Annotated in this window: 400 protein-coding genes, 5 tRNA genes, 4 rRNA genes, 7 pseudogenes, 3 riboswitches and 3 other annotated features (2 of these 422 only partly in view); of the genes and pseudogenes, 339 read left to right on the forward strand and 77 right to left on the reverse strand. The window is 36.8% G+C overall.

Annotation, left to right across the window (positions count from 1 at the left end; all coding sequences use genetic code 11):
* Both FA707_RS02405 and FA707_RS02410 read left to right on the forward strand, forming a co-directional pair.
* Positions 1–885: the final stretch of an L-type lectin family protein gene (locus tag FA707_RS02405; protein ID WP_136952729.1), read on the forward strand. Its footprint begins 1,587 nt before the window's first position; the window shows 885 of its 2,472 coding nt (coding positions 1,588–2,472); its start codon lies off the left edge, out of view; it ends in the stop codon at positions 883–885.
* Between the two features lie 199 nt (positions 886–1,084).
* Positions 1,085–2,488 (forward strand): helix-turn-helix domain-containing protein, encoded by a 1,404-nt coding sequence (locus tag FA707_RS02410; RefSeq protein WP_136952730.1) that lies wholly within the window; start codon positions 1,085–1,087, stop codon positions 2,486–2,488.
* A 122-nt stretch (positions 2,489–2,610) separates the two neighbouring features.
* Here FA707_RS02410 and FA707_RS02415 read toward each other — a convergent pair whose 3' ends face one another.
* From FA707_RS02415 to FA707_RS02425, 3 genes and pseudogenes are all read right to left on the reverse strand, one after another.
* Positions 2,611–3,216 carry a DsbA family oxidoreductase gene (locus FA707_RS02415; RefSeq protein ID WP_136952731.1) on the reverse strand — a complete coding sequence of 202 codons (606 nt, stop codon included), beginning with the start codon at positions 3,214–3,216 and terminating at the stop codon, positions 2,611–2,613.
* A 183-nt stretch (positions 3,217–3,399) separates the two neighbouring features.
* Positions 3,400–4,805: pseudogene (locus FA707_RS02420) on the reverse strand (IS3 family transposase).
* A gap of 104 nt (positions 4,806–4,909) precedes the next feature.
* Positions 4,910–5,914 carry a DUF1002 domain-containing protein gene (locus tag FA707_RS02425; protein WP_136952733.1) on the reverse strand — a complete coding sequence of 335 codons (1,005 nt, stop codon included), beginning with the start codon at positions 5,912–5,914 and terminating at the stop codon, positions 4,910–4,912.
* A 151-nt stretch (positions 5,915–6,065) separates the two neighbouring features.
* Between FA707_RS02425 and FA707_RS02430 the strand changes: the two genes are divergently transcribed.
* Entirely contained in the window at positions 6,066–7,370 is a 1,305-nt protein-coding gene (locus FA707_RS02430) for a hypothetical protein (RefSeq protein WP_136952734.1), read from the forward strand.
* Positions 7,371–7,496: 126 nt separating this feature from the next.
* Complete coding sequence (locus FA707_RS02435; protein ID WP_135253950.1) at positions 7,497–7,697, forward strand: cold-shock protein; 201 nt, start codon at positions 7,497–7,499, stop codon at positions 7,695–7,697.
* A 76-nt stretch (positions 7,698–7,773) separates the two neighbouring features.
* Here the strand turns inward: FA707_RS02435 and menC are convergent, their stop codons facing one another.
* The 6 genes from menC to menB are packed head-to-tail and all read right to left on the reverse strand — an operon-like array spanning position 7,774 to position 15,102.
* Positions 7,774–8,880: an o-succinylbenzoate synthase gene (gene menC / locus FA707_RS02440; RefSeq protein ID WP_136952735.1), complete on the reverse strand. Its 1,107-nt coding sequence runs from the start codon at positions 8,878–8,880 to the stop codon at positions 7,774–7,776.
* Positions 8,870–9,727, reverse strand: a complete 858-nt coding sequence (gene menH, locus FA707_RS02445; RefSeq protein ID WP_136952736.1) for a 2-succinyl-6-hydroxy-2,4-cyclohexadiene-1-carboxylate synthase — start codon at positions 9,725–9,727, stop codon at positions 8,870–8,872. The genes menC and menH overlap by 11 nt, the downstream gene beginning before the upstream one ends.
* Before the next feature lies 1 nt (position 9,728).
* Positions 9,729–11,450 (reverse strand): 2-succinyl-5-enolpyruvyl-6-hydroxy-3-cyclohexene-1-carboxylic-acid synthase, encoded by a 1,722-nt coding sequence (gene menD / locus FA707_RS02450; protein WP_136952737.1) that lies wholly within the window; start codon positions 11,448–11,450, stop codon positions 9,729–9,731.
* Positions 11,434–12,816: an isochorismate synthase gene (locus FA707_RS02455; RefSeq protein ID WP_136952738.1), complete on the reverse strand. Its 1,383-nt coding sequence runs from the start codon at positions 12,814–12,816 to the stop codon at positions 11,434–11,436. Before FA707_RS02455 ends, menD begins: the two co-directional genes overlap by 17 nt.
* Positions 12,782–14,275 (reverse strand): o-succinylbenzoate--CoA ligase, encoded by a 1,494-nt coding sequence (locus tag FA707_RS02460; RefSeq protein ID WP_136952739.1) that lies wholly within the window; start codon positions 14,273–14,275, stop codon positions 12,782–12,784. Before FA707_RS02460 ends, FA707_RS02455 begins: the two co-directional genes overlap by 35 nt.
* An 11-nt stretch (positions 14,276–14,286) precedes the next feature.
* Positions 14,287–15,102 (reverse strand): 1,4-dihydroxy-2-naphthoyl-CoA synthase, encoded by an 816-nt coding sequence (menB, locus tag FA707_RS02465; protein ID WP_136952740.1) that lies wholly within the window; start codon positions 15,100–15,102, stop codon positions 14,287–14,289.
* A gap of 116 nt (positions 15,103–15,218) precedes the next feature.
* Between menB and FA707_RS02470 the strand changes: the two genes are divergently transcribed.
* Together FA707_RS02470 and FA707_RS02475 are read left to right on the forward strand one after the other, a co-directional pair.
* Positions 15,219–15,587 carry a PaaI family thioesterase gene (locus tag FA707_RS02470; RefSeq protein WP_136952741.1) on the forward strand — a complete coding sequence of 123 codons (369 nt, stop codon included), beginning with the start codon at positions 15,219–15,221 and terminating at the stop codon, positions 15,585–15,587.
* A gap of 168 nt (positions 15,588–15,755) precedes the next feature.
* On the forward strand, positions 15,756–17,264 hold the full coding sequence (locus FA707_RS02475) for a flavocytochrome c (RefSeq protein ID WP_136954159.1): 1,509 nt from the start codon (positions 15,756–15,758) through the stop codon (positions 17,262–17,264).
* 24 nt (positions 17,265–17,288) lie between these two features.
* On the opposite strand, the gene FA707_RS02480 is transcribed toward FA707_RS02475, so the two are convergent.
* The 3 genes from FA707_RS02480 to FA707_RS02490 form a co-directional block, all read right to left on the reverse strand.
* Positions 17,289–18,494 carry an MFS transporter gene (locus FA707_RS02480; RefSeq protein ID WP_281277687.1) on the reverse strand — a complete coding sequence of 402 codons (1,206 nt, stop codon included), beginning with the start codon at positions 18,492–18,494 and terminating at the stop codon, positions 17,289–17,291.
* 106 nt (positions 18,495–18,600) lie between these two features.
* Positions 18,601–20,124, reverse strand: coding sequence for a class I adenylate-forming enzyme family protein (locus FA707_RS02485; protein WP_136952742.1), 1,524 nt, complete (start codon positions 20,122–20,124; stop codon positions 18,601–18,603).
* A 137-nt stretch (positions 20,125–20,261) separates the two neighbouring features.
* A complete protein-coding gene (locus FA707_RS02490) occupies positions 20,262–21,572 on the reverse strand; it encodes an APC family permease (RefSeq protein ID WP_136952743.1) in 1,311 nt (436 codons plus the stop codon).
* Positions 21,573–21,748: 176 nt separating this feature from the next.
* On the opposite strand from FA707_RS02490, the gene FA707_RS02495 reads away from it, so the two are divergent.
* From FA707_RS02495 to FA707_RS02715, 45 genes are all read left to right on the forward strand, one after another.
* The gene (locus FA707_RS02495; RefSeq protein ID WP_136952744.1) at positions 21,749–22,939 is read left to right on the forward strand and encodes a glycine C-acetyltransferase; all 1,191 of its coding nucleotides are present in this window, start codon (positions 21,749–21,751) and stop codon (positions 22,937–22,939) included.
* 35 nt (positions 22,940–22,974) lie between these two features.
* Complete coding sequence (locus tag FA707_RS02500) at positions 22,975–23,958, forward strand: L-threonine 3-dehydrogenase (RefSeq protein WP_136952745.1); 984 nt, start codon at positions 22,975–22,977, stop codon at positions 23,956–23,958.
* A 322-nt stretch (positions 23,959–24,280) separates the two neighbouring features.
* The gene (gene thrS, locus FA707_RS02505; RefSeq protein ID WP_136952746.1) at positions 24,281–26,224 is read left to right on the forward strand and encodes a threonine--tRNA ligase; all 1,944 of its coding nucleotides are present in this window, start codon (positions 24,281–24,283) and stop codon (positions 26,222–26,224) included.
* A gap of 496 nt (positions 26,225–26,720) precedes the next feature.
* Positions 26,721–28,823: a peptidoglycan D,D-transpeptidase FtsI family protein gene (locus tag FA707_RS02510; RefSeq protein WP_136952747.1), complete on the forward strand. Its 2,103-nt coding sequence runs from the start codon at positions 26,721–26,723 to the stop codon at positions 28,821–28,823.
* A 137-nt stretch (positions 28,824–28,960) separates the two neighbouring features.
* Positions 28,961–29,110 (forward strand): 50S ribosomal protein L33, encoded by a 150-nt coding sequence (rpmG, locus tag FA707_RS02515; RefSeq protein WP_135254264.1) that lies wholly within the window; start codon positions 28,961–28,963, stop codon positions 29,108–29,110.
* 119 nt (positions 29,111–29,229) lie between these two features.
* Positions 29,230–29,682 (forward strand): GNAT family N-acetyltransferase, encoded by a 453-nt coding sequence (locus tag FA707_RS02520; RefSeq protein ID WP_136952748.1) that lies wholly within the window; start codon positions 29,230–29,232, stop codon positions 29,680–29,682.
* Positions 29,683–29,762: 80 nt separating this feature from the next.
* On the forward strand, positions 29,763–30,740 hold the full coding sequence (locus tag FA707_RS02525; protein ID WP_136952749.1) for a LacI family DNA-binding transcriptional regulator: 978 nt from the start codon (positions 29,763–29,765) through the stop codon (positions 30,738–30,740).
* 116 nt (positions 30,741–30,856) lie between these two features.
* Positions 30,857–32,245: a sucrose-specific PTS transporter subunit IIBC gene (locus tag FA707_RS02530; RefSeq protein ID WP_136952750.1), complete on the forward strand. Its 1,389-nt coding sequence runs from the start codon at positions 30,857–30,859 to the stop codon at positions 32,243–32,245.
* A gap of 1 nt (position 32,246) precedes the next feature.
* A complete protein-coding gene (locus tag FA707_RS02535; protein WP_136952751.1) occupies positions 32,247–33,638 on the forward strand; it encodes a glycoside hydrolase family 32 protein in 1,392 nt (463 codons plus the stop codon).
* 1 nt (position 33,639) lies between these two features.
* Complete coding sequence (locus FA707_RS02540) at positions 33,640–34,500, forward strand: ROK family protein (protein WP_136952752.1); 861 nt, start codon at positions 33,640–33,642, stop codon at positions 34,498–34,500.
* A 403-nt stretch (positions 34,501–34,903) separates the two neighbouring features.
* Entirely contained in the window at positions 34,904–36,682 is a 1,779-nt protein-coding gene (locus FA707_RS02545) for an oligopeptide ABC transporter substrate-binding protein (RefSeq protein WP_136952753.1), read from the forward strand.
* A gap of 133 nt (positions 36,683–36,815) precedes the next feature.
* A complete protein-coding gene (gene rnc, locus FA707_RS02550; protein ID WP_136952754.1) occupies positions 36,816–37,526 on the forward strand; it encodes a ribonuclease III in 711 nt (236 codons plus the stop codon).
* Positions 37,527–37,548: 22 nt separating this feature from the next.
* The gene (smc, locus tag FA707_RS02555) at positions 37,549–41,124 is read left to right on the forward strand and encodes a chromosome segregation protein SMC (protein ID WP_136952755.1); all 3,576 of its coding nucleotides are present in this window, start codon (positions 37,549–37,551) and stop codon (positions 41,122–41,124) included.
* A gap of 19 nt (positions 41,125–41,143) precedes the next feature.
* On the forward strand, positions 41,144–41,962 hold the full coding sequence (locus FA707_RS02560; protein WP_136952756.1) for a Cof-type HAD-IIB family hydrolase: 819 nt from the start codon (positions 41,144–41,146) through the stop codon (positions 41,960–41,962).
* A gap of 27 nt (positions 41,963–41,989) precedes the next feature.
* Positions 41,990–42,994, forward strand: a complete 1,005-nt coding sequence (gene ftsY, locus FA707_RS02565) for a signal recognition particle-docking protein FtsY (protein ID WP_136952757.1) — start codon at positions 41,990–41,992, stop codon at positions 42,992–42,994.
* Between the two features lie 514 nt (positions 42,995–43,508).
* Positions 43,509–45,069 (forward strand): 16S ribosomal RNA (locus FA707_RS02570).
* A 237-nt stretch (positions 45,070–45,306) separates the two neighbouring features.
* Positions 45,307–48,223, forward strand: a 23S ribosomal RNA gene (locus FA707_RS02575).
* A 73-nt stretch (positions 48,224–48,296) separates the two neighbouring features.
* Positions 48,297–48,412, forward strand: a 5S ribosomal RNA gene (gene rrf, locus FA707_RS02580).
* 9 nt (positions 48,413–48,421) lie between these two features.
* Positions 48,422–48,493, forward strand: a tRNA-Glu gene (locus FA707_RS02585).
* A gap of 12 nt (positions 48,494–48,505) precedes the next feature.
* Positions 48,506–48,621: ribosomal RNA gene (rrf, locus tag FA707_RS02590) — 5S ribosomal RNA — on the forward strand.
* The 16S, 23S and 5S rRNA genes sit together here with 1 tRNA gene alongside, the layout of an rRNA operon.
* A 215-nt stretch (positions 48,622–48,836) precedes the next feature.
* Positions 48,837–49,415, forward strand: coding sequence for a histidine phosphatase family protein (locus tag FA707_RS02595; protein ID WP_136952758.1), 579 nt, complete (start codon positions 48,837–48,839; stop codon positions 49,413–49,415).
* 83 nt (positions 49,416–49,498) lie between these two features.
* Complete coding sequence (locus FA707_RS02600) at positions 49,499–52,330, forward strand: sigma-54-dependent transcriptional regulator (RefSeq protein WP_246032335.1); 2,832 nt, start codon at positions 49,499–49,501, stop codon at positions 52,328–52,330.
* Between the two features lie 188 nt (positions 52,331–52,518).
* On the forward strand, positions 52,519–53,010 hold the full coding sequence (locus FA707_RS02605) for a PTS sugar transporter subunit IIB (protein ID WP_136952759.1): 492 nt from the start codon (positions 52,519–52,521) through the stop codon (positions 53,008–53,010).
* 73 nt (positions 53,011–53,083) lie between these two features.
* Complete coding sequence (locus FA707_RS02610; protein WP_136952760.1) at positions 53,084–54,070, forward strand: mannose/fructose/sorbose PTS transporter subunit IIA; 987 nt, start codon at positions 53,084–53,086, stop codon at positions 54,068–54,070.
* A gap of 28 nt (positions 54,071–54,098) precedes the next feature.
* On the forward strand, positions 54,099–54,902 hold the full coding sequence (locus tag FA707_RS02615; RefSeq protein WP_136952761.1) for a PTS mannose/fructose/sorbose transporter subunit IIC: 804 nt from the start codon (positions 54,099–54,101) through the stop codon (positions 54,900–54,902).
* Between the two features lie 25 nt (positions 54,903–54,927).
* Positions 54,928–55,839: a PTS system mannose/fructose/sorbose family transporter subunit IID gene (locus tag FA707_RS02620; protein WP_136952762.1), complete on the forward strand. Its 912-nt coding sequence runs from the start codon at positions 54,928–54,930 to the stop codon at positions 55,837–55,839.
* 96 nt (positions 55,840–55,935) lie between these two features.
* A complete protein-coding gene (locus tag FA707_RS02625) occupies positions 55,936–56,310 on the forward strand; it encodes a DUF956 family protein (RefSeq protein ID WP_136954162.1) in 375 nt (124 codons plus the stop codon).
* 135 nt (positions 56,311–56,445) lie between these two features.
* Positions 56,446–57,495, forward strand: a complete 1,050-nt coding sequence (locus FA707_RS02630) for an IS30 family transposase (protein ID WP_136954163.1) — start codon at positions 56,446–56,448, stop codon at positions 57,493–57,495.
* A gap of 375 nt (positions 57,496–57,870) precedes the next feature.
* Complete coding sequence (locus tag FA707_RS02635; RefSeq protein WP_168177331.1) at positions 57,871–58,461, forward strand: signal peptidase I; 591 nt, start codon at positions 57,871–57,873, stop codon at positions 58,459–58,461.
* Between the two features lie 13 nt (positions 58,462–58,474).
* Positions 58,475–59,506, forward strand: coding sequence for a BsaA family SipW-dependent biofilm matrix protein (locus tag FA707_RS02640; protein ID WP_136952764.1), 1,032 nt, complete (start codon positions 58,475–58,477; stop codon positions 59,504–59,506).
* 26 nt (positions 59,507–59,532) lie between these two features.
* Positions 59,533–60,303 carry a hypothetical protein gene (locus tag FA707_RS02645; RefSeq protein ID WP_136952765.1) on the forward strand — a complete coding sequence of 257 codons (771 nt, stop codon included), beginning with the start codon at positions 59,533–59,535 and terminating at the stop codon, positions 60,301–60,303.
* Between the two features lies 1 nt (position 60,304).
* Positions 60,305–61,147: a BsaA family SipW-dependent biofilm matrix protein gene (locus FA707_RS02650; protein WP_136952766.1), complete on the forward strand. Its 843-nt coding sequence runs from the start codon at positions 60,305–60,307 to the stop codon at positions 61,145–61,147.
* A gap of 9 nt (positions 61,148–61,156) precedes the next feature.
* Entirely contained in the window at positions 61,157–61,783 is a 627-nt protein-coding gene (locus FA707_RS02655) for a hypothetical protein (protein WP_154299969.1), read from the forward strand.
* Positions 61,784–61,799: 16 nt separating this feature from the next.
* Positions 61,800–64,013: a vWA domain-containing protein gene (locus tag FA707_RS02660; protein ID WP_136952768.1), complete on the forward strand. Its 2,214-nt coding sequence runs from the start codon at positions 61,800–61,802 to the stop codon at positions 64,011–64,013.
* 112 nt (positions 64,014–64,125) lie between these two features.
* The gene (locus FA707_RS02665) at positions 64,126–65,601 is read left to right on the forward strand and encodes a helix-turn-helix domain-containing protein (RefSeq protein WP_136952769.1); all 1,476 of its coding nucleotides are present in this window, start codon (positions 64,126–64,128) and stop codon (positions 65,599–65,601) included.
* Between the two features lie 153 nt (positions 65,602–65,754).
* Positions 65,755–66,819, forward strand: a complete 1,065-nt coding sequence (locus FA707_RS02670; RefSeq protein WP_136952770.1) for a M24 family metallopeptidase — start codon at positions 65,755–65,757, stop codon at positions 66,817–66,819.
* A 30-nt stretch (positions 66,820–66,849) separates the two neighbouring features.
* The gene (gene efp, locus FA707_RS02675) at positions 66,850–67,407 is read left to right on the forward strand and encodes an elongation factor P (protein ID WP_136952771.1); all 558 of its coding nucleotides are present in this window, start codon (positions 66,850–66,852) and stop codon (positions 67,405–67,407) included.
* 26 nt (positions 67,408–67,433) lie between these two features.
* Positions 67,434–67,865 (forward strand): Asp23/Gls24 family envelope stress response protein, encoded by a 432-nt coding sequence (locus FA707_RS02680; protein WP_136952772.1) that lies wholly within the window; start codon positions 67,434–67,436, stop codon positions 67,863–67,865.
* A gap of 1 nt (position 67,866) precedes the next feature.
* Positions 67,867–68,307, forward strand: a complete 441-nt coding sequence (gene nusB / locus FA707_RS02685) for a transcription antitermination factor NusB (RefSeq protein ID WP_136952773.1) — start codon at positions 67,867–67,869, stop codon at positions 68,305–68,307.
* Between the two features lie 337 nt (positions 68,308–68,644).
* The gene (gene xseA / locus FA707_RS02690; protein ID WP_136952774.1) at positions 68,645–69,985 is read left to right on the forward strand and encodes an exodeoxyribonuclease VII large subunit; all 1,341 of its coding nucleotides are present in this window, start codon (positions 68,645–68,647) and stop codon (positions 69,983–69,985) included.
* Positions 69,986–69,988: 3 nt separating this feature from the next.
* Positions 69,989–70,231, forward strand: a complete 243-nt coding sequence (locus FA707_RS02695) for an exodeoxyribonuclease VII small subunit (protein ID WP_136952775.1) — start codon at positions 69,989–69,991, stop codon at positions 70,229–70,231.
* Entirely contained in the window at positions 70,224–71,111 is an 888-nt protein-coding gene (locus tag FA707_RS02700) for a polyprenyl synthetase family protein (protein WP_136952776.1), read from the forward strand. Before FA707_RS02695 ends, FA707_RS02700 begins: the two co-directional genes overlap by 8 nt.
* 5 nt (positions 71,112–71,116) lie before the next feature.
* A complete protein-coding gene (locus FA707_RS02705; protein ID WP_136952777.1) occupies positions 71,117–71,935 on the forward strand; it encodes a TlyA family RNA methyltransferase in 819 nt (272 codons plus the stop codon).
* A 29-nt stretch (positions 71,936–71,964) separates the two neighbouring features.
* Positions 71,965–73,641 carry a DNA repair protein RecN gene (gene recN, locus FA707_RS02710; RefSeq protein ID WP_136952778.1) on the forward strand — a complete coding sequence of 559 codons (1,677 nt, stop codon included), beginning with the start codon at positions 71,965–71,967 and terminating at the stop codon, positions 73,639–73,641.
* Between the two features lie 144 nt (positions 73,642–73,785).
* The gene (locus FA707_RS02715) at positions 73,786–75,474 is read left to right on the forward strand and encodes an IS1182 family transposase (protein WP_136952779.1); all 1,689 of its coding nucleotides are present in this window, start codon (positions 73,786–73,788) and stop codon (positions 75,472–75,474) included.
* On the opposite strand, the gene FA707_RS02720 is transcribed toward FA707_RS02715, so the two are convergent.
* Positions 75,459–76,289: a pyruvate, water dikinase regulatory protein gene (locus FA707_RS02720; protein WP_136952780.1), complete on the reverse strand. Its 831-nt coding sequence runs from the start codon at positions 76,287–76,289 to the stop codon at positions 75,459–75,461. The two genes, FA707_RS02715 and FA707_RS02720, sit on opposite strands and share 16 nt — an antisense overlap.
* Before the next feature lie 75 nt (positions 76,290–76,364).
* On the opposite strand from FA707_RS02720, the gene FA707_RS02725 reads away from it, so the two are divergent.
* The 7 genes from FA707_RS02725 to FA707_RS02750 all read left to right on the forward strand — a co-directional run bounded on the left by FA707_RS02725 (position 76,365) and on the right by FA707_RS02750 (position 79,798).
* Positions 76,365–76,817, forward strand: coding sequence for a Fur family transcriptional regulator (locus FA707_RS02725; protein ID WP_136952781.1), 453 nt, complete (start codon positions 76,365–76,367; stop codon positions 76,815–76,817).
* 103 nt (positions 76,818–76,920) lie between these two features.
* A complete protein-coding gene (rpsU, locus tag FA707_RS02730) occupies positions 76,921–77,097 on the forward strand; it encodes a 30S ribosomal protein S21 (RefSeq protein WP_126831326.1) in 177 nt (58 codons plus the stop codon).
* Positions 77,098–77,121: 24 nt separating this feature from the next.
* A complete protein-coding gene (locus tag FA707_RS02735; protein WP_136952782.1) occupies positions 77,122–77,565 on the forward strand; it encodes a GatB/YqeY domain-containing protein in 444 nt (147 codons plus the stop codon).
* A 171-nt stretch (positions 77,566–77,736) separates the two neighbouring features.
* The gene (locus FA707_RS02740) at positions 77,737–78,180 is read left to right on the forward strand and encodes a GyrI-like domain-containing protein (RefSeq protein ID WP_136952783.1); all 444 of its coding nucleotides are present in this window, start codon (positions 77,737–77,739) and stop codon (positions 78,178–78,180) included.
* Between the two features lie 22 nt (positions 78,181–78,202).
* Complete coding sequence (locus FA707_RS10440) at positions 78,203–78,376, forward strand: hypothetical protein (protein WP_154299931.1); 174 nt, start codon at positions 78,203–78,205, stop codon at positions 78,374–78,376.
* 103 nt (positions 78,377–78,479) lie between these two features.
* Positions 78,480–78,977: a GNAT family N-acetyltransferase gene (locus FA707_RS02745; protein WP_136952784.1), complete on the forward strand. Its 498-nt coding sequence runs from the start codon at positions 78,480–78,482 to the stop codon at positions 78,975–78,977.
* 137 nt (positions 78,978–79,114) lie between these two features.
* Positions 79,115–79,798 (forward strand): O-methyltransferase, encoded by a 684-nt coding sequence (locus FA707_RS02750; RefSeq protein WP_136952785.1) that lies wholly within the window; start codon positions 79,115–79,117, stop codon positions 79,796–79,798.
* Positions 79,799–79,843: 45 nt separating this feature from the next.
* Here FA707_RS02750 and FA707_RS02755 read toward each other — a convergent pair whose 3' ends face one another.
* Together FA707_RS02755 and FA707_RS02760 are read right to left on the reverse strand one after the other, a co-directional pair.
* Entirely contained in the window at positions 79,844–80,362 is a 519-nt protein-coding gene (locus FA707_RS02755) for an SF0329 family protein (protein ID WP_136952786.1), read from the reverse strand.
* 436 nt (positions 80,363–80,798) lie between these two features.
* Positions 80,799–80,872 (reverse strand) — tRNA-Arg (locus FA707_RS02760).
* Positions 80,873–81,069: 197 nt separating this feature from the next.
* Here FA707_RS02760 and FA707_RS02765 point away from each other — a divergent pair.
* The 14 genes from FA707_RS02765 (at position 81,070) to FA707_RS02830 (ending at position 93,136) form a co-directional block, all read left to right on the forward strand.
* Complete coding sequence (locus FA707_RS02765) at positions 81,070–81,666, forward strand: TetR/AcrR family transcriptional regulator (RefSeq protein ID WP_136952787.1); 597 nt, start codon at positions 81,070–81,072, stop codon at positions 81,664–81,666.
* A 72-nt stretch (positions 81,667–81,738) separates the two neighbouring features.
* Positions 81,739–81,808, forward strand: a sequence feature (ribosomal protein L21 leader region).
* A gap of 18 nt (positions 81,809–81,826) precedes the next feature.
* Positions 81,827–82,135, forward strand: a complete 309-nt coding sequence (gene rplU / locus FA707_RS02770) for a 50S ribosomal protein L21 (RefSeq protein ID WP_135254137.1) — start codon at positions 81,827–81,829, stop codon at positions 82,133–82,135.
* Between the two features lie 23 nt (positions 82,136–82,158).
* Positions 82,159–82,497, forward strand: a complete 339-nt coding sequence (locus FA707_RS02775; RefSeq protein ID WP_136952788.1) for a ribosomal-processing cysteine protease Prp — start codon at positions 82,159–82,161, stop codon at positions 82,495–82,497.
* 20 nt (positions 82,498–82,517) lie between these two features.
* On the forward strand, positions 82,518–82,802 hold the full coding sequence (gene rpmA / locus FA707_RS02780) for a 50S ribosomal protein L27 (protein ID WP_135254133.1): 285 nt from the start codon (positions 82,518–82,520) through the stop codon (positions 82,800–82,802).
* A gap of 260 nt (positions 82,803–83,062) precedes the next feature.
* Positions 83,063–83,113: a sequence feature (sodium ion sensor (DUF1646 type); this cis-regulatory element may regulate processes involved in with the transportation of sodium ions), on the forward strand.
* A gap of 87 nt (positions 83,114–83,200) precedes the next feature.
* On the forward strand, positions 83,201–83,524 hold the full coding sequence (locus FA707_RS02785) for a hypothetical protein (RefSeq protein ID WP_136952789.1): 324 nt from the start codon (positions 83,201–83,203) through the stop codon (positions 83,522–83,524).
* On the forward strand, positions 83,511–85,487 hold the full coding sequence (locus FA707_RS02790) for a V-type ATP synthase subunit I (RefSeq protein ID WP_136952790.1): 1,977 nt from the start codon (positions 83,511–83,513) through the stop codon (positions 85,485–85,487). Before FA707_RS02785 ends, FA707_RS02790 begins: the two co-directional genes overlap by 14 nt.
* Positions 85,488–85,508: 21 nt before the next feature.
* Positions 85,509–85,979, forward strand: coding sequence for a V-type ATP synthase subunit K (locus FA707_RS02795; protein WP_136952791.1), 471 nt, complete (start codon positions 85,509–85,511; stop codon positions 85,977–85,979).
* Between the two features lie 25 nt (positions 85,980–86,004).
* Entirely contained in the window at positions 86,005–86,589 is a 585-nt protein-coding gene (locus tag FA707_RS02800) for an ATPase V (protein ID WP_136952792.1), read from the forward strand.
* A gap of 24 nt (positions 86,590–86,613) precedes the next feature.
* Positions 86,614–87,609: a V-type ATPase subunit gene (locus FA707_RS02805; protein WP_171028949.1), complete on the forward strand. Its 996-nt coding sequence runs from the start codon at positions 86,614–86,616 to the stop codon at positions 87,607–87,609.
* On the forward strand, positions 87,599–87,910 hold the full coding sequence (locus FA707_RS02810; protein WP_136952794.1) for a V-type ATP synthase subunit F: 312 nt from the start codon (positions 87,599–87,601) through the stop codon (positions 87,908–87,910). The genes FA707_RS02805 and FA707_RS02810 overlap by 11 nt, the downstream gene beginning before the upstream one ends.
* A 17-nt stretch (positions 87,911–87,927) precedes the next feature.
* A complete protein-coding gene (locus FA707_RS02815) occupies positions 87,928–89,712 on the forward strand; it encodes a V-type ATP synthase subunit A (RefSeq protein WP_136952795.1) in 1,785 nt (594 codons plus the stop codon).
* On the forward strand, positions 89,705–91,084 hold the full coding sequence (locus FA707_RS02820) for a V-type ATP synthase subunit B (RefSeq protein WP_136952796.1): 1,380 nt from the start codon (positions 89,705–89,707) through the stop codon (positions 91,082–91,084). The genes FA707_RS02815 and FA707_RS02820 overlap by 8 nt, the downstream gene beginning before the upstream one ends.
* A gap of 2 nt (positions 91,085–91,086) precedes the next feature.
* On the forward strand, positions 91,087–91,728 hold the full coding sequence (locus FA707_RS02825; protein WP_136952797.1) for a V-type ATP synthase subunit D: 642 nt from the start codon (positions 91,087–91,089) through the stop codon (positions 91,726–91,728).
* 34 nt (positions 91,729–91,762) lie between these two features.
* Entirely contained in the window at positions 91,763–93,136 is a 1,374-nt protein-coding gene (locus FA707_RS02830; protein WP_136952798.1) for a TrkH family potassium uptake protein, read from the forward strand.
* A 233-nt stretch (positions 93,137–93,369) separates the two neighbouring features.
* On the opposite strand, the gene add is transcribed toward FA707_RS02830, so the two are convergent.
* Positions 93,370–94,386 (reverse strand): adenosine deaminase, encoded by a 1,017-nt coding sequence (add, locus tag FA707_RS02835; protein ID WP_136952799.1) that lies wholly within the window; start codon positions 94,384–94,386, stop codon positions 93,370–93,372.
* A 149-nt stretch (positions 94,387–94,535) separates the two neighbouring features.
* On the opposite strand from add, the gene FA707_RS02840 reads away from it, so the two are divergent.
* The 5 genes from FA707_RS02840 to FA707_RS02860 all read left to right on the forward strand — a co-directional run bounded on the left by FA707_RS02840 (position 94,536) and on the right by FA707_RS02860 (position 97,491).
* Positions 94,536–94,979 carry a DUF1801 domain-containing protein gene (locus FA707_RS02840; protein ID WP_136952800.1) on the forward strand — a complete coding sequence of 148 codons (444 nt, stop codon included), beginning with the start codon at positions 94,536–94,538 and terminating at the stop codon, positions 94,977–94,979.
* Positions 94,980–95,086: 107 nt separating this feature from the next.
* Entirely contained in the window at positions 95,087–95,842 is a 756-nt protein-coding gene (locus FA707_RS02845) for a rhomboid family intramembrane serine protease (RefSeq protein WP_246032337.1), read from the forward strand.
* A gap of 59 nt (positions 95,843–95,901) precedes the next feature.
* A complete protein-coding gene (locus FA707_RS02850) occupies positions 95,902–96,117 on the forward strand; it encodes a YqgQ family protein (protein WP_136952801.1) in 216 nt (71 codons plus the stop codon).
* A 3-nt stretch (positions 96,118–96,120) separates the two neighbouring features.
* The gene (locus FA707_RS02855; protein WP_154299930.1) at positions 96,121–97,092 is read left to right on the forward strand and encodes an ROK family glucokinase; all 972 of its coding nucleotides are present in this window, start codon (positions 96,121–96,123) and stop codon (positions 97,090–97,092) included.
* 57 nt (positions 97,093–97,149) lie between these two features.
* Complete coding sequence (locus tag FA707_RS02860) at positions 97,150–97,491, forward strand: rhodanese-like domain-containing protein (RefSeq protein WP_136954165.1); 342 nt, start codon at positions 97,150–97,152, stop codon at positions 97,489–97,491.
* 38 nt (positions 97,492–97,529) lie between these two features.
* Here the strand turns inward: FA707_RS02860 and FA707_RS02865 are convergent, their stop codons facing one another.
* Both FA707_RS02865 and FA707_RS02870 read right to left on the reverse strand, forming a co-directional pair.
* A complete protein-coding gene (locus FA707_RS02865) occupies positions 97,530–97,811 on the reverse strand; it encodes a DUF1827 family protein (protein WP_136952803.1) in 282 nt (93 codons plus the stop codon).
* 121 nt (positions 97,812–97,932) lie between these two features.
* Positions 97,933–100,113 (reverse strand): ATP-dependent Clp protease ATP-binding subunit, encoded by a 2,181-nt coding sequence (locus FA707_RS02870; RefSeq protein ID WP_136952804.1) that lies wholly within the window; start codon positions 100,111–100,113, stop codon positions 97,933–97,935.
* A 375-nt stretch (positions 100,114–100,488) separates the two neighbouring features.
* On the opposite strand from FA707_RS02870, the gene FA707_RS02875 reads away from it, so the two are divergent.
* The 16 genes from FA707_RS02875 to FA707_RS02950 all read left to right on the forward strand — a co-directional run bounded on the left by FA707_RS02875 (position 100,489) and on the right by FA707_RS02950 (position 114,423).
* Positions 100,489–100,755 carry a phosphocarrier protein HPr gene (locus FA707_RS02875; RefSeq protein ID WP_136952805.1) on the forward strand — a complete coding sequence of 89 codons (267 nt, stop codon included), beginning with the start codon at positions 100,489–100,491 and terminating at the stop codon, positions 100,753–100,755.
* Entirely contained in the window at positions 100,755–102,476 is a 1,722-nt protein-coding gene (ptsP, locus tag FA707_RS02880; protein ID WP_136952806.1) for a phosphoenolpyruvate--protein phosphotransferase, read from the forward strand. Before FA707_RS02875 ends, ptsP begins: the two co-directional genes overlap by 1 nt.
* 424 nt (positions 102,477–102,900) lie before the next feature.
* Positions 102,901–104,142 carry a glycosyltransferase family 4 protein gene (locus FA707_RS02885; RefSeq protein ID WP_136952807.1) on the forward strand — a complete coding sequence of 414 codons (1,242 nt, stop codon included), beginning with the start codon at positions 102,901–102,903 and terminating at the stop codon, positions 104,140–104,142.
* A gap of 65 nt (positions 104,143–104,207) precedes the next feature.
* The gene (locus tag FA707_RS02890; RefSeq protein ID WP_136952808.1) at positions 104,208–105,068 is read left to right on the forward strand and encodes an NAD(P)-dependent oxidoreductase; all 861 of its coding nucleotides are present in this window, start codon (positions 104,208–104,210) and stop codon (positions 105,066–105,068) included.
* 115 nt (positions 105,069–105,183) lie between these two features.
* On the forward strand, positions 105,184–105,417 hold the full coding sequence (locus FA707_RS02895; RefSeq protein ID WP_136952809.1) for a YkuJ family protein: 234 nt from the start codon (positions 105,184–105,186) through the stop codon (positions 105,415–105,417).
* An 82-nt stretch (positions 105,418–105,499) separates the two neighbouring features.
* Positions 105,500–106,438 carry a tetratricopeptide repeat protein gene (locus FA707_RS02900; RefSeq protein WP_136952810.1) on the forward strand — a complete coding sequence of 313 codons (939 nt, stop codon included), beginning with the start codon at positions 105,500–105,502 and terminating at the stop codon, positions 106,436–106,438.
* Positions 106,439–106,540: 102 nt separating this feature from the next.
* On the forward strand, positions 106,541–107,824 hold the full coding sequence (gene tig, locus FA707_RS02905) for a trigger factor (protein ID WP_136952811.1): 1,284 nt from the start codon (positions 106,541–106,543) through the stop codon (positions 107,822–107,824).
* Between the two features lie 136 nt (positions 107,825–107,960).
* Positions 107,961–109,220 carry an ATP-dependent Clp protease ATP-binding subunit ClpX gene (gene clpX / locus FA707_RS02910; RefSeq protein WP_136952812.1) on the forward strand — a complete coding sequence of 420 codons (1,260 nt, stop codon included), beginning with the start codon at positions 107,961–107,963 and terminating at the stop codon, positions 109,218–109,220.
* Between the two features lie 121 nt (positions 109,221–109,341).
* Positions 109,342–109,929: a ribosome biogenesis GTP-binding protein YihA/YsxC gene (gene yihA / locus FA707_RS02915; protein WP_136952813.1), complete on the forward strand. Its 588-nt coding sequence runs from the start codon at positions 109,342–109,344 to the stop codon at positions 109,927–109,929.
* Between the two features lie 157 nt (positions 109,930–110,086).
* Entirely contained in the window at positions 110,087–110,614 is a 528-nt protein-coding gene (locus tag FA707_RS02920; protein WP_136952814.1) for a YqeG family HAD IIIA-type phosphatase, read from the forward strand.
* On the forward strand, positions 110,611–111,732 hold the full coding sequence (yqeH, locus tag FA707_RS02925) for a ribosome biogenesis GTPase YqeH (protein ID WP_136952815.1): 1,122 nt from the start codon (positions 110,611–110,613) through the stop codon (positions 111,730–111,732). Before FA707_RS02920 ends, yqeH begins: the two co-directional genes overlap by 4 nt.
* Before the next feature lie 17 nt (positions 111,733–111,749).
* A complete protein-coding gene (gene yhbY / locus FA707_RS02930) occupies positions 111,750–112,067 on the forward strand; it encodes a ribosome assembly RNA-binding protein YhbY (protein WP_136952816.1) in 318 nt (105 codons plus the stop codon).
* Between the two features lie 14 nt (positions 112,068–112,081).
* Positions 112,082–112,723 carry a nicotinate-nucleotide adenylyltransferase gene (locus FA707_RS02935; protein ID WP_136952817.1) on the forward strand — a complete coding sequence of 214 codons (642 nt, stop codon included), beginning with the start codon at positions 112,082–112,084 and terminating at the stop codon, positions 112,721–112,723.
* Positions 112,719–113,312 (forward strand): bis(5'-nucleosyl)-tetraphosphatase (symmetrical) YqeK, encoded by a 594-nt coding sequence (yqeK, locus tag FA707_RS02940; RefSeq protein ID WP_136954166.1) that lies wholly within the window; start codon positions 112,719–112,721, stop codon positions 113,310–113,312. The genes FA707_RS02935 and yqeK overlap by 5 nt, the downstream gene beginning before the upstream one ends.
* Positions 113,313–113,330: 18 nt before the next feature.
* Positions 113,331–113,687, forward strand: coding sequence for a ribosome silencing factor (gene rsfS, locus FA707_RS02945; RefSeq protein WP_136952818.1), 357 nt, complete (start codon positions 113,331–113,333; stop codon positions 113,685–113,687).
* A gap of 1 nt (position 113,688) precedes the next feature.
* Positions 113,689–114,423, forward strand: coding sequence for a class I SAM-dependent DNA methyltransferase (locus FA707_RS02950; RefSeq protein WP_136952819.1), 735 nt, complete (start codon positions 113,689–113,691; stop codon positions 114,421–114,423).
* Between the two features lie 22 nt (positions 114,424–114,445).
* On the opposite strand, the gene FA707_RS02955 is transcribed toward FA707_RS02950, so the two are convergent.
* Entirely contained in the window at positions 114,446–114,670 is a 225-nt protein-coding gene (locus FA707_RS02955; protein ID WP_136952820.1) for a hypothetical protein, read from the reverse strand.
* Positions 114,671–114,961: 291 nt separating this feature from the next.
* Between FA707_RS02955 and guaC the strand changes: the two genes are divergently transcribed.
* Positions 114,962–115,939, forward strand: coding sequence for a GMP reductase (gene guaC, locus FA707_RS02960; protein WP_136952821.1), 978 nt, complete (start codon positions 114,962–114,964; stop codon positions 115,937–115,939).
* Positions 115,940–115,967: 28 nt separating this feature from the next.
* Here guaC and FA707_RS02965 read toward each other — a convergent pair whose 3' ends face one another.
* The 3 genes from FA707_RS02965 to thiD (FA707_RS02975) are packed head-to-tail and all read right to left on the reverse strand — an operon-like array spanning position 115,968 to position 118,153.
* Positions 115,968–116,510, reverse strand: coding sequence for an ECF transporter S component (locus tag FA707_RS02965; RefSeq protein ID WP_136952822.1), 543 nt, complete (start codon positions 116,508–116,510; stop codon positions 115,968–115,970).
* Positions 116,500–117,324, reverse strand: coding sequence for a bifunctional hydroxymethylpyrimidine kinase/phosphomethylpyrimidine kinase (gene thiD / locus FA707_RS02970; RefSeq protein WP_136952823.1), 825 nt, complete (start codon positions 117,322–117,324; stop codon positions 116,500–116,502). The genes FA707_RS02965 and thiD (FA707_RS02970) overlap by 11 nt, the downstream gene beginning before the upstream one ends.
* Before the next feature lies 1 nt (position 117,325).
* Positions 117,326–118,153, reverse strand: coding sequence for a bifunctional hydroxymethylpyrimidine kinase/phosphomethylpyrimidine kinase (gene thiD / locus FA707_RS02975; protein ID WP_136952824.1), 828 nt, complete (start codon positions 118,151–118,153; stop codon positions 117,326–117,328).
* Between the two features lie 128 nt (positions 118,154–118,281).
* Between thiD (FA707_RS02975) and FA707_RS02980 the strand changes: the two genes are divergently transcribed.
* From FA707_RS02980 to FA707_RS03045, 14 genes are all read left to right on the forward strand, one after another.
* Positions 118,282–119,709 carry an aminotransferase-like domain-containing protein gene (locus tag FA707_RS02980; RefSeq protein WP_136952825.1) on the forward strand — a complete coding sequence of 476 codons (1,428 nt, stop codon included), beginning with the start codon at positions 118,282–118,284 and terminating at the stop codon, positions 119,707–119,709.
* A gap of 225 nt (positions 119,710–119,934) precedes the next feature.
* Positions 119,935–120,375, forward strand: coding sequence for a fatty acid biosynthesis transcriptional regulator FabT (fabT, locus tag FA707_RS02985; protein WP_136952826.1), 441 nt, complete (start codon positions 119,935–119,937; stop codon positions 120,373–120,375).
* A gap of 22 nt (positions 120,376–120,397) precedes the next feature.
* Positions 120,398–121,369, forward strand: coding sequence for a beta-ketoacyl-ACP synthase III (locus FA707_RS02990; protein ID WP_136952827.1), 972 nt, complete (start codon positions 120,398–120,400; stop codon positions 121,367–121,369).
* 42 nt (positions 121,370–121,411) lie between these two features.
* Positions 121,412–121,642 (forward strand): acyl carrier protein, encoded by a 231-nt coding sequence (locus FA707_RS02995; RefSeq protein WP_136952828.1) that lies wholly within the window; start codon positions 121,412–121,414, stop codon positions 121,640–121,642.
* Positions 121,643–121,881: 239 nt separating this feature from the next.
* Positions 121,882–122,847: an enoyl-[acyl-carrier-protein] reductase FabK gene (gene fabK / locus FA707_RS03000; protein ID WP_136952829.1), complete on the forward strand. Its 966-nt coding sequence runs from the start codon at positions 121,882–121,884 to the stop codon at positions 122,845–122,847.
* An 11-nt stretch (positions 122,848–122,858) separates the two neighbouring features.
* Positions 122,859–123,815 carry an ACP S-malonyltransferase gene (gene fabD, locus FA707_RS03005; protein ID WP_136952830.1) on the forward strand — a complete coding sequence of 319 codons (957 nt, stop codon included), beginning with the start codon at positions 122,859–122,861 and terminating at the stop codon, positions 123,813–123,815.
* A complete protein-coding gene (gene fabG / locus FA707_RS03010) occupies positions 123,808–124,539 on the forward strand; it encodes a 3-oxoacyl-[acyl-carrier-protein] reductase (protein WP_136952831.1) in 732 nt (243 codons plus the stop codon). The genes fabD and fabG overlap by 8 nt, the downstream gene beginning before the upstream one ends.
* Positions 124,540–124,549: 10 nt before the next feature.
* Positions 124,550–125,794 (forward strand): beta-ketoacyl-ACP synthase II, encoded by a 1,245-nt coding sequence (gene fabF / locus FA707_RS03015; RefSeq protein WP_136952832.1) that lies wholly within the window; start codon positions 124,550–124,552, stop codon positions 125,792–125,794.
* Between the two features lies 1 nt (position 125,795).
* Positions 125,796–126,281, forward strand: coding sequence for an acetyl-CoA carboxylase biotin carboxyl carrier protein (gene accB / locus FA707_RS03020; RefSeq protein WP_136952833.1), 486 nt, complete (start codon positions 125,796–125,798; stop codon positions 126,279–126,281).
* Between the two features lie 15 nt (positions 126,282–126,296).
* A complete protein-coding gene (gene fabZ / locus FA707_RS03025; RefSeq protein WP_136952834.1) occupies positions 126,297–126,728 on the forward strand; it encodes a 3-hydroxyacyl-ACP dehydratase FabZ in 432 nt (143 codons plus the stop codon).
* 1 nt (position 126,729) lies between these two features.
* Positions 126,730–128,103: an acetyl-CoA carboxylase biotin carboxylase subunit gene (gene accC, locus FA707_RS03030; protein ID WP_136952835.1), complete on the forward strand. Its 1,374-nt coding sequence runs from the start codon at positions 126,730–126,732 to the stop codon at positions 128,101–128,103.
* 25 nt (positions 128,104–128,128) lie between these two features.
* Positions 128,129–128,995, forward strand: coding sequence for an acetyl-CoA carboxylase, carboxyltransferase subunit beta (gene accD / locus FA707_RS03035; RefSeq protein WP_136952836.1), 867 nt, complete (start codon positions 128,129–128,131; stop codon positions 128,993–128,995).
* Positions 128,992–129,783, forward strand: coding sequence for an acetyl-CoA carboxylase carboxyl transferase subunit alpha (locus FA707_RS03040; RefSeq protein ID WP_136952837.1), 792 nt, complete (start codon positions 128,992–128,994; stop codon positions 129,781–129,783). Before accD ends, FA707_RS03040 begins: the two co-directional genes overlap by 4 nt.
* Positions 129,784–129,927: 144 nt before the next feature.
* Positions 129,928–130,491, forward strand: coding sequence for a hypothetical protein (locus FA707_RS03045; protein WP_136952838.1), 564 nt, complete (start codon positions 129,928–129,930; stop codon positions 130,489–130,491).
* A gap of 30 nt (positions 130,492–130,521) precedes the next feature.
* Here FA707_RS03045 and FA707_RS03050 read toward each other — a convergent pair whose 3' ends face one another.
* Positions 130,522–130,713, reverse strand: coding sequence for an SPJ_0845 family protein (locus FA707_RS03050; RefSeq protein ID WP_136952839.1), 192 nt, complete (start codon positions 130,711–130,713; stop codon positions 130,522–130,524).
* 80 nt (positions 130,714–130,793) lie between these two features.
* Here FA707_RS03050 and FA707_RS03055 point away from each other — a divergent pair, with 80 nt between their 5' ends.
* Complete coding sequence (locus FA707_RS03055; protein WP_136952840.1) at positions 130,794–132,221, forward strand: hypothetical protein; 1,428 nt, start codon at positions 130,794–130,796, stop codon at positions 132,219–132,221.
* Between the two features lie 70 nt (positions 132,222–132,291).
* Here the strand turns inward: FA707_RS03055 and FA707_RS03060 are convergent, their stop codons facing one another.
* Positions 132,292–133,398 (reverse strand): NAD(P)/FAD-dependent oxidoreductase, encoded by a 1,107-nt coding sequence (locus tag FA707_RS03060; RefSeq protein WP_136952841.1) that lies wholly within the window; start codon positions 133,396–133,398, stop codon positions 132,292–132,294.
* Positions 133,399–133,402: 4 nt separating this feature from the next.
* Positions 133,403–134,290 carry a cation diffusion facilitator family transporter gene (locus tag FA707_RS03065; protein WP_136952842.1) on the reverse strand — a complete coding sequence of 296 codons (888 nt, stop codon included), beginning with the start codon at positions 134,288–134,290 and terminating at the stop codon, positions 133,403–133,405.
* Between the two features lie 279 nt (positions 134,291–134,569).
* Between FA707_RS03065 and glnA the strand changes: the two genes are divergently transcribed.
* Together glnA and FA707_RS03075 are read left to right on the forward strand one after the other, a co-directional pair.
* Positions 134,570–135,901, forward strand: a complete 1,332-nt coding sequence (gene glnA / locus FA707_RS03070; RefSeq protein ID WP_136952843.1) for a type I glutamate--ammonia ligase — start codon at positions 134,570–134,572, stop codon at positions 135,899–135,901.
* A gap of 198 nt (positions 135,902–136,099) precedes the next feature.
* On the forward strand, positions 136,100–138,019 hold the full coding sequence (locus FA707_RS03075) for a heavy metal translocating P-type ATPase (protein ID WP_246032338.1): 1,920 nt from the start codon (positions 136,100–136,102) through the stop codon (positions 138,017–138,019).
* Here the strand turns inward: FA707_RS03075 and FA707_RS10535 are convergent.
* Complete coding sequence (locus tag FA707_RS10535; RefSeq protein WP_342776083.1) at positions 138,016–138,228, reverse strand: prolyl oligopeptidase family serine peptidase; 213 nt, start codon at positions 138,226–138,228, stop codon at positions 138,016–138,018. The two genes, FA707_RS03075 and FA707_RS10535, sit on opposite strands and share 4 nt — an antisense overlap.
* 17 nt (positions 138,229–138,245) lie before the next feature.
* Complete coding sequence (locus tag FA707_RS10540; protein WP_246032339.1) at positions 138,246–138,434, reverse strand: hypothetical protein; 189 nt, start codon at positions 138,432–138,434, stop codon at positions 138,246–138,248.
* 550 nt (positions 138,435–138,984) lie between these two features.
* Between FA707_RS10540 and FA707_RS03085 the strand changes: the two are divergent.
* The 7 genes and pseudogenes from FA707_RS03085 to nagB form a co-directional block, all read left to right on the forward strand.
* Positions 138,985–140,284: pseudogene (locus tag FA707_RS03085) on the forward strand (DEAD/DEAH box helicase); the annotation flags it as partial.
* A 210-nt stretch (positions 140,285–140,494) separates the two neighbouring features.
* Positions 140,495–141,037 carry a sigma-70 family RNA polymerase sigma factor gene (locus FA707_RS03090; protein ID WP_136952845.1) on the forward strand — a complete coding sequence of 181 codons (543 nt, stop codon included), beginning with the start codon at positions 140,495–140,497 and terminating at the stop codon, positions 141,035–141,037.
* Positions 141,018–141,308: a DUF4179 domain-containing protein gene (locus FA707_RS03095; RefSeq protein WP_136952846.1), complete on the forward strand. Its 291-nt coding sequence runs from the start codon at positions 141,018–141,020 to the stop codon at positions 141,306–141,308. The genes FA707_RS03090 and FA707_RS03095 overlap by 20 nt, the downstream gene beginning before the upstream one ends.
* A 182-nt stretch (positions 141,309–141,490) precedes the next feature.
* The gene (locus FA707_RS03100) at positions 141,491–141,721 is read left to right on the forward strand and encodes a hypothetical protein (protein ID WP_136952847.1); all 231 of its coding nucleotides are present in this window, start codon (positions 141,491–141,493) and stop codon (positions 141,719–141,721) included.
* A 35-nt stretch (positions 141,722–141,756) separates the two neighbouring features.
* Complete coding sequence (locus FA707_RS03105) at positions 141,757–142,113, forward strand: hypothetical protein (RefSeq protein WP_168177332.1); 357 nt, start codon at positions 141,757–141,759, stop codon at positions 142,111–142,113.
* A gap of 703 nt (positions 142,114–142,816) precedes the next feature.
* Positions 142,817–144,628 (forward strand): annotated as a pseudogene (gene glmS / locus FA707_RS03115) (glutamine--fructose-6-phosphate transaminase (isomerizing)).
* A gap of 145 nt (positions 144,629–144,773) precedes the next feature.
* Positions 144,774–145,484 carry a glucosamine-6-phosphate deaminase gene (gene nagB / locus FA707_RS03120; RefSeq protein WP_136952850.1) on the forward strand — a complete coding sequence of 237 codons (711 nt, stop codon included), beginning with the start codon at positions 144,774–144,776 and terminating at the stop codon, positions 145,482–145,484.
* 24 nt (positions 145,485–145,508) lie between these two features.
* Here nagB and FA707_RS03125 read toward each other — a convergent pair whose 3' ends face one another.
* Positions 145,509–146,453, reverse strand: coding sequence for a hexose kinase (locus FA707_RS03125; RefSeq protein WP_136952851.1), 945 nt, complete (start codon positions 146,451–146,453; stop codon positions 145,509–145,511).
* 154 nt (positions 146,454–146,607) lie between these two features.
* Here FA707_RS03125 and tsaB point away from each other — a divergent pair, with 154 nt between their 5' ends.
* From tsaB to rpoC, 6 genes and pseudogenes are all read left to right on the forward strand, one after another.
* Entirely contained in the window at positions 146,608–147,324 is a 717-nt protein-coding gene (gene tsaB / locus FA707_RS03130) for a tRNA (adenosine(37)-N6)-threonylcarbamoyltransferase complex dimerization subunit type 1 TsaB (protein WP_136952852.1), read from the forward strand.
* Positions 147,308–147,865 (forward strand): ribosomal protein S18-alanine N-acetyltransferase, encoded by a 558-nt coding sequence (gene rimI / locus FA707_RS03135; protein WP_136952853.1) that lies wholly within the window; start codon positions 147,308–147,310, stop codon positions 147,863–147,865. The genes tsaB and rimI (FA707_RS03135) overlap by 17 nt, the downstream gene beginning before the upstream one ends.
* On the forward strand, positions 147,858–148,292 hold the full coding sequence (gene rimI / locus FA707_RS03140; RefSeq protein WP_154299929.1) for a ribosomal protein S18-alanine N-acetyltransferase: 435 nt from the start codon (positions 147,858–147,860) through the stop codon (positions 148,290–148,292). The genes rimI (FA707_RS03135) and rimI (FA707_RS03140) overlap by 8 nt, the downstream gene beginning before the upstream one ends.
* A gap of 9 nt (positions 148,293–148,301) precedes the next feature.
* Positions 148,302–149,333 carry a tRNA (adenosine(37)-N6)-threonylcarbamoyltransferase complex transferase subunit TsaD gene (gene tsaD / locus FA707_RS03145; RefSeq protein ID WP_136952855.1) on the forward strand — a complete coding sequence of 344 codons (1,032 nt, stop codon included), beginning with the start codon at positions 148,302–148,304 and terminating at the stop codon, positions 149,331–149,333.
* 355 nt (positions 149,334–149,688) lie between these two features.
* Positions 149,689–153,231, forward strand: a pseudogene (rpoB, locus tag FA707_RS03150) (DNA-directed RNA polymerase subunit beta); the annotation flags it as partial.
* A 61-nt stretch (positions 153,232–153,292) separates the two neighbouring features.
* Complete coding sequence (gene rpoC, locus FA707_RS03155; protein ID WP_136952857.1) at positions 153,293–156,946, forward strand: DNA-directed RNA polymerase subunit beta'; 3,654 nt, start codon at positions 153,293–153,295, stop codon at positions 156,944–156,946.
* A gap of 49 nt (positions 156,947–156,995) precedes the next feature.
* Here rpoC and FA707_RS03160 read toward each other — a convergent pair whose 3' ends face one another.
* From FA707_RS03160 to FA707_RS03170, 3 genes are all read right to left on the reverse strand, one after another.
* Positions 156,996–157,427: a universal stress protein gene (locus tag FA707_RS03160; RefSeq protein ID WP_136952858.1), complete on the reverse strand. Its 432-nt coding sequence runs from the start codon at positions 157,425–157,427 to the stop codon at positions 156,996–156,998.
* Between the two features lie 44 nt (positions 157,428–157,471).
* Positions 157,472–158,188, reverse strand: coding sequence for a B3/B4 domain-containing protein (locus FA707_RS03165; protein WP_246032340.1), 717 nt, complete (start codon positions 158,186–158,188; stop codon positions 157,472–157,474).
* Positions 158,189–158,366: 178 nt separating this feature from the next.
* Positions 158,367–158,439, reverse strand: a tRNA-Thr gene (locus FA707_RS03170).
* A gap of 153 nt (positions 158,440–158,592) precedes the next feature.
* Here FA707_RS03170 and FA707_RS03175 point away from each other — a divergent pair.
* The 8 genes from FA707_RS03175 to FA707_RS03210 all read left to right on the forward strand — a co-directional run bounded on the left by FA707_RS03175 (position 158,593) and on the right by FA707_RS03210 (position 164,763).
* Entirely contained in the window at positions 158,593–159,066 is a 474-nt protein-coding gene (locus tag FA707_RS03175; RefSeq protein WP_136952859.1) for a GNAT family N-acetyltransferase, read from the forward strand.
* A gap of 91 nt (positions 159,067–159,157) precedes the next feature.
* Positions 159,158–160,486 carry an endolytic transglycosylase MltG gene (mltG, locus tag FA707_RS03180; protein WP_246032341.1) on the forward strand — a complete coding sequence of 443 codons (1,329 nt, stop codon included), beginning with the start codon at positions 159,158–159,160 and terminating at the stop codon, positions 160,484–160,486.
* Positions 160,487–160,611: 125 nt separating this feature from the next.
* Positions 160,612–161,085 (forward strand): transcription elongation factor GreA, encoded by a 474-nt coding sequence (greA, locus tag FA707_RS03185; protein WP_136952860.1) that lies wholly within the window; start codon positions 160,612–160,614, stop codon positions 161,083–161,085.
* Positions 161,086–161,255: 170 nt separating this feature from the next.
* Complete coding sequence (gene liaF, locus FA707_RS03190) at positions 161,256–161,999, forward strand: cell wall-active antibiotics response protein LiaF (protein ID WP_136952861.1); 744 nt, start codon at positions 161,256–161,258, stop codon at positions 161,997–161,999.
* Entirely contained in the window at positions 161,996–163,066 is a 1,071-nt protein-coding gene (locus tag FA707_RS03195; RefSeq protein WP_136952862.1) for a sensor histidine kinase, read from the forward strand. Before liaF ends, FA707_RS03195 begins: the two co-directional genes overlap by 4 nt.
* Positions 163,059–163,691: a response regulator transcription factor gene (locus FA707_RS03200; protein WP_136952863.1), complete on the forward strand. Its 633-nt coding sequence runs from the start codon at positions 163,059–163,061 to the stop codon at positions 163,689–163,691. Before FA707_RS03195 ends, FA707_RS03200 begins: the two co-directional genes overlap by 8 nt.
* 15 nt (positions 163,692–163,706) lie before the next feature.
* Positions 163,707–164,369, forward strand: a complete 663-nt coding sequence (locus FA707_RS03205; protein WP_136952864.1) for a potassium channel family protein — start codon at positions 163,707–163,709, stop codon at positions 164,367–164,369.
* A 103-nt stretch (positions 164,370–164,472) separates the two neighbouring features.
* Entirely contained in the window at positions 164,473–164,763 is a 291-nt protein-coding gene (locus FA707_RS03210; RefSeq protein ID WP_136952865.1) for a HesB/YadR/YfhF family protein, read from the forward strand.
* A 23-nt stretch (positions 164,764–164,786) separates the two neighbouring features.
* Here the strand turns inward: FA707_RS03210 and FA707_RS03215 are convergent, their stop codons facing one another.
* Complete coding sequence (locus tag FA707_RS03215; RefSeq protein WP_136952866.1) at positions 164,787–165,611, reverse strand: DUF1189 family protein; 825 nt, start codon at positions 165,609–165,611, stop codon at positions 164,787–164,789.
* 157 nt (positions 165,612–165,768) lie between these two features.
* On the opposite strand from FA707_RS03215, the gene FA707_RS03220 reads away from it, so the two are divergent.
* The 26 genes from FA707_RS03220 (at position 165,769) to FA707_RS03345 (ending at position 194,429) form a co-directional block, all read left to right on the forward strand.
* On the forward strand, positions 165,769–166,377 hold the full coding sequence (locus tag FA707_RS03220) for a superoxide dismutase (protein WP_136952867.1): 609 nt from the start codon (positions 165,769–165,771) through the stop codon (positions 166,375–166,377).
* Between the two features lie 136 nt (positions 166,378–166,513).
* Positions 166,514–166,804, forward strand: a complete 291-nt coding sequence (locus FA707_RS03225; RefSeq protein WP_136952868.1) for an Fpa/YlaN family protein — start codon at positions 166,514–166,516, stop codon at positions 166,802–166,804.
* Between the two features lie 13 nt (positions 166,805–166,817).
* Positions 166,818–167,987 carry an FtsW/RodA/SpoVE family cell cycle protein gene (locus FA707_RS03230; RefSeq protein ID WP_136952869.1) on the forward strand — a complete coding sequence of 390 codons (1,170 nt, stop codon included), beginning with the start codon at positions 166,818–166,820 and terminating at the stop codon, positions 167,985–167,987.
* Between the two features lie 26 nt (positions 167,988–168,013).
* Positions 168,014–171,439: a pyruvate carboxylase gene (locus tag FA707_RS03235; protein ID WP_136952870.1), complete on the forward strand. Its 3,426-nt coding sequence runs from the start codon at positions 168,014–168,016 to the stop codon at positions 171,437–171,439.
* Positions 171,440–171,471: 32 nt separating this feature from the next.
* On the forward strand, positions 171,472–172,575 hold the full coding sequence (locus FA707_RS03240) for a CAP-associated domain-containing protein (RefSeq protein WP_136952871.1): 1,104 nt from the start codon (positions 171,472–171,474) through the stop codon (positions 172,573–172,575).
* Between the two features lie 24 nt (positions 172,576–172,599).
* Positions 172,600–173,028, forward strand: a complete 429-nt coding sequence (locus FA707_RS03245; protein ID WP_136952872.1) for a YlbF family regulator — start codon at positions 172,600–172,602, stop codon at positions 173,026–173,028.
* On the forward strand, positions 173,018–173,401 hold the full coding sequence (locus tag FA707_RS03250; protein WP_136952873.1) for a YlbG family protein: 384 nt from the start codon (positions 173,018–173,020) through the stop codon (positions 173,399–173,401). The genes FA707_RS03245 and FA707_RS03250 overlap by 11 nt, the downstream gene beginning before the upstream one ends.
* 87 nt (positions 173,402–173,488) lie before the next feature.
* Positions 173,489–174,052 (forward strand): 16S rRNA (guanine(966)-N(2))-methyltransferase RsmD, encoded by a 564-nt coding sequence (gene rsmD / locus FA707_RS03255; RefSeq protein ID WP_136952874.1) that lies wholly within the window; start codon positions 173,489–173,491, stop codon positions 174,050–174,052.
* Positions 174,045–174,533, forward strand: coding sequence for a pantetheine-phosphate adenylyltransferase (gene coaD, locus FA707_RS03260; RefSeq protein ID WP_136952875.1), 489 nt, complete (start codon positions 174,045–174,047; stop codon positions 174,531–174,533). The genes rsmD and coaD overlap by 8 nt, the downstream gene beginning before the upstream one ends.
* Positions 174,534–174,553: 20 nt before the next feature.
* Positions 174,554–175,606, forward strand: a complete 1,053-nt coding sequence (locus tag FA707_RS03265) for a SepM family pheromone-processing serine protease (protein WP_136952876.1) — start codon at positions 174,554–174,556, stop codon at positions 175,604–175,606.
* A gap of 108 nt (positions 175,607–175,714) precedes the next feature.
* A complete protein-coding gene (gene recD2, locus FA707_RS03270) occupies positions 175,715–178,228 on the forward strand; it encodes an SF1B family DNA helicase RecD2 (protein WP_136952877.1) in 2,514 nt (837 codons plus the stop codon).
* A gap of 136 nt (positions 178,229–178,364) precedes the next feature.
* Positions 178,365–178,895, forward strand: a complete 531-nt coding sequence (locus FA707_RS03275) for a DUF805 domain-containing protein (RefSeq protein WP_168177334.1) — start codon at positions 178,365–178,367, stop codon at positions 178,893–178,895.
* Positions 178,896–178,976: 81 nt separating this feature from the next.
* A complete protein-coding gene (locus FA707_RS03280) occupies positions 178,977–179,918 on the forward strand; it encodes a hypothetical protein (protein ID WP_136952879.1) in 942 nt (313 codons plus the stop codon).
* A gap of 199 nt (positions 179,919–180,117) precedes the next feature.
* Positions 180,118–181,455 (forward strand): UDP-N-acetylmuramate--L-alanine ligase, encoded by a 1,338-nt coding sequence (murC, locus tag FA707_RS03285; RefSeq protein WP_136952880.1) that lies wholly within the window; start codon positions 180,118–180,120, stop codon positions 181,453–181,455.
* 11 nt (positions 181,456–181,466) lie between these two features.
* Positions 181,467–182,177, forward strand: coding sequence for a Bax inhibitor-1/YccA family protein (locus FA707_RS03290; RefSeq protein WP_425471301.1), 711 nt, complete (start codon positions 181,467–181,469; stop codon positions 182,175–182,177).
* A gap of 111 nt (positions 182,178–182,288) precedes the next feature.
* On the forward strand, positions 182,289–184,943 hold the full coding sequence (gene polA / locus FA707_RS03295; protein ID WP_136952881.1) for a DNA polymerase I: 2,655 nt from the start codon (positions 182,289–182,291) through the stop codon (positions 184,941–184,943).
* A 245-nt stretch (positions 184,944–185,188) separates the two neighbouring features.
* Positions 185,189–186,019: a DNA-formamidopyrimidine glycosylase gene (gene mutM / locus FA707_RS03300; RefSeq protein ID WP_136952882.1), complete on the forward strand. Its 831-nt coding sequence runs from the start codon at positions 185,189–185,191 to the stop codon at positions 186,017–186,019.
* A gap of 12 nt (positions 186,020–186,031) precedes the next feature.
* Positions 186,032–186,634, forward strand: coding sequence for a dephospho-CoA kinase (coaE, locus tag FA707_RS03305; RefSeq protein WP_136952883.1), 603 nt, complete (start codon positions 186,032–186,034; stop codon positions 186,632–186,634).
* A 114-nt stretch (positions 186,635–186,748) separates the two neighbouring features.
* Positions 186,749–187,237: a transcriptional regulator NrdR gene (gene nrdR, locus FA707_RS03310; protein WP_136952884.1), complete on the forward strand. Its 489-nt coding sequence runs from the start codon at positions 186,749–186,751 to the stop codon at positions 187,235–187,237.
* A 10-nt stretch (positions 187,238–187,247) separates the two neighbouring features.
* A complete protein-coding gene (locus FA707_RS03315; protein ID WP_136952885.1) occupies positions 187,248–188,654 on the forward strand; it encodes a replication initiation and membrane attachment family protein in 1,407 nt (468 codons plus the stop codon).
* On the forward strand, positions 188,654–189,583 hold the full coding sequence (dnaI, locus tag FA707_RS03320) for a primosomal protein DnaI (protein WP_136952886.1): 930 nt from the start codon (positions 188,654–188,656) through the stop codon (positions 189,581–189,583). Before FA707_RS03315 ends, dnaI begins: the two co-directional genes overlap by 1 nt.
* Positions 189,584–189,679: 96 nt before the next feature.
* On the forward strand, positions 189,680–190,240 hold the full coding sequence (locus tag FA707_RS03325) for a YceD family protein (RefSeq protein ID WP_136952887.1): 561 nt from the start codon (positions 189,680–189,682) through the stop codon (positions 190,238–190,240).
* A gap of 64 nt (positions 190,241–190,304) precedes the next feature.
* Positions 190,305–190,487, forward strand: coding sequence for a 50S ribosomal protein L32 (gene rpmF, locus FA707_RS03330; protein ID WP_135253736.1), 183 nt, complete (start codon positions 190,305–190,307; stop codon positions 190,485–190,487).
* A 156-nt stretch (positions 190,488–190,643) separates the two neighbouring features.
* Positions 190,644–192,059, forward strand: a complete 1,416-nt coding sequence (gnd, locus tag FA707_RS03335; protein ID WP_136952888.1) for an NADP-dependent phosphogluconate dehydrogenase — start codon at positions 190,644–190,646, stop codon at positions 192,057–192,059.
* Positions 192,060–192,246: 187 nt separating this feature from the next.
* Complete coding sequence (locus FA707_RS03340; protein WP_136952889.1) at positions 192,247–192,933, forward strand: response regulator transcription factor; 687 nt, start codon at positions 192,247–192,249, stop codon at positions 192,931–192,933.
* Positions 192,933–194,429, forward strand: a complete 1,497-nt coding sequence (locus tag FA707_RS03345) for a HAMP domain-containing sensor histidine kinase (protein ID WP_136952890.1) — start codon at positions 192,933–192,935, stop codon at positions 194,427–194,429. Before FA707_RS03340 ends, FA707_RS03345 begins: the two co-directional genes overlap by 1 nt.
* A 71-nt stretch (positions 194,430–194,500) precedes the next feature.
* Here the strand turns inward: FA707_RS03345 and FA707_RS03350 are convergent, their stop codons facing one another.
* From FA707_RS03350 to FA707_RS03360, 3 genes are all read right to left on the reverse strand, one after another.
* A complete protein-coding gene (locus FA707_RS03350) occupies positions 194,501–194,932 on the reverse strand; it encodes a GNAT family N-acetyltransferase (RefSeq protein ID WP_136952891.1) in 432 nt (143 codons plus the stop codon).
* Positions 194,933–195,266: 334 nt separating this feature from the next.
* A riboswitch (M-box (ykoK) riboswitch) is annotated at positions 195,267–195,440 on the reverse strand.
* Positions 195,441–195,535: 95 nt separating this feature from the next.
* Positions 195,536–196,480, reverse strand: a complete 945-nt coding sequence (yidC, locus tag FA707_RS03355; RefSeq protein ID WP_136952892.1) for a membrane protein insertase YidC — start codon at positions 196,478–196,480, stop codon at positions 195,536–195,538.
* 73 nt (positions 196,481–196,553) lie between these two features.
* Positions 196,554–196,829, reverse strand: coding sequence for an acylphosphatase (locus FA707_RS03360; RefSeq protein WP_136952893.1), 276 nt, complete (start codon positions 196,827–196,829; stop codon positions 196,554–196,556).
* 126 nt (positions 196,830–196,955) lie between these two features.
* Between FA707_RS03360 and FA707_RS03365 the strand changes: the two genes are divergently transcribed.
* From FA707_RS03365 to cbpB, 11 genes are all read left to right on the forward strand, one after another.
* Positions 196,956–197,723 carry a TrmH family RNA methyltransferase gene (locus FA707_RS03365; RefSeq protein WP_136954170.1) on the forward strand — a complete coding sequence of 256 codons (768 nt, stop codon included), beginning with the start codon at positions 196,956–196,958 and terminating at the stop codon, positions 197,721–197,723.
* Between the two features lie 142 nt (positions 197,724–197,865).
* Positions 197,866–198,330, forward strand: a complete 465-nt coding sequence (locus tag FA707_RS03370) for an HD domain-containing protein (protein ID WP_136954171.1) — start codon at positions 197,866–197,868, stop codon at positions 198,328–198,330.
* 126 nt (positions 198,331–198,456) lie between these two features.
* On the forward strand, positions 198,457–198,795 hold the full coding sequence (locus FA707_RS03375; RefSeq protein WP_136952894.1) for a winged helix-turn-helix transcriptional regulator: 339 nt from the start codon (positions 198,457–198,459) through the stop codon (positions 198,793–198,795).
* A 305-nt stretch (positions 198,796–199,100) separates the two neighbouring features.
* The gene (gene pheS, locus FA707_RS03380; protein ID WP_136952895.1) at positions 199,101–200,153 is read left to right on the forward strand and encodes a phenylalanine--tRNA ligase subunit alpha; all 1,053 of its coding nucleotides are present in this window, start codon (positions 199,101–199,103) and stop codon (positions 200,151–200,153) included.
* On the forward strand, positions 200,154–202,568 hold the full coding sequence (pheT, locus tag FA707_RS03385; protein ID WP_136952896.1) for a phenylalanine--tRNA ligase subunit beta: 2,415 nt from the start codon (positions 200,154–200,156) through the stop codon (positions 202,566–202,568). It begins immediately after the preceding gene.
* 158 nt (positions 202,569–202,726) lie between these two features.
* Positions 202,727–203,917 (forward strand): coenzyme F420-0:L-glutamate ligase, encoded by a 1,191-nt coding sequence (locus FA707_RS03390; protein ID WP_136952897.1) that lies wholly within the window; start codon positions 202,727–202,729, stop codon positions 203,915–203,917.
* 233 nt (positions 203,918–204,150) lie between these two features.
* On the forward strand, positions 204,151–205,914 hold the full coding sequence (locus FA707_RS03395) for a serine aminopeptidase domain-containing protein (RefSeq protein WP_136952898.1): 1,764 nt from the start codon (positions 204,151–204,153) through the stop codon (positions 205,912–205,914).
* Between the two features lie 146 nt (positions 205,915–206,060).
* Positions 206,061–206,888 carry a glutamate racemase gene (gene racE, locus FA707_RS03400; RefSeq protein WP_425471314.1) on the forward strand — a complete coding sequence of 276 codons (828 nt, stop codon included), beginning with the start codon at positions 206,061–206,063 and terminating at the stop codon, positions 206,886–206,888.
* Position 206,889: 1 nt separating this feature from the next.
* The gene (gene rph, locus FA707_RS03405) at positions 206,890–208,236 is read left to right on the forward strand and encodes a ribonuclease PH (protein WP_136952899.1); all 1,347 of its coding nucleotides are present in this window, start codon (positions 206,890–206,892) and stop codon (positions 208,234–208,236) included.
* 6 nt (positions 208,237–208,242) lie between these two features.
* Positions 208,243–208,758 carry a metallophosphoesterase gene (locus FA707_RS03410; RefSeq protein ID WP_136952900.1) on the forward strand — a complete coding sequence of 172 codons (516 nt, stop codon included), beginning with the start codon at positions 208,243–208,245 and terminating at the stop codon, positions 208,756–208,758.
* A gap of 87 nt (positions 208,759–208,845) precedes the next feature.
* Positions 208,846–209,337, forward strand: a complete 492-nt coding sequence (gene cbpB, locus FA707_RS03415; protein ID WP_136952901.1) for a cyclic-di-AMP-binding protein CbpB — start codon at positions 208,846–208,848, stop codon at positions 209,335–209,337.
* Positions 209,338–209,379: 42 nt separating this feature from the next.
* Here cbpB and FA707_RS03420 read toward each other — a convergent pair whose 3' ends face one another.
* Complete coding sequence (locus FA707_RS03420; protein ID WP_168177336.1) at positions 209,380–210,048, reverse strand: SdpI family protein; 669 nt, start codon at positions 210,046–210,048, stop codon at positions 209,380–209,382.
* 2 nt (positions 210,049–210,050) lie between these two features.
* Positions 210,051–210,314 carry an autorepressor SdpR family transcription factor gene (locus tag FA707_RS03425; protein ID WP_136952903.1) on the reverse strand — a complete coding sequence of 88 codons (264 nt, stop codon included), beginning with the start codon at positions 210,312–210,314 and terminating at the stop codon, positions 210,051–210,053.
* Between the two features lie 214 nt (positions 210,315–210,528).
* Here FA707_RS03425 and liaX point away from each other — a divergent pair, with 214 nt between their 5' ends.
* Genes liaX through FA707_RS03440 form a run of 3 tightly spaced genes read left to right on the forward strand, consistent with a single transcriptional unit; the run spans position 210,529 to position 212,835 of the window.
* The gene (liaX, locus tag FA707_RS03430; protein WP_136952904.1) at positions 210,529–212,133 is read left to right on the forward strand and encodes a daptomycin-sensing surface protein LiaX; all 1,605 of its coding nucleotides are present in this window, start codon (positions 210,529–210,531) and stop codon (positions 212,131–212,133) included.
* Positions 212,134–212,155: 22 nt separating this feature from the next.
* A complete protein-coding gene (locus FA707_RS03435; protein ID WP_136952905.1) occupies positions 212,156–212,473 on the forward strand; it encodes a PspC domain-containing protein in 318 nt (105 codons plus the stop codon).
* Positions 212,473–212,835: a phage holin family protein gene (locus tag FA707_RS03440; RefSeq protein WP_246032343.1), complete on the forward strand. Its 363-nt coding sequence runs from the start codon at positions 212,473–212,475 to the stop codon at positions 212,833–212,835. Before FA707_RS03435 ends, FA707_RS03440 begins: the two co-directional genes overlap by 1 nt.
* 63 nt (positions 212,836–212,898) lie before the next feature.
* Here the strand turns inward: FA707_RS03440 and FA707_RS03445 are convergent, their stop codons facing one another.
* The gene (locus tag FA707_RS03445; protein ID WP_136952906.1) at positions 212,899–214,590 is read right to left on the reverse strand and encodes an NFACT RNA binding domain-containing protein; all 1,692 of its coding nucleotides are present in this window, start codon (positions 214,588–214,590) and stop codon (positions 212,899–212,901) included.
* 128 nt (positions 214,591–214,718) lie between these two features.
* On the opposite strand from FA707_RS03445, the gene FA707_RS03450 reads away from it, so the two are divergent.
* Together FA707_RS03450 and FA707_RS03455 are read left to right on the forward strand one after the other, a co-directional pair.
* Positions 214,719–215,267: a hypothetical protein gene (locus FA707_RS03450; protein ID WP_136952907.1), complete on the forward strand. Its 549-nt coding sequence runs from the start codon at positions 214,719–214,721 to the stop codon at positions 215,265–215,267.
* Positions 215,268–215,366: 99 nt separating this feature from the next.
* Entirely contained in the window at positions 215,367–216,158 is a 792-nt protein-coding gene (locus FA707_RS03455; RefSeq protein ID WP_136952908.1) for a hypothetical protein, read from the forward strand.
* Between the two features lie 54 nt (positions 216,159–216,212).
* Here FA707_RS03455 and FA707_RS03460 read toward each other — a convergent pair whose 3' ends face one another.
* Positions 216,213–217,184: a tyrosine-type recombinase/integrase gene (locus FA707_RS03460; RefSeq protein WP_136952909.1), complete on the reverse strand. Its 972-nt coding sequence runs from the start codon at positions 217,182–217,184 to the stop codon at positions 216,213–216,215.
* A 153-nt stretch (positions 217,185–217,337) separates the two neighbouring features.
* The gene (locus FA707_RS03465; protein ID WP_246032344.1) at positions 217,338–218,642 is read right to left on the reverse strand and encodes a hemolysin family protein; all 1,305 of its coding nucleotides are present in this window, start codon (positions 218,640–218,642) and stop codon (positions 217,338–217,340) included.
* Positions 218,643–218,959: 317 nt separating this feature from the next.
* Here FA707_RS03465 and FA707_RS03470 point away from each other — a divergent pair, with 317 nt between their 5' ends.
* The 4 genes from FA707_RS03470 (at position 218,960) to FA707_RS03485 (ending at position 225,705) form a co-directional block, all read left to right on the forward strand.
* Positions 218,960–220,465: an AcpB/EbpR/MafR family transcriptional regulator gene (locus FA707_RS03470; protein ID WP_136952910.1), complete on the forward strand. Its 1,506-nt coding sequence runs from the start codon at positions 218,960–218,962 to the stop codon at positions 220,463–220,465.
* 166 nt (positions 220,466–220,631) lie between these two features.
* The gene (locus FA707_RS03475; protein ID WP_136952911.1) at positions 220,632–222,533 is read left to right on the forward strand and encodes a beta-glucoside-specific PTS transporter subunit IIABC; all 1,902 of its coding nucleotides are present in this window, start codon (positions 220,632–220,634) and stop codon (positions 222,531–222,533) included.
* A 13-nt stretch (positions 222,534–222,546) separates the two neighbouring features.
* The gene (locus FA707_RS03480) at positions 222,547–223,980 is read left to right on the forward strand and encodes a glycoside hydrolase family 1 protein (RefSeq protein WP_136952912.1); all 1,434 of its coding nucleotides are present in this window, start codon (positions 222,547–222,549) and stop codon (positions 223,978–223,980) included.
* Positions 223,981–224,259: 279 nt separating this feature from the next.
* The gene (locus FA707_RS03485) at positions 224,260–225,705 is read left to right on the forward strand and encodes an amidase (RefSeq protein WP_136952913.1); all 1,446 of its coding nucleotides are present in this window, start codon (positions 224,260–224,262) and stop codon (positions 225,703–225,705) included.
* A 41-nt stretch (positions 225,706–225,746) separates the two neighbouring features.
* On the opposite strand, the gene FA707_RS03490 is transcribed toward FA707_RS03485, so the two are convergent.
* Positions 225,747–226,127, reverse strand: coding sequence for a DUF1093 domain-containing protein (locus tag FA707_RS03490; RefSeq protein WP_136952914.1), 381 nt, complete (start codon positions 226,125–226,127; stop codon positions 225,747–225,749).
* 170 nt (positions 226,128–226,297) lie between these two features.
* On the opposite strand from FA707_RS03490, the gene FA707_RS03495 reads away from it, so the two are divergent.
* The 4 genes from FA707_RS03495 to FA707_RS03510 all read left to right on the forward strand — a co-directional run bounded on the left by FA707_RS03495 (position 226,298) and on the right by FA707_RS03510 (position 228,302).
* Positions 226,298–226,885: a phosphatase PAP2 family protein gene (locus tag FA707_RS03495; RefSeq protein WP_168177337.1), complete on the forward strand. Its 588-nt coding sequence runs from the start codon at positions 226,298–226,300 to the stop codon at positions 226,883–226,885.
* A gap of 29 nt (positions 226,886–226,914) precedes the next feature.
* A riboswitch (guanidine-I (ykkC/yxkD leader) is annotated at positions 226,915–227,019 on the forward strand.
* Between the two features lie 48 nt (positions 227,020–227,067).
* Positions 227,068–227,409 (forward strand): DMT family transporter, encoded by a 342-nt coding sequence (locus FA707_RS03500; protein WP_154299925.1) that lies wholly within the window; start codon positions 227,068–227,070, stop codon positions 227,407–227,409.
* A 1-nt stretch (position 227,410) separates the two neighbouring features.
* Positions 227,411–227,725 (forward strand): DMT family transporter, encoded by a 315-nt coding sequence (locus FA707_RS03505; RefSeq protein ID WP_136952917.1) that lies wholly within the window; start codon positions 227,411–227,413, stop codon positions 227,723–227,725.
* Positions 227,726–227,852: 127 nt separating this feature from the next.
* Positions 227,853–228,302, forward strand: a complete 450-nt coding sequence (locus tag FA707_RS03510) for a hypothetical protein (protein ID WP_136952918.1) — start codon at positions 227,853–227,855, stop codon at positions 228,300–228,302.
* Positions 228,303–228,357: 55 nt separating this feature from the next.
* Here FA707_RS03510 and mgtA read toward each other — a convergent pair whose 3' ends face one another.
* Positions 228,358–230,997, reverse strand: coding sequence for a magnesium-translocating P-type ATPase (mgtA, locus tag FA707_RS03515; RefSeq protein ID WP_136952919.1), 2,640 nt, complete (start codon positions 230,995–230,997; stop codon positions 228,358–228,360).
* A gap of 288 nt (positions 230,998–231,285) precedes the next feature.
* Positions 231,286–231,458, reverse strand: a riboswitch (M-box (ykoK) riboswitch).
* 49 nt (positions 231,459–231,507) lie between these two features.
* Positions 231,508–231,993: an FUSC family protein gene (locus FA707_RS03520; protein WP_136952920.1), complete on the reverse strand. Its 486-nt coding sequence runs from the start codon at positions 231,991–231,993 to the stop codon at positions 231,508–231,510.
* A 240-nt stretch (positions 231,994–232,233) separates the two neighbouring features.
* On the opposite strand from FA707_RS03520, the gene FA707_RS03525 reads away from it, so the two are divergent.
* From FA707_RS03525 to FA707_RS03575, 10 genes are all read left to right on the forward strand, one after another.
* The gene (locus FA707_RS03525) at positions 232,234–233,661 is read left to right on the forward strand and encodes an amino acid permease (protein WP_136952921.1); all 1,428 of its coding nucleotides are present in this window, start codon (positions 232,234–232,236) and stop codon (positions 233,659–233,661) included.
* Between the two features lie 147 nt (positions 233,662–233,808).
* Positions 233,809–235,134, forward strand: coding sequence for an IS91 family transposase (locus FA707_RS03530; RefSeq protein ID WP_136952922.1), 1,326 nt, complete (start codon positions 233,809–233,811; stop codon positions 235,132–235,134).
* A 346-nt stretch (positions 235,135–235,480) separates the two neighbouring features.
* Positions 235,481–237,034 (forward strand): PTS transporter subunit EIIC, encoded by a 1,554-nt coding sequence (locus tag FA707_RS03540; protein ID WP_136952924.1) that lies wholly within the window; start codon positions 235,481–235,483, stop codon positions 237,032–237,034.
* 39 nt (positions 237,035–237,073) lie between these two features.
* Positions 237,074–238,441 carry a class-II fumarase/aspartase family protein gene (locus FA707_RS03545; protein WP_136952925.1) on the forward strand — a complete coding sequence of 456 codons (1,368 nt, stop codon included), beginning with the start codon at positions 237,074–237,076 and terminating at the stop codon, positions 238,439–238,441.
* Between the two features lie 11 nt (positions 238,442–238,452).
* Positions 238,453–239,229: a carbohydrate deacetylase gene (locus tag FA707_RS03550; protein WP_136952926.1), complete on the forward strand. Its 777-nt coding sequence runs from the start codon at positions 238,453–238,455 to the stop codon at positions 239,227–239,229.
* A 115-nt stretch (positions 239,230–239,344) separates the two neighbouring features.
* On the forward strand, positions 239,345–240,085 hold the full coding sequence (locus tag FA707_RS03555) for a MurR/RpiR family transcriptional regulator (RefSeq protein ID WP_136952927.1): 741 nt from the start codon (positions 239,345–239,347) through the stop codon (positions 240,083–240,085).
* Between the two features lie 22 nt (positions 240,086–240,107).
* Entirely contained in the window at positions 240,108–241,280 is a 1,173-nt protein-coding gene (locus tag FA707_RS03560) for an NAD(P)-dependent malic enzyme (RefSeq protein ID WP_136952928.1), read from the forward strand.
* A 24-nt stretch (positions 241,281–241,304) separates the two neighbouring features.
* Positions 241,305–242,663 (forward strand): class II fumarate hydratase, encoded by a 1,359-nt coding sequence (gene fumC / locus FA707_RS03565; protein ID WP_136952929.1) that lies wholly within the window; start codon positions 241,305–241,307, stop codon positions 242,661–242,663.
* Positions 242,664–242,764: 101 nt separating this feature from the next.
* Complete coding sequence (locus FA707_RS03570; protein WP_136952930.1) at positions 242,765–243,733, forward strand: acyltransferase family protein; 969 nt, start codon at positions 242,765–242,767, stop codon at positions 243,731–243,733.
* Between the two features lie 105 nt (positions 243,734–243,838).
* The gene (locus FA707_RS03575; RefSeq protein WP_136952931.1) at positions 243,839–244,096 is read left to right on the forward strand and encodes a hypothetical protein; all 258 of its coding nucleotides are present in this window, start codon (positions 243,839–243,841) and stop codon (positions 244,094–244,096) included.
* 58 nt (positions 244,097–244,154) lie between these two features.
* Here the strand turns inward: FA707_RS03575 and FA707_RS03580 are convergent, their stop codons facing one another.
* The 6 genes from FA707_RS03580 to FA707_RS03605 form a co-directional block, all read right to left on the reverse strand.
* A complete protein-coding gene (locus tag FA707_RS03580) occupies positions 244,155–245,306 on the reverse strand; it encodes a pyridoxal phosphate-dependent aminotransferase (RefSeq protein ID WP_136952932.1) in 1,152 nt (383 codons plus the stop codon).
* 56 nt (positions 245,307–245,362) lie between these two features.
* The gene (locus FA707_RS03585; protein ID WP_136952933.1) at positions 245,363–246,088 is read right to left on the reverse strand and encodes an amino acid ABC transporter ATP-binding protein; all 726 of its coding nucleotides are present in this window, start codon (positions 246,086–246,088) and stop codon (positions 245,363–245,365) included.
* The gene (locus tag FA707_RS03590; protein WP_136952934.1) at positions 246,081–247,568 is read right to left on the reverse strand and encodes an ABC transporter substrate-binding protein/permease; all 1,488 of its coding nucleotides are present in this window, start codon (positions 247,566–247,568) and stop codon (positions 246,081–246,083) included. The genes FA707_RS03585 and FA707_RS03590 overlap by 8 nt, the downstream gene beginning before the upstream one ends.
* A gap of 198 nt (positions 247,569–247,766) precedes the next feature.
* Positions 247,767–248,570: a pyrroline-5-carboxylate reductase gene (gene proC / locus FA707_RS03595; protein ID WP_136952935.1), complete on the reverse strand. Its 804-nt coding sequence runs from the start codon at positions 248,568–248,570 to the stop codon at positions 247,767–247,769.
* On the reverse strand, positions 248,563–251,199 hold the full coding sequence (locus FA707_RS03600) for a YfhO family protein (protein WP_136952936.1): 2,637 nt from the start codon (positions 251,197–251,199) through the stop codon (positions 248,563–248,565). Before FA707_RS03600 ends, proC begins: the two co-directional genes overlap by 8 nt.
* A 207-nt stretch (positions 251,200–251,406) precedes the next feature.
* Positions 251,407–252,423: a serine hydrolase domain-containing protein gene (locus FA707_RS03605; RefSeq protein ID WP_136952937.1), complete on the reverse strand. Its 1,017-nt coding sequence runs from the start codon at positions 252,421–252,423 to the stop codon at positions 251,407–251,409.
* A 128-nt stretch (positions 252,424–252,551) separates the two neighbouring features.
* Here FA707_RS03605 and FA707_RS03610 point away from each other — a divergent pair, with 128 nt between their 5' ends.
* The 18 genes from FA707_RS03610 (at position 252,552) to FA707_RS03695 (ending at position 273,590) form a co-directional block, all read left to right on the forward strand.
* A complete protein-coding gene (locus tag FA707_RS03610; protein ID WP_136952938.1) occupies positions 252,552–253,412 on the forward strand; it encodes a YitT family protein in 861 nt (286 codons plus the stop codon).
* A gap of 186 nt (positions 253,413–253,598) precedes the next feature.
* Complete coding sequence (locus FA707_RS03615) at positions 253,599–254,168, forward strand: thymidine kinase (protein WP_136952939.1); 570 nt, start codon at positions 253,599–253,601, stop codon at positions 254,166–254,168.
* A gap of 38 nt (positions 254,169–254,206) precedes the next feature.
* A complete protein-coding gene (prfA, locus tag FA707_RS03620; protein ID WP_136952940.1) occupies positions 254,207–255,283 on the forward strand; it encodes a peptide chain release factor 1 in 1,077 nt (358 codons plus the stop codon).
* Complete coding sequence (gene prmC, locus FA707_RS03625; protein ID WP_136952941.1) at positions 255,273–256,118, forward strand: peptide chain release factor N(5)-glutamine methyltransferase; 846 nt, start codon at positions 255,273–255,275, stop codon at positions 256,116–256,118. Before prfA ends, prmC begins: the two co-directional genes overlap by 11 nt.
* Before the next feature lie 12 nt (positions 256,119–256,130).
* Positions 256,131–257,156: an L-threonylcarbamoyladenylate synthase gene (locus tag FA707_RS03630; RefSeq protein WP_136952942.1), complete on the forward strand. Its 1,026-nt coding sequence runs from the start codon at positions 256,131–256,133 to the stop codon at positions 257,154–257,156.
* Positions 257,157–257,210: 54 nt separating this feature from the next.
* Positions 257,211–258,449 (forward strand): serine hydroxymethyltransferase, encoded by a 1,239-nt coding sequence (gene glyA, locus FA707_RS03635; RefSeq protein ID WP_136952943.1) that lies wholly within the window; start codon positions 257,211–257,213, stop codon positions 258,447–258,449.
* A gap of 172 nt (positions 258,450–258,621) precedes the next feature.
* Positions 258,622–259,251 (forward strand): uracil phosphoribosyltransferase, encoded by a 630-nt coding sequence (gene upp / locus FA707_RS03640; RefSeq protein ID WP_136952944.1) that lies wholly within the window; start codon positions 258,622–258,624, stop codon positions 259,249–259,251.
* 124 nt (positions 259,252–259,375) lie between these two features.
* Positions 259,376–260,572, forward strand: a complete 1,197-nt coding sequence (locus FA707_RS03645) for an FtsW/RodA/SpoVE family cell cycle protein (RefSeq protein WP_425471315.1) — start codon at positions 259,376–259,378, stop codon at positions 260,570–260,572.
* A 131-nt stretch (positions 260,573–260,703) separates the two neighbouring features.
* A complete protein-coding gene (locus tag FA707_RS03650) occupies positions 260,704–262,449 on the forward strand; it encodes an ABC transporter ATP-binding protein (protein WP_136952946.1) in 1,746 nt (581 codons plus the stop codon).
* Positions 262,436–264,253, forward strand: a complete 1,818-nt coding sequence (locus tag FA707_RS03655) for an ABC transporter ATP-binding protein (protein ID WP_210409629.1) — start codon at positions 262,436–262,438, stop codon at positions 264,251–264,253. Before FA707_RS03650 ends, FA707_RS03655 begins: the two co-directional genes overlap by 14 nt.
* Before the next feature lie 205 nt (positions 264,254–264,458).
* Complete coding sequence (locus tag FA707_RS03660; protein ID WP_136952948.1) at positions 264,459–265,148, forward strand: GntR family transcriptional regulator; 690 nt, start codon at positions 264,459–264,461, stop codon at positions 265,146–265,148.
* A gap of 132 nt (positions 265,149–265,280) precedes the next feature.
* Positions 265,281–266,369, forward strand: a complete 1,089-nt coding sequence (locus FA707_RS03665) for a DUF871 domain-containing protein (RefSeq protein ID WP_136952949.1) — start codon at positions 265,281–265,283, stop codon at positions 266,367–266,369.
* 7 nt (positions 266,370–266,376) lie between these two features.
* Positions 266,377–267,477 (forward strand): EF_0837/AHA_3915 family putative deacetylase, encoded by a 1,101-nt coding sequence (locus tag FA707_RS03670; protein ID WP_136952950.1) that lies wholly within the window; start codon positions 266,377–266,379, stop codon positions 267,475–267,477.
* A 10-nt stretch (positions 267,478–267,487) separates the two neighbouring features.
* On the forward strand, positions 267,488–268,588 hold the full coding sequence (locus FA707_RS03675) for a DgaE family pyridoxal phosphate-dependent ammonia lyase (protein WP_136952951.1): 1,101 nt from the start codon (positions 267,488–267,490) through the stop codon (positions 268,586–268,588).
* 4 nt (positions 268,589–268,592) lie between these two features.
* The gene (gene dagF, locus FA707_RS03680) at positions 268,593–269,333 is read left to right on the forward strand and encodes a 2-dehydro-3-deoxy-phosphogluconate aldolase (protein ID WP_136952952.1); all 741 of its coding nucleotides are present in this window, start codon (positions 268,593–268,595) and stop codon (positions 269,331–269,333) included.
* Between the two features lie 15 nt (positions 269,334–269,348).
* The gene (locus FA707_RS03685) at positions 269,349–270,338 is read left to right on the forward strand and encodes a sugar kinase (protein WP_136952953.1); all 990 of its coding nucleotides are present in this window, start codon (positions 269,349–269,351) and stop codon (positions 270,336–270,338) included.
* Between the two features lie 208 nt (positions 270,339–270,546).
* Positions 270,547–272,169 (forward strand): IS1182 family transposase, encoded by a 1,623-nt coding sequence (locus FA707_RS03690; protein WP_246032345.1) that lies wholly within the window; start codon positions 270,547–270,549, stop codon positions 272,167–272,169.
* A 95-nt stretch (positions 272,170–272,264) separates the two neighbouring features.
* A complete protein-coding gene (locus FA707_RS03695; protein ID WP_136952922.1) occupies positions 272,265–273,590 on the forward strand; it encodes an IS91 family transposase in 1,326 nt (441 codons plus the stop codon).
* A gap of 266 nt (positions 273,591–273,856) precedes the next feature.
* Here the strand turns inward: FA707_RS03695 and ndk are convergent, their stop codons facing one another.
* The 4 genes from ndk to FA707_RS03720 form a co-directional block, all read right to left on the reverse strand.
* Complete coding sequence (gene ndk, locus FA707_RS03705; protein ID WP_136952954.1) at positions 273,857–274,270, reverse strand: nucleoside-diphosphate kinase; 414 nt, start codon at positions 274,268–274,270, stop codon at positions 273,857–273,859.
* A 103-nt stretch (positions 274,271–274,373) separates the two neighbouring features.
* Positions 274,374–276,290 (reverse strand): fructose-1,6-bisphosphatase, encoded by a 1,917-nt coding sequence (locus tag FA707_RS03710; protein ID WP_136952955.1) that lies wholly within the window; start codon positions 276,288–276,290, stop codon positions 274,374–274,376.
* Between the two features lie 72 nt (positions 276,291–276,362).
* Positions 276,363–277,448, reverse strand: a complete 1,086-nt coding sequence (locus tag FA707_RS03715) for a thermonuclease family protein (RefSeq protein WP_136952956.1) — start codon at positions 277,446–277,448, stop codon at positions 276,363–276,365.
* Between the two features lie 78 nt (positions 277,449–277,526).
* Positions 277,527–278,402: a Rossmann-fold NAD(P)-binding domain-containing protein gene (locus FA707_RS03720; protein ID WP_136952957.1), complete on the reverse strand. Its 876-nt coding sequence runs from the start codon at positions 278,400–278,402 to the stop codon at positions 277,527–277,529.
* Positions 278,403–278,558: 156 nt separating this feature from the next.
* On the opposite strand from FA707_RS03720, the gene FA707_RS03725 reads away from it, so the two are divergent.
* Together FA707_RS03725 and FA707_RS03730 are read left to right on the forward strand one after the other, a co-directional pair.
* A complete protein-coding gene (locus tag FA707_RS03725) occupies positions 278,559–279,056 on the forward strand; it encodes a GNAT family N-acetyltransferase (RefSeq protein WP_136952958.1) in 498 nt (165 codons plus the stop codon).
* An 81-nt stretch (positions 279,057–279,137) separates the two neighbouring features.
* The gene (locus FA707_RS03730) at positions 279,138–279,470 is read left to right on the forward strand and encodes a hypothetical protein (RefSeq protein WP_136952959.1); all 333 of its coding nucleotides are present in this window, start codon (positions 279,138–279,140) and stop codon (positions 279,468–279,470) included.
* A gap of 69 nt (positions 279,471–279,539) precedes the next feature.
* Here FA707_RS03730 and FA707_RS03735 read toward each other — a convergent pair whose 3' ends face one another.
* Positions 279,540–280,508, reverse strand: a complete 969-nt coding sequence (locus tag FA707_RS03735) for an L-lactate dehydrogenase (protein ID WP_136952960.1) — start codon at positions 280,506–280,508, stop codon at positions 279,540–279,542.
* Between the two features lie 76 nt (positions 280,509–280,584).
* Positions 280,585–281,658, reverse strand: a complete 1,074-nt coding sequence (locus tag FA707_RS03740; protein WP_136952961.1) for a YdcF family protein — start codon at positions 281,656–281,658, stop codon at positions 280,585–280,587.
* Between the two features lie 187 nt (positions 281,659–281,845).
* Between FA707_RS03740 and FA707_RS03745 the strand changes: the two genes are divergently transcribed.
* The 10 genes from FA707_RS03745 (at position 281,846) to fakB (ending at position 291,807) form a co-directional block, all read left to right on the forward strand.
* Positions 281,846–282,529, forward strand: a complete 684-nt coding sequence (locus tag FA707_RS03745) for a response regulator transcription factor (protein ID WP_136952962.1) — start codon at positions 281,846–281,848, stop codon at positions 282,527–282,529.
* Positions 282,522–283,826 carry a sensor histidine kinase gene (locus tag FA707_RS03750; protein WP_136954175.1) on the forward strand — a complete coding sequence of 435 codons (1,305 nt, stop codon included), beginning with the start codon at positions 282,522–282,524 and terminating at the stop codon, positions 283,824–283,826. The genes FA707_RS03745 and FA707_RS03750 overlap by 8 nt, the downstream gene beginning before the upstream one ends.
* Before the next feature lie 210 nt (positions 283,827–284,036).
* Positions 284,037–284,912 carry a shikimate dehydrogenase gene (gene aroE / locus FA707_RS03755; protein ID WP_136952963.1) on the forward strand — a complete coding sequence of 292 codons (876 nt, stop codon included), beginning with the start codon at positions 284,037–284,039 and terminating at the stop codon, positions 284,910–284,912.
* A complete protein-coding gene (gene aroF / locus FA707_RS03760; protein ID WP_136952964.1) occupies positions 284,909–285,937 on the forward strand; it encodes a 3-deoxy-7-phosphoheptulonate synthase in 1,029 nt (342 codons plus the stop codon). Before aroE ends, aroF begins: the two co-directional genes overlap by 4 nt.
* A gap of 21 nt (positions 285,938–285,958) precedes the next feature.
* Positions 285,959–287,029, forward strand: coding sequence for a 3-dehydroquinate synthase (gene aroB, locus FA707_RS03765; RefSeq protein ID WP_136952965.1), 1,071 nt, complete (start codon positions 285,959–285,961; stop codon positions 287,027–287,029).
* A gap of 11 nt (positions 287,030–287,040) precedes the next feature.
* Positions 287,041–288,207, forward strand: coding sequence for a chorismate synthase (gene aroC, locus FA707_RS03770; protein WP_136952966.1), 1,167 nt, complete (start codon positions 287,041–287,043; stop codon positions 288,205–288,207).
* Positions 288,208–288,220: 13 nt separating this feature from the next.
* Positions 288,221–289,507, forward strand: a complete 1,287-nt coding sequence (gene aroA, locus FA707_RS03775) for a 3-phosphoshikimate 1-carboxyvinyltransferase (RefSeq protein ID WP_136952967.1) — start codon at positions 288,221–288,223, stop codon at positions 289,505–289,507.
* On the forward strand, positions 289,504–290,016 hold the full coding sequence (locus tag FA707_RS03780) for a shikimate kinase (protein WP_136952968.1): 513 nt from the start codon (positions 289,504–289,506) through the stop codon (positions 290,014–290,016). The genes aroA and FA707_RS03780 overlap by 4 nt, the downstream gene beginning before the upstream one ends.
* Positions 290,017–290,073: 57 nt before the next feature.
* A complete protein-coding gene (locus tag FA707_RS03785; protein ID WP_136952969.1) occupies positions 290,074–290,883 on the forward strand; it encodes a hypothetical protein in 810 nt (269 codons plus the stop codon).
* A 72-nt stretch (positions 290,884–290,955) separates the two neighbouring features.
* Positions 290,956–291,807 (forward strand): fatty acid kinase binding subunit FakB, encoded by an 852-nt coding sequence (gene fakB / locus FA707_RS03790; protein WP_136952970.1) that lies wholly within the window; start codon positions 290,956–290,958, stop codon positions 291,805–291,807.
* Positions 291,808–291,859: 52 nt separating this feature from the next.
* Here the strand turns inward: fakB and FA707_RS03795 are convergent, their stop codons facing one another.
* On the reverse strand, positions 291,860–292,039 hold the full coding sequence (locus FA707_RS03795; RefSeq protein ID WP_136952971.1) for a DUF2929 family protein: 180 nt from the start codon (positions 292,037–292,039) through the stop codon (positions 291,860–291,862).
* A gap of 147 nt (positions 292,040–292,186) precedes the next feature.
* Here FA707_RS03795 and dnaE point away from each other — a divergent pair, with 147 nt between their 5' ends.
* From dnaE to FA707_RS03865, 14 genes are all read left to right on the forward strand, one after another.
* Positions 292,187–295,522 (forward strand): DNA polymerase III subunit alpha, encoded by a 3,336-nt coding sequence (gene dnaE, locus FA707_RS03800; protein ID WP_136954176.1) that lies wholly within the window; start codon positions 292,187–292,189, stop codon positions 295,520–295,522.
* Positions 295,523–295,675: 153 nt separating this feature from the next.
* Complete coding sequence (gene pfkA / locus FA707_RS03805) at positions 295,676–296,638, forward strand: 6-phosphofructokinase (RefSeq protein ID WP_136952972.1); 963 nt, start codon at positions 295,676–295,678, stop codon at positions 296,636–296,638.
* Positions 296,639–296,662: 24 nt separating this feature from the next.
* On the forward strand, positions 296,663–298,405 hold the full coding sequence (pyk, locus tag FA707_RS03810; RefSeq protein ID WP_136952973.1) for a pyruvate kinase: 1,743 nt from the start codon (positions 296,663–296,665) through the stop codon (positions 298,403–298,405).
* Positions 298,406–298,529: 124 nt separating this feature from the next.
* Complete coding sequence (locus tag FA707_RS03815; RefSeq protein WP_136952974.1) at positions 298,530–299,969, forward strand: S41 family peptidase; 1,440 nt, start codon at positions 298,530–298,532, stop codon at positions 299,967–299,969.
* A gap of 16 nt (positions 299,970–299,985) precedes the next feature.
* Entirely contained in the window at positions 299,986–300,525 is a 540-nt protein-coding gene (lepB, locus tag FA707_RS03820; RefSeq protein ID WP_281277689.1) for a signal peptidase I, read from the forward strand.
* 15 nt (positions 300,526–300,540) lie between these two features.
* Positions 300,541–301,413, forward strand: a complete 873-nt coding sequence (gene ylqF, locus FA707_RS03825) for a ribosome biogenesis GTPase YlqF (protein ID WP_136952975.1) — start codon at positions 300,541–300,543, stop codon at positions 301,411–301,413.
* Positions 301,397–302,161 carry a ribonuclease HII gene (rnhB, locus tag FA707_RS03830; RefSeq protein ID WP_136952976.1) on the forward strand — a complete coding sequence of 255 codons (765 nt, stop codon included), beginning with the start codon at positions 301,397–301,399 and terminating at the stop codon, positions 302,159–302,161. The genes ylqF and rnhB overlap by 17 nt, the downstream gene beginning before the upstream one ends.
* 53 nt (positions 302,162–302,214) lie before the next feature.
* Positions 302,215–303,126, forward strand: coding sequence for a DNA-processing protein DprA (gene dprA / locus FA707_RS03835; RefSeq protein WP_136952977.1), 912 nt, complete (start codon positions 302,215–302,217; stop codon positions 303,124–303,126).
* 54 nt (positions 303,127–303,180) lie between these two features.
* Positions 303,181–305,259, forward strand: coding sequence for a type I DNA topoisomerase (topA, locus tag FA707_RS03840; protein ID WP_136952978.1), 2,079 nt, complete (start codon positions 303,181–303,183; stop codon positions 305,257–305,259).
* Between the two features lie 15 nt (positions 305,260–305,274).
* A complete protein-coding gene (trmFO, locus tag FA707_RS03845; RefSeq protein ID WP_136952979.1) occupies positions 305,275–306,570 on the forward strand; it encodes a methylenetetrahydrofolate--tRNA-(uracil(54)-C(5))-methyltransferase (FADH(2)-oxidizing) TrmFO in 1,296 nt (431 codons plus the stop codon).
* A 324-nt stretch (positions 306,571–306,894) separates the two neighbouring features.
* Complete coding sequence (gene xerC / locus FA707_RS03850) at positions 306,895–307,791, forward strand: tyrosine recombinase XerC (protein ID WP_154299949.1); 897 nt, start codon at positions 306,895–306,897, stop codon at positions 307,789–307,791.
* A 48-nt stretch (positions 307,792–307,839) separates the two neighbouring features.
* Positions 307,840–308,388: an ATP-dependent protease subunit HslV gene (gene hslV / locus FA707_RS03855; protein ID WP_136952981.1), complete on the forward strand. Its 549-nt coding sequence runs from the start codon at positions 307,840–307,842 to the stop codon at positions 308,386–308,388.
* Positions 308,389–308,401: 13 nt separating this feature from the next.
* Complete coding sequence (gene hslU, locus FA707_RS03860; protein ID WP_136952982.1) at positions 308,402–309,808, forward strand: ATP-dependent protease ATPase subunit HslU; 1,407 nt, start codon at positions 308,402–308,404, stop codon at positions 309,806–309,808.
* A 34-nt stretch (positions 309,809–309,842) separates the two neighbouring features.
* Positions 309,843–310,718 (forward strand): aldose 1-epimerase family protein, encoded by an 876-nt coding sequence (locus FA707_RS03865; RefSeq protein ID WP_136952983.1) that lies wholly within the window; start codon positions 309,843–309,845, stop codon positions 310,716–310,718.
* Between the two features lie 47 nt (positions 310,719–310,765).
* Here the strand turns inward: FA707_RS03865 and plsY are convergent, their stop codons facing one another.
* Entirely contained in the window at positions 310,766–311,389 is a 624-nt protein-coding gene (plsY, locus tag FA707_RS03870) for a glycerol-3-phosphate 1-O-acyltransferase PlsY (RefSeq protein WP_136952984.1), read from the reverse strand.
* Positions 311,390–311,531: 142 nt separating this feature from the next.
* Here plsY and alr point away from each other — a divergent pair, with 142 nt between their 5' ends.
* The 9 genes from alr to whiA all read left to right on the forward strand — a co-directional run bounded on the left by alr (position 311,532) and on the right by whiA (position 323,454).
* Complete coding sequence (alr, locus tag FA707_RS03875; protein ID WP_136952985.1) at positions 311,532–312,650, forward strand: alanine racemase; 1,119 nt, start codon at positions 311,532–311,534, stop codon at positions 312,648–312,650.
* Positions 312,651–312,720: 70 nt separating this feature from the next.
* A complete protein-coding gene (cysK, locus tag FA707_RS03880; protein ID WP_136952986.1) occupies positions 312,721–313,650 on the forward strand; it encodes a cysteine synthase A in 930 nt (309 codons plus the stop codon).
* Between the two features lie 121 nt (positions 313,651–313,771).
* Positions 313,772–314,764 carry a nucleoid-associated protein gene (locus tag FA707_RS03885; RefSeq protein WP_136952987.1) on the forward strand — a complete coding sequence of 331 codons (993 nt, stop codon included), beginning with the start codon at positions 313,772–313,774 and terminating at the stop codon, positions 314,762–314,764.
* A gap of 112 nt (positions 314,765–314,876) precedes the next feature.
* Entirely contained in the window at positions 314,877–315,545 is a 669-nt protein-coding gene (locus tag FA707_RS03890) for a hypothetical protein (RefSeq protein WP_136952988.1), read from the forward strand.
* Positions 315,546–315,692: 147 nt separating this feature from the next.
* Positions 315,693–317,687: an excinuclease ABC subunit UvrB gene (gene uvrB / locus FA707_RS03895; RefSeq protein WP_136952989.1), complete on the forward strand. Its 1,995-nt coding sequence runs from the start codon at positions 315,693–315,695 to the stop codon at positions 317,685–317,687.
* 12 nt (positions 317,688–317,699) lie between these two features.
* On the forward strand, positions 317,700–320,519 hold the full coding sequence (gene uvrA, locus FA707_RS03900; protein ID WP_136952990.1) for an excinuclease ABC subunit UvrA: 2,820 nt from the start codon (positions 317,700–317,702) through the stop codon (positions 320,517–320,519).
* A 106-nt stretch (positions 320,520–320,625) separates the two neighbouring features.
* Positions 320,626–321,513, forward strand: coding sequence for an RNase adapter RapZ (rapZ, locus tag FA707_RS03905; protein ID WP_136952991.1), 888 nt, complete (start codon positions 320,626–320,628; stop codon positions 321,511–321,513).
* The gene (mgfK, locus tag FA707_RS03910) at positions 321,510–322,505 is read left to right on the forward strand and encodes a gluconeogenesis morphogenetic factor MgfK (protein ID WP_136952992.1); all 996 of its coding nucleotides are present in this window, start codon (positions 321,510–321,512) and stop codon (positions 322,503–322,505) included. Before rapZ ends, mgfK begins: the two co-directional genes overlap by 4 nt.
* 13 nt (positions 322,506–322,518) lie before the next feature.
* Complete coding sequence (whiA, locus tag FA707_RS03915) at positions 322,519–323,454, forward strand: DNA-binding protein WhiA (protein WP_136952993.1); 936 nt, start codon at positions 322,519–322,521, stop codon at positions 323,452–323,454.
* Positions 323,455–323,510: 56 nt separating this feature from the next.
* Here whiA and FA707_RS03920 read toward each other — a convergent pair whose 3' ends face one another.
* Positions 323,511–324,017: a hypothetical protein gene (locus FA707_RS03920; RefSeq protein WP_136952994.1), complete on the reverse strand. Its 507-nt coding sequence runs from the start codon at positions 324,015–324,017 to the stop codon at positions 323,511–323,513.
* Positions 324,018–324,180: 163 nt separating this feature from the next.
* Here FA707_RS03920 and clpP point away from each other — a divergent pair, with 163 nt between their 5' ends.
* The 22 genes from clpP (at position 324,181) to FA707_RS04030 (ending at position 343,234) form a co-directional block, all read left to right on the forward strand.
* A complete protein-coding gene (clpP, locus tag FA707_RS03925) occupies positions 324,181–324,777 on the forward strand; it encodes an ATP-dependent Clp endopeptidase proteolytic subunit ClpP (protein ID WP_136952995.1) in 597 nt (198 codons plus the stop codon).
* A gap of 12 nt (positions 324,778–324,789) precedes the next feature.
* Complete coding sequence (locus tag FA707_RS03930) at positions 324,790–325,320, forward strand: thioredoxin domain-containing protein (protein WP_168177338.1); 531 nt, start codon at positions 324,790–324,792, stop codon at positions 325,318–325,320.
* 82 nt (positions 325,321–325,402) lie between these two features.
* Positions 325,403–325,936: a hypothetical protein gene (locus FA707_RS03935; protein WP_136952997.1), complete on the forward strand. Its 534-nt coding sequence runs from the start codon at positions 325,403–325,405 to the stop codon at positions 325,934–325,936.
* An 83-nt stretch (positions 325,937–326,019) separates the two neighbouring features.
* Positions 326,020–326,250: a preprotein translocase subunit SecG gene (gene secG, locus FA707_RS03940; protein ID WP_136952998.1), complete on the forward strand. Its 231-nt coding sequence runs from the start codon at positions 326,020–326,022 to the stop codon at positions 326,248–326,250.
* Positions 326,251–326,336: 86 nt separating this feature from the next.
* The gene (locus FA707_RS03945) at positions 326,337–327,101 is read left to right on the forward strand and encodes an alpha/beta hydrolase (protein ID WP_136952999.1); all 765 of its coding nucleotides are present in this window, start codon (positions 326,337–326,339) and stop codon (positions 327,099–327,101) included.
* Positions 327,102–329,486 carry a ribonuclease R gene (gene rnr / locus FA707_RS03950; RefSeq protein ID WP_136953000.1) on the forward strand — a complete coding sequence of 795 codons (2,385 nt, stop codon included), beginning with the start codon at positions 327,102–327,104 and terminating at the stop codon, positions 329,484–329,486.
* Between the two features lie 9 nt (positions 329,487–329,495).
* The gene (gene smpB / locus FA707_RS03955) at positions 329,496–329,954 is read left to right on the forward strand and encodes an SsrA-binding protein SmpB (protein ID WP_136953001.1); all 459 of its coding nucleotides are present in this window, start codon (positions 329,496–329,498) and stop codon (positions 329,952–329,954) included.
* 254 nt (positions 329,955–330,208) lie between these two features.
* Positions 330,209–330,937: a F0F1 ATP synthase subunit A gene (gene atpB / locus FA707_RS03960; protein WP_136953002.1), complete on the forward strand. Its 729-nt coding sequence runs from the start codon at positions 330,209–330,211 to the stop codon at positions 330,935–330,937.
* A gap of 38 nt (positions 330,938–330,975) precedes the next feature.
* The gene (atpE, locus tag FA707_RS03965) at positions 330,976–331,197 is read left to right on the forward strand and encodes a F0F1 ATP synthase subunit C (RefSeq protein WP_136953003.1); all 222 of its coding nucleotides are present in this window, start codon (positions 330,976–330,978) and stop codon (positions 331,195–331,197) included.
* A gap of 66 nt (positions 331,198–331,263) precedes the next feature.
* Positions 331,264–331,785 (forward strand): F0F1 ATP synthase subunit B, encoded by a 522-nt coding sequence (gene atpF / locus FA707_RS03970; RefSeq protein WP_136953004.1) that lies wholly within the window; start codon positions 331,264–331,266, stop codon positions 331,783–331,785.
* Complete coding sequence (gene atpH / locus FA707_RS03975) at positions 331,775–332,317, forward strand: ATP synthase F1 subunit delta (protein ID WP_136953005.1); 543 nt, start codon at positions 331,775–331,777, stop codon at positions 332,315–332,317. Before atpF ends, atpH begins: the two co-directional genes overlap by 11 nt.
* A 27-nt stretch (positions 332,318–332,344) precedes the next feature.
* Entirely contained in the window at positions 332,345–333,868 is a 1,524-nt protein-coding gene (gene atpA / locus FA707_RS03980; protein WP_136953006.1) for a F0F1 ATP synthase subunit alpha, read from the forward strand.
* 28 nt (positions 333,869–333,896) lie between these two features.
* Positions 333,897–334,808, forward strand: coding sequence for a F0F1 ATP synthase subunit gamma (locus tag FA707_RS03985; RefSeq protein ID WP_136953007.1), 912 nt, complete (start codon positions 333,897–333,899; stop codon positions 334,806–334,808).
* 18 nt (positions 334,809–334,826) lie between these two features.
* Entirely contained in the window at positions 334,827–336,230 is a 1,404-nt protein-coding gene (atpD, locus tag FA707_RS03990) for a F0F1 ATP synthase subunit beta (RefSeq protein ID WP_136953008.1), read from the forward strand.
* A 15-nt stretch (positions 336,231–336,245) separates the two neighbouring features.
* Entirely contained in the window at positions 336,246–336,662 is a 417-nt protein-coding gene (locus FA707_RS03995) for a F0F1 ATP synthase subunit epsilon (RefSeq protein WP_136953009.1), read from the forward strand.
* A 138-nt stretch (positions 336,663–336,800) separates the two neighbouring features.
* Positions 336,801–337,040: a DUF1146 family protein gene (locus FA707_RS04000; RefSeq protein ID WP_136953010.1), complete on the forward strand. Its 240-nt coding sequence runs from the start codon at positions 336,801–336,803 to the stop codon at positions 337,038–337,040.
* 83 nt (positions 337,041–337,123) lie between these two features.
* A complete protein-coding gene (gene murA, locus FA707_RS04005; protein WP_136954178.1) occupies positions 337,124–338,428 on the forward strand; it encodes a UDP-N-acetylglucosamine 1-carboxyvinyltransferase in 1,305 nt (434 codons plus the stop codon).
* A gap of 9 nt (positions 338,429–338,437) precedes the next feature.
* A complete protein-coding gene (locus FA707_RS04010; RefSeq protein WP_136953011.1) occupies positions 338,438–338,626 on the forward strand; it encodes a DNA-directed RNA polymerase subunit beta in 189 nt (62 codons plus the stop codon).
* 76 nt (positions 338,627–338,702) lie between these two features.
* The gene (yidD, locus tag FA707_RS04015) at positions 338,703–338,984 is read left to right on the forward strand and encodes a membrane protein insertion efficiency factor YidD (RefSeq protein ID WP_136953012.1); all 282 of its coding nucleotides are present in this window, start codon (positions 338,703–338,705) and stop codon (positions 338,982–338,984) included.
* 228 nt (positions 338,985–339,212) lie between these two features.
* A complete protein-coding gene (locus tag FA707_RS04020) occupies positions 339,213–340,580 on the forward strand; it encodes an alpha-L-fucosidase (RefSeq protein ID WP_136953013.1) in 1,368 nt (455 codons plus the stop codon).
* A gap of 59 nt (positions 340,581–340,639) precedes the next feature.
* Entirely contained in the window at positions 340,640–342,277 is a 1,638-nt protein-coding gene (locus FA707_RS04025; protein WP_246032346.1) for an extracellular solute-binding protein, read from the forward strand.
* 60 nt (positions 342,278–342,337) lie between these two features.
* The gene (locus tag FA707_RS04030; RefSeq protein ID WP_136953015.1) at positions 342,338–343,234 is read left to right on the forward strand and encodes an ROK family protein; all 897 of its coding nucleotides are present in this window, start codon (positions 342,338–342,340) and stop codon (positions 343,232–343,234) included.
* Between the two features lie 130 nt (positions 343,235–343,364).
* On the opposite strand, the gene FA707_RS04035 is transcribed toward FA707_RS04030, so the two are convergent.
* From FA707_RS04035 to FA707_RS04045, 3 genes are read right to left on the reverse strand one after another with little or no spacing between them, the layout of a single operon-like run.
* Complete coding sequence (locus FA707_RS04035) at positions 343,365–344,666, reverse strand: alpha-L-fucosidase (RefSeq protein WP_136953016.1); 1,302 nt, start codon at positions 344,664–344,666, stop codon at positions 343,365–343,367.
* A gap of 5 nt (positions 344,667–344,671) precedes the next feature.
* The gene (locus FA707_RS04040; RefSeq protein WP_136953017.1) at positions 344,672–345,166 is read right to left on the reverse strand and encodes a hypothetical protein; all 495 of its coding nucleotides are present in this window, start codon (positions 345,164–345,166) and stop codon (positions 344,672–344,674) included.
* Positions 345,167–345,175: 9 nt separating this feature from the next.
* On the reverse strand, positions 345,176–347,047 hold the full coding sequence (locus FA707_RS04045; protein ID WP_136953018.1) for a beta-N-acetylhexosaminidase: 1,872 nt from the start codon (positions 347,045–347,047) through the stop codon (positions 345,176–345,178).
* A gap of 319 nt (positions 347,048–347,366) precedes the next feature.
* On the opposite strand from FA707_RS04045, the gene FA707_RS04050 reads away from it, so the two are divergent.
* The 26 genes from FA707_RS04050 to FA707_RS04175 all read left to right on the forward strand — a co-directional run bounded on the left by FA707_RS04050 (position 347,367) and on the right by FA707_RS04175 (position 386,023).
* Positions 347,367–348,317: an ABC transporter permease gene (locus FA707_RS04050; RefSeq protein WP_136953019.1), complete on the forward strand. Its 951-nt coding sequence runs from the start codon at positions 347,367–347,369 to the stop codon at positions 348,315–348,317.
* A gap of 14 nt (positions 348,318–348,331) precedes the next feature.
* Entirely contained in the window at positions 348,332–349,246 is a 915-nt protein-coding gene (locus tag FA707_RS04055; protein ID WP_136953020.1) for a carbohydrate ABC transporter permease, read from the forward strand.
* A 28-nt stretch (positions 349,247–349,274) separates the two neighbouring features.
* A complete protein-coding gene (locus tag FA707_RS04060; RefSeq protein WP_136953021.1) occupies positions 349,275–350,921 on the forward strand; it encodes an extracellular solute-binding protein in 1,647 nt (548 codons plus the stop codon).
* Positions 350,922–351,175: 254 nt separating this feature from the next.
* Positions 351,176–352,081 carry an ABC transporter permease gene (locus FA707_RS04065; RefSeq protein ID WP_246032358.1) on the forward strand — a complete coding sequence of 302 codons (906 nt, stop codon included), beginning with the start codon at positions 351,176–351,178 and terminating at the stop codon, positions 352,079–352,081.
* A 12-nt stretch (positions 352,082–352,093) separates the two neighbouring features.
* Positions 352,094–353,008 carry a carbohydrate ABC transporter permease gene (locus FA707_RS04070; protein WP_136953023.1) on the forward strand — a complete coding sequence of 305 codons (915 nt, stop codon included), beginning with the start codon at positions 352,094–352,096 and terminating at the stop codon, positions 353,006–353,008.
* Positions 353,009–353,030: 22 nt separating this feature from the next.
* Positions 353,031–354,671 (forward strand): extracellular solute-binding protein, encoded by a 1,641-nt coding sequence (locus FA707_RS04075; protein WP_136953024.1) that lies wholly within the window; start codon positions 353,031–353,033, stop codon positions 354,669–354,671.
* 139 nt (positions 354,672–354,810) lie between these two features.
* Positions 354,811–355,440 carry a YesL family protein gene (locus tag FA707_RS04080; RefSeq protein WP_136953025.1) on the forward strand — a complete coding sequence of 210 codons (630 nt, stop codon included), beginning with the start codon at positions 354,811–354,813 and terminating at the stop codon, positions 355,438–355,440.
* Entirely contained in the window at positions 355,427–357,694 is a 2,268-nt protein-coding gene (locus FA707_RS04085; RefSeq protein ID WP_136953026.1) for a helix-turn-helix domain-containing protein, read from the forward strand. Before FA707_RS04080 ends, FA707_RS04085 begins: the two co-directional genes overlap by 14 nt.
* A 199-nt stretch (positions 357,695–357,893) precedes the next feature.
* Entirely contained in the window at positions 357,894–360,944 is a 3,051-nt protein-coding gene (locus FA707_RS04090; protein ID WP_136953027.1) for an alpha-mannosidase, read from the forward strand.
* A gap of 15 nt (positions 360,945–360,959) precedes the next feature.
* Positions 360,960–363,191 carry a glycoside hydrolase family 3 N-terminal domain-containing protein gene (locus FA707_RS04095; RefSeq protein ID WP_136953028.1) on the forward strand — a complete coding sequence of 744 codons (2,232 nt, stop codon included), beginning with the start codon at positions 360,960–360,962 and terminating at the stop codon, positions 363,189–363,191.
* Between the two features lie 6 nt (positions 363,192–363,197).
* Complete coding sequence (locus tag FA707_RS04100; RefSeq protein ID WP_136953029.1) at positions 363,198–364,589, forward strand: glycoside hydrolase family 1 protein; 1,392 nt, start codon at positions 363,198–363,200, stop codon at positions 364,587–364,589.
* 12 nt (positions 364,590–364,601) lie between these two features.
* Positions 364,602–365,924, forward strand: coding sequence for a Sapep family Mn(2+)-dependent dipeptidase (locus FA707_RS04105; RefSeq protein ID WP_136953030.1), 1,323 nt, complete (start codon positions 364,602–364,604; stop codon positions 365,922–365,924).
* Positions 365,924–366,880 carry a glycosylasparaginase gene (locus FA707_RS04110; RefSeq protein ID WP_136953031.1) on the forward strand — a complete coding sequence of 319 codons (957 nt, stop codon included), beginning with the start codon at positions 365,924–365,926 and terminating at the stop codon, positions 366,878–366,880. The genes FA707_RS04105 and FA707_RS04110 overlap by 1 nt, the downstream gene beginning before the upstream one ends.
* 68 nt (positions 366,881–366,948) lie before the next feature.
* Positions 366,949–369,945 carry a glycoside hydrolase family 2 TIM barrel-domain containing protein gene (locus tag FA707_RS04115; RefSeq protein ID WP_136953032.1) on the forward strand — a complete coding sequence of 999 codons (2,997 nt, stop codon included), beginning with the start codon at positions 366,949–366,951 and terminating at the stop codon, positions 369,943–369,945.
* A 27-nt stretch (positions 369,946–369,972) separates the two neighbouring features.
* On the forward strand, positions 369,973–371,595 hold the full coding sequence (locus FA707_RS04120) for a protein O-GlcNAcase (RefSeq protein ID WP_136953033.1): 1,623 nt from the start codon (positions 369,973–369,975) through the stop codon (positions 371,593–371,595).
* Positions 371,596–371,690: 95 nt separating this feature from the next.
* Positions 371,691–373,031 carry an alpha-L-fucosidase gene (locus FA707_RS04125; protein ID WP_246032347.1) on the forward strand — a complete coding sequence of 447 codons (1,341 nt, stop codon included), beginning with the start codon at positions 371,691–371,693 and terminating at the stop codon, positions 373,029–373,031.
* 244 nt (positions 373,032–373,275) lie between these two features.
* Positions 373,276–374,184 (forward strand): DUF7916 family protein, encoded by a 909-nt coding sequence (locus tag FA707_RS04130; protein ID WP_136953034.1) that lies wholly within the window; start codon positions 373,276–373,278, stop codon positions 374,182–374,184.
* Between the two features lie 21 nt (positions 374,185–374,205).
* Positions 374,206–375,687: a sulfatase family protein gene (locus tag FA707_RS04135; protein ID WP_136953035.1), complete on the forward strand. Its 1,482-nt coding sequence runs from the start codon at positions 374,206–374,208 to the stop codon at positions 375,685–375,687.
* Between the two features lie 49 nt (positions 375,688–375,736).
* Positions 375,737–376,858: an anaerobic sulfatase maturase gene (locus FA707_RS04140; RefSeq protein ID WP_136953036.1), complete on the forward strand. Its 1,122-nt coding sequence runs from the start codon at positions 375,737–375,739 to the stop codon at positions 376,856–376,858.
* Positions 376,859–376,909: 51 nt separating this feature from the next.
* Positions 376,910–378,550, forward strand: a complete 1,641-nt coding sequence (locus FA707_RS04145) for a glycoside hydrolase domain-containing protein (protein WP_136953037.1) — start codon at positions 376,910–376,912, stop codon at positions 378,548–378,550.
* A 158-nt stretch (positions 378,551–378,708) separates the two neighbouring features.
* Positions 378,709–379,668 (forward strand): ABC transporter permease, encoded by a 960-nt coding sequence (locus FA707_RS04150; protein ID WP_136953038.1) that lies wholly within the window; start codon positions 378,709–378,711, stop codon positions 379,666–379,668.
* A gap of 13 nt (positions 379,669–379,681) precedes the next feature.
* The gene (locus FA707_RS04155) at positions 379,682–380,605 is read left to right on the forward strand and encodes a carbohydrate ABC transporter permease (RefSeq protein ID WP_136953039.1); all 924 of its coding nucleotides are present in this window, start codon (positions 379,682–379,684) and stop codon (positions 380,603–380,605) included.
* A 24-nt stretch (positions 380,606–380,629) separates the two neighbouring features.
* Positions 380,630–382,081 (forward strand): ABC transporter substrate-binding protein, encoded by a 1,452-nt coding sequence (locus tag FA707_RS04160; protein ID WP_136953040.1) that lies wholly within the window; start codon positions 380,630–380,632, stop codon positions 382,079–382,081.
* 139 nt (positions 382,082–382,220) lie between these two features.
* Positions 382,221–382,835: a YesL family protein gene (locus FA707_RS04165; RefSeq protein WP_136953041.1), complete on the forward strand. Its 615-nt coding sequence runs from the start codon at positions 382,221–382,223 to the stop codon at positions 382,833–382,835.
* A 1-nt stretch (position 382,836) separates the two neighbouring features.
* The gene (locus FA707_RS04170) at positions 382,837–384,540 is read left to right on the forward strand and encodes a sensor histidine kinase (RefSeq protein WP_168177339.1); all 1,704 of its coding nucleotides are present in this window, start codon (positions 382,837–382,839) and stop codon (positions 384,538–384,540) included.
* A 4-nt stretch (positions 384,541–384,544) separates the two neighbouring features.
* Positions 384,545–386,023, forward strand: coding sequence for a response regulator transcription factor (locus tag FA707_RS04175; protein ID WP_136953043.1), 1,479 nt, complete (start codon positions 384,545–384,547; stop codon positions 386,021–386,023).
* 59 nt (positions 386,024–386,082) lie between these two features.
* On the opposite strand, the gene FA707_RS04180 is transcribed toward FA707_RS04175, so the two are convergent.
* Both FA707_RS04180 and FA707_RS04185 read right to left on the reverse strand, forming a co-directional pair.
* The gene (locus FA707_RS04180; RefSeq protein ID WP_136953044.1) at positions 386,083–388,230 is read right to left on the reverse strand and encodes a GH92 family glycosyl hydrolase; all 2,148 of its coding nucleotides are present in this window, start codon (positions 388,228–388,230) and stop codon (positions 386,083–386,085) included.
* Positions 388,231–388,360: 130 nt separating this feature from the next.
* On the reverse strand, positions 388,361–389,413 hold the full coding sequence (locus FA707_RS04185; protein WP_136953045.1) for a GntR family transcriptional regulator: 1,053 nt from the start codon (positions 389,411–389,413) through the stop codon (positions 388,361–388,363).
* 137 nt (positions 389,414–389,550) lie between these two features.
* Between FA707_RS04185 and FA707_RS04190 the strand changes: the two genes are divergently transcribed.
* The 12 genes from FA707_RS04190 to galU all read left to right on the forward strand — a co-directional run bounded on the left by FA707_RS04190 (position 389,551) and on the right by galU (position 400,611).
* Positions 389,551–390,840 carry a glycoside hydrolase family 125 protein gene (locus FA707_RS04190; RefSeq protein ID WP_136953046.1) on the forward strand — a complete coding sequence of 430 codons (1,290 nt, stop codon included), beginning with the start codon at positions 389,551–389,553 and terminating at the stop codon, positions 390,838–390,840.
* A 19-nt stretch (positions 390,841–390,859) separates the two neighbouring features.
* Positions 390,860–393,529 carry an alpha-mannosidase gene (locus FA707_RS04195; RefSeq protein ID WP_136953047.1) on the forward strand — a complete coding sequence of 890 codons (2,670 nt, stop codon included), beginning with the start codon at positions 390,860–390,862 and terminating at the stop codon, positions 393,527–393,529.
* Between the two features lie 162 nt (positions 393,530–393,691).
* On the forward strand, positions 393,692–394,549 hold the full coding sequence (locus FA707_RS04200) for an ROK family protein (RefSeq protein WP_168177340.1): 858 nt from the start codon (positions 393,692–393,694) through the stop codon (positions 394,547–394,549).
* A gap of 48 nt (positions 394,550–394,597) precedes the next feature.
* A complete protein-coding gene (locus FA707_RS04205) occupies positions 394,598–395,470 on the forward strand; it encodes an ROK family protein (protein WP_136953049.1) in 873 nt (290 codons plus the stop codon).
* Between the two features lie 88 nt (positions 395,471–395,558).
* A complete protein-coding gene (locus FA707_RS04210; RefSeq protein ID WP_136953050.1) occupies positions 395,559–395,792 on the forward strand; it encodes a DUF2969 family protein in 234 nt (77 codons plus the stop codon).
* A gap of 102 nt (positions 395,793–395,894) precedes the next feature.
* Positions 395,895–395,975 (forward strand) — tRNA-Tyr (locus FA707_RS04215).
* Positions 395,976–395,981: 6 nt separating this feature from the next.
* Positions 395,982–396,053 (forward strand) — tRNA-Gln (locus FA707_RS04220).
* 147 nt (positions 396,054–396,200) lie between these two features.
* Positions 396,201–397,133 carry an HPr(Ser) kinase/phosphatase gene (gene hprK / locus FA707_RS04225; RefSeq protein WP_136953051.1) on the forward strand — a complete coding sequence of 311 codons (933 nt, stop codon included), beginning with the start codon at positions 396,201–396,203 and terminating at the stop codon, positions 397,131–397,133.
* 15 nt (positions 397,134–397,148) lie between these two features.
* Positions 397,149–397,964 carry a prolipoprotein diacylglyceryl transferase gene (gene lgt, locus FA707_RS04230; RefSeq protein WP_136953052.1) on the forward strand — a complete coding sequence of 272 codons (816 nt, stop codon included), beginning with the start codon at positions 397,149–397,151 and terminating at the stop codon, positions 397,962–397,964.
* The gene (gene ppaX, locus FA707_RS04235; RefSeq protein WP_136953053.1) at positions 397,965–398,630 is read left to right on the forward strand and encodes a pyrophosphatase PpaX; all 666 of its coding nucleotides are present in this window, start codon (positions 397,965–397,967) and stop codon (positions 398,628–398,630) included.
* Entirely contained in the window at positions 398,627–399,637 is a 1,011-nt protein-coding gene (locus tag FA707_RS04240; protein WP_136953054.1) for an NAD(P)H-dependent glycerol-3-phosphate dehydrogenase, read from the forward strand. The genes ppaX and FA707_RS04240 overlap by 4 nt, the downstream gene beginning before the upstream one ends.
* 35 nt (positions 399,638–399,672) lie before the next feature.
* Positions 399,673–400,611: a UTP--glucose-1-phosphate uridylyltransferase GalU gene (gene galU, locus FA707_RS04245; protein ID WP_136953055.1), complete on the forward strand. Its 939-nt coding sequence runs from the start codon at positions 399,673–399,675 to the stop codon at positions 400,609–400,611.
* A gap of 41 nt (positions 400,612–400,652) precedes the next feature.
* Here the strand turns inward: galU and FA707_RS04250 are convergent, their stop codons facing one another.
* Positions 400,653–400,856 (reverse strand): hypothetical protein, encoded by a 204-nt coding sequence (locus FA707_RS04250; protein ID WP_136953056.1) that lies wholly within the window; start codon positions 400,854–400,856, stop codon positions 400,653–400,655.
* 75 nt (positions 400,857–400,931) lie between these two features.
* On the reverse strand, positions 400,932–401,549 hold the full coding sequence (gene lexA / locus FA707_RS04255; RefSeq protein WP_136953057.1) for a transcriptional repressor LexA: 618 nt from the start codon (positions 401,547–401,549) through the stop codon (positions 400,932–400,934).
* A 141-nt stretch (positions 401,550–401,690) separates the two neighbouring features.
* Here lexA and FA707_RS04260 point away from each other — a divergent pair, with 141 nt between their 5' ends.
* From FA707_RS04260 to FA707_RS04285, 6 genes are all read left to right on the forward strand, one after another.
* A complete protein-coding gene (locus FA707_RS04260; RefSeq protein WP_136953058.1) occupies positions 401,691–401,942 on the forward strand; it encodes a DUF896 family protein in 252 nt (83 codons plus the stop codon).
* A 95-nt stretch (positions 401,943–402,037) separates the two neighbouring features.
* Positions 402,038–404,032 carry a transketolase gene (tkt, locus tag FA707_RS04265; RefSeq protein ID WP_136954180.1) on the forward strand — a complete coding sequence of 665 codons (1,995 nt, stop codon included), beginning with the start codon at positions 402,038–402,040 and terminating at the stop codon, positions 404,030–404,032.
* 129 nt (positions 404,033–404,161) lie between these two features.
* On the forward strand, positions 404,162–404,755 hold the full coding sequence (gene lepB, locus FA707_RS04270; protein WP_136953059.1) for a signal peptidase I: 594 nt from the start codon (positions 404,162–404,164) through the stop codon (positions 404,753–404,755).
* Positions 404,756–404,847: 92 nt separating this feature from the next.
* A complete protein-coding gene (locus FA707_RS04275; RefSeq protein ID WP_136953060.1) occupies positions 404,848–408,402 on the forward strand; it encodes a PD-(D/E)XK nuclease family protein in 3,555 nt (1,184 codons plus the stop codon).
* Positions 408,402–412,205, forward strand: a complete 3,804-nt coding sequence (gene addA, locus FA707_RS04280; RefSeq protein ID WP_136953061.1) for a helicase-exonuclease AddAB subunit AddA — start codon at positions 408,402–408,404, stop codon at positions 412,203–412,205. Before FA707_RS04275 ends, addA begins: the two co-directional genes overlap by 1 nt.
* Positions 412,206–412,403: 198 nt before the next feature.
* Positions 412,404–414,917: a phosphatidylglycerol lysyltransferase domain-containing protein gene (locus tag FA707_RS04285; RefSeq protein ID WP_168177341.1), complete on the forward strand. Its 2,514-nt coding sequence runs from the start codon at positions 412,404–412,406 to the stop codon at positions 414,915–414,917.
* Here FA707_RS04285 and FA707_RS04290 read toward each other — a convergent pair.
* Both FA707_RS04290 and mtnN read right to left on the reverse strand, forming a co-directional pair.
* Complete coding sequence (locus FA707_RS04290; RefSeq protein ID WP_136953063.1) at positions 414,902–416,590, reverse strand: IS1182 family transposase; 1,689 nt, start codon at positions 416,588–416,590, stop codon at positions 414,902–414,904. The two genes, FA707_RS04285 and FA707_RS04290, sit on opposite strands and share 16 nt — an antisense overlap.
* Positions 416,591–416,746: 156 nt before the next feature.
* Positions 416,747–417,412, reverse strand: a complete 666-nt coding sequence (mtnN, locus tag FA707_RS04295) for a 5'-methylthioadenosine/S-adenosylhomocysteine nucleosidase (RefSeq protein ID WP_136953064.1) — start codon at positions 417,410–417,412, stop codon at positions 416,747–416,749.
* 323 nt (positions 417,413–417,735) lie between these two features.
* On the opposite strand from mtnN, the gene FA707_RS04300 reads away from it, so the two are divergent.
* The 5 genes from FA707_RS04300 (at position 417,736) to FA707_RS04320 (ending at position 421,013) form a co-directional block, all read left to right on the forward strand.
* Positions 417,736–418,452 (forward strand): YebC/PmpR family DNA-binding transcriptional regulator, encoded by a 717-nt coding sequence (locus FA707_RS04300; RefSeq protein WP_136953065.1) that lies wholly within the window; start codon positions 417,736–417,738, stop codon positions 418,450–418,452.
* 157 nt (positions 418,453–418,609) lie between these two features.
* Positions 418,610–419,350, forward strand: coding sequence for a hypothetical protein (locus FA707_RS04305; protein WP_136953066.1), 741 nt, complete (start codon positions 418,610–418,612; stop codon positions 419,348–419,350).
* 116 nt (positions 419,351–419,466) lie between these two features.
* A complete protein-coding gene (locus FA707_RS04310) occupies positions 419,467–419,892 on the forward strand; it encodes a GTPase (protein ID WP_136953067.1) in 426 nt (141 codons plus the stop codon).
* A 155-nt stretch (positions 419,893–420,047) separates the two neighbouring features.
* Positions 420,048–420,284, forward strand: coding sequence for a GlsB/YeaQ/YmgE family stress response membrane protein (locus FA707_RS04315; RefSeq protein WP_136953068.1), 237 nt, complete (start codon positions 420,048–420,050; stop codon positions 420,282–420,284).
* A 102-nt stretch (positions 420,285–420,386) separates the two neighbouring features.
* Positions 420,387–421,013 carry a nitroreductase family protein gene (locus FA707_RS04320; protein ID WP_425471307.1) on the forward strand — a complete coding sequence of 209 codons (627 nt, stop codon included), beginning with the start codon at positions 420,387–420,389 and terminating at the stop codon, positions 421,011–421,013.
* A 68-nt stretch (positions 421,014–421,081) separates the two neighbouring features.
* On the opposite strand, the gene pyrG is transcribed toward FA707_RS04320, so the two are convergent.
* On the reverse strand, positions 421,082–422,677 hold the full coding sequence (gene pyrG, locus FA707_RS04325; protein WP_136953070.1) for a CTP synthase: 1,596 nt from the start codon (positions 422,675–422,677) through the stop codon (positions 421,082–421,084).
* A gap of 271 nt (positions 422,678–422,948) precedes the next feature.
* Between pyrG and FA707_RS04330 the strand changes: the two genes are divergently transcribed.
* From FA707_RS04330 to FA707_RS04350, 5 genes are all read left to right on the forward strand, one after another.
* Positions 422,949–423,848 carry a prenyltransferase gene (locus tag FA707_RS04330; RefSeq protein ID WP_136953071.1) on the forward strand — a complete coding sequence of 300 codons (900 nt, stop codon included), beginning with the start codon at positions 422,949–422,951 and terminating at the stop codon, positions 423,846–423,848.
* 160 nt (positions 423,849–424,008) lie between these two features.
* Entirely contained in the window at positions 424,009–425,376 is a 1,368-nt protein-coding gene (locus FA707_RS04335) for a M24 family metallopeptidase (protein ID WP_136953072.1), read from the forward strand.
* A 180-nt stretch (positions 425,377–425,556) separates the two neighbouring features.
* Positions 425,557–427,062 (forward strand): glycerol kinase GlpK, encoded by a 1,506-nt coding sequence (gene glpK / locus FA707_RS04340; protein WP_136953073.1) that lies wholly within the window; start codon positions 425,557–425,559, stop codon positions 427,060–427,062.
* A 19-nt stretch (positions 427,063–427,081) separates the two neighbouring features.
* Positions 427,082–428,917 (forward strand): type 1 glycerol-3-phosphate oxidase, encoded by a 1,836-nt coding sequence (glpO, locus tag FA707_RS04345; protein WP_136953074.1) that lies wholly within the window; start codon positions 427,082–427,084, stop codon positions 428,915–428,917.
* A gap of 4 nt (positions 428,918–428,921) precedes the next feature.
* Positions 428,922–429,623, forward strand: a complete 702-nt coding sequence (locus tag FA707_RS04350; RefSeq protein WP_136953075.1) for an MIP/aquaporin family protein — start codon at positions 428,922–428,924, stop codon at positions 429,621–429,623.
* Positions 429,624–429,684: 61 nt separating this feature from the next.
* On the opposite strand, the gene coaC is transcribed toward FA707_RS04350, so the two are convergent.
* From coaC to FA707_RS04370, 4 genes are read right to left on the reverse strand one after another with little or no spacing between them, the layout of a single operon-like run.
* Entirely contained in the window at positions 429,685–430,227 is a 543-nt protein-coding gene (gene coaC / locus FA707_RS04355) for a phosphopantothenoylcysteine decarboxylase (RefSeq protein WP_136953076.1), read from the reverse strand.
* Between the two features lie 15 nt (positions 430,228–430,242).
* Entirely contained in the window at positions 430,243–430,998 is a 756-nt protein-coding gene (gene coaB / locus FA707_RS04360) for a phosphopantothenate--cysteine ligase (protein ID WP_136953077.1), read from the reverse strand.
* Positions 430,999–431,022: 24 nt separating this feature from the next.
* Positions 431,023–431,673: an ECF transporter S component gene (locus tag FA707_RS04365; RefSeq protein WP_210409636.1), complete on the reverse strand. Its 651-nt coding sequence runs from the start codon at positions 431,671–431,673 to the stop codon at positions 431,023–431,025.
* 12 nt (positions 431,674–431,685) lie between these two features.
* On the reverse strand, positions 431,686–432,285 hold the full coding sequence (locus FA707_RS04370) for a TetR/AcrR family transcriptional regulator (RefSeq protein ID WP_136953079.1): 600 nt from the start codon (positions 432,283–432,285) through the stop codon (positions 431,686–431,688).
* Between the two features lie 247 nt (positions 432,286–432,532).
* Here FA707_RS04370 and parE point away from each other — a divergent pair, with 247 nt between their 5' ends.
* The 13 genes and pseudogenes from parE to FA707_RS04435 form a co-directional block, all read left to right on the forward strand.
* Positions 432,533–434,623 carry a DNA topoisomerase IV subunit B gene (gene parE / locus FA707_RS04375; protein WP_136953080.1) on the forward strand — a complete coding sequence of 697 codons (2,091 nt, stop codon included), beginning with the start codon at positions 432,533–432,535 and terminating at the stop codon, positions 434,621–434,623.
* 19 nt (positions 434,624–434,642) lie between these two features.
* Entirely contained in the window at positions 434,643–437,105 is a 2,463-nt protein-coding gene (gene parC, locus FA707_RS04380) for a DNA topoisomerase IV subunit A (protein ID WP_136953081.1), read from the forward strand.
* 116 nt (positions 437,106–437,221) lie between these two features.
* Entirely contained in the window at positions 437,222–438,166 is a 945-nt protein-coding gene (locus FA707_RS04385; RefSeq protein WP_154299960.1) for a serine hydrolase, read from the forward strand.
* Positions 438,167–438,261: 95 nt separating this feature from the next.
* Positions 438,262–438,783: pseudogene (locus FA707_RS04390) on the forward strand (HdeD family acid-resistance protein).
* A 242-nt stretch (positions 438,784–439,025) separates the two neighbouring features.
* Complete coding sequence (locus FA707_RS04395; protein ID WP_136953083.1) at positions 439,026–439,364, forward strand: putative DNA-binding protein; 339 nt, start codon at positions 439,026–439,028, stop codon at positions 439,362–439,364.
* 13 nt (positions 439,365–439,377) lie between these two features.
* Complete coding sequence (ffh, locus tag FA707_RS04400; RefSeq protein WP_136953084.1) at positions 439,378–440,817, forward strand: signal recognition particle protein; 1,440 nt, start codon at positions 439,378–439,380, stop codon at positions 440,815–440,817.
* Between the two features lie 56 nt (positions 440,818–440,873).
* Complete coding sequence (locus FA707_RS04405) at positions 440,874–441,236, forward strand: VOC family protein (RefSeq protein ID WP_136953085.1); 363 nt, start codon at positions 440,874–440,876, stop codon at positions 441,234–441,236.
* Between the two features lie 106 nt (positions 441,237–441,342).
* On the forward strand, positions 441,343–441,615 hold the full coding sequence (gene rpsP, locus FA707_RS04410; protein WP_135254846.1) for a 30S ribosomal protein S16: 273 nt from the start codon (positions 441,343–441,345) through the stop codon (positions 441,613–441,615).
* A gap of 193 nt (positions 441,616–441,808) precedes the next feature.
* Entirely contained in the window at positions 441,809–442,249 is a 441-nt protein-coding gene (locus tag FA707_RS04415; protein WP_168177342.1) for a MarR family winged helix-turn-helix transcriptional regulator, read from the forward strand.
* 156 nt (positions 442,250–442,405) lie between these two features.
* Positions 442,406–443,293: a KPN_02809 family neutral zinc metallopeptidase gene (ypfJ, locus tag FA707_RS04420; RefSeq protein WP_136953087.1), complete on the forward strand. Its 888-nt coding sequence runs from the start codon at positions 442,406–442,408 to the stop codon at positions 443,291–443,293.
* 151 nt (positions 443,294–443,444) lie between these two features.
* Positions 443,445–444,134, forward strand: coding sequence for a transposase (locus tag FA707_RS04425; RefSeq protein ID WP_136953088.1), 690 nt, complete (start codon positions 443,445–443,447; stop codon positions 444,132–444,134).
* Between the two features lie 18 nt (positions 444,135–444,152).
* Positions 444,153–445,558: pseudogene (locus FA707_RS04430) on the forward strand (IS3 family transposase).
* Between the two features lie 62 nt (positions 445,559–445,620).
* Positions 445,621–446,715: pseudogene (locus tag FA707_RS04435) on the forward strand (transposase); the annotation flags it as partial.
* Between the two features lie 54 nt (positions 446,716–446,769).
* Here the strand turns inward: FA707_RS04435 and feoB are convergent.
* From feoB to FA707_RS04455, 4 genes are all read right to left on the reverse strand, one after another.
* On the reverse strand, positions 446,770–448,884 hold the full coding sequence (gene feoB / locus FA707_RS04440; RefSeq protein ID WP_136953090.1) for a ferrous iron transport protein B: 2,115 nt from the start codon (positions 448,882–448,884) through the stop codon (positions 446,770–446,772).
* Positions 448,884–449,336, reverse strand: a complete 453-nt coding sequence (locus FA707_RS04445) for a FeoA family protein (RefSeq protein WP_136953091.1) — start codon at positions 449,334–449,336, stop codon at positions 448,884–448,886. The genes feoB and FA707_RS04445 overlap by 1 nt, the downstream gene beginning before the upstream one ends.
* A 148-nt stretch (positions 449,337–449,484) precedes the next feature.
* Positions 449,485–450,750 (reverse strand): tyrosine--tRNA ligase, encoded by a 1,266-nt coding sequence (gene tyrS / locus FA707_RS04450; protein WP_136953092.1) that lies wholly within the window; start codon positions 450,748–450,750, stop codon positions 449,485–449,487.
* 55 nt (positions 450,751–450,805) lie between these two features.
* Positions 450,806–451,005, reverse strand: a binding site (T-box leader).
* Between the two features lie 58 nt (positions 451,006–451,063).
* Positions 451,064–453,433: an ABC transporter ATP-binding protein/permease gene (locus tag FA707_RS04455; RefSeq protein ID WP_136953093.1), complete on the reverse strand. Its 2,370-nt coding sequence runs from the start codon at positions 453,431–453,433 to the stop codon at positions 451,064–451,066.
* Positions 453,434–453,562: 129 nt separating this feature from the next.
* Between FA707_RS04455 and FA707_RS04460 the strand changes: the two genes are divergently transcribed.
* Positions 453,563–454,489, forward strand: a complete 927-nt coding sequence (locus FA707_RS04460; RefSeq protein WP_136953094.1) for a magnesium transporter CorA family protein — start codon at positions 453,563–453,565, stop codon at positions 454,487–454,489.
* 119 nt (positions 454,490–454,608) lie between these two features.
* Entirely contained in the window at positions 454,609–455,265 is a 657-nt protein-coding gene (locus tag FA707_RS04465; RefSeq protein ID WP_136953095.1) for a deoxynucleoside kinase, read from the forward strand.
* 51 nt (positions 455,266–455,316) lie between these two features.
* Here the strand turns inward: FA707_RS04465 and cls are convergent, their stop codons facing one another.
* Positions 455,317–456,849, reverse strand: coding sequence for a cardiolipin synthase (cls, locus tag FA707_RS04470; protein WP_136953096.1), 1,533 nt, complete (start codon positions 456,847–456,849; stop codon positions 455,317–455,319).
* A gap of 363 nt (positions 456,850–457,212) precedes the next feature.
* On the opposite strand from cls, the gene pflB reads away from it, so the two are divergent.
* The 3 genes from pflB to FA707_RS04485 form a co-directional block, all read left to right on the forward strand.
* Complete coding sequence (gene pflB / locus FA707_RS04475; protein WP_136953097.1) at positions 457,213–459,459, forward strand: formate C-acetyltransferase; 2,247 nt, start codon at positions 457,213–457,215, stop codon at positions 459,457–459,459.
* Positions 459,460–459,570: 111 nt separating this feature from the next.
* A complete protein-coding gene (pflA, locus tag FA707_RS04480) occupies positions 459,571–460,329 on the forward strand; it encodes a pyruvate formate-lyase-activating protein (protein ID WP_136953098.1) in 759 nt (252 codons plus the stop codon).
* A 211-nt stretch (positions 460,330–460,540) separates the two neighbouring features.
* On the forward strand, positions 460,541–461,373 hold the 5' portion of the coding sequence (locus tag FA707_RS04485; RefSeq protein ID WP_136953099.1) for an aspartate ammonia-lyase. It continues 529 nt past the right edge of the window; only the first 833 of its 1,362 coding nucleotides appear in the window; the start codon lies at positions 460,541–460,543; the stop codon falls past the right edge of the window.

Consider the following 461,373-nt stretch of genomic DNA (forward strand, 5'->3'; position numbering starts at 1 on the left):
GATATTAGTGGAACAACGGGTGATTGGAATGTAGATATTGCAAAATACATCTATAGTAATGACGACCGAACGACTGAAATACCTTTTGGCTCTTTTAGTTTAGAAGCAATTTTAGCCCCTCAATCGGGAAATAGTACTAGTTCAATTGTTAATCTATCTAAGAAAAGTCCCCCGTTCATTGTTAACATGGACACGTTAGAGGGTAAAATTTTTAATCGTGGTCAAACGGTAAATATATCGGGTCAATTAATCGATATGGATAGCAATCAACTAACGTATCATTTACTTTTAGATGACGTTGAAGTCTTTAAATTAGAGAGTCAAGAGATTGAGATGGGACAAAATACATCAATTGCTTTTAATTACACAATACCCGAGGATTATACCCGAGGAAATTACCATGCAACTTTTTATGCAGAAGATAACGAAGGGCATCGTTCAAAAGTGGCTGATTTAGGAACGTTTACAATAGATGGTATTTTTAATTTAAATGTTCCAAGTACGTTTGAGTACGGTAAGGTTGAAATCGGTAATAAAAACTATTTAGTAAATATCGGTGACGTAGAAGTAATAGACTCTCGCATCACAAAAGCTAAATGGAATTTGAATGTACAATTAGAAAAAAATTTTTCCAAAACGTTAGCTGAGGGCAAAGAACAAATAACGCCAGATAATTTCTTTAGTTATCATATGGGAAGTACGGTTAAATTAATTAACAGTAGCACTTCTCAATCGGTACTTGAAAATCAATTAGTAGGTGAAGAAGAGTTAGGGATAATTTTACCACAAAATAATCAAGATGGTTTTTATATAAAGAGTAATACTGAACTAACTAAAGGAACGTATGAAGCAGTGTTACATTGGTCATTAGATACTGTTCCTTAAATATGCAAAGATAAAAGAAAATCTAAACAAAATATTTTTGTTTAGATTTTTTTGATAATTTTTTAAAAATTATTGTTATTAAAAATATAATAAATGGTTGTTTAATATATTTGTGTTAGAATTTAGTTTAGTTAAATATTTATATAAAAATAATATCTCATATTAATAAAATGAATATAAAAAGGTTAAGGTGAAACGAATGATTGACAAATTGTTAAGTAAAAGAGATCAGGAAAAGTATTTAATAATTAAGTTTATACAACAAAAAGGATACAATTATATAACGGAGGAAGAAGTTGCTGAGACTACAGGGTTAAGTTTAAAAAAAATACGTAATTTGACAGAACAAATTAAGGAAGATAGCAAGGCGATATATGGTGAAACGAACGAGTTGCATAAAGCCCTCCAAATAAAGAATCGAACATATCATAAGTCTTTGGAATACAATCCGTATAATTATTTTAAGTTTTATTTGTCTAATACCTTAGCATGTCAATGGTTAATTAAGATGTATTTAGAGGAAGATATTATATTGGAATCTGATGCTAAAGGAAACAGAATGACTTTATCAACCATTTACAGGAAGTGGCACACGTTTCAAGAGACTATGTTATCTTTCAATTTGAAGATTGTCAAAACTAAACAACATCTTTATCGTTTAGATGGTGATGAAACCACAATTCGTTATATATATTACTATATTTTTATGTTATTAGATTACCCTGTTTCTATTAGTTCAGAATGTGAAAAATTGATTTTCGAGCCATTCTACAAAGCACCCTTATCTAGTAGAGAAGGAGAGCTTGCGTCGGTTAAAATAATGCTATTAATTACATTAAATCGAGCAAAAAACTATCCGATTAATCCAGATAATCGTCATGATTTTTCGATTATTCAGTTGATTCATAGTAAGGATCAATTTATTGAGATGTTTAATACTACTTCTATCAAGGAACAAATACCTGAGAGTGACTTGAATCAAGAATTAGATTTTTTATATTTCTTCTTGAATGTGGAAAATACTTATAGCTATGTTACTTTTGATAGTGAAACCATAGGCATCTTTCCTTTTGCTGAGAATAAATATATTCAAATTACGAATGATATATATGTATATATATATGAAAAATTTGATATTCAACTAAATACAAATCAACTCTTTTCTTTTTATTTAAATTGTTATTTTGCCATTAGAAAAAGAGAAGTGTTTAATAGTATCGTAGATTTTAAATTGAGTGAGGCAATTTCAAGGGATTATGAGCTATTTAAGAAACAAATAGGTGACTATCAATTTGAAAAACATCTTTCTTTAAAGCAACTTTATATCATCATACAGCCATTTCTGTTTCAGACTAAAAAGCAAATAAAAATATTGGTAATTAATCGTAATGGTGAAGCAGTTATAGAAACAATCGAACAAATGATTAAGAAATCAGCAGATTTTGAACCTCTTTTTGTTAAGAGAATATCTCAAAAACCAGATGTGATTGTTACTGATGGACAAACGTTTGGTGCAAAAGATATTCCAACAGTTTGTTTGTCTCAAATACCTAATAAAGTCGAAATTTTTGAATTTATTCAAACAATAGAAAACTTATTATAAAGATAGCTATTCTTATAGATAAAAAGCCCTCTACAATTCAATGATAAATAATTCACCAATTGTAGGGGGCTAAAAAGTTTATTACAATACTTTAATATGTTTTGTCTAAGTAATGCTAGTTATTAAAATGTTTTAAATATCTCGTCACTACCTGTACCATTTAACAATACTCGGTCTTTATAGAAAGTTGGAACTGAGTGAATACCACGTTTTCCAGCTAAATGAATATCTGCTAAGACAGCTTGTTTGTATTGCTCAAAGTTTTGATGGAATAACTCAAGATCTAAACCTAAGTCAGTTAAAACACTTTCGATATAGTTGATGTCAAAATAATCTTTGCCATGTTCCCAGTGTCCTGCCATCACCGCGCGGAAATACTCAGCTTGTTTGCCTTGTTCAATCGCAAATTGGAAGCCAATATGAGCATTAATGGAATTAGTTGAAATAATATGTTCCACGTCATAATGTAAGCCTAATTCATTGGCAGCACGACCAATTCCGTCGTTGAAGAACGCAATATATTCTTCTTTGGAATTGAAATTTGAACTTTTTAGACGGTTTTCAACATAGTTTGGATGAGTATTGGCATCGTTTGGTTGTAGTTGGAAACTTCTAAAACGGAAGTTATCAAGTGGTTGGTTATTTTTTTCTAAAAACTGTAAGTATTTTTCCCCACCAAGGTATGAAAAAGGGCAGGCAAAGTCGATATGAATCTCTAAGTTACTCATCAAAAAACCTCCATATAATTAGTATAAGATAACTATAAAATAGATAGGTTATTTAAGCAAGTGGTATGCTTACTTAATGTAAGTTTTTGTTCATATAGTTTATAAGAAAAAACACAAGTTATGTAGTGAACCCCAAAAGTTAGACTTTATTCGGAGTAGAGAAATCTGCTCCGATTTTTTATTTTATGCAGCTAATTTTAGTCGATAAGCCACTGGGCTTAAACCATCTAATTTCACTTTAATTCTCTTATGATTGTAGTAGTGAATCCATTTTTCTATTGCCTCTTTTAATTCTTCAAAACTATGAAAGACTTTACCATAATACATTTCTTGCTTTAATAACCCAAAGAAATTTTCCATTAGAGAATTGTCTAAACAGTTTCCCTTACGGGACATACTTTGGAATATTTTATTATCCTTTAGACATTTAGAATAATTTTTCATTTGATAAGCCCATCCTTGATCAGAATGGAAAGTTCGACGATAGGGACAATCGCTTGTTCGTTCAATAGCTGCTAATTGAGCTTGCTCAATCGATTTTGCGTTCGGGTGATTAGAAATAGCGTAAGAAATAATTTCGCTATTGAACATGTCTAAGTAGGGATCTAAGTAGAGTTTTTTAACGGTTAAAATCCCATTATTTTTTTCATAGTATTTGAATTCCGTTGTATCAGTTGTGATTTTTTGATGAGGGATAGACGTATAGAATTTTCTGTGAATTCTATTTTTTGCTATTAGCCCTACTTTACCTTTATATGAGCTATATTTACGAGACTTACGCATAAACTTAATGACTTTCAATCCTAATTTCTTCATAATTCTCAAAACTTTTTTATGGTTAACCGTTCTTCCTCGAGTTTTAAGTTCGTTGGTAATACGTCTATAACCATATCGTTCTTCATGTTCATAAAAAATACTGGTAATTTCTTCCTCTAATTCTTTCTTTGGATTATCCATTTCAAAACGTTTTTGCCAATACATATAAGTAGCTTTTGGGAATTCTAACTCTGTTAGAAGCTCAACTAATTTGAATTGTCCTCGGAGGCTATGGATGATTTTCGCAAGTGTTTCATTTGTTGTTGGGCTTCCATTTTTCTTAGCTTCCTCAATTCCTTTAAATAGGCATTCTGTATTTCTAATGAGCGAACTCGTTTTTCTAATTCTTCAATCCGCTCTTGATCTGTTTGATTAGCTGGGTATGCTGCTGATTTGTTAGTTTTTTTAGGCATATTAGTTGGTCGACCTTTCTTACTGGAAAGTCCTTGAATGCCATTCTCTCTGAACTTTTTTACCCATCCAGCTAAAAGAGAATAGTTTGTTATTCCTAAACCGTTGCTAATTTCACGATAGGATTTTCCGCTTGTTTCATATAACTCTATCGCATCTAACTTAAATTGAACAGAATAACTTTTATTTATTTGACTACGACGTAGTCCAGACTCACCAAATTCCTTATAAGTACGTATCCAATGCTCAACTTGAGATTTATTTTTAATTTGGTACTTATTAGCTAAATATTGATAACCACCATAGCTTTTTAAATAATCTATAACTACTTTCATTTTAAATTCTTCATCATATTTCACCATAAAAAATACCCCCAAAAGTTAGATTTTTTGGTCTAACTTTTTTGGGGCAGTACATTAGCCTCATAACTAACTTGTGTTTAAATTTATGGTTACAATGGATAAGTTTAACTGAATAGAGTACCAAAGAAGTTGCTAATTTTATTCCATAAGTTTGTTAGGAAACCTTGTGTTTCTTCACTTGATAATTTATCTTTAGCGTTGTTTAAAAATTCTTTCCCGTTATCCATGATATCATCTTTTAAGTTGTTTAATTGTTCTTTTAACTGTTCGTTATCAATCGATGGCGAATTTTGGAACGCAATCATTGTCTCAATGATTTTTTCTTTTTGTTCTGGTGTCACGAAGTTCTCTAGTTGCTGGTTAGCCAATTCTTTATCCACAATCGTGGTGATTTTTTCTTTAGCTTGGTCAGCTGACATTTTATCTAATTTGTCATTGATTTTTTGCAACTCTAATTTAATATCGGCCATTGCAACAGCTAGATTTTCATCTGAGAATTGGTCGTTACCGCTATTACTATTAGTGATATCAGCTGTCACGGAACTTTCTTGTTGAGCAACTTCACGATTTTGGTCGCGCTCATGTTGTTCTTCTTCAGTGGTTGCAGGATCAACTTCATCGTAAATTTTGTAAATGCCTGCCAATGCACCACTTCCGTCCATAACGCGGACACTTGCGATTTTAATATCAGCGTCAAAAATACCTGATGTAATGGCAGCATTACGATAGTTTGCTTCGGTACGCGCGGTAATATTTTTGGGTGTCACGATTTCGACATTCACACCATCACCGTCGTTTGTTCTGACGATATAGGCACTACTATAGGCTTTTGAAGCGCTCGTGAATTCTGGAACATCCGTTACATATTTTACTAAGTCATCCCCATTTACGATAAATGAGTTATAAGATGAATCTTTATTGATTCCTAATAAGGTTAAAGTACTTTGCTGTTCTTCATTAGTTAGGCCATTTCCTAGGGCGACGTTTGGCACGTTCCAGCCTTCATTTTTTGCTTGAGCTGAGCTTGTGTCACTAGCTAAAGCGATGTTGGATGCCAGGAAACTCGCAATAATGGTCGTTGTGGCAAATAATTGTTTAGTTAATTTCATAGTGATACCTCCTGCGTTTATTATACGTCAAGTCCGTTTTAAATCAAAAATATCATCTGTATCTTAAAAAAATCCTAAAATTTAAACTAAGCAAATGAAGCCATTTTTAGTTATAATATATAGGTTAGTATTTAGAGAGTAGGGGAGAATAATGGATAATTATTTAGAGATGTATGCAAATTGGTACCCACAAACGTATCAGTTACGCCATTATCCAATGCAAAGTACCACCGCCACCGCTTTATCGGTTAAGAAACGTACAGAAGTTTATCGTACGTTGACGTCAGAACAGCAAGCCCTTTTAAATAAACATCGTAAATTTAAAATTCGCTCGCTATTTCTGAAAAATAATTATTTAAATGATTCCGAGTGGGTCTTTGAAACAGTCAACACGGATTGGTCCTATGACCGTAAAGAAAAGAGCTATCACTTGTTTTGTGATTGTGGGAAGGCATTGAAATATCAATTTGTCTTGAAATCAACCAAAAGTAAAAAGAAAATTAAACTAGGTATTTCTCATTTTGCTGATCATTTGGGGATTTCGCAAGTTGTTGCAAATGAAATTAAAACAGGTGTTAATCACATCGACCTTGCCTTAGATGAGTTGTTGTGGCTGAAAGATCGTGGTTATACCTTTCCAGAGGATTTGTGGAAAAAATATGCCTTCGCTTTGTATCGCAATAATACGTTGAAACGACCGGTGCATTTTAATCAACGTCTAGCGCAACGTGTGTTAGAGTTTCGAGAAATTAAGATGCCGATTTTTATTGCTGATTATCGCGCACTCCTAGATGAAATTGCGAAAGTTAACAAGCAAGTCTTTGATACCAATGAGCGTAATTTCGTGGCAAATCAAGAGGTGTTTGAAGCGTATTTTCGTGACTTAACAGGTGACATGAAGCAAGGTTATTTCAAACCAGATTACTTTTTTAACCGTAAATTCACGTTTGAGCCCACACTTGATTCAACTAAAAAAGGTAGAAAAGTCGCGCTAGAGGGTCATGATTTTATTGAATTATTACATTTACTAAAACAAATCGAACAAGCCAATGATGAGACGGGATTAGTGTTGTTTAAGAGTTATTTAGAAAAGAATCAACGTCTGATTATGGATCTTGACTTATATTGGATGATGTATGCAAAATTTAAGAAATATCAGTTCAAAGAAAATTTCTTTTTAGGTATTCCAAAAGTTTATCGTAACGGGTTATTACGAGCGTTGCGTGTTAAGGAACCAGTCAAAAAAGTAGCCAAACCTGAGACGACTACTACGAAATTGGTGAAAGAATCAAAAAAAGAGCAGACCAATCAAACGCTAGTGGTTCATTCCAAAACTAATAAAAAGCCATCAGTTAAGCCCGCCACTAAGCAACTGTTGGACTTATGGCAACATATTGATCAGGCGGAACAAGCGACTGTTTTAAAAGAATTTTTGGAAAATATTAATAAAGGCTAGCTTATCGTTTAATTATGTGTTATTATAAATAAGTAATATTTTTTAAAAGTCATGGAGCCAATGTTTTCGATGTTATCTCTTAATGAATTTTAGATTTTACAATAATTTATAGGAGGTAATTTCATTATGGAAACTGGTACAGTTAAATGGTTTAACGCTGAAAAAGGTTTTGGGTTTATCACTCAAAGCAACGGTCAAGACGTATTTGCTCACTTCTCAGCTATTCAAGGCGAAGGATTCAAATCTCTTGAAGAAGGTCAAGCAGTAACATTTGATGTTGAATCATCAGATCGCGGACCTCAAGCCGTAAACATCGTTAAAGCTTAATTTTAAACTTTAAAATTAAATTAATGAATAATAAAACCGTTCAATTCTCATTGAGGATTGAACGGTTTTTTGTATTTTATAAACATTGATGGTCAATTAAATGACGTGTGATAACCTCATGATTTAATTGAACGCCACTACCAGCTGCTGTGGGGCGTAGTATTTTACCGTTACTAATTTTGAATGGCTGGGTGATGACGTCTTCATAAAAATAACGATCAGAAGCTGATATATCACCAGGAAATGTTAAACTCATTTGAGCAGCAAATTGTAAGTTTAAGGCTCTGCCAACTCCTGATTCATACATGCCACCTAACCAGACAAGTAGATCGTGCTTACGGCAATAGTCTAAAATTTTAAAGGCTTCCATTAATCCCCCAACTCGAGGTATTTTTAAATTTATCGCACGACAACTATGCAATTGGTGCGATAATTCAACATCCTTGAGGCTCTTAATGTTTTCATCTAAACAAATAGTCGTGGCTAATTCTTGCTGTAAGGTCGCGTGGTCGAGAAAATCATTATCGGCAAAAGGTTGCTCAATCATTTCTAATTGATAAGCATCAAGTTGTTTCAAATGTTGACTATCGCTTAGAGAGTAGGCAGAGTTTGCATCGACCATTAGCTTTAAATCTGGGAAATGCTGACGTAATGTTTTGACTGGAATCATGTCGTAACCAGGCTTAATTTTTAGTTTAACCCTTGTATAACCTTCTGCAATGAAATTCGCCACTGTCTGTACGAGTTGTGTCATATCTTCGATAATTCCAATACTCACCCCAACTGCTACTTCATTATGTAAAGCTTCAGGCATTAACGTTCCTAAGTTTTGATTAGTACGACGAGCATATAAATCCCAAACCGCCGTTTCCAAACACGCTTTTGCCATCTCGTTTCCTTTAATCGAGCTGAATAATTCATACACCTCGCTTGGATGACTAAGTGTAGTCTTTTTTAGTAGAGGGACTAAAAACTGTTGAGCGATTAAGCGAGAACTGGCAAGAGACTCGTATGTATATTCCGGCGTCGCGAGTGTGACTAATTCGCCGTAGCCTTGCGTGCCAAGTTCATCGGTTAGTACAATCAAATCAAAGGCTTTTTCTTTTAATTCCCCGTAACTTGTTTTGAAAGGTGCTTTTAAAGGAAGCGCCAGTTGATACCAATCAATTTGTTTAATTTGCATGAGGTACCTCCAAGAGTATATGATGAATGATTTTTTTGAAAATTTCTGGTCGTTCAAGGTGCACACAATGACCAGTGTTTGCCACAGTCGTCACCTGTAGTTGTGGTTGGATACGTTTCATCTCACTAGCGATTTTAACAAATTTATTATCGAGCTCTCCGACAATTAAGTGAATGTTTGGTTCAGTTAAGTTGGCTAAGGTGTCCCAGTAAGAAGGTTGTCGTCCAGTTCCCATATACTGCAAGCTACACGCTAAACCAACCTTTTGCTGGGTTAATCGTTCATTACGCACAGCTTGTTGCACGTCAAGTGATAGTTGTTTTTGAGTATTAAACAATGGAATATTTTGCCAAAAGTCGACAAAGTCAGTTAAAGGTTGATTGATTAAGCGGCCAGCTAAACGTTGGTCGCTTATTTTGCGCGCCTTGCGTTCTTCCTCAGTTTTTAAACCAGGTGAACCACTTTCTAAAATGATGTGTTCAAACCGTGCCGGCATTAGCGTGGCTAATCCAAGCGCTAAACGAGCGCCCATTGAATAACCGAGCAAACTGACGCGTTGCAAGGATAAACACTCTAATAATTGAATTAAATCATTCAAAACTTGCTCAAACTGGTAACGGTAAGGATGAACAAAGACGCTTGATTGACCGTGTCCGAGAATGTCAACGAGTAAATAGTTATAAGTCGGTGTGGTTATATTGGGTGCATTGTCATTTTCATCGACTAAAAAACGGAATGTTTCACTCGTACCTGTAAAGCCATGCAAACAGACCAGAGTTGGTTGATTTTTAACGAAAGGGGCTAGCCATTCGTAATGATAGGCTACCCCGTTAATTAATTGTTTCATATTATAGACTTCCTTTGATAGCTTGCATGATGTCGTCGAGTAATTGGACGTTACGTTCGCGATTATCTTGCACTTCAATTATTTGGAAGTGAGGTGAATGTTGAGTACTCATTAATCGTTTTTTCAATCCGTCTAGTGAATCGGCCAAATAGTAGTCAGCCCCGTAAAGTTGTGCCACTAAGCTAAAGTCCATTTCAAGCGGGGTGCCAAATAATGGTTCAAAGTCACTTGCTTCTAATTGATTTTGTGATAAATAAGAGAAAATCCCCCCACCGTTATTATTTAAAAGTACAATTGTTAAAGATAATTGATAAGCTTTTGCCAACTGTAAGCCGTTCATATCATGATAAGTGGCTAAATCGCCAATTAACAAGACATTTTGCTTATCAGGATTGGCTGCACAAATACCTAGTGCGGTTGAAATAATGCCATCAATGCCATTAACCCCACGATTACCATAGACGTTGAAGGCTTTTTTGGTAGGTTGGCTAAAACGCTCAACATGACGAATCGCCATACTATTTGATAAGAATAAGTTTCCATCTTTCGGCATGGTTTCGTGCACCAGACGACTAGCAGTTATTTCAGATAAATCAATTGACTGAAGGTGCTCTTTGACAATTTTTTGCGTTTGCTTTTGAGCGTTAATCCATCTATTAGTCCAAAAATCCATTGCTGCTTCTGACGGATAAGAACTAGTAAGTAATTGTTTCACCAACGTGCGCGAGTTGCTTGTAATCATTAAGCGACCTTGACGCAACGAATCTTCCCAATAGCCTTTCTCATCGACTTCAATCACGATGGTGTCTTCAATTGACAAGCCTTTTAACCACAACATGATATTTTTAGAAACCGGTAAGCGCCCTACTCGAAACACGGAGGTTGGCTTTTCATCAGTTAATTCACTAATGAATAAATCTGCCTGTGACATAATCAAGTCAGATTGGATGCCACAGTTATCTAAATTAGATAACGGGTCACCCATTATAGGCCAGTTTAGTTTGATGGCTAATTTAACCCAAAGTGCGGTTTCTTCAACAGTCAATCCTCCGCCTAAAACAAAGACGCCAGCTTGTCGATTGAGCATATCGGCTAAGTATTTTAAGTCGTTATCATCAAGTTGCATCTGCCCTTTTAAGTGACTGATATAATGCGGATGATGTTGTTTTTTCGGTGATAAATCAGGTAACAACGGTTCGCGTAATGGGAAGTTCAAATGAACAGGTCCACTTGGTATTTGCGTCGCAATTTCAGGCATACGACGTCCTTGCCAAAAGGCATACTGACGCATTGTGTCAGTTGCTTCAGGTAATGCCATTTCAGCAAAAAATTTCACTTGTTGATTGAACAAATTCAGTTGGTCCATCGTTTGTGAAGCCGCAACTTGACGTAATTCGTGTGGGCGGTCTGTCGTTAATACAATGAGTGGGACACCGCTAGCTTGTGCTTCACAAATAGCTGGAAAGTAGTTGGCAGCGGCTGTTCCAGATGTACAAACAAGAACAACAGGTTTCAAGGTTGCTTTGGCTAATCCTAGTGCAAAAAAGGCTGCTGAACGTTCATCCACTTCCACGAACGTTTTGATATTAGGCTCACGGTGGAGTAGTAAGGAAAGAGGGGTTGAACGTGAACCGGGGCTTATCACAGCGTAGTTGACGTTGCCAACAACTAAACCTTCAATAAATGATTGCAAATAATCTGTTATGTCACTTTGATGTGTCATCTAGTTGTCCTCCAATTCCTCTTAACATCGGTCTAAATTTTACTTTTGTTTCGATTCGTTCAAGTTCAGCTTGTGAGTCGGCGACAATACCACATCCAGCAAATAATCGTCCGGTTTCACCATGGAAGACACCTGAACGAATGCCTACCGCAAACTCCCCTTGATCAGTCGTTGGTTGATACCAACCAATCGGCGCGCCGTATAATCCGCGATTTAGAGGTTCATTTTTACGAAGCCATTCTAGCGCTAACGCCTTGGGTTCACCACCTAAAGCAGGTGTTGGGTGAAGTTGTTCAACGACATCTAAGAAACGAGTTGCCTCTGAGCGCTGCGCGATAATCGGTAAGTGTAAATGTTGAATGTCACGATTTTTAAGTAAGACGGGCTCATGAGCGTGAATCTCCGTTTGTGTGATGTTTTCTAAATCTTTAATAATACGTTGCACGACAATGAGATGTTCTTTGCGATTTTTTTGATCATTCAATAACGCCTCACCTAGTTGTTGATCTTCTAATTCGGTAGTACCTCGTGGGGTAGAACCCGCAATGCTAGCTGTCACTAATTGCTTGGCGGTTGCCTTTAATAAACGTTCCGGGGTAGCGCCAATAAAGGTGTGCTCACCAGAACTCAAGCTAAAGAAATAAGTAGCCGCTTGCTGTTGTTTTAAACGTGCCACAATTTGAGCGGGTTCAAATACTTGGTCTTGTTCGACAGCTGTTTCACGAGCTAGTACCACTTTAGTTAGGGCAGGCTGTGTTTTGATTTCATTGACGGTTTCTTCAACTAAACTAACCCAAGCTTGCGTTGCGACTTCTTCAGTTTCAACTTGTGTAACAACAGGAGAGTCCGTAAGTACTTGTGCGACAAGGTGTTCAAATGATGCGATACGTTGCTGCCAAGCGTCTGCTAATGATGTATGGTCATCATGTTTGATGTTAATTGTTAAATAAGTTTGCTCTTCATGATTAGTTATGATAAAGGTTGGTATGAAGAAGTAGCCTTGTGCCAATTCTCCCCAAGTATCAGCCGGTTGACAGTCTGCTTGGTCAAAAGAAAAACCACCAACTAGCAAGCAACCAGTCGCTTCAATTTTTTGATCAAGGTCTGATCCTTCAAAGATACTGCTATTGGTTGGAAGCTGCTTAATTTTTGTGAGACTAGCCTGAGCTTCGCTTAGCAACATTTCAGCCCCCCAAGCACAAAATTGAGTGGTTTGATCAGGTGTTTCCCAGTACATGTTAGGTTTTAGCTGATCGTTAGTGATTTTTTTGTAAAAAGTTAACGGTGAGTCAGTGCAATCAAGCGGCATGACCCAACTATAATAATCATGTTTAGGAGTTGTTAATAATTGACTTGGTATCATCATGTCGGATAAACACGTCTCTTTCTTTGGTTAATAAACGATGCTTAGCTAATTTACCACTAGCGGTTTTAGGCAATGCATCGCATAAATAAACTTTCTTTGGTTGCTTGTATTTGGCTAATTTACTGCTAGCAAATTGTTGCAAATCTTCAACCTTTACAGAGTGGTTTGCTACTACATAGGCAACGGGAATTTGTCCCCATCTATCATCTGATTCACCAACGACTGCGACTTCAGTGAGGGCGGGATGTTGCTTTAAGACAGCCTCGACTTCAGCGGGATAGATATTTTCTCCACCTGAAATAATTAATTCGCTCAAACGACTAACGACAAATAAGTAGCCTTCCTCATCTAAGTATCCTAAGTCACCGGTTCTAAACCAACCGTCGCTCGTCCATTTGGCTAAATGACTAGCTGTTTCATTTAAGTAATGCGTAATGACTTGTGGGCCTTTTAATTGAATTTCACCTGTTTGCTTGGCTGGTAATCGTTGGTTATTTTCATCCACAATCCTTAGAGACATACCATGAAGGGGTAAGCCACTAGCCCCAATTTTTTTCAAGGCATCGTTGGCAGAAAGGGCGACCACTTGTGAGCATGTTTCGGTCATGCCATAAGATTGAATGACCGGTAGTTCGAGTTCACGACACGTTAACAATGTTTCTTTTGCAACAGGACCGCCTCCTGATAAAAAGGTCTTAAAAGTAGGAGGATAGTGGGCATCTGTTGGAACGTGCGTTATCATTTTTTCTAACATGTAAGTCACGACTGAGGCAATTGTAACGCGTTCGTTCACAATATCTGTAGTCAATTGTTCAGCATCAAATTTTGGATAGAGGCTAATGCTGCACCCTGTGATAAGTTGACGCAAGACAATGGACAGGCCACTAATATGAAAAAGTGGTACGGCACAAGCCCAACAGTCTTTAGCAGTTAAGCCCATATTTAGCTGTGCTGATTTAACGTTTGCTTGATGATTACTAAAACGTTGAACGACACCTTTTGGCTTGCCTGTCGTACCAGATGTATACATGATTGAGGTGATATTATTTGCCTCAACTAAACGATCAGACTGCTGACTCTTAGACGGTAACAAGCGGCTATCTAGTAGTACAATCTGGCTAATCGATGATAGGGTTGTATGAAATTTAACTTCAGACACAACGAACGTCACTTTAGCATCATGCAATTGAAAAAGCAGTTCATCCTGACTCAAATGAGTATTTAGGAACAAAATGTCTTTTTCAAGCGACCATAATGCTAAAATGACGTAATACATTTCATCGGAATTTTGGCTCATAAGCCCAATTGTTTTTTCAGAAGTGGGTAGTAAAGCAGCTAGGTAGTCCATCCACCTAGCCACTTTTTGACCGACTTCTTCGTAACTAATCGTTTGATTGTTCCAGTAGAGAGCAGGTTGCGTTGGTATGTCGTTTATTTTTTCAGTTAATAAACGTAACATTTAATTCACTCCTATGGGAATTTTGGAAATTGATCGAAATTAGGTTGGCGTTTTTCTTTAAATGAATCGCGACCTTCTTTCGCTTCATCCATTGTGTAGTAAAGTAACGTTGCGTCACCAGCTAATTGTTGGATACCTGCTAGTCCATCAGTATCAGCGTTCATTGACGCTTTTACCATACGTAATGCTAATGGGCTCATGGTTAAGATTTGTTCTGCCCATTCCATTGTCACATCTTCGACTTCAGCTAGTGGCACAACAGTGTTTACCCAACCCATTTCTTCCGCCTCTTTGGCGTTATATTGTTTACACATGAACCAAACTTCTTTAGCTTTCTTATGGCCAATAACGCGTGCTAAGTAGCCAGAACCATAACCACCGTCGAAGCTACCTACTTTAGGACCAGTTTGTCCAAAAATAGCATTATCTGCTGCAATTGTTAAGTCACAGACTAATTGTAAGACGTTACCGCCACCGATTGAGTAACCTTTTACCATCGCGATAACAGGTTTTGGAATCACACGGATTAAACGTTGTAAGTCTAAAACATTTAGACGAGGAATATTATCAGAACCAACGTAACCACCATGGCCACGAACTTTTTGGTCCCCACCAGAACAGAAGGCTAAGTCCCCTGCACCTGTTAAAATTATTAAACCAATTGACATATCGTCACGAGCGATTGAAAATGCATCAATCATCTCCATTACTGTTAATGGCGTAAAGGCGTTGCGTACTTCTGGACGATTAATCGTAATTTTTGCTACTTTACCTTCTTGTTCAAATAAAATTTCTTGGTATTCTTTGATTGTTACCCAGTTTCTCATTTACGAGACCTCCTCAAATTCATTACTCTCATTATACATAAAAACACACGCAAATGGCTAAAATTTGTTTTAAATATGTTATACTTTTTACAAATTAATAGCTAGGAGGTATTGAGATGGACGTGTTATCGTATTTAAATATTCAGGTGATTTCAAAAAGTAAAGAACAAGTAGAGTTAGCAATGCTAATCGAAGATTTCCATAAACAACCATTTGGCATTATGCATGGTGGCATGAATGGTGTTTTGATTGAAACAGCGTGTAGTTTAGGCGCACTCGAATATCTTGAGCCACCTGTCACTGTACCAGTCGGACTTGATTTACAAGTGAATCATTTGAAAAGCGTCTCAAATGGTGAATTACGCGTAATTGCGTCGCCATTGCATGTGGGGAAACAAACACAAGTCTGGCAAGCAGATATTTATCAAAGTGAACAATTAACGAGTACGGGACGTTGTACCTTAATAAATAAAACAATGAAATAAAGATTTGTGGGTAGTTAACGTGTAACAGAAGTACAAGAGCTATTTGACGTGGTGACAACCACGTTTTTTTTGTATTTTTTTAAAAAAATGGTTCATTTATTGTTTGTATTGTGATATTATTCGCTTGTTCGAAGAAAAAAGTTATTTTATGTTAAAGGGGAAAACATGATGAAAAGAAAATTTATTAGTATGTTATCTTTGTCAGCGGTACTACTGTTAGGGGCATGTAGTAACCAAGAAAAAGAAAAGGCGAGTGATAACAGCTCAACAGATGAATCAACAGAGGTGACGTCAGGTGCATCAGCCAATGCCAGTGCTAATTTCGAAGGGCTAAAAGACGAATACGATGTGGTAATTATCGGAGCTGGTGGTGGTGGAATGGCTGCTGCAATCGAAGCGAAAGAAAAGGGCTTAGAGCCAGTAATTTTTGAAAAAATGCCAGTTGCAGGTGGTAATACAATTAAAGCATCAGCTGGAATGAATGCTTCAGAAACCAAGTTTCAAAAAGAAGCAGGCATTGTGGATAAAAATGAAACCTTCTTCGAAGATACGATGAAAGGTGGAAAAGAAACCAATGATGAAGCGCTTGTTCATTATTTAGTCGATCATTCTGCTTCAGCAATAGATTGGTTGGATTCAATGGGGATTACCTTAAGTAATATTACAACAACAGGTGGAATGAGTGTTGAACGTACACACCGCCCAGCTGATGGCTCAGCGGTCGGACAATACTTAGTGTCGGGCTTACTTCGAAATATTGAAGAACGCGAGATTCCGCTTTATACGTATTCTGATGTCAAAGAAATTACGATGGCGGATGGCAAAGTTTCAGGCGTAGATGTTTTATTGAATAATGAGGAAGAAAAAGAGATTAAAGCCGATGCGGTTGTTATCGCAACAGGTGGATTTGGTGCTAACTTCGATATGTTGACTAGCTACAATGAGTCACTAGGTAAATTTGTGACCACTAACCAAGAAGGAAGCACAGGTGATGGTATTAAGATGGCACAAGCCGATGGCGCTGAAGTCGTTGACATGGCCGAAATCCAAATCCATCCAACAGTAGAACAAGATACGGCAATGTTAATTACCGAAGCGGTTCGCGGAGAAGGAGCGATTTTAGTTTCTGATCAAGGGACACGTTTTGTCAATGAAATGGAGACACGTGATAATGTGTCGGCTGCTATTTTGGAGTTAGAACAACCAAGTGCTTATTTGATTTTTGATAGTGGTGTGAAAGAACGTGTGACAGCGATTGATTTTTACGAAGAAGCTGGATTAACAACAAGCGCCAATACCGTGAAGGAACTGGCAGATAAAATCAAAGTTGATGCTAGTGCACTGGAAGCTACTGTCGCTGATTGGAACAAGAGTGTTTCTGACGGTAAAGACACAACGTTTGGTCGCGAAACTGGTATGAAGCATGATTTATCAAAACCAGACTACTACGCAATTAAAATCGCACCAGGTATTCATCATACAATGGGTGGTTTAAAAATTAATACGAAGACAGAAGTATTAGATAAAGAGGGTAAGGCGATTCCAGGTATGTTTGCTGCAGGGGAAGTGACAGGCGGTATTCACGGGAAAAATCGTATTGGTGGTAATGCAGTTGCTGATATCATTATTTTTGGTCGACAAGCTGGTGACCAATCAGCGGCTTATGTGAAAAAATAATATTAAATGTAAAAGGTTGTGATGCTAGTCACAACCTTTTTTTGTCTTAGTTAATAAGTGTTCGTGGAGGAGTATCATCATCAGTAAGATAACGCCTAAATAATAGGGAAATAGTTTAACAGATAGGTGGTTTGCTAGTAAGCCAAAAAGTGGTGGCATGATACAGGTACCAAAATAGGCAAAAGCCATTTGAATCCCAATAATAATTTGTGACTTATCTTCACCAAAATGAAGGGGTGTTGAATGAATGATACATGGATAAATTGGCGCACAACCTAAGCCAATCATGATTAATCCAACTAATGCTAATATGGAACTAAGTGGTAATAAAACGAAAGCAATGCCCAACAAAATTAAAAACTGACCAAGACGAATCATCTGGGTATCATCCATTCGAAAGGTGAGAAAACCACTGATTGCACGTCCAATGGTAATCCCAATGAAAAATAGACTAGCAAATTCAGCCGCTTTTTCAGTAGAGATGCCTCGTGCTAGTTGTAAGTAACTGCTAGACCATAAAGAAGCCGTTTGTTCAAGTGCACAGTAGCAGAAAAAACACCCCATGATTTCTTTAGTACCAGGGATTTTCATTACTTCTTTAATTGCAAGGGGTTGGTCAGTATGTGTGTGTGTTGTCACAGTTGTGTTGTTTTCTTCTTGAGCGAAGTCAGCTATCTTCTTTTGTTTCCAAAGCGGTAAAGAGCATAGTAACAAAGCACTTAAAATAATTTGTATGAGACCAATATACAGGTAGCCTTTGTGCCAGTCTTGTTGACTAGTTAGCGCATATCCCATAATGTAAGGACCAATTGTTGCGCCCACACCCCACATACAATGTAACCAACTCATATGGCGACTTTCATAGTTGACCGCAACATAATTATTCAAACTAGCATCGACACTGCCAGCTCCTAGTCCATAGGGAATTGCCCATAAGCAAAGCATCCAGAAGTTTGCGGATAAGTTAAACCCAAGTAAAGCAATGGCAGTTAACACTACACTAACGGCAGTAACTTTACCAGTCCCTAAGCGTTTGGTTAAACGATCGCTTTGTAGGCTAGAAATAATGGTTCCGATGGCGATAATCATTGAGAGAATACCAGCATAAGAGATTGGGACGCCAAGTTCAGGATACATAGTCGGCCAAGCTGATCCGAGTAGAGAATCCGGTAGTCCTAAACTAATAAAGGCCAAATAAATAATAGCGAGTAATAAATGTGTCATCATCATATTCCTTTTTATTTCTTCTATAATACAGAAAAAATTGTGTAACCGTTTTAATGATACATGATAAAAAAGGATGTGAAAAGGTCACATCCTAAAATAGTATCAAAGGTTATTGCGTTTTAAATTCTTTTTCGATTTGTAAACGTTGGACTTTCATCGTTGCTGTTCTTGGGATTTCTTCAAATGGTTTGATGATTGGGTGATTCAAGTGTGGTAGATCTTCGATTTGTTTCCACCAAGCATCCCAATCCATCTCTTCATCTGGTCCTAATGCAATAATTGGTTGTGGTAAATTATCTTTATCACGCACAATTACGACTTCGGCTAGGAAATCTAAGTTATCTAACAAATAATCTTCCAAGGCTAAGTTACTATTAATATTCTTGATTAAATCGACTTGACGGTCTTTCAAGTATAGTTGACCGTTGTCATCAATCATTCCCCAGTCACCACTATCCCACCATTCGCCGTGAACGGTAGATTGGAAACGGTCATCTTCTTTGTAGTAAGTTAAGGCGCGACCTTTAGATAAGAAGTGGATGTGCCCATCAGTATTAGCGGGTAATTCATTACCTTCTGGGTCAGCAATTCGAGCTTTGGTTAACCCTTCTAAACCAATTCCCATATTACGGGCGTTGTTGCTGTCAATTGTATCTAGAGTATGAGCTTTTAAAATCATCGGGCCACATTCACTTTGACCATAAACTTGTAGGAAGATAGGATCATTTGCTTTTGCGGCTTCTAAGAAAGTTTTCATTGTCCCGTTATTAATCGCGTCAAAAGTTGAGTGGAAGTATTTTAAGCTCGCGAAGGCTTCAGGGCGTGCTTTGGCTGTGAACGTCCATTGTACAAAGTTGTTAGGATGGGTTTCCATTGCGATTGGTTGATGTTTTTCGACCATATCAGCGACTACTTGGCTATCTGAACTACTAATTGGCATCATTGGGAAGCCCATCGCCATTAATGAAGATACCCCGATGTTAAAGCGAGAGTGAACAGGTGAGATATGGAACGCTACTAAACGTTTCGCTTCAATACGTGTAAAAATAGTACGTTGCCATAGGGTACGCCAACCCATTGAATTCGCTGAGTGACAAATTAATTTTGGAATGCCTGTTGTACCGGATGTATGTGTCATGTAGCTAATTTGATCTAACGGTAAGATACCTTGTTCAACAGGAGTAGCTGGTTGTTCTAAGAGCTTCGCTACTTCAATTTTACGGTCCGCAGAACTATTGCTAATTGCTTCAACGACCTCTTTGGTTTCATCGTCAAATAAGATAAAAGGATTTTCTAAACGGTCCACAAACACTTCCATTGTTTCAGTAGGGAAGTGGTAAGAAATCATTGCAGGTACTGCTCCTAAATAAGACGCAGCGACTGCTAATAAATAAGTATCAAAGCGAGGGCTTTTGAAAATAATGATTTTATCTTCTTTTTTTACGCCAAGTCTAGCTAGTTGATACGCGCGTTTTTTAATAATTTCTAAACTTTGCTCGTAAGTTGTATGGGTTCCTAATTCTGGAAATGAAGCAAGAACTTCATCAAAAATAATTGGAGTAGTCGGTGCTTCTTGAGCTGCGACTTGATAATTACTGTATAAATTCAATGGTTGATAACTCAAAATATCCATTAAAACCCTTCTTTCTATTCATCATTTATTTGGTTATTATGTGAAATAACTAACAAGTATTATAACATTAATAAACATTGTTTTTGAAGATTAAAAACAAAAAAATGAGCTGTTTTTTCAGCTCATTTGATAAGTGTCTACTTTTTTTGTTTGAAATAGTAAACGGGTAGACCAAGTACCGTTAGAAGAATGCCGACTAATGCTAATGATGTTTGAGTAAATAGGGTGTTAATGACAATAAATAGTCCCCCTAAAATTGCTACTAGCGGTATTACCGGATAAAGTGGTACTTTATAAGGTCGCGCTAAATCGGGTTCCCTTTTTCTTAATATAAAAACTGCAACAAAAGTTAGTGTATAAAAAATCCAAATAACAAAGACTAACATGTCAGTGAGTAAGTCAAAACTGCCAGAAAACATCATCAAAATGGCAATGGCTAAAATGACCAAACTACTATTAAAAGGTACTTTTGTTTTGTTTGTTAATTTTAAGAAAAATTGATTGAATGGTAGTAATTGACGTTCAGCCATAGCAAAAGGCACGCGCATACCTGTCATCGTATAGCCGTTAATCCCACCGTATACCGAAATTAGGATGCCAAGCGTAACCAGCTTTCCGCCCAATTGTCCAAATAAAACTTTAGCAGCATCGCTTGAGGCGTTGCTGTTTCCTGCAATATCACTCATAGGTAGTGCAAAGAGTAACGCTAAATTCATCAACAAGTAAACGATCATGACAAAGAATAGTCCTAATGAAATCGCTTTGGGTAAATCTTTTTTAGGATTTTTCATTTCGCCGGCAATATTACCAACTAAAATCCAACCATCATAAGCAAACATCGTAGCTAATAAGCCATTTCCGAGTTTTGACCATAGACTTCCTGAAGCCGTTATTGAATCTGGTAGGAGGCTAACATCCACTGTATGAGGTGTCATCAAGCCAAAAATGATAATTAAAAAGAGAGGGATTAATTTGAAAATGGTTGTGATAGATTGAAAAGCACCACCAATTTTTGCCCCAAGTAAATTAATTAAGGTAATCGAAGTTGCACATAATATAGCGATGATTATTAATAACTGCTCGTTCAAATGGAACAAGTTGATAAACTGCGTCGCAAAAATAATCGATAATGCCGCAATGTTGGCTGGAAAGTACACGATTGTTTGTGCCCACCCTAAAAGGAAAGAAGCTAATTTGCCATAAGCACGTTCGATATAAACCATCATACCACCAGTTTTTGGGATTGAGGCAGCTAATTCGGCGCCAGTTAGTCCGGCACAAATAGAAATAATGCCACCTAATAGCCAAGCAATTAGCCCTAGTGATTCGTTGTCTGTTAAAGAATAAACGGTTGCTGATTTAAAGAATACCCCTGCACCAATCACAGTTCCCATTACAGTTGCTAGCGCTGGAAAGAAGGTAATTTCTTTTTTTAATTCTGATTTCATAAATCCCCCTAATGATACTAAGATTGAAAAAAATATTATATCACAAGCTTTAATAAGATAGAAAACATAATTTTTTTAGCGTGATCATAAAAGTAATTGTAAACGTTTCAATTGTTGGTTAGAATGGATGTATTAAGATTGTCCGAATAATTAAGGATAATTGAAGGAGGAACATTATGGTGGCTGATAGTTTAGCAAGATTTTTAGAAGAAAATTTAATCGCGTTGAATGACAAAGGATTATTCAATACGATTGATGTGATTGAAGGGGCAAATGGTCCAGAAATCATGATTGAAGGGCGCAAGTTGATTAACTTTGCTTCCAATAACTATTTAGGTTTTGCGACACATCCAGAATTAATTAAAGCTGAAATTGAAGCAGCTGAAACATACGGTGTTGGTGCAGGAGCAGTGCGCACCATTAATGGCACATTAGATATTCACCGTGCCTTAGAACAAAAAATAGCCGAATTTAAAGGAACCGAAGATGCGATTGCTTTTCAATCAGGTTTCAACTGTAATATGGGAGCTATCTCAGCTGTGATGAAAAAAGGTGACGCGATCTTATCAGATGAGTTAAACCATGCCTCTATTATTGATGGTTGTCGTTTATCTGGCGCAAAGATTATTCGTGTCAAACACCAAGACATGGCTGATTTAGAGGCTAAAGCCAAAGAAGTGACCGAAAGTGGCGAGTACAATAAAGTCATGTACATTACTGATGGTGTTTTTTCTATGGATGGCGACGTGGCTAAAATAGACGAAATCGTCTCCATTGCCAAAAAATACAATCTAATTACGTATGTTGATGACGCGCACGGCTCAGGTGTGATGGGGGCAGGTGCTGGGACGGTTAAACATTTCCACATGCAAGAACATATTGATTTCCAAATGGGGACTCTCTCAAAAGCTATTGGTGTAGTGGGTGGCTATGTAGCCGGTTCTAAACAATTAATTACTTGGTTGAAATCACAAGCGCGCCCGTTCCTGTTTTCAACCTCGTTAACACCGGGAGCAGCGGCTGCGGCCTTAAAATCAATTGAATTGATGCAAAATAATCCTGAGTATGTTGAGAAACTGTGGGAAAACGCTAATTACTTTAAAGGAAAATTACAAGCCATTGGCTACGATATTGGTGTATCTGAAACACCGATTACCCCAGTAATTATAGGTGATGAAGCGCTAGCCCAAACATTCTCAAAAGCGTTAATCGAAGCCGGCGTTTATGCTAAACCGATTGTCTATCCAACCGTCCCTCTAGGAACAGGTCGTATTCGTAATATGCCAAATGCAGCGCATACAAAAGAGATGATGGACCACGCCTTAGCAATATACGCAAAAGTCGGCAAAGAGCTTGGGATTATTTAACTAATTGCACTAAAAAATAGAATAGGAGCAAACATATGAGAAGAATTTTAGTAACGGGTAGCTTAGGTCAAATCGGATCAGAATTAGTCGAGCGTTTGCGTCAAGATTTTGGGATAGAGAATGTTATAGCGACTGATATTCGTCAACCCATTAACAATCCAGTAGTAGATAACGGTATTTTTGAATTGTTGGACGTCATGGATTATCAAGCGATGCGTGAAATGGTCGCAAGTTATCAAGTCGATACGTTAATTCACTTGGCAGCCTTACTTTCAGCTGTTGCGGAAGCGAAACCTCAAGTTGGCTGGGAGCTTAATATGGGGGGATTAGTGAATGCCTTAGAAGTTGCCCGTGAGTTTAATTTGAAATTCTTCACGCCTAGTTCGATTGGGGCTTTTGGGCCAAATACCCCTAAAGACCAAACGCCACAAGACACGATTCAACGTCCGACAACGATGTATGGTGTAACCAAAGTAGCGGGAGAATTGCTATGTGATTATTATTATGAAAAATTTGGGGTCGATACGCGTGGGGTTCGCTTCCCAGGATTAATTTCTTATAAAACATTACCGGGTGGCGGTACGACTGATTATGCCGTGGATATTTACTATGCTGCTTTACAAAAAGGACATTATGATTGCTTTATTGCCCCGGGTACGTTAATGGATATGATGTATATGCCTGATGCGATTGATGCGATTATTCAATTGATGACAGTTGAACCGGAAAAATTAATTCATCGTAACGCCTTTAATATTTCAGCGATGAGTTTTGACCCTGAAATGATTAAAACGTCTATTCAAAAAGTTATGCCGGAATTTACGATGACTTATCAAGTCGATCCAGTTCGACAAACGATTGCCGAATCATGGCCGAACAGTATTGATTCGAGTTGCGCGATTAAGGAGTGGGGATTTGCGCCTAAGTATGATTTAGATGCGATGACGTGTGAGATGCTTACAAAATTAAGTGAAAAATTTAAGACAGAAAAAACTAAAATGAGAGAATTTTCATTGTAACATTTTTTATAATTGTCAGATTTTCGAGTCTGTGTTATAGTGGATTCAATCAGATAGCTATATCAGATAAAAGACACCTGAATTTGCACGCGTACTGTTAGAGAGGGAAATCCTGGCTGAAAATTTCCTAGTATAGCACAAAGGATGACCACTTTTTAGAATTTGGTTGAAACCAAGTCGGCAGGCGCCGTTATCGCATAATGAGTAGGGACTCAGTGTCTCTAAATTTAGGTGGAACCACGAAGTCAATTCGTCCTAATATTCCTATAACGGGAATATTAGGGCTTTTTTTATTTTCTAAAAACAATAAGGGGGACAAAATATGTCAGAAATTAAAATTACTTTCCCAGATGGCGCAGTCAAAGAGTTCGCAGCAGGCGTTTCAACTTTCGACATCGCTGAAAGTATCAGCAAAAGTTTAGCAAAAAAAGCCTTAGCAGGTAAATTTAATGGTGAGCTAGTTGATTTAGTTCGTCCATTAGAAGTTGATGGCTCAATTGAAATCATCACACCAGACCATGAAGATGCACTAGGTATCTTACGTCACTCAACCGCTCATTTAATGGCCAATGCGATTCGTCGTATTTATCCAAACGTTCACTTTGGGGTTGGTCCAGCGATTGAAAATGGTTTTTACTATGATACAGATAATGGTGAATCACCTATTTCAGAAGAAGATTTACCATTAATCGAAGCCAAAATGATGGAAATTGTGAAAGAAAACAATCCAATCGTCCGTAAAGAAGTGTCACGTGCTGAAGCGTTAGAATTATTTAAAGAAGATCCATACAAAGTCGAATTAATTACCGACTTACCAGAAGATGAAATTATCACAGTTTACGACCAAGGGGATTTCGTTGATTTATGTCGTGGGGTTCACGTGCCAAGTACTGGTCGCATTCAAGTCTTCAAACTATTATCAGTAGCAGGTGCTTACTGGAGAGGTAACTCAGACAATAAGATGATGCAACGTGTTTACGGAACTGCTTTCTTCGATAAAAAAGCCTTAAAAGAAGATATGCAACGCCGTGAAGAAGCCAAAGAACGTGACCACCGTAAATTAGGGAAAGAACTAGATTTATTCATGGTAAACCCTGAAGTTGGTTCTGGTTTACCATTCTGGTTACCAAAAGGTGCGACAATCCGTCGTACTATCGAACGTTACATTACGGATAAAGAAATCAGCTTAGGTTACCAACACGTTTACACACCCATTATGGCAAATGTGGAATTATACAAAACATCTGGTCACTGGGATCACTATCATGAAGACATGTTCCCACCAATGGATATGGGTGACGGTGAAATGTTAGTTTTACGTCCGATGAACTGCCCTCACCACATGATGGTTTACAAAAACGATATCCACAGCTACCGCGAATTACCAATTCGTATCGCTGAATTAGGCATGATGCACCGTTATGAAAAATCAGGTGCATTATCAGGATTACAACGTGTACGTGAAATGACATTAAATGATGGTCATACATTTGTTCGTCCAGACCAAATTAAAGACGAATTCAAACGTACATTACATTTAATGACAGAAGTTTATGCTGACTTTAATATTACTGATTACCGTTTCCGTTTAAGCTACCGTGATCCAGAAAATACTGAAAAATACTTTGATGATGATGAGATGTGGATTAAAGCAGAAGCGATGCTGAAAGAAGCAATGGATGACTTAGGTTTAGAGTACTTCGAAGCAACTGGTGAAGCAGCCTTTTACGGTCCTAAATTAGACGTTCAAGTTAAGACAGCTTTAGGAATTGAAGAAACACTATCAACTATCCAATTGGACTTCTTATTACCTGAACGTTTTGACTTAACTTACGTAGGTGAAGATGGTGAAAATAATCACCGTCCAGTCGTTATCCACCGTGGAATTGTTTCTACTATGGAACGTTTCGTGGCGCATTTGACTGAAGTTCACAAAGGGGCATTCCCAACTTGGTTATCACCAGTTCAAGGAACAATCATCCCAGTTAACTTAGACTTACATAGTGATTTTGCTTACCAAGTCAAAGAAAAATTAGTGGCTCACGGCTTACGTTTTGACGTGGATGCTCGTAACGAAAAAATGGGTTACAAGATTCGTGAATCACAAACACAAAAAATCCCTTATCAAGTTGTTGTAGGGGACAAAGAATTAGAAGAAGGCACTGTTAACGTTCGCCGCTATGGTAGCAAAGAAACAGCAACTGTAGCCGTTGACGAATTCGTAGCCAACGTAGTAGCCGAAGTGAAGAATTTTAGTAGAAATTAGAGTGATTGAATGAGCGCTTAGCTTTCGAGTAATATGCGCACGATGACGAAAATTGTGTAACAATTTTTGAGAGTCGTGCCATATTACCGAGGAAGTTGCTCATGAAATCCGGATTAAGTTAGAGTGATTGAAAGCGCGCTTAGCTCCGATAAAAATCTCAAATACGACGAAAATATTGTAAATGTTTTTGAGAGTATTTAGATTTTTATGAGGAGTTGCGCTTGAAATCCGGATTACATAAGGTACTTGAAAGAGCTACTCTTGAAAGCTCGTCAATTAGAGTGATTGAATGAGCGTTTAGCTTCCGAGTAATAAGCGCACGTTGCTTATTAAACTCTCTCTTAACACGCTAAATATTATCCAAAAGTGAGTGGGTATTGTTGCCTGCTCACTTTTGCTTTTAAAGAATCTATTTAAATTGTTTAAATTGCTTTTTTTTTTGCCGGTCATTATGTAAAATGAGTAGGTATAGTGACAAGGAAGGAACAATATCGTCATGAAAAAAATCAATAAATTATCAAAAGAAACAATGAATAAAAAGCTATCTTCCATCCCTTTTCGATTGAATGTTCTGTTTTTTATTGTGTTTGGTTTGTTTGTTGCGCTAATTGGTCAATTAGCTTATCTACAAATTTTTAACAAGGACTATTTTGTCGATCGGATTAAATCAGGAGCAACAAGTGTGGTAGAAAGTCAAGCACCTCGCGGGATGATTTATGATGCGAACGGAAAAGTTCTCGTAAGTAATAAAGCGAAATCAGCGATTATTTTTACAAAAGGTAAAAATATGACAGCTGAACAAATACTACAGGCTGTCTATCAAATAAATGATATTATTACTGTCACACCTGATAAGTTATCAAAACGTGATAAACAAGATTTTTGGTTGGCGAGTGAAGAAAATATCAAAACCGCGCGCGCACGTTTTACTGACAAAGAAAAAGAAACGGCTAAACAATTAAGTAATGCGGAAGAATATCAAATGGTTGTCGAGAAAGTGACCGATGAGGATATTGATTTTAATGACCGTCAATTAGCCGCTGCGTCAATTTTTAAAAGAATCAATGCTGCGTACGCGTTACAACCGATTTTTATTAAGAATGAAGGGGTAACGAAAGAAGAAATCGCCCTAGTTGGGGAAAATCGTACGAAGATTCCAGGATTATCAACTGGCTATGATTGGGAACGTGAATATCCAGAAGACGGTATGTTGAAAACAGTTTTAGGAACAGTTTCAACAGATAAATCAGGGTTGCCTGATTCAAGCTTAGATTCTTATTTAGCAAAAGGATACTCATTAAATGATCGAGTTGGGATTAGTTATATTGAAAAAGCCTATGAATCTGTGCTTAAAGGAAGTAAAACACGTTCTGAAGTTAAACTTAATGATCAAAATGAAATTACTGATCAACGTGAAGTTTTTGCAGGACAAAAAGGCGAAAACTTAATGTTAACTATTGACATTGATTTCCAAAATAAAGTGGAAGACATTGTTGAATCAGAGTATCGTCGTGTGATGTCTGAAGGGAAAGCCCAGTATTCAGAAGGAGCTTACGCCGTTGCGATTAATCCACAAACGGGTGAAGTATTGTCGATGGTTGGCTTTCAAAAAGATGAAGATGGTGAGTTAAGTGATGATACACTAGGAACGATTAATAAAGCTTTCGTACCAGGGTCAAGTATTAAGGGAGCTACTATTATGGCGGGGTATCAAAATGGTGTTTTACAGCCTAATGAAACCTTAATTGATGAACCTTTACGCTTTATCGATGGTACCATCAAAGCCTCATTATTCAACCCTGCTACTAATGGAGCGCAAGTACCGATTAATTCAGAGGATGCTTTAATGCTTTCTTCTAACGTGTACATGATGAAAATAGCATTACGTTTAATGGGGACAGAGTATTCTAATAAAATGAGTTTACCTGAACGTACTGATGTTTTTGAAACCTTACGTAAAACATATCGAGAGTTTGGCTTAGGAACAGAAACAGGCATTGATATTCCTGGTGAATCTTCTTGGTTATCCCCTACTAATTATTATGATGATAATGGTAATCTATTATATGGACGTATGGGTAACTTGCTTGATCTATCGTTCGGTAACTTTGATACTTATACGACCATGCAGTTAGCGCAATATGTGTCAACTGTTGCTAATGGTGGGTATCGTATTGCGCCAAGATTAGTCAAGGGGATTTACAATAATGATGAAACAGGCAGTCTGGGTACGTTAGAAAAACAATTTCAACCGACTATCTTAAACGAAATTAGGGATAAAGAAGATTTAGATATTATTCAACAAGGTTTTTATGACGTGGTAAATAGTTCTGATGGTAGACGAACAGGTTCACGTTTACAAACTAGCAAGTATAAAGTAGCAGCTAAAACAGGGACGGCCGAGACGCCAATATTGGATCCTAATGATTCTGAAAGTTTAATTAGTCTTAATAGTTATACGGTAGTTGCTTATAATTATGATGAGAATCCAGAAATTGCAGTTGCCGTAATGTTGCCACATATGAAAGAGGATAAAACGGGAACGAACTTGAATATTGCGCGCGAAATTTTGGATGCTTATTACGAGAAAACACACTAATTTTTTTGTAAAGTAGAAGTACTTAACAAAATTTGCAAAAAGGCTAGCCAACAGCAAAAAATCATGGTAATATATTCAAGTGTGAGACAACAGATGAACTCATAAAAATATGAAATGATAGTTTGGAGGGAAACAACATGCGCGTACACATTACTTTAGAATGTACTGAATGTAAAGAACGTAACTACTTATCAAATAAAAACAAACGTAACAACCCAGACCGTATCGAAGTTAAAAAATACTGTCCACGTGAACGTAAAGTTACTTTACACAGAGAAACTAAATAATCGTTACAACTATAAGCTGGCAATCTTCTTAATAGAAGGTGCTAGCTTTTTTGTCTTTAATCGTTTAATAAAAATGTTATACTAGCTATAATAAATAGTCCGAAGAATAGGTGGAAGCAATGATCCAAAAAGTAACGGCAATTAGTGAGGAACAGTTAGAACAGATAACAGCGATTTGGTTGAAAACTAATATTGAGGTTCATGACTATATTGATCCCAGTTATTGGCACAATCATCTAAGCTATTTACGAGAAGAATTACCAAATGTTACATTATTTATATCACTTAATGATAATCAACAAATGATGGGTTTCATTGGTATAGATGACGGCTATGTTGCTGGATTATTCGTCGGTAAATCCCACCGAAATCAAGGAATTGGTAAGGAATTAATCCGTGCAGCACAAGCAGAAAATCAGTCCTTAATTTTATCAGTTTATAGAAAAAATAAAGAAGCTATCGCCTTTTATGAATCACAAGGTTTTGTGATTATTGAAGAACAGATAGACAAAATAACACAAGAAAAAGAATATGTAATGAAATGGCAACAAAGTATACAAGAAAATAGATAGTTAGTAAAGGAAATAATAGCTATTTTCCATGATTAACATAAACAGATTAATAAGTTAAAAAAGAGATATAGGAGTATATTATGATTACAATTAGGCAAATTGCTAAAGAAGCTGGAGTATCTAAAAGTACTGTTTCTAGATATTTAAATGACGGCTATGTTAGTGAGAAAACAGCTGAAAAAATTAAGAAAGTTATTGAGGAAAATAATTATTCTCCCAATGAGTTTGCTAGAAATTTAAAATATGAAAAGAGTAAGTTTATCGGAGTAGTAATTCCTCGAATTGATTCTCCTTCAACGACTAGTATGTTAGCAGGAGTGGAAAAAATTTCTAGAGAACATGACTATCAGATTTTAATTTCTAATACCGACTTAGATGATCAACGCGAAATCGAAAGTATTTATAGCCTCGTTCAAAACAAAGTAGCGGGTATCATTGTTTTTGCGACAAAAATAACGGATGAACATTTAGCGCTACAAAATAAAATTGAGATTCCCATAATTTTTGTAGGACAGCAACATCCTGATATTTATTCAGTTATTCATGATAATTTTCAGGCCGGACAATTATTAGCCTCAAATTTATTAAAGTTTAATCATCAAAAAGTACGCTATATTGGTGTATCCAAAACCGATTATTCTGTCGGTGTTCAACGAAAAAAAGGCGTGGTATCAACTTTCATAGCACAAGGTATTCAAGTAGAAGAGATTGAATCAAGTTTTAGAACAATGGCCAATTATGAATTAGCTAAACAATTGCTGCAAGATAAAACTTACACGCTTTATGTAACAGCAACTGACAATATGGCGATTGGTTTTTACCGAGCAGCGTTTGACTTAGGTTTAATAGTGGGACAAGATATTTCAATTGCAGGTTTTGGTGGCTATATGTTTAGTGAATTTTTAACGCCACCGTTAACAACGATTGATTTCCATCATGAAAAAGTTGGCGAGCAAGCGATGGCGAATTTATTAGACTTAATTGTTGGTAATTCAACGATTAAGGAATCGATTGTACCAGTATCCTACCAAGAAAGAAAAAGTGTTATTAAATTGTAGTTGACAGCGCATTCATTAAATGATAAATTACAGGTAACTACTTAAGGGACCGGTCCCTTAAGTTTTTATCTGGAACAATATGGGACCGGTCCCGTAAAATGATAGGAGGAAAAAAAGTGGAAAACAACCAAATTGCAAAAAAAGTCATTGAGTATGTTGGAGGAGAAGAAAACATTGTAAGCGTGGCCCATTGTGCGACAAGATTACGCGTGATGGTACAAGATGAGTCATTAATTCAAAAAGAGAAAGTTGAATCATTGGATAAAGTTAAAGGAGCCTTTTTCAACTCTGGTCAATATCAAATTATTTTTGGAACAGGAACAGTCAATAAAATTTATGATGAAGTTTCCAAATTAGGTATTGGAACAGTAGCAAAATCAGAACAAAAAGTTGCCAACGATGGTAATTGGTTCAAACGCGGAATTCGCGTATTTGGAGATGTTTTTGTCCCGATAATTCCAGTATTAGTTGCAACTGGTTTGTTTATGGGGTTACGTGGATTATTAACCCAACCGCAAGTACTAGGTTTATTTGGTTTAGCACCAGAATCAATTAATGAAAATTTCTTGTTATATACACAAGTTTTAACTGATACAGCCTTTGCTTTTTTACCAGCGTTAGTTGCATGGTCAACGTTTAAAGTTTTTGGTGGTAGTCCAGTTATCGGGATTGTATTAGGGTTAATGCTAGTAAGCCCGTCATTACCAAACGCGTATGCCGTTGCGGCAGGAACAGCGGAACCTATTATGTTGTTTAATTTTATTCCAATCGTTGGTTATCAAGGAACGGTCTTACCAGCCTTTATTTCAGGAATTATAGGGGCTAATTTAGAAAAACGATTACGTAAAATTGTCCCGGATACATTTGATTTGTTAGTGACGCCGTTTGTTACGTTGTTGATTATGAGTTTGTTATCATTATTAGTTATTGGTCCTATTTTCCATTCATTCGAGACAGTTGTGCTAAATGCTACTGAATGGATTTTAGCGTTGCCATTTGGATTAGCGGGTATTATTATTGGTGGTTTAAACCAAGTGATTGTTGTGACGGGGGTTCACCATATTTTCAATTTCTTAGAAGTCCAATTATTAACTAATACAGGAAGCAACCCGTTTAATGCGATTATTACGTCAGGAATGGCTGCCCAAGGTGGTGCGACATTAGCAGTCGGCTTGAAAACAAAATCTAAAAAATTAAAAGCATTAGCATTCCCATCTGCTTTATCAGCGTTATTAGGAATTACTGAACCGGCGATTTTTGGTGTGAATTTAAGATATGTTAAACCATTCTTAATGGGCTTAATCGGTGGTGCAGTTGGTGGTTTCTTAGCCAATATTCTGAAATTAGCTGGGACAGGGATGTCTATTACGGTTATTCCAGGAACCTTATTATATTTAAACAATCAATTGTTCTCTTATATTTTAGTTAATGTGATAGCCATCGCTGTTGGTTTCTTATTAACTTACTTTTTCGGATTCAAAGACGAGCAATTAAAGGGAGAGTAGTATGTTAGATGGTGTTGTAAAGAGTTCTAAATATGCCTCAAGTTATCATATTACCCCGTTAGAAGGGCTGTTAAATGATCCAAATGGTTTAATTTGTTTTAAAGGAATCTATCATGTTTTTTATCAATGGAATGCAACGGGGACTACTCATGAAAATAAATCATGGGGCCATCTTATTTCAAAAGATTTGGTTAATTGGGAACGTTTAGCGCCAGCCTTAGTGCCGTCTGAATATTATGATAAAAACGGTGTCTATTCAGGAACAGCAGTTGAAAAAGATAATTTACTTTATCTGTTTTATACTGGTAATGTCATTAATGAGGATGGAAGTAAAGTTAGTTATCAGTGCTATGCAACATCAGAAGACGGAATAGTTTTTGAAAAGCATGGTCCAATGTTTGAACATCCTCCAGGCTATACGCGACATGTCCGTGATCCTAAAGTCTGGTTTGAGGAAGAAGAGCAACTGTGGTATTTAATACTCGGAGCACAAACAGAGGATGAAATGGGTACTGCTATTTATTATACGTCACGTGATTTAAAGGAATGGACTTTTGGTGGTGAAATGTTTTCACCAGAGGAATTGGCAAAACTCTCACAAAGAGGTTTTATGTGGGAGTGTCCTGATATTGTCACGCTTAATAATCAGCGTGTATTCATATATTCACCTCAAGGAATAGAAGCACAAAGTAATCGTTATTTGAATATTTATCAATCAGCTTACTTAACAATCAAAAAGAATCAACAAACGTTTATGATAGAGCATCCAGAAATAGTGGAATTAGATCATGGCTTTGAATTTTACGCGCCTCAAACTTTTGTTGATAAAAATGGTAATCAGCTGATGTTCGCTTGGATGGGTGTAATGCCACCTGAAGTCGAACAAACGCAGCCGACAATTGCAGAAGGATGGGTTCATCAGTTGACGATTCCAAGAGTATTAACTTTTGAAAACGGCAAGTTGTATCAAAGACCTGCCCAACAATTGAGCACGCTTAGACAATCTAAGCAAGTGTTTTCTATAGAAAATAAGTGGGAGATTAAGCCTAAGTCGATGGCTTTAGAAGTGGACGCTATTTTTGAAGAAGCCAGTGGTGATTTTGAGTGGAAGATTAAAGAATCGACCCAGATCACTTATCAACAAAAAAATAAGCGCTTAGTCATTTCGCGTTTAAATTGGTTCACAAAGCTGCCCGAACAACGCATTATTGAACTTGAAGATGATTTAAAAGTATTACGTCTATTCATCGATGGCTCATCACTTGAAGTTTTTGTAAATGAGGGGGAAGCCGTTGCCTCGTTACGATATTTTGATAATAGTAATAATCGTTTAAGCTATCATGGAACTAACCAAGGGCAAGTCACAATTTACGAATTAAAAGGAGAGAAATAAAATGTTGGGAGCAATAGAAGCTGGCGGGACAAAATTTGTTTGTGCCGTGAGTGATGATCAGCTTAATATCGTTGAGCGAATTAGTATTCCAACTGAGACGCCAACCGAAACATTAGCCCAAGTTTTTGCTTTTTTTGATCGATATCCTATTAAAAGTATGGGAGTTGGTTCGTTTGGTCCAATTGATATTAATGAAGCATCTGCAACGTATGGCTACATTACATCGACGCCAAAAATCAAATGGCAAGATGTTGATTTATTAGGTCAACTAAAAGCTAGATATGACGTCCCAATGGCGTGGACAACCGATGTCAATGCAGCAGCTTACGGTGAACTTATTTTGGGAGCTGCTAACGGCAAGTCTAGCTGTCTGTATTTAACTATTGGAACAGGTGTTGGTGGTGGGGCTATTGTTAATGGTGAAATATTACACGGATTCGGTCATCCTGAAATGGGGCATATTAAAGTGAAACGCATGGAAAGTGATGAATTTGAGGGGATTTGTCCGTTCCATGGTGATTGTGTAGAAGGATTAGTAGCAGGTCCTGCGCTTGAAGCAAGAGTTGGCATGAAAGGTCAGCAAGTTCCTGAAAATCATTACGTCTGGCGTACTCAAGCCTATTATATAGCTCAGGCCTTAATGAATTATTCATTGGTATTGTCTCCAGAAGTGATTGTTTTAGGGGGCGGTGTCATGCACCAACAACAACTTTTTCCATTAATACGAAAAGAATTAAAACGGTTAATGGCTGACTATGTGGCACTTCCTGAGATGGAAGCCTTTGTTGTACCCACTATGTTAGGTAATAATAGTGGAATTATTGGATGTCTCGCTTTAGCAAAAGAAAAAAACAACAAGTAGTATGAATAAGAGTTCAAAACAGTAATGTGTTTTGAACTCTTATTTTTTCTCTAATTTTTCTACGGATAAATCATTAACTATCAATATTTTCAGATTAGAATATTCTCATTTTATGTGCGCTTTCTGGCTACTAGGTAGACTATAACTCTAATTACTAATCAGTAATCGCTTAGAAAACACTTCGTTAAAAATCAGAAATTCATATCACAATAACTTATATTATAGGGCAAATATTAATATGGAGCTCATTAAAATGTTTGTAATTTGTGGGTATTAATTAAAAATAAGAAAAAGATTAAAAAAATCTCATTTTTCTATTGCGATTATCATTAAGATAAGGTAAGATTATCTTATCAAATTTTAATTTAAAGATTAATCGAATGTCTAATAGGGGGAGAATTATATGAAGAAAAAGAGAATTTTAGGTTACTTGTCAATCGTGACACTTTCTACGTTAGCTTTAGCAGCTTGTGGTAATGATAAAGGGGCTGACAAAGACAAAGACAAAGAAGCGCAAACTGAAAGTGTTTTACCGATTAAAGTAGCTAACGATGGAAAAGCAATCGATGGTCAAACTTTAGAGGTCGGCGTGGTAATGGATACACAGTTTAAAGGATTATTCTTGTGGGAATTATACACTGATGCGTATGATGCTGAATTCATGTCACCATCTCACCAATCATTATTCTCAACAGATGCTGACTTTGTTATTACGAACGACGGAATTGCTGGTTTAGAATTAGATCAAGATGCTAAAAAAGCAACCATTACTATTTTGAAAGATGCTAAATGGTCAGACGGCGAACCATTAACTGCTGACGATATCATTTATCCATATGAAATCATCGGACACAAAGATTATACGGGTGTACGTTATGACGATACAATGACAAGAATTGTTGGTATGGAAGAATACCACGATGGAAAAGCTGATACAATTTCAGGTATTAAGAAAATTGACGATAAAACAGTTGAAATTAGCTATAAAGAAGTTAACCCAGGTATGTTACAAGCTGGTGGTGGTGTTTGGTCATACGCAGCACCTAAACATCAGTTGAAAGATATCGCAATCAAAGATTTAGAATCTGCAGCTGAAGTACGTAAAAACCCTGTAACATTAGGACCATACAAAATGTCTAAAATTGTTGCTGGTGAATCAGTTGAGTACGTGCCAAATGAGCATTATTATGAAGAAACTGGTGGCTTAGATAAGATTGTCTTTACAGCTGTTCCTTCTGCATCATCTGTAGAAGCTTTAAAAGCTAAGAAATATGACTTTATGTTATCAATGCCAACAGATACATTCCCATCATATGAGAAAATTGAAGGCTACGAAAACTTAGGCCGTCAAGAGTTATCATACACTTATATTGGATTTAAACTTGGTAAATGGGATGATGAGAAGAAAGAAGTAGCAACGGATCCAAATGCTAAAATGGCTGATAAATCATTACGTCAAGCAATGGGTTATGCTATCAATAATGACCAAGTAGGTGAGAAATTCTACAATGGTTTACGTTCTAATGCTTCAACATTAATTCCACCAGTATTTGCTGGCTTCCACGATAGCTCTATTGAAGGTTACTCTCAAGATAAAGATAAAGCGAAAAAATTATTAGCTGATGCTGGCTACAAAGATACTGACAACGATGGTTTCGTAGAAGACAAAGATGGTAAACCATTGGTAATTAAATTCGCATCTATGGACGGTGGCGAAACTGCACAACCATTAGCGGATTACTACATGCAAGAGTGGAAAGAAATTGGATTAAATGTTGAATTATCAACAGGTCGTTTAATTGACTTCCAATCATTCTACGATAAAGTACAAAATGATGATTCAGAAATCGATGTTTACCAAGCAGCTTGGGGAACGGGTTCTGACCCATCACCATCTGGATTATACAGCCGTAATGCACAATACAACTACACTCGTTTCTCTAGTGAAGAAAATGATAAATTATTAGCAGCGATTGATTCAGCTGATTCATTTGACCCAGAAAAACGTAAAGAAGCCTTCTCAGCATGGCAAGAATATGCTAAAGAAGAAGCGTTTGTAATACCGACTCTATACCGTAACGAAGTGTTACCAGTTAACCAACGTGTAACAGGTCTGGACTGGTCTAACGACAACTATGATCTATGGGCTAAGATTGGTGTTAGTGAAGACGCTAGAAAATAATTAACACACTTATAAACGGAAAGTTTCGGCTTTCCGTTTTTTTTATGTTTATTCTAGTTAGTTTTATTTCAAAAACGACTAAAAAGCAGTATAATGAAAGAGTATGTAATTTTATAGAAAAGGACAGGATGTTATGAATGAAAAACTAATTAGTACCCTAAGAGAGAAGTATGAGATTACTTTTACAGAGAGTATGTTATTAGAGCAAGCCTTTACTCATTCATCTTATGTAAATGAGCATCGCAATTTGAAGCAAAGCGATTATGAACGATTAGAGTTTTTAGGAGATGCAACATTGGAGTTGTTAATTTCTGAATTTCTGTTTAATTGGTACCCTGATTTTCCAGAAGGCAAGTTAACAAAAATTCGTGCAACGATTGTTCGTGAAGAAAGCTTAGCGAAGTTTGCCCAAGAATGTGAGTTTGATCAATACATTCGTTTAGGCAAAGGGGAAGAAAATTCAAATGGTCGCAAACGTCCAGCTCTTCTATGTGATTTATTTGAAGCCTTTTTAGGGGCTTTATTATTGGATCAAGGGTTAGAAGCAGTTAGAAAGTTTTTAGCGATAGTTGTATTCCCTAAAATCGAAGCGGGTGTTTTTTTACATGAGATGGATTATAAGACTAATTTACAAGAAATTTTGCAAAAAAATGGTGATGTCATGATTAGTTATGAACTAGTAAAAGAAGAAGGACCAGCGCATGAACGTGAATTTTATGTTGCGGTTAAATTAAACAATGAAGTGATTGGCCAAGGTAAAGGGAAATCTAAGAAAAGTGCTGAGCAAGAAGCGGCACATCAAGCCATTCTTAATTTATCTGCACAAGAGTCAACTCAAAAGTAAGATTGAAAGGAGTCAATGACTCGTGTTTTTAAAGAGAATAGAAATTTCAGGATTTAAGTCATTTGCTGAACGTACGACGATTGAATTTAATCAAGGACTAACAGCAGTGGTAGGTCCTAATGGAAGTGGAAAGAGTAACATCACCGATGCGATTCGTTGGGTATTAGGTGAGCAGTCTGCCAAAAACCTTCGGGGTGGTAAGATGCCAGATGTGATATTTTCTGGAACGTCTAAACGTAAAGCCTTAAATATGGCAGAAGTGACGCTTGTATTAGACAATGAACATCACGAATTACCAATTGAATTTAGTGAAGTTAGTGTGACACGTCGCTTGAATCGTAGTGGTGACAGTGACTTCTTTATTAATAAACAAAGTTGTCGCTTAAAAGATATTACGGACTTATTTACGGACTCTGGTTTGGGAAAAGAATCATTCTCGATTATCTCCCAAGGGAAAGTTGAAGCGATTTTTAATAGTAAACCAGAAGACCGCCGTGGAGTCTTTGAAGAAGCAGCAGGAGTATTGAAATACAAACAACGTAAGACGCAAGCGGAAAATAAATTATTTGAAACCGAAGATAATTTAAACCGTGTTCAAGATATTATTTATGAATTAGAAAGTCAAGTTGAGCCTTTATTCCGTCAAAGTCAAACAGCTAAACGATATCAAGTCTTGAAAGAGCGTTTGACACAAATAGATGTGGCGGTGACGGTTCAAGATGTTGAGACCTATAAAGCACAGTGGGAAACAGCTAAGCAATCAATGACTAAAATCGACCAAGAGCTAAAAACCTTGTCGGAGCAAAAAGTCGAACATGAAGCTGCTATCCAAGGGTTACGTCAAGAGCGTGAAAACTATACGTTTTTATTAGACCAAACGCAACAAAAATTAATTGAAGTAACCGAGCAGGTCGAAAAAACAGAAGGGCAAAAAAATCTGATTTTTGAGCGTTCGCAAAATACGGAGAAGCTAGCAGCAGATTATAAAACAACAATTGAAGCGCTCAAAGAACGCGAAACCATTCTATTGGCTGAGATTAGTAAAATCACAGCTGGCATTGAAGAAAGTCTGGCTAATAAAGAGGCGCAAACCCAAAAAGTTAATGAAACTAAAGCCTTGTTAGAACGTTTCAGTCAAACAAGTGAAGAACAAATCGAAGATATTCGTAATGAGTATGTTGAAGTGATGCAAGAGCAAATCAACGTAAAGAACGACTTGAAACATTTAGAGCGTCAGTTTGAATTAGAATCATCACGCCACCAAAATGTTTTAGAGCGCCGTGAACGTATGCTCGCTAATGAACTTGACTTGGAGGAGCGTAAGGCAAACCAAGCGAAACAATTAAGTGAACACCAAGCGATGCTAAAAGAATTGTTGGAAGAGTATGCTTTGGTCGAGCGTAAACATCAATTTGCGCAAGAACAATTACAAAGCCAACAAATGAGTTTACAAAATGGTAAGAGTCTATTACAACAGGCTATTTCTCGTCAATCTACCTTGAAAGATTTACAAGAAAACTACACCGGTTTTTATCAAGGGGTCCGTGCCATTTTGAAACAAAAAAAACAATTAACTGGTATTGTAGGTGCGGTGGCTGAATTAGTAACAGTTCCAAGTGAATTAGTAACCGCTATTGACACTGTACTAGGTGGTAGTGCCCAAAGTGTCATCGTTGAAGATGAAAAAGCTGGTCGTCAAGCTATTAATTATTTGAAACAAAAACGTCTTGGACGTGCAACCTTCTTACCATTAACGACAATTAAACCGCGTACCATCAATGCTGTCCAATATGACCGTATTGTTAGTCAACCAGGTTTTGTGGGTGTGGCGAGCCAGTTAGTCAAATGCGAAGATAAAATCCGAAATGTTGTCGATAATTTACTAGGGACAACGTTAATTGCTGATGATTTAGAAAGTGCTAATAATCTTGCGCGCACGTTGAATTTCCAGTACCGTGTTGTCTCACTTGACGGAGATTTGATGAATCCAGGTGGTTCGATGACCGGTGGAGCAGTACAGAGTGGTAAAAAAGGTAGTTTGTTGGCCGTTTCTGGTGAACTAGAAACGTTAACCACACAAATTGCAGATATGGAAAGCATGTTAACGAAGCACCAACAGCGTGTCGAACGTTTATTAGTGGAAACAAGTGAGTTAAAAGAATCGCTAGCAGTTAAACGCCAAGATGGTGAAGAGGCCCGATTTAAAGAACAATCATTATCCAATGAATTATTAATGATTGAAAAAGAATGGGACAATTTGCAACGTGAAAAAGAAGGTTTTGAGTTTGAAACCAAAGATGTGACGCAGTTCTTTGAAGAATACGATACTAGTAAAGCCGCTTTGGAGCGCGAATTAACCGAATTAACGGCTAAGATGACTGAACTAGATACCTTACTAAAAACAGTTACCAATGAAGCAACGTCACTTGAAGCTAAGAGAAGTGAATATCAAGCACTGTATCATGAACAAGTCAGTGAATTAGCTATTATGAAACAAAAAGTGACGCATCAAGAAGAAACAATGACAGAACGTCAAGCTTCTTTAGGCCAATTACGTCGTGAATTACGTGCAGTGGAAGAACGTCTAGCTCTATTAACGAATCGAGAACAGCTTGATCAATTAGATCCTGAAAAGCTTGAGCAACAAATGATGGCGTTAGTTGCTGATAAAGAAGCAATCCAAGCCGAGATGGCACGTCTAAAAGTGAATCGTGACGAAACACAAGCACAATTAGATGAAGAAGAGCAAGCAAGCCTAGAAGTGAACGAATCATTACGTCAATTGTATGAAAACAAATCAGAAGTCGATGTCACTCTTTCAATGAGTGGCAGTCATCTTGATCGTAGTTTGAAATATTTACAAGAAGATTACCAAATGACGTATGAATGGGCGAAAGCTCACTATCCATTTGATTTGGAAGTGAAAGACAATGCTCGTGATGAAGTCAAAGAGTTAAAACTTGAAATTGAAGCGTTAGGTCCAATCAATTTAGAGGCAATTACACAGTATGAACAAGTAAAAGAGCGTTATGATTTCTTAACCGTTCAGCGTGACGATTTATTGACTGCTAAAGATTCACTGTTCCAAACAATGAATGAGATGGATGAAACTGTAAAAGTGCGCTTTGAAGAAATATTTGTCGGTATTCAAGCGAAGTTTAGAGAAACTTTCCCTAAAATGTTTGGAGGCGGGCATGCTGATTTAGTTCTAACTGATCCAGAGAACTTATTAACAACGGGGATTGACATTGTGGCACAACCACCAGGTAAAAAACTACAAAACTTAAGTTTATTATCAGGAGGGGAACGTGCGTTGACCGCGATTGCGTTATTATTCTCAATCATTCAAGTTCGCCCAGTACCTTTCTGTGTACTTGATGAGGTTGAGGCGGCGCTTGATGAAGCAAACGTTACACGTTTTGGTAAGTATCTAAGTTTATTTGAAAAAGAAACGCAATTTATCGTGATTACTCACCGTAAAGGTACAATGGAATCGGCCGATGTTTTATATGGTGTAACGATGCAAGAATCAGGCGTTTCAAGTATTGTATCAGTTAAACTTGAAGAATTGTCGAATGAGCTAGTTCCTGAAAGATAGTGAATAAAGGAGACAAAAATTGATTAAATTAATAGCAATTGATTTAGATGGCACGTTATTGAATTCAGATAAAAAAGTTAGTGATGAAAATAAACAGGCCATTGCAGCAGCAAAAGCAAAAGGTGTTAAAGTCATGTTATGCACAGGTAGACCGTTGAAATCGGTCTTACCCTTATTAGAAGAATTAAATTTAATGGATGAAGGCGACTATTCCATTACTTTGAATGGTGGCCTAATCCAAAGTAATCATGATGGCCACGTATTGTCTGAGATAGTGTTGGATGGTACACGTGTTCAAGATGTGTATCAATTAACTTCTTCTCTTGACTTGACGTTAGATGTCATTTCTAGAGGCACAGTATTACGTGCTACTCCGACTTCTAAGAACCATCCGTCGGTTTATCATGAGTTAAATAAAGTTTTAACGTTTGATGAAAAGCCGGTTGTGGATTTTACAGCTCACGATCATGTTAATAAAATGGTATGTACGAGCTTTGATCCTGACTATTTAACAGAACAGATGAAAAAGATTCCAACTGAGTATTTTGAATGTTACAACATCGTTCGTTCAGGTTCGTATTTATTTGAATTTGTTGAAAAAACTGTTTCTAAAGCAGCTGGTATGGCACAACTAGGTCGTATGTTGATGATTGACCAAAGCGAGATGATGGCTTTAGGTGATGAAGAAAATGATGCTTCAATGATTGAATACGCAGGCTTAGGTGTGGCAATGGGAAATGCAACTGAGCAAATTAAACAATTGGCACAATTCGAAACAAAAACAAATGATGAGCATGGCGTGGCTTATGCTATCAATAAATTTGTGCTAGAAGCTTAACGATAAGCTTAAAATAGGAGGAAATAAATGGGTATTTTTGATAAGTTAAAAAATGTCTTTAACAAAAATGAAACACCAGAACCAATCACAGAAACACAAGAAAAGATGGATAAAGGACTAGAAAAAACTAGAAAAACCTTTGGACAAATGATGAACGAATTAATGGCAAACTTTAGAAAAGTTGACGAAGACTTTTTTGAAGAGTTAGAAGAAACCTTAATTACAGCTGATGTAGGTTTTGAAACAGCGATGCGTATTACTGATGAATTAAGACAAGAAGTGAAGTTGCAAAACGCTAAAAAACCAGAAGAAGTTCAAAACGTAATCGTTGAGAAATTAGTAAGTATTTATGAAGAAAATGGTTTAGAAGAACAAAACGAAGTGAATTTACAATCAGAAGGGTTAAGTATTATCCTATTTGTTGGAGTTAATGGTGTTGGGAAAACAACCTCAATCGGTAAGTTGGCTAATCAATACCGCGAAGAAGGTAAGAAAGTGTTGTTAGCGGCAGCTGATACTTTCCGTGCCGGAGCGATTGATCAATTAATCGTATGGGGTGACCGTGCACAAGTGGATGTTGTTTATGGTCAAGCAGGTGGCGATCCAGCCTCAGTCGTTTTTGACGCTGTAAAACGCGCTAAAGACGAAGAAGCAGATATTTTATTAGTCGATACTGCTGGACGTTTACAAAATAAAGATCACTTAATGAAAGAATTGGAAAAAATTAAACGCATTATTCAACGCGAAGTACCAGATGCACCGCACGAAGTGTTACTAGTAGTTGATGCAACGACGGGACAAAATGCAATGGTCCAAGCAAAACAATTTAAAGAGACAACCGATGTAACAGGTCTAGTTTTAACTAAATTAGATGGAACAGCCAAAGGTGGCATGGTTCTTGCGATTCGTAATGAATTAAATCTACCCGTTAAGTTAGTTGGTCTGGGTGAGGGAATTAATGATTTACAACCCTTCAATCCATCCGAATTTGTATACGGCTTGTTTAAAGAGTTAATCGTAGCAGAAGATTAAGTCGAAATTTATTAATTATATAGAAGGAAAAGCGGTGTGACGAAATTAACGTCATACCGTTTTTCTATAAATACAATATTTTTACAAAAAAATTGTATTTATGCTTGCAATTTAATTGAATAAGACGTATGATATGTAAGTTGTCTCGAAAGAGATGAAAATTATCTAAAAATAATAATTCAACAATAAAAATTATTTTTAAATATTAGTTGACCTAGTCAACTAATCGTGCTATTATTTAGAAGTTGTCAGCGCAACAGCGTTGAAAAAACGAAATAAAAAAACTTTTAAAAAGTTGTTGACTTAGTCAACTGAACGTGATAAACTAATGGAGTTGTCACGAAAGACAACCGCTTAAAAAGTAGACCTTTGAAAACTGAACAATGAATAAGACAAACCAAATGTGTAGGGTGTTTTACAAAGTGTAAAACAAAACCAAGCAATTTTTAAATTTTAGTGAAGTAATTCGCTAGCAAACATAAATGAGCGACATCTTCGGATGTTATCAAAACTTTTTATTGAGAGTTTGATCCTGGCTCAGGACGAACGCTGGCGGCGTGCCTAATACATGCAAGTCGAACGCATTTTGTTTCATCGGAGCTTGCTCCACCGAAACAAAATGAGTGGCGGACGGGTGAGTAACACGTGGGTAACTTGCCCATCAGAGGGGGATAACACTTGGAAACAGGTGCTAATACCGCATAATTCTTTTGACCGCATGGTCGAATGATGAAAGGCGCTTTCGGGTGTCGCTGATGGATAGACCCGCGCTGCATTAGCTAGTTGGTGAGGTAACGGCTCACCAAGGCCATGATGCATAGCCGACCTGAGAGGGTGATCGGCCACACTGGGACTGAGACACGGCCCAGACTCCTACGGGAGGCAGCAGTAGGGAATCTTCGGCAATGGACGAAAGTCTGACCGAGCAACGCCGCGTGAGTGAAGAAGGTTTTCGGATCGTAAAACTCTGTTGTTAGAGAAGAACAAGCGTGAGAGTAACTGTTCACGCCTTGACGGTATCTAACCAGAAAGCCACGGCTAACTACGTGCCAGCAGCCGCGGTAATACGTAGGTGGCAAGCGTTGTCCGGATTTATTGGGCGTAAAGCGAGCGCAGGCGGTTTCTTAAGTCTGATGTGAAAGCCCTCGGCTCAACCGAGGAAGGTCATTGGAAACTGGGGAACTTGAGTGCAGAAGAGGAGAGTGGAATTCCATGTGTAGCGGTGAAATGCGTAGATATATGGAGGAACACCAGTGGCGAAGGCGACTCTCTGGTCTGTAACTGACGCTGAGGCTCGAAAGCGTGGGGAGCAAACAGGATTAGATACCCTGGTAGTCCACGCCGTAAACGATGAGTGCTAAGTGTTGGAGGGTTTCCGCCCTTCAGTGCTGCAGCTAACGCATTAAGCACTCCGCCTGGGGAGTACGGTCGCAAGACTGAAACTCAAAGGAATTGACGGGGGCCCGCACAAGCGGTGGAGCATGTGGTTTAATTCGAAGCAACGCGAAGAACCTTACCAGGTCTTGACATCCTTTGACCATTCTAGAGATAGAACTTTCCCTTCGGGGACAAAGTGACAGGTGGTGCATGGTTGTCGTCAGCTCGTGTCGTGAGATGTTGGGTTAAGTCCCGCAACGAGCGCAACCCTTATTGTTAGTTGCCATCATTAAGTTGGGCACTCTAGCAAGACTGCCGGTGACAAACCGGAGGAAGGTGGGGATGACGTCAAATCATCATGCCCCTTATGACCTGGGCTACACACGTGCTACAATGGACAGTACAACGAGTCGCAAGACCGCGAGGTCAAGCTAATCTCTTAAAGCTGTTCTCAGTTCGGATTGTAGGCTGCAACTCGCCTACATGAAGCCGGAATCGCTAGTAATCGCGGATCAGAACGCCGCGGTGAATACGTTCCCGGGCCTTGTACACACCGCCCGTCACACCACGGGAGTTTGTAACACCCAAAGTCGGTGAGGTAACCTTTTAGGAGCCAGCCGCCTAAGGTGGGATAGATAACTGGGGTGAAGTCGTAACAAGGTAGCCGTATCGGAAGGTGCGGCTGGATCACCTCCTTTCTAAGGAATATTACGGAATACACAGGTTAGGATTATTCATTGTCAGTTTTGAGAGGTTTACTCTCAAACATTCGTTCATTGAAAACTGGATATTGAAACAAAATTAAAACAAACCGAAAACACCGCGTTGAAACGAGTTAATAAACAAAGTTCAATAGCTAAAACATAGGGTTGATGGAGCTGACTATCGCTAGTTGGTGGAAATCAAGAGTCTAGCACGAAAGTGGTAGCAAATAAGGTTAAGTGAATAAGGGCGCACGGTGGATGCCTTGGCACTAGAAGACGATGAAGGACGGGACTAACTCCGATAAGCTTTGGGGAGCTGTACGTAAGCTATGATCCAGAGATTTCCGAATGGGGCAACCCAGCAGCTTTTATAGGCTGTTACTCCTAACTGAATACATAGGTTAGTGAGGGTGAGACGCAGAGAACTGAAACATCTAAGTACCTGCAGGAAGAGAAAGAAAAATCGATTTCCTTAGTAGCGGCGAGCGAAACGGAAACAGCCCAAACCAACGAGCTTGCTCGTTGGGGTTGTAGGACTCAGCTGTGGTAGCTGTGAGTAGTAGTTGAATCGACCTGGAAAGGTCAGCTAAAAAGGGTGAAAGCCCCGTAAACGAAACTAGTCACACACCTATGAGTATCCTGAGTACGGCGGAACACGTGAAATTCCGTCGGAATCCGGGAGGACCATCTCCCAAGGCTAAATACTCTCTAGTGACCGATAGTGAACCAGTACCGTGAGGGAAAGGTGAAAAGCACCCCGGGAGGGGAGTGAAATAGAACCTGAAACCGTGTGCCTACAACAAGTTAGAGCCCGTTAATGGGTGATAGCGTGCCTTTTGTAGAATGAACCGGCGAGTTACGATTGCGTGCGAGGTTAAGATGAAGAGTCGGAGCCGTAGCGAAAGCGAGTCTGAATAGGGCGAATTAGTACGTAGTCGTAGACCCGAAACCATGTGATCTACCCATGTCCAGGTTGAAGGTGCGGTAAAACGCACTGGAGGACCGAACCCACGCACGTTGAAAAGTGCGGGGATGAGGTGTGGGTAGCGGAGAAATTCCAATCGAACTTGGAGATAGCTGGTTCTCTCCGAAATAGCTTTAGGGCTAGCCTCGGAATTGAGAATGATGGAGGTAGAGCACTGTTTGGACTAGGGGCCCATCCCGGGTTACCGAATTCAGATAAACTCCGAATGCCATTCATTCATATCCGGGAGTCAGACTGCGAGTGATAAGATCCGTAGTCGAAAGGGAAACAGCCCAGACCACCAGCTAAGGTCCCAAAATGTATGTTAAGTGGAAAAGGATGTGGGGTTGCATAAACAACTAGGATGTTGGCTTAGAAGCAGCCACCATTTAAAGAGTGCGTAATAGCTCACTAGTCGAGTGACCCTGCGCCGAAAATTTACCGGGGCTAAACATACTACCGAAGCTGTGGATTACACCTTAGGGTGTAGTGGTAGGAGAGCGTTCTAAGGGCGTTGAAGGTAGATCGTGAGGACTACTGGAGCGCTTAGAAGTGAGAATGCCGGTATGAGTAGCGAAAGACGGGTGAGAATCCCGTCCACCGTATGACTAAGGTTTCCTGGGGAAGGCTCGTCCTCCCAGGGTTAGTCGGGACCTAAGCCGAGGCCGACAGGCGTAGGCGATGGACAACAGGTTGATATTCCTGTACCAGTTATATTTGTTTGAGCAAGGGAGTGACGCAGGAGGTTAGGTGAACCAGACGATTGGAAGAGTCTGGCCAAGCAGTGAGTTTTGTGATGAGTCAAATGCTTATCGCTATAAGAACAAGCTGTGATGGGGAGGGAAGTAATAGTACCGAAGTCACTGACATCACACTGCCAAGAAAAACTTCTAGTGAGAATATAACTGCCCGTACCGCAAACCGACACAGGTAGTCGAGGAGAGTATCCTAAGGTGAGCGAGTGAACTCTCGTTAAGGAACTCGGCAAAATGACCCCGTAACTTCGGGAGAAGGGGTGCTGAGCGCAAGCTCAGCCGCAGTGAATAGGCCCAAGCGACTGTTTATCAAAAACACAGGTCTCTGCAAAATCGAAAGATGACGTATAGGGGCTGACGCCTGCCCGGTGCTGGAAGGTTAAGAGGATGGGTTAGCTTACGCGAAGCTCAGAATTGAAGCCCCAGTAAACGGCGGCCGTAACTATAACGGTCCTAAGGTAGCGAAATTCCTTGTCGGGTAAGTTCCGACCCGCACGAAAGGCGTAACGATTTGGGCACTGTCTCAACGAGAGACTCGGTGAAATTTTAGTACCTGTGAAGATGCAGGTTACCCGCGACAGGACGGAAAGACCCCATGGAGCTTTACTGTAGTTTGATTTTGAATGTTTGTAACACATGTACAGGATAGGTAGGAGCCGTAGAGCTCGGTACGCCAGTATCGAAGGAGGCAATGGTGGGATACTACCCTTGTGTTATGACCATTCTAACCCGCGCCACTAATCGTGGCGGGAGACAGAGTCAGATGGGCAGTTTGACTGGGGCGGTCGCCTCCTAAAAGGTAACGGAGGCGCCCAAAGGTTCCCTCAGAATGGTTGGAAATCATTCGAAGAGTGCAAAGGCAGAAGGGAGCTTGACTGCGAGACCTACAAGTCGAGCAGGGACGAAAGTCGGGCTTAGTGATCCGGTGGTTCCGCATGGAAGGGCCATCGCTCAACGGATAAAAGCTACCCTGGGGATAACAGGCTTATCTCCCCCAAGAGTCCACATCGACGGGGAGGTTTGGCACCTCGATGTCGGCTCGTCGCATCCTGGGGCTGTAGTCGGTCCCAAGGGTTGGGCTGTTCGCCCATTAAAGCGGCACGCGAGCTGGGTTCAGAACGTCGTGAGACAGTTCGGTCCCTATCCGTCGCGGGCGTTGGAAATTTGAGAGGAGCTGTCCTTAGTACGAGAGGACCGGGATGGACACACCGCTGGTGTACCAGTTGTTCTGCCAAGGGCATAGCTGGGTAGCTACGTGTGGAAGGGATAAACGCTGAAAGCATCTAAGCGTGAAGCCCCCCTCAAGATGAGATTTCCCATTTCTTTAAGAAAGTAAGACCCCTGAGAGACGATCAGGTAGATAGGTTGGAAGTGTAAGTACAGCGATGTATTCAGCGGACCAATACTAATCGGTCGAGGACTTAACCAAAAAAATTGTATTTCGGAAAGTAAAGTTTTGTTTCAATCCAGTTTTGAGTGAAGGAATTCATTCAATTAAATAGTGTGGTGGCGATAGCGAGAAGGATACACCTGTTCCCATGTCGAACACAGAAGTTAAGTTTCTTAGCGCCGATTGTAGTTGGGGGTTTCCCCCTGTGAGAGTAGGACGTCGCCACGCTTTTTTTTTGGCCCGTTGGTCAAGCGGTTAAGACACCGCCCTTTCACGGCGGTAACACGGGTTCGAGTCCCGTACGGGTCATAAAGATAAATGTGCGGTAATGATGGCAAGAAGGATACACCTGTTCCCATGTCGAACACAGAAGTTAAGTTTCTTAGCGCCGATTGTAGTTGGGGGTTTCCCCCTGTGAGAGTAGGACATCGCCGTGCAAATATTAGGTTAATTCTTTATAGGATTAGCCTTTTTTGTTATAAAAATTTTTTTTTGTCTCGTGCGATACCTGCTCTATCGAGTGTTGTGCGTTTTTTATTTGATGTTGTTCCTTTAACAAGCTTTATAGATAATCGATAGTTCTTAATTCAAATATGTTAAAATTAGAATAACTGAATGACAAACAGACTTGATTAATGAAAGGAAGTAAATCATGAAACGATTATATTTGATGAGGCATGCTGAAACACTCTTTAATAAATTGGGAAAGATACAAGGTGCTTGTGATTCGCCATTGACGGAGAATGGAAAATTACAAGCTCAAAAAGCAAAAGAAATGATTAAAGAAGAAGGAATCGTTTTTGATGGATTATATTGTTCTACTCAAGAAAGAGCATCAGATACGTTAGAAATTGTGACAAATTCAAGTCATTATCAAAGGATCAAAGGATTGAAGGAATGGCATTTTGGAGATTTTGAAGGTGAAAGTGAACGATTAAATCCCAAAATAACCCCCCCAGCAACATCTTACGGAGAGTATTTTGTTGAATATGGAGGTGAATCATTTCTAGAGGTTCAGGAAAGAATGAAATGTTCTTTATTAGAAATTATGACTAACGCCAATCAATCAGTACTAGTAGTTAGTCATGGTGGGGCGATCTATTCATTTAGTCAGCTATGGCTGTCTTTTGAAAAAGTTAAAACGTTATCATTTGGTAATTGTGCAATACTAGTGTTTGAATTTGATGAAGCCAAACAAGAATTTAGTTTTGTAGAAGTCCTTAATCCTTAATCACTAAGTATCGTCAATTGACGTACATTTAAATAGTGTGTTATAGTGTGTTGGATTATTTTGATGGTTGAAGAATGGGAGGAGTGACTACTATTAAACGTTCCGATAAAATATATAAATTTGTACTTGAGCACACGTCACATCTTAATCTAAATGATTTAGATAACAATCGTGGTGTGACGGCATCAGATATCGAAAAGAAGTTGAATATTCAGCGTGCAAATGCGAGTCGTGATTTAAATCAGTTGGTAAGGGAAGGGTTGGTTTTAAAAGGAAAAGGTCGTCCAGTGTGTTATATTGCTAATCTATCAATAGACTCTGTTGAACCTTTAATTGAGAAGAAGGAAGTAAATTCAGCGCCGATTGAAAAATTAGATGTTTTTGATAATTTAATAGGTGGCACACACAGTTTAAAGTTGCCAATTGAGCAAGCTAAGGCGGCGATTTTATACCCACCAAATGGATTGAATTGTTTAATTACTGGGGCTACAGGTTCAGGTAAATCTTTTTTTGCTAAAGCGATGTTTGAATATGCTAAGGAAAATAATGTATTAGCAGAAGATAAAAAATTAGTAGTTTTTAACTGTGCGGATTATGCTCATAACTCAGAATTATTAATGAGTCATTTGTTTGGATATGTTGAGGGGGCCTTTACAGGTGCCAATAAAAATAAAGCTGGATTGATTCAAGAAGCTGATAACAGTATGTTGTTCTTGGATGAAATTCATCGGCTACCTCCAGAAGGTCAGGAAATGATTTTTTACTTTATGGATCACGGTTTGTATAATCGGTTGGGGGAAACGTTAAAAAATCAAAAAGCAAACGTTCGGATTATTTGTGCAACAACTGAAGATCCTTCTTCAGCCTTACTTAATACATTTGTCAGACGAATTCCGATTAATATTAAGCTACCAAGCTTTGAAGAACGTACACCTCGTGAAAAAGTTGATTTAGCTGTGCAAATGTTTGCGATTGAAGCACAGCGAATCGGTAAAAATATTTCATTAACGTCTGATGTTATGAAAGCTCTAATAGGTAGTGTAACCTTTGGTAATGTGGGACAATTGAAATCGAATGTTCAATTGATTTGTGCACGTTCATTTTTAACACACGTTGAGGATGATGAATTAGCGATTGATTTGGAGCAGTTACCATTAGAAATTAAGCGAGGTTTATCTGAAATTGCCAATAATCGTCAGCTAGCAGCAGAATTGACACAGTTGTTATCAGCGAATATGATTATTTCTCCAAATAATGAAGTCAAAAATAGTTCATTAGTGGACACGTATGACTTGCCATATGACTTGTATGAGGTTATCGGTGAAAAAACTAAGATGTTACAAGGAGCAGGCGTTAATCAAGAAAAAATCAAAGAAATGATCATGTCGGAAATTAATATGCATCTGTCATCTTTTTATAAAAATCATGGTTTGATGCCTGAGTCGAGTCATCATTTGGTGGAATTAGTTGATCCAGAGTTGGTAGAGCTAACAAAAGAAATTCATCAAATAGCTTCAACGGAACTAGAGTATCCGTTCCAAATTAATTTCATTTACGCATTAAGTCTACATATTAGTGCCTATTTAAGAAGAGCAGCTGGAGAACAGGCTGGAGAAACTTTAGAAAGTAATGCAGGCATTCGAGAACTCGTGACGAAACATCCTAAAGAATATCAAGTCGCTTTGAAGATTAAAGAGCTGATTGCTAACAAGTATCAAGTGTTGCTACCAGCTGATGAAATAGATTATTTGACGTTATTAATTGTCTCACTTAAAGAAAATTATCATGGTGGTAAAATTGGGATTATTGTAGCTGCGCATGGGGACGCAACTGCCAGCAGTATGGTGCAAGTGGCGAAGCAATTATTTGGCAATCATAATATTACAGCTGTCGATATGCCATTAGATATGGCACCTAAAGTGGCTTATCAAAAAATAATCGAAGCGGCTAATACGATTCAATATAGTAGTGGTTTAATCTTATTGGTAGATATGGGTTCGTTGTTGACATTCGGAGAAGAAATAGCACAAGAATTAAATGTCGATGTGCGAACACTAGACATGGTAACGACCTCACTAGTCCTTGAAACAGCGAGGAAAACCGATTTACTCGATGCTGATTTGGAATCTCTTTATCAGGCGCTATTACGTTTTAATGGGTATGGTCAACGCCCAACGGATATTAAAGCTAACACGGTTCAGACGGTTCAAGAAAGAAATGAACCAAGTGAGAAAGCGATTGTCGCTATTTGTGCTTCAGGTAAAGGAGCAGCTGAGCGAATGAAGTCATTAATTTTAGAAAATTTAGAAGATATAGAAACACAACATTTATCAGTTATTCCAATTTCAGTTTTAAATATGAAAGAACGTATTAAAGAAATTCAGAAAGACTATCAGTTATTAGCTGTAACGGGGATTGTCGATCCACGTATCAATGTTCCATTTTATTCATTGGATTCATTATTGACCGGTAAAGCGATTCATTCGATTCGTGAATTACTCGTCAACGACACACTAATTACTGATAATCAGCCTATGTCAATGGAGCAAACACAGCAATTGTGTCTAGATTATTTATCAGATTATTATACGTTTATCAATCCTCATAAAGTATTACCCATCTTTTGGGAGTTTACTGAGACTGTTTTTGAAAAGGTTTTGCGTAAGCCGGTTACAGAGTATTTGTCATTTGTTAATGTTGTGTCACATTTAGCTGGTATGTTAGAACGAGAGATTCGTCATGAGCCAATCAGTGTTGATGCGGGCTTGTTAACAGAAGCCAAAGAAACAAAGTTATATCAAATTATTGAATTTGAGAAAAAAGAAATTGAACAAAGTTTTAATATAACCATTAGCCAAGAGGAAGTGTTTTATATTTTTGAAAATATTAAAAACACACTAGACTTAAGTGTATAAACGACAGAAATAACAACACACAAAAGCAACACACAATAATTGTGTGTTGCTTTTGTGTTGTTCAGGAAATGCTAATAGTGTAATATCAAGGGTTATAACAGACACACTAAAGTTGGCACGTAAATTGCTTTACTATAGATGTGTATGAATTAATTTGAGTAAATTTTTGTCAGTAAAGGACGAGAAAGATGGATATTCAATTTGTACGAATCGATGATCGGTTGATTCATGGTCAGGTAGCAACTGTCTGGGTTAAAAAATTTAATATTGAACGGATTTTGGTTGTGAGTGAAGAAGTGACAAAGAATCCAGTGAGAAAAATCATGCTTGAACAAGCTGCTCCTCCTGGTGTTTTTGTAAACGTCATTCCTCCATCAAAGCTAGTCGATATTTATTTTGATCCGTTGTTTATCTCAACTAAAGTGATGCTATTATTTACGAATCCTCATGAATTAGTGAGTGTCGTGAAACAAGGCGTCGTTTTTCCCTCGGTTAATATCGGAGGAATGAGCTTTGCAACAGGGAAAAAAATGTTAACTAATGCAGTAGCCGTTAACCAAGCAGATCTTGAGGCATTCGAGTATCTAGCGACTAAAGGAATTGAACTGGAAGTCCGGAAAGTTTTTTCTGATTCAAAACAGCAATTAATGGATTTAATTAGTAAAAAGAAATTATTTTAATCAGTCAGATTAATTCAAACGCCACAAGAAATTTTATACATTTGTAATCAAATGATTAGGAGGGAGAAAACAGATGGTAGGAATTATTTTAGCAAGTCATGGTGAATTTGCTCAAGGTATTTTACAATCAGGTTCAATGATTTTTGGTGAACAACAAAACGTTGCAGCTGTAACATTAATGCCAAGCGAAGGTCCAGATGACGTTAGAGCTAAGATGGAAGAAGCAATCGCATCTTTTGATGATAACGAAAGCATTCTATTTTTAGTTGACTTATGGGGAGGCACTCCATTCAACCAAGCCAACCATTTATTAGCAGGTAAAGAGGATAAATGGGCAATCGTAAGTGGCTTAAACTTACCAATGTTAATCGAAGCTTATGCTTCACGTTTTTCAATGGAATCAGCACACGAAATCGCAACTCAAATTGTTGGAGTAGCAAAAGATGGCGTGAAAGCGAAACCTGAGGAATTAGAACCTGTAACAGAAACAGCAAAAGCTGAAGCACCAGTTCATCAAGGCGCTATTCCTGAAGGTACAGTTTTAGGAAATGGTGAAATTGATTATGTTCTAGCACGTATCGATTCTCGTTTATTACACGGACAAGTTGCAACTGCATGGACAAAAGCAACAAAACCAAACCGTATTATCGTTGTATCAGATGCGGTGTCTAAAGACGATTTACGTAAGAAATTAATCGAACAAGCAGCTCCTCCAGGGGTTAAAGCAAACGTTATTCCAATCAGCAAAATGATTGAAGTTGCGAAAGATCCACGTTTTGGTGATACAAAAGCATTATTATTATTTGAAACACCTCAAGATGTGTTAGCAGCAGTTGAAGGCGGCGTGAAACTTGAAGAAGTTAACGTTGGTTCAATGGCTCACTCAGTTGGTAAAGTAGTAGTAAACAAAGTGTTATCTATGAACAACGACGACGTAGCAGCGTTTGAAGCATTAGAAGCTCAAGGCGTTAAATTTGATGTCCGTAAAGTACCTAATGATTCTCGTGGCAACATGGATGAATTAATCAAAAAAGCTAAGACAGACTTAGCAAACGCATAATAAATAATTAACATATAGGAGGCTTATCATGAGTGCATTATCAATGATTTTAGTTGTATTAGTTGCCTTTCTAGCTGGTATGGAAGGAATATTAGATGAATTCCAATTCCATCAACCGTTAGTAGCATGTACATTAATCGGTTTAGTAACAGGTAATTTAGAAGCAGGGATTGTTCTAGGTGGAACATTACAAATGATCGCGTTAGGTTGGGCTAACATTGGGGCAGCAGTAGCACCCGATGCAGCATTAGCATCTGTAGCGTCAGCAATTATTTTAGTTTTAGGTGGACAAGGTGTTAAAGGTGTACCAGCTGCGATTGCAGTAGCGGTTCCTTTAGCGGTAGCAGGTTTATTCTTAACAATGATCGTTCGTACGTTAGCGGTTCCTATCGTTCACATGATGGATAAAGCAGCTGAAGAAGGAAACTTCAAAAAAATCGAATTCTTACATATGGCAGCAGTTGCTATGCAAGGTGTTCGTATTGCAGTTCCAGCCGCAGCATTATTATTCATCCCAGCAGAAACAGTTCAAGGTTTCTTAGAGTCAATGCCAGCATGGTTAACTGATGGTATGGCTATCGGTGGTGGTATGGTAGTAGCAGTAGGTTACGCTTTAGTAATCAACATGATGGCTACAAAAGAAACATGGCCATTCTTCGCTATCGGTTTTGTGGTAGCAGCATTATCAGAAATCACTTTAATCGGTTTAGGTGTATTAGGGGTTGCAATGGCGTTAATCTACTTACACTTATCTAAAACTGGTGGTTCTTCAAACAGCAATGGTGGAAGCAACACTGGTGATCCACTAGGCGATATCTTAAACGACTATTAATAAACCTTGAAGGAGGACAAAACAAATGGCAGAAAAAATTCAATTAAGTAAAAAAGATCGATTAGCTGTTGCATGGCGTTCTACATTCATTCAAGGTTCTTGGAACTATGAACGTATGCAAAATGGTGGTTGGGTTTACTCAATGATCCCAGCAATCAAAAAATTATATACAAACAAAGATGATCAAAAAGCGGCTTTAAAACGTCACTTAGAATTCTTTAACACTCACCCATATATCGCTTCTCCAATCTTAGGTGTAACATTAGCCTTAGAAGAAGAGCGTGCAAACGGAGCTGACGTTGATGACGTCGCTATCCAAGGGGTTAAAATTGGTATGATGGGACCTTTAGCTGGTATCGGCGATCCTGTCTTCTGGTTTACAGTTCGTCCAATGTTAGGTGCTTTAGGTGCCTCACTTGCTATGGGTGGAAACATCTTAGGACCAATCTTATTCTTCGTCTTATGGAACTTAATCCGTTGGGCATTTATGTGGTACACACAAGAGTTTGGTTACAAAGCTGGTAGCAAAATCACTGAAGATTTATCAGGTGGTTTATTACAAGATGTTACTAAAGGTGCGTCAATATTAGGGATGTTCGTACTGGCAGCGTTAGTGCAACGTTGGGTATCAATCAAATTCCAACCAATTGTTTCAACAGTTGACTTAGACAAAGGTGCTTATATCGAGTGGGATAAACTACCTGCTGGAGCAGACGGAATCAGAGCAGCATTTGAACAAGTAAATAGCGGTTTATCTTTATCAGCGCAAAAAGTTACAACATTACAACAAAACTTGGATCAATTAATTCCTGGTTTAGTTCCATTATTATTAACATTATTCTGTATGTGGTTATTGAAGAAAAAAGTATCTCCAATCGTAATCATCTTAGGATTATTCGTAGTAGGTATTTTAGGTCACGTAGTAGGATTACTATAATAATGATTGAAAAGCTCGAGACTTTCTCGAGCTTTTTTTCATCAACTGACTATGCTACAATGGGGACAATTAGCAATTAGAAGCGAGGGAAAAATCATGGTGCAATCACTTAATACAAAAGTTGACTTGGTAATGGATGCAACAGCATATACAGGCTTAACTGACTATGGGAAAATTATGGTTGGGGATAAGGGATTTGAGTTTTATCATGACCGCGATGTTCGTAAGTTCATTCAAATTCCATGGGAAGAAGTTGATTATGTCACTGCTTCAGTAATGTTTAAAGGAAAATGGATTCCAAGATATGGTATTCAAACGAAACAAAACGGGATGTATACATTTGCATCAAAAAATCCTAAAAAAGTATTACGAGCGATTAATGTCTATATTCCAGCTGATCGTATGGTACATTCTTTAAGTTTTATGGATGTCATGAAGCGAGGATTGAAAAATACCTTTAAGAAGAAGTAACAGAAATTTTTATGATTAAAACTTTTTGGCTAGTTGTAGAATCAAGTTAGCCACCCTAAAATAAATAAAAAACACCATGGTAAAAAAATCATGTATCATTGAAGTACTCACTCAACAATGAAAGGAATTTTTACCATGGCTCAAATTAAGAATAACACAAAAAAATCAAGCTATAAACACCTTTCCTTCAAGGAAAGACAACTTATTGAATTCTGGCATAAGGATGGTAAATCAAATAGAGAAATTGGTAAACGGTTAGGTCGTCATCACCAAACGATTGCTAACGAGCTTAAACGTGGTACCACAACTCAAATTAAAGAAAATAAGAAAGTTAGGCAACTCTATTTTGCTGATACAGGACAAGCCGTTTATACAAAAAACAGGAAGCGTTGTGGAGCTAAATCCAAATTAATAAGTGCTTTTGACTTTATTAATTATGCTTGTAAACAAATCATTGAATTTAACTGGTCACCAGATGCTATTGTGGGTTTTGTTAAATCCTTAGAGGATTTTGACAAACCTACAGTCTCCACTAAAACACTTTATAACTACATAGATAGTGGCATTCTACCAATAAGAAACCACCATCTTAAAATGAAGCTTAGGTTATCACCGAAAAAAAAGAGAAGCCATCAGCATAAAAAAGAGCTAGGAAAATCAATTGATCTACGGCCAGCTTCGATTGATAGTAGACAATCTTTTGGTCATTGGGAAATAGATAGTGTTCTTGGAGCCAAAACAAAAGATGACAATGCTTTACTCACTCTCGTTGAAAGAAAAACACGCTACATGGTGACCGCTATTTTAGATGACCATACTGAAGAGTCTGTTTGCTATGCATTAAAACAACTAGAAAAGCAGTTTGGTCATTTGTTTCCTCATGTATTTAAATCAATCACCGCTGATAACGGAAGTGAATTTATCTCATTACAAGACACCTTAAACCATGCGACAGATATTTACTTTGCTCATCCATATTCCTCTTGGGAACGTGGAACAAATGAGCGACATAATGGATTACTTAGAAGGTTTATTCCGAAAGGAACACCGATATATAAGTATTCAAAACAATTTATTCAGCAAGCTACTGATAGTATCAATTTTTTACCACGTAAGTTGTTAAACTATCGACAACCAGTCATACTATTTTTAGAAGAATTGGAAAAAATTAAAACCAAAACCTGATAGTAAAAGAGGTTTTGGTTAAAATAACATTGATATTTAGATTTTTTTACCTAAGTGGCTAACTTAATATTGCAATTTAGAGATTAAAACTTTTTATTGATGGGAGCATAGTTTCGACTATGCTTCTTTTTTGTTTCAAAATTACTCAACTAAATGACAATTTTATGATTGATGACTATTATTGAAAAATCATTTGTATAAGTGTTTATTAGGTGGAATTTCACAGTTGTATATAAATAAGTTAAAAGTAAACGGTACAAAATTATCGTTTTTTTATTTTTTTTAAACAATTTAGGATAAAAAGGTTAGAATAAAGAATTATATAATACTTATTAGTTAACAAGTGTCAAAAAAGTCAAAGAAAGGAGTATGAGATTGGAAAAGAAATCGACAGATTTGTTAAGCGTATCCTCTAGCAAAGGTAGTTTCTTAAGGTTAGTGTTTGAAAGAATAAGTAACGGCTTATTTTATTTTGTCACGTTGTCGATTATTATCGTTTCGGCGGTTTTATTATTTGATAAAACTAGCAATAAAACAGTAGCTGGTTATTCAATGTTAGGTGTGTTAACCGATTCTATGTCACCTAATCAACAAAATATTTATGAGGATAGCTTTCGTTCAGGCGATGTTTTGATAACTAAAAAAACAACGGCTAGTGAATTGGCAGTAGGTGACATTATTACATTCAAACCTAATTTAGCAAGCGATACGTTAGTGACCCACCGAATCATCGAGAAAAAATCGATTGAAGCGGATGGTAGTCAATATTTTGTGACAAAAGGCGACAATAATAATTCAGCGGATCTTCCGATTCATGAGCAACAAATTGTAGCTAAAAAGGTTTTGATTATTCCAAAACTAGGTTCATTCATCTTATGGGTACAACAGAACTTATTATTAGCCGTTATTAGTGTAATTAGCTTTTTAGGCATTATCCAATTAATTAATTATTTAATCAAAAAATAAAGGAGAAAAAACGATGAAAAAAAACAAGAAAAAATTATTAGCAGGTAGCGCTTTAGGTTTAGTTTTATTATTTGGTGGAACATATGCTTGGTTTACTAGCCAAGACGAGGTAACCAACCACTTTGAAGGACAAATTGCTGGAAATGATATCCAAATTGTCGAAACCTATGAACCTGAAACTAACTGGGAACCAGGTGAAGAGGTAAATAAAGATGTAGCGGTTGCTAACGTTTCTGAATACAATGCGTTTACACGTGTAGCATTTGACGAGATATTAAAACTCTTGAAAGATTCATCAGAGGTTTATTATAACGGCCAAACTTATGTGAACAAAGCAGGTGAAACGATAGAAGTTGCAATGCCACTTGTTATGAATAGCTCAATGGATTATTTAGCTAAAGGGTACACTGATGTGACAGCTAAATTGGCAACAGAGGTCAAAGACATAACAGTTAACGGAAAAACTTATAAATTCCAATTATTTGAAAAAGCAGCGATTGGAACTGCTAACCAATTTTCTTATGGTGCGGTTTGGATGTCAGGTACTGAGCAAGCAAAAGCTTATATCGGTAATACTTCAAACTTAATTGCTAGAGCAGCTGATGGGACATTAAGTTTTAATGGGATTGAACCAACTATTTCGGTAGTCGACAAAACGTATGCGGATGCATTAACTGCAAACTGGACTAATCCTGTTTACGGTAAAACACCTATCAATGACTTAGTATTCAAATCTGCGACTGATGATAATATCGAATTGAATTTTGTAAATGTTACGAATATACCGACTGAAAAAAAATGGTTCTTCAACCAAGCGGATGGTTATTTCTACTTTGTCGGTAAGGTAGCTTCTGGTGATTCAACGGCTCAACTATTAGATAGTGTTAAATTATTAGGTTCAGCCGGAAACCAATATAGCTTATTTACTTTTGATTTGAATGTTAAGGCCGAAGGAATTCAATCAATTTCTGAGGCAGTGACAGATAACTGGCCAACGGCTTCAAGTGAATTATCAAGCTTACTACAAACATTAGCTGATAACTAATTCCATAAAGGTTAGGAGAGATATTTGTGAGTAAACATTTATCAAAGTACTATCTCGTGTTAATTGGACTACTCCTAATATTTTTCGGCAATATTCCATCAGTTGCGAGTGCAGCAACTGGTGGAATTGTTTTACCTAAAGGCATGGTTATCGGTGACGAAACAGGCCTCCAGGTAAAACCAAGTGGAAAATATATGGTTGAAATAAACAATGTTCTGCCAGGCAATAAATGGCAAACAACCATCACGATAAAAAATGAAGAAAAAAAAGACAGTTATTTTTTAACTTTTCAAGTGTTGCCTCCTACTTTACAAGTTGGACCGATTGATTTTTCAGAAGCCATTGCCATGAAATTGTTCTATGATGACAAGTTGATTTATGATGGGGCGGTATCTGGCAAAGGAAAGGATCTAGATATTCAATCAGAAGCCTTGGCATTAGGAACATATCAAGTTGGTGAAGAACATCAGTTGCGAGCAGAATTTGAAATGGATAAAAGTTATACGAAAGAGGATTATATTCAAAAAAGTATCACTGAAAATGTTTGGCAATTTAAGGCGATTAAAGACAATGGCACGTATACAAATAAGCCACCTACGCTTGCAGATTCAACTAAACCTTCTGCTAGTAAGATTGCTTCCTTAGCCGCCAAGTTTCCGAAAACAGGAGAAATAAGTGGCTACGGATGGTTAAAAGGATTCCTTGGACTGATTATTATATCACTCGCAGTCTTCTTGTTTCTTAAAAAAGAAAAGAAAAAATACTTGAGTGAGAGTTATTGGAAAGGGGATCATTAAGATGTTGGATACTATTAAGTTTTCAATTAGAAGGTTGCAGGCTAATAAAATCATGATGTTGTTAGTGCTAGCTTTCTTACTTATTTCTTGTGGTTTCTACTTTACTTATGCCTGGTTTGCTGATGATGACAAAGTGACTAATCATTTTGAAGGGAATCGTTTAGATGTTGAGTTGGCGGAAGTTTTTGACTCCCCGATGAATTGGCAACCAGGAACAACGACCGTCAAGGAAATTCGTGCAGTCAATACTGGTATTATGCCAGCCCTTGTAAGGATTTCTCTATATGAGTCATTATTAATGTTTAAAGTTGATGTAACGGATCAAAGTGGCAATGGTAATTTAATGATTAGCCAGCAAGCCAATGATCCTGTGGTTAAACTTGACGATGTGAAAACTTGGGAAGCAGCTGCTAAACAAGGGGGCACTTATTACCTTAATAATCACTATTATTTAGCGAAAGAAGCTAAGATAGGTAATCAAGCAACCGGAAAAAATCAATACATGTTAGAAGATAAAAATCGTGAATCGAGTGAATTTAATTATTTTGAAATTATGTTTAATCGTTTAATTAATCAGTCTTCTGAATCATTTACTAAAGATTATTGGCGTTACGAAAAAGGGTATTTCTATTATTCGGAGGTGTTAATGCCTGGTGAACAATCGGAACCTATCGTCAGTCAGGTTTTATTGTCAGCACAAGCGCCAAATCGTTTGAAAGGTTCACTCTACCAGTTAACTCCCCATTTAGAAGGACATGATGTGACACCGTCCATTTTTGCTGAGTGGCAACTAGAAAGTAACAGTGAGATGCAAGCACTTTATCAAACCTATATGAAAGAATAGAGGAGAAAAATGAGACTTAATGATGTGAATAAAAAAAAGATTTTGTTATCAACAATCTTGGCGCTCTTATTAATAATCGCTACCTCTATTGGTAGCACTTTTTCTGCTATGAAAGATTCAGATAGTGTTGATAATCAATTTAGAATAGGAAATCTCCAAACGGAAATTATTGAAGAATTCCCACCAGTTGAGACGATTACTCCAGAGACACCTTATAAAAAAGAAGTCACGGTAAAAAATACGGGTGATGTTCCCATTTTTATTAGAGTATTAGCGCATCCTTATTTGACTTATAAAGAACAATTAATCCCAACGGTAACGGATGATGGTAGTAAGCTCTTAGAAGTCGATTATAATTTGTCTGATTGGATTGACGGTCAAGATGGTTATTTTTATTACAAAAAAGTAATTGAGCCAGAAGAAATCACGCCATTCTTATTTTCAAAAGTGATCTTTCATTCATTCGAGCAGATTGAAACGTTGGCGGGTGTAAACTTCGCTGATTTGAAACTAGATTTTACTATCAAGGTCGAAGCAATTAATACGTCTAAATTTGCATACCGTGATGCGTGGTGGCAAGGCGAAATCAAGTTACCAGAAGTTGATGCGTTGCTACAACCATTTGTCACAGAATAAAAGTAGGTGAGAAATATTGAAGAAAAGTAAGCAGACAAATGTTTTGATGGTGATTATCATGCAAGTCATCATGATACTAGGGTTTATGAGTCAACTGCCACAAACAAATGAAGCAGCTGTAGAAAATGAGCCCATTATTTCTAAAACAGCAAAACCAGTTGAGGGAATGGTCAATCAATGGGATGTTACACTAAAGGTTGAGAATCTCCCTGTTGAACGACCAGTTGATGTCGTGTTAGTGGTTGATATCTCTTCAAGTATGAAATCAGCGGTATTATTAAATGGTAAGTTAACGACTCGGATGGAGGCTATGCGTGCGGGGATTACTACTTTTACTAAGAGTTTTTTAGCAAGACATCCAGATAATCGTATTGCGATTGTACCGTTTAGTGATAGGCTAGGGACTATACAAAGTTTTAGTCATTCTCAAACAGAAGTAGTAAATTATATTAATAAATTACAAGTTTTTGGAGCGACTCATATTCAAACTGGTTTGAACAAAGCAAAAGAATTATTGAAGGCACAGCCTATAGAAGTTAATGGTAAGAAAGTATCAAGAAATATTATTTTAGTGTCGGATGGAGTACCTAATATTAGTTTTCTTCCGAAAGATAAGAATGATATGCTACCCTACGTAAACGGGATAGATCGAATGGATATGGAGGCTAGTGATAGTGAGGTAAAGTATTACACCAAAAAAACAATTGGTGAATTTGATTATGCCAATAATGCGGGGATAGGAGGAGATCCTACTCTATTAATTTCTAATAATATCCCAGATATTAATATTAATCCTGCGATTAAGCAGCAATATCCTAATGCAACGTTTAGTACCTATTATTCACATATTAACTCGACGATTGCTGAGGCGAGTATCATCAAAAATAGCACTCATCCACTAGATTCATCTAGTAGTTTGGTAGATAATATTTTTTCAATAGGATTAGACAAAGCGAGCTTAGGAGCTCATGCTCCATACATGGAAGAAACGTTATCAGGTGTTTCAACATCTGGTGATTATTTTAGTGTCACCTCTCAAGAATTTGCGTCTATCTTAGATAAAATTGAACGTAATCTAAATGGTTTATTTAAAGAAGCAGTCATTCATGATCCAATTGCGACCGGTTTTACACTTGAAGGCGAAGTTTCCAATCAAAATGCTAGTCACGGAACAGTTACAACAACGGTCAATAATAATACGAAACAACCCGAACTTACATGGAAGTTAGATAACTTAAAATCAACTGATTATCAGTTTAGTTTAACGTATCGTTTAAGTGCGAATCAAGCGGTTTTAGGTGAGGGGATTATCGATTCAGATGGTTTAGCTGAAACCAATGGGATAACGACGTTTACTTATGTTAATTCAGTAAATGAACAAAAGGAAAAGCAGTTTATTGTCCCTAAAGTTCGTCCAATCATTGTTTCTTTAGAAAAAGAATTACTGAATGAAACCGGAAAAAAAATCCCTGATTCAACTAAAGAATTCAATGTTAAATTAGGAGAAGATGAATTTACAACAAAAGATAATTACCAATTATTAGCGAATAATCAAGTGGTTCGTATCGTTCATCCCTGGAAAGCAAATGTTAATTATTCGGTAACCGAAACCTTACAAGCTGGAGAAGAATATGAGACGACCATTAAGGTTAATAATCAGACCACTAGTGGACTCGTTACTAAGTTTAAATTTGCCTCAACTGAACCTAATTATACGCATCAACATATTATAGTGACCAATCAACAAATCCTTAGGGTTAAACAGGTAAAACTTAATGTTCGGCAAGTGGTACTGAATCCTAATGAAGATTTAGTGATCCCAACAAGTGGCTATATGCAACTTGCTTTTGACCAACAACAAGAGCCGAGTTATTTCTTGCTGACTGGCAGTACGTTGGTTAATGAAGCGAATAACATCACGCAAGAGTTGTTTACCCATCAACAATTGTCTTTAAAAAATAATAAGATATTAGAGTTATCAGACATTGTACCAGAATATTATGATTTATATGGTTACCTAGTCACAAGTGAAGATGGAAAACTTATTACTGAACATGTTTCCGATAATCCCACGCTTGTAAAAAATAAACCACAAGTCATCCTTGATTATTCTGAGAAAACAGAATATTGGATTACTTTCTTCATTGAGCCTAAGTTAAGTCCTAATGAAAAATATCCGCGACCTTATAGTTGGGATTATCGTGTCAATAAATTTAATTCAGTGATGTAAAATTTTAGATTAGCTATTTAACAATCGTAAATAGCTAATCTTTTTTAATGCACGATATTTGAAAAAAGATAGTTCATAAGATAAGATAAGTTAAACTAAGGGGGAGAGCATAATGTACCGAGATTTTTTAAAGAAAAACAGGCTATTTAAGCTCGAATTGTATCAACAAATTGGCTTGACGAATAAGTTTGAGGTGCCGACCTTTTATTTAGAAACGAAGTTTAATGCTGATTATTCGACAATTTCAAGAAGGGTGAAGGAATTAAATGAAGACATTCACACCATTACGGGAGAGTATTTAATTGAGCTTGATTTACGTGCGACTCGTTTAAAGGTGGCTAACTATGAAACATTTGAAAAAATTAGACAGCAGTTAATTGCGTATTACTTATCGTTTTCGGGAGCGTATAGTCTGTGCCAATTAATCTGTAATGGCAAACGCCGAGTCACCATCCAACAAGCGGGTCAACAGTTACACATGAGCATTGCCCATATTTACCGTGTTTTAAAAGAGATAAATGCCATTGCAGCCAAATATCACGTAGAAATAAAAAAAGATGAGCAAAATCTCTTAAGGCTTTTTGGAGATGAATTAAGGGTGAGGGTCTTTTTTTATGTCTTTGTTTCTCAAAATATTTCGATTAATAAGCGTGAGGTAGTTGAAAACAGCTCGTTACTAAATCAAGTGCCCTTTTTTAATCAAAGAAAAGAAGTGATGAGTGAAATCAATGTTTATAAGTTAGAAATTTTGCTGGCTGTTTTTAAAAATAGAATGGTCAATAAATGCTATTTTGACTTAATGGAAGGTGAGGCGTTGTTTTCTGTCGATAATGAAATTGTGATTCAATTTGACCGCTTCTTTGAAGGTTCGTTATTATTTGATAAACAACTTCAAAAAAATGAAGTGGCTTATTTTATCTTATTTATCTATTTCTTTGTGCCAGAGTTTTTTGATGATGAATTGCTGGCGACTAATTATCACAAATTCGAAATTAATGATGCTAATAAAGCAACCTCACAATTGGCAGTTCAAGAGTGGCAACGCTATTTAGAACTTGAACTAAACTTAACCGAGCAAAAACGTTATCGATTGTATAGTTATTTGTTATATATTATTAGTTATCGCCTACAGTTATCCGCTTTTGAATTTGAACCTTTTAGTCAATATTTTGCTCATGAGGTTATTCTGAATTCTCCTATTCGTCAAGATTTGGAAAAAATTGCAGCCACCAGTTTAATGGCGAACCCTCATCCTCAAATGTCACCTGCTGACGAATTATGGAAGATAAATTTTTCTTGCCTCTTTTATTTACCTACACAAAAATTTTTAGAAAAGGTCATTAATGTGGGCCTTTGTTTTAAATTCCAACCAAATGAAGAACAATTTATTATGCAAAAACTCAGATATATTTATGGTGACTCGCTCTACATTAGCCACGACATTGAAAATGCTGATATCATTATTTCTGATAGTTACTTATTAGATAGTGATAAACCCATTATCTTTGTAGAAGATATTTTTAATCGTCAAAATTTTATGTTAATTCTGACTAGAATTAATGAGGAGATTATTGGGCAGTTCTACTAGAACGTCAATCTTATTATTAAATTAATGTTTGTCGAAATAAATTATCCTAATAAATCTGTTCTCTTCGAGAAAAAGCTAGGTAAGAATGGTTTTAATATAGCCTTATATTTGATATAATAACGTTGATATCGTTTCTAGAAAGAAGGTCATAAGATGATTCATCGTATAAATAAGCTTAGAAACAAAATGAAAGAAGCAAATTTAGCGGCATTTTTAGTGACAAGTCCATATAACTTAAGATACGTTTCAGGTTTTACTGGCACGTCTGGGTTAGCAGTGATTACGTTAGATAATGCTTACTTTGTTACAGACTTCCGTTATACTGAACAAGCTAGCACCCAATGTGAAGGCTATACCATCGTTCAGCATACTGGTCCAATCTATGAAGAAGTAGAAAACATTGTCAAAAAGGAAAACTTAGCGAACATGGCATTTGAAGAAGTGCATATGTCTTACTTCACTCATGACGTGATTTCAGAATTAATTTCATGTGAATTAGTTCCCGTTCAGGGCATGATTGAAGAGTTGCGTGAAGTCAAAGAAGCGTCAGAAATCGAAACGATTAAGTTTGCATGTGGAATTGCAGATAAAGCTTTTGCCCACATTCTTGATTATATCAAACCAGGTATGAGCGAAATTCAAGTGGCAAATGAAGTAGATTTCTTTATGCGTTCTTTAGGGGCAACGAGTGTGTCATTTGAAACAATTGTTGCGAGTGGCGTTCGTTCAGCAATGCCTCATGGTGTAGCAAGCAACAAAATTATTGAGCAAGGTGACTTGATTACTTTAGATTTTGGATGTTATTATGAAGGGTACGTTTCTGATATGACACGTACATTTGCGATTGGTGACCCAGGTCAACGATTGAGAGAAATCCATCAAATGGTATTGGATGCTCAATTAATGGTAACGGAAGCGGCTAAACCAGGTATGACAGGTGTTCAATTAGATGCAGTGGCACGCGATTACTTTGCAACTAAAGGCGTAGCAGAAGCGTTTGGTCATTCTACTGGTCATGGTATCGGCTTAGAAATCCACGAAGGTCCAAATGTTTCACGTTTAGCTGAGAAAGCTTTTGTACCAGGTAATGTGATTACTAACGAACCAGGCTTATACTTCCCAGGTGTCGGCGGTGTACGTATCGAAGATGATCTTTTAGTAACAGAATCAGGCGTTGAAATATTAACTCATTCACCAAAAGAGTTAATTATTTTGTAAGATGCTTTAGTATAATTTAGGAGGAAAACAATGATTTCAGTAAACGATTTAAAAACAGGTTTAACTGTTGAAGTAGACGGAGGCATTTGGCGTGTAATGGATTTCCAACACGTAAAACCAGGTAAAGGAGCTGCCTTTGTTCGTACAAAATTAAAAAACTTACGTAACGGTAGCATTCAAGAAAAGACTTTCCGTGGCGGCGAGAAAATTGCTAAAGCACAAATCGATAACCGTAAAATGCAATATCTATATGAGTCTGGTGATAGCCATGTCTTTATGGATACAGAAAACTACGAACAAATCGAATTGCCTACAGAAGCAATTAAAGATGAGTTAAACTACTTATTAGAAAATAGCATGTGTAACATTATCATGTATGGTAACGAAACAATCGGTGTTGACTTACCTAACACTGTTGTCTTAGAAGTAAAAGAAACAGAACCTGGAATTAAAGGTGATACTGCTTCAGGTGGTTCTAAACCAGCTGTTATGGAAACAGGTTTAGTGGTTAACGTACCATTCTTCGTTAACGCTGGGGACAAATTAGTTGTTAATACAGTGGATGGTTCATATACTTCTCGTGCTTAAGAGCATATCTGAAAGGGGATAGTAACATGGGACAAAATACGGATTTAATTTTAGAAAACCTAAATGAAAATACAGGTGGCGAGATTGTCATTGCTCCTGAAGTTTTAGAAGTGATTATCGGTATTGCTGCTGCTAAAGTCGAAGGTGTTCAAGGAATGCGTGGTAGCTTAGCGGCCAATGTTACCTCACTTTTAGGGAAAGAATCTCATCGTAAAGGCGTTACCTTAAACGTTTTAGATGATGGAATCGCTGTTGATTTATATTGCTATTTAGCATACGGCGTTTCTGTACCAAAAGTTGCCTTACAATTACAAGAAATTGTAAAACAACAAGTATTAAACATGACAGATATCGAATTGTTAGAAGTTAACGTTCATGTTGTTGGTTTAGTCACTGAAAAATTAGCAACACCGTCATTAGAAGAATTGTTAAGTATGGAAGAAGAAGAGGAGGAATAGTGTGGAGTTAACTCGTCGTCAAATCAGAGAGAAAGCTCTTCAAGCGCTATATCCATTTGATTTTCAACAAGAAATTACCAAAGAAGATGCTATTAGTTATGCTTTAGAAATTGGGAACCATGCCTTGTTTGATGAAGAAACAGGGATGTTCATTCCAGAATATCTAGATCAATTAGTATCAGGGGTCATTGAGCATCAAGCGGAAATTGATCGTAAAATTGAAGAACATTTAAAGAGCTGGAATATTGCTCGTGTGGCAAAAACTGATTTAATTATAATGCGAATCGCAGTTTATGAAATGTTGTTTGAAGAAACACCTAACCGTGTAGCTTTAAATGAAGCTATTGAATTAGCTAAAATGTACTGTGATCACAAATCGCCTAAATTCGTTAACGGTGTGTTATCGAATGTGATGAAACAATTAGATAGTGAAGCTAACTAATATTCAAATGAACAACCATCAATCTGCATGCTGTAGGTTGATGGTTGTTTTGTTTTAAAAATATTAAAATCTCGTAAAAAATGTAAGAAATCAAGAGCTTTTTAGAAACATTTAGTCGACAAATCATTGGAACGGTGTTAAATTAGAAGATGTTTGATTTTTCAGTTAAGGTGACCGAGAACAGCACGTTTTTTGTTTAGAAAACATACTGGGTCATCATGCTGTAACAATTTTTAGCGTGTTTCCTTTATAGGATGCTTCCACTTTTTATGGTAAAATAAAGACAATGAGTTAAGAAAAGCCATATGATTAATTAAGCGAATGTGGGTGGAAAATAATGACACAACAATATTTGTCAGTAACAGCCTTAACTAGATATATAAAATATAAATTTGAGCAAGATCCTTATTTAGAGCGTGTGTATTTAACAGGAGAGTTGTCTAACTTCAGAGCTAGACCTAATGCCCATCAATATTTTTCAATCAAAGATGCAAATGCTAAAATTTCAGCGGTGATGTTCAAAGGGGCTTATTCAAAGCTTAAATTTGAACCTAAAGAGGGAATGAAAGTTCTAGTCATTGGCCGGATTACGTTATATGAGGCATCAGGTCAATATCAGATTACAATCGAACATATGGAACCTGATGGCGTCGGAGCGTTATATCAAGCATTTGAAGAGATGAAAGAAAAGCTATCTAAAGAAGGATTATTTAATGCGCCTAAAAAGCCATTAGTCAAGTTTCCTAAACGAATTGCGGTAATTACAAGTCCTAGTGGCGCGGTTATTCGTGACATTATGACAACCGTTAAACGTCGTTATCCGATAGCAGAGCTAGTTATTTTCCCAACGTTAGTTCAGGGGACAAAAGCGGCGCAAAATATTGCGGATAATATAAAAAAAGCGGATAGTTTAGGTAATTTTGATACGATGATTGTCGCGCGTGGTGGCGGTTCAATTGAGGACTTATGGCCATTTAATGAAGAAATCGTGGCACGAGCTATTTTTGCCTCACAGACGCCAATTATTTCATCAGTCGGACACGAAACGGATGTTACCATTGCAGACTTTGTTGCAGATGTCAGAGCAGCGACACCAACGGCAGCAGCTGAATTGTCAGTTCCCAATTTAACCGAAGAACTGATGAAAGTTCGCGAGAAAGAAAATCGTTTGATTAAAGCGTTCAACACGTTATTACGCCATAAGCAAGAACGTTTGAACAAATCACAAGATTCTTATATTTTCAGACAGCCACAGCGCTTGTATGAAAGTTTAGAAATAAAGTTAGATAGTGTTCGTCAGCGTTTTTATCAACAAATGCAGGCGATGATTCAATCGCAAGAGCGTCAATTAAATGACGTAACACAACGTTTGCAGTTAGTGAGTCCAAGTCAACAAGTTGAGCAGTCTCAACAACAGTTAGATTTTTTAAAGGAAAAATTAATTCGCAGTATGACGTTGAAATTAGAAAAAAGCAAAATGGAATTAACTAAAGGGATGCAGGCTTTAGATATGTTAAGTCCCTTAAATATTATGAAACGTGGTTATGGTTACGTAACGGATGAGCAAGGCATCGTTCATTCAGCAGAGCAATTAACCGAAAAACAAGAAATCACCATTAATTTTACGGATGGTAAAGCACTGGCAGAAGTCAAATCAATAGAGTATATAAAGGAGTAGAAGATGGCAACAAAAAAAGCAGAGCCTACATTTGAAGAGGCGTTAAACCAATTAGAACTAATTGTGAGAGAATTAGAACAAGGGGATATTCCTTTAGAGCAAGCGCTAGGTAGTTTTAAAGAAGGTATCGGATTAAGTCAATTTTGCCAGAAAAAATTAGCTGATGCTGAAGAAATGTTAACGAAAATCATGAACGAAGAAGGCCAAGAAGTGGTTTTCCAAGAGAGTGAGGGCGTCAATGTCTAAGACGTTGGCACTTTTTTCAGCGCAACATTTACCTCAAGTAGAAGAGCATATGTTCTCATTTGTGAAACACTATGCGGATGAAGCAACCTTACAAACAGCGATGAGTTATTCGCTGGAAGCAGGTGGTAAAAGAATTCGTCCACTATTAGTATTAGCAACTTTAGACTTATTGCAAGTCCCGATAACGGCTGCCCATTATCAAGTAGCGGGTGCTTTAGAGATGATTCATACCTATTCGCTTATTCATGATGATTTGCCAGCGATGGACAACGATGATTTACGTCGTGGAAAGCCAACGAATCATAAAGTCTTTGGTGAAGGGATGGCGATTTTAGCTGGTGATGCGCTCTTAACCGAATCATTTCATATGGTGGCGCAAGTAGCGTTACCAGCTGAGGTGAAAGTGGTTATCCTTGAGCAATTAGCTTTGCAATCTGGCTCAGCCGGTATGATTGGGGGCCAAGTAGGGGATATTGAAGCCGAAAATCAACAAATTAACTTGGAACATTTAGCATCTATTCATCGTCGTAAAACAGGTGCGTTAATTAAGTTTGCTATTGATAGTGCGGCCATCATGGCGCAAGCCAATCAAGCTGTCAGTCAACATTTACATCATTACGCTGAACAGTTTGGTATTGCCTTCCAAATTAAAGATGATATTTTAGATGTGATTGGTGATGAAGCAGTTATCGGCAAGAAAGTTGGCTCTGACGAAACATTAAACAAGAGCACGTATACGTCACTATTAGGACTTGATGACGCAGCTAAGAAATTAAGCGAGCACATTGAAAGTGGTTTAGCATCATTAGAAGCTATCACTGTGCTTATGCCTGCAGCTGATACAAGTCTATTAGTCGAACTAATAAATAAATTAAGGTGAACAACATGAAAAAAGAACGAGTAGATGTCTTAGTGGTTAATCAGGGTCTAGCCGAAACGCGTGAACAAGCTAAACGCTTAGTAATGGCTGGCATGGTATATGACCAAAATAATGAACGAATGGATAAACCTGGGGTAAAGATTCCGGAAACATCAGAATTACAACTTAAAGGAAAAGGCCTGCGTTATGTCTCACGTGGTGGTTTAAAATTAGAAAAAGCGATTGAAGTATTTGATATAGAGTTTGAAGGTAAGACAGTCTTAGACATTGGCGCATCGACGGGTGGGTTTACGGATGTGGCTTTACAAAATGGGGCAACATTAAGTTATGCTTTAGATGTTGGTCACAATCAATTAGCTTGGAAATTACGTCAAGATGAACGTGTAGTGGTGATGGAAAAAACGAATTTCCGTTATTCTAAGGCAGAAGACTTTGACCAAGGCTTACCAGAGATTGCGACAATTGATGTCTCTTTTATATCGTTAAAACTTATTTTGCCTGTCTTAAAAACCATTATTCAAGAAAATGGTCATGTGATGGCCTTAGTCAAGCCTCAATTTGAAGCTGGTCGCGAATTAGTTGGGAAAAACGGAATTGTACGTGATCCTGATGTACATCAGATGGTTCTATATGAGATGGCGCATTTTATGCAAGAAGAAGGCTTTGAGATCGAAGGAATAAATTATTCACCGATTAAAGGCGGCGAAGGTAACATCGAGTTTATCGTCTATTTAAGAGCAGTTGCTGAGGTGGATAAAAAAGATAGTTTAGCGTTAGAAACATGGGTGAAACAAATCGTTGACGAGGCGCATCACTCATTATAATCATTAATCAAGCAAAAGTAGGTGGATAGATGTTAGAAGAACTAGTCATTAAAAATTTTGCGATTATTTCAGATTTACGGTTGTCCTTTGAAAAAGGGATGACCGTTTTAACTGGTGAGACCGGTGCCGGTAAATCGATTATTATCGATGCAGTTGGCCTATTAGTTGGCGGACGTGGTTCAGCTGATTTTATTCGCCACGGGGAAGATAAATCGATTTTAGAAGGGCAATTTTTTGTCAATCAACGTGTTTTACCAGAACTGCAAGAAGTAATGGAAAACCTAGGAATTGAGATGGATGATCCGACGGTGATTATTTCACGAACACTTTTTAGAAGCGGAAAAAATATTTGTCGTGTTAATAATCAACTAGTCAATACGACGGCATTGAAGCAAATTGGACAATACTTAGTCGATATTCATGGTCAGCATGAACACCAAGAGTTGATGAATTCTGAGCGTCATATCGGTTACTTAGATCAATTTGCTAGTCAAGAAATTCAGCCGGTTTTAACTGAGTATCAAACAGCTTTTCAACAACAGCAAACATTAGCTCGTCAATTAAGACAGCTAGAAACAAATGAAAAAGAATTTGTTCAACGTATGGATATGTTGAATTTTCAGCGTGAAGAAATTGAAACCGCAGAAATAGTCATTGGTGAAGAACAAAAATTGCTTGAAGAACGCCAAATGTTAGTCAATCACCAAAAAATTACGGATGCCTTAAACATGAGCTATCAGTTTATTCAAAACGATGAGATGAATAGTTTATCCAATATCGGTCAGGCGATGTCAGAGCTAGAAACAATTAGTGATTTGACCGAAGACTTTAAAACTTTATACGAAGAAGTGTCGTCTAGTTATTATCAATTAGAAGAAGCTGCTCGCACGATTCAAAGTGAATTGAGTGGCATGGAGATGGATGAAGAGCGTTTGAATCATGTCGAAGAACGCTTGAATACTATTCGCCAAATGAAACGTAAGTACGGGGATTCTGAAGAAAGTATTTTGGAACATTATCAAAATGTTGTAAAAGAATTGGACGAATCAATGTTTAGTGGTGCCAAACAAGAACGTCTTGAAAAAGAATTAGACGCAGCAAGTGAGCAAGTATCGGACTTAGCGGATCAATTATCAACGATTCGTCAAGCTCATGCGGTCGTATTAGAAGAAGCAATCGTTACCCAACTAAAAGACTTGTATTTAGATAAAACGGTCTTTAAAGTGGTGGTTGAGGAAGTGAAACCGTATGAACTAGGTCGTGATATGGTCACGTTCTATATTAGTACCAATCCTGGTGAAGAACCAAAACCGTTAACGAAAGTTGCTTCAGGTGGCGAGTTGTCACGTGTCATGTTAGGAATGAAGAGTATTTTCTCTGAATCACAAGGGATTACTAGTATTATCTTTGATGAAGTCGATACCGGTGTTAGTGGCCGAGTTGCTCAAGCTATTGCTAATAAGATTCATCAAATTGCGACTGACTCGCAAGTCTTATGTATTACGCATTTGCCACAAGTAGCCGCTGCAGCGGATCATCATTACTTTATTGAGAAAAATGTGGTCGATGAACGTACACAAACAACTGTTTATCCATTAGCTGAAGTGCAACGAATTGATGAGGTTGCTCGTATGTTAGCCGGTGAGGTCATCACAGACTTATCAAAACAACATGCGAAAGAACTCTTAAATATGTCAACAAATTAGAAAAGAGGCTGTGACATAAGTCTCTAAAAAAACCCCTGATAAATTTGGCAATAAAGCCAAATTTATCAGGGGTTTTGGTATAATAAAATAAAAAAGAAGCACGGTCCGACCCATGCTTCAAAGAATCCTAGAAAGGACCAAAAAATGTATTCTAATTATAACATGAATCAGTTAAGTTTGGATATTACAACTTCATATATTCCAGAAAAAAATAATACGGCTTGGTTTATTAACGAGCTAGTTGAAACATTAAAAATCAAAGAATCTTATTTATTCGGAAGACCACGTCAATATAATTTATCTGCTATGTTAAAGCTGGTCTTATTTGCGTACACACGCAGTGTTTTTAGTAGTCGTAAAATTGCTCAATTGGCTGAAGAGAGCCTACCGGCTCGTTGGTTAACACAAGAAATGATGCCTTCTTATCGAACGATTGCACGCTTTAGAATATCTGATGAATTAGAAGGTCTTATTAATCAAGGCTTGGAGCAGCTAACCGCTTATTTACGTCAACAAAACATGATTGATGATGCCATTTTTATTGATGGAACTAAAATTTTAGCTGATGCCAATAAATTTAGTTTTGTTTGGAAGAAAAGCACGATTCGTTTCGATGCGATGAATCGAGAAGCAACCGTCTCTTTAATGAATGAATTAAAAGAGGCTTATTCGTCGTCTCATATACCAGATGGTTCTAATCTGTCTTTAGATATGGTTGATGAAGTTCTAACTCGTTTAGAATTCAGATTAGAAGAATTAGAAAAACAAATTGAAACAACACCTAAGCTTTCTCCCAACCCTGCTAAACAAGAACGACGTTCTTTAAAATCAACTAAAAGAAAATTAGCTGCACGTCGAGCTAAAATGCTAGAACATCAAAAGCAATTTAAGACTTTCGGGAAACGAAACAGCTTTTCAAAAACTGATCACGATGCCACTTTCATGAGAGTAAAAGAAGATCACATGAAAAATGGTCAGCTTAAGCCAGCTTATAATCTGCAAATTGCTACGAGCAAGCAATTTATCGTAGGCTATGATGTTTACCAAAATCCAACAGATACTAAAACGTTAATCCCTTTCTTAGAAAAAATGAATTTAGCAGAAAAGGATGCAATGTATATAGTAGCAGATGCAGGTTATGGTTCAGAAAGTAACTATCAATATCTAGAAGACAAATTATCTCAACATACCTCATTAATCCCGTACGGGACAATGTTGAAAGAAAATAGTAAGAAATGGCAGTCAGATGATAAAAAGGTAATGAATTGGTTTTACGAAGAAAAAGAAGACTATTATATTGACCCAAAAGGAGTCCGTTTTAATTTTAATAAGTATCGAAAACGCACAGACACAGACGGTTTTTCACGTGATTTCAAGGAATATGTGGCAGAAAAATATGACGAAAATCGTGAAGAAATTCCTGCTGCGTTAACAGCCAAAGGCCACATAAGAAAAATAATGATTAATCCTTCATGGGAATATTATAAAGCGAAGCAACGAGATTTTCTTTCAACGAAAGAAACTGGAAAAATTTACGCTAAACGTAAGATTGATGTGGAACCAGTTTTCGGACGGATGAAGGCTTCTTTGGGCTTCACTCGTTTCTCTGTGAGAGGACTTGGAAAAGTTCTCAAGGAAACCGGTATTGTTTCCTTGGCGCTAAATATGATGAAATTAGCGTCTTGGGAGACGCAGAAAGACATAGAAAATAGAAAAAATCCGAAACAAACGAAAAATAACACTTTTTGTCCGTTTCGGATTTTTTATTTTAGACTAATAACACTAACTTTTGTCACAGCCTCTTTTCTAATTTATTTTTATTCTCCAAAATAACCACATTCGTCAATTTCTAATAAGTGTAGAATCATAGAAGAGGTTTCTTCGATTGAACGGTTCGCGACATTAATCACGATACAGCCAATCATATCGTACAATTTTTGAGCATAGGCTAATTCTTGGTTGATGTTTTCAATATCGGAGTAAGCCGTATTTGGGTCAAGTCCATAAGCAATCATGCGCTTTTGACGAATTTTGTTTAGAATACTTGGGTCGTTGGTTAAACCAACAATTTTTTTCGGATCAACTTGCCAGATTTCTTTTGGTAAGGTAGCTTGTGGCATGATTGGTAAGTTTGCAACTTTTAGATTTTTATTGGCTAAGAATAAGCTAAGCGGTGTTTTAGACGTGCGAGAAACGCCTAATAAGACGATATCAGCTTCTAAAAAGCCTTTTGGGTCTTTGCCATCATCATAGGTAACGGCAAACTCCATTGCGTCCATGCGCTTGAAATATTCTTTGTTTAAGGTATGCGCTGCTCCGACTAATTTGGTTGGATGAATCGCTGTACGTTGTTCAATTTCATTAACCAGTGGCGACAAGATGTCCAAACAAAATAGTTGTTTTTGTCGACAAAAGTCATTAACATATTGCGTGAATTCATCTGTAATTAAAGTGTGGATAATCATTGCATTTTGTTTTTTTGCGTTATTTAAAATCTCTGATAAATCATGTAAGTCCGTGATAAAAATGTTTTTTATAACATTGAACTCTACTTGTTCATATTGGGCAATCACGGCATTGGCTAAATTTGAGGCTGTTTCGCCCGCACTGTCTGATAAAATGTAAATAAATTGTTTTTCGATAGACATCAGATTTGTTCCCTTCTTGCATTTAGATTCATCTTATTATAGCATAGATATAGCAGAGAAAAGGATGGTTGCTTTATGAAAGAAAAAAAGATTGAAAAAGCATTGGCTATTATGAAAAAAGCCGGATTCAAGTATACCGAACGTCGCCAGGCCATGTTAGTTTTTTTAGAATCCCAAGATAAATATTTATCTGCTAAAGATGTCTATGAATTCATGAACGACGGCTATGAAGGCATTAGCTATGATACCATTTATCGTAATTTAAAAGATTTTACCGAACTACACATTTTAGAAGAAACCGAATTTGAAGGGGAGAAACGTTTCAGATTCCATTGTAATCCAGATGGTCATTTGCATCATCATCATCATTTTATTTGTACAAGTTGTGGGGCGACTCAGTCAATTGATATGTGTCCAATGAACTTCTTTAAAGAACAATTAGTCGGTGCGGAAATTCAGGGTCATCGCTTCGAAATTTTTGGTAAATGTGCGGAATGTGCGAATAAATTACAAGATATTCAAGAATAATGTTGACGTTAAAACACCAGTTAGCTATAATAGTTAAAGGACAGTTTTAGTTAGTCACTAATGAAAAACGGTTACTTTTTAAGCTCGGAGGGAGGGGAATTTAATGTCAAAAACAGTAGTTAAGAAAAATGAAAGCCTTGATGATGCTCTTCGTCGCTTCAAACGTTCCGTTTCTAAAACAGGTACTTTGCAAGAATACCGTAAACGCGAATTTTACGAAAAACCAAGTGTTAAACGTAAGAAAAAATCTGAAGCAGCTAGAAAACGTAAGAAGTTTTAATCTTCTGAATGGAGCTGATAAAGTATGTCTCTATTAGACACTTTAAATCAAGATATTAAAGTAGCAATGAAAGCGAAAGATCGCGATAAATTGACTACTCTAAGAATGATTAAGTCATCATTACAAAACGAACAAATCAAAGAAGGTCGCGAATTGACCGCTGATGAAGAGTTAACCGTGTTAGCTCGTGAAGCGAAACAACGTCGTGATTCGATTGAAGAGTTCAGCCAAGCAAATCGTCAAGATTTGGTTGATAAAGTAACCGGTGAACTTAAAATAGTTGAAGCTTATTTACCTCAACAATTAACTGAGGAAGAGATTCGTGACATTGTTTTAGAAGCGATTAACGCAACCGGAGCAACTTCAAAAGCGGATTTTGGAAAAGTTATGGGGGCAGTGATGCCTAAAGTGAAAGGTAAAGCCGACGGTAACCTAATTAATAGTACTGTCAAAGCCTTATTAAACTAATAATAGAAACCATCTACTACGGTAGGTGGTTTTTTTCGTTTTAGATGCTACGTTATCTAGGCGTTAACAGTAGTTGGATAAATTTCGAAAATAATAGTTGAATTTCATTTTAATAGAAATTACGATGAAGAGGTAAAGATGAGATAAACTTACTGGAATGAGGTAAACAGAATGAGAAAAGAGATATTTAGTAATGTAACTATTAGCTATATGAGAAGAACTGGCGCGTATGGTCCAGAAAATGCCATCATGATGGAACAGTTAAAGAGTTATTTAAAAACTCACCAACTTTTAGATTATGATACAGTGATTTTAGGAATTGCTTTAGACAATCCACAAGAAGTTTCTGAAGATAAGTTAAGATATGATGTTGGCGTATTGGTAGATGACCAAAATGTCATTGACGGATTGGAACATCGTAAACTTGAGGATAGTACCTATGCAGTTTTTGAAGTGGCTCACACAGTAGAAGGTGTTCAAAATTTTTGGGCTAACTTAGCCGATTTAACAATTGGACTTAAAGTGGACTTTCAAAAGCCGATTATCGAAAGATATGCATTCGAAAAAATAACACAACATCTTTGCGAATTTGGTATTCCGTTGGTGGCTGAATAGGTAGAGAAGGAGTAACTACAGTATGAATAATAAAGCATTAATTTTAGGTGTGTTGTTTGTCATTGGCTTGTTACTTATCCCGATTGCCAGTGTGATAGAAGGTTTTAGTATTAGTCGTAAGGAAGGATTTTGGCAAATAGGGATATTATGCTTGATGGCGTTAGCGATATATTTTAGAAACAAGCTACGTAAATGATATTGTTCAATAATCGATTGATTTTATTTTTTTACCTAGCGAATTGTTCGCTCAAATGTTGAGAACATGTTATGATGAAAAAAACGAAAGGACTTGATAAACGATGTTAATTCGTGCGCTTAACTTGAGTGATCGTGAAGTTGTTGAGGATTTAATTACGCAACATGTGGCAGAAGTGGGCTATGTCGAGACAGAGTTTAATGAGGAACTTTTACAGTCAAGTGAGGATTTTTGGAAAAGGTTAGGTCAGGAAGGATATGGCTATTGGGGTGTTGAAATCAATCAAGAATTAGTGGCGATAGGTGGCTGTCGGCCATTAAGTGAGGCACAGGCACAAGTTGGTGAAATTCAACATGTATATGTCAAACCAGCTTTTCGAGGTCGTGGTATTGGCGCTGAATTGTTGCAGAAGATTATCGAGGAAGCGAGTCAACATTATTCAAGACTCTACATTGAAACTCATCATAAGCTGAATAAGGCGAATCGTTTGTTTGAGCACTTTGGGTTTAAGCAAATCCCTTATGCGCTAACCTCCCACGCCCCGTTCGAGATGGATTGTTGGTACGTGAAAGAAATTGGTGTGCCACAAGCAACCAATTGATTTGATAGATATTATTAATTCGTATGATGACTGAAGAAACAGACCAAAAGTTGGTGTGTTTCTTTTTTTATATTTGCTATCTATTTTCTAGTTACGTATAATAGATGAAGCACTAACTAATGAGAGGATGAGTGGATTTGCGTAATCCAATGATGCACCGACCTGTAGTGAAACAAGAAATTGTCGATTTCATGCGAAACAGACAAAAACAATTAACAGGTCCTTTAAGAGAAATACAACGAGTAGCCAATGAAAATGATGTCCCGATTATTCCCCACGAAACAGTCGTTTTTTTGCAGTTTCTATTGAAACAATTAAAGCCAAAAGAAATTTTAGAGATTGGGGCAGCCATAGGTTTTTCAAGTAGTTTAATGAGTGAATATGTCGTTGAAGGCGGGCATGTGACGACAATTGACCGCTTTGATGTGATGATTCGTAAAGCAAGAGCTAACTACAAAGCGCTAGGATTAGAAGATAAAATCACGTTATTAGAAGGGGACGCGAAAGATATTTTGCCAACCTTAGATAAGAAATATGATTTTATCTTCATGGACAGCGCGAAGTCTAAATATATCGAGTTCTTGCCCTACTTATTAGACTGTTTAGAAGTTGGTGGCGTAATTATGATTGATGATGTTTTACAAGCCGGCACGATTTTACAACCAATCGAAGAAATTCCGCGTAACCAACGCACGATTTACCGTAAGTTAAACTTATTGTTCGATACGGTGTTAGAACACCCAGACTTAACAAGCAGTTTGATCCCATTAGGTGATGGCGTCTTGTTAATTACTAAGGACAAAGAAAAAATTGAATTATAAACAAAAGCCAGCGACTCGTTTTGAAGTGAGTCACTGGCTTTTTGCTTACGCTAAATTTTCGGATTTCATGCGAATGTAATAAAATTGCTGGACGAGCGCGGATTCAGTGTCTATTGTGTCCGCTAGCTTAACTAATGTTCGTTTGCCAACACGTCGGTCAATCAAAGACAAGAGTTTTACTAAGTCATGGTCGGAAGTTAGGCTCTCTTCAATCGATTCGTTGAAGTATCGTGCTAAGGCTTCAAAGAAATCATATTGAGCAAAAACACCTTCTTTAGCTAACTCCTGTTGGGCAAGTTGTTGCAACTCAATCGAAGTGTTCTGTTCTAGCTCATCTTCGTTTAGGTATTCGGAAAGTGCCAATGTCTTTTCAAATTCTTTGGCTTCAGTTGTCAGTGTGCACATATTGAATATTTCTTCTTTATCAAGCGTAATAACTGCTCGTCCTAATTGGTCATGTGCTTTGCGGTAATTAATAATATGAAAATCAAGCCGTCCTTGTAGGCTGTCACATGTTAAACTTTTCAGTTGTTTTTTTGCTTTAGTCCATGTCATTTGCACCATACGAAAACTCCTTTTTAGTATAATGATTAGTTTAATATAAAGAACCTAAAATGAAAAATCATCGCAATAAAAAGGCCCTAAAATTGACGATAGCCCTCTCTAATGAAAGAGAAGGCTATCTAACTATTCAATATTTAATACTTAAGGTTGTTCCTGACTATTGCTTGTTTTGATTATTTCTCATTTAAACAATGCAATCCCTACCGACTATTACATCCTTGTAGCCCTAAAGCTACGCCAGTGTGATTAAATTTCATTAAAATAGATCAAAATGTTGCATATGAAATATTCTTCGTATGAACCTATCATAGCATGGCAGCGATTAAATTTCAAAAAATGATGTAATTATTTAGGTATTCTTAATAATTACTTGGCTCGATTTTGATGAGTGGATAAACAAAAAACGCTAGAAACCAAAGTTTCTAGCGTTTGTTAGCGTCACAGGAGGGATTCGAACCCCCGACCGTCCGCTTAGAAGGCGGATGCTCTATCCTGCTGAGCTACTGTGACATATCTCAAGCAACATAGTTTATTATAGAGAACTTAGTTTAGTATGTCAACCATTTTCCGATAATTATTTAAGTATGAATTTTTTGTTAATTATCGTATGTATTATAGACAAAAAAGACGAAAAAGTATAAACTATTGGGTATAAAGGAGTAATAAAAACATATTCAGACAAATCATGTAAGGAGTGATAAATAGGAATGGAAGTTGTTGATGAAAAAGTTGATCCAAGAATATTAAAAACTAGAAAAAAATTAAAAGAGGCATTTCTAGAGCTGTTATCTAAAAAGAATATTAATGAAATCAATGTAAAAGATTTAACAACGAAAGCTTCTGTGACGCGTGGGACATTTTATCTGCATTTCAAAGATAAAAGCGTTTTCGCAGATGAGATGATGACGCAATTTATTGAAGATTTACTTGAAAGTTCACTGGTTATTGATGATAAAGGTGTGAAAAGATTTTCTCTACAAAAATTTTTAGAACACGTTGAAGCTCAACCAGAATTACTATCAACATTATTAAACGATAAAGAGGCATTATGTTATCGTGAGCAGTTTGAAGAAAAGTTATTTAATTATATAAGTCAGTACAGACATCAGATGCAAGCATCTGAGCTGACAGTGCCTAAAAGTGTATTAATGAATTACTTGATGTTCACTTTCCTAGGGTATGTTGATGGTTGGTTAAACGAAGGGAAAATGTATGCGACACATTTTATGGCAACAACGTTAGTGAAGATTTTGGATTCGGAATTATTACAAGAAGCTCGTTTAACTGATTTTTTTGTGTGTTAATTATTTTTTAAAGAGAGGATGGTTGACCATTCTCTTTTTTTTTGGTACAATTCTAATGTTGTAATTGTGGCACCACAACTACAACCGCACAGAGTAAGTTCTAAGACCATGGTCACTTATGATGGCGAGTCTAAGTAAATATAAGGAGGTGCTTACGAGCATGTACGCAATCGTTAAAACAGGTGGTAAACAATACAAAGTTGAAGTGGGTCAAGCAATCTACGTTGAGAAATTAGACGTTGAAGCTGGCGAAAAAGTTGTATTTGATGAAGTTGTCTTAGTTGGTGGAGAAACTACTAAAGTTGGAGCTCCAACAATTGCTGGCGCAACTGTTGAAGGAACTGTTGAAAAACAAGGAAAACAAAAGAAAGTTGTGACTTTCAAATACAAACCTAAAAAACACACTCACCGTAAACAAGGTCACCGTCAACCATACACTAAAGTGATGATCGACGCTATCAACGCTTAATTCATTGATTAGAGGTTAGCCAAATGATTAAAGGAACATTTAAACGAAATAAAGAGAATCAAGCAATTGAAGCTTTTGAAATTTCAGGTCATGCTGGATCAGGACCATACGGCAGTGATATTGTTTGTGCAGCTGTGTCTGCGTTAACTTTTTCAACTGTTAATGGTATTGCGAAACTTAGCCAAGTGGAACCTTTAGTTGATATGGATAACGACAATGAAGGCTATTTGTATGTGACGCTAAAAGAAGATTTGTCGGATAAAGAACTTGAGATTTCTCAACTCTTATTAGAAAATCTTTTATTAGGTTTACAAGATATCCAAAATGAATATAATCAATTTGTGATGATTCAAGTTAATTAATACCACAGGAGGTGCATACTATGTTAACAATGAATTTACAATTCTTCGCCCACAAAAAAGGTGGTGGTTCTACAGCCAACGGACGTGATTCAGAATCAAAACGTCTTGGAGCTAAAAGAGCTGATGGACAAACTGTAACAGGTGGTTCTATCCTTTACCGTCAACGCGGAACTAAGATTTATCCTGGTGCTAACGTTGGCCGTGGTGGAGACGATACTTTATACGCTAAAGTCGACGGAGTTGTACGCTTCGAACGTAAAGGACGCGACAAAAAGCAAGTATCTGTATACCCAGTAGCTCAATAATTATTGAACTGACAAGCTCAATCCCTTATATATCAAGGGGTTGGGTTTTTTTTGTTTACGAAAACAGCTCTATGACGATATTTTTAGTGTGTTAAATTAAAGCATTACGATTTCTGAAATATTTTCAATTGTTTCATTTTCTTTTTCGGATAGACGCAATCGTTATAGGTTGTTTTTTTGAAAAAATATTACCGATTTTGATTGAAAGTCAAATTTTCCTTTGTTATACTATAGAGGTGATACAAAATTAAATAACTAACGGTTGGGCATAATATGCTTCAAGGGTTTATTTCTTCAAGGGGTGAGAAGAATGACGACTTTTGTGGTGTGTGCTCATTTTTTATTTAAGCATACTTCATTTGAAGTATGCTTTTTTTCTTGGAAAGGGAGTGAATATTATGAAAGAAGCGTTGAAAAGATTGCAAGAGGCTGAAAAAGATAATCTTTATAAGAAAGAGCAATTGATTGAATCGTTAAATCATTATGAAGAAGAAAAAAAACAGCTATTAGCAGATGAAAGACAATTGGTAAAAAAAGAACTTACACAGTTAGTTAAAGAAAAAGAACAGTTAGAACAAAGAAGAATGGAAAAAGAAGAGCTGCGATTAAAAGAAAAAAATATGCAATTAAAAGAGCAGCTAATTGCTCGATATGCTCAAAATAATCAAGAAGCGGTTCAAGCAATCATCGAAAGGGTGAAACAAACGTATGGCCGTCACTAAAATGAAAAAAATGACAGTGATAACAGAGAGTAAGGACAAAGATACTGTCTTACAAACAATACAAGGCTTACAAAATGTAGAGATAAGAGACATTTTTGCAGACTCGTTAAATCATGAATGGTTAGCTCAATATTCTGAAGAAATGACAGTTCAAGACTCTTTGATAAAACAACAAGACCTACAAATACGTCTAAAAAAAATTGAAGAAATATTAATGTTTATAGAACATCACGGTGATAGTAAAGCCAAAAAACAACGATTAAAACGCTATGAAACAGACCTTCAAACATTGGAAACGCAATACGATGAAGTTTCGATTGAAACAGAATTGGATGAGATTATTGGGATTAAGCATCAATGGCTAGAAACCACAGAAAAGAAAGAGAGTTTACTAGAAGAAGAAGCCTATTTATACAAATGGCAAAATCTAGAAGTGTTACCTGATGAGGTAACAACTCCAATCAAAACGATGGAATTAGGAGTTCTAGGTAGTGAGAACTGGGAAGAATTTGAAAGTAAAATGCAACACCTTAGCTATATTCATCTTCAAAATATTTATCAAGATGAGAAGGAGACGTATGTTGCTTTTGTTTACTTAAATGATATTCAACAAGCAGTGATTGATATTTGTCGATCGTTTAGTGTCAAAATAGAACACTATAAGGAAGAGGTACTTCCTAAAGAAAAGTTAAGGGCTGTTAAGCAAGAAATAGTAGACAATCATCAGATTAGAAAAAGATTAACCAAAATGATTGGTCAAAAAAAAGCATTAGTCCAACAAATACAACTGGCAGAAGAGGCTATTTTAGCAAAATTACAAAGAGAAAAAGTAGTACAAAAAGCCATTAAAACCGAGCAACTATTTGTTGTCCAAGGGTGGATAGGAGAGCCGGATATCCCCTGTTTATCGAATCACTTGATGACTGTTTTTCCAAAAGATGAACTTTATTTAACATTTGAAGAACCCACTGCGCTTGAAATAGAAAAAGAAGTTCCAACTAAGCTAAGTAATCATCGCTTGGTTAAACCGTTTGAAATGTTAACGGAGATGTATAGTTTACCTAAATATGATGAGATAGACCCAACGCCATGGTTCGTTCCTTTTTTCCTAGTCTTTTTTGGAATGATGGTTGCTGATGTAGGCTATGGTTTATTAATGTTTGTGGGGACATCATTGGCACTTAAGATGATGACCTTTCCTAGAGGGACTAAACGCTTTATGGAATTTTTTAAGATTTTAGCTGTTCCGACGATGATTTGGGGGGGAATTTATAATTCTTTCTTTGGTGTGAAAATGCCTTATGAGCCTATTCTATCGACAACTGAAGATGTTATTACAATTTTGTTGTTGTCTGTTATTTTTGGCTTCATTCAAATAATGATGGGACTCATGTTAAATGCAAAAGAAAATATTCGGAAGAAAAACTATTTGGCGGCTGTTTCAGAAGGTTTTGCTTGGCAAGGAATTTTGATTGGAATTGTCATTAGTCTTTTGGGGAAAATAATATTACAACAACCAGCACTCTTTACGATAGGAATTAGTCTAACCATTATTAGTGCCATAACCATTTTGTTATCGCCTCTTAAAGGTAGTCATTCAAAAGTAAAAGGATTAGCAAAAGGTGCCTACAATTTGTATGGTTTGACAAGTTATATTGGGGATTTGGTTAGCTACACGCGATTAATGGCATTAGGTATTTCTGGTGGTAGTATTGCCGCTGCGTTTAATATGTTAGTCAATTTTATGCCACCGATCGCTAGATTTAGCATTGGGATTATTTTAATCATTGCCTTACATGGTCTGAATATCTTTTTATCATTACTAGGCGCTTATGTTCATGGCGCACGATTACAATATGTGGAATTCTTTGGTAAGTATTACCAAGGTGGAGGAAAAGCGTTCACTCCACTAAAAACAAGTGAAAAATATGTCAATATCGAACAATCAAACGATAATATGTAAATCAGATAGGAGAATAGTATAATGATGGATTTTTTAATTAACAACAACGGTGGTATGATTTTTGCAGTATTAGGGATGGCAGTGGCTACTATCTTTTCAGGGATAGGTTCAGCTAAAGGCGTAGGTATGACTGGGGAAGCAGCAGCTGCTTTATCAACAACTCAACCAGAAAAATTTGGACAGGCCTTGATTTTAGAGTTATTACCAGGAACACAAGGGTTATACGGTTTTGTTATTGCGTTTTTAATCTTTATTAACATGGATGCTAGCATGCCTTTAGAACAAGGCTTAACGTTACTAGGTGCTGCTTTACCTATTGCATTTACTGGCTTATTCTCCGGAATTGCGCAAGGTCGAGTAGCTTCAGCAGGTATTCAAATTTTAGCTAAAAAACCAGAGCATGCGACTAAAGGAATAATTTATGCTGCTATGGTTGAAACGTACGCTATTTTAGGATTTGTTATTTCATTCTTATTAGTGTTAAATGCCTAAATCATTAGAAGGAGGCCTATCAACAATGGATGCTATTGAAAAAATGATTGCACGAATGAATGAACAAGCTGAAAATGAACGTCTGCTCTATAAACAGAAGAGACTAAGCGAAATTGAAGATAAATTTAATAGAGAACAAGCGTTTATTAACCAAGAAAATGAGCAACAATTAAAAAAACAAATACAAATCGTTGAAAAAAAATATAAGCAACAGCGTGATCGACAGCAAGTAGTATTTCGTCAAGAAGCCTTACATCATAAACAAGAAGTATTGACACGTTATTTTGAAGAGGCCATTGAAAAGATGAACGCTTGGTCACAGGATGACACACAGACTTTTTCAGAACAACTGTTGCAAACTATACCATTAACTACGCCAATGACTATTCAAGTGGGTGAACTATCACGAGCATATTTGAATCAGGATTGGGTGTTACGGATGAATCAGCAATATAACAGGCAGATGCGTTTGCTTGAGGAAGTAATTCCAAAACAAGCAGGCTTTATTTTAAATGATCATGGTGTTCAGTATAATTTTATATTTGAAAATTTAGTAAAAGAACTACAACCAACTATGGGCGTAGAATTGGCAAAGCGCTTGTTTGATTAAGGAGGTAAGGAAGACATGAGTCAACTGACCTATCATGAAATTAATCCGTTAGTTCGAATTAAAGAACTAGAATTAATTACAAAAGACGAATTTGAACGAATGATTGAAGCTGAAACGATGGAACAACTAGCTTCATTATTGAAAGATACCCACTATTCCTCTTATATTTATCCTGGTTTTGAGCATGAGTTTGAGCAAAATTTGAATAAAGAAATTGAAGAAGAATATCGAGAAATAATTGAAATTGCTCCTGAAAAGGAAGTTATATGGCTTTATACCATGCGTTATACGTTTCATAATTTGAAAGTCTTAACAAAAGCGAAGAGGTTGAATAAAGAACTAAATCAATTGTGTATTTATGATGGTTTTTATTCAATTGAAACGCTTAAGCGTGCCATTCAAACGGGGTATTCAACACAACTACCTACGACTGTTGCAGAAAGCATTAGAGAAGTCACGTTACATTTGGAAGAATCGAAAGTTCTTCAAGGAATAGATGTTATTTATGATCGATATTTTTTGAAAACACAAAGAGAATTAGGTGAAACGCTAGGATATCCAGAGTTATTAAATGAGATAATCAGTTTTATTGACTTGACGAACATCGAGACAACTGCTCGAGGTATCTTACAAAAAAGAAATCGAAATTTTATGACTGGGGTTTTATCTAGTATGGGTTCAATTTCTAAAGAGTCACTTTTAACCTTTGCGGATAATCGAGAAGGTAGCTTTGAAGCATTCATTGACTTTTTACATAATTCTGACTACGCACAAGTTATAGCTCCAGCGTTATTAGAAGGAGAAATTGCGTTTAATTTGTTAGGAAAATTAAAAGATGACTACTTAACACAACATTATGAAGGTGCCCAAACACAGGCTTTTGGTCCACTTCCGCTATTGGCGTTACTTAATGCCAAGGAAATCGAAATAAAAAATTTAAGAACTTTAGTAATTGGGAAAAAATGTGGCTTTACTACTCAACAAATTAGAGAAAGGATGAGACGAGTTAATGACTTATAAAGTAGGCGTTATCGGAGATAAAAATTCAGTCTTACCCTTCAAACTATTTGGTTTTGATGTTCAAATTGTAACTGATGGCCAAACAACTAGGCGAACTATTGAAGAAATGGTGCAAGCTAATTATGGTGTCATATATATAACTGAAGCATTTGCTTCTTTGGTACCAGAAACCATCCAACGATATGAAACCGAATTAACGCCAACTATCATCTTAATTCCCAATCATAGAGGAAGTTTAGGGATTGGCAAACAGAACATTCAGAAAAATGTTGAGCGTGCAGTCGGTCAGAATATTTTATAGAATAGGAGAGGTCAAATTTGCAAAAAGGAAGAATCGTAAAAGTTTCCGGACCATTAGTAATGGCAGAAAATATGTCACACGCGAGTATTCAGGATATTTGTTATGTCGGTGATTTAGGCGTTATTGGTGAAATTATTGAAATGCGCGGTGATGTGGCAAGTATTCAAGTATATGAAGAAACAGCAGGGATTGGTCCAGGTGAACCAGTAGAATCAACCGGAGAAGCTTTATCAGTTGAGCTAGCTCCAGGGATTGTGTCACAGATGTTTGATGGTATACAACGCCCACTTGATACATTTATGGAGCTAACAGGTAGTCATTTTTTAGGGCGTGGAGTGAAAGTTCCACAGTTAGATCATCAGAAAAAATGGTCATTCGTAGCGACAACCCAACCGGGTGAATATGTAGAGGCGGGTGACATTTTAGGAACAGTTGAAGAAACCAAAAGTGTGGTGCATAAAATTATGGTCCCATTTGGTATCCAAGGAAAATTAATCAAAATAGATTCAGGTACGTATACCATTGATGACGTGATTGGTGTGATTGAAACAGCTGGCGGTGAAGAAAAAAACATAAGCATGCTGCAGAAGTGGCCTGTTAGAAGAGGTCGTCCGGTAAAAGAAAAATTAAATCCAGATCAACCAATGATAACGGGACAACGTGTTATTGATACTTTCTTCCCGGTGACAAAAGGTGGAGCTGCAGCAGTGCCAGGGCCCTTTGGAGCAGGTAAAACTGTAGTGCAACATCAAATTGCTAAATGGGCTGATGTAGATATTGTCGTGTATGTGGGATGTGGTGAACGTGGGAATGAAATGACCGACGTTTTAAATGAATTTCCAGAACTTATTGACCCTAATACGGGCGAATCGTTGATGGAACGTACAATTTTAATAGCGAATACTTCTAATATGCCAGTAGCGGCACGTGAAGCCTCTATTTATACAGGTATTACAATTGCGGAGTATTTCCGAGATATGGGCTATAACGTGGCTATTATGGCTGACTCAACTTCTCGTTGGGCGGAAGCCTTACGTGAGATGAGTGGTCGTTTAGAAGAAATGCCAGGAGATGAAGGTTATCCGGCATACTTAGGTTCACGTTTAGCGGAATACTACGAGCGAGCAGGTCGAGTCTTAACGCTAGGATCTGATAATCGTGAAGGTAGTGTGACAGCTATCTCTGCGGTTTCGCCTTCAGGAGGAGATATTTCAGAACCAGTGACACAAAATACACTACGAGTTGTAAAAGTTTTTTGGGGACTAGATTCGACATTAGCACAACAACGACATTTTCCTTCTATTGACTGGCTACAAAGTTATTCACTATATTTGGACACAATAGGAAAATATATGGACCAAGTCATTCAAGAGGACTGGTCTGGTTTGGTAACGGAAGCGATGGCATTGTTACAAGAGGAGTCACAATTAAATGAAATTGTTCGCTTAGTGGGAATTGATGCTTTATCGGACAAAGATAAATTAACTTTACAAGTAGCACGTTCGCTTCGAGAGGACTATTTACAACAAAATGCGTTTGATTCGATAGATACGTTTACTTCTCGTGAAAAGCAATTTAAGATGTTACGAAACATTCTTCAGTTTGGTCGTGAAGGGCAAAACGCCATCAAGTTAAATGCTTATTTTTCTGAAATTATGAATGGTAGTGACACATTAAGAGACAAAATTGCTCGTAGTAAGTACCTACCAGAAGAAGAACTTGTTAAGTTAGATGAGATTCAAACAGAAATTTTTACAACAATGCGTGAGATTCTAGCCGAAGGAGGGATGAGTATTGATTAAAGAGTATCGTACGATTAGTGAAGTTGTCGGTCCATTAATGGCTGTTGACCGAGTAGAAGGCGTCAAATATGAGGAGTTAATTGATGTACGTATGCAAAATGGTGAGATGAGACGTGGGCAAGTGTTAGAAATACACGAAGATAAAGCGTTGGTTCAAATTTTTGAAGGAACGGCCGGGATTAATATGAGAGACTCATCAGTTCGTTTCCTAGGACATTCATTAGAGCTTCCTGTGTCTGAAGACATGATTGGACGTGTATTTGACGGTTTGGGTCGTCCCAAAGATAATGGCCCCGCTATTTTACCTGATAAGATGATGGACATTAATGGTGAAGTAATTAATCCAATGGCGCGTGATTATCCGGATGAGTTTATTCAAACAGGTATTTCCTCAATCGATCATTTGAACACGCTAGTTCGTGGACAAAAGTTGCCTGTATTTTCAGGTTCGGGTTTACCTCATAAGGAATTAGCAGCGCAAATTGCTAGACAAGCAGCTGTTTTAAATACACAGGATGACTTTGCTGTAGTTTTTGCGGGGATTGGCATTACATTTGAAGAAGCTGACTTTTTTATGGATAATTTCCGACAAACAGGTGCGATTGATCGTTCAGTTGTCTTTATGAATCTAGCGAATGACCCAGCAATTGAAAGAATTGCAACGCCACGAATGGCCTTAACGGCGGCTGAATACCTAGCTTATGAAAAAGGGATACATGTTTTAGTCATTATGACAGATATGACTAATTATTGTGAGGCCTTACGTGAAATTTCGGCTGCTCGTCGTGAAGTACCAGGTCGTCGTGGTTATCCTGGTTATCTCTATACAAATTTAGCGACATTGTACGAAAGAGCTGGACGTATTAGAGGGATTGAGGGATCAGTGACACAAATACCTATTTTATCTATGCCAGAGGATGACAAAACGCATCCGATTCCCGATTTGACAGGCTACATTACAGAAGGACAAATTATTTTATCACGTGAATTGGATAAAAAAGGTTACCAACCGCCAATTGATGTCTTACCATCACTTTCTCGTTTAAAAGATAAAGGAACGGGTGAAGGGAAGACGCGTAAAGATCATGCAGCCACAATGAATCAACTTTTTGCAGCTTATGCCCAAGGGAAGAAAGCAAAAGAATTAGCCGTCATTCTAGGCGATGCTGCACTGTCAGATGTGGATAAAATCTATGCAAAATTTGCAGAGCGCTTTGAAAAAGAGTATATCAATCAAGGGTTCGAAACTAACCGTACGATTATTGAAACGCTTGAGTTAGGTTGGGAGCTACTATCAATGTTGCCAAGAACCGAGTTAAAACGGATAAAAGATGATATGTTAGACGAGTTTTTACCTAAAAAGGATGTGTGATAATGTCTATCATGAATGTCAATCCAACACGGATGGAATTATCTAGATTAAAAAAACAGTTGACAACAGCAACGCGAGGACATAAACTCTTAAAAGATAAGCAAGATGAATTAATGAGACAATTTATTTTGCTAGTGAAAAAAAATCATCAGCTTAGAGATGAGTTGGAAAATCTTATGCAACAAGCGATGGAGAGCTTCATGTTAGCGAATGTTGCGATAAATGAAAATTTTATTGAAGAATTGTTTTTATTACCTACAGATGATATTTCGGTCGATATTGTTGAAAAAAATATTATGAGTGTTACAGTTCCCATCATGAACTTTTCTTATCCAGATGAATTTGATGAAGACGCGCTTGATTACGGTTATGTCAATTCAAATGCCGATCTTGATGCTGCAATTGAAAAATTTTATGATTTTCTTCCGCAACTATCTAAATTGACAGAGATGGAAAAAACATGCCAATTAATGGCAGATGAGATTGAGAAAACGAGGAGAAGAGTCAATGCACTTGAGTATATGACGATTCCCCAACTTGAAGAAACAATTCAACATATTAAGATGAAACTAGAAGAGAATGAACGAGCAGAAATTACTCGTTTAATTAAAGTGAAGAATAAAGAAAACACTGTTGGTTTATGACCGCAGTGTTTTTGATAGGGAGTAAGTGTAAACTATGCGAATAAGGAAAAGAAAAAAAGGTCGAGCATTATTGCCACGTTTTGGACCAGCGTCTATCTTAGCATTGGGTTTTATTGTTGTGATACTAATAGGTGCTGTGGTTTTAACGTTGCCTTTTTTTTCTACAAGCAACGAGCCGACACCGTTTATTGATGCGCTATTTACGGCAACCTCAGCAACCTGTGTTACAGGGTTATCAACTCTAAATACAGCAGAGCATTGGAATAGCTATGGAGATTTGGTCATTTTAATATTAATTGAAATTGGTGGGCTGAATTTTATGATGTTACCTATTGTTTTCTTCACCATTTTGAAGAAACGGATTCAGCTAAGTACAAGGATTATTATTAAGGAAGCTTTTAATTTAGATCAAGTTTCTGGCGTTATGAGTCTAGCTTTATATGTATTAAAGTTGGCAATCACCATTCAAACTTTAGGAGCTTTATTACTCGCTATTGATTTTATTCCTCGATATGGCGTATTAAAAGGATTATGGTATGCTCTATTTCATGCGGTTTCTAGTTTTTGTAACGCCGGATTTGATTTATTTGGGGATAGTTTAGTTCCGTTTCAAAATAATCCTTATGTTATGCTAGTTGTTTCTGGCTTAATAATTTCTGGAGGATTAGGTTTTATTGTTTGGAAAGATTTAAATGACTTTATTAAAAGTCGACGACGATTAAGCCTACATAGTAAAATTGCGTTAATTATGACTACCGGATTATTAATTGGCGGGTTTGTCTTTTTTTATTTTTCAGAAGGAAACTCTCAAGAGCCACTGACCGAGCCTAATAAAGCATCTCGTATAATTAATAGTTTATTTTTGAGTGTTACAGCTAGGACGGCAGGTTTTGCCTCCGTTGATTATGCACAGTTATCTCATGCTAGTATATTAATGACGATTGTTCTAATGTATATTGGTGGGACATCTGGTTCAACGGCAGGTGGTTTAAAGACTACCACTTTTGGCGTGTTATTAATTCAAATTATTTCTGTTTTAAAAGGTCGACCTCATGCGGAGTTTGCAGGAAGACGGATAAAAGAATCTGTCGTAGTAAAGGCGTTGATGTTATTTGTTATAACGTTAATGGTGTGTGTTATAGCAATGATGATACTATCCGTAACGGAAGATTTGCCAGAGTACATGGGTTCGGAGTATATTGCGTTTGAAGTTATTTCAGCTTTTGGAACAGTAGGTTTGACAATGGGGCTAACGCCGATACTCTCACTGCCAGGGAAAATAGTGATTATTGTTTTAATGTTCATCGGACGTGTAGGCATAATGACGGTACTGTTCTCATTATTAACAAAATCTCAACAAAAAGAAATACCTATTCAATTTCCAAAAGAAAATGTCATGATTGGTTAAGACGAAAGCCCCCTCTGTTTGCAGAGGGGGTTCTTTTTTACATACTATAAATTAATGTTGATTGTTCCTATCACAAAATAGCCAGTTTAACCCTGAAAAAAATCATTTGAAGAATATGTTTGTTTTTTAGATGAATCAAAAAAAATTTTTTAGGTTTGTTTCTTTTCAAAGCTCAGTAAAATAATCGGATAATATCAAAAAACTCTTTAAAAGCCAGAGAATTACGGTAATTATTAATTTATAAAGGCTTGCATTTCCGCTAAAATAGCTTCTTTAATCTCAGAGCTTGCAAAGGAATGTTCCATTGCATAGTGATTCAATCGTATAAAATCTTCTTTGGTTAATCCAAGATGTTCTCTTAACAGGTCATATTCCTTACTTAAAGTGGTATTTGACACCGTCTTGTTGTCAGTATTCAAACAAAAAATAACTTGATTTTCTAACCATTCTTCTAGTGGATAATCTGAAATTTTACCAAGGGCGCGTGTTTGGATGTTGCTAGTTGGACAACTTTCGATACAAACCTGATGTTCTGCACAAAAACGTTGAGCTTGCACGTTACCTTTTAAGGCAATACCATGTCCAATTCGTTTAGCACCGGCCTCTATTGCTTGATAAACATTTGCTACACATCCACATTCGCCGGCGTGAAGGGTTAGTTGGACGGAGTATTTTTCTACTAGTAACTTTAATGTGACTTCATAATCAGTGACATAATTTTCTAATTCAGGGCCGGCGAGATCGATACCGACGATTTTTGATTGTCTTGTCTCTAAGGCGTTAATAAATTTCGCACCTAGACTAGATAATTCTTCATTACGCATGCCAGTAATTAATAAATTACCGGTAATGTTATAAGATTGTTCTGCTAAAGCCACCCCTTTTGCAACAGCTTCAACGACTTGCTCGATTGTTAACCCTTTTTTGGTGGAAAGACTTGGTGCAAAGCGGATTTCAAGATAGCGAATGCCATCGCTTGCTGCTTGTTCCATCACATCAAAAGCTGCAGTAGATAGGGCCTTTTCTGTTTGTAAATAAGGAAGAACATAGTTAAACGTTTCTAAATAATCTTCAAGGTGTTCGCAATTAGCTGGTGCTTGCATTTTTTTAGTGACTTCAGCCAAGTCTTCTTCAATAGATAAGTGATCGGCTAAGGCAATTTTTTGTAAGGTGGCAGGGCGGATTGAGCCATCTAAATGGCAATGTAATTCAGCTTTTGGAAATTGGCGAATAAAATCAGTTGTAAACATCTAAATTCCTCCTTCAAGTAAACATGTCGCAAAATATTTTAATATTCATTCTAACAGAAATTTAGCGATTGTCTATTCATAAAGTGAAGATAGTTGAATTAGTGTGAGGTTATCGTTATATTATGTATAAAAATAAAGGAGGAGAAAGTATGGAGTTGATTGGTGAGTATCTAGAACAAGTAGATGAAAAACGTCGTGAGGCTTTTGAACGTTTATATAGAATAGTGAAGGAAAATTTACCTGAAGGGTTTGAAGAAGTGAAAATGTATGGCATGATTAGTTTTGTTGTGCCATTAGAACGTTATCCTGATGGTTATTTAAATCGCATGAATGAACCGCTACCGTTTATTAGTTTGGCGTCACAAAAGAACCACATAGCAATTTATCATATGGGCATTATGGGAAATGAATCACTGCTGACTTGGTTTCAAGAAGCTTACGCGCAACAAGTTCCAACGAAATTAAATATGGGAAAAAGCTGTATTCGTTTAACCAATCCAAAGCATATTCCGTATGACTTAATCGTAGAGTTGGTGCAGAAAATGACAGTTGATGAGTGGATTGCACAATACGAACGTTTCAAGGGATGCTAATCAAAGATAATGCCTGACTATCTTTGTGACAATGACTTTTATTAATTCTTAATGAGTTATCATGTCTGATAATGGTATAATGTATTAGATAGAGAGGTGGTATTAGATTGGAAAAAATAAGAAATATGAATTGGCAACGAATTAAAAATGACTCTTGGGTGACCATGCTTTTTCTAGCGACTCAAATTATCGTCTTTGTCGTGATGACCCTAGTTGGTTTAACGCGTGGCATGGGAATAAGTGGTACGCAAGATGTTGGTTTATTATATGAATTTGGCGCATTAAATGCACATGGTATTATTTTGTATCATGAGTTTTGGCGTTTTATCACACCGATTTTTATTCATATCGGTCTGACTCACTTATTGTTTAACTCAGTCTTTTTATATTTTGCGGGTCGTGATTTAGAAGCAATTATGGGACATTGGCGTTTTTTCTGTTTTTATTTATTAGCCGGTATAGGTGGTAATATTTTTAGTTTCGCATTTGCCAACCCTGCGTCAATTTCAGCGGGTGCAAGTACAGCGCTATTCGGGATATTTGGAGCATTCATTGCGCTAGGAAGAATTTTCCCACATAATCCTAAAATTCAATATATGGCAAAAAATATGTTGACCTTAGCTGGTATTAACTTATTGTTCAATATCTTTGCGAGTAATATTGATATGTTAGGACACGTTGGTGGGTTAATTAGTGGTCTGCTATTGGGCTTTGTTTTTTCTGCACCACAATTATTAAGTCAACGTTTTAGCGCCATGCGTGATGACAATATTCATCGTCGAATTGCCTGTGGTTTAGGCTTTGTCCTAATGCTGGTTGCGTTAATCATGTATTCATTACAAAAATATGGCATGTATTTATAATTTTTAATAAAAGACTACAAAAAAGTCTGATGAATCTGTATAATAAAGGAAGTGTGGAGATGAGAACGCTTTACGATGTGCAACAGTTATTAAAACGTTTTGGCATTTATCTTTATACCGGTAAGCGTCTTTATGATATTGAATTAATGGAGATGGAATTAATTGATCTACACGATGGTCAAATGCTGGATGAAGATGAGTTCGTGGCAGCTCACCGCGTGTTAAGACGTGAATACGAAAATGAATTGAAAGCGCAAACTAGCAGGGAGGATTAAGTGTTGGAAAAGAAATTAATTGGGATTGACTTAGGTGGTACGACTATCAAGTTTGGGATTTTAACCCCTCAAGGAGAAGTTCAACAAAAATGGAGTATTGAAACAGATATTTCAGAAGAAGGAACAAAAATTGTCCCTGATATTATTGAAACAATTAAACACCGTTTAGAGTTATATAATATGACAACGGATGAATTCATCGGAATTGGTATGGGAACCCCAGGTGCTGTAAATATTGAACAAGGTTCAGTGATTGGTGCGTATAACTTAAACTGGAAAACAGAACAACCCATTCGTCAGCAAATTGAATCTGCTTTAGGGATTCCGTTTGTTTTAGATAACGATGCTAACGTCGCAGCCTTAGGTGAGCGTTGGATGGGTGCTGGAAATAATAACCCTGATGTTGCCTTCATGACGCTTGGAACAGGTGTTGGTGGTGGAATTATCGCGGAAGGTAACTTGTTACATGGGGTAGCAGGTGCGGCCGGTGAAATTGGCCATATTACCGTTGACCCAACAGGTTTTGAGTGTACATGTGGTAAGCGTGGATGTTTAGAAACAGTGGCTAGTGCAACAGGTGTCGTACGTGTCGCACGTCAATTATCAGAAGAATATGCCGGCGAATCAGAATTGAAATCAATGATTGATGATGGACAAGAAGTAACAAGTAAATTAGTCTTCGATCAAGCTAAAGCCGATGATCCATTTGCTGAGATGGTAGTTGACAAAGTTTGTTTCTACTTAGGTTTAGCTTGCGCCCATATTGGCAACATGTTGAACCCGTCAGATATCGTAATCGGTGGTGGCGTGTCAGCAGCAGGTGAGTTTTTACGTGAGAAAATTCAACGCTATTTTGATGAATTTACCTTCAAACAAGTCCGTGAAAGCACAGCAATTAAATTAGCTGTTTTAGGTAATGATGCGGGTATTATTGGAGCAGCATCACTAGCGTTAACATTTAATGAAGAGAAATAGAAAAGAGGAACATCAGTGAATTACTTAACAATTATTTTATTAATCATCTTATTAGCAATGATTGGTCGTGAGTTATATTTAAAATATATGGCTAAAAAGTCAGCAAAAATGGTTTCTCAAGAGGAGTTTAAAGAACACTTTAGAACGGGTCAATTAATTGACTTACGTGAGAGTGACATTTACCGAGCTAGTCATATTTTAGGTGCACGTAACTTACCTTACTCAACTTTCAAACAAAGTTATGTTGGATTAAGAAAAGATCGTCCCGTCTTACTATATGATCAAAGTAAAACAATTAGCGTTCGTATTGCAAACTTCTTAAGAAAAGAAGGGTATACTGATATTTATATCCTTAAAGAAGGTTTTGATGGTTGGACAGGCAAAGTCAAACATAAATAATAAAAAACTCGCTACTGCATACGCGGTAGCGAGTTTTTTTAGATTGGAAAGCTAATTTCAACTAAATGATCAGTACGTACCATATCAAGCTTGTTTAAAGTTTGATGGTTAGGTTCAAGACGGTCTAGAACATATTCGATTTCATTATCTTTAATTTTTCTTTGTTTATTTTGAATAGCGATTTCTTTGTGTGTGCGGGCCTCTGAGTAGATGACATTTGTTTTCCCTAACGTATACACTTTCACTAATAAACTGTCAGTGTTCGCTAATTGGTTATTGACTAATTTAGCATAGCTGTTTGTTACATCGACTAATTTCATATGTGTCACTCCCTTAACTACTGTTTATAATTATATTTTACAGTTTTTTGGAGATTTAATAAACTAAAAACTATTACTAAATTAAAAACTACACAAGAATTTTTTCTTGTGTAGTTTGCATTTAATTAATCGCACGAACAGCAATGGTTTCGTCTTCGTTAAGATAAGCTTCGTAATGTGTTTTGTTTGGCTCATCTAGGAAGACTTGTGCTAAGTTATCTTCAATTTGTTCTTGGATGACACGACGTAACGGACGTGCACCCATTTGAGGATTGTAACCTAAGTCGACTAATTTTTCTTTAACGTTCTGAGGTACGTCAATTTGTAAGTGTTGGGTTGCTAGCATATTGTTCACATCATCAATCATTAAGTTAACAATTTGTAGCAAGTTATCTTTTGAAAGAGCTGAGAACTCGATAATCCCATCGAAACGATTTAAGAATTCTGGCTTGAAGAAATCACCTAGTTGAGATAAAACAGAGTGGGTTTTGCCTTCTCTAGCTGCCCCAAATCCAACGTTAGCTTCGACTGCTCCAGTTCCAGCATTACTTGTCATAATGATAATGGTGTCTTTAAAGCTAACAGTTCGTCCTTGTGAATCGGTCAAGCGACCATCGTCTAAAATTTGCAAGAACATGTGCATCACATCTGGATGTGCTTTTTCGATTTCGTCTAATAAAACTAAGCTATAAGGAGATCGACGCACTTTTTCGGTTAATTGACCTGCTTCTTCATAGCCAACATAGCCAGGTGGTGAACCGATTAATTTAGCCGTACTATGTTTATCCATGTATTCACTCATATCAAGGCGAATCATGGTATCCGTTGAACCGAATAGCTCAAAAGCTAATTGTTTGGCTAGTTCAGTTTTACCGACACCAGTTGGTCCGACGAATAAGAAGGAACCAATTGGGCGATTCTTTTTATTTAGACCAATACGATTACGGCGAATTGCTTTGGCTACTTTATCAATCGCTTCATCTTGACCGATGACATGACGTTGCAATTCTTCGGCTAAATGTTTCAATTGATTTTGTTCTTTTTCTTTTAAGTCCCCCACTGGTATACCGGTTTTTTGTTCGACAATCACCTCCATGTCTTTCTCGGTCACGGTTGGCATATCTTCTTCGGCGATTTGATTTTCTTTTAATTTTTCTAAATGAGCAATCTGATCACGGTAATACGCTGCTTTTTCAAAATCTTCTTCTTTAGAAGCTTGTGTTTTTTGTTCAACCGCATTTTGTAAGCGACGTTCAATCAACTCAGGGTCAAGCATTTGAATGGTCAGATTTTTCTTGGAACCTGATTCATCGAGTAAGTCGATGGCTTTGTCAGGTAAGAAGCGATCTTGAATGTATCGGCTAGATAAGCTAACGGCAGCTTCGATTGCAGCGTCATCGTATTTAACATGATGATAGTCTTCGTATCGTTTTTGAATTCCTTTTAGAATTTCTAAGGTTTGTTCAGGGGTCGGTTCATCTACTCGAACAGGTTGTAGACGGCGTTCTAAGGCAGCATCTTTTTCGATTAAACGATACTCTGCTAGAGTAGTTGCACCTACCAGTTGAAGTTTGCCACGAGCAAGGGCTGGTTTTAATATGTTGCCGGCATCCATACTACCGTCACCTGCTGAACCTGCACCGACTATTTCATGAATCTCATCGATAAACAAAATGACGTTTTGATTTGCTTCGACTTCATCCATTAATTGTTTCATGCGTTCTTCAAATTGACCACGGATACCAGTTCCTTGCACTAATGATACGACATCTAATTGAATAACTTCTTTATCTTGTAGTTTTTGAGGGACTTCGTTATTAATGATTTTTAATGCTAATCCTTCAACTACGGCAGTTTTACCGACACCAGGTTCGCCGATTAAGACAGGGTTATTTTTTGTTCTTCTATTTAATATCTCGATGACGCGCGTAATTTCTTCGTCACGGCCAATAACTGGATCAATTCGACCTTGGCGCGCTTCTTCGGTCAAGTTAAGACCATATTCAGCCAAAAGACTTTGATTTTGTCCAGGACCTTGCGGTGGTTGACCAGGCGCTTGGTTTTGAGTAGGAGGCGTTTGACGTATATTACTTTGATTGAATTGTTGTGACAGTGCACGGTACCAATCATCAATTGAACTAAAACCATAAGGGTCCTTATTCATCGTTGGTGGCATGGTAGTGTTCGCTTGATTTAATTCACGATAACATTTTTGACATAGATATACTTTGTTTGTTTGACTCCCTGTCATAATTGAAAGGGTGATGGTTGCTTGATTTTGTTTACAGTTTTGGCAAAGCATAAGTGTCACATCCTTTTTTTGAAATAGAGATCAGAAGGTTAATTGACCTTTTTTGACCTTTGAAATAATTATACTGACTAAAGAATAAAATTTCAAGAATTAGGCCTTTGGATGAAAGTTTGAAAATAAGATAATTAACAAATAGAGATAAAATGTAAATAAGTTATGTTAATTTCATGAAAATTTCACAAAATAACCTTAAATATAAATTTTTTGTTAATCCTGTCAAAACTAATGTATGAAAGCGGTTTAATCACGATAAAAAAGTTGTAAGGATTCAAAAAAAATGGTAATGTTAACAATTGAAAGGGATATTATTGAGCAATTGAAAATATCCCCAAAAAAATTGTTGAAGACAAAGGAGAACGAACAATTATGGAAAAAAAAGAATTTCACATTATCGCTGATACAGGAATCCACGCTCGTCCAGCTACTTTATTAGTACAAGCTGCAAGCAAATTCACTTCTGATATCAACTTAGAGTACAAAGGTAAAGCAGTAAACTTAAAATCAATCATGGGCGTTATGTCTTTAGGTGTTGGCCAAGGTGCTGATATCGCTATCACTGCTGAAGGTGCTGACGAAGTAGAAGCTATCGCTGCAATCGCTGAAGCAATGCAAAAAGAAGGTTTATCTGAATAATGTCTGAGATGTTAAAAGGTATCGGAGCTAGTGATGGTGTAGCTGTTGCTAAGGCTTATATGTTAATCGAACCTGATTTATCTTTTACTAAAACAACAGTTGAAGATTCTGAAGGAGAAGTTAGCCGCTTAAAAGCTGCTTTAGCAAAAGCAACAGAAGAAATCACTGCTATTCGTGAAAAAGCCGCTGCAACATTAGGTGAAGAAGAAGCGCAAGTTTTCGATGCTCACTTAATGGTATTAGCAGACCCAGAAATGGTTGGTGCTGTTGAATCAAACATTAATGATAACAAAGTTAATGCTGAATCAGCGCTTAAAGAAGTAACTGATATGTTTATCACTATGTTTGAATCTATGGAAGATAACCCATACATGCAAGAACGTGCTGCTGATATTAAAGACGTTACTAAACGTGTCATTAGTCACTTATTAAATGTTAAATTACCAAACCCATCAATGATTGATGAAGAGGTTATCGTGATCGCTCACGACTTAACACCAAGTGATACAGCACAATTAGACCGTCGTTTTGTTAAAGCATTCGTTACAAATATTGGTGGTAGAACATCTCACTCAGCTATTATGGCTCGTTCTTTAGAAATTCCTGCAGTCGTAGGTACGATGGAAATTACTAATTCAGTAGTTGAAGATCAACTATTAGCTGTTAACGGTATTACGGGTGAAGTTATCGTTGAACCAACGGAAGAAGAACAAGCAGTTGTTAATAAAGCTGGTGAAGAATATGCTGCAATGAAAGCTGAATGGGACAAACTAAAAGATGCTCAAACAGTAACAGCTGACGGCAAACACTTTGAATTAGCTGCTAATATTGGAACACCTAAAGATTTAGAAGGTGTTAACAATAACGGTGGTGAAGCAGTTGGTTTATACCGTACTGAATTCTTATACATGGATTCTCCTGAATTACCATCTGAAGATGCTCAATTTGAAGCATACAAAGCGGTATTAGAAGGAATGAACGGCAAACCAGTTGTGGTTCGTACAATGGATATTGGTGGAGATAAAGAATTACCTTACTTACCATTACCACACGAAATGAACCCATTCTTAGGTTACCGTGCATTACGTATTTCATTAGTAGAAGATGATATGTTTAGAACACAATTACGTGCTTTATTACGTGCATCTGTATACGGTCAATTACGTATTATGTTCCCAATGGTTGCAACCTTAAAAGAGTTCCGTGCTGCTAAAGCAATGCTTGATGAAGAAAAAGCTAAATTGATTGCTGACGGTGTCGCTGTTGCAGATGATATCCAAGTGGGTATCATGATTGAAATTCCTGCAGCTGCAGTTATCGCTGATAAATTTGCAAAAGAAGTTGACTTCTTCTCAGTAGGAACAAACGATTTAATCCAATATACTATGGCGGCAGACCGTATGAACGAACGCGTTTCTTACCTATACCAACCATATAACCCATCAATCTTACGTTTAATTAAACACGTAATCGATTCAGCACATGCTGAAGGTAAATGGGCTGGTATGTGTGGTGAGATGGCTGGCGATCAAACAGCTGTTCCTTTATTAGTAGGTTTAGGATTAGATGAGTTCTCTATGAGCGCAACAAGTATCTTAAAAACACGTAGCTTAATGAAACGTTTAGATTCAACTAAGATGGCTGAATTAGCTGACAAAGCAATCAATGATTGTGACACAGCTGAAGAAGTTGTTGCTTTAGTTGAAGAATATACTCAGTAATTAAATTAAACTCGAAGATCAATTTGATCTTCGGGTTTTTTGTTTATTTCATATTTTGAATTTGGTAGGTCAAATTTGAGTTTTCTTAATGCATAATTGAACTATTGTGAATGGGAATCTTGTGATATTCTGAGATTGTTCGAAGTAATTCTAATAGGGATAGGTCATTGGAGTTATTTTTAAAAAGGGTTACGCTTGTTATTGTCTGATAACAGGGGTAGCAAAAATAAAAAGGTTATTCATATAAAAAAAGCTTTCGAGTCCTTTAAGGGGGCTTGAAAGCTTTTTTGCCCTACAAAAACATAATAAATACAACGTTAGACTGAGGCTTTTAGTACTAGATATGGTATATTAGATTTAATAAATTATCGGATGAATAGGTTGTTAACTTGGTATGATTGAATAGAGATTGTGGGGGTTTATAATGAAGGTGGGTATTTTTACTGATACATACTTTCCGCAAATAAGCGGAGTATCGACATCAGTCAAAACATTAAAAGGAGAGCTTGAGCAGTTAGGGCATGAGGTTATTATTTTTACAACAACTGACCCTCATGCTATAGATGACGAACCAGACATTGTTCGTTTGCCAAGTATTCCATTTATTTCATTTAAAGATAGAAGGATGGTCATTCGTGGGTTGATTCATGCTTATGAAGTTGCCAAAGACTATCAATTAGAGTTGGTTCATACGCAAACCGAGTTTGGAGTAGGATTATTAGGTAAATTTGTGGCAAGGAAATTGAATATTCCTATTATTCATACATATCACACCATGTACGAAGATTACTTGCATTATATCGCGAAAGGTATCATTGTCCGTCCGCAACATGTTCGAATTATGACACGTAAGTTTTGTCACCATCTTGATGGAGTGGTTTGTCCTAGCCAACGTGTTGAAAACAAGTTACATGAATACGATATTAACTTGCCAATGAGAATAATACCGACGGGGATTGATTTAAAGCAATTTAGTTCCAATTCTTTAGATTGCGTGAGTTTTCGACAACAATTAGGGATTGCTGAAGATAAGACTATCTTATTGTCGTTAAGTCGCTTATCTTATGAAAAAAATATTCAAGCAATTATTCACGGGATGCCAGAGATTGTTGCTGCGAATAAGACCAATCATTTAGTAGTGGCTGGTGATGGTCCTTATCGTGAAGAGCTTGAGCAATTAGTTGATGAACTTCAACTTGATGATGCTGTGAGTTTTGTGGGGGAAGTAGATAATAGTATGGTGAATCAGTATTATCAATTAGCCGACTATTTTGTTTCTTTATCTACATCAGAGTCGCAAGGATTAACCTATATTGAGGCATTGGCTGCTAAAACACCCATTATCGCCAAAGAAAATGATTATTTGAAACGTTTAGTGACAAATGAAGCGATGGGGCTATTATTGCCAAATGAAGAATCTTTTGCTAAATGTTTTATTGACTATCAAGCTAAAGAGGTCAATCATGCACCAAAATATTTTGAAGAACAATTGAACGTAATTTCTAGTACGACGTTTGGTAAGAGAGTTGAAACGTTTTATCAAGAAATAGTTAGGTTAGACCAATCAAGTAAGTTAACACAAGATGTTGAGGAAGGTGTGGCTTTTAAGCCAAAACAACTTGTTAATAAAACCTTAAAAATTATTAGAAGAACTAAGCGATTTTAAACACTTAGTTCTTTTTTTTTTGCGCATAAATAGGTATGATATGAGTAATGAAGGGGGCTACAATTATGAAAATTGGTTTTATCGGCACAGGCGTTATGGGTGCCTCTATTATTAAACATTTAATGCAAGCAGGTCATGACTTAGTGGTCTATAATCGAACGAAAGCCAAAACAGACGAATTAGTGTCTTTAGGTGCTACTTGGGCAGAAACGCCTCAAAAAGTGGCAGAAACTTCTGACCTAATCTTTTCAATGGTTGGCTATCCACAAGATGTGGAAGAAATTTATTATGGGGAAACAGGCATCTTTGCAGCGGATGTTACAGGTAAAATCTTAGTTGATATGACAACGAGTACGCCAACCTTAGCTGAACGTATTTATGAGACAGCTGAAGAACGCGGTGCAAGTAGTTTGGATGCGCCGGTGTCAGGTGGCGATTTAGGGGCTAAAAATGGGACACTAACGATTATGGTTGGTGGCGACGAAGTTACCTATGCACAAGTTGCGCCTGTTCTTGCAACATTTGGTAAGACGATTAATTTACAAGGTTCAGCAGGTAAAGGCCAACATACGAAAATGGCCAATCAAATTATGATTGCTGGGACAATGACAGGGATGACTGAATTGTTAGTCTACGCAAAAGCAGCCAATCTAGATTTAGAAAAAGTTATCGCGACCGTTGGTGGAGGAAGCGCCGCTAACTGGTCATTAACCAATTATTCTCCTCGAATTTTAAAAGAAGATTTTACGCCTGGTTTTTTTGTGAAGCATTTTATTAAAGACTTAAAGATTGCTTTAGATGAGGCAGAGAAAATGCAAATTGAATTACCAGCCACAAGATTAGCGAAGGTCTTATACGAAAAATTAGCAGCAGAAGGCTATGAAAATAATGGGACCCAATCTTTAATTAAATTATGGTGGGATTAACTAATTAATTAAGAATAATTATAGAAAACTTTTATAAATTCTGTTATTATCAATGCATATTAGACAACTTTTTGATACAATGTAACAGGAAGCGAAATTAAAGGAGGCTTGCCTTATGAAAAGTTCAAAACTAGTAGCCATTCTTAAACGCTTGGATGCTATGACAGAAACAACTGAAACTGAAGTACAAACTCGCCGTTTCGAAAACGAAGGTGTTGAAAAATGCTTAGTTAGCTATGACCCAGCGACAAGTACGTTTGAGTTGACAGAATCAGGATCACAAGAAGTTTATCAATTTGACGATATTGACTTTGTTGCGATGGAAATTTTTGAATTATTAGACGCATAATTAATTTAAGGAGCTATGACACCCACGTCTTAGCTCCTTAAATATTAAATAAAATCAGTCATTTAAGTAAAGGAGTAGTAGGATGAGTGAGGGAGTTATTGAATTTCCAGAGAATTATCATAATCATCTAAATTTGGGTGAAACTGCCTTTCAAGAAGAACGTTACAATGAAGCTTTAACACATTTTCAGGCGGCTTACAATATGGAAAATGAACCCACAGCTAATAGATGGTTAGTCAAAACAGCGTTAGTACTTAATGAGTTCGAACTAGCAAGTAAAATTGCTGAGGAGCGCTTAAATGATTATTTAGCTAATTCTGAGTATTTAGTCATGTACTTAGACGCATTAATTGGGCAAAAGAAATTTCAACGTGCACGCCTATTTATAGAAGTATATGCAGATTCTGAAGTGAAAGCCCAGCAATCAACCGTGCTACAACAAGCTGAAGAACATGCGCTACGTTTTGATAGTCGGAAGATTCAAGAAAATATGACTAAATTAGCGACGTGGTATCCAGAGCCACATGAAATAGTTGCTTTTTTAGATAGTTTGAATGAATTGCCTTATGAAAAATTTATGGAGCGAGTATTAGCGATTTTAAAAGACAAACGCCATTCGTTAATGTTACGTAATCAGTTGTTGAATACGTTACGCTTACTTAAAGTTGAAAAAGCTGTTCATATTATTGATTATCAAGAACAAACACGCGAAGTCACACCAAGCACGCTAGAGATTATGGGACGTGAGCAAACTTACTTACAAGTATCAGCGATTCTTAATAAGCTAGTTGGTGAACAACCCAACGTCTTGAATCAATTGTTGGCAGATCAACGACGTTTCTTTAATATCGTATATCCGTTAGCTAAGAAAGACATTCGCTCGGTTGAAAACTGGTTAAGTGTGACTTTAGCACCTTATAACGGACTTGTCCGTTTACCAATTGATGAACAAGCGCTAGAAGAGGTAGCGGAACTGACCGTTTTTAACCAAGTATTAGCTAAAATGGGTTTAAAACCATAAGAATCAAGGGGATTTTGAATAAGTGTTTTACATTTAACTATTAATATTGTATAATTTGAGGGTATGTAAACGAATAAACTACTATGTGGAGGGACTATATACATGACAGCCAAATGGGAAAAAAAAGGCACAAATGATGGAGTTTTATCATTTGAAATTAGCCAAGAATTAATCCAACCAGAATTAACAAAAACTTTTAATAAAGTGAAAAGAAATATCTCAGTACCGGGATTCCGTAAAGGGAAAATTTCTCGCCAAATGTTCAACAAAATGTACGGCGAAGCAGCTTTATACGAAGATACTTTAAATGCTTTATTACCAGCAGCATACGATGCAGCGGTTAAAGAAGCAGGAATTGAGCCAGTTGCTCAACCATCAGTTAACGTAACCAAAATGGAAGCTGAAGGCGCTTGGGAAATCACTGCTGAAGTTACTGTAAAACCTGAAGTTAAATTAGGTGAATACAAAAACTTAACAGTTGAAAAACAAGACCGTGAAGTAACAGAAGAAGAAGTTGACGCAACAATCGAAGAAAAACGTCAATCATTAGCTGAATTAGTCTTAAAAGAAGACGCTGCAGCTGAAGCTGGCGACACTGTTGTTATCGACTATAAAGGAATGAAAGACGGCGTAGCATTTGACGGTGGTACTGCTGAAAATCAATCATTAGAATTAGGTTCTAACACATTCATCCCTGGATTTGAAGAACAATTAATCGGCGCTAAAGCTGGCGATGATGTTGAAGTGAAAGTGACTTTCCCTGAAGAATATCACGCTGAAGACTTAGCTGGTGCTGAAGCAATTTTTGAAGTGAAAGTACACGAAGTTAAAGGTAAAGAATTACCAGAATTAGACGATGAATTTGCTAAAGATGCAGATGAAGAAGTTGAAACATTTGCTGAATACAAAGAAAAAGTTCGTGCGTCTCTAGTTGAAGCTAAAGAAAAAGCGGCTAAAGAAAAAGTGGAAGAATTAGCAATCGAGCAAGCTGTTGCTAACGCTGAAATCGTTGAATTACCACACGTAATGGTTCACGACGAAGTACACCGTGCAATGGATGAGTACTTAGGAAACATGCAACGTCAAGGAATTTCTCCTGAGTTATACTACCAAATCACTGGTACAACTGAAGCTGACTTACACAAACAATTTGAAGCTGATGCTGACAAACGTGTGAAAACAAGCTTAGTAATCGAAGCAGTTGCTGCTGCTGAAGGTTATGAAGTAACAGAAGAAGATATCAACGCTGAAATCAAAACATTATCAGAAACTTACGGTATGGAAGAAGATGCTATCCGTAAAGCATTAACAGCTGAAATGTTAAAACATGATATCGTATTGAAAAAAGCTTTAGACGTTATTACTGAAACTGCTAAAGAAGCTTAATTCATTATCAAGTAAAAGAGTGAAGGCCTTCGTTCCTTTACTCTTTTCTTTTTCTATTTATAGAAAGTAAATGATTTAATTCTGGGTCATTTTATGATAGACTGATATGAAGAGTACGGTAAGGAGGCCAGAAAATATGTATGATGAAACAATGGATGGGAACAATACAGTACGCTGCTCATTTTGTGGAAAAGCACAAGACGAGGTACGTAAGATTGTCGCTGGTCCCGGTGTTTATATTTGTAATGAATGTATTGAACTATGCAAAAATATTATGGACGAGGAATTCTACGAGTCAACAATTCAAGAATTTTTAGAAGTTCCTAAACCAAATGAAATTTTAGATTTCTTAAACAACTACGTAATTGGTCAAACACGCGCGAAAAAAGTCTTATCAGTGGCGGTTTATAATCACTACAAACGTATCACCGCAATGGAAACAGATGTTGAAGACGATATCGAACTACAAAAAAGTAATATTTGTTTAATCGGACCAACTGGTTCAGGTAAAACCTTTATTGCCCAATCATTAGCTAAAACATTAGACGTTCCATTTGCAATTGCTGATGCAACAAGTTTAACTGAGGCTGGATACGTTGGGGAAGATGTTGAAAATATCTTGCTAAAATTATTACAAGCAGCTGACTTCAATGTTGAACGTGCTGAACGTGGGATTATTTATATCGATGAAATTGATAAAATTGCCCGTAAGAGTGAAAATGTCTCAATCACTCGCGATGTTTCCGGTGAAGGCGTACAGCAAGCTTTGCTGAAAATTTTAGAAGGAACTGTTGCGAGTGTTCCGCCACAAGGTGGACGTAAACACCCACAACAAGAGTTCATCCAAATCGACACAACTAACATTTTATTTATTGTTGGTGGGGCATTCGATGGTATCGAAAACATTGTCCGTGAACGTTTAGGTGAAAAAGTCATTGGTTTTGGCACATCATCTAAGAAATTAGACGAAAACCAAAGTTTAATGCAAGAAATTATCCCAGAAGACTTATTGAAGTTTGGTTTAATTCCTGAGTTTATAGGACGTTTACCAGTAATGGCGGCGTTAGAGAAGTTAACTGAAGAAGATTTAGTTCGTGTGTTAACGGAACCTAAAAATGCATTAGTGAAACAATACAAAAAACTATTCGAAATCGACGGTGTTGAGTTAGACATCGAAGAAGACGCGCTTAAAGCAATCGCCAACCAAGCGATTGAACGTAATACTGGTGCGCGTGGTTTACGCTCAATTATGGAAAACGTGATGATGGATATCATGTTTGACATTCCACATCGTGAAGACGTGGAAAAAGTTGTCGTAACTAAAGCAACCGTGGAAGAATTAGCAGAACCATTATTAGTCCTAAAAAGTGAAGCAACAGAACAAGCTGCTGAGTAGGTAGGACAATAGTTCGTTACAAAAGTTGATTGTTGGAAGGCCAGAAAGTGCGATCAAAATCATTGGCGCATCAAGAGACGGACTTCCAACTTTTTTTATGAAGTATAAGAGGTGAAAAAACATGCAAGTAAATCAAGCGGAAATTTTAATCAGTGCGGTAGCACCTAAACAATATCCAGATACAGGCTTACCTGAAATCGCGTTAGCGGGTCGTTCAAATGTTGGTAAATCTTCATTTATCAATACGTTGATCAATCGTAAAAACTTAGCGCGTACCTCAAGTAAACCAGGTAAAACGCAAACCTTAAACTTTTACTTAATCGAAAACCAGTTCCATTTTGTTGACGTGCCAGGTTACGGTTATGCCAAAGTGTCGAAAGCGGAAAAAGCGAAGTGGGGACCAATGATCGAAACGTATTTCACACAACGTGAAGAATTACGTGCCGGTATCGTAGTTGTTGACAGTCGTCATGCACCAAGTAAAGAAGACATTCAAATGTATGAATTCTTGAAATATTACGATATCCCGACTATCGTAGTCGCAACAAAAATCGATAAAATTCCAAGAGGCAAATGGAATAAACATGAGTCAATGGTCAAAAAAGGCCTAGGCTTCCAACCAGAAGATGACTTTATTTTGTTCTCATCTGAAACCAAACATGGTAAAGAGCAAGCTTGGCAAATTATTGAAAAATATTTAGATTTATAGTATTTTTATTAATTGGGACAAATCAAGTTGTGACCAACGGGCTCACAACTTTTTTTATGGCCCTACTAGTTATCAACGAGTGAAAAAATAAGCGGCATGCGCTATAATTAAAGGCAAATGATAGCGAACGACAGGCGCTTATTTGAAAGGAGATTCTATGTTCCAGAAACATAAACCGACCTGGATGTTGGAAGCTATTTACCAACTAACTCCGGAACAATTAGCTAAACATAATATTAAAGGCATTTTAACCGACCTTGATAATACCTTGATTGCTTGGAATAACCCAGAAGGCACAACTGAATTACATCAGTGGATGAGCCAAATGAATGAAGCAGGCATTAAAGTAATGGTCGTTTCTAACAACAATCCTGAACGTGTTCGCAAAGCTGTGGAACCAATCGGCTTAGAATTCGTAGCTAAAGCCATGAAACCTTTTAGTAAAGGGATTAGAGAAGGTGTCGAAAAATTAGGATTAAAGCCTGAGGAAGTTGTGATGGTCGGCGATCAAGTGATGACCGATGTCCGTGCTTCAAACGGAGCGGGCGTTCGTTCGATTTTAGTTAAACCAATCGTCAATACAGATTCTTGGAAAACCCAGTTGAATCGTGCGATGGAAAAAGTGGTCATGAAATCATTAACGAAACAACATCAAGACATGAAGTGGAGAAGTGATTTAGGATGAGCGAAGAATTATTAGAAGAGATTAAATGTATTGGTTGTGGCGCAACCATCCAAACAGAAAACAAAGATGAGTTGGGTTATACCCCTCAATCAGCGCTTGATAAAGGTTTAGAAACAGGCGATGTTTATTGCCAAAGATGTTTCCGATTAAGACACTATAACGAAATCCAAGATATTAGTTTAACTGATGATGATTTCTTACGTTTATTAAATTCAATCGGAAACGAAGACGCGTTAATCGTGAACGTGGTTGATATTTTTGACTTCAACGGTAGCTTAATTCCTGGTTTACACCGTTTTGTCGGTAATAACCCAGTGCTTTTGGTAGGTAACAAAGTTGATATTTTACCGAAGTCATTAAAACGTGGTAAGTTAACGCAATGGATGCGAGAACGTGCGCATGAAGTTGGTTTACGTCCCGTTGATGTTCATTTGACAAGTGGTAAAAAACCAGCTGAAATGGCTGAGCTATTAGCGAAGATTGAAGAATACCGTGATGGTAAAGACGTGTACGTCGTTGGGGTAACTAACGTTGGTAAATCAACAATTATTAACGGGATTATCAAAGCAACAGCTGGCGTGCAAGAATTAATCACAACGTCTCAATTCCCAGGAACTACGCTAGATAAAATTGAGATTCCATTAGATGATGGCCACTTCCTAGTGGACACACCAGGGATTATTCATCAACATCAAATGGCGCATTATTTAAGCAAAAAAGATTTAAAAATTACAAGTCCTAACAAAGAAATTAAACCGAAAACGTACCAGTTAAACGCTGGTCAAACCTTGTTCTTAGGTGGTTTAGCACGTTTTGATTTCATTAAAGGTGAACGCAATTCATTTACGGTTTATATCGAAAACAATTTAGATTTACACCGAACCAAATTAGAAAAAGCCGATGCTTTTTACGAAAAACATGTGGGTGGCTTATTAACACCACCACATCAAGATGATGTAGCGGACTTTCCGGAATTAGTTCGTTATGAATTTTCAATTGACGGTCCAACTGATATTGTTTTCTCAGGACTTGGTTGGATTTCAGTTAAAGGTAAAGCCGTAGTCGCTGGCTATGCGCCAAAAGGTGTAGCCGTAGTCGTCCGTAAAGCATTGATTTAGAGAAGAGGAAAACATAAATGGTCTATTTAAAAGGTAAACAAAAACGTTTCTTACGCAGTCAAGCACATCACTTAAGCCCAATTTTTCAAGTAGGTAAGGGTGGTATTAACGACGCAATGTTAGCACAAATTGACGAAGCGTTAGAAAAAAGAGAATTGATTAAAGTCAATTTATTACAAAATACTGATGAGGTAGCTGAAGACGTGGCAGCAGCGATTGAAGAAACAATCGGCGCGAATGTCGTACAAATCATCGGTCGCGTATTGGTAGTTTATAAAGCATCAAGTCGTGAAAAATATCAACAGCTTTCAGTATTAGTTAACAAAATGAGATAATAGGGGTGACTAGTATGCATCGAATTAATCAATTGTTTTCTGAACCTTTAACGCAAGTCAAGGTCGAAGTAAGTCCTTTAGAACAACGCAAACGAGTGGGCATTTTGGGTGGAAGTTTTAACCCGGTTCATAACGCGCATTTAATGATGATTGACCAAGTGCATCATCAATTAGGATTAGATGAAGTCTATTTGATGCCGACTAACATTCCCCCTCATAAAGAGGGTAAACAAACGCTCGACAGTAAGCACCGCGTTGCTATGTTAGAATTAGCAGTAGCTGAATTTCCACATATTGGTATTGAAACCATTGAATTAGAGCGACATGAAAAAAGTTATACGTTTGATACTATCACGGCATTAACGAAGCGCCATCCGGATGTTGATTATTTCTTTATTATTGGTGGCGATATGGTGGCAGACTTGCCTAATTGGTATCGCATAGAAGAATTAAAACAAATGGTACAATTTGTGGCAGTTCGTCGTCCAGGCTATGAAGTTGAAAGTGATTACCCATTAATTTGGGTCGAAGTACCACAGATGGATATTAGTTCAACGACTATTCGCAACAACATAGCAACCGATTGTAGTGTGAATTTCATGCTACCTTTACCGGTCATTGATTATATCAAGAAAGAAGGCTTGTATCGTGATTAACTATTCTCAAGCGTATATAACGCTGACTCGTGATGAGTTATTAAAACGTGTCGCTTCACAAATGAGTGAGAAACGTTTTAAACACGTGTTGGGGGTGGAGCAATCTGCCTTAGAACTTGCTGATCAGTATGGTGGTAATCTTGAAAAAGCAAGTATTGCCGCGCTCGTTCATGATTATTGCAAAGAGCGTCCCAAAGCTGATTTTCTAGCGTATATGACCAAGTGCTCGTATCCAGTTGATTTAATCAAATTTGGCAATGAAATATGGCATGGTGTGGTTGGTGCCGATATGATTCGTGATGAACTTGGGATTCACGATGAAGAAATTTTAAACGCAGTCCGTCATCATACGACGGGAGCTGCCAATATGAGTCTATTAGAACAAATTATTTATGTAGCTGATTATATTGAACCCGGCCGTGACTTTCCAGGTGTTGATGAAGCACGTGAGAAAGCCAAGACTGATTTAAAAGAAGCAGTTGCCTATGAAACACAAAAAACATTGGCGTATTTAGTCAAAAAAGGTGTGCCAATTTATTCTAGAACGCTGGAAACCTATAACGTTTGGGTGGCACAACTTGAGGCTTAGGCCTAATAGGAGGAACTTATGATTACAAGTGAAGCATTATTAGAATTAACAGTCCGTGCAGCGGATGATAAAAGAGCAGAGGATATTATGGCCTTAGATGTTCGCGGTATTTCTTTATTAGCAGACTATTTCGTGATTTGTCACGGGAACTCTGAGAAACAAGTAAGTGCGATTACATCAGAAATAGTAGATAAAGCACACGAAGCTGGCGTTGAAGTTGGCCGTGTCGAAGGTAAAGATAAAGGTAAGTGGGTTTTAATCGACTTAGGTGACGTGATTGTCCATGTCTTCCACGGAGAAGAACGTGACTTCTATAATTTAGAAAAATTATGGTCAGACGCACCTTTAGTTGAAATCACTGAATGGGTAGCATAAAATGACGTATGAAAATTTTGCCTTCGTTTATGACGAAGTAATGGATACAACGCTTTATGAAGAATGGTTAGATTTTTCAAAGCGTCATTTAAATCCAGATACAAAAGAAGTATTGGAATTAGCCTGTGGTACAGGAGCGCTAGCCGTTGAGTTTGCGAAAGCGGGATATGAAGTCACAGCGCTTGATTTGTCAGAAGAGATGTTGATGGTGGCAAGTGCTCGTGTGGCGAATGAAGATGAGGAATTAGATATTCAATTTGTTCAAGGTGACATGATGGATTTATCAGAAGTCGGAACCTATGATGCGATTACCTGTTTTTCTGATTCGATTTGTTACATGCCAGATCGTCAAGCCGTTCAGCAAGTCTTTGATACGGTTTATGATGCCTTAGAAGAAGGTGGCAAGTTCATCTTTGATGTGCATTCATTACATCAAGTGAATGAAGTGTTCCCAGATTATTCTTATCATTATCAAACGGAAGATTTCGCCTTTTTATGGGACAGTTTCCCAGGTGAAAAAGAAAATAGTATCGAACATTTCTTAACATTTTTCGTTAAAGACGAAGAAAACTTCTTACGTTTTGATGAATTACATCAAGAAAGAACCTATTCAATCGAGAATTATTATACAATGTTAGAAAATGCTAACTTTACTGCGATAGAAACATATGCAGATTTTGAAGATGACATTCCAACCGATGAATCAGCTCGTTGGTTCTTTGTTTGTACCAAATAATAATTAAAACCACAAGAGGCATCTAAGCTTCTTGTGGTTTTTTACATAAATTCGTTATATTGCGAGCGGCTACAATTAAACGACCGTTCAAATCATCAGCTTTTTCGCTGTCATTACTATTACATTGATTAACAGTTACCATTGCTGAAAGATCATAAATTTTTTCTACTATACCAGTGAATTCTTTATTGAATAATGGGCTTTTGCATGTATAACTTTCACCAATAGTTAGTTCAGATATTTCCATAGCTATTCCTCCAAAAAATAGTATAAGTGAATAGTAACACTCCTTATAAGTTTTGTAAAACGTTTAATAAAAAAACTTAAATACTTAAGAAAACGTTAATAATTAAAGGATAACAATTGTTTATAGAACGAATAATAGTTAAGAGTTTGTTAAGTCAATGAGATTATTTACCGATAAGTCTTGCATTAATTCTCTGTATAGTGTAAATTTATTAAGGATAGAAAAACATTTATTGATATTACATGTTTTAATGTTCGTTTTTATCTAATAAAAATAAAGGGAGTTCTCAATATGAAAATTTTCGATTATGAGGATATTCAATTGGTTCCAAACAAATGTATCGTTAACAGCCGTTCGGAGTGTGATACAACGGTAACTTTAGGCAAGTATTCATTTAAAATGCCGGTTGTACCTGCTAATATGCAGACAATCGTGGATGAAACCATTTCAGAATGGTTAGCAGAAAATGGTTATTTCTATATTATGCACCGTTTTGAAGAAGAAAAACGCGCGCCGTTTATCGAGCGCATGCATGCGAAAAATTTAATTGCTTCTATTAGTGTGGGAGTGAAAGATTATGAGTATGGCTTCATTGATGAATTAGCTGAGAAAAAACTAAATCCAGAATTTATCACGATTGATATTGCACATGGACATTCAGACTCAGTGATTTCAATGATCAAATATATTAAAGAAAAATTACCAGAAACCTTTGTTATTGCCGGAAACGTCGGTACACCAGAAGCTGTTCGTGAGTTAGAAAATGCTGGGGCTGATGCAACAAAAGTTGGGATTGGACCTGGTAAAGTCTGTATTACTAAAATCAAAACAGGTTTTGGAACAGGTGGTTGGCAATTAGCAGCCGTTCGTCGTTGTAGTAAAGCTGCTCGTAAACCTATTATCGCAGATGGCGGTATTCGCACTCATGGGGATATTGCGAAGTCTATTCGTTTTGGTGCAAGCATGGTGATGATTGGTTCATTATTTGCAGGTCACGAAGAATCACCAGGTGAAACAATTGTAGTCGATGGCGTTGTGAAAAAAGAATACTTTGGTTCTGCTTCAGAATTCCAAAAAGGTGAGAAGAAAAACGTTGAAGGTAAGAAAATTTGGGTGAATCATAAAGGTTCATTAGCTGATACGTTGAATGAGATGCAACAAGATTTACAATCATCGATCTCTTATGCAGGTGGTCGTGACTTAGAAGCGATTCGTAAAGTTGATTATGTGATTGTGAAAAATTCAATTTTTAATGGTGATACTATTTAATAACGCAAAAAGCGCTAGAATTCAATTTCTAGCGCTTTTTTATGATGTTTTTCAAAATAGGATACATGATACTAACGAAAATCACACTAATGATGGCGTTAATGCCGGTAATATATAAGGTCCCAAAACTACTAGCAACCGCGACATCTAATGTAGTACCTAGCCATAAACTCATCACTAAATTTTTGAAGAAGGTCATGATAATTTTGGCAAGAGCGCCAGTAATAATCGCCATAATATAGTTATATTTATTCGGCTTAAATAGCGTGAAAACGGCCATTGCTAAGCCAGCCACGATGAAACTTTCTAACACGAAATATGGTGCTTCTGTTGCATAGCCGTTTAAAATATCAAAAATCGCAAAACCTAATGAGCCGACAAGTGCACCTGGAACAAACCCCAGTAGCAATGTAGCAAGTAAGAAGACGCTACTACCAAAATGGACAAAGGGACTTCCTACTAGAGCAGGTAATGGAATCCGTATACTAGTAGCAATTGTCACAAGACTTGCAAAAACACCGACTAAAATAATTAATCGTAGCGACCAACGATTCGATTGTTTAACAGTCATTGTCGACCCTTCCTTTGCTTGTTTCACGGTAAGCACCGTGCCAGATGTAGCCTGTTTTTGAGTTTAAGTAGACACCGTGCTTGATACCTTGATGAACATATGCTTTAGAAATCTTGATTGCGGTCAGTAAACTAGCCCCATTAGCTAAATTTGCAGCAATGGCCGCCGAAAAAGAGCAACCCGCTCCATGATTGGTATCTACGTTTAACTTGGGTGAGCAAAAGAGAGTAAAGTCATAGCCGTCATAAAATAAATCACAGGCTTCATCACCAAGAAGTCGAGCGCCACCTTTAATGACCACTGATTTAGGTCCTAGACTTAAAATGTTTTTGGCCGCTTGCTTCATATCTTCTAAGTTCTCGATTGTTACTCCAGTTAATATTTCAGCCTCAACTAAATTTGGGGTGACAATGGTTGCTAGTGGTAAGAGTTGCTCTATCATGCGAGTCAGTAATGATTGTTGCAATAAGTTATCAGTACTTTTAACAGCTGCTACTGGATCAATCACTAACTGTGTTGTAGAGAAATCTTGAAGTTTATCTGATATTAGAGAGACAACTTCAGGTTGGGTTAGTAAGCCTGTTTTCACTACTGGAATATCTCCACCAGAAAAAGCGGTGGTTAATTGATCGTTAATCGTGGTTAAGGGGATAGGAAAGAGGTGATGCTGATTAGTTTCGAAATCAACCGATAAAATACCAGTAATGGTGCTAATACCAAACAGATTAAATTCTTCGAAGGTTTTTAAATCTGCTTGAATACCTGCACCACCACCGGCATCAGAGCCGGCGATTGTCAGGATTTTTTTCGTCATGTTAGTCCTCCACTTGAACGCGGTCTTCCGCGTGGAAAAAGGCACCGTGCCAAACATGACCGACAAACGGATTAATGGTTACGCCATTTTGGATGGCGCTCGTTACGAAGTCTTTTGCTAGTGTGACAGCTTCAAGAGGGGTTAACCCTTTTGCTAAGCCGGCAGTTGTCGCTGCAGCAAACGTACAGCCAGCACCGTGATTATGATTAGTTTCGATTTTTGGACTTCTTAATTCAACAAAGTTTTCACCATCATAAAACAAATCAATGGCTTCGTTCTCGTCAAAGTTCTTGCCGCCTTTAATCACCACGTTTTTAGCGCCTAATGCGATGATTTTTTTAGCTGCGTTTTTCATTTCAGATAATGTTGTAATATCATCCATATCTGCTAAAAATTTAGCTTCTAGTAAATTTGGAGTGGCGACTGTCGCAAGTGGGATTAATTTTTCTTTTAATCTCACCACATTTTCAGGTTGTAATAATTCAGTCGTTCCTTTGCAAGCCATAACAGGGTCAATCACCACATGTTCTACTGCGTATTTTTCAATATAATCAGCTGCTAAATCAATCGTTGTGATATCACCTAGCATGCCTGTTTTTAATGCATTAATGTTTTTACCAGCGAAAATAGTAGTTAATTGTTGCTCAACTAAGGTTGGCTCAATTGGTGTCACATGATGTGACCAGTTAGTTTGAGGGTCCATGGTCACAATGCTAGTGATGGCATTAAACCCGTATACCCCATATTCTTGAAATGTTTTTAAATCGGCTTGTAAGCCAGCACCGCCACTAGAATCAGAGCCAGCAATTGTAAGTACATTGGGAATCATTAGTTACGTCCTTTCTGATGACCATTGTTTTTTATTTAGTTTAGCCGATAAAAGACTTGCTTAAAACATCCAATTACGATATATTGGACCCATCCAATTTTAGCGTTTTGTATAGGAGGAAGGAAATAATGTTTGGAAAACTAGATCGTACGCTTAATCAACCGTTATATCAGCAATTGATGATCCTTATTAAGAAAAAAATTCAAATGGGTGAATTGGTGGCTGGCGACCGATTACCATCAGAACGTCAACTTTCCGAACTGTTAGAGGTTAATCGCTCAACGGTTATTAGGGCGTATGATGAGTTAGCCGTTGAAGGTGTACTGACACGTAAAAGAGGTAGTGGTACACTTGTTAGTCGAGAGACATGGTTACAAACGCCACGTCAGCTGAACTGGAAAAAATATTTGGCTGTTAACGAACAAGTTACAACACCTGCCACTCATTATAAAAAGCAACTACAAGATAAGGTACAACTCAATCCGTCATCAATCATCGATGGTTATACGGGAGATCTACCACAGCAAATGATTCCCTCATTTAATTTAACAGAGATGAAATGGCACGACTTTTTGGCTGCAAGTAGTGATCAAGAACCTTTTGGGTTAATAAGTCTTAGACAAGCTCTGTCTAACTATATTAATCAACAATTTGGTTATAAAATGAAGCTAGAAGAACTTTTGTTGACAGCTGGTGGGCAGCAAAGTTTGTTTTTTATTATGAATGCTTTATTGCAATCAGGTGATACGGTAGCGGTTGAAGCACCATCATATTTTTATTCATTACCAATGTTTGATAATTATGGCATCAGGACCGAAGCGATTCCTCTAGACTCAGAAGGGATAAATTTAAACTACTTTGAAGCGTTACTGGAGTATCAAGCGATTAAGATGCTTTTTGTTACCCCAAATTATCAAAATCCTACTACTATTACCATGAGTTTAGAGCGCAAAAAAGCGCTAGTTGCCTTATGTGAACGACATCAAATTATTATAGTAGAAGACGATGTATATGGGTTATTAGGTTATCAAGATCAACATCTTCCTTTATTAAAGTCATTGTCCCCGGATAATGTGCTTTATGTTGGTTCCTTGTCAAAAGTACTTGGAAAAACCATTCAACTTGGCTGGATTAATGCGCCCAGTCGAGTGTTAGAAGCACTCATTAAAGTGCGGGAAGAGTGGGAGCAACCGTTATCTATTTTTCCACAAATGCTAGTGAGTCAATTGATGGCAGCGCCTGAATTTTCTTTATTAGTTGCCAATTTACGCCAGGAACTTTTTCAAAAAGTCTCTACATTGTATCAGCTAGTGACATCTGAATTAGCCAATCAATTTAGCGTTAACTTACCGAGTGGTGGTTATTATTTATGGTTAACGTATCAGGGACGCCTCTTAACAATTAGTGATTGGCAATTTTTACTTGAGCAAAATATTTTAGTGTTTCCAAGTTTTTTACTGACTGAGCATGCTCAAAGTATTAGAATTAATGTTGCTAACCTATCAGAAGAACAAATGAAAATACTTGTAAAGGCATTGAAAAACCATTTTGAATAAATGATTAAACTTATGAAACACGCCACATAATCGGCGGTTTTGTAAGTTTTTATTTTTTATCACAATCTATCGATACAACAGCGATTTAAATGCATAAAGAACATTTTATGAAAAAAATACTTGCAATCTTTTTTATTTTAAAATATACTTTGACTATCAAATGATTTGACTATCAAAGTATTCGATAGTCAAAGTATTTTGAAAAAATTCATGAAGGAGTTTCAAATGGGAACAGATCTTGATTTAATTAATTCCGCTTTAGTGGCTGTCTTTAATGACATCTTAACCATTGAGGAATCTGAATTACGAAAAAGTCAATTTGACGATATATCAATCAAAGAGATGCACACTATTGAAGCGATTGGACTTCATAATGAACGCACGTCATCTGAGGTTGCTAAACGTTTATCAGTAACAGTTGGGACGCTAACCGTTGCGATTAACAATTTAGAGAAAAAAGGTTACGTCGAACGTGTTCGATGTGAATCGGACCGTCGAGTAGTAAGACTTAAACTGACGAATCGTGGCCGTTTATTTTATCGTGTGCATGCTCATTTCCATAAAAAAATGGTAGAAGCTGCGTTAGCCGATATGGATGAAGATGAAAAAAATGCCTTAATCAAAGGATTAGGAAATTTACACAATTTCTTGAAAAAAAGCTATTAAGTAAGGATTAAGGAGATGCTAGATGAACTATTCACGTATTACGCAATGTGCTCATTATGCGCCAACAACTGTCGTTCATAACGACGATTTGGCAAAAATGATTGATACGAGTGATGAATGGATTTATCAACGAACCGGCATCAGACAACGCCATGTTGTAACGAATGAGAACACCTCTGATTTGTGCGAAAAGGTAGCGTACCAGCTACTTGAAAAGAGCGGTTTAACAGCAGAAGAATTAGACTTTATCATTATTGCAACGGTGACACCTGATTATCAAATGCCTTCAACAGCTTGTCTAGTACAAGGGTTGATAGGTGCAACGAAGGCTTTTGCTTTCGATGTGACCGCGGCGTGCTCAGGTTTTGTCTATGCACTAAGTTTAGCCGATAAATTAATTCAGAGCGGCACTTATCAAAGAGGTCTCGTGATTGGGGCAGAAACAATGTCAAAAATCATCGATTGGACAGATCGTTCAACCGCCGTGTTATTTGGCGATGGTGCAGGTGGCGTCTTATTAGAAGCTAGCCCAACTCGTCACTTTTTAGCCGAGCAGTTACAATCTGATGGCAAACGTGCGCAAAGTTTAACAGCGGGTTATCAAAATAACCAAAGTCCTTTTGCAACAACGACTGAGTTAATTAAAGAGTCGATTGTCATGGATGGTCGCCAAATTTTCGACTTTGCTTTAAAGGATGTTTCAAAAAATATCCGACAAACAATTGAGAGATTAGAAGAACCGACGATTGACTATGTCTTAGCGCATCAAGCAAATAAACGCTTATTAGATGCCATGGCCAAGAAAACTAAACTACCTAGAGAAAAGTTTTTAGATAATATGGAATTTTTCGCTAATACTTCAGCAGCTTCGATTCCTATTTTGCTTTCAGAAGCAATTGAACAAGGAACGTTGAAGCTAAACAGTGGACAACATATCCTATTAACAGGATTTGGTGGCGGTTTGACCTGGGGTAGCCTGGCAATCAAACTGTAAAATAAAAAATAATATGATGTAAATATAATGGAGGAAATTATTATGACAACTTTTAACAAAATTCAAGAAATTATCGTGGATCAATTAGGGAAAGAAGAAGAAGAAGTACAATTAACAACAAACTTCCGTGAAGAGTTAGAAGCAGATAGCTTAGACTTATTCCAAATTATTAATGATATTGAAGATGAATTTGACGTAAAAATTGAAACAGATGAAGGTCTGAATACAGTTGAAGACTTAGTAAAATTCGTAGACAGCGAGTTAGCTAAATAGTCAGATGAAAGCATAAGGCTTAGAAGCTTGCTTCTAAGCCTTTTTCATTAGAATCAAGTATTAATAAACCAGGTAATGAATAGGGTATGAGGATAGTTAAATAAATAGCTTTATATTTTTGAAATAGCAAATGAGCATTCTTGTAGTGGAATGGCTATTATTCTATTTTCTAAACTAGACCTAATGATTAAATGAACTATCGTGTCAAATTCATTAACCAAACATGAGAAGGTGAAAAGATGAAGAATTCGAAGTTATGCCAAATGTTAGGCATTGAGTACCCAATTATTCAAGGTGCGATGGCTTGGGTGGCAGAAGCCAACCTTGCAAGTGCCGTATCTAATGCGGGAGGATTGGGGATTATTGCATCAGGTCACGCTCCTAGAGAGTTTGTAAAAAGCCAAATCGACAAAGCTAAACAATTAACTGATAAACCATTTGGTGTCAACATTATGTTAATGTCACCATTTGTAGAGGATATTGTCGATTTAGTTTGCGAAGAGCGAGTGAAAGTTGTGACTACTGGTGCTGGTTCACCAGGGAAATACATGGAAAAATTTAAAGCAGCTGGCATCACTGTTATCCCAGTAGTTGCTTCAGTTGCATTAGCTAAGAGAATGGAAGCTGATGGTGCACATGCAGTTATCGCTGAAGGCATGGAAGGTGGCGGTCATATTGGTAAAACAACTACGATGGCCCTAGTCCCTCAAGTCGTTGATGCCGTTAATATTCCAGTAATTGCTGCAGGTGGAATCGGTGACGGTCGTGGTGTCGCAGCTGCGATGATGTTAGGCGTTGATGCTGTACAATTAGGGACACGTTTCTTAGTTGCGCAAGAATCAACGATTCATGAAAACTATAAAAAAGCTGTTTTAAAAGCGAATGATACAAGTACAGATATTACTGGTTTAGCAACTGGACATCCTGTGCGAGGGTTAAGAAATAAATTAACCCGTGAATATAACAAAACCGAGCGTATTGAAGCGGGTAAAGAAAATCCAAATTGGGAACTTTTAGAAGATTTGGGTAAAGGAGCGTTGAAGCGTGCCGTTGTTGATGGCGATACGAAAAATAGCTCAATGATGTCAGGTCAGATTGCCGGCATGGTGAATAAAGAAAATCAAACGTGCCAACAAATTGTTGAAGAGTTGATGACAGAATGTCAGACAGTGATCAAGCAAAACATGGCCGCTTGGGTTGAATAGAGGAAACGTCTATGAAAATTGGATTTATTTATAGTGGCCAAGGAGCTCAATACCATGGCATGGGAAAAGATTTATTTGATGCTTCAGATGTTTTTGCCGATACGATTGCTGAAGCAAGTACTGCGTTAGGATGGGATATGCAAGCGTTATTGTTTAATGAGGATTCTGCATTAAATGAAACAGAATTTACTCAACCGGCTGTTTTGACAATGAGTACGGCGATTGACCGTATGCTACGTCAAGCAGGTATTTTACCTAGTATGGTGGCGGGTTTAAGCTTAGGGGAATATTCCGCTTTAGTTGCAAGTGGCGCACTATCTTTTGAAGAAGCCGTTTGTCTCGTTCAAAAACGTGGTCGTTGGATGACAGAGGCTGTGCCAAGTGGTCAAGGTGCGATGGCAGCGGTGATGAACGTTGACCGTCAAATCATTGAAGTAACGTGTGAAGCAGTTAGTCAAACACATGGTTTGGTAATCGCAGCTAATTATAATATGCCCGCTCAAATTGTGATTTCAGGTGAAACGGCTGCAGTTGAAGAAGCGCAAGCGCGTCTTGAATTAGAACCTAAAAGCAAAGTTGTACGTTTGAAGGTGAGCGGTCCTTTCCACACACCCTTGTTAGCACCAGCTGCTGAAAAGCTAGCTGCCGAATTAGAAACGATTGAAATGTCTGAGATGACTTTACCTGTTGTGTCTAATATCAACGGTCAAGTAATTGGGACAACTGAAGCTATTGTCCCAACGTTAATTGAACAAATTAAATCTCCGGTTTATTGGGAAGAATGTGTGCAAACGATGATTGAGAAGGGTGTCGACACGTTTGTCGAAGTTGGTCCTGGTAAAGCATTACGTGGTTTTGTGAAAAAAATTAATCGCAATGTGACTGTTTTTAATGTTGAAAATTTATCAACGTTTGAAAAACTAATAAGTAAACTAAAAGAATTAGAAGAGGGAAACCCAAATGAATAATAAAACTGTGGTTGTAACGGGAAGCACCCGTGGGATTGGTTATGGTATCGCCTTAGCTTTTGCGCAAAAAGGTGCCAATATCGTTTTGAATGGACGTAAACCGTTAGATGAGTCATTATTAACAGCCTTTAATGAGCTAGGTGTAAAGACTCATTACGTGCAAGGGGACGTTCAAAATATGGCTGATGCGGCCAAATTGATCAGCGAAGCCAAAGAAGTATTTGGTTCTGTTGATGTCTTAGTTAATAACGCTGGCATTACGAATGACAAATTAATTATGCGTATGTCAGAAGAAGATTTTGATGCAGTGATTAATGTCAATTTAAAAGGGACATTCAATACGATTCAACAAGTGTCAAGTGTGATGCTGAAACAAAAATCAGGCACGATTATTAACTTATCAAGTGTGGTAGGTTTAACTGGAAATGCTGGTCAAGCAAACTATGCCGCAAGTAAAGCGGGTGTGGTAGGTTTAACAAAATCAGTCGCTCGTGAATTATCAGCACGTGGTATTACATGTAATGCGATTGCACCTGGTTTTATTGAATCTGATATGACAGATGTGCTAAGCGATAAAGTTAAAGAAGTGGCCAAAACACAAATTCCTTTGAAACGTTTTGGTAAGGTCGAAGAAGTGGCGCAAGCCGCCATCTTCTTAGCAGAAAATCGCTATATTACCGGTCAAGTGTTAAACGTTGACGGTGGTATGGTAATGAATGGATAGGAGGCTCGCTATGAGACGAGTAGTCATTACAGGTCAAGGGGCAGTTACCCCTTTAGGAAATACAGCCCAAGAATTTTGGGAAGGTTTAAAAGCAGGGAAAAACGGAATCGCTCCCATTACACACTTTGATGCAAGCGAAACAGGTGTAACCGTTGCGGCTGAAGTGAAAGATTTTGATCCGACTTTATACATGGAGAAAAAACAAACTAAGCGTATGGATGCTTTTTCAATCTACGGTATTGCTGCAGCTAAACAAGCGTTAGCTGATAGTGGTTTGGTTTTAGGTGAAAATGTCGATCCACATCGTACAGGCGTGATTGTTAGCTCTGGAATTGGTGGTATGACAACAATTCAAGAGCAAGTCATTAAAATGAAAGAACGTGGACCAAAACGTGTAGCACCGTTCTTTGTACCAATGTCAATTGGTAACATGGCGGCGGGAAATATTTCAATTGAGATTGGAGCAAAAGGCGTTTGTTCATGTGTTGTGACAGCTTGTGCTTCAGCAACTAATGCAATCGGAGACGCCTTCCGTTCTATTAAGCATGGTTACCAAGATGTGATTTTTGCAGGAGGAGCAGAAGCAACGATTTGTGAAATCGGTATTTCTGGTTTTGCGGCTCTAACAGCGTTAACAACTGCTGAAGATCCTAATCGTGCGTCTATACCGTTTGATAAAGAACGCGGTGGCTTTGTGATGGGAGAAGGAGCAGGCGTAGTGGTTCTGGAAGAATTAGAACATGCTAAAGCGCGTGGTGCTAATATTTTAGCAGAAGTTGTTGGCTATGGAGCAAATAGTGATGCTTACCATATGACAAGTCCTACACCAGACGGTTCTGGAGCTGGTCGTTGTATGTTATTAGCGATGGAAGAAGCAGGTATTTCACCTGAACAAGTGGATTACATTAACGCGCACGGCACAGGTACACCAACTAATGATGGGGCTGAAACAACAGCGATTAAATATGCCTTAGGTGAAGAAGTGGCTAAAACCGTCGCAATTTCAAGTAGTAAATCAATGACGGGTCACTTATTAGGCGCTGCTGGTGCAATTGAGGCGATGGCTTGTGTTGGTGCCTTACGCGAGAACTTTGTGCCACCAACCATCAATTACCAAGTGGCTGATGAAGCGTGTGATTTAGACTACGTGCCAAATGTTGGTCGCGAGCGTCAAGTTGATTATGCACTAACAAACTCATTAGGGTTTGGTGGCCATAATGCCGTGTTATGTTTGAAAAAATGGGCAGGTGAGTAACATGAATTTTTCTGAATTAAAAGAATTATTAGCACAATTTGATGAGTCATCGGTACGATATATTGATTTATCAAATGGCGATTTTCATTTAGTTTTAAATAAAGATAAAGCAGAATTTGTGGCAGCTGCTCAAAATATAGCGTCACAAGCAATCGCAACCACGCCAATGGAAGAAAAAACTGTGGTTGAAACTGTTAGCACAGCCCCAGTGGTTGAAAGGGTCGTGGAAGAAATTGACGCTGCATCAAATACAGGGCATGAGATTACCTCACCTCTTGTGGGAGTTATCTATTTAAAACCAGCCCCTGATCAACCGGAATTCAAGCAAGTCGGCGATCAAGTCAAAAAAGGTGACGTCTTATGTATCGTTGAAGCAATGAAAGTGATGAACGAAATAGTAAGTGATCGCGATGGTGTCATTGGATCAGTTTTAGTAGCAAATGAATCAGTAGTCGAATATGGCCAAAGCTTGTTCACTATCCAATAGTAGGAGGAAAAATAAATGCAATTAAATGTACAAGAAATTATGGAAATTATCCCAAATCGTTACCCAATCATGATGGTAGACCGCGTGTTAGAGTTAGAACCAGGTAAACACGTTGTAGCTATTAAAAACGTGACTTATAATGAGCACTTTTTCCCAGGACATTTCCCTGGTGAACCTGTGATGCCAGGTGTTTTAATCTTAGAAGCATTAGCACAAACAGGTTCAATTCCATTACTTAAAAGTGAAGAGTTCGAAGGTCAAACTGGTTACTTAGGTGGGATTGATAAAGTAAAATTCCGTCAAAAAGTGGTTCCAGGAGACGTTTTACGTATGGAAATGGAAATTATTAAACGTAAAGGTAACATCGGAGTTGGTAAAGCAACAGCATCTGTTGATGGCAAAGTGGTTTGTTCAGCCTTGATGACATTTATTATTGGAGCAAAATAATATGATTAAAAAAGTTTTGATTGCCAATCGTGGCGAAATCGCAGTTCGAATTATCAGAACGTGTCGTGAACTAGGCATTCAAACGGTTGCTGTTTTCTCTGAAGCTGATCGTTACGCTTTACATACTGAATTAGCAGATGAAGCAGTTTGTATTGGACCGGCTCGTTCAACAGATTCCTACTTAAATATGGAAAATATCTTGAGTGCAGCAATTAACCTAGGGGCGGATGCAATCCACCCTGGGTTTGGTTTTTTAGCAGAAAACAGTCGTTTTGCTGAGATGTGTGAAGCGTGTCAAATCAAGTTTATTGGGCCTAAAGCTCAGACGATTGATGAGATGGGGAACAAAATCAATGCACGTCGCTTGATGATTGAAGCGGGTGTACCCGTTATTCCTGGTAGTGATGGTGTCATTGCGACTGTTGAAGAAGCAGAGGCAATTGCAAGTCAAATTGGTTTTCCAGTGATGCTTAAAGCGGCAGCTGGTGGTGGCGGCAAAGGAATTCGAAAAGTGTTATCAGAGCAAGAATTAGGCGCTCATTTTCAATCAGCTCAGCAAGAGGCTTTAGCGGCATTTGGAAATGGTGACATGTATTTAGAAAAAATCATCTACCCAGCAAAACACATTGAAGTCCAAATTTTAGGCGATCAATTTGGGCATATTATTCATCTAGGGGAGCGTGATTGTTCTCTACAACGTAACAATCAAAAAGTCTTAGAAGAAGCGCCAGCCTTTAGTTTACCTACTGATATTCGTGAACAAATTGGTCAAGCAGCCATTAAAGCAGCCCAAGCAGTTCGCTATGAAAATGCCGGCACAATCGAGTTTTTAGTTGATGAAGACAATCGTTTTTATTTCATGGAAATGAACACACGCATTCAAGTAGAACATCCTGTAACAGAAATGATTACCGGAATTGATATTGTGGCGCAGCAGCTTAAAATTGCAAGTGGGCTTGAGCTATCAATTCAGCAAGAGGACGTGCATTTCCAAGGTCATGCGATTGAATGTCGAATTAATGCTGAAAATCCACGTTTTAACTTTGCGCCTTTCCCAGGACCAATTAAGGAATTAATTTTACCTGGTGGTGGCTTAGGCGTTCGCGTCGATAGCGCTGTGTATCAAGGTTATACGATCCCTTCCTATTATGATTCGATGATTGCTAAAGTGATTACACATGGCAAAACGCGAGAGGAAGCATTGAATAAAATGCATCGTGCACTTGTTGAATTAGTGATTGAAGGGGTGTTAACGAATCAAGAATTTCAGATGGATTTGATTAGTCATCCATCAATTCGTCAAGGTCTCTATACAACCGCTTTTTTACAAGAAACATTCTTACCTGAGTGGTTAAATGTGGCTGAGGAAGAATAAATGAAATGGAAGGAGGCAAGTGTAAATGGCCCTTTTTAAAAAGAAACAATACATTAAACTGAATCCTTCACCTATCGTGCAGGAAGATAATCAGCCGAAACCTTCCGTTCCCAATAATTTATGGGAAAAATGTCCAAGCTGTAAAAAAATTATTTATACAAAAGACTTGGGTCCAACTAAAACGTGTCAAAATTGTGGCTATTGTTTCCGCTTAAGTTGTCGCGACCGTTTGTTTATGACCGTTGATGAAGGCTCATTTGAAGAATGGGATACAGACATTGTGCCTGTGAATCCAATTGGTTTTCCGGATTATCAAGAGAAAGTGAAACAGACGCAAGCGAAAACGGGATTACATGAAGCGGTTATGACAGGTCAAGCATTGATAGAAGACCAGCCCGTTGTAATCGCTGTGATGGATAGTCAGTTCATCATGGGAAGTATGGGACATGTGGTAGGTGAAAAAATTACGCGCGCTTTTGAACGTGCGCGTGATTTAAATTTACCTGTCGTGATTTTTACGGCTTCAGGTGGTGCACGTATGCAAGAAGGGATAATTTCGTTAATGCAGATGGCAAAAATTTCTGCGGCTGTTAAACGTCATTCAGAAAGTGGGTTATTGTATATCACGGTTTTAACGGATCCTACTACGGGTGGTGTCACGGCTAGTTTTGCAATGCAAGGAGACATTATTTTGGCCGAGCCACAAGCGACTATTGGCTTTGCTGGTCGTCGAGTCATTGAACAAACGATTCGTCAAGAATTGCCAGAAGAATTCCAAAAAGCAGAATTCTTATTAGAAAAAGGCTTTGTCGATAAAATCGTGGAACGACATGAATTACGACGAACACTTGCACATTTATTAGCGTTTCATCAAGGAGGACCGTCAGTATGACAAATCGTAAAAAAGCTAATGAACTAGTAGCCTTAGCCCGTCATCCTAAACGATTCACCCCATTAGAATACATTGAAGATATTTTCGATAACTTCATCGAATTTCATGGTGATCGCTATTACGGAGAAGATGCTGCTGTGGTTGGTGGGATTGCTTATTTAAATGAGCAACCTGTGACGGTGATTGGGATACAAAAGGGACGTGACTTAGAGGAGAATCTAAAACGCAATTTTGGCTCTCCCCATCCTGAAGGGTATCGTAAAGCATTACGTCTAATGAAACAGGCGGAGAAGTTCAATCGTCCTGTGATTACCTTTATTAACACACCTGGGGCTTTTTGTGGTATTGAGGCTGAAGAACGTGGTGAAGGTGAAGCCATTGCTCGTAATTTATACGAGATGAGCGATTTGAAAGTGCCCATCATCTCTGTTTTTTGTGGTGAAGGTGGAAGTGGCGGCGCGATTGCTTTAGGCGTTGCGGATCAAGTATTAATGTTAGAATACAGTGTTTACTCCATTCTTTCTCCTGAAGGTTTTGCTTCGATTTTGTGGAAGGATAGTAGTCGAGCGTCTGAGGCCGCTGAGATGATGAAATTAACCTCTTACGATTTGGCTCAATTAAAGGTGATTGATAAAATTATACCTGAACAATTAGAAGGTAAGTCTATTGAGCAAGTGACGATTAATACGTATTTGAAACATGAATTGCTGAAAAGCGTTCAAACGTTACAAAATTTAGCAATCGATGAGATGCTAGAGAAACGTTATCAACGTTTTAGACAATATTAATCATAGTAAAAAAGCACGGCAGATAGAACTAGTCCACTTTAGTGGGACAGTTCTATTGTCGATGCTCTTTTTTTATAAAATGATGAAACACCAGAAGAATAGTGTTATAATTCTACTAAATATTTAGTTATCTAAGGGGGAAACATGAAACAATTCAGTCAGGTTAAGAAACTCACTTTTTCTGCTATTTTAGTCGCAATCGGTATCTTAATTCCCATGGTGATGCCAATCAAGTTGATGATTGAACCGGTGTCGTTTACGTTAGCTAGTCACGTGCCAATCTTTTTAGCGATGTTTATCTCACCGGGAGTGGCAATAGCCGTTGCTTTAGGAACTGGTTTTGGCTTTTTATTATCATTTCCAATAACGATTGCTTTACGTGCATTCTCACATATCGTGTTTGCTTATTTAGGTGCTTTATTCTTACAAAAAAATCCAGCCATTATTCGCAGTAAGCAAAAGAACTTTTGGTTCGCGTTTATTATTGGCGTCATCCATGCAGTGGTTGAAGCCTTGGTCGTCTTTGTTCTTTTTATCAACAAAGGTTTGCCAGGTGCCGAATATACAACGGCATATATCACGAATATGTTATTGATTCTAGTTTTTGGTGGTCTCGTGCATAGTTTAGTAGATTACTATCTAGCGTTTTATATTGCTAAGAGAACCGAACGCTTATTTCCATTACCAGTCTTTACAAATTCAAAATAAAACAAGGTGTGCTTGGGGCACACCTTGTTTTTATTTGTTTTCTGCTTCACGTTTTGCTTTTGCTTGATTTTCTAATTCAATAAATTTTGCTGCTTCGTCTTGAGCTATTTGATTACGACGGTCCATTTCTTCGACATCAAATGATAAATCAGTGTCTAAATCAACGACAAATTCAGCAAATTTTTTATCCAAATCATCTGTTTTATTATACTTAATTGCCATCTTATTTTCCTCCTCAAATAAGTTGTATTAGTTATACTATACAACGGACTAGGGTATAATGGAAGTAGGAGGAGATTTTTATGAGGAAAAGTTTAGAACAAGTCTATTTGATGATTCAGTTCAATAAACTTGAATCAATCGACGTCATAGAGTCTCACATCAAAGATTGGTTTTGGATGGGGAAAATTATTTCGGCAGGTGAGCCGTTAACATATCAAGAACTAGTGGATGACCACACGATTAATTATTCCGAAACCGCATTCTTACATAAGATAGTGTCGTGGTCAGAGGAAGCTGAAACCCATTTGATTGCGAAAAATACCCACTTATCTTGTGAATGTTATGTTGAAAACGGATATTTGGCCCAAACTATCTTGATGCCCTTCGAGCGTTTTCATGATGTGAAGCGTATTGTTGAAGATTATCTCGATCAAAAGATGCAGGAACAAGGTTTATATGCTTATATTCGTGATTACCAAGAGTATTTGAGTCATAATTTGTTTTATTTAGATGAGCGCAAGCAGTATTTAGTACATGATTTACCCAATTTACGACAAATGAAAAACGATCAGAGCGAAATTGTAATCGATTGCAGTCAGTTGTCAGGTTACGATTTAATGTTTGAAAAACTATGTTTAACCTCATGTTGGAAAATGTGGTTTAGTTCAAATTATTATCATTTGATTCCCAAGCAAGCCTTTTTAGATGTGCAACAAGTGGATCGAATTGATGTCCTTGATAATGAGGTGGTTAGAATTATGTTATTTGATTCACCTAACAATTGGCAGCTTCCTGCTAATCTTAGTTTTCAACGCTTGTTTCGTAAACAATTAGGGTTTGATCAAATAGAATGGATTAATGGGGTAGGGGTCTTAGAAGATCCATACGCTGAGTTTATCAAAGCACAGCATATGATTCAAATGATCCAATACCAAAACGAAAACATGCAGCCAGTTGCAAAAACTCAGGCTACACATTTTATTTCACGCCTGTTCAATTATTCCGAACATGTTTATTTAGAAGCAAGACGAAGTGGCCAATTGAATTATCAAGCATATTTTCCTTTTGAAACCATCGATACAAAAGAAAGTTTAGCCTATTGGTTACTTAACACTGAATATTGTTTGGATAATGGCGTAGAAGCTTTAACCTATTACATTGATTATTACTTACGAGCGCTAAGAAAACTAAGTAAACAAGATAATCGGCCGACGTTGTTGAGATTTTATTTACCTGAAAAAGCATTTAACCAGTTATCAGAGGATCAGCTAATCAATGCGTTACTAGATAAGCAGTACTTGGTTTATCCTGCTATCGATAAGAACCATTATTTAGTCGTTAAATATGGTCAAACCATTAGTGTTAGGTTTGATCAAGCGAACTATTTGAGAAGCGATGCTAAAAATTGGCGTCAGCCAGAAGAGAAGTTAGATGATGAAACGAAAGAGCGGTTTGAGGATAAAATTAAAGATTATTTTATGCGTAATCGAATAAAAAAAGAAGACTAGCTACTAAAGTTAAATAATAGAATCCCCGTGTGGTAATTAGCCTAATAACTGATTACCACACGGGGATTGTTTATTTTTTCTTAAGATAAGGTCTAGGACTGTACTGATTCATATCCAGTTCAGTGGGTTGTTGTGTGATGATTTGAGCCAACATTTTGCCAATCATCGGTCCAGTCGTTAAGCCAGACGAACCTAAGCCACTTGCGACTAGCAAGTTTTTTTCTCCAGGGACAAGCCCAAAAAATGGTAGAAAGTCAGACGTATAAGCACGTGTCCCGACACGAACTTCTTCGAGTTGAGCCATGGAGACTTCAGGTAAATAATGGTGCAAGTTTTCAAACATGCTAGTAGTTGCCTCAAGATTGACCGATAAATCAAAGCCTTCGTCATTTTCGTGAGTGGCACCAATTAAGAGTTTATCAGCCCCAATCGGGATAATATCGCCTTCACCTGTCGGAATGACCACTGGCAAATTTGAACGTAGATTACCATGATTAAAGACGAGTAGTTGGCCCTTTTGTGGACGCACGTCGACTTCAAAATTCAGGGGCTCAAGTAGTGAATTTAACCAGGGGCCCGCTGCTAAAATGACATAGTCGAAGCTAGCTTGTTTATTTTGATAGCTGAGTTGCCACTTCTCACCGATAGCTTTAAGGGTTGTGACACGTTCGGGAATAATAGTGCCACCATTTTGTTTAATACTCCTACCTAAAGCTTCAAGCAACGCGCGTCCATCGACACGTGCCCCGCCACTTAGATAGATGGCTTCATCCGTCGTTGTTAATTCGGGATAAAGTTGATTGATTTCCTCAGGTGTTACTTTTTTTACCTCACCAATTTCTGGTGATTCAGCTAGTCGCTTAGTGCCAATATCTAAAGTTTTATCCAACGTTTTAGGATTTTTTTTAAACATTAAACTACCGACTTGACGGTAAGAAACATCCGAAATCGTGTTTAATTCTGCTACTAAACTAGGGTAAAGTTTGGCCCCCATCCGTGCTAGGTGATACCAATTCTGATTACGTCGTTGTGATAACCACGGCGAGATAATACCCGCGCTAGCTCGTGTTGCTTGTCCTACTCCAGCGTCAAACACGGTCACATCAACGCCTGTCTTTGCTAAAAAATGAGCGGTCGTCTTACCGACAATTCCGCCTCCAATAATACCAACTTTCATTTTCTTACGTCTCACTTTCTTTTTCTAATGGTTCGACATGGATATCTGTATCAAATACATTATATTTGTCTGATAACAAATCTTCAATATGTTCAGTGATATCGTGACTTTCTTGAACTGAAATATTAGGATCCATGTAGACAACGACATCTAGAAAAATATTTGCGCCGTATGAACGTCCCTTTATATCTTTAACCCCTTTAACCCCTTCAATTTTTAAAATATCTTGTTTATATTTGCGCAATTCTTCGATTGAAAAACCATCTGATAAGCTGTAACTACTTTCTTTAAAAATATCAAAACCTGTTTTAATAATGACCAAGCCAATAATTAACGCCGTTACTCGGTCAATCCATATTAGATTAAAGGAAGCAGCAAATACCGCCACAGCGGTTCCAATACTAGTAATCGCATCTGATAGATTATCTTTTGCGGCGGCATCTAGCGCATGACTTTGGACTTTTTTTGCAAGGCGATGATTGTATAAGTAAACACCGAACATAAAGATAGCTGAGATGATGCCGACAATCGCGGCAATACTATCAGGAGCTTCAGTGTGCTTAGCGAAGAGATGAGTTAAGGCTTCAACAAATACTTGACCTCCCACCACAATCATGACAAGAGAAGTTAACAAACTCGCTAAACTTTCCATTTTCCAATGACCATAACGATGATCATCGTCAGCTGGTTTTCTAGCCAAGCGTAAGCCGATTAATACGGTAATCGACGCGATAATATCGGTCGCATTGTTTAAACCATCTGCGAAGAGAGCTTTTGAGTGCGTAAGATTTCCAATGACTAATTTACATAAGGCAACAATAATGTAAGCAATAATACTGACAATAGCCCCTCGTTCTGCCATTTTTAATTGATTTTCGCGTTCTTTTATCATCGTTTGAAACCCTACTTTCTGAAAAAAATTCATAAGAGAAATTATAGCAAAATAAAAATGCTATGACCATGTTTCAAGTGAACCGAAATAATTAGAAATATTTAACGAAAAAAATATTTGGATTTGTGATTTTACGTTGACAGTAAAAAAATGAAGTGGTATGATTGTTTCAATCATTGATAAATAAGTCTTTTTGGGTTTTTTGTTAGAATGGTATAGTTCGGTTTTTGGCTATATTTTTCAATGAAAAAAGATACGAGAAGGGAAATACATACAACAATGGATAAAAAAATTGCAGAGATTAAACAATTAGCTAAAGAAGAAGACGTTCATTTTTTACGTCTAATGTTTACAGACATCTTAGGTGTTATTAAAAACGTTGAGGTGCCAATTAGCCAGTTAGACAAAGTTTTAGAGAATAAAATGATGTTTGATGGTTCTTCAATTGAAGGTTTCGTACGTATTGAAGAAAGTGATATGTATTTATACCCTGATTTAGATACATGGTTAGTATTCCCTTGGGAGACAAGTCATGGAAAAGTCGCACGTTTAATCTGTGACGTTTACACACCTGATGGAGAGCCATTTGCGGGCGATCCTCGAGGTAATCTAAAACGTAACCTTAGTAAGATGAAAGAATTAGGTTTCACAGCGTTTAATTTAGGGGCTGAACCAGAATTCTTCCTATTCAAATTGGATGCTGATAACAAACCAACGCTAAACGTTAACGACGATGGTGGTTACTTTGATTTATCCCCAACTGATTTAGGTGAAAATTGCCGTCGTGAAATTGTATTAGAATTAGAAAAATTAGGTTTTGAAATCGAAGCATCACATCATGAATGTGCAACTGGACAACATGAAATTGACTTCAAATATGAAGATGTCTTAAAAGCATGTGATGAGATTCAAACGTTTAAATTAGTAGTAAAAACAATCGCTCGTAAACACGGGTTGCACGCAACCTTTATGCCAAAACCAATTCATGGTATTGCTGGTTCAGGAATGCACTGTAACATGTCATTATTTAAAAACGGCAAAAATGTGTTCTTTGATGAAAGCGATGAGCGTCAATTAAGTCAAACAGCTTATCACTTTTTAGCTGGTTTAATTGAGCATGCTCGTAGCTATACTGCTGTATGTAACCCATTAGTTAACTCATACAAACGTTTAGTTCCTGGTTACGAAGCGCCAGTTTATGTGGCTTGGAGTGGTCGTAACCGTTCACCATTAATTCGTATTCCAGCGTCACGCGGCATGTCAACACGTTTAGAATTACGTTCAGTTGATCCATCAGCGAACCCATACTTAGCAATGGCAGCTTTATTAGAAGCTGGATTAGACGGTATTCGTCGTGAATTAACGCCACCTGCTGAAGTAAATCAAAATATTTATGAGATGACACAAGAAGAACGTGTCGCTGCAGGTATTAAAGATTTACCTTCAACATTACATAATGCGGTAAAAGACTTCAAAAAAGATGACACAATGAAAGAGGCTTTAGGAGAGCATATCTTTGAAAGCTTCATTGCCTCAAAAGAACAAGAATGGGCAGATTACCGTGAACGCGTCACACAATGGGAAATCGATACTTACTTAACATTATACTAAACTATAGTTTTAGACCTTGAATTTTCAAGGTCTTTTTTTGTGTAATAAAAAACTGATTGATAATGATAATCGTAGTCGTTTCTGTTAACGCTAAAGCCTAGCATTTGTATAGTTATGGGGGTATAATAAATGTATGAATAAGTGTTCATGTATTGAGAATCATTCTTAATTAGCATGAATGTAAAGGAGGAGATTATTATGGAGCATAGCCACACTTCATCATGTCAACATGATCATAATCATGGGAAATTACCAGTCATTTTATTTTTTGTTGGTTTAGCTGTATTTGTGATGGCATTATTTTTTGAAAGTAGAAGTTTAACGCAAAATATTTTAATGACCTTCTCAATGATTCTAGCTGGGTATCACGTCATTGAAGAAGGGGTTGTTGATACGATTGAACACACCAAAGAAAAAGGAAAGTTTACGCCGAATGTCCATATCTTAATGACATTAGCGGCCGTTGGTGCGATGTTCATAGGAGATTTCTCTGAAGGTTCATTATTAATTTTGATTTTTGCAGGTTCACATTTTTTAGAAGACTACGCAGAAGGTAAAAGTAAAAAAGAAATTACTAATTTGATGAAATTAAATCCGACCGAGGCGCGCTTACTAGATAAAATGGGTAATAGTCAAGTTGTACCGATTTCTCAAGTTAAGGTGGGTGATAAATTACAAGTATTAAATGGTGATCAAATCGCAACGGATGGCATAATCGTTTCAGGGGTTAGCTCAATTGATGAAGCCGCCATTACGGGTGAAAGTGTGCCAAAAGAAAAAACAGTCGGTGATGAAGTGTTTGGAAGCACGATTAACGGTACGGGTTCTTTTATTATGGAAGTGAGCAAAGCAAGCGAAGATACTTTATTCTCTCAAATTGTTAGAATGGTCAATCAAGCACAAGACAATCAATCACGAACTGCCACTAAAATTCAAAAATTAGAACCTGGTTATGTAAAATTAGTCTTAGTCTTAGTGCCGTTGTTTATTTTATTAGGTGGCACAGTGATAGGTTGGTCTTGGTACGAAAGCTTCTACCGTGGCATGGTCTTCCTAACTGTCGCTTCACCTTGTGCTTTAGCAGCGAGTGCAGTCCCAGCTAGCTTATCCGCGATTTCTAACTTAGCTAAACGTGGTGTGTTATTTAAAGGTGGCGCGTATTTATCGAAATTAGCCGAAGTAAAAGCCATTGCTTTTGACAAAACGGGTACCTTGACAGCCGGCAAACCAGTTGTGACCGATACACATTTTGTTGAGGGCATTGATGAACTGAAACTAATTAACGTTATCGTCTCAATGGAAAAACAAGCGAATCATCCATTAGCTGACGCGATTGTTTCTCATTATCCTGACGCTCAATTGTTAGAAATTGAAATTGATAATCAAATTGGGAAAGGCTTGGTTGGTCATGTAGAAGATGCGCATTACCAAATTGGCAAGCCTGCTATTTTTAGCGACGTATCTGAAGAGATTTGTACCTATCAAGAAAAATTTGCTAAAGAAGGCAAAACGGTGGTACTAGTTGCAATAGATGAACAAGTAGTCGGCATTATTGCGATGTTAGATGTGCCAAATGAAGCAGCTCATCCAGTAATGAAGTCGTTAAAGGAACAAGGCGTTCATACTGTCATGATTACGGGGGACTCCGAAGTAACCGGTCAAGCGGTTGGTGAATTGGTCGGGGTTGATCAAGTATTTGGAAATGTTTTACCAGAAAACAAATCTAAAATTGTTGAGGAATTACAAGCTAAATATGGTGTGGTGGCGATGCTTGGGGATGGGGTTAATGACGCCCCGGCTTTAGTTGAAGCGGATGTTGGGATAGCAATGGGTGAAGGAACGGATATTGCCATGGATGTGGCGGATGCGGTCTTAATGAAAAATGACTTAAATAAATTTGACTACGCCTTCCAAGTTGCTAAAAAACTAGATAAAATTACGATGCAAAATATTATTTTTGCAATGTCAGTGGTTGTCTTGCTAGTTATCTTGAACTTTATCGGCAAAATGAGCTTACCGTTTGGGGTAGTATTCCATGAAGGAAGTACCATCTTAGTTATCTTAAACGGTTTACGCATGTTATTGCCAGTCAAAACAAACAAAGAACGCTCTCGTTAGAGCGTTCTTTTTGTTTGTTCGTCAATAAACGTTGCAATTGTCGCCATTAAATCAGGCGTTACTAAGTGGCCTTCGTTGTGGCCTGTTAAGAACGTAACATTGCGAGCGTACGATGCCTCTTTAACTTGTTCGTAAAAATCTAAAGGTTCGCTGTACGGGATTTTAACGTCCTCTGTCCCATGCCAAATGAAAAGCGGTCGCCCGTTAATTGTTTCAGGTGCTAAACCTAATCATAGTCAGGTAACCAATTTAATAGGCGAATCAAGTCAGGTGCCACCTTAATCCCACGCTCGTTTTTCATGCGCGCTTGCATGTGATTAAAGTAACTATTAGGCGTCGGTGTTCCCATAATAATCGTACCTAGAGCAATCTCAGGATGTTGGCGCATTAAGGCAGCGGTCGTAATGCCACCCATTGAATACCCCCCGACAATAACGGGAAAGTCCCCAAGCCAATCATTGTTTTGAAATAGTCAACAATCACATTAAATTCCATAATATTATATTGAATACTCGTCCAAAAGGTAAAAGAAGGAATCGAGGAACGTTCCCATTTTTTACGATCTCCATGAAACATTGCATCGGGTAAAAATGACTCGGTAACCTTTTTGAGCGATTTTGCGAGCTTGCGTCAAAAGCAGTTCTTTACTCGTTTGCCAACCGTGATAAAAAATGACGAGTGGTAGCTGTTTAGAAGAAGTTCGCTAGGCACGACTTCAAGGCAGGTATTTCTTTAATCATTCGTTTTCGAATTGTTAATTTCATCGTCAAAAGCTCTTTTCCTATTATTTGCTTTTCATTATACGAACCAAGTGTCTGATTTTGCAAAGAAGTCACTCGAATGTTTTCGTTATAGTCAAATTTATGCTATAATGCTACGGGAACAATGAAAGGAAATAGAGTGAAAAGTATGGGAACATTTAATCAAATGAATTTAGCAGACTTTTTAATAAAAAGGCATAGAAGGCAAAAGGTTTTAAAGAACCAACGGAAGTACAAGCTCGTTTAATCCCGTCATTCTTAAGGGACGTAGTGTTGTCGGTCAATCACAAACTGGTTCAGGAAAAACTCATACCTTCTTATACCTTTAATGAGTGAAGTTAGAAGTAGCTAAAGATGAGGTACAATTAGTTATTACAGCCCAAGTCGTGAGCTAGCGAACCAAATTTATCAAGCAGCTGTTTAGATGGCAGAATATAGCGAAGAGGAAATTCGTGTCTCAATTTTCGTTGGGGGAACTGATAAACAACGTCAGTTGACAAATTAGGCAACAAACAACCACATATCGTGATTGGAACGCCCGGTCGTATTTTAGATATGATCAACGAACAAAGCGTTAAAATTCATACAGCATCGGCGTTTTGTTGTCGATGAAGCTGATATGACATTAGATAGGGATTCTTAAATGAGTCGATCAAATCGCTGGACGTTACCAGATAGTTTACAAATGTTAGTTTTCTCAGCAACGATTCCAGAAAACTTAAAACCATTTTTGAAAAAAATATATGGAAAAACCCATTAATCGAAGTGGTAGAATCTAAAACGGTTATTTCAGATACGATTGATAACTGGTAATTTCTACAAAAGGGAAAGACTCAAATAAAATTAATTTATGATTTATTACATTGTTGGTCAACCTTACTTAGCGATTGTGTTTGCAAATACGAAATCACGTGTCGATGACATTACGGACTACTTAAAACAAAATGGCTTAAAGTGGCAAAAATTCATGGAGATTTACCTCCACGTGAACGTAAACGTGTGATGAACAAGTTCAAAACTTAGAATTCCAATACGTTGTTGCAACTGATTTAGCAGCACGTGGTATCGATATTGAAGGTGTGTCACACGTTGTCAATGCCGAAGTACCAAAAGAATTAGAATTCTTCATTCACCGTGTCGGACGTACTGGCCGTAACTGGTTTAGAAGGAACGGCAATTACACTTTACGAACCAGGTGATGAGCAAGCCATTATTCACTTGGAAAAAATGGGTATTTCATTTAAACCAAAAGAATTCCGTAAAGGTGAGTTAGTCGACACATATGACCGTAACCGTCGTGAAAAACGTGAAAAAACAAACGGCTGTGAGATTGATCCAAAAATTAAAGGCATGGTTAAAAAGAAAAGAAAAAAGTAAAACCAGGGCTACAAGAAAAAAATTAAATGGGCAATTACAGAAGAAGGAACGTAAGAAACGTAAAATTACTAATCGTACGAAAGCACGTGCGGATCGTAAAACACGTAAAGAACAATTTAAGAAATAATAACAGAAGACAATCTCAGCTGGGATTGTCTTTTTTTAAACTATAAAGGGATTATAAAATTTTGTGTCGTATGATGCTTGTTCTATCAAGTGTTGTACGACTTTTTTATGGTTTTTTCTAAAAAGCAACTATTTTTGAACCTTTTTTAGCTCTATACTAGTCTAATAGGTGTATACGAAATAAAGCGCTAGAAAGTTGAGAAAAAAATTTATGGAAAAGTTAGTCAAAAAAGCGATGCGAGGTCATGCTAAAGCGTTCGAAGAATTATTAATCGCTCATCAAGAGCAACTGTATCGAACCGCTTATTTATATGCCGGCAATCAACAAGATAGTTTAGATATTGTGCAAGATACGGCATATAAGGCTTTCAACTCAATTAAAAATTTAAAAGAACCAGCTTATTTCAAAACATGGTTAATTAGAATTTTGATTAACACTGCTTTGGAACAACAACGAAAAAAAGCTAAAATAGTCTATCTTGATGATGAAATAGCACCTAGTATTTTTGAACAGAGTGTCGCAAGTGATAACCAATTAGATACGAAATTAACACTTATCGAAAGCCTTAACCACTTGAAATCAGATTATAAAGAGGTCCTGATTTTGCACTATTATCATGATTTAAGTATCAAAGAAATTAGTCAAGTCCTCGCCAAACCGGAAGGAACAATTAAGACCAATTTATTTCGTGGTCGTCAACAGCTAAAAGAACAATTAGAAGGAGAAGGTGGATATGAAAGAAAAATTGATTAAATCAACTATTGAAACAATAACGGTACCCGAAGAAGCGGTGACTCAAGCTATTCAATTAGGTATCTCAAAAGGAACCTCAAAGCAATTTCGAATCAAAAAAAGGATTAAATGGGTATCATTTGTGGCTGTAGCGATAGCTTTTATTGGTATTAGTGGGTTCATCGTACCGTCTGTTGCTCAAGTATTAGCGGATATTCCTGGTGTGGGAAAACTCTATCAGAAATTTGGCGATCCATTTGGGGCTGAATTAACTAAAGACGCGCCACATTAGGCACAGTTGAAAATGAACATTTTATCTTACAAGTCTTAGGTGCTTATTATGATACGTCTAGAGTTGGAATTGTTTATCAAGTAGTCGATAAAAAAGCAAGTGATGGTCAATCAATCGAAACGCTACATCCCAAAATTCCTGAAATAAATGGTCAAGCCATTAAAGGAGAAGTTATCCCCGATTTGAAACAAAATGATGAACAGGATAACGTTTATGATGGCTATTTTTTAATCAACTTATCCGATGAAAATTTACCCAAAAACCTGACTATTCCTTTAGAAATCGAGACCCCTTCTGGTAAGTTAGCGACGGATATTTCGCTTGAACAATTACCGACCAAAGGACAAGCTATGGATGTTCACCAAACAGTTAGACTAATCAAGGACTATATCAAGCCACAATTACCAAAGTGACAAAAGGTCGTGAAGTCTCCGTAATAGATTATCAAGTGAGCCAACCTAAAGGAACAGGGATTAGGGCAGCATGGGCAAACTTTCAGTTATTTACGAAAGATCAGCAACAAGAATATATTGTACCTAAAGAATTGTCTGGTGCTTTAGTTGAACAATACACTACCGCAACGGAAGATGTCGCATCGTATCGTGCGATTATCCCCAATAAAATGTCTGATACTGATTTAGAGTTGGATTACGCCAACTTACACGTCAATATTGAGGTTGCCAATGAGCTAGTGGCACTTGCAATTGTTGGTTTAAATGAGCAATTTCCTAAAACTTTTGGAGCGGAAAATGACCCATATCAGCTAACAATTGAAGAATTGAAAAGAAACAAGATGAGAGTTTAAGATTGCGTTGCAGTTTGCTAATTTACCTGAATCATATGGTAAAGAGCAATTGGAGCATAACTTAAATGACAACTTTCACGTGGGAACAAAAAATATCTAGAAGCAGGTTCTTCAGCCGATTTTGAAGAATTTGAAACCCCTGAGGAATTTTATATTAAATATGGAAAAATTAATCAGTTAGAATATCAAGCGAGTAAAGGCTGGGTTGTGAATTTATCGTATAATATTGCGGATACGCATGGTTGGGGCAAGTATTTTGAAACTGCAACATTTGATAAGTCACGTGCTTATTTTGGTGGTAGTTTACGGCCATCTAGCGTTGTGTTTGATCCAATGACACTTAATATAGAAAAAAAAAAATACAGAGAAACAATAAAGACAGTTTGGTTAAATAACTGTCTTTTATTATAGAAGTCAGCAGAATGACCTATACCAATTTTAAGAAAGGTTTGACAAAGGTTGGTTTTATTATGATTTAATGTTTCTAAGAAATATTGAAGGAGGATAGGTGTAGACCAATTGGATAGCGCCAGCTCTGTTTTGAAAAGACAGAGGACGAGGAGGAACTTATCGAAAATTCGGCGGGTAGTTCTCGGGGAGTGGACTCCTAAGATTTCTAACAAAACTTACTGAAAGTAACCACAAAAAGAAATCACCCACTAGAAACACATTTTAAAATTTATAGATGAAAGTTGGAAAAGAAATGTGTGGAATCGTAGGATTAATTGGATTAGAAAATGTTACTGAAGGTTTAGTGAACGGTTTAAGTCACTTAGAATATCGAGGCTATGACTCAGCGGGTGTTTATGTGAGGCGCAGCAAGCTTCACCGTTAAACAAAAGGTCGTATTAACGACTTACGTCAAGAAATCGAAAAAACAGGTGACGTGACAGGGTTCCGTGGGATTGGTCATACACGTTGGGCAACGCACGGTAAACCAAAAACTGAAAACGCGCACCCTCATACTTCATACAACGGTCGTTTCGTATTAGTACACAACGGCGTGATTGAAAACTTTAAAGAAATTAAAGATGAATACATTAAAGACGAGTGGTTACAAGGTGAAACTGACACAGAGATGGTCGTTCACTTAGTCGCTAAAATCGCTGAAGAAGAAAACTTATCAGCTAAAGAAGCGTTTAAAAAAGCTCTAACAATCGTGGATGGTTCATATGCGTTTGCTTTAGCCGACAAAGAAGAACCAGAAGTATTATACGTTGCTAAAAACAAAAGCCCATTATTAGTTGCAACTGGTGAAGACTTTAATGGTGTGTGTTCTGATGCCTTAGCCTTAATCGAGTTAACCAATAAATTTGTTGAAATTAAAGATAAAGAAATGGTGACCGTAACAAAAGCAGGCATTACGATTGAAGATCTAGCTGGTCAAGCACAAGAACGTGAGGCGATTGAATTTTCAATTACAGCTAATGATTTAGCTTTAGGCACTTACGAACATTACATGTTAAAAGAAATCGAAGAACAACCAGCTGTGATGCGTAATATTTTAGCTAACTACGTGAATGAGCAAGACGAAGTAGTCGTTGATCCGGCAATCGTCGAAGCGGTGACAGAAGCTGATCGTATTTACATTATCGCATGTGGTACTAGCTGGCATGCCGGTTTAGTTGGGAAAAACATGTTAGAAAAATTAGCAGGTATTCCAACTGAAGTTCATTTAGCAAGCGAGTTTGGTTACAATACACCATTACTATCTGAAAAACCATTGTTCATCTACATTAGCCAAAGTGGAGAAACAGCCGATAGCCGTCAAGTATTAGTCAAAACGAACGAACTAGGTTACCCAGCTTTAACGGTGACTAACGTTGCAGGTTCAACGTTATCACGTGAAGCAAACTATACAATGTTATTACATGCTGGTCCTGAAATTGCGGTTGCTTCAACCAAAGCCTACACCGCTCAAATTGCGGTTTTATCTATTTTAGCCAATGCAGTCGGTATGCAAAAAGGGATTACAGCTGCTCAAAACTTTAACTTGAAGAATGAATTAAGTCTAGTAGCGAACCAAATGGACAGCTTTTTAAATAGTGACCATCACTTACAAACAATCGTTCATGACATGTTGTTAGAAGCTCGCAATGCTTTCTATATTGGTCGTGGGAATGATTATTGTGTATCACTTGAAGCGGCTTTAAAATTAAAAGAAATTTCATACATTCAATGTGAAGGCTTCGCTTCTGGTGAATTGAAACACGGGACCATTGCCTTGATTGAAGAAAACACACCAGTCTTTGCATTAATCACAGCGGCTCATACGAACTTGCAAACAAGAAGTAATGTGCAAGAAGTGGAAAGCCGTGGGGCTAAAACATGTATTATCTCGATGGAAGGGTTAGAACAAGAACATGATGCCTTAGTGTTACCACATGTTCATGAGTTATATGCACCATTAATCAGTGTGTTACCGACACAGTTAATAGCTTACTACGCAACATTAGAACGTGGCTTAGATGTTGACAAACCACGTAACTTAGCCAAAAGTGTGACAGTAGAATAAACCATTAGTAAAAGTGTTGTAGCTTTCAAAGTTACAACACTTTTTTTTGAATATTAACATTTTTATATACGAAAATCTTGCAATTGGTCTATAAATGGTATATGATTGGACTATACCAAAAAGGTTTATTATGGAGGTCTGAAAAATGCAACTAATTACTGTTAAAGATCAATTTGAAGGTGGAAAAAAAGCGTTCGAAATTTTAAATGAAGAAATGCAAGCAAATCGTGTGAACGTATTAGGGTTAGCTACAGGTAGCACACCAATTACTTTTTATGAAGAAATTGTTAAAAGTGATTTAGACTTTTCAGAAGTTACATCCGTTAACTTAGATGAATATATTGGTTTAGCGAAATCTGATGATCAAAGCTATGATTATTTTATGCATGAACATTTATTTAATGTCAAACCATTTAAAGAAAATTTTTTACCAGATGGTTTAGCGACAGACGTTGAAGCGGAGTGCCAACGTTATGATGAAGTTTTAAAAGCTCATCCAGTTGATATTCAAATTTTAGGAATCGGTGAAAATGCGCATATTGGGTTTAATGAACCTGGTTCTTCATTTGAAGCTGGGACTCAGAAAGTAGCATTAACTGAATCAACAATTGAAGCGAACAGCCGTAACTTTGAAAAAATTGAAGATGTACCAACACATGCGATTTCAATGGGAATTAAATCAATTATGGCCGCTAAAAAAATTATTTTACTAGCTTATGGCGAGAAAAAAGCTGAAGCGATTAAAAATACAATTGAAGGTCCAATTACTGAAGATGTACCAAGTAGTGTGCTACAACGCCATCAAGATGTGATTATTATTGCAGATGAAGCGGCAACCTCATTATTAACTAAATAACAAAAAAAGAGAACTTAGCCGCGGCTAAGTTCTCTTTATTTCAGTTACAGTTGTTTGATCAAAGTATTTAGGATAATTTTCTTTGGTAACATAACCTGTTCGTTTTTCTAATGCATTAAGCGTTCCTAACGTCATCGCGCGTTTAATCAATGTTTCGATGTCTTCGTTTTGGTCGAGTGCAATAGCGATACCAGCAACCGTTGAGTCACCGCTACCAACAGCGTTTTCGACTTCAATCGAAGGGACACTAGCTTTAAAGTAACGCTGTCCGTATTTTACAAACGCTCCATCAGCGCCCATTGAGATAACGATTAATTCAATGCCTTCAAAAATGGCGTCATCAAGTAGTTGAATAATGGCTTGATAGTCACGAGTGTCAATGGTTTGTCCAGATAATTCTTGGATTTCGTCAAGGTTAGGTTTAATCGCAAATGGATTAATAGGAGAAGCTAAGACTTCTTTTAAGGTGCTACCAGAAGCATCAATAATAACTTTTGCTTGCTTTTTTTGAGCGCGGTGCATTAAGTCGATGTAATAATCCGGTGTTAAACCTTGTGGCAGACTCCCTGCGAGTGCCACGACTTGAGCATCTGCAATCAATGTATCATAATGTTCAATAAAAGCGTTCGCTTCGTCAGCAGTAATAGTTGGCCCCTCTTCTAAAATTTCCGTTTGCTGACCATCATGTAAAACCGCCACCGAATTACGTGTTTGCCCACTAATTTGGAAAAACTGATGGTGCATGCCATCTTCGTCTAGTGAAGATTCCACCACTTGTTTTAAATTATCACCTAATAAACCAGTAGCAATATTGTCATATCCCATTAAGGTTGCGACTCTTGATACATTTAAGCCTTTACCGCTTGGAAATTTATTAACGTGATTGGTTCTCGTTACCCCATTTATATTTAAACTTTCTAAATCGTAAACTAATTCAACGGTTGGATTTAGTGTTACACTCACTATCATTCATTCACACTCCATTCTATGGTTTATGTTATTTTATCATTGCACAGGAGTTTGTCACAACTTTAATGCAATCGTTAATGAATGATATTTTAATTATTTTTTTGAAGAAATGTGCTACAATTAGTCAGAATATATAGGAAAGGCTCGATTGAGAATGAAAATATTAAGTTTGGATACATCAAATCAAACATTAAGCCTAGCGGTGTTAGAAGATGAACGCGTCTTAGCCAGTTATTCATCGTCTGTTAATAAAAATCATAGCGTGACGTTAATGCCGATGATTGAAACCTTACTAGGACAGATAAAAATGAGTCCTAAAGAAATCGACCGTATTGTCGTAGCGAAAGGACCAGGTTCATATACGGGGTTGCGTATTGGCGTGACAACAGCTAAAACATTAGCGTGGACGTTGCAAGCTGAATTAGTGGGGATTTCTAGCTTGGCTAATTTAGCGGCGTCTGTGGGTAAAGTACCGGGACTAATTGTGCCTTTATTTGACGCGCGTCGTGGGAATGTCTATGCCGGAGTTTATCAATGGCAAGGCCAAGAGCTTATGGCGATTAAGGATGATCAGCATATTGATCTAGCCACTTTAGTAGCACAACTGCAAAATGAAGCAGGAACAATTATATTTGTGGGGGAATTATCTGAAGGGCTAGCACAAGTTATCGCATCAAGTGAATTAACCAATTATCAGCTTGAGTTAAATCCTGTATTAAATAGCGCCTTTCTTGGCAAAATGGGCTATCATGCAACAGAATTAGAGAATCCTTCAAGCCTTGTTCCAACGTATCTAAAATTGGTAGAAGCTGAAGAGAAATGGTTAGAAACTAATCCAGTATTGAGGGAAGATTATGTGGAAAAAGTCTGATCTACTAAAAACGGTTAAACGTGTCATCAAACAAGATCATTTTATGATTCAAGATACGGTTGCGGCGTTAACACACATTACGTATCGTTCAGTACGCCTTGATGAAATCAAAACGTTACAAGCTATTCAGAAGACGGTTTACCCAGACCGGGCAGCGTGGAGTCGTTATGCCTTTTTAGCGGAATTAAATGGTAAGCATCCCGTTCATTATTTAGTGGCTGATTGCCAAGGTCAATTGGTTGGATTTGGTGGTATTCGTATTGAAGAAAGTCATGCGCACGTAACGAATTTGGCTGTTTTACCTGAGCTACAAGGCAATGGAATTGGAAGTGAGCTAATAACACAATTATTGGCGTTTGCTGAAGGGTACCAAGTGACAAGTATTACGCTTGAAGTTCGGGCAAGTAATGAAAAAGCTCAGCGTTTATACAAATCTTTGGGATTCAAATTATCAACGACGAAAAACAGCTATTATCGTGATGGCGAAGACGCGTATTTGATGGTTTTAACCAAAGAAGTGGTAGGTGGACATAGTGACTAATCAACAACTCGCACACGCTTTGTGGCAAGTGAGTCAACAGAGTTTTCAATATGGTTCACCGTGGACGTTACAACAATTTGTGGAGGATCTAGAACAAGGTTCTTCCTCGTGGTTACTTGAAAAAAATGCTGATGATGAGCTAATCGGTTATCTTCAGTATCGGGTGCTATTTGATGAAGCTGAAATTTACAATCTAGCAATTGCGACAGCTTATAAAGGTCAAGGACTGGGTAGACAGTTAATGATGCGTTTAGATACTGAATTAGGAGCACAAGCTGTCGCGCAAATTTTTTTAGAAGTCAGAGAAAGCAATCAACTCGCACGGGCTTTTTATCAGAAGCAAGGGTTTGTTGAAGTAAGTACTAGAAAAAATTACTATCACCATCCGTTAGAAAACGGCTTGATATTAATGAAGGAATTGAAATGAGGTCTTTTTATGGAAATATTTACGAAAGAGCGTCGTCTAGTTTTAGCGATTGAATCGAGCTGTGATGAAACGAGTGTTGCGGTGGTCGAAGACGGTAATAAAATATTATCTAATATTGTAGCGTCACAAGTGTTGTCCCACCAACGTTTCGGAGGGGTAGTTCCTGAAGTCGCAAGTCGTCACCATGTGGAGCAAATTATTTCGTGTTTAGATGAAGCACTTGTAGAAGCTAAGGTAACGGTCGAGGAGTTGAGTGCTGTTGCGGTAACAGAAGGGCCGGGATTAGTGGGTGCTCTGTTAATTGGCTTAAGTGCGGCCAAAGCGTTTGCCTTTGCTAATGGCTTACCATTAATTCCTGTGAATCACATGGCAGGCCATATTTATGCGGCGCGTTTTGTCGAAGAAATGCAGTTTCCATTAATGGCGTTACTAGTTAGTGGTGGCCACACGGAATTAGTTTATATGCCAGCAGATGGCGAGTTTGAAATTATCGGTGAGACACGCGATGACGCAGCTGGCGAAGCTTATGACAAAGTAGGGCGTGTTTTAGGCCTGAAATACCCAAGTGGTAAAGAAATTGATGAAATGGCACATATTGGACAAGATGTTTATCATTTTCCACGTGCGATGATTAAAGAAGATCATTATGACTTTAGTTTTAGTGGGCTAAAGAGCTCGTTTATTAATCGTGTTCATAATGCGGAACAAAAAGGTGAGGAACTATCTAAGGTTGATTTAGCAGCTAGTTTTCAAGCAAGTGTCGTAGAAGTTTTAGTGAATAAAACAGTTCGTGCTTGTCAAAACTTTGAGGTGAAGCAGTTAATTGTTGCAGGTGGCGTGGCTGCCAATCAAGGGTTAAGAAATGCGATGACGGAAACGATGCAACAGCAATTACCAGACGTTAAGGTGATATTCCCGCCACTAAAGTTGTGTGGAGATAACGCTGCGATGATCGGTTCAGCCGCCTTTGCAGCTATTAGCAAAGAACAAACAGCAGATATGTATTTGAATGCGACACCTAGTCTGATATTAGGTGAGTAGCTATGTATCATCACAAAAAAATTGGTGCCTTTTTGGGACCAATTTTTTTGTTTGTGAATAAAGTGAAAACATTTCTGATAAGCGGAATTTACTTGACAATAAAACGGGAATATAATACTATATATAGGCGCGTATGTTAGCTTTAAAAATAGCAGGAGGCTGGGTGAAATATTGTCCATTCAGCATTTCTAAATATCAAAGCAAAGATAGATACTCACAAAAAAATGAGATAAAGATCTATTTTTGGTTTTTTTTTGCCTAAATTAGGCTAACTATGACGGATTAATATAAACTTAACATTTGTAATGTTTTTGTAACATTAGGTGTTTTGGAATAAACAGAAGGGGTGAAGAGCTTGGCTGGACACGTAGTAAAATACGGAAAACATCGCGAAAGAAGAAGTTTCGCAAGGATCAGTGAAGTACTAGAATTACCAAATTTAATTGAAATTCAAACAGACTCTTACGAATGGTTCTTAAAAGAAGGACTGAAAGAAATGTTTGAGGATATCTTACCTATTAAAGATTTTAGCGATAAATTATCGTTAGAATTTGTAGGATATGAACTTAAAGAACCAAAATATACTGTAGAAGAAGCTCGTTCGCATGACGCAAACTACTCTGCACCTATTCACGTAACCTTACGATTAGACAACAAAGCAACTGGCGAAATCAAATCACAAGAAGTATTCTTTGGTGATTTCCCTCTAATGACTGAAATGGGAACATTCATCATCAATGGTGCTGAACGTGTTATCGTTTCTCAGTTAGTTCGTTCTCCAGGTGTATACTACCATAGTAAATTAGACAAAAATGGTCGCGAAAGCTTTGGGACAACAGTTATTCCTAACCGTGGTGCTTGGTTAGAATTAGAAACAGATGCTAAAGATATTTCTTATGTACGTATTGACCGTACACGTAAAATTCCTTTAACTGTTTTAATTCGTGCCCTAGGTTACGGTTCTGATGACACTATCTTAGAAATGTTAGGCGATAACGAAAGCTTACGTTTAACAATTGAAAAAGATATTCACAAAAACGCTTCAGACTCTCGTGCTGAAGAAGGATTAAAAGACATTTACGAACGTTTACGTCCAGGTGAGCCCAAAACAGCTGACAGCTCTCGTAGTCTGTTATACACTCGCTTCTTCGACCCAAAACGCTATGATTTAGCTGCTGTAGGTCGTTACAAAGTAAACAAAAAACTAAGCTTAAAAACACGCTTATTAAACCAAGTGTTAGCTGAAACATTAGTTGATGCTGAAACTGGTGAAATTATCGTTGAAAAAGGTACTGAAATCACACATGAAGTGATGGCTGATTTAGCACCTCATTTAGATAAAGGTTTAAACAACGTAACATACTATCCAACTGAAGATGGCGTTATTACTGATCCGATGACGATTCAAGTTATTAAAGTAGTCTCACCTAAAGACCCAGATCGCGTGATTAACGTGATTGGTAACGGTCAAATTGGAGATGAAACACGCGTTATCACACCTGCTGACATTATTGCTGAAATCAACTACTTCTTTAATTTACAAGAAGGCGTTGGTCAAACAGATGATATCGACCATTTAGGTAACCGTCGTATTCGTGCCGTTGGTGAATTATTACAAAACCAATTCCGTATTGGTTTAGCTCGTATGGAGCGTGTGGTACGTGAACGTATGTCTATTCAAGATACAGACACATTAACACCACAACAATTAATTAACATTCGTCCAGTCGTAGCTGCGATTAAAGAATTCTTTGGTTCTTCTCAGTTATCACAGTTCATGGACCAAACTAACCCACTTGGTGAGTTAACACATAAACGTCGTCTATCTGCCTTAGGGCCTGGTGGTTTGACTCGTGACCGTGCTGGTTATGAAGTCCGAGACGTTCACTATTCTCACTATGGTCGTATGTGTCCGATTGAAACGCCTGAGGGACCAAATATCGGGTTAATCAATAGTTTGTCAAGTTATGCGAAAATCAACAAATATGGTTTCATCGAAACACCATATCGTCGTGTTGACCGTAAAACTGGTAAAGTAACCGATCAAATTGATTACTTAACAGCGGATGAAGAAGATCATTACATGGTAGCGCAAGCGAACTCACCATTAAATGAAGACGGCTCATTCGTAAACGATGTTGTAATGGCTCGTATCCAAAGTGATAACTTAGAAGTTTCAATTGAAAAAGTTGACTACATGGACGTTTCTCCTAAACAGGTAGTTGCGGTTGCGACATCATGTATTCCTTTCTTGGAAAACGATGACTCTAACCGTGCCTTAATGGGTGCGAACATGCAGCGTCAGGCGGTTCCTTTAATCCAACCACGTGCGCCATTCGTTGGTACAGGTATGGAATATAAAGCAGCCCATGACTCAGGTTCAGCTTTAGTAGCAAAACATGATGGTGTCGTTGAATTTGTTGATGCGAATGAAATTCGTGTTCGTCGTTCAAACGGTACTTTAGATAAATATGCTGTTACAAAATTCCGTCGTTCAAACGCAGGTATGTGTTACAACCAACGCCCAATCGTTAAATTAGGTGAAGTGATTGATGCTGGTGATACATTAGCAGATGGACCATCTATGGAAGAAGGCGAAATGGCTTTAGGTCAAAACGTTTTAGTTGCCTTCATGACATGGGAAGGTTACAACTACGAGGATGCAATCATCATGAGCCGTCGTTTAGTCAAAGATGACGTGTACACATCGATTCATATTGAAGAATACGAATCAGAAGCACGTGATACTAAACTTGGACCTGAGGAAATTACTCGTGAAATTCCAAACGTTGGGGAAGATGCACTTAAAAACCTTGACGAAATGGGTATTATCCGTATTGGTGCTGAAGTTGTCGATGGAGATATCTTAGTTGGTAAAGTAACACCTAAAGGGGTAACTGAATTATCAGCTGAAGAGCGTTTATTACATGCAATCTTCGGTGAAAAAGCTCGTGAAGTTCGTGATACTTCATTACGTGTACCACATGGTGGTGGCGGTATCGTTCACGATGTTAAAATCTTTACACGCGAAGGTGGCGACGAATTATCACCTGGCGTTAACATGTTAGTACGTGTTTACATTGTACAAAAACGTAAAATCCATGAAGGGGATAAGATGGCCGGACGTCACGGTAATAAAGGGGTAGTTTCTCGAATTATGCCGGAAGAAGATATGCCATTCTTACCAGATGGAACACCTGTGGATATCATGTTGAATCCATTAGGGGTACCGTCACGTATGAACATCGGTCAGGTATTAGAGTTACATTTAGGTATGGCTGCTCGTCAATTAGGCATCCACGTTGCAACACCAGTATTTGATGGAGCTTCGGAAGAAGATGTTTGGGAAACAGTTAAAGAAGCTGGAATGGCATCTGATGCTAAGACAGTTCTTTATGATGGACGTACAGGTGAAGCCTTCGATAACCGTATCTCTGTTGGTGTGATGTACATGCTGAAACTTGCTCATATGGTTGATGACAAGTTACATGCTCGTTCTACTGGACCTTACTCATTAGTAACGCAACAACCACTTGGAGGTAAAGCTCAATTTGGTGGACAACGTTTTGGTGAGATGGAGGTTTGGGCACTTGAAGCTTACGGTGCGGCTTACACATTACAAGAAATCTTAACTTACAAGTCTGATGACGTTGTTGGACGTGTGAAAACATATGAAGCGATTGTTAAAGGAGAGCCAATTCCAAAACCTGGTGTTCCTGAATCATTCCGCGTATTAGTGAAAGAATTACAATCATTAGGTCTAGATATGCGTGTACTTGATGCTGAAGATCAAGAAATTGAACTTCGCGACATGGACGACGATGAAGACGACATGATTACAGTTGATGCATTAACTAAGTATGCTCAAGAGCACGCTGAAAAAAATGCTGAGAAAAAAGACTAGTTCAAACAAATTGTATTGTGCTGTGTTTTAAAGAAGGAAATGGAGGGAACACCTTTTGATCGATGTAAATAAATTCGAAAGTATGCAAATTGGTTTAGCTTCTCCAGAAAAAATTAGAAGCTGGTCTTATGGTGAGGTTAAAAAACCTGAAACAATAAATTATCGTACATTAAAACCTGAACGTGACGGTTTATTCTGCGAACGCATTTTCGGTCCTAGCAAGGACTGGGAATGTGCTTGCGGTAAGTACAAACGTATCCGTTATAAAGGAATCGTCTGTGACCGTTGTGGAGTAGAAGTAACGCGCTCAAAAGTACGTCGTGAAAGAATGGCGCATATCGAGTTAGCAGCTCCTGTTTCTCACATCTGGTACTTTAAAGGTATTCCAAGTCGTATGGGTCTAATCTTAGATATGAGCCCACGTGCGTTAGAAGAAGTTATCTACTTTGCTTCATACGTTGTTACGGAGCCTGGTGATACAACATTAGAGAAAAAACAATTATTAACAGAACGCGAATACCGCGAAAAACGTCAACAATACGGTCAATCTTTCCAAGCTGCTATGGGTGCAGAAGCGATTCAAACCTTGCTTGAAAATGTTGATTTAGAAAAAGAAGTAGCAGAACTTAAAGAAGAGTTGAAAACTGCTTCAGGTCAAAAACGTACGCGTGCCGTTCGTCGTCTAGATATTTTAGAAGCATTCCGTCAATCAGGAAACAATCCTGCATGGATGATTATGAATGTAATCCCGGTTATTCCTCCAGATTTACGTCCAATGGTTCAATTAGAAGGTGGACGTTTTGCGGCTAGTGACTTGAATGATTTATATCGTCGTGTGATTAACCGTAATAACCGTTTGAAACGCTTATTAGATTTAATGGCGCCAAACATTATCGTTCAAAACGAAAAACGTATGCTACAAGAAGCGGTGGACGCTTTAATCGATAATGGTCGTCGTGGCCGTCCAGTTGTTGGACCTGGTAACCGCCCATTGAAATCTCTTTCTCACATGTTGAAAGGGAAACAAGGTCGTTTCCGTCAAAACTTATTAGGTAAACGTGTTGACTATTCTGGTCGTTCGGTTATCGTCGTAGGTCCATTCTTAAAGATGTACCAATGTGGTCTTCCAAAAGAAATGGCGATTGAATTATTTAAACCATTCGTAATGCGTGAATTAGTCCAACGTGAATTAGCAAGCAACATTAAGAATGCTAAACGTAAAATCGAACGTTTAGAAGATGATGTGTGGGATGTATTAGAAGATGTTATTAGAGAACATCCAGTTTTACTTAACCGCGCACCTACTCTACATAGACTTGGTATCCAAGCGTTCGAACCTGTCTTAGTTGAAGGTCGTGCTATTCGTCTTCACCCATTAGTATGTGAAGCCTACAATGCCGATTTCGATGGAGACCAAATGGCGGTTCACGTTCCATTGAACGATGAAGCGCAAGCAGAAGCTCGTTTGTTAATGTTAGCGGCTCAAAATATCTTGAACCCTAAAGATGGTAAACCAGTTGTTACACCGTCTCAGGATATGGTATTAGGTAACTACTACTTAACAATGGAAGAAGCGGGTCGTGAAGGTGAAGGAATGGTATTCCGTGACTTGAACGAAGCTATCTTAGCTTATAAGAATGGTTATGTGCATTTACATACACGAGTTGGTTTACAAACATCAGCACTTAAAGACAAACCATTTACTGAATGGCAAAAAGATCGTATTTTATTAACAACAGTTGGTAAAATCATGTTCAACGAAATTATGCCAAAAGAATTCCCATACTTAAATGAACCAACTGACTATAACTTAGTCGTTGAAACACCAAATAAATACTTTGTTGAACCAGGTACGGATATTAAAGCGGCTATCGAAGCACAAGAAATTATCTTACCATTCAAGAAAAAACATTTAGGTAACATTATCGCTGAAGTCTTCAAACGTTTCAAAATTACTGAAACATCACGTATGTTAGATAGAATGAAGGACTTAGGTTACACTCATTCAACACATGCTGGTATTACAGTAGGAGCTGCGGACATTTCTAAATTACAAGAAAAAGCAGCGATGATTGATGAAGCACACAAACAAGTTGAAAATGTTACAAAACAATTCCGTCGTGGTTTAATCACAGATGACGAACGTTATGAACGCGTAATTGGTGTGTGGAACAAAGTTAAAGATGAAATTCAGAAGAAACTGATGGAAACTTTAGATGACCGTAACCCAATCTTCATGATGAGTGACTCGGGTGCCCGTGGTAATATCTCTAACTTTACGCAGTTAGCGGGTATGCGTGGATTGATGGCCGCTCCAAGTGGACGTATCATGGAATTACCAATCGTTTCTAACTTCCGTGAAGGATTATCCGTTTTAGAGATGTTTATCTCTACCCATGGTGCTCGTAAAGGGATGACCGATACAGCCTTGAAGACTGCCGATTCAGGTTACTTAACTCGTCGTTTAGTAGACGTAGCACAAGATGTTGTTATTCGTGAATCTGACTGTGGAACTGACCGTGGTTTAGAAATCTCAGCGATTCGTGAAGGTAATGAAATTATTGAACCGTTAGATGAGCGTATGTTAGGTCGTTATGCTCATAAGACTGTTATTCATCCAGAAACTGGCGAAGTGTTAGTGGCTAAAGGTGAATTAATTGACGAAGATAGAACAAAAGCAATCATGGAAGCTGGTATTGAAAAATTAACCATCCGTTCAGTCTTTGCATGTAATACATCGCATGGTGTATGTAAAAAATGTTACGGACGTAACATGGCAACTGGTTCTGAAGTTGAAGTTGGTGAAGCAGTAGGTACTATTGCAGCCCAATCAATCGGTGAGCCAGGTACTCAGTTAACAATGCGTACGTTCCATACCGGTGGGGTAGCCGGTGATGATATCACTCAAGGTTTACCTCGTATCCAAGAGATCTTTGAAGCACGTAACCCTAAAGGACAAGCTGTTATTACTGAAGTAACAGGTATTGTTTCTGAAATTAGCGAAGACCCAGCAACACGTACTCGTGAAATCACCGTAACTGGTAAAACAGATACAAGAACATACACTGTCCCTTATACTGCGAAACTTAAAGTTCAAGAGGGCGATGAAATTCATCGTGGTGATGCGTTAATGTACGGTTCAATTGAGCCAAAACAATTATTACAAGTTCGCGACGTTATTTCAGTTGGAACTTACCTATTAGGTGAAGTACAAAAAGTATACCGTATGCAAGGGGTAGAAATTGGCGACAAACACGTAGAGGTAATGGTTCGACAAATGTTACGTAAAGTTCGTGTAATGGATCCAGGTGATACTGATATCTTACCTGGTACGTTAGTTGATATTGCGGACTTCAAAGCAAGCAACTACCAAACATTAATCTCAGGTGGTATTCCTGCGACTGCACGTCCAGTGTTAATGGGTATTACGAAAGCTTCTATTGAAACGAACAGTTTCTTATCAGCTGCGTCATTCCAGGAAACAACACGTGTGTTAACAGATGCTGCTATCCGCGGAAAACGCGATACTTTATTAGGATTGAAAGAAAATGTTATCATCGGTAAGATTATTCCTGCCGGTACAGGTATGGCTAAATACCGTAACATGGAGCCTAAAGAAGTTGGAGTAGCAAGCGAAAACGTTTATAGCATTAGCGATATCGAAGCTAAAATGGCTGCCGAAGACGCTCTAAATGTAAACGAAGATTAAGATAAATTAAAAAGCTTAGAGGAAATTTTCCTCTAAGCTTTTTTGTGTATTATTGACGAACAATTAACACGCTACAATGAGCGTTTGAGCTTGCATAGTGTGCAATTGAACCTAGCACACTTTCGCTAATCATATGTTTACCAGTAGCGCCTAAAACGATTAAATCGGCTTTTAAGTCGGTTGGTAAGGTTAAGGACAGCATTTTTTTTGGTGAGCCTTCTACTACTAGCGTAAAGACATCATTAAACTCGTTATTTTCTGCTTGTTCTTTTAAATTGGCTAGGTTCTCTTCTGCCTCGGTAGTAAGCGCGTTTAAAGCGTCTTCAGGTAGGTAATTAGCGATATTGTTAATGACATGGATAGCAAATAATTTTGCGTGGTACATTTTTGCAATTGAAACGGCTTCTTTAAACGCAATGTGTGAACTTTCTGAACCATCAATTCCTACGATAATGGTATTATAATGTCTTTCTATTGTCATAATAATGCCTCCTTAATGTTGTTTATTCCATAGAATAGCGCAATTTAATCAATAGAATGCTTAGGTGATGATTGAGTTAATGAAAAAATGCTACTATTTGAAATATTAAAGTAATGGTCACTCAATTGTTTAAGCTCATTAATGGCTTCTTTTGCTCTAGAACGTTGTGAGTCGTTAATTGCTTCAATGACAAGAATGGCCTCAGTCGTTTCTTCGGTTAGCATTGTACGCTGAGCCTCACGCCAATTTAGACAGCGACAAATGGCGCCATCATCATCGTAATAAATAATTTCCTCTGGTAAAGCCGGTGCATCAGTATCAGCACCTAATGGAAAGAAGGGTTCCCCACCTTGAGCTTTTCCTAAATGGAAGTCACCAGCAATTTTATCAAAGTCTTCCCCGCCGCATGGTACGGCATATTTTAGTGAGATACTGTTATAAAGATCGACAAGCGGATTAATAGATTGGAATTCATGACCTTGATTTGCACGTTTTAGAAGGGCTTCAATGGATGAACGCGCACCTTTTTTAGTTTTAAATTTAGAAAAGGCTTGCCGCCATTCTTGAATAACATCATTTTGACTAAAATTTTCATCAGGTAAGAAGTATTGGGCCTCTTGTGTCGCTTTTTTTAGAAGCTCATTAAGATAAGCTTCTTTGGTGTTATCGTGGTGATTATCTATAATGGGTAAATGTAAGAAATAAATTTCTGCATCAGGAAAAATTTCCCAAAAAGAAGGCTCAATGATAAAGTTTTTCAATAAATTCACTCCCTTTAGTTTTTTAAACGCTTTCTTTATATGTATATTATAGCTTTATCAACTGAAAAGGGAAAATGATTTGGTTTAGAAAAGGCACTTTAATTCATAATCAAAAGGTGATTAGAGGACAAAAAAACCAATTTGCTAGAATACTAACAAATTGGTTACGTTATAATGAAGCCACCTGCCGGGCTTGAACCGGCGACCCCCACCTTACCATGGTGGTGCTCTACCAACTGAGCTAAGGCGGCAAAAAAGACTGCCTACAATTTGATAGTATAGCGTATTGTTATACTGTTTTCAATAGTAAAATATGACTATAGGTTGTTTTTTTTATAAAAAAATAAGTCAGATGTAACCGGCCTATGATAAGATAGTAGTAAACAGGATTAAAGAGGCTAATTATGAACAAAAGAGAAATAAACAGGTTAACTCCTCAACAATTAAGACCTATCCGTTATGAGTTGCTATTAGATGCAGATCCTAATACCGCGTTAGTACAAGACTATGTAGCAAAAGGTCTGATTTTAGAATTAACAATAGAGAATCAATTGGTCGGGATAATGATACTTTCACCAATGTCTACAAAAGGTAAAGCATCATTAGAAATTAAAAATATTAGCATTCTAGCGGATTTTCAGCACCAAGGTCATGGCACTTTTTTATTGAACTATGCCATTAACTATGCCAATAATAAGAATTATCAAGCTCTTTATATCGGTACAGGCACCACTAGTTTTAGCCAATTAGCGCTATATCAAACGCATGGTTTTAGGTTTGATGAAATAAAAAAAGACTTTTTTTGCGCATATCCGGAACCAATTATTGAAAATAATTTAAGACTATATGATATGATTTTACTAAAAAAAGAGTTGTAAAAAAATGAGCTAAACTAGCCGTTTTTTGTAATATAGTATTTTTAGATTAATTCGTGTATAATGGAGGAGTTATGGGAAAAGGGGGATATAAATGACTGATAAAATCGAACCCAAAGAATTACACCTTGATCCGGAATCAATTAGGAATCCGCAAAGTGTCCATAATAAGCATTCATTTAACGAAACAATCATAGCTAGTGTCGGTGAAAATGAGAGTCAAGAACATCAGTCTAGAGCTAGCTATCATCAAGAGATAATAAAAAAATCAGAGCCTTCAGAGGATTTTGAAGTAAAGGATGAAACAACGCGCATGAGAAGACAACAAGCACGAGAAAAAGAGAATCGTATGGTAAGAAAAATCGTCATCACGTTAGTAAGTGCCTTAGTGATATTGGCCATGATTTTAGGCTTTTCTGTTTATCGTTATTGGCAGACAGGTACACAACCTTTAAACGCAAATGATTCAACTTTAAAACAAGTTGAAATTCCAATCGGAACGAGCAATAAAGGGATTGGAAATATTTTAGAAAAAAATAAAATCATTAAAAGTGGACTAGTTTTCAACTATTATATGAAGATGGAAAATCAGACTGATTTTAAAGGTGGTTTCTATCAGATGTCTCCAGATATGACGCTAGACGACATTGCGGCGCTATTAAAAGAAGGTGGGACGGAAGAACCACTTGCTTTAGCAGATGGTAAAATCAGTGTACCAGAAGGCTATAGCTTAGAGCAGGTTGCAGAAGTAGTAAATGAAGCAACCGATATTTCAGCTGAAGAGTTTATCAAAACAGCTAATGACGAAGCGTTCTTAAAAGAATTATATGAGGCTTATCCCGAACTATTAGCAAGTACTAAAGCTGCAAAAGATGTTCGTTATCATTTAGAAGGCTATTTATTCCCAGCAACGTATAATTACTATAAAGACAAAACAGCTAAAGATATTATTACTGAAATGGTAGATAAGACGAATCAAGTATTAACTACTCGTCAAGAACAGATTAATGCGTCTCATCATTCAATTCAAGAGATCTTAACATTAGCCTCTTTAGTTGAAAAAGAAGGCGTAACGTCTCCTGATAGACGAAATATTGCGAAAGTCTTTCTAAATCGTTTAGATATTGGCATGAGAATCGAATCAGATATTACTATCTTGTATGCTTTGCAAAAGCATAAAGTTCATTTGAGCTATGAAGACTTAGAAGTAGATTCACCTTATAATTTATATCGTAATGATGGGTTAGGACCGGGGCCATTTAATAACCCTGGACTAGATGCAATTGATGCAGTTCTAAATCCTGCTGACAATAATTATTATTATTTCTTAGCGAATGTTGAAACAGGTAAAGTTTATTTTGCCGAAACATATGAAGAACATTTGCAATTAAAAGAAGAGCATATTGATAATTTGAACAATTAGTAGTTTACAAACCAAATAAAGAGTGGTAATGTTTTAATCATAAAAAGAAGTGCTTTTTCGTGACAATCGAAAAAGCTCTTCTTTTCATTTAAATTTGAAAGCAATATAAAGGAGTTAGTAAATACATGGTGGAAAAAGTTTATCCAATGACCCTTGAAGGGAAAGCAAGTTTGGAAAAAGAGTTAGAGGAATTAAAAACGGTTAAGCGTAAAGAAATCGTTGAACGTATCAAAATAGCGAGAAGTTTTGGAGACTTATCAGAAAATTCTGAATACGATTCAGCGAAAGATGAACAAGCGTTTGTTGAAGGTCGTATTACAACATTAGAAAATATGATTCGTTTCGCTGAAATTATCGATGCAGATGCAGTAGCGGCAGATGAAGTAACAATTGGTCGTACAGTGACATTCGTTGAATTACCAGATGGCGAAGAAGAAGAATATACAATCGTTGGTAGTGCCGAAGCAGATCCATTTGCAGGTAAAATTTCAAATGATTCACCAATCGCTAAGGCGTTAATCGGGAAAAAATTAGATGACGAAGTAGTTATCTCAACACCTGGTGGCGACATGTCAGTTAAAATTACAAAAATTTCATAAACATAAACCTCGAGTAATCGAGGTTTATAAGAGGCGTGATTCCAAATAGTCACGTCTTTTTGTTTTCCTCGGACTTTAGTCTTAGAGGATAATCAGTCTAACTACACTAAACAAATCAAGCAATAAAAGGTATAATAAAGCAAGAATATCATAGAATAGGAGTATGCTTGATGAAAAATTCATGGAGAATTTTTATTATAATTGAATTGTTAATGCTACTATTTGTTTTATATAAAGTAGTAAATGAAACCCAAGCGTTAATTTTTTTGATTTTTGGTGTGATTAATATTGTTTTTGCTTTAAAACGTCAACGTCGAAGTAGTTTTAATCTATTTCAGTTGATTATGGGAGCCGTCGTCGTCATGATGAGTTTATTGACAAGCGGACCAGTTATTTGGTTCATGTTAGTTTTTGCTATATTATTCTTTGGATTAGTTGGTGTAGAAACGTCAGGTCTTAGTGTGTTAGAACATTTAGATTTAGTTCCTTGGAAAGATAAGCAAATGATTAATGTTGAATCTGTGGAACCCGAATTGAAAAACGGCAAAAGGTTTAAGCGTCAGTTATTTGGTAATCAACGAATTGGCTCAACGGTCTATGAATGGGATGATATTAATTTATCGGTATTTTCAGGAGATACGATTATAGATTTAGGTAACACGATTCTTCCTAAAGAGGATAATGTCATCATTATTCGTAAAGGATTCGGTCGTACCCGCATTATTGTGCCGATGGGGGTCGGTGTGATGGTTGAACATGCGACAGTCAGTGGAAAATTAGTATTTGATGAACAAAGCTATGCGATGAAGAATGAAGCGATTAAAATATTTAGTCATGATTATGATGAAAATGTCCGTCGTGTAAAAATTGTGACCAACACGTTACTAGGGGATGTAGAGGTAGTAAGAATATGAAAAATAAAACGAATTATCTCTTTCTTTTTATTTATATTTTCCTATTTACCTTTATCATTTTATTGTTTACATCGTTTATCGTGCTGACCTCAATGGGACGTAAGTTGTGGATGAAAGCTTTATTTGATTTGTCCGTCTCAATTATCCCTTTATTCTTTTTCTTGATGTTAATGTCGTTATTAATTGCATTAGTGATTACGATTGTGTCATACTTTATACAGAGAAAACAGTATTTTGAGATTGAAGAGAAAATTGAACAATTAGCGCGTGGTAATTACGATCATCAAGTGTTTATTGCAGATGAACAAGACGGTTATCTTGAAGATGAATTATCTCTTCATATTGAATCGTTGCGTAAACAAATGTCAGAAATGTCTAAAGAGTTACAAGTCCTTTCTAGTCGACCATATTTAGTTGAAGGCGAATCAAAAGAGGAAATATTGCGGACAGAACGTCATCGTTTAGCTCGTGAACTACATGATTCAGTCAGTCAACAATTATTTGCGGCTTCGATGATGTTATCTGCTTTAGTAGAATATACGAAGAAAAATCAAGGTGATGAAAAATTAATGAAACAGCTTGATACGATTGAAGACATCATCAATGCCTCACAATCAGAAATGCGTGCGTTATTGTTACATTTACGTCCAATTAATTTGGAAGGCAAGAGTTTACAAAAAGGAATTGAACAGTTATTACGAGAGTTACAAACCAAAATTAATATCGAACTTGTCTGGGATATTCAAGATATTCCGTTACCTACTACGGTTGAGGATAACTTATTTAGAATTATTCAAGAGTTGTTTTCTAATACACTTCGTCATGCCAAAGCGAAACGTTTAGAAGTCTATATGAAAAAACAAGAAGAAATGTTATCATTACGTGTAATTGATGACGGTGTCGGATTTGATACCAGTCAATCGAAAGTTGGAAGTTACGGCTTAACAAACATTCGAGAACGTGTAAACCAAATGGGGGGCACATGTAAAATTATCAGTTTTAAAAATAAAGGAACAAGTATTGATATTCGGGTTCCTGTGGTAGGGGAGAGTGTAATAAATGATTAAGGTGATGCTTGTCGATGATCACGAAATGGTTAGATTGGGTGTTTCATCTTATTTATCAATTCAAGATGATATCGAAGTGATAGCCGAAGCCGAAAATGGTCGTATTGGCTATGAGAAAGCCCTTGAATACAAACCTGACGTTATCTTGATGGATTTAGTCATGGATGAAATGGATGGCATTGAAGCGACCAAATTAATACTAAATGATTGGACAGAAGCCAAAATTATTATCGTGACTAGCTTTATTGATGATGAAAAAGTATACCCTGCAATTGAAGCAGGAGCGGCGGGCTATTTATTGAAAACTTCATCAGCTAGTGAAATAGCTGATGCGATTCGTTCGACCCATCGTGGTGAAAGAGTTTTAGAACCAGAAGTAACTGGCATGATGATGGAACGCTTAACGAAAAAAAATGACCCTGTTTTACACGATGAATTAACGAACCGTGAATCAGAAATCTTATTACTTATTTCTGAAGGCAAAAGTAATCAAGAAATTGCCGATGAATTATTTATTACGTTAAAAACCGTTAAAACACATGTATCAAATATTCTATCTAAATTAGAAGTAGAAGACCGTACGCAAGCGGCGATTTACGCCTTCAAGCACGGAATTGTAAAGTAAAGTGAGGAACAAGTGATGAAGCAAAGTTTTGCAATTATTGGATTAGGTCGTTTCGGTGCTAGTGTTTGTACGACCTTAGTTGAAACTGGTCAAGAGGTATTAGCAATTGACCGTGATGAGGACCGTGTAAATGAGTACATGGATATCGCTACACATGCGGTTGTTGCAAATGCTGAAGATGAGATGGCTCTGCGCTCATTAGGCTTACGTAACTTTGATCATGTAATTATTGCGATTGGTGAAGATATTCAAGCGAGTATTTTAGTGACATTAATGGCTAAAGAGATGGGTGTTAAACGCGTTACAGCAAAAGCACAAAATTTATATCATGCCAAAGTGTTGGAAAAAGTTGGTGCGGACCATGTTGTCCATCCAGAAAGAGATATGGGAGAGCGTGTCGCCCATCATTTAATTTCAAAAAATATTTTAGATTATTTAGAATTATCAGAAGAATATTCGATTGCAGAAATTCGTATTGAAAATCATAAATTTGTTGATCGTACGTTACTTGAGTTAAATTTACGCCAAAGATTTGGACTAAACGTCGTTGCAATTAAGCGCGAGGGTGTAAAATTAATTGTGTCACCTTCAGCTGATGAGATGGTACGCTTAAATGATACGCTGTTCGTTATTGGTGAGACAGTCGACGTGGAACGTTTTGATGAAATCATGAACTAAGAACTCTTTTTTAGGGTTCTTTTTTTGAGCGCGAAAAACGTCAAAATATGCACTCTATGTTATGATTAATGTACAAAGCGTTGAAGAAAGTGTGGTAAAGTAGATGAAAATTACTGTAACAGATAAAGCAGAAAAATGGTTCCGTGATGAATTAGGCGTTGAAAATGGTGGGTATGTTCACTTTTTTGGTAAATACGGTGGTGGGACAAATGTTCATGCTGGATTTTCAACTGGTATGCGTGTAGAGGAGCCTGCTGATGCGGTAGTCACAATGGAACAAAATGGTATTACTTATTTTATCGACAGCACAGATGAGTGGTTCTTTGCTGATTACGATTTAACGGTTGATTTTGACGAACAAAAAGATGAACCTATTTATACTTATTCAGAATAAAAAATAACTAGTCGCGATTGCGGCTAGTTGTTTTTGTCTTGAGAGTTGATAATTTGTTTTTTTATTTGTCTAATATTATGAGCGTAGATAACTACGGTTACCATAATGATTAACGACAGTGAATCTAGAGAGGGAAAGAATATTGAAAGAATTGTTGAGGCAATGACGGGTAAAGTTGATGCTACCATAAATAATTTGTACGAATTATTTAACTTTAGGCCTAACACACGCGCTCGTTCAAATGTATGACCAATTAGTGTGCCGAGTAGTAAGTATAGGGCAAAAGTGATCATTGTTGGGATCCATGTTAATAATAGGATGGTTAGCGCTAGAATAGTTCTTTGAGAAGCACCGATTTGAGCGGTTTTAAAAACGACTTGGCTGAAATAGTCTTGGTCGATGTTTTTGTAGCTAATCGTCAAAATATTTTTACCAATCAAACTGATAAACGGATTATTATCATTAACCGCAATCATTAACTCATCTTTTAAGTAACCCAATCCAATTTGGTTACCAACTAAGCGATCCTTAACGTCTTTAGCTGTCAATTTATCTTCGGGGTCAAACACATACAATAGGTAATCAGATTCATAAAGAAAGCTGTCACTCGCTTCTTTAGTAGCAAGTTGATTGTCTTCAAATGTGAACGCTGGTGTTTGTCTAACGATTTCTTGGATACTATTTTCTACTTGTTTTGTTTGGTTAAACGTTAAAAACATTAACGGTAAACTTAAAATAAGCGTTAAAAGTAAGAAATAGGGAATGACCACTTTTTTTGATAAACGATTTGACAAAAAAAGGTTTTGTGGATGCAATATAGCTTCCTTAAATAATTTGAAAATGTTCATAGATAGATTACTCCTAATTAATAGTTATTCTATAATTGTATATGTTTATAAGCTAAATTACAAAATAAATTCACTCTTAAGCATTACTATTGTCAAACGAGTGATTAAATGATACATTTTTTTATGTAGGATAAAAAAACTTTTAGGAGGAACTACCATGACATACCAATTACCAGAACTACCATATGCATATGATGCATTAGAACCACATATTGATGAATTAACGATGCATTTACATCACGATAAACACCATAACACATACGTTACTAACTTAAACGCAGCAATCGAAAAATATCCAGAATTAGCTGAAAAATCAATCGACGAATTAGTCGCTGACTTAGCTAACGTACCTGCTGATATCCAAACAGCTGTACGTAACAACGGTGGTGGCCATGCCAACCATACTTTCTTCTGGGAAATTATGGGACCAAACGGTGGTGGTGAACCAACTGGCGAAATTAAAGAAGCAATCGACGCTAAATTTGGTAGCTATGAAGCTTTCCAAGCAGAATTTACTGCAGCAGCAACTGGCCGTTTCGGTTCAGGATGGGCATGGTTAGTTGTAAATAACGGCGAATTAGAAGTTATGTCAACTGCTAACCAAGACTCACCTTTATCAGAAGGTAAAACACCTGTATTAGGTATCGATGTTTGGGAACATGCTTACTACAAAAAATATAGTAACGTGCGTCCTGATTACATTAAAGCATTCTTTAATGTTATTAACTGGGATGAAGTTAACAAACGTTACGCAGCTGCAAAATAATTAGAAGATAACATTAAAAGGTGTGACTAAATAGTCACACCTTTTTTTGGTTTTTATGTCATAGAATTGAGGATTAGCACCGGTATTTTCATGGAAATATGCTATAATAAGATGAATTCTAAAGGAGGTCTTGAAAATGACTAATGAAAATGAACATCAATTAGCATTGTCTGTTTTGAATAATGAAGCCAATAAGATTAGAACATTAATTAATAGTCAACGTAATCACCTTTGTATCTCTCAGTGTAAGGCCTTTGAAGAGGTGGTAGATACACAAATGTATGGTTTTAGTCGTCAAATAGATTTTGCTACTAAAATGAATATATTAAACCCTGAAGAAGGACAATTAATTTTGGCAGATTTAGAGCGTGAATTAAATAAAGTCTATGTCGATGTCTATGAAACACAAAAGGAAATGCAAGAATAGAGGAGTGTAGTTAGTGGTAAATAAGCCAAAGAAACGTTATTTTTTAGATTACGGAATTTTAATTCCGTACATTGCTTTGTCAATCATCGGGGTTGTGATGGTTTATAGCGCAACTGCTTATCGTTTAATTAATGCAGGTGCTAATGAGTTTAGTGGGGGAATAAAACAGGCGGCGTTTTTTATCGTCGGGTTGATTTTAATTTATATCATTTACCACATGAAAATTGATTTTTTACGTAACAAGCGAGTCATTAATATTAGTTTAGCCGCGATTATTGGGATGCTAATGTTAACGCTTATTATCGGAACGGCGTTAGGGGGAGCTAAGGGTTGGATTACTGTAGCGGGTGTTCAAATTCAACCGGTTGAATTCTTAAAAATTATCGTCATTTGGTATTTATCCAATGTCGTAGCCTCGCGTCAAGCAGAAATTCAAAGAAGCTTTACACAGTCATTCTTTGGTCCGATGATTGCGATTGGCATTAGTGTTTTTCTATTGCTATTACAGCCAGATACTGGTGGTGCAGCTATTGTAGTCTTACTGACATTGGTTATGTTATTAGCGAGTGGTATCAGTTATTGGTACGGTATCGCTGTAACGGGTGGCGGTGTAGCACTAAGTGTGATTGCTATCGAGTTTGTGACGTTAATTGGGAAATATTTTTTACCAGAATATATCGTTAACCGTTTCTTAGTTTTTAGAAATCCATTTATCGATCCCTACGCTTCAGGGATGCAGATGATTCAATCGTATTATGCGATGTTTAATGGTGGTCTTTTTGGACGTGGATTAGGGAATAGCATCCAGAAAAAAGGCTTCCTACCTGTTGCCGAATCAGATTTTATTTTTTCAATTATTATTGAAGAGTTAGGCTTAATTGCGGCAATTATCATTTTATGTATCTTGCTGTTTTTAATTTTACGTATTTTAGCCGTCGGAATTAGTGCCACAAGTACATTTAATTCTATGATGTGTATCGGAATTAGTGCGATGATGTTGATTCAAACGTTTATCAATGTCGGTGGTATTACCGGTTTAATTCCCATGACTGGTGTAACATTTCCCTTTATAAGTCAAGGGGGATCAAGTTTTATTGCTCTATCAATTGGCGTTGGATTAGCACTAAATATTCGCGCTGATGAATTACGAAAAAAACATCAACGTCATATCGAAGCATTATAGTTAGCTAAATAAAGGAGACTGTAGCCATGAAAAAAGTGTTAGTAGCAAATCGTGGAGAGATCGCGATTAGAATTTTCCGTGCATGTACGGAATTAGGTATTCCCACTGTAGGAATTTATGCGATAGAAGATGAAGAATCTATTCACCGTTTTAAAGCTGATGAAGCCTACGTAGTTGGAGAAGGCAAAAAGCCGATTGATGCCTATTTAGATATCGAAGACATTATTCGCATCGCTAAAGAAACAGGAGCTGATGCGATTCATCCTGGTTATGGTTTATTATCTGAAAATCTAACATTTGCCATGCGTTGTGAAGCAGAAGGAATTAAATTTATTGGTCCTTCAACGGAACATTTAGATATGTTCGGTGATAAAATTAAAGCCAAAGAAGCGGCCATTAGTGCCGGCTTACAATCAATTCCAGGTTCAGATGGCCCCGTTACATCAGTTGATGATGTCTATGCGTTTGGTCAAGCCTATGGTTATCCGGTAATGATTAAAGCAGCGCTCGGTGGGGGTGGTCGTGGTATGCGAATTGTGCAATCCGAAGAGGAAGTAGCCGACGCTTTCCACCGTGCAAGTAGTGAAGCAAAAGCAGCTTTCGGTAGTGATGAAGTATATGTTGAAAAATATATTCAAAACCCTAAACATATTGAAGTTCAAATCTTAGGTGACGAGCACGGTAATGTCGTTCATTTATTTGAACGCGACTGTTCGATTCAACGTCGTCATCAAAAAGTTGTTGAAATTGCCCCATGTATTTCTTTACCACTAGCACTTCGTCAAGAAATTTGTGACGCAGCCGTTCAGTTGATGAAACATGTGGCGTATTATAATGCCGGGACTGTCGAGTTTTTAGTCGAGGGTGACAAGTTTTACTTTATCGAGGTCAATCCGCGCGTCCAAGTTGAGCATACGATTACTGAAATGATTACTGATATTGATATTGTAGTGTCACAAATCGAAATTGCTCAAGGAAAATCATTAGCTGAAATAGGTATTCCTGAACAAGCCGATTTAACGTTTAGAGGGGCGGCGATTCAATGTCGTATCACAACGGAAGACCCAAGTAACGACTTCATGCCAGATACGGGTAAAATTGATACGTACCGTTCACCAGGTGGAATGGGCATTCGTTTAGATGTTGGGAACGCTTATGCTGGTGCTGAGGTTACACCTTATTTTGACTCGTTATTGGTTAAAGTATGTACATATGGGAATACCTTCAACAAAGCTGTTTCAACCATGCAACGTGCTTTGAAAGAATTCCGAATTCGAGGTGTTAAAACGAATATCCGTTTCTTAGAAAACGTCTTAGCTCACGACTCATTCCAAAGTGGTGAGTTTAATACAACCTTTATTGATACAACACCTGAGTTATTTGATTTTCCACGTGTTTCAGATCGCAGTAATAAAATGTTGAAGTATATTGGTGAAGTGACAATTAATGGCTTCCCTGGTATTAATGAAGAGCGAAAACCAGCCTTTGAAAAACCTAAAGAAGTCTTTATTCAATCCACACGAAATATTCCGGTTACGGCAAAGACTATTTTAGATACACAAGGTGCCGAAGCTGTTAGTGAGTGGGTCAAAAATCAAGATGCGTTGTTATTAACTGATACAACGTTTAGAGATGCTCATCAAAGTTTATTAGCAACACGTGTGCGTACTAAGGATCTAGTAGGTATTGCTCGTCAAAGTGAATTAGCAATGCCGCATCTTTTTTCAAGTGAGATGTGGGGCGGCGCGACGTTTGATGTGGCCTATCGTTTCTTAAACGAGGATCCGTGGGAACGTTTGAAACTCATTCGTGAAGCAATGCCTAATACATTGTTACAAATGTTATTCCGTGGTTCAAATGCTGTCGGTTACCAAAACTATCCAGACAATGTGATTGAAGGATTTATTAAACAAGCCGCTCAAAATGGTGTGGATGTCTTCAGAATATTTGATAGCTTAAACTGGTTACCGCAAATGGAGAAAAGTATTCAAGCTGTTCGAGATAACGGGAAAATTGCCGAAGGAACCATTTGTTACACAGGTGATGTTTTATCAACAACGAGAACCAAATATGATATTAATTACTATGTTGAAATGGCTTTAGAATTGGAAAAAATGGGCGCGCATATTATCGGAATAAAAGATATGGCGGGGTTATTGAAACCACAAGCAGCCTATCATCTAATTAGTGCCTTGAAAGATAAGGTTTCATTACCAATTCATTTGCATACACATGATACAAGTGGTAATGGAATTATTACTTACTCAGCTGCTACACGTGCTGGTGTCGATATTGTCGATGTGGCTATCAGCTCATTAAGTGGTAATACGAGCCAACCAAGTATGGGAAGTTTGTACTATGCCCTAGGTGAAGGTGAGCGTACGCCAGCTATTAATATGAAAAATGTTCAACAAATTAATCATTATTGGGAAAGTGTTCGTCGTTATTATGCTCCGTTTGAAAACGGCATGAACGCACCACATACGGAAGTCTATCAACACGAAATGCCAGGTGGTCAATATTCTAACTTGCAACAACAAGCCAAAGCGGTTGGATTAGAAGATCGTTGGTATGAAGTGAAACAAGTTTACGCAGATGTTAACCAAATGTTTGGAGATATTGTGAAAGTGACACCTTCTTCAAAAGTAGTCGGCGATATGGCGTTATTTATGATTCAAAACAATTTAACTGAAGAATTAATTTACGAAAAAGGCGATACCTTGAGTTTCCCTGATTCAGTTGTGAGTTTCTTTCAAGGTGATTTAGGACAGCCAACGGGAGGCTTCCCACCGCAACTTAAAGAGGTTATTTTACAAGGAAAACCATCGATTGAAGTACGTCCTGGTAGCTTAGCAAAACCGATTGATTTTGACGAAACGAAAATGGAATTAGCTAAATTAATTGGCTATGAACCATCGCAAGAAGAAGTGTTAAGTTATATTATGTACCCGCAAGTTTTTCTAGATTATCGTAAAATGAACGACCAATTTGGTGAAGTAACTATCTTAGATACACCAACGTTCTTCTATGGCATGCGTCTAAATGAAACGATTAATATTGAATTATCAAAAGGAAAAGTATTCAAAGTTCGCTTAGATGAAATTGGAGAACCTGATTTAGAAGGTAACCGTACATTATTCTTTAATTTCAATGGTCAACGTCGAGAAATTGTTATAAATGACACGCATGTGAAGTCACAAGTTGTTTTAAAAGCGAAAGCTGAACCAACGAATAAACAACATATTGGGGCAACTATGCCAGGTTCTGTATTAGAGGTACTTGTTACAAAAGGCGAGTCTGTTACAAAAGGTCAAACCTTAATGGTTACGGAGGCAATGAAGATGGAAACGAGCCTACAAGCGCCATTTGACGGTGTCATTACTGCGGTTCATGCGCAAGCTGGTGAACCAATTAGAACAGGTGATTTATTAATTGAAATTAGTCCTAAATAATCAATTAAACGAAGAAGAAATGAGGGAGAGATATGAAACGCATCAAAGATTTTTTAATCGCTTTTCTGTTGTTTATACTGATTAGCTATGCTGCACCTGTATTTTTCCCACAAACTTCTTCTTCCGTTAAAAATAAAGAAGGAAGCAACGAACAAATAATCGATAAAGAGCCAACGTTTATCCAAGGCAAGCTGACAGCAGAAGGCTATTCTAAATGGATAGGTAAAACCGCCGATAAGTTTCGTGAGCAATTTGGTGAACCTGGATTAAAACGTGCAGTGAGTCAGACTCAAGAGTGGTGGTCTTATGGAGAAAAGTCTGAGGATTACTATGAAGTACTTGTGGTGAATAATATTATCGAATCTATTCTGATTGTTGGTCAAAACGTCGAAACAGATGGTCTACATACGGGTATGAGGATGGATGATTTGACGATGATGACGACCATCTATTCGAATTTTAGTTTTGATTACGAACGTGAGAATTATATAATCGAATTAAGTGAAGAAGATATGAATTACCAACCGTTAATTGCTTTTGATAATGGTACTTTTGCAATGGTTCATTTTAGTCAAGTAACGGGTGAAGTGATTGCGATTCGTTATTTATCAGCTTTAGATTTGTTAACGTTGATGCCTTATCAGCTATTGTCCGGTAATTTATTAGATGTGAGTGATTCATTATTAAACTTAGCAGAAATAAACGATCAAGAGCGAGCGGCTCATTTTGTCGGATTACTAAATGTTTTGCGTCAAACGCATGAGCTAAGTGAATTATCGGTTGATGAAGAGCTAAATCAACTAGCTGCTAAATTCGCCCAACAATTTTTACAGCACCAGGATCAAATATTGAGTGAAGAACGTTATGAAACGATGCTTGAAGAACAAATTAACCATACGTATGAACGGGCCTTTTATTTAGATAAAGATGAACTCAGTGCTTTAGAAAAATTAACGGAAAGTAATAAGCGTGAAGAATTATCACCGTTTATTTATATGCCAAATCATGATACATCCTTTGTGGCGATACATGGTTACGGAGAACTGGCTTATATATTGCCATTAGATGATGAAGCATTTAATCATATCGGGGTGGCTTTTAAAGATGATTTTATCGTGGTATTATTAAAACCATAAGCTTGGATTAAATGAGGTGATGAAATGATTTATACAGAAGAAACGATTCTAGTTGAAGAAAAAACGCAAGTATTAATAGAAGCTATTACTCAAAGTGCGACCTTATCAAAATTAGTGGATCATCGAATCACTATCGAATGTTCTGAAGAAATAAAGCAAAAAGTCAATCATTTCGTGCAAGCAAAAAACGCCTTTGAGCAAGTTGAAGCTTATGGGAAATTTGCCCCTGATTATACAGAGAAACGTCGTGCAATGCGCAAAATGAAACGTGCGCTTGATACAGATGAAGCTGTGATGAATTATCGTATGTGTGAAAGTGATTTACAAGAAACGCTTGATTTGGTCTCATATCAGTTAGCGCAAATTGTCTCACCAGATATTAAGATTGATGCAGGAAATCCGTTCTTTGAGTTTGCTCAAAGAGGATGTGGAGGAAGTTGTCATGTTGGATGAAATTCAAGTGAATCATTTAGAGGAAGTAAATCAAGTTGATGGAGTAACCGAAGCTGCTGTGCAAGAGACCTTGCCGTGGAAAAAACGTCGTAGTTTAACGGTCTGGGTGTACACGATGCGTCCGCTAAGACAACTACGTAAATTTGGCTTAGTGCAACATATTTCTAAAAAAATGAAATATGTTGTCATTTACATGGACGAAGTGGATATCGAAAAAAATAGTGAAGCGATTGAAAAACTACATTTTGTACGCCGAGTGGATAAGTCTTATCGACCAGATGTTGCAACGACTTATAGTAAAACTGATGTACAAGATGATGGGTTTGAAGTCGAAGAATTAGGCACAACCATCAAGCTAGCAGAACCGGTCTAAGTAAGTGCTAGTAACGGATATTATAGCAATAAATAACAGAAAGGTTGTGGCGTCAGTCACAGCCCTTCTTTATATAGGAGTGTAAACATGAGAATTGTAGCTGGAGAATACGGCGGTCGCCGTTTGAAAACATTATCGGGTGATAATACCCGACCAACCTCAGATAAAATAAAAGGCGCTATGTTTAATATGCTAGGTCAGTATTTTGACGGTGGCATTGTATTAGATTTATTTGCTGGCAGTGGTAATTTATCACTAGAGGCATTGTCACGTGGCTGTGATCATGCTTATTGTATCGATAAAAACTTTCAAGCTATCTCGATTATTAAAGAAAATGTTGGCTTAGTTAAAGCTGAAAAACACGTAACGATTATGAAAAAGTCTGCTGAAGCGGCCTTACAAGAGTTTGCGGCTAAGCAACAAGTGTTTGATTTAGTTTTTCTTGACCCGCCTTATAAAGATCAAAAGATTGTTGAACAAATCAACTTTATGTTGGAAAACGGACTATTAGCCGAAGGGGCTAAAGTTGTGTGTGAGACAGACAAAATGTTTGATTTAGGTGAGATTGAAGGGTTAACCTGTTTGAAAAATCAGTTATATGGGAATACTCGTATCACGATTTATAAGAGGGAGCGTGTTGCTGATGAATAAACTGGCGCTATTTCCCGGAAGTTTTGATCCATTTACGAAAGGTCATTTAGATACAGTTGAACGTGCTGCCCAGATGTTTGAACAAGTGACGGTTGCTATTATGACAAACACAAATAAAAAGTCATTATTTACTAAAGAAGAGAAATTAACGTTGACCCAAGCAGCTTTAGCTCATTTACCCAATGTGAAAGTGATGGCAAGTGAGCTTGACTTAACCGTCAATTTAGCGCGCGACTTAGGGGCAACAGTATTAATACGCGGTATTCGTAACACGACCGATTATGAGTATGAGAAAAGCATCGCGCATATGAACCATGATTTGGCTCCAGAAATTGAAACGGTATTTTTATTATCACCACCCGCTTTGAGTCAGATTAGTTCAAGTCTAATTAAAGAAATCACAACGTTTGGTGGCGATGTTTCGGCTTATTTACCAACTAATATTCATCAAGCCGTCTTGAGTAAATATCAACAAAAATAAATGGGGGCTATGTGAATAAGATGAATCAACGAAGAAAATCGAAAACACCATTATTTTTTTGTATTATTATCGCGTGCTTAGTCATGATGATAGGACTATTTTTGCCATTACCTTATTATATTGAAATGCCAGGTAGTGCGGAAGATGTCCAACAATTTGTGACTATCGATGGTAAAAAGAATGAAAATACTGGCGCTTATTTATTAACCACAGTCGGCATTCGTCAAGCCTCGCCAGTGACGTTATTGGCAGCCAAGTTCAATGAGTTTCAAGAAATCGAGACGAAGGAAGAACTGTTTGGAGATAATAACAGTGATGAATATGATGTGATTGGTCAACTCCAAATGACCTCATCTGAGAATATGGCAAAAAAAGTGGCTCTTGATTTAGCTAAAGAACCGTATGAATTTGTCTATGAGGGGGTCTTCGTCCATTCGGTGGTGGAGGGTTCAGATTTTGAAGGTAAACTACAAGTTGGTGATGTGGTCTATCAAGTAGATGACCAAGCCTTCGAATCGTCAGAACAATTTATGGACTATGTAAAAAATAAAAAGCTTGGTGAGACAGTGACGTTAAAAATTAAACGTGATGATCAAGAAAAAAACGTCTCAGGAAAATTAATTAAATTAGAAGAAACAAACAAAGTTGGAATTGGCATTACGCTGTCTGATAAAACAAGCTTAAAATCTGAACGAAACATTGATTTTGATGTAGACGGTATTGGTGGTCCTTCGGCGGGCCTAATGTTTACCTTAGAAATTTATGAAGGCCTAATAGATAAATCACTTCGAAATGGTCACGTGATTGCTGGGACAGGTGAAATTCGTAGTAATGGCGATGTCGGCATGATTGGTGGCATTGATAAGAAAATTGTGGCGGCTGACAAAGCGGGAGCAGAATTCTTTTTTGCACCAAGTGAGGATTATTCTGATGAAGTCTTAAAAGAAAATCCAGAGTTAAAAAACAATTATCAAGTCGCTAAAGAAACAGCTGAAAAAATTAAAACAAAGATAAAAATCATCCCGGTTAAAAATGTTGAAGACGCGCTTGCATTTTTGAAAACACTTGAATAGTATAGGAAGACAGTGGCTGAAATGGTCGCTGTTTTTTCTTGTTTAATTGGGAAAAAAAGCTTAAGATGAAACATAGAGAAAATAAGGAATAGACCAAGGAGGGAAGAAATGGAAACAGAAGCACTTTATATTACTGGCTCATTGATTGCCATTTTTTTCCAAAATCCAAGTAATTTTTACAAGGTAATGTTGATTGGCGTGGAAGAAACGAATACGCCGTATGAAGAGTTAGAAATCGTCGTGACTGGGAGTTTTGGTGACATGATTGAAGGCGAGACCTATCAATTTATTGGGCACCTAGTCGATCATCCCAAATACGGCAAACAATTTCAAGTTGAAACGTATAAAAAAATTCAACCTACGACAGAAAATGGACTAGTTGAGTATTTATCAAGCGACAAATTCCCAGGCATTGGTCATAAAACTGCCGAAAAAATTGTCGAAACGCTAGGTGATAAAGTCATCGATATTATTATGAATGAACCTGAGCGTTTACTTGAAGTAGATGGTATGACCAAAAAACGCCAACAAGTCTTAACAGAGGGTGTCCGTGAAAATTACGGGATGGAGCAGGTGATTGTTTCGCTTCATGATTACGGTTTTGGTAGCCAGCTTTCAATGGCAATTTATCAAAAGTATAAAGGGGAAACGCTAGAGCTGATTCAAGAAAATCCGTATCGTCTCTGTGAAGACATAGAAGGGATTGGCTTTAAAAAAGCGGACCAATTAGCGGAAAATATTGGGATTGAAGCAACCTCTGCGCCACGAATCCAAGCCGCCATTCAATTTGAGTTGCTTCAAAGCTCACTCAATGATGGCAATACGTATCAAGAAGCCGAAGTATTGTTGGAACGCACCATTAATTTATTAGAAACGAGCCGCCCTGTTGAAATCACGCCTAATTTAGTGGCAGATCAAATTATTCAGTTAGTGGATGAGGCAAAAATTCAACAAGAAGGCACAAAGTTATTTGAAAATAGTTTGTATTTCTCAGAATACGGCATCGCGACTTCCATTAAACGTTTGTTGTCTCGTAAAAAGCGGATCAGATACGAAGAGGAAGCTATCGATACCATTATTGAGCAACTGGAAAAACAAAATAAAATGCGTTACGGAGATTCGCAAATTTTGGCGTTAAAAGAAGCCATCCGCTCGCCTTTGTTTGTTTTAACGGGTGGACCGGGTACTGGGAAGACAACGGTTATTAATGGTATTGTTTCGTTATTTGCAGGCTTAAATGATTTATCGCTAGATATCAATGACTATCATAACGAAGTCTTTCCTATTTTGTTAGCCGCACCAACAGGTAGAGCTGCGAAGCGCATGAATGAAACGACAGGTTTACCAGCAAGTACGATTCATCGTTTACTAGGCCTGAATGCTGGTGAAAAAATTAATATTGAAGAGATTGAGAAATTAGAAGGTGGCTTGTTAATTGTTGACGAGATGTCGATGGTGGATACATGGTTAGCCAATATGTTACTAAAGGCTATTCCAACGAATATGCAAGTCATTTTTGTAGGCGATAAGGATCAATTGCCGTCGGTTGGTCCCGGTCAAGTGTTGCATGACTTCTTACAAGTCTCGGAGATTCCAAGTTGCGAATTGACTGATATTTATCGTCAAGGGGATGGCTCAACGATTATTTCGTTAGCCCATGGAATTAAAAACGGTAAATTACCTGCTGATTTAACTAAGAATCAACCAGACCGCTCGTTTTTCTCATGTAACGCGGTTCAAATCGAGCCGATTATTCGTCAAATAGTGACAAAAGCTCAGACGAAAGGTTTTACTGCTCAAGATATTCAAGTCTTGGCACCGATGTATCGCGGAGTGGCAGGGATTGACAACATTAACGCGATGATGCAAGAAATCTTTAATGCTAATCCAAATGGTTCACGTAAAGAAGTGAAGTGGAATGATAAAGTTTACCGTATTGGTGATAAAGTGTTGCAGCTTGTGAATGAGCCTGAACTTAATGTCTTTAACGGTGATATGGGGGTCATTACCGGAATTATCTATGCAAAAGATTCAGAAAACAAGGTCGATGAATTAGTGATTCAATTTGATCAAAATGAAGTGACGTACGGTCGTAATGAATGGAGCAAAATTACATTAGCTTATTGCTGTTCGATTCATAAGTCGCAAGGTAGTGAGTTTAAAATGGTCATCATTCCAATGGTGAATCAATACTCACGCATGCTCCAACGTAATTTACTTTATACTGGTATCACGCGTAGTAAAGAGCTGTTAATCATGCTAGGAGAGCCCTCAGCGTTTGTGAAAGCAACTGACAACGAAGGAACTAACCGTTTGACGTATTTATTGCCAAGAATCGTTGAAGCCTTAGAATTAGACCCGCACGTCTACATTGAAAGCAGTGAAGAAACAGACGTGTCAACTGAACCAGTGCAAGAAGAAACAGTTGAAGAGGTGGTAGTAGAAAATCCCGCTGCCCCTGAGATATCACTAAACGAAGAAGTTTCAATATCAACCGAAAAGCATGTTGATACGAGCATCACGTATATTTTGACAGAAAAATTAGTCGCACAAGGAAGCATATCGCCTTTGATTGGGATGGCAGAAGGCATTACGCCTTATGATTTTGAACCATCAAAGTGAAATTAAATGCTTAAACTAATTTGATAAACTAAAGATAGAATGAGAGAAAACAAGGTCAAAGATGGCCTTGTTTTTTGTTGAACATTCATATAAATATGGTATGATAAAAAAACAGAGAAAGAAGGAGATTCAAAAAATGAAAAAAAAGAGTTATTTCCAGGTTATAAAAAATTTTTATAAGAATTATGTCAATTTTAGTGATTGCACAACTAGAAGGGACTATTGGTTACCTGTATTGAGCTACTATGCACTCTCTTTGGTGGGGATAATCTTGTCACTAGTTATTTTCACTGTCAATCAAACAGAGGTAACGGTAAGTGAAGGCGTTGAAACGGTTGTGAAGCAAGCGAGTGCACCATCTATCATTAATATCCTAGCCATTGGACTGCTTATATTTTGGATTGTTATTTCATTTGTTTCTATTATTCCAATGTTCAGTGGGGTAGTTCGTCGCTATCGAGATGCTGGCTTAAATAATCGTGGAATTGTATGGTTAGTCATTTTAAGTGTTATATTTTCAACTACGGGAGCATCAGCTCAAAGTAATAACTTTGTCCAATTTATTTCATTTTTATGTGGTTTAATTACTTTTATTGTCTTATTACTGCCGAGCGATTATTTAACAAGTAAATCAAGCTCGTTTGCCCGATATTTTTATCGTCAGTAATCAGATTTTTGTTGTTTTTTTTCTAGGGTTGTTTCTTTAATTATGGTACACTTGGTATGTTAAAGAAAGGGGTTGACTTATATGGGAGAATCTACAGAACGTAAACAGTTTAGATTTCCAGCTTTTTCAGATAAAGAAGGTGTCAAATTAACCACTCAACCTAAACGAAAAATATTTGAAGACCATGAACCGGTCATTATTACTAAATATCAAACAGTGATGACGAACAAGATTGAAGAGTTACGTCACTTAGATGAAATCGAAAAATTAAACGAAGCCAATCAAGTGGAGGAAGTCCAATTAGAACCAACTAAAGAAAAAAATTGGGAGCCAAAGCCAGTAAAAAAAGAAAAGGCGACAAAAGGTTTAGCTATCAAAGGTTCATCACCATTGCCTACTAAAAACAATAAAACAACATTTGCAGCAAGCTATCAACCACCCATTACGAAACGAGTGACTCAAGAGGTTAAAAGCTGGTTGCCAGAAGACGTGGAAGAGCGTATTGATAAGCATGCGGCCTTAGAAGAAAAATTATCGAAAACACGTTTTGCTGAAGAAAAAGAAAAGTTTGTCCCAAAGCCAATTCCGCAACAAATGTATGGCGAGGATCCATCAGTTGTCGAAGCACAGCAAAAAATGGCACTCGCTAAACAAATGGTGGAAGCTAAACGAGACTACCTGATTCTAGCTAATGATGACGAGCAAGAGATACCTGAATTAACTGAGCAAACAAGCGATATCAGTCTTGAGATGGAGGAATTATCTAGCGAAAAGACTTATAATGAAGAAGAGTTAAATGAATCAAGAAGTAAACGTACCGTTCCTCAAGCGATGAAAAAGGACTTGATTTCCGAACCAAAAATTAGCACATTTTCTACTAAAAATGATGTGGAAACACCAGTTTTTAAAAAGAAAAACGGCCACGAAGAAAATACTCGCACGCGTTTAGACAAATCTTTAGCGGGCATTATGTCCGATGAAGGAAAATTAACGAATAGTCGCTATTTCGAATTAGACGACTAGTGAGTTAAGTTAACAGGGAACAAGTGTTATGATCTGCTAATTATGTACATTCATGAGGCCGTGACGAAGTCTGTGTTACGGCTTCTTTTAGTAGTTATTTTTTCTTAGGGACTAGTTCTTGAAAAAAAAATGAAAATGTATGATAATGGTAGTCGGATTTGATGTTACGAATAGTAGCATACAGAAAAGAGGATAAATAATGGATATTAATAAAGAGAAGATTTATCATTTTGTAGGTATTAAAGGGTCAGGTATGAGTGCTTTAGCACTAATTTTGCACGAAAAAGGCTTTAAGGTACAAGGATCAGATATTGAAGACTATGTGTTCACTCAACGTGAATTAGAAAAAAACAACGTATTAATTCTACCATTTAACGCGGATAATATTAAAGAGAACATGATTGTCATTGCGGGAAATGCTTTTTTAGATACACATGACGAAATCGTAACGGCTAAAAACTTAGGAGTTGAAGTCATCCGTTATCATAAATTTATTGGTGAATTCATTAAGAAATTCACGAGTATTGCAGTGACAGGTTCTCATGGGAAAACAACGACATCAGGTTTATTATCCCATGTTTTCAGTGGTATTAAACCAACAAGTTATTTAATTGGGGATGGAACCGGGCACGGGGTTAAAGGGGCAGAATATTTTGCCTTTGAAGCATGTGAATACCGTCGTCACTTCTTAGCTTACCAACCTGATTATGCGATTATTACCAACGTTGACTTTGATCACCCAGACTATTATCAAGGGATTGATGATGTTTTTGATGCGTTCCAAACGTTCGCTAAAGAAGTTAAAAAAGGCATCGTGGCTTTTGGTGAAGATGAGCAATTGAAAAAATTAGTGGCAGATGCGCCAATTTATTATTATGGGACAAGTGAACACAATGATTTCAAAGCGATTAATATTGAGCGCACGACAACAGGTTCGTCTTTTGAAGTTGAATTTAAAGGTCAAATCATCGGGAAGTTTGAAGTGCCATCATTTGGTATTCACAACGTTTACAATGCACTAGCGGTTATTGCCCTAAGCCATTTAGAAGGTTTAGATGACAAGGAAGTAGCCAAAGAATTATTAACGTTTAACGGTGTGAAACGTCGCTTTACTGAGAAAAAAGTGAGTGATATGATTATTGTGGATGATTATGCGCACCATCCAGCTGAAATTCAAGCAACCATCGATGGTGCTCGTCAAAAATATCCTGAAAAAGAAATTATTGCCGTTTTCCAACCTCATACGTTCACACGTACGGTTGCATTAATTGACGAATTCGCGGCATCATTAGATTTAGCAGATAAAGTTTATTTATGTGATATTTTCGGCTCAGCTCGTGAAACACAAGGTGAAGTAAAAATTGAAGATTTAGGCGCTAAAATTTCAAAAGGTGGTTCTGTTATTAAAGAACAAAATGTCTCACCATTATTAGATCATGAAGATGCGGTGATTATTTTCATGGGTGCTGGTGATGTGCAAAAATTTGAAATTGCTTATGAAAAATTATTAACAAATACAAGTCGTAACAATATGTAAATTATAAAGGAGTGTTGTTGTTGAACAATCATTTAGAATCAAATCAAGTTGTATCGAATAAAGGCACATTAGGAGAGTTTTACACACGCGTTTATGCGATTTTAGCAGTAGGTGTCATGTTAAGTAGTGTGACAGCTTATGCTGTATCGACAGTTTTTTATGAGCAAATGGCAAGTTTCTTAGCTAATGTTCCATTTGGTTTTGGTATACTGTGGATTATCGAAATAGCTTTAGTATTGTTTTTAGGATTTAAATCTTTTACAAAACCGGTCATGGCCACAGGTGGTTTCTTACTATATTCTTTCATTAATGGAATTACATTAAGTGTCACTTTAATGGCTTATGGTGTTGAAACAATGGGACAAGCTTTCCTAGCAGCTTCAGCAACCTTTGCAGCGATGGCGATTTTTGGTAGTCGTACGAAAAAAGATTTATCACCACTTGGTAGAGCGGCTTATATCGCGCTAATCGGGATTATCATCTCAATGGTGATTAATTTCTTCATTGGTAGCTCAGCGTTTGATTTATTTGTCACTTGTTTAACGATTTTAGTGTTTGCTGGTTTAACAGCGTATGATCATCAAATGATCAAAACATACTATTATAACGCGCAACAAAATCAATTGAGTCTAACAGGTGTTGCAGTATTCTGTGCTTTGCAGCTGTATATGGACTTTATCAATTTATTAATTGCTTTTGCGAAAATTTTTAGCAGAGATTAATGACATTTAAAGACAGGTTGTTTGGCAAATTGTCCAACAACCTGTCTTTTCTCTTTGTTCAACCCACTAAACTTTGTTAGAATAGAGTCAATAGCTTAAAGGAGAAGAAGAATGTCTAATAAAAATAAATTATTACTAGTTGATGGCAATAGTGTGGCTTTTCGTGCCTTTTTTGCCCTTTATCAATCACTAAGTCGTTTTAAAAACAGCAGTGGTTTACATACGAATGCTATTTATGCTTTCCATAACATGATTCTTAATGTAATGGAAAAAGAAAATCCTACGCATATGTTGGTAGCGTTTGATGCAGGTAAAACAACGTTCCGTCATGAGACCTTTGAAGAGTATAAAGCGGGTCGTTCAAAAACACCAAGTGAATTCAAAGAACAAATGCCTTATATACGTGAAATGTGTACGGCATTAGGGATTAAATATTATGAACTTGAAAATTATGAAGCGGATGATATTATCGGTACTTTAGCCAAAGGCGTTTCAAAAGATGAATTTGAGGTTGTGGTATTATCTGGAGATAAAGACTTAACGCAGCTAGCTGAAGAGCACATTCGCGTTGAAGTGACGGTGAAAGGCGTTAGTGAATTAGAGTCTTACACACCTGAACATATCCGTGAAAAATACGGATTAGAACCAATGCAAATTGTCGATATGAAAGGTCTAGCAGGTGATAGCTCAGATAACCTGCCAGGTGTCACTGGTATTGGGGAGAAAACAGCCATTACGTTATTAAAAGAATATGGCAGTGTCGAAGGTGTTTATGAACACATCGATGAGATGAAAAAAAGTAAACGTAAAGAAAACTTAATTAACGATAGAGAACAAGCGTTAATGTGTAAACAATTAGCCACAATTAATATTCATACGCCGATTGAAGTGACGGTCGATGAATTAAAGTATGAAGGAAAAGATTTAGAAAAATTAGTCGCCCTTTATAAAGAAATGGATTTTAAAACATTTTTATCAAAATTAGACACTGAAGATTATCATGATGTTAGTGAAGAATTGGAAGACATTAAGTATGAGCTTGTAACGGAACCTACTGCTGAGATGTTTGAAGATGGTATGAGTGTTTATTTAGAAATGTTAGAAGATAATTATCACTTAGCAGATATCATTGGTGTATCATGGGGGAATGAAACGAATCGATATGTCGCGATTGGTGATGATATTTTAAGTCACCAAGCAATGATTGCTTGGTTGGAAGAAGAGAAACTGACAAAACTGACTTATGACGCTAAAGCTTTACTTGTAGCGCTAAACCGTTATGGGATACAAGCTAAAGGTATCCAGTTCGATAGCTTATTAGCGGCTTATTTATTAGATACAAACGACAAGAGTGAGGATTTGGCAGAAGTGGCTTATCACTATAATTATAAAGCCATCGAAACAGATGAAAAAGTCTATGGTAAAGGTGTTAAACGTGGCGTACCTGAAGAGGATGTCTTAACGGCTCACTTAGCGAGAAAAATTGCGACCTTAAATTATTTAGCCCCAGTATTAAAAGCACAATTAGCTGAAAAAAATCAAGAAGAACTGTTTTATGAGATGGAGCTACCGTTATCATTTGTTTTAGCGAAGATGGAAATTCAAGGGATTCGTGTCAATGCGCAAACGTTGATGACTATGCAACAAGAATTTGCAGTGACGTTAGCTGAAATCGAAGCGCGCATTTATGAATTAGCTGGAGAAGAATTTAATATAAATTCACCTAAGCAATTAGGCGTGATTTTGTTTGAAAAAATGCAATTGCCAGTCATTAAGAAAACGAAAACGGGTTATTCAACCGCCGTTGACGTCTTGGAGCAATTAAGAGATCAAGCCCCGATTGTTGATGAAATCCTACATTATCGTCAAATCGCGAAAATTCAATCAACGTATGTAGAAGGGTTATTGAAAGTTATCAATCCTAATGATAATAAAATCCATACGCGATACGTGCAAACCTTGACGCAAACAGGACGCTTAAGTTCAGTTGATCCTAACTTACAAAATATTCCGATTCGTTTAGAAGAAGGGCGAAAAATTCGTCAAGCATTCATTCCGCGTGAAGAAAACTGGGGAATTTTCTCAGCCGATTATTCACAAATTGAACTACGCGTGTTAGCGGATATTTCTCAAGATGAACATTTGCGTCAAGCTTTTATTGAAGATCAAGATATTCACACAAGTACAGCGATGCGTGTCTTTGATATTCAAGATCCAGAAGCAGTTGATGGCAATATTCGTCGTCAAGCTAAAGCGGTAAACTTCGGGGTAGTTTATGGCATTAGTGACTACGGCTTATCACAAAACTTAGGGATTACGCGTAAAGAAGCGAAAGAATTTATTGATACTTACTTTGAAAAATACCCAGGTGTTAAAAGGTACATGAAAGAAATCGTGCGTGAAGCCAAAGAACAAGGTTATGTTGAAACCTTATGGCACCGACGACGTTATTTACCGGACATTAATTCACGCAATTTTAATGTACGGTCATTTGCTGAGCGTACAGCGATTAATACCCCTATCCAAGGTAGTGCCGCTGACATCTTGAAACTAGCGATGATTGAAATTGATCAACGCCTTGCTAAAGAAGATTTACAAGCGACAATGTTACTACAAGTACACGATGAGCTAGTTTTTGAAGCGCCAAAAGAAGAAATCCCAGCACTTGAAGCATTAGTAAAAGACGTCATGGAAAATATTGGAGCCTTTAGTGTCCCATTAAAAGCGGATAGTAGTTATGGCCCAACATGGTACGAAGCGAAGTAAAATATAGTGATTGAAGGCGCACTTAACTTTCGAGTGATATGTTAACGATGACGAAAATTTAAAAAAATTTGAGAATCCTACCATATCACCGAGGAAGTTGCGCCTGAGATCCGGATTGAATAAAGTGATTGAGGAATTGTTTAGCTCCAAGAAACATGCATTTTTTATTTATCTTTATAGGACAAATTTATTTAAGGAGATGTGACACGTTCACACCTCCTTTATTTAGAAAGAAGTGATTTTTTATGCCAGAATTACCAGAAGTTGAAGCGGTGAGAACCGGTTTAGAATTATTAGTTTTAGGCAAAACGGTGGCCGAGGTTGACGTATTATGGCCAAGTATTATTGAAGCGCCAGCAGTTGAAGAATTTATTCATCAATTGATAGGCCAATCTATTGAAGCGATGCATCGTCGCGGGAAATTTTTAATTTTTAAGTGGACTAATTTTGATATGGTTTCTCATTTACGCATGGAAGGTAAATATGAAGTTCATCAACAAGGTGAGCCGATTGCCAAACATACCCATGTCATTTTTAAGTTTACCGATGGTTCAGAGTTACGATACTTAGATGTTCGCAAATTTGGACGCATGACGTTAATGCCAAAAGATACGGCGTTACAATATAAAGGTATCACTAAGTTGGGACCGGAGCCGACGCCAGACGTGTTTACCTTAGCTCCTTTTAAATCTAGCTTGAAACGTCATCATAAAGCTATTAAACCATTACTACTAGAGCAAAAGTTAGTGACGGGTTTAGGTAATATTTATGTTGATGAAGCGTTATTTGAAGCGAAAATTCATCCGGAACAACCAGCTGATTCGTTAACACCAACCGAAGTGGTACACTTATATCAAAGTATAATCGACGTGTTAGCACGTGCCGTTGAAGCTGGTGGTACCACGATTCGCACGTATAAAAATGCCTTGGGAGAGGCTGGTAAATTCCAAGTATCATTAAACGCATACGGCTTAACAGGTGAACCATGCCGACGTTGCGGGACAGCGATTATTAAAACGAAAGTCGCTCAACGTGGTACACATTTTTGCCCTAATTGTCAAAAAATTCATCGTTAAAGGAGTGAGACTATGACGTTTGTATTAGGGTTAACGGGTGGTATTTCGACAGGGAAATCTACGGTTAGCCAAATGTTCAGCGCACAACAAATACCCGTAATTGATGCTGATTTAATTGCCCGTGAAGTTGTGGAACCAGGTACCACAGGGTTAAAAAAAATTACAGAAGTATTTGGTCAGACTGTGTTACAAGCAGATGGGAGTTTGCATCGCAAAAAATTGGGGGAACTAGTTTTCTCGAGTCCAGAGAAGTTGGCTCAATTAAACGACATTCTAGGATTAGAAATTAGACAAGTTATTTTAGCGCGAATTGATGCGTTTAAAAAGCTAGCAGTACCATTAGTAGTGGTAGATATTCCATTATTATACGAGAGTGGCTATGAAGCTATTATGGACGCGGTGATGGTCGTATATGTGCCCCAAGAGCTGCAATTAGACCGACTGATGAAACGTGACCACCTAACCCCAGAGCAAGCTCAGGCGCGCTTAGAAAGCCAATGGCCCATTGATAGTAAAAAAGAACGCGCGGATATTTTAATCGATAATAGTGGTTCAATCACCGAAACTAAAAATCAAGTAGACAACTGGTTACAAAAAAATAGAGAAACCTTATAAAATAAGGGATTTTGAACTATACCAACAACCGGAAATCATGGTACAATGAAGACAGTTAAATAGTAAATAATCATGTTTATTATAGATAAAATAATCTAAATTGAGGTGAAAAAAATGCAATGTCCAAAATGTCAGTATAATGGTTCACGTGTGGTTGATAGTCGTCCCTCTGATGAAAATCGTGCGATTCGCAGAAGACGTGAGTGTGAAAGTTGTGGCTTTCGCTTCACAACCTTTGAAAGAATTGAAGCAACGCCGGTGTTAGTCATTAAAAAAGATGGTAAACGCGAAGAATTTAATCGCGAAAAAATCTTACGTGGCCTAATTCGTTCGGCCGAAAAACGTCCAGTTTCGTTGGAACAGATGGAAAACGTCGTGGATAAAGTAGAAAATCGTGTGCGTTCATTAGGCGAAAATGAAGTGCCAACTACCTTGATTGGTGAATATGTGATGGAATATTTAGTTGATTTAGATGAAATTGCTTATATTCGATTCGCAAGTGTTTATCGTCAATTTAAAGACGTAAGTGTCTTTATTGAAGAAATGCAAGAAATGGTTAATAAGGGGCAAGAAGAAGCGCCTCCAGAAACCGCAACAGAGTAGGGGATGTAGTATGAAAGATAACGGACGAGAATTGAAGGCAAAAGACACCTTCTTTGTTCAACTAACAGAATTAATTTCTGAGGTGGATTTAAAAGTTTTAAATACGCTGTATCGTCCATTACTTGGCAGTAAAGCGTTTGGCTTGTACAACGCGCTTTACTTGATGACACCTAACTATCCGTTTGAAAGTTTTGAAACGTTTCATGCTGATTTATTTTCTGAATGTGATTTAGGTCGGATTGATTTTTTAGAAGCACGTAAGAAGCTAGAAGCACTAGGCTTATTACGTGTGTTTGTGAAGCAAGAGGATGAAGCTCAAACGTATATGTATCGTGTTGAAAAACCCATGAGCTACTATGCTTTTTTAAAAGATGACATGTTGTCATTAATGCTGTTAGATCGGGTAGGACAAAGGCGATTTGAACGCTTGATGCAAGAAATTCCTCAGCGTGCACAATTACCAGATGGATATGTCGAAACCACGCATCAATTTGTTGATGTGTATCAACCAAGTCGCATAGGTGTTTCAGCAAAACCTGAAGTGATTAAGACAGTCCAACAAACACTTTCACAAAGTCAGAAAAAACAATTTATATATCCTGAAACTTTTGATTGGATGCATTTTGAACAGTTAATGGCACGCTATCACTTGGCAGATGGCCACTTGTTGACAGTTAAAGATGAATTGTTAGCTATTCATCAACAATATGGCTTTGACGAGATGACGCTACGAAATTATTTAGCCAATTACATTGACTACACAACCAATCAAATTGAGTTGAAGAAATTTAAGTATGCGCTAGTTAATCGGCCAGCAACGCCTTCAAAAGAACAAAGAAATCAGGCGTCAACTAGTGAGCAAGTAACGCTTCAAGTAGAGGCACAACCAGCGCTTGCGACTGGTATGGAAGCTTTAAATGAGCAAGAGCGCGCCCTTGTTTACTCAAGCAATGAATACGCCCCTATGGAGTTTTTAGAAGCTATTAAGGCAGATAAAAAAGGTTCGGTTGTGATTACTGAACGTTGGGCAATTGAAAAACTAGTGAAGCAATCTGGCTTACCTAATAATGTGATTAATATTTTAATTCATTATTTACTGTCAGTTCAAAACAAGCCCACCTTTGAAGAAATTACTGCCTTTAAAATAGCGAATGATTGGTCTCAATCAGGTGTTAAAACACCGGTTGATGCACTTATCCGCACAAAAAAAACGTATCAAGAAAAGCAACATAAAAATCAAAATCAAGCGATCCAATACAATAATAAGTCTTATAATAATAAACCTGTTCGTAAAGAAACTTTACCGGATTGGGTTAATAAAGAAGTAAAAGAGACTAAAATGTCTTCTGAAAAACAAGCGTTAATGCGTGAAAAATTACGTCAGATGCGCCAAAAGGGAAAAGATGGTGAGAAATAATGGGAAATCTAGGCGATGAAATGAAAAAAGTCATTCAACAAAACGCCTGGCAAGATCGGTATCAACATTTAATTGATACTGTCATGCAGGACCGCTATGTTCAACAATTTTTGTTGGAACATCAAGAGAAAATTACAGATGAATTACTTGAGAAAAGTTATGCTAAATTATATGAATTTGTCCAAGAAAGACGAAAATATGACGAAGGTAATCCTTCCATGATAGCGCCTGGTTATGAGCCACAACTATTTCTTAATTATCGTTCCATTGATGTGACGTATGTACCAACGAAAGAATTGTTGGCCAAACAAGAAGCTGATGCGATTAAACGCCGTGTTAAAGCAATTGATATTCCTAAGGATGTTCGTGAAGCAACCTTTGACGATTTTGAGTTAACGGATGAACGTGAATATGCCTATCTTGAGTGTGTGGATTTTGTGAATCATTATATCGAACAACCTAAAGTCTTTCGACAAGGATTATATTTACAAGGCTCATTTGGTGTGGGGAAAACCTATTTACTAGGCGCTATCGCGAATGAATTAGCGCAATCTGGCTTTCATACAACGTTGATTCATTTTCCAACCTTTGCTGTTGAAATGAAACAAGCAATTGGTAACAATTCATTAAATGACAAGCTAGAAGAAGTGAAGAAAGCCCCCATTCTAATGATCGATGATATCGGAGCAGATTCAATGAGTGCGTGGATTCGTGACGATATTTTAGGGGTTATTTTACAATACCGTATGCAAGAACAATTACCAACCTTTTTTAGCTCTAATTTTGATATGGAACAGTTGGAAAATCAACATTTACGCCAGTCACAACGCGGTGATGATGAGCCGTTGAAAGCTAAACGGATTATGGAACGCGTTAGATATTTGGCTAAAGAAATTAAGATGATAGGTATTAATCGTCGTATTCAATAAATTTATCACAATTCGTGAAGCTGTCAAGAAAATTTCATTGACAAAGATTTGACTAGCTAGTATAATAATTTTTGTTGCGCAAGGAGAGTGGAAACAGTGAAATGGTCATTAATGGAACTAAGACGTTATAAAGACGAACCCTTAGTAATAGACACAACAATTGAATTAGCCGATACGTTATTAAAACGTGACGAAACAATTTTAGCTGTTGGACCAGCCAGAGTGGTAGGAACGATGAATGTTGAACCGCGCGAGTATATTGCACAAGTTCAAGTTGATGTCGTGTTAACTTTACCATCAAGTCGCTCACTTCAGCCAGTTGAATATCCAATGTCAATCGCATTCGATGAAATCTATATGACTCCAGAAGAATACGCATTGGTTAAAGGAACAGACGGCTACGAACATGCTATCGTTTTAGATAGCACAACTATCGATTTGCGCGAAGCAATTGAGGACTATATTTTGCTGAATATTCCGTTACAGGTATTAACGGAAGAAGAAATGGCTTCTGATGATTTACCAAGTGGTGATTCATGGACAATTATGTCTGAAGAAGATTATTTATATCAACAAATGGAAACTCAAGCCCAAACAATTGATCCTCGTCTTGCAAAATTATCAGCTTTGTTAGATAATAACGAAGAATCTGAATAATCGTAAGATTGGAATAGATTTACTGCTTCGGCAGTAAAAATGAGTTAAGGAGGTGTAGTTCAAGATGGCAGTACCTGCAAGAAGAACTTCAAAAGCTAAAAAAGCAAAACGTCGTACTCACTACAAATTATCAGTACCTGGAATGAGCACATGCTCAAACTGTGGCGAAATGAAACGCAGCCACCATGTATGTCCTGAATGTGGTCAATATGATGGAAAAGATGTTGTAAACACAACAGCTGAATAATACATTTTTTTAGAAAATGTTTAAAACCGTTAGACAACCATGGAGTCTAGCGGTTTTTTGTATCTAGATTAGTTTATTAAGTTTTAATTAATCAGACTTTAATGTATAATAGATTAGGAAAACGTGTAATCAATGATTACTTTTAGGAGGAACAACATGTCTAAACAACAAATCGGTGTCGTCGGTATGGCGGTAATGGGAAAAAATTTAGCATTAAATATTGAAAGCCGTGGTTATTCAGTGTCAATCTTTAACCGTTCAGCTTCAAGAACAGAAGAAGCAATTGCAGAAAATCCTGGAAAAAATTTAGTTCCAACCTATACAATTGAAGAATTTGTTGACTCTTTAGAAACACCAAGAAAAATTATGTTAATGGTACAAGCAGGTGCGGCGACTGATGCAACTATTCAAAGTTTATTACCTCACTTAGATAAAGGGGATATTTTAATTGATGGCGGAAATACTTTCTTCCAAGATACCATCAGACGTAACGAAGAATTAGCAAACTCAGGAATTAACTTTATCGGGACAGGGGTTTCTGGCGGAGAAGAAGGCGCATTAAAAGGGCCTGCTATCATGCCTGGTGGTCAAAAAGAAGCCTATGAATTAGTGGCACCAATCTTTGAACAAATCGCTGCAAAAGCTGAAGATGGTGAACCATGTGTGACGTATATTGGACCAAATGGTGCGGGTCATTATGTGAAAATGGCGCACAATGGGATTGAATATGGTGACATGCAATTAATCGCTGAATCATATGATTTAATGTCACGTTTATTAGGCCTTTCAGTTGATGAAATGGCTGACATCTTCAAAGAGTGGAATGAAGGGGAATTAGATAGCTACTTAATCGAAATTACGGCTGACATTTTAACTCACAAAGATGACGAAACAGGCAAACCATTAGTCGATGTGATTTTAGATGCGGCTGGTAATAAAGGGACAGGTAAATGGACAAGCCAAAGTGCCTTAGACTTAGGTGTGCCACTACCATTAATTACTGAATCAGTATTTGCGCGTTACATTTCAGCCATGAAAGAAGAACGTGTGGAAGCAAGCACTAAAATCAAAGGGTTAGATGTTCAACCGTTTGAAGGGGATAAGAAAGAACTAGTTGAAAAAATTCGTGAAGCATTATACTTCAGTAAAATCATGAGCTATGCGCAAGGTTTCGCACAATTACGTATTGCAAGTGAAGAATACGGTTGGGAGTTAAACTATGGTGAAATTGCGAAGATTTTCCGTGCAGGTTGTATTATCCGCGCGAAATTCTTACAAAAAATTACCGATGCTTATGCAAACAATCCAGAATTGAAAAACTTATTATTAGATGAGTATTTCAATGAAGTCACACAAAAATACCAAAAATCAGTGCGTGAAGTGGTGGCGTTAGCCGTTCAAGCAGGTGTTCCTGTACCAACCTTCTCTTCTGCGATTGCTTACTATGATTCATATCGTAGTGCTGATTTACCAGCTAACATTATCCAAGCGCAACGTGACTACTTCGGTGCTCACACTTATAAACGTAAAGATAAAGAAGGCATCTTCCACCACGATTGGTATACAAAATAGTCTGACAATCGATTAACGATTAATAAGTTAGTAAGAAAATTATACTCACACGTTGAAGAGGTGGTCCTATAAATGAGTGGCAACTTTTGGACCATCTTTTTAAATTAATGAAATAGTATTACTTAGCGTAAATCGATATAGCATAATATGGCTTATCGGTGAAGAACAGAGAAAGGAATTAGTCTGAATGAACCGTATTTTAATTATCGAAGATGAAAAGAACCTAGCGCGTTTTGTTGAACTAGAACTAAAACATGAAGGCTATGAAGTAGAGGTTCATTACAATGGGCGCACAGGCTTAGAAGCAGCCTTAAACAGTAGTTGGGATGCTATCTTATTAGACTTGATGTTACCAGAGTTAAATGGTTTAGAAGTGTGCCGTAGAGTACGACAAGCCAAAGATACACCAATCATTATGATGACCGCACGTGATTCAGTGATTGACCGTGTATCAGGATTAGATCACGGAGCGGATGATTATATTGTTAAACCATTTGCTATTGAAGAGTTATTAGCACGTTTACGAGCGTTACTACGCCGAATTGATTTTGAAGGAGATCGTAATGTTGTGAAACAAACAACATTAGAGTATCGAGATTTGACGATTGAAAAAGAAAATCGCGTCGTTCGTCGAAATAACGACATTATAGAATTAACAAAACGTGAATATGAATTATTATTAACATTGATGGAAAATATCAACGTCGTGTTAGCACGTGATGTTCTACTTAAAAAAGTTTGGGGTTATGAAACAGAAGTTGAAACGAACGTAGTGGATGTATACATCCGTTATCTACGTAATAAAATTGATTTACCAGGTGAGGACAGCTATATTCAAACTGTTCGCGGGACTGGTTATGTCATGCGTTCATAATGAACAAAGAATCAAATAAACTAGCTAAAGTTCACTTCCACTTAAGTATGAGTGGTAAGTGGACTTTACTTACATCTTTATTTGTATTAATTTGTGTGATTGTCTTTTCATCAGTCACCTATCAAAAAAGTATTGATACCCTAATCGAAGTAGAACGAGAAAATATTAACGCGACGATAGACGATGTTGCGAATCGGTTGAAAATTTCAAATAATGAATTATCCATTCGTAACACAGCCTACTATTTGTCTGATGAGCACAGTGTGTTGGGATCGGACCCGACCGAACGAACATTAGAAGCGAACTTAATTCGTCTGAATTCATTTATTTCAGAATTATCTCAACCAGAATTAAGTGTTTCCGTTTATAATACGGAGCAACATTTAGTTTTTGAAACTAAAAATACGAAACATGCTTATTATGGCAGTGAGAAAAGAGAGGTTTCACAAAAAATTGTAGATGGAAAAACAGGCTTCTTAGCGACTGAACCTGTCTATTCCAAAGAAAAAGGCGAAAAAATCGGCTATATACAATTATTTTATGATTTGAGTCAGGTAGATTCCGTTAAGAATAATTTGATTCGCTTGATGTTTTGGTTAAGTTTAATCAGTATTATTGTGAGTGCCTTATTTGGCTTAGCGCTGTCTCATTACTTTATGCGACCACTTAAGAAAATCACAGAAGTCATTAATGAAATTAAAACAGATCCCCAAACAGAAGCGCGTATGCCAGTTGAGGAAATGAAAGATGAGTTCGCTGACTTAGCAATCATTTTTAACGATATGATGGACCGTATGCAACGTTTTATCGAACAGCAACAGCAATTTGTGGGAGATGTCTCACATGAGCTTAGAACGCCTGTTGCGGTGATTGAAGGGCATTTAAAGTTGTTAAATCGTTGGGGTAAGGATGACCCAGAAATTTTGGAAGAATCTTTGGGTGCGTCTTTACAAGAAATTAGCCGTATGAAAAGCCTGGTTCAAGAAATGCTTGATCTTTCAAGAGCAGGACAAATTGATTTACATCATAAGCATGATGTTTCAAATGCGAAAGAAGTCATTCATCAAGTGTATAATAACTTTGTGATGCTCTATCCAGATTTTAAATTTGTGTTAGACGATGATATATTAGAAGAAAAAGAAGTCAAAATTTATCGTAATCATTTAGAACAAATCTTAATTATTATTTTAGATAATGCGGTTAAGTATTCTATGAATCGTAAAGAAGTGTTATTATCGATTTCAACGACGTATGATTATTTAGAAATCGCGATTCAAGATTATGGTGAAGGGATAAGCGAGGCTGATTTAGAGCAAGTCTTTAATCGTTTTTATCGTGTGGATAAAGCGCGTAGCCGTCATAAAGGCGGAAATGGCCTAGGTTTATCAATTGCCAAGCAGTTAGTTGAAACTTATGATGGTAAAATTAAAGTTGAAAGTGTCCTTGAAAAAGGTTCAACATTCAGAATTAGTTTGCCATTAGCTAATAAAGAATAGCAGAAGAGGCAGTCACCTTTTAGTTGGTGGCTGCCTCTTTTTATCATAAAGATTAATAATAATTGTAGGTTTTAAATAGATTTATAGTAAGGTTGCATCATCATGCTACCTTTTGCGAAAGGTTGGTCAACTGCAACATAACCTAATTTCTCATAGAATTTCCAAGCAGAATCACGTGCGTTTAAAACAATACTGTGATAGCCTTGTTGGCGAGCAATATTTTCAGCATATGTCATAATTGATTTGCCAATGTTTTTGCCACGATAGTCTGGTGAAACGGCGACTTGTTTAATTTGGGCTTGATGTGGATTGTCAGTGTTGTCTAAAAAGAGTGTTGCAACAACTTTTTGATCAATGACGGCAACTAGGTGGATGGCTAATTCTTCATCAACTGGCGCATCGGTAATTAACGTCAAATTACTTGGAATGTTTAATTGTTCATTTCTTAAATTGATACCTTCAAAATATTCTTTACTTAACCATTGAATTTTCTTTAATTGCATAATAAGTTATCCTCCAAACATGAAATAAAATTGGTCAGATAAGTAGCCTCATTATTATACAATGGCGCAACAAATAAACAGGCAAGAGCTGCTGTTTTTACGCTTACTTTAAATAATTGAGTGCTAACTTTCTCTACATAAAAATGCGTTGTGAAAGAAAGTTTGCGGCTGATTTTATAACAGACGCATAAAGACTTTCTTTCATGGTTATGGCGGGTCCTGAGGTATCGTTACTATGATTTTGGTCCATTACAAAATCCTCCTTCTCTTTAAAAATAGGCAATAAAAAATCCTTGTAATGCGAAAAAAACACAACACAAGAATGGTCTTACCGTTATGATTTCTTCGTTGAGTTTTAGCACTATACAACGTAAAAAACACCGTAATGTTTTTAGGTACCTTTAGAAAAGCCTTAATTCAACTATTCATGTTTTACCCATTGGCATCTTTCGATGTTTCTGGGCAGCACCCTATGTTTGTATAGACGCCTCGCCTAACAAAATCGTTAATATTATTTTTACAAATAGAAATATATCACGTTCGAAAAGTTTGTGCAATTATAAAAAATCAAAAACCCTAAGAATTTTTTCTTAGGGTTTTTGTTTACTTCTTAATATTTTGTTTTTTACCAGCGTTTAAGCCTTTTGATGATGATTGTGTTAATTTTTTAGTTGCTGATTTAGTTGCTGGTTGAGCTTCTTTTACTTCTTTAACTGCAACAGGTTTGATAGGGTTTAATTTCATTTCTTCTTCGATTTGTTTACGAATTTTTGGTTTTTGAATTAAGTTAGTATATAAAGATTGTAAGCAACTAACTAAACCACCGATTACCCAGTACAATGTTACCCCTGCAGGTGAACCTAATGAAATCATCACGATCATTAATGGCGACATGAATGTCATCATTTTCATTTGTTTCTTCTGGTCTTCAGACATGCCAATCATACTAATGTAGCTTTGTGCTAAGTAGGCAATACCCGCTAGAGCTACCAAGATATAGCTAGGTTTTGATAAATCAATGCCTAGGAACGGTGCGGCATTTTCAATACCAGGTGCAAACTTAATTGAGTAGAACAAAGCAGTAAAGACTGGCATTTGAATTAATAATGGTAAACAACCAATGCCACCAAACATGCTAATATTGTTGTCTTTGTAAAATTGTTGCATTTCTTTTTGTGCTTCCATCTGCTCTTGAGGGTTAGTAGCCTCTTTCAAACGAGCTTGCAAGGCATCAATTTGAGGTTTAACATATTGCATTTTTTCAGACATGTAAGTTGATTTTTTGGTTTGATTAACCATCAACGGGAACAAGATAAAACGTACGATAATCGTGATAGCGATAATTGCTAATCCATAATTACCGTTAAACTTGTCTACGAACATGCTGATGAATTTCCCCATTGGTGCAACTAATAAATTGTAAACCCAACCGTCACCAGTTGGTGTGCCTTTGTTTGGCCCATCTTTATAGATATCCACACAGCCAGATAGCGTTAGCATTAACGTAAATAAGCCACCTGCTGCAATCCATTTTTTAATATTTTTCATTCAATTCTCCTTAGTAATTTATTCACATAACATTACTATGATAATGCAAAATGTATTTTTTTTCAATCTTTCCCTAATGAGTCACTCGGAATTTTAAAGAATCTTTAATGGATGGATCTTCGGTAATCTTATAATTATCAACGCGTCCACTAGGTGAAGGTGAGTTTTTGACAGCGGTTAAAAATTTTTCCATTGTCACGTTGTCAGCTATAGCTTCAATCGTAACCGAACCATCTAATTCATTTCTGACGGTACCATAAACACCTAGTTGATCAGCGACCATTTTGGTCATGTAACGAAAGCCAACCCCTTGAACTCTTCCTGACACATTAATTCTTAGTTTTTTCATGTTCTTTCTCCTCCAATTATTCGTTAGTTTATTATACCAAAGTCCGGCCAAAAACTAAAAGAATCCTCAGTCTAGCGACACGTTCTAATCCGTGCTATAATCGTTGAGAGTAAAGGGGTGCTAATGATGAAAGAAATTACTTCTGCACAAAATACAACAATTAAAGAAACCAAAAAATTATTAAAAAATAAATACCGTCAGCAGTCAGGCTGCTACATGATTGAGGGCGAACACTTAGTTGAAGAAGCAATAAAACATGGTCAACGTTTAGATAAATTATTTATGACCAAAGACTTCATGGTCAACAATGAAGTTAACGAGTGGCTAACACAAGCCGATGAGGTCTACGAAGTATCAGAAGCAGCGATTAAAGCTATTTCTTCGCTGCCAACCCCTCAAGGAATTGTAGCTGTACTAAAACAAACGAGCCAAGTGTTAGAATTACCATTACAAGCGCCAGTATTATTATTAGATAATGTGCAAGATCCAGGTAATGTTGGTACCATGATACGTACAGCTGATGCAGCAGGCTATGCGGGTGTTGTTTTAGGTAAAGGGTGCGCTGATTTTTACAGCAATAAGGTACAACGTGCTTTGCAAGGCAGTCATTTCCATTTACCGGTAGTTCAAGCAGATTTAAACACTTTAATTCCAGAATTACGCTCTCAAGGGGTGGAGGTTTACGCCACTGCGTTAGACAAACAGGCCAAGTCATATCGAGAGTTAACGCCTACACAACCTTTCGCCATTGTCATGGGAAATGAAGGACAAGGTGTGTCAGCTGATGTCATTAAAGCTAGTACGCAGACTATTTATATTCCAATGCCAGGTCAAGCAGAATCACTGAATGTCGCAGTTGCAGCCGGAATCTTAATGTTTGCTTATCCAATTTAAATGTTACGAATTAATTAAGAATCATTAAAATGATAGTTTTGTGAAAACCATCGTGTTAAAATATTAATGTTGTTTGTCGTCCCAGGATTAATTAAAGGTGGGAAATGAATTGAATTTAGATTGGAAAAATGATTTAGAATATATGTCCTATGTTGAGGATTTAATTGAACGTGAAGAAGTTCAAAAATTAGCTGAGTTTAAGCAGCATCGTACAGCAACTAGACTAAGTCATTCCATCAGTGTGTCATATCTTAGCTATCGTGTTGCCAAACGTTTAAATGGTAATGCCCGTGCAACTGCGCGTGCTGGTTTATTACACGATTTATTTTATTATGACTGGCGTGATACCAAATTTGATGAAGGGACACATGCGTATGTGCATCCTCGAATCGCGGTAAAGAACGCTGAAAAATTAACCGAATTATCAGATTTAGAACGAGATATTATTATTAAACATATGTGGTTAGCTACTATTGCGCCGCCAAAGTATAAAGAAAGTTACATCGTGACATTTGTTGATAAATATTGTGCGATTCATGAAGGAGTAGTACCCTCTATGCGTTCAATGAAAAAACGCGTCAAACAAATGTTTAGTTATAGTGCTTAATATTGTAACTATCAGATAGTTATTTGGAAAGTTGTGGCTGATGAGCTGCAACTTTTTTTCTGAACAGATTAGGTGAAAAAGTCTAGCTAGTTATGCTATAATAATGTAATTAAAGGAGTGGATCATATGTTGCCAGAACAAACATTTCAAATGTGTCCTAAGTTCGAGAAGACTTTTGAATTTTTAGGAAAAAGATGGAACGGATTGATTATTGACGTTCTACTAGAAGAAGGCACGCAACGATTCGGTGAATTAGCAGACAAGATTCCTAATATTAGTGATCGTGTGCTAGTTGAGCGCTTGAAAGAATTAGAACTTAATGGAATCGTTGAAAGAATGGCAGATGCCAATCATGGAAAAAAAGTCGAATACCGATTAACAGATAAAGGATTAGAATTACAACCTGTTATGGGAGCTATTCAAGAATGGGCTGAAAAGTGGATGGGGACTTGTTTCGAAGGTTGACCGACACCCAATTTTCTTGTAAACTAAATAAAGATAATTTAAACAAAGATGGAAAAGAGTAATTAAACGAATAGTTAAGGGAGAAGTTGCCATGGACTGTAAGCAGCTTTACTATAGACTTTAATGAAGTTCACTTCCGGAGTTACTTAGCCAATATCTAAGTCGGTGTGTCAAACATCGTTAACAATAATTAAGGATAGACCTATTTAAATTAGTCTATCAAACTAGGATGGTACCGCGAAGCTTCGTTCCTTATTAGGAATGAGGCTTTTTTTATAAACAAAAATAGTAAAAGGAGTCTACTCATGTCATTAAAAGAGCAATTAGAACAATTACAGACTGAAACTCTGGCTAATATCGAAGCGGTTCAAACATTAACTGAACTAAATGATATTCGTGTCAGCATTTTAGGGAAAAAAGGACCTTTGACAGAAGTGTTAAGAGGGATGAAAGATTTATCAGCTGAAGAGCGCCCAGTAGTCGGAGGTTTCGCTAACGAGATTAAAGCAACTGTTGCAGAAGCTATCGAAGCTAAAAAAGAAGTTTTAGAGTCAGCAGCTTTAAACGCAGCCTTAGCAGCTGAAACAATTGATGTTACTTTGTCTGGTCGTCAAGCTAAACAAGGGACACGTCACATTTTAACGCAAACGATCGAAGAAATTGAAGATATTTTTATTGGTCTAGGTTACCAAGTCGTAGAAGGTTATGAAGTCGAAGTTGATGAATACAACTTTGAACGTATGAACTTGCCGAAAAATCACCCAGCTCGTGATATGCAAGATTCTTTCTATATTACCGAGGAATTATTATTACGTACCCATACATCACCTGTTCAAGCGCGTACGATGGAAGTTCATGATTTCTCTAAAGGACCATTACGTATGATTAGTCCTGGTAAAGTATTCCGTCGTGATAGCGATGATGCGACTCACAGCCATCAATTCCACCAAATCGAAGGTTTAGTGATTGATGAGAACGTGACGATGGGTGACTTAAAAGGTACATTAGAAGTGATGATGAAAAAAATGTTTGGTGAAGAGCGTGAAATTCGTCTACGTCCTAGTTACTTCCCATTTACAGAACCATCAGTTGAAGTGGACGTTAGCTGTTTCAAATGTGGCGGCGAAGGCTGTAACGTATGTAAGAAAACCGGTTGGATTGAGATTTTAGGCGCAGGAATGGTTCACCCACGTGTACTTGAAATGTCAGGTATTGATTCTAAAAAATATAGCGGTTTTGCTTTTGGTTTAGGACCTGACCGTGTAGCAATGCTACGTCACGGTGTAACAGATATTCGTGCGTTCTATCAAAATGACTTACGATTCATCGAACAATTCAAAGTAAAGGAGTCAAACTAGATGTTAGTATCATATAAATGGCTACAAGATTATTTAGATTTATCAAACACAACCCCCGCTGAATTAGCGGACAAAATGTCTCGTACTGGGATTGAAGTCGAAGAAGTCAACGTTCCTTCAGAAGGTTTGAAAAAAATCGTGGTAGGACATGTCAAAGAACGTCGCGACCATGAAAATAGCGATCACTTATCAGTGTGTCAAGTCGATGTCGGTGAAGAAGAAGATTACCAAATCGTTTGTGGTGCACCTAATGTTGATGCTGGTCAAAAAGTAATCGTTGCATTACCTGGTGCTCGTATCGTAGATAACATTAAAATTAAAAAAAGCAAGATGCGTGGCGAAGTGTCAATGGGGATGATCTGTTCTTTAGAAGAATTAGGTTACTCAGAATCAGTCGTGCCAAAAGCTTATAGCGACGGTATTTACATCTTACCTGAAACAGCAGTGCCCGGTGAAGAAGTCTTCCCATACTTAGCGATGGATGACGCTATCATCGAATTATCGATCACACCAAACCGTGCTGATGCGTTAAGCATGCGTGGTGTGGCACACGAAGTAGGAGCAATTTACCGTCAAACACCTAATTTCAAAGCAACTGAATTAGTTGAAGATACAATGGATTCAGTTGAGAACTATTTATCAGTTAAAGTTGAAGATACAAATGATACCCCTAACTATCGTATGCGTGTGGTTAAAGATGTAACAATTAAAGAGAGCCCAATGTGGTTACAAACTCGTTTGATGAATGCAGGCATTCGTCCACATAACAACATTGTCGACGTAACAAATTATGCATTATTATTATATGGTCAACCATTACACGCTTTTGATTACGATAAAATCGGATCTAAAGAAGTCTTCATTCGTCGTGGTCATGAAGGCGAAAGCTTCACTACTCTAGATGGCGTAGAACGTGTGGTAGGACCTGAAAACATCATGGTGACAAACGGTCAAGTCTCAATGGCCTTAGCTGGTGTGATGGGCGGCTTAGATTCAGAAGTAACCGAAACAACGACAACTGTTGCGATTGAAGGCGCAAGTTTTGATCCAACCACAACACGTAAAACGTCAGCGCAATTCAATTTAAGAAGTGAATCAAGTTCACGTTTTGAAAAAGGCATTAACTTAGGAACAATCGAAGAAGCATTAGCGTTTGCAGCAGCGTTAATGGCTGAACTAGGTGAAGGAACAGTTGTTGCTGGTGAAATCGTCGCAAGTGAAACCATTCCTGCTAATCCAGTCGTGACCATTACGTTAGCTAAGATTAACGGTTCTTTAGGAACAGATTTAAGCGTGTCAGACGTTAATGACATTATCGAAGCATTAGGTTTTGACTACCAAGTTGAAGGTGAAACCTATGCGATCACCATTCCTTCTCGTCGTTGGGATATTACGATTGAAGAAGATATTGTGGAAGAAGTGGCACGTATTTACGGCTACGACAACTTGCCTTCAACTTTACCAAGTGGCGAAAGTTTACCAGGTGCTTTAACCATCAATCAACGTCGTGTACGTCGTTTGCGTGATGTGTTAGAAGGTTCAGGTCTTTCAGAAGCGATTAGCTATGCGTTAGTAACAGAAACTCAAGCGCAAGAATTCGTGCAAGATAAAGCAGAAACCGTTAAATTACAATCACCTATGAGTGAAGATCATGCGGTAATGCGTCGCAGTTTAATTAGCGGACTATTAACCGATGTCGCTTACAACGTCGCTCGTAAAAACTTAAACGTGGCGCTTTATGAAGTTGGCAATGTCTTCAAATATGTAGAAGGTCAAAAATTACCACAACAAGATAAACATTTAGCGATGGCTCTAAGTGGCCTATGGTCTGAAAAATCTTGGAACTCAACCAACCAATTAGTTGATTTCTACTTGTTAAAAGGCATTGTTGAAAAAGCCTTAGAAACAATAGGTGCAACGGATGTTCGTTTTGTGGCAACACAAGCCATAAACGAAATGCACCCAGGCCGTACGGCTGAAATTTTCGTCGGTGAAACAGCGATTGGTTTTGTCGGACAAGTTCACCCATCAACGGCTAAAGCTTACGACATTCGCGAAACATATGTGTGTGAAGTCAACTTAGATACGTTATTTGCTCAAGACTTAGCAGGTGAAGCGTACCATGAAGTAGGAAAATATCCTTCAGTGTCACGTGATATTGCCTTATTAGTGAACAAGTCAGTCTCAAGCCAAGACTTAATCGATGTGATTCAAGCAAACGGCGGTAAGTATTTAACAAATGTTGCCTTATTCGATGTCTTCGAAGGAGAAAAACTAGGTCTAGATAAAAAATCAATGGCTTACTCATTAACGTTTGAAAACTCAGAAGCAACTTTAGTCGATGAAGAAATCACTGCGGTAATGGAAAAAATTACAAGCCAATTAGTAGAAAACTGCCAAGCAGAAATTCGCTAATTGATTTAAATAGTTAACGTGAAAAGATGGCCTTGTGCCATCTTTTTTGTATTTGTGATTAAATAATTAGAAAATTTTACCTTTTAGTCAAAACAAGGTATATTAAGATAGTAATTAAATTATTGGTGGCTGATAAAGCCAAAAGGAGAGTTTTGTTAGTGGAACGAACAGTTGGGACTATTACTAGAGGATTAAGATGTCCAATTATTAAAGCAGGCGATAATATTGAACAAATCGTTGTGGATAGCGTCTTAAATTCAGCACAAGCAGAAGGATTTACAATTGGAGAACGCGATATCGTAGCGATTACGGAATCAATAGTAGCGCGTGCACAAAATAATTACGCAACGATTGATCAAATTGGGCAAGATATTAAACAAAAATTTGGAGATGAAACGATTGGTGTGTTATTTCCTATTCTAAGCCGTAACCGTTTTTCAAATTGTTTACGCGGGATTGCTAGAGGCGCAAAAAAAATCGTCATTATGTTAAGCTATCCATCAGATGAAGTGGGGAATCACTTAGTTTCATTAGACTTATTGGATGAAAAAGGAGTAAATCCTTGGACAGATGAGTTAACAGAAAAAGAATTTCGTGAGTTATTTGGCTACAACAAACACACCTTCACAGGCGTCGACTACATCGAATATTACAAAGAATTAGTCGAAGCAGAAGGTGCTGAGTGTGAAGTGATCTTTTCACAAAAGCCGAAAACTATTTTGAAATATACGAATCATATATTAACGTGTGATATTCATACGCGCTACCGTACTAAACGTATTTTAGAACAAAACGGAGCGAAGAAAGTTTATACCTTAGATGATATTCTTTCAGAATCAATCGATGGTAGTGGCTACAATGAGCAATATGGCTTGTTAGGGTCAAATAAATCAACTGAAGACGCAGTGAAATTATTCCCACGTGAATGCCAACCAGTCGTTGATAAAATTCAAGATTTAATGAAAGAAGCAACAGGTCAAACCATCGAAGTGATGATTTATGGTGACGGTGCTTTCAAAGACCCGGTTGGGGAAATTTGGGAATTAGCGGATCCAGTGGTTTCACCAGCTTATACAGCAGGATTAGATGGTACGCCGAACGAAGTGAAATTGAAATATTTAGCTGACAATAACTTTTCTGAACTTTCAGGTGAAACATTGGAAGCAGCAATTAAACAACATATTAATGAAAAAGATGATGATTTAGTTGGGGCGATGGAAGCGCAAGGAACAACCCCACGTCGTTTAACTGATTTAATCGGTTCATTAGCTGACTTAACATCAGGTAGTGGTGACAAAGGAACACCGATTGTCTTTATCCAAGGTTATTTTGACAACTTCACTAAATAATTATAAATGTTATTTAATTTGTGGTAATGTTATTATAAGATAACTGTTTTCGGACGGTTATCTTTTTTTTTGTTTTGTATTTTATCTGTAGCGTGTCTGATTTAACCGTTGTAATATAATTATGTATTGTTTTTGATTTGTCAAGTTCATTTTATATATATTAAATGCAATAGATTGAGCTAATGAAGGGAAGTAGAAGATGGTATTATTTAGAAAAATAAGGAGGGAACACCATGAAAAAAATTATTTTACCTACATTATTAGCCGGATTAGTTTTAACAGCGGGTCAGACATTAGCTGATTCAACTGAATCTAGCACGGATCAAATTTTGACAACGGAAGTATCAAGTGAAACAGAACAAGAGTTAACATCTGAAGAAGTAACAAGTGAAACGGAACAAGATTTAACAACTGAAGAAACTTCAACTGAAAGTTTAGAAGTGACAACAGGGACTACATCAGAAGAAGTAGAACAACCACAAACGAATAACCAAAATGATGATAAAGATCTTATTACTAACTTAATCGCAAATACTTTATTTAAATTAGCATTTGATAAAGCAGGCGGTGAAAGTTTATGGGTAGAAAACGGCATTGATTGGATGGCAACGGATCGTGCAGATTATACTGAATCTTATAAACAAGCCATTGCTTGGTATAATGAGCAACCTAAAGAGGAATTATCATTAGCAAGTGGGGCAGTAGGTTACTACTTAGCCAATGGGGATTCTAATAAAACCGTTATTTTAGCGCATGGCTATCGTGGTTCTCACTCAATTATGGGACCATGGGCAAAAATGTACTATGATTTAGGATATAATGTTTTGACACCTGACGCACAAGGGATTACTACAGGTGGAAAAAATTATATTGATTTCGGTTGGAATGAAAAATCTAACTATGTTAACTGGGTGAACTTAGTTAACGAAATGAATAATCAAGAGGGAACTATCTTATTAAGTGGTGTTTCAATGGGAGCTGCAACTGTCTTAATGACAGCAGGGGAACAGTTACCAGAGAACGTAATTGGTGTGATTGCTGATTCGGCCTATACATCTTTAGAGGATGAATTAAATTATATTATCGAAAACATTTCGACAATTATCGATATGGGTTCTGTTAAATTACAAAATAAAGGTGGCTTAGATGGCTTACTTGATCCAGAAAAATTAAAAGAAGCCCTACCTCTAGTTGATGAAAAAGTTCAAACTAACTTAGGTTTTGCTATGGCAGAGGTTTCTACTGTTAATCAAGTACAAAAAGCAACAATTCCAGTAGGATTAATTCATAATTCAGATGATACATTTATTCCTCAAGCATTTGAAAACACATTATTTGATAACATTTCAGCTACTAAATATATTTATCAATCACCAGTTGGTAATCATATCGGTGGTATTAACATGTCATACACTGATTATGTTGCAACAGTAAAAAATTACATCGAATTTTTCGAAGCAGGAGCAGATGCTAAATTATTTAGTGAGCCAATCACACAAGTGGTTACATTTGTAGACAAAGATGGTAATGTACTAGCTGAGCCACAAACATTCCATGGTCAACCAGGCGAATCATTTGAAATTGTTTTACCAGAAATTGAAGGCTATGAATTAGCTGGTGACTATCAAACACAGTATACGTTTGGTGAAGAACAACAAGATATTTCAATTGATATTGTTTATACAGAGTTACCAGAAGAACCAGAAGAAAGTACACCAGAGGAAAGCACCGACAGTAGTGAAGAAACGGGAGATAGTTCTGTCGAAGATTTATCATCAGAAGATTCATCGACAGAAGAAAGTACAATAAGCAGTGAGGAAACAGAAACGTCAGATTCTTTAGATAAAGGAACTGTTTCATCAAATAACAATAATGATTCTTCATTACCACAAACTGGTGAAGTAGTAGGTACAAGTCTAGCAATTGTTGGTTCGTTATTCGTCTTTGTTGCTGCTTTCTTGAATAGAAAAACATTAAGTAAATTAGTAAAAAAATAATTATTTTAAATTTATGTATGAATAATAAAGATATTGGTCCCTTAACATAGTAAATGTTAGGGGACTATTTTGTGCTTTATTACTTATCAATCACTTGCATGTTTGTCAAAAAAAGTAGACAATAGAAGATATTATGATTGAAATGGGTGAAGGAGATGGCAACTAGAGCCATAGGGTTTATTGATTCAGGTGTTGGGGGGCTAACCGTTGTAAAAGAAGCGTTAAAGCAACTGCCAAATGAAAAAATCATGTATTTAGGTGACACAGCCCGTTGTCCTTATGGTCCACGACCAGTTGAACAAGTCGTTCAATTTACATGGGAGATGACCAATTTTTTAGTGAAAAAAAATATAAAAATGTTAGTAATTGCCTGTAATACGGCGACAGCTGTTGCTTTGGATGAAATTAAAGCGGCTCTTGATATTCCCGTTGTCGGTGTTATTTTACCTGGCAGTCGAGCGAGCTTGAAGCAAACGAAAAATAATCGGATTGGGATGATTGGGACTATCGGTACTGTCAATAGTCATTCGTACTTAAATGCAATTAAGAATAAATCGCCACAGACTGAAGTTATCGAACTAGCTTGTCCTAAGTTTGTACCATTAGTTGAAAGCAAAAGTTATCAAACATCTCTTGCAAAAAAAGTGGTAGCTGAAACGTTACAACCGTTAATCAATCAAAAAATTGATACGCTAATTCTGGGATGCACACATTATCCGTTGTTGCGTCCAATTGTTCAAAATGTGATAGGTGATAACGTTACACTGGTTGATTCAGGTGCAGAAACCATTAGTGACGTGAGTATGTTGCTAGATTATTTTGATATCCAAGCGCCAGTTTCAAATGAAACACCACAACATGAATTTTATACGACGGCTTCAACTAAAATGTTTGAAGAAATTGCTATGGATTGGCTACCATTATCTGATATTCATGTACAAAAAATTAGTCTAGGTGAGGAAAAGAGGAATTAGAGTGAGACATGATGCACGTCAAGAAAATCAATTAAGAGAAGTAACGATTGAAACAGAAGTATTGAAACACGCAGAAGGTTCAGTGATGATTAGCTTTGGAGAAACTAAGGTGTTATGTGCCGCAACTGTAGAAGAGTCAGTCCCACCGTTTTTAAGAGGTTCAGGTAAAGGGTGGGTGACAGCTGAGTATAGCATGTTGCCACGTGCAACCAATACGCGTAATCGTCGTGAAAGCTCAAAAGGAAAATTAACTGGACGTACAATGGAAATTCAACGTTTAATTGGTCGTGCTTTACGAGCAGTGGTTGATTTAGAAAAATTAGGGGAACAATCAATCATTGTCGATTGTGATGTGATTCAAGCAGACGGAGGCACACGTACAGCGAGCATTACGGGTGCTTTTGTCGCGCTAGCAATTGCGATTAATAAAGAAATCGCAAAAGGGACCATCAAAGAAAATCCAATTAAAGAACATTTAGCCGCAATTAGTGTCGGTATTTTACCAAGTGGGGCTGCCGTTTTAGACTTGGATTACGTTGAAGATGTTGAAGCAGCCGTAGACATGAATTTAGTCATGACAGAAACGGGTGAATTCGTTGAAGTGCAAGGAACAGGAGAAGAGCATACTTATACGCGTGCACAGTTACTTGAGATGCTTGATTTAGGGGACTTAGGCATTCGTGAATTGATTCGTCTACAAAAAGAAGCGCTAGCGGCAACTAAATTACCAGAATATGAACAAGTTAGTGATAAAGAAATTGTCATTGCAACGAATAATTTAGGTAAAGCCAAAGAATTTGAAGCGATTTTTGGTGCAAAAGGCTACACTATTAAAACGTTACAAGACTTTCCAGAAATTCCTGAAGTGATTGAAACGGGTAAAACATTTGCCGAAAATGCCGCGCTAAAAGCTGAAACGATTGCTGAACGTTTGAATTGCTTAGTTTTAGCGGATGATTCTGGTTTAATGGTTGATGCTTTAAATGGTCAACCCGGTGTTTATTCCGCTCGATTTGCAGGTCCAGGTCACAATGATGCGGCTAATAATGCTAAACTATTGCATGAATTAACGGATGTGCCATCTGAAAAACGTACGGCTAAATTCCACTGCACCTTAGCTTTAGCAGCTCCAGGTAAAGATACATTGTTCGTTGAAGGGGAAGTATTAGGACGTATCTTAAGTATTCCACGTGGTGATAACGGTTTTGGTTATGATCCTTTATTCTATGTGGAGGAATTTGACAAATCAATGGCGGAATTAAGTGCTGAAGAGAAAAATAAAATCAGTCACCGAGCAATTGCTATACAAAACTTAGCAACAGTTTGGGATAAGTGGCAAGAGGGGTAAACAGATATGAAGTATTTAGTCGTCAGTGATAATCACGGGCAACGTGATATTTTAGTAGAATTAGTTAATAAATACCGTGGAAAAGTTGACGCCATGTTTCATTGTGGCGATTCAGAACTAGAACCGACCGATGAGTTATGGCATGAAATGCTAGTCGTAACCGGCAACTGTGATTTTGATCGTCGCTATAAAAAGTTTCAAGAAGTAACAATTGGAACGGATAAAATTTATATGACACACGGCCATTTATCAGCCGTTCGTATGGATTTGCGTAGCCTTTTTTATGAAGCAAAGGAACAAGAAGCTAATATTGCATTATACGGTCATACGCATGTGTTACATGCAGAAGTGGCGGAGGATTTATTAATCGTTAATCCTGGTAGTATTAGCCAACCACGCTATCCGTATAAAGTTAAAACTTATGCGCTTATTGAAAGTGACCTCGAACAATATTGTGTGACTTATTATAATGAAAAACATGAATTAATCGAGGAATTAACCAAAACATTTTCAAGAAATTAATAAAAAATTATTAAGCTAATAAAAATCGATGGTTTCTTTTGTCGCACATGGTATAATAAATTCGTATGAAAAAGGAGGCCAGCAAGTATGATTATTAGTGAGCTACAAGAAATACTACTGGAAAAGAAAGAACATTTTCTAATTGAAAGTGAACGGGTAGCGTCAGTTTTAGATAAGCACCCCTTAAGTCATGCTTTTTTAATTTTAACCAAAGTAAAATATTCTAAAATTCCTGTATTAAATAGTCAAGATGAGCTAGTAGGCTTTATTGGGTTAGCCGATATTGTGAATCAAATGCTAGCAATTGATGGCGTAGATTTTAATTTACTTGAAGGCAAGATTGTTGCGGATGTAATGGAGAAAGAAGTACGCAGTGTTTCAACCATTGATGATATTGAATTGTTGTTACATTTGGCTGTGGATCATTCATTTATACCAGTTCGTGACGAACAAAATCGTTTTTTAGGTATTGTGACACGTCGAGAACTTCTTAAAGCTGTTAATCATCTATTACATACCTTAGATGATGAATATGTCTTAACCTCAAAAGAACACGTTTATAAATTAGTAGCAGAATAAATATAAGGGGCAGCCGTTTTATACGGACGCCCCTTATTAGTTTTATTGCTTATTCAGTTGTTTTTTTCGGTAAAAGCGGTAAGAATAGTAAATCGGATATAAAGCCATGACTAATATAATTACGATTTCAATTATGATTAATGGTAACGACAGATTGATTATAAACATCAAGAGACCACAAATCGTCGTTAAAATCCCACCGATGACCATGCAGATGGCTGCAACACGATTGGTATGGTACCAGTTTTCATCATCGTCTAAGGCCCAACGTGTCCGTACACCGTAAGAATAATTATGTTGGTTTTTTGGCGAAAAATTCCCTAGTACGACAAATAGGATGCCTATAAAGGTAATAACTATCGCGTTAATATTTACTTGATAGCCTAAAGCGTCAGCATAACTAATGAATGACACTAACCAACTCATTATAGGCATCAACCAAAGTACCACTAAGATGGAGTTGGGTGCGATATTTTTTTTCTTAGGATCAATTGCCGTGATAATAAGCGTAAACACTTGAACTGCGACTAGTAAACAAGGTAAACCAAAAACGGCTATTGGTTTACTGGTCCATCCGTTTGGCTGATTATTCATATTAAAATGCGTGGCAATTTTATCAGGTAATGGCTCCCACATTATCACACCAAATAAGATTGGGGCTAAAGTTAGTAATATGGTGAGAATGATTAATTTTTTATATGATTTCCACATTGTTATTCCTCCTTTAAATTGGTCATCCATAACATGACTTCCTCAAGGACTGAGGTGTTTAGTTCGTAATAAATAAATTTACCTTCGCGTGTGTCACGAATTAAACCAGCTTCTTTTAAGATAGAAAGATGCCTTGAAACGGCAGCCATCGAAATATTAAAATTTTCACTAATTTCACCGGCGCTTAGGCGTGATGTTTTTAATAAGCTTAATATTTCACGTCGTGTAGGATCAGCGAGGGCTTTTAAGGTTATTTGTAAACTCATCAGCCAACCTCCTTCATTTAACATTTAACTTAATTGTTAAATGTATTGTAAAATATATAATAACGGATGTCAAATTATTAATAATTGAGATGAAGATATCTCTAATTAATTAGATGGAGAAATAAATCCATCTTAGGACCTATGACTTTTGTGCGAAAAATTGTGATAATAGTCTTGTAAGGTCGTTAGGTTTAGCTAAAGGAGGCTATTAATTATGAAAGAACGCGAAAGAATTTTAGAATTAGTCAAAAAAGGTGTTATCACTTCAGAAGAAGCGTTGATTTTATTAGAAAATTTAGCAACGGAGAAAGATGAACAATCAATCGATGAAGTTGCAAAATTATTAGCAGAAGAAAAACAATCAGTCGTTGACTTATTCGAAGAAGAAATGGATAGTTTGGAAGAAGAAGTATCAAATAACGTAGCTGATAGTGAAGCAGTGGATCAACAACGTTTAGAACGAATTTTAGACGAGTTAGTCGCACAAGCTAATGAAGCAAGTGTTAAATTAGATACAATTAATGTAGAAATTGAAGCGTTAGAAGAACAAATTAACGCGAAAAAAGAACAATTAGTGGTGATTAATACACTTGAAGATTTAGAAGAATTAGACGAAGAAAAAATTGCAGATCGTCGTCAGCTAGAAATTGACTTAGGGCAATTGAAACAGGAGCTAGCTGTTAAAGAATTATTTAAAGAAGAATTAGAAACAGAATTAAAAACTATCAAAAAAGATCGTCAAGCTTATACAAAAGAACAATGGGCAGAACGTTTTGAAATTCCAGAAAATTGGGAAAAACACGTCGATGAAATTGGACAAAAACTAATGGAGTCAGCTGACAAATTAGGTGATAAAGGTGAAAAACTTGGTCGCAAATTAGGCGACAAAGGTGTTAAGTTAGGTCATTTAATTAAATCAACAGTGGCAAGTGTTTACACTAAAGTTAACGATAACGTGGAATGGAAAGACATCAATGTTAAAGTTCCAGGAGTTACTAGCAACAGCTTTACTCATGAATTTAACTATGAGAATATTACCGCTTCAGTCATTGATGTTAAATTAGCTAACGGTTCGGTTGAATTTAAAACATGGGATTCAGACGATTTAAAAGTCGAAGCTGATATTAAATTGTACGGTAAGTTTGACTCAGAAGAATTATATGATGCCTTCATGGAAAGAAGTCAAATCATGGTAGATGAGGAAAAAATCCAATTCTACGTACCAAATAAACGTGTGAAGGCCAATTTAGTCTTCTACTTACCGAAAAAAGTTTATGACTATTTAGCTGTTAATATTTTAAATGGTGATTTAAAAGCCAACGAACTTGAGTTGAAAGATGCCTTTGTAAAAAATACAAATGGCGACATGACACTGACTAAATTCTCTGCTACAATGTTAGAAGTTAAAGGTGTCAATGGCGATGTGACCATCAAAGATTCAAACATTTTAGATTTTATTTCAGAAAACATTAATGGTGACTACGTTTTACAAGCTGATATCCAAAACACTAATATTTCAAGTGTCAATGGCGAAGTAAAATTAACAGCACAGTCAACGGCGGTTAAAAAAGTTGAAGTTAACTTAGTCAACGGTACGATTAAAGTGGCCTTACCGGTTGCTAATAGTGTTGAATTATATGCGAAAACAAGTACGGGTGCGATTAAGAGCCGTTTAACTAATATGGAAACAGTTCGTGAAAGATCAGAAAAAACAAATCAATATATGCAATTACGACGTATCACTACGGAACCAACGGTCGATGTCCAATTAAGCACAACGACGGGGACGATTTACTTAAAAGATACGTTAGAGGATTAATTAAGAAAGAGGAGATAACAATATGAAAAAACGCTTAACAAAATCAACTGATAATGTGGTAGTTTCAGGGGTGCTAGGAGGGATTGGTGAATACTTAGGAATCGATCCTACAGTCATTCGTGTTATCTTCTTAGCAAGTGTCCTATTCTCATTTGGTTCACCGATTCCACTATACCTTATTTTAATGTTAGTTATCCCAACCAATGGGACTAAAAAAAATACGCAACGCCAATTTTACGGAGATAGCTCAACTTACTACGGCAATGATCGTCAAGGACAACCACAACGTCCACGTAAAGAAGCTAAAAAAGTTGAGGAAGATGAGTGGAGTGATTTCTAGTGAGCCAAACAATTAAACGTTTATTATTAAATGCCATCTTATTTATGGCCCTAGCCTATCTGTTTCCCAATATGCTATATGTTAATGGTTTGGGAACAGCGCTAATAGCAAGTGTTGTGTTCTCGATTTTGAACACGCTTCTTAAACCAATTTTACAAATATTAAGTTTCCCCATCACTATTTTGACATTTGGTCTGTTTAGTTTAGTGATAAATGCGAGTATCTTAATGATGACAGGTTACTTTATGGGTCAAGGTGTCTTTTATGTAAATGGTTTGGGCTCAGCATTGTTACTAACTATTACCATTTCATTGGTTAATGCGTTGTTGCAAGTTAATAAAAGTAATAAATATACAGAATAGGTTCGTCCTGTTTCTGACAGTTAAAAGAAACCCGCTTAATCATGAGATTAGGCGGGTTTTGTGTTAGACAGGTTTAGATTTTAATTGTTCAACTTTCTTTTGCTCAGGCGTTACATATAGTGTGCGCTGATTTTCATAAATAACAAAGCCTGGTTTAGCACCGTTTGGTTTGTGGACAAACTTAGCAGCGACATAGTCAACAGGGACTTGGCTAGATAAACGATACTTAGAATGATAGGCAGCTAATATAGCGGCTTCTTCTAGTGTTTCATCGCTAGGTTGACTTGATTTAATAATGACGTGTGAACCAGGAATATCTTTAGCGTGCAACCAAATATCGGTTTTATTAGCGATTTTAAATGTTAGTTGATCGTTTTGTAAGTTGTTTTTACCAACTAAAATTTCGGTACCGTCGTGACTCCAAAAGACATCTGGTTTAGAAGGTTTTACTTTTTTTGTTTGTTTCTGACGATTTTTAATATAACCGGCAGCCACTAATTCTTCCCGAATAACGTTAATATCACTTGGAGAAGCTAGATCTAACTGGCTAATGAGTGAATCAAGATATAGTTGTTCTTGTTTGGCTAGTTCTAATTGTTCTTGAATTTGCTCAGCACCATTTTTTAGTTTGTTATAACGTTTATAATATTTTTGTGCATTTTGAGAAGGGGATAATTGTGGGTCTAAAGCAATTTCTAAAGGCTCATTACTGTAGTAATTGTTCAAAGTGATGGTAGACATCCCATTCGTTAATAAATGCAAGTATGACGTTAGTAGTTCACCTTTAATGCGATAATTATCAGCCTTTTCAGTTGCTTGTAGTTCTTTGGTTAGAATCGTAATCTTTTTCTTATTACGCTTCATTTCAGCCGCCATTTTTTTGATTAATTCGCCGGCTTGTTGTTTGACACGGTCGCGCTCCGCTTTTCCAAAATAAAAAGCATCTAACAGTTCGCTTAATGAGTTGAATTTTTGACCGTCAGTTTCTAGATAGTTAAACGTTGTGGCGCTGAAATATTCTTTATTATCTACTCGATACCACGTCGCATTCACGGGGCTAGAAATAAATTGTTCCCAAGCCTTTAGTTTTTCATTTGGTCGTTGCATTAGTTGATAGATAACTTCACTAGCCGTGTCCTTACCTAGGCCTTGGAAGATAGTCTGAACGGTTTGTGGTGTTAATGGGTTCATCGTGGATAGTGTATCAAATAGTTTCGTTTTGCTAACATCAAAAGGATTCAATTTATTGTCATCTTTAGGTGGTGCAATATAATTAGTACCAGGTAAAAGCAGACGATAACTATTTTGTGAAGGACCGATATGTTTAATACAGTCTAGAATTTTACCGGTGGATTGATTGACTAAGACTAATGTACTGTGACGTCCCATCATTTCTGAAATTAAAATAATATCTTCTAAATCACCTAATTCGTTTCGTCTAGAAAAGTAGAAGTGGACAATTCGGTCATTTTCAATCTGTTCAATCCGGTCTAATATCGCATTTTCTAAATATTTACGTAACATCATACAAAAATTAGGAGGAGAACTAGGATTATCATAAGGAATCGTTGTTAGTTGCATTCTTGCAAAATTTGGATGTGCTGAAAGCAATAATTTATGATTTTTTCCTTGGCTTCTAATTATTAAAATAATTTCTTTTTCATAAGGTTGGTGGATTTTTGAAATGCGTCCACCCGCTAATTGTTCATTAAGTTCTTGGACCATGTGATGTGTAAAAAAACCATCGAATGACATGTTGAAACCTCCTCGTTTGTGCTACTTCTAATAATAGCTTGATTATTTTATAAAGTCCAACTTTAATAGAGAGTTAGACTTTCTTTTTTTTCTTTATATCGTTATACTATTGCTAAGGGGTGGTATTAATGGATGAAGTGAAACAATCAATTGATGTTTTTTTGAATAAGTTAATGGAGTTATCTGATAAAATAGAAATCAAGCATAAAAAAATAATTATTGCTTTCTTTAGCGTGTTAGCTTCGATTCTATTATTTTTGTGCATATTACCGCCTTTTCAAGCGAAGGTTAGAGAAAAACAAGTCAATAACTTGTTGATTAGCGAATTAACAGACAATAAATATTACCTGAGTGTTGCACCAGACGAGTTAGTTAGTTTAATTAAGAATAATAATGAAATTAGTTTATTAATGATAGATCAAACAGATTCTCAAAAAGAAGCCATTACTAATTTGGTTCATAATGATCAGGATAAAAAAGCAATGACGCAACCTGTTTATGTCTATCCTATGATATATAACAACAAAGAAATAAAAGATTTCTTTAAATTATCAAAAGGTGCTACGTTAATTCATTTCAAAAAAGCAACTGAAACTTTCCGAGTTAATTTCAAAAGTGCGGAAGAAATTGAATTTCATTTTTATGATTATTTAGAGGCTATCGCTAATCAAAAATAATTAATATACTAATAAAATAAGCGAGAAAAATTAACTATCTTCAGGTAAAATAAAGGTAGTTAATTTTTTTATTGTACCTAAAAGATAGGAGCGAAGAAGATGCCTGATTATTACTTAATGACGTCACTAGCAGAACCTAAAAAAGAGATGTTTAATCCCAGTGTTCCTACCAACTGTATTCGATATGAGTTCCCAGTTGAACCGCATATCCGTGTTAGTCAGACAATTAATGGTGCTTTGGTGAATAATGTCGCCCTGTGCCGACAGGCCAGTTGTTTACTATCTAACGATTCATTAAAGGTACGATTATATATATTTGAAACTGATCCCAAAGAAACACTGTATGTTTATGATACGTACGATTTAATTGAGAATGATTTATCCCCGGATGCCTTAATGACCAATAGTTTATGGTTATTAAATCAATCTGTACCGCGAGAAATTAAGGAACTTGAATTGTCGGATTTTGTATTTGAAAAGCGTTATATTTTTTCAAATCAATTAAACAAGCATTACTTAGGGTATATTAAAGATGAAAAAATGAAAGATACTTATCAAAATTATTATGATTTTTTTGCTCAACAGGTAGCGGGTGAACGCTATATATCAGAAATCACTTTCCCAATTAGCTATCATTGTCAAACTATTTCATTAGAAAGAATAGAACGGTCAAACGTCCTATCTGAACCAGTCGTGTTACCTCAAAAGGTTGCGAAGTGGGTGAGTTTGCTAAAGTCTCGTCAGTGCAATGTAGATGATTTATTTAACCTTATTGAGAAAATTGAAAATGAGCAGGAACGTAAAATATTAAGCGACTTTGCTTTGGAACAGACAGAAGATTTAATTAAAGCCTATCACGAGGGGTTTCAAATTTTACGGATAAATGAATAGAGACTAATGATAAACAAAACCCTATGACTAATTATTTCAGTCATAGGGTTTTGTTTATAAATTTTCTAAATCAATTAATTTTATTTCCAATGTGACCTTTTTAGGTTCAACGCTCGGGTCATCGTTTTTGCCAATAGCCCAATCAACTGCTTTTTGATTATTTAATTCGGCCATCATCATCGTTTCAAATGTATGATTTAATAACGAAGTGTTAATTTGTCGAGGAAATCCTGAACGAAAACGTACTTCTGTTAGAATTTGCTCTATTTTATTTGTCGTTAGCAATTCCCCATTAATACAGTGTAATAGATGTGAACTAGAACTATTTTTAAAGAGTTCCCAATAGGTTTGAAAATAATCCCGATAACGATGTGGGATGGGGATTACTTCTAACTTGTTTTTACCTCTAGGAATCGTTACTTCATAACTATCAATTGATATATCCGTCCGTTTGATAGTGGTGATTTCTTTAGCGGTTATCCCCATGGTTAGTGACAATAAAATAATTAATAGATTGCGTTGACGAATTAGTTTATCATAAGCAGATTGATGTTCGTTTGGTGGTTCAGCTGCGAGAACCGCTTGCCAAAAAGTAATTCGTTCGGGTTGAGTAAGGGAGTCATCAGCTTCAATGGAATATTTAGAGAGTGCATTGGTTAAAAAAATTTGTTCTTTATGAATAGACAAATTAAAGAGGAAAAATAAAAAATGATTCACAATGTTTATTTTTCGATTTTTTTGAATATAAGTTGCACTATCAATGATATTGAGCCCGTTTGAGATATAGTAGGTTTGTGTTAATGAGATAAAGTCAGTATAATCCGATTGCTTTAGCGAACAGATAAAAATAGAAGAGAGTCTTTGTTGTGGATATTTTAAATAAAGAAAGTCAATCAACTGTTCTAACGTTTGAGCATACTCAAAACGTGTTGTTAAAGAAGTATCAAGTTCATCTAAAAAAAATTGGATAATGTTGGGTAATCGGCTATACGTTTTTTGGTAAGATTCAATTAAATGAACTGGCAAAAATAGTCACATCCATTCTATTATGGTGGTTATAGTATACATTAGCTTAGTTATTTAAAAAAGAAAAATCTCTTGATGGAGCAGAAAGAGATGATAAAAATAGAATTCGTAAAAGGCTATAAAAAGAAATTTTTCTTTTTATAGCCTTTAAGTTTAGTTGTTTTGAGTGACTTTTAGCTGTGTAATCACAACACCGTGTTCCATTTCAGTCACTTCAAATTGGTAACCTTCATGTTGTAGGGTAGTTCCGATTTTAGTTTGATTTAAATCATGATCAAGCAACCACCCACCAATACTTGTAGGGGATTTACCATTGTCTTTATGACTATCTTCAAAATTCAAATCAAATTGTTTAGCTAGCTCATTTAATTCAGTCCGACCATCTACCAAATAACTACCATCAGGTTGAGAAGTAATCATTGGGAGTTCATCGTCTTTTTCATCTTGAATATCACCGAAAACTTCTTCAATAATATCTTCAATCGTTATTAGCCCAGAAGTTCCACCGTATTCATCAACTAAAATAGCTAAATGTTTTTTCTGTTCTTTCATTTCATCTAATAATTCTTTAATTGGCGTATTTTCAAAAATCACCAAAATTTTATTGATTTCGGAGATGATAGACGCTTCGGGATCTTGCATATAAAGTTTAATTAGATCGGTTTGCGTAATATAACCCACTATGTCATCTTTAGTCTCATGTACAACCGGATAGCGACTGTGCCCTTGTGTCATTGAAATATCTAAAGCTTCTCGTACAGTCATCGTATCGTCTAAAACATCCATATCAGGTCTAGAAACCATAATTTCACGCGCTAACGTTTGGTCAAAGCGGAAACTGTTTTCGATTAGCTCGAATTCTTCAGAGTTAATCTCTCCGTGAGACAAACTTTGAGAGGCAATGATTAATAATTCTTCTTCTGAATGGTGTTCGTCGCCCTCACCAGCAATCTGAACGCCGATTAATTTACCTATACCAGAAGCTGATTTGTTAAGTAACCAAATGAACGGAAAAGAAATTTTATAGAACCAGTGAAGTGGTCGTGCAACGGCTAAAACTGTTTTTTCTGTTTTTGAAATACTAATAGATTTGGGAATTAATTCACCAATTACCACATGAACGAACGTCATAATCGCGAAGGCTAAAATAAATGAAATAAGTGTGCGCATAGAAGCGCTAATTGGAAATAGCGATAATACCGGATGTAATAGATGCTCAATTGTTGATTCCCCAATCCAACCAATCGCTAATGAGGTTAAGGTAATTCCTAATTGACAGGCACTTAAGTACTCATCTAAGTGATTAACAATATGTAGTCCTAATGTGGCATTTTTGTTGCCATCATTACTTAAAGATTCCAAACGGGTTTTTCTAATTTTTACAAACCCAAATTCTGCAGCAACAAAAAAGGCTGTTAAAAAAATCATTAGGATAATGATAAATAAATTTAATAACATGGGATAACTCCTTCATATTTAATATGTTAAATGTAACTTATATAGTAAAAAAAAGTCAATAGAATTAGAAACTCGTTAACAAATATAAATGTTTTTGATAAAACGTATATTTAAAAGTTATAATATAATGAGATTTTAACAGTGAAATAATAATAACTAGTGGTTTGCCTATATAATAAAATTAATGAACAACTGAAAAGTACAGCAAGTTAGACTCGTGTAACTTGCTGAAAAATGATATACTTGTCAATAGAATCATAAGAAAGACAAACGATTTCGTCGTTTGTTTTTTTGTGACTATTAAGGGAGTGAACGTCATGAGAGAATTATTAGGAGATAAAGATAATCGACGCCTGCAACTTGTTGAAACCATCTATTTAAATCCTGGGATTTCATTAGATGAATTAGCAAATAAATTTACCTTAACAACCATGCAAATTCAAATTGACATTGGTTTTTTAAATAAACCGTTAGCACCATTAGAAATTGAAATAACCAAAGATAAAAAATGTTATCTTCGTATTCCTCAGCACTTATCGACAAAAATTATTTATCAAGTTTTTTTAGAAAATAATATTAATTTTAAATTGCTTGAAGCTATTTTATATAAAGAATATGATCATTATGAGGAACTTGCTAGTGAGTTGTTTATTTCTCAAGCAACATTAAAGCGGGTCATCAGTTTTATTAATGATTGTTTTAAACCACATGGTGTTTCCATTAAATCTCGTCCTGTGAGAATTGTCGGTGATGAAGCTAATATTCGCGCGTTTTATTTGTTTTATCTACAAGAACGCTATCCGAATGACCAATACCCATTCGATAAACGAATTGATGTGTTTTCCAAAGAACTCGTTAATTTATTTATAGAGAAGTTCCCTGCAGATAAGTTCAATTATGCGAGTAAAATGAGAATGACACGCTACGTTGCGGTTTCTTTATTAAGAGAAACGAAGAGGCATGAAGTGAAACATGGCGAGATTCCTAAGGATTTAGAAAATTTGGTTACGGATGAAATTGAACGTTATACTAATAAAGAAAAGTTTGAATATGTTTTTAAAATGTCACTGACACCCGAACTATATCAGGGATTATTTTTACAATATATCAATTATAGGCATGCGTTTTCTAATCGTGATTATCATGAAAGAATTGCGCTTGTGTCAGATAATCGGATAATCTATGAAGGGTTAAAAACAACGGTTGAATCTATCGGAGAACAGTTTGATATTACCTTAACTCATCCAGAAAATTTACTATTACGGTTATATAATGTTATGTCACTTGGGGCTCATCTGACGATTACCCCTTACGTTATTTATCCAAATCGTAAAATATTTTTATTATTTAGTCAGTCATTAAAGGCGACAATTTTGGAGCAGTCGAAAACATCATTCATGCAGCACGTACCGATGGTCGCTGAAAGAAATGACGCTTATTTTTATGAATTTTTATATTTACTCGTAACCCATTGGCCAGATTTTTATCAAAAAATTATTTATCAAGTGCCTCCTTGTGAAGTGGGGTTGTTTTTTAATAGTGATGTTGAGCATATGCATTATATGAAAGCTAATTTGTCGTTTCTATATGGTGATAAAATCAAGGTAACAGTTATTGATAGTGAAGAGTTAGAAAGTTTACCGGAAAAAAGTCGGATGCTTGATTTATTAATTATCAACTTCATTTTGCCAGAGAAAATAACGCTTAATCTTCCTTATGTCAGCGTGGTTGATGGTCTATCTGAAGATGAAAACAAACAAATCAGAAATTTAATTGATAAAATATACTATGATAAAATGTATCGAAAACGTTTTGAAAAATAAAAGAATACGCTGAATATAAGACTAGCCAGTTAAATGAAAATTAACAGGCTAGTCTTTTTACTAGCTCAAAAAATATATTTTTACGAAGCAAATTGAGCTAATTAAATGTTTTTTTTGATGTATGATAGTATCATCAAGAAATAAAATAACAAGGAGGATTACATCAATGAGTAATAAACAATTAGCAGTTGACGTATTAAAAGCTGTTGGTGGACAAGAAAATGTTAAGTCAGTGGTACACTGTGCAACACGTTTACGCTTTAGATTAAATGACGAATCAAAAGCGAACACAGAGAAATTAAATCAACATCCAGGAGTTATTAAAGTCGTACAAAGCGGAGGTCAATATCAAGTAGTAATTGGCAGCCATGTTAGCGATGTGTTTGAAGAATTACAAGGTTTAGGTAATTTTGGAGGGGACACAACAAATGAGACAACAGAATCTGATGAAAAAGAAACTTTCGTAGGAAAAGCAATTGATATTATTTCTTCTATTTTTACCCCTTTCCTAGGAGTACTTGCAGGTTCTGGTGTTCTGAAAGGGATACTTAACTTATGTTTAGCTGTTGGTTGGTTAGATGCTCAATCAGGTACTTATCAATTATTAAATGCGGCTTCAGATGGTATTTTTTACTTTATGCCAATGGTCTTAGCTATTACAGCAGCTCGTAAATTCAAAACAAATGAATATCTAGCTTTAGTTTTAGCGATGGCTATGTTGTATCCAGGATTTGTTGAATATGCTGCGGGAATTGAAGCAGCTGAAGGTAGTTTAACATTTTTAGGCCTACCAGTTATCTTTAAATCAGCAATTGGTTATAAATCTACGGTTATTCCAATTATTTTAGCTGTATGGATTCAAAGTTACGTTGAAAAATTTGCCAAAAAAGTCGTTCCTAGAGTATTAAGAACGTTTGGTGTTTCATTACTTACGTTACTAATCATGGTACCTTTAACTTATTTAATAGTTGGACCAATCGGATTAGTTGTCGGACAATTTATTGGGGCAGCATTTAAAGAAATCTATTCAACTTCAGATATCTTAGCTGGTGCCGTATTAGGTGGTTTCTGGCAAGTCCTAGTAATGTTTGGAATGCACTGGGGATTAGTACCTGTTACGTTACAAAATCTTGCGACAACAGGTATGGACAATATGATTCCAATGTCACTTGCAGGTGTATTAGCTCAAGCGGGTGCAGCATTTGGGGTTTTCTTAAAAACAAGAGATAAAAACTTAAAAGGAATTGCAGGATCAGGAGCATTAGCAGGTTTATTTGGTATTACAGAACCAATCGTATATGGGGTAACATTACCACTTAAACGACCATTTATCTTTGCTTGTATCGGTGGTGCTATTGGTGGTGCTATTGTAGGAGCCAATGGTGTCATTTCTTATTCATTTGGTCAAAGTATGTTAACTTTACCAAGCTTTATAAACAAAGAAACAGGCGATACATCTAAAATGGTTATTGCAGCCATTGCTTATGTTATTGCCATTGCATTTGCCGCAATCATGACATATTTCTTCGGTAACGTGAATAAAAAAGCGGAAGCAGCAACTGAAACAGTTACCGAAGCAGTGAAAGAAGAAACAGCAGTTGCAAATGTATCAGGGAATGAAACATTTGTTAGTCCATTAAAAGGGCAAGTGATCGCTTTAGGTGATGTGGAAGATGCAGTATTTAGTTCAGGTGCGATGGGACAAGGTGTAGCAATCGAGCCAACTGAGGGTAAATTACTGGCACCGGTTGACGGTGAAATTGCGTTATTATTCCCAACTGGACACGCGATTGGAATGAAAACAACAGACGGTGCAGAAATTTTAATGCATATCGGTATGGATACAGTCGAATTAAACGGTGAAGGTTTTACAGCTCACGTTGCACAAGGTGATCAAGTGAAAGCAGGTCAATTATTAATTGAATTTGATATTGATTTTATTAAATCTAAAGGCAAACCAACTGTGACACCAATCGTCGTAACTAATTCAGCTGAATATCATAATGTGACAGTTATCGAGCCAAAAGCAATTGAAGTTGGCGAAGAATTATTTACAGTAGAAAAATAGAAACGGAGTGGTAATGGTGAAATTTCCAACTAATTTTTTATGGGGTGGCGCAACGGCTGCTAACCAGTGCGAAGGGGCGTATTTAGAAGACGGTAAAGGCTTATCAATTGCTGATGCAATGCCTGGTGGTAAAGAACGATTTAAAAAGGTTTTTGCCGAAGACTTTGATTGGACGATTGATGAAACAATTAACAGCTATCCTAATCATACTGGAATTGATCACTATCATCACTACGAAGAAGATATTGCTTTATTTGCTGAAATGGGGTTCAAAGCTTACCGATTCTCAATTGCTTGGACACGTATTTTTCCAACGGGTACGGAAGAAACGCCCAACGAATTAGGGTTAGCGCATTACGAAAAAGTGATTGATACATGTTTAAAATATAACATTGAACCAGTTATCACTATCTCTCACTATGAGATGCCATTACATTTAGCGAAAGAATTTGGTGGTTGGCAAGATCGTCGTTTGATTGACTTATACGTGAAGTATGCGGACACAATCATTCGTCGTTTTGCTGACAAAGTGAAATATTGGATGACATTTAATGAAATTAATGGTGCGTTACACTTCCCAGCTCTAAGCTTGGGGATGGTACCAACTACGGGCTCAACGAATAAGCAATTAGTTTTCCAAGCCCTACATCATCAGTTTGTAGCGTCAGCTAAAGTGGTTAAATTAGCGCATGAAATCAAATCAGACTTACAAGTAGGGATGATGACGATTTATGCAACAGGATACGGAATGGATTGTCATCCGGAAAACCAAGTTGCAAACATGCAAAAAGGCCAAGAAATTAATGGTTTCTGTTGCTCAGTTCAAGCAGGCGGTGAATATCCACCGTACACTGAACGTATCTTTAAGAAATACGGTGTCCAACCATTAGCAATTGCTGAAGGTGATTTAGAGTTGATTAAAGAACACACTGTTGACTACATTGGTTTAAGTTACTATATGTCCACCGTCATTGACGTGATTGATCCCGATGCAGCAAAAGTAGCAGGTAACTTAACCGGTGGTGCTAAAAATCCTCATTTACCAACAAGTGATTGGGGTTGGCAAACAGATGCGATTGGTTTACGTATCGGTCTAAATGAATTGTACAATACGTATCATAAACCATTATTTATCGTAGAAAATGGTTTAGGAGCAATCGATACTATTTCTGAAGATGGCCAAATTCATGATGATTATCGAATCGATTATTTACGTCAACACATTGAACAAATGGCCTTAGCAATTGCTGATGGCGTCGATTTAATGGGTTACACTCCTTGGGGCTGTATTGACTTAGTCAGTGCTTCAACAGGTGAAATGGCGAAACGTTACGGCTTCATCTATGTCGATAAAGACGATCAAGGAAATGGTAGTTTGAATCGTATGAAAAAAGATTCGTTCGATTGGTATAAACAAGTCATCGCAAGTAACGGCGAGACATTATAAGAAAAAAAGCTGGGACAATTCGTCTCAGCTTTTTTTTGATCTAATCATACAATTTTGTACGTTATGCCTTTAGTGTTTAGTTAGTCGCTATTTGTAAAATTTGATGTTAACGCTATTTATGGAATTTTCAACAAAAACTATTAGGTTATCTTGTTCTTAAATGATTAATTAGGATAGTTTTTCGAGAGTAAATATGAAAAAATAATAAAGAGAGTATTTTAGGCGATAAGTGAGTTTTACGCTTAAATCGTAAAAATAATCGAAGGAAAGGAACTAAACATGAAAGATGCGACTTATTGGATTAACCAATTGAAAAATAAAGAAATTTCCCATCAAGAATTAATTCATAGTATTAGTAACAAAGTAAAAAAATTGAATCCGGAATTAAATGCCGTGATTACTTTTTCATCTAGTGATGCTCTATGTGAGATTGAGCAAAGAGAGGGTGTACTTCAAACACCTTTTGCTGGACTCCCTGTGCCGTTAAAAATTTTAGGACAAAGTAAAAAGGGCTGGCTTGATACGTCAGGTTCTCGCCTGTTTAATGATTACCGAGCATCTGACAGTAACTATTTTGTTGGAAAAATGGAACAAGTGGGGTTACTAGCCTTAGGGCAAACGAATAGTCCGGAGTTTGGGTTTAAAAATATTACGGATCCGTTCATTCATGGTGTGACAAGGAATCCTTGGAATGTTGCACACTCGCCAGGTGGTTCTAGTGGAGGTGCTGCGGCGGCTGTTGCTTCAGGCATGTTTCCTTTAGCGATGGCGAGTGATGGAGGAGGATCAATTCGCATTCCAGCATCTTTTTGCGGCTTGATAGGGCTGAAACCCACAAGAGGTCTGATGCCTGTTGGTCCGAGTGGTTGGAGAGGATGGCAAGGGGCTTCGATTAGTTTTGGGCTGACACTTTCTGTTCGTGATACTCAATTACTGTTTGATAGCTTAAGAGGTATTCATACAGCGGCTCCTTATCAGCCAGTCAATCTGTTCATGGATCAAACAAAGCGCCCGTTGAAAATTGCATATTGTCTTGATTCACCAGTAAACAGTATCGTGTCAACAGATGCTAAAATCGCTTTACAAAAAACACTCAAACAATTAGAAAAAATGGGACATCAATTGGTTTCAGTTAACTACCCTGTTGATGGCATTCGTCTCATTAGAAGTTATTATGCAATGAATGGTGGAGAGACAGCCGCGATGTTTAAACAAATTGAAAAAAACTTCAACCGTTCGATGACCATTGAGGATATGGAATTAATGACATGGGGGATTTATCAGTACGGGAATAAAATAGACGCGGCCGATTATATCGAAGCGTTGCAAAGTTGGGATGAAGCAGCGTTTCAAATGGAAGAACTCTTTGATGATTATGATTTATTTTTATCTCCAACCACCGCAACTACTGCTCCTAAAGTGGATGCACCGCTTGTTTCTGAAGCAATTCAGGAGCGTTTACGACTAAGCGAACGGTTAAATCAAACTCAGGCAGCACAATTAATTGAAGAGATGTTTGCAGATAGTTTAGCTTTAACTCCTTACACACAACTGGCTAATTTAACGGGTCAGCCAGCGATAAGCTTACCTGTCCATATCGGTGAAAATGGTTTACCAATCGGTGTGCAGTTGATGGCTAAGCGAGGGAATGATCAATTATTATTAGATATAGCTGCTCAGTTGGAGCAAGAAGAATTGTTTGAATTGCCACATATTAATCGCTAAAAAGGAGCTGTGACACTTGTTAGTCACAGCTCCTTAAGTTTCTATTGTAACTTGTTAACCAAGTTAGTTGGTACATCGTTCATGTCGATAACTGATTTTTTAATGATACGTTTTTCGCTTGCATCAAATTTCATGACTGTTCCAGCTTCATAAGCGGACCCATTTTTATCACGTCCAGTTGTGATAACATCAAATTTTAATTGACGTGCATTACCGTCTTCATCGTACGCAGTTACTTCGTATTTAAATCCTTTACCTAGTGCGTTACCGCTGTCGTCTTTAATAGTTGTTTCTTCTGGAAGTGGTTCACTGATTACGCCATAGTAATCTTGACCGACATAGGTTGATTGATAGTAGTTCCATGCTTTATACCCTCCAAGTGCTAACAAGACAACAATTATTAATCCAAAAAAGTTTTTCATATTATTTTCCTCTTTTCATCATTTAACTTACTTATAATTTAACATGGACGTCATCAAAATAAATCAGACTTATGACCTATATTTTGCTAGGCTTTTTGGATGAAAAGATATTTTTTAGTTTATATAATGTTATAATTATAGTGAGAGAAGATAATAGAGGTGAGAATAAAGTGTTAGTAGTTGTTGGGTGTATTGCTTGTTTAATATTTAGTGTCATCGTTTTTTTAGTTATGAATCATAAAACGAATCAAATTGACGAAGCCGTTATGAATTTTGCGTTAGATCATCGTACGAGAGTCTGGACACTAGCTATGAAATTTTTTACGGAAGTAGGAAAAGCTATGCCAGTTGCTTTTATATGTTTAATGAATTATTTTTATTTTTCAAAAGATTTATTTTTTGCAAATGAATTATTGATTTGTTTAGGAGTAGGGATGTTAGTTGCCTACTTATTTAAGATTACGATAAAGCGAGAACGACCAGATGAGCACCGTTTAGTGCAAGAAAAAGATTATAGCTTTCCTAGTTATCATGCCTTGGGCTCAGGTTTAATTTATTTTTCAATTATTCTAGAATTGCTTAGTCGTGGAGCGAGTTATCATTGGTTAGGTCTGCTGATTTGTGTGATTTTCCTAGTTATGATTGGTTACAGCCGTGTTTATTTGGGGATTCATTATATTAGTGATGTTCTTGGTGGTTGGAGCTTAGGTATAACACTTGCTTGTTTTGTCAGATTAATTTATAGACTGTCTATTTGACAAATTGTAAATTTCAGGTATGATTAAATTATTAAGTTTTCTAGGGTTCCGCATCATCTACATGATGGCCTGGTCCGAGGGGAAACGCGCAAATAATTATTTGCGTCACACGGAAGGACAAAATCCTGGGAGAAGATTGTACTAACAATCTTTTCTCAGGATTTTTTTATTATTTAAGGAGGATGAATAGTGTGAACAAAAATTGGTTAATGATTATTATAGCGGGTATTGTTGAAGTTGGGTGGGTGATTGGATTAAAGCACTCTAGCAATTTGTGGGAATACTTATTAACGCTACTGGCAATATTTTTTAGTTTTTATTTTTTAATTAAAGCCAGTCAGGAACTAGCGGTTGGGACTGCCTATGCCGTCTTTGTTGGCATTGGGACAACCGGTACGATTTTAATGGATACGTTACTTTTTGGTAGTACGTTATCCATTGTCAAAGTATTATTAATTATGACTCTTTTAGCAGGTGTGATGGGGTTAAAATTATTAAGTGATCATTCAGAAGGAGGACATTAACATGGCATGGGGATATTTAATTTTAGCTGGAGTTTTTGAGATGGTTGGGGTGTCATTAATTAATAAATTCAACCAAGAAAAATCACTGCAAGCAGTTATTTATCTGTTGCTAGGGTTTGGGGCAAGTTTTTTCTTTTTGAACTTAGCAATGAATGATATTAGTATGGGAACTGCTTATGCGATTTGGACAGGTATTGGAGCAGCAGGTGGCGCTTTAATGGGAATGCTATTTTATGGTGAAGCCAAAGATTGGCGTCGTATTGTGTGTTTGTTATTAATTATTGGTTCGGCAATTGGTTTGAAATTAGTTGCTTAGGTTGCTGTGTCGAAAAAGAATGCGGACGAATTATTTTGGTGAAGCACTCTTCTAATGGTATGATAGAGATGAAGTCAGATTGATGTTATTTAACGTTAAAATAATTAAGTCAAGATGGAGGCGTCCTATGGAGAATACATTGAATTTAGAAGGGGTTAGTTTTTTTCATTTTTATATTGGCGGACAATTTATCGGTTATCCAAATGTAAAAATTAAAGAAAAAGACGAACAAATTAAGGTAAGTATGTCTTATGGTTATTCGCTGGAAAATCTAGAGCCAGAAGATGATATGCCAACACTTACTGAAGAAGATTTTCGTTTGTTTTTAGCAGAAGTCTTTTTGTTAATTGAAGGCTGGGAGCCGCGGTACGTTAATTACGATATGCTAGATGGGACACAGTGGGGAATGACGCTTTCGTACAGTGATTTAGATGATGAAAATAATCGAACTGAAGATATGAATGATTTAGCAGATACATTAATCATTTCTGGTAGTAATGCTTTTCCAGAAAATTTTGATACAATCTACGCGTTGATGGCAAAATATGGGATTAAAAATCCTGAATTCAAATATTAATAGTAAAACCAGTCGGTTATCTTAAAAGATACTCGACTGGTTTATTTTTATGTCGTTATAGTAACTCGCCGTACTTCTTCATATAGAAGTGCTTAACCACGGTCACTAGTAATAAGTATGCCAAGACGGTAATAATTAGCCATAGCCAATAATTACCAGGCAGTGGAGCTAAATCAAGATTAGTTCCTAGAGCTGTGAAAGGTAAGATTGTGCCAACTATAATCCCTAAGCTAGTGATGGTTGTCATAATAAAGGAAGCATTACTTTGTAGAAACGGAATTTTGGGTGTTCGTAAAGTATGTAAGACCAAAGTTTGGGTCCATAGTGATTCAACAAACCAACCAGCATGGAATAGGGCGATAAAGGCAACTTTTTGACCGGCGTCTAGCGTATGGAACGGCCCCCCTATAACTTGTGGACAAATATAGTAGAACATAAGAATAAAGGTCGTAATGTCAAATACAGAGCTCGTTGGTCCGAACCAAAACATGAAGTTACCGATACTTGATGCATCCCATTTCTTGGGTTTATCCAAATATTCTTTGTCCATTCTATCCCAAGGAATTGAAATACATGATAAATCATATATCAAGTTTAAAAACAAAATTTGAATCGGTAACATGGGAATAAATGGCAACATTAAGCTGGCTGCTAGGACAGAAAACATGTTACCAAAGTTTGAACTTGCCGTTGTTTTAACATATTTCATGATATTACCGAAAATTTCACGTCCAGATAAAATGCCTTTTTCTAGGACCATTAAATCTTTTTCTAATAAGATCACATCGGCGCTTTCTTTAGCAATATCAACTGCAGTATCAACAGAAATACCTACATCGGCGGCTTTCATTGCAGCTGCATCATTAATACCATCGCCCATAAAGCCAACGGTGTGCCCGTTTTCGCGAAGTAAGGTGACTAAATCAGATTTTTGTGTTGGGTTTAGTTTAACAAAAATCTGATGTGTTTCAACTACGTCTTTTAGTTCGTCATCGCTAAAGGTTGCTAGTTCATCACCAGAAATAATTGTCTCAACAGGTAGCCCGACTTGTTGGCAGACGGTTGTTGTGACTAATTCGTTGTCTCCTGTGAAGACTTTTACCCCGACACCATGTTCTTTTAACGCTTCAAGGGCTGCCTTAGTGGTTTCTTTTGGTGGATCTAAGAAGGCTAGGTAACCAATTAAGACCATATTAGCTTCATCTTTTGTAGAAAATTCACCTTCCACACTTGGATTAGTTTTTTGAGAAACACCTAAGACACGCATACCATCTCGATTTAATTCTTCTACTTTGGATAAAATAGTTTGTCGTTCCTTAGCGGTGATTGGCATTACACGGCCATCATACTCGACGAAAGATGAAATAGCTAACATTTCTTCGATAGCACCCTTAGTAATCATTTGGCGTTTGCCATGTTCATCTTGCATCACCACACTCATACGACGACGTTCAAAATCGAATGGGATTTCATCTACCTTGGTGTAGTTTATATTCAAACTAGCAACGTCTAACAACTCATTAGCTTCTTCAATAATTGCGACATCAAGTAGATTTTTTAAACCTGTTTGGTAGTAACTATTTAAATACGCATGTTTCAGCACACGATCATCTTCCAAACCATTACAATTTAAGTGGTATTCTAAAATAATTTTATCTTGTGTTAATGTGCCCGTTTTATCGGTACATAGGACATCAATGGCACCAAAGTTCTGAATGGCGTTTAAATTTTTGATAATAGTACCTTCTTTGGCCATTTTATTGGACCCTTTAACTAAATTAGTGGTGACAATCATCGGTAACATTTCAGGGGTTAAACCAACGGCTACGGACAGTCCAAATAAGAAAGCCTCTAGCCAGTTATTAATAGTGATACCGTTAATAATCACCACCAATGGCGCCATGATGGCCATAAACTTGATTAATAACATTGAGGTTTTATTAATACCAATTTCAAAGCTGGTAGGAATCGGTTTTTCAGATAGTGTATCAGCAATTGAACCGAACATCGTGTCATTACCTGTAGCAATGACTAGTGCTTCGGCACTTCCGCTAATAACGTCACTCCCCATAAAGAGTAAGTTATCATAACTTGTGTCGCTTTGCGGTTCCAAAATAGTGCTTTCGGCTATTTTTTCAACAGGATAGCTTTCACCTGTTAATGAAGACTGCGAAATAAATAAATCTTTACTTGATAATAGTCTAAGGTCGGCTGGAATCATATCGCCAGCAGCTAATTTAATTATATCGCCACAAACAACGTCTTCAATTGGTAATTCAATTGCCTCACCATTTCGACGTACATTCGTTGTTACTTTGACCAGTGACTTTAATTGTTCCGTCGCGCGATTTGATTTTACGGACTGAATCAACGTCATGGTGCCGCTGACAACGACCATTAAAGTTATAATGAAGACAGCAAATAAATCACGTTCTCCGGGTGGTGCAATCACATAATCGGTAATAAAAGAAATAATCGCTAATGTGATCAATACTAATGTAAAGGGGGTAATGTACGCTTTTAAAATTTCTACTAATAAAGGTGTTTTCTTACCGTTTGAGAGCTGGTTCGCTCCAAATTGTTGACGGTTTTCTTCCGCATCGCGGGTTGTTAGTCCATTAGTTGATGTATTAAAATGGTCAAATAGATTTGTGATACTAGTAGTGGCAAATTCGAAATATTGTTTCTTGTTCATAATGGTTTCCTCTTTTCATTGTGATTCTGTGTCATGCGTGCTTAATAAATGAGGAAATTATGAAATTCAACCACTAATTTGAGGCGAAGTATGGTGTTCTTCGTCTAAATAACTTGGTGGTTTTTCTTTTTGAGTCATAATTTCCTGTTCAGATTGACTGTCATCCATGTTCTTCGCCTCCTTTTTTTGTATAGAAAAAGCCCTTCACTAAGCACAGCTCAGCGAAGGGCAATAGGTCATAATGAAATTGCAACATGTTATTAAAAAATGTTGCACCAAAAAACATAGCTATTGATCTAGTCGTTGAGCTTTAGCACTATACAACGTAAAAAACGTGACCGTTTTTAGCTACCTTATGAAAAGCCTTATTTCGACAATTCCTGTTCTACCCATTGGCGTCTTTCGACATTTTTGGGCAGTAGCCTATGTTTGTATAGGAGCCTCACCTAACAAATATTTTACTTACACTTACAACTTAACACCGATAATAGTAAGTGTCAATCAGAAAATTTAAATATCATCCGTTTTTTTACATTGCCTATTGGGTAAGAGGTAATCAACTGCTAGACCGATCCCTAAACCTATGAAACTATCAAGAATTCGATTGAAGGCGTAAATATAAGTTTGAGTCTCTGGAATCATAAATAATATCGTAAACAGGGTGGCACAACCACCAACTGTTCCTGCAGTTGCTTTTAACTTAGTTAATAATGTAATCATCATCATAATAGTAAGTGGCATAATAATTAACTGACTGATATCCGTTTTACCAAAAAGGTCAAATAAAGTAATCACTAATAGGGAGGAAAAAGCGCCAACCGTATTACCAATCACGCGGTTTTTTCCATAACGAATGCTGTTTTCAAAATCTTTTCTAATCGTAAAAATCGCTGTTAATGCTGAAACAATATAAGTTTCGCGTTTGAAAATAATACTAATTAATATACATAAAAAAACTGCAACACCAGTTTTTAATGTTCGTAGTCCAAAAGGCATCTGAAATTCTCCTTAAATGATAATATTCACAAACACTAACTATAGAATAAAATCATAAAATTAACAACGTTTTTCTTAATTATATAGAGTTAATAGTCAAATAAAGCAAACGATTCAAATTAAATAACGGTTATCACATTAAAGTTTGGTGAATATTTACTGATAACTATTGTGAAAAAACTACTTGGTTTTTAAACTGATAGAGTAACTAAATAATGATAGAGGAAGTGAAATGTTAAAATGGATCAAAAGCAAATGCGATGGTTCACAGTTGGCTTAATTGCTTTTAACATGGTGTGGGGGTTAGGGAATGTTGTCAATAACTACTCACAACAAGGAATTTCAGTTGTAACGTCATGGATTTTAATCTTGGCTTTATATTTTATTCCTTACGCGTTAATTGTTGGACAATTAGGGTCAACTTTTAAAGACAGTAATGGTGGCGTAAGCTCATGGATCGAAAATACGACCAATAAAAAATTAGCTTACTATGCTGCATGGACGTATTGGGTGGTACACATCCCGTATTTAGCTCAAAAACCACAAGCGATTTTGATCGCATTAGGATGGGCTATCAAAGGTGACGGTAGTTTTGTTTCAGGTATGTCAGTTCAAATGGTTGCAATTATTAGTTTAGTCATCTTCTTATTATTCTTATATTTATCTACTAAAGGTTTGTCAACCTTAAAAGTTATTGGTGGTTTAGCTGGTACAGCGATGTTTATTATGTCAATTTTATTCATTTTACTAGCAGTTGGCGCACCTTTTATTGATCAATCAATGGAAATCGCTACGCAAGACATGACAAGTATTAAAACCTATATTCCAAAGTTTGATTTATCATATTTTGCCACAATTTCTATGTTAGTATTTGCCGTAGGGGGAGCTGAAAAAATTTCACCTTACGTTAACCAAACGAAGAATCCAGCCAAAGAATTTCCTAAAGGAATGATTTTATTAGCGATTATGGTTGGGGTTTCAGCTGTATTAGGCTCAGTCGCGATGGGGATGTTATTTGCAAGTGATAATATTCCTTCAGATTTAATGACTAATGGGGCCTACAGTGCTTTCCAAAAATTAGGGGAGTACTATGGCGTTGGTAATTTCTTGATGATTGTTTATGCGTTAACGAATACCATCGGTCAAATTTCAGCGTTAGCTTTCTCTATTGATGCACCGCTTCAGGTATTATTAGCGGATGCTGATAAAGAATATGTACCAACTTGGTTACGTCAACGTACTGCCAAAGGGACATTAAAAAATGGTTACTTATTAACAGGTATTTTAGTAAGCATCATCATCTTATTACCTATCTTTGGTATTAAAAACATGGACGAATTAGTTAAATGGTTGACTAACTTGAACTCTGTCGTGATGCCATTACGTTATCTATGGGTATTCTTAGCGTATATGATGTTAAATAAAGCTTTCAAAAATTATCAAAATGCCGAGTATAAATTTATGAAAAATCCTAAATGGGGTTATGCCATTGGTTTATGGTGTTTTGCTTTTACAGCTTTTGCGTGTGTTTTAGGGATGATTCCAAAAATTCCTTACGGTTCAGAAGGTTGGTGGTTCCAAATGATTTCTAATATCGTGACACCTATTGTGTTCGTTGCTTTAGGAATGATTTTACCAGCGATTGCAAGAAGAGAACAAGCAAAATAATTATAATATTAGTAAATGAGGAGTGATGATGTCAATCGTCACTCTTTTTTAACTATAAAGGGATTATAAAATTTTGTGTCGTATGATGCTTGTTCTATCAAGTGTTATACGGCTTTTTTATTGTTTCAAATTTGGTATAATTTAAATATGAATGTGAATATTCTTCAAGCTATATTTTTTGATAAGTATCATAATTGGGATAATTTTATCATCAAGTATTCTGACAGACTTCGTCCGGTAGTTAAGAAGGAGGTTGCTAAGTTTAGAAATTGTGGAGATATCCAGAAAGGATATCGTTTGTATGTTTGCGAGGGATGTCATGATGTCAAATTTCTACCTTTAAGATGTAAAGGTAAGTTTTGTCCAAGTTGTGCTAAAGGTGAGAGTGAACGTTGGAGTGAAACGATAGCTCAAGACATGTATCACACTATTCATCGTCACATTGTTTTTACAATAGATGAAGGTTTACGTGATATCTTTTTAATGGATAAGTATCGAAGTACCTTGTTAAAAGGATTAATGGATGAAGCCGCCAAAATAATTATAGAGTTCTTTGATAAGCGTAAGATACAGCCTGGAATAATTTCAGGATTACATACGTTTGGTTCACAATTAGAGTTTAATCCTCATGTTCATATGATAGTAACAATGGGTGGTGTAAACAGAAAAGGTGAATGGGAAAATTATGATTATTTACCTTATGTAATGCTTAGAAAATATTGGCAGAATGCGGTATTAAAATTGATTAGGAGAACTTTATCACCACGTGATAAAGCAAAAGTTCAGTATAAATTACAGAAGGCCTACCATCAAAATGGAGAAGGATTTTATGTGAATGCTCCTAAACGGAGCAGAACGAATACCAAAGGCTTACTACAATATATCAGTCGCTATATGAAAAGAGGGCCTATTGCATTAGAACGAATAAAAATGTATGACGGTCATCATGTCATGTTTGAATATCATGATAAGCGGACGAATAGAAAAGAAATGAAAACAATGACGGCAGAAGAGTTTATAGGGGCATTAGTTCGTCATATTCCAGATCGACATTTTAGAATGATACGTCATTATGGTATTTATAGTCGAAGGATAAAAAGCTTTATCAAAAAAATTGTAGAAGTTTATCAAGAAAAGGTAAAAAAGTTATTGATAAACAGTAAACAAATGCTTAAAAGTAAAACTTGGGCTCAAAGAATAACCGAATGTTTTGGAAAAAATCCATTGGATTGTCCTAATTGTGGTGAAGAATTTGTCTTTATGGGGATGAGTGTGTGCAAAAATGGTAGACTAATTACTAAATATACGAAGAATAAGCAAGCAATGATAGTGATGAAGGAGGAGAATATTCGTCTTGGCCAAAAAGAAACGCAACATCAACAAAAAGAAAAAACAGAAGCAGCTTTTAAAAAGCTTCGATTCGACTGGGAATTCTACGGTGACTTATATATGTCTCCAGTGTGGAATAGCTGAACGTATTCCGAAGGAAATCATTGAAACGATTGAGTTTTTAGATGAAGATTTCAGTCCGCTTACTGCACCACAATTTAGTTGTGAAAAATGTGGTGGTGAAATGTATCCACAATATTATCGGAATTTCTGTGGGATAGAATTTCAATTGTCAGATGTGCAAGATAAATAGTTACCACTACACTAAAAAGGCCTCGGGAAATTTTTCCCGAGATTTTCTTATTTTCTTAAAGTGACCTAAGTCATATTGGGTGACCTAGATGATTTCTAATAATTTAGTTGTTCTTTAATAAAGCGCTTTTAAGTGATATTATCACACTATAAATTAATTAAAGGAGAGCAACATATCATGAGTAAAAGCAAAAAGTTTAGCGAGGGGATTCAACAGTTTGGTAGAACGTTACTTTTGCCGATTGGCGTGTTAGCACCGATTGGAATGATTTTAGGTATAAGTGGGGCTTTTGTCCAACCGTATATGATTGAACGTTTCCCGTTTTTGGGTAATGAAGCAGTTAATGCAGCTTTGGTAAGTATAAGAACGATTGCTAGTGTTATTTTTGATAATATTCCATTGTTATTTGCAATGGGTGTCGCATATGGTATGAGTAAAAAAGATAAAGGCATCGCAGTTTTCGCTTCTGTTGCAGGTTATTTGACAATTATAGCGACGATGAATGTTTGGTTGACGCTAACTGGTAAGATGGCTGATCCTGAAATTATGACACAAGTCGGGCAAATCAGTGTGTTGGGGATTCAAACCATGAATATCAGTGCAGCCGGAGGGATTATCACAGGATTGGTTGCAGCATGGGCAACAGACAAGTTCTATAATTTACAGTTACCAACAGCCTTGGCCTTCTTTTCAGGTAAAAAGTCAGTGCCGATTATTACAATCGGATGTATGGTTGGTTTAGGTTTAACGGTACCGTTTATTTGGGAATTATTTGTAGGTATTCTGATGAAGCTGTCCGTTGTTATATTAAGTACTTTTGGACCATTCTTTACAGCTTTCGGAGAGCGTGCATTTATTCCATTTGGTCTTCACCATGTTTGGAACGCTATGTTCCGTTTTACTGAAGCGGGCGGCTCGTATGTGATTGATGGAGAAACTTATGTTGGGGTATTACCTGCTTTAAACGAAGTGTTATTTAATCAAGGACCAAATAGTCAATATTGGAGTATGATGCCTGAATTAACAAGATTTATGGCACAACAACAAATGTTAATTACGTTATTCTTATTCCCAGCAATCGCTTTTGCGATGTATCGTTCAGCTCGTACTGAAAACAAAGCGGAAGTTAAATCTATGCTGATTACTTTAGTATTAACAGCTATGCTTGGTAACGTTACGGAGCCCTTAGAGTTTACGTTTGTTTTCATTGCACCATTATTGTTCGTCGTTTATGCAATTATTTGTGGCATCGGAGCGGTATTATTATCGCTCGCTGGTGTAGCCATCGGGTATATTCGTGGGACCATTTTTGACTTTGCTATTTTTGGCTTACTATATAAAGGGACGAATTGGCAGTACTTTGTCTTAATAGGTATTGGAATGGCTGTGTTAACATACTTTGTCTTTTATTGGGCAATTAATAAATTTGATATTAAAACACCTGGTCGTGAAGAGAGTAATAATATCGACAGTACGTTGTTAAAAGAAAAACGTTATGACGAAGTAGCAGGATTAGTTTTACAAGGTTTAGGTGGTAGTGCCAATATTTCAAGTGTAGAAAATTGTATCACTCGTCTAAGAATTGATTTAAACGATGTTTCAAAAATTGACAAAGATGTGTTAGAAAAATCAGGGTGTACAGGTTTCTTTTTCCCATCAGCCAAACATATTCATATTGTATATGGGCCACAAGTTGAATTTGTTAGAAATGCATTAGACGAAATTAGATAAAAAAATGTGGCACAATAAAAAAATAAGGGGTTACAAAACATGAGAGCATTATATGATTCTAAAAGTAAAACGATTGATGATCGCGGGATAAAAAGTATTTTTACCAATGAAACGAAATATAAAACATGGTTGATGTTTGAAGCAGCTTTGGCACAAGCACAAGCTGAAGAAGGATTTATTCCTGAACAAGCAGCGAGGGATATTAAAGAAGCCGCAAAAATTGAAAATATTGATTTTGAAGAAATGGATCGTATTTATCGTGAAATTGGCCACGGCTTTGTGCCTTTCTTAAAAGTATTAGTGAATGCCTGCCCAGGTGATAGTGGGAAATATGTTCACTATGGGATTACAACACAAAATATTCAGCAAAGTTCACAAATGTACATGATGAAGCTTGTACATGATAAATATATGAAATTATTAGGTGAAATTTTAGCTAATTTATCAGATTTAGCCGAAAGAACAAAAGATTATGTGATGCCAGGTAGAACGCATGGTCGTCATGCGACACCTATAACTTACGGGTATAAAGTATCCGTGTGGATTAGTGATTTTATTGAATGTTATGAGCGTTTAAAAGAATCAGAAAAACGTGTATTCAAGTTAATGATGGGTGGTGCAGTCGGAACGTTCAGTGCGATGCCTGAAGTTGGGTTAAATGTCCAAAAACGTGTAGCCGAATTAACAGATATGTATTATATGGAAGTTCCATCACGTAATATTAGTACCCATAAATTAGAGTATATGATGAATTTAGCGTTATTATGTAACGTTTGTCATAAGATTGGTGAAGAAGTTTATAGTACGACACTAGAAGAGGTGGCTGAAGTTTCAGAAGGCTTTAAAAAAGGAACAGTTGGAAGTAGCACCATGCCACATAAAATTAATCCTAAGTTAGCTAAAGGGATTATTGCTAATTCTCAAAAATTATATTCATTACCAGGTGTGGGGATGTATTCAGCCGTACGACCTTATGAGGGAGATAGCAGTTCTTACATGTTATTTGATGGTATCGTCGAAGAAGCATTAGAATTAACAACAGAAGTGTTATTAAGAACGGAAGAATTAACACGAACGATTACCCCACACAAAGAGCGTATGTTGCATAATGTGATGCGTAATAAAGGGTTAGACAACACGGAATATGTCATGATGAAGATGGCGGATAAACTTGGAAAAGATGAAGCGCACTCTTTATTGTATGATATTGCCATTAAAACAGCAGCTGATGGTGAAGACTTCTTTACTAACTTAAAAGCAGATAAATTAATTTCTTCAACCTTTACTGAAGAAGAGATTGCTTCATTTATTGATCCAAGAAATTATGTCGGATTATCGGTAGAGTTGGCTGAAAAAGAAGCCATTCGTGCAAAAGAAATTTCTGAAGCGATTATGACGGAATACTAAGAGGGATTACGATGACGAAACTAATCATTAATGCGGATGATTTTGGTTACTCAAAAGCGATAAACTACGGCATCATTGAGTCACATATTGAAGGTGTGTTAACCTCCACAACCATGATGGCCAATATGCCTGGTTTTGAGCATGCAGCGCAATTAGCAAAAGATTATCCAACTTTAGCGATAGGCGCTCATTTGGTATTAACCTGTGGTCGACCAGTTCTTTCAAAAAGTTCTCTCACCCAAGGCAATGGGGGATTTCTATCTCGAAAAGACTTAAATGAGCAGGTAGGAAAAATAGATTTAGAAGCGGTTTATCAAGAATGGGACGCCCAAATTCAGAAGTTGTATAAAGCAGGTATTTCACTAACGCATCTTGACACACACCACTATGTCCATGGATTAGGTGAGTTATACCAGCCCATGGAACGTTTATCTGAAAAATATGAACTGCCTATGCGTAACTGCTTGAATGTAAAATCAAAATTAAGTAATCCTCGTTTAGCACCAGCTGATGATTTATGGTTGATGTTCATCGATGAAGCAATGAAAGATTTGAGTCAACCCTATAATCAAGTGAGAACGAAACTACTAAATATTATAGAAGAGGATGTCCAACGATTTGCTAATAAAAATCTTATTGAAGCAAATTGTCATCCTGGATTTTTAGATACAACGGTAATGTTTGGCTCAAGTTTTACTCATGCAAGAATGCGAGAGATAGAGCTATTGTGTGACCCAAGTTTAAGAGGGTTATTGAATGAAGCTGGTTTTGAATTAGGGACTTATTGATAACGGAAAAACAACTGGTGAAAACCAGTTGTTTTTTATTAAAAATCTCTCTATTATAATAATCAGAATTATGGTTATGTTATAATATTCTATATAGAGAGGTGATAATAAACGAATGTTTAATTACTTAAAAGTTTATGATGAGTTAACGGCTAGCGAGAAAAAAGTATTAAAATATATCATTGAACATTTGGAAGATATTCCCTTGATGACGATTAATGAGTTAGCCATTGCGACATTTGTTTCAAAAACGGTCATTATTAATCTATCTCAAAAAATGGGGTTTGATGGCTTTAAAGAGATGAAATACGCCATTAATTCAGAAATTAAAAATAAACAGCTATTAAGTCGGATTGAATCAAAATCACCTAAGAAGAAATTAGAAAGTACCATTAATAAGACGTTCTCAATAATAAATGATGAAGATATTTTAAAGAGTGCGCAACTGTTAAGTCATTCAAAAAATATTTTCATTATGGCTAGGGGAACGAGTAAATCTTGTGGTTATTATTTAGAACATCTATTGTTCTCGATAGGCATTCACTGTTTCTTTATTAACGATTATAACCACGCGGAATCTTTTACGCGACTTGTCGATGAAGATGACGTCGTTGTTTTATTGTCATTATCGGGCTCAACTAAAAAAATATTAGAAACGGCAAAGCTAGTTCATTTGAAACAGGCAAAAATTATCAGTTTGACATCATTTCAGTCAAGTGGATTAAGCGAGTATTCGACAATTGAATTGTTTTGTCACGCTGATCAATCAGATACAAAAATAGATGATACCAATTCACGTATAGGTTTTTTTATCTTAATTGATTTATTAATAAATACACTAAACAATATTAAATAGTAGATGGAAGGTAGATTAAAAAATGGGATTAAGAGAAGATGCACTAAGATTACATGAAGAACACAAAGGAAAAATTAGTATTGAGAGCAAGTTATCAGTTACGAATAATGAAGAATTATCATTGGCTTATTCACCGGGTGTTGCGGAGCCTTGTAAAGAAATTGAAGCGAATCCAGATGATAGCTATCGTTATACCTCTCGTGGCAATTTAGTTGCGGTTATTTCAGATGGAACGGCGGTATTAGGCTTAGGAGACATAGGTCCAGCAGCGGCAATGCCAGTTATGGAAGGTAAGTCTATTTTATTTAAAGAATTCGCTGGAATTGACTCTATTCCTTTAGTTGTGAATGAAAAAGATACTGATAAATTAGTCGAAATCATTCAATCATTAGAATATAGTTTTGGTGGTATCAACTTAGAAGATATTTCATCACCGAGATGTTTTGAAATTGAGCGTCGCCTTAAAGAGGTGATGTCGATTCCAGTCTTCCACGATGACCAGCATGGAACAGCGATTGTCGTAGCAGCCGGCTTAATTAATGCCTTAAAATTAGTAAATAAGAACATGTCAGATATTAAAGTGGTGCTAAATGGACCAGGTGCAGCCGGTACGGCAATTATTAAGCTATTGCAAGATTTCGGTGTGAAAAATATTGTCGCAGTTGACCGTAAAGGCATTTTAGTTCCAAGTAGAGAAGGTTTAAGCGGGCATAAAGTCGAGTTAGCAGCTACCACCAATCCCGAAAAAATAAGTGGCGACTTATCGGAAGCTGTAAAAGGTGCCGATGTCTTCGTTGGTGTTTCAGTTGCTGGGGCCTTAACACCTGAAATGGTTGAATCCATGGCACAAGACCCAATCGTATTTGCATTAGCGAATCCAGTTCCTGAAATCATGTATGACTTAGCGATTGAGCATGGGGTAAAAGTTATGGGAACAGGTCGCTCAGACTTCCCTAACCAAATCAATAATGTATTAGCTTTCCCAGGTATATTTAAAGGCGCGTTATCAGTTAGAGCAACGCAAATTAATGAACCTATGAAAATGGCAGCAGCTAAAGCAATTGCAGCATTGATTAGCGATGAAGAGTTGACGGCTGAATACGTTATCCCAAATCCTTTCGATCAACGTGTCGCTCCAGCAGTAGCAAAAGCAGTAGCCGACACAGCTGTTAGTACAGGTGTTGCTAGAATTTAATTGAATGCCAAAGAGGTGAAAGTGATGTTTCGTATCGAAAAAGATTCATTAGGTGAAGTGAAAGTAGCAAGTGATAAAAAATGGGGAGCCCAAACACAAAGAAGTTTAGAAAATTTCGTGATTGGTAATAACACCATGCCATTAGCAGTGGTTTATGGCTTAGTCGAAATTAAACGTGCAGCGGCCCTAGTCAATCATCAGCTTGGTAAATTATCAGCTGAGAAAAGTCAGGCGATTGTCGCAGCATGTGATGCGATTTTGACAGGAAAATATGGTGACCAATTCCCATTAAAAATTTATCAAACAGGTAGTGGTACGCAGTCAAACATGAATGTTAATGAAGTGATTGCGCATTTGTGTAATGAAAAGGTACCAGGATTAATTCATCCCAATGATGATGTTAATATGTCTCAAAGTTCGAATGACACGTTCCCTACTGCCATGCATATTGCGGCTTATCAAGCAATTATTAACAATCTGTTACCAGAACTATCGGAGTGGATTGAAGAATTGAAACTATTAGAAGATAAGAATCAGCACGTGATTAAAATTGGTCGCACGCATTTACAAGATGCCACACCGTTAACATTTGGGCAAGAGATTAGTGGCTGGCGTGTTATGATTGAAAAAGCGCAAGAATTTGTAGGTTTGAGTTTAGACGCAATTAGTCATTTAACAATTGGTGGAACAGCAGTTGGAACGGGGCTAAATGCTCCCGAAAATTTTGATACGTTAATGTGTGAAGTGATTAGTGCGCATACGCAATTACCATTTAACTCCGAAGAGAATAAGTTTTATGGTCTAACAAGTCACAGTGAATTGTCGTTTGTTCATGGCGCACTACGAGCGTTAGCAGGTGATTTAATGAAAATTGCTAATGATGTTCGTTGGTTAGCAAGTGGTCCTCGTTCTGGTTTAGGAGAAATTACGATTCCATCTAATGAGCCAGGAAGCTCAATCATGCCGGGCAAAGTTAATCCCACCCAAGCAGAAGCCTTAACGATGGTTGTTTGCCAAGTGATGGGAAATGATACAACCATTCAATTTGCTAGTAGCCAAGGAAATTTTGAATTGAATGTTTACAAACCAGTGATTATTGCGAACTTTTTAGAATCAGTCCAATTATTAAGTGACGCAATGCGCTCGTTTAGAATGAATTGTTTAGTCGGATTAGAGGCTAATAAAGCAGCAATGGCTGAGGGAATGAAAAATTCGTTGATGCTTGTGACTGCTTTGAATCCTCATATTGGTTACGAAAAAGCTGCCAAAGTCGCTAAATATGCGCATGAAAATCATACGACACTGGAAAAAGCGATTATTGCTTTAGGTTATGCAACGAAAGAAGAGTTTTCTGAGTGGTTAAAACCTGAAGAGATGATTTAAGAAGCTTGATAGTTTAGTCTTTGAAGAACAACTACAGCGTTACTGTAGTTGTTCTTCCTATTTTTGTTATATAAGGGTATCTATATAGGAGCGATAGTTTATTGAAAGAAAGAGATAGTTATTTAGATAATGCAAAGTTTATCTTAATGGTTTTAGTGGTCTTTACTCATTTTTTTATGGGGATGACAGAGAAAAGAGGCGTATATGAAGATCTTTATTATTTATTGTTTACTATTCATATGCCTACGTTTATTTTAATTTCTGGTTATTTCTCAAAAAATGTGGTTAATCAGGGCAAGTGGCTACGAAAAAGTTATCATTTTTTATGGTTGTATGTTTTATTTCAAGTGAGTTATTCATTTTTTTATTATGCAACAGGTCTTGAAGCGTCATTTGATTTGACATTTTTAATACCCGAATGGAGTTTATGGTTTTTATTATCTATGGTCTTTTGGTATGTGTGGTTATATTCACTTAGAAAAATTCCAGCTGCTATTAGTATACCAATCAGCATAGTTGTTGCGATTATGATTGGGTATTTTCCAGAAGTAGGGCGTGAGCTAGCGTTACAACGTGCCTGTGTATTTTTTCCATACTTTTTGATTGGTTATCATTTACCTAAACATTTTTTTGATATTTTTAAAAGCCGAACGATGCGTTATCTAGGACTCGCAGCATTATTCATTTTATTTATCTATGTTGTCAAAATTGATGGGGCTAATAAATATTGGTTTTTTGGTTCAAAACCTTATCATGATTTTATGGATTTCCCGGAATTTGGTGCGTTAATTAGAGGTTTATTTTATTTACTAAGCGTAATTGGTGTATGTGGTTTTCTAGGCGTGGTTCCTACAAATAAATATTGGTTTACCAAATATGGGGCTAACACGCTAAATGTTTATTTGTTCCATGGTTTCATTGTCAAATTACTTCGTCGCTACTTTCCGTTTGAAGCAATTAGTTTTATTCCAGCAATCATTACCTTCTCATTTTTTGCACTGGGACTTACCGTATTATTAGCTTCTGAACGTTTTAAAAAATGGACTAGTTCCCTATTAAATCTGTTCTAAAACCCTTGATTTACTAGTAAAAATTAGGGTTTGAAGACATTTAATTAGTTTATTTGTTAGACAGAATGATAAAATAAATTCATAAAGTTAGAAAGGGTGTTTATTATGACAACAGGACTTATTTGGAATATTTTATCAACAATTATTGGGGGAGCAATCGGTGGCGGTACTAAAAAAGCTGCTAAAAACTTACCAGCTTCAGGAACAGCTAATACTGCAATGGGAGCAATCGGTGGTTTAATCGCTAGCTTATTACAAAGTGGAAACGTAGATTTAATGAGCTTAATCTCAACTGTCGTTGGTGGTGCTGGTGCGCCTGCAATCTTAAACATTATTTTAAAAGTTTTAGCAAGCAAAAAATAATTTGTTTTAATCAATAAAAAGCGTCATGATTTCAAAATGGAAATCATGACGCTTTTTTTTATTCAACTGTTAATTGCGCTATTTTTTCAAAAGCTTCTGCTAGAAGTGATAAGCTTTGAGTGGCAGCAATTCGGATATAGTATTCACCCGCTTCTCCAAACGCAATGCCGGGAATAACGAGTACGTGTTGCTCTTGCAAAAGTTTTTTAGCAAATGCCAATGAATCCAGTCCTGTTTTGCGAATGTTAACAAAGGCATACATACTACCTTTTGTTTCAATCATTGATAGGAAGGGAATTTTCCCAACCTGTTCGTTGATAAAGGTAATTCGCTTAGCAAACAGGTCTTTTGTTTCTGCCATTAACGTTTCAGCATGAGTTAAAGCGTAAATACCAGCTCGCTGTGAGATGGATGGAGCAGAGTATGCGACATTCTCATTTAGAAGACCAATCGCTTCAATGATATAGTCGGGTGCCAGCACATAACCTAGACGCCAGCCAGTCATAGCAAATGATTTTGAAAAGCTACCAAAAGTTAATGTGTTTTTAGGAGCAAACTGTACCATTGGATGAAAAGGTTCATTGTAACAAAAAGCCTCATAGACTTCGTCAGCTAATATGTATAAATCATGTTTAATCGCTAGCTTCGCGATACCTTGCAATGTTTCTTTGCTGAAGATGGCACCAGTTGGATTGTTAGGGCTATTAATAATCAATGCTTTAGTATTTGACGTAATAGCTTGTTCTAGCGCATCTAATTTAAGTTCAAAGCCATCTTTTTCATATGTAGGAACAATTACTGGTACACCACCTGCGGCAATTACTTGCTCTTTATAAGGCGAAAAATATGGGGCATGTAAAATGACCTCATCTCCAGGATTAAGTAATACTTGTAGGGCTAAATACATACCGTGTAGGGCACCAACACTAGCAAATATTTGGTTGGATTGAAAGCTGATATCATAAGTTCGATCGTAATAGTCTATGATTGCCTCAACTAATTCAGGACTGCCATTTGCAGCAGTGTAGTGAGTGTGACCAGCTTTTGCGTCAAGAAAGGCTTGTTGTATAATGGCATGATTTGTAACGATGTCTGGATCACCGATTGATAAATCAATTATATTAGTTTTAGTCGCTGCTAAGTCTGAAAATTGCATCAATAAGTTATCAGGTGTGTCTTGATAGTAATGATTAAGTAGTAAACGATTCATATGTATGCCTCCTTCAATTAAAGGGATGTGGCAAGAGCCACATCCCTTTAATTATTTTATGATAACACTTTTCCTAAGAAATCTTGTGTTCTTTCATTTGTTGGGTGAGTGAAAATCTCTTCAGGTGTTCCTTCTTCTTGAATATAACCGTCCGCCATAAAAATCACGCGGTCAGCAACTTCACGAGCGAAGCCCATTTCGTGGGTCACAATGACCATCGTCATCCCATCTTGAGCTAATGATTGCATAACTGCTAACACTTCGCCAACCATTTCGGGATCGAGTGCTGAAGTTGGTTCGTCAAAGAGCATCACATCAGGTTTCATGGCTAAGGCGCGGGCGATAGCAACACGTTGCTTTTGACCGCCAGAAAGAGAAGAGGGATAGGCATTAGCTTTATCAGCTAGTCCCACTTTCTCAAGTAATTCAAGTGCCGTTGCTTTAGCACTCGCTTCGCTTTCTTTTTTGACTTGAATTGGGCTAATGGTAATATTTTCTAAGACCGTTTTGTGAGGGAATAGATTAAAGTTTTGAAAAACCATTCCCATTTTTTCACGAATTTTATTGATATCTGTTCCTTTATCGGTAATGTTATGTCCTTCGAATTCTATGGTTCCTTTTGTTGGCTCTTCTAGTAAGTTTAAACAACGTAAAAAAGTACTTTTACCACTTCCTGAGGGTCCGATAATAACAACTACTTCACCTTGTTCTATTGTTGCGTCAATGCCTTTAAGCACTTCGTTTTTATTAAATGATTTATGTAAATTTGTAATATTAAGCATTGTTCATTTTCCTTTCTGCTACACCTAAAAGTCTAGATAGGGTGAATGTTAAGAAGAAATAAATTAATGAAGCCACGACGATTGGCATAAACGGCTTGAAGCTTGCACCTTGCACGACACCTGATTGGAACATTAATTCAGACACTCCGATGACTGAAACAACGGATGATTCTTTAATAACCGTAACAAACTCATTACCTAAAGCGGGTAAGATATTTTTAACTGCTTGTGGTAACACAATATGTCTTAATGATTGGACTTGATTCATCCCTAAAGAACGAGCTGCTTCAGTTTGACCATTGTCAACCGCTTTAATCCCAGCACGGAAAATTTCTGCAACATAAGCTGCACTGTTTAAGGATAAGGCAATTAAACTTGAAGCTAGGGCAGATAAATCTAAACCTAGAACGTTTGATCCGAAAAAGACTAAGAAAATTTGGACTAATAGTGGTGTACCACGAACGTATTCGATATAAACGAATGCAATAGCTTTTAATAATTTGTTGCTAGATAATTTCATTAATGAAAGAAGGGCTCCTAAAATAGTTCCAAATAATACGCCGACAAAGGCTAATAATAATGTGTAGAGAGTTCCTTTTACATAGTAATTACCATACTTACTCATGAATGAAGGAGATTCTTTTTTATCTGTACTATTATCATCACTGGCAGCATCTTCATCTAACATATGGATGGCTGTTTGAGCCTTATACTCTTCAATTAAGTTTTGATCATGCATTTCTGCAATTGAGGCATTAAGTTTTTCTAATAAAACAGGCGCTTCTTTTGATAAAGCAATAGAAGATTCTTTTTCATCTTCAACAAATTCAACAGGTGAGAAGTCCAAGTCCTTAATTTGTGTTAAGTAAGCTTCAGCTACAGGACCGTCAACTACAGCGGCATCAATTTTATTGTTTTGTAACTGTAAAACAATGTCTGTGAATTTTTGTAGTAACACTGGTTTAGCGCCTGTCAATTCATTATTAACTAATTCTTCTTGAACGGTTTGCTTTTGGGCACCTACTTTAACACCAGTAAAATCATTTAGTGATTTGAAGCGTTCTTTATCTTCTTTTCTCACGATGATTCTGTTTTTTGAAAAATTATAGGCATCTGAGAAGTTTACCTCTTTTTCACGTTCTGGTGTAGGGGTCATACCTGAAATAATCACGTCAATTTTTTCAGTTTTTAAAGCTCCTAGTAGACCATCAAACCCCATTTCAGTGATTTTTAGGTCGACACCCAAATCATCTGCAATTTTTTCGGCAATTGAAATGTCAATACCAACGATAGTATCTTTACCATCAATCATCGTGTGAAATTCATAAGGAGGATAATCTGCTGATAAACCAACATTCAAAACACCTTTCTCGATGATTTTGTCATAAACTTGATCCTGTGTTTCATCCGCCAAGCCCACAGTAGGTAGACTGAATAATAACATTAATAGTAAATACTTAAAACTTTTGAATAATTTCATACGTCACGCTCCTAATTTGTAATAACGAAACTAAGTATATAATTTCTAGTATAAAAATTCAAGTATTTTGTATAAAAAATCTCATAAATAATTATTTTATCCAAAAAAATGTATAAAATTTAGTTATTTTTGAATAAAATATGCATAAAAAACATACCGAACGAATAATTGCCCATTCGTTCGGTATGTTGTGTTAGGTTATTGACTTAATTCCTCATCTCGTCTTATTGTAGCATTTACGGCGTTAAATAAGGTGGTGGTCAGCTGATCTTTTTCAAGCGAGGCAACGCCTTGGATAGTCGTTCCACCTGGTGAACAGACTTGGTTAATTAAATCCCAAGGAGCTAAGTGGTTTTCTTTTAAATTTAATAAGGTTCCAATCATTGCATCAATGACAATTTCTCTAGAAGTATCTAAAGGTAATCCTTGAGCAACTGCAGCGCGACTTAGTCCATCAACATATAATGCTGTAAAAGCAGGTGAACAGCCAGCGATAGCGGTTAAAGTCACGAAGTCTTTTTCATCTAGGACGTAGGTACTGCCAATGGCTTCAAATAAATGTGTAACAAGTGTTTTTTCGGTCTGCGTTATATTAGTTGAATAGGCAATGCCTGAGACACTTTTTTGGAGACTGATGTTCATATTTGGCATGATGCGCACAATTTTCGCTTCTGGTAAGGTCATCTGACGTAACTGCTCAATGGTTAAGCCGGCCGCAATCGAGATAATTAATTTGTTTTGCCATAGGGACGTATCTATTGTTGGTAGAAGTGTCATGAGTACTTGAGGTTTAGCCCCTAATATTACAACATCTGCTTGTTGAATAAGTGCTTCGTTTGATTCAGCATAATTGACGCCTAAAACTTCTGCTTTGGCTTTAGATCTTTCCTGAGTAGAAGCAGTCAACGTCATCATTTCGGCGGAAACTGTATGGCTAGCTAGTAACCCTTTAATAATCCCTGTATTCATATTACCAGCGCCAAGAAAGGCTAATTTAGTCATGGGAGTCCTCCTGTTTTCTTAAATAATAGAGATAACTGATAAAAAGTAATGTACAGCTTATGAATAGCCCAACGCCAAAGATGAAACCTTGAGGTAAGAATGATAACTCAATCGTGTTTTCACCTTTTTGAAGAGGAATTGTGATGAATCCGTCTTTAAATGCTTTTAGGGTTACTTTCTTGCCATTCACTTTGGCTTGCCAACCAGCGTCAAAAGGAATGGTAGTAAATAGGATATTGTTATCATCGGTTACAGTGGCTGTTGCGTTAATTTTTCGACCATTAACGTTCATGGTCACTTGTTGATCTTGTAGTTGATTCATCGCTTGTTGATATTGGGGAATATCAAGTAAAATCACCGGTGGATCCATGATAGTTAAAGATTTAGTACCATAAAATTCAATACTAAATTCAATTGTCTTATCTTGTTCGTAATAACCTAGATCAAAATATTGTCCGTTGACACTAAGTTGCGTTTTCACTTTGCGACCGTCAACCTCTAATTCAGCTGTTAAACTGCCTAATTCGCCAAAGTTCGTTGGAAAAATGCTCATATAAGCTTGTTTACCAGCTGGAATATGGACACGCCATGTAATTGTTTTACCAACATTTCCTTGCTGCTCGGTTAATGTCATATGATTGGATTCATTATAGTCAATCGTTGTATTGTTTGAATAGCTAATTTCCGGTTGTGTTGACGTGAAATACTGTGCTTTTTGATTGGTTAATTGATTCAATAAATTAGTTTGCGCGGTTAAATTATCATTTTCAGGTAACGTAACGTTGTAGATAGCTTGATTGGTTAATGTCCCTAGTCCTAAAGCATATTCATTTTGATACAATTGGTAGTCTTTATTTTGATAGACTTCATTAAAGCCAAATTTTGTTAAGCCATTAGCTGTTTGATTGTATTTAACTCCTAACAAGCTGTCCATGATTAACGTATTGTTGGCATAGCGAATATTCAAATTTGTTCCACGTGAACGGAAGCCAAGCTGGTGTAGTAAAGAACTTGAATGGCGATTACGAATGGAATTAAACATGCTAATCCCGTTGTAGTTAAATTTAAAGCTATCATTTGATGAAATGGGGCTAATCGCTTCAAAACGGAAAAATTCATCAGGCGATAATTGGTTGGCCTGATCCACAACATCCTTAAATTCATCATATGTTTTATTTAATAAACTACGTGAAGGATAGTTCCAATCATTACGAATACTGTTAATTAATAAAGTCGTATTAGTGCTGATTTCTAATGTTAAAAAGGCACATAATAAGAAGGTTAATATTTTACTGCCTTGGAAAGATTTCCAATATAGTCTGTCTTTTTTTGTGAAGAGCATTAATAAAATTAAGTAGACACTTGTTAATAAAAGTGTAAGCAAGAAGTTCCAATTAGTTATAAAGTCATACTGCCATTTGTCTGGTAAACAATATGTAATACCAAATACTAGTAGCCAGCCAATTAAAACCATTTGCAGAGTAAAAATATCTTCACGGGTAATTTTTTCTAACGCGTAACCAGCTAAGATAATAACTAGCACTGAAAAAAGAAAACTGTATCTGAATAGAAACATATTGGGTGCATGCATGCCATGCCAAAAAAGATTAAGAGGTTCTAAGTAAAAGCTGGCGATAATCACGGCAAATAAGCTAGCGAATAGTGCCTTGTTTTTTAGAGAGAATTTTTTTGAAACAAAATAAAAAGTACACAAAAATAGTGGAATCAAGCCAATATAAATAAAAGGAATTGAACCATATTTTGTTGTATCAAATGAACCAATCATATTTTTTGCCGGAATATCAAGCCAAGACGTAGAAGCTGTTTTTAGTTGTTTAATTTCTGTTAACGTCTCACCATTTTGTCGTAAATCAAAAACAGTTGGCAAAATAATAATCATTGAGGCTAATCCAGCGAGTATTGAGGTGATAAAATACGGCTTTATCGCTCGTTTATTTTGTTCCCAGTTCATACTGATTTTGATTAGGAAATACATGAATGAGAAGATGCCTACCATAAAACCAAAATAAAAATTGCTCATAAATAACAATAAATAAGAAACAAATAATAAAGTTGGTTTTTTCTTCTCAATAATTCGGTCGATGCCTAATAAAATTAATGGAATCCAGACAAATGTATCGAGCCACATGATTAATTCTGAATGTGCAACCGAAAAACCCATTAAGGCATAACTAATTGCTAATAACACATGATAGAGAGGTTTGATACGATAAGTGTTACGAGAGAATACCCAGAAACTTAAGCCGGCACAACCAAATTTAAGTAAGGTCAAGACATACATCGCATCTGGAATCATTTTGAGTGGGAATAATAAGACAAGCGGAGTGAAAATTCCGCCTAGATAATAAGAAATAAGTGCTAAATAATTTAAGCCTAATGACGCATTCCAAGAATAAAATATACTCTGCTTGCCTAATAGCATATTTCTGAAATTTGCGTGAAAATTGGAAAATTGAGAAAAGGCATCACTTGCTAATAGGGTTAATTTACTTCCTGGATAAATAGGGATTGTTAAATAAGCTATTGCAAGTATGATAATGGGAATGAAAAAGGCACTTAGCCAATATTTTTTTTCGTTTTTTAGTATCGATTTAAACGTAGTGGACATGACAAACTCCTTTATTATTTTCTATGAATTGATTTTACCATAAACTTACAACAATAACTGATTTAGGAGTGTTTCTATTCTGAAAAAACTATGAAATTACCAAATAATAGTGGAAGTAAACACTAAAAATTAGGATTATTTTTTAATAACATTATGTATTAAAAAAGCTGTAACAAAAAGTTGTCAAAGCTCACTCCAGATAATCAGCTAGTCTAATTCATTTAAGTAGATATCAATTAACTCATCCCGATGTTGAAGATACGTTTCGCGGTTGTCGACGGGATGAACTCGATTAGAAAGGAAGACAAAACTCGTTTTTTCTTGTAGATCAATCAATATAAACGTACCAGTATAACCGGTATGAAACAAGATAGGGTGTTGACTCTTCGGGTGATATTTTAGATCCCAACCGAGTGAACGATTTTTGTTAGCTTTAGGCGTCCAAGTCTGATGAAGTTGTTTAATGGTATCAGATTGTAAAAAAGTTAAGCCGTCCAAGTCTCCTAAATTAACCATCATCTGACAAAAGCGATTCAAGTCGTCAATATTACTAAATAAACCAGCACTTCCGCAATGTTCTTTTAGAACGGAGGCTTTAGTGTCATGCACTCGCCCATACAAAGCAGCTTGGCTTTGATGAAGATTATTAGTAGGGGCACATTCTTTTGGGTTGGGGTTAAAAGTTGTGTGATTCAAATTCAGTGGTCTGAGCACCTCTTGTTCAATGATAGTTTGAACAGGTTGTTTGAACAAGTTCTCAATTGCAAAGCCTAATAAAATTGTCCCGGTATCAGTGTAGACGACCTCATGACCTTGCTTATCAACCGAAACCGGTAGATAATTAAAGGCTTCAATTAATTGTGCTTGCGTCAGCTCATTACGGTTAGGAATATAGCCATTGATAGCTGATGTATGCGTTAGTAATTGTAGAATTGTGACTGTTTTATCTTGAAAACTTGGTAGATACTTGTTGATTGGCTCATTCAACTTGATTTGATTTTTTTCTAATAACAACAAAATGAGGCTGTTTGTCCCCACTACTTTAGTTAAAGAGGCGATATCAAATAAGGTTTGACGTGTCATTTTTTTGATAGTAGGTGTTAACTCTCGGTAGCCTGATGTGAAGGTATCACTCGTTTGATTGTGGTTAAAGCTATAGACAGCACCGGGTATGATTCCTTGGGTGATCATTTGCTCAATTTTTGCTCGGGTATTAGGAAACATGGTGTTCCTCCTTTCGATTCATCATTGAATAAATTATAGCATGAAAAATAATATTATTTTCTAATTGCATATTCCTAAAACTTCTAGTAAATTGGTACTATTGGACAAGTTGAAGGGAGTTGTTAATAATGTCGCAAAATATCAAAACTATTGTTAAAAATCTACTATTAATTACAGTAGGGATTTTTATTTTCTCGGCTGCTGTTAGTTCAGTCGCGATACCAAATCAATTAGGTGAAGGTGGCGTAACGGGAATTACGTTAATTCTTTATTATCTAGAAGGAATTCCTACGGCCCTTACGAGTATCTTTTTTAATGCCATTTTATTAATTGCTGGTTGGAAATTACTAGATCGTGGAACGATTTATTATACCGTATATGCTGTTGTGATTATGTCATTATTTTTAAAGTTAACAGAAGGTTATGTTTATTATGCTAAAGAAGGAGCCACAGCCGCCATTTTAGCCGGAATCTTGATGGGGATCGGTATTGGACTGGTGATGAAAGGTGAAGGAACAACAGCGGGTAGTGTAATTTTAGCCAAAATGATTCATAAATTAACGGGCTGGCGCGTTAGTTATGTATTACTAATGTTAGATATGTTAGTAGTGCTTGCTTCATATAAAGTGATTGGGTTAGAGCGCATTATTTTAACAGCTCTGTCATTGTATATTTCAACCAAGGTTTTAGACTTCATGTTGGAAGGAACCAACTCGAAAAAAACGGTGATGATTATTTCAGAAGAATACGATGCGATTGCGAGTGCTATTAGTACTGACATCAACAGAGGAATTACTATGATGGACGGAATTGGTTACTATAAACAAACACCGAAGAAAGTATTATACGTTGTTATCTCACGTGATCAATTAGTGCCTATTCAGAAATTAATTACTAATATCGATCCGTTAGCCTTTGTGACAATTAATGATGTACAAAACGTAATTGGTGAGGGTTTTTCACGAGAATCACTAGAAAACAATCACTAATTGAAAGTTGAAAATAACTATAGCCAAAGAAATCTAGCAGCGAGAGGAGTTGTTAGATTCTTGGCTTTTTATATTTTTTTGACTAATAGTGAACATTCCAAACTATTTTTGAATGTATTTAGTGATTTTTAGTTGATTTTCGTTTATACTATCTTAGGAAGAATGTGAAAAGTGAAGGATGAGGACATGGCACAGTTATTTTTTAAGTATGGCGCAATGAATAGTGGGAAAACGATTGAGATATTGAAAGTTGCCCATAATTACGAAGAACAAGAAAAACCGGTAGTTTTAATGACCAGTGGCATTGATACCCGTGATGGTGTAGGTGTTGTTTCTAGTCGTATTGGTTTATCACGTCCAGCTATTCCAATTTTTTCAGAGACAGATGTTTATGAAGAAATTAAAAAGCTGCCTTATAAACCGTATTGTGTCTTAATTGATGAATCACAATTTTTGGAAAAACATCATGTTGAAGGCTTCACTCGTGTCGTGGATAATTTAGATATTCCGGTGATGGCGTTTGGATTGAAAAATGATTTTAGAAATGAATTATTTGAAGGGTCTAAATATTTATTAATTCATGCCGATAAGCTGGAAGAATTAAAAACTATTTGTTGGTTCTGCCATAAGAAAGCGACGATGAACCTACGAGTATCGGATGGTAAACCCGTCTATGATGGCGAACAAATTCAAATCGGTGGTAATGAATCGTATTATCCTGTTTGCCGTAAACATTATCACGACCCAAAATTATAATAGAAAAAAGAATGAGATAAATTAAGGAGACTAGCATTATGTTTGATCAATTGCAAGCGGTAGAAGACCGTTATGAAGAGCTTGGTGAGTTGCTAAGTGACCCAACAGTTATTTCTGATAACAAACGTTTCATGGAGTTGTCAAAGGAAGAAGCAGCCACTCGTGAAACAGTTGACGTATACCGTCGTTACAAAGAAGTGATTCAAGGAATTAAAGATGCTGAAGAATTATTATCTGAAAACCTTGATGCTGAGATGGCAGAAATGGCCAAAGAAGAATTATATGAATTAAAAGATGAAAAAGTTGAATTAGAAGAAAAATTAAAAATTCTTTTATTACCAAAAGACCCTAATGATGATAAAAATATCATCATGGAAATCCGTGGTGCAGCTGGTGGAGATGAGGCCCAATTATTCGCGGGTGACTTATTTGAAATGTACCAAAGTTATGCTCAAAAACAAGGTTGGCGCTTTGAAGTGATGGAAGCCAACATCACAGGGATAGGTGGTTACAAAGAGGTCATTATTATGATTTCAGGTAATAATGTTTATTCTAAATTAAAATATGAAAACGGCGCACACCGTGTTCAACGTGTCCCTGCGACGGAATCACAAGGTCGTGTTCATACGTCAACTGCGACAGTTGTTGTATTACCAGAAGCAGAAGAAGTGGAATTAGAGCTAGAGGATAAAGATATCCGTGTAGATATTTACCATGCTTCAGGAGCTGGTGGTCAGCACGTCAACAAAACAGCGTCAGCGGTACGTTTAACACATTTACCTACAGGGATCGCTGTTGCGATGCAAGACCAACGTTCACAGCTACAAAACCGTGAAAAAGCGATGCAAGTCTTACGTGCCCGCGTTTACGATAAAATGCAACAAGAAGCACAAAGTGAGTATGATGCAACTCGTAAGTCAGCGATTGGTACCGGCGATCGTTCAGAACGCATTCGTACCTACAACTTCCCACAAAATCGTGTGACTGATCACCGTATTGGCTTGACTATTCAGCAATTAGACCGCATTTTATCTGGTGATATGGATGATATCATTGATGCGTTAATGATCTATGATCAAACGCAAAAACTGGAGCAAATGCAGAATGAGCAGTAAAACTTACGGAGAAGTCCTTTTTTGGGCTTCTTCTTTTTTAACTGAAAAAAATAAAGAGCGTGAAGCGGCTGAATATCTTTTGGGAAGAAGATTAGGTTGGAGCAAAACAGAAGTTCTGATGCACTTGCGTAAACCCATGCCTTCTGAGCAACAAGAACAATATATTGAAGATATTAAAGTCTTCGAAGCTGGTTACCCAGCTCAATACATTATTGGTTCTGAAGAGTTTTATGGTCGTGAGTTCAAAGTGACACCGGCGACGTTAATTCCTCGTCCAGAAACGGAAGAATTAATTGAATTATGTATGAAAAATCATGGAGATAAAGAATGTTTAACGGTCGTTGATGTAGGAACTGGTACAGGGATTATCGCGATTACGTTGAAGAAGTTAAAACCCACATGGCGAGTGCTGGCGGTTGATATTTCTGAAGAGGCCTTAATCGTGGCACGTGAAAATGCTAAAACCCATGGTGCAGAGGTTGAGTTTATGCAAGGCGACTTATTAATGCCACTTATTAAAGCAGGGGAAACAGTCGATATCGTTATTTCTAATCCGCCCTACATCAGTGAAGATGAGTGGGATGAGATGGACGAAAGTGTACGGCAACATGAGCCCAAGCAAGCCTTGTTTGCCGAGAATGATGGCTTATTATGTTACCAACAAATGACCGAACAAATTAAGCAAGTACTTTCAATCGAAGGTAGTGTGTATTTTGAATATGGATTTAGACAAGGACGTGCGATTCAGCAGATGTATCAAGAAGCTTTCCCGACTAAGAAAGTGTTGATTTATCAAGATTTAAACGGACTGGACCGTATGTTAGAAATGAAATAGAGGCGAAAGAAAATGGAAAAAGGAAATAAATGGACCGTCGCAGATTTAGCACAAGCTGCTAAAGCGATTCAAGAAGGTGAGCTAGTCGCGTTTCCAACTGAAACGGTTTATGGTTTAGGAGCTGACGCGACAAATGATACAGCTGTTAAACAAGTTTATGCGGCAAAAGGTCGCCCATCTGATAATCCGTTAATTGTACATATTGCAAGTCAAGATGACTTAGCGCCGTTTGTTGCAGAAATTTCAGTGTCTGCCAAACAATTAATGGACCACTTTTGGCCAGGACCGTTAACCTTGATTTTTGATATTCAAGAAGGTAGTTTACCTTCAAGTACAACGGGTGGCTTAACCACATGTGCTTTTCGGATGCCAGATAATAAGGTGACGCTTGGTTTAATTGAAACAAGTGGTAAAGTCTTAGTTGGACCAAGTGCCAATACTTCAGGTAAACCAAGTCCGACAACTGCTGAACATGTGTTACATGATTTGGAAGATAACATTGCAGGGGTTATTGATGATGGTCAAACAACAGTTGGGCTAGAGTCGACCGTGTTAGATATGACGGTTAATCCGCCAATGATTTTACGACCTGGTGCGATTACACCTGACGATTTAATGACGGTGATTCCGGAAGTTGTGATGGATGATCACTTGGTCAGTGAAAGTAGTCAACCTAAAGCGCCAGGCATGAAATATCGTCATTACGCACCAGAAGTGCCGGTGTATATGATTGATTATGCTGTTCAAAATTGGCAGTCTGCTATAGAATGGGCAACTTCAGAAGGTAAGAAAATTGGCTTGCTTTGTTCAGAATCAATTGCGAAGCCGTATCTTGAAGAAGTCGATGATGTTTATTATTTATCAAAAGAGAGTGACGTCAAGTCAAGTATGCATCAATTATTTAGTGGTTTGCGTTATTTTGATAATCAAAATGAAAGCATTGATATCGTTTTTGTCGAAACTTTTGCAGATGAGGGAATAGGTATGGCCTATATGAATCGTGTTCGTAAATCTGCTAGTCAAAGATATTATCGATAAGAGATAGTTTTATGATAAGATAGATTTATCAATGAGTAGGGGAGATGGGTGTTAATGGATTTTAAACAACAAGACAAAGAATTATGGGACGCGATAGCAAATGAACAAGCGCGTCAAGAACGCAATATTGAATTAATTGCTTCAGAAAACTTTGTATCAGAAGCGGTAATGGCAGCGCAAGGTAGCGTGTTAACGAATAAATATGCTGAAGGTTATCCAAATCGACGCTATTATGGTGGCTGTGAGTACGTTGACATCGTTGAGAATTTAGCGATAGAACGTGCAAAAAAACTGTTTAATGCTAAGTTTGCGAACGTTCAGCCTCATTCAGGTTCTCAAGCCAATACAGCGGCTTATTTAAGTTTAGTAGAACCAGGTGACACGATTTTAGGAATGGATTTAACGCATGGTGGTCACTTAACGCATGGCTCTCCTGTCAACTTTAGTGGTAAAACATACAACTTCGTCGCTTACGGTGTAGATCCATTTACCGAAGTAATTGATTATGATGTGGTATTAATTAAAGCTCGTCAAACACAACCTAAATTAATCGTCGCAGGTGCAAGTGCTTATGGACGTAGTATTGACTTTAAAAAATTCCGTGAAATCGCCGATGAAGTCGGTGCAAAATTAATGGTCGATATGGCCCATATCGCTGGTTTAGTCGCAGCTGGCTTACATCAAAACCCGATGGACTATGCTGATGTTGTTACAACAACGACGCATAAGACGTTAAGAGGCCCTCGTGGTGGGATGATTTTAACGAATAATGAAGAATTAGCGAAAAAAATTAACAGTGCGATTTTCCCAGGGATTCAAGGTGGACCGTTAGAGCACGTGATTGCTGCTAAAGCGGTAGCGTTCCAAGAGGCTCTACAACCTGAATTTAAAGACTATCAAGCACAAGTTATCAAAAATGCTAAAGCGATGGCGGATGTTTTCAATAAATCAATTTATGCCCGTCTAATTAGTGGTGGAGTAGACAACCATTTATTATTAATTGACGTTAGCAAATATAAATTAACTGGTAAAGAAGCTGAAAGCTTACTAGATGAAGTTAATATTACAGTGAATAAAAACACTGTGCCATTTGAGACATTAAGTCCGTTCCAAACAAGCGGTATTCGTATTGGTACCCCAGCAATTACAACACGTGGTTTCAATGAAGAAGATGCGGCAAAAGTGGCTGATTTAATTAACGAAATGTTGATGAATCCAACCAATGAATCGATGAAAGAAGCGGTTCGTAGAGACGTTAAAGAATTAACAGAGAAGTATCCTTTATATAACTAAGATATCTTGAAGTGTCAACAATTGCTAATTGCGGCACTTCTTTTGTATATATATCATTATTAGCCTGGTCATTAGGTAAAACGTTTAAATAAGAAATACCTAATTTAACCTAGTTTTTTCAGGGGTTTTGCTTTACAATAGATAAGAATAAAATTATAGAGGAGAATCGATAATGGGAAAATTTCAAGTAATGGATCATCCATTAATTCAACACAAATTAACAATCATCCGCGATAAAAACTGTGGGACAAAAGTTTTCCGTGAGGTTGTAGATGAAATCGCAATGCTTATGGCTTATGAAGTATCACGCGATTTACCATTAGAATCAGTTGAAATTGAAACACCAATGGGTAAAACAACTCAACAAACAATTGCTGGTAAAAAAGTAGCAATTATTCCGATTCTTCGTGCTGGTATCGGCATGGTAGACGGTATTTTACAATTAATTCCAGCGGCTAAAGTGGGACATATCGGTATGTACCGTGATCATGATTCATTAGAGCCCGTTGAATATTTCGTAAAATTACCTTCTGACATTGATACTCGTCAATTATTAGTCGTGGATCCAATGTTAGCAACAGGTGGTTCTGCCATTTTAGCGGTGGATGCATTAAAACGCCGTGGTGGCACAAACATTAAATTTGTCTGCTTAGTTGCGGCTCCAGAAGGTGTGAAAGCTTTACAAGAAGCGCATCCTGACGTTGATATTATCGCTGCTTCTCTAGATGAAAAATTAGATGAGAATGGTTATATCTTCCCAGGTTTAGGGGACGCTGGTGATCGTCTATTCGGAACTAAATAAGTTTAGTAATTTTCCAAAACACGTGATGATGATACTCATTACGTGTTTTTGTTTCGTGTTAAATATTAAAAAGTAATAAAGAATACTAGGTATACGTTCCGTCTTCTTGTATAATAGAAAAGAAATCAAGAAAAGAAGAGAGTCGTCGAATATGAATGAAAATAGATTTAGTTTAGACAGTCGCATTGATTATGGAGTTATTTTACCGGTCTTTGTGTTATGTATTGTTGGGCTAATTGCTCAATACGCTGCCCTTTCGCTAGGTGGCAATCAAAATATCGTTTATGAGATGTTAAAACAAGCGCTATGGCTATCAATCGGAGTTTTTGCTATCGTCGTCTTAATGCAGTTCACAACCAAAGCATGGTGGAAAATAACGCCGCTGTTATATGTGTTATGTTTAGGTCTAATGATCTTGCCCCTACAGTTTTATGATCCCAATGTAGTTGCCATGACGGGGGCAAAAAACTGGATAAGTTTTGCTGGCATGTCCTTTCAGCCTTCAGAAATTTTGAAAATTGCTTATATTTTATTTTTAGCGTATGTTACTACGCGCCACAACCAAGAGCATCAACATGAAATAAAATCTGACTTTATGTTAATTGGTAAACTAGGACTTGGGACAATACCAGTAATTATTTTGCTTAAACTTCAAAATGACTTTGGAACATTATTAGTCTTCTTAGCCATTTTTTGTGGGATTATCTTGGTTTCTGGTATTTCTTGGAAAATCTTATTACCAGGGATTATTTCCATGCTAGTTCTTATTGCAGGGATTCTTTCTTTAGTTGCAACGGATATTGGACGAGAGTTTTTATTCAAGTTTGGCGTAAAAGAATACCAATTATCACGTTTAGATTCATGGTTAAATCCTTTCCATGATACTACCGGTGTTAGTTACCAACAAGCTCAGTCTTTAACGGCAATTGGGTCAGGTGGTTTAACTGGGAAAGGATTTAATGTTTCCCAAGTCGATGTACCCGTTAGAGAATCAGATATGATTTTTACTGTGATTGCAGAAAACTTTGGTTTTATTGGTAGTGCGCTCGTTATCTTCATGTATTTATTACTGATTTATCGTTTAATTCGTGTGTCACTTGATACTAACAATGTTTTTTCTACTTATATTTCCACTGGTATTATTATGATGATCTTGTTTCATGTGTTTGAAAACATTGGAGCAAGTATTGGTTTGTTACCATTAACTGGTATTCCATTACCTTTTATCAGTCAAGGAGGTTCCTCACTTTTGGGGAACATGATAGGGATTGGTATTATGTTGTCGATGCGTTTTAACAATGAAGCTGTTTATCAAAAATAGAACGTATTAACTCTCTTCAATTTTCGAAGAGAGTTTTTTTGTAACTAAGTTGTTCGTCTAAAGATTAATCTGTTTTTTTCTATGTTAAAATAACTAAATAGGAGTTAAATGTGTCACTAGGAGGAACAATTATGTGGAAATATATTAAGCCATATTTGCTTTTTGCAATATTGGCAGTGTGCTTTATGATAACAGAAGTTAGTATGGATTTATTACAACCAAGCCTGATGAGTCAAATAATTGATGAAGGAGTCATGGGCAGTCATAACCAAGGTAATCCTGATTTAGATTTAGTCGTTAAACTGGGACTTATCATGATTAGTATTATTGTAATCGGCGCGATCGGTGGGTTTTTAAATAATATTTTTGTTCAAAATATTAGCCAACGTATTGGCAATAAAATGCGACAAGATAGTTTTAAACGTATTATGTCATTTTCGTTCCCACAAATTGATCAATTCGGAACGGGTTCGTTAGTGACGAGAATGACGAATGATATTACGCAGGTCCAAGCGTATATCTCGATGTTTATTCGAACGATGGTCCGAACAGGGATGATGATGTTCGGGAGTATTTTCTTTATGTTCCGTTTAGACCCCAAGTTTGGGTGGATCGTATTGTGTGCATTCCCGTTTGTTATTGGCTGTATCGCACTTTGCTTATGGAAAGCCAATCCTTTATTTGATAAGTTACAGCGTCAGTTAGATGATATCAACAATATTATGCAAGAGGACATCGCGGGTATTCGCATGATTAAAGCTTGTGTACGTGAGGTCTATGAAAAAATTCGCTTTGGCAAAGCGAATGATGCGCTCATCAAGACACAACTAAAAACCTTAATGATTTTTGCCTTCATGAACCCAATAATGAATATGTTGATGTACAGTGTGATAGGTTTATTGATTCATTTTGGATCGAAAGATATCGCAGCAGGTGTTAGCTCTCCGGGGACCATCATGGCGGCAATTACTTATACCACACAATTGTTGAATGCTATTTTATCATTGGTTATGTTGTTCCAAATCGTTTCAAAAGGATTAGCTTCATGGCATCGTTTACGAGTGATTTTAGAAACGGAACCGGAATTAGTGGATGGAGCATTCAATGGTCAAACACTGACAAATGGGGCAATTACCTTTGAAGATGTTGCGTTTTCTTTTCCCGATAGCCAACAACCGGTGTTGAAACAGATTAATCTGACCATTAATCCGGGTGAAACAATCGGTCTGATGGGTGCAACTGGCTGTGGTAAATCGAGTTTGGTGAATTTGATTTCCCGTTTTTATGATGTAACGAGTGGTCGCGTGTTAGTCGATGGTGTTGATGTGCGTGAGTATCAGCAACAAGCGCTTCGTCAAAAAATTGCGGTTGTTTTGCAAAAAACAGATTTATTTAACGTGACGATTGCTGATAATATTCGTTGGGGGAACCCGCAAGCAAGTGATGAAGAAGTTGTTGATACAGCAAAAATTGCGCAAGCTCATGCCTTTATCTCAGAAACGGAAAATGGTTATCAAAATATGGTAACAGAGCGCGGTTCTAATCTGTCTGGAGGACAAAAACAGCGTTTGTCCATCGCTAGAGCAGTTATTAAGCCAGCTGATATTATAATTTTTGATGATGCTACTAGTGCACTTGACTTATCAACAGAATCAAATCTCTATCAAGCATTGAACCAACAACGTCCTGAAAGTACTAAAATTATTGTTGCGCAACGCATCGCGACGTTAAGACAAGCCAATAAAATTGTCGTAATGGATCAAGGGCAAATAGTAGCTATTGGAGCACATGATGAATTGATGAGCTCATGTGATATTTATCAGGATATTTATCAGTCACAATTAGGTGAGGAGGATGAAGCCAATGAGCAACACTAATATAGCTGAAAAAAATATTCCGGGTATGCGTCGAGGTGGTGCAGGTCGTTTTGCAGAAGTTGAGAAAGCGGAAAACATCTGGCCAACGCTAAAACGTATTTGGCAATATTTTGCTAAAGAAAAGATGCTGCTTTTGGTAATGCTTATCATTGTAATAATTGGCACGTTCTTTGGTATTTATGCACCGACTCGTCAAAGTTTAGCAATTGATATACTATCAGGTGAGCAATCAGGTAAATTAACTCACGCGATTTGGTGGATGTTAGTTGCATATGCACTATATAGTATTAGTCAATTGATTCAAGGCTTACTTAGTGCAACATTAAGTCAACGCATTGTCAAACGATTACGTGAACAGCTTTTTGGGAAAATAATGGATGTTCCGATACGTTACTTAGACTCTAATTCTCATGGTGATGTGATGAGTCGTATGACTAATGATATTGAGAATATATCTACTACTGTTTCACAATCCATTGTGTCACTCTTTTCAGGTGTTTTGACGATTATCGGAACAGCTGGCATCATGTTGTGGTATAGTTGGCAATTAGCTTTGTTAAGTTTTGCATCAATTCTACTAACAGTTTTTGCTACCAAAATTCTATCAGGATTTGTCCGAAAATATTCGCGTCAACGTCAATTGTTCTTAGGGGAATTGAACGGAACAGTTGAAGAGATGGTGACCGGGTATCGGACAGTGGTGGCCTATAACCATCAACAAGCTACTACTTCAGAATTTGAAGCAACTTCTGATAAGTTAACAAAAGCCGGTATCAAGACAGATATTTTTAGTGGAGTGATGGGGCCGTTGATGAATGCGATTAGCAACTTAGGATTTGTTGTAGTGGCGGTCTTCGGTGGTTACTTTGCCATTAAAGGTTATTTGTCAGTCGGTGTCATTTCGGCTTTTATTGTCTACACTAAACAATTCACACGTCCCGTTAACGAAATTGCCCAAGTTTATGGTCAATTACAGACGGCGATTGCTGGTGCTGAGCGTGTGTTTATGGTGTTAGACGAAGAAGACGAAGAAGTTAGTGGTGGTCAAGAATTAAACATTCATGATGACGCAACCGTCATGTTTGAAGCCTTGAATTTTTCTTATGATGACGGCCAACCAGTCATTAAAGATTTCACCTTAGAAGTTCCTTCAGGCCAAAAAATTGCACTTGTTGGGGCGACTGGTAGTGGTAAAAGTACGATTGTTAATTTATTAATGCGTTTTTATGAAGCCGACAGTGGAAAAATTTTGATTAATGGTCAAGATATTAGTGCCTATTCGCGTGCTAGTCTACGTCAAAAAATTGCGATTGTGCTACAAGAAGCGGTCTTCTTTAGTGATACGATTGAAAATAATCTTAAGTATGGAAATCCTAAAGCCACTCGAGAGGAAGTTGAACGAGCAGTTGAGATGAGTCGTGCAACTGAAATGCTTGCCCGTTTACCAAAAGGCTATGAAACGATGTTAACGTCTTCGGGAGCTAACATTAGTCAAGGTCAACGTCAACTGCTATCAATTGCCCGCGCATTCGTAACGGATCCAAAAATTTTGATATTAGATGAAGCCACCTCGAATGTTGATACACGTACGGAAGAAGCGATTCAAACGGCGATGCAAGAAGTAATGAAAAACCGGACAAGTATTGTGATTGCCCACCGATTATCAACTATACGTGATGCAGACAAAATCATCGTGATGGATCATGGAAAAATTGTTGAAAGTGGTAATCATGAAGAACTTCTAACACAAAAAGGGAAGTACTTTGACTTATATATGACACAATATGCTGGATTTGAGATATAAAAGAAAAACAACCAAGAATTGTTGGCAATTTTTGTTTTTTTTTTCTTGTTTAGAGTAGTTGAATATTCTTAAAGCCGCTCATTACCCAATTCTTTTTGTAAAAATCACGATAATATAACAATAAAGTTGATTTGATTTATTATTTAATAATGGTAAAATAAAAATGAATTTATTATTTAAAACGTATATATTAAGGAGTGTGGAAATGAAAGGTAAAAAAGTTTTATATCTAGAAGTCGCAATGCAGCTGAAACATGATATTTTAAAAGAAAAATATCCACTAAATACCTTAATACCATCCGAAACAGAATTAGAAGCGCAATTTAAGGTAAGTAAAATTACCATTCGTAAAGCTGTTGAAATTTTAGTTCAAGAAGGCTATTTAGAAAAGAAAAGTGGTAAAGGGACTACTGTCATCAGCAATCGTCCGTTCAATAAATTATCAAAAGCTCTTTCTTTTTCAACAGTCCTTGAGAATAAAGGATTAACGTTACAAAAAAAATTAATTGCTATCGAAGAGATTAATGGCAAAGAATTAGGAATTGGATTAGCTGGCAAAGTCGTGAAGTTGACACGAATGTATTATTTGGAAGGTGAACCGTATATTTTGTTTGAACATTATTTGCCTAATATGACACAATCAATTGAAAGTTTAAGTAGTGATAGTTCTCTATATAGTTGGTTAGCCTATCAAGGCAAAGATATTAGTTACATCAAAGATGAATTTGATGTTGCTGAGGTGACACCTGAAATGAATCGATATTTAGAAATAAGTAAGCCTTTTGCATTAAAACGCCAACGCTATTCTTATAATGTGCAAAATGAACTGATTGAGTATTCTATCGCATACTATGACATTGCTAGAGAACCCTATAGTATTGAATATGAGGTTTAAAACGTTCCTATAGAGGCGAACGTTTACATATAAACATTATAATGTTATTATCTTATTAAGAGGGAAAAGGTAATTTATCTGAATGGGAATGAGTTATGTGAAAATATATTGCAACTAGAAGGATGGTAAGTTATGAAAAGAAGATTAGGAATTTCGCTTTATCCAGATAACAGTGTGTTTGCTGACGATCAAGCCTATATTGATTTAGCGGCAAGTTATGGTTTTTTACGTATTTTTATGAGTATGTTGGAAGTGACTGAGGGTAGAACAGCGGTGTTTAATAAGTTTTATCAAGTGATCACATACGCAAAGTCAAAAGGGTTTGAAGTCATTTTAGATATTGCGCCAGCCATTTTTGAAGCGTTAGAAATTTCTTATGATGATTTGTCATTTTTCGCAGAAGTTGGAGCCGATGGCATTCGTTTGGATCTAGGTTTTGATGGGAATAAGGAAGCCTTGCTATCGTATAATCCTTATGGTCTTATTATTGAGTTGAACATGAGTAATGATGTTGCTTATTTAGATAATATTCTGACCTATGAAGCAAATCGTCCATACATATATGGTTGTCACAATTTTTATCCACAAGCAGGCTCTGCTTTGCCGCTAGACTTTTTCAATCGTTGTAGTGAGCGTTTTAAAAAACAAGGCATTAGAACAGCGGCTTTTGTGACATCACAAACCGCGACATATGGGCCATGGGATATTAATGATGGTTTGCCAACATTAGAAATGCATCGTCATTTACCAATTGAAGTGCAAACTAAACATTTATTCGCAACGGGACTTATTGATGATGTGGTGATTGGTAATGCCTACGCCTCAGAAGCGGAACTGAAAGCGATGAGTACCGTCAATCGTTATCAAGTTTCCTTTGAAATTGACACAGTATCAACAATTAATCAAGTAGAAGAAGCGATTTTATTTGAAAATCAGCACGTTCGTCGTGGTGATATTACCGCGCAAATGGCCCGTTCAACAGAAGTTCGTAAAAAGTATAAGGCTGAAAATAATCCTGCACATGACCATGACATCCATTTTAAACGTGGGGACGTTGTGATCGGTAATGATGCCTTTGGTAAATATAAAAATGAGTTACAAATTGTGTTAGAAGACCATCAAGATGCGCGCAAAAATAAAGTAGGTGAAATTAGAACCGAAGAATTAATTTTGTTAGACTATATTAAACCATGGAGTAAATTTTTATTTAACCGAAAGTAGGTGCAAAATGTTAGACTTAATAATAAAGGATGGTAAAACGATACATGAACAACCTATCGAAATAGGTATTTTAAATGGCATAATTGTCGAAGTTGCACCAGTAGTGGATCAAGAGGCTAAAGAAATTATTTCAGTCAATCAGAGGTATCTATCGGCTGGTTGGATTGATAGTCACGTGCACTGCTACGAAAAGATGAGCTTGTACTACGATTTTCCAGATCAAATTGGTTGGACCAAAGGCGTGACCACGGTGGTAGATGCCGGTTCAACGGGTGAAAATAATATCCGTGAGTTTTATGAAATGTTAAAACAGTCACGTACGAATGTTTTAGCCTTGATGAATATTTCTAAAGATGGGATAGTTCATCAAGATGAACTAGCAGACTTAAGTAAAATTAATGAGGAAAATAACTTAACGCGATTAGCTGAATTACCAGAATTTATTATCGGAATTAAAGTCCGTATGAGTAGAACAGTAGTAGGTGAAAATGATATTATTCCGTTACACATGGCAAAGGCGCTTCAATATAAAGCGAATCACTTGCCGTTAATGGTTCATATTGGTTCAGCTCCACCTAAGTTAGAACATATTTTAACGTTATTAGAACCTGGCGATATTGTGACACATTGTTATAATGGCAAGCCAAATGGGATTTTGGATGAACATGGAGCGATTAAGGCTTGTGCATGGGATGCTTATCGACGCGGTGTTTTGTTCGATATTGGTCACGGAAGCGATAGTTTTAACTTTAGAGTGGGTAGCAAGGCAGTTGCGGAAGGATTAATTTGTCAAACCATTAGTACGGATATTTATCATCGTAACCGTGAAAACGGGCCGGTTTATGATTTAGCAACAACATTAGAAAAAGGTTTGGCAATTGGTCTTTCATTAGCGGATGTTATCAAAATGGTGACTGAAAATCCAGCTAAACAATTCCATTTGAAAGACCGTGGCTATTTAGCAGTCGATCAACGAGCAGATTTAACGATTTTTGATGTACAAGCCACAAAGGAAGTTCTATATGATTCAAATGGTAATACGGTGGAATTGAGTCAAAAAATTGTCCCAATCGCGACTGTCATCGGCGGTAAATATTATCAACTTTAGGAGGGGTCGTATGAATGTTTATGATAAATATAAGTTAAAACAAGTAATTAATGCGAGTGGAAAAATGACCATTTTAGGCGTGTCTAAGGTAAGTGACTCAGTGCTTGAGGCTCAAAAAATTGGTGGCCAAAACTTTTTTGAGATGGCCGATTTGACGGAAAAAACAGGGCGCTATATTGCAAAATTATTAGGAGCAGATAATTCGACGGTTGTTTCTTCAGCTAGTGCCGGGATTGCTCAAGCGATTGCGGCAGTTATCGGACGTGGCGATGCTTATCACACTATGCATCCATATTCTGACCGATTTACTCGTCGTGAGATTATTATGCCTAAAGGACACAACGTGAATTATGGAACGAGTGTCGAATTGATGGTCCAACAAGGTGGTGGTCGCGTAGTCGAAGCGGGTTATGCCAATGAATGTACACCAGAGCAAGTGGTGATGGAAATTACCGAGCAAACAGCAGCACTTTTATATATTAAGAGTCATCATACGGTTCAAAAAAGCATGCTTTCGATTGAAGAGATGGTCGAAATTGCAAACAACCATCAACTACCCTTAATTGTTGATGCTGCCGCCGAAGAAGACTTAACGAAATATTATCAACTAGGCGCAGATATAGTTATTTACAGTGGAGCCAAAGCGATTGAAGGACCAAGCTCTGGCTTAGTTGTGGGTCGTGATCCTTATATCATTTGGTTGCAAAAACAAAGTAAAGGCCTTGGTCGCTCAATGAAAATCGGTAAGGATAATATCTTAGCGCTCGTTCAAGCGATTGAAGATTATTTAGAACACGGTTCAGAAACGGGTGAAAGTATGACACTACGCTTAGCACCATTTATTTCAGCGTTAAATGCTATTTCGGGTGTGCAAGCTGAAATCGTTCAAGATAGTGCCGGTCGTGAAATTTTTCGAGCGAAAGTTAAAATTACGGCTACTCATAAGACAGCTCAAGAAGTTATTGAAGAATTAAAACAAGGTAACGTGGCCGTTTATACACGTGATTATCAAGGAAATAACGGTATTATTGAATTCGATATTCGTTCAGTTGATGAAGTCGAAATGGGATTAATTATTGAAAAAATGACCTTTATAATGGAAGAGGAGTAAGCAAATGGAAAAACAACCAAATTTTTATAAAGAACGTGTCTGTTTAAATGTTTTAGCCAATTCAGTTGAAAATGGGAAAGAATGCTTTGACGCATGTGAAGGTCATGTCGTACTGGGCGTCCTATCAAAAAATTATGAAACTGACGAAGCAGCGATTGATGATATGCGTCGTTATCAAGAAGCCACCGATAATGCTTTATCAGTTGGTTTAGGGGCGGGGGATCCGAATCAAAGCGAAATGGTGATTCGCCTGTCAGAAGTCTTGCAGCCGCAACATGTTAACCAAGTTTTTACAGGCGTTGGTGGTTCACGTGCGGTGCTAAAACAAAATGAAACCTTTATTAATGGGTTAGTTTCTCCAACTGGAAAAGTTGGCTACGTAAATATCGGGACAGGTCCGCTATCCTCACAAGGCGAGTCGATTGAAGTAACCATTGAGGCTGCCATCGCCTTATTAAAAGATATGGGTGGCTCTTCAATTAAGTATTTCCCAATGAAAGGCTTAGCTCACATTGAGGAATACCGCTATGTTGCGGAAGCTTGTGCTAAGGCTGGTTTTGCATTAGAGCCGACTGGGGGCATTGATTTAGATAATTTTGAAGAAATCTTACAAATCGCAGTTAATGCTGGTGTTGAAAAAATTATTCCGCATATCTACAGTTCAATCATTGATGCGGAAACGGGCGACACACGTCCAGCAGATGTGGCAACGTTATTTGAGATAACTAAAAAAGTCTTAGGATAAAAAAGGAGTCCACCAATGAAAATTTTAGCATTCGGTGAAGTGATGATGCGTTTGAATCCTGCTAATTTCAAAAAAATAACTCAGACCGACCAATTAGACATGTCCTTTACAGGAACAGGTCTAAATATTTTAGCGGGTTTAGCGGTTAATGGCTATCAAACGAGCCTTTTGACCGCACTTCCAGCGAATAATCTTGGAAGAGCCGCTAGTGCTAGCGTTCGCAAATTAGGGGTTAATGACCAACCACTTGTTTTTTCGGGACAGCATTTAGGTGTTTATTTGTTAGAGATGGGGTACGGAGGGAGACCTTCTGAAGTTACGTATTTAGATCGCTCACAAAGCGCCTTTAACCAAGTCGTCTTAACTGATGATGTGATTAATCAAGCCCTAGTAGGTATTGAGATGGTCCACATTTGTGGGATTGCTTTATCTACTTCGATAATTTCAAGGCAAAACGCGCTACGGGTGGCGCGTCTAGCTGCTGCCAAAAAGATTCCGTTATGTTTTGATTTTAATTTTCGCGCATCATTGAATACCGAAACGGATAGAGAAAGTTTACGTGCTTGTTATCATGAGATACTATCTTCTGCGAGTATTGTGTTTGGCTCATTAAGAGATTTGACGGAATTATTGTTAATTTCTGGAGAGGATGATCAAGCAATTGTCCAGAAGTTCATGAATGATTTTGATATTAAGTATTTTGGCGGTACCATTAGACATAAGACAGTTGAAAAATCAGAACTTCAAGGATATCTTTACTCAGGAGGTAATGAAGTTGTTGTTTCAGATAAGGTGTCTTATCAAACATATGACCGCATTGGGACAGGGGATGCCTATGTATCAGGAATTTTAACGGGATTAATTGAGCAATGGACTCTCCAAGATACTGTAAATTTTGCCACTTATAATGCAGCCTTGGCTCATACCACTTACGGAGATAGTCCAGTTTTGTCGAAAGAATTTGTGTTGAATTATATTAAAAACAAAATAGACGTTATACGATGACACATAACAGTCTCTAAAATAGGGGAAACATTCTATATTTATTAAATGTTAGAAATTAGTTCCGTAATGAGGCTGTGACATAAGTCTCTAAAAAAACCCCTGATAAATTTGGCAATAAAGCCAAATTTATCAGGGGTTTTGGTATAATAAAATAAAAAAGAAGCACGGTCCGACCCATGCTTCAAAGAATCCTAGAAAGGACCAAAAAATGTATTCTAATTATAACATGAATCAGTTAAGTTTGGATATTACAACTTCATATATTCCAGAAAAAAATAATACGGCTTGGTTTATTAACGAGCTAGTTGAAACATTAAAAATCAAAGAATCTTATTTATTCGGAAGACCACGTCAATATAATTTATCTGCTATGTTAAAGCTGGTCTTATTTGCGTACACACGCAGTGTTTTTAGTAGTCGTAAAATTGCTCAATTGGCTGAAGAGAGCCTACCGGCTCGTTGGTTAACACAAGAAATGATGCCTTCTTATCGAACGATTGCACGCTTTAGAATATCTGATGAATTAGAAGGTCTTATTAATCAAGGCTTGGAGCAGCTAACCGCTTATTTACGTCAACAAAACATGATTGATGATGCCATTTTTATTGATGGAACTAAAATTTTAGCTGATGCCAATAAATTTAGTTTTGTTTGGAAGAAAAGCACGATTCGTTTCGATGCGATGAATCGAGAAGCAACCGTCTCTTTAATGAATGAATTAAAAGAGGCTTATTCGTCGTCTCATATACCAGATGGTTCTAATCTGTCTTTAGATATGGTTGATGAAGTTCTAACTCGTTTAGAATTCAGATTAGAAGAATTAGAAAAACAAATTGAAACAACACCTAAGCTTTCTCCCAACCCTGCTAAACAAGAACGACGTTCTTTAAAATCAACTAAAAGAAAATTAGCTGCACGTCGAGCTAAAATGCTAGAACATCAAAAGCAATTTAAGACTTTCGGGAAACGAAACAGCTTTTCAAAAACTGATCACGATGCCACTTTCATGAGAGTAAAAGAAGATCACATGAAAAATGGTCAGCTTAAGCCAGCTTATAATCTGCAAATTGCTACGAGCAAGCAATTTATCGTAGGCTATGATGTTTACCAAAATCCAACAGATACTAAAACGTTAATCCCTTTCTTAGAAAAAATGAATTTAGCAGAAAAGGATGCAATGTATATAGTAGCAGATGCAGGTTATGGTTCAGAAAGTAACTATCAATATCTAGAAGACAAATTATCTCAACATACCTCATTAATCCCGTACGGGACAATGTTGAAAGAAAATAGTAAGAAATGGCAGTCAGATGATAAAAAGGTAATGAATTGGTTTTACGAAGAAAAAGAAGACTATTATATTGACCCAAAAGGAGTCCGTTTTAATTTTAATACGTATCGAAAACGCACAGACAAAGACGGTTTTACACGTGATTTCAAGGAATATGTGGCAGAAAAATATGACGAAAATCGTGAAGAAATTCCTGTTGCGTTAACAGCCAAAGGCCACATAAGAAAAATAATGATTAATCCTTCATGGGAATATTATAAAGCGAAGCAACGAGATTTTCTTTCAACGAAAGAAACTGGAAAAATTTACGCTAAACGTAAGATTGATGTGGAACCAGTTTTCGGACGGATGAAGGCTTCTTTGGGCTTCACTCGTTTCTCTGTGAGAGGACTTGGAAAAGTTCTCAAGGAAACCGGTATTGTTTCCTTGGCGCTAAATATGATGAAATTAGCGTCTTGGGAGACGCAGAAAGACATAGAAAATAGAAAAAATCCGAAACAAACGAAAAATAACACTTTTCGTCCGTTTCGGATTTTTTAACTATAAAGGGATTATAAAATTTTGTGTCGTATGATGCTTGTTCTATCAAGTGTTATACGGCTTTTTTATTGTTTCAAATTTGGTATAATTTAAATATGAATGTGAATATTCTTCAAGCTATATTTTTTGATAAGTATCATAATTGGGATAATTTTATCATCAAGTATTCTGACAGACTTCGTCCGGTAGTTAAGAAGGAGGTTGCTAAGTTTAGAAATTGTGGAGATATCCAGAAAGGATATCGTTTGTATGTTTGCGAGGGATGTCATGATGTCAAATTTCTACCTTTAAGATGTAAAGGTAAGTTTTGTCCAAGTTGTGCTAAAGGTGAGAGTGAACGTTGGAGTGAAACGATAGCTCAAGACATGTATCACACTATTCATCGTCACATTGTTTTTACAATAGATGAAGGTTTACGTGATATCTTTTTAATGGATAAGTATCGAAGTACCTTGTTAAAAGGATTAATGGATGAAGCCGCCAAAATAATTATAGAGTTCTTTGATAAGCGTAAGATACAGCCTGGAATAATTTCTGGATTACATACGTTTGGTTCACAATTAGAGTTTAATCCTCATGTTCATATGATAGTAACAATGGGTGGTGTAAACAGAAAAGGTGAATGGGAAAATTATGATTATTTACCTTATGTAATGCTTAGAAAATATTGGCAGAATGCGGTATTAAAATTGATTAGGAGAACTTTATCACCACGTGATAAAGCAAAAGTTCAGTATAAATTACAGAAGGCCTACCATCAAAATGGAGAAGGATTTTATGTGAATGCTCCTAAACGGAGCAGAACGAATACCAAAGGCTTACTACAATATATCAGTCGCTATATGAAAAGAGGGCCTATTGCATTAGAACGAATAAAAATGTATGACGGTCATCATGTCATGTTTGAATATCATGATAAGCGGACGAATAGAAAAGAAATGAAAACAATGACGGCAGAAGAGTTTATAGGGGCATTAGTTCGTCATATTCCAGATCGACATTTTAGAATGATACGTCATTATGGTATTTATAGTCGAAGGATAAAAAGCTTTATCAAAAAAATTGTAGAAGTTTATCAAGAAAAGGTAAAAAAGTTATTGATAAACAGTAAACAAATGCTTAAAAGTAAAACTTGGGCTCAAAGAATAACCGAATGTTTTGGAAAAAATCCATTGGATTGTCCTAATTGTGGTGAAGAATTTGTCTTTATGGGGATGAGTGTGTGCAAAAATGGTAGACTAATTACTAAATATACGAAGAATAAGCAAGCAATGATAGTGATGAAGGAGGAGAATATTCGTCTTGGCCAAAAAGAAACGCAACATCAACAAAAAGAAAAAACAGAAGCAGCTTTTAAAAAGCTTCGATTCGACTGGGAATTCTACGGTGACTTATATATGTCTCCAGTGTGGAATAGCTGAACGTATTCCGAAGGAAATCATTGAAACGATTGAGTTTTTAGATGAAGATTTCAGTCCGCTTACTGCACCACAATTTAGTTGTGAAAAATGTGGTGGTGAAATGTATCCACAATATTATCGGAATTTCTGTGGGATAGAATTTCAATTGTCAGATGTGCAAGATAAATAGTTACCACTACACTAAAAAGGCCTCGGGAAATTTTTCCCGAGATTTTCTTATTTTAGACTAATAACACTAACTTTTGTCACAGCCTCTTATTTGTTTATTAACTAAAAAATCGTTTGATTTCTGTTTGTGCTGCTTCAATAGAGTCAGACGCGTGTATCACGTTTTCGTGATACACAGCTGCATTTCCAAAGTCACCACGAATTGTACCAGGTGCTGCTTTTACTACGTTAGTTACGCCAATTAAGGTGCGAACCATTTCTACCACGTTGTCACCTTCAAGAATCATCAAGACGGATGGGCCTGATGTCATGAAGTCGCTAACTTCATGAAAAAAATCTTTTTGAACTAAATGAGCGTAGTGTTCAGCTACTAATTCATTGCTTAATGTGGTTGTTTTCATTTCTTTAATGATTAACCCTTTGTTTTCAAAGCGTTGAATAATCTGCCCGATAAGGTGACGTTTAACGCCGTCTGGTTTAATCATGACTAAAGTTTGTTCATTTGCTGACATATAATTCCTCCTAAAAAACTTTTGTTACTATTATTTTAACGTATTCATTCTTAATTTAATATCAAAATCGTGAATTATTCATCTAATCTATACAAAATTGAATTTACAGTTGCTCATAGTGATGATAGACATAGGTTAAATCATCAATTTCTTGCTGAATTTTTTGTCCGATTGTGGTATGCTTGACTATTTTTCGCTCTGAAACTTTTTCAACTAAACGACGAATAGATAGCTGTTGTTCTTGATTTGTTAATGCTTGTTCAATTCCAGAAAAGGGCATATGGGTGGCAATTTGAATACCGTAGCTATTTGAGAGTAACGTATAGCCAGCTACACCAGTAGTTTTTTGGTAGCCTTTAGCGTATCCGCCATCGATAACTAGCATTTTGCCACCAGCTTTAATCGGACTTTCGCCTTTTTTTTCTTTAACAGGCGTATGCCCGTTGATGATATGGCCGTTTGGCGAGAGACCGAATTCGACTAGTAGTCGTTCACAAATGGTTTCATCATTCCTTAATTCATAATAAGGATTTTTGATTTCGTTATGCGTTTTTTTGTCAGAGATAAAATAGCGCTCGAACGTAGTCATCGACATTTTGCCAAATAACGACGATGTTTCACCCACCCATAGATACCATAATAAATCGGTAGCTAAGTCGGTGTTTACATCAGGATGTTGATAAGCATAACGAACTTGTCTTTCGTAATAATCAAGTAGGTCTTTTCCAAAATACGTCAGTCCTTCGATGTGTAAGGCTTTTAAATCGCCATTCGAATGGAGTGGAATACAGCCATGAAAGAGTAAATTGCCGTTATAGCATAAGTACATTGACCCTTTAGCCATCAAGAAATCCATATGTTTCTTTAATTTGTCGGACTGCTGAAAATTGGTTAATAGCTTGTTAATGATTCGTTGCTCGTCGTCAGTAAGCTCGGTTGGGTTAGTAATCTGAATCGTGACAGGGTTAAAATTTTCTAGAGAATAACACTGATTATCAAACTGAATGCTTAACGTTTGATAATCAATTATTGAAAGCATTTTACGATGTGTCATCGAAAACTCGGGTCGACGTTCGATTAATTGTTCTTCTAATTTAAATTGCATCATGGCAGCCGCTTGTTGAACAACATTTGCTTGGATTTTGGCAATTTCTGGTAAATCTCGGCCATCAAGATGTGGCGCAAAAACCGGTAGCGGTTCATAATGAGCCATGGCAAAATCAACCAGTGGTCGAATATTGATGCCATAGCGATCTTCAATAATGTCTAAATTTCCGTAACGTGCACAAATTCTCACAACATTTATCATTGCAAGTGGTGATCCTGCCATAGCGGCTAACCAAATAATATCATGATTGCCCCATTGAATATCGACTGAATGGTGAGTCATTAATTTATTCATAATTTCATCGGGTTTTGGGCCACGATCGTAAATATCACCGACGACATGTAAGTGATCAACGACTAGACGCTGAATACTATAACAAAGTGAAATGATTAGATCATCAATTTGTTCTAACTCTATCAGCTTTAAAATAATCGCATCGACGTATGCTTGTTTTTGTTCTAAGTTGTTCGTTTCGGTTAATAATTCTTCGATAATGTAGCTAAACTGTGGCGAAAGGGACTTTCTTACTTTTGAGCGAGTGTATTTTTGTCCAGAAATTCTTACGATTGTTAGTAAAGTTAACAAATTTGATATATACCAATTATTCTTTTTCTCAAGAGGAAAATCACTTGGTAACTGACTAATTATTAATTCTGGGTAGTATATTAGCTCGCATAATGAATTGATTTCGGATGTTTCAGCGTGTGGGAAAGCTTCTAAAACTTTCTCTCTAATACTACCAGAACCGGTTCTTAATACATGGTCAAAAGAATGGAACTCACCGTGAATATCACTAACAAAATGTTCCGTTCCTTTTGGTAAATTTGAAATAGCTTCTAAGTTGATCAGTTCTGTTAAAACGCTTTCTTTTTGATTGAAATTTTTTTTGAGTAGTTGATAATATTTTTCCAATAAATTCCCCACCTTTATTAACAATATATCATAAAAATAAAAAAAGTATAGCTAATTTTAGCTATACCATTTTTAACGATTATAAGAATAGGTACGTTGACTTGACTCATTTGATTGATACCAGTTTTCGAATTGATCGTAATTATAATGGTGACCATTAGTCGTCTGATCATCATGAGTCTCAAATTCATCACGTTTATTTTCAGATTCGTCAGAAATTGTCGGCGTTTGATCATCTAAGCGAGAAATATCATCTTGTCCATAAAGGCCAGTTGTTTGACTATCTTCATAGGTGGTTGTTCCATAATTTTCCCATAAGCCTTTATTTAATAATTTAGCTGTCTTTTGTGCTTGCTGCATGTCGGCTAAATAAGCTAATTTCTCACTATCGATATAACTAATTTGTGCTAAGCCTTCTTCAAGTAATGTTGTTTGAACTAGATCATCATCAGCCCATAGATAAACTAATTGACGACCAAAAGCATCTGTTGTTGAGATAGCTGGATCATAGCTGACATAAAGCTGCGTTGCGTTAGTTAATAATTCGTTCAAACGTTGTGTTGCTTGACTAGCTAATGTTGAGTAACTAGAATCATCGGGTGTGTCAATTACTAACAAACGATACTTTTCTGTTTGGCCATTAACCGTTAAATAAACCGTGTTACCATTAACAACGCGTTGTAACGTCGCTACTTCTAAAACTGAATTTTCGTGAGCTTGAGTAGCTGTTTCTTTTTCACTTGGATTTGATGTATTATCGTTATTTTTTTGCTTCGATTGGGTTGTTTTTTCTTCCGAGATTGAAGCAGTCGTTGTTTCGGTTGTATTGTCACTAGTTGCTATTTCTTCTGTTTGTTCCGTTTGTTGTGTTGCAAATTTCGCTGCTAAGCTTGGTGCAACATTTTCATAAAGCAAGATCCCTTGTGAAAACAGACAGATAAATAATGATAATTTAAGCGGCTGATTCCAATTTAATTTTAGTTGTTTGGCAGTCTTAGTTCCCGGCTTAAACCATTCAAATACAATGATAGATAAAAAGGTAACTAACGCTAAAAATCGAGTAATATCGGGAAAAAGAATCGTTAAGAAGATTCCAAGTAACAAAGTAACAAAAAAAGAAAGTTGGGTTAAAAGCTGTTTATGATTATTTTTTTTCATACTTCCTCCGTGAATGAGTTATTACTGGTTTTGACCAGCCTTATAATATACCATTTATTCACGGATAATGCAAATTGATTATCGGTTTTTCACGTAATAACGCATTGTATCAGGTAACCAACTATCTTGAATACTTGGTTTAAAACCTGAAGCCATTAATCTATCAACATTTAAGATAGTATCATAGTGACTAAAAGGTGAAGGTGCTTGTTGTGAATCAATCTCATATTCTAGAGACTGTTCGGTAGTGTTGGCCAATATTTCTAAAAATTTCTCGAAATGATAGGATTCAGTCGAAGCGATATTAATCGGTCCTGTTATGTGTTGTTCTAAGACATGTTCAATCGCTAATGGAATTTCACTGGCGTGGACAAAACCATACCAACCGGCTTGTCGCTTGAAAATGATTGTCTGGTGATTTAATGCATGTTCGATATAGAATTTTAGACGTTCAGTGTAATCATCGGTATCCAAAACAATTGGAAAGCGTAAGAAAGTCACTGGGAATGGGGCATGTTTTGTTAAATACGCTTCTCCTTGACGTTTACCTTCACCGTAAGAAACGTCTGTTTGTTGGGAATCGTAGTCATAGGTTGTTGGGTCAAAATCATTTTCTTTAAAACCAATGGCTCCTTTATCTCCTTCGTAAACAGCCATGCTTGAAGTAAATAAGTAGTGACCGACATTTTTAACTTTCTCAAGACTTAAAGCAAGTGATTGCCAGTCATAGGCAATGTTGTCAAAAATAACATCCCAGTTTTCTGACGCTACAACTTCCCAACCAGGGTGATTGCTGTCAGTGCGGTCAATAATTAGTCGCTTAACTTTATCCCCCAAATCATCACAACTTTTACCACGTGTGGCAATCGTTACCTCATAGCCCAAATCAATAAAGTGTAGAGCAGTTTTTTTACCCAAAAAGCGAGTGCCGCCAAAAATTAACATTTTTTTCATTGTGTCGCCTCCTAATAGTGTGCTCTCATTATTTTATCATTATTTGACTCTTTATTTATAAAATTAACCCCGTTTTCTTGATTAATTTTAGTTGCAAACAATTTATGAAAGAGAAAAAACATGATAAACTATTAAAAAAATGAAAGAAGTGTTTGGATGACGTATAATATTAGACCAGTTAAACTGACCGATAGCGTTGAATTAGCTGAGATTTATAATTACTATATATTAGAAACAACCAGTTCGTTTGAGGTGGATGCTATCACGGAAATTGAGATGGCGCAACGCATTGCAGAAATTACTGAAGCGTATCCTTATTTTGTCGCAGAAGGAGAAAAGGGGGAGATTATTGGCTACTGTCACGCTAAACCTTTTGGAAAAACGGTCGGGTACCAGTTTTCGGTTGAAGTCACCGTCTATTTGAAACCTAACGTGAAACAAAAAGGAGTCGGTACGTCATTGTATCAAGCCTTAGAGGAACAGCTACAAGCGCAAGGGATTAAGACATTGATTGCCTCGGTGACAGCTGAAAATCATGAAAGTATTTTATTTCATCAAAAGAAGGGCTATCAAGAAGCAGCGCATTTGAAAATGATTGGATACAAATTTGAGCGTTGGCTAGATGTTATTTGGCTGCAAAAAATATTCCCTTAATTTTGACAAATAATAGTAACATGACCTATACTTTAACTTAGTAGTAAGTGTTATTTATTAATATAAAAAGGGGGAAATTACATGAAGAAATTAATGTGGTTACTTTTAGCGTTAATCATACTAGTGGGAGGGTTTCTATTGACTAAACAATCCGCTGATAAAGAAGTTGTTTTAGAAGAAAATCAAGCTTTAGTTGAAGTGACAAACGTCGGTGATAGCCGTTTTACAGGTAAAATTGTTAAAGGTGGCGAGCAAGTTACTTATACAGATGAAATTGTGTTTACATTTGAAAACAATGATGCTGTAAGCCAATTAAAAGAAGGTCAAGAAGTGGTATTGGAATTACCTGAATTGCCAATTATGACCAATAGCTTACCACCACAAATGCCAAGAACTAAAATTATTAATGAATAACTACATCATTTAATAAAAATAAACCCCACCAAATGCCTATTAGCTTTGGTGGGGCTTATTTTTATTATTTTATTTTTCGGATTCGAATTTTTCGAATGCTTCATTTAAGACGTCTTTTAAGGTTGTGGCTGAGTGCGCCATTTTTTCTTTTTCAGCATGGGTTAATGGAATCTCTAGTACTTCTTTAATACCTTGTCGATTGACAACGGCTGGTGCCCCTATATAAATATCTTGTTGCCCATATTCGCCGTCTAAATAAACGGAAAGAGGTAGAATAGAATCTTCGTCATTTAAAATGGCTTTGGTAATTCTCGCTAGGGCAACTGCGATTCCATAGTACGTTGCGCCCTTTTTATTAATGATGGTATAAGCCGCATCTCGTACTTCAAAGAACATATTGACTAAGGCTTCTTCATCAACTTCGGGATGGGATTTGACCCATTCATAAATTTGCAAGCCTGCAATGTTCGCATGAGACCAGACAGGGAATTCAGTATCACCATGTTCGCCTAAAATATAGCCATGAACGTTACGTGGATCAACGCCGACTAATTCAGAGATAGCTTGACGGAAACGTGCTGAGTCAAGTGAAGTACCTGAGCCAATGACGCGATGTTTAGGAAAACCTGAAAATTTCCAAGTCGCATACGTTAAAATATCAACAGGGTTCGTTGCAACTAAGAAAATGCCGTCGAAACCAGACTTAACAACGTTAGTCACGATTTCTTTGAAAATCTTCATATTTTTGTGAACTAAGTCTAATCTTGTTTCACCAGGTTTTTGAGCGGCACCAGCTGTAATCACCACGATATCAGCATCATGACAATCATCGTAACTTGCAGCATAGATTTTTTTTGGTGAAGTAAAAGCCAACGCATGTGATAAGTCAATAGCATCACCTTCAGCTTTATCAGTATTGACATCAATGATACCTAATTCTTGGCCAATATTTTGTGTCACTAAAGCAAATGCATAACTGGAACCAACGGCTCCGTTACCAATCAATATTATTTTTTGATGATCTTTGATTTGTTCCATCGAAATCGACCTTTCTTTATTAAAAATATGATAATTTAATTATATTGTAGCATAGGTGTCTTAATTATACGTTTATTTAGATTAGCTTTGAAACAATCCATTCGAAAAGTTCAGCTCCAATGGTGGTAACAAATAGCAATAAAATAATGATTAAGTGTTTTTTCTTAGTTAGAACTAAGTAACCAATATATTCGCGAATAAAAGCTGTTGGTAAATAGAACCATCTTGTTTTAGAGCCAACACCTTGAACATTTAGTCCTTGTAATTTGGCTAATTTCCCCGCACGTAATAAATGATAATTGTTGGTCGCCACAACGACATTGCATTGTTTGAATGTACGTGTTTCACCTTGTTGTTGTGCAACTTGTTCAGAAAAACGTAAATTTTCTTCTGTGTTGGTGGATTGGTCTTCAAGCAATACAGTTGTTATATCGGGATATTTTTCTTTAATATATTCAGCCATCGCAAAGCTTTCTGAAACAGCTTCGTCAGGACCTTGTCCACCGGAAACAATAATCGTCGGTGCGTGTTGATATTTTTTTTGTTGAGCGTAATATAATTTGACACCAGCTTCAATACGTGAAGCCAGTAGTGGGGTCACTTTGTCCTTGTTTAAGCCAGCTCCTAAAATTATAATGTAATCAACTTTGCCTCTGATTGGTAATATATTGTATAAAATAGCTGTAACGCTAAAAAAGAAAAAGACAGCTGCAAAATATGAAGCGATGGTAATCACAAATGAAAAAGGTGTCGTAATCCATTTAACATCACTAAAATAATAGTTCTGAATAAAGTTCGTGACAGCTAAAATCAATAGCGCAGTGGCAACTAGTAGCGGTAGATAGTTAGCAAAAGTTTTTCGTTCGTATTTAAGCAAAACACGTTCGTTCCAAAAAAGGGCAACTATCATGGCGTATATACCAAAAATAGAAAGCAATACTAGTACGATAGCGATGGGTACCGCGATTACATAAGCGAGTATGGGTGAGATGTTTTCTAATTGAATGACACCAAAGAAACCAAGCATCGCCAACATATAACACGATAATGCTCCTGTGAATAAACTCGTTGGTCGTTTAACCAGCGACCAAACACATAAAATCAGTGGGATGATTAATAAAAATAAGTAAAAGAATTGAGAACTCTCCATAAGTATAACAATAACCTCCTATAATAATGTTATTGTCATTATAGCATGATGTGTTCGATAATGAGGTGTTAAGTGCTATTTCCAGAGAAATATGCTTTTTTTAGGAATAGTTTTAATAGTTTTTAAGGTAATTTTAGGGTTGATTTGATAGACTGTTAGTTATAATGAGTGTAGAAGAGGTGACAGTATGATTAAGTTATTATTAGTAGAAGACGATAAGTTATTATCAGATAGTGTCGCTGAGATCTTATCTGAGGTTGGGGATGTCACACAAGTTTATACAGGTGATGAAGGTTATTATGAAGCGACCGAAAATGAATATGATGCATTGATTTTAGATGTGATGTTACCAGGTTTAAATGGTTACCAAATTTTAGAGAAAATTAGAGAAGCTGGCTTGACGATTCCGGTATTAATGCTAACAGCAAAAGATAGCCTAGAAGATAAAATTAAAGGGTTTCAAGAGGGGGCAGACGATTATTTAACAAAGCCCTTTCACCGTGAAGAATTATTATTACGCGTGATGGCGATGTTGAAGCGTAGTCTAAATTTAGTTGGTGATAACCAGCTGAGTCTGGGAAACACAAAAGTTGCGCTTAATTCTCACCAAGTAACAGTAGCGGACAACGACATAGAGTTAAACGGAAAAGAATTTGATTTACTAGTCTATCTGATGCAACAAAAGAATCGTATTTTAACAAAGGAACAGATTTTTCAACGTATTTGGGGATTTGATTCGGAAACATCTTATTCTGTTGTGGAAGTTTACATGAGTCATTTACGTAAAAAATTGGCTAAAGGGCAAAGTAATTTGTTAATTAATACTATTCGAAATGTCGGATATATTTTAGCGGTGAATGAAAATGAATAGTGAGAGTCGTCATTTACGCTCTTTGTTTTTCAGGAATGCGTTATCCTTTGCATTGATTTTCTTATTTTTAGGTTTTATCGTTAATGGACTGATTACGAGTTCTTTATATCGTAATATCGACGAAGAACTAGTGAGGTCTTCTCAGGATAAGTACCTAATTGCTCGTGAATTGATGCGTTCTTTGCAAGAATCAAATGACGATTCGTACAATTTGCCGCCTAGTAATCAAGGGAGTAGTGATGTTAACTCTTTTCAAACGCAAGTGGTCTTGTGGGCAAGTGACGGGACAATTGCCAATGGGTTGGGTTTAGGTAGCCGTTTGGAAAATTTTTCTAATTTAAAATTGAACCCACAACGGGCGGGGAAAATTGAAACGATTTCGTTAGATACTGACCAATATCAAGGATTACGTTTTCGTTCGTTGCTTGTTGAAACAGGGAATTCGGTCATTCCCTACGCGCAACTATTATCCAATACTAATTCGTTAGAAGAATCACTGGTTATGTTTCAAAAAATCTTGATTGTCTGTATGGTAGTTTTTGGGCTTATTTCTTTATGGGTGAGTTATTACTTGGCTAAATTAAACTTACAGCCAATTATTAAATCATGGAAAAAACAACAAGAGTTTGTAGAAAATGCGTCTCATGAGTTGAGAACACCCTTGACAGTTATACAAGCTAAGTTAGAGAAACTGTTTATCAATCCTCAACACACTGTTATGGAAGAATCAGAATCGATTGCGATTGCGCTAAGTGAAGCGAAACGTTTAGGTCAATTGACCAATAGTTTGTTAATGTTGGCACGTTCTGACGGGAACCAACTAGTAGTGAACAAAGAACGTCAGATGACAGATTCATTTATTAAAGAAGTGGTGAATCCTTTTATTGAAATTTCCGAGTTGGACGATAAACAACTGATTATTGAAGAAAATCAACTATTAGAAGTGTCATTTGATCGTAATTTGATGAAACAATTATTAGTTATCTTATTAGACAACGCATTAAAATACACAGAAGAATCCGATTCTATTACTATAAGCAGTAAACAAAGCGCTCAGAATTGGGAACTTATTATTTCTGATACAGGTATTGGCGTTAAAGAGGAAGATTTATCACGAATTTTTGAACGTTTTTACCGTGAAGATAGTGCCCGACAACGCGACACAGGTGGTCATGGTTTAGGGTTATCCATTGCTAAATGGATAACAAGCAGTCACGGTGGGAGTATTGTTGCTGAACTCAACCAACCTAAAGGCACACGTTTTATCATCACTTTGCCTTTAAAAAGCAGCCAATAACTAGCCATAAGTTTGTGTATTAAAGCCCTGGCTAGATTGACTTTTTATGGTCAAAAGCCTATAATTTGTAGGAGAGTTAGTTGTGAAAAGACAATTAACAATTAGCGTCGAAAAACCATAAACATCATAAATATTTAACATGAAACTTTACAAGACGTTTAATCCATAGTTTATTTTTGGATTAGCGTCTTTTTTTATCGAGGTGAAGAAATGATAACTGGAACCACAAGAATGGCAGCCGTTTTGGCTAAACCCATTAAACATAGTTTATCCCCATTTATTCATAATTTGGCGTTTACGCAAAGTGGTGAAGACGGCGTTTATTTAGCGTTTGAAATCGAAGAAACGTCTTTGGCTGATAGTATTAGTATGATTAAAAGTTGGCATATGTACGGCGTGAATTTATCGATGCCCTATAAACAGTTAGCGATTGCGCACATGGACGAGTTGTCTGGTGAAGTGACCAAGTTAGGTGCCATGAATACGGTGGTCAATCGTGATGGACGACTAATTGGTTATAATACAGATGGCGTCGGGTTCGTGAATAGTTTGAACTTTTACGGGATAGAGTTAACCTCGCAACGTGTGTTAATTTTAGGTGCTGGTGGTGCGGCGATGGCAATTATTTATGCTTTAGCACAAGCTGGTGTTGCTCAGCTAGTGGTAGCAAAGCGTCAAAATGAAACATTTGAGGCAATTAAAACTAAGTTGCGTCAAATTGCTGAAGAAATTAGTTGTGAAATTGACGTAATACCGTTTGAAGCATCAGAGTTGAAATTGGCGTGTCAACAGGCAACCATGATTGTTAATACAACCAACGTTGGTATGACCGGGCAAACGCAAGAACGATTAATCGAGGCAGATTGGCTGACATCAAAACCGCTTGTCATCGATATTATTTATCAACCATTAACGACACCATTTTTGGCGATGGCTCAACAACAAGGGTGTAAAACATACAACGGGGTCGGGATGCTGTTATTTCAAGCACTGGCTGCTTTTGAATTGTGGACCGGCCAGCAAGTCGATCCTGAGCCAATTTACCAACAACTTACGCAATTAATTGAGGAGAAAAATAAGCAATGATTATTATTATGAAACCAGAAGCAACTACAGAACAAATAAACACGGTCGTTGAACGTATTGAATCAGAGGGGATGACGGCTTATTTAAGTCAGTTAGATCATCAAGTGACGATTGGTGTTGCTGGAGATGTTCAGAGATTAAGTACCGGTGGTTTTAATATCTACGATGGAGTGGAACGTACTGTTCGTGTGTCAAGTAGTTACAAATTGACAAGTCGTGAATTTCATCCGAGCGACACGATTGTTGAGGTCGGTGATTTAAAAATTGGAGAAGGTCATTTTGTGATGATGGCAGGTCCCTGTTCTATCGAAGGATTAGATCAAATTATGGAATGTGCTCGTATCGCTAAAGCCGGTGGCGCGACAGTCTTACGTGGTGGAGCCTTCAAACCGAGAACATCACCTTATGCTTTTCAAGGGCTAGAAGAAGAAGGATTGAAGTATATTCGCCGGGCAGCAGATTACTATGACATGAAGGTGATTACGGAAGTGATGGATGAAGCTAATTTGGAATTAGTTTGTCAATACGCCGATATTTTACAAATTGGGGCCCGTAACATGCAGAACTTTAAGTTATTACAGGCTGTGGGTAAAACAGGCAAACCCGTTGCATTAAAGCGTGGGATTGCTGGAACAATTGATGAATGGCTAAATGCTGCTGAATATATTGCTAATCAAGGTAATATGAATATTATTTTTGTTGAACGAGGCATTCGAACTTACGAAACGGCGACTCGCAATACCTTTGATTTGAGTGCGATACCAGTTATCAAGAAATTGAGTCATTTCCCAATTATTGCCGATCCAAGTCACGGAGTTGGTGTCTGGGATTATGTGCCAGCGATGGCGATTGCAGGAGTAGCAGCGGGAGCAGATGGTTTAATTGTCGAAATTCATCCTAATCCAGCAGAGGCATGGTCAGATGGACAACAATCCTTAAATGAAAAGAACTATTTAAATATGATGCAGCAAGTGGATATTATGAATGAGGCAATGACCAAGATTCGTGAGATTAAATTAGTATAGTCTATAAGGAGGATAGCTGCCATGGAATTAACGGTTAAATTAGCCAATCATCAATACGCTATTTTGATAGAAAAAGGAAGCCTATCACAAATTGGAACCTGGCTAACGAAAAAATGGGGTCCTCGGAAATTAGCTATAATTACTGATCAAACCGTTGCGAGTCTGTATGGAGAAACCGTCCTAACTTCGCTAACAGCAAATGGGTATACGGCGACGTTGCTACAAGTTGCACCAGGAGAAGTGAGTAAAAGTTTGGCAACTGCCGCGATGCTATATGAGCAATTAGCTGACTTTGGGATGACACGGTCTGACAGCATTGTTGTTTTAGGCGGAGGTGTAGTCGGTGATTTAGGCGCTTTTGTTGCGTCTACTTACATGCGAGGTGTAAGTTTTGTGCAAGTTCCAACGACTTTGCTAGCACAGGTTGATAGTAGCGTGGGGGGAAAAACAGCGGTTAATACCTCATCTGCTAAAAATTTAGTCGGTACGTTCGCTCAACCAACGGCTGTTTTAATTGATCCTGAGACACTACAGACTTTGCCAAAACGACGAATTAGTGAAGGGATTGCTGAAATTGTCAAATCAGCCGCGATTTCAGATGTAGACTTATGGCAAACCTTGCAATCTCTTCCTGATAAGGAGAAGTTGATAACACAGGCTGAATCAATTATTCATGCGTGTTGTCAAATCAAAGCGCGTATTGTCGAAACAGATGAATTTGATAATGGTGAGCGTTTAATTTTAAATTTTGGCCATACGATTGGCCATGCGATTGAAAATCAAGCGGGTTATGGTCAAATTACTCACGGGGAAGCTGTTGCTATTGGAATGGTTCAAGTTTCAAAAATAGCAGAGCAAAAAGGTCTAGTAGCTCCAGGCGTAACAGCTGAATTAATACAATTACTAACAAAATTCAACTTGCCAACTTCCATGCCAGCGTTAGAGCCAAAAAGATTATATCAAGCGTTAACTCATGATAAAAAAGCTCGTGGGAAGCAGTTGAAATTAATAATAGTCCCAACCATTGGGCAAGCTAAAATCCAACAAGTGCCGATTGAAGAAATGAAAGATTATTTAGAAATAATAGATTAGAAGGTGAGAACATGCGATTTTTAACAGCTGGTGAATCACATGGACCAGAATTAACAACGATTATTGAGGGGGTTCCGGCTGGGCTGCCCTTATCAGAAGAGGATATTAACGAAGCGTTAAGTCGTCGTCAAAAAGGCTATGGTCGTGGTGGTAGAATGTTGATTGAAAAAGATCGTGTCCGCATCACATCAGGCATTCGCCATGGTAAAACATTAGGATCACCGATTACCTTGGTGGTTGAAAATAAAGATTGGAAAAACTGGCAATCAGTCATGTCGACAGAAGCTGTAACAGATAAAGAAAAGCTTAAACGTAGGGTAGCCAAACCTCGTCCAGGACATGCGGATTTAGTTGGTGGACAAAAGTACGCATTTGATGATTTGCGTAATGTTTTAGAGCGTTCTTCTGCGCGTGAAACGACGATGCGTGTGGCAGTGGGTGCCGTAGCGAAAAAACTTTTGAAAGAATTAGGAATCGAAGTGGCGAGTCATGTTGTGACAATTGGTGGTGTTAAAGCTAATTTAGCCCCAACATATACACTAACAGACATTCAAACTTTAGCTGAAGCTTCGGAAGTACGTTGTTTAGATACAAATGTTGAGCAACAAATGAAGGATGTCATTGACCAAGCAAAACACGATGGGGATACAGTCGGCGGTGTTGTTGAAGTGGTCGTTGGTGGTGTGCCAATAGGTTTAGGTAGTTACACGCATTGGGACAATAAATTTGATGGTAAGATTGCTCAAGCAATGATGAGTATAAACGCTTTCAAAGGTGTCGAGTTTGGTGTGGGGTTTGAAGCCGCCAATTTACCTGGTAGTCAAGTGATGGATGAAATTATTTGGGATGAGGCACAAGGTTACATTCGCACAAGTAATCACTTAGGTGGCTTTGAAGGTGGAATGACAAACGGTATGCCAATTATCGTACGTGGAGTGATGAAACCTATCCCAACGTTATATAAACCATTAATGAGTGTGAATATCGATACGAAAGAGCCTTACAAAGCAAGTGTTGAACGTTCTGATAGTTGTGCGGTACCTGCTGCGAGTGTCATTGCGGAGTATGTGGTGGCTACTGAGGTTGCAAAAGAAATATTAAATAAATTTGAAGCAGATGCGTTTGAACGCTTAAAACAACAATTGGCTTTATATCGTGAAACAGTCAAAAAATACTAAGGAGTGTCATTTGATGAAGTTATTGACCAATCAACAACAATTAATAGGCACGGTTCGAGTGCCAGGTGATAAGTCGATTTCCCATCGTAGCATTATGTTTGGTGCGTTGGCTCACGGAATTACTCGTGTGACAGGTTTTTTAGAAGCTGAAGATTGCCTATCGACACTGAAGTTATTTCAAGCATTGGGCGTAAAAATTGAACGTGAAGGGATGCAATTAGTCATCGAAGGTCATGGGATTGAAGCTTTTCGATCTCCTAGACAGGCAGTTGATATAGGGAATTCAGGGACGACTATTCGACTTGTTACAGGTTTATTAGCTGCTAGTCCAATCGATGTGACACTTTTTGGCGATGTATCGATTGCAAAACGACCGATGGCACGAGTTCTGATACCACTTTTACAAATGAAGGCTCAGGTAAGTGCTCGCGAAGAAAATTATGCACCCATTACTATTAAGGGGACCAATAAGCTTCAAGGGATAACGTATCGGATGCCCGTTGCAAGTGCCCAAGTAAAGTCAGCTATTTTATTAGCGGGGTTACATGCAAAAGGAGAAACAATTGTCATTGAAAAGGAAAAGACTCGCGACCATACCGAAGATATGATTCGCCAATTTGGTGGGGACATTGAGATTAACGGGAAAGAAATTCGTTTAAAAGGCCCCCAACGTTTAATTGGTCAAGAGATGATGGTGCCTGGGGATATTTCATCGGCCGCCTTTTTCTTAGTTGCCGGTTTAATTGCTAAAGATAGTGAAGTGACATTACCTAATGTGGGCATCACTGCAACTAGAGCCGGTATTCTTGAAGTGATTGAAGCGATGCAAGGCTCGTTGTTTATTCGTGATCGGGACTTGGAGAATCAATCGGCGACATTGCAGGTGCATTCGAGTCAGCTACAAGCAACAATCATTGAAGGAGCGTTAATTCCAAGATTAATTGATGAATTACCAATTATTGCATTGTTAGCAACCCAAGCAGAAGGAACAACGGTTATTCGCGATGCAGAAGAATTGAAAGTAAAAGAAACTAATCGTATTGATGTGACGGCTTCAGAACTTCGTAAAATGGGTGCCAATATCGAAACAACGGATGATGGTTTGATTATTAACGGCCCAACTAAGTTACATGGTGCAGTGGTAGATTCTCACGGTGATCACCGGATTGGTATGATGTTGGCGATTGCGAGTTTAATAGTCGAATCGGGTACAGTAGAGCTATTAAATGCTGAAGCAGTAGCGGTTTCTTATCCAAGTTTCTTTTCAGATTTAGGTAGCTTAATTGGTGAAGGACTATGAACGACGGCATTGTATTAGTTGGATTTATGGGGAGCGGGAAAAGTAGTGTTGCTCAAGCGTTGAGCCAACAGACATCTTTACCAGTTGTTGATTTGGATCGACTAATTGAAACAACAACGGGGCAAACTATTCCAACTATTTTTTCGACACAAGGAGAAAGAGAGTTTCGTCATATCGAAACGACATGCTTGAGACAAGTGATTAACATGCCAGCGATTATTTCAACTGGTGGTGGCATCGTTTTATCAGAAGAAAACCGTCATATTCTGAAGGCGTCATTCAAAACGGTTGTATGGTTGCAAGCGGATTTTGATACTTATTATAAACGAATTACTGAGGATAAACAAAACAGTCGACCTATAGCAAATCAATCCTCTAAAAATGATTTAGCTAAGATTGAACAGGAGCGTCGTGTTCTGTACGAGGCCGTTGCAGATGTTGTAATAGACGTTTCCAAGTTAACAGTTAATCAAATTGCTAGTCAAATGTTAGAGTCTATAGTTAAATAATCCTATGAATGTAATTAGTACGATAGATTACGTGTTCTAATGAATCGAGGAGAATAGATGAAAAATAGCAGGAAACAAAAGGTGGAGCAGATATCGGCTGCTGCAGCCATTATTTATGTGATAAACCAATTATTATTTATGGCGCTGGTTATTGTGTTAGGTTTTGTTTTGTTTGAATACCGTACAGGTTTGAAAGAAGCTAAGTACGATTCGGAGTATGTCGAGCCCGTCGTTGTAGCAACTAATTTAAAAGACAATAAAGATCATGAGGTTTATACCTTAGTGGTTAATCAATCCGCGAACGAATCAAAGCTTGAATTAGTTTCCGTTGTGAAATACGATAAGAAGTTGAATCAGCTGAAATTAATGACTATACCGCCCTCAACACGCTTAAGTCAGGAGAGTGGTTCGATTGAGGAACTTTATTATTCTGAAGGCTTGCCTAGTTTTATTAAGGAGTTGGAAAAAGCGTCCGATTTAAAGATGGAGCATTACATGATTATGACGCCTTATGCTAGTCAGTTAATCGTTCAACAAATGGTGGCAAAGACGTACTCTGAAGATGAGCTTGTAAAATTACTTGATACAGCTTTTAATCCGGGAACCGGAAAGATTCAACAAAAGGCAATTGAAGTGTTAGCTGAAACAACAATAACGCAAGGATTTGCAAAGTCACATTTATGGCGTTTACCTAAATCCCTAGGCCTTTTAATTGGATACTCTGTGAATGATTTTAATTTGAAAGAAATTAGCTCATTGGCAAAAGATATCACATTTGAAGAGCAATCGGATTATGAATTTAAACATCTCACGAATAACCAATTGTTAAGGGAATACAAAAATGAATTCTTAAGTTTTTTTGAATAATGTTAAAGTTTATTTAAGGCCTTTTTAAAATATGATATAGTGGGGAGTATCGTTAGGGGAAAGGAGAATATAATGAAAACAGCTATAGTTACGGATAGTACGGCATTTTTACCTGAAAACATCAAGAACCATCCGGATGTATACGTCATTCCTATTCCAGTTATTATTGATGGAAAAATTTACAATGAAGGCGTAGATGTAGCCGATGAAGGTCAGTTTTATCAGTTGCTTAAGGCAAGTAAAGAGCTACCTAGTACGTCACAACCGTCGATTGGAGAAGTGTTAGAAACCTACAATTCTTTAGCCAAAGCAGGTTATGAGCGCGTGATAAGTATCCACCTATCTTCTGGTATTTCAGGGTTTATTAACAATTTGATTGGTATGTCTCCTGGTATAGAAGAAATCGAAGTGATTCCATTTGATTCGAAGATTACAAGTATGCCGATGGGTCACATGGTCAAAGTAGCATTAGAAATGTCACAAGCTGACGAATCATTAGATGACATTATTTCAAGGTTAGAATACATTCGTGATAATACCGAAGCGTTTCTAATCGTAGATGATTTGAATCATTTAGTACGTGGTGGTCGCTTAAAAAATAGTTCAGCAATTATTGGTAGTTTATTAAAAATTAAACCCGTATTAAAATTCGATCAAGGATCAATCGTGTTGTCTGAAAAAATTCGTTCATCTAAAAAAGCCTTTGCACGCGCTGAAGATCTTGTGGCTAAGCACTACAAGAAAGCTAAAGCCGAGCATATTTATTATTTAATTCATGCGAATAGTTTACAAATCGCGGAAATTGAGAAAATTAAATTAGAAGAAAAATGTCCGGGTATTCAAATTGAGATTGGTCATTTAGGACCAGTTGTGGGAACCCATGTTGGCGAGAAGACCATAGGCTTTGCGTGGACAGCTAAATAACAAAAACATCAGCTTTGATGATTACGAATCGTAATGTTCAAAGCTGATGTTTTTATTTTACGCTTTTCTTTGATGATGTTAGTTCGCCAATAATGTAAACAATAGCGACTAAGACAAGAGAACCGATTAAAGCCGATACAGGCGTGTAGGCTGTGTGACTTAAAGCAGCTCCTAAATAGCCAATCATTTGGCCAATAATTAAACCTGAAAGTAATACGATAATAAATCTCATTAACGACACCTCTTTCCTCACGTTTATTTTATCACATAGTCTTTAAAAGTCTAGCATTCCTCCTGAATTTATTTGCGCAATTGAGATAATACGTCAGAATAGTGATTTCATGGTATACTAAAAGGTGGAAAAGGAGGTTGGATGTCTATGGAAAAGGTGCAATTATACAATCAAACGGCCTTTTCGCTATTGCAAAGTACGAATCGAATTCCCGATTTAGTCGAGCAAGCGAAAAAATTAGGTGTGACCGCATTAGGAATCGCTGATGTTAATACGATGTCAGGCGTAGCCGACTTTTATCGTGCCTGTCAAGCTGCAAACATCCATCCGCTCATCGGTGTCACGATAGAATATACGGTCGCAACGTTAGAACATGTCACATTTAAATTAGTTTTTTATGCCAAAAACAAACGAGGTTACCAACAGTTAATCAATCTTTCAACGTTGAAAATGTTGGATCAACGTAAACCATTACTATTAGAAGAGCTGTTACCTTATTTAGCTGATTTGTTTGTGATCGTACCAGCTGAAGATTCACAGCTGAATTATTATTTGAAAAAAGGGGAACTTGAGCGCTTTGTTCCGGTTTTAAAGCAGTTATTAGAATATGCTGGCCAGGACAGTGTTTATGGTGGCATGGCTAATTATTTGGCCGATAATAAATGGGAAGCCTTAACGCAAGCATACGAAAAATTAGGGCTAGCAATTATAGCGTTTGAAAATAGTCGTTATTTATTGCCAAGCGATCATTTTTCGTTAGAAATTTTACATCATATTGACGAAGGTACACGCTTAGAAACACTCGATTATCAAGCGGCGGGTTCTTATTATTTGCAAAATCCAACATCGGTTGCCCAGGTCTATGCTGAAAGAAACTTAACCCAAGCAATCGAAGCAGCGAGTCAATTAGCGAAGCAATGTCAATTCGAGATGGACTTTAGCCAAAGTTTATTGCCACATTTTGATACCCCTGCAGGTGTGTCAGCGGGCGAATATTTGCGCCAACTGTGTTTTGAGTTTTTACCAAAACGTGTACCAGACTTTGACGAATGTTATGTTGAACGTTTAGAAAAAGAATTAGCCGTTATTCATCAGATGGGATTTGACGATTATTTTTTAATTATTTGGGACGTAATGCGTTTTGCTGAAGAGCAGCAAGTCGTAACAGGAGCTGGCCGTGGTTCAGCTGCTGGTGCTTTAGTATCTTACGTTTTATCCATTACGGATGTCGATCCGATTAAATATCACTTGTTGTTTGAACGTTTTTTAAATATCGAACGAAATAGCATGCCCGATATTGATTTAGATATCCCAGATAATCGTCGCGATGAAATTCTTCACTATGTTTATCAAAAATATGGTGATAATCACATGGCGCAAATTGCCACGTTTGGTACGATGGCCGCTAAAATGGTGTTACGAGATGTTTGTCGCGTCTTTGGTCTCTCACAAAGCGAAGCATCACAATGGTCAAATGCCATTCCAAATGTCTTGAAAATTACGCTTAAAGAAGCCCAAGTAAAATCGAAAAATTTGCAAAAATTAATCGAAAGTTCTGAACGCAATCGTTTGATTTTTGATGTCGCGTTGCAATTAGAGGGCTTGCCTCGTCATGTCTCCACACATGCGGCGGGTGTGGTAATTAGTGATATACCGTTAACAGATGTTGTCCCGTTACAAGAAGGTTCTGAAGATATTCCGTTAACTCAGTTTACAATGGGGAATGTTGAAGCAATTGGCTTGTTAAAAATGGATTTTCTTGGCTTGCGTAATTTATCAATTATTGACGATACGTTGCGACACATTCGTCGCACAACCGGCACCGAGTTGACGCAAAAAATGATTCCAATGAATGATCCTGATACGCTTGCTTTATTCAAAAAAGGCCAAACAGCAGGAGTCTTCCAGTTTGAATCGGCCGGTATTCGTAACGTGCTGCGTAAAGTTTCACCAGAGTCAATCGAAGATATTGCGGCGGTTAACGCCTTGTATCGTCCAGGTCCTATGGAAAATATTGACACCTTTGTGCGTCGTAAACACGGTCAGGAAATGATTCAATACCCACACGAAAGTTTAAAAGATATTTTAGATGTGACTTACGGAATTATTGTCTATCAGGAACAGATTATGCAAGTAGCTGCTAAGATGGCTGGTTTTACACTTGGTCAAGCCGATATTTTACAGCGGGCAGTCAGCAAAAAGGTCAAACATGTTTTAGAACAACAACGCCAGAATTTTATTGATGGTTCAGTTGCCAATGGTTATAGCCCACAAGTTGCTGAAGAGGTCTATCAATATATCGAAAAATTTGCGAACTATGGCTTTAACCGTTCACATGCCATGGCCTATTCATTTGTGGGTTATCAGATGGCCTATTTAAAAGTTCACTATCCAGCTGCTTTTTTTGCTGCGTTATTACATTCTGTTCGTCATAATTTGGATAAAATTAAAGAATATATCGCGGATGCAAGGAAATATGGCGTTGTCATCAAAGGGCCTAATATTAATCGCTCGTCCTATAGTTTCTCTTTAAATAAATCCAATGAAATTTTGTTTGGCTTTAGTTCGCTTAAAGGCGTTCGGCGTGATTTTGTGAAAGAGTTGATTGCTGAACGTAAAGAACAGGGTCCCTATACAAGTTTTGATAACTTCTTGATTCGAAATGATAATAAGTGGCTAAAACCAGACTGGTTAGCCCCGCTAATTCAGATTGGGGCGTTCGATGAAATAGAACCAAATCGTCGTGACTTAATGAAAAACTTGGACGGCAGCATCGCGAATGTTTTAATTAGCGGTGGTAGCGTTGATATGTTAGCGACACTAGAGCTAAAAGAAAGCCAGTTGCCAGATTATACCTTAGAAGAGAAACTGTCATTTGAAGAAGAGTTTTTAGGGGCTTATGTTTCAGGTCATCCAGTTAATCAGTATAAGAGCATAAAAGTAGTTAAACAAGCCACAAACATCGCACAGGCTTTAGTCGGTAAACATCAGTCGTTTATTGTTTATCTTAAAAAATCACGTGAGATCCGTACAAAAAAAGGAGAAACAATGGCCTTTTTAGAAGTGTCTGATGAAACAGGCGACTTATCATTGACCGTTTTTCCTATATTGTATCGTAAGTTATATGATCAAATAAAGGTCAACCAAGTTTATTGGGTGAGTGGTAAGGTGGAAGAGAGTCGTTACAACCAGGAACGACAATTATTAGTTGAACAACTTCAACCGATTACAGTTTTAGAGCAAGCTATCGGAGCGACCATTTGTTATTTGAAAATTTCGAGAGATGTTGAAAAAGAATCATTGTTTTCAGAAATTAAAGAAGTTTTACAAACACATCATGGCATTTGCCCAGTCATTTTATTTGATGAAAAAACGAACAAACGTAGGGTGTTAAATGAACAACTTTGGATTGCTGACAGTCCAGAGTTAAGAGAAAAGTTAGTGGAATTATTAGATGAAAAAAATGTTGTTTTCAATAAATAGACTGATAAATGAAACAAATGAGAAAATTTCTATGTTTTTTTGATATTTAATAAGACAATTTTACGAAAAAATGGTAGAATACATAGGTAATTGAGTTTTGGTAATTTATACATTTATTTTTGAATGTAAAAATATATTTTGAGGTGGAAAAGAATGAAGCGTATTGCTATTTTAACTAGTGGTGGAGACGCACCAGGTATGAACGCTGCGGTTCGCGCCGTTGCACGTAAAGCGATTTTTGAAGGATTAGAAGTTTATGGTGTGAACTATGGTTTCGCTGGTTTAGTTGCCGGTGACATCCGTCGTTTAGATGTAGCTGACGTTGGTGACATCATCCAACGTGGTGGAACATTCCTATATTCAGCTCGTTACCCTGAGTTTGCGACTGAAGAAGGACAATTAAAAGGAATCGAACAACTTAAAAAATTCGGCATTGATGGCTTAGTAGTTATCGGTGGAGACGGTTCTTATCATGGAGCAATGGCTTTAACTCGCCATGGTTTCCCAGCTATCGGTATCCCAGGAACAATTGATAATGATATTCCAGGAACTGATTATACAATCGGATTTGATACAGCAACAAACACTGTATTAGAGTCAATTGACAGAATTCGTGACACAGCAACTTCACACGTTCGTACATTCGTTATTGAAGTAATGGGACGTAATGCTGGTGACATCGCTCTTTGGGCTGGTGTTGCAGGTGGTGCTGACGATATTATTATTCCGGAACATGATTTCGACATGGCTGAAGTAGCACAACGTGTTAAAGAAGGCCGCGATCGTGGAAAAAAACATTGCTTAATCATCTTAGCTGAAGGTGTTAAAGGCGGGAATGAATTTGCAGAGGAATTAGCTGAATACGGCGACTTCCATACACGTGTATCAATTTTAGGACACGTTGTTCGTGGTGGGTCTCCAACAGCTCGTGACCGCGTTTTAGCAAGTAAATTTGGTGCAAAAGCTGTTGAACTTTTATTAGAAGGTAAAGGCGGTTTATGCGTAGGTATGCGTAACGAAGAAGTTGTCGCATCTGATATTATTGATACACTTGAAAATGGTAAACACCAACCTGATCTTTCTTTATACAAATTAAATAAAGAAATTTCATTTTAAAATAAACAAATAGGAGCGTATGACATGAAAAAAACAAAGATTGTATGTACGATTGGACCTGCAAGTGAAACAGTCGAAACACTTGTAGAATTAATTAATGCTGGGATGAACGTTTGTCGTTTAAACTTCTCACATGGTGATTATGAAGAGCATGGCAACCGTATCAAAAACATTCGTGAAGCAGCAAAAATTACAGGTAAACGTATCGCGATTCTTTTAGATACAAAAGGGCCTGAAATTCGTACAAATGATATGGAAAACGGCGCAGTTGAATTAAAAACTGGCGAAACAATCCGTATTTCAATGAAAGAAGTTTTAGGTAACGCTGAACGTTTTTCAGTTACTTACCCTGAATTAATCAACGATGTTGAAGTTGGCGGCCACATTCTTTTAGATGATGGTTTAGTAGACTTAGAAGTAGTTGAATTAGATCACGCTAACGGAGAAATCGTGACACGTATTTCTAACGATGGCACATTGAAAAACAAAAAAGGCGTTAACGTTCCAGGCGCTTCAATTAACTTACCTGGTATCACAGAAAAAGACGCTTCAGATATCCGTTTTGGTATCGAACAAGATGTTGACTTTATCGCAGCAAGTTTCGTTCGTCGTCCAAGCGACGTTTTAGAAATCACTAAAATTTTAGAAGAAAACGATGCAACTCACATCCAAATTATTTCTAAAATTGAAAACCAAGAAGGTGTTGATAATATCGACAGCATCTTGAAAGTTTCAGCTGGTTTAATGGTTGCCCGTGGTGACTTAGGGGTAGAAATCCCAACTGAAGAAGTACCAGTTGTCCAAAAAGAATTAATCAAAAAATGTAACGAAGTTGGGAAAACTGTTATTACAGCGACTCAAATGTTAGATTCTATGCAACACAACCCACGTCCAACACGTGCGGAAGCTAGTGACGTTGCCAATGCTATCTACGATGGTACAGATGCTATCATGTTATCTGGTGAAACAGCTGCTGGTGATTACCCAGTTGAAGCAGTAACAACAATGGCACGTATCGCATTACGTACTGAAGATGCGTTAGTAGACCAAGATGTGTTTGCTTTAAAACGTTTCAGCCAAACTGATACAACTGAAGCAATTGGTCAATCAGTAGGTCATACTGCGCGTAACTTAGGCATCAAAACAATCGTTGCTGCAACTGAATCAGGTTACACTGCGAAAATGATTTCTAAATATCGTCCAAAATCTCACATCGTTGCGATGACATTCGATGAAAGAAAAGCACGTAGCTTAGCATTAACTTGGGGTGTATTCCCAGAAGTTGCTGAAAAACCAGAATCTACTGATGATATGTTTGCTCGTTCTGCTGAATTAGTTCAAGACTTAGGTTTTGCTAAAGAAGGCGAATTAGTTATTATTACAGCGGGTGTACCAGTTGGTGAACGCGGCACAACTAACTTAATGAAAATTCATATGATCGGTTCTAAACTAGTTTCTGGTCAAGGAATTGGTGACAAACCTGTAACAGGTGTTGCAGTTGTTGCAACAACTGCTGAAGAAGCAGTTGAAAAGATGACAGAAGGTAGTGTATTAGTTGTTAAAACAACTGATAAAGATTACATGCCTGCTATTGATTTAGCAAGTGCTTTAGTTGTTGAAGAAGGTGGTTTAACTTCTCATGCGGCAGTTGTAGCAATCGCTAAAGGTATTCCAGTTGTCGTTGGTGCTGCAAATGCAACAACAGCAATCGAAGCTGGTAAATTAATCTCTGTTGATCCAAAAGCTGGCGACATTTTCTTAGGATAACCCCTAAAATATTAAGGCTTAACTAATCGAAAGAATAGAAACTGTTACAGTTTCTATTCTTTTTTTTTAAGACTATGCGTGTTAAACTTAACAGTAGGAAAATAACAGAGGAACGTGATAATAGATGGATTCTAATAGAAAATTCTCACCAAAACATTTGATTTTAACGGCACTTTTATCAGCGGGTGTGGCTATAGGTGGTACATATTTAGTAGTTGAAGGGAATGAATTATTCGGAAGCGATATAAATAGTTCAAATAGTACTCACCAACAGTTTGCACATGTTGAGGATGTGTTTAATTTTATTAAACAAAATTATGTTGGAGAAATTGATGAAACAGCCTTAATAAATGGGGCACTATCTGGCATGACTGATGCCATTGGGGATCCATATTCAAACTTTTTAACCGGCCTATCGAAGGACTCGATTGATGAAACGATTGAAGGTGAATTTGAAGGAATCGGCGCCACCATGTCTTATGCTAACGACGTTCCTTTTATCGTTGAACCACCGATTAAAGGTTCTCCAGCTGAAAAAGAAGGATTACGTGTTAATGACAAAATCCTGAAGGTAGATGATAAGGATATTACAGGACAAACCTTAACCGAGGTAGTGAGTCAAATTCGTGGTGAAAAAGGGACACAAGTCAAATTAACGATTGAACGCGATGGTAAAACGTTTGATGTGACGTTAACGCGAAATGTGATTCCAATCGAATCAGTGTATCCTGAAATTGCAAGTGAAAATAAAGAGATTGGTATAATAAGAGTGACAACTTTTAACGGCAATACTTCAGATGATTTCTTTAAAGCAGTAGCCAAAATGCGTAAAGAAGGAGCGAAACGCTTCGTAATTGATTTACGAGACAACCCGGGCGGAAGCTTACAAGAAGTTTCCAAAATGGCGAGTGCTTTCTTAAAAGAAGACCAAATTATTTTCCAAGTTGAAGATGGTCAAGGTAATCGAGAAAAAGTCGAAGCGGATAAATCATTTGATAATGGCAATAAAATAACAGAACCGGTCGTTGTTCTAGTTAATGGAAATAGTGCGAGTGCTTCTGAAATCTTTGCAGCAGCTATCAAAGAAAACGAGCGTGGCAAAGTGATGGGTGATACCACCTTTGGTAAAGGAACCATGCAGACGGTACAACCATTAACTGAGGATACCGAATTGAAGTTAACGGTTAACAAATGGTTAACACCAAAAGGTAATTGGATTAACGAAAAAGGTTTAGAACCAACAATCGAAGTGAAAACCCCAGATTATTATTCAGTTATGGTAATGGATAAATCTAATTCAATGCAGTTAGGTTCATCTGGTGATAGTGTAAAATCATTAAATGTTATGTTACAAGCATTAGGCTATGAGGTTGATAAAGACAGCGATCAGTTTAGCGAAAAGACACAAGTCGCAGTTGAAACCTTCCAAGCTTCCAAAAAATTAACGGTTGATGGTATCGTGAATAAAGAGACGGCTAATCAAATTGAAAAAAACGTGTATCAATTTATGCAAGAAAATGATCAACAGCTAGATGAAGCAATCAAGCAATTGAGTAAATCATAGAAGAGAGTGGCAAAAATTGAAGAATAGCTTTTTAGAAAAATTAATTTATTGGATAAAAATGTTAATGGTTGCTGCTTTTTTTGCTGTTATTGTCAGAGGTTTTGTATTTATTCCCATGACAATTGAAGGAAATTCAATGGAGAAAACCTTAAATCAAGAGGATCATATAATATATGAGAAGTTTTCCGATATTGATCGCTTTGATATTATTTTGTTTAAAGCGAACGATGGTACCGTGATGGTGAAGAGGGTAGTGGGTTTGCCTGGTGAAGAGGTGGCCTATTTTAATGACACCTTATTAATTAATGGTGAGATGATTGAGGAACCTTATTTGGATGAGATAAAAATTCATCATCTAAATAATCACTATACAACCAATTTTAATAGTGAAGAAGTACTAGGGAAACCTAATTTATCAGATGATGCTTACTTTGTTTTAGGCGATAACCGTCGTGTTAGCAAGGACAGTCGTTCGTTTGGTGAAGTAAGGGCGGATCAAATTATTGGAAAAGCACGCTTAGTGTACTATCCATTTAAAGATATAAAATTATTGTAGAAGAGGAAGTTTATTATGAAAGTAATTCAATGGTTTCCAGGCCACATGGCCAAAGCCAGAAGAGAAGTAACCGAGAAATTAAGGTATGTTGATATTGTGTTTGAGTTAGTCGATGCTCGATTACCAATCTCAAGTCGTAACCCGATGTTAGATGAGATTGTGCAGCATAAACCACGTCTAATGTTATTAAATAAGGCTGACTTAGCTGACCCGGTTCAAACTCAAAAATGGCAGCAATATTTTGAAAAACAAGGTTATGCTACTTTAAAACTGAATTCGCAAGAAGGACGTGGCATTAAACAAATCGTTCCAGCAGCGCAAGAAGTCTTAAAAGAAAAACGTGAACGCCAAAAAGCCAAAGGATTAAAAGAACAAGCAATACGTGCGATGATTATCGGGATTCCTAATGTTGGTAAATCGACGCTAATGAATCGTTTAGTCAAGAAAAATATTGCAAAAACAGGTAATAAGCCTGGTGTGACAAAAGGACAACAATGGTTAAAAGTCGGAAATGAATTGGAATTACTAGATACACCAGGGATTTTATGGCCTAAATTCGAAGATCCAGAAATCGGTAAAAAATTGGCGTTAACAGGTGCGATTAAAGATAATTTATTACATTTAGATGATATTGCCTTATATGCTATTCAATTTTTCAATGATTATTATCGTCAGTCATTAGGCAAACGCTATGGTTTCTCAGAAGGTGATTTCGAATTGAACAATGTGGATCAATTGATGTTGATTACAAAAAAACGTGGCTTTAGAGATGACTATGAGCGTGCGAGTGAGATGTTGATTCAAGAAATCCGTAGTGGCCAAGTAGGTCGTTATACCTTAGATCGTGTTGAAATTTGGGAGGCTGAGCAGCTTGACACTAACGATTAAAAGCGCAAAAGAGCTGTTATTAAATCCTGATACACCGGTTGAAATAATCGCGGAACTTCGTCAAGATGAGCGAAAAGGCGTACAAACCTTAATTGCTCAATATGATCGTCGTCAAGCTAAAGAACAAGCGGCTAAGGAGTTGTTTGAACAAATGCAGGCCTTCGAACGTGCAGCCCGCCAGCAAGCGTATCAATACATTGCAGGTGTCGATGAAGTCGGACGCGGTCCATTAGCGGGGCCAGTCGTAGCAGCAGCCGTGATTTTACCTGAAAATCCAGACTTAGTCGGTTTGAATGATTCAAAACAATTAAGTCATGCTAAACGAGCAGAATTGTTAACGAAAATTAAAGAACAAGCGCTAGCGATTGGCATTGGGATTGTCTCACCAGAAGAAATTGATCGTATTAATATTTATGAAGCAACAAAAGTCGCTATGACCCAAGCGATTGAAGCCTTGAATCCGCAGCCGGATTACTTACTATTAGATGCGATGAAGTTACCTAATATTGCGTTGCCTCAAGAAAGTATTATTAAAGGTGATGCCAAAAGTATTGCGATTGCGGCAGCAAGTATTGTCGCAAAAGAAACACGTGATCAGATGATGAGCGAGTATGAGCAACAATATCCTGGGTATGGTTTTGCTGAAAATGCCGGTTACGGCACGGCTAAGCACTTAGCTGGATTAAATAGCTTAGGAATTACCCCAATTCATCGTAAAACCTTTGCACCAATCAAAGATATGATTTAAATAATGAAAGCCTTCCTGATTCACTTACTTATTAGTGAAAGGGGAGGTTTTTTATGATCAACGAAAATTTTCAAATATTTTTATTAAAACATTTAAAAGGTGTGGGTAATAAAGGTTTACTAAAATTGCTTAATCATGTTATTTTAAAAGGGACAGCATTAACAGATTGTTCAAACCATGAACTAATATTTCTATTGAATGTACTACCCAAATATCAACGTGTTTTTGAAAAAAGTATGCAATATATTGAAGAAAATCAAGAATTACTGTTTGAAAAATATATTGAAACCAATAGTGTGACTATTTTAGATACAGATTATCCTACGTTGCTTTTAGAAACTTATAATCCGCCAATTATGTTATTTTATAAAGGGAATCATAAGTTGTTACAAACCAACACGTTGGCGGTTGTCGGAACTCGAACGATGAGTGATTATGGTCAACAGGTGACTAATAAAATAGTTGCGGAATTAATTAACCAACAGTATACTATCGTAAGTGGGTTAGCAATAGGAATTGACACGCTTGCTCATCAAGTAGCTATTAGCGCACATGGACAGACGATTGCTGTAGTGGCCCACGGTTTAGACCGGATTTATCCTAGAGAGAATCGCGACCTGTTTCAAAAAATGGGCACAGAACAATTAATTATCTCTGAATATTTGGAAGGTACGCCACCCCAAAAACATCAATTTCCGATGAGAAATCGGATTATAGCGGGTATCTCGCAAGGTGTTTGTGTGATGGAGGCCAAACGCCGTAGTGGCTCACTAATTACTGCACAGCAAGCATTAGAGAATAATAGAGAAGTTTTTGCTGTCCCAGGTTCAATTAGGTCAGTAACTTCTGAAGGTTGTCATGAATTGATTCAAAATGGGGCAAAATTAGTTAGCAGTGCGCAACATATAATAGAAGAAATTAATCAGTTTAAACAGCTAAATGTTGACAAACGTTTGACGAAATAATAATATATGATACGATTTAAAAGTAGAATCGGTAAATAAAGGTGGTTAGTCGGCATGGCATTTAAATATTTGGTGATTGTAGAGTCACCTGCAAAAGCAAAGACTATTGAAAAGTACTTAGGAAAGAATTACAAAGTGGTCGCAAGTGTCGGACACTTAAGAGATTTACCCAAAAGCCGAATGGCCATAGATTTTGATAACAATTATGAGCCAGAATACATCTCAATTAGAGGTAAAGGCCCAATTATTAAAGAATTAAGAAAAAATGCAAAAAAAGCACAAAAAGTTTATCTCGCAAGTGACCCGGATAGAGAAGGGGAAGCCATTGCTTGGCATTTGGCTCATTTGTTAGATTTAGACTTAAACGATGAGAATCGCGTTGTCTTTAACGAAATCACAAAAGACGCAGTGAAAGCCGCATTTAAAGAACCACGTAAAATCAATTTAGATTTAGTTGACGCACAGCAAGCTCGTCGTATTTTAGATCGTATTGTGGGATACTCTATTAGTCCATTATTATGGAAAAAAGTTAAAAAAGGCTTGAGTGCTGGTCGTGTGCAATCGGTAACGTTAAAAATGATTATCGACCGTGAAAAAGAGATTAAGGCTTTTGTTCCGGAAGAATACTGGTCAATTACTGGAAACTTCTTAAAAGGGCGCAAAAAATTTAAAGCGGCTTTTTACGGAATCAATGACAAAAAAATGGATTTAAAGAACACTGAAGATGTTCAACAAGTGTTGAAAAAACTTGACGGTGATCAATTTGAAATCACTGATATCGTCAAAAAAGAACGTAAACGTAATCCAGCAAAACCATTTACAACCAGTAGCTTGCAACAGGAAGCTGCTCGTAAAATTAATTTTAGAACGCGTAAAACCATGATGGTTGCGCAACAATTGTATGAAGGAATTCCGATTGGTAAAGAAGGCACAGTCGGGTTAATTACCTACATGCGTACTGACTCAACGCGTTTATCTGATACAGTCAAAACAGAAGCTGCTAAATATATTACGGAAACTTATGGAGCCGAATTTTCAGCAGGTATGAAAGCCGATGGTAAAAATAAATCCGGTTCTCAAGATGCCCATGAAGCGATTCGTCCATCAAGTATTTATCGTACGCCAGAATCATTAGCGAAATATTTAGACAAAGATCAAATGAAACTTTATAGCTTAATTTGGTCACGTACGGTGGCAAGTTTAATGACGCCAGCTGTTCTTGATACAATGCGTGTTAGCTTGAATCAAAATGGGGTTACTTTTGTCGCAAATGGCTCAAAAATTAAGTTTCCTGGCTTTATGAAAGTTTATATTGAAGGTAAAGATGATGGTAAAGAAGAAAAAGAAAATATTTTACCAGATTTAGCATTAGGCGAAATGGTGAAATCAGTTGATATTGAACCAAAACAACATTTCACGCAACCGCCAGCTCGTTATACCGAGGCAACGTTAGTTAAAACTTTAGAAGAAAATGGAGTAGGTCGTCCATCAACTTATGCGCCAACACTAGAGACGATTCAACGCCGTTACTATGTGAAATTAGCACAAAAACGTTTTGAACCAACGGAATTAGGGGAAATCGTTAATGACTTAACGGTTGAGTATTTCCCACAAATCGTTAACATGAAATTTACAGCTGAAATGGAAACAGAACTTGATAATGTCGCTTTAGCTAAAGAAAAATGGGTCGATGTGATCGATAGTTTCTATCAACCATTCAAAGTCGAGCTTGAAAAAGCCGAAGTTGAGATGGAAAAAGTTCAAATTAAAGATGAACCAGCTGGTTTTGATTGTGAATTATGTGGATCACCAATGGTCGTGAAACTTGGTCGTTTTGGTAAATTCTATGCATGTAGCAATTTCCCGGAATGTCGTCATACTTTGGCAATCGTCAAAGAAATCGGCATGAAGTGTCCAACTTGTCATGAAGGTGAAGTGATTGAGCGTAAGACGAAGAAAAATCGTCTATTCTACGGCTGTAGTCGCTACCCAGAATGCGAATTCACGTCATGGGATAAACCAATTCCGAGAGATTGTCCAAAATGTAACCACTTCTTAGTGGAGAAAAAAGTTAAAGGCGGCAAACAAGTCATCTGTAGTCATTGTGACTATAAAGAGGAAATTCAAAAATAATTATCGAGGTGGAATATGGAACCTGTTGTTACAATCATTGGTGCCGGCTTGGCCGGTAGTGAAGCCGCTTGGCAAGTTGCTCAAGCTGGCGTTAAAGTACATTTATATGAAATGAAAAAAGAGAAAAAAACGCCTGCACAGTCTACTGATAAATTTGCAGAATTAGTCTGCTCAAACTCTTTACGTGGCCGTAGCATTACCAATGCAGTTGGCTTATTAAAAGAAGAAATGCGTCATTTTGATTCATTGATTATGCAAGCGGCCGATGCAACTGAAGTACCAGCAGGTGGCGCTTTAGCAGTTGACCGTAACTTATTTGCGGACTATATTACAGATAAAATTAGAAATCATCCAAACATTACGGTTTTTGATGAAGAAGTGGCACATATTCCAGCTGAAGGTGTGACAATCGTTGCGACTGGTCCGTTAACTTCTGATACGTTAGCGGCTGATATTGCGAAGTTTACTAAATCAGAAGGTTTATATTTCTATGATGCGGCGGCGCCAATTATCGAGAAATCTTCTATCAATATGGATAAAGTTTATTTGAAATCTCGTTATGATAAAGGTGAAGCGGCATACTTAAATTGTCCGATGAACAAAGAAGAATTTTATGCTTTCCGTGAAGCGTTAGTAAATGCTGAAGCAGCACCACTAAATAGTTTTGAAGATATGAAAGTGTTTGAAGGCTGTATGCCAATTGAAGTCATGGCGGAACGTGGCGAAAAAACGATGTTATTTGGACCAATGAAGCCAGTTGGTCTAGAAGACCCTAAAACGGGTAAACGTCCGTATGCGGTTGTCCAATTACGTCAAGATAACGCAGCGGGCTCGTTATACAATATTGTTGGTTTCCAAACACATTTGAAGTGGGGCGAACAAAAACGTATCATTCAAATGATTCCAGGTTTAGAAAATGCTGAAATCGTCCGTTACGGGGTAATGCACCGGAATACCTTTATGAATTCACCAAAAATCATGCAACCAACTTACCAAACGCGTGAACGTGAAGATTTATTCTTTGCGGGTCAAATGACTGGTGTAGAAGGTTATGTTGAAAGTGCGGCGAGTGGTTTATTAGCAGGTATTAATGCAGCCAAATTAATAAAAGAAGAAGCGCCAATTATTTTACCGCGTGAAACAGCGATTGGTGCCATGGCGTACTATATTACGCACGCTGAAGGCAAACATTTCCAACCAATGAATGTTAACTTCGGAATTATTGCTCCACTAGAAGAAAGAATTCGCGATAAAAAAGAACGTTATACAGCAATTGCTGAACGTGCTTTAGCGATTATTGAGAAAATTTAAGTTAGATAAAGTGAAGGACCTGCGAGAAAATTGTAGGTCCTTTTTGTGCTTTTATATCGACGTAGTAAGTTGATGTCACTAGTTGGGTTGAATTATCGTCATTGTACTCATATCACTCGAAAGTTAATCGCGCCTTCCTGCGCCTTTATTAACGGGCTTTCGATGGCAGATTTTTGGACAATATGAAGTCATTTCTTGCATATTGCTCAAAATCCATACGTTCTCTCCAGCACTTTTTTATAATATTTTATTAATTAATGCTTTAGGCTGATTGTCATGGGAAAATTCTTATGATAAGGTTATCAAGTAAGGGTGGTAATAGTGATGAAAGAATCATGGTTGGTGAGTTTTTTGACGTATTTAATCGTTGAACGACATTTTTCGGAACATACGAAGACGGCGTATCACGATGATATTCAAGATTATTTAGACTTTTTAGTAGAAACAGGTGAAGCCGACTTTTTACAAGTGACACCACAAGATGTGAGAATTTATCTGTCGTATTTGTATGATAAAGGCTATAGTCGGACGTCGATTAGCCGTAAAATTTCAAGTTTGCGTTCCTTCTACAATTTTTTGTTGCAACAAGAGCAATTAAGTGAGAATCCTTTTTCTTATGTGCAAATGAAAAAAGGGCAATTACGTTTGCCACGTTTTTTATTTGAAAAAGAGATGGATGTGCTCTTTGAAACAGCAAAAGGTGAGGGACCACTGGATTATCGTAATTTAGCGATTTTAGAATTAATGTATGGCACAGGGATTCGTGTGAGTGAGTGTGCAGGAGCTAAGCTGAGTGACATTGATTTTAATTTAGGTGTGATACTAGTTCGTGGTAAAGGGAATAAAGAACGCTATGTGCCGTTTGGCTCGTATGCGGCCGACGCTTTAGTTGACTACATTGAGAACGCTCGCAATGAATTAATGACCAAGTACGACAAGACACATGAGGCGTTGTTTGTGAATCACTACGGCGATCCAATTACGCCAAAAGGGATTGAATATATCTTGAAACAGTTAATAAAAAAGAGTTCGTTAACAACCGATATTCATCCGCATATGTTGCGACATACGTTTGCAACCCACCTACTTAATAACGGGGCGGATATGAGAACTGTCCAAGAATTGTTAGGTCATGTGAGTTTGTCTTCAACGCAAATTTATACACATGTCACTAAAGAAAATTTACAAAAGAGTTATCGTAATTTCCACCCACGCGCGTAATTTTATTGTGTTGGGCAGGAAGAGCTAACTGTTAAAGGAGATAGTAAAATGGGATTAACAACATTTCATAGCACAACCATTTGTGCAGTCGAAAAAGACGGAAAATTTGCGATGGCAGGAGATGGCCAAGTGACAATGGGTGAGTCAGTTGTCATGAAAGGTACTGCGAAAAAAGTTCGTAAAATATATAATGATCAAGTGGTCGTTGGCTTCGCAGGAAGCGTAGCGGACGCCTTTAATTTAGAAAATAAATTTGAAGCAAAATTACATGAATTTAAAGGGAATTTAACCCGTGCTGCAGTTGAATTAGCAATGGAGTGGCGCAGTGATAAAATGATGCAAAAACTTGAAGCCTTACTAATCGTGATGAATGATAAAGAAATGTTAATGGTTTCTGGTACTGGTGAAGTAATTGCCCCTGATGACGGTATTTTAGCCATTGGTTCAGGTGGTAACTACGCGTTATCAGCAGCACGTGCCTTAAAACGTGATGGTCGTGAAGATTTAACAGCTGCCGAAATTGCTAAAGCGGCGTTAACCGTAGCAGGAGACATCTGTGTTTATACTAACCACAATATTATTGTAGAAGAGTTGTAAAGGATTGATAATAATGGAAAACATGAATAAAACCCCAAGACAAATTGTGTCAGAATTGGATCAATACATTATTGGTCAACATAATGCAAAAAAATCAGTTGCGATTGCCTTAAGAAATCGTTATCGTCGTATGCAATTAGACGAAGAGATGCAAAGAGAAGTGACGCCTAAAAACATTTTAATGATTGGGCCAACTGGTGTCGGTAAAACGGAAATTGCTCGTCGCTTAGCTAAAACCGTTAAAGCACCGTTTGTAAAAGTCGAAGCAACAAAATTCACCGAAGTTGGTTATGTTGGTCGTGACGTAGAATCAATGGTTCGTGATCTTGTCGAAGCAAGTATTCGCATTGTCCAAGAGCAAAAACATAGCGAAGTCTACGCTGATGCTAAAAAATTGGCGGAAGATCGTTTAGTAAAATTATTGGTTCCTGGTATCAAAAAGGAACAAAAACAATCACGTAACCAAATGGATATGATGATGCAAATGATGAATGCGATGCAAAATATGACGGGTTCTGAAGAGGAAACGGAAGAAGTAACGGATAATATTAAAGCAAATCGTGTGACAGTCAAGGATCAATTACAAAAAGGCTTATTAGATAATCGTGAAATTACAATTGAAATCGATGAACCTAAAGTCCAAATGCCGATGAACAATCCTGGTTTAGAGCAAATGGGGATCGATTTAGGTGACACCTTAAGTGCCTTAACACCAAAGAAAAAAATTAAACGCACATTAACCGTCAAAGAAGCGCGTGAGATTTTAATTCAAGAAGAGTCAGAAAAATTAGTCAATAAAGCGGACATTCACAGCGAAGCCATTAAAGTTGCTGAAAATAGTGGCATTATTTTCATTGATGAGTTCGATAAAATCACCTCAAAATCTGATACTAATGGTCAAGTCTCGCGTGAAGGTGTGCAACGTGATATTTTACCAATCGTTGAAGGGTCACAAGTAACAACTAAATACGGGCCAATCAACACGGATCACATTTTGTTTATTGCTTCAGGAGCCTTCCATCTAAGCAAACCAAGTGATTTAATTCCTGAATTACAAGGTCGTTTCCCGATTCGCGTCGAATTAGATGACTTAACGAAAGAAGACTTCGTACGTATTTTAACCGAACCTGAAAATGCTTTAGTGAAGCAGTATATTGCGTTATTAGGAACTGAAAATGTAAAAGTAACGTTCTCGAAAGAAGCTATTGAAGAAATTGCTGAGATTGCCTATAAAGTTAACGAAGAAACCGATAATATTGGGGCCCGTCGTTTACACACTATTTTAGAAAAATTATTGGAAGATTTACTGTTTGAAGCAGCTGAAATGCAAATGGGCGAGATTATGATTACACAACAATATGTCAATGAAAAACTAGGCGATATTGTCCAAAACCAAGATTTATCTCGTTTTATTTTGTAAAAAATTTGTGAATAAGATGAAAGAGGGCAACGAGATGTTTACCTTAAAAAATGATCTAGTAACAGCTTGCTTTAAGGCGCAAGGCGCTGAGTTAACGAGCTTACAATTAAATGACGGAGAAGTGGAATTTTTATGGCAAGGAGATCCTGAATTTTGGGGGCGTCAAGCACCGGTGTTATTTCCATTTGTTGGTCGTTTAAAAGACGATACGTACCGTTTTGAAGGTGAAGATTATCACTTGCCTCAACACGGGTTTGCTCGTGATCAAGTGTTTGAGATGGTTCAGCAAACAGATGACAGCGTGACGTTTTCACTAAAGAGTTCAGAAACGACTAAAGCTAACTATCCATTTGATTTTGAATTACAAATTGTTTATCGTCTAGTTGGGTCGGCATTAACGACAACTTATCGCGTACACAATACTGGCGAATACACGATGTATTATTCAGTTGGTGGTCATCCGGCTTTTAATGTACCAATCAACGGCCAAGGAACCTTTGAAGACTATAATTTAACGGTTAAGTTTTCAGATGAGAGCTTATTTTTACCTTTAGCGGGTCCAAATATTGCGGTGGATAAAAAAGAGGTAGTTGAGCCTCATTTTACGGTGCCGTTATTACGAGAAGTATTTAAAGGTGACGCGTTGGTTTATGCCACACCATTGAATCAGCAAGAAATTATCTTAAGCTCTGAAAAAACACCGCACCGTTTAAGTGTTAGTTATGAAAAGCTACCGTATGTCGGCTTATGGAGTCCTTACCCAAAAGAAGCGCCGTTTGTTTGTATCGAACCATGGTTAGGAATTGCCGATACAACAGACGCTACTGGCGAATTGACAGAAAAATTAGGCATTCAACGTCTAGCAAGTCATCAAGTTGCAGAAAGCAGCTACACTATCACAATCAAATAAAAAACGCAACTTTTCACTTCCTAATCAAGGAAGATGAAAGGTTGCGTTTATTTTTTCTTATTAAGTCCAAATGGCACCTTATTTTCTGTGCCGTTTTTAATGCGAACAATATTATCTTTATGACGATAAAAGATAAAACAGCTGACCGCTGCTGCGACAAGCGTTAAAACCCAATTGAATTCGGGTAAAATTGTCGGCCAAATATAGGGTAAGATAATGGTTGAAATCGTCACGACCACCGCAGCAATCATACTAGATAAGCTAACCATGCTTGTAATCAATAAACAAATCACAAAAATCGACGCTGCATAAACAAAAAATAATGGTGAATAAGCGAGTAACATCCCTGCGCTAGTAGCCACTGCTTTCCCGCCTTTAAATTTAGCAAAAATAGGAAAAGTGTGTCCAATAATGGCAGCAATTCCGCCCCATAAAATTGGCATATCTGAATGGAAAAGTAAAGGCAAGCTAGTGGCTAAAGTGCCTTTTAACACATCGGCTAGTAACACCACGATGCCGGCTTTTTTTCCTAGAACTCTAAAGGTATTCGTCGTGCCGGTATTCCCACTACCGTAATTACAAATGTCTTTTTGATAAAACAGCTTGCCAATCCAGACACCTGAAGGGATCGAACCTAACAGATAGGCAAGTAATAAAATAATGATATTCATCGTTCTCTCCTCGTTTCGTTGTGGGTTTATTTTACCATGGATTAATAGTCTTCACAAATGTTGTTTCATAATTATTTATGGTAAAATAGACAGGCGAATATAAAAACGTTAAATTATTTAGAAATCGAAGGTGTTTGAGATTATGGTAACGAGTTGGAATCGCCCTACCACATTAACAGTTAATAAGAAAGCTATTCAATTTAATATAGAACAGGAATTGAAACGGTTGCAACCAGGACAAGAAGTTTTTGCAGTTGTTAAAGCAAACGGTTATGGCCACGGTGCCATTGAAATTGCAAAGTTAGCTCTAGAAGAAGGCGTTAGTGGCTTTTGTGTGTCTAATATTGATGAAGCGATTGAATTACGCGAAGCGGGGATTTTACTTCCAATTTTAATTTTAGGGGTCATAACACCAAGCTTAGCGCCATTAGCTCAACAATATGATTTGACAGTTGCTGTGGCTTCCAAAGAGTGGTTGACTGAGGTGATAGCAAATGATGAGCTAGACACAATAAGAGCGCCATTAAAGCTTCATCTAAAAATTGATACGGGAATGCACCGAATTGGTTTTTATGATGTTGAAGATTTTGTGACGAGTGTCGAATTAGTCGAGTCGCAACCACGATTAATTTATGAAGGGGTATTTACGCATTTTGCGACAGCCGATGAAGCTGATGATACTTACTTTAGTCAACAGGCACAATGTTTTAATCAATTTATTGAAAAAAGTCCTGTCAAACCTAAATATATTCATTGCGCCAATAGTGCAACGGCTTTTTGGCACCAAGCGTGTCCGTCGAATATTATTCGTTTAGGAATCGGGCTTTATGGCTTAAATCCTTCAGGTAAAGCCTTAGATATGCCGTTTGAACTACAACCCGCAGCGAGTCTAACGACTGAGCTAGTTTTCGTTAAAGAATTACAAGCAGGAGATAAAGTAAGTTATGGTGCTACCTACGAGGCAAAAAGTAATGAATGGTTAGGCACTTTGCCAATTGGTTATGCTGATGGGTGGAATCGTCATCTACAAGGTTTCAAGGTCTTAGTCGATGGTCAGTTTTGTGAAATAGTTGGTCGTGTTTGTATGGATCAGTGTATGATTCGTTTACCAAAACATTATCCAGTTGGAACACCTGTGACGTTAATCGGTGAAAATAGTGGTCAAGTCATCACAGCTGATGATGTTGCTGAGCATTTACAAACTATTTCATATGAGGTGTTATGTGACATCGGTGCACGTATTCCAAGACGTTACGTCTAAGCCAATCAATTGCACGACAGTTTTATTTCTTATAAAATGAGCGTATCACTAATTAAACTGTAGGAGGTTTATGATGAAAAAAGTTGACAATATTTTAGCATTAGTCGGAGAAACTCCGTTAGTTAAGTTGAATCATTTAGTTGGGGAAGATGATGCAACGGTTTATATGAAATTAGAATTTTTCAATCCAGGTGGAAGCGTGAAAGACCGTATCGCAGTGGGGATGATTGAACAAGCTGAAAAAGATGGCTTAATCAAACCAGGTGATACAATTGTGGAACCAACCAGTGGTAACACAGGTGTTGGTTTAGCAATGGTCGCAGCAGCGAAAGGCTATAAATCAGTGATCATTATGCCTGATACGATGAGTATTGAACGTCAAAAATTAATGAAAGCTTACGGTGCAGAATTAATTCTAACACCAGGAGCTGAAGGGATGAAAGGTTCAATTGCTAAAGCGACTGAATTAGCTGAGCAAGACGGCTTCTTTATGCCGTTACAATTTAATAACGCAGCAAATCCTGCAAAACACGAAGAATCAACGGGTAAAGAAATTTTAGCAGCCTTTGAAGGTGAAAAAATTGATGCATTTGTAGCGGGTGTCGGGACAGGTGGTACCATTACGGGGGTTCACCGTGTATTAAACGCACATGATGCTGACACAAAATTCTATGCAGTAGAGCCAGCCGAATCTGAAGTTTTACGTGGTGGGGCACATTCACCTCATAAAATTCAAGGGATTGGGGCAGGCTTCATTCCTGAAGTGTTAGAACAAGGCGCTTATGATGAAATTATCCCAGTTCCGAGTGATGATGCGATTGCAACAGGTCGTGAAGTCGCTCAAAAAGAAGGTATCTTAGTAGGTATCTCTGCAGGTGCAGCTATCAATGCAGCCGTACAAGTAGCTAAGAAATTAGGTAAAGGGCATAACGTCGTCGTGATTGTTCCTGATAATGGCGAACGTTATTTATCAACGGCTTTATACGATTTTTCTGAATAGTTAGTGAATGACAGCCGCTCATCTTCGGATGGGTGGTTTTTGTTTGAGATAGTATTAGCGGTTAAGCTTGAAAATATGGTAAGATGATTAACGTCGGAAACACGTAGGGAAGGAAGATTTCATGAAAATAGAAAATGCTATTTTACATATGTTAGATTTTGAAAATAGTTCAACCGTTTTGTCACAAGGCGAGCTAGCTGTCAATGAACCAGTGATTCAACAATATTTAGATAAATTGGTCTCAAAATTTTTAGATGGTGATTTGAAAACAGGAGAGCTACCAGGTGATAATGAAATAGTTCAAAGTGTGAGAAATACTGAGCAGAGCTTTATCGAGATGAGCCAAACGTTAGCGAACGCTTATTTTGATGGCTTAAAAACAGCTGAAGAAGTTAGTAATGGCGACTTGTTAGTTGTGGCGGGATTAGGTAACGATGAAGAACCATTCATGGGGATGTTTAAGCTGAATTATAAGCCAGCATATACGCATTTTGTTGATTATGTTGATGATCAGATGGTCAATAATATTATTATGAACAAAGCGATTTTACCAAGTATGAGTCAACGTGTAGATGAGGGGATTGTGATTGCCTTAGAAACGTTAAATTACCAATCAATTGAGAAGAAATATAAGCTAGATGGTCGCAAAGTGAATTATTTGAGTGATTGTTTATTCGAAGTTCAATCCAAACCAAGTGCGATTGACAACATTAAAATTGTCAAAAAAGCGGTAAAATCTGTAGCGGATAAATATAACGTCGAAACCTACGAAAGTTTAGCCAACGTTCAACAAGCGATTTATGAAAGTATCGAAGAAGACGGTGTGATTAGTAACGAACGGATTGCCGAAGCGGTCTTTGAAAATAATCATCAAGCGAAGCAAGAATACAAAGAATACATCGAAAAAACTAATTTCTACGAAGATGTCCCAACCAATGTCCCGAAACTTGAGAAAAAATTTAGTAAGCAAAAGTTGAAACTTGCCAATGGGATTGAGTTATTTGTGCCGATTGAAATATACCAAGATAAAGAAGTCATCGAATTTATTAATAATCCAGATGGTACGATTTCGGTGATGATTAAAAATGTCGAGGAGATTATGAATAAGTTTTAACCAAGTGAAGCGTCAACTCAGAGATGGGCTGATGCTTTTTTTATTAAGATATGATTAGGTTTTAATGATAATATGAGGTATAATTTAAGCAAGTACGTTAGGGGGAAATTCGATGACAGGAGAAAAAAGTGTAAACGAGTGGTTGAGTGCTGAAAATTATTTGTACAATGTAACGCCTGTATTGTTCATAATAGGCGCTTTTGTCTTGTTTTTGATGATTTTTTTATTGCTTTATGTGAAGAAGAAAGAGTTTAAATTGAAGATGCCATTGCTAGTAGGCGGGTTGGTGATGCTTGCTGGGATGACGTTTTATTTGAATATCGCCAATACGAAACATGGTTGGTATCGCCGGGAAAATGTTAACGTGACATCAGCGATGCGCGATCGTCAAAAGAAAATATTTGGTTACAATTATCAACATTATACGCCACCTAAGCTGTTCGATAAAGCGCGAATTGAAGCGACAGGTTTGTATGATAGCCAACCGTTAACCAATAGTGAAGGCATCACGTATGTTGGAGAGACTGAGCATTTATATTATTTTAAAATTTATAAAAAGCTCTATAATATTAGTAAAAATGCCGATTTTGTGGTGTTTACGGAAGAAACCGTTGAACCGCGTTTTATTGGCTTTAATTATACGTTGAAAGATAAGGCACTGACTGAAATTGGCTTTAAAGAAGAAATCGGTCCACTCTATACGGAATTTCAGTTGCCTAAGTCGATGGAAAATCAGATCTATGATCATCGCGGAGGTAAAACAGAAGTATTTGAATATTAGACCAAAAAATCAATTGGAGAAATCTGATTGATTTTTTTATCTTTATGAAGTACCCCGCTCCTTCCATCACTCTTAATTATAGCGAAAGTATGTTCGGTGTGGTAAAATATATAATGGATAAGTCATAGATGAGGGAGTGATTATTAGATGATAGAGCGACAAACTGATATCGATTTTGATTTAGTGTCAAAATATCAGCCTAATGGGGATCAGCCGGCAGCGATTAGTCGTTTAGTTGATAACCTTAATCACCATGTAAAAGAACAAATTTTACTTGGCGCAACAGGGACTGGTAAGACCTTTACAATTTCTAATGTAATCAAAGAAGTGAAGAAACCGACCTTGGTAATTGCGCATAATAAAACATTAGCAGGGCAGTTATATAGTGAATTAAAAGAATTTTTCCCAAATAATGCGGTCGAATATTTTGTTAGTTATTATGATTACTATCAACCAGAAGCGTATGTGCCTTCTAGTGACACGTATATTGAGAAAGATTCAAGCGTCAATGATGAGATTGATAAATTGCGACATTCAGCGACAAGTTCATTGTTAGAACGTAACGATGTAATTGTGGTGGCGTCTGTTTCCTGTATTTATGGGTTAGGGGATCCAAATGAATATCGTAAAAAAGTGTTATCTTTACGTGTCGGAGCCGAGATGGAACATAGTGAATTGTTACGTCGATTAGTGGCCATACAATTTGAACGTAATGATATTGATTTCCAACGAGGTCGCTTCCGTGTACGAGGCGATGTCGTCGAAATTTTCCCAGCATCACGTGACGAACGCGCGTTAAGAATTGAATTTTTCGGCGATGAAATTGAGCGGATTCGTGAAGTCGATGCCTTAACGGGTGAAATCATTTCCGACCGTGAGCATGTTGCTGTTTTCCCGGCAACCCACTTTGTGACCGATGAAAATGACATGGAAGAGTCTATCAAGAAGATTGAAGCTGAGTTAGAAGAGCGCTTAGCTGTACTGCGTAAAGAAGAGAAATTATTGGAAGCCCAACGTTTAGAACAACGGACGAACTACGACATCGAAATGATTCGTGAGATGGGATACTGTTCAGGGATTGAAAACTATTCACGTCATATGGACGGTCGTAAAGAAGGTGAACCACCGTATACGCTAATCGATTTCTTCCCTGATGATTTCTTAATTGTGGCGGATGAATCACATGTGTCGCTACCACAGATTCGCGGGATGTATAACGGTGACCGTGCGCGTAAACAAATGTTAGTCGATTATGGCTTCCGTTTACCAAGTGCCTTAGATAATCGTCCACTGCGTTTGGAAGAATTTGAAGAGCGTGTTAATGAAATTATTTATGTTTCAGCCACACCTGGGCCGTATGAAATGGAACGTACTGATCATGTAATTGAACAAATTATTCGTCCAACAGGTTTGTTAGATCCCGTCATTGAAGTTCGTCCAATTATGGGACAAATTGATGATTTAGTTGGTGAAATCAATGAACGCATTGAGAAGAATGAACGGGTATTTATCACGACGTTAACGAAAAAAATGTCAGAAGATTTAACCGATTATTTGAAAGAATTAGGTATCAAAGTAAAATACTTACATAGTGATATCAAGACACTCGAGCGGACCGAAATTATTCGTGATTTGCGCTTAGGTGAATTTGATGTTTTAGTTGGGATAAACTTGCTGCGTGAAGGGCTAGATGTGCCGGAAGTATCATTAGTCGCGATTTTAGATGCCGATAAAGAAGGTTTCTTGCGAAGTGAACGTTCGTTAATTCAAACAATTGGTCGGGCAGCGCGTAACTCAGAAGGTAAAGTGATTATGTACGCTGATAAAGTAACCGATTCTATGCAAAAAGCAATCGATGAAACAGCTCGTCGTCGTGGAATCCAAATGGCCTACAATGAAGAACACGGAATTGTACCGAAGACGATTATTAAAGAAATTCGTGATTTAATTAGTATCACGAAAGCCGCCGAAGATGTCGAAACTGTCGATGCGGTTAACTCATATCAAGCGTTAAGCAAACAAGAAAAACGTGAAGTCATTCTAAAACTTGAAAAAGAAATGCGCGATGCCGCTAAAGCATTAGACTTTGAACGGGCAGCCACTTTACGTGATACTGTTTTAGAATTAAAAGGTGATTTATAGGAAGGTGACAATGTGGCAAATGACAAACTGATTATTCGTGGGGCAAGAGCCCATAATTTAAAAAATATTGATGTAACCATTCCGCGTGACCAATTAGTCGTTGTAACCGGACTTTCTGGTTCGGGAAAAAGTTCGCTGGCATTTGACACGATTTACGCAGAAGGACAACGTCGCTATGTGGAGAGTTTATCTTCTTATGCACGTCAATTTTTAGGACAAATGGATAAACCTGATGTTGACAGTATTGACGGTCTTAGTCCAGCTATTTCGATTGATCAGAAAACAACGAGTAAAAATCCGCGTTCGACTGTTGGTACCGTAACAGAAATCAACGACTATTTACGTTTATTATATGCGCGTGTCGGCGTACCGATTTGTCCGAACGATGGTACAGCGATTGAAAGCCAATCGGTTGAACAAATGGTGGACCGCGTGCTAGCGCTTGAAGAACGTAGTAAGGTCCAAATTCTAGCGCCAATAGTGGTTGGTAAAAAAGGCCAACACAAAAAAGTCTTTGAAAAAGTTAAAAAAGAAGGGTACGTTCGTGTTCGTGTTGACGGTGAGATGTATGATATTAGCGAATTGCCTGAATTAGATAAAAATAAAAAACATAATATTGAGATTGTAGTTGACCGAATCGTTGTCAAAGAAGGCATTCGTTCGCGTTTATTCGATTCATTTGAAGCAGCCTTACGTTTAGCGGAAGGCTATGCGATTGCTGACGTGATGGGCGTTGAGGAAATCTTGTTCAGCGAACACTACGCTTGCCCATATTGTGGATTTACAGTGGGAGAAGTGGAGCCACGTCTGTTCTCATTCAATGCGCCATTTGGAGCATGTCATGTCTGTGATGGGTTGGGTGTGAAAGTGGAGGTTGACCCGGACTTAGTCGTACCAGATCCAACCAAAACGTTAGCAGAAGGCGCGTTAATTCCATGGAATCCGATTAGTTCTAATTATTACCCAACTTTATTAACACAAGCGTGCGCAACATTTGGTATTCCGATAGATGTTCCTTTTGAGGAGTTAACTCAAGAACAACAGCATATTATTTTCTATGGGTCAGGTGAGCGTGAGTTCCACTTCCATTATCAAAATGATTTTGGTGGTGTTCGTGATGTGGATATGGTATTTGAAGGTGTATTAACTAATATCGAACGTCGTTTTCGTGAGTCATCCAGTGATTACACGCGTGAGCAAATGCGTTTATATATGACGGAACTCCCTTGTCAAGCGTGTCATGGCTATCGTTTAAACGCACAAGCTTTATCGGTTAAAGTTGGTGGCAAACATATTGGTGAGTTAAGCAGTTTAGCTATCAATGATTCATTAGCATTCATCAATTCGATTGAATTATCAGAGAAAAACCAAGTGATTGCGCGTCCGATTTTTAAAGAATTAAATGATCGTTTAACTTTCTTGAAAAACGTTGGCTTGGATTATTTGAATTTAAGTCGCGCATCAGGCACCTTGTCAGGTGGCGAAGCACAACGTATTCGTTTAGCGACGCAAATTGGTTCTAATTTATCTGGTGTTTTATATATTTTGGATGAGCCTTCGATTGGTTTACATCAACGAGACAATGATCGTTTAATTGATTCGCTACGTAAAATGCGTGATTTAGGTAATACACTAATTGTCGTGGAACATGATGAAGATACGATGAGGGCAGCTGATTATTTAATTGACATCGGGCCAGGTGCAGGTGAAGCAGGTGGTCAAATTGTCGCTGCGGGTACGCCGACCGAGGTTATGAATAATCCTGCGTCATTAACTGGTCAATATTTATCAGGGCAACGTGCGATTGCCGTTCCCAAAGAACGTCGTCAAGGAAATGGCAACGTGGTAACGGTCCGTGGTGCGACTGAAAACAATTTGAAAAATATTACGGTCGATTTTCCAATGGGTAAATTTATCGCGGTAACTGGTGTCTCAGGTTCAGGTAAGAGTACGTTAGTTAACAGTATCTTGAAGAAGAGTTTAGCGCAAAAAATTAATCGTAATACGGACAAACCTGGTAAACACAAAAAAATAACGGGTTATGAGCCAATTGAACGACTGGTAGATATCGACCAAAGTCCAATTGGTAGAACGCCACGAAGTAATCCAGCTACTTATACCAGTGTCTTTGATGATATTCGTGAGTTATTTACTAAGACTAACGAAGCGAAAATACGTGGGTACAAGAAAGGTCGCTTTAGCTTTAACGTTAAAGGTGGACGCTGTGAAGCCTGTAAAGGTGATGGTATTATCAAAATCGAGATGCACTTCTTACCAGATGTTTATGTACCATGTGAAATTTGTCATGGCCATCGTTATAATTCTGAAACGTTAGAAGTTCATTATAAAGGGAAAAACATTGCGCAAGTTCTAGAGATGCGTGTCGAAGAAGCGTTGGACTTTTTCCAATCGATTCCCAAAATCAAACGTAAATTACAAACGATTGTTGATGTTGGGCTAGGATATGTGACATTAGGGCAATCAGCGACCACTCTTTCAGGTGGGGAAGCGCAACGAATGAAATTGGCGAGCGAGTTGCACAAACGTCAAACTGGTGCAAGTTTCTATATCTTAGATGAACCAACGACTGGCTTGCATTCAGAAGATATTCGACGTTTACTGGTAGTGTTACAACGTCTAGTCGATGCTGGCAATACCGTCTTAGTCATTGAGCATAATCTTGATGTGATTAAGACTGCTGACCATGTGATTGATTTAGGGCCAGAAGGTGGAGCAGGCGGTGGTATGATTATTGCTGAAGGAACGCCAGAAGAGATAGTCAAAGTGGAAGAAAGTTATACAGGCTATTACTTGAAAAAAGTGTTGAAATAAAATAAACCGTTAGAAAAGGTGGTGAAAACTGCCTTTTCTTTTTTGGTGATTGTGATACGCCCGGAATGTGTTATAATAATATGAATGATTAAAAGGGGGAATTGACATGGTAGATAGTTTAAAATTAGTGGTCATCACTGGGATGAGTGGGGCAGGAAAAACCGTAGCAATGCAAAGCTTTGAAGACATGAATTATTTCTGTATTGATAATTTACCACCAGGCTTATTACCGAAGTTTTGGGAATTAATTAAAGAAAATGGTAAAGTAACTAAATTAGCGTTAGTCATTGACTTGCGTTCTCGTAACTTCTTTGAAGAATTACAGCAAGTGTTAGTTCAAATGGAAGACACACAAATGATTGAAACAAGCATTGTCTTTTTAGATGCGTCTGATGAAGAATTGGTATCTCGTTATAAAGAAACGCGTCGTACGCATCCATTAGCGATGGACGGTCTAGTAACAGAAGGAATTCGCAAAGAGCGCGCTCTTTTAGAAGAGATTAAAGCGGAAGCAATGGTTATTGATACAACGACTTTAAGTCCACGTCAATTACGTGATCGTATCATGTCGGAATTTAAAGGTGATAATACGCATACTTTCCGAGTTGAGATGGTGTCGTTTGGTTTTAAATACGGCTTGCCAATTGATGCTGATATTGCAATGGATGTGCGTTTCTTACCAAACCCACATTACATTGAAGAATTGCGTCCGATGACAGGAATGGATCAACCAGTTTATGATTATGTGATGAGTTTTGAAGAAACTGAAAATTTTTATCAACAGTTTAAAGAGTTGGTTCTGTCAATTTTACCTGGCTATAAGAAAGAAGGTAAAACGAGCTTAACAATTGCGATTGGTTGTACAGGTGGCCAACACCGTTCGGTAGCTTTAACTGAGCGCTTAGCCAAAGATATTAAAGAAACGGAGCTTTATCCGGTCAATATTACTCACCGTGATAAAGGTAAACGCAAAGAGTCGGTGAACCGTTCATGAGAACTTATCGAATCAATAAGCCCAAAATTGTAGTGATTGGTGGCGGAACAGGTTTACCTGTTATTTTACGTGGTTTAAAAAACCAAGGAGCTGATATTACCGCTATCGTAACGGTCGCTGATGATGGCGGCAGTAGCGGTTCCTTACGCGACACGATTAAAATGGCACCACCCGGGGATTTACGCAACGTACTAGTATCGCTATCTGAAATGCCCAAACTTTATGAAGATTTGTTCCAATATCGTTTTAAAAAAGAAGATGATTTTCTAGCCAATCATTCGGTCGGTAATTTGATTATTGCCGCCTTATCAGAAATGCGTGGTAGCATGTATGAAGCAGTTCGGCTGTTAGGCAAAATAATGCAAGTGGATGGCAATGTTTATCCAGTTTCGGAAAAATCATTAACGTTACATGCCGAGTTCGATGACGGGACGTGTGTTGAAGGTGAATCGAGCATCGCGAAGCATCGTGGAAATATTGAACGTGTCTATGTGAAGAACGCCTATGACGAAGAACAACCACAGGCGGCTAGAAAGGTCGTACAAGCGATTTTGAATGCTGATATGATTGTGCTTGGACCTGGAAGCTTATTCACAAGCATTTTGCCTAATTTGATGGTCAAAGAAGTCGGTGAGGCACTAAAACAAACAAAAGCTGAAATTGTTTATATTTGTAATATTATGACCCAAAAAGGTGAGACGGAACATTTCTCAGATGCTAACCATGTTCAAGTGTTGCATAAACATTTAGGTCATAAATTTATCGACACTGTGATTGTTAATATTCAGACTGTGCCTGAAAATTATATTGATAATGAAAAGTATGATGAGTATCTAGTTCAGGTGACGCACGATTTTAAAGCTTTAAGAGAAGAAGGATGTCGCGTGATTTCAGCCGATTTATTAAAACTAGAAAATGCCAGTGTTTTCCATGACTCGGATAAAGTTGTGACAGAATTATTTACGATTTTATATGATCGTAAGCAAAAATAAGGAGTGAGAGTGAATGTCTTTTGCCTCAGATGTAAAAAAAGAATTGACGACGTTGGACGTTCATCGAGAATCAGCCAAGGCTGAACTTGCTGCATTAATTCGGATGAATGGGGCGGTTTCTATCGCTAATCGTCATTTCGTCTTAAATGTTCAAACCGAAAATGCAGCGATTTCAAGACGAATCTATACGTTACTCCGCGATCACTATGATGTCCAAGCTGAGTTTATTGTACGCCGTAAGATGAAATTGAAGAAGAACAACATCTACATTGTTCGTTTAAAGCAAGATACACAGGCGGTTTTAATGGATTTGGATATTTTTGATGACTACGGTTTATCCGATCAAATTTCTGAGATGATTATCGGAAATAACGAACGGATGAAAGCTTACTTACGCGGTGGTTTCTTAGCGGGTGGTTCGGTTAATAATCCTGAAACAAGTCGTTATCATTTAGAAATCTACTCGCTGTATGAAAATCATAGTCGAGAGTTGCAAGAGATGATGAGCTATTTTAATTTAAATGCAAAAACGTTAAGTCGTCGTAATGGTTATATTACTTATTTAAAAGGTGCTGAAGATATTTCGGATTTTTTAACCTTGATTGGTGCGACAACGAGTATGTTGAAATTTGAAGATGTTCGGATTGTGAGAGATATGCGTAATTCGGTAAATCGTCTGGTTAACTGTGAGACAGCTAATATGTCTAAAACCATTGATGCTGCAACCAAACAAATTGAAGCCATTGAATATATTGAGGCACAAGTTGGTCTAGAAACACTTAATCATAAGTTAAGAGAAGTGGCAGAATTGCGTATATTGCACCCGGAGATTAGTTTGAAAGAACTCGGTGAAATTGCACCATCTGGTCCGATTTCGAAATCAGGCGTTAACCATCGCATTCGTAAAATTCTAGAATATGCTGATAAATTACGTGAAGGATTCATATGATAATAAAGAGGCTGTGACTCCACTTGTTGTGGTCACAGCCTCTTTATTAAGATTATTTATTTGCGATACTTGTTGGTTAATTGTTTTAGTTCCACTTTGCGATCTTCTATCATCTCATTTAGTTGATCTGAAAATTGTTCGAACACCTCACGTCCGCTTTGATAAATATAAGCGCCTTCTGATCGGATGACTTTTGGATCTAAAACCACTTTACGTTGCGCAATATTTTTGAAAAACTCTTCTACTAAAAAAGTAGGTAAATAGTAATGATTTTGTGCGCAAAAACTTTGGATGTAAATAAAATCATCAATTGAAATTTTTACATCGTCGAATTTCACTGCACGTTCATAATCACTAAGTAAGGCACTCTCTCTAATTTCAATATCCCGTTTTTGAAGAACTTCGTTGATTTTTTTATTTAATAAGACCAAAATATCGATTTCTTTCATTTTATTTTTTATCTCTTCACGACGATCAATTTCTGATAAAAATTGTCGAATACTAATTTTTACAGCAATAATCGCGATAAATGCGCCAATTAATACCCCTAATAATTCTGTCATTGTACAACCTCCCCATAATTCTAGTATAAATATATCAAAGATTAAGAGAAACTAAAAGACAAACCTAATTATTGACCAAAATTGACCTTTAGAGTAAACTTTATTTATCAAATGAATGTATTATGTTACAATTAGAAGAAAGATAAATCTAGGAGGAACGAATATGAACTTAATTCCAACAGTCATTGAACAATCATCACGAGGTGAAAGAGCCTACGATATTTATTCGCGTTTATTAAAAGACCGCATCATTATGTTAAGTGGCCCGATTGATGATAACGTGGCAAACTCTGTGATTGCGCAATTATTATTTTTAGACGCACAAGATTCAGAAAAAGATATCTATTTATACATCAACTCACCAGGGGGGAGTGTTTCAGCTGGTTTAGCAATTTTTGATACAATGAACTTTGTTAAAGCGGATGTCCAAACCATCGTATTAGGGATGGCAGCCTCAATGGGTAGTTTCTTATTAGCAGCCGGAGCTAAAGGTAAACGTTATGCGTTACCAAATGCTGAAATTATGATTCACCAACCACTTGGCGGTGCACAAGGTCAAGCAACTGAAATCGAAATCGCAGCTCGTCATATTTTAAATACGCGTGAACGCTTAAACCGTATTTTATCAGAACGTACGGGACAACCAATTGAAATTATCGAAAAAGATACAGATCGCGATAACTTCATGTCAGCAGAACAAGCAAAAGAATATGGTTTAGTCGATGAAATTATGGAAAGTAGCAAAAATCTAAAAGCATAGGACGTGAGTATAGTGGAGAACATTCAACCAGCATTAACCAATGAAATCGGTATTCGTTTAGGTAATTCCGATGCGCCTGTTGTCGTCAAAGAGTATGTGAATCTACGTTGTCCATTTTGTTTGAAATGGTTTGAAGATTCTAAAGAAACCTATGCACAATTGATTGCTGAGGGAAAAGTCCAACGCATTATCAAATTATTTAATAAAGAAAAATTTGGTTTACATTATGCAAATGCTATGCATGATTTTGTACCAAAGAATGGTACTTACGAAGAAACAATCGAGGTTTTAGATGCCATTTATCATTCACAACAAGAATGGGGACCAATGGATCGAGAAGTCAGTCTAGGGGACGTTTGTGATTATGCTGAAAATCGTTTAGGATTAGTGAAGGATGCTGACGAAGCGATGCAAGCAGCAATTCTAGAAGAAACTACAGCAGCCGGAATACGTTTTATTCCAACGATGATTATTGGTGAACATGTATTTGATCAAAAAATCTCTCAAGAAGAATTTGTAGAATTGATTAACAAAGCGTTATAACAATGGTTAGCAAAAACGGGATGTGACCTATATAGTGTCGCATCCCTTTCTTTATTTTTTATATAGGAGGGGTGTGGTGAGTATGGATATTAAGATCGCATCGAGTGAGCAATTTGAGATAATTCATTCTATAATGGAACAGGCTGCACGTCGGATTAAAGACAAAGGATCGACGCAATGGGCCCATGTTTTACATGGTGCAGAGGCGGGTAGTCTAAAAGATCACCTACACAAACATGAAGTGTATATAGGAATTGTATCAGATGAAATTGTTGCCTTTTGTTATTTGACACCAACCGCGAGCCAATGGGATGAAACGTTGTGGGAGGATGTGACGGTAGAATCCACGGCGAACGTTTACTATTTGCATAAGTTAGCTTTGAAACAAGGTTGGACAGGTCAAAGGATAGCGGACAAATTTTTAATAGGTCTTCAACAGAAGATTAGCGAGAACTATTCTCAAAAGGTGGCTATAAGATTGGATTGTATGGCTGAAAAATCAATGCTAACACAATTATACGAGCGTAATAATTTTGAATTTGTTGCACGCAAAGAGGATGTACAGGCAACGGGATTTATTGCCCCCTTTAACATCTATACGTGGTACTCTTCCTAAGTAGCTAAGAAATCAATAGCCAATTATTTGATAGTGTGTTATCATTATTATGAGTTATTCTGGGAGTATAGGAGGTTCATTACATGTATAATTTTTTAGTCGGTGTTATGATTGTATTATCAATTTTAATAATCATCGCGGTAATGATGCAACCAAGTAAACAAAACAGTGCAGCTAGTGCATTTACTGGTGGAGCTGATCAGTTATTTGGAAAGCAAAAAGCTCGTGGGTTTGAAGCAGTCATGCAAAAATTTACAGCAGTTGTTGCCGTTTTATGGATGGTTGTTGCGGTTGCTTTAGCATTCATAGCCTAATAAACAAATGATGAAGTCTCCCTATAGAGGAGGCTTTTTTTTAAAGTATCAAGTGAATAATCATAACAGTTAGATGAGGTGGAGAAATGAGTTATAATGAAAACAACGAACCGCTTTATTTTGAAGGGAATCAACGTGGTGTTATTTTGTTACACGCCTACACTGGCAGTCCGAATGATGTCCGTTCCCTAGGGAGAAGTTTAAATGCGGCGGGGTATTCAGTTTGTTTACCAACTTTTTCAGGTCATGCAACGGAACAACCTGAAAACATCTTAGCTCAAGGTCCAGAGATTTGGGCTCAAGATGTTAAAAAGAGTCTTGATTTTATGAAAGCAAAAGGGATTAAACAAATCGCTATATTCGGGTTATCGTTAGGTGGCGTTTATGCAACGGTCAGCTTAGCAAAGTATCCTGAGATTTTAATCGGTGGTGGGGCATTTTGCTCACCTCTAACTCCAACGACCAAGAATAACATTTCTCCAGTATTTTTAAACTATGCTAAAACATTGATTCAAAAACATAGTCAATCTGATTTAGAAGTTAGAAGACGCATGGAGAACATTGAGTATCAATTAACCAAACAATTAAAAGAAATCAACGAATTACAAGCAGAAGTAACTTATAGTCTAGCTGAAATTATCCAGCCGTACTTCTTCGCACAGGGGGACTTAGATCAATTAGTAGACCCGGCGGCTATTGCAACCACGGTGTCGTTATTTACCGCAACGCAGCCACAAGTCCATCATTATCCAAAAAGTGGCCATGTGGTAACGGTCGGGCCTGAGAAACTTCAATTTCAAGAAGATGTGTTAGCCTTTGTCAATTCGTTAGATTGGACTAGGAGTGAATAAATGAAACAAACAATTAGAGAAAGAATTATTTCTTTTATGGAAGAATCGGATAAGAGCAGTTTTTCTATTCAAGAAATCGCAACTGGACTAGATTTAGAACAAAGTCAAAATTTTAAGTTATTAGTTCAAACAATTGCCAGTATGGAACGCGATCAACAGGTCGAGTTTACTAGTAAAGGTAAAATCAAGCTGCCGATGGAATTAACAATTGAAGGGACGTTTCGTGCTAATGACCGTGGTTTTGGTTTCGTGACGATTTCACCAGAAGAGCCAGATGTTTATATTGCTAAAGAATTAACAGGATTTGCTTTGAATGGTGATAAAGTCAAACTTGACATTATTAAACCAGGGAATCCGATAGACAATCAAGCAGCAGAAGGTCGCATCGTTGAAGTTGTGGAACGTGCCATGACTCAAATTGTAGGTGAATTTGTTGCTTATGATGAAGAGTTAATAGAAGAAACAGGTCTTTATGGTTATATTTCACCTAAAAGTAAATTAATGAGTCAATATAAAGTTTATATCGCCGCAAATGGTATTCATCCTGAAGATGGCGAAATTTGCATTGTTGAAATTACTCATTACCCGGAAAAAGGATACGAGAAGCAAATTGAAGGGATTGTCAAACAAACAATCGGACATAAAAATGAGCCTGGGATGGATATATTAACGATTGCGATGCAACATGGTATTTTAACTCAGTTTTCTTCGGACACACTAGCACAAGCTGAAACAATACCAGAAGAAGTACCCGAAGCAGACATAGAAGGTAGAGTTGACTTACGTGATGAATTAATTATCACGATAGATGGAGCAGATGCTAAAGATTTAGACGACGCCGTTCAAGTGAAAAAATTAAGTAACGGCAATTATCAATTAGGCGTCTATATTGCGGATGTTTCTCATTATGTAACAGAAGGCTCACCTTTAGATATCGAAGCGCAAGAACGTGGTACAAGTGTTTATTTAACAGATCGAGTAATTCCGATGTTGCCAACGCGTTTGTCGAATGGAATTTGTTCGTTAAATCCAAAAGTTAATCGTCTAACGATGAGTTGCCGTATGGAAATCGATGAAACGGGGCATGTCGTTGATTATGAAATTTTTGAAAGTGTCATCAAAACAACAGAACGTATGACTTATTCTGATGTTAATCATTTAATGGATAAAGATGATGAGGTTCTTTTAGAAAAATACCAGCACTTATTCCCAATGGTCGATGAAATGACTGAGTTACATTATATTTTAGAAAAAATGCGTCATGACCGTGGGGCAATCTCATTTGAAGATAAAGAATCAAAAATTTATTTAGACAACGAAGGTAACCCAATTGAAATTGTGTTGAGAGAACGTGGAACAGCGGAACGTATGATTGAATCATTCATGTTAGCAGCCAATGAAACAATCGCTCGTCATTTTCATGAAAAGATGTTACCATTTATTTATCGGATTCATGAACATCCAAAAGAATCGAAAATCCAAACATTCTTTGAATTTATTAGTAATTTTGGTGTGTCCGTCAAGGGTGTTAAAGATGATATTGAACCTAGAGAATTACAAAAAGTTTTAGAACAAGCGAACGATTTGCCTGAAAAACCCATTATTAGCATGATGTTACTTAGAAGTATGCAACAGGCAAAATATAGTGAGAATTCACTAGGACACTATGGATTAGCTGCAACTTATTATACACACTTCACATCACCCATTAGACGTTATCCTGATTTATTAGTTCATCGTTTAATTAAGGAATATGTGAAAGAAAATCCAGTTTCTGAGAAACGTAAAGCTAAATGGGAGCAAGCAATTCCTGATATTGCGCTACACTCATCACAAATGGAACGTCGAGCAGTTGAAGCAGAGCGAGAAACAGATGCCATGAAGAAAGCACAATATATGGAACAATTTGTTGGCGAAACTTTCCCAGGTGTCATCAGCTCAGTGACGAAGTTTGGTGTGTTTGTTGAATTACCAAATACGGTTGAAGGGTTAATACATATTAATCAATTAAAAGATGACTATTATCAATTTGTTGAGAGTCATTTAGCTTTAGTCGGAGAACGTACGCGTAAAATTTATAAAATTGGGCAACAAGTTGTGGTAAAAGTTGTCAAAGTAGATGTAGATAATCGTGAAATTGATTTTGAAATATTATCAGCAGAAGTAATTGACGATGAGGCATTGACTGTTCGTCAATCGAATCGTGAACGAAAAGCAAAACGTAATGAACGACGCAATGAACGTTCGCCTAAACAATCGCAGAAAGCGTCGTTTGATAAAGAAAAAAATGGCTCAACTAAGAAAAAAGGTAAAAAGAAACCTGCTCCTTTTTATAGTAAAGTAGCTAAAGGTAAAAAGAAGAAAAAACAGAGTCATAAAAAGTAGGTGGAATTGATGAAGAAAAAAGATAGTAATACGATTGCACAAAATCGTAAGGCAATACATGATTATACGATTTTAGAAACTGTTGAAGCTGGAATGGTGTTACAGGGCACCGAAATCAAATCGATTCGTAATGGCCGTATTAACTTGAAAGATGGCTTTGCGACTATCCGTAACGGAGAGGCTTATCTGCATAATGTCCATATTAGTCCTTATGAACAAGGGAATATCTTTAATCATGATCCATTAAGGGCTCGTAAGCTATTAATGAAGAAAAAACAGATTCACTCTTTAATTGGAGAAACTAAGAATGCTGGTATTACGCTAATTCCGTTGAAGATTTATATCAAAAACGGTTTTGCTAAAGTCTTAATTGGTGTTGCCAAAGGGAAGAAACAATACGATAAGCGTGAAGACTTGAAACGTAAAGATATAAATCGTGAAGTAGAGCGCGCATTAAAAAATCGTTAAAAAATGATTGTGAAGAAGGTTGATTTTTGAGCAAAACTAATTTCAAATTAACCTTCTTTTCATCTTAATATAGGCGGATTCTTACAATTGTGAAATAATTATCGATTTCATTAAAGTAAGCGTTTAATAATGAAAATACCCTTTGTGTTTTGAAGTTAATGGTGCTATGATATGACTTGTTAGAGGGCAATAACTCTGACAAATCGAACAAACTTGCATCAAAATTTAGCATGTAAGAAGTGAGGTGAAGTTTTATGGATGAAGTATCAAAAATAGTTAAAGTTGGTCCGCTATATTTCGATTTAACATTAATCGGTATGGTGTTACTGACTTGTTTATTAATTTTCTTATTTGTATTCATTTGTTCAAGGAATTTACAAATGAAACCAAAAGGGAAGCAAAATGTACTTGAATGGATAATGGATTTTGTGAAGAACATCTTGAACGATAATCTTTCGAAAAAAGAAGTTGGCAATTTTCATTTGTTTTCATTCACAATGTTTCTGTTTATTCTATTTTCCAACATTATCGGCTTGATACTGAAGTTAGAATTCCATCAAGACGGTGAAGCAGTAACATTCTGGAAGAGTCCAACGGCCGATCCAATCGTTACATTAACATTAGGAGCACTAACTATTCTTTTGACAAACTATGTAGGAATCAAAAAATTTGGATTCAAAAAGTTCTTCAATAATAGTTACATGCAACCTGTATCATTTTTAATGCCAATTAAATTAATGGAAGACTTAACTAATATTTTAACGTTAGGCTTACGTCTTTACGGAAATATTTTTGCCGGGGAAGTTCTATTAACCTTGATTGCTAAAATGGCAAACTCTAAAGGGTTAGTATCATTTATACCAGCGATACCGTTGGAAATGATCTGGCAAGGGTTCTCAATATTTATTGGTGGTATGCAAGCTTACATTTTTGTCACGTTATCTTCTGTGTATCTGTCTCATAAAATTGAAACAGAACATTAATGATAAATTTTAGTAAAAATATTTAGGAGGAACTATTCATGGAAGGTTTAAATTATATTGCAGCAGCTATCGCTGTATTCGGATCTGCTTTAGCAGCAGCTTATGGTAACGGAAAGGTTATTTCTAAAACAATTGAATCAATTACTCGTCAACCTGAATTGTCAAGCGAACTAAAAGGGACAATGTTTATTGGGGTTGGTATTATCGAGGCGGTTCCTATTCTAGGTATTGTTATTGCCCTATTATTGATCTTTATGTAATCAACATTATTAATGACCAATTATTAAATGGACAGAGTAAATATTGAAAGAAGGGAAGGTTGAATAATGATTGCCACAAACTTCTTGATTGGCACGCCTAATACATTTCTAACGAGTTTGTTTTTTGTACTTTTCTCGTTTTTATTATTAATGTTGCTAATTAAAAAATTTGCTTGGGGTCCAGTTTCGAACATGCTAGAAGAACGTGCAAATAAAATTGCCGGAGATTTAGATAGTGCTGAAGCAGACCGTATTGAAGCAAGCAAACTGGTAAAAGAAAAAGAAGAATTATTAGCAAACTCTCGTACGGAAGCAACATCGATTGTCCGTAAAGCGAAAGAAACTGCTGAAAAAGAAGCACATGACATCGTGACGAATGCGCACGAAGAAGGTCGTCGCTACTTAGAGCAGGCAAAACGTGAAATCGAGCGTGAGCGTGAAGTGATGATTGAAGCAGCGAAGAATGAAGTTGCTGACTTATCAATCCAAATTGCTGAGAAAATTATTCGAAAAGAATTGGATCCAGCAACTCATCAAGAACTAATCAATTCTTATATTGAAGGGTTGGGAAGTCAAAATGAAAGCTGAGAATCTAGTTGCGGACCGTCGTTATGGTCGTGTCCTTTATGAAACAGCCAAAGAAGAAAACAAAATCGAAGAGATTCATGATGAATTAAATACGTTAAAAGAGGTTTTTGAGGATGTTCCCGAGTTAGGGAATATTTTAAGCGATGATCGTTTAGAACCTTTTGAAAAAGTTGATATTCTGCATGAATTAGAAAAAGATTTTAGTGATACGGTTGCTAAATTTTTAAGAGTTATTTATGAATATGGACGCATGAATGAACTAGTTGAAGTCATCAATGAGTATGAATTCTTCTATTATCAAGATAAAGGTATTTTAATTGCTGATGTAACGACAGCTGTCGAAATTACTTCAGAACAAGAAAACGCCTTAGCTGAAAAAATTCGTGTGATGACAGATTCTGAAAAAGTGATTTTAAGAAAAAAAATCGATCCTAGTATTTTAGGCGGAATGATTGTGAATGCTAATCACCGTCTAATCGACAACAGTGTCACATCTAGGTTAAAAGAGATGCATAAAGAGCTATTATCGTAGCGTTAACAAAAAAAAGAGGTGAAGTAAATGAGTAGTAAAGCAAAAGAAATTAGCGCACTCATTAAACAACAAATTGCCAATTATTCAGACGCTTTACAAGTTGATGAAGTCGGCGTAGTCACCTATGTAGGAGACGGTATTGCTCGTGCTTTTGGTTTAGACAATGCCATGTCTGGAGAATTATTAGAATTTGAAAATGGTTCATACGGAATGGCGCAAAACCTTGAAGAAAAAGACGTCGGTATCATCGTTTTAGGTGAATTTGAAACTATCCGTGAAGGGGATAAAGTGAAACGTACCGGTAAAATTATGGAAGTCCCAGTAGGGGAAGAATTAATTGGCCGTGTCGTTAACCCATTAGGACAACCAGTTGATGGCTTAGGAGAGATTCGTACAACACGTACGCGTCCGATTGAAGCACCAGCACCAGGTGTTATGGCACGTAAGTCAGTTTCTGAGCCATTACAAACAGGATTAAAAGCAATTGATGCCTTAGTTCCAATTGGTCGTGGACAACGTGAATTAGTTATTGGTGACCGTAAAACCGGTAAAACAAGTATCGCTATCGATACCATATTAAACCAAAAAGACGAAGACATGATTTGTATTTACGTAGCGATTGGTCAAAAAGAATCAACCGTTCGTACGTATGTTGAAACATTAAGAAAACACGGTGCAATGGATTATACAATCGTTGTAACAGCGAGCGCATCACAACCAGCACCATTCTTATACATTGCCCCTTATGCTGGAGCCGCAATGGGTGAAGAGTTCATGTATAATGGCAAACATGTTTTAATTGTTTATGATGATTTGTCAAAACAAGCTGCAGCATATCGTGAAATTTCATTACTATTACGTCGTCCTCCAGGTCGTGAAGCCTATCCAGGGGATGTGTTCTACCTACATTCACGTTTATTAGAACGTGCTGCTAAATTAAATGATAATTTAGGTGGCGGTTCAATGACTGCTTTACCATTTGTTGAAACGCAAGCCGGCGATATTTCAGCTTATATTCCGACAAACGTTATTTCAATTACAGATGGTCAAATTTTCTTGCAAAATGATTTATTCTATTCAGGTGTTCGTCCTGCGATTGATGCTGGTTTATCAGTATCACGTGTTGGAGGATCGGCTCAAACAAAAGCAATGAAGAAAGTTGCTGGGACACTACGTCTTGACTTAGCTAGTTACCGTGAGTTAGAAGCCTTCACACAATTCGGTTCGGATTTAGATGCGGCAACGCAAGCTAAATTAAATCGTGGTCGTCGTACAGTTGAAATTTTAAAACAAGACTTGCATAACCCATTATCAATGGCAGAACAAGTTACTAGTTTATATGCTTTAACGCATGGTTTCTTAGACGATGTTCCGGTTGGAGACATTTTAAGATTTGAAAAAGAACTAATTGAATACATTCATAATACTCATCCAGATATTTTCTTATCAATGCAACGTACTAAAGATTTACCTGAAGAAGAGTTGATGAATGATACAATTAATGAATTTAAATCTATCTTCATCCCAACAGTTGATCGCAAAGGACATTAATTTAGATCACAAAGGATGGTGAAGTAACTTGGGAGAATCATTAATTGAAATCAAGCGAAAAATAGCCTCAACAAAAAAAACGAGTCATATCACAAGTGCCATGCAAATGGTATCAGGTGCTAAGCTAAACCGCTCAGAAACTGCTGCTCGAGGATACCAGTTATACGCTTCAAAAGTTAGGGAAGTCGTGACACATTTAGCAGCTAGTCAGCTCTTAAATTTAGAAAACGATAATCCTTTGCTAGAAGAAGGGGAAATTGACGCACATGACTTATTGAAAAGTCGTGACGTCAAAAAAACTGGTTATATTGTCATTACAGCGGATAAAGGGTTAGCTGGGGGCTATAATAGCTCGGTTATTAAACAAACTCTTTCAATTTTATTAGGTGACCATCAAGATGAAAGTGAATATGTCTTAATGACGGTTGGTCGTCACGGGAGAGATTTCTTTAAAAAACGTGGCGCCAACATTGCCTATGAGTTAACAGGCATTTCTGATCAGCCAACATACAAAGAAGTCAGCACTTTAGTGGATATGGCTATTCAAATGTATGTTGAAGGAATTTATGATGAATTATATGTATGTTATAACCATCATGTTAATTCATTATCTTCTCAATTCCGTGCTGAAAAAATGTTGCCTGTAACTGATTTAGAAATTGAAGAAGTTAAAGAATATAATCAAGAGTATATTTTAGAACCATCAGAAGATGAAATTTTAGACCAATTATTACCACAATATGCGGCTAGTTTGATTTTTGGTGCCGTTCTAGATGCAAAAACGGCTGAGCACGCCGCTCGTATGACAGCGATGAAGAGTGCTACCGATAATGCGTCAAACATTATTGACGAATTATCACTAAAATATAATCATGCACGTCAAGCAGCAATTACGCAAGAAATTACGGAAATTGTTGGTGGTACTGCAGCGTTAGAGTAATGACGGGAGGAAAGCGTAATGAATTCTGGTAAAATTGTGCAAGTTATCGGTCCCGTTGTCGATGTGGAATTTCCATTAGATCAAGCCTTGCCTGATATCAACAATGCCTTAGTAGTATACAAAAATGACACAAAACAAAAAATTGTTTTAGAAGTTGCCTTAGAATTAGGTGATGGAGTTGTTCGTTCTATCGCAATGGAATCAACTGATGGCTTACAACGTGGTATGGAAGTTTTAGACACTGGATCATCAATCTCAGTTCCAGTCGGGAAAGAAACATTAAGCCGAGTATTTAACGTACTTGGAGATACAATCGATTTAGAAAAACCGTTTCCTGAATCAGCTGAAAGAAGTAGCATTCACAAAAAAGCGCCAAGTTTTGATCGTTTAGCTACAAGTACAGAAATTTTAGAAACAGGGATTAAAGTTATTGATTTACTTGCCCCGTATTTAAAAGGTGGTAAGGTTGGACTATTTGGTGGTGCCGGTGTAGGTAAAACCGTTTTAATCCAAGAATTAATTAATAACATTGCCCAAGAACATGGTGGTATTTCAGTGTTTACCGGTGTTGGTGAACGTACCCGTGAAGGGAATGATTTATACCATGAAATGAAAGATTCAGGTGTTATCGAAAAAACAGCCATGGTATTTGGACAAATGAATGAACCACCTGGTGCACGTATGCGTGTAGCCTTGACTGGTTTAACCATTGCCGAACATTTCCGTGATGTCGAAGGACAAGATGTGTTATTGTTCATCGATAACATTTTCCGTTTCACACAAGCTGGTTCTGAAGTGTCTGCGTTACTAGGTCGTATGCCTTCAGCTGTTGGTTATCAGCCAACATTAGCAACTGAAATGGGTCAATTACAGGAACGTATTACGTCAACTAAGAAAGGGTCAATTACATCTATCCAAGCGATTTACGTCCCAGCCGATGATTATACCGATCCGGCGCCAGCGACAGCTTTCGCCCATTTAGATGCAACAACTAACTTAGAACGTAAATTAACTGAAATGGGTATCTATCCAGCTGTGGATCCTTTAGCTTCAACTTCTAGTGCCTTAGCACCTGAAATTGTTGGAGAGGAACATTACAAAGTAGCGACAGAAGTTCAACATATTTTACAAAGATATCGCGAATTACAAGATATTATCGCTATTTTAGGGATGGATGAATTATCTGAGGATGAGAAAGTCTTAGTAGGGCGTGCGCGTCGTATTCAATTCTTCTTATCTCAAAACTTCCACGTAGCAGAACAATTTACAGGTCAACCAGGGTCATATGTTCCGGTTACTGAAACGGTTCGTGGCTTCAAAGAAATCTTAGAAGGTAAACATGATGATTTACCGGAAGAAGCTTTCAGAAGCGTGGGTAGCATCGAAGAAGTAATCGAAAAGGCTGCAAATTTAGGCTACTAGAAATGGAGTGTTCTTATGAATAAGATGGAAGTACAAGTGGTTACGCCAAATGGTTTAGTGTTTGACGGTGAGGCAGGGTTTGTACTAGCTGCAACACCTCAAGGACAACTAGGTATCATGGCTAATCACCAACCAATTATTGCACCTCTAAAAATTTCTTCATTAGTGATTAAAGAAGAAAAAGGTGGAGAAGTCATTTCAGAGATAGCAGTCAATGGTGGCATTTTAGAAGTTCGCGATAACTTAGTTAGTATTTTAGCTAATAGTGCTGAATGTGCTGAAGATATCGATGTTGAACGTGCGGAACGCGCCAAAGAGCGTGCTGAGCAAAGACTAGAACAGGCGAAAGAACACCATGAAACAGATCGTATGAAACGTGCGGAGGTCGCTCTTGCAAGAGCAATCAACCGTATTCATATTTCTAAAAAATAGTATATAATAAAGAGGATGACACTATGTCATCCTCTTTTTTGATGGCTAATCAAAAAAAGAGTAAGAATTCTCAATATATATATTGAGTAAAATTTGTTTAAGTTTTATGAAAGCTTAACGATGATAGGAGTGTTTACTATGCAAATATATGGTGTTGAGGCTATAATAAGAGGGATAAGTCATTTCGTTTTTATTTACTTGGCATTTTGGAGCGTGCAATCGTTAAATTACGAAAAGTGGTTTAAAAAAGCCCCAGTTGGTCAAATTCGCGCCTTTTTATTATTATTAGCGATTTGTCTTGGCTTTATTTCGAGTCACGCGATGTGGGAAATATTTAACTTGTTTTCAAATTTTGCGTATAGTATGATAAATAATTAATATGAAAATTTACATTAATTTTCCTTTTAGTTTGAAAATATGTTATAATATTAAGGCTTATGAATTTATTTGGAGGGGAAATGATGGAATATATTGTTGTCCAAGGTGGAAATCGTTTAGAGGGTTCAGTTAAAATTGAAGGCGCAAAAAATGCGGTATTACCTATTTTAGCTGCCACTTTGTTGGGGGAAGAAGGACAAACGACATTAACCAACGTACCGATTTTGTCGGACGTTTTTATGATGAATGAATTAATTAATAAATTAAATGCATCAATTAGTTTTAATAAAGAAAAAAATCAAGTAATAGTGGATGCTTCAAACCAATTAGCAATTGAAGCACCATATGAGTATGTAAGTAAAATGCGTGCGTCTATCGTGGTAATGGGACCATTATTAGCACGTAATGGCCATGCGCGTGTTGCAATGCCAGGTGGATGTGCGATTGGTAAACGTCCAATTGACTTGCATTTGAAAGGATTCCAAGCATTAGGGGCTACGATTAACCAAACAGATGGTTACATTGAAGCAATAGCTAAAGATGGCTTAAAAGGCGCTTCTATTTATTTAGATTTCCCAAGTGTAGGAGCTACCCAAAACATTATGATGGCAGCTGTAAAAGCTAAAGGAACAACTACAATTGAAAATGTTGCAAGAGAACCAGAAATCGTCGATTTAGCCAATGTTTTAAATAAAATGGGTGCTAATATCGTTGGTGCGGGGACTGAGACGATTCGAATTGAAGGGGTTGACCGATTAGTTGGGGTTGAACACCGAATTGTTCAGGATAGAATAGAGGCAGGAACCTTTATGGTGGCAGCAGCTATGACACAAGGTAATGTTTTAATTGAAGAAGCAATTGCCGAGCATAATGGGCCATTAATTTCAAAATTAAAAGAAACAGGTGCAACAATTACAGAAGAAGCAGGCGGTATTCGCGTTGTGGGTCCTAAGGTAATTAAATCAACGGACATTATGACATTGCCACACCCAGGATTCCCAACAGATATGCAAGCGCAAATGAGTGCATTGCAAGTTATCGCAGAAGGCACAAGTGTTTTATCAGAAACAGTCTTTGAAAATCGTTTCCAACATTTAATGGAAATGAACCGTATGGGAGCTAAATTTAAAATTGATCAAAACGTGGCACATATTTACGGTCATGCTAAATTAATGGGCGCAGAAGTTTCAGCTACAGATTTACGTGCGGCAGCTGCATTGATTTTAGCAGGTTTAGTGGCTGAGGGATCAACTAAAGTTACACATTTAGAATATTTAGATCGCGGTTACTATGATTTTCATGGTAAACTAGCTAAGTTAGGCGCTAATATTGAGCGTCTTGATGACTCAGTTGAAGTCAAAGAAGTAAGTGAAACTCTAGTAAAGTAAGGTGATGAAATGTCTCTATCAAAAAAATACATTATTACCCAATTAATTAAAGTAATAATTTTTCTCGTGTTGTTTATCGCATTATTTTATATCGGTCTAATGATTGGTTACGGCGTAATTGGCGATGGCAATCCAACAGAAGTTTTTGGAAAAGATGTTTGGCAATACTTGATTAGTATCTTGGGTACTAATCGTTAAGAAAAAGAGTTTGAATAGTTAAAGAGGGCGTGACAAATGGTCAACGTCCTCTTTGTGTCTTAAGGTAGGTATTAAAGTGAAAAGAATATTAATAAACATAGTACGTTTGTATCAGAAATATATTTCAGCTGGAACACCTCGTTCTTGTCGGTATCATCCAACGTGTTCTGCTTATATGATAGATGCGATTACTTATCATGGTGCGTTTAAAGGTACGGTAATGGGTGTCGGTCGTATTTGTCGATGTCATCCTTTTATTAAAGGTGGTATTGACTATGTACCAAAAAAATTTACGCTGAGACGGAATAAAAATGAAGAGTATCCGGGGCCTTATACAATTAAAAAGCAACATAACTAATAGCTTTAAGCTTAACTAATGGATGTAAATTCATAGAGGCTTAGAGTTTTTTGTTTATATTTATGAAAGCGCTATTTAACATATTGTGTACTAGACTTCAGAAAGTTTATTCTAGCAGTATAGTTTGCTAATAGGTCTCGTTTATACTAGAGGGTTAATTCCACATATTGTTAACTATAAAAGAAAGCGCTATTATTTTGTTATCAACTATAATTAGAGGTGAAAACTATGTCAGACAAAATTAGGGGAGATATCGAGGAAGCAAAACTTGATCAGTCCCAAGAGAATCAAATTTTTCCAGAAACAGAGATGTTAAAAGAGCGTTTAGAATGGTTTCAAGATTTAAAATTAGGGGTCATTATGCACTGGGGGTTATATGCTGAAGCGGGCATTGTGGAGTCATGGCAATTATCAGAGTTAGATGAATGGGCTCGCGAACCAGTTGCCTGGCGTGATGATGTAAAAACATTACAGAAAGATTATTGGAATTTAATTGAATCATTTAACCCTGTTAATTTCAATGCAAAAAAATGGGCGAAAACAATCAAAGCAGCAGGGTTTAAATATTTAATTTTCACTACTAAACATCATGATGGTTTTAACATGTATGACACACAATTTTCAGATTATAAAATTACAAGCGAACGCTCACCATTTGCAAAAGATGAACGTAGCGACTTGTTAAAAGAAATTTTTGATGCAGCGCGTGAAGAAGGGTTAGCTGTGGGGGCGTACTATTCTAAGGCTGACTGGTACTCGGAGTATTATTGGGAAAAAAATGATACACCAAAAGGTCGTCGCACGAGCTATAACACAGCAGAAAAACCAGAATTATGGCAAAAGTATGTTGAATTTGTTCATAATCAATTAAATGAAATTACGTCAAATTATGGCAAAATTGACTTACTTTGGTTAGACGGTGGTTGGTGTGGTCATGCACCAGAAGATTTACAAATGGACGTACTAGTCGAAAAATTAAGACAAAATCAACCAGAATTAATTGTTGTTGATCGTATGATGGGAGGACGTCATGAAAACTATGTTACGCCAGAAAGGAAAATTCCTTCTCTAGATGAAATTCCAACAAAACCTTGGGAAAGTAATGTTCCGTTTGGGCATGATTGGGGATATGTGCCAACTGATGAATTTAAATCTGATGAGGAAATTTATGCCCTAATGATTGATGTTGTTACAAAAGGCGGGAATGTGATTTTTGGATTAGGACCTAAGCCAGATGGTACCTTTACTGCTGAAGAAGAAGCGATTATGAGTGCCATGGGAAATTGGTTATCTAAGAACGGTGAAGCGGTATATGGCACACGTATTGTTGAAGGTATTCCAGAACTAAATGGCTGGCGTATGACTCAAAATGAAGAAGCATACTATTTAATTCCATTAAGCTTAAAACAAGTCATGCCAGAACGTATCACTATACCTAAAGAACTACTGACTAAACCATTAGCCCTTGAAGGTGAAGTATTAACTGGGGAACAAATGATTGAGGTGATGGAAGAGACAGAATACTATCAAGTGATGTTAGCTAGTAAAAAACATGACACCATGGAAAATTTTGTGATCAAATTAAAGAAAAAATAATTGTTGGGGAAAAGTTGAGTAAGTGAAGCATCATCATTAAGTTAAGGATGGGGATTAGAATGAAAAAGAAGCAACTAATATTAATGTTTTCAAGTATCATTTTAGGCACACTCGTTTTATCTGGATGTGGAAAATCATCTAACAATAAAGAAAAGAGCAAAGAAACACTAGAAGTTACTTCTAAAGGATTTCCGATTGTTAAAGAAGAGACAACGTTTTCAATGATGGGACCGAATGTTGGAGTTGCTGAATGGAAAGATATGCCATTTTTCCAAGACTATGCAGAAAAAACTGGTATTAATTGGACATTCACAACACCTCCTAATGCCGATTTTTCTACTAAATTGAATTTAGCGTTAGCTAGCGGGGATTTACCAGATGTAATTTTTGCGGCAAGTTCCAATAATTTAACGGCTTCAATGGAAATGGAGTACGGAGGTCAAGGTACCTTGATTCCTCTAGAAAGCTTAATTGACGAATATATGCCTAACTTATCTAAGTTAATGGATGAGAATGAGAATATTCGCAAATCTTTAACAACGCCTGACGGACATATTTATTCGTTACCAGCGATTCAAACGCGTTCGACTTCTATTTGGCCAAGATGGCCGATGTGGTACAACGGTGAGTGGCTAGAAGCATTGAATGTCAAAGAACGACCAAAGACAACTGATGAATTTTATGATTTATTAGTTCGCATGCGAGATGAGGACCCAAATGGAAATGGAAAGAAAGATGAGATTCCGTTAGTCGATGTCCAGCTTGATAATTCACGTCCATGGTTAATGGCGGCCTTTGGTTTGACAGAATTAGGTATTGAAAATATGGATGGGAAAGCCGTTTATACACCAATTACCGAAAATTATAAAGCTTTTTTAGAATATATGCATAAGCTTTATACAGAAGGATTGTTAGACCCAGAAACTTATAGTCAGGCTCAAGAGCAAGTCAAAGCTAAAGGTCAAAATGATCGTTTAGGTGTTTTCCAAGACTATTATTCATATTTTACGGTTGGAACTAGCGAAGCTGATGGATTAAAACATCCAATGTTTGCGCCACTTACTTCGGACTATTCGGAAGAACCTGTCGTGCCTATAGCTTCAGGAATGCAGCGTTCAACCTTGTCGATTACTAGTAAAGCTGAAAGTCCCGAAGCAATCGCACGATGGGCAGATTACTTCTATAGTGAAGAAGGTGCTTTTTATATGAATTTTGGTCCAGAAAATAGTTTTTGGAAATTTGAGACCAATGACGAAGGCAAGCAAGTTAGAGTGTATACCGATGAAGTTAATTTAGAAAATACAGAAGACACACGCGGTACTATTACACCAGCTTATGGTATTGCCGTACCAACCATTGATACTGACTGGCCAGAAGATTATCAAATTAGAACAGATAAAAATCAGGAAATTGATACGACCTTTAATGATTTTATGACTTCTGAAACAGAAACAAAAATTGCGCCTTATGGAAAAATTCCTTTCCCATTAGTCTATATGACTGATGAGGAGAATGAAGTGATTAAAGAGGTTAAAACTGATTTATCAACGTACCTTGAACAAATGGAAGCTAAATTTATCACTGGAGTTAAACCATTATCAGAATGGTATGAGTATGTTGAAACAACAAAATCAATGGGCTTAGATAAATATGTCGAAGTTTATCAAAGTGCATTGGATTGTTACAACAATTCATAAGAAGTAAATATTAATCTAGAGGATAACACCTCTAGATTTTTTGATAGGAGGATTTTCAGTATGAAACTAGTCTTAATAGACATCGGTGGCACATCGGTCAAAACAACAATGGCCAATGAATTAGGAAACTTAGGTGAGGTAACAAGTTTTTTAACACCTCGAGCAGACTATAGACAAATGTTCAGCTTGCTTACAGAGCATCTTGAACAACATTATGCGATGGATGAGATAGAAGGCATTGCGATTTCTTCGATGGGAATCGCTCGTGGAGATGATACGATTGGTTGGCGTAGTCCCATTTATGAGGCGTTTGGCACGACGTTAGTGCCCGAACTGACTAATTATTATCAAGTGCCGGTCACTATCGAAAATGATGGCAATTGTGCGGCACTTTGTGAGTATTGGTTAGGCAACGCTCAAAACTGTTCTTCTTTTGCGACAATTGTCTTTGGGACGTCAATCGGTGGTGCGATTATTATGGATGGCAAAGTGATTCGAGGGGCTAATCGTTTAGCAGGTGAATTTGGTTATTTCATTGAAAAAGATCCGGAGAAGCAATATGAAATATGGAGTATTAGTGGTTCAACGGTCGCTTTAGTTAACAAAGTCAAGCAAGCGAATCCTCAGCTAGAAATGGCAGAATTAGATGGAAAAGTAATCATGGAATTAGTGAGCCAACAATCACCACTAGTTATGCCACATTATGAAGTGTTTATTGAACAATTAGCCATGAACATTTATAATTTACAATATATTTTAGACCCAGAAAAAATATTAATTGGCGGTGGCATTAGTGCAAGCCAGCAATTTATTGATGACACGAATCAAAAGTTACAAGAATTAACTGCTGCGATTCCTTCAAATGTCATTGAATTAGCGATTGAGCCATGTCAGTTTGGTAATGATGCGAACTTGTTAGGAGCGCTATATTGTTGGCTTGAAAAGTATGGAAATTAGGTAGCGTTCATCATTCATAATAATTATAGAAATAATAAAGCCTTGATAAAGTCGTAAGACTCAATCAAGGCTCTTTGTTTATAGCAAGGTAAAGTTTATTATGCTGATTTTAGGGGGCAGCTCTTTACCATTAAGCTTTTAAGAAAATTTCGATCACAGGTACATCAAAGGTAGTTGGTTTAACCGTTGGTAGTAACAAGACGATATCATCAGGTGAGATTTTTGTTTCAGTGCTTGTGATAACTTCTTCAGGATCAAATGTTCTAAACTTGATTTCAGAGGCATCATGCAGGAATTGAACGTAGTCTACTTTACCGGCTAAACCTTTCAAATGAATGTGTGTATATGGCCATGAATAGACGTGTAAGTATAAACGATTACCATTTTGAGTATAACGACAATCAATTGGATCAACAAAATAAGATGCGCCACAGCCAATAATCGAACGACTATGATAGGTCATCCACTCTTTGAAGTAATGTAGGACTTCTTTCGTTTCATTTGTAATAATGCCACGTGCGGTCGGTCCAATATTCATCAAGTAGTTGCCGTTTTTTGAGACAGTGTCAATCATCATTTTTAATAATAATTCTTTTGATTTCCATTCATAATTATCACGGTCATAACCCCAAGTACCATACATGGTTTGACACGCTTCCCATAAGACTGGCATGCCATCTTGAGTGAGAGGCTCCTGTGGTTGGTACTGTTCAGGCGTAATAACCCCACGATCTAAATTTAAACGATCATTAATGATTAAGTGTGGCTGTAAGTCAAAGCATAATTGTTCTAGTTTCTCGCTGTCCCAATCGTTTTTACCTTTACCTTTTGACCAACCCCAGTCACGATGAGGATAGGAGAAGTCAAACCACATATAATCAATTTTGCCGTAATTACTTAATAACTCTGTTACTTGATTGCGTAAATATTGTTGATAATTGGCCATTTTGCGTTCACTATTTTTTTCACGTTCCACTAAGTTGTCGCGTGCAGGGTGTAGACCGTCGACAATGAAGTCGGGATGATGCCAGTCAATGACTGAATGATACAAGCCAATTTTTAAACCGTATTTCCTTAAAGCTGGTAATAATTCAGCTAATAAATCACGTTTAAACTCCGTGTTGGTAATTTTGTAATCCGTATACTGAGAATCCCATAATGCAAAGCCTTCGTGATGTTTAGTGGTGAACACAACATATTTCACACCTGTTTCATAAGCTTGTTTGGCCCACTCATCGGCATCAAATAAGTCAGGATTAAAGTAATCAAAGTATTTTTTATAGTCATCTTTTTCAATTTGTTCAGTTGTCATGTACCATTCGTGGCGAGCTCCAACTGAGAATAGACCAAAATGGATGAATAAACCAAAACGATCATGTTCAAACCATTCGGTGCTTGGAAAGTTATCGGGCCAATTATAGTAAGTTGTCATTTTTATCACTCCGTTATAAATTCTGAATTTGTCATATTTGATTGTTTAATTTTCCACTCGCCATCTTCTTTCGTTAGGGTATGTAAGACTGTAGCGATGTGATTACGATATTTCTTCTTACCTTTATTAATCGTACGTTGTTGTGTTTCAATGGTCATTTCTGTATCGCTAGCTTTTTTGACTTCAAAACTTATTAAAGTATTTTCGACATCATATTCGTCAAAAAAGGGTTGTAGTTCTTTCGTGGTATCTTTTGCCGCACTACTCACAACCGTTTCTAAATAAGTGTTCATGTCTTCATTGTTGGCAGCTTCTAAGTTTTTTTCGATTAAAGTTAAAGCTTTCTTAGCTTCGTCAGTTTTAGCTTTTTTACCACGTATCGTTACTTCGTTAATAGGTTCATTGTTAGAACCAACAACTTGATTAGCTTTATTAATGTTTTGAATCAATAAGATGGCTAGTCCTATAATTGCTAAGCCGTATAATAGTTTTTTGTTCATATTTTCCTCCTATACGTCGGATAATTTACCAGGGCTTACGATAAATTGATAAAGATTTCGTCCAATAATAGCTCCTTTCTTCATTGGATAAGGGCCATCAAATGGCAATAAATCAATTTCCAATTCATCGATTGGATGACTTGTATCGTTTAGCCATAATGATAACTGGTTTTTATTCGTCGTTAATCGTTGTAATAAACCGCCATAACGGATATCTAAGACTTCCCAACCAAAGAATTTGTTTTGTGAATACCAAATGTCCTGATGGGTGGTTGCTAATTGACTGATTAGTTGATGAAGTTCCTCGATAGTGTGGACAGCTTCTGTCATTAATGAATGATCTTTTGTTTGATAGGCTGTTCTAATTTTGATACCTAGGTCAACTTTTTGATAGCAAATGTTAGCTAGGATTTTATAGAATTCAAAAATACTTGCTTGACTGGTGACGTTATCAAATGTTTTGACTAATTGTTCATAATGCGCTTTTAACGGCCATTCGTTTAAGTTCAAATCGTACATACCGCTGAATAGATCTTGGTACAAAATTAATTTACTTGCAGCAGAGGCTTCCGCGTTGTATTCCGCAACACCCGGTGTATTATCGAATAAATCAAGTAGTAAAAAGTCCTCACTGTTTTGGTTTTGCATTAGGGAAAATTGCTCGGCTAAAGCATTTTGACTAACAGTTTGATTGAATTGATGTTCTGCAAACAATTGCAGTCCTAATAAAATTGTATCAATCGGCGTTTCGGCCCCATCATCTTGCCACAGCGTCGCGTAAACAGTTTTAATGCCTTGTTCCTTACACACTGCTAGACCTTTATTGGTTGTATCAATAGACTTACTATAATTTGGTGCAATCCCATTCCAAGTCCAAATGCCACCTGCAAAAATAATGGGTTTCTGTAACGTTCGATGGGTTTTAATTAATTGTTGATAATCTTCGGTTTTATGGTTGTAGTAGTCCCAATAAACGAGAGAGACATCTGGAATATTTGCAATGATTTCTTCAGGAATGACCGCTTCTTTATCATAATAGTCGCCGGTTTTAGAACCAATTCTAAAGAACATATCACTCCACATTTGAAGATCTAGTCCTAACTCATCGGTAATTGCTTTCACTCTTGTTAGATGTTCGTTCATAATTTCAAATCGATTTTGGAAGCCGTTCTTTTTCAAATAATTGCCTAAACCTAGTGTGTGGGCTTCATCCATCCCAATATGCAATTTTTTTGTGGTAAAGCAGGACATGACAGATTTAATCGCGGATTCAAGAAATTCATACGTTTTGTCTGCCCCTACAAGTAGGATGTCTTCCGTATCCTTCATGCCATTTGCAAAATTCCATTTTAACGGATTTCGCAAATGACCTAGTACTTGGATAGAAGGGATCAATTCCACACCTAACACATTGGCGAAAGCGTCTAAATCTTTTAATTCTGCTTGGGTGTATTGACCTCGCAAATAACCGAAATAAGGGTAGTCAGGAATTGTATAGGTATCTTCCATGTAAAGCATACAATTATCAAGACCGATAAACGCACTTGTTGTCATTAATTCTTTTACTTTAGCTGGTTTTAAAACTGCATTTCTTGAGACATCAAACATTGGTCCAATCGAATCAAAAAATATATCTTCTTTAATAGACAATGATTCGTTATTACTTTTTGCTAAGTAAGTTAAACCTCTAAGAAGATGAGGGATTTTTTCAAAGCAAATCATAGTTTCTTCTTGAGTTTGAGTTACCAATAGTTTACCGCTTGTTTGTTTTAAGATAAGCTGACATCCATCTGAGTTAAATGTGATGCCTAAATAATTGGTAATCACTTGCTGTAATTCATTTGATAAATGGTAGTCACCACTTAGTTGATAGTTCTTCACAACGCCACCTCGTTTTTCTTTTTCTTCTATTGTAAAATAAGCGGGTGGTTTTGCAAGCGTTTTCCTAATTAGACATAGTCTATGATGAAATTACATATCAAAAGCATGAAAGATAACAATATAATTTGACTTGTTTACTTAGAATGTTTTGTTCATTTATCTGTTATTTATTATTTATTATTTATTATGTGCGTTTGAACGTTGTTAGAATGGCTTATTGTACAATATTTTTAGATATGGTTAAAAAACCACACATTGAATACCATTGTGATTAATCTTATGATGAAAGTGCTTACAAAAAACAAAAAGGAGTGAGGATATGGAACAAGTAGCTGTGACTGAAAAAGAAAAATCAGTCAGTAAGTTAGGGGAAAAATGGAAGTTAATAAAAAAGAATAGACAACTATATTGGTTTATACTTCCAGCCTTCTTAGTTATTTTAATTTTTTCATATATTCCAATGTACGGTATTATTATCGCCTTTAAAGACTATGTGCCTGCTTTAGGAATATGGGGAAGTCCTTGGGTAGGTTTCAAACATTTTCAACGATTCTTTGATTCCTATTATTTTTGGGATTTGCTGAAAAACACTCTCGGAATTAGTCTTTATTCTTTAATAGTAGGTTTTCCGCTACCGATCATTTTAGCCTTAGCTTTAAATGAATTAAAAGATGGAAAGTTCAAAAAAATCACACAAACCGTGACGTACGCACCAAACTTTATTTCAGTCGTAGTTATGGTTGGGATGATCGTGGCATTTTTAAACCCATCAACTGGTTTAATTAACCACGTGTTAGATTTTTTAGGTTTTGAAAGAATGGACTTTATGAGTGATCCGAAATGGTTTAAAACCGTCTATGTACTATCAGGTGTTTGGCAGTCAACCGGCTGGAGTTCAGTTATTTACTTAGCGGCACTTTCAGGTGTTGACCCAGAATTACATGAAGCAGCGGTAGTAGATGGAGCTTCACGTTTACGTCGTATTTGGCACATTAACTTACCAACGATTCGCCCAACAATGGTTATCTTGTTAATCATGAGTGTGGGTTCGATTATGTCACTTGGACATGAAAAAATCTTATTAATGCAAAATCCATTAAACTTAGAGAGTTCGAATGTTATCTCAACATTTGTGTATCAGCAAGGTTTATTAGATGCACAGTATAGTTATGCCACAGCAGTTGGTTTATTCAATTCAGTTATTAATGCCATTTTATTAATCAGTGTTAATAAAGTAGCCGATAAGTTAAATGAAACATCACTATTTTAAGAAAGGAGCAAGGAATGAATAATCGATTAGTAAAAGATACCGTAGCAGACAAAATATTTTTAAAATTTAACTTAGTCTTTTTGATTTTAGCGTTATTGATTGTGTTATATCCATTAGTTTATATCATTAGTGCATCAATCAGTGATCCTAGTACAGTTAATTCAGGTGAGATGTGGCTGCTTCCAAAAGGGATTACTATGGAAGGATATAAAACGATTTTAAATAATGACAGTATCTGGCGAGGTTATGGTAATACTATCTATTATACGGTACTGGGGACGTTAATTAATTTAGCCGTTACGTTACCGTGTGCCTATGCCTTATCCAGAAAAGATTTATATGGTAGAAACTTTTTCATGACATTTTTATTAGTCACGATGTTTATTGGTGGTGGTTTAATTCCAAGTTACTTATTAATTAAGAACTTAGGGATGTTAAATACGGTTTGGGCGATTGTCGTTCCCGGAGCGGTTTCAGTTTATAATTTAATTGTTACTAGAACGTTCTTTGAAACGACAATTCCACGAGAAATGGAAGAAGCAGCAATCATCGATGGCTGTAGTGATTTCAAAATGTTTACTAAAATTATTTTACCATTATCGATGCCAATTATCGCAGTTATGGCGTTGTTCTACGGGGTGGGTCATTGGAATAGCTACTTTAGTGCCTTGATCTATTTCTCTGATAAAGCCAAATATCCATTACAAATGGTCTTGCGTGAAATCTTAGTGTTACAAGATATGTCGTCAAACTCAATTAATGGCAATATGTCATCGGATATGGCGGAAATGATGTATAGTAAGCAACAATTAGTTCAAGTTATTAAGTATGGTATTATGATTGTGTCAACTTTACCTGTAATCGTTATCTATCCATTTTTACAAAAGTATTTCGTAAAAGGCATGATGATTGGTTCAGTGAAAGGATAAATATTAATTTATTAAGGGGGATTATATAATGAAAGTGAAAAAAATGACAAAAGTTTTATCGGGTTTATTTATTTGTTCAATGGTATTAACAGCTTGTGGCGGATCGAATGATAGTTCGTCATCGGATAAAAAAGAAAGCTCAGTTAAATTAACGACTGAAGGTTTTCCAATTGTTGAAGAAGAAACAACGTTTACTATGATGGCACCGAACGTTGGGATGGCTGAATGGAAAGACATGCCATTATTCCAAGATTATGCTGAAAAAACGGGTATTAATTTTGATTTCGTTACACCTCCATCTTCTGACTTCTCAACTAAATTAAACTTAGCATTAGCAAGTGGAGATTTACCAGATGTCATTTATGGTGCAGGTTCAGGTAGTTTAACGGATTCAATGGTCATTGAATACGGTGAACAGGGAACATTTGTTGCACTTGAAGATTTAATTGCAGATAACATGCCTAACTTTAATAAATTATTAGAAGAAAATCCTGAAATTAGAAAGTCAATTACGACACCAGATGGACATATTTATACGTTGCCGACTGTTTCAATGAATGAACCGTCAGCAATCTGGCCTCGTGGTCCAATGTGGTACCGTGGTGAATGGTTAGAAGCGTTAGATGTTAAAGAATTACCAAAAACAACTGATGAATTTTATGATTTATTAGTTAGAATGCGTGATGAAGATCCAAATGGTAATGGTAAAAAAGATGAAATTCCTTTAACTGACGTGAAAATGGAAAGCACTCGTCCATGGTTAATGGCAGCCTTTGGTTTAAAAGCATTTGGTGTTCAAGAAGATGATGGAAAAGTTACGTATGCACCAATGACAGAAAACTATAAAGGTTATTTAGAGTTTATGAATAAGTTGTACTCTGAAAAACTATTAGATCAAGAAGTGTTTAGTCAAGCAGACGAACAAAAGAAATCTAAAGGACAAAAAAATCAATTAGGTTTATTCCCAGACTGGTTCTCTTACTTTACAACTGGTAAAGATGAAAAAGGTGCACTAGAAGACCCAATGTTCCAACCATTAACCTCTGAATACTCAGAAGAAGCAGTTGTACCTAAGAGCCCAGGTATTTCACGAGGAACGTTTGCTATTACAAAAGAAGCTGAATCACCAGAAGCATTGTTAAGATGGGTAGACTACTTCTATGGACCTGAAGGAGCTTACTATATTAATAAAGGACCTGAAGGCGTATTATGGGAGTGGGCAGAAAACTCTAAAGGTGAAAAAGTTCGTGTGTATACAGATATTGTTGATACAACAAACGTTGAAGAAACTCGTGGTAAATTAACACCAGCTTATGGTTTAACTATTCCAAATATTGACTTCAAGAATACAGATGACTTAATGATTCGTAACGAAGCCGACGATGAGTTAGATACATCATTTGCTGACTTTATTGCTACAGAAACAGAATCTAAGTTAGCGCCAGCTGGTGAAGTACCAATGCCATTAATTTATCTATCTAAAGATGAAATTGATCAAATTAAAGATACACAAACTGATTTACAAACATATATTGAGCAGATGGAAGCGAAATTTATCACAGGGGTTGAACCATTATCTAACTGGGATAAATATGTGAAAACAATCGAATCAATGGGTGTTGACAAATATGTTGAAGTTTACCAACAAGCAGTTGATCGCTATAACCAAAATTAATATGTCATTTTAGGATGAAGAAAAACAAGCAGACTAGACTGCTTGTTTTTTTTTATGATTCAAACAATTAATAGCAGTTCCTGTTGTTTTTTTTGTTTATAAAACCTATAGTTATCAAGGGTTTGATTGAGGGGAAGAATGACACATTGAATACCATCATTATTTGAACTAATCTGAAAGTGCTTACAAAACAGATTAGGAGTGATGAAATGGAACAACTAGCCGTTCAAGAAAAAAATCAGAATGTTAGTCGTATGAGTGAAACGTGGAAAAAAATAAAAAAGAATAGACAATTATATTTATTTATCTTACCTGCGTTTTTAGTCATTTTAATTTTTTCTTATATTCCAATGTACGGAATTATTATTGCCTTTAAAGATTATGTGCCTGCTTTAGGAATTTGGGGTAGCCCATGGGTTGGCTTTAAACATTTTCAACGATTCTTTGATTCCTATTATTTCTGGGATTTATTAAAAAATACATTAGGTATCAGTATTTATTCATTAATTGTTGGCTTTCCATTACCGATTATTTTAGCGTTAGCTTTAAATGAATTAAAAGATGGAAAGTTCAAAAAAATCACACAAACCGTGACATACGCACCAAATTTTATTTCAGTCGTAGTTATGGTTGGGATGATCGTGGCATTTTTAAACCCATCAACTGGTTTAATTAACCACGTGTTAGATTTTTTAGGTTTTGAAAGAATGGACTTTATGAGTGATCCGAAATGGTTTAAAACCGTCTATGTACTATCAGGTGTTTGGCAGTCAACCGGATGGAGTTCAGTTATTTACTTAGCGGCACTTTCAGGTGTTGACCCAGAATTACACGAAGCAGCGGTAGTAGATGGTGCGTCACGTTTACGTCGTATTTGGCACATTAACTTGCCAACGATTCGCCCAACAATGGTTATCTTATTAATCATGAGTGTGGGTTCGATTATGTCACTTGGACATGAAAAAATCTTATTGATGCAAAATCCATTAAACTTAGAGAGTTCGAATGTTATCTCAACGTTTGTGTATCAGCAAGGTTTATTAGATGCACAGTATAGTTACGCCACAGCAGTTGGTTTATTCAACTCAGTTATTAATGCCATTTTATTAATCAGTGTTAATAAAGTAGCCGATAAGTTAAATGAAACATCTCTATTCTAAGGGGGAGAAAGAATGAATAATCGTTTAGTTAAAGACACACTAGCAGATAAAATCTTTTTAAAGTTCAACTTTGTTTTCTTACTATTAGCTTTATTAATTGTCTTATATCCGTTAGTTTATATTGTCAGCGCTTCAATTAGTGATCCAAGTTTAGTTAACTCTGGTGAAATGTGGCTATTACCTAAAGGAATTACTTGGGAAGGTTATACGACTATCTTGAACAATGATAGTATTTGGCGAGGATATGCCAATACGATTTATTATACGGTATTAGGAACAAGTATCAATTTATTGGTTACCTTACCATGTGCTTATGCTTTATCAAGAAAAGATTTATATGGACGCAGCGCTTTTATGAGCTTCTTATTAGTGACGATGTTTATTGGTGGGGGCTTAATTCCAAGTTACTTATTAATTAAGAACTTAGGAATGTTAAACACAGTTTGGGCGTTAGTTATTCCTGGAGCGGTTTCAGTTTATAACTTAATCGTTACAAGAACGTTCTTTGAAACGACGATTCCACGAGAAATGGAAGAAGCAGCAATCATTGATGGCTGTAGTGATTTCAAAATGTTCACAAGCATTATCTTACCATTATCAATGCCTATTATTGCGGTTATGGCATTATTCTATGGGGTAGGTCATTGGAATAGCTACTTTAGTGCCTTGATTTATTTATCAGATAAAGCTAAATATCCATTACAAATGGTCTTGCGTGAAATCTTAGTGTTACAAGATATGTCATCTAACTCAATCAACGGTAACATGTCATCAGACATGGCAGCGATGATGTATAGTAAACAGCAGTTAGTTCAAGTTATTAAGTACGGTATTATGATTGTTTCAACCTTACCTGTAATCGTTGTCTACCCATTCTTACAAAAGTATTTTGTAAAAGGGATGATGATTGGTTCAGTTAAAGGATAAATAAAAAAATAGGGGGAACGTTATGAAAGTCACAAAATTTGCAAAAGTCTTATCAGGTGTCATGATTAGTACGATGGTTTTAGCAGGATGTGGAGGATCAGGAGATAAAGCATCAGACAAGAAAGATGATGTGAAATTAACAGAATCAGGATTTCCAATCGTTGAAGAAGAAGTATCCTTTAAAATGATGGGACCTAATGTTGGATTGGCAGAATGGAAAGATATGCCAGTATTCCAAGAGTATGCAAAGAAAACAGGTATTAACTTTGAATTTACAACACCACCAGTAGCCGATTTTTCAACAAAATTAAATCTAGCACTTGCTAGTGGTGATTTGCCAGATGTTATTTATGCAGCTGGAAATTCTAATTTAACAGATACAATGGTTATCGAATACGGTGAACAAGGCACATTTGTTGCGCTTGAAGATTTAATTGATGAAAATATGCCGAATTTTAGTAAGATTTTAAAAGAAAATGACACAATTAGAAGATCAATTACAACACCAGACGGACATATTTATACGTTACCTTCTTTAGCAATGAATGAACCAACAGCTGTATGGCCAAGAGGACCAATGTGGTATCGTGGTGATTGGTTAGAAGCCCTAAATGTAACTGAATTACCAAAGACAACGGATGAATTTTATGATTTATTAGTTCGTATGCGTGATGAAGATCCAAACGGAAACGGACAAAAAGATGAGATTCCATTAACTGACGTAAAAATGGAAAGTACTCGCCCATGGTTAATGGCTGCCTTTGGTCTAACGAATTTTGGTGTCCAAGAACAGGATGGAAAAGTAATTTACGCACCAACTACTGAAAATTATAAAGGTTACTTAGAATTTATGAACAAACTTTATTCAGAAAAATTATTAGACCAAGAAGTCTTTAGTCAAGCTGACGAACAAAAGAAAGCTAAAGGTCAAAAAAATCAAATTGGTTTATTCCCAGATTGGTTCTCATACTTTACTACTGGTAAAGAAGAAAAAGATGCATTAAACGATCCAATGTTCCAACCGCTTACTTCTGAATATTCAAAAGAAACAGTTGTACCAATTAGTGCAGGTATTTCAAGAGGAACATTTGCCATTACTAAAGAAGCTGCATCGCCTGAAGCGTTATTAAGATGGATAGATTATTTCTATGGTGATGAGGGTGCATTCTATATTAATAAAGGACCAGAAGGCGCTTTATGGGAATGGGCAGAAAACTCTGAAGGTGAAAAGGTAAGAGTTTACACTGAGAATGTTGATTTAGCAAATGTAGAAGATACACGTGGTACAATAACACCAGCATATGGCTTAACTGTGCCAAATATTGATTACAAAAACACTGAAGATTTATATATCAGAGGTAATGCTGATGATGAGATGGATACAACCTTTACTGATTTTATTAATAGTGAAACAGAAGAAAAAATCACAGCTAATGGTCAATTGCCAATGCCATTACTTTACCTTTCAAAAGATGAAATTGATCAAATTAAAGACACACAAACTGATTTATCAACTTATATCGAACAAATGGAAGCGAAATTTATCACAGGTGTTGAACCTTTATCTAACTGGGATAAATATGTAGACACAGTAAATTCTATGGGATTAGAAAAATACTTAGAAATTTACCAAAAAGCATTAGATAACTACAACAAACAATAATTGTAAAAAGATGCGATATTTTGTCGCATCTTTTTTTTGTATTACTTATGGGTAATAAACATCCTTTTTTTAGTTTGCGTATTGTGTTATAATATAATGTGAATGTAAGCGCATTAAATATGAACGAGGTGATACAAGAATGAAAGGAATTATCGGTTTAAGTTATAATTTGGGGTTGCTTTTATGTAGAGCGGTCTATTTACAAGTATTATTTGTTATTTACTGTTTACGTGGCGGAGTTGTATTAGGTTTATTTCCTAGCTTGTATGGCATGTTCAAAGTAATTAACCAATTAATAAATGGAGATATTTCAACTTATCAGGATATGAAAGTTGCTTATAAAGAGGCTTATCGTGAGGAATTTAAAGCAAGCAATAGTGTGGGATATATTTTACTAGGGCTAGTAGCATTTTTAAGTTTTGATTTAGCTATCTCTAAACGATTTATTCAACAACCAATCATTCATGGGGCCTTATTATTATTGATGATCATGACTATTGGAACTATTTTATATTCATTCCCCGTCTTAATTAGATACAATTTAACGATTAAACAAGTGATCACACAATCTTTCTTAATGTTTATTTCTAATATTGTAGAGGCAGTGGCCATTGTTATTAGTTTTTTATTAATGCCAATTATTTTTGCTTTCTCACCGATATTAATTATTTTAGTAGGGCTGCCAGCCTTAGTGTTTATCGTTCTGTTCTTTTCAAAACAAGGAATAATAAAAACGGAAGCTAGGTTTGATAATTATGAAAATGGTTAACAAGATGAAGAGCGTTCTTAACAACAGAAAATCAATTTATCAGTATGTTGTTATTTATATTCTAATTTTTGCTATTCCTTTTCTTATTTTATCGATTATTTGGTACAACACCTCAAGGAAAAATATTCAAAATCAAATTGAAAATGGGATTGATAATTCGATGTTTCAGCTGAAAGAATATGTATCGGAAAAATTTGATGATATCGCGAATATTTCTGAAAAAATATCTGATGATGCCCGAATAACTCCATACATGATGAATCATCCGTATTATTCAAAAGAGGGGATTGCTGAAATTAATCGTTATAAAAACAGCACGCTGGTTGAAGATTTATTTATCCAATATGATGAATATCCAGATACCTTATATACCTCGACTGGGAAAATGGCGTTCAGTACCTTTATCGAAAGACGCTATGCTCACTATCAATTAGAAAAAGAAACGATTCAGCAATTATTTAATGCGAAAGTACCTGAGTTTAGTATAATCACAACGAGAAATTCGGAAGAAAGTAATGATTTGATTTGCTATACGATGCCGATTATGGATGTAAACGGTTCTAAATATGGTACTGTTTCCTATTTAATTAAGAAAAATAATTTGTTGAAAGATACTGAAAAATTAATGTTAAAGCAAAATGGTAATGTATTGATTTTTGATCAGAAGGGCCAATTGATTTTATCGTCGAATGATAGCTATTTAGAGGATCGGACGTCATTGAAAGAGCTAGCCCTTGATGAGTCAAAACAAAAAATTAAACTTGACGATAATAAATTACAAATTAATCGCCAAGTAGATAGTAAACAAAATTTGATTTTTATTGCACTGACAAATCCCCGTGAATCATTTGATGAAATCGCTCAAATTCATTACCGAACAGTCGGGGCAGTACTCCTTCTTTTTGTAGGGAGCGTCGCTTTAATTTATACGACGAGTAAGAAGCAGTACCAACCCATTAAGAAAATCGAGAAAATATTGGCAAGTAAGTTGGATATTGCTAATAATGATAATCGCCAAGTCCCACTAGATCAATTGCAACAAAGTTTAGTTGAATATTTTGAAACTAACGAAACATTGATTGAAGAAATAAAATCGCAAACCCCTTATGCACGCGATAAGATTGTTGGTAAATTACTTCAAGGTGATTTTGAAAGTGTTGAAGAAATTGAAATGCTACTGCGCGCTGTTACAATCGAATTATATGATAAAAACTACTTTGTAATGATTCTGAGTACTGAGTTTGCTTATGAGGAAATTACCGATACGGTTGAAACTTATATCATGAACAAGGTTGATGTTTTTTATAACAAAGATTATCAAATTTTTGGTACTAAGCTTGTATCAGCTAAAGCTATTGCGTTGATTTGTAGTACGGCAAATGAAATCGATAATTGGTCGACTAATTTAATCGTCGATGAAATTTATCAGTCATTACTAAATGACTTACAAATCGCAATGAATATTGGTATCGGAACAGTGGTTGCTAATTTAAACGACATTAATAAGTCATACATCGAAGCGATGGCGGTTATCGATTATCAAAAGCACTTTGATCTAGAAAATACGATTATCCATTTTAGCGATATTAAAGAAAATGAAAAAAGTTCTAAGCCATTTCAACCTGAGGAACAATTAAAATTAATGCAAAGTTTGAATGAAGGTAATTTTGTAGTCGCACAAGAAGTAATCAATACACTCATCAATGATTTTGCAAGTAAGCAATCATCTGTAAATAGCATGAAACTATTCGGTTACAACTTACTTAATACGATTATTAAGTCAGGTGTGGAGTTATGTGATGATAGTTTTTATCAACTAGGTGAACAATTATCAGGCTTTGATTCATTAGTAGAATTACGTGTCAATAGCTTATCCTTGGCTGAAAAAATTTGCATCCAGATTGCAAACAAACCAAAAAATAATATTTTAAAACAAGAGATTTTTGATTATATCAACGAGCACTATTCGTCTCCAGATTTATCATTAGAAAGTGTCGCAGAAGAATTTGATTTATCGGTTTCATATATTAGTCGCTTTATTAAGAAAGAAAGTGACCGTACGTTCTCTAAATATATTCAAGATTTACGATTAGAAAAGATTAAACAACAACTGGTTGAAACTGATAAACCAATTAAAGAAATTGTTCAGGAAAATGGCTATTACGATGTCTCTAATTATACGCGGAAATTTAAAAATATTATGGGTGTAACACCAGGGCAATATCGTAAGATTCAAAGACATGAATATGAATAGGATGAGTATTAAGGAAAGTAAGTGATGCCACTTACTTTCCTTTTTATATTTGAATAAGCACTTCGCGTTATCAGAAACTATGTAATCATTTCATGATATGTATATTATGGATTAGCGGGAAACCTATTGACTATTACCTATTAAATTACATAAAATCAAACTAAAGAAAGCGCTTATATTGCGTTAATGGAGGGAATTTATGTTTGATTTAGAAAATTCACAAAAACAATTTTATCAATTAAATCGTTTGGCAGTTAAGGATAGATTAGTCTTGAAAAAGGCTACAATAACTGAAGAAAATGTCCAACAAGATTATCAGTTCGGCACATTTTTTGGTAAAAAAAATCATTACTACACGATTGAAACATGTTTTACGATTCCAAAGGATTGGTCGTATGATCGTTGTGAATTATTTATTTATTCTGATTTGTCAGAGTCAGATAATAGTACGAACCCACAAATTAAAGTGTATCTAAATGACCATTTTGTTCAAGCAGTAGATACTAATCATCACGAACTATTGTTGGATGATGCCTATATTGGAGTGGAAACTTCCTTACGATTAGAAATTTTTAGTGGACGTGAAGAAAAACAATTTCCAATCCATGTGGAATGTCGTCGGATTGATCAAGCCATTCGTGATTTATTTTATGATGTCCAAGTTGCTTGGTCATCTTGGAAACTTGTTCAGGCTGATCCAGAGCTAAACTTAATCTACAAAAAAGCCATCAAATCCGCTTTAAAACAAGTGCCGTTGTTTGATGCTTATAGCGAAGAGTTTTATCTAGGCATCAAAGCCGCTAAAGAAATTTTACGCCAAGAGTTATACGAAAGTGAACAATTAAAACACTTAGGAACGGTTGTCGGTGTCGGTCATACGCATATTGATTTAGCCTGGTTATGGACGGTTCAGCAGGCAATTGAAAAAGGTGAGCGTAGTTATACAACCGTGATGAAATTGATGGATGAATACCCAGATTATACATTCTTCCAAAGTCAGCCTCAAATGTATCAATTTATCAAAAATAATTACCCTGAGCTTTATGAGCTGATTAAAGAAAAAATCGCAGAAGGACGTTGGGAAATCGACGGTGGTATGTGGGTTGAGGCTGATTGTAATATGACTTCAGGTGAATCTTTAGTTCGTCAAATTTTACATGGAAAAAAATTTATCAAAGATGAATTTAATAAAGACAGTAAAATTTTATGGTTACCTGATGTCTTTGGCTATACAGCTGCTTTACCTCAATTATTAAAGAAATCGGGTATTGATTACTTTATGACGACTAAATTATCATGGAATCAATCCAATAAAATTCCTTATGATTCATTTTATTGGAAAGGGATTGATGGTAGTGAAGTCTTAACGCATTTTATTACCACAGTGAGTGAAGGTTACCAGCCACGACCATACTATACAACTTATAACGGCATGTTGGATCCTTATACTGTCAAAGGCAGTTGGGAAAGATACCAACAGAAAGATTTAAATGATGAAGTATTAATTGCTTACGGATATGGTGATGGGGGCGGTGGACCAACAAGAGACATGTTGGAGACGGCTAAACGTTTAGAAAATGGTTTGCCAGGTATTCCGAAAGTTAAAATGGGTCATGCGTTATCATATTTTGATTCACTAAAACAAGCCATGGATCAAGCAGAGGTCGTTCCAAAATGGATGGGTGAATTATACTTTGAATATCACCGTGGAACGTATACGTCTATTGGTAAAAATAAGAAGGCTAATCGTCAATTAGAGACGTTGTTGCAATCTGTCGAGAAATATTATGCCCATTTAGGTGAAGCGCTTCCTAAAGAGACTATGACAGAACTTTGGCAATTATTATTATTGAATCAGTTTCATGATATTTTACCAGGTAGTTCGATTAAAGAAGTCTATGATCAAACGGATTTAGATTATGAGATGATTCAAAACCAAGCAGAAAGTTTATTATCACAAACCATAACAACTAAGGGTTCTGACTATTTCGTGTTTAATCCACTAGCTAAAAAACGTGATCTTAAAGTAAAATTGCCACTGCCACTAGGTCAACGTCCCGTTAGCGAAACGCATCAATTGAAATGGCAACGAATAGATGAAAATCAGGTATTGGTAGAAATTAAAGAGGTTGCTAGTTTGGCCGCAGTTAAAATGGCTGTCGCACCGTTTGAAGAGGAGCAACTTGCTTCAACGTCTGAGTTTGTCACTAAGCAATTGGAAACACCGTATTACACAGTGACGTTTGATGAACAGTATCAAATTATTTCATTAATTGATAAACAACAGCGACGAGAAATTTTGCCAGCTGGAAAAGTGTTAAATGAGCTGATTGCTTATGAGGATATTCCCATGGATTATGATGCCTGGGATATTGATCCTTACTATAAGGAAAAAGCTTGGTCAGTAGCGAATGTTTCAAATGTTGAATTAATTGAAAAAGGTGACGTTAGACAAACGTTAGTTATCACGCGTCAATTTAAACAATCGACTATTACGCAAGCTATTCATTTTTATCATGATTCAGCACGGATTGATTTTGAAACGGATTTAGACTGGCATCAAAAACAAATGTTATTGAAAGCGCAGTTTCCGGTTGAGGTTAACTCGCTTAAAGCAACTTTTGATATTCAATTTGGTAATGTCGAGCGTGATATTCATGAGAACACTTCATGGGATAAAGCCCGTTTTGAAGTTTACGGTCAAAAATGGGTCGACATTTCAGAAGGTGATTATGGTGTAGCCGTGTTATCAAATGCGAAATATGGCTTTAACGTAGACTATCAAAACATTGGGATTACGTTAGTTAAATCAGCAATCGATCCATATGATGGCGCGGATCAAGGACATCAACATTTTATTTATTCATTGATGCCACATACAGGCGATTGGAAACAAGCCCCTGTTATGGAAGAAGCTTTAGATTTAAATACACCAGCTCTTGTGTTAAATCAAGTGGTTGTTGATGGGACGCATTTTGCTAGTATGGAAGCATCGTTTGTGACGTGCGAATTAGATAATGTACTGATTGATACCATTAAGCCAGCCGAAGATGGTAAAGGGTATATTATCCGTCTGTATGAATTTAAAAACAAACGTACTGAGGCAGCGTTAACGTTTGCTCGTGAATTGAAAACTGTACAATTATGTGATCTATTAGAGAATCCAATAGAAGACTTAGTACATACTGAACATTCAGTTACCGTACCACTGAAGCCTTATGAAGTTCAAACGTTAAAAATATTTTTTTAGAAAAGGAACGTAACCATGATTGATGAACTTATTAAAAAAATGACGTTGAAAGAAAAAATTGGTCAATTAAATCAGCGTTTATACGGTTGGCAAGCGTATGAGAAAGTTGATGGAGAAATTCACCTGACTGATTTATTCAAAGAAGAAGTCAAAAAATATGATGGGATGGGCTGTTTATATGGTGTTTTTAGATCGGATCCATGGTCGGGGAAAAACACTGAAACAGGGCTAACAAAACAAGAAGCATTCCAAGTAGCGCAATTAATTCAGACTTATATTAAAGAAAATACTCGCTTAGGGATTCCAGTTTTATTATCAGAGGAGGCGCCTCATGGCCATCAAGCATTAGATTCTTTAACGACACCCGTTAATTACACAGTAGGAAATAGTTTTAATCCTGAACTTTATCAGCAAATGCAAACGCACGTCGCACGTGAATTACGTGAAAAAGGGGCACATCTAGCGTTGGTTTCAACGTTAGACGTTGCTCGTGATCCGCGTTGGGGCAGAACGGAAGAAAGTTTTAGTGAAGACCCCTATTTAACGGGAGAATTCACAAAAGCAGCTGTCAAAGGGTTACAAGGTGATCACCCTAAACAAGTTGGTGAAGAACAAGTCGTGGCCGTTTTAAAACATTTTGCCGGACAAGGGTCGTCAATTGGTGGGCATAATGCTGCGCCAATCGAAATTGGTGAACGCGAGTTAAAAGAAATCCACTTACAACCTATGAGAGCAGGTATTTCAGTAGGGGCTCAAATGTGTATGGCGGCTTATAACGATTACAACGGTATTCCTTGTCATGCGAATAGCTATTTGTTAAATGAGTTATTGCGTCAGGAATTAGGTTTTGAAGGGGCGGTCATGTCTGATGGCTGTGCTTTAGACCATTTGGAAACAATTACTGGTTCAAAAGCTGAAGGGGCGGCTTGGGCATTAGCTAGTGGCATTGATATCGGCTTATGGGATGATATGTATGGACATTTGGAAGAAGCGGTTGAACAAGGATTATTAAGTGAAAGTGTCATTGATCAAGCTGTTCGCCGTGTTTTATCAGTTAAGGACTCTTTAGGTTTATTTACTAATCCTACGCCTAAAGTTGAGGTTAAAGATGAAGAAAGTAAACAAGCGTTAGCTATTCGTTTAGCTGAAGAATCGGTGGTGCTTCTTAAAAATGAACAAGCCACTTTACCGCTTAATAAAAATATTAAACACATCGCTGTTATCGGTCCAAACGCAGATGCTTTATATAATCAATTAGGTGACTATACGCCATTCAAACGGTCACAAGCGGGTGTTACAATTAGGCAAGGCATTGAAACCATAGCGCAAGAAAGTGGCATGACAGTTACCTATTTCCCAGGCAGTTTGATTGAGTCACCGCTTGCAGAAAATTTTGGTTTTTCATTAACCGACTTAGCTGAAGTCGAGCATATTGTCATGGTGATTGGTGGTTCTAGTGCGCGTGATTTCGACACCCAATTTGATGCAAATGGTGCGGCACTTAATGGCTCAAAGGAAATGAACAGTGGTGAAAATATTGATTTAGCTTCACTTGAATTACCATTGATTCAAAAGCAATTAATCGCCTATGTTGCTAAACTCGGCAAACCAATGACAGCTGTATTAGTGCAAGGACGACCACATAGCATTAGCGACGTATTGCCGTATTTTGACAGTATTGTGTTGGCTGGTTACCCAGGGGAGTACGGTGGTACAGCAGTTGCTAATGTATTATTTGGCAAAATAACTCCTTCTGGAAAATTAGCGATGCCTATTCCTAAAAGTTCAGAGCAATTACCTGTTAACTACAATTATCGTGATTTACCTTTTAAGAAAGATTATTTTAATGATTCCGGGTTACCAGCGTTTCCTTTTGGCTTTGGTTTATCATACAGCGATTTCAGGTTAAGTAATCTCTCGGTTAATTGCGAAGGAAGTGTTGATTATCCGCTAATTATTCGCGGTGATATTGAAAATGTTGGTCAATACCGAGCAGCCGAAGTGATTCAAGTGTATCTTAAAAGTTTAAATAAACGAGTAGTCACTAGAGTGAAAGAATTACGTGGCTTTAAAAAAATCTGGTTAGAGCCTGGGGAAAAACAAGCCTTTGAAATAAAGTTAAGTCAACAACAATTAGCTGAATATGATGCTCAAATGCATTATGTCCCAATGAAAGAAGCTAATATTATTATTGAAACAACAAGCGATACACATCAAGAATTAATAAAACTAACTGAAGAGGTGTAATTAATTATGGAAAAACAATTTCCAAAAGGATTTTTATGGGGAGCAGCTGCATCAGCGCCACAAACAGAAGGAGCAGCTTTAATTGACGGTAAGAGTCCCTCTACTTGGGATAAATGGTTTGAATTAGAACCAGAATTATTTTATAACGGGGTTGGACCGGAACATACGTCTAATACCTACCATATGTACAAAGAAGATGTTCATTTGATGAAAGAGATGTCTTTAAATTCTTATCGTACCTCGATTGCGTGGACAAGATTGTTGCCAGATGGTGAAACAGTCAACCCTAAAGCAGTTGAATTTTATCGTAATTATTTCAATGAAATGGTTGCTAATGGGGTTGAGCCGATTATTAATTTATTCCATTTTGATATGCCATGGTGGTTAATGGAAAAAGGTGGTTGGGAAGCGCGTGAATCGGTTGATAAATTTGCCTACTATGCAAAAGTCGCTTTTGAACAATTTGGCGACATCGTGAAGAAATGGGCAACGTTTAATGAACCATTAGTTCATATTGAGTGTGGTTATATGGGAGATGCGCACTATCCTAAAGTTCACGATTTCAAACGAGCGATTCAAGTCGCTTATCACACGTTATTAGCTCATGCTAAAGCGGTTGAAGCCTTTAAAGAAGTTGGAATTGAAGACGGTGAAATCGGGATTATTTTAAATCTGTCACCTGCTTATGCTAAAAGTGAGGAAGAAGCTGATCAAGCTGCCGCTTTTCATGCCGATTTATTCTATATTAGAAGCTTCTTAGATACTGTTGTCAAAGGTTATTTCCCAGAAGAGTTGATTGCAATATTAAAAGAACATCAATTAACACCAGTTGTTGAAGAAGGGGACCGTCAAATTTTTGAAGATAATACGGTTGATTTCTTAGGGGTTAACTATTACCAACCATTACGCGTGCAAGCGCCGCTGCCACAAGAATTTCCAGCAAAAGGCGTGGGCTATTTCTCAAGATACTATGACTGGCCGGATAAAGTCATCAATCCTCATCGCGGTTGGGAAATTTATGAACAAGGGATTTATGACATTGCGATGCGTGTTAAGGAAGATTACCATAATATTAAATGGTTTATTTCTGAAAACGGGATGGGTGTTTCGGAAGAAGAACGTTTCTTTGATGAAAATGGGCAAGTGCAAGATGACTATCGAATTGAATTTGTGACGAATCACTTAACCAAATTACATCAAGCTATTGAAGATGGTTCTAATTGTTTCGGTTATCATATGTGGACGTTTTTAGACTGTTGGTCATGGTTAAATGCTTATAAAAATCGTTATGGCTATTACCGTGTCGATTTAGATGATGCGTTTAAACGTACGGCTAAGAAAAGTAGCCATTGGATGAAAGAATTAAGTGAAACTAATCGTTTAGTCATTCCAGACTAGAAGGGAGAAGTTTTGAAAAAAATTGACATTAAATCCATCATCGATCAAACGTTTGAGACGTTTTTAAATGATTTAGAAAAATTATTAGTCATCCCTAGTGTAAGAGGGGATGCTAAACCTGAGGCTCCTTTTGGTCAAGCGCCAAAAGAAGCCTTGCTAAAGGTGAATGAGATTGCTGAATCTTATGGTTTTACAACGCAATTAATCGGGAATTGTGTCACGATGATTGCAATGGATGACACACCAATTGAGGAGTCATTTGGAATTGTTGGGCATTTAGATGTTGTTGCAGCAGGTGAAGGTTGGGATTATCCAGCCTATGGGTTAACAATCGATAACGGTCGCCTATTTGGTCGTGGCGTTTTGGATAATAAAGGCCCAGCATTTGCTTGTCTATTTGCTATGAAACTCGTAAACAATTTAGGTTTACCGCTTAAACATTCGGTTAAAATCTTATTCGGGTCTGATGAAGAGTCTGGTTCAAGTGACATTGCGTTGTTTTTAAAAGAGTCAAAAGCTCCAAAGTTTTCATTTACTCCAGATTGTAAATATCCAGCAGTTTATGCTGAAAGAGGCATGCTTCGTCTGGCGTTGAAGACGTCTTTTGAGCCTGGTCAGTTAGCAGAACTTTCAGAGATTCGTGGTGAGCAACATCCGTCTTTTATTCCGTCTAATTTATCAGCCACCATCAATCAGGTGGAGGTGAAGGGAAATGGCAAAAAAGCTCCTTCAAATGCCCCAGAAGTAGGGAATAATGCAATTTTTAGATTGATGGAAGCAATCAAGCAACAGGTACATGAACCTAGATTACTAGCGTATTTAGATTGGGCGATTTCATCGATGGCGCATCAACATCAAGGGGAAGGCTTAGGAATTGCTTTTTCAGACGAAGAAAGTGGTACCTTACAATTAAGTCCATTTGAGTTTCAAAAGCAAGACAATCAGTTGTTGTTGAAATTATCCATCCGTTATCCGGTAACAGTTACTAAACATCAAATTCTTGAAAAATTACAAGAACAGTTATTTGAAGGAACTGAATTAGTCGTTGAGCGTGTATTAGACAGTCATTATATAGACCCCACCAATGAATATGTTATCGCCCTTAATGATGTATACAACACAGTGATGAATGATAATGTAAGCCCTGTCACCACTACAGGTGCAACATACGCTCGTTTTATACCGAATACAATTGCGTTTGGTCCGTCGTTCCCTGGACAAAAAGGCATTGCCCATAACGCGAATGAATATATGGACATTAAAGACATGAAGAAAAACATTGAAATTTATTTTTACAGTATATTAGCCTTAGCTGGCGTAGGAGGAAAGATGTAATGAAACCATGGGGAGCAATCGCTACATGGCGCATGGCACATGATGGCGTGTTAGCAGCCAAAGAATTGATACATCAACAAGCAAGTGCGGAACTAGCTTGTGAAACTTTAATTAAAAAAGTTGAGGATTATCCTTTTTATAAATCAGTGGGCTATGGTGGTTTGCCGAATGAACTAGGGGTGCTTGAGATGGATGCAGCCTTTATGAATGGAGACACGATGGCTTTTGGTGGTGTCGCATCAATTCAAGATATTAAAAATCCGATTAGTGTGGCTCGTTTATTAAGTAAGGAAAAATTCAATTCTTTTAGAGTCGGTGAAGGGGCGCGTGAATTTGCTTTATCACAAGGATTAGAAGAAAAAACAATGTTAACCAATCGTGCAAAACGTATTTGGGAAAAGCGTGTCGAAGAAATAGAAGAGCATCAGCTAGATCCTTATGATGGGCACGATACGGTCGGAGCAGTAACCCTAGATTTAAATGGCTCAATGGTTGCTGGTACGTCAAGTTCTGGTTTATTTATGAAGAAAAAAGGACGCGTTGGTGACTCACCGTTTTCTGGTTCGGGCTTATATGTCGATAGTGAAATTGGTGGTGCCAGTGCCACTGGCTTAGGTGAGGACTTAATGAAAGGTTGTTTATCTTATGAAATAGTCCGTCTAATGGGAGAAGGGTTATCACCACAAGATGCGTGTGATAAAGCTGTCTATGCGTTTGACCAAAAATTAAAAGAACGATACGGCAAAGCTGGGGCAATGTCATTGGTTGCTTTGAATAATCAAGGGGAGTGGGGCGTCGCAACGAATGTTGAATTTACTTTTAGTGTTGCAACTTCGACAACTGAACCAACGATTTATATCGCTTATCCAGGGCCTAATCAAACAACTGACATTAGTGAAGTCACACCCGAATGGCTAGAAGCTTATCAGAATAGAATAACAGCACCTATTGATTAATAGGTGCTGTTCATAGTTTCAGTTAAAAAAGTTCTTAATTATTTACCAATCAAAAGGAGTTGAACCATTTGTTAACTTATCATCAAAATATGTCTATTCAAAGTCAAAATGCAATGCCTAATCGCAATTACTATGTACCTTATGCGTCACTAGAGCAAGCTAAAACGAGTACCCATAAATTTGATTCGAGTCGGGTAATGTCACTCGATGGAACATGGGATTTTACATATTTTGAGAATGAAAGACAGCTACCCGCTAACTTTTTCAGTCAAGTCTCATCAGATTTTAGCGGTTCAATTGAAGTTCCAAGTGTCTGGCAAAATGCCGGCTTTGATCATCATCAATATGTTAATGTCACGTTTCCAATTCCGTATGATCCGCCGTTTGTTCCGACAGATAATCCATGTGGTTTATATCACCGCACATTTGAATTAAATTGCGATGATAGCAACCGCTACTATTTGAATTTTGAAGGGGTCGATAGCTGTCACTATGTGTGGGTCAATGGCCAATGGGTGGGCTACAATCAAATTAGTCATAGTCAAAGTGAGTTTGATATTACAGATTATTGCCAATCAGGTACCAATCACTTAACGGTTTTAGTTTTTAAATGGTCGGATGGGACGTACTTTGAAGACCAAGATAAGTTTCGTTCGTCAGGTATTTTTAGATCGGTCTATTTAGTTGAAAGGCCCCAAGCGCACTTACAACAATTTCGGGTGAACACAACCATTGATCTTGAAAAAGTAAGAGGAGACTTAATCGTAACATTTGATGATGTAGCAAATACTTTGTCAAAAAAATATTGGTTGTACGATACAAGTGGTGAACTCGTTGCACATGAGGAAGATTTCGGTGGACAGTTGGCTGTGACCATTGAAAATTGTCAGTATTGGACAGCTGAAACGCCTAATTTGTATACCTTAATTATGGAAGTCAATGGTGAGTTCTTTAAGCAAAAAATTGGTTTTAGAGAACTGGCATGGCACGATCGTCAAGTGTATTTAAATGGCCAGTCAATCAAGTTGTTAGGGGTTAATTATCATGACAACGACCCTATAACAACCCGAGTGATGACGCCTGAATCATTAAAAAAAGATATGTTGATGATGAAAGCCATCAACATGAACACGATTCGAACTGCGCATTATCCAAAAATGCCTGAATTTTATGAATTAGCAGATGAACTAGGTTTTTATGTCGTCTCTGAAGCCGATTTAGAGTGTCATGGCATTGTTAATTTATATGGTAATAAAGCTAATTATAATTTAGTCGGTTCAGACGAAAGCTTCTTACCGGGCGTGTTAGAACGTATCGAACGTTCGGTAGTTAATAATATTAATTTCCCGTCCATTATTATGTGGTCAATGGAGAATGAATCCGGTTACGGCTTGAACTTCGAAATTGGTCAAGCACGTACGCGTGAACTTGATCCTACTCGTTTAATTCATAATGAACGAGCGATTGAACCGGATTCAACGCGTGACAATGATATGTCTAATCTAGATGTGATTAGTATGATGTATCCAGATTTACGTAATATTGAAAAAATGTGTCAAGATGAGTCATTGACGAAACCACTCTTTATGTGTGAATATGCACACGCCATGGGAAATGGTCCAGGTGAATTAAAAGACTACTTTGACTTAATTATGAAATATGATGGCTACCTAGGAGGTTGTGTTTGGGAGTGGGCAGATCATGCTGTGTCACAAACGCAAGCAGATGGTAGTGTTAAATACTTATATGGTGGCGATTTTAATGAAGAAGTGCACGATAATAATTTTTGTGTCGATGGTATGACGACTCCTGACCGTAAAATGACGGCTAAGTTAATCGCCTACCGTAATATTCATGCGCCATTACAATTAGTTTCGATTGATTTAGAAGCACAACAAGTTATTTTGAAAAATATTAATCGTTTTAAATCAGCCGATGCTTATCAAGCAAGCTTACGTCTGAAAGTCGATGGTGTCATAGTTAAAGAACAATCACTTGAACTTAGCGATTTTCCTGCTCATTCAGAAAAAACATTTTCTATAATGTCACTTGATTATGCATCAAGTCAGTTAGTGACCGTTGAGTTGGTTATTACCTATTTAGAGGAAAGACCAATTGAGGAACATAATGTTGTTGGTATTCAAGAGTTAATTATTCATGAACCAGAACGTGTCATTGAAGTTGAAAATAAAGATGAGGCAATAGAGGGATCATCTCTTAAAGTTAGTACAAGTGAGAATCAAGATACGTTAGTTATTTCAGGTGATGATTTTAGCTATACGTGGCAACATTCACGTGCAGGATTTAAGCAGTTAACGGTAGCTGGTCAAGACCGTTTAGTTTCAACGAGTCATTTTACCATTTGGCGAGCTCCAACAGATAACGACATGTACATTAAGCAACAGTGGCTAGGAGCGGGTTATGACCGAGCAACCTTAGCTTTACGACAGTCTCACGTGGAACAAACCGATGAAAGTGTGACCATTCAGAATCGATATGCCCTTGTGGTAGTAGGTAAACAGCCCGTTGCACAAATTGAATTGAACGTTACCATTCAATCAACAGGGGAAATTTTAATGGATGTTACTTTTGATAAAGATCCTGAATTTCCTGATTTACCAAAATTCGGTTTAAATTTACCATTAACGAAAGAGTTAGCTGATTTTGAGTACTTAGGTTACGGACCATACGATAATTATCGTGATAAAAAAGAAGCTTGTCAAATTGGCGTTTATCAGTCGACCCCGATGGAAGAATGGCATCATGAATATATTAAACCGCAAGAGTATGGCAACCATGGACATTGTGAGTGGCTACGAATTGGTCAGGATCATGGTTTCGAAATTAAGGGTGTCCCAAACTTCTCTTACTTAGTTCATAGCACGGAACAATTAACCCGTTGTGCCAATGACGCTGACTTAGTAGCAGAAGATGCGTATTATTTATCATTAGATTATCAACAAAACGGGATTGGGACCAATAGCTGTGGTCCGTACGTTCAAGAAAAAAATCGTTTTTCAGAAAACCATTTTAACTGGCAATTCAGTATTACCCCAATTATTTAATCGTTATGAGCGAGAAAAGGAGTTAATATGAAAACTATTTCTAAGAATTATGAAGAATACTACGCAACAGGGAAACAATATTTTTATCCCAGATCCCAATTAAAAGTGAATTTTAGAGGTCACTTTTTCCGTTTTGAACAACTGACGGACGCGATAAAGGAAGTACCAACTGTTATTGATGTGGTGGCAGAAGGTGAATTTGATTTGAAATTGCACCATCATTATAACCACGAGATTAAACATGATGGGTACAAATTAAAGGTCCTATCTAAAGATGAGGTAGTGATTGAAACAGGTAATATGCGTGGTTTCCAGTACGGCTTTGAAAGCTTTATGTCGTTATTAAAGGTAACTAAGCTCGGAATTTATTTGACGAAAGCTGAGATTAATCATACCCCTTCTTTTGAGATGCGAGGCATTATTGAAGGCTTCTATGGTATTCCGTGGACAAGTGACGACCGTTTAGATTTAATTGACTTTTTAGCGGCTAATAACATGAATACGTATATGTATGCACCAAAAGATGATGAATTACAACGTAAACGTTGGCGTGAGTTTTATCCAAATGAGAAATTAGCGGAATTTGAGACGTTGTTGACAAAAGCCAATGACAATCAAATCGATTTTTACTATATGATTAGCCCTGGCAATGATATTAACTATTTGGAAGAGTCAGAAGTAAAGGTTTTAACAGACAAATTACAACAGATGATTGATTTAGGAGTGAATCATTTTGGCTTATTACTTGATGATATTGACTATATATTAAAAGGTGATATTAAGAATCGTTTCCATTCAACGGCTCATGCGCATGCTTATTTAATTAATCAAGTCAACGATTACTTAGCTAGCAAGTTAGCAGCTTATGAATTGGTGATTTGTCCAACTGAATATGACAACCGTTTTGGTTCCCATTATTTAGAAGTTCTATCACAAGAAGTAGCGCCAACTATTCCATTTTTCTGGACAGGTCCAGATACATTAGCGGGTGCGATTACAACCGAAGAAATTGCTAGAATGGCGAAAGTTTATAACCGTCAAATGGTTATTTGGGATAATGTTCCAGTGAATGATTACCAAAATGATCATGAATTATTATTCTTGACGCCTTATGAAAATCGTTCGAAATTTTTAGCAAATGAGGAATTCCAAGTGCTAGGTATTGTTTCGAATCCGATGTGTCAGTGGCAAATGTCAAAAGTGATGGTAGGCACCATGGCGGAATTTTTATGGAACGCAGCCGGTTATGAACCAGCGCGCGCCGTAACGAATACTTTAACCGAGTTGTATGACGAAAGGGTACTGTCAGAAATGTTGACACTAGCGACTTACTTCCCAAATCGTTACATGCGTGGTTTTTACTCACAAGAACTTCTTGACGCGATTGTGGCTCAGGAATTTGAAACACTTGATCCGCAAGTGAGTGAATTAGCCGAAGTTTGCCAATCGTTAAAAGTTAAACTTGTAGATCATAAGAGTTATTCAGAATTAGCTCCTTGGTTAGACCGTGGAATTGAGGATGCATTAGTTTGGGAAAAAATTAAACATCATCCTGAAACGTTGGATGTTGAGAGCTACTTGAAGGAGACGAAATATCGCATTGGACAAGATATTCCACGTCAGTTTGTGAGATTGCACTTAAACAAATAAACTAGAAAAACAGTGCCTGATAGAGGTCTTGGCGTCAGTCAGGGCCTCTGTTTTTGGATAAAGTGATGGCATTATTAGAGGAATGGAGACAAAAGATGGAAAGAATAACACAGATTAAGCCAAGTAGTCGTCAATTGGGATGGCAAGTCATGGGGTTTTACGGCTTTATCCATTTTGGTTTGAATACATACACTAATCAAGAATGGGGAGATGGGACTGCATCACCAAGTTTATTTTTACCGGAGCAATTAGATTGTGTCGCTTGGGTGCAAACGATGAAAGCCGCTGGTATGAAAGGTGCTATCTTAACGTGTAAACATCATGATGGTTTTTGTTTATGGCCTAGTAAATTTACGGATTATTCAGTCGCAAGTTCCCCTTGGAAAAATGGTCAAGGAGATGTTGTTAGAAAATTTGCAGAAGCTTGTCATCAAGAAAATTTTAAGTTTGGCATTTATTTATCGCCGTGGGACCGAGCTGAGGCTAGTTATGGGACAGGTGAGGCTTACAATGATTATTTTGCCAACCAATTAACGGAATTATTAACGAATTATGGAGACGTTTTTGAAGTCTGGTTTGACGGTGCCAATGGGGAGTCAGAAGGTAAAGTGCAGCCCTATGACTGGGAAAGATATTACCAAATTATTAGAAAGCTTCAACCAGAAGCAGTCATTGCAGTGTGTGGACCAGATGTAAGATGGGTGGGGAATGAAGCGGGAACGGCTCGTGAAAACGAATGGAGCGTTGTCCCAATTGAACTGCGTGATGCTGAAAAAATTGCTGAACGCTCTCAAAAAGTTGACGATGGAAAGTTTGCAAAACAGATTGCTTCTACAGATGAAGATTTAGGTAGTCGCAAGGTATTAGCTAACTACCATGGTGAGCTAATTTGGTATCCAGCAGAGGTCAATACCTCGATTCGACCTGGTTGGTTTTACCACGAAGCAGAAGATGAATTAGTCAAGCCGGCCACGACATTATTTGAGATTTACCGTAAATCAGTAGGTGGGAATTGTACGTTTTTACTTAATATTCCGCCAAATCCATCCGGTCAAATAGCCACACGTGACGTTGAAACGTTAAAGGAGCTCGGACAATTGATTGAGCAATTCGATAAACCGTTGCCTGCTAATATTGAAAAGCAAGTCGTTTCTACCACCAATCATGAGTTATATAAAATTTCTTGTCCAACACCTCAGCGTCTCAATATGATTCTATTAGGAGAAGATATTAGTCGTAGTCAATTAGTTGAAGCGTTTGAAATAAGAGCAACTATCAACGGCCAACTTGTGTCAATTTATCAGGGAGAATCAATCGGTTACAAACGGATGGTTGAAATCGAACTGATAACAACCGATTACCTTGAAATTGAAGTGTTAGCAAGTCGAGCTCAACCAAAGATTGATAAAATTGCGCTGTATCTAATTGAAAAATAATTGATTAAAAAGGTAGGTGCATCTAATGATATACCAATTATTTTTAGCTATTTTTCAATTGTTGTAGATTGTTAGAGAGAATAGTTTTATACTATAAGTGATAAATGATATATCAAACGTTAAAGTAGTAGCTAGTCAGAGGTTTTGTAAAACGCAAAAATGAAAAGGTTTACAGTGTTTTTTAATTATTAACATGGGTTAATGGTTTAAAATAAATAATTTGAATTTAAAGGAGCAAAACAACATGGTAACAAGATATATTAGTGCGAATGCAAGTGAAATTAACAAAATGACCGCGGATGAGTTGCGAGAATCAATTAAAGCGTCAGCAGGACGTGTCATTTGTTCAGAAATTATTGGTGGTATGTCACCGATTATTGGGGATATTACGAATGCGGAAGTAGCGACGGCTTATGGAGCGGATTTGATTTTATTAAACGGGTTCGATTGTTTTGAACCATTTATGTTTGGGATGCCTAAAGGAACCGAACCTAAAGATCTTATTCGTAGACTACGTGAGTTAACCGGACGTTCTGTCGGGGTCAACTTGGAGCCAATTCCAGAAGGTGTCGCTATTATGGGTGAGAAGGTTGAAATCTCAAATGGGCGTCAATGTAATCCAGCCAGTTTACAGGCCGCGAGTGAACTAGGCTTTGATTTTATTTGCTTAACAGGTAATCCAGGAACGGGTGTAACCAACGAAGCGATTTTGAATGGTATCATCGAAGCTAAAAAACATTTTACTGGTTTAGTTATTGCTGGGAAAATGCATAATGCGGGTGTCGATGAACCAGTTGTTTCAATGGAAACAACTAAAGCCTTTGTTGAAGCTGGTGCGGATATTATTTTAATGCCAGCTGTCGGCACGATTCCAGGATTTTCAGAAGCTGAATTAGCTGAAGCAGTTAAATATGCACATGAGAATGATGCGTTAGTCATGTCAGCGATTGGTACGAGTCAAGAAAGTGCTGATTTAGAAACGATTCGCCGTATTGCATTAATGAATAAAATCGCAGGAGTTGATATTCAGCATATTGGGGATGGCGGTTATGTTGCGGGTGTGGCAACATTAGAAAATATATATGCAACATCTGTGGTCATTCGAGGTTTAAGACATACAATGAGTCGTATCTCACGTTCAGCACGTCGTTAATCTCATAAAGGAGTAAACATAATGGAAAGACCAAATATTTTATTTATTTTAACTGACCAACAACGCAAAGATACTTTGTCGGTTTATGGCGATTTACAATGTGAAACGCCTAATTTAGATCAATTAAGTCAAGAAGGGCATGTTTTTGAAAATGCTTATGCCACCTGTCCAATTTGTACGCCAGCTCGTGCGTCTTTACAAACGGGACTTTATCCAATGCATCACGGGATGATCACCAATTCGTATAATTATGGCAATATGATCCAAGAATTAGTCGATACACCGGAATTATTAAGTCGACAATTAGAAAAAGCCGGCTATCAAATTGGCTACACAGGCAAGTGGCATTTAGGTACAGGTGTTGAAAACGTAAAAAATGATGATTATATTCAATATTACATGAAAGATATCCATTTTGCTGAGCTAACACTAGGAAACGATTCTGTGCCGACGACTGTTGGTTATACAGGCGATGATTTCCCAGGTCATGGTTTTGGAGGACATCGCTACGAGCAGTTCCAACAGTATTTAAAAGAACGAGGATTAGAAAATAAAATAGAGCATATTCAAACCGGTTTTTACAACGGCCATCAAGCCGGTGTCGTGACTTCAGGTGTTGAAACAACGATTGAAAGCTTCTTAGTTGATCGTACTAAAACTATTTTGTCAGAATTCAAAGAACAAAACGAGCCTTGGTATTTCCAATTGAATTTTTGGGGTCCACACGAACCTTATTTTGTCCCTCAAGAATTTTTGGATAAATACGAAAATGTCTCACTAAAACCGTGGGAAAATTTAGTCGATGAGTCACCACTTAAACCACGGATTCATGACGTTAAACGTGGTAGTATGACCGAGTGGCAAGACTTGGAACCGATTGTGAAGCATTATTTTGCGGGTGTCAGTCATATTGACTATCAAATAGGACAATTAATTGCCTACTTAAAAGAACAGGATTTATATCACAACACCGTGATTATTTTTAGTTCTGACCACGGTGAGTCACTAGGAATCCATAACGGGCTATTTGATAAGGCGTTGTTTATGTATGAAGAGACCTGTAGCATTCCGTTGATCATTAAAGAGACCCAACCGCAACAATCAGGAATGATTAAAGAATTTGCGAACAGCTGTGATATTTATTCGACTATTTTAGACTATGCCGGCGTATCAAAAGAAAAGTATGAACGCGATGGTAAATCATTAAAAAGTTTAATCGATAAAACGGCGATTGATTGGCCAGATACGGTTGTGACCGAATGTTCAGGAGTCGGAAGTGTCTTATTTTCACAACGTATGATTCGTAAAGGACCGTGGAAATATGTCTTCAATTGTGGCGATACAGATGAATTGTATCATTTGGAGGATGATCCGTATGAACTAGAAAATTTAATTCAAACGGAAAGTTATCAAGAGCAAGTGAAACTTATGCGAGCAGAGCTTCATCATTGGATGAGCGAACATCGTGATAATTTAATTTTTGAATTCGAAAAATATTTATAAACAATTACGAGAAAGTGATAGTGAAAAAATCAACGGAGGTTAAGACAGAATGAAACAGATTGCAGTTCTAGTGAAGCCAGCATCAAGTTTATGCAATATCAAATGTAAATACTGTTTTTATGCTGATGTCAGTTCACATCGCGAAGTAAAATCTTACGACAACATGACGTCTTCAACCTCAGAAAAAATGATTGAAAATATCTTTGTTGATTTAGACGATGGCGATACATTGAATTTAGCCTTCCAAGGTGGAGAACCTACCTTGGCGGGGTTAAATTATTTTCGAGAAATTGTATCGCTTGTCCAGCAACAAACAAAAAAGGTGACCGTTAATTATTCCATTCAAACGAATGGGACGATTATTAATCGTAAATGGTGTGAATTTTTCAAAGAACATGATTTTTTAGTAGGATTATCGATTGATGGCCATCCTCTTTATCATGATTTGAATCGGGTTGATACGAAAGGACGCGGGACATTTCACAAAGTCATGCGAACAAAAAAGATGTTTGATGAGTATAAAATTCCTTATAATATCCTTTGTGTTTTGACGAACCCACTCGCTAAAGAAGCAAAAAAAGTGTATCAATTTTTGCAAAAACATCAAATTGAGTATGTTCAGTTTATTCCTTGCTTGGATGAGTTTGGAGCGGATAAACGAAGTAGCTATGCGTTAACTCCAGAACGTTACGCGCAGTTTTATCGTCAACTTTATACCATGTGGTTGACAGAATTAAAACAAGGAACGTACCGTAGTGTAAAACTTTTTGATGATTTGCTGAATTTATTAGTCGCAAAACGGGCAACCGCGTGTGGGATATTAGGTAAATGTCAAATTCAGTATGTGATTGAAGCGGATGGTAGTGTTTACCCGTGTGATTTTTATGTTCTAGATGAGTACCGCTTAGGCTATATTCAAGAACAAAGTTTGCGGGAATTGTTTGAACAACCTGTGGCTTATCAATTTGTTTGTGAGAAGCCAGAACTTACGCAGATGTGTCAAACATGCCCTTTTATCAACGTATGTCAAGGTGGCTGTAAACGCATGAAAGAAGCGATGTATGTGAATAAGAAAGGAGATTTTTGTGGCAATCAACAAGTGCTGAAGATGTTTCTTCCGAATATTGAAGAGATGGTGGATTTGGTTAATGCACACGTCACATTTTCTTAAAGGAGATTTTTATTAACTAAAAAAAGATAACCCTAAAGGAGGTGTGCCCCTGTGCTAGCAGCTTTTTACAATATTAACCGAAAAATTACACGTGACGAGTTAGAATCACAGTGTAAGCAAAACAAGCGCCAATTGCACCGTAGTATTTGGCAAAACGAATCGTTCACGTGCTACATGGTCCTGAGAAATGATCAATCAACTTCTATGATGATTAATTTAGCACCACAAGATACAGCAGGATTTAGCCTATCTTATTTAGTCGCTCAACCTAACTTAGCGGGCCTTGGTAGAGGGCAAACGGAAGGCGTTATTGATTCTAATATTCCTAAAGAAATCGTTTATGATTATTTGAAACCACAAACGAGCGTCATAATGGAAGTGGACGAGATTAAATTGATAGCCTGTCAAGTAACACACAAAAAAGCGGTGACGGAACAAGCGACCATTCCTTTAGTGGATGACTTGAAACTGCAAGTAACGGTTCAAAATAAGTCTATTAACGAATTGACTAACGATTTGTTTAGTTTAGAATTATGGCAGTATCCACATTCGGTCGCCCAATATTACGGTATCGAGCGAGCGGATTATTTCAAATATGAACACGAAATGTTAGTCAAACAAAGCTTAACTGCTTATCAGCAAGCCGCTGGTGACGTGATGATTGCAGGCATTGTTGAAGAACCATGGCATCATCAGACGTATGCAGATTATCCTAGTTTAGTGAAATGGTTCTGTCAAGATGATCAGTTTACGTTTGATTTTGCTGATTTTATGACCTATTTGAAATGGAATTTAGACATCGGAATCAAAGGCAAGATTAAAGTTTTTTCACCGTTGCCATGGAATAATCAAATTGCTTATTATAACGAAAAGCAAGAGCTTATCACCGAAATTTTAGAAGTTGGGAGTACGAGATGGTACCGGATTTGGGGGAGTTTTGTTGAGGCGTTAGTTGACTGTATACAACGACATGAGATTGAGCAAGAGGTGTATCTTGCTATCGACGAACGTGAACTAAAGGATGTCCTTCATGTCATTGCATTGCTAGAACCATTCCGACCGTTATTGAAATTATCTGCTGCGATTGATGTGAATATGGTTGGCGATGAACGTCTTGATCAAATCGATGATATTTCGATTTCTCAAAGTCATAGTACGAATCGTTCATTAGTAACAGCTTTTATTAAAGAACGTTCAGCTAAAGGATTAACGACTACTTTATACAATTGTACGGGGCATTTTCCAAGTCTTTTCTCACGTAGTTGGAATGCTGAAGGCCATTATATTTTATGGTATTTTTGCTCGCTGGGCGCGGATGGTTTCTTAAGATGGGCACTAGATGCATGGACCGAGCGACCATTAGTGGATAGTTCATATTGGTATTGGGAGTCAGGAGACTGTTTCCTTGTTTATCCACATGAAGGAAATCCATCAGCAAGCGCTTCGGTCTATCCAACATTTAGATGGCAAGTATTGAATGAGACGATTATAGCAATTAAAAAATATCGTTATTTGTTAAAAAATGATCCGAAAAAAGTCGAAGCTATCACGCAATTCATTAATCAATTGGAACTGCCGTTAGGACAACCTAATGAATACGGGGCGATGGAAGCAAGTGATGAAGCACAACTTGAAGAGCTTTTTGAGGTAACTAAACGAATTCATGAGGTCTGTAAGAGAGTATTAAATTAGTAAAATAATTTTAAGAAATAAAGTAAAAGATCTCGGTCTTTTACTTTATTTTTTTGTCTAAATAACCACTAACTATAATTTGTTCCTCTTTTTCTATAATTTGTTCCTATCAATCCTTTTATGAAAACGTTATTATGTTGTTGAAAGGAGTTAGTGATATGACGAAAGCTAATATAAATAAGAAAAAGAAAAAAGGGTTCCTATATAATATTAAGGAATACCGTGCATTAATTTTGATGGCGCTTCCGGGTGCAATTTGGTTTATATTCTTCTTTTATATTCCAGTATTTGCCAATGTGGTAGCCTTTAAAGACTTCCATATTTCGCCAGATGGTTTTATTCAAAGTTTAAAAGAAAGCGCTTGGGTTGGATTTGATAATTTCAAATTCTTGTTTGCCTCAAATGATGCTTGGTTAATCACAAGAAATACCTTAGCCTACAATATTGTGTTCTTAGCGATGAACTTATTGTTTGCGATTACATTTGCTATTATAATGAGTGAATTACGAAATAAAAAAGCGGTAAAAGTTTATCATACGATGTCTTTATTACCTTATTTCTTGTCATGGGTAGTTATTTCCTATTTTGTATACGCCTTCTTAAGTCCTGATAAAGGAATTTTAAACCAATGGATTACGGGTAATGGTGGGACGGCTATCAACTGGTATGCCGATCCAAAATGGTGGCCACTAATCTTTGTGGTTATGAATGTGTGGAAGAGTTTAGGTTATAACAGTATTATCTACTATGCTTCAGTCATGGGAATTGACCCAACTTACTATGAAGCAGCTATGGTCGATGGTGCAAACAAGTGGCAACAAATTAAAAACATTACGATTCCACAAATTTTACCAATGATGTCTGTCTTATTAATTTTAAATATCGGTGGGATTTTCAGAGCGGACTTTGGGATGTTCTATAATGTACCACGAAATTCAGGTGCTTTGTATGAAGTGACAGCGGTATTAGATACTTATATCTATAATGGTTTAACTGCCACATCAGATATCGGCATGACAGCAGCTGCAGGTCTTTATCAATCAGCAGTCGGAGCATGTTTATTATTACTAGCTAACTTAATTGTTAGAAAACTTGATCCAGATTCATCATTATTCTAAGGAGGGAACTTGATTGAAAAAAGAAAAAATAAGTAGCGTCAATGTTCGCTCGTTTAATACAACTGCTAATACGATTTTTAATATTGTGATTGCACTATTCGCTATTTCATGTGTGATTCCATTTATCTTTGTTATCATTATTTCTTTAACTTCGGAAAATTCTTTAGCTAGTAATGGTTATAGTTTCTTCCCTAAGGAAATCTCAACAAGTGCCTACACCTATTTATTCTCAGGGACTATGAGTACCAAAATTTTAAGAGCTTTAGGTGTTACAGTCTTTGTTACTGTTTTTGGTACGATTGTCAATGCCACGTTAACGTCTTTATATGCGTATGTTATTTCAAGATCCAACTTTCCGTACAAAAAATTCTTTACGGTTTTCGCATTAATTACGATGCTATTTACGCCAGGGATGGTTGCGAACTATTTAGTGATGACAAACTTATTACATTTAAAAGATACAATTTGGGCGCTGATTTTACCGTCAGCTTTAGGTCCATTTAACATCTTAGTAATGCGTACGTTCTTCATCAAAACAATTCCAGATAGTATTATTGAATCAGCCAAAATTGATGGAGCAACAGAGCTTAAAATTTTCAGAAGTATTGTCTTACCATTAGCGGTACCAGGGATTGCGACTATTAGTTTATTCGCAGCGTTAGGATATTGGAATGACTGGTTTAACGCGTTGCTGTATGTACAAAATGATAATTTAGTGCCATTACAATATCTATTAATTAAAATTCAAAATAACTTAGAATATTTATCATCTAACAGTGGCATGTCTGCTCAGTTAGAAGGAGGGTTAGCTGCTTTACCGAGTGAATCAGCTCGTATGGCGATTGTTGTGATTTCGACGTTACCAATTGTATTAACTTACCCATTCTTCCAAAAATATTTTGTGGGTGGTTTAACTATTGGTGGCGTAAAAGAATAGAAAAAATAATAGGGGGAACTTTTTATGAAAAAATGGAAAAAAGTCTTAGCCGCATCATCATTGGTCGCTCTTGGATTAGGGGCAACCGCCTGTGGTTCGGAAAAAGCAACCAGTAAAGAATCTGATTCAAGCACTACTTTATTGATGTATCAAGTAGGGGATAAACCAGATAATTATGATCAATTAATGGAAATTGCTAACAAACGCATTAAAGACAAGATCGGTGTAACGGTAGACTTACAATACATTGGTTGGGGCGACTGGGATAACAAGATGAGCACCATCATCGCTTCAGGTGAGAACTATGACTTAGGATTTGCTTCAAATTTTGTAGCGAACGCTCAAAAAGGGGCCTATGCTGACTTAACAGAATTAGCACCTAAATATGCAAAAGAAGTTTATGATTCATTAGACGAAGCATACATTAAAGGAAATACGATTGAGGGCAAATTATATGCTATTCCAGTTAATGCTAATATTTATTCTCAACAAATGTTAACATTCAACAAACAATATTTAGATAAATATGATATTAATATTGACGACATTAATTCTTACCAAGATGCTGAAGCAGCGTTGAAAAAATTTAAAGAAAATGAACCAAATGTTGTAGCGTTTGGTATCGGTCAAAGCTTTAATGCTTCAGCAAACTTTGATTACCCACTAGGTAAAGATTATCCATTTGCGATTAAATTAGATGGCAAATCGACACAAATTATTAACCAATATGAAGATAAAGACATGTTAGCGACTTTAAATACGATGCATGATTGGTACGAAAAAGGTTACATTCCAGCGGATGCTGCGACAAGTAACACAGCATATCCATTAGAAGGTAACACATGGTTCATGCGTGAAGAAACACAAGGGCCAATGGATTACGGTGATACTATTTTAACAAATGCAGCGGGTCAAGAATTAGTGTCTCGTGCGATTACTAAACCAGTTAAAACAACGCAACAAGCTCAAATGGCTAACTTTACAGTTGCCAATGTTTCTAAAAACAAAGAAAAAGCCGTTGAATTCTTAGGTTTATTAAATAGTGATCCTGAATTATTAAACGGTTTAGTATGGGGTGTTGAAGGCGAAGCTTGGGAAAAAGTTGGCGATAACAAAATTAAATTGTTAGATGGCTACCAACCTAACATGCACATGGCCGCTTGGAATACAGGTAACAACTTAATCTTATACACTCAAGATACGATTACTGACGAAATGATCAAAGAGCGAGATGAAAAAATTGCAAACGCTGAAAGCTCTCCAATCTTAGGATTTAACTTCAAAACAGATAACGTAAAAACAGAAGTGACTAATATCATTAATATTATGAACCGTTATAAAGCTAGTTTAAATACTGGTACGGTAGATCCTAACGAAACAATTCCTAAATTAGTCAATGAATTAGATAAAGCTGGTTGGGATAAAGTTAGAGATGAAATTCAATCACAATATGATGAGTTTTTAAAAGCAAACTAGCGAGTTAAGCAAAAGGCTGTGGCAAACTGTCACAGCCCTTTTGTTATATAACGATAATTTATTAATGAAACGTTTTTTATAATACTGAGATTTTATGTGTTATAATGAAGTGTTGAAATTTTTATAAGGAGTAGGAAATATGATAAGTAATGGGATTTATTTAGTGTTAAACGATGTCTGGGGGCTAGTGAAATTAAATTTTATGTTCTTAGCGTTTAGCTTGTTGGGTGGCGTTGTTTTAGGTGTTGGGCCAGCTATGTTAATGGTCAATGACTTGATTTTAGAATATCGCTTGCAGTCTCAACAAATTACTTGGCGTGAAGGATTCGAACGGTGGAAAGCAAACTTTATTAGAGGAAATCAAATATTTTATTTATACGTTTTAATTAGTGCAGTACTCATTTATAATTTGTACATTTGTGTTCAAATTAAAGGATTAGCTTGGTTGATTTTATCATTTCTTTTGTTATTTTTTACTTTTATGATTGGGATGGTTTTCTTATACATGATTAATATTAATAGTTCGTTTGAAATTAGTATAGTGAATCTTTTTAAACTTTCATTTGCAACGGTCTTTTTAAATTTAGGGACTTTCATAAAATTAATCACGATGATTGGATTAGTGCTTTTCTTAAGTTGGAAAATGAAAGGCCTATTATTGTTTATGACTTTTTCAGGCCTGCTTTTCTTGACGACATTAGTAATTAAAAAACAAGTAGCGCACGTTCGCCTACAATTAATTGGTCATGAATAAGTTGAAACGTTTAATAAAAAAAGATTTGCTGTTTACGCAATTGATGCAAATATACAGTTTAGTGATAGTGGGTGTCATCGTCTTGATATCCCTATCTTTTTCGCTGTTTATTGGTATTAGTTACTATCGTGATATAGAGAATCACGCGAATCAAAGTATTGATGTTTATAAAAATACTATCGCACAAAAGAAAGAAATCGTGAGTAATGTTTTGTATGAGTTAACCTCTAATCCAGATGAGTTCATCTCTCTAAGAAAATATTTAATAGAAGACCCCAGTGATTATTTTTATTTCACATGGGATTTTTACGAAGAGACAGGAAGAGACATCTATGTTCCAAACAAATTAACGACCATCATGAACAGTTATTTAGAAATTGAGTCATTAGATATTTATTTAGATGATTTAGACTATTTTTTACATGTGGATCGCAGCAATAAATTAGGGATTCGTCAAGCAACTGATTCATCAACTAATCAGCCGTTTAGTTTTGTTCGTGCTATCAATGAGCAGGGAACATCAAATACAATCGGGCTCGTGAACATCAGTTTTAGTAAGGATTTATTTGTTAAAGAAGGGTATCATCAGTTCCCAAAAAGCCAAGATAGTGTTGTAGTGACATCGACAGGAGAAGTTTTATTTTCGGAAGGTGACAATCTAAATAGGAAAGAAAAAAATAGAATCGCCCAAACAATGGGAGCTGGAAAGGAGATTCCTGCTGATATTCAACGTGATTATTTTATTTTTAAATCAGAAAAGTTTGAAGGCGATCAAATTATTATTTTAAGTCACAGGTGGCAATATATTACTTCAGTTACAAAGAAAGTGTTATTGATTATCGCATTTGCCAGCTTTGTGACGTTTGTGTTGCTTTATTTTTTAAGAAAAACGTTTAGTAATTATTCTAAGCAAGTGGCAAAAATTGTTGAAACAACGAAACAAATTAGCTTGGGTAATTTTGATTATGAAATTAATGAAGATGAAGTTCAACAAGAACTAAAGGATATCTCGACAGCGATGAATCAAATGATGGGTGATGTTAAAACCTATATACATGATTTATACGTACTTGAAATAAAACGAAAAGATGCTCATATGAATGCCTTACAAGCTCAAATTAATCCCCACTTCATGTCTAATACATTGGAATATATCCGTATGTATGCCTTAAGCCAAGGCCAAGTCGAACTTTCAGAAGTCGTATATGCTTTTTCAGCTTTATTAAGAAACAATGTCACGATTGAGAACACAACAACTCTTGAAAAAGAAATCGATTTTTGTGAGAAGTACGTGTATCTCTATCAGATGAGATTTCCAGATCAATTTGCTTATAAATTTGAGATAGAAGAGCAACTCAAGCAAGTAGAAATCCCGAAATTTATTATTCAACCGATTATTGAAAATTATTTTATTTATGGTATCGACTATGAAAGGGTTGAAAATGCTTTAAGTGTTAGAGCTTATACAAAAAAAAATAAGATTAAAATTGATATTAGGGACAATGGAAAAGGGGTTTGCCTACAAAAATTAGATCAATTACGTGAAAGTTTAAAGCAAACACAAACGAATGAAACAACGTCAATTGGCTTAGTGAATGTCAATGAACGCTTGTATCATTATTTTGGTGGCAAGTATGTTATGACGATAGACTCCAGAGAAAATGAATACTTTCATGTTACGATCATGATTGATAGGGAGGAGTAGGAACATGGATTTGTTTAAAGTAGTATTAGTTGATGATGAATATATGATACTTAAAGGTTTGGAGTATATTGTCGATTGGAAATCCCTTGGCTATGAAATTATTCATACAACCAAAAGTGCTAAAGATGCCATTCGTTTTTTTGGAGAACATGAGGTAGATTTGTTAATTAGTGATGTTACAATGCCTGAAATGAGTGGTTTAGAAATGATTGAGACCATAATCAACCAGAACACACACCAAAAGTTCAAAACTTTAATTCTTTCAGGATATAAAGAATTTGAATTTGTTAAAAAAAGTCTACATTTAGGAGTTAAAAATTATTTAGTCAAACCGATTGATAAAGCCGAACTGGAAAAAAATCTTTTAGAAATTCACGCGGAGTTGGAAGCAGCAAAAAATGAAGCCGCACAAGAGACGGTCATGAAAAATAATTTATTGCTTAACTGGCTCCATGATGAATTGAATGAAGATGAGTTTAATTCATTGTTTCGCTATTTTCCAAATAGTATAGAAGGTCCCTATACGCCGATTGAATTTTATGGTGAGACTGATTTTTTAATAGAATTAGTTACTTTTTTTAATGCTCAACCAGGTATGATGGTGATTGATAAATATGTGGCTACCAATAAATTAACAGTGATTATTTCGCAAGATACGCTGGGCTTAAAACATTTATTAAGTCAAATTGAAGCGATGTTAGAACATATGGACTATCATGTGATTGTAGGAGAAACTATTGACGATTGGGAATCGATGTATGTTAGTTATCAAAAAATCTTACAGTATCAAAAAATTGAAACCTTCTATCCCGAATTGAGTCTATCCCGACCATTAAAAATTGTTTCACAATTAGTTGAAGGAGAGACCATTAATTATGTCGGCTTTAATAAGGCATTGAATATAGGGAATACGACTAACCTATTAGCCGAACTAGACCATATATTTAAACAACTTGAGCAAAATCAAGTGAATCCAGAACAAGCTAAGTCAATCGCATTGCTATTGTATACTGATATTTATCGGGTCTATCCTAATATTAATCAGGAAGATTATCACGAACAAGTAGCGACCATTCGTAAAAGCCAAACGATTACCGAAATTCAACAAGTGCTCTCGCAAATTTTGATTAATAACGAATCCAAAGTCAAACAAAAAAATCGCTACTCTGACATTATTAATCAAGCTATTGACTATATTAATCAACACTATGCATCAGAATTAACACTTAAACTAGTATCCAATGAATTACACATTAACACGGTTTACTTTGGACAGCTATTCAAAAAAGAGACCGATATGAGTTTCAATCAGTTCTTAAACCGTATTCGCATAAAATTAGCCATGCAACAACTAAGTGAAACAAGTGCTACAATCAATGAAATCGCTGAACAAGTAGGTTATAATAATACCAATTACTTTTCAAAAATGTTCAAAAAATTAAATGGTTTATCACCCAAAGAGTATCGTGATTCTTTGGGATAGTTAGCCAATATCAAAAAAGATAGCCGGCATAGAATACTGTGTCGGCTATCTTTTTTATGTTAAGCATCTTTTGATAAGCTAAATGGTAATTCTGCTGGTGTATAGTTTTTGGCGTTTGGTACAATCCCAAGTTGGAAATTAATGGTCATACCTTCTAACACGTCTTCATGTTTTAAGAATGTGTTTGGATAAACTTCGCCATTAACTTTTGTTTCATGAATAAATTGTTGCTGCGGATAATTCGGAGAACTTTCAATTGTTAAGGTTTCACCGTTTGATAAGCTCACGGATACACGATCAAATAATGGCATGCCAATCACGTATTCTCCGCTACCAGGACAAACGGGATAGAAACCTAAACTGTTGAAAATATACCAGCCTGCCATACTACCATTATCCTCATCACCAGGGAAGCCAGTTGGTGATGCGTTGAAACATTCAGTTAACAAGTTTTTCAATAATGGTTGAGCCATTTCTGGTTTGCCTAAGTAACTAAATAAATAAGGTAAATGGAAACTTGGTTGATTTGAGATCGCGATTTGTCCGAACTCAATCGCTAACATTTCGCTCATCTCATGAATTTCAAAACCGTAACCTAACGGATTTGCGGTTGGCTTTTGATTACATAGCTCAATCAATTGTTGGGTAAAGGCTTCTTGACCACGTATGTTAATTAAGCCATCAAAATCATGGAAGACTGCAAAACTTGATTGCCATGCACTGCCTTCTGCATAATCACGTCCCCAAGCATTTTTATCAAAAGGTTTTCTGAACTGACCCTCAGTATTTTTAGAACGCATGAAACCTGTTTCTGAATCATAAATATTTTGATAATTTTTCGCTTGGTTAGCATAATAGCTCACATCGTCTGGTCGTCCTAAGCGTTCCGCGACTTTTGAAATACAAAAATCGCTGTAGCAATAATCGAGTGTATGATTGACGGATTCGTGATAGGTATTTGGAACATAACCGTATTTCAAATAATCATAAGTTCCAGAACGTCCGTAATTGGTGTTTTCACTTTGAATAGTCGCTGATTTTTTCATCGCTTCAAGCAATTCAGGCATTAAATCAGGACGGATGTTTTTAGTAGCAGCATCCGCAATTACTGCGTCGATTAATGTCCCAGGCATTAAGCCACGTTCATCTGGTGATAACCACTTTGGTAAAAAGCCGCTATTACGGTAGCTATTCAAGAAGCCCTCTAACATTTCTTCATATTTTTCAACTGCAATCAGTGAATAAAGTGGGTAGACTGTTTTGTAGGTGTCCCAAAAACCGTTATTTGTATAAAGTACACCTTTTTTGACTGTCTTAGATAACGTATCATAGTGTACTTTTTCACCTTCAGCATTGATTTCATAAAATGTTTGTGGGAATAAGAACGTACGATACAAGTTATGGTAGAACGTATTCACTTGGTCTTGATTGTGATGTTCAACGTTAATTTTATTTAAATAATGGTCCCATTCAGATTGAGCATTGTGAAGTCGCTCTTCAAACGTCAAGTTTTTTTCACGTTCGAAGTTCAAAATCGCTTGTTCAGTCGAGATGAAAGAAGTGCCTAAACGAACGGTTTGGGTTGGGGCTTCTTCAAAACGGATGATGACAAAGCCGTCTTTACCATCAAGCTCACCTTCGACTTTTCTGATAGGTGTTTCAAATTCCAAGATAAAATAGAACGTGAAATTTTCATCTTCACAGCCTGAGTAATTGATAATTTCTCCGACTACACTTAATTGGTCACGTTGTGTTAAGCGATAGTTACCTGGTAAGGATAAAGCTAAGCCTGCATTACCTGATAAATTGCTTAATTGAAGCATAGCGCCGTATAGACTAGGCACTAATTTTGAACGAATATGGTAACGAAGGCTAGTAATATCTAGTTGTGCCGGATTGAATAAGCTTTCGCTTGGTCGGTAAGAAGATTGTGCATGGAAAAGAGAATTTCCAGCTAATTCACCTTGAATCGGTAACATAGTGAAGTAGCTAAAATCACCCATCCAAGGACTAGGTTGATGTGTTAAACGGAAACCTTGAAATGTTCGATCATTAGGATTGAACCACCGGCTTCCTTTTTCACTTGTTGTTTGAGGGGCAAAAAAATTCAGGCCAAAGGGAACGCCTGTATAAGGTAAACAGTTACCATTAGAAAATGAATATTGATTATCAGTGCCGTGTCTTGTATCGATGGTGTTTATTCTCATGATATAACTCCTTTGTTAAAAATAGTTTAATTGATATATCAAATTTATTATATCATAACTTTCTTGTTTAGGAAGGCGTTTACAATAAAAAGTAAAAAAACCATCAAAAAAATTGATGGTCGTTTGTTAGTCAATTACAGTTTTTTGTCACGCTTGAACTTTCTCTTTCAATTAATTGCACGTCGACTAATTGATGCATATTTTCAATCGGTTCATCGGCAAGCAAGCGAATAATTTTTTTTCCAGCCAGTTCACCTATTTCTTTAAAGTTCTGAGCAACCGTTGTTAGTGTAGGTGAGAGTAGTGAGGCGGCTTGAATATTATCAAATCCGATAACCGCAACTTCTTCTGGAATCAGATAATTCGCGGCTTTTAATTGATTAATGAGTTTAATCGCCACTAAATCATTTTCACAAAGCACCGCTGTTAATTGATTTTTTTTAATATAATTTAAGGCATGGTTCAGATGGCTTTCCTCACTATTATAGGGGGTATGGTAGCCGATTTGATGCTCATTGATAGCATCAAGGTAACCTAGGTAACGTTCTTTTACTGTGTTTGGTGGTGTGTGTGACTCAATGATATAGCCAATCTTAGTATGGCCTTTTTCAATTAAGTAAGATGCGGATAAGTGCCCACCTTTAAAGTTATTAGATGAAACAGAAGGTAAGTTTAAATTGTAAATTGGCTGATCAAGTACAACTACAGGGAAATTGGCTTGTTGAAGCGAGTATAATAGTGATAAGTGACTATCATTTTTATCAGCATAATAAACTAATCCAATATAGTCATTCATGACTTCGGTCGCTGTTTTTTCGTCTAAAAACTCGGATGGAATCATTAATAATTCGTAGTCGCTTTCTTGAATAATCGGTGAAATACCTTCATAAAAATTTCCAACCGATAAATCATGGGCAAATGGGATAGCAAATAATATTTTGTTGCTTGGTGATAAGCGATTCGTAGTCGCTTGTTCAGCTACGAAACTACCGCGTCCTTGCTTACGATAAATTAATTGCTCGCTTTCAAGTTCAGTTAATGCACGCTTGGACGTGATGCGACTCACGCCATATATATCTGAAAGTTCGTATTCAGTTGGTAGTTGTTCATGCACCTTTAATTCACCAGCTAGAATCTTATTTTTTAACTCTTCATAAATAATTTGGTATAAAGGTTTCGTCATATTGTCCTCCTCTTAGTATATCAATTAAAGTGTAGCATAACTCAAAATAATTGCAAAGTTTCGAAATAATCATAGACATATATGTTATATCAAGTTATAATAAGTTTATAAAATGATATATCAAAGGAGCGAGATAAATGGTTTATAAAGAAATTCCTCAATCAGTACAAGCGTTTATGGATGAAATTACAGAAAAATGCGGCGTGGAGCATGCCGATTGGGCAACAAATTTTAATGCAGCATTCGCGAATACGTTATTAACTACCGTTAAACGTCATGAAGATGGGACGACTTATTTATTAACAGGCGATATTCCGGCAATGTGGTTAAGAGACTCAGTGGCTCAAGTTAGACCTTACTTAGTTATCGCTAAAGAAGATAAAGAATTAGCAGAAATGATCAGTGGTTTAGTTAAAAAACAATTTTTCTATATTAATATAGACCCTTATGCAAACGCATTCAACGAAGAGCCGAATGGTGCAGGTCACCAAGACGACCATACTGAAATGAATGACTGGATTTGGGAAAGAAAATATGAAATTGATTCATTATGTTATCCTGTTCAACTAGCTTACTTATTACATAAGAACACAGGTTTAACGGATCAATTCAATGAGGACTTTGTAGCAGGCGTGAAGAAGATTTTACACGTCTTTAAGGTGGAACAAGATCATAATCAATCACCGTATAATTTTGTACGTGATACTTGGAGAATTGAAGATACGTTAGTTAATGATGGTAGAGGATCAGAAGTTAAACCGACGGGTATGACTTGGTCAGGTTTCCGTCCAAGCGATGATCGTTGTATTTATGGTTATTTAGTACCTTCTAATATGTTTGCGGTAGTTGTTTTAGATTACATTCAAGAAATTTTCTCTTCTATATTAAATGACGCTTCAATTATTGAAGAAGCTCGTCAATTACGTGATGAAATTGAAGCAGGTATCCAAGCCTATGCTAAAACAACTAATGAAGCCGGAAAAGAAGTTTACGCTTACGAGGTAGATGGTTTAGGTAATGCCAGCATCATGGATGACAGTAATGTACCGAACTTAATTTCAGCTCCTTACTTAGGTTATATGTCTGAAACAGATGAAACATATTTAAACACGCGTGCAACTTTATTAAGTAAAGAAAACCCATTCTTCTATGAAGGCGAGTTTGCTAAAGGTATCGGTAGTTCGCATACACCTGAAAATTATGTGTGGCCAATCGCTTTAGCAATGGAAGGGATGACGACTTCTGATAAAGCTGAGAAAGAGCGTATCCTGAATTTATTAGTCGCTTGCGATGGTGGAACGAACTTAATGCATGAAGGTTTTGACGTTAATGATCCAAATCAATATACAAGAGAATGGTTCTCATGGGCCAATATGATGTTCTGTGAATTAGTGATGGACTATTTTGATATTCGAGTAGAAAAATAAAGCGAGGAATTAATTAATTATGAAAAAGAAAGTATATATTGTGTCACATAGTCACTGGGATCGTGAATGGTACATGCCTTATGAGCAACACCATATGCGCTTAGTGGAATTGATGGATGATTTACTAGAATTATTTGAAACAGACCCGGAATTCAATAGTTTCCATTTAGATGGTCAAACCATTATCTTAGATGATTATTTAGAAGTGCGTCCTGAAAAACGAGCAGCGGTGCAAAAAGCCATCGATGAAGGGAAACTTCAAATTGGGCCATTCTATATTTTACAAGATGATTTCTTAATTAGTTCGGAATCTAATACTCGTAATATGTTGATTGGCATGAAAGAAAGTAAAAAATGGGGCACACCGGTTGCATTAGGTTACTTCCCAGATACATTCGGTAATATGGGGCAAACACCACAGATGATGCTACAAGCTGGTTTAAAGAGTGCAGCCTTTGGACGTGGTGTAAAGCCAATCGGATTTGATAACGAAGTTTTAGCAGACGATAACTATACCTCTCAGTATTCTGAGATGTTCTGGGAAGGTCCAGACGGTAGTAAGATTTTTGGTTTATTATTTGCTAATTGGTACAGTAACGGGAACGAAATTCCAACAGAACGTGAAGCAGCAATTAAATTCTGGAATCAAAAATTACAAGATGTTGAGAAATATGGTGCCACAAATCATTACTTGATGATGAATGGAGTCGATCATCAACCTGTTCAAAAAGATGTGACACAAGCAATTCGTTTAGCCAATGAATTGTTCCCAGAGTACGAATTTGTTCATTCTAACTTTACTGATTATCTTGAGGCGGTTCAAAATGACTTGCCAGAAGATTTAGGAACAGTTAACGGGGAACTAACAAGTCAAGAAACAGACGGCTGGTATACACTAGCTAATACGTCATCAGCTCGTGTGTATTTAAAACAATGGAATACCAAAGTTTCTAGACAGTTAGAAAATATCGCCGAACCTTTAGCGACAATGGCTTACGACGTAACAGGTGAATATCCGCATGATGAACTTGATTTTGCATGGAAAACGTTGATGCAAAATCATCCCCATGATAGTATTTGTGGTTGTTCAGTCGATGAAGTCCATCGCGAGATGATGACACGTTTTGAAAAAGCTAATGAAGTCGGCAAATTTATTGCGGATAAGGCACTGGATCAACTGACGAGTCAAATTAAAACCGATGATTTCCAAGCTGAGAGTTATCCATTTGTGGTCTTTAATACAGCGGGTATTAATAAAACTGGCACAGTTGAGGTCGAGATTGAACTAAAACGTAAAACGTTCCATGAAGGCGTACCTGGCAAGTTATTTAAAGAGCTAGAAGAAGAAACAACACCAACTTTCCACGTTGTTAACGCTGAAGGCGAAGTAGTCAATGCTGTTGTTGGAGAACCAAACGTCCGTTTTAACTACGATCTACCTAAAGATGCTTTCCGTATTCCGTTTATGGCAAAATACGTAACGGTTACAATTGAAGTGGCTGATTTAGATGAGTTTTCATGGCAAAGTTATGCATTGGTCGAAGGTGAACCAGCAGTGATTAACTCAGAGTTAAATGCGACAAATGCAAGCTTAGAAAATGAATTTACAAAAATTGAGATTTTAGAAAATGGTAGTTTAAGCGTCTTGAATAAAGAAACAGGTAAGCAATTAGAGAATTTATTAGTTTTCGAAAATGTTGGAGATATTGCGAATGAATATATCTTTAAACAACCTAAAGGAGATGTTGCGTTACTTTCAACTGATTTCCCTTATGAAACAGCACTAATTGAAAATAATGGTTTATCAGCAACGATTCGTTTAACACATAAAATGGAAATCCCTGCTTCAGCGGATGAACTATTAAGCTATGAACAACAAGCAGTTATTGATTTCCGTAACCGTAATGCTAGTCGTTCAAATGTATTAGTACCATTTACGATTACAACAGATATTACATTAGAGCGTTTAGCAAAACACGTTGAATTTTCTACAAAAGTGAATAACAATGCGCAGGACCATCGTCTACGTGTCTTATTCCCAACGCAATTAAACGTTGAAACACATGAAGCTGATAGTATTTATGAAGTGGTAACGAGACCTAATAAGGTTTCTAAACATTGGGAAAATCCAACTAATCCACAACATCAACACGCATTCGTTAACTTACATGATGACAATTATAGTGTAACGGTTGGTAACTTTGGTTTAAATGAATATGAAATTGTCGACGATACTATTGCGGTGACGTTATTAAGAGCAGTAGGTGAACTAGGTGACTGGGGTTACTTCCCGACACCTGAAGCGCAATGTCAAGGTGACTTTGAATTTGAGTACAGTCTTGATTTGCATGCTCCGACTGAGCGTGTCCTATCATATAAAGCTGCTCAAGCGAGACAATATGCATTAATTGCGAAACAAACAAAAGTGGTAGCTGGAAGTTTACCAACTAACCATCAATATGTAGCGGTAACGGGTGATAATTTTGCGATAACGGCTTTAAAACGCCGTCAAGGTGACGATGCTTTAGTTCTAAGAGGTTATAATATGACCGAAGAAGCAACTGACTTAGCAATTGCTAAAGAAGGGATTTCTAAAACAGAGTTATTGAACCTGCTTGAAGAAGCGCAAGGCGAATGTCCGGATAAATTATCAGGACATGAAATTAGAACGATTGGTTTGATAAAATAATAAAGATTGTCATCATCAGGGAGCTAAGTTTGAAACTTGCTCCTTGATGTTTTTTTTAGAAAAACAAAAAAATATAGGTCAAAAGATCTAATTTAGTTTATAATAAATAAAAAGGCTTTCATTTTGAATTAAATGTCTAGCCATATAAAGGAGCTAATAACAATGTACGGAGCAATTGAGGCAGGAGGCACAAAATTTGTTTGTGCAGTGAGTAATGAAGCATTAGAAGTAGTAGCAAGAGTTAGTATTCCAACTGAAGCACCAGAGGTAACAATGCAAGCGGTTTACGAATTCTTTGATCAATATGAATTAACCAGTATGGGTGTTGGTTCATTCGGTCCGATTGATGTGAATGAAGCGTCACCTACTTATGGTTATATTACGTCTACGCCTAAATTAAAGTGGCAACATGTTAATTTATTAGGCATGCTAAAAGAACGTTACAATATTCCTATCGGATGGACGACAGATGTTAATGCGGCAGCTTATGGCGAATTAACGTTTGGAGCAGCTAAAAACAAGCAAAATTGTGTTTATTTAACAATTGGCACAGGTGTTGGTGGCGGAGGCGTTATTAACGGTCAATTATTACAAGGGTTCGGCCACCCTGAAATGGGGCATATTCATATTAAACGTCTTGAAGGTGATACGTTCGAAGGGGTTTGTCCATTCCATAAAGATTGTGTTGAAGGGCTAGTAGCTGGGCCAGCACTTGAAAAACGTACGGGTAAGAAAGGCGTTGAGGTGGCACCAGATGATGAGGTTTGGAAAATCCAAGCTCATTATATTGCGCAAGCTTTAATGACTTATACGTTAGTTTTATCACCAGAAACCATTATTCTAGGTGGTGGTGTTATGCATCAAGAACAACTTTTTCCACTAATTCGTGAAGCGTTTGCCGAATTAGTAGCGGGTTATGTAGCGTATCCAGATTTAGAAACGTACATTGTTCCAACTAAACTTGGTGATAATAGTGGGATTATGGGGTGCCTTCAATTAGCCAAAGAAGCTGCGCAATAAGCAATAAATAGTTGCAATAAATGACTTATTTGATGAGGAGAGTAAAATATGGCAATATTAGCATTTGATTGGGGCGGTACCAATGTTAAGTACGGTGTATGGCATGAGGAACAATTAATAGAGCAGGGGATTGATAAAACACCAAAGACGTTTGAAGAAATGAAGGTTTTATTACTGCATATTAAAACGACTTATGAAGATACATATGATTTTGAAGGTGTGGCAATCAGTGCGCCAGGTGCGGTAAATTATGAAACTGGCGTTATTGAAGGTTTAAGCGCCATTCCATATATTCACCATTTTGATATTAGACAGGAACTGACTGAGTTATTTGAGTTACCTGTTCGTTTTGAGAACGATGCGAATGCAGCAGGGATTGCGGAGACGTGGCAAGGAATAGCAAAAGGACTTGATAATGTTCTATTTGTTGTTTTAGGAACTGGAGTCGGTGGTGCGATTATTCAAAAAGGAAAATTAAATGTGGGAGCCCATCGTTATGGGGGCGAATTTGGTTTAATGTACTTGAATCATGAGAATACTTTTAGTGAACTAGGAACAGCCGTTAAAATGGCAGAACGGTATGCTCGTCGTAGTAATCAAAAAATTGACGAGGTAGATGCAAAAGAAGTTTTTGCTTTAGCTGAAGCAGGCGATGCTTTGGCCCAAGATGAGGTGAATAATTTCTATAATTACTTATCGCAAGGGTTATTTAGTTTGATGTTCTGTTTTGATCCAGATTGTATTGTTATTGGAGGTGGTGTATCAGCTAAAGAAGGTTTAGTTGATGAAGCAACACGTCGAGTTCAGCAAAAGATAGACGCTCTAGGTATTAAGAATTACCCCGCTGATATTCGTGCTTGCCAATTTGGTAATGATGCCAATCTTATTGGGGCAGTAGCTTCTTATTATCAACAACTGTAAAATCCAAGCGAGGATAAGTATTTTTACTTGTCATCGCTCTAGATTGTGGTATGTTTAATAAGTAAACATTTTGATTGAGGAGTTGCTAATGATGAAAAAAAATAAAGATATTGAAGTATTAATTGAAGAAACAACTAAAAATAAAAATGGCGAAACTGTGACAGTTTATGAAATGAAAATTGGTAAAAAAACCATTGGAACAGTTGAAGCTACAGCAAATAATAAGTTTGAAGTTTATTATGATCAAGAGTTAATTAGTACGGTTAAAAATTTAGATGAAGGTTTTGAAGAGATTATCCGTCAATGGAATTTATTCCAATAACAATAAATATCAAAAAAATAAAAAAATTTAAAAAAGTACTTGCATTAGTCAACTTTTTTATGTATGATATAAAAGTAGTCAGGTGAGCAACACCTGATAGCTGGAGGGGTAGCGAAGTGGCTAAACGCGGCGGACTGTAAATCCGCTCCTTCGGGTTCGGCAGTTCGAATCTGCCCCCCTCCATTATATTGGGCTATAGCCAAGCGGTAAGGCAACGGACTTTGACTCCGTCACTCGTTGGTTCGAATCCAGCTAGCCCAGTCTAAGCTACTTTCAAAAGAAAGTAGCTTTTTATTTTTATATCCATTTGAAAACGTATACAATTATTGGTATTGTGGTTTTTATCTAGTCAGTTACCCTGATTAATGATAGAATAATTTATAATGTAAGTAGTTTAAGGAGGCTATTATGACACAATTTGTTACAATTGAACAATTAGTCAATGAACTAGAGTTAGATGTCTATTCTGGTCATGAATTTTTAGATAGAAAAATTACAACTGCAGATATTTCTAGGCCGGGCTTAGAATTAACGGGTTATTTTAATTATTATCCATCTGAACGTATTCAATTATTTGGTAAGAAAGAAACAACTTTTTTAGATAGAATGTCTTCAGATGAAAAAAGAATTGTGATGAAGAAGCTATGTGCTGACGAAACTCCGGTTTTTGTTTATTCTAGAGGCTTAACGCCGACTGCTGAGTTAGTTGAAGCGGCCAATGAAAAAGGTGTACCAGTTTTAACCACAAGACGTTCGACGTCTCGTATTTCTGGAGTGATGTCTAATTTTATCGATTCTAAGTTAGCACCTAGAACATCGATTCATGGCGTACTAATGGAAATTTATGGTTTAGGTGTCTTAATTCAAGGGGACAGTGGAATCGGTAAAAGTGAAACGGGTTTAGAGTTAATTAAAAAAGGTCATCGTTTAGTAGCGGATGATCGCGTGGATGTTTATCAACAAGATGAACGTACAGTTATTGGTGAACCAGCACCTATCCTAGAACATTTAATGGAAATTCGTGGTATAGGGATTGTCGATATTATGAATTTGTTTGGGGCAAGTTCAGTTAGAAGAAGTGTGCCTGTTCAATTAGTTGTTAGGCTGGAACATTGGACGCCTGATAAACAATTTGACCGCTTAGGCGGTGCAGAACAAACCTTTAGAATTGCTGATGTCGATGTACCGATGATTTCTATTCCGGTCAAAACGGGACGAAACGTGGCTATTATTATTGAAGTGGCAGCGATGAACTTCCGTGCGAAGACAATGGGGTACAACGCAACCCAAAAATTTGAAGATAATTTATCAAAATTAATTGAAACCAATTCAGAACAATAGAAAGTAGGGAGAATCATGCTAGTTGCACAAATTAATCCTGTCGCTTTTAAGTTGTTCGGGTTAGAAATTCGTTGGTATGCGCTAATAATTGTTTTTGGTATTATTGTAGCAGGATGGTTAGCGACAAGAGAATCAAAAAAAATGGGTTATCAAGAAGATGATATTGTTGATTTTATGCTATGGGCATTACCTTTATCTATTTTAGGGGCAAGATTGTACTATGTCATTTTCGAGTGGTCGTATTATTCGCAGCATCCAACTGAAATTTTAAATATTAGAAACGGTGGTTTGGCTATTTATGGTGGTTTATTAACAGGCGCCCTGGTGACGTATTTCTTTACACGTAAACGTTACTACTCTATATGGAAATTTTTAGATGTTGCCACACCTGGAGTGATAATAGCACAAGCAATTGGACGTTGGGGTAATTTTGCTAATCATGAAGCTTATGGTGGCGAAACGACTCGTACATTTTTAGAAAAATTACGTTTACCGTCATTCATTATTGATAATATGAAAATTGATGGACTGTATCGTCAACCGACTTTCTTGTATGAAAGTAGTTGGAATGTGATTGGTTTTATCCTATTGCTTATTTTAAGACGTCAAAATTTTTTGAGACAGGGTGAAATCTTTTTAACCTATGTCATGTGGTATTCATTTGGACGATTTTTTGTAGAAGGTATGAGAACAGATAGTTTATACTTGTTTGGTAATATTCGCGTGTCACAAGCGTTATCAGCCGTATTATTCATTTTGGCTATTATCACTATGATTTATCGCCGAAAAGTCGTAAAACCACCACTATACAATATTAGAGGTGTAAGATAATTGGTAAAAATAGAAACAGTATTATTTGATTTCGATGGCACACTAGCTGACACGAATTCATTAATCGCACAATCGTATTTACATGTATTAGACAAATATTTTCCTGGAAAATTTCAAACCGAAGAATCTGTCCTAGCTTTTAACGGCCCGTCATTAGAAGAAGTTTTTTCATCTTTAGACAAAGCGAATGCTGAACAGATGATTAAGGAATACCGTGAATATAATCATGCTAGACATGACGAGTTTATTGAAGTTTTCCCAGATGTACCAGAAGTTTTGGCAAGCTTAAAAAAAGCTGGCGTTAAACTAGCTGTGGTATCTACTAAGAAAAAAGAATTGTTACAACATGGACTGGAATTTTTAAATATTCATGAGTATTTTGATGTTATTCTTGGTAGTGGTGATTTCACTAAAGTTAAACCAAATCCAGAATCATTGAATATCGCGATGGAGCGCTTAGAGGCGAATCGAGAATCGACCATGATGATTGGGGATAATCCGCAAGATATTGAAGCGGCTAATCGCGCAGGGGTTAAAGGGGTTTTTGTCGAATGGTCTTGTAAGTCACTAGCGGATGTTGCAAGTTATCAACCGTATAAAACGGTAAAAACGATGAGGGATTTAGAGCAATTAATCATTGCTGAAAATAATGGAGGAGACAAATGAAACAAAAAGTAGCGGTTTTAGGAACAGGTTCTTGGGGATTGGCGTTAGGTCAAACCTTAATTGAAAATGGTCATGATGTGGTAATGTGGGGACGTGATGAAGCACAAGTTGCGGAAATTCAAGAGCATCATACGAACAAAGCTTATTTGCCTAATATTGTTTTCCCAGAAAGATTAACGGCAACAACTAATATGGCAGATGCTGTTCAAGATGCTGATGCTATTTTGTTTGTTGTGCCGACAAAAGCAATTAGACAAGTTGCACGACAATTAGTCGACGTATTAACCACGGTACCTGTTATTATCCATGCGAGTAAAGGATTCGAACAAGAAACTCACTTTAGAATTTCTGAAATTTTAGCACAAGAAATTCCATCAAACAAAAGAAAAGATATCGTTGTTTTATCAGGGCCAAGTCATGCCGAAGAAGTAGCCGTTCATGATTTAACAACGATTACAGCAGCAAGTAAAAATGAAGCGTATGCTATTTACGTTCAAAAATTATTTAGTAACGGTTATTTCCGTGTCTACACGAATGATGATGTGATCGGTGTTGAAACTGGAGCAGCTCTAAAAAATATTATCGCTTTAGGAGCAGGTGCTATTCATGGGTTAGGTTTAGGTGATAATGCGAAGGCTGCTATTATGACGCGTGGATTAGCTGAAATTACTCGTTTAGGTGTTGCAATGGGAGCCGATCCGTTAACGTTCATCGGTTTAAGTGGTTTCGGTGACTTAATCGTTACATGTACGAGTATCCATTCTCGTAACTGGAGAACAGGTGACATGTTAGGGAAAGGTAAGAGTTTAGACGAGATTTTGTCTTCAATGGGGATGATTGTTGAAGGGGTATCAACGACTAAATCAGCTTATGAACTAGCGCAAGAGTTAGAAGTTGAAATGCCAATTACCGAGGCAATTTATCAAGTCCTATATGAAAACAAGGATGTTCATTACGTTATCGAGGAAATGATGAAACGTGATAATAAATCAGAAAAAGAATTTTAATAAAAACTAAGCAGTCTGAAAAGGGGAATGTGAAGATGACCGAATCAAAAGTGAGAAAAGCGATTATTCCAGCAGCAGGGTTAGGGACACGATTTTTACCTGCTACTAAAGCGATGGCTAAAGAAATGTTGCCAATTGTTGACAAACCAACGATTCAATTTATTGTTGAAGAAGCACTTGCATCAGGAATTGAAGATATTTTAATCGTGACAGGTAAAGCGAAGCGTCCGATTGAAGACCATTTTGATGCTAACTTAGAATTAGAAATGAACTTAAAAGAAAAAGGTAAATGGGAATTATTAGAAACAGTTGAAGCAACTACTGGTATTAATTTACATTTCATTCGTCAATCACGTGCATTAGGTTTAGGGCATGCTGTTTCATTAGGGAAAGCCTTTGTAGGGAACGAACCGTTTGTCGTGATGTTAGGTGATGACATTATGACGGATGAAATACCGTTAACTAAACAATTAATTGATAACTATAATGAAACAAAGGCTTCAACTATTGCGGTGATGGAAGTCCCACATGAAGATACATCAAAATATGGTATTATTGCACCAGAAGCTGAAGTGAAACCAGGTTTATTCAATGTTAGCCACTTTGTTGAAAAACCAAATCCAGATGAAGCACCAAGTGATTTAGCGATTATTGGTCGCTATTTATTCACACCAGAAATTTTTGATTTATTAGAAAAACAAGAACCTGGTGCAGGTGGAGAAATTCAATTAACAGACGCGATTGATGAGCTAAATAAAACACAACGCGTGTTTGGTCACAAGTTCAATGGCAAACGTTATGATGTGGGGGATAAATTCGGATTCTTAAAATCAAGTATCGAGTATGGTTTAGAGCATCCTGAAGTGAAAGGTCAATTACATGATTTTATTATTGAACTAGGTAAACAATTAGCAAAGGCTGATAAAAAAACTTCAACCAAAACTGAATCAAACGTTGAAGTGGAAGCAGAATAATAATAAAAAAGAACGAAGCTGTGGCTTCGTTCTTTTGCTATTTATTGATAATCTTCATAATAATGTTGCTGATAATAATTCATTTGTTCGTTCTTCAGTTCATACTTTTTTTCATCCCATAGTACGACTAGCGTGACAAATAGTGGGATTGAAATGATAAGAGCCAACTTTAATCCGAATGCGCCTAGAAAAATACCTGCTAATAAAGTGAAAAATATAAAAAATAGTCGTCTAATCCCTGTCATAAATAATTCCTCCTCGATACGAACGTTTGTTCTGTTTTTATTATACAAACATTTGTTCGTGTTGTAAAGAGTTTTTTAAAATGAGCGATAAAGTCCGACAACTTTTCCTAAGATTGTACAGGTATCTAGATAAATAGGGTCTAGTTCATCGTTTTCTGGTTGTAAACGAATACGGTTCTTTTCTTTATAGAAAGTTTTACACGTGGCTTCATCTTCAGCGGTCATGGCAATCACGATATCGCCGTTATTCGCTTGTTCTTGTTTACGAACAATGACGAAATCACCGTCAATGATGCCTTTGTTGATCATACTTGTTCCGCGAATCGTTAACATAAACAGGGGACGCGTTTCGTTTTTAAACTCAGGTGGTACAGGGAAAAAATCGGATGCATCTTCTACCGCTAAAATCGGTTCTCCGGCTGTGACGGTTCCTAGGACTGGAATAGTCTCAGGTTGAATCCCTAACAATTGCAGCCCCATTTTGGTTACTTCAATCGCACGAGGCTTAGATGGGTCGCGAAGTAATAAACCTTTTTGCTCCAAACGAGCTAGGTGCCCGTGAACAGTCGAAGTAGAAGAAAGATTGACTGCTTCGCAAATTTCTCGCACAGTTGGTGGATATCCGCGTTGTTCCCCCGTTTCATGTATATAATGTAAAATACTTAATTGACGATTTTCTTTTTTGTTCGTCATGGGAAATCCTCCTAGGATAGTTTTATTAATTAAATTTTAACATACTAGCGAGAAGTTATCAAACACATGTTCGTAGATTGCGAGTTTGTGTTTTATTTAAATATCGATTAAAATAAGTAATTGTATAGGAGGACTGATTATATGTTATCAAAAGACAAAATGGCGAGAATTAATGAATTAGCTCGCAAGAAAAAAGCAGAAGGTTTAACACAAGAAGAAATTTTAGAGCAACAAGCATTGAGAGAAGAGTACTTAACGGTATTTAGAGGCGGGATGCGTCATCATATCGAGGGTATGAAAGTCGTCGATCAAGAAGGAACAGATGTTACGCCTGATAAATTGAAACGTATTCAAAAAGACAAACAAATTCATGGTCGTCATTTAGAAGATTAGTGAAAAATTATACAAAAATGATTGCGTAAGCACCTACATATATAGTAGAATGTAATAAAGGTAAAAAAAACCTAAAAACATAGGAGATGATCATGTTGTTCGACAAAATTGATGAATTAGGCGTTAATACATTACGTACGTTAAGTATGGATATGATTCAAAAAGCAAATTCTGGACATCCAGGTTTACCAATGGGTGCAGCCCCAATGGCTTATGCATTGTGGACGAAACATTTAAAAGTAAACCCAAAAACTTCTAGAAACTGGATTGATCGTGACCGCTTTATCTTATCAGCTGGACACGGCTCAGCATTACAGTACAGCTTATTACACATGGCTGGCTACGATGTGACAATCGAAGATATCAAAAATTTCCGTCAATGGGATAGCCGTACACCTGGACATCCGGAAGTTCATCACACAGATGGTGTTGAAGCAACAACAGGACCATTAGGACAAGGAATTGCAATGAGTGTTGGTTTTGCAATGGCAGAGGCTCATTTAGCAGCAACTTATAACCGTCCAAACTTTAACGTAGTAGATCACTATACTTACGCAATTTGTGGTGATGGTGATTTAATGGAAGGGATCTCTCAAGAAGCTATCAGCTTAGCAGGGCATCTGAAATTAGACAAATTAATCGTGTTATACGATTCTAATGATATTTCATTAGATGGCGATTTAGATAAATCATTTAGTGAAGATGTGAAAGGTCGTTTTGAAGCAACAGGTTGGCAACATATTTTAGTGAAAGATGGCAATGATTTAGACGCTATTTCTAAAGCTATCGACGAAGCGAAAGCAGAAAACACTAAACCAACTATCATTGAAATTAAAACGGTTATCGGTTTTGGTGCACCAAATGCTGGAACCAATAAAGTTCACGGGGCACCCCTTGGAGCTGATGGTATCGCAACAGCTAAAGCTGCTTACGGTTGGGATTATGAAGCCTTTGAAGTACCAGCTGAAGCAAAAGCTCGTTTCGAAGAAACATTAAATGCTAATGGTGAAGCAGCTGAAGCAAAATGGAATGAATTATTTGCTGCTTATCAAACAGAATATCCTGAATTAGCGGCTCAATTATTAGCAGGTTTTGCTAATGAATTACCTGAAAATTGGGATGCAGAAATGCCAGTTTACCAAGAAGACGATGCAGCAAAAGCAAGTCGTGTCACTTCAAGTGAGATGATCCAAGCGTTAGCTAAAACTGTTCCAACATTATGGGGTGGTTCTGCTGATTTATCAGGTTCAAACAATACAATGATTGCCGGTGAAACGGACTTTGATGCTGATCATTACGAAGGACGCAACATCTGGTTTGGTGTGCGTGAATTCGCAATGGCAGCAGCGATGAACGGGATTGCTTTACACGGTGGGACAAAAGTATATGGCGGAACATTCTTTGTTTTCGTAGATTACCTACGTCCAGCTATTCGTTTAGCAGCTATTCAAAAAGCTCCAGTCACTTATGTATTAACACATGATTCAGTGGCTGTTGGTGAAGATGGTCCAACCCATGAACCAATCGAACAATTATCTGGCTTACGTGGCTTACCAAACTTAAACACAATTCGTCCAGCTGATGGCAACGAAACGCGTGCGGCTTGGAAAGTAGCAGTAAGTTCAACAGAACGTCCGACTGTCTTAGCATTAACTCGTCAAAACTTACCAGTTTTACCTAATACTGCGACAATGGCAGATGAAGGGGTAGCTAAAGGTGCGTACGTTATTTCACCCGCTAAAGGCGAAGCAACAGGTATCTTAATTGCAACAGGTTCTGAAGTGGCTTTAGCAATCGAAGCACAAAAAGTTTTAGCAGAACAAGGTGAAGATGTAGCGGTTGTTTCAATGCCAAGTATGAACTTATTTGAAGAACAAACAGCTGAATACAAAGAGTCTGTGTTACCACGTCACTTAACGAAACGTGTAGCAGTTGAAATGGGTGCTACATTTGGTTGGGAACGTTATGTAGGCTTCGACGGTGCGGTAATGGGTATCGATAAGTTCGGTGCTTCTGCTCCAGGTAACACAGTTATCGAAGAGTATGGTTTCACCGTTGAGAATGTTGTTAAAACATATCAAAGCTTATAAAATTTCATTAAGAGAGGAGACACATTAAGTTGTGTCTTCTTTTTTGTGTTAAACTTAGAAAACAATGGTGAGTGTTTTGATGTACGAGCTATTTGTGATATATTATGAGTAGTAAAAAGGAGGTTCACTATGAAAAAGAATGAACTACTAAGCAATATTATTTGGTTTGTAGGTATGCTGGCAGTTTTATTTGCAGTACGCCACTTTATTGTGTCACCTATTCAAGTATCCGGTGATTCAATGTTACCAACTTTAGAGAATAAAGAACGCATTATGCAATTAAAATTTGGCGAACCTGAACGTTTTGAAATTGTTACATTTCCTGCGCCAGATCAACCTGGCAAGAGCTATATTAAGCGGGTTATTGGTGTACCTGGTGATGAAATCAGTTTTAAAAATGATCAATTGTATGTGAATGGTGAGATGGTGGAAGAAAAATATCTATCAGAAGTTAAAAAAGATTATGATACGACGAATCCGTATACGTCATATAAGAAACCGATTGATGCGTCGACTTATGAATTGAAAACGGACTTTTCACTAAAAGATATCGAAGGAATTGATACAACGGTGGTACCTGAAGGGAAAGTGTTTGTTTTAGGTGATAATCGTCCGATTTCAAAAGATAGCCGTTATATTGGTCTTATTGATATCAAAGATATTTCAGGTCGTGTGAAATTTATCTTTTGGCCTTTAGATCGGTTTGGATTAATAGAAAACTAATAAACAACGTTAAACAGCTTTGACAATCTTGTGTCAGAGCTGTTTTTTTGTGCTAAACTTATAGATAATGAATAGATGAAGAAGGTGAGAAGATGTCAGTAAAGTTTTTTTATGGTACGGCGAGTGCGCACCACGATGAAGTCTTAATTGAAGAGGCAGGTAAATGGTTAGCAAGCGGCGTTCAACGACGTGTTTTTTATTTAGTTCCTAACCACGTTAAATTTGAGACTGAGGTAAATGTTTTGCACCAAATGTCTAAACAAAACCAAACGAAGGTGATGGGAACTTTATCACTTCAAGTATTTAGTTTCTCACGTTTGGCGTGGTATTTTTTGCAAAATACAGCCTATTATCAATCCAATAGTTTGAGTAAAACAGGCAAACATATGGTTATAAAAACCATTCTAGAAGAAGAAAAAGAATCGTTGACGGTTTATCAAGGTGAAGTCAATCAGACGGGTTTTGTTGAGCAAGTGGCATCGTTTATTGATGAGTTGCTTCAAGCCAATATCCAAGCAGCTGATTTAGCACAGATTCACCAACGCTTAACAGTGGACCAAAAAGACTTACAGTTGAAATTAACAGACATAGAACGTATTTATGGACGTTACCAAGCCTATTTACAAGAACATAAGATTGAAGAGGATCAATTATTAGTTAATTTATCGGAATATTTAGTGGCGGAAGATTTATCTGATACCTTATTTATTGTGACAGGATTTACACGTTTTACATCACAAGAGCAACAATTAATTCAATCGTTAATGAAACAAGCAGGTAACGTTTGGTTTGACTTAGTTCTTGATCAAGCGGCCGTTGATAAGATGCCAGCTGCTCATAATCTATTTTATGACAGCGGAAAATTGTATCATCAATTATATCATCTTGCTCGACAAGCAAACATTCCAGTTGAGTTCGACCAAAAAACCAACAATCAACGCAACCCAGACTTGTTAGCGTTGGATAATTATTGGGCAGAATCTCAACAACCTACTGGTAAAAAAATTGAGACAAAATTGCAAGATAATCAAACATTATCTATTTGGAAAGCTGAGAATCCACAAGCTGAGGTGGAACACGTTGGGCGTGAAATTCGACGATTAGTCGCTCAAGAAGGCTATCGTTACAAGGATATTGAAGTACTATATCGCGACGAAACTAATTATAGTCCACGTTTTGCTCCAGTGTTCAATGGCTTGCAAATTCCCTTTTATTTTGATGAAACTCAAACGATGAAGCATCATCCACTTGTTGAGTTTTTAGAAGCGTTATTTTCAATTGACGAGCGCTATTTTCGCTATCAAGACATTATGCGCTTCTTAAGAACTGAGTTGTTTTTGCCAAATGATGATGGAAACAGCACACAATCTGAGTGGCTAGCTAATCGGTTGGCTTATCGTGAAGCTGTTGACGTGACCGAGAACGTAATGTTGGCATATGGTTATGAAGGCGGTCATTGGACACGTGAGGAAGACTGGCATTATATTAATTACATCAGTGAAGAAGGTCAACCGGAAACCCGTGATCAACAAATCGAACGTCAATCTAACCAAGTACGTCGTGAATTACGTGATTGTCTAGTACCGTTCTTTGAGCAACTTAATCAAGCGAGTTTAGGTAAGGATGCTGCATTATGCTTGTATCAATTTTTGGTAGCAATTGGGGTTGAGCGTCAAATGATTGTTTGGCGTGATTACTACTTATCACAAGGGAAACTTGAAGAAGCTAAAATTCATGAACAAAGTTGGCAAGCGTTCATTCACTTATTAGACGAATATGTGGACATCTTAGGCGAGCGTCCGTTTGATAAAGCAGAGTTTGTTCGTTTATTAATGTTTGGCTTAGAAGATTTTGAATACGGTAAAGTCCCCACTACGCTAGATCAAGTCAAAATTTCAGTGCTTGATAAAGTTCACGCCAAGAAAAATAAAGTGACGTTTATTATTGGAGCAACTGATCAAGTCTTACCGGCTAAATTAGAAAACACCACCATTTTTTCTGATGATGAGCGTGTCTTAATTGACGAACAATTAAATGAGGAACAGTTCCTATTGCCAAGTAATAGTCAAAGTATCATGAAGGAGCCATTTGTCGCCTATCTAGCTTTCTTATCAACGGAAGAACGTTTGTATTTAACGTATCCATTAAGTGGGGAAAAAGGCACAGTCGGTAAAATATCGCCTTACGTGCTACGATTAGCCAAAGCGTTTGATCTTGAGATTCAGGAGAAACTATTGATGCCCGCTAGTGAATGCTTTGATTTATCGTTTGTTGGAACAGATGAATCATTTATTGAGATGTCAGTGCGTTTGCATCGTCAAGCGTTGGATTTCAAGAGTTCCCTAGCTTCCGGGTGGCAACAATTGCACGAACGCTTATTAAAAAACGGCGCTCCCATTCTAACCCAACGTTATCGTAATGTTATGAAAAGTTTGACGCATAAAAATATTCCCGAGACCTTACAGCCAGCAACTGTAGAAAAATTATATGGTGATACGTTGTACGGATCAGTTTCTCGAATCGAGAAGTTTTATCAGTGTGAGTATAAATATTTCATGACATATGGTTTACGTCTGAAAGAGCGTGAAGTCTTCGATTTAACGCCAGCCACAGCGGGTGAATTGTTTCATGAGGCACTTGATTTAATTTTCAAAGAACTCATCAATTCGCAAAAAACGTTGGCTGATTTGACAGAGGCTGAAATAATGTCGTTATCTGAAACTATTTTGCAACAGTTATTTGAAGAGCGTAAGTACATGATTTTATCGGCTTCAAGTCGTATGAATTATATTAAGTACCAATTAAGCCAGACTATTAAACGTGTCGCGTGGGCCTTGAAACGTCAAAGTGAACGTACGGGCATGAGTATTTTTAAAACGGAAGTGTTATTTGGTGAAATTGCGAAAGAAAAAGGTTACCAAAGTTTAACGGTTGCCTTGGATAATCAAAAACAAATGAAAATTAGTGGAAAAATTGACCGTTTGGATCGTTTTGTCGATACTAAGACCGGTCAGAACTATCTGAGTGTCGTTGACTACAAGTCGAGTGAACATCGTTTTAATTTTGAAGATGCGTATGAAGGGTTAGCCATGCAAATGATAACGTATTTAGATGTTGCCTTGCAAAATGCGGTGTCGCTAGTAGGTGAAGAAGCGGTGAAACCAGCTGGCGCTTTCTATCTTCATATCCAAAATCCGCGACTAAAAGCGCCGATTAAGCAGGATGTGCTAGATGAGAAATTATTGACGGAATTTAAGTATAAAGGCTTATTATTAGAAGATGAAGCCTTACTTGAAGGGTTAGATGTTAGCTTAGAACCGATGAAAGCTTCGGCCGTTTATGATCTTAAACAATTGAAAAGTGGTAAACTTTCTTCAGCACAAACGCTCGAGCAATCGGATTTTGATGCGTTGATTACTCATAATCGTCAATTGTTTAAAGAAGCCGGTGAAAAAATTTATGATGGTGAAGTGAATTTGAATCCCGCTTATCGTAAAAAAGTGCGTATTGCTTGTGGTCATTGTCCATTTAGAAGTGTTTGTCAATTTGACCCGATGTTGAAAGAAAATAATTATCATCGACTAGAAACTTTGAAAAAAGACGAAGTCATTGCACGTCTAAAAATTGATCAGAAGGAGGCAGAATAATGACCGATACACAATTACCAATTCGACCTAGCGATAGTCATTTTACAACGGGACAATGGCAAGCGATTTATGATAGTGGCAGCAATATCTTAGTGTCTGCCTCAGCTGGATCAGGGAAAACCACGGTTCTGGTACAACGCGTTATTGAAAAAATTAAATCAGGCTTAAATATCGATGAACTATTAATCGTGACCTATACTGAAGCCGCAGCTAAAGAGATGAAAGAACGTCTGGTTAGTGCTGTACAAAAAGCTATTCATGAAGAAAATCATGATGCATCGCAACAGCAACATTTAATTAACCAATTAAGCAAAATTCCAACAGCACCAGTTAGTACCCTGCATGCCTTTTGTTTGAAAGTTATTCGTAAATATTATTATTTATTAGAAATCGATCCCGTATTTAGATTGTTGACTGATGAAACAGAAGTCACCTTACTTAAGGAAGAAGTTTGGGAAGGATTACGAGAACAATTGTACAGTCAAGCACCTGAGTGGTTTTATCCCTTAACTGAAAATTTTTCAGGAGATCGAAATGACGATGGTTTAACGCGAATGGTTTTTTCATTATATGAGTTTTCAAGAGCGAATCCTAATCCTAATCAGTGGTTGGATGACTTGGAAAATTTATACGAAACAACGGATAATTTGGGGGATTTACCACTCTATCAAACGTATTTGAAAGCAAATTTGGTCAGTGAGTTTGTTGATGCGATTAATCGTGGTCGTGAAGCGATAACAAGTATTGAAGGAGAACCAGCGTTAGAGAAGCCTCTGACGCTCTTACGTGAAGAAAATGCTTGGCTGGAACAGCTTTATGAATTGTTGTTAGCGGATCAATTAGAAGACGTTTATCAGCTCTTACAAAGTATCAGCTACAAGACGTATAGTGGGCCACGAGGCAAAGACATTGATCCAGCAATTAAAGAAGCCTTCGAAGGAACGAAAGCTTATCGGAATCAAAACAAAGAATTAGTTGTTAATTTAACTAAAGGTTTATTTGCAACGGCACCGTCAGAACAACTTGAAATTTTAGCTAAATCAAAAGAATACGTGCATCATTTAGCAGTGATTACGAAACAGTTTGCGCAAAAATATTTGGAGCGTAAACAAGAAAAAAACAGTTTAGATTTCAATGATTTAGAACATTTGACGTTACAAATTTTAACAGAAAAGGATCCATCTGATGGCACGTATGGTCCTTCCGTTGCTAGTGACTACTACCGTGGCCAATTTAAGGAAGTGTTGGTCGATGAGTACCAAGATATTAATCAGTTACAAGAAACCATTTTATCTTGGTTACGTTCCGATAACGAGGCACAAGGTAACTTCTTTATGGTAGGCGATGTGAAACAGTCCATTTACTCTTTTCGACTGGCTGATCCAACATTATTCATCAAAAAATATAACGACTATGCAACCGAAAAAGGTGGCCGTCGGATTGTATTAGCGGAGAATTTTCGTTCGCGAGCTGAAGTTCTATCATTTACGAACTTCATTTTCCGCCAAGTGATGAATGAATCAGTTGGACAATTAGCCTATGATAACGAAGCGCGTCTGATTAATGGCTTTACAGGTTTTCCGTCATCACCAAATTACCAAACCGAGCTATTAATTTATGAAAATGGTGTCGCTAATGACGAAGACACTGTGATGAGCGAAAATGAGACAACAACTCAAGAGGATACGAGTATCGAATCCGACGATTTTACAATTGATGATAAAACGGAAGGCGAAGTGCGTCTGATTGTCAAGAAAATTAGAGAATTACAATCAAACGGTTTTCAAGTTTATGATAAAAAAGCGAAGCAACTTCGTGCGCTAGATTATCGAGATATTGTAATTTTAACGCCGACTAAGAAAAACAACTTAGTCTTACTTGATCTGTTTAAAGAGTTAGGTGTGCCCTTGCACGTTAACGACACGCAGAATTACTTCCAAGCAACGGAAGTCAAAATTATGTTAGCTGTACTAACGATTATTGATAATCCGCATCAGGATATTCCGTTAGTTTCAGTCTTACGTTCACCGATTGTGGGTCTAAAAGAAAATGATTTAGCAGTGATTCGTACAACGGTGCCAAATGGTAATTATTACCATGCGGTGCAAACGATTGTTAAAGAACAGGAGCTAGAAGTTGATCAAGGATTACGTGAAACATTGATCCGTTTTGAAGAGTCTCTAACCAAGTGGCGTGAAACGGCTAGACGTGTGAAATTAGTTGATTTAATTTGGATGGTATTTCAGGAAACAGGGCTACTAGATTATGTCGCTGGCTTACCAAGTGGCAAACAGCGACAAGCTAACTTACATGCGTTGTATGATCGTGCCATGAAATATGAAGAATCAAGCTTCAAAGGGTTATTTCAATTTGTGCGCTTTATCGAGAAAATGCAACAAAAAGATAAAGATTTAGCTGAACCTAATGCTGTAGGTGAGGAAGAAAATGCGGTAAGGGTAATGACTATTCATGCCTCAAAAGGTCTAGAATTTCCAGTCGTCTTTATTATGGACTTAAATCGTCAATTTAACATGATGGATTTACGTAATCGTTATGTGTTTGACGAAAAACTTGGGATTGGCGTGAAGTATTTAGATAGTTTGACTCGGTTAGAAAGTGTGACATTACCATATCACATTATTAGTCAGGAAAAACGTAAGAAATTATTAGCCGAAGAAATGCGTAAATTATATGTTGGTCTAACACGGGCAGAGGAAAAGCTATTTCTAGTGGGATCCTACGAATCACAGGAAAAAGCTTGGAAACGTTGGGTATTAGCGGCTGATAACACGCTTGAGACGATTAATGATAACTTGCGTTTACAGGCAAAATCGTTGTTTGATTGGATAGGGATGAGCTTGGTACGTCATGAAAGTCTAAAAGAACAGGTCTCAGAACAAACTGATGAAGTGACAACATTATTTAATGATGAAGATGCGCGCTTTTCCGTTTCATTTTATGATTTAAATACGCTTCAGTCTGAAGCTGCATCAAGTGAAGTTGTTACGGATGTTAACGATTTGCCACAAGTTGTAACTGAGCCTGAACTTATTGAAGCAGCCAAAGAACTACTCGATTATCGTTATCAACATCAGGCGGCTCTTAAAACGGCAAGTTATCAATCAGTTTCTGAAATTAAGCGTGTCTTTAGCGATCCGGATGATCGACAATTACTACCAATCGATTTTACAGCTAGTCAAAGAATGGGTGCTAATCGTTTTGTAGAAAGTGAATTCGTGAAACCTAAATTTGTACAAACAGTCAATCAGGTGAGTTATGCGGAAATTGGCACTGCAACCCATTTAGTATTACAATCCCTTGATTTAACTGGCACAATAACAGAAGAAAGTATCAATCAAGTGATTGATCAGCTAATAGTTAATAAAGCGCTTGAAGTAGAAGTTGCCAAACGAATTAATCGCGCGAATTTAGTTGCTTTTTTCCAAACGCCATTTGGAGAGTTTTTACATCAGCATGCGCAACAAACTTACCGGGAACAACCGTTTTCGATGTTATTACCAGCATCTGAAATATATCAAGAATTCCCTGAAAATCAAGATGATCATGTGCTTATTCATGGGATTATTGACGGGTATGTTGAAACCGATGATGAACTAATTTTGTTTGATTTCAAAACAGATTATATCGATGTTCATCAAAAGCAAGTAGCAATTGAAAAACTTAAACAGAAATATCAAGGGCAGTTATACCTATATAAAAAAGCTTTAGAAGCTGAAAAAAAACGCCCAGTTACTTCAGTTAAGTTAGTTTTATTAGCAACACAGGATGTTGTAGATAGTTAGAAAAGTTTAATAATCAGGTTGTAAGGAATGTCGTATATTTAAGATATTCCTTACAATTTTTTCATTTTATTTATTATAGGGGGATTATTGTTGTGTTTAGACTTGAATCGTTCAATTAATGTGTTAAAATGAATGCTAATAAAAAAATAAGATGATTATTTGAAATTATTCAAATAAAGAATGAGAGGATCCGAAACGATGAAGAAAAATTTGAAGTACCTATTTCCAATTGCCATTTTTTTGTTTTCTATTTTTAAATTAAAGCAAGAACTGTCATTAATTGGCTTTAAGGATATTTATCGAACGATTCATGACAAATCATTTACTGAAATTAGTTTGTTAGTTATTTCAGGTTTAATAGGAGTGGCTATATTATGCCTATACGATGTTGTGTTAGTTCGATCATTAAAGATTAAACCTCCTCATTCTCAGATGCTAAAAATTAGCTGGATTAGTAATGCGCTAAATAATTTGATTGGCTTCGGTGGGATTGTTGGGGCGTCTATTCGCTATAATTATTTTAGTCAATTTACGAGTGAAGAAAATAAAAACACACTGAAGAAAAGCATTTCGCTATTATTACTATCCATGATTACGGGTGTAGGTGTCCTATCTTTGCTGATTATTTCTAAGGTATTTACACCAACAAATTTGCTAGATGATAAGCCTTTCATTAAAATTGCGTTAACCGTTCTCGCTATTCTATTGCCTATTTTTATCGTTGCAACGCATGTTAGACCACCCGTAGCTGAGGATCGCTGGTTGCCTGTAAAATATACAGTGGTTTCGGTGTTAGATTATGCCTATGTTGGTTTCATTATGTTCTTAGCGTTACGTTTTGTTGGCGTTGAGATTGACTTTTGGCATATGGAAAGCGTCTTTATTATTGCAACAATTGCTGGATTGATAAGTATGGTTCCGGGAGGATTGGGAAGTTTTGACGTCATTTTTTTATTGGGAATGACTAGAGATTTAGGTCGAGATGAAGCGTTAGTTGGACTAGCCTTAATTTTTTATCGTTTAGTTTATTACATTATTCCATTCTTACTGGGGTTGATTTTATCTTTGAGCACGTTTCAAGGTGTTTTCAAGGACAAAATTCAAGAACAGCCAGTTGTTATTTTTTCAAAAGAGTTCGGTGCGATTGTGTTTTCTTTAACGAAACAACGTTTGCAGTCAATTAGTCGTCTAGTACTTGTTTTCTTATTTTGCCTAATAAGCTTCTTTTATTTTCAAGACTCGAGCGTCTCGATATTATATAATAGAGGACCGCGTTTTGAATGGTTAACCATACTAGCTTCGACTGGTTACGTTGTGACGAGTCTAATGATCATTCCGAACTTGATAGGAATTTATCGTGGTTCAAAAGAAGCCTATCGTTTATTATGGATACAGCTGATAGTATTATTATTGTGCCAAATCAGTCTATATGTTTACGATCGTTATTATTTTGATATTTTCTTTACGTCATTATTGATTATAAGTTTGAGCTTTTTTAAACGGGTAATTGTATGTAACGTAGGGGTCAGATCAGTTATTGAAAAGGTGATATGGGTAGGAACGGCACTAGTTTATTTGATTCAGATTCTTTATGTTGTCTACCTGTGTGAGGAGTATATTCCTACCAAAATGGCTAAGATAATGTGGAGTATTTTCGCTATAACGTTACTTTATTTAATCGCTATGATTGCTTATCGTTACTATTTACGTCATAAATTATCAGTAAAAACTGAAATCAATACCTTTAAATTAAGCACAGATAAGTCCTCTTATCGACAAGTTTTAGCTGAATATTCAGGTACGAATTTGGCTCATTTAGGTCTGTTACCGGCTAACCAAACGTTAACAAGTGAGGACTTACAAATGAGTGCGATTTATCAAGAGAACAACCATTATATTATTATCTTAGGTGATCCCTTTGGTGATGAAGCACAAACATTCACGTTTATTCAACAGTTGGATCAGTTAGCCTTAAGCATTGGGAAACAATTGATTTTTTATCAAACAACGCCTGATAATATCAATATATATAATGAATTAAAATACAAGTTGTTTAACCTTGGAGAAGAGGGAGAGATTGATCTTGCCACTTTTAGTATTACGGGTAATAAGGGGAAAATTTTCCGTCAATTACTTAATAAGCAAGAGGCGCGTAATCTAACGTTTGGAATTGAGCCTGTTGATGATAATTTGCTTGATGAACTACGCGTTGTATCCGATGCATGGTTAGGTGATAAAAAAGAAATGTCCTTTTCAATTGGTAATTTTGATGAGGAATATATACGAGCCTCTGATTGTGCAGTGATTCGAGATGAAGATAAGCAAGTAATCGGTTTTGCTACATTAATGCCAACCTATAGTGAAGGGAAATTGTCAGTTGATTTAATTCGTTGGCAAGAGCAAGATAAGTTCTCGATGATGGATTTGTTATATCTTGATATCATGTTATGGGCACAGGAGCAGGGCTATCAAACATTTGTTATTGGGATGGCACCATTATCAAGTTCGTATGAAAATACGAATAGCTTCTTATATGCGATGACCAATAGTATTTATCAAAATTCATCGAACTTTTATTCATTTAAAGGTTTACGTCATGCAAAAAATAAGTTTAAACCTATTTGGTATCCGAAATATTTGGTTTATCCGCAAAAAATGTCATTGTTACAAGCAGTTTATCAAAGTTATCGTTTTATTCATCCGAATAAATAAGCGCAAGAAAATAAAGAGGCTGTGACAAAAGTTAGTGTTATTAGTCTAAAATAAAAAATCCGAAACGGACGAAAAGTGTTATTTTTCGTTTGTTTCGGATTTTTTCTATTTTCTATGTCTTTCTGCGTCTCCCAAGACGCTAATTTCATCATATTTAGCGCCAAGGAAACAATACCGGTTTCCTTGAGAACTTTTCCAAGTCCTCTCACAGAGAAACGAGTGAAGCCCAAAGAAGCCTTCATCCGTCCGAAAACTGGTTCCACATCAATCTTACGTTTAGCGTAAATTTTTCCAGTTTCTTTCGTTGAAAGAAAATCTCGTTGCTTCGCTTTATAATATTCCCATGAAGGATTAATCATTATTTTTCTTATGTGGCCTTTGGCTGTTAACGCAGCAGGAATTTCTTCACGATTTTCGTCATATTTTTCTGCCACATATTCCTTGAAATCACGTGAAAAACCGTCTTTGTCTGTGCGTTTTCGATACGTATTAAAATTAAAACGGACTCCTTTTGGGTCAATATAATAGTCTTCTTTTTCTTCGTAAAACCAATTCATTACCTTTTTATCATCTGACTGCCATTTCTTACTATTTTCTTTCAACATTGTCCCGTACGGGATTAATGAGGTATGTTGAGATAATTTGTCTTCTAGATATTGATAGTTACTTTCTGAACAATAACCTGCATCTGCTACTATATACATGGCATCCTTTTCTGCTAAATTCATTTTTTCTAAGAAAGGGATTAACGTTTTAGTATCTGTTGGATTTTGGTAAACATCATAGCCTACGATAAATTGCTTGCTCGTAGCAATTTGCAGATTATAAGCTGGCTTAAGCTGACCATTTTTCATGTGATCTTCTTTTACTCTCATGAAAGTGGCATCGTGATCAGTTTTTGAAAAGCTGTTTCGTTTCCCGAAAGTCTTAAATTGCTTTTGATGTTCTAGCATTTTAGCTCGACGTGCAGCTAATTTTCTTTTAGTTGATTTTAAAGAACGTCGTTCTTGTTTAGCAGGGTTGGGAGAAAGCTTAGGTGTTGTTTCAATTTGTTTTTCTAATTCTTCTAATCTGAATTCTAAACGAGTTAGAACTTCATCAACCATATCTAAAGACAGATTAGAACCATCTGGTATATGAGACGACGAATAAGCCTCTTTTAATTCATTCATTAAAGAGACGGTTGCTTCTCGATTCATCGCATCGAAACGAATCGTGCTTTTCTTCCAAACAAAACTAAATTTATTGGCATCAGCTAAAATTTTAGTTCCATCAATAAAAATGGCATCATCAATCATGTTTTGTTGACGTAAATAAGCGGTTAGCTGCTCCAAGCCTTGATTAATAAGACCTTCTAATTCATCAGATATTCTAAAGCGTGCAATCGTTCGATAAGAAGGCATCATTTCTTGTGTTAACCAACGAGCCGGTAGGCTCTCTTCAGCCAATTGAGCAATTTTACGACTACTAAAAACACTGCGTGTGTACGCAAATAAGACCAGCTTTAACATAGCAGATAAATTATATTGACGTGGTCTTCCGAATAAATAAGATTCTTTGATTTTTAATGTTTCAACTAGCTCGTTAATAAACCAAGCCGTATTATTTTTTTCTGGAATATATGAACTTGTAATATCCAAACTTAACTGATTCATGTTATAATTAGAATACATTTTTTGGTCCTTTCTAGGATTCTTTGAAGCATGGGTCGGACCGTGCTTCTTTTTTATTTTATTATACCAAAACCCCTGATAAATTTGGCTTTATTGCCAAATTTATCAGGGGTTTTTTTAGAGACTTATGTCACAGCCTCTTTTATTTTATCTTAATTAAGTTAGTTGGTCTAAAACAGAGCATACAGCTTTCCCTAGTCGGGTACAGGCCTCTTGTTCATTAATACGATAGGCTGTAGTTGCGTCAGAATTTGCTAAATCAGATAGACATTTTATTGAAATAAAAGGAACGTGATTGATAAAACAAGTTTGGGCAAGTGCACTTGCTTCCATATCGACGGCGGTACAGTTCAATTCATGCTGTATGCGGTGATGACTAGCCGTATCAGTGATAAAACTTTCTCCGGAAGCAATCCCACTAGGAATAGCATCCGGTAATTGCTGTTTAATAAAATCGTATAGAGGCTGATTAGCTTTAAACTGTTCTTGAAAGGGAAACGTATTTTTCATTTGACTTAAACGGACATCATGATGAGTAACATGCGATCCAATAATAATATCGTATAGTTGCACATCAGATGCTATGCCACCGGCGATTCCGATATTAACCATCACATCCGGTTGATATTGATGAATGAGTTGTTGGCAATGGATGGCAGCATTAACTTTTCCTATTCCCGTTGTAGCTAACGTGAACTCAAATTCACCAACAGTAAATTGGTAGAATAACTGTTGATTTTTATTCCCCATAGTTTCTAATTGATATTGGTGCAGAATATGCTCAAGTTCAATCGACATGGCACTTACAATGGCAACTTTCATAGAAATACCCCCCCATTTTTGTTTATTGTATCACAACCAGTCATCAACTTGTTTTAAAATGTGTCTTTTGATAGCGTGGATGGTAGGATTTGAACCTACACCTTTTGAGGAGGGGAGGTCTCCTCGCAAGTGAAACACCATGTTCACCCACAAATAATGTATAAATTTAGTTTAAATCTTAATTCTTAAGGGCAACTTAATTATTTTCTAAGAATTGATTAAGAAACTATCAAAAAATATTTTACAGAACCTCAAAACAACAGTATAATTAAACAGAACGTTTTTTGCGTTACAACTAAAAATTTGGAAAGCGAAGTGAAATTATGGGGCGTAAATGGGCAAACATTGTCGCTAAGAAAACAGCTAAAGACGCTAACAACAGTCGTGTCTACGCTAAATTCGGTATTGAAATCTATGCAGCAGCAAAATCAGGTGATCCAGACCCGCATTCAAACCAAAAGCTACGTTTCGTTATTGAACGCGCAAAAACTTATAATGTACCAAAACATATTATCGACCGTGCGATCGACAAAGCAAAAGGTGCCGGCGATGAAAACTATCAAGAATTACGATATGAAGGATTTGGTCCAAACGGTTCAATGGTAATCGTGGACACTTTAACAAATAACGTGAATCGTACAGCTTCTGATGTTCGTGCAGCCTTCGGTAAAAACGGTGGTAACATGGGTGTTTCTGGTGCGGTAGCGTACATGTTTGATAACACTGCACTATTCGGTTTTGCTGGCGATGACGCTGACGAAATCTTAGAATACTTAATGGAAAAAGATATCGATGTTCGTGATGTGGTGGAAGAAGAAGGACAAATCATCGTTTACGGTGAAGTAACGGATTTCCATACGATTCAAGAAGCATTGAAAGAAAAAGGCATTGAAGAATTCTCAATCGCTGAAATTCAAATGATTGCACAAAACGATGTGACACTTGAAGGCGATGACTTAGCACAATTTGAAAAAATGATTGATGCATTAGAGGATTTAGAAGATGTCCAAAACGTGTTTCACAATGTTGATTTAGACTAAATTATTTATTGACGAGAGTTACCATTTTTGGTAGCTCTTTTTTATATGAATTTGATAAGATTAATGATAATTTGTAAATTTAAGCATCTGTCATTTCAAAAAATAAGCAATTAATGATAAAATAAAGGTAATAATCAATTGAAAAGGAGAGGGTTGTATGTGGAAAAATTTAACCATGATAATAATACTTGTTTTATTATTAATGGGATGTAGCTCAACACAGACAACGAATCAAACGCAACCCTCTACAAGTCAAATGCCTTTGAATCCTGAATCATCTATACGTTTGGATGGAGAAGAAAGCGCTATACTAAAAGAATTCCAAGGAGAATACACAGATTTTTATCATCAAAATAGCTTTTCAATGTCGGAAATACTAGGAGTTTATGAAGCTAAAGGGAATGATAAGGTGGGGATCGTTACGTGTGTTGAGGAGCAAGAGATTAATTTATGGCGAATAAAAACGAACGCTCAGACAGAATTTTATATTAAGAAACTTACGTCTGATGAAATTGAAGTGGGGCTATCTTTAAATAAAATGACCCCTTTATTTAAATTTGATTCACGTGCTAAAAAAATTTCTGACATTGAGTTTACAAAATATCAACCATTTATTGGGGAATATTTCTGTTCAGCTGATCGTATTAGAGTTAAATTAGGATTAGCTTCTAATAATCGAGCAGCTATCATTATATCAAATGATGAAACAGAGCAAGTTTTCGTATGTGAGACATTGCGTTTATCAAATGATAAAAATCAGCTGTTTTTTGATGTATTGTACAATGACATTCCGCTTCATTTTCGCATAGCAAAAATTAGTGAGGATGCTATCTTGTTTAATGGCGAAGGTGAATACAAACGTCAATTGATGTTAAAACGTGTGAAAAGCGATGTATGACCCTAAACTTATCTTTTATAAGGAATTATTAAGAATTGGCGTAATATTATACGTGATATAATGATATGTGTTATTATTAACCTGTTTCAATAAAAAAATATATAATGGGTGATTAAATGACTATTAAACCTAAAGCGCTAAAAGCCATTCATACGGCGACTGTTAGTGCAGGAAGTGTTGCAGCGGTTCCGATTCCTTTTTCTGATGCTGCACTATTAGTACCAATTCAAATGATGATGATTAGCAGTATTTATAAAGCATATGGACTGACGTTTACCGATGGGATTAAAGAAGGGGTAACACAAGCTACACTAGCTTCAACTATTGGTAAAATGTTGGTTGGTAATGCGTTTAAATTTATTCCGGGTATTGGCAGCGTGGCCGGTGGCGTCTTAAATGTGACCGTTGCTGCCTCTATTACACGAATGATAGGGATGCGAGTAGCCAAAGCTTTAGATAAAGGGGAACTAGAAACAAATAATGATTTATTAGAGTTAATCGCAACTGTTTCGAACGTCTCTAGTGTTTTGAAAAAGAAATAACAAATAAAAAATCTCCTAATAGTTGTTAGGAGATTTTTTATTTATACATCCTTAACTTATTTGGAAATTCTATAAGCTTAATATTTAGTGTTATTCGGTTTTTATAATAAAATAACAATATAATCATTTAGTATTATGATAGGAGGAAGTTAATTATGTTATGGTCTTTAATTGTAGGCGCTATAATTGGCGCAATTGCAGGCTCAATCACTAAAAAAAGTGTTTCGATGAATTTGCTGACTAAAACAATCGCGGGTTTACTTGGCTCGGTTATTGGTCAATCACTATTAGGAGAAAGAGGTCCACACTTGGCTGGAATGGCGATCATTCCATCAATTATCGGTGCTATTATCCTTATTTTAGGTGTATCTTATTTTAGGAGAGATCGTTAATTATCTTAAGAATTATTTAGATATTTTGTTATTAAACATCGAATTTAGTCTAACAAATTCGGTGTTTTTCGTTTATAATTTATGAGGAAAGGTTGTGAACTAATGAAAAATAATGATTTTAAAGATGTTGTTTTAGGCAGAAATTCGATTCGTAAATATGACCCTGAAGTTAAGATTTCTCAAGCTGAGATGAATGAACTATTAGCTGAAGCTATGCACGCGCCATCAGCGGTTAATTTACAACCGTGGCGAATGGTCGTTGTGTCTTCTGAAGAAGGAAAAACCCGTTTAAGACCTTTTATCGGTTCTAATACGCTTCAAAACGATACGTCAGCAGCGATGATTATCATTTTTGGCGATTTGAAGTGTTATGAGTATGCTGAAGAAATTTATGACGAAGCAGTAGCGACAGGCAAAATGCCACAAGAAATTAGAGACAAACAATTATCTTTTATTATTCCTATGTATCAAGGATTTTCAAATGAAAAGATGAGAGAAACAATTTATATCGATAATAGCTTAATGGCTATGCAATTGATGTTAGTAGCACGTGCTCATGGTTATGACACCAATGCGATTGGTGGGTTCCAAAGAGAAGGGCTAGCAGAGGCGTTTGAAATGGATCCAAGTCGTTATATTCCAACCCTAATTATTTCAGTAGGTAAGGCGGCCGAAGAAGGGTATCAATCAGTACGTTTAACACCAGAAAAAGTTGTGAAACATTTTTAATTAACATGTGAAAATAATATGAAAAGAGCGTTGATCTCAATGGAGGTCAACGCTCTTTTAGTGTTAAGTTAAGCAATCGTTGCGTTAATAAAGGCTTTAAATAATGATTGCGGACGATTTGGTCGAGAAATTAATTCTGGATGGAATTGACTAGCAACAAAGAATGGATGCTCGGAAATTTCCACAATTTCAACTAAGCGACCATCAGGTGAGACACCTGAGAAAGTCATACCGTTTGCTTCAAATTGTTCACGGTAATCATTGTTGAATTCATAACGGTGACGATGACGCTCAGCAACTTCAGCTTGTTGGTTATAAGCGTCATATGTTTTAGTCCCTTCTTTAAGAACACAAGGGTACAAGCCTAAACGTAAAGTACCGCCTAAATCTTCGATACTCTCTTGATCTTTCATTAAATCAATAATATTATGTGGCGTTTCTGGTTGGATTTCAGCAGAATTTGCGCCATCTAAACCGATCACATTACGTGCAAATTCTACACAAGCCATTTGCATACCTAAACAAATACCCAAGAATGGCACGTTGTTTTCACGAGCAAAACGAATGGCTTCAATTTTCCCTTCAATTCCACGTTCACCAAAACCACCAGGAACTAAAATACCTTGTGCCTCTTTTAAAATGTCCGCTACATTTTCGCGTGTAATATCTTCAGATTGAATCCAATCAATTTCGATATCAGTGTTGTAAGCAAATCCGGCATGTTTTAAAGCTTCGGCAACGGATAAATAAGCATCATGTAATTCAACATATTTACCAACTAAAGCAATTTTAGCTTTCCCTTGTAAGTTTAAAACACGTTGCTCTAAGGCTTGCCAATCTGTCATCTCAGCAGGTGCTGTGTCTAGCCCCAGGTGATCACAGACATATTGATCCATGCCTTGTTTTTGTAAATTTAATGGGATTGAGTATAATGTTTCGACATCACGTGATTCAATAACCGCCTCAGTAGGCACATCGCAAAATAGTGCTAGTTTATCTTTGATATCTTGAGACACTTCATGTTCTGTTCTAACCACTAATAAGTTAGGTTGGATACCTAAAGAGCGTAGTTCCTTCACACTATGTTGTGTAGGCTTAGTTTTCATCTCACCACTAGCATTTAAATAAGGGATTAAGGTAGTGTGAATATACATCACGTTTTCAGCGCCCATGTCTGCTTTCATTTGACGTAATGCTTCTAAATAAGGAAGTGATTCGATATCACCAACGGTTCCACCAACTTCTGTAATAATAACATCTGAATCGGTATGTTTAGCGGCACTCATTAACTTATCTTTAATTTCATTTGTAATGTGTGGTACGACTTGGACTGTTGCGCCTAAGTACTCACCACGACGTTCTTTACGGATGACTTCAGAATAGACTTTACCTGTTGTCACATTTGAAAATTGATTCAAGTTGATATCAATAAAGCGCTCATAATGTCCTAAGTCTAAATCGGTTTCGGCACCGTCATCTGTTACGAATACCTCACCATGTTGATAAGGGCTCATAGTACCAGGGTCAACGTTGATATACGGATCAAACTTTTGAATTGTTACATTCAATCCTCTGTTTTTAAGTAATCGTCCAAGTGATGCCGCCACGATTCCTTTACCAATTGATGATACAACCCCACCTGTTACAAAAATATATTTTGTCATAAAATTTTACTTCCTTTCTTAGAACATTGAATATGAGGAGCGTCCAGCAATTACTTCAGATAAAAACAAAAAATCCCCATTCCATACAAGGAATAGGGAGCTAAAATCATTTTCATTTGCATCTCAAAAATTGAGGTGCCCATAAAGAATAGTACAAGATTCACAAGAAAGTGTCAAGAAAAAATGTAAGATAAATGAAAGTTTTATGAATACCCTGAAAAAGAAAAATATGATAAGATAGAGGACATGTAGAATAAAGGAGAGAAGTGCTGTGTCTTTAAAAGTTTTTTTAGAACTAGTTGAAATAAAAGCCAAAACGGCAAGTGTTTTACCATTTTTAATCGGATTATGTTATAGCTGGTATAATTATGGAACCCTTAATATAGGTTATGTCATAATTTATTTTATCGCCATGTTTATTTTTAATATGGCAGTTGATATGCTAGACAATTACAACGATTATCACAAAGCAACGGATGTTCATGATTACAAAGATAAAACCAATATTATTGGTCGTGAAAATTTAGATGACAAATTAGTGCTGAAATGGCTGACAGTGATGATTATCGTCTCAGCTATTATGGGGATTGCATTAGCTGCTAAGGTGGGATGGCCACTCTTATGGATGGGAATGTTCTGTTATTTTGTTGGGATATTTTATTCATCTGGACCGAAACCTTTATCAAGTTTACCGTTGGGCGAAGTCTTTTCAGGTTTTACAATGGGTTTTATGATTTCATTAATTTGTGTCTATTTGAATAGTTATGAAACCTTTATCTGGAACTGGGTGACGATTGGCTCAATCGCTTTAATTTCGTTACCGAATACTTTATGGATTGCCAACTTGATGTTAGCCAATAATTTATGTGACTTAGATGAGGACGAAAAAAATAATCGCTTTACTTTAGTCCACTACATTAAACGTGAGGGCGCTAAGAAATTATTTGTCGGATTAAATATTATCGCCTTTTTAGCTATCGTTCTAGCAGTTGTATTAGGAATTGCACCGTGGACGATGTTATTAACACTACTTATTGTTCCGTTTGTCATGAAAGAAACGAAAAAATTAATGGCTGTGCAAATCAAGTCTCAAACCTTCATCTGTGCGGTCAAAATCTTAGCCATTGGTGCGTTCGTGCAAGTAGTGACGTTTGTTTTGGGCATGTTTTAATAAATTGTTAAGCATAAAGGACTGTCGATATGGACAGTCCTTTTATATTATATACGTATTTTTCATTCATGGTGAGTTTCGTAAAAACTTACCTTTTTTGCTTTTCCATATATTATTGAGTAGAATAAGAGTATAAAAAAACATGTAGAGGAAAAATAAAATGACATTAAAAATAAAAGAAATTCCAGCACCAATCTTAGATCATCCTACAATAAAACCAATCTTAACGGATGAAACGATAACTGAACGTAAAAACAAGTTATTAGCTCACATGATGGAGAATGATATTAGTACGTTAGTGATTTATGCTGACAAAGAACACGGTAGTAACTTTGAATATTTAGCCGGGTTTATTCCACGATTTGAAGAAGCCTTATTAGTGATGACCATTAGTGGTGAGATGAGTTATATTTTAGGTAACGAGAACGCGAACAAAGCGAGTAAAGCGAGACTATCAGGAAAAGGAATTAAATGTCCAATTTTTTCTTTGCCAAACCAACCAATGTCAGAAACGACACCTTTAGTAGCTTATTTAGAAGAGGCAAATTGGGATTTTTCAGGACAAGTTGGACTAGTCGGTTGGAAGCTGTTACCTGAAGTAATGCGTGCGACTTTTGATATTCCGATGATGATTGTTGAAGCTATAATGGAAATGGTAGATAAAGAAAAGCTAGTCAATGCTACGGGCATGATGATTGATCCAGTCGATGGTGTCAGAACGACAAATAATGCGAATGAAATTGTTCATTATGAATATGGTGCGTCACTGGCTTCGGATAACTTGTTAAGAGCAATGGATGCTTTAGCAATTGGTGTCAGCGAACAGGAAGTGGGGCATCTCTTACAGTCAAATGGACAATATCCAACCATTGTGACGATTGCTGCCTTTGGTGAACGTTTTGAAAAAGCTAATCTATATCCAACACATCGTCAGTTAAAAGAAGGGGATAAAGTCGCCTTAACGGTTGCATATAAAGGCGGACTAAGTAGTCGATGTGGTTACGCGGTTGAAACTGTAGAGCAACTGGAGCAACGCGACTCTGGTTATCTAGAGGAGGTCGTGATTCCATACATGTCAGCTTATTTCAAATGGCTAGAAACAATCAAAATAGGCATTAATGGCCATGATTTTTATGAACAGTTTGAAGCCAGCTATCCTAAATCTAAGTATGGTTGGCACCTATGTCCAGGACATTTAGTAGCCGATGAAGAATGGTTATCTTCACCTTTTTATTCAGGCTCAAAAGCGTTCGTTAAAAGTGGCATGATTTTTCAAATTGACTTTATTCCTTCACAAACTGGTCATCAAGGCGTCTCGGCTGAAAGTACAATTGTCATGGCAGATGAAGCGCTAAGACTTGAATTGAAAAGAGATTATCCAGAATTTTGGCAGCGTGTTGAAAAACGGCGTGATTATATAGTTAATGAACTAGGAATAAGCCTTTCTGATGAAATTTTACCTTTAGCTAGTACGGTTGGATATTTACGTCCTATGTTCTTAAATAAAGAACTTGTGATAGTAAAATAAGTACTGATAATAATTTAATATTTTTCTAAAAAAGTCGAGAAAACGTTGTTCAAAGGGACGTTTTCTCTATTTTTTTGTGAAAAATATTAAGAAATTAATATTAATTAGTTCAAAAACCTATTTCAATATGATATAGTAAAATTGTAAGTTATAGAAAACGATTACATGGGGGTTATACTTATGACAACTGACAAATTTATTATGGCGATTGACCAAGGGACAACGAGTTCAAGAGCCATCATCTATAATAAAAAAGGACAACAAGTGGCAAGTTCTCAAAAAGAATTTACCCAATACTTCCCAAATGATGGCTGGGTAGAGCATGATCCAAACGAGATTTGGAATTCTGTTCAATCCGTTATTGCTGGCGTGTTTATTGAAAGCGGTGTTAAACCACAACAAATCGCTGGTATTGGGATTACTAATCAACGAGAAACAACCGTTGTTTGGGACAAAAAAACAGGTAAACCTGTCTATAACGCTATCGTATGGCAATCACGTCAATCAGCTGGTATTGCGGATCAATTGAACGCTGATGGTTATAGTGAATTATTCCATAAAAAAACAGGCTTAATTATAGATTCATATTTCTCAGCGACTAAAGTTCGTTGGATTCTAGATAACGTTCCAGGAGCACAAGAGCGCGCTAATCGTGGTGAATTATTATTTGGTACGATTGATACGTGGTTAACTTGGAAATTGACAGATGGCGGTTCGCATGTGACGGATTATTCTAATGCTAGCCGTACAATGATGTTTAACATTCATGAATTAGATTGGGATGATGAGATTTTAGAAATTTTAAACATTCCACGTTCAATGTTACCTAAAGCAACATCAAACTCTGAAATTTATGGCCATACACAAGGTTATCACTTCTTTGGTAGTGAAGTACCTATTTCGGGGATGGCTGGAGACCAACAGGCTGCTTTATTCGGTCAAATGGCTTTCGAACCAGGAATGGTTAAAAATACATATGGTACTGGTTCATTTATCGTGATGAATACTGGTGAAAAACCGCAATTATCAAAAAATAACTTATTAACAACCATCGGATATGGCATCAACGGTAAAGTATACTATGCGTTAGAAGGAAGTATTTTCGTGGCGGGTTCTTCTATTCAGTGGTTACGTGATGGCTTACAAATGATGGAAAAAGCAAGTGAGTCTGAAGAAATGGCACGTCGTTCTGAAAATGATGACGAAGTCTATGTCGTACCGGCTTTTGTTGGTCTTGGGGCACCATATTGGGATCAGGATGCACGTGGTTCTATGTTTGGTTTAACTCGTGGTACAACGAAGGATGACATTGTTAAAGCAACATTACAATCAATTGCTTATCAAGTAAGGGATGTTATCGACACAATGCAAGATGATACAGGCATTAAAATTCCAGTTCTTAAAGTTGATGGTGGGGCAGCTAACAATGAGTACTTAATGCAATTCCAATCTGACATTATTGGCGCGCCAATTCAACGTGCAGCTAACTTAGAAACCACGGCTTTAGGAGCGGCGTTCTTAGCTGGTTTAGCAGTTGGCTACTGGAAAGATATTGATGAAATTCGCGAATTTTATGAAGCAGGTAAAATGTTTGAACCAGAAATGGCGGACACACGACGTACGCAATTATATGATGGCTGGAAACAAGCAGTAGCCGCTACACGTATGTTTAAACCACACGAGTAATAGAAAGGGAGTTGTCGAAATGGTCTTTTCAATTAAAACACGTCAAGAAACAATCGGAAAATTACAAGCAGAGGAATTAGATTTATTAATTATCGGGGGAGGAATTACCGGAGCAGGTGTTGCTTTACAAGCAGCAGCAACTGGTTTGAAAACAGGCTTAATCGAAATGCAAGATTTTGCTGAAGGGACATCTTCTCGTTCAACTAAGTTAGTTCATGGAGGGATTCGCTACTTGAAAAACTTCGATGTTGAAGTAGTAGCAGACACCGTGACAGAACGTGCTGTTGTACAAAATATTGCGCCTCACATTCCAAAGCCAGATCCAATGTTATTGCCAATTTATGAAGGTGAAGGTGCAACAACATTCAACATGTTTTCAGTTAAGGTTGCGATGGACTTGTATGACCAATTAGCTGGTGTAACAGGCACCAAATTTGCTAATTATACGTTAACACCTGAAGAAGTGTTAGAACGTGAACCATTCTTAAAATCAGAAGGACTAAAAGGAGCAGGTGTTTACTTAGATTTCCGCAACAACGATGCGCGTTTAGTAATCGACAACATTAAAAAAGCTCATGAAGACGGTGGCTTACTAGCAAGTAAAGTTAAAGCAGTTGGTTTTTTATACGATGATAATAACCAAATTATTGGGGTTAAAGCGCGTGATTTAGTAACAGATGAAGTCTTTGAAATTAAAGCGAAATTAGTCATTAACACAGCGGGTCCATGGGTGGATAAAGTGCGCAACTTAAACTTCAAACGTGCAGTAGTTCCTCAAATGCGCCCTACAAAAGGTGTTCATTTAGTTGTAGATGCGAAGAAACTACCAGTTCCTCAACCAACCTATTTTGATACGGGTAAACATGATGGTCGTATGGTATTTGCTATTCCACGTGAAGACAAAACTTATTTTGGGACAACCGATACTGACTATCAAGGAGAATATACCGAACCAAAAGTAACCCAAGAAGATGTCGATTATTTATTAGATGTTATCAATTATCGTTATCCAAATGCGAATATTACCTTGGATGATATCGAATCAAGCTGGGCAGGATTACGCCCATTATTATCAGGTAATGCTGGTTCTGATTATAATGGTGGTGATAACGGTAAAATTACTGATGCAAGCTTTAATAAAGTGATTGAAGTAGTCACAAACTATAAAGAAAACAAAGTGAATCGTCTAGATGTTGAAGAAGTCTTAAACAATTTAGAAAGTAGTTTAGAAGAAAAAACATCGAGCCCTTCATCAGTGTCACGCGGAAGTAATTTAGAACGCGAAGAAGATGGTCTAATTACGTTATCAGGTGGTAAAATTACTGATTATCGTAAAATGGCTGAAGGTGCCATGAAGTTGATTTTAGATATTTTAGCGAAAGATTATGACATGAGCTTCGAATTAATTGACTCAAAAGATTATTCATTATCAGGTGGGGAGTTTGACGCTTCTAAAGTTGAAGAAACGGTCGCTGAAAATGCTAAGATTGGTATCGCTGCTGGTTTATCCGAAGCGGAAGCAACATACATCGCGGACTACTACGGCATGAATTCATTGAAAATCTTTGAACTTGCGAAAGCAATGACACCTTTTGCTGGATTGTCATTAGCTGAATCAGCAAGATTACAATATGCTTTAGAAGAAGAAATGGTTTTAACTCCTGCAGACTATTTTGTTCGCAGAACTAACCATATGTTATTTAAACGTGATGAGTTAGATGGTATAATTGAACCAGTCATCGATGCAATGGCTAATTATTTTGGATGGAATGATGCGACTAAAGCTGAGCAAGCAGAAACATTTGCCGAAGTTTTAGCTGAATCTGACCTAAAATATTTGAAAGAAGGGGAGTAACAAGATGCAAGCAGTTATGGGAGAATTTATCGGTACCATGATTTTAATTTTATTAGGGGGCGGCGTTTGTGCGGCGTGTAACCTAAATCAAAGTAAAGCACAAAACGCAGGTTGGATTGTTATCGCTCTAGGATGGGCAATGGCAGTTACTATCGCTGTTTTCATTTCAGGATTTATGGGTCCAGCTCATTTAAATCCAGCTGTGACAATTGCAATGGCAATGACAGGTGCGATTGAATGGAGTCAAGTAGTTCCGTTTATTATTGCTCAACTATTAGGAGCAATCGTTGGTGCGATTCTAGTTTGGTTAGCTTATTTACCACATTGGGATGCAACAGAAGATCAAGGGGCTATTTTAGGAACATTTGCAACTGGTCCAGCAATTCGTAACTTACCAGCAAACATGATTACTGAAGCTATTGGAACATTCGTTTTAGTTTTAGCATTATTAGCGTTTGGTAAAAACGATTTACAATTTGGTAATAATGTTTTCGCAGTTGGTGCAGTTATCTTAGCAGTTGGTTTATCTTTAGGTGGACCAACAGGCTACGCTATTAACCCAGCGCGTGACTTAGGACCAAGAATTGCACATGCAATCTTACCAATGAAAAACAAAGGTGACTCTGATTGGGGTTATGCTTTAGTTCCAATCGTAGGACCAATTATCGGTGCGATTATTGCGGTATTAGTTTTTAACTTATTCTAATCATCAGTAAAATCAAATAAATAAAAAACGTGCTTCTCTATCAAAGAGAAAGCACGTTTTTTTAGTTTAACTGTTGGTTAACTGCATCAACGATGGTTGAAACGTCAGCTAAAGCACCTTTACCAAAGTCACCGCAAGCAAGCAGGCTTTCTTTGGGTTCGATGATTTGATAACCATATTCTATTAGCGTTGCCAAGTTCTTCTGAACAGCTGGATGAAGATACATGTTGGTATTCATCGCGGGTGCAATTAATTTAGGCGTCGCGTTATTAGGTAAGGCAAGCGCGGTAGCGGTGACTAAATCGTCCGCAATCCCATTGGCTAATTTACCGATAATATTAGCGCTTGCTGGTGCGATTAAGAAGACATCGGCTTGTTTTGCTAGTTCAATGTGGCTAATTACCTTAGGATGTTGTTCTTCCATGACGTTTGTGTAGACATAATTCTTTGATAGTGATTGAAGCGTTAAAGGGGTAATGAACTCAGTTGCGCTTTTAGTCATCATGACATTAACGCTGTATTGTTGCTTTGTTAATGAACTGACAATATCGGCTGCTTTGTAGGCAGAGATACTACCGGAAACGCCCATTAAGATATTAGACATAGTGATAGCCTCCTATTATTTAGTGGTTAATGTTTGCTTGATCATTTCGGCAATTTCAGGTTTCGTGTGAGCCTTCGTTAAACTGCCGTCAGGTGAGACTAAGTAACCAGTGTGTTGATCTCCTTCAATTGAGGTCAAGTCGTTTGCTAGAACGTAGTCACAATCATTTTTTGCTAGTAACTGGCTAGCGATGGATAATAAGTAATCTTCTGTTACATCAACTAATAATTTGAATCCGACTAATGTAGTGTCAGGTTGAATTTCTTTAATCATTTTGATGATTTTAGGTGTTTTCTTCAAACGTAATAATAAGTGTTCATTTGAGGAAGAGATTTTTTTGTCTTCGTTTTCTTTACCAAGTTTTGCTAAGACATCGCTCAATGTCTCAGTGAATGTTTGCTCGTCAATGGTCGCTTGTTGATTGAATAGGGCCTCTTTTAAGTGAGTTAATAATTCTTCTTGGCTAAACGCATTATCCATCGTATAGTCACTGACGGCCATGCTGTGGATGACGATATCATAAGTATGGGTGGTTAATTCGTGTTTAATCGCTGATTCTAAGTCCTGACTAGTAAAAATAGGGATGAGTTGAATGGCCTTGTTTTCTGGAACAATGGCTCCATAACCATGAATGTACGTAACGTGATGATTGTCATCTTGAGCAAAATTATCGGCAATAATTGAACCTAAACGTCCAGTTGAGTGATTGGCGATATAGCGCACCTCGTCAATTTTTTCTTTGGTACCACCTGCTGTTACTAAAATACGCATAATGAAAATCTCCTTATCCTTTTATTAGTTTAATTCTTCAATCATTTTTTCAATTTTACGGTTACTCATTAGTGAGCGGCAAACTAAGCTAACAATTACACCAGCCACAATCGCCTCGATAATCCCATTAGTAAAAATAATCCCGCCAATAATTTTATATAAGCCAGTTGTATTGACTTGATTAATTTTGGCATAAGCATCTTTAAATAAAAGTAAAATACTACCTAAAACTAAGATAGTATTGGTCAATGAGCCAATGATTCCGCTAATTACATATCGAACAATATTTTTTTCTTTCATGAAGCGTGCCAATAATTGATAAACATAAAAAGGAACGACACCTACCATTATTCTTGGTACAAAACACGTGATTAAAGCTAAAAGTGACCCATGTGTTTCACCAGGTAAATTAGCAAACGGCGTGAAAACAAAGGAACTTACAACTGGAGCAGTGGTGTTGCTAATGAAGCTCGTTAATCCGAAAACAAAACCTAAAATGGCGCCTCGTTTTGGACCTAATAATATTGAAGCAATTATGACAGGTACATGTATGATGGTGGCTTTAATTAGTCCTAATTGAATGTAACCAATGGGTGTAAAACTTAGAACGAAAATAATTGCGGTAAAAATGGCAATCAGGACTAAGTTTTTTGTTTTTGACTGTTTAATGAGAATCTCCTCCTAGTGTTAATTGACATAAATCAATTGGTTTTTTAATAAATTGAGTTGCTTGATAATTTGGTGTTCATCGACTTGTTTGAATGTCTTAAAAATACTAATACCTTCTAATAACATAATAAACATGTCTGCCAATTCAGGAATGTTTTGATTGGCAATCACTCCCTGTGTTTTTCCAAGTGTTAATAAGTCGCGAATCGTTGCTGTTAAGTAGTCAACATAACTTTTTTGAAAGGCGATTTGTTCAGGTTCTTGATGAGAGTTGTAGTACTCATAAGTGGCCACCAAAATCGAATCATCGATGTTTAATAACCGATTTTTTTGTAGTTCTAGGTATTGCTCGAATATTTCTTCGAAAGGTTCTTTATTGGCAACACGTTGATTAATAATTGTGAATTTTTGTTTAGATTGTTCTATTACCACTTCTTGAAACAATTCTTCAATCGAAGGGAAATACAGATATAGACCGCCTCGACTAATCCCGCATGCATGAACAATGTCCGCCATTGTTACGTTCGCATAGCCTTTTTGTCCGAAAATTTCACGTGCAGTATCAAGAATCATGGCCCGTTTTTCACGTTTCATGGCTTCGTTTTTATTTTGAGTCAAGTCGTTACCTCCTTAAACTTAATGACATTTGTGTCACTAAGTTATCATGAACTGACACGAGTGTCAATAGTAAAGGCTTACATGTCTTGTCAAAAGGTTCATTTTTTGCTAAGATTCCTATGATAAAAAGGTTTCTTAAAAAATTTAATGTTTTGAAGGACGGATAAATGGTATAATAGAAAAGCTGTTCCTTTATGGAAAGACAGAGAATAGGATTTTGTTCGATAGATAAGGAGTTAGTTCAGAGATGGTAAAAAAAGTAAATAATGAATATAACGATTCATCTATCCAGGTACTAGAAGGCCTTGACGCGGTTAGAAAGCGTCCAGGTATGTACATTGGATCAAATGACAGTAAAGGGTTGCATCATTTAGTATATGAAATCGTAGACAATTCTGTCGACGAAGCGTTGGCTGGACATGGTTCAGAAATTAATGTCACAATTTTTGAAGATGGTAGTATCGGCGTGGAGGATTTTGGACGAGGTATGCCAATCGGAATGCATCAATCAGGTGTGCCGACTGTTCAAGTTATTTTTACCGTTTTACATGCTGGTGGTAAATTTGGCCAAAATGGTGGCTACAAAACATCTGGTGGCTTGCATGGTGTAGGGGCAAGTGTTGTAAATGCGCTATCACAGTGGTTAATTGTACGCACTGTGCGTGATGGTGTTGAATACGAGCAACGTTTTATCAACGGTGGTAAACCAGATGGTACCTTAAAAAAACTTGGTAAAACTACGAAGAAAAAGAATGGTACGTTCATTCAATTCTTGCCGGATAAAGAAATTTTCACAACAACTAATTTCTCTTTTCAAACGTTAGCAGAGCGTTTGCGTGAGTCAGCCTTCTTGCTAAAAGGCTTAAAAATTACGATTCGTGATGAACGTCCAGCTGAAACAGTGGAAGAAGTTTTCCATTATGAAGAGGGAATTAAAGAGTTTATTAGCTATTTAAACGAAGAAAAAGATGATTTAACACCAGTTGTCTATTTCGCTGGGGAAAAAGATGACATCGAAATAGAGTTTTCATTCCAATACAATGATGGATATTCTGAAAACGTCCTGTCATTCGTTAACAACGTGCGTACGAAAGATGGTGGTTCGCATGAAACCGGTATGCGTACGGCCTTAACAAAGAGTTTTAATGACTACGCACGTAAAGTGGGGCTATTAAAAGACAAAGATAAAAATCTTGATGGGACAGATATTCGTGAAGGGTTAACAGCGATTATTTCAGTCCGTATACCAGAAAGTATCTTACAATTTGAGAGTCAAACGAAGGTTAAATTAGTAACGGTGCCTGCTAGAACAGCAGTGGAATCCTTGATTTCTGAACAGTTAGGTTTCTTCTTACAGGAAAATAATGACATAAGCCAAATGTTAATTCGTAAGGCGTTAAAAGCGCGTGAAGCGCGTGAAGCCGCCCGTAAAGCGCGTGAAGAAAGTCGTAACGGTAAGAAAAAGAAAAAACGTGAATCATTGCTTTCAGGTAAATTAACACCCGCTCAAACTAAAAATCCAAAGCGAAATGAACTTTATTTAGTTGAGGGAGATTCGGCTGGTGGTTCAGCTAAACAAGGTCGTGACCGTAAATTCCAAGCGATTTTACCATTACGAGGAAAAGTATTAAACACAGAAAAAGCGAAGTTAGAAGATATCTTAAAAAACGAAGAAATCAACACGATGATTTATACGATAGGCGCAGGTTATGGTTCAGACTTCTCACTTGAAGATTGTAACTATGACAAAGTGATTATCATGACCGATGCAGATACTGATGGAGCACATATTCAGACGTTACTCTTAACGTTCTTCTATCGCTTTATGACTCCGTTAGTTGAAGCCGGAAAAGTGTATATCGCGATGCCTCCTTTGTACAAAGTAACTAAAGGGACAGGTAAAAAAGGTGTATTAGAGTATGCTTGGACTGATGAAGAACTTGAAAAAATTACTCAACAAATGGGTAAAGGCTATATGTTACAACGTTACAAAGGGTTAGGTGAGATGAACGCCGATCAATTATGGGAAACAACCATGAATCCGGAGACGCGTACCTTAATTCGCGTGACTCTTGAAGAAGAAGATGGAGAATCAGGCAGTAATGAGAAAATCGTTTCAACGTTAATGGGAGACAAAGTTGATAAACGTCGTCATTGGATTGAAAACAATGTGGCCTTTACGATGGAAGAAGAGGGCAGTTTATTGGACGATAATCCGACTGATGATGTCGAGCATGTTGAAATGGTTGAAGAAATGCTAGAACTACAGCAAGAAGAAACCAAAGAAGAAGTAAGCGAAGAATTATTTGCTGAAATAGATTTATTTGCAGATTTATAAGATAAGGAAGTGAAAGATTGTGCAACATCGAAATGATATTCAAGAAATGCCACTGAAAGATGTCATGGGCGATCGCTTCGGTCGTTATTCTAAATACATTATTCAGGAACGTGCCTTACCGGATATTCGTGACGGGTTAAAACCAGTTCAACGTCGTATTTTATTTGCGATGAATGAAGATGGTAACACACATGAAAAAGCATTTAGAAAATCTGCAAAAGGTGTCGGTAATATCATGGGTAATTATCATCCCCATGGTGACAGCAGTATTTATGATGCAATGGTCCGCATGAGTCAGGATTGGAAATTGCGTGAAACGTTAATTGAAATGCATGGTAATAATGGTAGTATGGACGGTGATCCGCCTGCTGCGATGCGTTATACGGAAGCCCGTTTATCAAAATTAAGTGGTGAAATGTTAGCCGATATTGAAAAAGAAACGGTAGATTTAGTATGGAACTTTGATGATACCGAAAAAGAACCGACTGTTTTGCCAGCTCGTTATCCTAACTTATTAGTAAATGGTTCAACCGGAATTTCAGCAGGATATGCAACTGAAATTCCAACGCATAATCTGGGAGAAGTCATTGAAGGAACGATCTATTTAATCGATCATCCTAATGTAACGCTAGATAAATTGATGGAATTTATTCCGGGTCCAGATTTTCCGACTGGCGGAATTTTACAAGGTGTTGACGAAATTAAGAAGGCTTATACTAAAGGGAAAGGGCGCGTTGTTTTACGTTCTAAAACGGAAATTAAGCCAATGAAAGCCGGCCGTGAACAAATTGTCATTTCTGAAATTCCTTACGAAGTCAATAAAGCGAATTTGGTTAAGAAAATGGATGAAATTCGTCTGATGAAAAAAATTGACGGGATTGCTGAAGTTCGTGATGAAACAGACCGTACTGGTTTACAAATCGTGATTGATTTGAAAAAAGATGCTAATGCTCAAGGGATTTTAAATTATTTATTCAAAAATACTGACTTGCAAGTGAACTATAACTTCAATATGGTAGCGATTGACGAACAACGTCCGAAACAAGTGGGCTTAATTCGGATTTTACAAGCCTATATCGATCATCGTCGTGACGTGATCCAACGTCGTTCACGTTTTGAATTGAACCGTTCATTGAAACGTCAACATATCGTAGAAGGGTTAATGAAAGCTTTATCGATTTTAGATGAAGTGATTGCAACGATTCGTAAGAGTAAAGACAAGAAAAATGCGAAACAAAACTTAGTAAAAGAGTTTGCTTTTTCTGAAGCGCAAGCCGAAGCGATTGTGTCGTTACAATTGTATCGTTTAACGAATACCGATATTACGGCACTTGAAAAAGAAGCACAAGAGTTAGCTGATAATATTACGTTCTTAAACTCTATTTTAGGCAACGACAAAGAATTAATGAAGCTAATGAAAAAAGAATTACGTGAAGTGAAGAAACAATATGAATCATCACGTTTAACCTTCATTCAAAAAGAAATCGAAGAAATTGTGGTCAATACGGAAGTCTTAGTATCACAAGAAGACGTGATGGTGACCGTTTCTAAAGAGGGCTATATTAAGCGTAGTAGTTTACGTTCATTTAGCGCCTCATCAGCCAATGAGATTGGCTTGAAGGAAACAGATTATCTAGTGTTTGCCAAACAACTACACACATTACAACACGTGTTGATTGTAACGAACAAAGGGAACATGATTTATCGTCCAATTCACGAGTTAGCGGATATTCGTTGGAAAGATGTGGGTGAGCATCTATCTCAAACGATTACGAACTTTGATAAAGATGAGCAAGTGATTGGTGTTTATCCATACGATCAATTAGCAGATAATAAAGTCTTTGTATTAATTTCACGTAATGGCATGATTAAGCAAACCGCTATGACCGAATTTGCAACGTGGCGTACGTATAAGAGTAAAGCGACTGCGTGTATGAAATTAAAAGGTGATGACGAAATTGTCAATGCGTATTTAGTTGAAGATGGCCAACCGTTAGATGTTTTCTTAGTGAGTTATCGTGGTTTTGGACTTCGTTATCCATTAAGTGAGGTCAACACAGTTGGTGCTAAGGCAGCAGGTGTCATCTCGATGAATTTGAAAGAAGAAGACTATATCGTAAACGGCCTACTTGTTTGGTCTGAGGGCGATACACCGGTTACGATTGTGACACAACGTGGCGCAATTAAACGTATGCTAGCACAAGAGATCAATCCGTTAAGTCGTGCTAAACGAGGTATTATGGTTTTACGGGAGTTAAAAAATAATGCCCATCGTGTGATAAGTGTGACGGAATCTCAAAAAGATGCAATTATCGAAGTCTTAACCAACAAAGGTAATCTTTATACGTTTAACTCAGGCACATATCCAATCAATGATCGGATGTCAAATGGTTCCTTCTTATTTGATGAAAAACAAGAAGGTGGCGTAGCACAAGTCTATCAAGGAGCCACACCACAACTATCTGAACAAGCAGAACAATAGTTATTTGTTATCTATAAAAAAATATTGTACAATGGGGGAGTTGTGTTTTTAACACAGCTCCTTTTTATATGGAATGGCATGTAACTAACAGACAGTTAAGTAAGAAAGGTGATTATTTGAAGCGTAAAATAATCAATAGCAAAACGTTATTAGTCGTTTTTATGAGTTTGATGACGATTTTTGTAGTAATATTTTATCGTCGACCGACGCCAACCATTGTTAGCCAAAATATTGAACGAGCAGAAATGCTTAGTCAAGCGAAGCAATTAATTGATATTGAAAAATTAAATAAAGAGTTAAATGAGAAAAAAGTTGATAAGGAACGCTCACAGCAACTAACCAAAACATTACAGGACGCTTGGAAAACCCTATTAAAAAACGAAACCACAAAATTTGATATTGCGATTTATGATAATCGAACAGATATTTATGTGACCTACAGCAATAAACCGATTCCTCACTTTTATACTGCGAGCATCGCTAAAGTAGCGGTCTTAATGGAAGTGTTGGCGTTAGATGAGAAGGGGATTGCTGGATTATCAACTCAAGAGCAGAGAGATGCTGAATTAATGATTACTAAAAGTAATAATGAAGTTACACACAAATTCGTAAAAAGTCGCTTAGGTGATTATTTAGAGATAGATCATTTATTTGCGGCACTTAACATGAGTGACACTCAAGCTAACAAGGAATCTTGGGGACTAATTCAAACCGATGCGTTAGATCAGGTGAAATTAATTAATGCTATTTTTGGTGAGCAACCATACAATCGACAACAAGATGTCACCTACATTCAACAATTGATGTCAAGAGTTGACGAGGAACAACAGTGGGGGATTTCTAAAAATGCAAATCGCTATTATTTAAAAAATGGCTGGCTATCGCTTGATGGAAAGACGTGGCTTGTCAACAGTATTGGGAAAGTAGCTGATCAGAATGCTGATTACTCAATTGCGGTATTGACGGAAGGAAATCAAACCTTCACTGAGGGCATAAAATTAATCGAAAAAATTGCAGGAGAAACTTATAAACAAATTGAACAATTAACCATCAAAGACTAACGTTAGGATAGTTTTTGATGGTTAATTTTTTAATGAATTATTTTTTATTTTTTGCGAAAAAAGTACAATTAATGTACAGGGAAGGGTTGATTGAGATGAGTGGAGAAAGAAAATTTAATTGGGGTTACTTAGTTATCGGTATTTTATTTATGTTGGTGGCATTTATGTCATTGTCACATCCAGAGGGAAACTGATTAGCGATTGTGATGTATTTTGGCTTTGGCGCTATTGCTAAAGGATGTTTTGAGTTGTTTAATCGAAAAAAATTTAATCTCTTAGCCGGTGAAAAATCAAAATTTCCCATTTTACTTGGTATTCTAGATATCTTGATTGGCTTAATGTTACTGTTTAATATTGGGGCTAGCTTAGTCATTTTACCTTACTTTTTTGCTGCTTGGTTTATTATAGATTCTATCTATGAGATGTTTTTTGCTAAAATATATAAAGGTGTAAGTGAACCGATGTATTGGTTTACGATTATTTCTAATGTTTTAGGTATTATTTTAGGGGTAATGTTATTATTTAATCCCATTACTTCTGCGTTAACCTTAGCGTTCTTAGTGGGTGCCTACTTTATGGTGACGGGTGTCACTTATATTGTGGCAGCCTTTGGTTAATAGTATATAAAAAAAGAGGTGTGACTTAGTCACACCTCTTTTTAATCCGGCCTTACCGACATCGTCCACTATGTCTTTTGGTAAGGGTGAACTCCAAAATCGAGTTCTGTCGCCTCATCGCATAACGGTATCATACCATATAAAATTACAAAAAGCTACTACAAAATGACTAGCCACACCGTCAGTTTATGCTATAATATAAAAGAGTTTGTATATTAAGGCTAAGTAAAGGAGGGATAGGAATGGATATAGAAAAAACGAATCGTATGAATGCGCTGTTTGAATTCTATTCAACCCTTTTGACCGAAAAGCAAATGAATTATATTGAGCTATATTATGCAGATGATTTTTCATTAGGTGAAATTGCCGAAGAGTTTGATGTGAGCCGTCAAGCAGTTTACGATAACATTAAGCGTACAGAAAAAATTCTTGAAAAATACGAAAAGAATTTACATTTATATTCTAATTATGTCGTTAGAAAAGATTTACTTGAAAAAATGAAGGATAAGGTGTCACAAGATTATCCTGATGATACTGAATTACATGAATTAATTAAGCAAATTCAAGAAATAGAAGATTAAGGGGTAGGTAAGAATGGCTTTTGAAAGTTTAACAGAACGCTTGCAAGGAGCGATGAAAAAATTACGTCGTAAAGGAAAGATTACTGAAGCTGACGTAAAAGAAATGATGCGCGAGATTCGTCTGGCTTTATTAGAGGCCGACGTTAACTTTAAAGTGGTAAAAGACTTTACGAAACGTGTCAGTGACCGTGCCGTTGGGGAAGAAGTATTAGAAACCTTAACTTCAGCACAACAAATCGTTAAAATCGTTGATGAAGAGTTAACAGCAACATTAGGTGGCGAAGCCGTGCCACTAAACAAATCACCTAAAATTCCGACAATCGTGATGATGTCAGGTTTACAAGGGGCTGGTAAAACAACGTTTGTTGGTAAATTAGCTGGTCAATTAAAGAAAAATGAAAATGCCCGTCCATTATTGATTGCCGGTGACGTTTATCGTCCAGCTGCGATTGAGCAGTTAAAAGTAATCGGTGAGCAATTAGACATTCCTGTATTCGAAATGGGAACAGAAGTTAGCCCAGTTGAAATCGTTCGCCAAGGGTTAGAATTAGCAGCTCAACAAAAAAATGACTATGTGTTCATCGATACAGCCGGTCGTCTTCATATCGACGATGTTCTAATGAACGAGCTAAAAGAAATTAAAGCTTTAGCAGATCCAGATGAAATTCTATTAGTTGTTGATGCCATGACTGGTCAAGATGCCGTAAACGTAGCAGAAAGCTTCAATGAGCAATTAGATATTACTGGGGTAGTCGTGACGAAATTAGATGGTGACACACGTGGTGGTGCCGCTCTATCAATTCGTGCCGTAACGGGGAAACCAATTAAATTTGCTGGTACAGGTGAGAAGTTAACTGACTTAGAAGTTTTCCATCCAGATCGTATGTCTAGTCGTATTTTAGGGATGGGTGACTTATTAACTTTAATTGAAAAAGCCCAAGCTGATTTTGATGAACAAAAAGCTGAAGAATTAGCAATGAAAATGAAAGAAAACTCTTTCGATTTTAACGACTTCATTGAACAATTAGACCAAGTAATGGGTATGGGGCCAATTGAAGATTTATTAAAAATGATTCCAGGAATGAGCGAAGTGCCAGGTCTTGATCAATTTAAAGTTGATCCTAAAGATGTTGCGCGTAAACGTGCAATTGTCATGTCAATGACACCAGCCGAGCGTGAAAATCCTGATTTATTAAATCCGAGCCGTCGTCGTCGTATTGCCGCTGGTTCTGGTAACAGCGTCGTTGAAGTGAATCGAATGATTAAACAATTCAATGAGAGTAAAAAAATGATGCAACAAATGACTAACGGTAACATGCCAGCAGGAATGGACCAAATGTTTGGTTCAGGCATAAAAGGCAAGATGGGCAAAATGGCCTTTAATTCTATGGCGCGTAAACAACAAAACGCGAAGAAAAAAGCCTTGAAAAAAGCGAAGAAAAAGAAAAAATAATAAGTATAAGCGTGTAGTTGATGTATCTACACGCTTTTTTTAAGGAGAAATAAGTGATGAAACACGCTGTATTAATGATTTATGTCGAAAATGTTAAGGCCACGCAAGCTTTTTGGACTACTTATTTGGGGTTTACAGTTGAAAAAACATTAGATTTAGGCCCTAGTCAGTCAGTTGTACTGAATCTAGAAGATAATTTTCGAGTACAACTTTTTGAGAAGAGTTTTATTGAGCAAGTCTCACCAGAAGTCTCTCTAGCTATGCCGTCTATTGCGATTTATGTGGATAATCTAGAAGATTACCATCAAGAGGTTGCTAGAGCAGGTTTGTTTATCAGCGATATATCGGAACATGCTGGGCAACGCTCATTTAATTTTCAAGATAATGAAGGGCATTATTTAGCTGCTATCGAACGTTAACAATTATTTTAGTTCCTGTAAAGAAAAAACACTTTACATCGTTTTTGAAACGTGATAAACTATCTTTTGTGAGCAACACAATAGAAAATTTAGAGGTGACATAATAATGGCAGTTAAAATTCGTTTAAAACGTATGGGTTCAAAAAGAAATCCATTTTATCGTATTGTAGTAGCAGATTCTCGTTCTCCACGTGATGGACGTTTCATCGAGGTAGTAGGAACTTACGCTCCAACTAAAAACCCTGCAGAAGTAACAATCAAAGAAGATTTAGTTTTAGATTGGTTATCAAAAGGTGCACAACCTTCAGATACAGTTCGTAACATCCTTTCTAAAGAAGGCGTTATGAAAAAACATCACGAAGCTAAATTCACTAAATAGTTTAAATGAAAGACGTTTCTTTTTAATAAGAAACGTCTTTTTTGTTTATTTTTTGTAATATTAAATGATTATCAGTTGAATTTATCAACAAATTTCAAAAATAAGTCGATTGGGATTGTTTTTATTTTGATTATTTCGTATTATAGAATTAGGGAATAAAGAATCACAGTATCTATAAATAGAGGTGATGGACATGTCAGATGAGCAAGATGCTAAACAAATCAGCTCGTTTATCCGTATTTTCTCAAACTACTTAAATACGATAGAAAAGAAAATGTCTAATGAACAATTGACGTTTAACGAGATAAAAGTGATGTTGGAGCTTTATGAAGCGGATAATCTAACAGCACGAGATATTGAAGAACGATTAGATTTAGATAAAAGTTACATGAGTCGTATTCTGAAAAATTTAGCAGATTTAGAATTTATTGAAAAAGAACAATCATTTGAAGACAAACGTTTGTTTTATTTATCGTTAACAAAAGAAGGTAAAGAGGCCGCTAAACAATTATATTATCAATACTTAGATGTTTTAGAAGAAGATCTTGAAATTCTAAGTAGTCCTTATAAAGGGAAATTGATTGATGCAATGAAAATGATTGAGTCTCATTATCAAAAAGAAGAGAATAAATAAAAGCCGAAAAATTATTTTTTTCGGCTTTTATTTAATAACGCCAACTATTTGCTTTTATTCACTTACTTGTTATAAAATTGAGTTATAAAGTATTGGTATTATTTTGATTAATGGATCAGGGATTCGTTTATTAAAATTTGGAGTGGAGGAGAAACTATGATTTTTAAGGGTGGTAGAAAAAGTTCGAATGTCGAAGACCGAACAAGTAGTGGTGGAGGAATGTCCACCTTAGCTGCTGGGGGAGGTATCGGTGCGATATTAATTGCGTTAATTTCATTCTTTTTTACAGGAAATTTAGGGAGTCTTGTAGATGTCTTTACATCGGGTATAACACCATCTAACTACGAAACAGTGAATGTTGATAGTGATGAATACAATGACCAAAAAGAATTTGCTTCTGTTGTATTCGGACATTTGGAAGATTATTGGAATGATGCTTTTCCGGCATCAAAAGGCAAGTATACAGAACCAACGTTAGTCTTGTTCTCAGGTAGCGTTAATTCAGCTTGTGGAACCGCGACAGCACAGGTTGGCCCGTTTTATTGTCCTGGTGACCAAAAAGTTTACTTAGATTTAAGTTTTGGTGATGAATTAGCCAAACGTTATGGTGCTAAAGGTGATTACGCGATGGCCTATGTTTTAGCTCATGAAGTAGGACATCATGTACAACAACAGTTAGGGATTACGGATCAATTGAACTATGTTCGACAACGTGTGTCGGAAAAAGACTACAACAAATATAGTGTTCAATTAGAATTACAAGCTGACTACTTTGGTGGTGCGTTTACGAAGTATTTAGCAGGTAAAACCTTTGAAGGGAAGCCGATTTTAGAAATGGGTGATGTTGAAGAAGCCATTGAAGCAGCTCATGCGATTGGTGATGACACCTTACAAAAACAAGCTCAGGGTTACGCGGTACCGGATAGCTTTACACACGGAACATCAGCGCAACGTATGGAGTGGTTTAAACGTGGCTACACTTATGGTGATTTAGAAAATAGTAATACGTTTAAAGCAGCAGGTTTTACTAATATTAAATACTAGACTAAGCAAAAGAGGCTGTGACATAAGTCTCTAAAAAAACCCCTGATAAATTTGGCAATAAAGCCAAATTTATCAGGGGTTTTGGTATAATAAAATAAAAAAGAAGCACGGTCCGACCCATGCTTCAAAGAATCCTAGAAAGGACCAAAAAATGTATTCTAATTATAACATGAATCAGTTAAGTTTGGATATTACAACTTCATATATTCCAGAAAAAAATAATACGGCTTGGTTTATTAACGAGCTAGTTGAAACATTAAAAATCAAAGAATCTTATTTATTCGGAAGACCACGTCAATATAATTTATCTGCTATGTTAAAGCTGGTCTTATTTGCGTACACACGCAGTGTTTTTAGTAGTCGTAAAATTGCTCAATTGGCTGAAGAGAGCCTACCGGCTCGTTGGTTAACACAAGAAATGGTGCCTTCTTATCGAACGATTGCACGCTTTAGAATATCTGATGAATTAGAAGGTCTTATTAATCAAGGCTTGGAGCAGCTAACCGCTTATTTACGTCAACAAAACATGATTGATGATGCCATTTTTATTGATGGAACTAAAATTTTAGCTGATGCCAATAAATTTAGTTTTGTTTGGAAGAAAAGCACGATTCGTTTCGATGCGATGAATCGAGAAGCAACCGTCTCTTTAATGAATGAATTAAAAGAGGCTTATTCGTCGTCTCATATACCAGATGGTTCTAATCTGTCTTTAGATATGGTTGATGAAGTTCTAACTCGTTTAGAATTCAGATTAGAAGAATTAGAAAAACAAATTGAAACAACACCTAAGCTTTCTCCCAACTGTACTGCCCCCAAAAAGTTAGACCAAAAAATCTAACTTTTTGGGGTATTTTTTATGGTGAAATATGATGAAGAATTTAAAATGAAAGTAGTTATAGATTATTTAAAAGGCTATGGTGGTTATCAATATTTAGCTAATAAGTACCAAATTAAAAATAAATCTCAAGTTGAGCATTGGATACGTACTTATAAGGAATTTGGCGAGTCTGGACTACGTCGTAGTCAAATAAATAAAAGTTATTCTGTTCAATTTAAGTTAGATGCGATAGAGTTATATGAAACAAGCGGAAAATCCTATCGTGAAATTAGCAACGGTTTAGGAATAACAAACTATTCTCTTTTAGCTGGATGGGTAAAAAAGTTCAGAGAGAATGGCATTCAAGGACTTTCCAGTAAGAAAGGTCGACCAACTAATATGCCTAAAAAAACTAACAAATCAGCAGCATACCCAGCTAATCAAACAGATCAAGAGCGGATTGAAGAATTAGAAAAACGAGTTCGCTCATTAGAAATACAGAATGCCTATTTAAAGGAATTGAGGAAGCTAAGAAAAATGGAAGCCCAACAACAAATGAAACACTTGCGAAAATCATCCATAGCCTCCGAGGACAATTCAAATTAGTTGAGCTTCTAACAGAGTTAGAATTCCCAAAAGCTACTTATATGTATTGGCAAAAACGTTTTGAAATGGATAATCCAAACAAAGAATTAGAGGAAGAAATTACCAGTATTTTTTATGAACATGAAGAACGATATGGTTATAGACGTATTACCAACGAACTTAAAACTCGAGGAAGAACGGTTAACCATAAAAAAGTTTTGAGAATTATGAAGAAATTAGGATTGAAAGTCATTAAGTTTATGCGTAAGTCTCGTAAATATAGCTCATATAAAGGTAAAGTAGGGCTAATAGCAAAAAATAGAATTCACAGAAAATTCTATACGTCTATCCCTCATCAAAAAATCACAACTGATACAACGGAATTCAAATACTATGAAAAAAATAATGGGATTTTAACCGTTAAAAAACTCTACTTAGATCCCTACTTAGACATGTTCAATAGCGAAATTATTTCTTACGCTATTTCTAATCACCCGAACGCAAAATCGATTGAGCAAGCTCAATTAGCAGCTATTGAACGAACAAGCGATTGTCCCTATCGTCGAACTTTCCATTCTGATCAAGGATGGGCTTATCAAATGAAAAATTATTCTAAATGTCTAAAGGATAATAAAATATTCCAAAGTATGTCCCGTAAGGGAAACTGTTTAGACAATTCTCTAATGGAAAATTTCTTTGGGTTATTAAAGCAAGAAATGTATTATGGTAAAGTCTTTCATAGTTTTGAAGAATTAAAAGAGGCAATAGAAAAATGGATTCACTACTACAATCATAAGAGAATTAAAGTGAAATTAGATGGTTTAAGCCCAGTGGCTTATCGACTAAAATTAGCTGCATAAAATAAAAAATCGGAGCAGATTTCTCTACTCCGAATAAAGTCTAACTTTTGGGGTTCACTACAAACCCTGCTAAACAAGAACGACGTTCTTTAAAATCAACTAAAAGAAAATTAGCTGCACGTCGAGCTAAAATGCTAGAACATCAAAAGCAATTTAAGACTTTCGGGAAACGAAACAGCTTTTCAAAAACTGATCACGATGCCACTTTCATGAGAGTAAAAGAAGATCACATGAAAAATGGTCAGCTTAAGCCAGCTTATAATCTGCAAATTGCTACGAGCAAGCAATTTATCGTAGGCTATGATGTTTACCAAAATCCAACAGATACTAAAACGTTAATCCCTTTCTTAGAAAAAATGAATTTAGCAGAAAAGGATGCAATGTATATAGTAGCAGATGCAGGTTATGGTTCAGAAAGTAACTATCAATATCTAGAAGACAAATTATCTCAACATACCTCATTAATCCCGTACGGGACAATGTTGAAAGAAAATAGTAAGAAATGGCAGTCAGATGATAAAAAGGTAATGAATTGGTTTTACGAAGAAAAAGAAGACTATTATATTGACCCAAAAGGAGTCCGTTTTAATTTTAATACGTATCGAAAACGCACAGACAAAGACGGTTTTTCACGTGATTTCAAGGAATATGTGGCAGAAAAATATGACGAAAATCGTGAAGAAATTCCTGCTGCGTTAACAGCCAAAGGCCACATAAGAAAAATAATGATTAATCCTTCATGGGAATATTATAAAGCGAAGCAACGAGATTTTCTTTCAACGAAAGAAACTGGAAAAATTTACGCTAAACGTAAGATTGATGTGGAACCAGTTTTCGGACGGATGAAGGCTTCTTTGGGCTTCACTCGTTTCTCTGTGAGAGGACTTGGAAAAGTTCTCAAGGAAACCGGTATTGTTTCCTTGGCGCTAAATATGATGAAATTAGCGTCTTGGGAGACGCAGAAAGACATAGAAAATAGAAAAAATCCGAAACAAACGAAAAATAACACTTTTTGTCCGTTTCGGATTTTTTATTTTAGACTAATAACACTAACTTTTGTCACAGCCTCTTTTTGTTATTTATTCAATGTTTGTTTAGTAGGACATTCATTAGTACCACAGTTGCAACCGGATTTTTTTTTTATCATTTTTTTATAAATAACTCGAGTTACTAACGCTAAAATAATTAATGAGATAAGGAATGTTGCCAACTTATTCACCCCCATAGTTGATTGAAATACCACACAACGTGTCTTCAGCGGTAGATGTCATGTCTTTTCTAGGTTTAATGAGAATATAAACTGTTACGATAACAATCAGGTAAGCAATCAGGGTGCTAATTGAAAGATGTTGATTAGCGATGCTCTGAGCTAATTGATAGTAGCAAAAACTTACGATATACGCAAATCCACATTGATAGCCAATGGTCATTAGTGTCCATTTTGTTTGGTTCATTTCACGTCTGATTGCGCCAATTGCCGCAAAACACGGTGCGCATAATAAGTTGAAAATTAAGAACGATAAGGCTGCTTGTGGGCTTAATAAGGATTGTATACCAGTCTGTGGTGCTAAGATACTCATCGTCCCGACAATGTTTTCTTTTGCAACTAGCCCCATTATCGTGCTGACAGTCGTTTGCCAATTACCAAAACCAAGGGGACTGAATAAATAAGCAATGAATTTTCCAAGAGTAGCTAAGATACTATGGTCTGTCCCGACTTTTTGTAAAGCAAAATTATAGTTTGATAAAAACCAAATGGCTATCGAACTGACAAAGATGATTGAGCCTGCATTTTTTACAAAGGCTAATGTACGATGCCATGTGACCTTCAACACACTTTTTAATTCTGGTAAATGATACTGTGGTAGCTCCATGACGAAGCTAGTTTTTTGATGTTTAAAGTAGTTTAATTTTTGCAATAATAAGCCTGATAGGATAATGGCTCCCATCCCTATGAAATAGGCGAGTGGCGCGATTAAACTGTTGCGAGGGAAGAAGACACTGGCAATAAGCCCTATTACTGGTAATTTAGCAGAACAGGGAATAAAGGTCGTTGTCATAATGGTCATTCGTCTTTCTTGTTCAGATTCGATGGTACGACAGGCCATAATGCCTGGCACACCGCAACCAGAAGAAACAAGCATAGGGATGAATGATTTACCTGATAAGCCAAAGCGTCTGAAAATCCGGTCTAAGACAAAGGCAATCCGAGCCATGTAGCCAGAATCTTCTAGTAAATTTAAACAAATAAACAAGACACATAGCTGGGGGACAAAACCAATAACTGCTCCGACTCCTGCTACAATACCATCTAAAATTAACGCTTGGAGCCAATTTGCTACTTGCCAATTAGCGAACCAACTAGTTAGGGCTTTTGGCACGAGTTCACCAAATAATACATCGTTTACCCAGTCGGTACCAATTGCGCCTATTGATTGAATGGATAAATAATAGACACTCCACATAATCACCGCAAAAATAGGTAACCCTAACCATTTATTCGTCAATATTTTATCCAGACGATGTTGGAATGCTACATGTTTAGAATCCGTTTTGATTAAGACTTGTTTGACTAGTTCATCTACGAGTTGATAACGGGCTTGAATAATGATTTCGTAATGTTCGAGGTTGAAAATTTGTTCGGTTATATCAATAATCTCTTCGATTTCTTGGCGTTCGCTTGTTGATAAGCTCAGTCGGTCTATTATTTCAGGTTCTTTTTCAAATAATTTTATAGCATACAAACGCTGTTTATCAGGAGCTGCTTTATGTTTAATAATGCTGCTAATCTCTGATAGGGCAGTTTCTAGACGCTGATCATATTCAAGGAAAGGACGCTCGTTAGGTTGTTTTAGAAGTTGTTTTTCTAATTGGGCTAAGCCTTTATTTCTTTTGGCACTAATTCCGCAAACAGGTATGTTTAAACGGGTAGATAATGTATGAAGATCCAATACCAAATGTTGGTCAGCTAATAGGTCTATCATATTAATGGCTAAAATTATTGGTTTACCTAGTTCGATTAATTGTAGGGTTAAATATAGACTACGTTCAAGATTAGTCGCATCAATAATATTGATAATTGTTTTGGCTTGTTCTGAAAATAAGTAATTACGAGTCACAATTTCTTCAGGTGAGTAGGGAGAAAGTGAGTAAATACCAGGTAGATCCTGAACGGTTTGACTTGTGTTAAGCAAGGTTCCTGTTTTCTTTTCGACCGTGACACCAGGCCAATTACCAACATGCTGATTGCCACCTGTTAATTTATTGAATAAACTCGTTTTGCCGCTATTAGGATTTCCTGTTAAAGCAATTTCGCCGTGAGTCATTATTTCGCCACCTCTTTAACTAAAATATGTTGGGCATCAGCTTTTCTTAAACTTATAGAATAACCGCGAAGTTCTAGCTCAAGTGGGTCTCCCAAAGGTGCTCTTTTTCTTAATTTAACGGTGGTATTGGTTGTAAATCCCATCTCCATTAAATGTTTTTTCAATCGTGTATCACGGTGATTGATTCCGACGATTGTGCCAATTTGATTAGTCGAGAGATCGGACAAACTGACAAATTTATCAGCTTCATTATTTATTACAGCAAGGATTTGTTTTGCTTCCTTAATCGTTAATTGATAGCTTTTTTGATTAGTAAGGGTAAGTCGATGAGATGTTTTATTTGCTAAATACCAATTATTATTCAGTAGTTCTGGAAATTTACTAGCAATGTCGTTTGAAACAGCTGTAATCTTGTAGTTGTTCCCTTTTTCACAAAGATGAATAGGTTTCATTCAAGTTCCTCCTAACCAATCCTCTTAATCGATTGATTTATTGGTAATGATAATCATTATCAATTGTCTTAATCATAAGTTCATTTCCTCTCAATGTCAATCAAAGGTTAAAAAAACCTCCCTAAAATTATTAGGGAGGTTAAGCTTATTAGTCGACTAATTTAATCAGGGTGTATTTTTTCTTACCTTTACGCACGATAATGAATTTTTCTTCAAATGAGTTGTCTTTAGTAATCACAAACTCAACATCACGCACTTTTTCGCCATTGATTGAGATAGCACCATTTGTTACATCTTCACGTGCTTGACGTTTTGATGGTTCGATTTTTGTTTCAATCAACCAATCGATAAGGTTCATATCATCTTTACCTATTTCAGCAGTTGGCATGTTTTTGAAACCTTCTTCAATTTGACGAGCTGATAATTGTTTCACGTCACCAGAGAATAGGGCATCTGTAATGGTTAATGCGTCATTTAAGGCTTCTTCACCATGAACAAATAATGTCATTTCTTTTGCTAATGTTTTTTGTGCTTCGCGTTTGTGAGGTTCTGTTTCAACCTTAGCTGCTAATTCTTCAATTTCTTCTTTAGTTAAGAAGGTAAAGAATTTTAAGTATTTCACAACATCTCGGTCATCTTGGTTTAACCAGAATTGGTAGAATTCGTAAGGTGACGTTTTTTCTGGATCTAACCAGACAGCGCCACCAGCTGTTTTACCAAATTTTGTGCCGTCAGCTTTTAACATTAAAGGAATCGTTAATCCGAAAGCTTTGGCTTCAGGTCCAACTTGTTTACGAATTAATTCTAAACCAGCTGTAATATTACCCCACTGATCCGCGCCACCTACTTGCAAACTGACGTTATGATTTTGGTGCAAATGTAAGAAGTCCATTGATTGTAAAATTTGGTAGGTAAATTCAGTGAATGAAATCCCAGTTTCTAAACGACTTGCAACGATATCTTTAGCTAACATTGTATTGACATTGAAGCTCTTACCGTAGTCTCGTAAAAAGTCTAACAATGTTAAGTTACTAGTCCAATCGTAGTTGTTGACTAATGTTAGATCTTGCTCGTTATCTTTGCTGAAAAATAGTTTTTCCATTTGAGCTGTTAATTTTTCTACGTTATGTTGAACTTGTTCCATCGTCTGTAACTGACGTTCACTTGTACGCCCACTTGGATCACCAATAGAACCTGTTGCACCACCGATTAAGATGTAAGGGTGATGGCCAAACATTTGGAATCGTTTCAACATCATGAAGGGGATTAAATGCCCGATATGCATGCTGTCGCCAGTTGGGTCTACACCGCAGTATAAAGAAATTTTGTTGTTTTCAACATAGTCTCTTAAACCTTCAGCGTCGGTTTGTTGGTTGATGGCGTCGCGCCATGTTAATTCATCGATAATATTCATGTTTTGTCTTCCTTTCGTATGTGGGTATAAAAAAAGTCCCTGCAGAGCAATGCTCTACAGGGACGAAATTGACAAGTTAACTCCGTGGTACCACCCAGTTTGTGTATAGTTAATACACCACTTTATCCCTCGATAATGGGAGGGGACCACTTAATAGTTGATAGAGTGTAATTCAATCATTTATTTGTGCTAAATTTCACCAAACTTTAGCTCTCTAAAAAACAGGGATAAATGTCTACTGTGCTCCATTAAGTTTCTGTATCTATCGTTCATCTTACTGATTTAGTATCTAAAAGTCAACCCTTTGCACCGATTATTCCGTTCTTAATGCTTCAACGGGATCTTTTTTAGCAGCACCTTTAGAAGGAATGAAACCTGCGACTAACGTTAAGATGACTGATAGAAGGATTAAGGCTAATCCATATTCTGGTTTCAATGACGCATTAAAGCCATCCATATCTATCAATTTACTAACAATTGAGTTAATTGGAATTGTTAGTAGCATGGTAATCATAACCCCTACAATTCCTGAAATTAGCCCGATTAATCCAGCTTCGGCGTTGAAAATTCGGGTAATATCTTTCTTACGAGCACCTAAGGCACGCATAATACCTATTTCTTTTGTACGTTCGACAACAGACACATAGGTTAGTATTCCAATCATTACTGAAGAAACGATTAAGGAAATAGCGGCAAAAGCAGTCAGAATAACGGTAATGGTGTCTAGCATCGTTGTCATCATTCCTGTCATCATTTCTGCCATATCAGTATATTGAATCATATATTTCGTATAGTCATCCGAATTTTTTCCGAATTTTTTCGCGATTTGTCGGTTGTAGTCTCCGATGACTTTTGTAATGGCTTCACGTTCATCAAATGTTGAAGGATAGATTGAAATGTTAGTAGGAGAAGTATCCCCACCTAGCGTTTGCATAATGCTTTTATGTGTGTCTTCATCGATTTCATCGTTAGAAGGTGATAAGGCGTTTGTTTTTGGATGTTCCTTCATAAACTTGATGATGTCAGAGTCTTTTTCTTTAGCTAACATCTTTGTTTCAAGTTGTTCGGTGTAACCCAGTGAAGCGCTAATTAGAGTAGCAGTAGCATCTTTCGGACGCATAATTGCGACAATTTTTGCTTCTAGGCCGTTATCATACATTCTTTCGTCAATTACTTGATTAATAAAGAAGTTACCGACAGGACTTTTTTCATAAAAAGAATCATTGTCAATCATACGGAATTCTTTTCCTAATAATTGTTGGGCATCTTGAGTCTCTTCGCTAGATAAACCTAACGCTTTGCTAATATCTTTGTTTAAGGTGTTATCGTAATTAACAAACAAGATTAATTCGTTTTGATTAGTTGGGTAAGTAAACGCTTTGTTCTCTGAAGCAATGACTTCATATTGTGACAAAATATTTTCGCCGTTTGCAGGTAATTTGGCGAATAAAGAGCCCATTGAGAACATTGAAGCAGGGTTACTAGGGTCAGCTGCCTCTTTTTTTACTTGTTGTATGTCACCGTTAGTGTTTTTGGTTAAAACGTTCATTTGATAGCCAGTATCATAGGTCAAGTTTGAATATTTGCCTTTCGCCTCACGCTCTAAAAAGTCGATGAACGTTTCACCATTTCCTAAAATATCTTCGTTATAAATGTTTTGGTGGGTAGTGATTGGTTCTTTAATAGTTATTTCATTTGAAGATTGATTTGTATTGTTTTTATCAGGCGATTCGGTCATTGAGTCAAAATTACCCGCACTTGTTTGGCTAATGGTAAGTGGAATACCGGATAGCGTTTCCTTTTGCAAATCATCGATGTATGATTTCATTCCGTTTGATAGTGCAAGAACTAGCCCGATACTGATAATCCCAATACTTCCAGCTAGTGTCACTAATGCGGTACGTGTTTTTTTGGTGAGTAGGTTTTTCATGCTAGACTTAATGGCAGTAAAAAATGACATCGACGTTTTAGATTTTGTGAATTTCTCGGTTGAGTCATTAAGCACATTGACAGGCACTGTGTCTTCTAAAATTGAACCATCCGCTACACGAATAATACGATCACTGTATTGTTCAGCAAGCTCCGGATTATGCGTAACCATAATAACTAGTCGGTCATGGCTAATTCTTTTTATTAATTCCATAATCTGGATGCTTGTTTTACTGTCTAAAGCGCCGGTAGGCTCATCAGCTAGTAAGATTTTGGGGTTATTTACGAGTGCTCTAGCAATTGCCACACGTTGCATTTGGCCTCCAGATAGCTGATTTGGTCGCTTCTTAGCATGTTCGGACAAACCTACTTCATCAAGAGCAGTTAAAGCGCGTTTTTCAGCTTCCTTTGTTGAAACACCGGTTAAAGATAGTGCCATTTTAACATTTTCTAGTACAGATAAATGAGAAATTAAATTATAGCTTTGAAAGACGAAGCCGATAGTGGTGTTACGATAACTGTCCCAGTCTTTATCTTTAAAGGTTTTTGTAGAAGTCCCTTCAACTAGCAAATCGCCAGATGTGTACTGATCTAATCCACCAATGATATTTAATAAGGTTGTTTTACCACTGCCGCTTTGCCCTAGAATTGAAACAAATTGGTTACGGTTGAATGATAAATTGATATTTTCTAATGCGATAGTTTCTTGACCGCCGAGTTGATATGTTTTTCTAATATTTTTTAATTCAAGCATTGCATAGCCTCCCTTACCATTTATCATATCATAGAAAGATGAACCGAATATTAAGTAATTTTATAAATTTGTAAATAGTTGAACAAATCAGTAAATTATAGAATAATAAAGGAAACGAGGAGGTTCGTGATGGAAATTCTAAATTTTGTATCAGACCCTAATTTATTGGGAAGTTGGCATTATCAACGTGAGAAAGCTAGTATCTTAATTGTAACGAATCAACAGCTTGTTGAGGTTATGGATAAAGTGGGGTTCGATTTAATGCCAAAACATTATCATAAACATACGGAATTGCCGATTAGATTTGAAGCCCTGTCGCAATATGATTATTTTAGCTATTTGTTTTTTGAGCGAACACCAAAGAGCAACATGTTTGAATTTGAACGTTTTTGCCTACATTTAAATCAGGAGTTGTTGATTTTAGAAGTTCAAAACGGTGGTCGACTACATCAAGATTTTTTGGCTGATATTATCGGGATTATTGAAAATAAAACGTTAAATCAAGCTTATTTAGAAGTTATTGACTGGTCATTAAGTCGTATGTTTGAAAGTTTATTTGAATTTGAAGAAGCGTTAACTAAAATTGAAAATAATATTATTGAGATGGAGATGGACTTTAAAATTGAAGAAATAATTATGATGAAGAATCAATGTTTTAAAGCCAAAAAATACATGCGTATGTTTCAATATGTGAGTGATGACTTATTGTTGAATAAAAATGGTTTTATCAAAACTGAAGAAGCGTCTTTTGTTCAAAATATTGACTCGCGTATCAATCGAGTATATGAATATTCGTTAAGTTTATATGAAATGGCTGTTCATCTTTTAGAAATTTACGATAGTACAGTTAATACAGTAACGAATGCGACGATAAATAAGTTAACGGTGTTCACGGTATTTGTTACGCCAATTACGGTATTAACAGGTATTTATGGAATGAATTTTATCAATATGCCAGAACTTCGCAACCCGAATGGTTATTATATTTTGTTAGGAGTCATGGTTCTAATTATGCTCATCATTTATTATGTGTTGAAAAAAATCAAATTGCTCTAGGTGTGTTTCATTTAAAGGACTAATTTTACTTTGGCTAGTGGGGAAATATATTTGGCTTTTTAGGTGAAATATTAGTATGATAATATAGGTCTTGAATTTTGACGTAGGAGAGGGGACTTATGGTAATGATAGTAGTTGGTGGAATGATTGGATTAGGTAAGACAAGTGTTGCCACTATTCTTGGTGAACATTTAAAATCAGATGTATTTTTTGAAAAAGTAGAGGGGAATGATATCCTTCCTTTGTTTTATACAGCGAGTCCTGAAGAACAAGAAGCAAAACGATATCCTTTTTTATTGCAATTAGATTTTTTACAAAGTCGTTTTAAAGACATAAAGCGTGCATTGGTGCACCCGCATAATGTCTTAGATCGTTCAATTTACGAAGATTGGTATTTTGCAAAAGTTAATAATGACTTAGGTCGTATTTCAGATATTGAATTCAAATTGTATGAAAAACTATTAGACAATATGATGGAAGAATTAGATGAATTACCGAAAAAAGCGCCTGATTTGATGATCTATTTACAAGGATCTTTTGAAACGGTAATGAGTCGCATTGCTGAGCGTGGTCGCGATTTTGAGCAAGATGATGAGTTGTGTGATTATTATTACGCACTTTGGAAAGATTATGATCAATGGGTAATGGAACAATACAAAGCATCAGAAGTCTTAATTATTAACATGGATGAGATGGACGTCGTAAACTCTAAAGAAGATCGCGAAACGTTTATACATCAAGTAGACGAAGTTTTGACGAAAATGAATTTAATATAATAAAAAAACTGTCGAGTATTCCAAAAAGGAAAGATTCGACAGTTTCTTTTTTTACATTAACGGTGCAAAGACGTTTAGAACGGCTCGTGCTAAATGTCGCCACCATCCGACGCTTTTTGCATCCTCTAAAGTCACTTCATGACACACTTCTTGAACATCAACAAAGTCTTGATAAATTTCATGAACAGTTTCTGTGTCATACATCCAAATACCATTTTCTAGATGAAGATAGAGGCTTCTAAAGTCAAGGTTGATAGATCCAACAACAGCATATAAATCATCCACCACAATGCTTTTTGAATGAATGAATCCCGGTGTATATTCAAAGATTTTAACACCAGCTTCAAGTAGTTGATCGTAATTAGAACGAGTAACGGAATGTGCGTACCATTTATCAGGGATATGAGGTGTTTGGATTCTAACGTCAATACCTGATTTAGCAGCGTTACACAACGCATCCATTAACGTGTTATCAATAATCAAATAGGGTGTTGTGATATAGATATATTTTTTTGCGCGGTTAATCAAGTTTGAATAGACAGACATACTAATCGCTTCGGAAGTAAACGGATTATCCGAAAATGGTTGGTAAAATCCGGTTTGATTGTCATAATCGCGATTTTTTCCGGGATAATAGAAGGTGTAATCATTTTCTTCTTCGTGTAAGAAATCCCACATTGAGAGGAACATGATAGTGAATCCCCAAGCAATATCACCTTTCATTACAATTCCTGTATCTTTCCAATGACCAAAACGTTCGACTTCATTAATGTATTCATCAGCCAAATTTATCCCGCCTGTGAAGGCTGTTTTACCATCAATGACCATGATTTTTCGGTGATCACGATTGTTAAATATAGATGAAAGAACTGGGACAATCGGATTGAAGATGCAAGTTTTAATTCCCTTAGCTTCAAGTACTTCATTGTATTTGTATGGTAATTTAAACAAGCACCCAAAGTCATCGTAAATCAGGCGAACATCTACACCTTGAGCGACTTTTTCTTCCAGTATCTCTAAAATTTCATTCCACATTTTGCCTTCTTCTATAATAAAGTACTCCATGAAAATATATCTTTCGCCTTTGCGTAGTTCGATTTTCATTTCTTCAAACATTTCTTCTCCAATTTTTAAATAGCGGCTAGTGCTATTTTGGAAAAGAGGTAGGTCACCATAATTGTATAAATAGGTGGAATGAATGGCAGCATCTTCGTTAGGCATCACGTCATGCGGATTTAGCACGTCAAACGTTTTGTTAATTGCGTCAATTTCTTTTTGATGCACTTCATCCATTTTGTTTTTAAAACTTTTCTTTGTATACAGGCGTCCAAAAATCAAATAGATCATGACGCCAAGGTAAGGTAACAAAGTAACGGGTATTAGCCAAGCGATTTTGTATGCCGGATTGCGTCGACTGTTAATGATACTTAAAACAGCGATGGTAGAGACAATAAAATAGCCAATATAGAAAAAGTTGGCGCTTGTTTGAAATCGCATGAGCAGCATGTATAGTAGGCCCAATTGGACTAATATGAGAACTGCTGTTAAAACAATTCGGTTGGTTGCAGAACGTAAAAATTTCATTATTAGGCTCCTTAAATAAATGATGCTCTTATTATACATGAAAACAGGTGTAAATCGCATTATTTTTCACTTGAGTTTGCAATTGTTTGATGAACTGTTCCTTTTTCTGTAACAATAAAATCGTTGTTTTATAACAGTTCGTCGTTTTTTGAATTATATTTCACTAACTGATGTATCTTTTGTTAGTTTGTTAACAAGGTTGATTTTGTTGGTTTGAAGGGGTTTTCTGTTGTTTTTTTAAAAAAACTTATATAATTTTAAAAAAAATAACTTGCACCTATTGTGATTTTTTTATCATGTGTTATACTCTTTTTGTAAGGCTGTTTCAATCAAGCTATATAAATATAGAGGAGGTCCACTCATATGAAACAATGGGACGGATTTAAAGGGAATTTATGGAAAGAAACTGTAAACGTTAGAGACTTCATTCAAAACAACTACACAGAATACACTGGAGATGACAGCTTCTTAGAGCCAATCGCTCCATCAACTGACAAATTATGGACTAAATTACAAGAATTATTTGATGTACAACATGAAAAAAATGGTGTTTATGATATGGATAGTGATATTCCAGCAACTATCACTTCTCATGAACCAGGTTACTTAATTAAAGAAGAAGAAAAAATCGTTGGTTTACAAACTGATGTACCATTAAAACAAGCATTTATGCCTTTCGGTGGTATCAACATGGCTAACAACTCATTAGCTTCAAACGGCTATGAAGTTAGCGATGAAATGACAAAAATCTTTACTGAATACCGTAAAACTCATAACCAAGGGGTATTCGATGCTTACACGCCTGAAATGCGTTCAGCTCGTAAAAACAAAATTATCACTGGTTTACCAGATGCTTATGGTCGTGGACGTATCATCGGTGACTACCGTCGTTTAGCTTTATATGGTATCGACTTCTTAATCGAACAAAAAGTTAAAGACTTAAACAACACAGGAACAACGGTGATGACTGACGATGTGATTCGTTTACGTGAAGAAATTTCAGAACAGATCCGTGCACTATCAGAAATCAAAAAAATGGCAGCTTCTTATGGTTTTGATATTTCAGCACCAGCTAACAATGCACAAGAAGCTATCCAATGGTTATACTTTGGTTACTTAGCAGCAATCAAATCACAAAATGGTGCGGCAATGTCTATCGGACGTATTTCAGCATTCTTAGATATCTATATCCAACGCGATTTAGAAGCTGGTTTAATTACTGAATTTGAAGCACAAGAAATGATCGATCACTTAATCATGAAACTACGTATGGTTAAATTCGCTCGTACACCAGAATACAACCAATTATTCTCAGGTTACCCAATTTGGGCGACATTATCTATTGCCGGTATGGGTATCGACGGCCGTTCATTAGTAACTAAGAACGACTTCCGTATCTTACATACATTAACAAACATGGGACCATCACCAGAACCAAACTTAACTGTTTTATACTCTTCACACTTACCAAAAGGATTCAGAACATACTCTGCGAAAATCGCAAAAGAAAGTTCTTCAATCCAATTTGAAAACGATGATTTATTACGTGCTAACTGGGGTTCAGATGACTGCGCTATCGCATGTTGTGTATCTGCAACAGTTATGGGTAAAGACATGCAGTTCTTCGGAGCTCGTGCTAACTTAGCAAAAGCTGTATTATATGCAATCAACGGTGGTGTTGATGAGAAAACTAAAATGCAAGTTGCGCCTAAATTCCGTCCAATGACTGGCGATAGCTTAGATTACGATGAGTTCATCGATCGTTTCAAAGATATCATGGACTGGTTAGCTGAATTATATGTTAATACATTAAACGTAATCCACTACATGCATGACAAATACGCTTATGAAGCACCACAATTAGCCTTCATGGAAAGTGATTTACAACGTACATTTGCAACTGGTATTGCTGGTATTTCACATGCGGCTGACTCTGTTATGGCTATCAAACATGGTAATGTTAAAGTTATCCGTGATGAAGATGGTTTAGCTGTAGACTATGTGCCACAAAATGAATTCCCAACATACGGTAACGATAACGAAGAAGCAGATGCTATGGCTAACTGGATCTTAGAATACTTCATGACACAAATTAAACGTCAACATACTTACCGTGGTGCTAAACCAACAACGTCATTATTAACCATCACTTCTAACGTTGTTTACGGTAAAGCTACTGGTAACACACCAGACGGACGTCGTGCAGGTAAGCCATTAGCACCTGGTGCTAACCCATCTTATCAAGACGGTAAATTCTTAGGTGAGAAAAATGGTCTTCTAGCATCATTAAACTCAACAGCTCGTTTAGAATATACAAACGCTTTAGATGGTATTTCAAATACACAAACAATTAATCCAAACGGTTTAGGTAAAGATGATACAATGCGTATCGACAACTTACGTAACGTGATGGACGGTTACTTCAACAATGGTGGTTACCACTTAAACGTTAACGTATTTACTAACGAATTATTATTAGATGCTCAAAAACATCCAGAAAAATATCCAAACTTAACCATTCGTGTATCAGGATACGCTGTCAAATTCCGTGACTTAACACCAGAACAACAAGCAGACGTTATCTCAAGAACTTCACACGACAGACTGTAAGAAGATAGCTTAGATAAAAACTGGGAAGCTGCGTTTTCCCAGTTTTTCTTTTTAAATAAATTCTGTTATTCTTATACTATGTGATCTATAGAACAGAAAAGAGGAAGAATTATGACTAACTCCGTTTTAGGTAGAATTCATTCTACAGAAAATTTTGGGACCGTAGATGGACCAGGTGTGCGTTTTGTCGTTTTCACTCAAGGGTGTCATATGCGTTGTCAATTTTGCCATAATCCCGATACGTGGGATTTAAATGCTGGGAAACAGGTAACAGCCGATGAAATTATCGAAGAAGCTTTAAGATTTAGAAGCTATTGGGGTGAAGAAGGTGGTATTACCATTAGTGGTGGTGAACCGTTACTACAATTAGACTTCTTATTAGAAGTGTTCAAAAAAGCAAAAAAATTAGGCATTCATACGACAATTGATAGTTGTGGTAAACCATTTACACGTCGTGATCCATGGTTTAGTAAATTTAATGAGTTATTGGAATACACTGACTTGATTCTGTTTGATATTAAACATATCGACCGTGAAGGACATCGTGAATTGACACAACATATCAATGATAATATTTTAGATATGGCACAGTACTTATCTGAAATTGGCCAACCTGTTTGGATTCGCCACGTGCTAGTACCTGAACGTACAGATTATGACGAATACTTAATTCGCTTAGGTGATTTTATTAAAACATTGAACAATGTGAAGAAGGTTGAAGTATTACCGTATCACCGTATGGGGATTTTCAAATGGAAAGAGTTAGGTATTGATTACCCATTAGAAGGTATTGATCCACCCACTCAAGAACGTGTAAAAAATGCTCAAGAATTATTACATTGTGCTGATTATACAGGCTATAAAGAATAGTGTTAGACTAGCTTAGTAAACAAGAAAAATGTTTACTAAGCTAGTTTTTTAGTTGTGCCTTAAAACAGAGCAATCAGGATTTGAATGCTTATAAGATTATGAAAGAGTTCTAAGAAATTGAATAGTTTTGCTCAATATTTATGTTTTGTTTAACAAATTGAGTATAATAGAAGTATAAAAATAAAGCGTTTTCAATAGTGGAGGGACAACTATGAGAATCGAAAAAGATAGTGTGGGATACTTAGAAATACCACAAGATAGTTATTATGGGGTTCATACGCAACGTGCGGTAAATAATTTTAATATAACAGGGCATAGATTAGATAGAGACTTTATCATTAGTTTAGCTGAAGTGAAAAAAGCTGTTGCACAAGCAAATTCTGAATTAAATGTATTGTCAAAAGAAAAAGCTGAAGCAATTGTACAAGCAGCAGATGAAGTGATTGATGGAAAACTGCATGAGGCTATTTTAGTGGATCCAATCCAAGGCGGCGCGGGAACAAGTAGTAATATGAATATTAATGAAGTGCTAGCAAATCGTGCAATTGAGTTGTTAGGCGGGGAGAAGGGGGATTATAAATTAATTAACCCAAATGATGATGTTAATAGAGGACAATCAACGAATGATATTTATCCGACCGCAGGCAAATTAACCATGTTGAAAAAAGTCCCTAAATTAATGGCTCAATTGGACGCATTAAGTCAAACTTTTTTACAAAAAGCAGTAGAGTTTCAAGATATTATGAAATTAGGTCGTACGCAATTGCAAGATGCAGTGCCAATCACACTAGGGCAAGAGTTCCATGCTTACTATTCAGTAATTAAACGTGGCATGCATCGGTTATCGATTGCTAAAACAGAAATTGAGGCTATTAATATTGGTGGAACGGCAATAGGGACTGGTATATCAGCTCATCCAGAGTTGTCACAAACAGCGCTTCAAAAATTAAGAGAAATTACAGGGGAGAATTTAGTCATTTCAGACGACTTAGTAGATGCTACTCAAAACGTAGAGAGTTTCGTGGTTCTTTCTGATTCCTTAAA

This window comes from Vagococcus zengguangii (assembly GCF_005145005.1).
Lineage (GTDB): Bacteria > Bacillota > Bacilli > Lactobacillales > Vagococcaceae > Vagococcus_A > Vagococcus_A zengguangii.

What these genes read in the sequence shown, in the direction of transcription:
- FA707_RS02410 (WP_136952730.1), top strand. Translation starts at nt 1,085, where the DNA reads ATGATTGACAAATTGTTAAGTAAAAGAGATCAGGAAAAGTATTTAATA.
- FA707_RS02415 (WP_136952731.1), bottom strand. Translation starts at nt 3,216, where the DNA reads ATGAGTAACTTAGAGATTCATATCGACTTTGCCTGCCCTTTTTCATAC.
- FA707_RS02425 (WP_136952733.1), bottom strand. Translation starts at nt 5,914, where the DNA reads ATGAAATTAACTAAACAATTATTTGCCACAACGACCATTATTGCGAGT.
- FA707_RS02430 (WP_136952734.1), top strand. Translation starts at nt 6,066, where the DNA reads ATGGATAATTATTTAGAGATGTATGCAAATTGGTACCCACAAACGTAT.
- FA707_RS02435 (WP_135253950.1), top strand. Translation starts at nt 7,497, where the DNA reads ATGGAAACTGGTACAGTTAAATGGTTTAACGCTGAAAAAGGTTTTGGG.
- menC (WP_136952735.1), bottom strand. Translation starts at nt 8,880, where the DNA reads ATGCAAATTAAACAAATTGATTGGTATCAACTGGCGCTTCCTTTAAAA.
- menH (WP_136952736.1), bottom strand. Translation starts at nt 9,727, where the DNA reads ATGAAACAATTAATTAACGGGGTAGCCTATCATTACGAATGGCTAGCC.
- menD (WP_136952737.1), bottom strand. Translation starts at nt 11,450, where the DNA reads ATGACACATCAAAGTGACATAACAGATTATTTGCAATCATTTATTGAA.
- FA707_RS02455 (WP_136952738.1), bottom strand. Translation starts at nt 12,816, where the DNA reads ATGATGATACCAAGTCAATTATTAACAACTCCTAAACATGATTATTAT.
- FA707_RS02460 (WP_136952739.1), bottom strand. Translation starts at nt 14,275, where the DNA reads ATGTTACGTTTATTAACTGAAAAAATAAACGACATACCAACGCAACCT.
- menB (WP_136952740.1), bottom strand. Translation starts at nt 15,102, where the DNA reads ATGAGAAACTGGGTAACAATCAAAGAATACCAAGAAATTTTATTTGAA.
- FA707_RS02470 (WP_136952741.1), top strand. Translation starts at nt 15,219, where the DNA reads ATGGACGTGTTATCGTATTTAAATATTCAGGTGATTTCAAAAAGTAAA.
- FA707_RS02475 (WP_136954159.1), top strand. Translation starts at nt 15,756, where the DNA reads ATGAAAAGAAAATTTATTAGTATGTTATCTTTGTCAGCGGTACTACTG.
- FA707_RS02480 (WP_281277687.1), bottom strand. Translation starts at nt 18,494, where the DNA reads ATGATGATGACACATTTATTACTCGCTATTATTTATTTGGCCTTTATT.
- FA707_RS02485 (WP_136952742.1), bottom strand. Translation starts at nt 20,124, where the DNA reads ATGGATATTTTGAGTTATCAACCATTGAATTTATACAGTAATTATCAA.
- FA707_RS02490 (WP_136952743.1), bottom strand. Translation starts at nt 21,572, where the DNA reads ATGAAATCAGAATTAAAAAAAGAAATTACCTTCTTTCCAGCGCTAGCA.
- FA707_RS02495 (WP_136952744.1), top strand. Translation starts at nt 21,749, where the DNA reads ATGGTGGCTGATAGTTTAGCAAGATTTTTAGAAGAAAATTTAATCGCG.
- FA707_RS02500 (WP_136952745.1), top strand. Translation starts at nt 22,975, where the DNA reads ATGAGAAGAATTTTAGTAACGGGTAGCTTAGGTCAAATCGGATCAGAA.
- thrS (WP_136952746.1), top strand. Translation starts at nt 24,281, where the DNA reads ATGTCAGAAATTAAAATTACTTTCCCAGATGGCGCAGTCAAAGAGTTC.
- FA707_RS02510 (WP_136952747.1), top strand. Translation starts at nt 26,721, where the DNA reads ATGAAAAAAATCAATAAATTATCAAAAGAAACAATGAATAAAAAGCTA.
- rpmG (WP_135254264.1), top strand. Translation starts at nt 28,961, where the DNA reads ATGCGCGTACACATTACTTTAGAATGTACTGAATGTAAAGAACGTAAC.
- FA707_RS02520 (WP_136952748.1), top strand. Translation starts at nt 29,230, where the DNA reads ATGATCCAAAAAGTAACGGCAATTAGTGAGGAACAGTTAGAACAGATA.
- FA707_RS02525 (WP_136952749.1), top strand. Translation starts at nt 29,763, where the DNA reads ATGATTACAATTAGGCAAATTGCTAAAGAAGCTGGAGTATCTAAAAGT.
- FA707_RS02535 (WP_136952751.1), top strand. Translation starts at nt 32,247, where the DNA reads ATGTTAGATGGTGTTGTAAAGAGTTCTAAATATGCCTCAAGTTATCAT.
- FA707_RS02540 (WP_136952752.1), top strand. Translation starts at nt 33,640, where the DNA reads ATGTTGGGAGCAATAGAAGCTGGCGGGACAAAATTTGTTTGTGCCGTG.
- FA707_RS02545 (WP_136952753.1), top strand. Translation starts at nt 34,904, where the DNA reads ATGAAGAAAAAGAGAATTTTAGGTTACTTGTCAATCGTGACACTTTCT.
- rnc (WP_136952754.1), top strand. Translation starts at nt 36,816, where the DNA reads ATGAATGAAAAACTAATTAGTACCCTAAGAGAGAAGTATGAGATTACT.
- ftsY (WP_136952757.1), top strand. Translation starts at nt 41,990, where the DNA reads ATGGGTATTTTTGATAAGTTAAAAAATGTCTTTAACAAAAATGAAACA.
- FA707_RS02595 (WP_136952758.1), top strand. Translation starts at nt 48,837, where the DNA reads ATGAAACGATTATATTTGATGAGGCATGCTGAAACACTCTTTAATAAA.
- FA707_RS02605 (WP_136952759.1), top strand. Translation starts at nt 52,519, where the DNA reads ATGGATATTCAATTTGTACGAATCGATGATCGGTTGATTCATGGTCAG.
- FA707_RS02610 (WP_136952760.1), top strand. Translation starts at nt 53,084, where the DNA reads ATGGTAGGAATTATTTTAGCAAGTCATGGTGAATTTGCTCAAGGTATT.
- FA707_RS02615 (WP_136952761.1), top strand. Translation starts at nt 54,099, where the DNA reads ATGAGTGCATTATCAATGATTTTAGTTGTATTAGTTGCCTTTCTAGCT.
- FA707_RS02620 (WP_136952762.1), top strand. Translation starts at nt 54,928, where the DNA reads ATGGCAGAAAAAATTCAATTAAGTAAAAAAGATCGATTAGCTGTTGCA.
- FA707_RS02625 (WP_136954162.1), top strand. Translation starts at nt 55,936, where the DNA reads ATGGTGCAATCACTTAATACAAAAGTTGACTTGGTAATGGATGCAACA.
- FA707_RS02630 (WP_136954163.1), top strand. Translation starts at nt 56,446, where the DNA reads ATGGCTCAAATTAAGAATAACACAAAAAAATCAAGCTATAAACACCTT.
- FA707_RS02640 (WP_136952764.1), top strand. Translation starts at nt 58,475, where the DNA reads ATGAAAAAAAACAAGAAAAAATTATTAGCAGGTAGCGCTTTAGGTTTA.
- FA707_RS02650 (WP_136952766.1), top strand. Translation starts at nt 60,305, where the DNA reads ATGTTGGATACTATTAAGTTTTCAATTAGAAGGTTGCAGGCTAATAAA.
- FA707_RS02655 (WP_154299969.1), top strand. Translation starts at nt 61,157, where the DNA reads ATGAGACTTAATGATGTGAATAAAAAAAAGATTTTGTTATCAACAATC.
- FA707_RS02665 (WP_136952769.1), top strand. Translation starts at nt 64,126, where the DNA reads ATGTACCGAGATTTTTTAAAGAAAAACAGGCTATTTAAGCTCGAATTG.
- FA707_RS02670 (WP_136952770.1), top strand. Translation starts at nt 65,755, where the DNA reads ATGATTCATCGTATAAATAAGCTTAGAAACAAAATGAAAGAAGCAAAT.
- efp (WP_136952771.1), top strand. Translation starts at nt 66,850, where the DNA reads ATGATTTCAGTAAACGATTTAAAAACAGGTTTAACTGTTGAAGTAGAC.
- FA707_RS02680 (WP_136952772.1), top strand. Translation starts at nt 67,434, where the DNA reads ATGGGACAAAATACGGATTTAATTTTAGAAAACCTAAATGAAAATACA.
- xseA (WP_136952774.1), top strand. Translation starts at nt 68,645, where the DNA reads ATGACACAACAATATTTGTCAGTAACAGCCTTAACTAGATATATAAAA.
- FA707_RS02695 (WP_136952775.1), top strand. Translation starts at nt 69,989, where the DNA reads ATGGCAACAAAAAAAGCAGAGCCTACATTTGAAGAGGCGTTAAACCAA.
- FA707_RS02700 (WP_136952776.1), top strand. Translation starts at nt 70,224, where the DNA reads ATGTCTAAGACGTTGGCACTTTTTTCAGCGCAACATTTACCTCAAGTA.
- FA707_RS02705 (WP_136952777.1), top strand. Translation starts at nt 71,117, where the DNA reads ATGAAAAAAGAACGAGTAGATGTCTTAGTGGTTAATCAGGGTCTAGCC.
- recN (WP_136952778.1), top strand. Translation starts at nt 71,965, where the DNA reads ATGTTAGAAGAACTAGTCATTAAAAATTTTGCGATTATTTCAGATTTA.
- FA707_RS02715 (WP_136952779.1), top strand. Translation starts at nt 73,786, where the DNA reads ATGTATTCTAATTATAACATGAATCAGTTAAGTTTGGATATTACAACT.
- FA707_RS02720 (WP_136952780.1), bottom strand. Translation starts at nt 76,289, where the DNA reads ATGTCTATCGAAAAACAATTTATTTACATTTTATCAGACAGTGCGGGC.
- FA707_RS02725 (WP_136952781.1), top strand. Translation starts at nt 76,365, where the DNA reads ATGAAAGAAAAAAAGATTGAAAAAGCATTGGCTATTATGAAAAAAGCC.
- rpsU (WP_126831326.1), top strand. Translation starts at nt 76,921, where the DNA reads ATGTCAAAAACAGTAGTTAAGAAAAATGAAAGCCTTGATGATGCTCTT.
- FA707_RS02735 (WP_136952782.1), top strand. Translation starts at nt 77,122, where the DNA reads ATGTCTCTATTAGACACTTTAAATCAAGATATTAAAGTAGCAATGAAA.
- FA707_RS02740 (WP_136952783.1), top strand. Translation starts at nt 77,737, where the DNA reads ATGAGAAAAGAGATATTTAGTAATGTAACTATTAGCTATATGAGAAGA.
- FA707_RS10440 (WP_154299931.1), top strand. Translation starts at nt 78,203, where the DNA reads ATGAATAATAAAGCATTAATTTTAGGTGTGTTGTTTGTCATTGGCTTG.
- FA707_RS02745 (WP_136952784.1), top strand. Translation starts at nt 78,480, where the DNA reads ATGTTAATTCGTGCGCTTAACTTGAGTGATCGTGAAGTTGTTGAGGAT.
- FA707_RS02755 (WP_136952786.1), bottom strand. Translation starts at nt 80,362, where the DNA reads ATGGTGCAAATGACATGGACTAAAGCAAAAAAACAACTGAAAAGTTTA.
- FA707_RS02765 (WP_136952787.1), top strand. Translation starts at nt 81,070, where the DNA reads ATGGAAGTTGTTGATGAAAAAGTTGATCCAAGAATATTAAAAACTAGA.
- rplU (WP_135254137.1), top strand. Translation starts at nt 81,827, where the DNA reads ATGTACGCAATCGTTAAAACAGGTGGTAAACAATACAAAGTTGAAGTG.
- FA707_RS02775 (WP_136952788.1), top strand. Translation starts at nt 82,159, where the DNA reads ATGATTAAAGGAACATTTAAACGAAATAAAGAGAATCAAGCAATTGAA.
- rpmA (WP_135254133.1), top strand. Translation starts at nt 82,518, where the DNA reads ATGTTAACAATGAATTTACAATTCTTCGCCCACAAAAAAGGTGGTGGT.
- FA707_RS02785 (WP_136952789.1), top strand. Translation starts at nt 83,201, where the DNA reads ATGAAAGAAGCGTTGAAAAGATTGCAAGAGGCTGAAAAAGATAATCTT.
- FA707_RS02790 (WP_136952790.1), top strand. Translation starts at nt 83,511, where the DNA reads ATGGCCGTCACTAAAATGAAAAAAATGACAGTGATAACAGAGAGTAAG.
- FA707_RS02795 (WP_136952791.1), top strand. Translation starts at nt 85,509, where the DNA reads ATGATGGATTTTTTAATTAACAACAACGGTGGTATGATTTTTGCAGTA.
- FA707_RS02800 (WP_136952792.1), top strand. Translation starts at nt 86,005, where the DNA reads ATGGATGCTATTGAAAAAATGATTGCACGAATGAATGAACAAGCTGAA.
- FA707_RS02810 (WP_136952794.1), top strand. Translation starts at nt 87,599, where the DNA reads ATGACTTATAAAGTAGGCGTTATCGGAGATAAAAATTCAGTCTTACCC.
- FA707_RS02825 (WP_136952797.1), top strand. Translation starts at nt 91,087, where the DNA reads ATGTCTATCATGAATGTCAATCCAACACGGATGGAATTATCTAGATTA.
- FA707_RS02830 (WP_136952798.1), top strand. Translation starts at nt 91,763, where the DNA reads ATGCGAATAAGGAAAAGAAAAAAAGGTCGAGCATTATTGCCACGTTTT.
- add (WP_136952799.1), bottom strand. Translation starts at nt 94,386, where the DNA reads ATGTTTACAACTGATTTTATTCGCCAATTTCCAAAAGCTGAATTACAT.
- FA707_RS02840 (WP_136952800.1), top strand. Translation starts at nt 94,536, where the DNA reads ATGGAGTTGATTGGTGAGTATCTAGAACAAGTAGATGAAAAACGTCGT.
- FA707_RS02850 (WP_136952801.1), top strand. Translation starts at nt 95,902, where the DNA reads ATGAGAACGCTTTACGATGTGCAACAGTTATTAAAACGTTTTGGCATT.
- FA707_RS02860 (WP_136954165.1), top strand. Translation starts at nt 97,150, where the DNA reads ATGATTGGTCGTGAGTTATATTTAAAATATATGGCTAAAAAGTCAGCA.
- FA707_RS02865 (WP_136952803.1), bottom strand. Translation starts at nt 97,811, where the DNA reads ATGAAATTAGTCGATGTAACAAACAGCTATGCTAAATTAGTCAATAAC.
- FA707_RS02870 (WP_136952804.1), bottom strand. Translation starts at nt 100,113, where the DNA reads ATGCTTTGCCAAAACTGTAAACAAAATCAAGCAACCATCACCCTTTCA.
- FA707_RS02875 (WP_136952805.1), top strand. Translation starts at nt 100,489, where the DNA reads ATGGAAAAAAAAGAATTTCACATTATCGCTGATACAGGAATCCACGCT.
- ptsP (WP_136952806.1), top strand. Translation starts at nt 100,755, where the DNA reads ATGTCTGAGATGTTAAAAGGTATCGGAGCTAGTGATGGTGTAGCTGTT.
- FA707_RS02885 (WP_136952807.1), top strand. Translation starts at nt 102,901, where the DNA reads ATGAAGGTGGGTATTTTTACTGATACATACTTTCCGCAAATAAGCGGA.
- FA707_RS02890 (WP_136952808.1), top strand. Translation starts at nt 104,208, where the DNA reads ATGAAAATTGGTTTTATCGGCACAGGCGTTATGGGTGCCTCTATTATT.
- FA707_RS02895 (WP_136952809.1), top strand. Translation starts at nt 105,184, where the DNA reads ATGAAAAGTTCAAAACTAGTAGCCATTCTTAAACGCTTGGATGCTATG.
- FA707_RS02900 (WP_136952810.1), top strand. Translation starts at nt 105,500, where the DNA reads ATGAGTGAGGGAGTTATTGAATTTCCAGAGAATTATCATAATCATCTA.
- tig (WP_136952811.1), top strand. Translation starts at nt 106,541, where the DNA reads ATGACAGCCAAATGGGAAAAAAAAGGCACAAATGATGGAGTTTTATCA.
- clpX (WP_136952812.1), top strand. Translation starts at nt 107,961, where the DNA reads ATGTATGATGAAACAATGGATGGGAACAATACAGTACGCTGCTCATTT.
- yihA (WP_136952813.1), top strand. Translation starts at nt 109,342, where the DNA reads ATGCAAGTAAATCAAGCGGAAATTTTAATCAGTGCGGTAGCACCTAAA.
- FA707_RS02920 (WP_136952814.1), top strand. Translation starts at nt 110,087, where the DNA reads ATGTTCCAGAAACATAAACCGACCTGGATGTTGGAAGCTATTTACCAA.
- yqeH (WP_136952815.1), top strand. Translation starts at nt 110,611, where the DNA reads ATGAGCGAAGAATTATTAGAAGAGATTAAATGTATTGGTTGTGGCGCA.
- yhbY (WP_136952816.1), top strand. Translation starts at nt 111,750, where the DNA reads ATGGTCTATTTAAAAGGTAAACAAAAACGTTTCTTACGCAGTCAAGCA.
- FA707_RS02935 (WP_136952817.1), top strand. Translation starts at nt 112,082, where the DNA reads ATGCATCGAATTAATCAATTGTTTTCTGAACCTTTAACGCAAGTCAAG.
- rsfS (WP_136952818.1), top strand. Translation starts at nt 113,331, where the DNA reads ATGATTACAAGTGAAGCATTATTAGAATTAACAGTCCGTGCAGCGGAT.
- FA707_RS02950 (WP_136952819.1), top strand. Translation starts at nt 113,689, where the DNA reads ATGACGTATGAAAATTTTGCCTTCGTTTATGACGAAGTAATGGATACA.
- FA707_RS02955 (WP_136952820.1), bottom strand. Translation starts at nt 114,670, where the DNA reads ATGGAAATATCTGAACTAACTATTGGTGAAAGTTATACATGCAAAAGC.
- guaC (WP_136952821.1), top strand. Translation starts at nt 114,962, where the DNA reads ATGAAAATTTTCGATTATGAGGATATTCAATTGGTTCCAAACAAATGT.
- FA707_RS02965 (WP_136952822.1), bottom strand. Translation starts at nt 116,510, where the DNA reads ATGACTGTTAAACAATCGAATCGTTGGTCGCTACGATTAATTATTTTA.
- thiD (WP_136952823.1), bottom strand. Translation starts at nt 117,324, where the DNA reads ATGACGAAAAAAATCCTGACAATCGCCGGCTCTGATGCCGGTGGTGGT.
- thiD (WP_136952824.1), bottom strand. Translation starts at nt 118,153, where the DNA reads ATGATTCCCAATGTACTTACAATTGCTGGCTCTGATTCTAGTGGCGGT.
- FA707_RS02980 (WP_136952825.1), top strand. Translation starts at nt 118,282, where the DNA reads ATGTTTGGAAAACTAGATCGTACGCTTAATCAACCGTTATATCAGCAA.
- fabT (WP_136952826.1), top strand. Translation starts at nt 119,935, where the DNA reads ATGGGAACAGATCTTGATTTAATTAATTCCGCTTTAGTGGCTGTCTTT.
- FA707_RS02990 (WP_136952827.1), top strand. Translation starts at nt 120,398, where the DNA reads ATGAACTATTCACGTATTACGCAATGTGCTCATTATGCGCCAACAACT.
- FA707_RS02995 (WP_136952828.1), top strand. Translation starts at nt 121,412, where the DNA reads ATGACAACTTTTAACAAAATTCAAGAAATTATCGTGGATCAATTAGGG.
- fabK (WP_136952829.1), top strand. Translation starts at nt 121,882, where the DNA reads ATGAAGAATTCGAAGTTATGCCAAATGTTAGGCATTGAGTACCCAATT.
- fabD (WP_136952830.1), top strand. Translation starts at nt 122,859, where the DNA reads ATGAAAATTGGATTTATTTATAGTGGCCAAGGAGCTCAATACCATGGC.
- fabG (WP_136952831.1), top strand. Translation starts at nt 123,808, where the DNA reads ATGAATAATAAAACTGTGGTTGTAACGGGAAGCACCCGTGGGATTGGT.
- fabF (WP_136952832.1), top strand. Translation starts at nt 124,550, where the DNA reads ATGAGACGAGTAGTCATTACAGGTCAAGGGGCAGTTACCCCTTTAGGA.
- accB (WP_136952833.1), top strand. Translation starts at nt 125,796, where the DNA reads ATGAATTTTTCTGAATTAAAAGAATTATTAGCACAATTTGATGAGTCA.
- fabZ (WP_136952834.1), top strand. Translation starts at nt 126,297, where the DNA reads ATGCAATTAAATGTACAAGAAATTATGGAAATTATCCCAAATCGTTAC.
- accC (WP_136952835.1), top strand. Translation starts at nt 126,730, where the DNA reads ATGATTAAAAAAGTTTTGATTGCCAATCGTGGCGAAATCGCAGTTCGA.
- accD (WP_136952836.1), top strand. Translation starts at nt 128,129, where the DNA reads ATGGCCCTTTTTAAAAAGAAACAATACATTAAACTGAATCCTTCACCT.
- FA707_RS03040 (WP_136952837.1), top strand. Translation starts at nt 128,992, where the DNA reads ATGACAAATCGTAAAAAAGCTAATGAACTAGTAGCCTTAGCCCGTCAT.
- FA707_RS03045 (WP_136952838.1), top strand. Translation starts at nt 129,928, where the DNA reads ATGAAACAATTCAGTCAGGTTAAGAAACTCACTTTTTCTGCTATTTTA.
- FA707_RS03050 (WP_136952839.1), bottom strand. Translation starts at nt 130,713, where the DNA reads ATGGCAATTAAGTATAATAAAACAGATGATTTGGATAAAAAATTTGCT.
- FA707_RS03055 (WP_136952840.1), top strand. Translation starts at nt 130,794, where the DNA reads ATGAGGAAAAGTTTAGAACAAGTCTATTTGATGATTCAGTTCAATAAA.
- FA707_RS03060 (WP_136952841.1), bottom strand. Translation starts at nt 133,398, where the DNA reads ATGAAAGTTGGTATTATTGGAGGCGGAATTGTCGGTAAGACGACCGCT.
- FA707_RS03065 (WP_136952842.1), bottom strand. Translation starts at nt 134,290, where the DNA reads ATGATAAAAGAACGCGAAAATCAATTAAAAATGGCAGAACGAGGGGCT.
- glnA (WP_136952843.1), top strand. Translation starts at nt 134,570, where the DNA reads ATGGATAAAAAAATTGCAGAGATTAAACAATTAGCTAAAGAAGAAGAC.
- FA707_RS03075 (WP_246032338.1), top strand. Translation starts at nt 136,100, where the DNA reads ATGGAGCATAGCCACACTTCATCATGTCAACATGATCATAATCATGGG.
- FA707_RS10540 (WP_246032339.1), bottom strand. Translation starts at nt 138,434, where the DNA reads ATGGGTGGCATTACGACCGCTGCCTTAATGCGCCAACATCCTGAGATT.
- FA707_RS03090 (WP_136952845.1), top strand. Translation starts at nt 140,495, where the DNA reads ATGGAAAAGTTAGTCAAAAAAGCGATGCGAGGTCATGCTAAAGCGTTC.
- FA707_RS03095 (WP_136952846.1), top strand. Translation starts at nt 141,018, where the DNA reads ATGAAAGAAAAATTGATTAAATCAACTATTGAAACAATAACGGTACCC.
- nagB (WP_136952850.1), top strand. Translation starts at nt 144,774, where the DNA reads ATGCAACTAATTACTGTTAAAGATCAATTTGAAGGTGGAAAAAAAGCG.
- FA707_RS03125 (WP_136952851.1), bottom strand. Translation starts at nt 146,453, where the DNA reads ATGATAGTGAGTGTAACACTAAATCCAACCGTTGAATTAGTTTACGAT.
- tsaB (WP_136952852.1), top strand. Translation starts at nt 146,608, where the DNA reads ATGAAAATATTAAGTTTGGATACATCAAATCAAACATTAAGCCTAGCG.
- rimI (WP_136952853.1), top strand. Translation starts at nt 147,308, where the DNA reads ATGTGGAAAAAGTCTGATCTACTAAAAACGGTTAAACGTGTCATCAAA.
- tsaD (WP_136952855.1), top strand. Translation starts at nt 148,302, where the DNA reads ATGGAAATATTTACGAAAGAGCGTCGTCTAGTTTTAGCGATTGAATCG.
- FA707_RS03160 (WP_136952858.1), bottom strand. Translation starts at nt 157,427, where the DNA reads ATGACAATAGAAAGACATTATAATACCATTATCGTAGGAATTGATGGT.
- FA707_RS03175 (WP_136952859.1), top strand. Translation starts at nt 158,593, where the DNA reads ATGAACAAAAGAGAAATAAACAGGTTAACTCCTCAACAATTAAGACCT.
- mltG (WP_246032341.1), top strand. Translation starts at nt 159,158, where the DNA reads ATGACTGATAAAATCGAACCCAAAGAATTACACCTTGATCCGGAATCA.
- greA (WP_136952860.1), top strand. Translation starts at nt 160,612, where the DNA reads ATGGTGGAAAAAGTTTATCCAATGACCCTTGAAGGGAAAGCAAGTTTG.
- liaF (WP_136952861.1), top strand. Translation starts at nt 161,256, where the DNA reads ATGAAAAATTCATGGAGAATTTTTATTATAATTGAATTGTTAATGCTA.
- FA707_RS03195 (WP_136952862.1), top strand. Translation starts at nt 161,996, where the DNA reads ATGAAAAATAAAACGAATTATCTCTTTCTTTTTATTTATATTTTCCTA.
- FA707_RS03200 (WP_136952863.1), top strand. Translation starts at nt 163,059, where the DNA reads ATGATTAAGGTGATGCTTGTCGATGATCACGAAATGGTTAGATTGGGT.
- FA707_RS03205 (WP_136952864.1), top strand. Translation starts at nt 163,707, where the DNA reads ATGAAGCAAAGTTTTGCAATTATTGGATTAGGTCGTTTCGGTGCTAGT.
- FA707_RS03210 (WP_136952865.1), top strand. Translation starts at nt 164,473, where the DNA reads ATGAAAATTACTGTAACAGATAAAGCAGAAAAATGGTTCCGTGATGAA.
- FA707_RS03215 (WP_136952866.1), bottom strand. Translation starts at nt 165,611, where the DNA reads ATGAACATTTTCAAATTATTTAAGGAAGCTATATTGCATCCACAAAAC.
- FA707_RS03220 (WP_136952867.1), top strand. Translation starts at nt 165,769, where the DNA reads ATGACATACCAATTACCAGAACTACCATATGCATATGATGCATTAGAA.
- FA707_RS03225 (WP_136952868.1), top strand. Translation starts at nt 166,514, where the DNA reads ATGACTAATGAAAATGAACATCAATTAGCATTGTCTGTTTTGAATAAT.
- FA707_RS03235 (WP_136952870.1), top strand. Translation starts at nt 168,014, where the DNA reads ATGAAAAAAGTGTTAGTAGCAAATCGTGGAGAGATCGCGATTAGAATT.
- FA707_RS03240 (WP_136952871.1), top strand. Translation starts at nt 171,472, where the DNA reads ATGAAACGCATCAAAGATTTTTTAATCGCTTTTCTGTTGTTTATACTG.
- FA707_RS03245 (WP_136952872.1), top strand. Translation starts at nt 172,600, where the DNA reads ATGATTTATACAGAAGAAACGATTCTAGTTGAAGAAAAAACGCAAGTA.
- FA707_RS03250 (WP_136952873.1), top strand. Translation starts at nt 173,018, where the DNA reads ATGTTGGATGAAATTCAAGTGAATCATTTAGAGGAAGTAAATCAAGTT.
- rsmD (WP_136952874.1), top strand. Translation starts at nt 173,489, where the DNA reads ATGAGAATTGTAGCTGGAGAATACGGCGGTCGCCGTTTGAAAACATTA.
- coaD (WP_136952875.1), top strand. Translation starts at nt 174,045, where the DNA reads ATGAATAAACTGGCGCTATTTCCCGGAAGTTTTGATCCATTTACGAAA.
- FA707_RS03265 (WP_136952876.1), top strand. Translation starts at nt 174,554, where the DNA reads ATGAATCAACGAAGAAAATCGAAAACACCATTATTTTTTTGTATTATT.
- recD2 (WP_136952877.1), top strand. Translation starts at nt 175,715, where the DNA reads ATGGAAACAGAAGCACTTTATATTACTGGCTCATTGATTGCCATTTTT.
- FA707_RS03275 (WP_168177334.1), top strand. Translation starts at nt 178,365, where the DNA reads ATGAAAAAAAAGAGTTATTTCCAGGTTATAAAAAATTTTTATAAGAAT.
- FA707_RS03280 (WP_136952879.1), top strand. Translation starts at nt 178,977, where the DNA reads ATGGGAGAATCTACAGAACGTAAACAGTTTAGATTTCCAGCTTTTTCA.
- murC (WP_136952880.1), top strand. Translation starts at nt 180,118, where the DNA reads ATGGATATTAATAAAGAGAAGATTTATCATTTTGTAGGTATTAAAGGG.
- polA (WP_136952881.1), top strand. Translation starts at nt 182,289, where the DNA reads ATGTCTAATAAAAATAAATTATTACTAGTTGATGGCAATAGTGTGGCT.
- mutM (WP_136952882.1), top strand. Translation starts at nt 185,189, where the DNA reads ATGCCAGAATTACCAGAAGTTGAAGCGGTGAGAACCGGTTTAGAATTA.
- coaE (WP_136952883.1), top strand. Translation starts at nt 186,032, where the DNA reads ATGACGTTTGTATTAGGGTTAACGGGTGGTATTTCGACAGGGAAATCT.
- nrdR (WP_136952884.1), top strand. Translation starts at nt 186,749, where the DNA reads ATGCAATGTCCAAAATGTCAGTATAATGGTTCACGTGTGGTTGATAGT.
- FA707_RS03315 (WP_136952885.1), top strand. Translation starts at nt 187,248, where the DNA reads ATGAAAGATAACGGACGAGAATTGAAGGCAAAAGACACCTTCTTTGTT.
- dnaI (WP_136952886.1), top strand. Translation starts at nt 188,654, where the DNA reads ATGGGAAATCTAGGCGATGAAATGAAAAAAGTCATTCAACAAAACGCC.
- rpmF (WP_135253736.1), top strand. Translation starts at nt 190,305, where the DNA reads ATGGCAGTACCTGCAAGAAGAACTTCAAAAGCTAAAAAAGCAAAACGT.
- gnd (WP_136952888.1), top strand. Translation starts at nt 190,644, where the DNA reads ATGTCTAAACAACAAATCGGTGTCGTCGGTATGGCGGTAATGGGAAAA.
- FA707_RS03340 (WP_136952889.1), top strand. Translation starts at nt 192,247, where the DNA reads ATGAACCGTATTTTAATTATCGAAGATGAAAAGAACCTAGCGCGTTTT.
- FA707_RS03345 (WP_136952890.1), top strand. Translation starts at nt 192,933, where the DNA reads ATGAACAAAGAATCAAATAAACTAGCTAAAGTTCACTTCCACTTAAGT.
- FA707_RS03350 (WP_136952891.1), bottom strand. Translation starts at nt 194,932, where the DNA reads ATGCAATTAAAGAAAATTCAATGGTTAAGTAAAGAATATTTTGAAGGT.
- yidC (WP_136952892.1), bottom strand. Translation starts at nt 196,480, where the DNA reads ATGAAAAATATTAAAAAATGGATTGCAGCAGGTGGCTTATTTACGTTA.
- FA707_RS03360 (WP_136952893.1), bottom strand. Translation starts at nt 196,829, where the DNA reads ATGAAAAAACTAAGAATTAATGTGTCAGGAAGAGTTCAAGGGGTTGGC.
- FA707_RS03365 (WP_136954170.1), top strand. Translation starts at nt 196,956, where the DNA reads ATGAAAGAAATTACTTCTGCACAAAATACAACAATTAAAGAAACCAAA.
- FA707_RS03370 (WP_136954171.1), top strand. Translation starts at nt 197,866, where the DNA reads ATGTCCTATGTTGAGGATTTAATTGAACGTGAAGAAGTTCAAAAATTA.
- FA707_RS03375 (WP_136952894.1), top strand. Translation starts at nt 198,457, where the DNA reads ATGTTGCCAGAACAAACATTTCAAATGTGTCCTAAGTTCGAGAAGACT.
- pheS (WP_136952895.1), top strand. Translation starts at nt 199,101, where the DNA reads ATGTCATTAAAAGAGCAATTAGAACAATTACAGACTGAAACTCTGGCT.
- pheT (WP_136952896.1), top strand. Translation starts at nt 200,154, where the DNA reads ATGTTAGTATCATATAAATGGCTACAAGATTATTTAGATTTATCAAAC.
- FA707_RS03395 (WP_136952898.1), top strand. Translation starts at nt 204,151, where the DNA reads ATGAAAAAAATTATTTTACCTACATTATTAGCCGGATTAGTTTTAACA.
- FA707_RS03410 (WP_136952900.1), top strand. Translation starts at nt 208,243, where the DNA reads ATGAAGTATTTAGTCGTCAGTGATAATCACGGGCAACGTGATATTTTA.
- cbpB (WP_136952901.1), top strand. Translation starts at nt 208,846, where the DNA reads ATGATTATTAGTGAGCTACAAGAAATACTACTGGAAAAGAAAGAACAT.
- FA707_RS03420 (WP_168177336.1), bottom strand. Translation starts at nt 210,048, where the DNA reads ATGTGGAAATCATATAAAAAATTAATCATTCTCACCATATTACTAACT.
- FA707_RS03425 (WP_136952903.1), bottom strand. Translation starts at nt 210,314, where the DNA reads ATGAGTTTACAAATAACCTTAAAAGCCCTCGCTGATCCTACACGACGT.
- liaX (WP_136952904.1), top strand. Translation starts at nt 210,529, where the DNA reads ATGAAAGAACGCGAAAGAATTTTAGAATTAGTCAAAAAAGGTGTTATC.
- FA707_RS03435 (WP_136952905.1), top strand. Translation starts at nt 212,156, where the DNA reads ATGAAAAAACGCTTAACAAAATCAACTGATAATGTGGTAGTTTCAGGG.
- FA707_RS03445 (WP_136952906.1), bottom strand. Translation starts at nt 214,590, where the DNA reads ATGTCATTCGATGGTTTTTTTACACATCACATGGTCCAAGAACTTAAT.
- FA707_RS03450 (WP_136952907.1), top strand. Translation starts at nt 214,719, where the DNA reads ATGGATGAAGTGAAACAATCAATTGATGTTTTTTTGAATAAGTTAATG.
- FA707_RS03455 (WP_136952908.1), top strand. Translation starts at nt 215,367, where the DNA reads ATGCCTGATTATTACTTAATGACGTCACTAGCAGAACCTAAAAAAGAG.
- FA707_RS03465 (WP_246032344.1), bottom strand. Translation starts at nt 218,642, where the DNA reads ATGTTATTAAATTTATTTATCATTATCCTAATGATTTTTTTAACAGCC.
- FA707_RS03470 (WP_136952910.1), top strand. Translation starts at nt 218,960, where the DNA reads ATGAGAGAATTATTAGGAGATAAAGATAATCGACGCCTGCAACTTGTT.
- FA707_RS03475 (WP_136952911.1), top strand. Translation starts at nt 220,632, where the DNA reads ATGAGTAATAAACAATTAGCAGTTGACGTATTAAAAGCTGTTGGTGGA.
- FA707_RS03480 (WP_136952912.1), top strand. Translation starts at nt 222,547, where the DNA reads ATGGTGAAATTTCCAACTAATTTTTTATGGGGTGGCGCAACGGCTGCT.
- FA707_RS03485 (WP_136952913.1), top strand. Translation starts at nt 224,260, where the DNA reads ATGAAAGATGCGACTTATTGGATTAACCAATTGAAAAATAAAGAAATT.
- FA707_RS03490 (WP_136952914.1), bottom strand. Translation starts at nt 226,127, where the DNA reads ATGAAAAACTTTTTTGGATTAATAATTGTTGTCTTGTTAGCACTTGGA.
- FA707_RS03500 (WP_154299925.1), top strand. Translation starts at nt 227,068, where the DNA reads ATGAATAGTGTGAACAAAAATTGGTTAATGATTATTATAGCGGGTATT.
- FA707_RS03505 (WP_136952917.1), top strand. Translation starts at nt 227,411, where the DNA reads ATGGCATGGGGATATTTAATTTTAGCTGGAGTTTTTGAGATGGTTGGG.
- FA707_RS03510 (WP_136952918.1), top strand. Translation starts at nt 227,853, where the DNA reads ATGGAGAATACATTGAATTTAGAAGGGGTTAGTTTTTTTCATTTTTAT.
- mgtA (WP_136952919.1), bottom strand. Translation starts at nt 230,997, where the DNA reads ATGAACAAGAAACAATATTTCGAATTTGCCACTACTAGTATCACAAAT.
- FA707_RS03520 (WP_136952920.1), bottom strand. Translation starts at nt 231,993, where the DNA reads ATGCCTTTTGGACTACGAACATTAAAAACTGGTGTTGCAGTTTTTTTA.
- FA707_RS03525 (WP_136952921.1), top strand. Translation starts at nt 232,234, where the DNA reads ATGGATCAAAAGCAAATGCGATGGTTCACAGTTGGCTTAATTGCTTTT.
- FA707_RS03530 (WP_136952922.1), top strand. Translation starts at nt 233,809, where the DNA reads ATGAATGTGAATATTCTTCAAGCTATATTTTTTGATAAGTATCATAAT.
- FA707_RS03540 (WP_136952924.1), top strand. Translation starts at nt 235,481, where the DNA reads ATGAGTAAAAGCAAAAAGTTTAGCGAGGGGATTCAACAGTTTGGTAGA.
- FA707_RS03545 (WP_136952925.1), top strand. Translation starts at nt 237,074, where the DNA reads ATGAGAGCATTATATGATTCTAAAAGTAAAACGATTGATGATCGCGGG.
- FA707_RS03550 (WP_136952926.1), top strand. Translation starts at nt 238,453, where the DNA reads ATGACGAAACTAATCATTAATGCGGATGATTTTGGTTACTCAAAAGCG.
- FA707_RS03555 (WP_136952927.1), top strand. Translation starts at nt 239,345, where the DNA reads ATGTTTAATTACTTAAAAGTTTATGATGAGTTAACGGCTAGCGAGAAA.
- FA707_RS03560 (WP_136952928.1), top strand. Translation starts at nt 240,108, where the DNA reads ATGGGATTAAGAGAAGATGCACTAAGATTACATGAAGAACACAAAGGA.
- fumC (WP_136952929.1), top strand. Translation starts at nt 241,305, where the DNA reads ATGTTTCGTATCGAAAAAGATTCATTAGGTGAAGTGAAAGTAGCAAGT.
- FA707_RS03575 (WP_136952931.1), top strand. Translation starts at nt 243,839, where the DNA reads ATGACAACAGGACTTATTTGGAATATTTTATCAACAATTATTGGGGGA.
- FA707_RS03580 (WP_136952932.1), bottom strand. Translation starts at nt 245,306, where the DNA reads ATGAATCGTTTACTACTTAATCATTACTATCAAGACACACCTGATAAC.
- FA707_RS03585 (WP_136952933.1), bottom strand. Translation starts at nt 246,088, where the DNA reads ATGCTTAATATTACAAATTTACATAAATCATTTAATAAAAACGAAGTG.
- FA707_RS03590 (WP_136952934.1), bottom strand. Translation starts at nt 247,568, where the DNA reads ATGAAATTATTCAAAAGTTTTAAGTATTTACTATTAATGTTATTATTC.
- proC (WP_136952935.1), bottom strand. Translation starts at nt 248,570, where the DNA reads ATGACTAAATTAGCCTTTCTTGGCGCTGGTAATATGAATACAGGGATT.
- FA707_RS03600 (WP_136952936.1), bottom strand. Translation starts at nt 251,199, where the DNA reads ATGTCCACTACGTTTAAATCGATACTAAAAAACGAAAAAAAATATTGG.
- FA707_RS03605 (WP_136952937.1), bottom strand. Translation starts at nt 252,423, where the DNA reads ATGTTTCCTAATACCCGAGCAAAAATTGAGCAAATGATCACCCAAGGA.
- FA707_RS03610 (WP_136952938.1), top strand. Translation starts at nt 252,552, where the DNA reads ATGTCGCAAAATATCAAAACTATTGTTAAAAATCTACTATTAATTACA.
- FA707_RS03615 (WP_136952939.1), top strand. Translation starts at nt 253,599, where the DNA reads ATGGCACAGTTATTTTTTAAGTATGGCGCAATGAATAGTGGGAAAACG.
- prfA (WP_136952940.1), top strand. Translation starts at nt 254,207, where the DNA reads ATGTTTGATCAATTGCAAGCGGTAGAAGACCGTTATGAAGAGCTTGGT.
- prmC (WP_136952941.1), top strand. Translation starts at nt 255,273, where the DNA reads ATGAGCAGTAAAACTTACGGAGAAGTCCTTTTTTGGGCTTCTTCTTTT.
- FA707_RS03630 (WP_136952942.1), top strand. Translation starts at nt 256,131, where the DNA reads ATGGAAAAAGGAAATAAATGGACCGTCGCAGATTTAGCACAAGCTGCT.
- glyA (WP_136952943.1), top strand. Translation starts at nt 257,211, where the DNA reads ATGGATTTTAAACAACAAGACAAAGAATTATGGGACGCGATAGCAAAT.
- upp (WP_136952944.1), top strand. Translation starts at nt 258,622, where the DNA reads ATGGGAAAATTTCAAGTAATGGATCATCCATTAATTCAACACAAATTA.
- FA707_RS03650 (WP_136952946.1), top strand. Translation starts at nt 260,704, where the DNA reads ATGTGGAAATATATTAAGCCATATTTGCTTTTTGCAATATTGGCAGTG.
- FA707_RS03655 (WP_210409629.1), top strand. Translation starts at nt 262,436, where the DNA reads ATGAGCAACACTAATATAGCTGAAAAAAATATTCCGGGTATGCGTCGA.
- FA707_RS03660 (WP_136952948.1), top strand. Translation starts at nt 264,459, where the DNA reads ATGAAAGGTAAAAAAGTTTTATATCTAGAAGTCGCAATGCAGCTGAAA.
- FA707_RS03665 (WP_136952949.1), top strand. Translation starts at nt 265,281, where the DNA reads ATGAAAAGAAGATTAGGAATTTCGCTTTATCCAGATAACAGTGTGTTT.
- FA707_RS03670 (WP_136952950.1), top strand. Translation starts at nt 266,377, where the DNA reads ATGTTAGACTTAATAATAAAGGATGGTAAAACGATACATGAACAACCT.
- FA707_RS03675 (WP_136952951.1), top strand. Translation starts at nt 267,488, where the DNA reads ATGAATGTTTATGATAAATATAAGTTAAAACAAGTAATTAATGCGAGT.
- dagF (WP_136952952.1), top strand. Translation starts at nt 268,593, where the DNA reads ATGGAAAAACAACCAAATTTTTATAAAGAACGTGTCTGTTTAAATGTT.
- FA707_RS03685 (WP_136952953.1), top strand. Translation starts at nt 269,349, where the DNA reads ATGAAAATTTTAGCATTCGGTGAAGTGATGATGCGTTTGAATCCTGCT.
- FA707_RS03690 (WP_246032345.1), top strand. Translation starts at nt 270,547, where the DNA reads ATGTATTCTAATTATAACATGAATCAGTTAAGTTTGGATATTACAACT.
- FA707_RS03695 (WP_136952922.1), top strand. Translation starts at nt 272,265, where the DNA reads ATGAATGTGAATATTCTTCAAGCTATATTTTTTGATAAGTATCATAAT.
- ndk (WP_136952954.1), bottom strand. Translation starts at nt 274,270, where the DNA reads ATGTCAGCAAATGAACAAACTTTAGTCATGATTAAACCAGACGGCGTT.
- FA707_RS03715 (WP_136952956.1), bottom strand. Translation starts at nt 277,448, where the DNA reads ATGAAAAAAAATAATCATAAACAGCTTTTAACCCAACTTTCTTTTTTT.
- FA707_RS03720 (WP_136952957.1), bottom strand. Translation starts at nt 278,402, where the DNA reads ATGAAAAAAATGTTAATTTTTGGCGGCACTCGCTTTTTGGGTAAAAAA.
- FA707_RS03725 (WP_136952958.1), top strand. Translation starts at nt 278,559, where the DNA reads ATGACGTATAATATTAGACCAGTTAAACTGACCGATAGCGTTGAATTA.
- FA707_RS03730 (WP_136952959.1), top strand. Translation starts at nt 279,138, where the DNA reads ATGAAGAAATTAATGTGGTTACTTTTAGCGTTAATCATACTAGTGGGA.
- FA707_RS03735 (WP_136952960.1), bottom strand. Translation starts at nt 280,508, where the DNA reads ATGGAACAAATCAAAGATCATCAAAAAATAATATTGATTGGTAACGGA.
- FA707_RS03740 (WP_136952961.1), bottom strand. Translation starts at nt 281,658, where the DNA reads ATGGAGAGTTCTCAATTCTTTTACTTATTTTTATTAATCATCCCACTG.
- FA707_RS03745 (WP_136952962.1), top strand. Translation starts at nt 281,846, where the DNA reads ATGATTAAGTTATTATTAGTAGAAGACGATAAGTTATTATCAGATAGT.
- FA707_RS03750 (WP_136954175.1), top strand. Translation starts at nt 282,522, where the DNA reads ATGAATAGTGAGAGTCGTCATTTACGCTCTTTGTTTTTCAGGAATGCG.
- aroE (WP_136952963.1), top strand. Translation starts at nt 284,037, where the DNA reads ATGATAACTGGAACCACAAGAATGGCAGCCGTTTTGGCTAAACCCATT.
- aroF (WP_136952964.1), top strand. Translation starts at nt 284,909, where the DNA reads ATGATTATTATTATGAAACCAGAAGCAACTACAGAACAAATAAACACG.
- aroB (WP_136952965.1), top strand. Translation starts at nt 285,959, where the DNA reads ATGGAATTAACGGTTAAATTAGCCAATCATCAATACGCTATTTTGATA.
- aroC (WP_136952966.1), top strand. Translation starts at nt 287,041, where the DNA reads ATGCGATTTTTAACAGCTGGTGAATCACATGGACCAGAATTAACAACG.
- aroA (WP_136952967.1), top strand. Translation starts at nt 288,221, where the DNA reads ATGAAGTTATTGACCAATCAACAACAATTAATAGGCACGGTTCGAGTG.
- FA707_RS03780 (WP_136952968.1), top strand. Translation starts at nt 289,504, where the DNA reads ATGAACGACGGCATTGTATTAGTTGGATTTATGGGGAGCGGGAAAAGT.
- FA707_RS03785 (WP_136952969.1), top strand. Translation starts at nt 290,074, where the DNA reads ATGAAAAATAGCAGGAAACAAAAGGTGGAGCAGATATCGGCTGCTGCA.
- fakB (WP_136952970.1), top strand. Translation starts at nt 290,956, where the DNA reads ATGAAAACAGCTATAGTTACGGATAGTACGGCATTTTTACCTGAAAAC.
- FA707_RS03795 (WP_136952971.1), bottom strand. Translation starts at nt 292,039, where the DNA reads ATGAGATTTATTATCGTATTACTTTCAGGTTTAATTATTGGCCAAATG.
- dnaE (WP_136954176.1), top strand. Translation starts at nt 292,187, where the DNA reads ATGGAAAAGGTGCAATTATACAATCAAACGGCCTTTTCGCTATTGCAA.
- pfkA (WP_136952972.1), top strand. Translation starts at nt 295,676, where the DNA reads ATGAAGCGTATTGCTATTTTAACTAGTGGTGGAGACGCACCAGGTATG.
- pyk (WP_136952973.1), top strand. Translation starts at nt 296,663, where the DNA reads ATGAAAAAAACAAAGATTGTATGTACGATTGGACCTGCAAGTGAAACA.
- FA707_RS03815 (WP_136952974.1), top strand. Translation starts at nt 298,530, where the DNA reads ATGGATTCTAATAGAAAATTCTCACCAAAACATTTGATTTTAACGGCA.
- ylqF (WP_136952975.1), top strand. Translation starts at nt 300,541, where the DNA reads ATGAAAGTAATTCAATGGTTTCCAGGCCACATGGCCAAAGCCAGAAGA.
- dprA (WP_136952977.1), top strand. Translation starts at nt 302,215, where the DNA reads ATGATCAACGAAAATTTTCAAATATTTTTATTAAAACATTTAAAAGGT.
- topA (WP_136952978.1), top strand. Translation starts at nt 303,181, where the DNA reads ATGGCATTTAAATATTTGGTGATTGTAGAGTCACCTGCAAAAGCAAAG.
- trmFO (WP_136952979.1), top strand. Translation starts at nt 305,275, where the DNA reads ATGGAACCTGTTGTTACAATCATTGGTGCCGGCTTGGCCGGTAGTGAA.
- xerC (WP_154299949.1), top strand. Translation starts at nt 306,895, where the DNA reads ATGAAAGAATCATGGTTGGTGAGTTTTTTGACGTATTTAATCGTTGAA.
- hslV (WP_136952981.1), top strand. Translation starts at nt 307,840, where the DNA reads ATGGGATTAACAACATTTCATAGCACAACCATTTGTGCAGTCGAAAAA.
- hslU (WP_136952982.1), top strand. Translation starts at nt 308,402, where the DNA reads ATGGAAAACATGAATAAAACCCCAAGACAAATTGTGTCAGAATTGGAT.
- FA707_RS03865 (WP_136952983.1), top strand. Translation starts at nt 309,843, where the DNA reads ATGTTTACCTTAAAAAATGATCTAGTAACAGCTTGCTTTAAGGCGCAA.
- plsY (WP_136952984.1), bottom strand. Translation starts at nt 311,389, where the DNA reads ATGAATATCATTATTTTATTACTTGCCTATCTGTTAGGTTCGATCCCT.
- alr (WP_136952985.1), top strand. Translation starts at nt 311,532, where the DNA reads ATGGTAACGAGTTGGAATCGCCCTACCACATTAACAGTTAATAAGAAA.
- cysK (WP_136952986.1), top strand. Translation starts at nt 312,721, where the DNA reads ATGATGAAAAAAGTTGACAATATTTTAGCATTAGTCGGAGAAACTCCG.
- FA707_RS03885 (WP_136952987.1), top strand. Translation starts at nt 313,772, where the DNA reads ATGAAAATAGAAAATGCTATTTTACATATGTTAGATTTTGAAAATAGT.
- FA707_RS03890 (WP_136952988.1), top strand. Translation starts at nt 314,877, where the DNA reads ATGACAGGAGAAAAAAGTGTAAACGAGTGGTTGAGTGCTGAAAATTAT.
- uvrB (WP_136952989.1), top strand. Translation starts at nt 315,693, where the DNA reads ATGATAGAGCGACAAACTGATATCGATTTTGATTTAGTGTCAAAATAT.
- rapZ (WP_136952991.1), top strand. Translation starts at nt 320,626, where the DNA reads ATGGTAGATAGTTTAAAATTAGTGGTCATCACTGGGATGAGTGGGGCA.
- mgfK (WP_136952992.1), top strand. Translation starts at nt 321,510, where the DNA reads ATGAGAACTTATCGAATCAATAAGCCCAAAATTGTAGTGATTGGTGGC.
- whiA (WP_136952993.1), top strand. Translation starts at nt 322,519, where the DNA reads ATGTCTTTTGCCTCAGATGTAAAAAAAGAATTGACGACGTTGGACGTT.
- FA707_RS03920 (WP_136952994.1), bottom strand. Translation starts at nt 324,017, where the DNA reads ATGACAGAATTATTAGGGGTATTAATTGGCGCATTTATCGCGATTATT.
- clpP (WP_136952995.1), top strand. Translation starts at nt 324,181, where the DNA reads ATGAACTTAATTCCAACAGTCATTGAACAATCATCACGAGGTGAAAGA.
- FA707_RS03935 (WP_136952997.1), top strand. Translation starts at nt 325,403, where the DNA reads ATGGATATTAAGATCGCATCGAGTGAGCAATTTGAGATAATTCATTCT.
- secG (WP_136952998.1), top strand. Translation starts at nt 326,020, where the DNA reads ATGTATAATTTTTTAGTCGGTGTTATGATTGTATTATCAATTTTAATA.
- FA707_RS03945 (WP_136952999.1), top strand. Translation starts at nt 326,337, where the DNA reads ATGAGTTATAATGAAAACAACGAACCGCTTTATTTTGAAGGGAATCAA.
- rnr (WP_136953000.1), top strand. Translation starts at nt 327,102, where the DNA reads ATGAAACAAACAATTAGAGAAAGAATTATTTCTTTTATGGAAGAATCG.
- smpB (WP_136953001.1), top strand. Translation starts at nt 329,496, where the DNA reads ATGAAGAAAAAAGATAGTAATACGATTGCACAAAATCGTAAGGCAATA.
- atpB (WP_136953002.1), top strand. Translation starts at nt 330,209, where the DNA reads ATGGATGAAGTATCAAAAATAGTTAAAGTTGGTCCGCTATATTTCGAT.
- atpE (WP_136953003.1), top strand. Translation starts at nt 330,976, where the DNA reads ATGGAAGGTTTAAATTATATTGCAGCAGCTATCGCTGTATTCGGATCT.
- atpF (WP_136953004.1), top strand. Translation starts at nt 331,264, where the DNA reads ATGATTGCCACAAACTTCTTGATTGGCACGCCTAATACATTTCTAACG.
- atpH (WP_136953005.1), top strand. Translation starts at nt 331,775, where the DNA reads ATGAAAGCTGAGAATCTAGTTGCGGACCGTCGTTATGGTCGTGTCCTT.
- atpA (WP_136953006.1), top strand. Translation starts at nt 332,345, where the DNA reads ATGAGTAGTAAAGCAAAAGAAATTAGCGCACTCATTAAACAACAAATT.
- atpD (WP_136953008.1), top strand. Translation starts at nt 334,827, where the DNA reads ATGAATTCTGGTAAAATTGTGCAAGTTATCGGTCCCGTTGTCGATGTG.
- FA707_RS03995 (WP_136953009.1), top strand. Translation starts at nt 336,246, where the DNA reads ATGAATAAGATGGAAGTACAAGTGGTTACGCCAAATGGTTTAGTGTTT.
- FA707_RS04000 (WP_136953010.1), top strand. Translation starts at nt 336,801, where the DNA reads ATGCAAATATATGGTGTTGAGGCTATAATAAGAGGGATAAGTCATTTC.
- murA (WP_136954178.1), top strand. Translation starts at nt 337,124, where the DNA reads ATGGAATATATTGTTGTCCAAGGTGGAAATCGTTTAGAGGGTTCAGTT.
- FA707_RS04010 (WP_136953011.1), top strand. Translation starts at nt 338,438, where the DNA reads ATGTCTCTATCAAAAAAATACATTATTACCCAATTAATTAAAGTAATA.
- FA707_RS04020 (WP_136953013.1), top strand. Translation starts at nt 339,213, where the DNA reads ATGTCAGACAAAATTAGGGGAGATATCGAGGAAGCAAAACTTGATCAG.
- FA707_RS04025 (WP_246032346.1), top strand. Translation starts at nt 340,640, where the DNA reads ATGAAAAAGAAGCAACTAATATTAATGTTTTCAAGTATCATTTTAGGC.
- FA707_RS04030 (WP_136953015.1), top strand. Translation starts at nt 342,338, where the DNA reads ATGAAACTAGTCTTAATAGACATCGGTGGCACATCGGTCAAAACAACA.
- FA707_RS04035 (WP_136953016.1), bottom strand. Translation starts at nt 344,666, where the DNA reads ATGACAACTTACTATAATTGGCCCGATAACTTTCCAAGCACCGAATGG.
- FA707_RS04040 (WP_136953017.1), bottom strand. Translation starts at nt 345,166, where the DNA reads ATGAACAAAAAACTATTATACGGCTTAGCAATTATAGGACTAGCCATC.
- FA707_RS04050 (WP_136953019.1), top strand. Translation starts at nt 347,367, where the DNA reads ATGGAACAAGTAGCTGTGACTGAAAAAGAAAAATCAGTCAGTAAGTTA.
- FA707_RS04055 (WP_136953020.1), top strand. Translation starts at nt 348,332, where the DNA reads ATGAATAATCGATTAGTAAAAGATACCGTAGCAGACAAAATATTTTTA.
- FA707_RS04060 (WP_136953021.1), top strand. Translation starts at nt 349,275, where the DNA reads ATGAAAGTGAAAAAAATGACAAAAGTTTTATCGGGTTTATTTATTTGT.
- FA707_RS04065 (WP_246032358.1), top strand. Translation starts at nt 351,176, where the DNA reads ATGAGTGAAACGTGGAAAAAAATAAAAAAGAATAGACAATTATATTTA.
- FA707_RS04070 (WP_136953023.1), top strand. Translation starts at nt 352,094, where the DNA reads ATGAATAATCGTTTAGTTAAAGACACACTAGCAGATAAAATCTTTTTA.
- FA707_RS04075 (WP_136953024.1), top strand. Translation starts at nt 353,031, where the DNA reads ATGAAAGTCACAAAATTTGCAAAAGTCTTATCAGGTGTCATGATTAGT.
- FA707_RS04080 (WP_136953025.1), top strand. Translation starts at nt 354,811, where the DNA reads ATGAAAGGAATTATCGGTTTAAGTTATAATTTGGGGTTGCTTTTATGT.
- FA707_RS04085 (WP_136953026.1), top strand. Translation starts at nt 355,427, where the DNA reads ATGAAAATGGTTAACAAGATGAAGAGCGTTCTTAACAACAGAAAATCA.
- FA707_RS04090 (WP_136953027.1), top strand. Translation starts at nt 357,894, where the DNA reads ATGTTTGATTTAGAAAATTCACAAAAACAATTTTATCAATTAAATCGT.
- FA707_RS04095 (WP_136953028.1), top strand. Translation starts at nt 360,960, where the DNA reads ATGATTGATGAACTTATTAAAAAAATGACGTTGAAAGAAAAAATTGGT.
- FA707_RS04100 (WP_136953029.1), top strand. Translation starts at nt 363,198, where the DNA reads ATGGAAAAACAATTTCCAAAAGGATTTTTATGGGGAGCAGCTGCATCA.
- FA707_RS04110 (WP_136953031.1), top strand. Translation starts at nt 365,924, where the DNA reads ATGAAACCATGGGGAGCAATCGCTACATGGCGCATGGCACATGATGGC.
- FA707_RS04120 (WP_136953033.1), top strand. Translation starts at nt 369,973, where the DNA reads ATGAAAACTATTTCTAAGAATTATGAAGAATACTACGCAACAGGGAAA.
- FA707_RS04125 (WP_246032347.1), top strand. Translation starts at nt 371,691, where the DNA reads ATGGAAAGAATAACACAGATTAAGCCAAGTAGTCGTCAATTGGGATGG.
- FA707_RS04130 (WP_136953034.1), top strand. Translation starts at nt 373,276, where the DNA reads ATGGTAACAAGATATATTAGTGCGAATGCAAGTGAAATTAACAAAATG.
- FA707_RS04135 (WP_136953035.1), top strand. Translation starts at nt 374,206, where the DNA reads ATGGAAAGACCAAATATTTTATTTATTTTAACTGACCAACAACGCAAA.
- FA707_RS04140 (WP_136953036.1), top strand. Translation starts at nt 375,737, where the DNA reads ATGAAACAGATTGCAGTTCTAGTGAAGCCAGCATCAAGTTTATGCAAT.
- FA707_RS04150 (WP_136953038.1), top strand. Translation starts at nt 378,709, where the DNA reads ATGACGAAAGCTAATATAAATAAGAAAAAGAAAAAAGGGTTCCTATAT.
- FA707_RS04160 (WP_136953040.1), top strand. Translation starts at nt 380,630, where the DNA reads ATGAAAAAATGGAAAAAAGTCTTAGCCGCATCATCATTGGTCGCTCTT.
- FA707_RS04165 (WP_136953041.1), top strand. Translation starts at nt 382,221, where the DNA reads ATGATAAGTAATGGGATTTATTTAGTGTTAAACGATGTCTGGGGGCTA.
- FA707_RS04175 (WP_136953043.1), top strand. Translation starts at nt 384,545, where the DNA reads ATGGATTTGTTTAAAGTAGTATTAGTTGATGATGAATATATGATACTT.
- FA707_RS04180 (WP_136953044.1), bottom strand. Translation starts at nt 388,230, where the DNA reads ATGAGAATAAACACCATCGATACAAGACACGGCACTGATAATCAATAT.
- FA707_RS04185 (WP_136953045.1), bottom strand. Translation starts at nt 389,413, where the DNA reads ATGACGAAACCTTTATACCAAATTATTTATGAAGAGTTAAAAAATAAG.
- FA707_RS04190 (WP_136953046.1), top strand. Translation starts at nt 389,551, where the DNA reads ATGGTTTATAAAGAAATTCCTCAATCAGTACAAGCGTTTATGGATGAA.
- FA707_RS04195 (WP_136953047.1), top strand. Translation starts at nt 390,860, where the DNA reads ATGAAAAAGAAAGTATATATTGTGTCACATAGTCACTGGGATCGTGAA.
- FA707_RS04200 (WP_168177340.1), top strand. Translation starts at nt 393,692, where the DNA reads ATGTACGGAGCAATTGAGGCAGGAGGCACAAAATTTGTTTGTGCAGTG.
- FA707_RS04205 (WP_136953049.1), top strand. Translation starts at nt 394,598, where the DNA reads ATGGCAATATTAGCATTTGATTGGGGCGGTACCAATGTTAAGTACGGT.
- FA707_RS04210 (WP_136953050.1), top strand. Translation starts at nt 395,559, where the DNA reads ATGATGAAAAAAAATAAAGATATTGAAGTATTAATTGAAGAAACAACT.
- hprK (WP_136953051.1), top strand. Translation starts at nt 396,201, where the DNA reads ATGACACAATTTGTTACAATTGAACAATTAGTCAATGAACTAGAGTTA.
- lgt (WP_136953052.1), top strand. Translation starts at nt 397,149, where the DNA reads ATGCTAGTTGCACAAATTAATCCTGTCGCTTTTAAGTTGTTCGGGTTA.
- FA707_RS04240 (WP_136953054.1), top strand. Translation starts at nt 398,627, where the DNA reads ATGAAACAAAAAGTAGCGGTTTTAGGAACAGGTTCTTGGGGATTGGCG.
- galU (WP_136953055.1), top strand. Translation starts at nt 399,673, where the DNA reads ATGACCGAATCAAAAGTGAGAAAAGCGATTATTCCAGCAGCAGGGTTA.
- FA707_RS04250 (WP_136953056.1), bottom strand. Translation starts at nt 400,856, where the DNA reads ATGACAGGGATTAGACGACTATTTTTTATATTTTTCACTTTATTAGCA.
- lexA (WP_136953057.1), bottom strand. Translation starts at nt 401,549, where the DNA reads ATGACGAACAAAAAAGAAAATCGTCAATTAAGTATTTTACATTATATA.
- FA707_RS04260 (WP_136953058.1), top strand. Translation starts at nt 401,691, where the DNA reads ATGTTATCAAAAGACAAAATGGCGAGAATTAATGAATTAGCTCGCAAG.
- lepB (WP_136953059.1), top strand. Translation starts at nt 404,162, where the DNA reads ATGAAAAAGAATGAACTACTAAGCAATATTATTTGGTTTGTAGGTATG.
- FA707_RS04275 (WP_136953060.1), top strand. Translation starts at nt 404,848, where the DNA reads ATGTCAGTAAAGTTTTTTTATGGTACGGCGAGTGCGCACCACGATGAA.
- addA (WP_136953061.1), top strand. Translation starts at nt 408,402, where the DNA reads ATGACCGATACACAATTACCAATTCGACCTAGCGATAGTCATTTTACA.
- FA707_RS04285 (WP_168177341.1), top strand. Translation starts at nt 412,404, where the DNA reads ATGAAGAAAAATTTGAAGTACCTATTTCCAATTGCCATTTTTTTGTTT.
- FA707_RS04290 (WP_136953063.1), bottom strand. Translation starts at nt 416,590, where the DNA reads ATGTATTCTAATTATAACATGAATCAGTTAAGTTTGGATATTACAAGT.
- mtnN (WP_136953064.1), bottom strand. Translation starts at nt 417,412, where the DNA reads ATGAAAGTTGCCATTGTAAGTGCCATGTCGATTGAACTTGAGCATATT.
- FA707_RS04300 (WP_136953065.1), top strand. Translation starts at nt 417,736, where the DNA reads ATGGGGCGTAAATGGGCAAACATTGTCGCTAAGAAAACAGCTAAAGAC.
- FA707_RS04305 (WP_136953066.1), top strand. Translation starts at nt 418,610, where the DNA reads ATGTGGAAAAATTTAACCATGATAATAATACTTGTTTTATTATTAATG.
- FA707_RS04310 (WP_136953067.1), top strand. Translation starts at nt 419,467, where the DNA reads ATGACTATTAAACCTAAAGCGCTAAAAGCCATTCATACGGCGACTGTT.
- FA707_RS04315 (WP_136953068.1), top strand. Translation starts at nt 420,048, where the DNA reads ATGTTATGGTCTTTAATTGTAGGCGCTATAATTGGCGCAATTGCAGGC.
- FA707_RS04320 (WP_425471307.1), top strand. Translation starts at nt 420,387, where the DNA reads ATGAAAAATAATGATTTTAAAGATGTTGTTTTAGGCAGAAATTCGATT.
- pyrG (WP_136953070.1), bottom strand. Translation starts at nt 422,677, where the DNA reads ATGACAAAATATATTTTTGTAACAGGTGGGGTTGTATCATCAATTGGT.
- FA707_RS04335 (WP_136953072.1), top strand. Translation starts at nt 424,009, where the DNA reads ATGACATTAAAAATAAAAGAAATTCCAGCACCAATCTTAGATCATCCT.
- glpK (WP_136953073.1), top strand. Translation starts at nt 425,557, where the DNA reads ATGACAACTGACAAATTTATTATGGCGATTGACCAAGGGACAACGAGT.
- glpO (WP_136953074.1), top strand. Translation starts at nt 427,082, where the DNA reads ATGGTCTTTTCAATTAAAACACGTCAAGAAACAATCGGAAAATTACAA.
- FA707_RS04350 (WP_136953075.1), top strand. Translation starts at nt 428,922, where the DNA reads ATGCAAGCAGTTATGGGAGAATTTATCGGTACCATGATTTTAATTTTA.
- coaC (WP_136953076.1), bottom strand. Translation starts at nt 430,227, where the DNA reads ATGTCTAATATCTTAATGGGCGTTTCCGGTAGTATCTCTGCCTACAAA.
- coaB (WP_136953077.1), bottom strand. Translation starts at nt 430,998, where the DNA reads ATGCGTATTTTAGTAACAGCAGGTGGTACCAAAGAAAAAATTGACGAG.
- parE (WP_136953080.1), top strand. Translation starts at nt 432,533, where the DNA reads ATGGTAAAAAAAGTAAATAATGAATATAACGATTCATCTATCCAGGTA.
- FA707_RS04395 (WP_136953083.1), top strand. Translation starts at nt 439,026, where the DNA reads ATGGATATAGAAAAAACGAATCGTATGAATGCGCTGTTTGAATTCTAT.
- ffh (WP_136953084.1), top strand. Translation starts at nt 439,378, where the DNA reads ATGGCTTTTGAAAGTTTAACAGAACGCTTGCAAGGAGCGATGAAAAAA.
- FA707_RS04405 (WP_136953085.1), top strand. Translation starts at nt 440,874, where the DNA reads ATGAAACACGCTGTATTAATGATTTATGTCGAAAATGTTAAGGCCACG.
- rpsP (WP_135254846.1), top strand. Translation starts at nt 441,343, where the DNA reads ATGGCAGTTAAAATTCGTTTAAAACGTATGGGTTCAAAAAGAAATCCA.
- FA707_RS04415 (WP_168177342.1), top strand. Translation starts at nt 441,809, where the DNA reads ATGTCAGATGAGCAAGATGCTAAACAAATCAGCTCGTTTATCCGTATT.
- ypfJ (WP_136953087.1), top strand. Translation starts at nt 442,406, where the DNA reads ATGATTTTTAAGGGTGGTAGAAAAAGTTCGAATGTCGAAGACCGAACA.
- FA707_RS04425 (WP_136953088.1), top strand. Translation starts at nt 443,445, where the DNA reads ATGTATTCTAATTATAACATGAATCAGTTAAGTTTGGATATTACAACT.
- feoB (WP_136953090.1), bottom strand. Translation starts at nt 448,884, where the DNA reads ATGACTCACGGCGAAATTGCTTTAACAGGAAATCCTAATAGCGGCAAA.
- FA707_RS04445 (WP_136953091.1), bottom strand. Translation starts at nt 449,336, where the DNA reads ATGAAACCTATTCATCTTTGTGAAAAAGGGAACAACTACAAGATTACA.
- tyrS (WP_136953092.1), bottom strand. Translation starts at nt 450,750, where the DNA reads ATGAATATTATCGATGAATTAACATGGCGCGACGCCATCAACCAACAA.
- FA707_RS04455 (WP_136953093.1), bottom strand. Translation starts at nt 453,433, where the DNA reads ATGCTTGAATTAAAAAATATTAGAAAAACATATCAACTCGGCGGTCAA.
- FA707_RS04460 (WP_136953094.1), top strand. Translation starts at nt 453,563, where the DNA reads ATGGAAATTCTAAATTTTGTATCAGACCCTAATTTATTGGGAAGTTGG.
- FA707_RS04465 (WP_136953095.1), top strand. Translation starts at nt 454,609, where the DNA reads ATGGTAATGATAGTAGTTGGTGGAATGATTGGATTAGGTAAGACAAGT.
- cls (WP_136953096.1), bottom strand. Translation starts at nt 456,849, where the DNA reads ATGAAATTTTTACGTTCTGCAACCAACCGAATTGTTTTAACAGCAGTT.
- pflB (WP_136953097.1), top strand. Translation starts at nt 457,213, where the DNA reads ATGAAACAATGGGACGGATTTAAAGGGAATTTATGGAAAGAAACTGTA.
- pflA (WP_136953098.1), top strand. Translation starts at nt 459,571, where the DNA reads ATGACTAACTCCGTTTTAGGTAGAATTCATTCTACAGAAAATTTTGGG.